Origin of the sequence: Metallosphaera sp. D4-4 (genome assembly GCF_046245145.1) — an archaeon.
GTDB classification, from domain to species: Archaea; Thermoproteota; Thermoprotei_A; order Sulfolobales; family Sulfolobaceae; genus Metallosphaera; species Metallosphaera sedula.
Map to the genome: position 1 here is coordinate 1 of NZ_CP176412.1, position 440,000 is coordinate 440,000.

At 46.1% G+C, this 440,000-nt stretch carries 478 protein-coding genes, 18 tRNA genes, 2 rRNA genes, 1 other RNA gene and 2 pseudogenes (1 of these 501 running past the window's edge); 224 read left to right on the forward strand and 277 right to left on the reverse strand.

Annotated elements, in window-relative coordinates; all coding sequences use genetic code 11:
- Positions 1–172 precede the first annotated feature (172 nt).
- The 7 genes from ACI49J_RS00005 to ACI49J_RS00035 all read right to left on the reverse strand — a co-directional run bounded on the left by ACI49J_RS00005 (position 173) and on the right by ACI49J_RS00035 (position 4,299).
- Positions 173–247, reverse strand: a tRNA-Val gene (locus ACI49J_RS00005).
- A gap of 84 nt (positions 248–331) precedes the next feature.
- Positions 332–775 carry a RecB-family nuclease gene (locus tag ACI49J_RS00010; protein WP_012022206.1) on the reverse strand — a complete coding sequence of 148 codons (444 nt, stop codon included), beginning with the start codon at positions 773–775 and terminating at the stop codon, positions 332–334.
- Positions 775–1,716 carry a DNA cytosine methyltransferase gene (locus ACI49J_RS00015; protein ID WP_240255121.1) on the reverse strand — a complete coding sequence of 314 codons (942 nt, stop codon included), beginning with the start codon at positions 1,714–1,716 and terminating at the stop codon, positions 775–777. Before ACI49J_RS00015 ends, ACI49J_RS00010 begins: the two co-directional genes overlap by 1 nt.
- Positions 1,703–2,209, reverse strand: a complete 507-nt coding sequence (tfe, locus tag ACI49J_RS00020) for a transcription factor E (protein ID WP_048060383.1) — start codon at positions 2,207–2,209, stop codon at positions 1,703–1,705. Before tfe ends, ACI49J_RS00015 begins: the two co-directional genes overlap by 14 nt.
- Before the next feature lie 7 nt (positions 2,210–2,216).
- Positions 2,217–2,756, reverse strand: coding sequence for a tRNA methyltransferase (locus ACI49J_RS00025; protein ID WP_048060207.1), 540 nt, complete (start codon positions 2,754–2,756; stop codon positions 2,217–2,219).
- Positions 2,753–3,805, reverse strand: coding sequence for a GTPase HflX (hflX, locus tag ACI49J_RS00030; RefSeq protein ID WP_012022202.1), 1,053 nt, complete (start codon positions 3,803–3,805; stop codon positions 2,753–2,755). Before hflX ends, ACI49J_RS00025 begins: the two co-directional genes overlap by 4 nt.
- Entirely contained in the window at positions 3,802–4,299 is a 498-nt protein-coding gene (locus ACI49J_RS00035; protein WP_012022201.1) for a multiprotein bridging factor aMBF1, read from the reverse strand. The genes hflX and ACI49J_RS00035 overlap by 4 nt, the downstream gene beginning before the upstream one ends.
- Before the next feature lie 61 nt (positions 4,300–4,360).
- Here ACI49J_RS00035 and ACI49J_RS00040 point away from each other — a divergent pair, with 61 nt between their 5' ends.
- From ACI49J_RS00040 to ACI49J_RS00050, 3 genes are read left to right on the forward strand one after another with little or no spacing between them, the layout of a single operon-like run.
- Positions 4,361–5,536, forward strand: coding sequence for a proteasome-activating nucleotidase (locus tag ACI49J_RS00040; protein WP_048060205.1), 1,176 nt, complete (start codon positions 4,361–4,363; stop codon positions 5,534–5,536).
- Complete coding sequence (locus ACI49J_RS00045) at positions 5,533–6,051, forward strand: PUA domain-containing protein (RefSeq protein WP_240255119.1); 519 nt, start codon at positions 5,533–5,535, stop codon at positions 6,049–6,051. The genes ACI49J_RS00040 and ACI49J_RS00045 overlap by 4 nt, the downstream gene beginning before the upstream one ends.
- Positions 6,033–6,758 carry a proteasome assembly chaperone family protein gene (locus ACI49J_RS00050; RefSeq protein ID WP_012022198.1) on the forward strand — a complete coding sequence of 242 codons (726 nt, stop codon included), beginning with the start codon at positions 6,033–6,035 and terminating at the stop codon, positions 6,756–6,758. The genes ACI49J_RS00045 and ACI49J_RS00050 overlap by 19 nt, the downstream gene beginning before the upstream one ends.
- Here the strand turns inward: ACI49J_RS00050 and tgtA are convergent.
- Together tgtA and ACI49J_RS00060 are read right to left on the reverse strand one after the other, a co-directional pair.
- Positions 6,726–8,219, reverse strand: coding sequence for a tRNA guanosine(15) transglycosylase TgtA (tgtA, locus tag ACI49J_RS00055; protein ID WP_240255238.1), 1,494 nt, complete (start codon positions 8,217–8,219; stop codon positions 6,726–6,728). The two genes, ACI49J_RS00050 and tgtA, sit on opposite strands and share 33 nt — an antisense overlap.
- Positions 8,219–8,656 carry an Lsm family RNA-binding protein gene (locus tag ACI49J_RS00060; RefSeq protein ID WP_012022196.1) on the reverse strand — a complete coding sequence of 146 codons (438 nt, stop codon included), beginning with the start codon at positions 8,654–8,656 and terminating at the stop codon, positions 8,219–8,221. The genes tgtA and ACI49J_RS00060 overlap by 1 nt, the downstream gene beginning before the upstream one ends.
- A gap of 54 nt (positions 8,657–8,710) precedes the next feature.
- Here ACI49J_RS00060 and ACI49J_RS00065 point away from each other — a divergent pair, with 54 nt between their 5' ends.
- Together ACI49J_RS00065 and mtnA are read left to right on the forward strand one after the other, a co-directional pair.
- Entirely contained in the window at positions 8,711–9,088 is a 378-nt protein-coding gene (locus ACI49J_RS00065) for a DNA-directed RNA polymerase subunit G (RefSeq protein ID WP_012022195.1), read from the forward strand.
- On the forward strand, positions 9,081–10,139 hold the full coding sequence (mtnA, locus tag ACI49J_RS00070; RefSeq protein WP_404802724.1) for an S-methyl-5-thioribose-1-phosphate isomerase: 1,059 nt from the start codon (positions 9,081–9,083) through the stop codon (positions 10,137–10,139). Before ACI49J_RS00065 ends, mtnA begins: the two co-directional genes overlap by 8 nt.
- Here mtnA and psmB (ACI49J_RS00075) read toward each other — a convergent pair whose 3' ends face one another.
- The 3 genes from psmB (ACI49J_RS00075) to ACI49J_RS00085 form a co-directional block, all read right to left on the reverse strand.
- On the reverse strand, positions 10,140–10,730 hold the full coding sequence (psmB, locus tag ACI49J_RS00075) for an archaeal proteasome endopeptidase complex subunit beta (protein WP_012022193.1): 591 nt from the start codon (positions 10,728–10,730) through the stop codon (positions 10,140–10,142).
- Between the two features lie 195 nt (positions 10,731–10,925).
- Entirely contained in the window at positions 10,926–12,218 is a 1,293-nt protein-coding gene (gene hisS / locus ACI49J_RS00080) for a histidine--tRNA ligase (protein ID WP_012022192.1), read from the reverse strand.
- Positions 12,219–12,224: 6 nt separating this feature from the next.
- The gene (locus ACI49J_RS00085) at positions 12,225–12,599 is read right to left on the reverse strand and encodes a ribonuclease BN (RefSeq protein ID WP_240255117.1); all 375 of its coding nucleotides are present in this window, start codon (positions 12,597–12,599) and stop codon (positions 12,225–12,227) included.
- A gap of 105 nt (positions 12,600–12,704) precedes the next feature.
- On the opposite strand from ACI49J_RS00085, the gene ACI49J_RS00090 reads away from it, so the two are divergent.
- Together ACI49J_RS00090 and thsB are read left to right on the forward strand one after the other, a co-directional pair.
- A complete protein-coding gene (locus tag ACI49J_RS00090; RefSeq protein ID WP_275691980.1) occupies positions 12,705–13,292 on the forward strand; it encodes a TFIIB-type zinc ribbon-containing protein in 588 nt (195 codons plus the stop codon).
- A 260-nt stretch (positions 13,293–13,552) separates the two neighbouring features.
- On the forward strand, positions 13,553–15,214 hold the full coding sequence (gene thsB / locus ACI49J_RS00095; protein WP_012022189.1) for a thermosome subunit beta: 1,662 nt from the start codon (positions 13,553–13,555) through the stop codon (positions 15,212–15,214).
- Positions 15,215–15,231: 17 nt separating this feature from the next.
- Here thsB and ACI49J_RS00100 read toward each other — a convergent pair whose 3' ends face one another.
- From ACI49J_RS00100 to ahcY, 7 genes are all read right to left on the reverse strand, one after another.
- Positions 15,232–16,716 carry an ATP-binding protein gene (locus tag ACI49J_RS00100; RefSeq protein ID WP_240253501.1) on the reverse strand — a complete coding sequence of 495 codons (1,485 nt, stop codon included), beginning with the start codon at positions 16,714–16,716 and terminating at the stop codon, positions 15,232–15,234.
- 147 nt (positions 16,717–16,863) lie between these two features.
- Positions 16,864–17,232, reverse strand: coding sequence for a hypothetical protein (locus tag ACI49J_RS00105; RefSeq protein ID WP_240253503.1), 369 nt, complete (start codon positions 17,230–17,232; stop codon positions 16,864–16,866).
- Between the two features lies 1 nt (position 17,233).
- Positions 17,234–17,479 (reverse strand): hypothetical protein, encoded by a 246-nt coding sequence (locus tag ACI49J_RS00110; protein WP_012022186.1) that lies wholly within the window; start codon positions 17,477–17,479, stop codon positions 17,234–17,236.
- 1 nt (position 17,480) lies between these two features.
- The gene (locus tag ACI49J_RS00115; protein WP_012022185.1) at positions 17,481–17,711 is read right to left on the reverse strand and encodes a 30S ribosomal protein S17e; all 231 of its coding nucleotides are present in this window, start codon (positions 17,709–17,711) and stop codon (positions 17,481–17,483) included.
- A gap of 40 nt (positions 17,712–17,751) precedes the next feature.
- Positions 17,752–18,903, reverse strand: a complete 1,152-nt coding sequence (gene fbp, locus ACI49J_RS00120) for a fructose-1,6-bisphosphate aldolase/phosphatase (protein ID WP_240253505.1) — start codon at positions 18,901–18,903, stop codon at positions 17,752–17,754.
- Positions 18,904–19,003: 100 nt separating this feature from the next.
- The gene (locus tag ACI49J_RS00125; protein WP_240253507.1) at positions 19,004–20,806 is read right to left on the reverse strand and encodes a ribosome biogenesis/translation initiation ATPase RLI; all 1,803 of its coding nucleotides are present in this window, start codon (positions 20,804–20,806) and stop codon (positions 19,004–19,006) included.
- 295 nt (positions 20,807–21,101) lie between these two features.
- Positions 21,102–22,352, reverse strand: coding sequence for an adenosylhomocysteinase (gene ahcY / locus ACI49J_RS00130; RefSeq protein WP_240253509.1), 1,251 nt, complete (start codon positions 22,350–22,352; stop codon positions 21,102–21,104).
- A gap of 242 nt (positions 22,353–22,594) precedes the next feature.
- On the opposite strand from ahcY, the gene ACI49J_RS00135 reads away from it, so the two are divergent.
- Positions 22,595–22,668: transfer RNA gene (locus ACI49J_RS00135), tRNA-Ile, on the forward strand.
- Between the two features lie 180 nt (positions 22,669–22,848).
- Positions 22,849–23,547, forward strand: coding sequence for an FKBP-type peptidyl-prolyl cis-trans isomerase (locus ACI49J_RS00140; RefSeq protein ID WP_240253511.1), 699 nt, complete (start codon positions 22,849–22,851; stop codon positions 23,545–23,547).
- Here ACI49J_RS00140 and ACI49J_RS00145 read toward each other — a convergent pair.
- A complete protein-coding gene (locus tag ACI49J_RS00145) occupies positions 23,537–24,592 on the reverse strand; it encodes an NAD(P)-dependent glycerol-1-phosphate dehydrogenase (protein ID WP_012022180.1) in 1,056 nt (351 codons plus the stop codon). The genes ACI49J_RS00140 and ACI49J_RS00145 overlap by 11 nt on opposite strands.
- Before the next feature lie 73 nt (positions 24,593–24,665).
- Here ACI49J_RS00145 and ACI49J_RS00150 point away from each other — a divergent pair, with 73 nt between their 5' ends.
- Complete coding sequence (locus tag ACI49J_RS00150) at positions 24,666–26,594, forward strand: beta-CASP ribonuclease aCPSF1 (protein ID WP_240253513.1); 1,929 nt, start codon at positions 24,666–24,668, stop codon at positions 26,592–26,594.
- 76 nt (positions 26,595–26,670) lie between these two features.
- Positions 26,671–26,745, forward strand: a tRNA-Val gene (locus tag ACI49J_RS00155).
- Positions 26,746–26,822: 77 nt separating this feature from the next.
- On the opposite strand, the gene ACI49J_RS00160 is transcribed toward ACI49J_RS00155, so the two are convergent.
- The 6 genes from ACI49J_RS00160 to ACI49J_RS00185 all read right to left on the reverse strand — a co-directional run bounded on the left by ACI49J_RS00160 (position 26,823) and on the right by ACI49J_RS00185 (position 28,633).
- Positions 26,823–26,922, reverse strand: a tRNA-Leu gene (locus tag ACI49J_RS00160).
- 45 nt (positions 26,923–26,967) lie between these two features.
- Positions 26,968–27,076 (reverse strand) — tRNA-Ser (locus tag ACI49J_RS00165).
- A 30-nt stretch (positions 27,077–27,106) separates the two neighbouring features.
- Positions 27,107–28,018: a polyamine aminopropyltransferase gene (gene speE, locus ACI49J_RS00170; protein WP_240253514.1), complete on the reverse strand. Its 912-nt coding sequence runs from the start codon at positions 28,016–28,018 to the stop codon at positions 27,107–27,109.
- Complete coding sequence (locus ACI49J_RS00175) at positions 28,018–28,203, reverse strand: 50S ribosomal protein L37e (protein WP_012022177.1); 186 nt, start codon at positions 28,201–28,203, stop codon at positions 28,018–28,020. The genes speE and ACI49J_RS00175 overlap by 1 nt, the downstream gene beginning before the upstream one ends.
- Before the next feature lie 9 nt (positions 28,204–28,212).
- Positions 28,213–28,440 carry an LSM domain-containing protein gene (locus ACI49J_RS00180; RefSeq protein WP_012022176.1) on the reverse strand — a complete coding sequence of 76 codons (228 nt, stop codon included), beginning with the start codon at positions 28,438–28,440 and terminating at the stop codon, positions 28,213–28,215.
- A gap of 104 nt (positions 28,441–28,544) precedes the next feature.
- A tRNA-Tyr gene (locus ACI49J_RS00185) sits at positions 28,545–28,633 on the reverse strand.
- A gap of 147 nt (positions 28,634–28,780) precedes the next feature.
- On the opposite strand from ACI49J_RS00185, the gene pcn reads away from it, so the two are divergent.
- From pcn to ACI49J_RS00205, 4 genes are read left to right on the forward strand one after another with little or no spacing between them, the layout of a single operon-like run.
- Positions 28,781–29,518 carry a proliferating cell nuclear antigen (pcna) gene (gene pcn, locus ACI49J_RS00190; RefSeq protein WP_012022175.1) on the forward strand — a complete coding sequence of 246 codons (738 nt, stop codon included), beginning with the start codon at positions 28,781–28,783 and terminating at the stop codon, positions 29,516–29,518.
- Positions 29,515–30,477 carry a hypothetical protein gene (locus tag ACI49J_RS00195; protein WP_240253519.1) on the forward strand — a complete coding sequence of 321 codons (963 nt, stop codon included), beginning with the start codon at positions 29,515–29,517 and terminating at the stop codon, positions 30,475–30,477. The genes pcn and ACI49J_RS00195 overlap by 4 nt, the downstream gene beginning before the upstream one ends.
- Entirely contained in the window at positions 30,474–31,469 is a 996-nt protein-coding gene (locus ACI49J_RS00200) for a methionine synthase (RefSeq protein ID WP_240253521.1), read from the forward strand. The genes ACI49J_RS00195 and ACI49J_RS00200 overlap by 4 nt, the downstream gene beginning before the upstream one ends.
- Positions 31,470–31,486: 17 nt before the next feature.
- On the forward strand, positions 31,487–31,945 hold the full coding sequence (locus tag ACI49J_RS00205; RefSeq protein WP_012022172.1) for a 30S ribosomal protein S15: 459 nt from the start codon (positions 31,487–31,489) through the stop codon (positions 31,943–31,945).
- 5 nt (positions 31,946–31,950) lie between these two features.
- Here ACI49J_RS00205 and rnhA read toward each other — a convergent pair whose 3' ends face one another.
- On the reverse strand, positions 31,951–32,397 hold the full coding sequence (gene rnhA / locus ACI49J_RS00210) for a ribonuclease HI (protein WP_012022171.1): 447 nt from the start codon (positions 32,395–32,397) through the stop codon (positions 31,951–31,953).
- On the reverse strand, positions 32,375–32,767 hold the full coding sequence (locus tag ACI49J_RS00215) for a CbiX/SirB N-terminal domain-containing protein (protein WP_048060379.1): 393 nt from the start codon (positions 32,765–32,767) through the stop codon (positions 32,375–32,377). The genes rnhA and ACI49J_RS00215 overlap by 23 nt, the downstream gene beginning before the upstream one ends.
- Positions 32,768–32,835: 68 nt before the next feature.
- Between ACI49J_RS00215 and ACI49J_RS00220 the strand changes: the two genes are divergently transcribed.
- Genes ACI49J_RS00220 through ACI49J_RS00245 form a run of 6 tightly spaced genes read left to right on the forward strand, consistent with a single transcriptional unit; the run spans position 32,836 to position 36,363 of the window.
- Positions 32,836–33,474, forward strand: a complete 639-nt coding sequence (locus ACI49J_RS00220; RefSeq protein ID WP_012022169.1) for a 30S ribosomal protein S6e — start codon at positions 32,836–32,838, stop codon at positions 33,472–33,474.
- Between the two features lie 4 nt (positions 33,475–33,478).
- Positions 33,479–34,726 (forward strand): translation initiation factor IF-2 subunit gamma, encoded by a 1,248-nt coding sequence (locus tag ACI49J_RS00225; protein ID WP_240253523.1) that lies wholly within the window; start codon positions 33,479–33,481, stop codon positions 34,724–34,726.
- 5 nt (positions 34,727–34,731) lie between these two features.
- Entirely contained in the window at positions 34,732–35,127 is a 396-nt protein-coding gene (locus tag ACI49J_RS00230; protein ID WP_240253528.1) for a PIN domain-containing protein, read from the forward strand.
- Positions 35,128–35,139: 12 nt separating this feature from the next.
- Entirely contained in the window at positions 35,140–35,670 is a 531-nt protein-coding gene (locus ACI49J_RS00235; protein ID WP_012022166.1) for a DNA-directed RNA polymerase, read from the forward strand.
- Between the two features lies 1 nt (position 35,671).
- Positions 35,672–35,869 (forward strand): transcription elongation factor subunit Spt4, encoded by a 198-nt coding sequence (gene spt4, locus ACI49J_RS00240; RefSeq protein ID WP_012022165.1) that lies wholly within the window; start codon positions 35,672–35,674, stop codon positions 35,867–35,869.
- On the forward strand, positions 35,842–36,363 hold the full coding sequence (locus tag ACI49J_RS00245; RefSeq protein ID WP_012022164.1) for a GTP-dependent dephospho-CoA kinase family protein: 522 nt from the start codon (positions 35,842–35,844) through the stop codon (positions 36,361–36,363). Before spt4 ends, ACI49J_RS00245 begins: the two co-directional genes overlap by 28 nt.
- 49 nt (positions 36,364–36,412) lie before the next feature.
- Here the strand turns inward: ACI49J_RS00245 and ACI49J_RS00250 are convergent, their stop codons facing one another.
- A complete protein-coding gene (locus tag ACI49J_RS00250; protein WP_240253529.1) occupies positions 36,413–37,654 on the reverse strand; it encodes a 2,3-bisphosphoglycerate-independent phosphoglycerate mutase in 1,242 nt (413 codons plus the stop codon).
- A complete protein-coding gene (locus ACI49J_RS00255) occupies positions 37,651–39,912 on the reverse strand; it encodes a CDC48 family AAA ATPase (protein ID WP_048060201.1) in 2,262 nt (753 codons plus the stop codon). Before ACI49J_RS00255 ends, ACI49J_RS00250 begins: the two co-directional genes overlap by 4 nt.
- 50 nt (positions 39,913–39,962) lie before the next feature.
- Between ACI49J_RS00255 and rgy the strand changes: the two genes are divergently transcribed.
- Positions 39,963–43,625 (forward strand): reverse gyrase, encoded by a 3,663-nt coding sequence (gene rgy / locus ACI49J_RS00260; RefSeq protein ID WP_240253533.1) that lies wholly within the window; start codon positions 39,963–39,965, stop codon positions 43,623–43,625.
- Between the two features lie 7 nt (positions 43,626–43,632).
- Entirely contained in the window at positions 43,633–44,508 is an 876-nt protein-coding gene (locus ACI49J_RS00265; RefSeq protein WP_012022160.1) for a carbon-nitrogen hydrolase family protein, read from the forward strand.
- Here ACI49J_RS00265 and ACI49J_RS00270 read toward each other — a convergent pair.
- A complete protein-coding gene (locus ACI49J_RS00270) occupies positions 44,493–44,816 on the reverse strand; it encodes a 30S ribosomal protein S25e (RefSeq protein ID WP_012022159.1) in 324 nt (107 codons plus the stop codon). The genes ACI49J_RS00265 and ACI49J_RS00270 overlap by 16 nt on opposite strands.
- Positions 44,817–44,865: 49 nt before the next feature.
- On the opposite strand from ACI49J_RS00270, the gene ACI49J_RS00275 reads away from it, so the two are divergent.
- From ACI49J_RS00275 to ACI49J_RS00295, 5 genes are all read left to right on the forward strand, one after another.
- A complete protein-coding gene (locus tag ACI49J_RS00275) occupies positions 44,866–45,612 on the forward strand; it encodes a TrmB family transcriptional regulator (RefSeq protein ID WP_012022158.1) in 747 nt (248 codons plus the stop codon).
- A gap of 36 nt (positions 45,613–45,648) precedes the next feature.
- Positions 45,649–45,795, forward strand: coding sequence for a ribbon-helix-helix domain-containing protein (locus ACI49J_RS00280; RefSeq protein WP_012022157.1), 147 nt, complete (start codon positions 45,649–45,651; stop codon positions 45,793–45,795).
- Between the two features lie 112 nt (positions 45,796–45,907).
- Positions 45,908–46,669, forward strand: a complete 762-nt coding sequence (locus ACI49J_RS00285) for a tRNA (adenine-N1)-methyltransferase (RefSeq protein WP_240253534.1) — start codon at positions 45,908–45,910, stop codon at positions 46,667–46,669.
- Positions 46,670–46,675: 6 nt separating this feature from the next.
- Complete coding sequence (locus ACI49J_RS00290) at positions 46,676–47,008, forward strand: hypothetical protein (RefSeq protein ID WP_012022155.1); 333 nt, start codon at positions 46,676–46,678, stop codon at positions 47,006–47,008.
- On the forward strand, positions 47,005–47,976 hold the full coding sequence (locus ACI49J_RS00295; protein ID WP_012022154.1) for a V-type ATPase subunit: 972 nt from the start codon (positions 47,005–47,007) through the stop codon (positions 47,974–47,976). Before ACI49J_RS00290 ends, ACI49J_RS00295 begins: the two co-directional genes overlap by 4 nt.
- Here the strand turns inward: ACI49J_RS00295 and ACI49J_RS00300 are convergent.
- A complete protein-coding gene (locus tag ACI49J_RS00300; protein ID WP_012022153.1) occupies positions 47,944–48,285 on the reverse strand; it encodes a hypothetical protein in 342 nt (113 codons plus the stop codon). The two genes, ACI49J_RS00295 and ACI49J_RS00300, sit on opposite strands and share 33 nt — an antisense overlap.
- Positions 48,286–48,343: 58 nt before the next feature.
- On the opposite strand from ACI49J_RS00300, the gene ACI49J_RS00305 reads away from it, so the two are divergent.
- Positions 48,344–49,312, forward strand: coding sequence for an aldo/keto reductase (locus tag ACI49J_RS00305; protein ID WP_240253535.1), 969 nt, complete (start codon positions 48,344–48,346; stop codon positions 49,310–49,312).
- A 57-nt stretch (positions 49,313–49,369) separates the two neighbouring features.
- On the opposite strand, the gene ACI49J_RS00310 is transcribed toward ACI49J_RS00305, so the two are convergent.
- From ACI49J_RS00310 to ACI49J_RS00335, 6 genes are read right to left on the reverse strand one after another with little or no spacing between them, the layout of a single operon-like run.
- Entirely contained in the window at positions 49,370–49,930 is a 561-nt protein-coding gene (locus ACI49J_RS00310; protein ID WP_012022151.1) for an XTP/dITP diphosphatase, read from the reverse strand.
- A complete protein-coding gene (locus tag ACI49J_RS00315) occupies positions 49,896–50,543 on the reverse strand; it encodes a Kae1-associated kinase Bud32 (protein ID WP_240253537.1) in 648 nt (215 codons plus the stop codon). The genes ACI49J_RS00310 and ACI49J_RS00315 overlap by 35 nt, the downstream gene beginning before the upstream one ends.
- Positions 50,531–51,526: a KEOPS complex N(6)-L-threonylcarbamoyladenine synthase Kae1 gene (gene kae1, locus ACI49J_RS00320; RefSeq protein ID WP_240253539.1), complete on the reverse strand. Its 996-nt coding sequence runs from the start codon at positions 51,524–51,526 to the stop codon at positions 50,531–50,533. The genes ACI49J_RS00315 and kae1 overlap by 13 nt, the downstream gene beginning before the upstream one ends.
- Positions 51,523–51,708: a 30S ribosomal protein S27ae gene (locus tag ACI49J_RS00325; protein ID WP_012022148.1), complete on the reverse strand. Its 186-nt coding sequence runs from the start codon at positions 51,706–51,708 to the stop codon at positions 51,523–51,525. The genes kae1 and ACI49J_RS00325 overlap by 4 nt, the downstream gene beginning before the upstream one ends.
- Positions 51,701–52,042: a 30S ribosomal protein S24e gene (locus ACI49J_RS00330; protein ID WP_012022147.1), complete on the reverse strand. Its 342-nt coding sequence runs from the start codon at positions 52,040–52,042 to the stop codon at positions 51,701–51,703. The genes ACI49J_RS00325 and ACI49J_RS00330 overlap by 8 nt, the downstream gene beginning before the upstream one ends.
- A gap of 6 nt (positions 52,043–52,048) precedes the next feature.
- Positions 52,049–52,864, reverse strand: a complete 816-nt coding sequence (locus ACI49J_RS00335; RefSeq protein WP_240253541.1) for a sulfide-dependent adenosine diphosphate thiazole synthase — start codon at positions 52,862–52,864, stop codon at positions 52,049–52,051.
- A gap of 229 nt (positions 52,865–53,093) precedes the next feature.
- On the opposite strand from ACI49J_RS00335, the gene ACI49J_RS00340 reads away from it, so the two are divergent.
- Positions 53,094–53,702, forward strand: a complete 609-nt coding sequence (locus tag ACI49J_RS00340) for a UbiX family flavin prenyltransferase (protein ID WP_012022144.1) — start codon at positions 53,094–53,096, stop codon at positions 53,700–53,702.
- Here ACI49J_RS00340 and ACI49J_RS00345 read toward each other — a convergent pair.
- Genes ACI49J_RS00345 through glyS form a run of 6 tightly spaced genes read right to left on the reverse strand, consistent with a single transcriptional unit; the run spans position 53,695 to position 57,816 of the window.
- Positions 53,695–54,105 (reverse strand): hypothetical protein, encoded by a 411-nt coding sequence (locus ACI49J_RS00345; protein WP_012022143.1) that lies wholly within the window; start codon positions 54,103–54,105, stop codon positions 53,695–53,697. The two genes, ACI49J_RS00340 and ACI49J_RS00345, sit on opposite strands and share 8 nt — an antisense overlap.
- Before the next feature lie 40 nt (positions 54,106–54,145).
- Positions 54,146–54,694, reverse strand: coding sequence for a tRNA-intron lyase (endA, locus tag ACI49J_RS00350; RefSeq protein WP_012022142.1), 549 nt, complete (start codon positions 54,692–54,694; stop codon positions 54,146–54,148).
- Positions 54,694–55,335: a hypothetical protein gene (locus ACI49J_RS00355; protein WP_012022141.1), complete on the reverse strand. Its 642-nt coding sequence runs from the start codon at positions 55,333–55,335 to the stop codon at positions 54,694–54,696. Before ACI49J_RS00355 ends, endA begins: the two co-directional genes overlap by 1 nt.
- A 17-nt stretch (positions 55,336–55,352) precedes the next feature.
- Positions 55,353–55,754, reverse strand: coding sequence for a hypothetical protein (locus tag ACI49J_RS00360; protein WP_240253546.1), 402 nt, complete (start codon positions 55,752–55,754; stop codon positions 55,353–55,355).
- The gene (locus ACI49J_RS00365) at positions 55,754–56,104 is read right to left on the reverse strand and encodes a hypothetical protein (RefSeq protein WP_012022139.1); all 351 of its coding nucleotides are present in this window, start codon (positions 56,102–56,104) and stop codon (positions 55,754–55,756) included. Before ACI49J_RS00365 ends, ACI49J_RS00360 begins: the two co-directional genes overlap by 1 nt.
- A complete protein-coding gene (glyS, locus tag ACI49J_RS00370; protein ID WP_240253547.1) occupies positions 56,101–57,816 on the reverse strand; it encodes a glycine--tRNA ligase in 1,716 nt (571 codons plus the stop codon). Before glyS ends, ACI49J_RS00365 begins: the two co-directional genes overlap by 4 nt.
- 52 nt (positions 57,817–57,868) lie before the next feature.
- On the opposite strand from glyS, the gene speB reads away from it, so the two are divergent.
- Positions 57,869–58,750, forward strand: a complete 882-nt coding sequence (speB, locus tag ACI49J_RS00375; RefSeq protein ID WP_240253553.1) for an agmatinase — start codon at positions 57,869–57,871, stop codon at positions 58,748–58,750.
- Here speB and ACI49J_RS00380 read toward each other — a convergent pair.
- Entirely contained in the window at positions 58,737–58,886 is a 150-nt protein-coding gene (locus ACI49J_RS00380; RefSeq protein WP_012022136.1) for a DNA-directed RNA polymerase subunit P, read from the reverse strand. The two genes, speB and ACI49J_RS00380, sit on opposite strands and share 14 nt — an antisense overlap.
- A 91-nt stretch (positions 58,887–58,977) precedes the next feature.
- Here ACI49J_RS00380 and ACI49J_RS00385 point away from each other — a divergent pair, with 91 nt between their 5' ends.
- Complete coding sequence (locus ACI49J_RS00385) at positions 58,978–59,277, forward strand: translation initiation factor (protein ID WP_012022135.1); 300 nt, start codon at positions 58,978–58,980, stop codon at positions 59,275–59,277.
- Positions 59,278–59,308: 31 nt separating this feature from the next.
- On the opposite strand, the gene ACI49J_RS00390 is transcribed toward ACI49J_RS00385, so the two are convergent.
- Together ACI49J_RS00390 and ACI49J_RS00395 are read right to left on the reverse strand one after the other, a co-directional pair.
- A complete protein-coding gene (locus ACI49J_RS00390; RefSeq protein WP_012022134.1) occupies positions 59,309–60,226 on the reverse strand; it encodes a transcription initiation factor IIB in 918 nt (305 codons plus the stop codon).
- Between the two features lie 153 nt (positions 60,227–60,379).
- Positions 60,380–60,640, reverse strand: coding sequence for a TIGR00304 family membrane protein (locus tag ACI49J_RS00395; protein ID WP_240253554.1), 261 nt, complete (start codon positions 60,638–60,640; stop codon positions 60,380–60,382).
- 41 nt (positions 60,641–60,681) lie between these two features.
- Here ACI49J_RS00395 and ACI49J_RS00400 point away from each other — a divergent pair, with 41 nt between their 5' ends.
- On the forward strand, positions 60,682–61,575 hold the full coding sequence (locus ACI49J_RS00400) for a translation elongation factor (RefSeq protein ID WP_240253556.1): 894 nt from the start codon (positions 60,682–60,684) through the stop codon (positions 61,573–61,575).
- On the opposite strand, the gene ACI49J_RS00405 is transcribed toward ACI49J_RS00400, so the two are convergent.
- The 6 genes from ACI49J_RS00405 to ACI49J_RS00430 all read right to left on the reverse strand — a co-directional run bounded on the left by ACI49J_RS00405 (position 61,576) and on the right by ACI49J_RS00430 (position 69,138).
- Positions 61,576–62,826: an ABC transporter ATP-binding protein gene (locus tag ACI49J_RS00405; RefSeq protein WP_240253557.1), complete on the reverse strand. Its 1,251-nt coding sequence runs from the start codon at positions 62,824–62,826 to the stop codon at positions 61,576–61,578.
- Entirely contained in the window at positions 62,823–64,184 is a 1,362-nt protein-coding gene (locus tag ACI49J_RS00410; protein WP_240253558.1) for an oligopeptide/dipeptide ABC transporter ATP-binding protein, read from the reverse strand. The genes ACI49J_RS00405 and ACI49J_RS00410 overlap by 4 nt, the downstream gene beginning before the upstream one ends.
- Positions 64,184–65,080 (reverse strand): ABC transporter permease, encoded by an 897-nt coding sequence (locus tag ACI49J_RS00415; protein ID WP_240253560.1) that lies wholly within the window; start codon positions 65,078–65,080, stop codon positions 64,184–64,186. Before ACI49J_RS00415 ends, ACI49J_RS00410 begins: the two co-directional genes overlap by 1 nt.
- A gap of 10 nt (positions 65,081–65,090) precedes the next feature.
- Positions 65,091–66,134 carry an ABC transporter permease gene (locus ACI49J_RS00420; RefSeq protein WP_012022129.1) on the reverse strand — a complete coding sequence of 348 codons (1,044 nt, stop codon included), beginning with the start codon at positions 66,132–66,134 and terminating at the stop codon, positions 65,091–65,093.
- 59 nt (positions 66,135–66,193) lie between these two features.
- Entirely contained in the window at positions 66,194–68,812 is a 2,619-nt protein-coding gene (locus ACI49J_RS00425; protein ID WP_240253562.1) for an ABC transporter substrate-binding protein, read from the reverse strand.
- Between the two features lie 237 nt (positions 68,813–69,049).
- A tRNA-Glu gene (locus ACI49J_RS00430) sits at positions 69,050–69,138 on the reverse strand.
- Positions 69,139–69,340: 202 nt separating this feature from the next.
- Between ACI49J_RS00430 and ACI49J_RS00435 the strand changes: the two genes are divergently transcribed.
- Both ACI49J_RS00435 and ACI49J_RS00440 read left to right on the forward strand, forming a co-directional pair.
- On the forward strand, positions 69,341–69,919 hold the full coding sequence (locus ACI49J_RS00435) for a helix-turn-helix domain-containing protein (protein ID WP_240253564.1): 579 nt from the start codon (positions 69,341–69,343) through the stop codon (positions 69,917–69,919).
- A gap of 11 nt (positions 69,920–69,930) precedes the next feature.
- Positions 69,931–70,890: a histidinol-phosphate transaminase gene (locus tag ACI49J_RS00440; protein ID WP_240253567.1), complete on the forward strand. Its 960-nt coding sequence runs from the start codon at positions 69,931–69,933 to the stop codon at positions 70,888–70,890.
- Position 70,891: 1 nt separating this feature from the next.
- On the opposite strand, the gene alaXM is transcribed toward ACI49J_RS00440, so the two are convergent.
- Together alaXM and ACI49J_RS00450 are read right to left on the reverse strand one after the other, a co-directional pair.
- Entirely contained in the window at positions 70,892–71,599 is a 708-nt protein-coding gene (gene alaXM / locus ACI49J_RS00445) for an alanyl-tRNA editing protein AlaXM (RefSeq protein WP_240253568.1), read from the reverse strand.
- A gap of 2 nt (positions 71,600–71,601) precedes the next feature.
- Positions 71,602–71,862, reverse strand: a complete 261-nt coding sequence (locus ACI49J_RS00450) for a hypothetical protein (protein ID WP_012022106.1) — start codon at positions 71,860–71,862, stop codon at positions 71,602–71,604.
- 237 nt (positions 71,863–72,099) lie between these two features.
- Here ACI49J_RS00450 and cdvB1/B2 point away from each other — a divergent pair, with 237 nt between their 5' ends.
- Both cdvB1/B2 and ACI49J_RS00460 read left to right on the forward strand, forming a co-directional pair.
- The gene (gene cdvB1/B2, locus ACI49J_RS00455) at positions 72,100–72,735 is read left to right on the forward strand and encodes a cell division protein CdvB1/B2 (RefSeq protein WP_012022105.1); all 636 of its coding nucleotides are present in this window, start codon (positions 72,100–72,102) and stop codon (positions 72,733–72,735) included.
- A 47-nt stretch (positions 72,736–72,782) separates the two neighbouring features.
- Positions 72,783–73,928: a tryptophan--tRNA ligase gene (locus ACI49J_RS00460; RefSeq protein WP_012022104.1), complete on the forward strand. Its 1,146-nt coding sequence runs from the start codon at positions 72,783–72,785 to the stop codon at positions 73,926–73,928.
- Here the strand turns inward: ACI49J_RS00460 and cbp1 are convergent, their stop codons facing one another.
- On the reverse strand, positions 73,929–74,348 hold the full coding sequence (gene cbp1, locus ACI49J_RS00465) for a CRISPR DNA repeat-binding protein Cbp1 (protein WP_409366431.1): 420 nt from the start codon (positions 74,346–74,348) through the stop codon (positions 73,929–73,931). It abuts the gene before it with no gap.
- Between the two features lie 121 nt (positions 74,349–74,469).
- Between cbp1 and ACI49J_RS00470 the strand changes: the two genes are divergently transcribed.
- The gene (locus ACI49J_RS00470) at positions 74,470–75,039 is read left to right on the forward strand and encodes a LysE family transporter (protein WP_240253573.1); all 570 of its coding nucleotides are present in this window, start codon (positions 74,470–74,472) and stop codon (positions 75,037–75,039) included.
- Here the strand turns inward: ACI49J_RS00470 and ACI49J_RS00475 are convergent.
- Positions 75,020–75,367, reverse strand: coding sequence for a helix-turn-helix domain-containing protein (locus ACI49J_RS00475; protein ID WP_012022101.1), 348 nt, complete (start codon positions 75,365–75,367; stop codon positions 75,020–75,022). The two genes, ACI49J_RS00470 and ACI49J_RS00475, sit on opposite strands and share 20 nt — an antisense overlap.
- A 193-nt stretch (positions 75,368–75,560) precedes the next feature.
- Between ACI49J_RS00475 and ACI49J_RS00480 the strand changes: the two genes are divergently transcribed.
- Positions 75,561–75,776, forward strand: a complete 216-nt coding sequence (locus tag ACI49J_RS00480) for a hypothetical protein (RefSeq protein ID WP_012022100.1) — start codon at positions 75,561–75,563, stop codon at positions 75,774–75,776.
- On the opposite strand, the gene ACI49J_RS00485 is transcribed toward ACI49J_RS00480, so the two are convergent.
- From ACI49J_RS00485 to ACI49J_RS00515, 7 genes are read right to left on the reverse strand one after another with little or no spacing between them, the layout of a single operon-like run.
- Complete coding sequence (locus ACI49J_RS00485; protein ID WP_012022099.1) at positions 75,746–76,654, reverse strand: Mrp/NBP35 family ATP-binding protein; 909 nt, start codon at positions 76,652–76,654, stop codon at positions 75,746–75,748. The two genes, ACI49J_RS00480 and ACI49J_RS00485, sit on opposite strands and share 31 nt — an antisense overlap.
- Before the next feature lie 26 nt (positions 76,655–76,680).
- The gene (locus ACI49J_RS00490) at positions 76,681–77,226 is read right to left on the reverse strand and encodes an adenylate kinase family protein (protein ID WP_012022098.1); all 546 of its coding nucleotides are present in this window, start codon (positions 77,224–77,226) and stop codon (positions 76,681–76,683) included.
- Positions 77,223–77,384 (reverse strand): hypothetical protein, encoded by a 162-nt coding sequence (locus tag ACI49J_RS00495; RefSeq protein WP_012022097.1) that lies wholly within the window; start codon positions 77,382–77,384, stop codon positions 77,223–77,225. Before ACI49J_RS00495 ends, ACI49J_RS00490 begins: the two co-directional genes overlap by 4 nt.
- 5 nt (positions 77,385–77,389) lie before the next feature.
- Complete coding sequence (locus ACI49J_RS00500; protein WP_240253575.1) at positions 77,390–77,941, reverse strand: rhomboid family intramembrane serine protease; 552 nt, start codon at positions 77,939–77,941, stop codon at positions 77,390–77,392.
- Positions 77,942–77,944: 3 nt separating this feature from the next.
- Entirely contained in the window at positions 77,945–78,556 is a 612-nt protein-coding gene (locus tag ACI49J_RS00505) for a peptidase M50 (RefSeq protein WP_012022095.1), read from the reverse strand.
- Between the two features lie 22 nt (positions 78,557–78,578).
- On the reverse strand, positions 78,579–79,178 hold the full coding sequence (locus ACI49J_RS00510; RefSeq protein WP_240253577.1) for a hypothetical protein: 600 nt from the start codon (positions 79,176–79,178) through the stop codon (positions 78,579–78,581).
- Positions 79,179–79,195: 17 nt separating this feature from the next.
- Positions 79,196–79,357, reverse strand: a complete 162-nt coding sequence (locus tag ACI49J_RS00515; protein ID WP_187146785.1) for a hypothetical protein — start codon at positions 79,355–79,357, stop codon at positions 79,196–79,198.
- Between the two features lie 93 nt (positions 79,358–79,450).
- Here ACI49J_RS00515 and ACI49J_RS00520 point away from each other — a divergent pair, with 93 nt between their 5' ends.
- A complete protein-coding gene (locus ACI49J_RS00520; RefSeq protein WP_240253581.1) occupies positions 79,451–81,928 on the forward strand; it encodes an MMPL family transporter in 2,478 nt (825 codons plus the stop codon).
- On the opposite strand, the gene ACI49J_RS00525 is transcribed toward ACI49J_RS00520, so the two are convergent.
- The gene (locus ACI49J_RS00525) at positions 81,903–82,817 is read right to left on the reverse strand and encodes a thiamine-phosphate synthase family protein (RefSeq protein ID WP_012022092.1); all 915 of its coding nucleotides are present in this window, start codon (positions 82,815–82,817) and stop codon (positions 81,903–81,905) included. The two genes, ACI49J_RS00520 and ACI49J_RS00525, sit on opposite strands and share 26 nt — an antisense overlap.
- On the opposite strand from ACI49J_RS00525, the gene ACI49J_RS00530 reads away from it, so the two are divergent.
- The 8 genes from ACI49J_RS00530 to lysS all read left to right on the forward strand — a co-directional run bounded on the left by ACI49J_RS00530 (position 82,783) and on the right by lysS (position 89,889).
- Positions 82,783–83,517, forward strand: coding sequence for a DNA double-strand break repair nuclease NurA (locus ACI49J_RS00530; protein WP_240253582.1), 735 nt, complete (start codon positions 82,783–82,785; stop codon positions 83,515–83,517). The two genes, ACI49J_RS00525 and ACI49J_RS00530, sit on opposite strands and share 35 nt — an antisense overlap.
- Positions 83,499–85,247: an ATP-binding protein gene (locus tag ACI49J_RS00535; protein ID WP_240253584.1), complete on the forward strand. Its 1,749-nt coding sequence runs from the start codon at positions 83,499–83,501 to the stop codon at positions 85,245–85,247. The genes ACI49J_RS00530 and ACI49J_RS00535 overlap by 19 nt, the downstream gene beginning before the upstream one ends.
- Positions 85,207–85,830 carry a protein-L-isoaspartate O-methyltransferase gene (locus ACI49J_RS00540; RefSeq protein WP_240253586.1) on the forward strand — a complete coding sequence of 208 codons (624 nt, stop codon included), beginning with the start codon at positions 85,207–85,209 and terminating at the stop codon, positions 85,828–85,830. Before ACI49J_RS00535 ends, ACI49J_RS00540 begins: the two co-directional genes overlap by 41 nt.
- Positions 85,831–85,998: 168 nt before the next feature.
- Positions 85,999–86,074, forward strand: a tRNA-Gly gene (locus ACI49J_RS00545).
- 547 nt (positions 86,075–86,621) lie between these two features.
- Positions 86,622–87,734: an MFS transporter gene (locus tag ACI49J_RS00550; protein ID WP_240253588.1), complete on the forward strand. Its 1,113-nt coding sequence runs from the start codon at positions 86,622–86,624 to the stop codon at positions 87,732–87,734.
- A 72-nt stretch (positions 87,735–87,806) separates the two neighbouring features.
- Positions 87,807–87,938 (forward strand) — tRNA-Trp (locus ACI49J_RS00555).
- A gap of 116 nt (positions 87,939–88,054) precedes the next feature.
- Positions 88,055–88,359: signal recognition particle sRNA (ffs, locus tag ACI49J_RS00560), an RNA gene on the forward strand.
- A 48-nt stretch (positions 88,360–88,407) separates the two neighbouring features.
- On the forward strand, positions 88,408–89,889 hold the full coding sequence (gene lysS, locus ACI49J_RS00565; protein ID WP_240253590.1) for a lysine--tRNA ligase: 1,482 nt from the start codon (positions 88,408–88,410) through the stop codon (positions 89,887–89,889).
- On the opposite strand, the gene ACI49J_RS00570 is transcribed toward lysS, so the two are convergent.
- Positions 89,876–90,940 carry a site-2 protease family protein gene (locus ACI49J_RS00570; protein ID WP_240253592.1) on the reverse strand — a complete coding sequence of 355 codons (1,065 nt, stop codon included), beginning with the start codon at positions 90,938–90,940 and terminating at the stop codon, positions 89,876–89,878. The genes lysS and ACI49J_RS00570 overlap by 14 nt on opposite strands.
- Positions 90,941–90,977: 37 nt before the next feature.
- Between ACI49J_RS00570 and ACI49J_RS00575 the strand changes: the two genes are divergently transcribed.
- Genes ACI49J_RS00575 through ACI49J_RS00585 form a run of 3 tightly spaced genes read left to right on the forward strand, consistent with a single transcriptional unit; the run spans position 90,978 to position 93,157 of the window.
- Positions 90,978–91,649 (forward strand): nucleotidyltransferase domain-containing protein, encoded by a 672-nt coding sequence (locus ACI49J_RS00575; protein WP_240253593.1) that lies wholly within the window; start codon positions 90,978–90,980, stop codon positions 91,647–91,649.
- Positions 91,624–92,154 carry a DUF1122 family protein gene (locus ACI49J_RS00580; protein ID WP_240253594.1) on the forward strand — a complete coding sequence of 177 codons (531 nt, stop codon included), beginning with the start codon at positions 91,624–91,626 and terminating at the stop codon, positions 92,152–92,154. The genes ACI49J_RS00575 and ACI49J_RS00580 overlap by 26 nt, the downstream gene beginning before the upstream one ends.
- A 49-nt stretch (positions 92,155–92,203) precedes the next feature.
- A complete protein-coding gene (locus ACI49J_RS00585; RefSeq protein WP_240253876.1) occupies positions 92,204–93,157 on the forward strand; it encodes a radical SAM protein in 954 nt (317 codons plus the stop codon).
- On the opposite strand, the gene ACI49J_RS00590 is transcribed toward ACI49J_RS00585, so the two are convergent.
- Positions 93,125–94,150, reverse strand: coding sequence for an mRNA surveillance protein pelota (locus ACI49J_RS00590; RefSeq protein WP_012022082.1), 1,026 nt, complete (start codon positions 94,148–94,150; stop codon positions 93,125–93,127). The two genes, ACI49J_RS00585 and ACI49J_RS00590, sit on opposite strands and share 33 nt — an antisense overlap.
- Before the next feature lie 18 nt (positions 94,151–94,168).
- Here ACI49J_RS00590 and ACI49J_RS00595 point away from each other — a divergent pair, with 18 nt between their 5' ends.
- Together ACI49J_RS00595 and ACI49J_RS00600 are read left to right on the forward strand one after the other, a co-directional pair.
- Positions 94,169–94,633: a GNAT family N-acetyltransferase gene (locus ACI49J_RS00595; protein WP_240253598.1), complete on the forward strand. Its 465-nt coding sequence runs from the start codon at positions 94,169–94,171 to the stop codon at positions 94,631–94,633.
- Positions 94,634–94,684: 51 nt separating this feature from the next.
- Positions 94,685–97,036 (forward strand): DNA-directed DNA polymerase, encoded by a 2,352-nt coding sequence (locus ACI49J_RS00600; protein ID WP_240253600.1) that lies wholly within the window; start codon positions 94,685–94,687, stop codon positions 97,034–97,036.
- On the opposite strand, the gene dnaG is transcribed toward ACI49J_RS00600, so the two are convergent.
- Genes dnaG through ACI49J_RS00620 form a run of 4 tightly spaced genes read right to left on the reverse strand, consistent with a single transcriptional unit; the run spans position 97,023 to position 100,141 of the window.
- Positions 97,023–98,255, reverse strand: a complete 1,233-nt coding sequence (dnaG, locus tag ACI49J_RS00605) for a DNA primase DnaG (RefSeq protein ID WP_048060373.1) — start codon at positions 98,253–98,255, stop codon at positions 97,023–97,025. The two genes, ACI49J_RS00600 and dnaG, sit on opposite strands and share 14 nt — an antisense overlap.
- A 5-nt stretch (positions 98,256–98,260) precedes the next feature.
- Positions 98,261–99,337, reverse strand: coding sequence for a tyrosine--tRNA ligase (locus tag ACI49J_RS00610; RefSeq protein WP_048060189.1), 1,077 nt, complete (start codon positions 99,335–99,337; stop codon positions 98,261–98,263).
- 45 nt (positions 99,338–99,382) lie between these two features.
- Positions 99,383–99,697 (reverse strand): hypothetical protein, encoded by a 315-nt coding sequence (locus ACI49J_RS00615; protein ID WP_240253602.1) that lies wholly within the window; start codon positions 99,695–99,697, stop codon positions 99,383–99,385.
- A 39-nt stretch (positions 99,698–99,736) separates the two neighbouring features.
- Entirely contained in the window at positions 99,737–100,141 is a 405-nt protein-coding gene (locus tag ACI49J_RS00620; protein ID WP_048060188.1) for a secondary thiamine-phosphate synthase enzyme YjbQ, read from the reverse strand.
- A gap of 41 nt (positions 100,142–100,182) precedes the next feature.
- Between ACI49J_RS00620 and ACI49J_RS00625 the strand changes: the two genes are divergently transcribed.
- From ACI49J_RS00625 to ACI49J_RS00700, 16 genes are all read left to right on the forward strand, one after another.
- Complete coding sequence (locus ACI49J_RS00625) at positions 100,183–101,460, forward strand: AIR synthase-related protein (RefSeq protein WP_012022075.1); 1,278 nt, start codon at positions 100,183–100,185, stop codon at positions 101,458–101,460.
- A 17-nt stretch (positions 101,461–101,477) separates the two neighbouring features.
- Positions 101,478–101,975 (forward strand): 30S ribosomal protein S13, encoded by a 498-nt coding sequence (locus tag ACI49J_RS00630; RefSeq protein ID WP_012022074.1) that lies wholly within the window; start codon positions 101,478–101,480, stop codon positions 101,973–101,975.
- Between the two features lie 9 nt (positions 101,976–101,984).
- Positions 101,985–102,527, forward strand: coding sequence for a 30S ribosomal protein S4 (locus ACI49J_RS00635; protein ID WP_012022073.1), 543 nt, complete (start codon positions 101,985–101,987; stop codon positions 102,525–102,527).
- Positions 102,505–102,903, forward strand: a complete 399-nt coding sequence (locus ACI49J_RS00640) for a 30S ribosomal protein S11 (RefSeq protein ID WP_012022072.1) — start codon at positions 102,505–102,507, stop codon at positions 102,901–102,903. Before ACI49J_RS00635 ends, ACI49J_RS00640 begins: the two co-directional genes overlap by 23 nt.
- 1 nt (position 102,904) lies before the next feature.
- Positions 102,905–103,693, forward strand: coding sequence for a DNA-directed RNA polymerase subunit D (locus tag ACI49J_RS00645; protein ID WP_012022071.1), 789 nt, complete (start codon positions 102,905–102,907; stop codon positions 103,691–103,693).
- Positions 103,690–104,043, forward strand: coding sequence for a 50S ribosomal protein L18e (locus ACI49J_RS00650; protein ID WP_012022070.1), 354 nt, complete (start codon positions 103,690–103,692; stop codon positions 104,041–104,043). The genes ACI49J_RS00645 and ACI49J_RS00650 overlap by 4 nt, the downstream gene beginning before the upstream one ends.
- Positions 104,040–104,483, forward strand: a complete 444-nt coding sequence (locus ACI49J_RS00655; protein WP_012022069.1) for a 50S ribosomal protein L13 — start codon at positions 104,040–104,042, stop codon at positions 104,481–104,483. The genes ACI49J_RS00650 and ACI49J_RS00655 overlap by 4 nt, the downstream gene beginning before the upstream one ends.
- On the forward strand, positions 104,473–104,886 hold the full coding sequence (locus ACI49J_RS00660; protein WP_012022068.1) for a 30S ribosomal protein S9: 414 nt from the start codon (positions 104,473–104,475) through the stop codon (positions 104,884–104,886). The genes ACI49J_RS00655 and ACI49J_RS00660 overlap by 11 nt, the downstream gene beginning before the upstream one ends.
- Positions 104,887–104,890: 4 nt before the next feature.
- Positions 104,891–105,091 (forward strand): DNA-directed RNA polymerase subunit N, encoded by a 201-nt coding sequence (locus ACI49J_RS00665; protein ID WP_012022067.1) that lies wholly within the window; start codon positions 104,891–104,893, stop codon positions 105,089–105,091.
- 10 nt (positions 105,092–105,101) lie between these two features.
- Complete coding sequence (rpsB, locus tag ACI49J_RS00670) at positions 105,102–105,779, forward strand: 30S ribosomal protein S2 (RefSeq protein ID WP_012022066.1); 678 nt, start codon at positions 105,102–105,104, stop codon at positions 105,777–105,779.
- Complete coding sequence (gene amrB / locus ACI49J_RS00675) at positions 105,776–106,624, forward strand: AmmeMemoRadiSam system protein B (RefSeq protein WP_240253604.1); 849 nt, start codon at positions 105,776–105,778, stop codon at positions 106,622–106,624. Before rpsB ends, amrB begins: the two co-directional genes overlap by 4 nt.
- Positions 106,602–107,252 (forward strand): hypothetical protein, encoded by a 651-nt coding sequence (locus ACI49J_RS00680; protein WP_225938829.1) that lies wholly within the window; start codon positions 106,602–106,604, stop codon positions 107,250–107,252. The genes amrB and ACI49J_RS00680 overlap by 23 nt, the downstream gene beginning before the upstream one ends.
- A 97-nt stretch (positions 107,253–107,349) precedes the next feature.
- The gene (locus ACI49J_RS00685; RefSeq protein ID WP_240253606.1) at positions 107,350–107,895 is read left to right on the forward strand and encodes a uridylate kinase; all 546 of its coding nucleotides are present in this window, start codon (positions 107,350–107,352) and stop codon (positions 107,893–107,895) included.
- On the forward strand, positions 107,892–108,992 hold the full coding sequence (gene fni / locus ACI49J_RS00690) for a type 2 isopentenyl-diphosphate Delta-isomerase (protein ID WP_012022062.1): 1,101 nt from the start codon (positions 107,892–107,894) through the stop codon (positions 108,990–108,992). The genes ACI49J_RS00685 and fni overlap by 4 nt, the downstream gene beginning before the upstream one ends.
- Positions 108,992–109,975: a geranylgeranyl diphosphate synthase gene (gds, locus tag ACI49J_RS00695; RefSeq protein ID WP_240253608.1), complete on the forward strand. Its 984-nt coding sequence runs from the start codon at positions 108,992–108,994 to the stop codon at positions 109,973–109,975. The genes fni and gds overlap by 1 nt, the downstream gene beginning before the upstream one ends.
- Positions 109,976–110,938, forward strand: coding sequence for a glycosyltransferase 4 family protein (locus ACI49J_RS00700; protein ID WP_012022060.1), 963 nt, complete (start codon positions 109,976–109,978; stop codon positions 110,936–110,938).
- A gap of 78 nt (positions 110,939–111,016) precedes the next feature.
- Here ACI49J_RS00700 and ACI49J_RS00705 read toward each other — a convergent pair whose 3' ends face one another.
- Positions 111,017–112,381, reverse strand: a complete 1,365-nt coding sequence (locus ACI49J_RS00705) for a hypothetical protein (RefSeq protein ID WP_240253610.1) — start codon at positions 112,379–112,381, stop codon at positions 111,017–111,019.
- Positions 112,382–112,609: 228 nt separating this feature from the next.
- Here ACI49J_RS00705 and ACI49J_RS00710 point away from each other — a divergent pair.
- Both ACI49J_RS00710 and ACI49J_RS00715 read left to right on the forward strand, forming a co-directional pair.
- Positions 112,610–112,685, forward strand: a tRNA-Pro gene (locus ACI49J_RS00710).
- Positions 112,686–112,798: 113 nt separating this feature from the next.
- Positions 112,799–112,888: transfer RNA gene (locus tag ACI49J_RS00715), tRNA-Asn, on the forward strand.
- A gap of 134 nt (positions 112,889–113,022) precedes the next feature.
- Here the strand turns inward: ACI49J_RS00715 and rpl7ae are convergent.
- From rpl7ae to map, 8 genes are all read right to left on the reverse strand, one after another.
- Positions 113,023–113,400, reverse strand: coding sequence for a 50S ribosomal protein L7Ae (gene rpl7ae, locus ACI49J_RS00720; protein WP_012022058.1), 378 nt, complete (start codon positions 113,398–113,400; stop codon positions 113,023–113,025).
- Positions 113,401–113,462: 62 nt separating this feature from the next.
- On the reverse strand, positions 113,463–115,163 hold the full coding sequence (locus tag ACI49J_RS00725) for a glutamate--tRNA ligase (RefSeq protein WP_240253613.1): 1,701 nt from the start codon (positions 115,161–115,163) through the stop codon (positions 113,463–113,465).
- Positions 115,163–115,831: a phosphoglycolate phosphatase gene (locus ACI49J_RS00730; RefSeq protein ID WP_240253616.1), complete on the reverse strand. Its 669-nt coding sequence runs from the start codon at positions 115,829–115,831 to the stop codon at positions 115,163–115,165. Before ACI49J_RS00730 ends, ACI49J_RS00725 begins: the two co-directional genes overlap by 1 nt.
- Entirely contained in the window at positions 115,828–116,994 is a 1,167-nt protein-coding gene (locus ACI49J_RS00735) for an HD domain-containing protein (RefSeq protein ID WP_012022055.1), read from the reverse strand. The genes ACI49J_RS00730 and ACI49J_RS00735 overlap by 4 nt, the downstream gene beginning before the upstream one ends.
- Before the next feature lie 31 nt (positions 116,995–117,025).
- Positions 117,026–117,144: ribosomal RNA gene (gene rrf, locus ACI49J_RS00740) — 5S ribosomal RNA — on the reverse strand.
- A gap of 33 nt (positions 117,145–117,177) precedes the next feature.
- Complete coding sequence (locus ACI49J_RS00745; RefSeq protein WP_012022054.1) at positions 117,178–117,372, reverse strand: hypothetical protein; 195 nt, start codon at positions 117,370–117,372, stop codon at positions 117,178–117,180.
- A 6-nt stretch (positions 117,373–117,378) separates the two neighbouring features.
- The gene (locus tag ACI49J_RS00750) at positions 117,379–118,524 is read right to left on the reverse strand and encodes a DUF1512 domain-containing protein (RefSeq protein WP_012022053.1); all 1,146 of its coding nucleotides are present in this window, start codon (positions 118,522–118,524) and stop codon (positions 117,379–117,381) included.
- Between the two features lie 59 nt (positions 118,525–118,583).
- A complete protein-coding gene (map, locus tag ACI49J_RS00755) occupies positions 118,584–119,477 on the reverse strand; it encodes a type II methionyl aminopeptidase (protein ID WP_240253618.1) in 894 nt (297 codons plus the stop codon).
- Between the two features lie 52 nt (positions 119,478–119,529).
- On the opposite strand from map, the gene ACI49J_RS00760 reads away from it, so the two are divergent.
- From ACI49J_RS00760 to ACI49J_RS00775, 4 genes are read left to right on the forward strand one after another with little or no spacing between them, the layout of a single operon-like run.
- Entirely contained in the window at positions 119,530–120,210 is a 681-nt protein-coding gene (locus ACI49J_RS00760) for a metal-dependent hydrolase (RefSeq protein ID WP_240253620.1), read from the forward strand.
- Positions 120,211–120,214: 4 nt separating this feature from the next.
- Positions 120,215–121,612 (forward strand): phenylalanine--tRNA ligase subunit alpha, encoded by a 1,398-nt coding sequence (locus tag ACI49J_RS00765; RefSeq protein ID WP_240253622.1) that lies wholly within the window; start codon positions 120,215–120,217, stop codon positions 121,610–121,612.
- The gene (gene pheT, locus ACI49J_RS00770; protein ID WP_240253623.1) at positions 121,612–123,234 is read left to right on the forward strand and encodes a phenylalanine--tRNA ligase subunit beta; all 1,623 of its coding nucleotides are present in this window, start codon (positions 121,612–121,614) and stop codon (positions 123,232–123,234) included. Before ACI49J_RS00765 ends, pheT begins: the two co-directional genes overlap by 1 nt.
- Complete coding sequence (locus tag ACI49J_RS00775; RefSeq protein WP_240253625.1) at positions 123,235–123,984, forward strand: alpha/beta fold hydrolase; 750 nt, start codon at positions 123,235–123,237, stop codon at positions 123,982–123,984.
- Here the strand turns inward: ACI49J_RS00775 and ACI49J_RS00780 are convergent.
- Positions 123,961–124,758, reverse strand: a complete 798-nt coding sequence (locus ACI49J_RS00780) for a nicotinamide mononucleotide deamidase-related protein (protein ID WP_404809769.1) — start codon at positions 124,756–124,758, stop codon at positions 123,961–123,963. The two genes, ACI49J_RS00775 and ACI49J_RS00780, sit on opposite strands and share 24 nt — an antisense overlap.
- A gap of 38 nt (positions 124,759–124,796) precedes the next feature.
- Here ACI49J_RS00780 and ACI49J_RS00785 point away from each other — a divergent pair, with 38 nt between their 5' ends.
- Positions 124,797–126,002 (forward strand): PLP-dependent aminotransferase family protein, encoded by a 1,206-nt coding sequence (locus ACI49J_RS00785; protein WP_240253629.1) that lies wholly within the window; start codon positions 124,797–124,799, stop codon positions 126,000–126,002.
- Here the strand turns inward: ACI49J_RS00785 and ACI49J_RS00790 are convergent.
- Entirely contained in the window at positions 125,997–126,836 is an 840-nt protein-coding gene (locus tag ACI49J_RS00790) for an alcohol dehydrogenase (protein ID WP_240253631.1), read from the reverse strand. The genes ACI49J_RS00785 and ACI49J_RS00790 overlap by 6 nt on opposite strands.
- 53 nt (positions 126,837–126,889) lie before the next feature.
- On the opposite strand from ACI49J_RS00790, the gene ACI49J_RS00795 reads away from it, so the two are divergent.
- Positions 126,890–127,246, forward strand: coding sequence for a hypothetical protein (locus ACI49J_RS00795; RefSeq protein ID WP_240253633.1), 357 nt, complete (start codon positions 126,890–126,892; stop codon positions 127,244–127,246).
- Here ACI49J_RS00795 and ACI49J_RS00800 read toward each other — a convergent pair.
- Entirely contained in the window at positions 127,223–127,609 is a 387-nt protein-coding gene (locus tag ACI49J_RS00800) for a hypothetical protein (protein ID WP_240253634.1), read from the reverse strand. The genes ACI49J_RS00795 and ACI49J_RS00800 overlap by 24 nt on opposite strands.
- A 64-nt stretch (positions 127,610–127,673) precedes the next feature.
- On the opposite strand from ACI49J_RS00800, the gene ACI49J_RS00805 reads away from it, so the two are divergent.
- The 3 genes from ACI49J_RS00805 to ACI49J_RS00815 are packed head-to-tail and all read left to right on the forward strand — an operon-like array spanning position 127,674 to position 129,632.
- Positions 127,674–128,375, forward strand: coding sequence for a DUF2192 domain-containing protein (locus ACI49J_RS00805; protein ID WP_048060185.1), 702 nt, complete (start codon positions 127,674–127,676; stop codon positions 128,373–128,375).
- 34 nt (positions 128,376–128,409) lie between these two features.
- Positions 128,410–129,312: a CBS domain-containing protein gene (locus ACI49J_RS00810; protein ID WP_240253636.1), complete on the forward strand. Its 903-nt coding sequence runs from the start codon at positions 128,410–128,412 to the stop codon at positions 129,310–129,312.
- A complete protein-coding gene (locus ACI49J_RS00815) occupies positions 129,300–129,632 on the forward strand; it encodes a hypothetical protein (protein WP_240253638.1) in 333 nt (110 codons plus the stop codon). The genes ACI49J_RS00810 and ACI49J_RS00815 overlap by 13 nt, the downstream gene beginning before the upstream one ends.
- Here the strand turns inward: ACI49J_RS00815 and ACI49J_RS00820 are convergent.
- From ACI49J_RS00820 to nth, 4 genes are read right to left on the reverse strand one after another with little or no spacing between them, the layout of a single operon-like run.
- Positions 129,546–132,164 carry an ATP-dependent helicase gene (locus ACI49J_RS00820; protein ID WP_404809770.1) on the reverse strand — a complete coding sequence of 873 codons (2,619 nt, stop codon included), beginning with the start codon at positions 132,162–132,164 and terminating at the stop codon, positions 129,546–129,548. The genes ACI49J_RS00815 and ACI49J_RS00820 overlap by 87 nt on opposite strands.
- Positions 132,165–132,206: 42 nt before the next feature.
- Positions 132,207–133,595: a glycosyltransferase family 2 protein gene (locus tag ACI49J_RS00825; RefSeq protein ID WP_240253642.1), complete on the reverse strand. Its 1,389-nt coding sequence runs from the start codon at positions 133,593–133,595 to the stop codon at positions 132,207–132,209.
- Positions 133,592–134,173 (reverse strand): ParB N-terminal domain-containing protein, encoded by a 582-nt coding sequence (locus ACI49J_RS00830; protein ID WP_240253644.1) that lies wholly within the window; start codon positions 134,171–134,173, stop codon positions 133,592–133,594. The genes ACI49J_RS00825 and ACI49J_RS00830 overlap by 4 nt, the downstream gene beginning before the upstream one ends.
- Positions 134,115–134,807, reverse strand: coding sequence for an endonuclease III (nth, locus tag ACI49J_RS00835; protein WP_240253646.1), 693 nt, complete (start codon positions 134,805–134,807; stop codon positions 134,115–134,117). The genes ACI49J_RS00830 and nth overlap by 59 nt, the downstream gene beginning before the upstream one ends.
- Before the next feature lie 64 nt (positions 134,808–134,871).
- Here nth and ACI49J_RS00840 point away from each other — a divergent pair, with 64 nt between their 5' ends.
- Positions 134,872–135,135, forward strand: a complete 264-nt coding sequence (locus ACI49J_RS00840) for a hypothetical protein (protein WP_012022035.1) — start codon at positions 134,872–134,874, stop codon at positions 135,133–135,135.
- Here ACI49J_RS00840 and ACI49J_RS00845 read toward each other — a convergent pair.
- From ACI49J_RS00845 to ACI49J_RS00890, 10 genes are all read right to left on the reverse strand, one after another.
- Positions 135,117–135,662, reverse strand: coding sequence for a methyltransferase domain-containing protein (locus tag ACI49J_RS00845; RefSeq protein ID WP_240253878.1), 546 nt, complete (start codon positions 135,660–135,662; stop codon positions 135,117–135,119). The two genes, ACI49J_RS00840 and ACI49J_RS00845, sit on opposite strands and share 19 nt — an antisense overlap.
- 2 nt (positions 135,663–135,664) lie before the next feature.
- Entirely contained in the window at positions 135,665–136,060 is a 396-nt protein-coding gene (gene upsB, locus ACI49J_RS00850) for a pilin subunit UpsB (RefSeq protein WP_240253647.1), read from the reverse strand.
- A complete protein-coding gene (gene upsA / locus ACI49J_RS00855; protein WP_080512781.1) occupies positions 136,057–136,476 on the reverse strand; it encodes a pilin subunit UpsA in 420 nt (139 codons plus the stop codon). The genes upsB and upsA overlap by 4 nt, the downstream gene beginning before the upstream one ends.
- 21 nt (positions 136,477–136,497) lie before the next feature.
- The gene (gene upsF / locus ACI49J_RS00860; protein ID WP_240253649.1) at positions 136,498–138,081 is read right to left on the reverse strand and encodes a membrane pilin protein UpsF; all 1,584 of its coding nucleotides are present in this window, start codon (positions 138,079–138,081) and stop codon (positions 136,498–136,500) included.
- On the reverse strand, positions 138,062–139,492 hold the full coding sequence (locus ACI49J_RS00865; protein WP_240253650.1) for a type II/IV secretion system ATPase subunit: 1,431 nt from the start codon (positions 139,490–139,492) through the stop codon (positions 138,062–138,064). Before ACI49J_RS00865 ends, upsF begins: the two co-directional genes overlap by 20 nt.
- A gap of 14 nt (positions 139,493–139,506) precedes the next feature.
- Positions 139,507–141,417, reverse strand: coding sequence for a protein UpsX (gene upsX, locus ACI49J_RS00870; protein ID WP_240253651.1), 1,911 nt, complete (start codon positions 141,415–141,417; stop codon positions 139,507–139,509).
- Between the two features lie 82 nt (positions 141,418–141,499).
- Positions 141,500–142,144 carry a cobalt-precorrin-7 (C(5))-methyltransferase gene (locus ACI49J_RS00875; protein WP_240253652.1) on the reverse strand — a complete coding sequence of 215 codons (645 nt, stop codon included), beginning with the start codon at positions 142,142–142,144 and terminating at the stop codon, positions 141,500–141,502.
- Positions 142,107–143,255, reverse strand: coding sequence for a cobalt-precorrin-5B (C(1))-methyltransferase CbiD (gene cbiD, locus ACI49J_RS00880; protein ID WP_240253656.1), 1,149 nt, complete (start codon positions 143,253–143,255; stop codon positions 142,107–142,109). The genes ACI49J_RS00875 and cbiD overlap by 38 nt, the downstream gene beginning before the upstream one ends.
- Position 143,256: 1 nt before the next feature.
- Positions 143,257–144,336 (reverse strand): RsmB/NOP family class I SAM-dependent RNA methyltransferase, encoded by a 1,080-nt coding sequence (locus ACI49J_RS00885; RefSeq protein ID WP_240253657.1) that lies wholly within the window; start codon positions 144,334–144,336, stop codon positions 143,257–143,259.
- A 4-nt stretch (positions 144,337–144,340) separates the two neighbouring features.
- Complete coding sequence (locus tag ACI49J_RS00890) at positions 144,341–144,904, reverse strand: precorrin-8X methylmutase (protein WP_240253879.1); 564 nt, start codon at positions 144,902–144,904, stop codon at positions 144,341–144,343.
- A gap of 56 nt (positions 144,905–144,960) precedes the next feature.
- Between ACI49J_RS00890 and ACI49J_RS00895 the strand changes: the two genes are divergently transcribed.
- Entirely contained in the window at positions 144,961–145,113 is a 153-nt protein-coding gene (locus ACI49J_RS00895) for a hypothetical protein (protein ID WP_318552041.1), read from the forward strand.
- Here ACI49J_RS00895 and ACI49J_RS00900 read toward each other — a convergent pair.
- Positions 145,103–145,735 carry a hypothetical protein gene (locus ACI49J_RS00900; protein WP_240253658.1) on the reverse strand — a complete coding sequence of 211 codons (633 nt, stop codon included), beginning with the start codon at positions 145,733–145,735 and terminating at the stop codon, positions 145,103–145,105. The two genes, ACI49J_RS00895 and ACI49J_RS00900, sit on opposite strands and share 11 nt — an antisense overlap.
- A gap of 38 nt (positions 145,736–145,773) precedes the next feature.
- Here ACI49J_RS00900 and ACI49J_RS00905 point away from each other — a divergent pair, with 38 nt between their 5' ends.
- Complete coding sequence (locus tag ACI49J_RS00905; protein ID WP_240253660.1) at positions 145,774–146,664, forward strand: FAD/NAD(P)-binding oxidoreductase; 891 nt, start codon at positions 145,774–145,776, stop codon at positions 146,662–146,664.
- Positions 146,665–146,825: 161 nt separating this feature from the next.
- On the opposite strand, the gene ACI49J_RS00910 is transcribed toward ACI49J_RS00905, so the two are convergent.
- Complete coding sequence (locus ACI49J_RS00910; protein WP_012022023.1) at positions 146,826–147,731, reverse strand: 4-hydroxybenzoate octaprenyltransferase; 906 nt, start codon at positions 147,729–147,731, stop codon at positions 146,826–146,828.
- 2 nt (positions 147,732–147,733) lie between these two features.
- A complete protein-coding gene (cimA, locus tag ACI49J_RS00915) occupies positions 147,734–149,305 on the reverse strand; it encodes a citramalate synthase (RefSeq protein ID WP_240253662.1) in 1,572 nt (523 codons plus the stop codon).
- A gap of 61 nt (positions 149,306–149,366) precedes the next feature.
- Between cimA and ACI49J_RS00920 the strand changes: the two genes are divergently transcribed.
- A complete protein-coding gene (locus tag ACI49J_RS00920) occupies positions 149,367–149,867 on the forward strand; it encodes a hypothetical protein (RefSeq protein ID WP_240253663.1) in 501 nt (166 codons plus the stop codon).
- Here ACI49J_RS00920 and ACI49J_RS00925 read toward each other — a convergent pair.
- From ACI49J_RS00925 to ACI49J_RS00940, 4 genes are read right to left on the reverse strand one after another with little or no spacing between them, the layout of a single operon-like run.
- Positions 149,836–150,663, reverse strand: coding sequence for an ABC transporter substrate-binding protein (locus ACI49J_RS00925; RefSeq protein ID WP_240253666.1), 828 nt, complete (start codon positions 150,661–150,663; stop codon positions 149,836–149,838). The genes ACI49J_RS00920 and ACI49J_RS00925 overlap by 32 nt on opposite strands.
- The gene (locus ACI49J_RS00930) at positions 150,660–151,304 is read right to left on the reverse strand and encodes an SAM-dependent methyltransferase (RefSeq protein ID WP_240253668.1); all 645 of its coding nucleotides are present in this window, start codon (positions 151,302–151,304) and stop codon (positions 150,660–150,662) included. The genes ACI49J_RS00925 and ACI49J_RS00930 overlap by 4 nt, the downstream gene beginning before the upstream one ends.
- The gene (locus ACI49J_RS00935; protein ID WP_012022018.1) at positions 151,301–152,218 is read right to left on the reverse strand and encodes a cobalamin biosynthesis protein; all 918 of its coding nucleotides are present in this window, start codon (positions 152,216–152,218) and stop codon (positions 151,301–151,303) included. The genes ACI49J_RS00930 and ACI49J_RS00935 overlap by 4 nt, the downstream gene beginning before the upstream one ends.
- A gap of 36 nt (positions 152,219–152,254) precedes the next feature.
- Positions 152,255–152,968 (reverse strand): A24 family peptidase C-terminal domain-containing protein, encoded by a 714-nt coding sequence (locus ACI49J_RS00940; RefSeq protein WP_012022017.1) that lies wholly within the window; start codon positions 152,966–152,968, stop codon positions 152,255–152,257.
- A 120-nt stretch (positions 152,969–153,088) separates the two neighbouring features.
- Between ACI49J_RS00940 and ACI49J_RS00945 the strand changes: the two genes are divergently transcribed.
- From ACI49J_RS00945 to ACI49J_RS00955, 3 genes are read left to right on the forward strand one after another with little or no spacing between them, the layout of a single operon-like run.
- Positions 153,089–156,547, forward strand: coding sequence for a cobaltochelatase subunit CobN (locus ACI49J_RS00945; protein WP_240253670.1), 3,459 nt, complete (start codon positions 153,089–153,091; stop codon positions 156,545–156,547).
- Positions 156,544–158,346 (forward strand): VWA domain-containing protein, encoded by a 1,803-nt coding sequence (locus ACI49J_RS00950; protein ID WP_240253680.1) that lies wholly within the window; start codon positions 156,544–156,546, stop codon positions 158,344–158,346. The genes ACI49J_RS00945 and ACI49J_RS00950 overlap by 4 nt, the downstream gene beginning before the upstream one ends.
- Before the next feature lie 50 nt (positions 158,347–158,396).
- Positions 158,397–159,533 (forward strand): acyl-CoA dehydrogenase family protein, encoded by a 1,137-nt coding sequence (locus ACI49J_RS00955; RefSeq protein WP_240253684.1) that lies wholly within the window; start codon positions 158,397–158,399, stop codon positions 159,531–159,533.
- On the opposite strand, the gene ACI49J_RS00960 is transcribed toward ACI49J_RS00955, so the two are convergent.
- Positions 159,516–160,733: an SLC13 family permease gene (locus ACI49J_RS00960; protein ID WP_240253685.1), complete on the reverse strand. Its 1,218-nt coding sequence runs from the start codon at positions 160,731–160,733 to the stop codon at positions 159,516–159,518. The genes ACI49J_RS00955 and ACI49J_RS00960 overlap by 18 nt on opposite strands.
- Positions 160,734–160,790: 57 nt before the next feature.
- Here ACI49J_RS00960 and ACI49J_RS00965 point away from each other — a divergent pair, with 57 nt between their 5' ends.
- A complete protein-coding gene (locus ACI49J_RS00965) occupies positions 160,791–161,903 on the forward strand; it encodes an MFS transporter (RefSeq protein WP_240253689.1) in 1,113 nt (370 codons plus the stop codon).
- Here the strand turns inward: ACI49J_RS00965 and ACI49J_RS00970 are convergent.
- Genes ACI49J_RS00970 through ACI49J_RS00990 form a run of 5 tightly spaced genes read right to left on the reverse strand, consistent with a single transcriptional unit; the run spans position 161,880 to position 167,451 of the window.
- Entirely contained in the window at positions 161,880–162,776 is an 897-nt protein-coding gene (locus ACI49J_RS00970; RefSeq protein WP_240253880.1) for an acyl-CoA thioesterase, read from the reverse strand. The genes ACI49J_RS00965 and ACI49J_RS00970 overlap by 24 nt on opposite strands.
- 25 nt (positions 162,777–162,801) lie before the next feature.
- Complete coding sequence (locus tag ACI49J_RS00975; protein WP_240253691.1) at positions 162,802–163,197, reverse strand: hypothetical protein; 396 nt, start codon at positions 163,195–163,197, stop codon at positions 162,802–162,804.
- A 9-nt stretch (positions 163,198–163,206) separates the two neighbouring features.
- Positions 163,207–164,985, reverse strand: coding sequence for an ATP-binding protein (locus tag ACI49J_RS00980; protein WP_048060370.1), 1,779 nt, complete (start codon positions 164,983–164,985; stop codon positions 163,207–163,209).
- A 20-nt stretch (positions 164,986–165,005) separates the two neighbouring features.
- Positions 165,006–166,100 carry a DNA double-strand break repair nuclease NurA gene (locus ACI49J_RS00985; RefSeq protein WP_240253693.1) on the reverse strand — a complete coding sequence of 365 codons (1,095 nt, stop codon included), beginning with the start codon at positions 166,098–166,100 and terminating at the stop codon, positions 165,006–165,008.
- 46 nt (positions 166,101–166,146) lie between these two features.
- On the reverse strand, positions 166,147–167,451 hold the full coding sequence (locus ACI49J_RS00990; protein ID WP_409366432.1) for an FAD-dependent oxidoreductase: 1,305 nt from the start codon (positions 167,449–167,451) through the stop codon (positions 166,147–166,149).
- A gap of 52 nt (positions 167,452–167,503) precedes the next feature.
- On the opposite strand from ACI49J_RS00990, the gene ACI49J_RS00995 reads away from it, so the two are divergent.
- Genes ACI49J_RS00995 through cysS form a run of 3 tightly spaced genes read left to right on the forward strand, consistent with a single transcriptional unit; the run spans position 167,504 to position 170,279 of the window.
- A complete protein-coding gene (locus tag ACI49J_RS00995) occupies positions 167,504–167,941 on the forward strand; it encodes a hypothetical protein (RefSeq protein ID WP_240253697.1) in 438 nt (145 codons plus the stop codon).
- Positions 167,934–168,875, forward strand: a complete 942-nt coding sequence (locus ACI49J_RS01000; protein ID WP_240253699.1) for a bifunctional phosphoglucose/phosphomannose isomerase — start codon at positions 167,934–167,936, stop codon at positions 168,873–168,875. The genes ACI49J_RS00995 and ACI49J_RS01000 overlap by 8 nt, the downstream gene beginning before the upstream one ends.
- 6 nt (positions 168,876–168,881) lie before the next feature.
- Positions 168,882–170,279 carry a cysteine--tRNA ligase gene (gene cysS / locus ACI49J_RS01005; RefSeq protein ID WP_240253701.1) on the forward strand — a complete coding sequence of 466 codons (1,398 nt, stop codon included), beginning with the start codon at positions 168,882–168,884 and terminating at the stop codon, positions 170,277–170,279.
- Here the strand turns inward: cysS and ACI49J_RS01010 are convergent.
- Entirely contained in the window at positions 170,260–170,685 is a 426-nt protein-coding gene (locus ACI49J_RS01010; RefSeq protein ID WP_240253703.1) for an NUDIX hydrolase, read from the reverse strand. The two genes, cysS and ACI49J_RS01010, sit on opposite strands and share 20 nt — an antisense overlap.
- Before the next feature lie 50 nt (positions 170,686–170,735).
- On the opposite strand from ACI49J_RS01010, the gene ACI49J_RS01015 reads away from it, so the two are divergent.
- Entirely contained in the window at positions 170,736–172,001 is a 1,266-nt protein-coding gene (locus ACI49J_RS01015; protein WP_240253704.1) for a hypothetical protein, read from the forward strand.
- Positions 172,002–172,071: 70 nt separating this feature from the next.
- Entirely contained in the window at positions 172,072–173,337 is a 1,266-nt protein-coding gene (locus ACI49J_RS01020; RefSeq protein WP_240253706.1) for a Glu/Leu/Phe/Val dehydrogenase, read from the forward strand.
- Here the strand turns inward: ACI49J_RS01020 and ACI49J_RS01025 are convergent.
- The 6 genes from ACI49J_RS01025 to ACI49J_RS01050 form a co-directional block, all read right to left on the reverse strand.
- Positions 173,321–173,599, reverse strand: a complete 279-nt coding sequence (locus ACI49J_RS01025; protein ID WP_240253708.1) for a TIGR00304 family membrane protein — start codon at positions 173,597–173,599, stop codon at positions 173,321–173,323. The two genes, ACI49J_RS01020 and ACI49J_RS01025, sit on opposite strands and share 17 nt — an antisense overlap.
- A gap of 5 nt (positions 173,600–173,604) precedes the next feature.
- Positions 173,605–175,089 carry an ATP-dependent endonuclease gene (locus ACI49J_RS01030; protein ID WP_240253881.1) on the reverse strand — a complete coding sequence of 495 codons (1,485 nt, stop codon included), beginning with the start codon at positions 175,087–175,089 and terminating at the stop codon, positions 173,605–173,607.
- A 108-nt stretch (positions 175,090–175,197) separates the two neighbouring features.
- The gene (locus tag ACI49J_RS01035) at positions 175,198–175,977 is read right to left on the reverse strand and encodes an SDR family oxidoreductase (RefSeq protein WP_240253710.1); all 780 of its coding nucleotides are present in this window, start codon (positions 175,975–175,977) and stop codon (positions 175,198–175,200) included.
- Positions 175,955–176,590: a type-4 uracil-DNA glycosylase gene (gene udg / locus ACI49J_RS01040; RefSeq protein ID WP_240253712.1), complete on the reverse strand. Its 636-nt coding sequence runs from the start codon at positions 176,588–176,590 to the stop codon at positions 175,955–175,957. Before udg ends, ACI49J_RS01035 begins: the two co-directional genes overlap by 23 nt.
- Entirely contained in the window at positions 176,568–178,076 is a 1,509-nt protein-coding gene (locus ACI49J_RS01045) for an MFS transporter (RefSeq protein WP_240253714.1), read from the reverse strand. Before ACI49J_RS01045 ends, udg begins: the two co-directional genes overlap by 23 nt.
- 90 nt (positions 178,077–178,166) lie before the next feature.
- Complete coding sequence (locus ACI49J_RS01050) at positions 178,167–178,700, reverse strand: hypothetical protein (RefSeq protein ID WP_240253716.1); 534 nt, start codon at positions 178,698–178,700, stop codon at positions 178,167–178,169.
- 66 nt (positions 178,701–178,766) lie between these two features.
- On the opposite strand from ACI49J_RS01050, the gene ACI49J_RS01055 reads away from it, so the two are divergent.
- Positions 178,767–179,078 (forward strand): hypothetical protein, encoded by a 312-nt coding sequence (locus ACI49J_RS01055; protein WP_240253718.1) that lies wholly within the window; start codon positions 178,767–178,769, stop codon positions 179,076–179,078.
- On the opposite strand, the gene ACI49J_RS01060 is transcribed toward ACI49J_RS01055, so the two are convergent.
- From ACI49J_RS01060 to ACI49J_RS01070, 3 genes are read right to left on the reverse strand one after another with little or no spacing between them, the layout of a single operon-like run.
- Complete coding sequence (locus ACI49J_RS01060; RefSeq protein ID WP_240253720.1) at positions 179,068–179,934, reverse strand: sulfite exporter TauE/SafE family protein; 867 nt, start codon at positions 179,932–179,934, stop codon at positions 179,068–179,070. The genes ACI49J_RS01055 and ACI49J_RS01060 overlap by 11 nt on opposite strands.
- A 14-nt stretch (positions 179,935–179,948) precedes the next feature.
- Positions 179,949–180,548, reverse strand: a complete 600-nt coding sequence (locus tag ACI49J_RS01065; protein WP_240253722.1) for a DedA family protein — start codon at positions 180,546–180,548, stop codon at positions 179,949–179,951.
- Positions 180,521–180,913, reverse strand: a complete 393-nt coding sequence (locus tag ACI49J_RS01070; RefSeq protein WP_240253723.1) for a metal-dependent transcriptional regulator — start codon at positions 180,911–180,913, stop codon at positions 180,521–180,523. Before ACI49J_RS01070 ends, ACI49J_RS01065 begins: the two co-directional genes overlap by 28 nt.
- Before the next feature lie 40 nt (positions 180,914–180,953).
- Between ACI49J_RS01070 and ACI49J_RS01075 the strand changes: the two genes are divergently transcribed.
- Positions 180,954–182,477 carry a cation:proton antiporter gene (locus ACI49J_RS01075; RefSeq protein ID WP_240253724.1) on the forward strand — a complete coding sequence of 508 codons (1,524 nt, stop codon included), beginning with the start codon at positions 180,954–180,956 and terminating at the stop codon, positions 182,475–182,477.
- A 66-nt stretch (positions 182,478–182,543) separates the two neighbouring features.
- Here ACI49J_RS01075 and ACI49J_RS01080 read toward each other — a convergent pair whose 3' ends face one another.
- The gene (locus tag ACI49J_RS01080; protein ID WP_240253725.1) at positions 182,544–183,407 is read right to left on the reverse strand and encodes a dihydrodipicolinate synthase family protein; all 864 of its coding nucleotides are present in this window, start codon (positions 183,405–183,407) and stop codon (positions 182,544–182,546) included.
- 218 nt (positions 183,408–183,625) lie between these two features.
- Positions 183,626–184,171, reverse strand: coding sequence for a hypothetical protein (locus tag ACI49J_RS01085; RefSeq protein ID WP_240253726.1), 546 nt, complete (start codon positions 184,169–184,171; stop codon positions 183,626–183,628).
- A gap of 96 nt (positions 184,172–184,267) precedes the next feature.
- Between ACI49J_RS01085 and ACI49J_RS01090 the strand changes: the two genes are divergently transcribed.
- Complete coding sequence (locus ACI49J_RS01090) at positions 184,268–185,074, forward strand: ATPase (RefSeq protein WP_240253727.1); 807 nt, start codon at positions 184,268–184,270, stop codon at positions 185,072–185,074.
- Here ACI49J_RS01090 and ACI49J_RS01095 read toward each other — a convergent pair.
- Together ACI49J_RS01095 and ACI49J_RS01100 are read right to left on the reverse strand one after the other, a co-directional pair.
- Entirely contained in the window at positions 185,067–185,648 is a 582-nt protein-coding gene (locus tag ACI49J_RS01095; RefSeq protein WP_144418792.1) for a DUF1641 domain-containing protein, read from the reverse strand. The genes ACI49J_RS01090 and ACI49J_RS01095 overlap by 8 nt on opposite strands.
- Before the next feature lie 5 nt (positions 185,649–185,653).
- Positions 185,654–186,883 carry an NAD(P)/FAD-dependent oxidoreductase gene (locus ACI49J_RS01100; RefSeq protein WP_240253728.1) on the reverse strand — a complete coding sequence of 410 codons (1,230 nt, stop codon included), beginning with the start codon at positions 186,881–186,883 and terminating at the stop codon, positions 185,654–185,656.
- Between the two features lie 146 nt (positions 186,884–187,029).
- On the opposite strand from ACI49J_RS01100, the gene ACI49J_RS01105 reads away from it, so the two are divergent.
- A complete protein-coding gene (locus ACI49J_RS01105; RefSeq protein ID WP_240253730.1) occupies positions 187,030–187,629 on the forward strand; it encodes an alpha/beta fold hydrolase in 600 nt (199 codons plus the stop codon).
- Entirely contained in the window at positions 187,614–188,249 is a 636-nt protein-coding gene (locus ACI49J_RS01110; protein ID WP_240253732.1) for a DUF2250 domain-containing protein, read from the forward strand. The genes ACI49J_RS01105 and ACI49J_RS01110 overlap by 16 nt, the downstream gene beginning before the upstream one ends.
- 39 nt (positions 188,250–188,288) lie before the next feature.
- Here ACI49J_RS01110 and meaB read toward each other — a convergent pair whose 3' ends face one another.
- The 3 genes from meaB to ACI49J_RS01125 form a co-directional block, all read right to left on the reverse strand.
- Positions 188,289–189,233 carry a methylmalonyl Co-A mutase-associated GTPase MeaB gene (gene meaB / locus ACI49J_RS01115; protein ID WP_012021983.1) on the reverse strand — a complete coding sequence of 315 codons (945 nt, stop codon included), beginning with the start codon at positions 189,231–189,233 and terminating at the stop codon, positions 188,289–188,291.
- Positions 189,223–189,642, reverse strand: a complete 420-nt coding sequence (locus ACI49J_RS01120; RefSeq protein ID WP_275691891.1) for a cobalamin B12-binding domain-containing protein — start codon at positions 189,640–189,642, stop codon at positions 189,223–189,225. The genes meaB and ACI49J_RS01120 overlap by 11 nt, the downstream gene beginning before the upstream one ends.
- Before the next feature lie 626 nt (positions 189,643–190,268).
- Positions 190,269–190,667: a helix-turn-helix domain-containing protein gene (locus ACI49J_RS01125; RefSeq protein ID WP_240253733.1), complete on the reverse strand. Its 399-nt coding sequence runs from the start codon at positions 190,665–190,667 to the stop codon at positions 190,269–190,271.
- 221 nt (positions 190,668–190,888) lie between these two features.
- Between ACI49J_RS01125 and psmB (ACI49J_RS01130) the strand changes: the two genes are divergently transcribed.
- From psmB (ACI49J_RS01130) to ACI49J_RS01145, 4 genes are read left to right on the forward strand one after another with little or no spacing between them, the layout of a single operon-like run.
- Complete coding sequence (gene psmB, locus ACI49J_RS01130) at positions 190,889–191,542, forward strand: archaeal proteasome endopeptidase complex subunit beta (RefSeq protein WP_012021979.1); 654 nt, start codon at positions 190,889–190,891, stop codon at positions 191,540–191,542.
- Between the two features lie 31 nt (positions 191,543–191,573).
- Positions 191,574–192,026, forward strand: coding sequence for a YbhB/YbcL family Raf kinase inhibitor-like protein (locus tag ACI49J_RS01135; RefSeq protein WP_012021978.1), 453 nt, complete (start codon positions 191,574–191,576; stop codon positions 192,024–192,026).
- A 55-nt stretch (positions 192,027–192,081) separates the two neighbouring features.
- Complete coding sequence (locus ACI49J_RS01140) at positions 192,082–193,062, forward strand: replication factor C small subunit (RefSeq protein WP_012021977.1); 981 nt, start codon at positions 192,082–192,084, stop codon at positions 193,060–193,062.
- The gene (locus tag ACI49J_RS01145) at positions 193,059–194,390 is read left to right on the forward strand and encodes a replication factor C large subunit (protein ID WP_240253735.1); all 1,332 of its coding nucleotides are present in this window, start codon (positions 193,059–193,061) and stop codon (positions 194,388–194,390) included. Before ACI49J_RS01140 ends, ACI49J_RS01145 begins: the two co-directional genes overlap by 4 nt.
- On the opposite strand, the gene moaC is transcribed toward ACI49J_RS01145, so the two are convergent.
- From moaC to ACI49J_RS01165, 4 genes are read right to left on the reverse strand one after another with little or no spacing between them, the layout of a single operon-like run.
- Entirely contained in the window at positions 194,377–194,805 is a 429-nt protein-coding gene (moaC, locus tag ACI49J_RS01150; RefSeq protein WP_240253736.1) for a cyclic pyranopterin monophosphate synthase MoaC, read from the reverse strand. The two genes, ACI49J_RS01145 and moaC, sit on opposite strands and share 14 nt — an antisense overlap.
- A gap of 11 nt (positions 194,806–194,816) precedes the next feature.
- Complete coding sequence (locus ACI49J_RS01155; protein WP_012021974.1) at positions 194,817–195,071, reverse strand: hypothetical protein; 255 nt, start codon at positions 195,069–195,071, stop codon at positions 194,817–194,819.
- Entirely contained in the window at positions 195,046–196,299 is a 1,254-nt protein-coding gene (locus ACI49J_RS01160; protein WP_240253737.1) for an ORC1-type DNA replication protein, read from the reverse strand. The genes ACI49J_RS01155 and ACI49J_RS01160 overlap by 26 nt, the downstream gene beginning before the upstream one ends.
- A gap of 33 nt (positions 196,300–196,332) precedes the next feature.
- Complete coding sequence (locus ACI49J_RS01165) at positions 196,333–196,836, reverse strand: THUMP domain-containing protein (RefSeq protein WP_240253738.1); 504 nt, start codon at positions 196,834–196,836, stop codon at positions 196,333–196,335.
- Between the two features lie 91 nt (positions 196,837–196,927).
- On the opposite strand from ACI49J_RS01165, the gene ACI49J_RS01170 reads away from it, so the two are divergent.
- A complete protein-coding gene (locus ACI49J_RS01170) occupies positions 196,928–197,473 on the forward strand; it encodes a DNA replication complex GINS family protein (protein ID WP_240253739.1) in 546 nt (181 codons plus the stop codon).
- Complete coding sequence (gene mcm, locus ACI49J_RS01175; protein WP_240253740.1) at positions 197,454–199,514, forward strand: minichromosome maintenance protein MCM; 2,061 nt, start codon at positions 197,454–197,456, stop codon at positions 199,512–199,514. Before ACI49J_RS01170 ends, mcm begins: the two co-directional genes overlap by 20 nt.
- On the opposite strand, the gene ACI49J_RS01180 is transcribed toward mcm, so the two are convergent.
- From ACI49J_RS01180 to ACI49J_RS01195, 4 genes are read right to left on the reverse strand one after another with little or no spacing between them, the layout of a single operon-like run.
- Positions 199,511–199,729: a hypothetical protein gene (locus ACI49J_RS01180; protein ID WP_240253741.1), complete on the reverse strand. Its 219-nt coding sequence runs from the start codon at positions 199,727–199,729 to the stop codon at positions 199,511–199,513. The genes mcm and ACI49J_RS01180 overlap by 4 nt on opposite strands.
- A 56-nt stretch (positions 199,730–199,785) precedes the next feature.
- A complete protein-coding gene (locus tag ACI49J_RS01185; protein ID WP_012021968.1) occupies positions 199,786–200,118 on the reverse strand; it encodes a hypothetical protein in 333 nt (110 codons plus the stop codon).
- Between the two features lie 7 nt (positions 200,119–200,125).
- Positions 200,126–200,623, reverse strand: coding sequence for a CDP-2,3-bis-(O-geranylgeranyl)-sn-glycerol synthase (locus tag ACI49J_RS01190; RefSeq protein WP_240253743.1), 498 nt, complete (start codon positions 200,621–200,623; stop codon positions 200,126–200,128).
- Positions 200,614–201,138 carry an ATP-binding protein gene (locus ACI49J_RS01195; RefSeq protein WP_240253744.1) on the reverse strand — a complete coding sequence of 175 codons (525 nt, stop codon included), beginning with the start codon at positions 201,136–201,138 and terminating at the stop codon, positions 200,614–200,616. Before ACI49J_RS01195 ends, ACI49J_RS01190 begins: the two co-directional genes overlap by 10 nt.
- 17 nt (positions 201,139–201,155) lie before the next feature.
- Between ACI49J_RS01195 and ACI49J_RS01200 the strand changes: the two genes are divergently transcribed.
- The 3 genes from ACI49J_RS01200 to tmk are packed head-to-tail and all read left to right on the forward strand — an operon-like array spanning position 201,156 to position 203,331.
- On the forward strand, positions 201,156–201,704 hold the full coding sequence (locus ACI49J_RS01200) for a hypothetical protein (RefSeq protein WP_240253745.1): 549 nt from the start codon (positions 201,156–201,158) through the stop codon (positions 201,702–201,704).
- Positions 201,701–202,687: a Clp1/GlmU family protein gene (locus tag ACI49J_RS01205; RefSeq protein ID WP_240253746.1), complete on the forward strand. Its 987-nt coding sequence runs from the start codon at positions 201,701–201,703 to the stop codon at positions 202,685–202,687. Before ACI49J_RS01200 ends, ACI49J_RS01205 begins: the two co-directional genes overlap by 4 nt.
- A 53-nt stretch (positions 202,688–202,740) precedes the next feature.
- Positions 202,741–203,331 (forward strand): dTMP kinase, encoded by a 591-nt coding sequence (gene tmk, locus ACI49J_RS01210; protein WP_240253747.1) that lies wholly within the window; start codon positions 202,741–202,743, stop codon positions 203,329–203,331.
- Here the strand turns inward: tmk and ACI49J_RS01215 are convergent.
- A complete protein-coding gene (locus ACI49J_RS01215; RefSeq protein ID WP_012021962.1) occupies positions 203,264–203,623 on the reverse strand; it encodes an Sjogren's syndrome/scleroderma autoantigen 1 family protein in 360 nt (119 codons plus the stop codon). The two genes, tmk and ACI49J_RS01215, sit on opposite strands and share 68 nt — an antisense overlap.
- Before the next feature lie 55 nt (positions 203,624–203,678).
- On the opposite strand from ACI49J_RS01215, the gene ACI49J_RS01220 reads away from it, so the two are divergent.
- Positions 203,679–203,948: a UPF0147 family protein gene (locus tag ACI49J_RS01220; RefSeq protein ID WP_012021961.1), complete on the forward strand. Its 270-nt coding sequence runs from the start codon at positions 203,679–203,681 to the stop codon at positions 203,946–203,948.
- Positions 203,949–203,981: 33 nt separating this feature from the next.
- A tRNA-Leu gene (locus tag ACI49J_RS01225) sits at positions 203,982–204,066 on the forward strand.
- Positions 204,067–204,172: 106 nt separating this feature from the next.
- On the opposite strand, the gene ACI49J_RS01230 is transcribed toward ACI49J_RS01225, so the two are convergent.
- Complete coding sequence (locus ACI49J_RS01230; protein WP_240253883.1) at positions 204,173–204,928, reverse strand: hypothetical protein; 756 nt, start codon at positions 204,926–204,928, stop codon at positions 204,173–204,175.
- Positions 204,929–204,989: 61 nt separating this feature from the next.
- A tRNA-Ser gene (locus ACI49J_RS01235) sits at positions 204,990–205,086 on the reverse strand.
- Positions 205,087–205,678: 592 nt separating this feature from the next.
- On the opposite strand from ACI49J_RS01235, the gene ACI49J_RS01240 reads away from it, so the two are divergent.
- The 3 genes from ACI49J_RS01240 to ACI49J_RS01250 are packed head-to-tail and all read left to right on the forward strand — an operon-like array spanning position 205,679 to position 208,692.
- Positions 205,679–207,436, forward strand: a complete 1,758-nt coding sequence (locus ACI49J_RS01240) for a cbb3-type cytochrome c oxidase subunit I (RefSeq protein WP_240253753.1) — start codon at positions 205,679–205,681, stop codon at positions 207,434–207,436.
- Positions 207,437–207,480: 44 nt separating this feature from the next.
- Positions 207,481–208,503, forward strand: a complete 1,023-nt coding sequence (locus ACI49J_RS01245) for an oxidase (RefSeq protein WP_240253755.1) — start codon at positions 207,481–207,483, stop codon at positions 208,501–208,503.
- The gene (locus tag ACI49J_RS01250) at positions 208,504–208,692 is read left to right on the forward strand and encodes a hypothetical protein (protein WP_012021957.1); all 189 of its coding nucleotides are present in this window, start codon (positions 208,504–208,506) and stop codon (positions 208,690–208,692) included.
- Here the strand turns inward: ACI49J_RS01250 and ACI49J_RS01255 are convergent.
- The gene (locus tag ACI49J_RS01255; RefSeq protein ID WP_240253757.1) at positions 208,653–209,414 is read right to left on the reverse strand and encodes a TatD family hydrolase; all 762 of its coding nucleotides are present in this window, start codon (positions 209,412–209,414) and stop codon (positions 208,653–208,655) included. The genes ACI49J_RS01250 and ACI49J_RS01255 overlap by 40 nt on opposite strands.
- A 32-nt stretch (positions 209,415–209,446) precedes the next feature.
- The gene (locus tag ACI49J_RS01260; protein WP_012021955.1) at positions 209,447–209,611 is read right to left on the reverse strand and encodes an AbrB/MazE/SpoVT family DNA-binding domain-containing protein; all 165 of its coding nucleotides are present in this window, start codon (positions 209,609–209,611) and stop codon (positions 209,447–209,449) included.
- A 246-nt stretch (positions 209,612–209,857) separates the two neighbouring features.
- Between ACI49J_RS01260 and lrs14 the strand changes: the two genes are divergently transcribed.
- Positions 209,858–210,256 carry an HTH-type transcriptional regulator Lrs14 gene (gene lrs14 / locus ACI49J_RS01265; protein WP_012021954.1) on the forward strand — a complete coding sequence of 133 codons (399 nt, stop codon included), beginning with the start codon at positions 209,858–209,860 and terminating at the stop codon, positions 210,254–210,256.
- Here the strand turns inward: lrs14 and ACI49J_RS01270 are convergent.
- From ACI49J_RS01270 to ACI49J_RS01285, 4 genes are all read right to left on the reverse strand, one after another.
- Positions 210,239–211,462, reverse strand: coding sequence for an amidohydrolase (locus ACI49J_RS01270; RefSeq protein WP_240253759.1), 1,224 nt, complete (start codon positions 211,460–211,462; stop codon positions 210,239–210,241). The genes lrs14 and ACI49J_RS01270 overlap by 18 nt on opposite strands.
- Complete coding sequence (locus tag ACI49J_RS01275) at positions 211,432–212,100, reverse strand: diphthine--ammonia ligase (RefSeq protein ID WP_240253762.1); 669 nt, start codon at positions 212,098–212,100, stop codon at positions 211,432–211,434. The genes ACI49J_RS01270 and ACI49J_RS01275 overlap by 31 nt, the downstream gene beginning before the upstream one ends.
- A gap of 355 nt (positions 212,101–212,455) precedes the next feature.
- Positions 212,456–213,052 carry a molybdenum cofactor guanylyltransferase gene (locus tag ACI49J_RS01280; protein WP_240253765.1) on the reverse strand — a complete coding sequence of 199 codons (597 nt, stop codon included), beginning with the start codon at positions 213,050–213,052 and terminating at the stop codon, positions 212,456–212,458.
- Positions 213,033–214,193 (reverse strand): molybdopterin molybdotransferase MoeA, encoded by a 1,161-nt coding sequence (locus ACI49J_RS01285; protein WP_240253766.1) that lies wholly within the window; start codon positions 214,191–214,193, stop codon positions 213,033–213,035. Before ACI49J_RS01285 ends, ACI49J_RS01280 begins: the two co-directional genes overlap by 20 nt.
- Before the next feature lie 28 nt (positions 214,194–214,221).
- On the opposite strand from ACI49J_RS01285, the gene mobB reads away from it, so the two are divergent.
- Genes mobB through ACI49J_RS01300 form a run of 3 tightly spaced genes read left to right on the forward strand, consistent with a single transcriptional unit; the run spans position 214,222 to position 216,104 of the window.
- Entirely contained in the window at positions 214,222–214,707 is a 486-nt protein-coding gene (gene mobB, locus ACI49J_RS01290; RefSeq protein WP_240253768.1) for a molybdopterin-guanine dinucleotide biosynthesis protein B, read from the forward strand.
- Between the two features lie 19 nt (positions 214,708–214,726).
- Complete coding sequence (locus ACI49J_RS01295; protein WP_240253776.1) at positions 214,727–215,410, forward strand: CBS domain-containing protein; 684 nt, start codon at positions 214,727–214,729, stop codon at positions 215,408–215,410.
- A 1-nt stretch (position 215,411) separates the two neighbouring features.
- Complete coding sequence (locus ACI49J_RS01300) at positions 215,412–216,104, forward strand: class I SAM-dependent methyltransferase (protein ID WP_240253777.1); 693 nt, start codon at positions 215,412–215,414, stop codon at positions 216,102–216,104.
- 1 nt (position 216,105) lies between these two features.
- Here ACI49J_RS01300 and ACI49J_RS01305 read toward each other — a convergent pair whose 3' ends face one another.
- Positions 216,106–216,507, reverse strand: a complete 402-nt coding sequence (locus ACI49J_RS01305; protein WP_240253779.1) for a hypothetical protein — start codon at positions 216,505–216,507, stop codon at positions 216,106–216,108.
- On the reverse strand, positions 216,483–216,908 hold the full coding sequence (locus ACI49J_RS01310) for a hypothetical protein (protein WP_240253781.1): 426 nt from the start codon (positions 216,906–216,908) through the stop codon (positions 216,483–216,485). The genes ACI49J_RS01305 and ACI49J_RS01310 overlap by 25 nt, the downstream gene beginning before the upstream one ends.
- Positions 216,909–216,997: 89 nt before the next feature.
- On the opposite strand from ACI49J_RS01310, the gene ACI49J_RS01315 reads away from it, so the two are divergent.
- Genes ACI49J_RS01315 through ACI49J_RS01335 form a run of 5 tightly spaced genes read left to right on the forward strand, consistent with a single transcriptional unit; the run spans position 216,998 to position 220,514 of the window.
- The gene (locus ACI49J_RS01315; RefSeq protein WP_012021944.1) at positions 216,998–217,258 is read left to right on the forward strand and encodes a hypothetical protein; all 261 of its coding nucleotides are present in this window, start codon (positions 216,998–217,000) and stop codon (positions 217,256–217,258) included.
- A gap of 12 nt (positions 217,259–217,270) precedes the next feature.
- The gene (locus ACI49J_RS01320) at positions 217,271–217,912 is read left to right on the forward strand and encodes a metal-dependent transcriptional regulator (RefSeq protein ID WP_240253782.1); all 642 of its coding nucleotides are present in this window, start codon (positions 217,271–217,273) and stop codon (positions 217,910–217,912) included.
- The gene (locus tag ACI49J_RS01325; RefSeq protein WP_240253783.1) at positions 217,899–218,237 is read left to right on the forward strand and encodes a hypothetical protein; all 339 of its coding nucleotides are present in this window, start codon (positions 217,899–217,901) and stop codon (positions 218,235–218,237) included. Before ACI49J_RS01320 ends, ACI49J_RS01325 begins: the two co-directional genes overlap by 14 nt.
- Positions 218,234–219,406 (forward strand): MFS transporter, encoded by a 1,173-nt coding sequence (locus ACI49J_RS01330; protein ID WP_240253788.1) that lies wholly within the window; start codon positions 218,234–218,236, stop codon positions 219,404–219,406. Before ACI49J_RS01325 ends, ACI49J_RS01330 begins: the two co-directional genes overlap by 4 nt.
- Positions 219,327–220,514 (forward strand): glycerate 2-kinase, encoded by a 1,188-nt coding sequence (locus tag ACI49J_RS01335; RefSeq protein ID WP_240253789.1) that lies wholly within the window; start codon positions 219,327–219,329, stop codon positions 220,512–220,514. The genes ACI49J_RS01330 and ACI49J_RS01335 overlap by 80 nt, the downstream gene beginning before the upstream one ends.
- Here ACI49J_RS01335 and ACI49J_RS01340 read toward each other — a convergent pair.
- Positions 220,493–221,005 (reverse strand): NADH-quinone oxidoreductase subunit B, encoded by a 513-nt coding sequence (locus tag ACI49J_RS01340; protein WP_012021939.1) that lies wholly within the window; start codon positions 221,003–221,005, stop codon positions 220,493–220,495. The two genes, ACI49J_RS01335 and ACI49J_RS01340, sit on opposite strands and share 22 nt — an antisense overlap.
- A gap of 269 nt (positions 221,006–221,274) precedes the next feature.
- Here ACI49J_RS01340 and ACI49J_RS01345 point away from each other — a divergent pair, with 269 nt between their 5' ends.
- The gene (locus ACI49J_RS01345) at positions 221,275–222,327 is read left to right on the forward strand and encodes an L-threonylcarbamoyladenylate synthase (protein ID WP_240253795.1); all 1,053 of its coding nucleotides are present in this window, start codon (positions 221,275–221,277) and stop codon (positions 222,325–222,327) included.
- Positions 222,314–222,997 (forward strand): biotin--[acetyl-CoA-carboxylase] ligase, encoded by a 684-nt coding sequence (locus ACI49J_RS01350; RefSeq protein WP_240253798.1) that lies wholly within the window; start codon positions 222,314–222,316, stop codon positions 222,995–222,997. Before ACI49J_RS01345 ends, ACI49J_RS01350 begins: the two co-directional genes overlap by 14 nt.
- Here the strand turns inward: ACI49J_RS01350 and ACI49J_RS01355 are convergent.
- The 4 genes from ACI49J_RS01355 to tldD form a co-directional block, all read right to left on the reverse strand.
- Positions 222,977–224,209 (reverse strand): NAD(P)/FAD-dependent oxidoreductase, encoded by a 1,233-nt coding sequence (locus ACI49J_RS01355; protein WP_240253799.1) that lies wholly within the window; start codon positions 224,207–224,209, stop codon positions 222,977–222,979. The two genes, ACI49J_RS01350 and ACI49J_RS01355, sit on opposite strands and share 21 nt — an antisense overlap.
- Positions 224,210–224,240: 31 nt before the next feature.
- A complete protein-coding gene (locus ACI49J_RS01360) occupies positions 224,241–224,666 on the reverse strand; it encodes a universal stress protein (RefSeq protein ID WP_240253800.1) in 426 nt (141 codons plus the stop codon).
- 74 nt (positions 224,667–224,740) lie between these two features.
- Positions 224,741–225,994, reverse strand: a complete 1,254-nt coding sequence (locus ACI49J_RS01365; protein ID WP_240253801.1) for a TldD/PmbA family protein — start codon at positions 225,992–225,994, stop codon at positions 224,741–224,743.
- Positions 225,987–227,354: a zinc metalloprotease TldD gene (gene tldD, locus ACI49J_RS01370; RefSeq protein ID WP_275691893.1), complete on the reverse strand. Its 1,368-nt coding sequence runs from the start codon at positions 227,352–227,354 to the stop codon at positions 225,987–225,989. Before tldD ends, ACI49J_RS01365 begins: the two co-directional genes overlap by 8 nt.
- A 2-nt stretch (positions 227,355–227,356) precedes the next feature.
- Here tldD and ACI49J_RS01375 point away from each other — a divergent pair, with 2 nt between their 5' ends.
- From ACI49J_RS01375 to cyoE, 4 genes are all read left to right on the forward strand, one after another.
- Complete coding sequence (locus tag ACI49J_RS01375; protein WP_012021932.1) at positions 227,357–227,743, forward strand: CopG family ribbon-helix-helix protein; 387 nt, start codon at positions 227,357–227,359, stop codon at positions 227,741–227,743.
- Positions 227,744–227,745: 2 nt separating this feature from the next.
- The gene (locus tag ACI49J_RS01380) at positions 227,746–228,399 is read left to right on the forward strand and encodes a B3/4 domain-containing protein (RefSeq protein WP_240253802.1); all 654 of its coding nucleotides are present in this window, start codon (positions 227,746–227,748) and stop codon (positions 228,397–228,399) included.
- Positions 228,386–229,339: a homoserine dehydrogenase gene (locus ACI49J_RS01385; protein WP_240253808.1), complete on the forward strand. Its 954-nt coding sequence runs from the start codon at positions 228,386–228,388 to the stop codon at positions 229,337–229,339. Before ACI49J_RS01380 ends, ACI49J_RS01385 begins: the two co-directional genes overlap by 14 nt.
- A 61-nt stretch (positions 229,340–229,400) precedes the next feature.
- Positions 229,401–230,258 carry a heme o synthase gene (cyoE, locus tag ACI49J_RS01390; RefSeq protein ID WP_240253818.1) on the forward strand — a complete coding sequence of 286 codons (858 nt, stop codon included), beginning with the start codon at positions 229,401–229,403 and terminating at the stop codon, positions 230,256–230,258.
- 3 nt (positions 230,259–230,261) lie between these two features.
- Here cyoE and ACI49J_RS01395 read toward each other — a convergent pair whose 3' ends face one another.
- Positions 230,262–231,041 carry a 3-hydroxypropionyl-CoA dehydratase gene (locus ACI49J_RS01395; protein ID WP_012021928.1) on the reverse strand — a complete coding sequence of 260 codons (780 nt, stop codon included), beginning with the start codon at positions 231,039–231,041 and terminating at the stop codon, positions 230,262–230,264.
- 71 nt (positions 231,042–231,112) lie between these two features.
- On the opposite strand from ACI49J_RS01395, the gene ACI49J_RS01400 reads away from it, so the two are divergent.
- Complete coding sequence (locus ACI49J_RS01400; protein ID WP_012021927.1) at positions 231,113–231,676, forward strand: hypothetical protein; 564 nt, start codon at positions 231,113–231,115, stop codon at positions 231,674–231,676.
- 43 nt (positions 231,677–231,719) lie between these two features.
- On the opposite strand, the gene amrS is transcribed toward ACI49J_RS01400, so the two are convergent.
- Positions 231,720–232,775 (reverse strand): AmmeMemoRadiSam system radical SAM enzyme, encoded by a 1,056-nt coding sequence (gene amrS, locus ACI49J_RS01405; RefSeq protein ID WP_240253886.1) that lies wholly within the window; start codon positions 232,773–232,775, stop codon positions 231,720–231,722.
- Positions 232,776–232,811: 36 nt separating this feature from the next.
- On the opposite strand from amrS, the gene ACI49J_RS01410 reads away from it, so the two are divergent.
- Positions 232,812–233,273: a DUF309 domain-containing protein gene (locus ACI49J_RS01410; RefSeq protein ID WP_240253820.1), complete on the forward strand. Its 462-nt coding sequence runs from the start codon at positions 232,812–232,814 to the stop codon at positions 233,271–233,273.
- On the opposite strand, the gene ACI49J_RS01415 is transcribed toward ACI49J_RS01410, so the two are convergent.
- Together ACI49J_RS01415 and ACI49J_RS01420 are read right to left on the reverse strand one after the other, a co-directional pair.
- Positions 233,175–233,663: an adenosine-specific kinase gene (locus ACI49J_RS01415; RefSeq protein WP_187146799.1), complete on the reverse strand. Its 489-nt coding sequence runs from the start codon at positions 233,661–233,663 to the stop codon at positions 233,175–233,177. The two genes, ACI49J_RS01410 and ACI49J_RS01415, sit on opposite strands and share 99 nt — an antisense overlap.
- A 28-nt stretch (positions 233,664–233,691) precedes the next feature.
- The gene (locus ACI49J_RS01420; protein WP_240253822.1) at positions 233,692–234,075 is read right to left on the reverse strand and encodes a hypothetical protein; all 384 of its coding nucleotides are present in this window, start codon (positions 234,073–234,075) and stop codon (positions 233,692–233,694) included.
- A 106-nt stretch (positions 234,076–234,181) separates the two neighbouring features.
- On the opposite strand from ACI49J_RS01420, the gene ACI49J_RS01425 reads away from it, so the two are divergent.
- Positions 234,182–234,676 (forward strand): hypothetical protein, encoded by a 495-nt coding sequence (locus tag ACI49J_RS01425; protein WP_240253824.1) that lies wholly within the window; start codon positions 234,182–234,184, stop codon positions 234,674–234,676.
- 244 nt (positions 234,677–234,920) lie between these two features.
- Positions 234,921–235,466: a cupin domain-containing protein gene (locus ACI49J_RS01430; RefSeq protein WP_240253827.1), complete on the forward strand. Its 546-nt coding sequence runs from the start codon at positions 234,921–234,923 to the stop codon at positions 235,464–235,466.
- Here ACI49J_RS01430 and ACI49J_RS01435 read toward each other — a convergent pair whose 3' ends face one another.
- Complete coding sequence (locus ACI49J_RS01435) at positions 235,467–236,411, reverse strand: 3-hydroxyacyl-CoA dehydrogenase family protein (protein WP_240253829.1); 945 nt, start codon at positions 236,409–236,411, stop codon at positions 235,467–235,469. It abuts the gene before it with no gap.
- A 94-nt stretch (positions 236,412–236,505) separates the two neighbouring features.
- Between ACI49J_RS01435 and ACI49J_RS01440 the strand changes: the two genes are divergently transcribed.
- Entirely contained in the window at positions 236,506–237,111 is a 606-nt protein-coding gene (locus ACI49J_RS01440; protein ID WP_240253831.1) for a haloacid dehalogenase, read from the forward strand.
- Here ACI49J_RS01440 and lysX read toward each other — a convergent pair.
- The 15 genes from lysX to purC form a co-directional block, all read right to left on the reverse strand.
- A complete protein-coding gene (gene lysX, locus ACI49J_RS01445) occupies positions 237,108–237,953 on the reverse strand; it encodes a lysine biosynthesis protein LysX (RefSeq protein ID WP_012021918.1) in 846 nt (281 codons plus the stop codon). The two genes, ACI49J_RS01440 and lysX, sit on opposite strands and share 4 nt — an antisense overlap.
- Positions 237,953–241,093 carry a carbamoyl-phosphate synthase (glutamine-hydrolyzing) large subunit gene (gene carB, locus ACI49J_RS01450; RefSeq protein WP_240253832.1) on the reverse strand — a complete coding sequence of 1,047 codons (3,141 nt, stop codon included), beginning with the start codon at positions 241,091–241,093 and terminating at the stop codon, positions 237,953–237,955. Before carB ends, lysX begins: the two co-directional genes overlap by 1 nt.
- Positions 241,080–242,198, reverse strand: coding sequence for a glutamine-hydrolyzing carbamoyl-phosphate synthase small subunit (gene carA / locus ACI49J_RS01455; RefSeq protein ID WP_012021916.1), 1,119 nt, complete (start codon positions 242,196–242,198; stop codon positions 241,080–241,082). The genes carB and carA overlap by 14 nt, the downstream gene beginning before the upstream one ends.
- Positions 242,173–243,519 carry an argininosuccinate lyase gene (gene argH, locus ACI49J_RS01460; protein ID WP_240253833.1) on the reverse strand — a complete coding sequence of 449 codons (1,347 nt, stop codon included), beginning with the start codon at positions 243,517–243,519 and terminating at the stop codon, positions 242,173–242,175. The genes carA and argH overlap by 26 nt, the downstream gene beginning before the upstream one ends.
- Complete coding sequence (locus ACI49J_RS01465; protein ID WP_318552043.1) at positions 243,519–244,694, reverse strand: argininosuccinate synthase; 1,176 nt, start codon at positions 244,692–244,694, stop codon at positions 243,519–243,521. The genes argH and ACI49J_RS01465 overlap by 1 nt, the downstream gene beginning before the upstream one ends.
- A 93-nt stretch (positions 244,695–244,787) precedes the next feature.
- On the reverse strand, positions 244,788–244,979 hold the full coding sequence (locus tag ACI49J_RS01470) for a hypothetical protein (protein ID WP_240253836.1): 192 nt from the start codon (positions 244,977–244,979) through the stop codon (positions 244,788–244,790).
- Positions 244,980–245,056: 77 nt separating this feature from the next.
- Positions 245,057–245,503, reverse strand: coding sequence for a hypothetical protein (locus ACI49J_RS01475; protein ID WP_012021912.1), 447 nt, complete (start codon positions 245,501–245,503; stop codon positions 245,057–245,059).
- A gap of 56 nt (positions 245,504–245,559) precedes the next feature.
- Positions 245,560–246,531 (reverse strand): phosphoribosylformylglycinamidine cyclo-ligase, encoded by a 972-nt coding sequence (purM, locus tag ACI49J_RS01480; protein ID WP_240253837.1) that lies wholly within the window; start codon positions 246,529–246,531, stop codon positions 245,560–245,562.
- Positions 246,525–247,958: a phosphoribosylamine--glycine ligase gene (gene purD, locus ACI49J_RS01485; protein ID WP_240253838.1), complete on the reverse strand. Its 1,434-nt coding sequence runs from the start codon at positions 247,956–247,958 to the stop codon at positions 246,525–246,527. Before purD ends, purM begins: the two co-directional genes overlap by 7 nt.
- On the reverse strand, positions 247,959–249,164 hold the full coding sequence (locus ACI49J_RS01490) for an amidophosphoribosyltransferase (protein WP_240253840.1): 1,206 nt from the start codon (positions 249,162–249,164) through the stop codon (positions 247,959–247,961).
- Positions 249,165–249,168: 4 nt separating this feature from the next.
- Positions 249,169–250,509 carry an amidophosphoribosyltransferase gene (purF, locus tag ACI49J_RS01495; RefSeq protein ID WP_240253841.1) on the reverse strand — a complete coding sequence of 447 codons (1,341 nt, stop codon included), beginning with the start codon at positions 250,507–250,509 and terminating at the stop codon, positions 249,169–249,171.
- Positions 250,506–252,614 carry a phosphoribosylformylglycinamidine synthase subunit PurL gene (gene purL, locus ACI49J_RS01500; protein ID WP_240253842.1) on the reverse strand — a complete coding sequence of 703 codons (2,109 nt, stop codon included), beginning with the start codon at positions 252,612–252,614 and terminating at the stop codon, positions 250,506–250,508. The genes purF and purL overlap by 4 nt, the downstream gene beginning before the upstream one ends.
- Positions 252,611–253,279 (reverse strand): phosphoribosylformylglycinamidine synthase I, encoded by a 669-nt coding sequence (gene purQ / locus ACI49J_RS01505; protein WP_240253843.1) that lies wholly within the window; start codon positions 253,277–253,279, stop codon positions 252,611–252,613. Before purQ ends, purL begins: the two co-directional genes overlap by 4 nt.
- Positions 253,260–253,532 (reverse strand): phosphoribosylformylglycinamidine synthase subunit PurS, encoded by a 273-nt coding sequence (locus tag ACI49J_RS01510; RefSeq protein ID WP_012021905.1) that lies wholly within the window; start codon positions 253,530–253,532, stop codon positions 253,260–253,262. Before ACI49J_RS01510 ends, purQ begins: the two co-directional genes overlap by 20 nt.
- Positions 253,529–254,230: a phosphoribosylaminoimidazolesuccinocarboxamide synthase gene (gene purC, locus ACI49J_RS01515; RefSeq protein WP_240253847.1), complete on the reverse strand. Its 702-nt coding sequence runs from the start codon at positions 254,228–254,230 to the stop codon at positions 253,529–253,531. Before purC ends, ACI49J_RS01510 begins: the two co-directional genes overlap by 4 nt.
- A 104-nt stretch (positions 254,231–254,334) precedes the next feature.
- Between purC and metG (ACI49J_RS01520) the strand changes: the two genes are divergently transcribed.
- Genes metG (ACI49J_RS01520) through ACI49J_RS01530 form a run of 3 tightly spaced genes read left to right on the forward strand, consistent with a single transcriptional unit; the run spans position 254,335 to position 256,275 of the window.
- Positions 254,335–254,673: a methionine--tRNA ligase subunit beta gene (gene metG, locus ACI49J_RS01520; protein WP_012021903.1), complete on the forward strand. Its 339-nt coding sequence runs from the start codon at positions 254,335–254,337 to the stop codon at positions 254,671–254,673.
- Positions 254,667–255,662, forward strand: a complete 996-nt coding sequence (locus tag ACI49J_RS01525; RefSeq protein WP_240253848.1) for a GTPase — start codon at positions 254,667–254,669, stop codon at positions 255,660–255,662. The genes metG (ACI49J_RS01520) and ACI49J_RS01525 overlap by 7 nt, the downstream gene beginning before the upstream one ends.
- On the forward strand, positions 255,643–256,275 hold the full coding sequence (locus tag ACI49J_RS01530) for a 7-carboxy-7-deazaguanine synthase QueE (protein ID WP_240253851.1): 633 nt from the start codon (positions 255,643–255,645) through the stop codon (positions 256,273–256,275). The genes ACI49J_RS01525 and ACI49J_RS01530 overlap by 20 nt, the downstream gene beginning before the upstream one ends.
- On the opposite strand, the gene ACI49J_RS01535 is transcribed toward ACI49J_RS01530, so the two are convergent.
- Positions 256,201–256,842, reverse strand: a complete 642-nt coding sequence (locus ACI49J_RS01535; protein ID WP_240253852.1) for a tRNA-wybutosine modification methyltransferase TYW3 — start codon at positions 256,840–256,842, stop codon at positions 256,201–256,203. The genes ACI49J_RS01530 and ACI49J_RS01535 overlap by 75 nt on opposite strands.
- Before the next feature lie 100 nt (positions 256,843–256,942).
- On the opposite strand from ACI49J_RS01535, the gene ACI49J_RS01540 reads away from it, so the two are divergent.
- The 5 genes from ACI49J_RS01540 to ACI49J_RS01560 are packed head-to-tail and all read left to right on the forward strand — an operon-like array spanning position 256,943 to position 260,587.
- A complete protein-coding gene (locus ACI49J_RS01540) occupies positions 256,943–257,326 on the forward strand; it encodes a hypothetical protein (RefSeq protein ID WP_240253853.1) in 384 nt (127 codons plus the stop codon).
- Positions 257,316–258,665 (forward strand): NAD(P)/FAD-dependent oxidoreductase, encoded by a 1,350-nt coding sequence (locus ACI49J_RS01545; RefSeq protein WP_012021898.1) that lies wholly within the window; start codon positions 257,316–257,318, stop codon positions 258,663–258,665. Before ACI49J_RS01540 ends, ACI49J_RS01545 begins: the two co-directional genes overlap by 11 nt.
- A gap of 26 nt (positions 258,666–258,691) precedes the next feature.
- Positions 258,692–259,021: a winged helix-turn-helix domain-containing protein gene (locus tag ACI49J_RS01550; RefSeq protein ID WP_240253854.1), complete on the forward strand. Its 330-nt coding sequence runs from the start codon at positions 258,692–258,694 to the stop codon at positions 259,019–259,021.
- A gap of 34 nt (positions 259,022–259,055) precedes the next feature.
- Positions 259,056–259,553, forward strand: a complete 498-nt coding sequence (cdvB3, locus tag ACI49J_RS01555) for a cell division protein CdvB3 (RefSeq protein WP_012021896.1) — start codon at positions 259,056–259,058, stop codon at positions 259,551–259,553.
- A gap of 23 nt (positions 259,554–259,576) precedes the next feature.
- Positions 259,577–260,587, forward strand: a complete 1,011-nt coding sequence (locus ACI49J_RS01560) for a phosphate uptake regulator PhoU (RefSeq protein ID WP_240253855.1) — start codon at positions 259,577–259,579, stop codon at positions 260,585–260,587.
- Here ACI49J_RS01560 and ACI49J_RS01565 read toward each other — a convergent pair.
- The 3 genes from ACI49J_RS01565 to pyrE are packed head-to-tail and all read right to left on the reverse strand — an operon-like array spanning position 260,584 to position 262,416.
- Positions 260,584–261,225, reverse strand: a complete 642-nt coding sequence (locus ACI49J_RS01565) for a hypothetical protein (protein ID WP_240253856.1) — start codon at positions 261,223–261,225, stop codon at positions 260,584–260,586. The genes ACI49J_RS01560 and ACI49J_RS01565 overlap by 4 nt on opposite strands.
- A complete protein-coding gene (locus ACI49J_RS01570) occupies positions 261,197–261,844 on the reverse strand; it encodes an orotidine 5'-phosphate decarboxylase (RefSeq protein ID WP_240253857.1) in 648 nt (215 codons plus the stop codon). Before ACI49J_RS01570 ends, ACI49J_RS01565 begins: the two co-directional genes overlap by 29 nt.
- Complete coding sequence (gene pyrE, locus ACI49J_RS01575; protein ID WP_240253858.1) at positions 261,841–262,416, reverse strand: orotate phosphoribosyltransferase; 576 nt, start codon at positions 262,414–262,416, stop codon at positions 261,841–261,843. The genes ACI49J_RS01570 and pyrE overlap by 4 nt, the downstream gene beginning before the upstream one ends.
- A 69-nt stretch (positions 262,417–262,485) precedes the next feature.
- Between pyrE and pyrB the strand changes: the two genes are divergently transcribed.
- The 12 genes from pyrB to ACI49J_RS01635 all read left to right on the forward strand — a co-directional run bounded on the left by pyrB (position 262,486) and on the right by ACI49J_RS01635 (position 270,520).
- Positions 262,486–263,382 (forward strand): aspartate carbamoyltransferase, encoded by an 897-nt coding sequence (pyrB, locus tag ACI49J_RS01580; protein WP_240253860.1) that lies wholly within the window; start codon positions 262,486–262,488, stop codon positions 263,380–263,382.
- Positions 263,375–263,851: an aspartate carbamoyltransferase regulatory subunit gene (gene pyrI, locus ACI49J_RS01585; protein WP_012021890.1), complete on the forward strand. Its 477-nt coding sequence runs from the start codon at positions 263,375–263,377 to the stop codon at positions 263,849–263,851. Before pyrB ends, pyrI begins: the two co-directional genes overlap by 8 nt.
- Entirely contained in the window at positions 263,848–264,423 is a 576-nt protein-coding gene (locus tag ACI49J_RS01590; protein WP_240253862.1) for a 2-polyprenylphenol hydroxylase, read from the forward strand. The genes pyrI and ACI49J_RS01590 overlap by 4 nt, the downstream gene beginning before the upstream one ends.
- Positions 264,413–265,564: a dihydroorotase gene (gene pyrC, locus ACI49J_RS01595; protein ID WP_240253864.1), complete on the forward strand. Its 1,152-nt coding sequence runs from the start codon at positions 264,413–264,415 to the stop codon at positions 265,562–265,564. The genes ACI49J_RS01590 and pyrC overlap by 11 nt, the downstream gene beginning before the upstream one ends.
- On the forward strand, positions 265,536–266,408 hold the full coding sequence (pyrD, locus tag ACI49J_RS01600; protein ID WP_240253865.1) for a dihydroorotate dehydrogenase PyrD: 873 nt from the start codon (positions 265,536–265,538) through the stop codon (positions 266,406–266,408). The genes pyrC and pyrD overlap by 29 nt, the downstream gene beginning before the upstream one ends.
- Positions 266,405–266,701: a hypothetical protein gene (locus tag ACI49J_RS01605; RefSeq protein ID WP_012021886.1), complete on the forward strand. Its 297-nt coding sequence runs from the start codon at positions 266,405–266,407 to the stop codon at positions 266,699–266,701. Before pyrD ends, ACI49J_RS01605 begins: the two co-directional genes overlap by 4 nt.
- Entirely contained in the window at positions 266,685–267,020 is a 336-nt protein-coding gene (locus tag ACI49J_RS01610; protein WP_012021885.1) for a hypothetical protein, read from the forward strand. The genes ACI49J_RS01605 and ACI49J_RS01610 overlap by 17 nt, the downstream gene beginning before the upstream one ends.
- Positions 267,007–267,609, forward strand: a complete 603-nt coding sequence (locus tag ACI49J_RS01615; RefSeq protein ID WP_012021884.1) for a MarC family protein — start codon at positions 267,007–267,009, stop codon at positions 267,607–267,609. The genes ACI49J_RS01610 and ACI49J_RS01615 overlap by 14 nt, the downstream gene beginning before the upstream one ends.
- A 58-nt stretch (positions 267,610–267,667) precedes the next feature.
- On the forward strand, positions 267,668–268,138 hold the full coding sequence (locus ACI49J_RS01620) for an Lrp/AsnC family transcriptional regulator (protein WP_012021883.1): 471 nt from the start codon (positions 267,668–267,670) through the stop codon (positions 268,136–268,138).
- A 147-nt stretch (positions 268,139–268,285) separates the two neighbouring features.
- Complete coding sequence (locus ACI49J_RS01625) at positions 268,286–268,561, forward strand: DNA-directed RNA polymerase subunit M (protein WP_230842430.1); 276 nt, start codon at positions 268,286–268,288, stop codon at positions 268,559–268,561.
- 203 nt (positions 268,562–268,764) lie between these two features.
- A complete protein-coding gene (locus ACI49J_RS01630; RefSeq protein WP_012021881.1) occupies positions 268,765–268,995 on the forward strand; it encodes a hypothetical protein in 231 nt (76 codons plus the stop codon).
- A 13-nt stretch (positions 268,996–269,008) separates the two neighbouring features.
- Entirely contained in the window at positions 269,009–270,520 is a 1,512-nt protein-coding gene (locus tag ACI49J_RS01635) for a radical SAM protein (RefSeq protein WP_012021880.1), read from the forward strand.
- Here ACI49J_RS01635 and serS read toward each other — a convergent pair.
- The 11 genes from serS to hisC form a co-directional block, all read right to left on the reverse strand.
- The gene (gene serS / locus ACI49J_RS01640; RefSeq protein WP_012021879.1) at positions 270,517–271,884 is read right to left on the reverse strand and encodes a serine--tRNA ligase; all 1,368 of its coding nucleotides are present in this window, start codon (positions 271,882–271,884) and stop codon (positions 270,517–270,519) included. The two genes, ACI49J_RS01635 and serS, sit on opposite strands and share 4 nt — an antisense overlap.
- Before the next feature lie 86 nt (positions 271,885–271,970).
- Positions 271,971–272,378 (reverse strand): metal-sulfur cluster assembly factor, encoded by a 408-nt coding sequence (locus tag ACI49J_RS01645; protein WP_012021878.1) that lies wholly within the window; start codon positions 272,376–272,378, stop codon positions 271,971–271,973.
- Positions 272,379–272,465: 87 nt separating this feature from the next.
- On the reverse strand, positions 272,466–272,822 hold the full coding sequence (gene hisI, locus ACI49J_RS01650) for a phosphoribosyl-AMP cyclohydrolase (protein WP_048060361.1): 357 nt from the start codon (positions 272,820–272,822) through the stop codon (positions 272,466–272,468).
- A 2-nt stretch (positions 272,823–272,824) separates the two neighbouring features.
- Positions 272,825–273,412: an imidazole glycerol phosphate synthase subunit HisH gene (hisH, locus tag ACI49J_RS01655; protein ID WP_012021876.1), complete on the reverse strand. Its 588-nt coding sequence runs from the start codon at positions 273,410–273,412 to the stop codon at positions 272,825–272,827.
- Complete coding sequence (gene hisE, locus ACI49J_RS01660) at positions 273,409–273,690, reverse strand: phosphoribosyl-ATP diphosphatase (protein WP_012021875.1); 282 nt, start codon at positions 273,688–273,690, stop codon at positions 273,409–273,411. The genes hisH and hisE overlap by 4 nt, the downstream gene beginning before the upstream one ends.
- Positions 273,683–274,870, reverse strand: coding sequence for a histidinol dehydrogenase (gene hisD / locus ACI49J_RS01665; RefSeq protein ID WP_240253866.1), 1,188 nt, complete (start codon positions 274,868–274,870; stop codon positions 273,683–273,685). The genes hisE and hisD overlap by 8 nt, the downstream gene beginning before the upstream one ends.
- Positions 274,867–275,622, reverse strand: coding sequence for an imidazole glycerol phosphate synthase subunit HisF (hisF, locus tag ACI49J_RS01670; RefSeq protein WP_240253869.1), 756 nt, complete (start codon positions 275,620–275,622; stop codon positions 274,867–274,869). The genes hisD and hisF overlap by 4 nt, the downstream gene beginning before the upstream one ends.
- Complete coding sequence (hisBd, locus tag ACI49J_RS01675; RefSeq protein WP_012021872.1) at positions 275,619–276,200, reverse strand: imidazoleglycerol-phosphate dehydratase; 582 nt, start codon at positions 276,198–276,200, stop codon at positions 275,619–275,621. Before hisBd ends, hisF begins: the two co-directional genes overlap by 4 nt.
- Positions 276,193–276,879: a 1-(5-phosphoribosyl)-5-((5-phosphoribosylamino)methylideneamino)imidazole-4-carboxamide isomerase gene (gene hisA / locus ACI49J_RS01680; RefSeq protein ID WP_012021871.1), complete on the reverse strand. Its 687-nt coding sequence runs from the start codon at positions 276,877–276,879 to the stop codon at positions 276,193–276,195. Before hisA ends, hisBd begins: the two co-directional genes overlap by 8 nt.
- A complete protein-coding gene (hisG, locus tag ACI49J_RS01685; RefSeq protein WP_012021870.1) occupies positions 276,876–277,733 on the reverse strand; it encodes an ATP phosphoribosyltransferase in 858 nt (285 codons plus the stop codon). The genes hisA and hisG overlap by 4 nt, the downstream gene beginning before the upstream one ends.
- The gene (hisC, locus tag ACI49J_RS01690; RefSeq protein WP_012021869.1) at positions 277,705–278,880 is read right to left on the reverse strand and encodes a histidinol-phosphate transaminase; all 1,176 of its coding nucleotides are present in this window, start codon (positions 278,878–278,880) and stop codon (positions 277,705–277,707) included. Before hisC ends, hisG begins: the two co-directional genes overlap by 29 nt.
- On the opposite strand from hisC, the gene ACI49J_RS01695 reads away from it, so the two are divergent.
- Entirely contained in the window at positions 278,835–279,422 is a 588-nt protein-coding gene (locus ACI49J_RS01695) for a hypothetical protein (RefSeq protein ID WP_080512778.1), read from the forward strand. The two genes, hisC and ACI49J_RS01695, sit on opposite strands and share 46 nt — an antisense overlap.
- Here ACI49J_RS01695 and leuS read toward each other — a convergent pair whose 3' ends face one another.
- Positions 279,423–282,239, reverse strand: a complete 2,817-nt coding sequence (leuS, locus tag ACI49J_RS01700; protein ID WP_012021867.1) for a leucine--tRNA ligase — start codon at positions 282,237–282,239, stop codon at positions 279,423–279,425. It lies immediately after the preceding gene.
- 74 nt (positions 282,240–282,313) lie between these two features.
- On the opposite strand from leuS, the gene ACI49J_RS01705 reads away from it, so the two are divergent.
- A complete protein-coding gene (locus ACI49J_RS01705; RefSeq protein WP_012021866.1) occupies positions 282,314–282,841 on the forward strand; it encodes a cob(I)yrinic acid a,c-diamide adenosyltransferase in 528 nt (175 codons plus the stop codon).
- Here the strand turns inward: ACI49J_RS01705 and ACI49J_RS01710 are convergent, their stop codons facing one another.
- Together ACI49J_RS01710 and ACI49J_RS01715 are read right to left on the reverse strand one after the other, a co-directional pair.
- The gene (locus ACI49J_RS01710; protein ID WP_012021865.1) at positions 282,842–283,789 is read right to left on the reverse strand and encodes a TIGR00269 family protein; all 948 of its coding nucleotides are present in this window, start codon (positions 283,787–283,789) and stop codon (positions 282,842–282,844) included.
- Positions 283,786–284,067 (reverse strand): DUF211 domain-containing protein, encoded by a 282-nt coding sequence (locus tag ACI49J_RS01715; protein WP_012021864.1) that lies wholly within the window; start codon positions 284,065–284,067, stop codon positions 283,786–283,788. Before ACI49J_RS01715 ends, ACI49J_RS01710 begins: the two co-directional genes overlap by 4 nt.
- A gap of 186 nt (positions 284,068–284,253) precedes the next feature.
- On the opposite strand from ACI49J_RS01715, the gene speD reads away from it, so the two are divergent.
- Complete coding sequence (speD, locus tag ACI49J_RS01720) at positions 284,254–284,628, forward strand: adenosylmethionine decarboxylase (RefSeq protein ID WP_048060360.1); 375 nt, start codon at positions 284,254–284,256, stop codon at positions 284,626–284,628.
- 29 nt (positions 284,629–284,657) lie between these two features.
- Positions 284,658–285,503 carry an NAD(P)/FAD-dependent oxidoreductase gene (locus ACI49J_RS01725; RefSeq protein ID WP_012021862.1) on the forward strand — a complete coding sequence of 282 codons (846 nt, stop codon included), beginning with the start codon at positions 284,658–284,660 and terminating at the stop codon, positions 285,501–285,503.
- Here the strand turns inward: ACI49J_RS01725 and ACI49J_RS01730 are convergent.
- Complete coding sequence (locus tag ACI49J_RS01730; RefSeq protein WP_012021861.1) at positions 285,470–285,670, reverse strand: DUF6995 domain-containing protein; 201 nt, start codon at positions 285,668–285,670, stop codon at positions 285,470–285,472. The genes ACI49J_RS01725 and ACI49J_RS01730 overlap by 34 nt on opposite strands.
- Before the next feature lie 40 nt (positions 285,671–285,710).
- On the opposite strand from ACI49J_RS01730, the gene ACI49J_RS01735 reads away from it, so the two are divergent.
- Positions 285,711–286,565 carry a UbiA family prenyltransferase gene (locus ACI49J_RS01735; protein ID WP_012021860.1) on the forward strand — a complete coding sequence of 285 codons (855 nt, stop codon included), beginning with the start codon at positions 285,711–285,713 and terminating at the stop codon, positions 286,563–286,565.
- Here ACI49J_RS01735 and ACI49J_RS01740 read toward each other — a convergent pair.
- Positions 286,521–287,480 (reverse strand): hypothetical protein, encoded by a 960-nt coding sequence (locus ACI49J_RS01740; RefSeq protein ID WP_012021859.1) that lies wholly within the window; start codon positions 287,478–287,480, stop codon positions 286,521–286,523. The two genes, ACI49J_RS01735 and ACI49J_RS01740, sit on opposite strands and share 45 nt — an antisense overlap.
- 33 nt (positions 287,481–287,513) lie before the next feature.
- Here ACI49J_RS01740 and ACI49J_RS01745 point away from each other — a divergent pair, with 33 nt between their 5' ends.
- The 6 genes from ACI49J_RS01745 (at position 287,514) to hjc (ending at position 292,487) form a co-directional block, all read left to right on the forward strand.
- Positions 287,514–288,311 (forward strand): GTPase, encoded by a 798-nt coding sequence (locus ACI49J_RS01745; protein WP_012021858.1) that lies wholly within the window; start codon positions 287,514–287,516, stop codon positions 288,309–288,311.
- On the forward strand, positions 288,289–288,783 hold the full coding sequence (locus ACI49J_RS01750; RefSeq protein WP_012021857.1) for a magnesium-dependent phosphatase-1: 495 nt from the start codon (positions 288,289–288,291) through the stop codon (positions 288,781–288,783). The genes ACI49J_RS01745 and ACI49J_RS01750 overlap by 23 nt, the downstream gene beginning before the upstream one ends.
- 192 nt (positions 288,784–288,975) lie before the next feature.
- Complete coding sequence (locus ACI49J_RS01755; RefSeq protein ID WP_012021856.1) at positions 288,976–290,694, forward strand: acetolactate synthase large subunit; 1,719 nt, start codon at positions 288,976–288,978, stop codon at positions 290,692–290,694.
- Positions 290,672–291,058, forward strand: a complete 387-nt coding sequence (locus ACI49J_RS01760) for an ACT domain-containing protein (protein ID WP_012021855.1) — start codon at positions 290,672–290,674, stop codon at positions 291,056–291,058. Before ACI49J_RS01755 ends, ACI49J_RS01760 begins: the two co-directional genes overlap by 23 nt.
- Complete coding sequence (ilvC, locus tag ACI49J_RS01765; RefSeq protein ID WP_012021854.1) at positions 291,027–292,034, forward strand: ketol-acid reductoisomerase; 1,008 nt, start codon at positions 291,027–291,029, stop codon at positions 292,032–292,034. The genes ACI49J_RS01760 and ilvC overlap by 32 nt, the downstream gene beginning before the upstream one ends.
- An 18-nt stretch (positions 292,035–292,052) precedes the next feature.
- Positions 292,053–292,487 (forward strand): Holliday junction resolvase Hjc, encoded by a 435-nt coding sequence (gene hjc / locus ACI49J_RS01770; protein ID WP_012021853.1) that lies wholly within the window; start codon positions 292,053–292,055, stop codon positions 292,485–292,487.
- Here hjc and ACI49J_RS01775 read toward each other — a convergent pair.
- The 12 genes from ACI49J_RS01775 to ACI49J_RS01830 form a co-directional block, all read right to left on the reverse strand.
- Positions 292,484–293,989: a PINc/VapC family ATPase gene (locus tag ACI49J_RS01775; RefSeq protein WP_144418788.1), complete on the reverse strand. Its 1,506-nt coding sequence runs from the start codon at positions 293,987–293,989 to the stop codon at positions 292,484–292,486. The genes hjc and ACI49J_RS01775 overlap by 4 nt on opposite strands.
- A gap of 62 nt (positions 293,990–294,051) precedes the next feature.
- Positions 294,052–294,648: a pyridoxal 5'-phosphate synthase glutaminase subunit PdxT gene (pdxT, locus tag ACI49J_RS01780; protein ID WP_012021851.1), complete on the reverse strand. Its 597-nt coding sequence runs from the start codon at positions 294,646–294,648 to the stop codon at positions 294,052–294,054.
- Positions 294,645–295,658, reverse strand: a complete 1,014-nt coding sequence (gene pdxS / locus ACI49J_RS01785; protein ID WP_012021850.1) for a pyridoxal 5'-phosphate synthase lyase subunit PdxS — start codon at positions 295,656–295,658, stop codon at positions 294,645–294,647. The genes pdxT and pdxS overlap by 4 nt, the downstream gene beginning before the upstream one ends.
- A 49-nt stretch (positions 295,659–295,707) precedes the next feature.
- Positions 295,708–295,995 carry a 30S ribosomal protein S26e gene (locus ACI49J_RS01790; protein ID WP_012021849.1) on the reverse strand — a complete coding sequence of 96 codons (288 nt, stop codon included), beginning with the start codon at positions 295,993–295,995 and terminating at the stop codon, positions 295,708–295,710.
- Positions 295,996–296,029: 34 nt separating this feature from the next.
- Positions 296,030–297,472 carry a proline--tRNA ligase gene (gene proS, locus ACI49J_RS01795; protein WP_012021848.1) on the reverse strand — a complete coding sequence of 481 codons (1,443 nt, stop codon included), beginning with the start codon at positions 297,470–297,472 and terminating at the stop codon, positions 296,030–296,032.
- Positions 297,473–297,512: 40 nt separating this feature from the next.
- Positions 297,513–297,809, reverse strand: coding sequence for a V-type ATP synthase subunit K (locus ACI49J_RS01800; RefSeq protein WP_144418861.1), 297 nt, complete (start codon positions 297,807–297,809; stop codon positions 297,513–297,515).
- Between the two features lie 35 nt (positions 297,810–297,844).
- On the reverse strand, positions 297,845–298,006 hold the full coding sequence (locus ACI49J_RS01805) for a hypothetical protein (protein WP_048060167.1): 162 nt from the start codon (positions 298,004–298,006) through the stop codon (positions 297,845–297,847).
- The gene (locus tag ACI49J_RS01810; RefSeq protein ID WP_012021846.1) at positions 297,996–298,637 is read right to left on the reverse strand and encodes a V-type ATP synthase subunit D; all 642 of its coding nucleotides are present in this window, start codon (positions 298,635–298,637) and stop codon (positions 297,996–297,998) included. Before ACI49J_RS01810 ends, ACI49J_RS01805 begins: the two co-directional genes overlap by 11 nt.
- Entirely contained in the window at positions 298,634–300,034 is a 1,401-nt protein-coding gene (locus ACI49J_RS01815) for a V-type ATP synthase subunit B (RefSeq protein WP_012021845.1), read from the reverse strand. The genes ACI49J_RS01810 and ACI49J_RS01815 overlap by 4 nt, the downstream gene beginning before the upstream one ends.
- On the reverse strand, positions 300,034–301,809 hold the full coding sequence (locus ACI49J_RS01820) for an ATP synthase subunit A (protein WP_012021844.1): 1,776 nt from the start codon (positions 301,807–301,809) through the stop codon (positions 300,034–300,036). Before ACI49J_RS01820 ends, ACI49J_RS01815 begins: the two co-directional genes overlap by 1 nt.
- Positions 301,810–302,388 carry a V-type ATP synthase subunit E gene (locus ACI49J_RS01825; RefSeq protein WP_012021843.1) on the reverse strand — a complete coding sequence of 193 codons (579 nt, stop codon included), beginning with the start codon at positions 302,386–302,388 and terminating at the stop codon, positions 301,810–301,812. It lies immediately after the preceding gene.
- A 4-nt stretch (positions 302,389–302,392) separates the two neighbouring features.
- Positions 302,393–302,695, reverse strand: a complete 303-nt coding sequence (locus ACI49J_RS01830) for a V-type ATP synthase subunit F (protein ID WP_048060166.1) — start codon at positions 302,693–302,695, stop codon at positions 302,393–302,395.
- A 69-nt stretch (positions 302,696–302,764) separates the two neighbouring features.
- Between ACI49J_RS01830 and ACI49J_RS01835 the strand changes: the two genes are divergently transcribed.
- Entirely contained in the window at positions 302,765–304,882 is a 2,118-nt protein-coding gene (locus ACI49J_RS01835; RefSeq protein ID WP_012021841.1) for a V-type ATP synthase subunit I, read from the forward strand.
- Here ACI49J_RS01835 and metG (ACI49J_RS01840) read toward each other — a convergent pair.
- Positions 304,875–306,581: a methionine--tRNA ligase gene (gene metG, locus ACI49J_RS01840; RefSeq protein WP_012021840.1), complete on the reverse strand. Its 1,707-nt coding sequence runs from the start codon at positions 306,579–306,581 to the stop codon at positions 304,875–304,877. The genes ACI49J_RS01835 and metG (ACI49J_RS01840) overlap by 8 nt on opposite strands.
- 66 nt (positions 306,582–306,647) lie before the next feature.
- Here metG (ACI49J_RS01840) and priL point away from each other — a divergent pair, with 66 nt between their 5' ends.
- Entirely contained in the window at positions 306,648–307,568 is a 921-nt protein-coding gene (gene priL, locus ACI49J_RS01845; protein ID WP_225938922.1) for a DNA primase regulatory subunit PriL, read from the forward strand.
- On the opposite strand, the gene pgsA is transcribed toward priL, so the two are convergent.
- On the reverse strand, positions 307,541–308,116 hold the full coding sequence (pgsA, locus tag ACI49J_RS01850) for an archaetidylinositol phosphate synthase (protein WP_012021838.1): 576 nt from the start codon (positions 308,114–308,116) through the stop codon (positions 307,541–307,543). The two genes, priL and pgsA, sit on opposite strands and share 28 nt — an antisense overlap.
- 48 nt (positions 308,117–308,164) lie before the next feature.
- On the opposite strand from pgsA, the gene ACI49J_RS01855 reads away from it, so the two are divergent.
- The 3 genes from ACI49J_RS01855 to ACI49J_RS01865 all read left to right on the forward strand — a co-directional run bounded on the left by ACI49J_RS01855 (position 308,165) and on the right by ACI49J_RS01865 (position 309,437).
- Complete coding sequence (locus ACI49J_RS01855) at positions 308,165–308,479, forward strand: hypothetical protein (RefSeq protein WP_012021837.1); 315 nt, start codon at positions 308,165–308,167, stop codon at positions 308,477–308,479.
- An 89-nt stretch (positions 308,480–308,568) separates the two neighbouring features.
- Positions 308,569–308,997, forward strand: a complete 429-nt coding sequence (locus ACI49J_RS01860; protein WP_048060165.1) for a protein-lysine N-methyltransferase — start codon at positions 308,569–308,571, stop codon at positions 308,995–308,997.
- Positions 308,994–309,437 carry a DUF2286 domain-containing protein gene (locus ACI49J_RS01865; protein ID WP_012021835.1) on the forward strand — a complete coding sequence of 148 codons (444 nt, stop codon included), beginning with the start codon at positions 308,994–308,996 and terminating at the stop codon, positions 309,435–309,437. The genes ACI49J_RS01860 and ACI49J_RS01865 overlap by 4 nt, the downstream gene beginning before the upstream one ends.
- Positions 309,438–309,491: 54 nt before the next feature.
- Here ACI49J_RS01865 and ACI49J_RS01870 read toward each other — a convergent pair whose 3' ends face one another.
- Both ACI49J_RS01870 and ACI49J_RS01875 read right to left on the reverse strand, forming a co-directional pair.
- Positions 309,492–312,116 carry a DNA-directed DNA polymerase I gene (locus tag ACI49J_RS01870; protein ID WP_048060164.1) on the reverse strand — a complete coding sequence of 875 codons (2,625 nt, stop codon included), beginning with the start codon at positions 312,114–312,116 and terminating at the stop codon, positions 309,492–309,494.
- A gap of 174 nt (positions 312,117–312,290) precedes the next feature.
- Positions 312,291–312,365, reverse strand: a tRNA-Arg gene (locus tag ACI49J_RS01875).
- A 268-nt stretch (positions 312,366–312,633) separates the two neighbouring features.
- On the opposite strand from ACI49J_RS01875, the gene ACI49J_RS01880 reads away from it, so the two are divergent.
- Positions 312,634–313,104, forward strand: a complete 471-nt coding sequence (locus ACI49J_RS01880; RefSeq protein WP_012021833.1) for a DUF3211 domain-containing protein — start codon at positions 312,634–312,636, stop codon at positions 313,102–313,104.
- 223 nt (positions 313,105–313,327) lie between these two features.
- Here ACI49J_RS01880 and ACI49J_RS01885 read toward each other — a convergent pair whose 3' ends face one another.
- The 13 genes from ACI49J_RS01885 to ACI49J_RS01945 form a co-directional block, all read right to left on the reverse strand.
- On the reverse strand, positions 313,328–315,595 hold the full coding sequence (locus tag ACI49J_RS01885) for a hypothetical protein (RefSeq protein WP_012021832.1): 2,268 nt from the start codon (positions 315,593–315,595) through the stop codon (positions 313,328–313,330).
- Between the two features lie 165 nt (positions 315,596–315,760).
- A complete protein-coding gene (locus ACI49J_RS01890; RefSeq protein ID WP_012021831.1) occupies positions 315,761–316,786 on the reverse strand; it encodes an inositol-3-phosphate synthase in 1,026 nt (341 codons plus the stop codon).
- Positions 316,783–318,174, reverse strand: a complete 1,392-nt coding sequence (gene nuoN / locus ACI49J_RS01895) for an NADH-quinone oxidoreductase subunit NuoN (RefSeq protein WP_012021830.1) — start codon at positions 318,172–318,174, stop codon at positions 316,783–316,785. The genes ACI49J_RS01890 and nuoN overlap by 4 nt, the downstream gene beginning before the upstream one ends.
- Positions 318,174–321,632 (reverse strand): proton-conducting transporter membrane subunit, encoded by a 3,459-nt coding sequence (locus ACI49J_RS01900; protein ID WP_012021829.1) that lies wholly within the window; start codon positions 321,630–321,632, stop codon positions 318,174–318,176. The genes nuoN and ACI49J_RS01900 overlap by 1 nt, the downstream gene beginning before the upstream one ends.
- Positions 321,633–321,923: an NADH-quinone oxidoreductase subunit NuoK gene (gene nuoK, locus ACI49J_RS01905; RefSeq protein WP_012021828.1), complete on the reverse strand. Its 291-nt coding sequence runs from the start codon at positions 321,921–321,923 to the stop codon at positions 321,633–321,635.
- 1 nt (position 321,924) lies between these two features.
- A complete protein-coding gene (locus tag ACI49J_RS01910) occupies positions 321,925–322,425 on the reverse strand; it encodes an NADH-quinone oxidoreductase subunit J (RefSeq protein WP_012021827.1) in 501 nt (166 codons plus the stop codon).
- A complete protein-coding gene (nuoI, locus tag ACI49J_RS01915) occupies positions 322,406–322,915 on the reverse strand; it encodes an NADH-quinone oxidoreductase subunit NuoI (protein WP_012021826.1) in 510 nt (169 codons plus the stop codon). Before nuoI ends, ACI49J_RS01910 begins: the two co-directional genes overlap by 20 nt.
- Positions 322,903–323,961, reverse strand: a complete 1,059-nt coding sequence (gene nuoH, locus ACI49J_RS01920; RefSeq protein ID WP_012021825.1) for an NADH-quinone oxidoreductase subunit NuoH — start codon at positions 323,959–323,961, stop codon at positions 322,903–322,905. The genes nuoI and nuoH overlap by 13 nt, the downstream gene beginning before the upstream one ends.
- Positions 323,961–325,178, reverse strand: a complete 1,218-nt coding sequence (locus ACI49J_RS01925) for an NADH-quinone oxidoreductase subunit D (RefSeq protein ID WP_012021824.1) — start codon at positions 325,176–325,178, stop codon at positions 323,961–323,963. Before ACI49J_RS01925 ends, nuoH begins: the two co-directional genes overlap by 1 nt.
- Positions 325,162–325,644 carry an NADH-quinone oxidoreductase subunit C gene (locus tag ACI49J_RS01930; protein ID WP_012021823.1) on the reverse strand — a complete coding sequence of 161 codons (483 nt, stop codon included), beginning with the start codon at positions 325,642–325,644 and terminating at the stop codon, positions 325,162–325,164. The genes ACI49J_RS01925 and ACI49J_RS01930 overlap by 17 nt, the downstream gene beginning before the upstream one ends.
- Complete coding sequence (ndhC, locus tag ACI49J_RS01935; RefSeq protein WP_012021822.1) at positions 325,641–326,030, reverse strand: NADH-quinone oxidoreductase subunit A; 390 nt, start codon at positions 326,028–326,030, stop codon at positions 325,641–325,643. The genes ACI49J_RS01930 and ndhC overlap by 4 nt, the downstream gene beginning before the upstream one ends.
- Positions 326,031–326,128: 98 nt before the next feature.
- Entirely contained in the window at positions 326,129–326,893 is a 765-nt protein-coding gene (gene thyX, locus ACI49J_RS01940) for an FAD-dependent thymidylate synthase (RefSeq protein WP_012021821.1), read from the reverse strand.
- A gap of 88 nt (positions 326,894–326,981) precedes the next feature.
- Positions 326,982–327,317: a DUF2175 domain-containing protein gene (locus ACI49J_RS01945; protein WP_048060163.1), complete on the reverse strand. Its 336-nt coding sequence runs from the start codon at positions 327,315–327,317 to the stop codon at positions 326,982–326,984.
- A gap of 44 nt (positions 327,318–327,361) precedes the next feature.
- Between ACI49J_RS01945 and ACI49J_RS01950 the strand changes: the two genes are divergently transcribed.
- Entirely contained in the window at positions 327,362–328,498 is a 1,137-nt protein-coding gene (locus ACI49J_RS01950; RefSeq protein WP_048806945.1) for a hypothetical protein, read from the forward strand.
- On the opposite strand, the gene ACI49J_RS01955 is transcribed toward ACI49J_RS01950, so the two are convergent.
- The 3 genes from ACI49J_RS01955 to ACI49J_RS01965 are packed head-to-tail and all read right to left on the reverse strand — an operon-like array spanning position 328,495 to position 330,919.
- Positions 328,495–329,178: a DUF364 domain-containing protein gene (locus ACI49J_RS01955; protein WP_012021818.1), complete on the reverse strand. Its 684-nt coding sequence runs from the start codon at positions 329,176–329,178 to the stop codon at positions 328,495–328,497. The genes ACI49J_RS01950 and ACI49J_RS01955 overlap by 4 nt on opposite strands.
- Entirely contained in the window at positions 329,175–330,248 is a 1,074-nt protein-coding gene (locus ACI49J_RS01960; protein ID WP_012021817.1) for a sugar phosphate nucleotidyltransferase, read from the reverse strand. Before ACI49J_RS01960 ends, ACI49J_RS01955 begins: the two co-directional genes overlap by 4 nt.
- 38 nt (positions 330,249–330,286) lie before the next feature.
- Positions 330,287–330,919, reverse strand: a complete 633-nt coding sequence (locus tag ACI49J_RS01965) for a superoxide dismutase (RefSeq protein ID WP_012021816.1) — start codon at positions 330,917–330,919, stop codon at positions 330,287–330,289.
- A gap of 309 nt (positions 330,920–331,228) precedes the next feature.
- Between ACI49J_RS01965 and ACI49J_RS01970 the strand changes: the two genes are divergently transcribed.
- The 3 genes from ACI49J_RS01970 to ACI49J_RS01980 all read left to right on the forward strand — a co-directional run bounded on the left by ACI49J_RS01970 (position 331,229) and on the right by ACI49J_RS01980 (position 334,193).
- Positions 331,229–333,097 (forward strand): hypothetical protein, encoded by a 1,869-nt coding sequence (locus ACI49J_RS01970; protein ID WP_012021815.1) that lies wholly within the window; start codon positions 331,229–331,231, stop codon positions 333,095–333,097.
- A gap of 90 nt (positions 333,098–333,187) precedes the next feature.
- Positions 333,188–333,415 carry a hypothetical protein gene (locus tag ACI49J_RS01975; protein WP_012021814.1) on the forward strand — a complete coding sequence of 76 codons (228 nt, stop codon included), beginning with the start codon at positions 333,188–333,190 and terminating at the stop codon, positions 333,413–333,415.
- 487 nt (positions 333,416–333,902) lie between these two features.
- Positions 333,903–334,193: a hypothetical protein gene (locus tag ACI49J_RS01980; protein ID WP_048060161.1), complete on the forward strand. Its 291-nt coding sequence runs from the start codon at positions 333,903–333,905 to the stop codon at positions 334,191–334,193.
- A 77-nt stretch (positions 334,194–334,270) separates the two neighbouring features.
- Here ACI49J_RS01980 and ACI49J_RS01985 read toward each other — a convergent pair whose 3' ends face one another.
- The 10 genes and pseudogenes from ACI49J_RS01985 to ACI49J_RS02030 form a co-directional block, all read right to left on the reverse strand.
- A complete protein-coding gene (locus ACI49J_RS01985) occupies positions 334,271–334,603 on the reverse strand; it encodes a hypothetical protein (RefSeq protein WP_048060160.1) in 333 nt (110 codons plus the stop codon).
- Positions 334,604–334,626: 23 nt separating this feature from the next.
- Positions 334,627–335,004 (reverse strand): hypothetical protein, encoded by a 378-nt coding sequence (locus ACI49J_RS01990; RefSeq protein WP_048060159.1) that lies wholly within the window; start codon positions 335,002–335,004, stop codon positions 334,627–334,629.
- Positions 335,005–335,013: 9 nt separating this feature from the next.
- Positions 335,014–335,058 (reverse strand): annotated as a pseudogene (locus tag ACI49J_RS01995) (hypothetical protein); the annotation flags it as partial.
- A gap of 75 nt (positions 335,059–335,133) precedes the next feature.
- Positions 335,134–335,211, reverse strand: a tRNA-Gly gene (locus tag ACI49J_RS02000).
- 110 nt (positions 335,212–335,321) lie between these two features.
- Entirely contained in the window at positions 335,322–337,262 is a 1,941-nt protein-coding gene (locus ACI49J_RS02005) for a glutamate synthase (protein ID WP_012021812.1), read from the reverse strand.
- Positions 337,259–339,397 carry an FMN-binding glutamate synthase family protein gene (locus ACI49J_RS02010; protein ID WP_048806944.1) on the reverse strand — a complete coding sequence of 713 codons (2,139 nt, stop codon included), beginning with the start codon at positions 339,395–339,397 and terminating at the stop codon, positions 337,259–337,261. The genes ACI49J_RS02005 and ACI49J_RS02010 overlap by 4 nt, the downstream gene beginning before the upstream one ends.
- Positions 339,398–339,660: 263 nt before the next feature.
- Complete coding sequence (locus tag ACI49J_RS02015) at positions 339,661–339,915, reverse strand: KEOPS complex subunit Pcc1 (protein ID WP_012021810.1); 255 nt, start codon at positions 339,913–339,915, stop codon at positions 339,661–339,663.
- On the reverse strand, positions 339,893–340,897 hold the full coding sequence (locus ACI49J_RS02020; RefSeq protein WP_012021809.1) for a hypothetical protein: 1,005 nt from the start codon (positions 340,895–340,897) through the stop codon (positions 339,893–339,895). Before ACI49J_RS02020 ends, ACI49J_RS02015 begins: the two co-directional genes overlap by 23 nt.
- Positions 340,866–341,795 carry a lysylphosphatidylglycerol synthase domain-containing protein gene (locus ACI49J_RS02025; protein ID WP_012021808.1) on the reverse strand — a complete coding sequence of 310 codons (930 nt, stop codon included), beginning with the start codon at positions 341,793–341,795 and terminating at the stop codon, positions 340,866–340,868. The genes ACI49J_RS02020 and ACI49J_RS02025 overlap by 32 nt, the downstream gene beginning before the upstream one ends.
- Positions 341,796–341,802: 7 nt before the next feature.
- Positions 341,803–342,675, reverse strand: coding sequence for a HesA/MoeB/ThiF family protein (locus tag ACI49J_RS02030; protein WP_225938834.1), 873 nt, complete (start codon positions 342,673–342,675; stop codon positions 341,803–341,805).
- Between the two features lie 149 nt (positions 342,676–342,824).
- On the opposite strand from ACI49J_RS02030, the gene ACI49J_RS02035 reads away from it, so the two are divergent.
- From ACI49J_RS02035 to ACI49J_RS02080, 10 genes are all read left to right on the forward strand, one after another.
- Positions 342,825–343,646, forward strand: a complete 822-nt coding sequence (locus tag ACI49J_RS02035) for a transketolase (protein ID WP_012021806.1) — start codon at positions 342,825–342,827, stop codon at positions 343,644–343,646.
- Positions 343,615–344,553, forward strand: a complete 939-nt coding sequence (locus tag ACI49J_RS02040) for a transketolase family protein (protein WP_012021805.1) — start codon at positions 343,615–343,617, stop codon at positions 344,551–344,553. Before ACI49J_RS02035 ends, ACI49J_RS02040 begins: the two co-directional genes overlap by 32 nt.
- On the forward strand, positions 344,554–345,588 hold the full coding sequence (locus ACI49J_RS02045; RefSeq protein WP_012021804.1) for a chorismate mutase: 1,035 nt from the start codon (positions 344,554–344,556) through the stop codon (positions 345,586–345,588). It begins immediately after the preceding gene.
- Positions 345,585–346,577: a 3-deoxy-7-phosphoheptulonate synthase gene (gene aroF / locus ACI49J_RS02050; RefSeq protein ID WP_012021803.1), complete on the forward strand. Its 993-nt coding sequence runs from the start codon at positions 345,585–345,587 to the stop codon at positions 346,575–346,577. Before ACI49J_RS02045 ends, aroF begins: the two co-directional genes overlap by 4 nt.
- Positions 346,574–347,620, forward strand: a complete 1,047-nt coding sequence (gene aroB, locus ACI49J_RS02055; RefSeq protein ID WP_012021802.1) for a 3-dehydroquinate synthase — start codon at positions 346,574–346,576, stop codon at positions 347,618–347,620. Before aroF ends, aroB begins: the two co-directional genes overlap by 4 nt.
- Entirely contained in the window at positions 347,583–348,401 is an 819-nt protein-coding gene (locus ACI49J_RS02060; protein WP_012021801.1) for a shikimate dehydrogenase, read from the forward strand. Before aroB ends, ACI49J_RS02060 begins: the two co-directional genes overlap by 38 nt.
- Positions 348,388–349,560 (forward strand): chorismate synthase, encoded by a 1,173-nt coding sequence (aroC, locus tag ACI49J_RS02065; protein WP_012021800.1) that lies wholly within the window; start codon positions 348,388–348,390, stop codon positions 349,558–349,560. The genes ACI49J_RS02060 and aroC overlap by 14 nt, the downstream gene beginning before the upstream one ends.
- Positions 349,530–350,309, forward strand: a complete 780-nt coding sequence (locus ACI49J_RS02070) for a shikimate kinase (RefSeq protein ID WP_048060157.1) — start codon at positions 349,530–349,532, stop codon at positions 350,307–350,309. Before aroC ends, ACI49J_RS02070 begins: the two co-directional genes overlap by 31 nt.
- Positions 350,299–351,468: a 3-phosphoshikimate 1-carboxyvinyltransferase gene (locus tag ACI49J_RS02075; RefSeq protein ID WP_225938923.1), complete on the forward strand. Its 1,170-nt coding sequence runs from the start codon at positions 350,299–350,301 to the stop codon at positions 351,466–351,468. The genes ACI49J_RS02070 and ACI49J_RS02075 overlap by 11 nt, the downstream gene beginning before the upstream one ends.
- A gap of 190 nt (positions 351,469–351,658) precedes the next feature.
- Positions 351,659–352,273, forward strand: coding sequence for a type I 3-dehydroquinate dehydratase (locus tag ACI49J_RS02080; protein ID WP_012021797.1), 615 nt, complete (start codon positions 351,659–351,661; stop codon positions 352,271–352,273).
- On the opposite strand, the gene ACI49J_RS02085 is transcribed toward ACI49J_RS02080, so the two are convergent.
- A complete protein-coding gene (locus tag ACI49J_RS02085) occupies positions 352,257–352,571 on the reverse strand; it encodes a Rieske (2Fe-2S) protein (RefSeq protein WP_012021796.1) in 315 nt (104 codons plus the stop codon). The genes ACI49J_RS02080 and ACI49J_RS02085 overlap by 17 nt on opposite strands.
- Positions 352,572–352,720: 149 nt before the next feature.
- On the opposite strand from ACI49J_RS02085, the gene ACI49J_RS02090 reads away from it, so the two are divergent.
- The 15 genes from ACI49J_RS02090 to ACI49J_RS02160 all read left to right on the forward strand — a co-directional run bounded on the left by ACI49J_RS02090 (position 352,721) and on the right by ACI49J_RS02160 (position 363,553).
- Entirely contained in the window at positions 352,721–353,011 is a 291-nt protein-coding gene (locus ACI49J_RS02090) for a hypothetical protein (protein ID WP_012021795.1), read from the forward strand.
- Positions 353,002–354,627 (forward strand): helicase C-terminal domain-containing protein, encoded by a 1,626-nt coding sequence (locus ACI49J_RS02095; protein ID WP_012021794.1) that lies wholly within the window; start codon positions 353,002–353,004, stop codon positions 354,625–354,627. The genes ACI49J_RS02090 and ACI49J_RS02095 overlap by 10 nt, the downstream gene beginning before the upstream one ends.
- 1 nt (position 354,628) lies before the next feature.
- Complete coding sequence (locus ACI49J_RS02100) at positions 354,629–355,405, forward strand: thioredoxin family protein (RefSeq protein ID WP_012021793.1); 777 nt, start codon at positions 354,629–354,631, stop codon at positions 355,403–355,405.
- A 48-nt stretch (positions 355,406–355,453) separates the two neighbouring features.
- Positions 355,454–355,981 (forward strand): 50S ribosomal protein L16, encoded by a 528-nt coding sequence (locus ACI49J_RS02105; RefSeq protein ID WP_012021792.1) that lies wholly within the window; start codon positions 355,454–355,456, stop codon positions 355,979–355,981.
- Positions 355,978–356,976, forward strand: a complete 999-nt coding sequence (dph2, locus tag ACI49J_RS02110; RefSeq protein WP_012021791.1) for a diphthamide biosynthesis enzyme Dph2 — start codon at positions 355,978–355,980, stop codon at positions 356,974–356,976. The genes ACI49J_RS02105 and dph2 overlap by 4 nt, the downstream gene beginning before the upstream one ends.
- Positions 356,977–356,978: 2 nt before the next feature.
- On the forward strand, positions 356,979–357,554 hold the full coding sequence (locus ACI49J_RS02115) for an exosome complex RNA-binding protein Csl4 (protein ID WP_012021790.1): 576 nt from the start codon (positions 356,979–356,981) through the stop codon (positions 357,552–357,554).
- Positions 357,538–357,810: a DNA-directed RNA polymerase subunit L gene (locus ACI49J_RS02120; protein ID WP_012021789.1), complete on the forward strand. Its 273-nt coding sequence runs from the start codon at positions 357,538–357,540 to the stop codon at positions 357,808–357,810. The genes ACI49J_RS02115 and ACI49J_RS02120 overlap by 17 nt, the downstream gene beginning before the upstream one ends.
- A 3-nt stretch (positions 357,811–357,813) precedes the next feature.
- Positions 357,814–358,053, forward strand: a complete 240-nt coding sequence (locus ACI49J_RS02125) for a hypothetical protein (protein ID WP_012021788.1) — start codon at positions 357,814–357,816, stop codon at positions 358,051–358,053.
- 23 nt (positions 358,054–358,076) lie between these two features.
- A complete protein-coding gene (locus ACI49J_RS02130; RefSeq protein WP_012021787.1) occupies positions 358,077–358,409 on the forward strand; it encodes a transcription factor S in 333 nt (110 codons plus the stop codon).
- 407 nt (positions 358,410–358,816) lie between these two features.
- A tRNA-Arg gene (locus ACI49J_RS02135) sits at positions 358,817–358,904 on the forward strand.
- 216 nt (positions 358,905–359,120) lie between these two features.
- A complete protein-coding gene (locus tag ACI49J_RS02140) occupies positions 359,121–359,807 on the forward strand; it encodes a hypothetical protein (protein ID WP_012021786.1) in 687 nt (228 codons plus the stop codon).
- On the forward strand, positions 359,807–360,673 hold the full coding sequence (locus ACI49J_RS02145) for a hypothetical protein (RefSeq protein WP_012021785.1): 867 nt from the start codon (positions 359,807–359,809) through the stop codon (positions 360,671–360,673). The genes ACI49J_RS02140 and ACI49J_RS02145 overlap by 1 nt, the downstream gene beginning before the upstream one ends.
- Positions 360,674–361,175: 502 nt before the next feature.
- Positions 361,176–361,838, forward strand: coding sequence for a nucleotidyltransferase family protein (locus ACI49J_RS02150; protein ID WP_012021784.1), 663 nt, complete (start codon positions 361,176–361,178; stop codon positions 361,836–361,838).
- Positions 361,831–362,652 carry a bifunctional phosphoglucose/phosphomannose isomerase gene (locus ACI49J_RS02155; protein ID WP_144418786.1) on the forward strand — a complete coding sequence of 274 codons (822 nt, stop codon included), beginning with the start codon at positions 361,831–361,833 and terminating at the stop codon, positions 362,650–362,652. Before ACI49J_RS02150 ends, ACI49J_RS02155 begins: the two co-directional genes overlap by 8 nt.
- Positions 362,630–363,553 (forward strand): BadF/BadG/BcrA/BcrD ATPase family protein, encoded by a 924-nt coding sequence (locus tag ACI49J_RS02160; RefSeq protein ID WP_012021782.1) that lies wholly within the window; start codon positions 362,630–362,632, stop codon positions 363,551–363,553. The genes ACI49J_RS02155 and ACI49J_RS02160 overlap by 23 nt, the downstream gene beginning before the upstream one ends.
- 223 nt (positions 363,554–363,776) lie before the next feature.
- Here the strand turns inward: ACI49J_RS02160 and ACI49J_RS02165 are convergent, their stop codons facing one another.
- From ACI49J_RS02165 to ACI49J_RS02210, 10 genes are all read right to left on the reverse strand, one after another.
- Complete coding sequence (locus ACI49J_RS02165; protein ID WP_012021781.1) at positions 363,777–364,391, reverse strand: hypothetical protein; 615 nt, start codon at positions 364,389–364,391, stop codon at positions 363,777–363,779.
- Between the two features lie 103 nt (positions 364,392–364,494).
- Entirely contained in the window at positions 364,495–365,166 is a 672-nt protein-coding gene (locus tag ACI49J_RS02170) for a hypothetical protein (protein ID WP_012021780.1), read from the reverse strand.
- Between the two features lie 476 nt (positions 365,167–365,642).
- Positions 365,643–366,533, reverse strand: a complete 891-nt coding sequence (locus ACI49J_RS02175) for a DUF3782 domain-containing protein (protein WP_193453277.1) — start codon at positions 366,531–366,533, stop codon at positions 365,643–365,645.
- Between the two features lie 378 nt (positions 366,534–366,911).
- Entirely contained in the window at positions 366,912–367,442 is a 531-nt protein-coding gene (gene rfbC, locus ACI49J_RS02180) for a dTDP-4-dehydrorhamnose 3,5-epimerase (protein ID WP_248547072.1), read from the reverse strand.
- A 235-nt stretch (positions 367,443–367,677) separates the two neighbouring features.
- Complete coding sequence (gene rfbB / locus ACI49J_RS02185) at positions 367,678–368,655, reverse strand: dTDP-glucose 4,6-dehydratase (RefSeq protein WP_409366433.1); 978 nt, start codon at positions 368,653–368,655, stop codon at positions 367,678–367,680.
- A gap of 117 nt (positions 368,656–368,772) precedes the next feature.
- Positions 368,773–369,651: an FkbM family methyltransferase gene (locus ACI49J_RS02190; RefSeq protein ID WP_409366434.1), complete on the reverse strand. Its 879-nt coding sequence runs from the start codon at positions 369,649–369,651 to the stop codon at positions 368,773–368,775.
- Between the two features lie 458 nt (positions 369,652–370,109).
- Positions 370,110–371,159 (reverse strand): glucose-1-phosphate thymidylyltransferase, encoded by a 1,050-nt coding sequence (locus ACI49J_RS02195; protein WP_409366435.1) that lies wholly within the window; start codon positions 371,157–371,159, stop codon positions 370,110–370,112.
- A gap of 343 nt (positions 371,160–371,502) precedes the next feature.
- Positions 371,503–372,549 carry a glycosyltransferase family 4 protein gene (locus ACI49J_RS02200; RefSeq protein ID WP_409366436.1) on the reverse strand — a complete coding sequence of 349 codons (1,047 nt, stop codon included), beginning with the start codon at positions 372,547–372,549 and terminating at the stop codon, positions 371,503–371,505.
- 89 nt (positions 372,550–372,638) lie between these two features.
- A complete protein-coding gene (locus tag ACI49J_RS02205; protein WP_409366437.1) occupies positions 372,639–373,427 on the reverse strand; it encodes a glycosyltransferase family A protein in 789 nt (262 codons plus the stop codon).
- 356 nt (positions 373,428–373,783) lie between these two features.
- The gene (locus tag ACI49J_RS02210; RefSeq protein ID WP_409366438.1) at positions 373,784–376,330 is read right to left on the reverse strand and encodes a hypothetical protein; all 2,547 of its coding nucleotides are present in this window, start codon (positions 376,328–376,330) and stop codon (positions 373,784–373,786) included.
- 171 nt (positions 376,331–376,501) lie between these two features.
- Here ACI49J_RS02210 and ACI49J_RS02215 point away from each other — a divergent pair, with 171 nt between their 5' ends.
- The 4 genes from ACI49J_RS02215 to ACI49J_RS02230 all read left to right on the forward strand — a co-directional run bounded on the left by ACI49J_RS02215 (position 376,502) and on the right by ACI49J_RS02230 (position 380,497).
- Positions 376,502–377,608 carry a glycosyltransferase gene (locus ACI49J_RS02215; RefSeq protein ID WP_409366439.1) on the forward strand — a complete coding sequence of 369 codons (1,107 nt, stop codon included), beginning with the start codon at positions 376,502–376,504 and terminating at the stop codon, positions 377,606–377,608.
- Positions 377,609–377,746: 138 nt separating this feature from the next.
- The gene (locus tag ACI49J_RS02220) at positions 377,747–378,781 is read left to right on the forward strand and encodes a glycosyltransferase family 4 protein (RefSeq protein ID WP_409366440.1); all 1,035 of its coding nucleotides are present in this window, start codon (positions 377,747–377,749) and stop codon (positions 378,779–378,781) included.
- Positions 378,782–378,897: 116 nt separating this feature from the next.
- Complete coding sequence (locus tag ACI49J_RS02225; protein ID WP_409366441.1) at positions 378,898–379,074, forward strand: hypothetical protein; 177 nt, start codon at positions 378,898–378,900, stop codon at positions 379,072–379,074.
- Positions 379,075–379,747: 673 nt separating this feature from the next.
- On the forward strand, positions 379,748–380,497 hold the full coding sequence (locus ACI49J_RS02230) for an FkbM family methyltransferase (RefSeq protein WP_409366442.1): 750 nt from the start codon (positions 379,748–379,750) through the stop codon (positions 380,495–380,497).
- A 107-nt stretch (positions 380,498–380,604) separates the two neighbouring features.
- Here ACI49J_RS02230 and ACI49J_RS02235 read toward each other — a convergent pair.
- Positions 380,605–381,255, reverse strand: a pseudogene (locus tag ACI49J_RS02235) (IS6 family transposase).
- Positions 381,256–381,421: 166 nt separating this feature from the next.
- Here ACI49J_RS02235 and ACI49J_RS02240 point away from each other — a divergent pair.
- Positions 381,422–382,798: an oligosaccharide flippase family protein gene (locus tag ACI49J_RS02240; protein WP_409366443.1), complete on the forward strand. Its 1,377-nt coding sequence runs from the start codon at positions 381,422–381,424 to the stop codon at positions 382,796–382,798.
- Positions 382,799–383,338: 540 nt separating this feature from the next.
- Here the strand turns inward: ACI49J_RS02240 and ACI49J_RS02245 are convergent.
- Both ACI49J_RS02245 and ACI49J_RS02250 read right to left on the reverse strand, forming a co-directional pair.
- Positions 383,339–384,106: a hypothetical protein gene (locus ACI49J_RS02245; protein WP_409366444.1), complete on the reverse strand. Its 768-nt coding sequence runs from the start codon at positions 384,104–384,106 to the stop codon at positions 383,339–383,341.
- 516 nt (positions 384,107–384,622) lie between these two features.
- Positions 384,623–386,068 carry a hypothetical protein gene (locus tag ACI49J_RS02250; protein WP_409366445.1) on the reverse strand — a complete coding sequence of 482 codons (1,446 nt, stop codon included), beginning with the start codon at positions 386,066–386,068 and terminating at the stop codon, positions 384,623–384,625.
- Between the two features lie 178 nt (positions 386,069–386,246).
- Between ACI49J_RS02250 and ACI49J_RS02255 the strand changes: the two genes are divergently transcribed.
- Entirely contained in the window at positions 386,247–387,290 is a 1,044-nt protein-coding gene (locus ACI49J_RS02255) for a glycosyltransferase family 4 protein (RefSeq protein ID WP_409366446.1), read from the forward strand.
- Between the two features lie 604 nt (positions 387,291–387,894).
- On the opposite strand, the gene ACI49J_RS02260 is transcribed toward ACI49J_RS02255, so the two are convergent.
- The gene (locus ACI49J_RS02260) at positions 387,895–388,632 is read right to left on the reverse strand and encodes a glycosyltransferase (RefSeq protein ID WP_409366447.1); all 738 of its coding nucleotides are present in this window, start codon (positions 388,630–388,632) and stop codon (positions 387,895–387,897) included.
- Positions 388,633–388,917: 285 nt separating this feature from the next.
- On the opposite strand from ACI49J_RS02260, the gene ACI49J_RS02265 reads away from it, so the two are divergent.
- Together ACI49J_RS02265 and ACI49J_RS02270 are read left to right on the forward strand one after the other, a co-directional pair.
- Positions 388,918–391,725 (forward strand): hypothetical protein, encoded by a 2,808-nt coding sequence (locus tag ACI49J_RS02265; RefSeq protein ID WP_409366448.1) that lies wholly within the window; start codon positions 388,918–388,920, stop codon positions 391,723–391,725.
- A gap of 236 nt (positions 391,726–391,961) precedes the next feature.
- Entirely contained in the window at positions 391,962–393,008 is a 1,047-nt protein-coding gene (locus ACI49J_RS02270; protein WP_409366449.1) for a glycosyltransferase, read from the forward strand.
- 100 nt (positions 393,009–393,108) lie between these two features.
- On the opposite strand, the gene ACI49J_RS02275 is transcribed toward ACI49J_RS02270, so the two are convergent.
- Entirely contained in the window at positions 393,109–394,878 is a 1,770-nt protein-coding gene (locus ACI49J_RS02275; protein WP_409366450.1) for a hypothetical protein, read from the reverse strand.
- Positions 394,879–395,815: 937 nt separating this feature from the next.
- On the reverse strand, positions 395,816–396,862 hold the full coding sequence (locus ACI49J_RS02280) for a glycosyltransferase family 2 protein (protein ID WP_409366451.1): 1,047 nt from the start codon (positions 396,860–396,862) through the stop codon (positions 395,816–395,818).
- A gap of 385 nt (positions 396,863–397,247) precedes the next feature.
- Between ACI49J_RS02280 and ACI49J_RS02285 the strand changes: the two genes are divergently transcribed.
- On the forward strand, positions 397,248–398,303 hold the full coding sequence (locus ACI49J_RS02285) for a glucose-1-phosphate thymidylyltransferase (RefSeq protein ID WP_409366452.1): 1,056 nt from the start codon (positions 397,248–397,250) through the stop codon (positions 398,301–398,303).
- Between the two features lie 72 nt (positions 398,304–398,375).
- Here ACI49J_RS02285 and ACI49J_RS02290 read toward each other — a convergent pair whose 3' ends face one another.
- From ACI49J_RS02290 to ACI49J_RS02305, 4 genes are all read right to left on the reverse strand, one after another.
- Complete coding sequence (locus ACI49J_RS02290) at positions 398,376–399,626, reverse strand: glycosyltransferase family 4 protein (RefSeq protein WP_409366453.1); 1,251 nt, start codon at positions 399,624–399,626, stop codon at positions 398,376–398,378.
- A gap of 140 nt (positions 399,627–399,766) precedes the next feature.
- Entirely contained in the window at positions 399,767–401,017 is a 1,251-nt protein-coding gene (slaB, locus tag ACI49J_RS02295) for an S-layer protein SlaB (protein ID WP_409366454.1), read from the reverse strand.
- A gap of 37 nt (positions 401,018–401,054) precedes the next feature.
- Complete coding sequence (gene slaA, locus ACI49J_RS02300; protein ID WP_409366455.1) at positions 401,055–405,149, reverse strand: S-layer protein SlaA; 4,095 nt, start codon at positions 405,147–405,149, stop codon at positions 401,055–401,057.
- Between the two features lie 103 nt (positions 405,150–405,252).
- Complete coding sequence (locus ACI49J_RS02305; RefSeq protein ID WP_409366456.1) at positions 405,253–407,469, reverse strand: peptide transporter; 2,217 nt, start codon at positions 407,467–407,469, stop codon at positions 405,253–405,255.
- Positions 407,470–407,723: 254 nt separating this feature from the next.
- On the opposite strand from ACI49J_RS02305, the gene ACI49J_RS02310 reads away from it, so the two are divergent.
- From ACI49J_RS02310 to ACI49J_RS02330, 5 genes are all read left to right on the forward strand, one after another.
- Positions 407,724–408,011 carry a 50S ribosomal protein L44e gene (locus ACI49J_RS02310; RefSeq protein ID WP_012021745.1) on the forward strand — a complete coding sequence of 96 codons (288 nt, stop codon included), beginning with the start codon at positions 407,724–407,726 and terminating at the stop codon, positions 408,009–408,011.
- Positions 408,008–408,205: a 30S ribosomal protein S27e gene (locus ACI49J_RS02315; RefSeq protein WP_012021744.1), complete on the forward strand. Its 198-nt coding sequence runs from the start codon at positions 408,008–408,010 to the stop codon at positions 408,203–408,205. The genes ACI49J_RS02310 and ACI49J_RS02315 overlap by 4 nt, the downstream gene beginning before the upstream one ends.
- Position 408,206: 1 nt before the next feature.
- Entirely contained in the window at positions 408,207–408,977 is a 771-nt protein-coding gene (locus ACI49J_RS02320; RefSeq protein WP_409366457.1) for a translation initiation factor IF-2 subunit alpha, read from the forward strand.
- The gene (locus tag ACI49J_RS02325; protein WP_012021742.1) at positions 408,974–409,135 is read left to right on the forward strand and encodes an RNA-protein complex protein Nop10; all 162 of its coding nucleotides are present in this window, start codon (positions 408,974–408,976) and stop codon (positions 409,133–409,135) included. Before ACI49J_RS02320 ends, ACI49J_RS02325 begins: the two co-directional genes overlap by 4 nt.
- Before the next feature lie 163 nt (positions 409,136–409,298).
- Positions 409,299–410,378 carry an AAA family ATPase gene (locus ACI49J_RS02330; RefSeq protein ID WP_409366458.1) on the forward strand — a complete coding sequence of 360 codons (1,080 nt, stop codon included), beginning with the start codon at positions 409,299–409,301 and terminating at the stop codon, positions 410,376–410,378.
- 106 nt (positions 410,379–410,484) lie between these two features.
- Here ACI49J_RS02330 and ACI49J_RS02335 read toward each other — a convergent pair whose 3' ends face one another.
- The 3 genes from ACI49J_RS02335 to ACI49J_RS02345 form a co-directional block, all read right to left on the reverse strand.
- On the reverse strand, positions 410,485–411,381 hold the full coding sequence (locus ACI49J_RS02335) for an ornithine cyclodeaminase family protein (protein WP_409366459.1): 897 nt from the start codon (positions 411,379–411,381) through the stop codon (positions 410,485–410,487).
- Between the two features lie 30 nt (positions 411,382–411,411).
- Positions 411,412–411,915, reverse strand: coding sequence for a hypothetical protein (locus ACI49J_RS02340; protein ID WP_409366460.1), 504 nt, complete (start codon positions 411,913–411,915; stop codon positions 411,412–411,414).
- Positions 411,916–411,981: 66 nt separating this feature from the next.
- The gene (locus ACI49J_RS02345) at positions 411,982–414,354 is read right to left on the reverse strand and encodes a protein kinase domain-containing protein (RefSeq protein ID WP_409366461.1); all 2,373 of its coding nucleotides are present in this window, start codon (positions 414,352–414,354) and stop codon (positions 411,982–411,984) included.
- A 130-nt stretch (positions 414,355–414,484) separates the two neighbouring features.
- Here ACI49J_RS02345 and ACI49J_RS02350 point away from each other — a divergent pair.
- A tRNA-Ile gene (locus ACI49J_RS02350) sits at positions 414,485–414,572 on the forward strand.
- Between the two features lie 62 nt (positions 414,573–414,634).
- On the opposite strand, the gene ACI49J_RS02355 is transcribed toward ACI49J_RS02350, so the two are convergent.
- From ACI49J_RS02355 to ACI49J_RS02380, 6 genes are all read right to left on the reverse strand, one after another.
- Entirely contained in the window at positions 414,635–414,940 is a 306-nt protein-coding gene (locus ACI49J_RS02355) for a hypothetical protein (protein ID WP_012021738.1), read from the reverse strand.
- Positions 414,937–415,146 carry a hypothetical protein gene (locus tag ACI49J_RS02360; RefSeq protein ID WP_012021737.1) on the reverse strand — a complete coding sequence of 70 codons (210 nt, stop codon included), beginning with the start codon at positions 415,144–415,146 and terminating at the stop codon, positions 414,937–414,939. Before ACI49J_RS02360 ends, ACI49J_RS02355 begins: the two co-directional genes overlap by 4 nt.
- Before the next feature lie 209 nt (positions 415,147–415,355).
- The gene (locus tag ACI49J_RS02365; RefSeq protein ID WP_012021736.1) at positions 415,356–415,739 is read right to left on the reverse strand and encodes a hypothetical protein; all 384 of its coding nucleotides are present in this window, start codon (positions 415,737–415,739) and stop codon (positions 415,356–415,358) included.
- Between the two features lie 55 nt (positions 415,740–415,794).
- A complete protein-coding gene (priS, locus tag ACI49J_RS02370; RefSeq protein WP_012021735.1) occupies positions 415,795–416,757 on the reverse strand; it encodes a DNA primase small subunit PriS in 963 nt (320 codons plus the stop codon).
- Positions 416,726–417,460: a DNA polymerase sliding clamp gene (locus ACI49J_RS02375; protein ID WP_012021734.1), complete on the reverse strand. Its 735-nt coding sequence runs from the start codon at positions 417,458–417,460 to the stop codon at positions 416,726–416,728. The genes priS and ACI49J_RS02375 overlap by 32 nt, the downstream gene beginning before the upstream one ends.
- 46 nt (positions 417,461–417,506) lie before the next feature.
- Complete coding sequence (locus tag ACI49J_RS02380; protein WP_240254634.1) at positions 417,507–418,271, reverse strand: ATP/GTP-binding protein; 765 nt, start codon at positions 418,269–418,271, stop codon at positions 417,507–417,509.
- Positions 418,272–418,322: 51 nt separating this feature from the next.
- On the opposite strand from ACI49J_RS02380, the gene prs reads away from it, so the two are divergent.
- From prs to rnz, 3 genes are read left to right on the forward strand one after another with little or no spacing between them, the layout of a single operon-like run.
- Entirely contained in the window at positions 418,323–419,195 is an 873-nt protein-coding gene (gene prs / locus ACI49J_RS02385; protein WP_240254633.1) for a ribose-phosphate pyrophosphokinase, read from the forward strand.
- Positions 419,192–420,106, forward strand: a complete 915-nt coding sequence (locus ACI49J_RS02390) for a TRM11 family methyltransferase (RefSeq protein WP_240254632.1) — start codon at positions 419,192–419,194, stop codon at positions 420,104–420,106. Before prs ends, ACI49J_RS02390 begins: the two co-directional genes overlap by 4 nt.
- Before the next feature lie 54 nt (positions 420,107–420,160).
- On the forward strand, positions 420,161–421,036 hold the full coding sequence (gene rnz, locus ACI49J_RS02395; protein ID WP_240254656.1) for a ribonuclease Z: 876 nt from the start codon (positions 420,161–420,163) through the stop codon (positions 421,034–421,036).
- Here rnz and ACI49J_RS02400 read toward each other — a convergent pair.
- Positions 421,020–421,451: an RNA-binding domain-containing protein gene (locus ACI49J_RS02400; RefSeq protein ID WP_240254631.1), complete on the reverse strand. Its 432-nt coding sequence runs from the start codon at positions 421,449–421,451 to the stop codon at positions 421,020–421,022. The genes rnz and ACI49J_RS02400 overlap by 17 nt on opposite strands.
- On the reverse strand, positions 421,448–421,951 hold the full coding sequence (locus ACI49J_RS02405; RefSeq protein ID WP_012021728.1) for an AAA family ATPase: 504 nt from the start codon (positions 421,949–421,951) through the stop codon (positions 421,448–421,450). Before ACI49J_RS02405 ends, ACI49J_RS02400 begins: the two co-directional genes overlap by 4 nt.
- Positions 421,952–422,014: 63 nt before the next feature.
- Between ACI49J_RS02405 and thpR the strand changes: the two genes are divergently transcribed.
- The 3 genes from thpR to ACI49J_RS02420 are packed head-to-tail and all read left to right on the forward strand — an operon-like array spanning position 422,015 to position 424,413.
- The gene (gene thpR, locus ACI49J_RS02410; protein ID WP_240254629.1) at positions 422,015–422,557 is read left to right on the forward strand and encodes an RNA 2',3'-cyclic phosphodiesterase; all 543 of its coding nucleotides are present in this window, start codon (positions 422,015–422,017) and stop codon (positions 422,555–422,557) included.
- A 12-nt stretch (positions 422,558–422,569) separates the two neighbouring features.
- Positions 422,570–423,808 carry a CCA tRNA nucleotidyltransferase gene (cca, locus tag ACI49J_RS02415; RefSeq protein WP_240254627.1) on the forward strand — a complete coding sequence of 413 codons (1,239 nt, stop codon included), beginning with the start codon at positions 422,570–422,572 and terminating at the stop codon, positions 423,806–423,808.
- On the forward strand, positions 423,796–424,413 hold the full coding sequence (locus tag ACI49J_RS02420) for a serine/threonine protein kinase (protein WP_240254655.1): 618 nt from the start codon (positions 423,796–423,798) through the stop codon (positions 424,411–424,413). The genes cca and ACI49J_RS02420 overlap by 13 nt, the downstream gene beginning before the upstream one ends.
- Here the strand turns inward: ACI49J_RS02420 and ACI49J_RS02425 are convergent.
- Complete coding sequence (locus tag ACI49J_RS02425; RefSeq protein WP_012021724.1) at positions 424,373–424,579, reverse strand: hypothetical protein; 207 nt, start codon at positions 424,577–424,579, stop codon at positions 424,373–424,375. The genes ACI49J_RS02420 and ACI49J_RS02425 overlap by 41 nt on opposite strands.
- Before the next feature lie 182 nt (positions 424,580–424,761).
- On the opposite strand from ACI49J_RS02425, the gene ACI49J_RS02430 reads away from it, so the two are divergent.
- Positions 424,762–424,858, forward strand: a tRNA-Pro gene (locus ACI49J_RS02430).
- A 103-nt stretch (positions 424,859–424,961) separates the two neighbouring features.
- Here the strand turns inward: ACI49J_RS02430 and ACI49J_RS02435 are convergent.
- A complete protein-coding gene (locus tag ACI49J_RS02435) occupies positions 424,962–425,729 on the reverse strand; it encodes an ABC transporter permease (RefSeq protein ID WP_240254625.1) in 768 nt (255 codons plus the stop codon).
- Positions 425,726–426,829 (reverse strand): extracellular solute-binding protein, encoded by a 1,104-nt coding sequence (locus tag ACI49J_RS02440; protein ID WP_240254623.1) that lies wholly within the window; start codon positions 426,827–426,829, stop codon positions 425,726–425,728. Before ACI49J_RS02440 ends, ACI49J_RS02435 begins: the two co-directional genes overlap by 4 nt.
- A 78-nt stretch (positions 426,830–426,907) precedes the next feature.
- Here ACI49J_RS02440 and ACI49J_RS02445 point away from each other — a divergent pair, with 78 nt between their 5' ends.
- Both ACI49J_RS02445 and ACI49J_RS02450 read left to right on the forward strand, forming a co-directional pair.
- Positions 426,908–427,594 carry a TatD family hydrolase gene (locus ACI49J_RS02445; RefSeq protein ID WP_240254621.1) on the forward strand — a complete coding sequence of 229 codons (687 nt, stop codon included), beginning with the start codon at positions 426,908–426,910 and terminating at the stop codon, positions 427,592–427,594.
- Between the two features lie 5 nt (positions 427,595–427,599).
- Positions 427,600–428,331 carry an SDR family oxidoreductase gene (locus tag ACI49J_RS02450; protein ID WP_240254619.1) on the forward strand — a complete coding sequence of 244 codons (732 nt, stop codon included), beginning with the start codon at positions 427,600–427,602 and terminating at the stop codon, positions 428,329–428,331.
- 341 nt (positions 428,332–428,672) lie between these two features.
- Here the strand turns inward: ACI49J_RS02450 and ACI49J_RS02455 are convergent, their stop codons facing one another.
- From ACI49J_RS02455 to ACI49J_RS02485, 7 genes are all read right to left on the reverse strand, one after another.
- A complete protein-coding gene (locus ACI49J_RS02455) occupies positions 428,673–429,527 on the reverse strand; it encodes a fumarylacetoacetate hydrolase family protein (protein WP_240254618.1) in 855 nt (284 codons plus the stop codon).
- A 31-nt stretch (positions 429,528–429,558) separates the two neighbouring features.
- Entirely contained in the window at positions 429,559–431,040 is a 1,482-nt protein-coding gene (locus ACI49J_RS02460) for a 4-hydroxyphenylacetate 3-hydroxylase family protein (RefSeq protein WP_240254616.1), read from the reverse strand.
- Positions 431,037–431,981, reverse strand: a complete 945-nt coding sequence (hpaD, locus tag ACI49J_RS02465; protein ID WP_012021717.1) for a 3,4-dihydroxyphenylacetate 2,3-dioxygenase — start codon at positions 431,979–431,981, stop codon at positions 431,037–431,039. The genes ACI49J_RS02460 and hpaD overlap by 4 nt, the downstream gene beginning before the upstream one ends.
- A gap of 66 nt (positions 431,982–432,047) precedes the next feature.
- Entirely contained in the window at positions 432,048–433,490 is a 1,443-nt protein-coding gene (locus ACI49J_RS02470; protein WP_240254614.1) for an aldehyde dehydrogenase family protein, read from the reverse strand.
- 144 nt (positions 433,491–433,634) lie between these two features.
- Complete coding sequence (locus ACI49J_RS02475) at positions 433,635–434,264, reverse strand: helix-turn-helix domain-containing protein (RefSeq protein WP_048060141.1); 630 nt, start codon at positions 434,262–434,264, stop codon at positions 433,635–433,637.
- A gap of 80 nt (positions 434,265–434,344) precedes the next feature.
- A complete protein-coding gene (locus ACI49J_RS02480) occupies positions 434,345–435,814 on the reverse strand; it encodes an MFS transporter (protein ID WP_240254612.1) in 1,470 nt (489 codons plus the stop codon).
- Between the two features lie 117 nt (positions 435,815–435,931).
- Positions 435,932–437,275 carry a glycosyltransferase family 2 protein gene (locus ACI49J_RS02485; RefSeq protein WP_240254610.1) on the reverse strand — a complete coding sequence of 448 codons (1,344 nt, stop codon included), beginning with the start codon at positions 437,273–437,275 and terminating at the stop codon, positions 435,932–435,934.
- A 79-nt stretch (positions 437,276–437,354) separates the two neighbouring features.
- On the opposite strand from ACI49J_RS02485, the gene ACI49J_RS02490 reads away from it, so the two are divergent.
- Together ACI49J_RS02490 and ACI49J_RS02495 are read left to right on the forward strand one after the other, a co-directional pair.
- Positions 437,355–437,699 (forward strand): hypothetical protein, encoded by a 345-nt coding sequence (locus ACI49J_RS02490; RefSeq protein WP_240254607.1) that lies wholly within the window; start codon positions 437,355–437,357, stop codon positions 437,697–437,699.
- A 29-nt stretch (positions 437,700–437,728) separates the two neighbouring features.
- Positions 437,729–438,181: a hypothetical protein gene (locus ACI49J_RS02495; RefSeq protein ID WP_240254605.1), complete on the forward strand. Its 453-nt coding sequence runs from the start codon at positions 437,729–437,731 to the stop codon at positions 438,179–438,181.
- A 251-nt stretch (positions 438,182–438,432) separates the two neighbouring features.
- Here the strand turns inward: ACI49J_RS02495 and ACI49J_RS02500 are convergent, their stop codons facing one another.
- On the reverse strand, positions 438,433–439,200 hold the full coding sequence (locus ACI49J_RS02500) for a DUF3782 domain-containing protein (protein WP_240254603.1): 768 nt from the start codon (positions 439,198–439,200) through the stop codon (positions 438,433–438,435).
- A gap of 173 nt (positions 439,201–439,373) precedes the next feature.
- Positions 439,374–440,000 (reverse strand): 23S ribosomal RNA (locus tag ACI49J_RS02505); it runs 2,431 nt beyond the window's last position.

Genomic DNA, 440,000 nt, shown 5'->3' on the forward strand with positions numbered 1-440,000 from the left:
CATTGTGTAGGATTAATCTACTAGGATGTGTGAAAACGATTAGACGTAAAGAGATGGTACAAGAGTACTAGCCTGTTAAGGGCAGGCTCTAGAGGAGAATGGGAAAACTAAAAGGAACTAGAAAGTTTAGTACTAAAAGTCGAAAGGTTGCGATACATCCTGATCTTAAAAGTGGGCCCGTTGGGATTTGAACCCAAGACCTCTGGCTTGTAAGGCCAGCGTCCTAACCAGGCTAGACGACGGGCCCAACGTAGACGAAGGGCTTTTACGTCACGCGAACTAATTTTCCTTGGCGAGGTATTAATATGTTTCTGAGCAAGGGTTACGTAAACTACCTCTTTCCACCCACTAGGGCACAATATAAGACCGCGCTAGCGTAGGGTATTGGGCCCGTATCTACTTTCATGGATCTTAACGTGATATATTCTCCAAGTGACTGCTCTATTTTTGTAAATCCATTTTCTATTCCAGAAAAAACAAGCAAAGAGTCCTGGGTTAAGTCCAATTGATCTACTTCCCTATCAGCGAGGGGAGATAATAGGTATACCCTCCTAGATCCAAGTAGTTCTATAGCGTCCTTTAGGTCTGGTAATATAATCAAGGACTTTCCCGTCTTAAGTGCCAGTCTTCCCACGTCTGGGATGCCTGCCTGCGCTGCGGTACCACCTACCTTGGTCAACACAAGCCTCTTAACGTCTAACCCGAACACTAGTTTTGCGAAATCCACCAGTCTCTGCGAGCTCGTCACATTGTGTAGAACGACGCTTATCTCCACTAAAGAGCACCGAGTATACTCGATGCTATTCCTCTTGATAAGACTACTGGTACAGCCTCTCCCACCTGGTTGTATTGCTCCTCCTTGCTACCGTAAAACACGTGATAATCAGGGTAACTCATCAATCTAGCCTGTTCCCTCACTGTCAAGTATCTAGGACTGAACGGATGTACAAACTTGGAGTTTCCCATAACTGTGGGCGCAATATCCATGGGATCTAGCCTTACATAAAGCGGAATCTCCTTGTTGTGCCCCCGGAACATGGTTAGATAGTCTCCATAATCGAGGGATGCCATCTCCCTGAGTTTTCTCTCATTTACTTCAACTATTTCGTGGTTTGGAACATCAAACCTATTCTCCAGGTCTGAGATTGCGTCCCAAACAGTTCTTTTGGGAACAGTATTCAGTTCGAGTTTGAGATTGGAAATGAAAATCCTAGTCCTCCTCGAGGGATTACCATAGTCCTCTGCCCGAAGAAGGTTGAACACGGGTTCATACCCAACCTTTCTAAATTCGTGGATAAGGGCTTCCCTCAACTCTCTCGTCTCTACTATAGATGGAACGTTCTCCATAACAAAGAACTTGGGCCTTAGCTCGCCCACCAATCTTATGAACTCCAGGGTCAAGGCACCCCTTTCATCCTGATATAACCTATCCACTGGATTGTCTAACCTTAATGGGTTGGCAGCTGTGAAGGGTTCGCATGGTGGACTTCCTATTACAACGTCCGGTTCTTTACCAATTTCCCTCACTATTTCCCTCCCTGTAATTTCCCTTATGTCCTCTTCGAGAACTACGGTTGTGGGAAAATTAGCTGAGTAAGTCCTGGCGGCAGCGTGATTGATTTCCACAGCAACCCCTATCTGGAAACCTACCTCTTTAAAACCCCTACCAAATCCCCCGGCCCCTGAAAAAAGGTCGACTACCTTAGGAGCTCCCAACCTTTGTCTCCCTGGCGATCTCCTCTTCTATTTCCTTTATTTTACGTTCTAGGAATTCCCGCATTTTGGCGGAATCGTAATAGACCAGTTGAACACCGCATTTGGGACATTTGAACTCATTCTCAAAGGCCTCCTCAAAGGTGTACTTGGTCTTATCCTCGGGACAAATATAGAACTCGTTGTTAGTTTCGTACTCCAATCTAGCCTTAAGTTTGTTCAGGATCTCCCTCTTACGTGAGAGGAGAAGTTCATTTATCTGATCCACATTGGCCTTCCAGTAATATACATACCAACCAGTCTCCTTATCCCTGGTTCTCCTGTAGCTCACTAGCCCGTGTTCAGCAAGGGCATATAACTTCTTCCTGACCTCGTTAACCTTGACGTTGAGTTTGTTGGCCATCTCCTCGTCAGTTAGCTCTGTCTTATTATCAAGAAGGAAAGAGAGCACATCTATTACGTCCTCTCCCAGGAGATCCCTAGCCATATCTTTCATGAGTTGATCAATGTTGCCCGTCATTTCTGACCACCTTCTTACCTCTCTCCATAGGGATAACACTAATTTTGCTGTCCCCAAACATAATATTTAGTTCTTCTCCCTTATATACTCTGTCAAGAAATAGGGCCAAGGATGCCACCTCCGAATGTGGCTGGTTAGAGATGGCAACATTGAAGTCTGCCATGTGGTAGTACCATCCCTCTACCTTTTCCGCACCCACTATCACAAGAATCTTATCGAGCTCCTTTAGCTTTTCCTGGACATGTGGTAAATTAATTCCATACATGGTTAGGTGAACTACCTTGCCCCCCGTCGCTTTCCAGTCATTAACCAGTTTCTTTGGATTGGATATCATTTCAATTCTGAAATATTTTCCTCCCCATACATTAATTACGTCTTCAATTTTCTTGGCCAACTTCTGGTCGTTTCCGTGAATGTATATACCCTTGGCTCCAAAGGCCCTCGCTACCAAGGCTACGTGAGTAGTAACCCTCTTATCCCTCTGAGGTCTGTGACCCAGTCTGAGCACGTATATCTCTTTCAGTTGACTAGGGAGAATATCTTATCCCTCAGACTATCTAGGTTCCATCCCTTTTTAGCTGAAACTAAGATTGCATCCACAACGGGAGAGTATAGGTTATCACTGAGGGAGTATACCATGTCCATCTTCTCCTTAGACCTTCCGTCCACCAGATCGGCCTTATTACCCACTATGATCATGGGTTTGCCAGATATCCCCAGCTCCCTAAGAATCTCGAAGGAGGATCTTGTCATTTCTAAGAGGAGGGAGTCCTCAAGAGAGATATCAACCACGAGCAGGAGGGCGTTGGCATATCTTATCTCCGACAGCGTAACGAAGAAGGCATCGATAATCTGGGGAGGAATTCCCCTAATGAATCCCACAGTATCTACCAATGTTACCTTTTTGGAACCAATGGGTATAGCGTATCTCTTTGGTGCAGTAGTGGTGAACATCGACTGATCCGTTGGTTTGTTTAGCCCGGTTAACGCATTAAAGATCGAGGTTTTACCCGCATTGGTGTAGCCTGTGATAGCTACATAGGGAAATTCTTCCCTCCTATTTTGCATTTGCATCTCTCTGAACTTCTTTAGTCCCTCCAATTCCTTCGTTATCTTGGATATTTTGCGGTTGTAGAGTCTCAAAGCGGACTCTACACCGTAGGTACCTGCACCCAGGGGCCCCTGTTGCTCAGATATTTTAGTTTTACTGTATATATCTTTGATAATTGGTAATTCATACTTTAATCTGGCTAGTTCAATTTGAAGTTTAGCCTCCTTTGATCCGGCATGAAGTGCAAATATTTCAAGGAGAATCAGAAGCTTATCCAGTACCTTCTTCCCATTCAGTGACCTGTTAAGGTTGATGAAGTGCCTTGGGGAGAGAAGGTCAAAGACCACCACCGCGTCAGTTTCCTGGTCCTGCAGGAGTTTCAGTTTGTCCTGAGGGATGTAATATAACCTGTTGGGTTTAGAGGGAAGAGGATAGGTCTTCTCTACCTCATATCCTGCGGTCTCAAGTAGGGATACGGCCTCGTCAGCGAAGTCTTGGGATACGAAAAGGGTAGCCTTCACTTCTTCCCCTCCCTGATTCTGATGATATCACCTAGTGTTAAGGTTTGATCATCTGGCTCCTGGGACTTGCTCTTTCCTTGACTTACTTGGACCACAAGTTTCACGTTCAGTATGCGTTCCAATATCCTCGCCTCGTTTATGGTTGGCTTTAGTTTTCCCATTTCCATTCTCTTTATGATGTTCTCCTGGACCTTCATTCTCTCTGCCAGCTCCTTCGTGCTCATGTGAAGTCTCTCCCTCCCCTCCTTGATGATTCTAGGATATTCTTCGTCGATATCGAGTTCCACCTCCTCAGCCTTCTCAATCCTCTTTTGTTTAGCGGGTTGAGGTTTCGTCTCCCTGGGGACTAGAGTGGAGTGTTTCTTTATTTTTTCATAGCAGGATCTACAAACTGTTATGGTACTACCCTCAAATTTCACCGAGAAACCAGGTCCATCGATCCTGTTTCCACACATTTCGCAATATGTCTCTACGCCCTTTTTCATTGGTCTCATGTATAATAGTTGGCGATAAACATTTTTAGTCTAACTTAACAAATTAGTCATTCGATCTAGTTTGTCTGATGAACTAGAATACTCAAGGGATGCTTCTGTGACAGATGAGCACGCGGTGAGGATACTGGAGGAGAAGATAAGGACAATGCAAATGGAGGCAGAGAGCCTGAGAAAGGAACTGAACTACTACAAGTCTGAGATGGAGAAGTTGTTAAGTCCGCCACTTATTGAGGCAATCGTTCTGGACATCCTCGAAGATGGTAGAGTTGTGGTTAAGAGTACCTCGGGTCCAAACCTAGTAGTCAACGTCTCAGGAACGGTGGACTTTAGTTCCATTAAAGTAGGCAGATATGTGGCTCTAAATCAAAGGGGCTCGGCGGTAGTAGAGGTGCTGAGGGACAGGGATGATCCTTTGGTTAGATCAATGGAGGTGGTAGAGAGACCCAACGTGAGATACCAAGATATAGGTGGGTTGGATCAACAAATTCAGGAAGTGAGAGAGGTAGTAGAGCTCCCCCTTAAGAAGCCCGAACTATTCAAGGAACTTGGGATTACTCCCCCTAAGGGTATACTTCTATACGGTCCACCTGGTACTGGAAAAACCATGTTGGCGAAGGCGGTGGCCACAGAGAGTAACGCCTCGTTCATACATGTTGTGGCCTCCGAGTTTGCTCAGAAGTTTGTGGGAGAAGGGGCCAGGGTGGTCAGGGATGTATTTGAACTGGCAAGAAAGAAGGCACCCTCCATTGTATTCATTGATGAAATAGACGCCATCGGAGCTAAGAGGGTTGATTTGGGGACCAGTGGAGAGAGGGAAGTTCAAAGAACGCTAATGCAACTCCTTGCAGAGATAGACGGCTTCCAACCCTTGGACAACGTGAAAATCATTGCAGCGACCAATAGAATAGACATACTTGATCCTGCTCTTCTAAGGCCAGGAAGATTTGACAGGCTGATAGAGATCCCATTGCCAAACATTGAAGGGAGAAAGCAGATACTGAGAATCTACCTCCAAAAAATGAAGGTGGATAATTCGGTTAACGTAGATGAGCTAGCCATGATGACCGAAGGATTCAGCGGAGCAGACCTTAGGAATCTCTGTACCGAAGCGGGTTATATCGCAATAAGGAATGACAGTAATGTTATCAGTATGACTCATTTCAAGAGCGCTATTGAAAGGTTGAGATCCAAAAAATTAAGTAAGGAAGTTGTGGATAGGGGAGAGAAGTATGTATGAGTCAGAGCAGATACAGGCAATTTGTCACAGAACCGGAGGACGCACTCCCCTATCTTGAAGTGTTAAAGGCAATAGCCGATTACCAGTTCGGAATAGGCATAGGTAACTGTTTATTTGATCAGGACTCGTTCAGGATTCAGCGTTCTGTAAACACGTGGCGTATTAGGAACGTTCTTTCCAAGGACGGTTTGTTCTTAGTGTTAAGACCACAGGACGGGCTTTTCTCCTTAACCATAAACGCTGGGATGAGACTTAAGGAATGCGCTCCCTTTCCCAGTCTAAGGGTAATGGTAAGAAAAGAAGTGGAAGACGCAATACTGAAGGAGGGGAATGTTTTCGCTAAACACGTGGAGAACGTGGACAGGAAGTTAAGAGCTGGTGATGAGGCCCTAGTTGTGAATGGAGATGATGAGTTACTGGCAATAGGAAAAATGAGATTGTCAGGCGAGGAAGTAATGGAATATAAAAGGGGAGTAGCATTAACAGTTAGGGAGAGGTGGAAGATACGAAAGTAATTCTGAAAGACGTCTCAGAGAGCGAGCTGGCCAATTCCAGATTCATCTCAGGTTTCAGGACCCTAGGTGAGGTTGGTTACCTATCAGTGAGGCATATTGTTCTATCAAGAAAGATGAGAAGGGTAGGGTTTGTGACCACGAAATACCTTAGGGATGTTACTTTTCTTGATGACTATGGAGTTGCCACACCCTTTGAGTTATTTTATGATGAGGAGTTCAGGGTTCTAGTACTCTTAAATCATCTGCTCCCATTTCAAAGAGAGTGGAGTAGCTTCACTCACGGCCTAGTTAAATGGTTAAAGAGGATACAGGTGAAGGACTCCATTCTAATAGGAGGCTTAGATAAGAGGTATAAGGACGTTAATGAGCCCATAAAGTGGATGAGGACCAGCAAAAGCACAATTGATTTACCCTATCCCACTCTTAACAAACAGTTAATCATGGTAGGACCACTGGCCCTGTTTACAGTTTACGCAGAAATAGAGGATCTTCCAGCAACTATCCTACTTCCGTATGCGGATAGGGAGAGATTAGATCCAGGAGCAGCTGCTGTGGCAGTAGATGTAATAAACAAACTAATTGGGTTCAATATAGATACAAGAGAGCTTTACGAGGATGCCAAGAAAATAGAGCAGGAACTCCAAAGGCAGCTTGAAATGATACAAAAGGAAATTTCAAAGAGTGGGGTTGATAGACATTATATGTGATAGTACAGATTTTTCACATTCCATGAACTTTATCTCTGCGTAATTTTTATTGCGCAAGGTCTCTTTTATTTTCAGTATTGTTTCATTTAATGTGGTATCGTCTATCATGTCAGGAATCTCGAACTGCGATAATGGGAACGCTTCAGATGCCATAACAGGTACTAGGCCATAGAAGGGAAGCGCTACGAATGTATCGTAGTCTCTGTTCCTTCCTTGTATCGATTTGACCTTAGGGTCTGAAATAAAGGGACTACCTAATTTATCGCCACAAATTATTATTGCCTTGTTCCTCTTGGGTTTCAGATTTGCCATAAATTCTGAATGTCTCAGAAGTTCAGGCCTGTTCATGGAATTATGATCAAATAGCAGGAGTCCCTTAACGTTGCCTTTGACCCTCGGATCGTATTTCTCTAGATAACTGGAGTATTTGAGTATTGATTTGAAGGCTGAGTAGAGTGCTGGGTGCGAGTAAGCTTTCTGTTGAATATATTCAAATAATCTTCCTTCCTTAATGGCCTGCTTTACCCTGTTCACTTCCTCCCTTATCTTCCAAAGGTTATGGATAGCCAGAAGCTTGTATCTCTCTTCGGATTTCATCTCCAGTAGTTCTGACGGATCGTATCTAGAACAAACAGGACAACTGCACGGGAAATACTCAAGGTCCTCAAGCCTATAGGTTCTCTCGCTCGTCAAGTACCTATTATCTCTAGCGAAAATAGCATAGGATGCAGAGTCAAACGAATCCACGCCCAAAGCTACGGCAAAGGGAATTATATGGGGAACACCGCCTCCAAATAGGTGGAAGGGAACACCCCTACTTACGCTCGACTTAGCGGTATAGATCATGTCTACTAGGGTATCATATTTATACTTCTCCATGAAAACTGTAGGGCTTCCAAGTGCCAACATCTTATAGTTGGTTCTTTTATTGGCCTCCCTAGCTGAATACTCCACTAGATCAAGAAACTGACCTCCCTGAATAGGATGAACCCAGATAATATCCTCGTTCTGGTCCACAATGTCAGCGATTTCCTTCCCTCTCTCTAGGGTCATCTCCACTGAGAACTTGGCCTCTTCTCGGTCGTCAGTATTGCCAGTTGGTATATCTAGAAATACCGCTATATCTGGCCTAATTTTCGCCTCGAATGATACAATATCCCTATTTGTCTGCTCTATCTCACCATATTCAAGTATTTGGTATGCTCCAGAATCCGTCATAATTACGAAATTATCCCCAAACTTCTCGTGAATAGTGCCTTGGAGAATATTATTTTTCTTTAGTATGAATGAATTTGTAATAAAATTATTAAAGCCTACGGCCTTGAGTTCCTCTAGGAATACCTCCTGCTTAAGGGGATTTATGACTGGGAAAAAAACTGGAGTTTCGAGCTTACCATGTTTGGTTTCCAGTATCCCTATTCTACCAGCCAGATCCTCATCCTTTACTTCAAAGTCACCTATCATTTCGTGTCTCCTTTCTTCTTAGCAATATACTCGTTGTAAAGGTCGTATATTCTCTGAGCCATGGGACCGCTGCCCTCAACTCCGCTTTCGGATACCTTGATTCTTTCCATTACTGTAATAATTCCAACTTCCTCATACACCTTCACGTCACCTGGTCTAAGACCTAGGTTTTTCTGGACCACATCAGCGAACTCTCTGGCATCGAAAATCGGAACTGACTTGACTAAAATCTCCGATATCATGTTGCCATTTATCAGAACCTTGTAGAAGGAATTATTTTCACTATCCTTAGCATTAATTAGGCTTACCATGAATGGAGTCAGTTCGTACGAGGATAACTGGCCTGAATAGCTCTTACCATTACTTAGTTTGACCACCACTGTTTTATCCAGTAGTGAATTCATGTCAGCTACGATTCTTTTTGAGGCACTCATAACCATACCCACATAAAGTTAAAATATGGGGATTTAAATAGTGGAGTGATTCCCGTGCTCAGTAGTTATTCATTTTCAGAAATGTGCAAAATAGATTCAATAAAAAAGGGAGAACTTAGGGATCTCCTGATAGTAGCCGTGAGGTGCCAAGACACTGAGTTTAATCTTGACATGATATCTTCACTAAACATGTTCAAGGATGGCGAGAATGTTAATGTGATCCTTTCTAAGGAGAGACCAGATTTCACCGAGAAAGATTTTTGTGCACATGGTTATGTCGTAACCCAAAAAAAGAAGGGAGATGGCACATTTGTAACCATAATATCGTTCTTTGGACCACTCTTAAGGATATCTAGTAAGGATGATTTCCTAAAGAGAGCTGGGTTAAACGTCATGGATCACGTATACTTCTGTGTAAGGAAGAGTGAGTGAATTGAGAAAGCTCAGTGACATAGTTCCCTTAAAATTCGAAAATGGAAAGGTAGTGTGGCTGAACACTAGTGCTATACCATGGAAAGAGGAGTATAAGGAATCATCAAACTACGAGGATATTGCAAGAGCCATAGAGACCATGGAAGTTAGGGGTGCGCCAGCAATAGGGGTAATGGCCGCGTTGGGTATAGCTGCAGCTGTTTATAATTCGCAGGGAGATGTCCAGACCTTATATCAAGTATTGAACAGGGCAGCGGAGAGGCTTAGTAGGACCAGACCCACGGCTTACAACCTTTTCTGGGCTATAGATAGAATGAGAGCTAAGGCAAACTCTTTGATTTCGGACAACGTATCTCCGGAGGAATTCAAGGAGAGGATAGTCGAAGAGGCTTTGAGAATTCAGAGGGAGGATATTGAGATCAATAGGAGAATGGGAGAAATAGGTAGCCAAGTGATAAAGGACGGAGACGTCATCCTTACCCACTGCAACACTGGATCCCTCGCTACTGCCGGCTTTGGTACAGCCCTTGGAGTTATAAGGACAGCTTGGTTGCAGGGAAAGTCTATCAGGGTTATTGCTACCGAGACTAGACCATTGTTGCAGGGTGCTAGGCTAACCATGTGGGAGTTAACCAAGGACGGTATTCCCTCAAAACTTATCACTGATAACATGGTTGCATATGCGATGAGGTATGAAGGGGTTACGAAGGTGATTTTGGGCGCAGACAGAATACTAGTTTCTGGCCATGTAGCCAATAAGATAGGTACATATGGAATTTCTATTCTAGCAAAGTATCATGGCGTAGATTTCTACGTTGTCGCTCCAACCAGTACAATTGATAGAACTGGAGCTAATGAGATTGTGATTGAAAGGAGGAAACCAGACGAGGTAAGGACTGTATTAAACATGGTAGATATAACTGTGAAGGATGCAGAAGTTCTAAATCCAGCCTTTGATGTGACACCACCGGAACTTATAACTGGTATTATTACAGAAAAAGGGATAGCATATCCGCCATTTAAGGATAGTTTAAAGAAATTTATTGAGTAATTAAGATGATAGGAATTCAGTATTTATTTTTCCATCCTTTGAAATGGTAAGAATATCTATTCCATCTCCTGAAGTTACGTCTCTTTCAGCAGAAGCTCTCAATGATTTTATGGTAAGTTCCCTTCCTTGGGTTAACGTTAGCTTCTCTGAATATTCGGCCTCTAAGACACCTATAGCTACCCTAGCTCCAGATCCCACGGCTGCGTATATATCGTCAAGGAGAGAACCTAGGGGATCTAACACATATAGTTGTGGTTCTCCGTTATCAACTCCTCCGAATAAGACCTCTGAGATAAAGGGCATATACTTATACTGGTAAAGTATTATTGACAATAACTTGGCAGCAGCTCTAGTAGAGATAGGCCTGTTGTTGTAAAGCTCATAGTATTTGATGTTTGCATTCATTATCCTCGTTAGTGCCTGAAGATCTCCGAAGAGTCCCGCTCCTCCTATTCCAAACCTTGATATGGGGAAAACTTTCTTGGCAGACTTACTTAACACGTATCCGCCATAACTTAATCGCCTTACTGCTCCCAAAATCACTCCATCTTGAAGCCTGATACCAACTGCAGTTGAAGGTAATTCTTCCATTAATATTCCCTCTCAATCTACTCTTCTAAGGGTTATAATATTTGTCTTAATTTCCAGGCCTCCTAGAGCTCACTAGTTATGACACTGAGATTAAGATCTGTTGAGAGTGTAGTTAAGCATGAAGTTGAAGGTAGTTAATAGGGAAAGATCAATTGGATATATTTCAAATTAAACGGATAAATAACATCATTGGCGTCATTTATCGGGAGCAGTAATTACGTTCGTTAACTCCTTTACATCAGTTGTTATCTGTTCCCTTTTAACAAGGTTCCTAACAGTGACTTTCCCTGAAGTGATTTCTTTTTGCCCCATGATGATTAGATGTGTAAATCCCTGTTCGGCATATAGGGGTACGAGTTTTGATAGCGGAATCTCCTTGTTGTTTAGCACAGTTATGAACCCCTTGTCCCTGAGCATGGAAACTATGGAAAGCGCATGGGGGATAACTGACCTGTCTAAGGCTACAACAGCTACCAATGGGGCATTGGAGTCGAATTTAATCCCATCTTTGTTAAGTGCATACATAGTTCTCTCTATTCCTATGGCAAATCCAACCGCAGGTGTCCTATTTCCTCCGTATACTTCCACTAGCGAGTCATATCTTCCGCCTCCAGCGATACTGAACGGAAGATCTCTTTTCACCACTTCAAAGATAGGGCCAGTGTAGTATGCAAGTCCTCTAACGAAACCAAGATCTACAATATGGTCAAGATTCAGGGACGACAGAATTTCTGAGATGAGTTTTAGATTCTCTATCTCATTTACAAGTTCAGACAATTCTGTCTTTTCTGCCTCCCTCATTGCCTCTTCTAATTTGAGTGATCTACCGTTAGTAATTAGTGTATAAATGAATTGTCTTATTTTAGAGTTATCGCGTATCTTCTCATCTAAGATTTTTTCCGCCTCCTCTATCTTTCCCTTATCCAAAAGGTGTAACAGGTGTTCCTGAACTTGCTCATCAAATGAGAGTTTATTAAAGATTATTCTGAAAATTCCTATATTGTTTATTTTCAAAGATATTTTATCCTTAAGGTTTATTCTTCTATAGAAATTTTCTAAGAGATGGAGAACTTCTATGTCGGCTAGAATAGAATCCGAGCCTAGTAATTCAACCCCTGCTTGCCTAAATTCCCTATATCTGCCCTGTTGAGGCTCATCATACCTATATACCCTCCCTATATAGAAAATTCTTAGGGGTTTTGGATAATGTTGTAAAGAATTAAGATATAACCTCACGATACTGGGAGTTATCTCAGGTCTTAGAGCCACTTCTCTCTCTCCCTTATCCTTAAACACGTACATCGTGTTCCTTAGTTCCTCTCCACCCTTAAGGGAAAACAGTTCAAAGTCCTCGACAATTGGGGTCATGGCCTCCTTATAACCTGCTTTCTCTACAGTTTCCCTAAAATTGCTCTCTATCCACCTAATGATCTTTGAATCCACATCAAAATAATCCTCCATCCCGCGCATAGGCTCATAGGATACCATGCCGAATCACTTCGTTAAGTTGATTTCTTCGAGGGTATAATATGTTATATCTCCGTATTTATCGACGAGTGCCATGAAAATTTCCATTCTCATCGATTTCGCAAACTTTACTAGATCAATAATTTTTTCCATATTTATTGACTCATTTTCTGATATGACTAGTACCAAAGCAGTTAACTTGTTGTTTCTGTCTAAAATTCCCAAACTAGGACCTATATTGGAAATAGAAACCTTCTTTCCTTTTGTTCTCAAGTCTAAATATACAACGAATTTATTCCATGCAGATTTATCATTTTTCTCGAGTAGTCTAGCACGCGTTATTGCTTCTTCGATGTCACCCTTTGAAAGGAAGTCCATCAATTCCTCAAGAGTATTGCTCATTTTGGTGAAATGGATTTAACATAACTAAATTAGTTTCGATTTAATCTCTCACGATTTCTTTGGGAGAACAATTGCAGATGAATAGCGTCTATCGTGTTACTATGTATGGACAATTTCACGTGTAGCTATTGCGGTTCCAAGAATCTGATATGGGATTATACAAGAGGGGAAGTGGTCTGCGGGGACTGTGGAACAACTGTGGATAGAGTTTATGATTACAGACCCATGTTCATGGAAGAGGTCTTGAGGTCGTCGCAAAACAGAAGTCTTCTATATAAGAATCGCGAAATAGAGTCATTCAAAGAATTTATGCACCTTTTGAAGAAATCTAGATTTCTAAGAAAGTATAAAGGAGTTAAACTAAATGTATCACTTAATCAAGGATCTATTCAAGGATCTAAGATTTACTCTCAGATTTCTCTAGACGCCCTATATAAGATTGAAAGTGATAAGGTAGCAATTAAAATATACAAATATCTTGAGAAGATGGGAATTTTTAGCGGACTAAAGTTTAAGACAAGAGTATTATTGACATATTACCTTGTTTATGATAATGATAAAATACGTATTAAAAGAATATTGAAAACATATTATAGTAGTGAAGAAAATATAAAGAGAATTATAAAGCAAATTCCTTTCAATGTAAGACTTGAAATAATGAGGATGGTTGAGGAATCCAAAATAAAAAATTAAAATATAAAAACTTATTAAAATATTTAAGTAGAATTAAATTAATATTTCGTGGCAGATCTCCCTTTATAGTGAAATTATTGTTTCGCCGAGAAGACTGTATTTATGGAGTTCATGAACAGGATTAAAGGTTGGGTTAGTGTAACTCATTTGACTTGGGATGAACTTATCTTTTATTAAGATTTCGGTTTAATCTACCCTTTAGTCACAAAAGAAAAGTTTTTATATAACCTCTTTCTAAGAGATGCTGAAAGGTGACCGTTATGGCTTCACAAGCTACAGTTGCTACAACTCCAGAAGGTATTCCTGTAATTATTTTAAAGGAAGGTTCAAGCAGAGCCTTTGGAAAGGAAGCCCTTAGGGCCAACATTGCTGCTGTCAAGGCAGTAGAAGAGGCGTTGAGGACGACGTATGGACCTAGAGGTATGGATAAGATGTTAGTAGACAGTCTTGGAGACATCACAATCACAAACGACGGAGCTACTTTGCTGGACAAGATGGATCTACAGCATCCTGCTGCTAAACTCTTAGTTCAGATAGCTAAGGGTCAAGACGAAGAGACAGCTGACGGAACTAAGACTGCTGTGATTCTATCAGGAGAACTAGTCAGGAAAGCAGAGGATCTACTATACAAGGAGGTACACCCAACCATTATCATTAGTGGTTATAAGAAGGCTGAGGAAGTAGCTCTTCAGACTATCCAAGAGATAGCGCAACCAATTAGCATTAATGATGTTGAGTTGATGAAGAAGGTTGCTATGACCTCATTGAGTAGCAAGGCAGTTGCTGGGTCAAGGGAGTATCTAAGCGATGTGGTAGTTAAGGCCGTATCCCAAGTAGCGGAACTTAGAGGGGATAAGTGGTATGTGGATCTGGACAACATTCAGATAGTCAAGAAGGCAGGAGGCAGTATAAACGATACTCAACTAATATATGGAATAATAGTGGATAAAGAAGTAGTACACCCTGGAATGCCTAAGAGGGTAGAGAATGCTAAGATAGCTTTGATCGACGCACCATTAGAGGTAGAAAAGCCAGAGCTAGACGCTGAGATTAGGATCAACGATCCCACCCAGATGGAGAGATTCCTACAGGAAGAAGAGAACATTATCAAGGAAAAAGTTGATATGATAGCCAAAACAGGGGCAAACGTAATAATTTGCCAGAAGGGTATTGATGAGGTAGCCCAGTCTTACTTGGCTAAGAAAGGAATTCTAGCGGTAAGGAGAGCAAAGAAGAGCGATCTAGAGAAGTTAGCAAGAGCCACAGGAGGTAGGGTAGTATCCAATATTGAAGAAATATCAGAACAAGATCTAGGACATGCAGCACTTGTAGAGGAGAGAAAGATAGGAGAAGATAAGATGGTCTTTGTGGAGGGAGCCAAGAATCCTAAGGCCATCAGTATACTTATCAGAGGAGGTCTAGAAAGAGTGGTAGACGAGACTGAGAGGGCCTTGAGGGATGCCTTAGGAACAGTGGCTGATGTCATCAAGGATGGCAGAGCAGTAGCAGGCGGAGGAGCGGTGGAAATCGAGATTGCAAAGAGGTTGAGGAAGAAGGCTCCACAAGTTGGAGGTAAGGAACAGCTAGCAATAGAGGCTTACGCTAATGCTCTGGAGAGCCTTGTGATGATATTGGTAGAGAACGCTGGTTTCGATCCTATAGATCAATTGATGAAACTAAGGTCCCTCCATGAGAATGAGGCAAATAAGTGGTACGGCGTGGATCTCAATACAGGTCAACCCACTGATAACTGGGCAAGGGGCGTAATAGAGCCAGCTCTAGTAAAGATGAATGCCATCAAGGCAGCCACAGAGGCTACCACACTGATACTCAGAATAGATGATCTAGTAGCTGCGGGTAAGAAGTCTGGTGGAACTGGAGGAAAGGATAACAAGTCAGAGAAGCCTTCTGAAGAGGATTAAATTTTTTAGTTTTACCTTTATTTCGTTTGTCTCGAATCTTCTTCTTTTATTTTTAGGACTACAGGTATCTTAATATTAGGTGATGACAATAGAGCCTCCCCTACGTCTAGCTTATCTAGACTATCGTAGAGTGAAGGGGTTAAGGACAACGCTTCAGCTAAAATCCTTTTATCGGTATCTGACTTAATAGAATGTATTATTTTTATATTGGTATTTTTCAAAACTTCGGGAGATATTGACGAGGGAGACTGAGAAATAACACATAGCCCCAAACCATATTTTCTGACCTCACTAATGAGCTTTTCCAAGAAATCGTTATCATGGGCGAAGAAGTTATGGGCCTCTTCAATCATTAAGAGGGAAGTGACCATGGGTTTATTCTTCATGAAATAATCTGACATCAATTTGATTATCATTAAACCATATATTCTTCTGAGCCTAATGTTCCTAATAAAGCTTAAATCAACAATAGAGTTGAAAAGAGTTTCCTCGACTCTTGCATTATCTATCTTATCGTCAAATATCAGCTTAGCTTCCTTAGTAAATAATAGATAAATTTTCCTCAATAGACCATATTTTACTTCTCTCATCCAATTGCTACTTTCCTCTATATTCCTAAGAATAGAAATTAGCATTTTCATGTCAAATTTATTGGCTCTTCTCATTTTCAGTAAAACGGAATACAGAAGAAATCTTTGTGGATCGGTAAGTCTTAGAACATCTCCTAAAATCTCCACTACTTCCTCTATGTCACCTAATTTTAACGGGTTAATTCTTATAGGATTATCTACGTTTGCTACCCTTAGGTCTGGAATTTTTCCAACATGTTCCCCATGCCAATCCAGTATAGTAACTGAAATGCCTTTATTAATTAATTTTTTAGCAAGAAGTATAGCAGTTGTGGATTTTCCGCTACCCGTAGTGCCAAATATTGCAATATGTCTGGTAAGGTCTTTAATCTTTATCCCGGTTTTAATCTCCGCAACCTCAGTTTTCATAGATCCTAGATCCACATCATACTCGTTTATAAGAAGGGTATTCTTTGGAGAGTCTATTACACGTTCATAGATCCTGGCAAAGAATAAATCCCCCCATCCTTTAGGCAATGGAACAGCCACCTCTGAGGAGGAAATTACGTCAAGCTGTATGTGAGGTGCAATTGCGTTTGAGAGGTTTCTTATATTTTGCACCTCTTGAATTACTTCTTCCTTGCAATCGCTACATTCTTTTAATACTATTAAGGATGATGATGTCCTCTTTTTCGATAAGCTCGTTATAACATAATACTCAAATCCAACATCTCTCCTACCTAAGGTCTCCATAAGAGATTCCAATTCTCTTTGAAAGTTGATATTCTCTTTATTTAGTTCAATCTTTCCATTTAATTTGAGCATAATTCCCGTGAAAGTACGATTATTTGACTGTATTTCGAATACGTTCTGCTTGTCAAAGATTCTACTGCTCAGCGTTGTAACTTTCTTTATCCTAGAAAGAATTGCCACTAAAATTATGGGAATCAAAGGTAATACAACGTATATTAACTGAAAATGAATCAGAGAACTAAGAAGTATTAGTAATCCAATCAAAATAAGTAGAATGGGTGGGAGTCTTGACCACATCTAGTGATGTTGAAAATATGTTATTGTGTCTCACCCAAGCGAAAGTACAGCGTTCATGCTCAAACTAATTCTTTCCTGATTGGATGATATTTTGAGTGGATCAGTTATTATATCATTTTTACAACATTTTATAAGGTATGCTATGCCTTCATAGTCCTTTGGAACCGTGTTCCTCATCGCAATACTTAGTTGATCCGTGGAGTTAAGTAAGGTAAGGAAATAGAGGGTCTTATCCCTTATTTTGGTTTTGTACTTCCCATTAAAGAAAATGTAACATGCCTGTCTGATTACGGAGACTGGGGGTAACCTCAACACCACTTGTGTTACACAATTCTCATCATATTTAATGAGAGATCTAACATCTAATCCGTTTCCTACTGTCAATTCCAATATTTCCAACTTATCCACCGTGATTTATGGGAATAATATCTACAGTATCTGAGTCTTCCAAAACCTCTTTTTTTAAAAGTCTAAAATCCATCCCATTAACTAGGATAAGGTAACCAGGCTTAATTCTTCCGTCACTAACTATAATTCCTCTTTTGTCAATTTTTGAAAGTATAGAAATGAGATTATCACCTTTCACAGAGAATTCATTTCCACTAAAAATTGATACCAACGGACCTCTAAGCACTACTTTAACCATCTCACTCCTCTAATTCCTCTTGTTGCTCGGTGACTTCAACAGGTCTGCTCGCTTGTTTCGCCTTCCTGGTTATATATCCTGCTATCCTGTTTCTAACCTTCTTAGAATATACATCAACTACCTGTTTCACTAATTCTTTGTTCTTCTCGTAGTCAGTGGTAATCTGGTCTTTATAAAGCTCGTATATTTGTTGACCGATTCTCTTTATGTCCCTCGTATATATATTACCCACGTAATCACCCAAGAGTTGTTTATCGTCGAGTAAAATAAATTTAGTCCATTCCTTGATCCTTTGATGTATAAACACTAGGTTTGGCCTTCGTCACATCCTCTTCCTTCTTAAATCTGGGCTTTAGTTTTTCTATTAGTGTTGGCAAAGTCGTGTATTCCATTTCTGTTGGCTCTAGTCTATGCGGCATAAAGGGTCCGTGTCTTCTCATATAGTCAGTTATAATGGATGCCATTCTTCTAGTCTCGTCGAAGGCGGGATCATCAAATAGATCGGAGGGTCCGGTTAACTTCCCATTTTTAACATTAAAGCCTAGCCCTATGAGCCTTGGAGGTCCATCAAATCTCGTTGCCTTTGCATCCCTCTGTGATACTGGCATGATGGGGCCATAATGGCTTCCCCTCATCCATCCGGGGACTAGGTATGGGAATGAAAATGCCTCTAGTGCCTCTCCAAGAGCCGGAAAACCGTGCTGTAATCTTACTATAAGGACAGGATCATCCTTACCCACGTACTTCCCCGCTATCAGATTCAATCTCTCTATGGAGGTCACTGATCCGATCATATTATCAGCCTTCCTGTAAACTCTCCTTATCACATACCTTGCTGGGGTCCCTATTAATCCCAATAGCGAGTACATCTCTTCAGGACTGTTCAAAACCACGCTTTGACCCTCATACACGTCCAATACCTCGAACTTGAATCCTTCATTCATTGTGGGATCTATAACTAGGCCTGCTGTGTTGAATGGATCCGCAAACATCTTATAAAGAGGCAAGTTGAACGCTCCTGGTTCAGTTTTATCGGCCATGAAAATGGCAATTGGTTCTGAAGGTCTTTCCTCTATATCTAGTTCTGCAATCCCAGGACCCATTCCCTTTAGGTTACCAGAAAACGAGTCCGAAAGTAGATCCTGACCCGCTGCATATAGACCCAATTCCTTGGATACCTTAGTAGCTTCCTTGAATGCATCCCACGCAGTTTCATGGACTTTGGTATCCAATTCTCCCCTAGTGTGACTCATTATTAGTTCTAGATCATCACCTACATTGGTAATGTAGTAGTCAAGGATTATACCCTGTCTTTTAGCCTCTGCTAAAACTCTGTTGGCAGCTGCCATTGTATCTGGATGTACCACGTGATGTCCAGCTAAACTTCCAATATCTGCCTTGATTACACTAACAGTAGATCTCATGACACTGTTTACATGTTCAACAAATAAAAAGTCTTATTGAGGAAAAGTTAAGGCGAAAGGATATCTGACCCTTTAACCCCTTTCTAATTCATCTAAACAGTTAGTCCGCGATAGTTTCTGTAGAATAATACTCATTCCTTTCTCTTTGGAGCCTGTCAAGGTAACTCCCTATCTTATTTGCTCTAGGTCTTCCGCTCTCAGCATCTCTTCTGAAGGTGAGCCCAATTTCCTTAAGGAACGTATTCATTCCCTTGCTCAAGGATAGGGGTTCGCTGGCATGACCACTTTTACCTGGAGTTCCAGTGAAAACAATGAGTCTGTCGGCGATATAATCGTGAATAGCGAGATCATGATCTACAACAAACGAAACGCTCTTTCTTTCCCTTGTAATCCTCTTTATAGCCTTAGCTACCACGTACCTTTCTTCCACGTCAAGATACGAGGAGGGCTCGTCTAGCAAGTATATATGTGCTTCCTTGGCTAGAGCCCCCGCTACGTAGAGCTTCTGCAATTCTCCTCCGCTAAGATCCTTAACGTTGGAGTCCAAGAGCTTATGAAGTCGAAGTCTTCGCGTAACCTCAGTATAAAACCAAGAGGAAGTAGATAATATATCCTTACTGACCGACTCTAGATATTCCCTCACAGTTCCTTCGTAGTCAGGAACTATACGTTGTGGCTTATAGGATAAGGTAAGTCCTGTAGGCACGATAGAGCCCGAATCTGGTTCTATCTCCCCTACCAGGATTCTGATAAACGTCGTTTTACCTATTCCGTTGGGACCCACGATTCCTATGACTTCACCTTCTCTAGCGAAACCTTGCTCTGTGTTAAGTGAGAAATCTCCTAGGGTTTTAGTTATATTGCTCCAGCGCACTTTCTCTGCGGAGTTTTTAGCTAGGTCCAAATCTGTAACATCCTTCAGATAAAATTGTATCTTATGATCCATAACTCTCATGTTTTCAGCCGGGAGGTATCCGTTAAGGAAGTTGTTGATTCCAACCCTGGTAGAATATGTTTTTGATACTTTTCCATACACTCCACTTTCACCATAAATAATTGAGACAAAATCTGCAATATAATCAAGGACTATTAAATCATGATCTACGGTAACTACGTATTTTCCCTTCGTGAGTTCCCTTATTCCCTTAGCTACGTTAATCCTTTCCCTGACATCTAGATAGGAAGATGGCTCGTCTATGGCATAAACGTTCGCCTCTCTGGCCAAGGCGGCCGCAATCAGCGTTTTCTGTAGCTCTCCTCCACTAAGCGTTGAAATTTCCTTATTCCAAATAGAATTCATGAAGAGTAGCTCCCTTATCTCGTCTAGTTTACCTCGCTCATCTACCTTCCTCAGAAGTTGAGAAACCTCTCCCTTTAGCAAGCGGGAGGCATATTCCACATACTGAATTTTATGGACTACTCTTAATTTTTTGTTATATAAATCATAAAAATAGGAAAACAATTCTTTTCCCTTAAATTTTTGAAGGACTGTATCTATACTAGGTTGTTTCTCAACTTCCCCAAAATTAGGTATTATCTCGCCGCTCAATATCTTCAATATGGTAGTTTTACCTGCTCCATTTTTGCCCAAAAGGCCTATAACATAGCCGCTCTTTAAAATGGGAAGGCCAAAGAGTTCAAATCCATTAGTTCCATATCTATGGATAATTTCTTTACTAAAATTATCTGGTACATTTACTATGGATATCGCCTCAAAGGGGCACTTCTTCACGCAGATGTTACATCCAATACATGTTTCCTCATAGACAACGGGTTTACCTAGCTTGTTTTGATCTATCTCTATGGCCTTGCTCCCAGCCCTATTTATGGGACAGAACCTAACACATTCTATCGAGCATTTATCGGGTTTACAGGAGTCATAATTAATGACTGCAACCCTCAAGTAGCACACCTCCCGCAAAAAACAAAAATTATCTCTCTTTTACTTTACCATTCATCCTCTTCCCAATCTTCCTCTTCCTCTATGTCTTCCCAATCCTCTTCCTCTATGTCTTCCCATTCCTCTTCCATCAACGCAAGCACCAATCAATCCTCATATGAATAGTACTTATAATTTTCGACAGGAGAGTTCCCATGTCATGTATCTACTAATTGCGACGATCAAGATTAATGTTTTGATTAAGGTCTTAATTCTAGATTAATAATACATTGAAATAATCATTTATAGTTAAAAAGGTTTAGGTACCATATCTCCATTGTTTAGAATATTCAACCTGTTCCTTTGTTAGTTGCTCCACTTGTATTCCCATCGAGTCTAGTTTTAATTTAGCTACTCTCTCATCGATATCCTGGGGAACATCATAGACTTTTGGCATTAGGGACCCTCTGTTCTGGTAGATGTAAAGTACAGATAGAGCCTGGTTCGAGAAACTAAGGTCCATAACCTCGCTGGGATGCCCTTCACCCGCAGCTAAATTCACTAATCTTCCATCTGCTAGAAGGTATATTCTCCTTCCATCGGGCAATACATTTTCCTCGGTATATGGCCTAATGATCCTCCTGCTCTTAGCCATCTTTCTTAGCCCATCGACATCTATTTCCACGTTGAAATGACCCGCATTGGCAAGGATCGCTCCGTCCTTCATATTAAGGATGTGCTCCTTAGATATTGCCCTAATATTACCTGTGGCCGTGATAAATAAGTCTCCTATCTTAGATGCCTCTTTCATGGTCATCACTTCGAATCCTTCCATCACGGCCTCTAATGCCCTTAATGGGTTAGCTTCTACCACTATTACTCTACCCCCAAGCCCCCTGAGTCTAGAAGCTATTCCCCTACCTACCCAACCGTAGCCTGCAACCACGCATATCTTTCCGGCTATTAGAATGTTAGTTGCCCTAAGAACTCCGTCAATTGCGCTCTGTCCAGTACCGAATCTATTGTCAAAGAGATATTTGGTGAACGCGTTATTTACGGCAATAACTGGATACTTCAGAACGCCATCCTCTTCCATGGCCTTTAGCCTAACCACGCCAGTAGTCGTCTCCTCGGTGCCACCTATCACGTTACTGTAAAGGTTATTCTCGTGTAAGTAAGCATGTAGATCTCCACCATCATCCATTACTATTTGCGGTTTACTCTCCACAATTGACCTTATGTTGTCATAGTAGTCCTGCTCGTTTTCTCCTTTCCATGCAAACACGTTGATGTCATATTTTTTCACCAGCGCAGCAGCTATGTCATCTTGAGTGGACAGGGGATTGCTAGCTGCTAGGGATACCTCTGCACCAGCAAGTTTAAGGGTCTTCATTAGAACTCCAGTTTCCTTGGTAACATGTAATACTGCTGCAATTCTTACTCCTTTTAGCGGTTTCGTTCTCTCTAATTCCCTTTGTATGCTCATGAGAGCTGGCATATGCAGTTCTGCCCACTCTAGTTGGGCTTGACCCTGATCCGCAAGGGATATATCCTTAATACGATAATTCATGAGATCAACGATACAGTATGGTATAAATTTGTATGCCATTTCTTCTTCGAAAGAGCTGACTAATAATTACCAGAACTACCTTTCCAAGCTAATTTTGACTCTTCCTTGATGAGGAAAAATGGATTTTTACTTCAATTACTACTTATCTATAGGACGCAAAGTAAAGGCTTAGAAAGCAATGCATGTCCGCGATTTACCCGGTCGTAAGCCTTAAAAGTCAAAATGCCCTATTAGGGTGAAGTGGGCCCGTAGCTCAGCTAGGTAGAGCGCGCGGCTCATAACCGCGTGGTCGAGGGTTCAAATCCCTCCGGGCCCACGAAATAGCAAAATCTGAATTTTATCATCATAGTCTTTCCAAAGGCGTTACGTCAAAGATCATAACCTAACCTCCATATTTTTAACTCTCTCAAATGATATTTAATATAACGATATTATTCCGAGATATTGATGCGGGAACTAATTTTAAAATTTCACTGCCTTATGAGCATTGGTTATCATGTTCAAAGAGAAGGACTTTATTTACATAGATTACACGGGAAAAGTTAAAAATACAGGAGAGCTCGTAGATACTACAATAGAGGAAGAGGCAAAAAAAGCTAACATATACAGCGAAGGCAAGAAATATGAACCTCAGCTGGTCATCTTAGGAGAACATAGGTTAATTAAAGGTCTTGAGGATAGCTTATACAATTTTGAGCTAAATGAAGAGAAAGAAATAGAAATACCACCCGAGAATGCCTACGGCCAGAGAGACCCTTCCAAGGTTAAGGTTATGCCTCTAGGGGAGGTTAGAAAGCAAGGAATAACTCCTTACCCAGGCATGCCTGTAAGATTTTCTGATGGTTCAGTCGGGACAATAAAGAGCGTGAGTGGAGGTAGAGTTTACATAGATCTCAATCATCCCCTTGCTGGAAAGACCCTAGTGTACAAGGTAAAAGTAGTGAAACAGGTGACCGATGTTAAGGAAAAGATACAGGCATTGATCAATAGATGGTTTTCGGGTGTAGAGCTACCCTCGGCTGAACTGTCTGAAGATCAGAAGACATTGAAGATCACCATACCCGAAAAGATATTTCTACTAGAGGACCTGCAAACCAGAAAACTACTTCTGGCCAGAGACATCATCAAGTACGTTCTAGACGATGTTGTGGTGGTATATCAGGAGTCCTATACTAAGGCTTTTCTCACTCAATAACTCCGGTGTCTCTTGCTACTTTTTCAGCAGATGCCCAAGTTAATCCCCTATCACCTAGTATCGTATATCTTTCAGGCCTTATTGTGTGAGCTATGGTAAGAGCCTTTATGATTACGTCGTTGGGAATTCCCAGCTGCTTAGCAGTTGTCGGCGCTCCAATCCTGTCTAGGGCATTCCTTATTTCTCTCCAATTTATTCCATGAATATATGCCATTATAATGGAACCCATTCCGACAAGCTCGCCGTGTAAGGCAGCATTTGGTTGAAGTAGATCTACAGCATGCGCAAACAGATGTTCAGATCCGCTAGCCGGCCTAGTGCTTCCGGCCATACCCATTGCGACTCCGCTACTTATGAGGGCCTCAGTTAGCAGGCTAACGCTATACTTCAAATCCCTATGTATTATTCTGGTACAACTTAGTGCGTGCTTGGCCGAGAGCAGAGCCAATGACGCAGTGTAATCTCCGTAATATTCTCCCGTCAACTTTGATGCGAGCTTCCAATCCCTAACAGCAACCAGCTTTCCAATAGTATCTCCAATTCCAGAGTTTATGAGCCTCCTAGGTGCAGAACTGAGAACATTTATGTCAGCAATGATTGCATAGGGCATTTTTGCCTTAACTGAGACAGGCTTTCCAAGCCCCTTTATTGATGCAAAGGGAGAGGTTATCCCATCATGGGAAGGGGCTGTGGGAATACTGATGAAATTTACGTTTAGTTTATACGCCACATACTTCGCTACATCTATGGTCTTCCCACCTCCAATGCCCAGGACAAACTTAGGGTTGAGTTGCTTAGCCTTTTCCTCTACTCTGTTGACCTCGTCGATAGAGGAATCCAATACCTCAATAAATTCTATTTTACCTATTTCGTTCAGCCCTTTTGCAACCTCATCAATTACAATTTTCCTTACATTGGGTCCAGTAACGACTAGGACTGGTTCTAACACGTTAAGCTGAAAGAGATAGTCCCTGAGTTTCGACAGGATTCCGTTGCCTACGTAGACCTTCTTTGGGAGCTCAATGATATGCTCATGAATCTCCATACTATGAAAGAAGATTTAAATATAATAAAGAGTTACCTATGCCTGTTAGATTTCTTTGTTTTTGGTGAGATAAGTGTCCAATTTTAGGTTAGGTATAATATCGTCCATATACAATGGAATTCCAAAGGAGGCTCAAATCACAAGAATTGAGTTCGAGGGTCCAGAAATCGCAGTGTATGTTAAGAATCCGTCAGTTCTTAGCGATAAAATGGACCTAATAAAGAAGATAGTAAAGGAAATAAAGAAAAGGATTGTAATCAAAGCTGATAACAGTGTCAGAAAGGATAAAAAGGAGACAATAGAAATAATAAAGAATTTTGTTCCAGCAGAAGCTCAAATTTCTGATATAAAGTTTGATGATGAACTAGGAGAGGTTCTCATAAAGGCAAAGAAGCCTGGACTGGTAATAGGTAAAAGAGGTCTAATCCAACAGAAGATTTTCATGGATACTTACTGGAGGCCTGTAATCATAAGAGAACCACCCATCAAGTCCAGAACCGTAGAGGGAGTTCTCACCCACATATATAACGAAACTGAGTATAGGGCGAAGATGCTCAAGACCTTTGGAGAGAGGATACACAGGGAGATACTATTTAAGGACAGATACGTGAGGGTAACTGCCCTGGGAGCCTTCCAAGAGGTTGGGAGATCAGCAGTTCTGGTGGAGACCCCTGAAAGCAGGGTGTTGATGGACGTGGGAGTGAATCCGAGCGTGAACTTTGGAGAAAGGATGTTTCCAAAGCTGGATATTGACCAGTTGAGATTGGAGGACCTGGACGCTGTGGTATTGACCCATGCCCACCTGGATCACAGCGGAATGATCCCATTTCTTTTCAAGTACGGATATGACGGTCCGGTGTACACAACTCAGCCCACTAGAGACATAATGGCCTTAATGCAGTTGGATCTACTTGACGTGGCAGATAAGGAAGGAAGACCTCTGCCATATTCCGCTAAGGAAGTTAGAAAGGAGTTACTCCATACCATTACCCTAGATTACGAGGAAGTTACGGATATAGCTCCGGATATAAGGCTCACCTTCTATAATGCAGGGCATATCATCGGTTCAGCAATGGCTCATCTTCACATAGGAGATGGTGTACACAACCTTGTCTACACTGGAGATTTCAAATATGCTAGAACGAGATTGTTGGACAGAGCCGTTTCCGAGTTCCCTAGGGTGGATACCCTAATAATGGAGACCACCTATGGTGCACAGTTGCAGACCAATAGGGATGAATCGGAAAAGCAGTTGATTGATGTAATAAACAAGACCCTAAATAGGGGTGGCAAGGTTCTCATACCTGTGTTAGCTGTGGGGAGAGGACAGGAAATCATGCTGGTGATAAATGACGCAATGAAGAGAAAACTCATACCAGAAGTTCCAGTTTATGTTACAGGGCTCTTCGACGAGGTTACAGCAATACACACCGCATATCCTGAGTGGCTAGGCAAAGAAGTGAGAGATTCAATCTTGTTCAGGGATGAGAACCCGTTCACTTCTGAGTTCTTCAAGAGAATAGAAGGATACAGGGAGGATATCGCAGAGGGTGAGCCCAGTATAATTCTTGCAACTTCCGGTATGTTGAACGGTGGACCGGCAGTTGAGTTCTTTAAACAGTTAGCTCCCGATCCAAAGAACAGTTTAATTTTCGTTAGTTATCAAGCTGAGGGAACCCTGGGTAGAAAGGTTAGAGATGGGGCGAGGGAGATACAGATTATAGGAAGGGACGGAAGAGTGGATAACATAAAGGTCAATCTAGAGACTACACCCATAGACGGATTTTCAGGACATTCAGACAGGAGACAACTACTGAAATTCCTAGAGGATTTAACGCCCAAACCCAGGAATATTATATTAAATCATGGAGAGGCTTCAGCTATTAGAGAATTCAAGAAACACATAGAAAACTTTAGAGAAAGGGAGAGACTTGGCTTGAGATCAGCGAATATCTATTCCCCAGCAATTCTTGATAGCATCAGGCTGGACAAGACTTCCTAGATCCTAGAAGGAAAGCCTTGAAAGATTTGAAGGCCAGAGCCTAAATTTTTTAAGCATGCAAGGAGTTAGAACTTGAGGGCCCGTCGTCTAGCCTGGTTAGGATGCCGCTCTGACACAGCGGAGGTCCTGGGTTCAAATCCCAGCGGGCCCATACCTCCTTGTTCAAATGATGCCACGAAGAATTTAGCTTTCTATAAAGCTTAGCAGAGATTGAAATCGTATATATCATGCGGGGGGCGGGATTTGAACCCGCGCAGGACTACTCCAGTAGGGGTCTCACCTAATGGTCCTGAGCCTACCCCCTTTGACCTAGCTCGGGCACCCCCGCACATTTATCTAACCTCATGTCTGATTTAAAAAATCACGGTTAATGCGCCGGGGGCGGGATTTGAACCCGCGTGTCTCGGAGAGACAGTAGGTCGCACGCTTTAACGCTGGAAAGGTCTCGAGCCTACCCCCTTGGTCCGCTCGGGCACCCCGGCATAATTAGATAAGAGTTTTTACTTAAAAAATCAAGCAGGGACAGTAACTGGGTTAGACTCCGTCGATATCCTTTTCTCTGAAGATAACTTTTCCCTTATGTTCTTGGGAATGCTAAACAGCATCGAGTGGGTTTCCCCATCGTAGTACCTTAGTTTTCCCCTTATTCTCTGCGCTATCAGTGAGTTTATACTCTCAGGAGACAGTTGGCTTGGCGTAACCTTATTGGATGCATAAACGAATCCCCAGAGTCCATCGAATGATGGAACGTAGGTTATCGATGCTGAAACCTTCCTGAATATAGATCTAAGTGTGTTATATATTACAGAGAACGTGTCCAGACTAAAGGATGGCGAAGTGGCTTGGGTTACGATACCTCCGTCATCACCAACCAGTCTGGAAAGTTTTTCATAAAACTCTTTCGTGTATAATTTATACGATGAGTTACCCATTATAGGATCCGTAAGATCTAGAACAATAGCATCAAACTTTTCCTGTGTTTTTTCCACATATCTCAGAGCATCATCAATAACCAGCGTAGTCCTAGGATCATCAAAGGATCCGGTATGCCACTCAGTAAGGTGTTTCCTCGCGAAGTCTATGACTGTCTGGTCTATATCCACCATGACTGCCCTATTCACAGACTCATGCTTGAGCACCTCACGTAATGTGGCCCCTTCGCCTCCACCTAGTATTAGCACACTCTTAGGTTTGTCTAGGGAGAGAAGAAGGGGATGGACTAGAGTTTCGTGATATATATACTCGTCAGATACGGTGGATTGAACTTTCCCATCTATAATAAGCGACTTCCCAAACCTAGTTAACTTAGCAACCATTACCCTTTGAAACTGGGTAGTAACATCTTCCAATACTTGGTCTATGTGATGACCATGAAATTCATAGGAGGATTGCCACTCTATATGCCAGCTCCAACCGAATTCCATTACTTTAACCTTACCCCATTTACCTTTTTGGTTTTCCAACTATATCTTGTAATTCTTTTTGATTTTCCAAAACCACATGCAGCGCACTTATGCTTAGTAGGGTTATATGAATTTCTACCACATCGTCTGCATCTAATATGGCTACCTCCTTTATTCATTTTTCCAAAGGACGGAGTTCCCTTCATTCATCTCACCTATTGTTGAATCGGAGAGATGAGAATTACATTATCCCCTCTTATTACTATGGTTCCCATCTTCTTCCCTTCGCCATCGCTTTGGATTTCTTCAGAATCCGACAAAACCAAGTTCATGTGTTGATCATAACTCTTAAGAAGCCCTCTCACTTCCTTATTTCCCTTTAATTTAACTAGCACTAGACTACCAACAGACTCTGCGAGTAGTTTGTGCGCAGTTTCTGCCATGAAGTGAAACACCTATTATGACTAGGGCTCAGTCTCGTTTATAAATTGAGTGGCTCTTTACAACGTGAAATTCACGCATCGACACAGAAACATGACCTAAAGAGTCCCACCGCGGGGACTTGAACCCCGGACCACCCGGTAACTGCCCTTTATCTACAGCCGGGCGCTCTGAACCGGGCTGAGCTACGGTGGGACATGAATCACTTCTCCTTTGCCCATAAAAGTTTTCCGCTATGTCGTTATCTAGGAGTTGAAATACCGGACAAAGCCGTATCGTTTTTCCTTAGAGGCCCCGAGAGGTATAACTTAAAGCGGGGAATTAGAACTTCATAATGAGATCATGAGAATAGCCTATGCGAACGCGATGGACTTTAAGACCGTCATAGAGGCACTCTCTAAGCTAATTGACGAGGTTACCTTTACGTTCACCTCCTCTGGGCTAGACGTAGTTGCTGTGGATAGGGCTCACATTTCACTAATCAAATTACATTTTCCCAAGGAAGCCTTTGAGGAATTCGATGTTGAGGATCAATTCAGATTTGGTTTCAATACCCAGTACATGCTAAAGGTCATGGCTAGTGCTAAGAGAAAGGAAAAGATAGAGATGGAGTCTAGGGAAGAGTCAGAGATAGTTATCAGAATGCTAGGAGAACCTCCTAGGGAATTCACTATCAGAAATATAGAAGTACCCATTCAGGAGTTACCCGAGTTAAAGCTAGATTTTGATGTAAAGGCTAAGATAACATCTGGAGGCTTCAAGAAGGCCGTTTCGGAAATAGCGACAGTAAGCGATTCGGTAGAAATAGATGCTACGGAGATGGAAATCAAGCTAAGATCTAAGGAGTCCACCGAGATAGAGGTGGAGTTTTCGAAGGAGATGGGGGGATTGCAGGAAATAGAGGTGAAGAAACCCTCAGTCTCAAGCTATCCATCAGATTACCTTGAGGATGTCCTAGTTCTAACTAGACTCTCAGGTTTCCTTAACCTCCTTTTCTCGGAACAGAAACCACTACAGTTAGAATTTAATATGGATAATGGCGGTAGTGTAGTGTACCTGCTAGCTCCCAATGTGGGGTGATAAAGTTCACAATAAGTATAGTTGGAAGTTATCCTAGGGCAATATCACTTGGAAAAGTTTTTTCTAGATATAGATCAGGCAAGATAAGTAAGGAGGTTTTAGATAAGGAGATCATTAAGAGGACAACAAGTTTCATGTCTTTAGTTAAGGATGTGGGCGCTAGTTATACTACTGACGGGCTCTTGAGATGGGACGACTTGATGGATATAACATTTTCTTACATCTCCGGTCCAACAAAGGGCGAGTTAATGCGTTTTTATGATAATAATTTCTATTATAGAAAACCGGTGATTAAAGGCGATATTAAAGCTCAACCGGATGAGTATCTGAAGTCTCTCCAGGAGGATATGGAGATAGCAAAGAAGGTAGGATATACAGGTAAGCTGAAGGCTGTACTCGTGGGTCCCCTAACGTATACTCTCCTCAGCGATAACAGACATTATGACGATGAAGAACTGGTCTTTGCCTACGCAAAGGAAGTCAACTCAGTAATGAAGGTCATTCCAAGTGAACTTGCCATAGAAATTCACGAGCCATCTTTCTTTGAGAAGGGAATCAAGACCTCAATGATATCTAGGCTTGTGGACGCATATTCAGAGATGGTAAAGGGCGTGAGTCAAGAAAAACATCTTATTACATATTTTGCCATAAACCCCTCGAAACTAGATATGTTCTTTAAGCTTCCAGTAGACGTTCACGGATTGGATGTAATAGAGAACATAAACCTACTGGCTCAGGTCTACGCTAGGATCGCCAAGAAAAGGGTATTCTTTGGAGTACTTAACACGAGGAATACGAAACTAGAGAGATTGTCAACCATCAGGAGGATAGTTAACAAGGGTTATCAGAAAGGAGCTTCACAGATAATTGTGGGAAATGCAGCACCAATGGATTTTATACCTGAGATAATTGCCGTAAGAAAGTTAAAACTTCTCAAGAAGTTGGGTGATAAGTCATGAATCTTCCACCTCTTCCAACAACAGTTATAGGTAGCTATCCTAGGCCCAAATGGTTAAGGGAAGCCATAACCTTGGCAAAGAACGGAAGGCTATCGCGAGAGGATCTACAGGAAGCGTTTAACGACGCAGCTATTACCGTCATGAGAGATCACCAAGTTGCTGGGATTGATGTTCCCACAGATGGAGAAGTAAAAAGGGATGAGATGGTAGAATTCTTCGCAGAAAGACTGAACGGTTTTAGATTTTATGGACCTGTGAGGGTATGGGGAACAGCCTATTATAGGAAACCCTCAGTAGTGTCGAAGATAGAGTATAATACACCAATGCTTGTAGATGAAGTTGAATTTACTAAGAGTATAACTTACACTCCTTACTTCAAGGTGACAATTACTGGTCCATACACCATGGCCTACTGGTCCTACAATGAATATTATAAGGACAGGAGGGAGATGGCCTTCGATCTTGCCAAGGCGATAAACGCTGAAATAAGGAACCTAGTTGAGGCTGGCGCACCCGTGATTCAGGTAGATGAACCCGCTATACACTCTAGCGCTGAGGAGGTTGAATGGGCAGTTGAGGCTGTAAATGAATCAGTGAAGGGAATTAATGCGAAACTCATGTTGCATATATGCTACGGTGATTACAAAATAGTCGCACCATATCTAAATGACTTCAAGGTAGATCAAATAAATTTCGCATTAAAGATATATAACTATAAGCCTCTCAAATTGTTTAAGGAACACGGGTATGAAAAAGAAATAGGTGCGGGCGTTATAGACGTTCATAGCAGAAACGTAGAATCCCCAGAGGAAGTCTATAAGGATATCAAGAGACTTATGGAGTACTTCCCGCTAGAAAAGATATGGATAAATCCAGATTGTGGGTTAAAGTTACTTCCAAGAAATATAGCCTTCTCTAAGATGGTGTCAATGGTGAAAGGAGTTCAGATGGTTAGGGAAGAACTTAAAAAGAGCGGTATAGTAGGAAAATAAGCAAGTGGTGATTACGTTTGAACAAGAGAAGAGCCAACGGCAGTTCTCACTCAACTAGGCCTGTAAGGACTGGATCGCCAAAGTGGGTTAGATTCTCAAGGGAAGAAGTGGAGATGCTCATAGAGGAGTTAGCGAAAAAAGGATATACTCCATCCATGATAGGGATAGTATTAAGGGATCAATACGGAATACCCCTAGCAAAACCCATTATTGGTAAGAAGGTTAATCAGTTCCTAAAGGATAAGGGACTGGCTTCCCAGATACCTGAAGACCTCTTTAACCTAATCAGAAGGGCTGTTAATGTGAGGAGACATCTTAACGAGTACCCTGGGGATAAGACAGCTAAGAAAGGCCTTGAAGAGATAGAATCCAAGATAAGGAGGCTATCTAGATACTACAAGAGGGTAGAGAAGTTACCTCAGGACTGGACGTACGATCCAGCGAAGGCAGAGCTATTGGTAAGCGCGTCTTCTTAACTTGGCTAATCACATCCTATTTTCTTTAATTCCCCGTTTAACACCTTTTTGAAAGCTATCCTAGTGATTCTATCTGCCTCCTTGTTTTCTTCTCTGGGTATCCACTCAATCTCAACTGACGAGAATTTTGCAAGAAGCTCCTTAGCCTTCTCGTAGAGGGGGATAATTCTCTTTGATTTCACAGAGTATTCCCCTTTGAGTTGCCTTATCACTAATTGACTATCCCCTTCTACCCTAGCCTCTGTGACACCTAGCGTCAGCATCTTTTTTAACAAGCATATCAAACCGGTGTACTCAGCAACGTTATTAGTGGAGTTCACGCTCCAAGGTTCAGAGGCTAGTCCCATTCCCTCTATTACGTTCCCGTTAATGTAGATGACATAGCCGAATGTGGCTATTCCACCTGGATTTTTTGGTTCGCATAAACCGTCAAATCTGCCAAGGGCTTTCAAGAGCCTGTTCTACCCTTTCCTTTAGTACTTCAGCAACCCTTTTATCAATGCCTATGGGCCTAGCAATTATTACTTTCACGCTTTTCTCATTCACCGTCACGTTTCCGTTTTCGTCGATGCCAATTAGTCTGGGAATGTCCCTATAGAAATGGGCTCCAGCTGCGAATAAAAGTGGAACCGCTACTATTTCCGTAGCTCCCATTTTAACTAAGGCTTCAACGGCCTCTCTGAGAGTAGGTTGATTAAATTCTATAAATCCAAACTCTACTAATTCAAAATAGTTCTTGAGAAGGTCCTTGTAATTTATTGCCACCTCTTTCCACTCATTTACTCTACTTCCATGAAGCACAAGCAGAATTCCTATTTTCATATCTATAACCATAACCCTGAGTTTATATACTCGTGTCATTATACCTTTGTGAAAAGGGGAAAGACGAATTGGCTGACTTCAAGATTGTTATATCTGATCCTGCATCAAAGAAGGTCGTTCCAGCTAAGGTGAAGGTCAAGCTAGTTGATAATGTACAATCGGAAGAAGGGGAAAAAGAAGGACGCACTTTACCAGTATGTCTTGTCAATCCGAAGACCAAAGAGAAGTTAGGGGCAGATCAATTCATTACAGTTGAAATACAAAAACAGGAAGGGGACAAGAAGGTTAAGGTAAAAGTTCATTTCATTGCTAGGGAATCAGCTGAAGTTCCAGAAGGCGAGATTCATGCTAGTAAAGGACTTACGGAGAAATTTGGGGCAGAAGAGTTTGAAGCAGTAGCATACAGGACTAAGTCTTTCCAGTTAAATGTGGATCAAGGACAGGTGAATCTGGTCGGATCCAAAATAGGCGACAATTTCACGCTGTCAGTAGGAGGAATAGCCCTTAATCTCGCAATAACGGGGGGATCAGATAATACTGGTTTCCCTATGAGACCCGATGTTCAGGGGGCAGCTAAACGAAGGATACTTTTGGCTGGTCCACCAGGATTCATACCAACAGAAGATGGGGAGAGAAGAAGGAAGATAGTGAGAGGAAACGTTATCAGTGCAGAAAATGTTCAGATTAACTGTGTAATTGTAAGGTGATTTTTTGCCCTGGCCAGTTGTACAGCCAGAAGTCAACATAGGCGTTGTTGGACACGTGGATCATGGTAAAACTACTCTAGTTCAAGCTCTCACTGGAGTTTGGACATCTAAACATTCCGAAGAACTAAAGAGAGGTATGACCATTAGGCTAGGATATGCTGAGGCATCCTTTGGTCTATGCAAATCCTGTAGAAAGCCCGATGGGTACGTAAATGAGCCATCGTGTAATTCCTGCGGAAGCGACGAGGAACCTGAATTCTTGAGAAGAGTTTCGTTTGTTGATGCTCCAGGGCATGAGGTATTAATGGCGACTATGCTCTCAGGAACTGCCATACTTGATGGTGCTATCCTAGTTGTAGCAGCCAATGAGCCATTTCCTCAGCCTCAAACTAGGGAGCATTTTGTGGCCTTGGGAATAGCTGGAATAAATAAGCTGATAATTGTGCAAAATAAGGTAGATGTAGTATCTAAGGATGCAGCCCTAGCCCAATTTAACCAGATAAAAGAGTTCATAAAAGATACGTGGGCCAGTGAGGCAGAGATAATACCAGTTAGTGCACTCCATAAAATAAATATTGACGCTCTGATAGAGGCACTGGAAAGAAGGATTCCCACACCTAAAAGAGATATGAGTCTGGACCCCATCATGTTAGTCATAAGGAGCTTTGACGTGAATAAGCCTGGTACTCCCTCCACTGAGTTGAAGGGAGGCGTAGTGGGAGGGAGTATAATACAGGGAATGTTTAAGGTAGACCAGGAGATTAAGGTCCTTCCAGGAATTAGGTTAGAAGAGAAGGGAAAAATCACGTATAAGCCCCTCTATACCCGCGTTTCATCTTTGCGTTTCGGGGACTTGGAGTTTCGAGAGGCAAGACCTGGAGGACTGGTGGCCATGGGTACCTATCTGGACCCTTCGATAACTAAGGCTGATAGTCTCATAGGTAGCATCGTGACCGGGGCTAACGTGGACATTCCAGTTCTCTGGAAAATTACCACTACCTATAACCTTCTGGAGAGAGTGGTTGGAAGTAAGGAAATGACCAAGGTGGATCCTATCAGACCGAAGGAGACGCTTCTCATCACTTTAGGCTCTGCTACTAGTCTAGGTGTTGTCACTAGAGCAAAATCAGACGAGATAGAGATGGAGCTCAAGAGACCTCTTGCAATATGGGATAAGAAGGCTAGGCTAGTAATTAGCAGGCAAATTGGTGGAAGATGGAGATTGGTAGGATGGGGACAGGTGGTTCTGTAGGAATTTTGGTCGACACTAATATTCTCATGTATGTATATGATAAAGTGGATCCGTTTAACAGGATAATAGAGTATTTTGAATATAAACCCATATTCTATATTCATAAACTTGTCTTACAGGAGCTAGATATACTAAGTAGGAAATATAAAAATTCCACGAAGATGGAATCAAGGATATCATTAGCAAGGCAGTATCTAGAGGTCTATAGGAGTTGGTGGAAATTAGTGGATATTCACTCTAATCTCCCAACGGACGAGGCTCTCATTGCTACAGCGAGAGATCTAGGACTTATCCTTTTCACCAACGATGAGGAGCTAAGAAGGAAGGCTTTAGAACATAACGTTGAAATAATTTTCATGGGAAGACAGGGTAAAATTATAAAATCCTTTCGCACTATTTAGCCCCGATTCTTTATGTTTAAAGTTGTAAAGGCCAGAGGAGTTGTTAGAATACCACCCGAACTCTTTGGCGAACCCTTAAACAAAACAGCCATTGAGATACTTAATAATGAATATAAGGAAAGGTTATTTAAAGATTTAGGTCTAGTTCTGTCTGTTATTAGGGCTGACGTAAATGAGGAGGGGATGATTATATTCGGTGACGGGGCAACTTATCATGAGGTGGAATTTGAGCTCCTGACTTTCTCGCCCATGATTCAGGAAGTTATAGAGGGCGACATTACTCAAGTAGATAATTACGGGATATATGTAAACATGGGTCCCATGGACGGTCTCGTGCATGTATCTCAAATCGGGGATGATAATTACAAATTTGATTCTGTTAGGGGAATTTTAATTGGAGAGAAATCAAAAAAGACTTTTCAAAAGGGGGATATGGTTAGGGCTAGAATAATGACCATTTCCTCCACTGCTAGCAATAGGCTACCAAGGATTGGATTGACCATGAGACAGATGGGTCTAGGAAAGGTGGAGAGGAGGAACTGAGATGTCGGCCAAGACCCTCAAGGCTTGTAGGTCGTGCAAGGCATTGGTTAGCAAAGAGGTCCAGCAATGTCCCATATGCAACGGCACAACGTTTAGTGATGAGTGGGAGGGCATGGTTATACTCCTGAGCGAGAAATCGGAGCTTGCAGAGACAATAGGTGAGTCTAAACCTTGGAGGTACGCTATAAACGTAAAGTAGATCTGTGTTTCAGACCTCCTAGAACTGTTAGGGCAGAACTATCTAGACCTTATGGTATTCTTTTCTCAAATAACGCGAAGTTACTATCCTATCTAGGTCAATTCGAAAGGATAATTACAGTGGGAGATGTTGTAACAAGCCTAGTGACTAGATCAGGGATAAGACCTTTCCTTTCAGTTGTAGATGGAAAGACGAGGAGAAACGTATCAATTTCCGGAGAGAGATCAAGCGAGGTAATTACCAATGAAGCAGGGATTCTTAGATTTAGCGCCATGTCCAAGATAAAGGAGATAATGTATGGGAGAGAGCCTAGATCCCTCTTCGTTAACGGTGAGGATGACATGATGGTAATACCCATCATATTATATGGAAAAAATGGAGACCTAGTTGTTTATGGGCAACCAAATGCTGGGGCGGTTTGTCTAGAAAATTGGGAAGGCTCAAGATGGAGGGTAATGGACATCTTTTCCAAGTTCACGGCAGAGCTCTGCTAATCAGACCTGCGCGAGTTCTTCACCTATCCGACCTTTCGAGCTTCATCAATCATGCTCCGTATTTAGTAGCCCTGTTAGAGTAGTTCAAAAGCAAATCTATTATATTTAATCCAGTGATCTTGAGTGAACCTTTTCTAGCCTGCCTTTCGTTGAAGTCCCCCACGTTATCCGGGATGATGTTTGTTGGAACATAGAGCATCAGTGGTACAGGGTCACCTGAATGTTCCCTCAGTTCCACTGGCGTAGCATGATCTCCTGTGAAAAGAACTACAAGTTCAGAACCATATCTATCCAAAACTCTTCCTATGGATCTATCAATCATTTCTATTGCCTTAACTTTCTCAGATACCTTACCATCATGAGAGGCAGCATCGGTGGCTTTGATATGAAGAAACACTAGGTCATGATCCTCTAGTAATTTGGCTGCAGCTTCGGCTTTCGCCATGTAGTCCGTGTCTATTCCACCAGTGGCACCTGGTGGTGTCACCACTTCCATCCCTAGAGACTTGCACACTCCCTTGATTAGTGCAGTTGCTGACACGGCAGCTCCGCTTAGACCAGTATAATCCTTGAGTTTCGGTAGTTCGGTGTGAATCGATGCACCTCTCAACAGAACTATGTTAGCTGGGGGTAACCCTTCTTTAACCCTTTTATCGTTTAGTTGTGAACTGGAAAGAACTTCGTAGATTCTCCTCGTGAGTGTGTTCACTATATTTGCAGTCCTTTTTGAACTAGGGGCATCATCAGTAGGTTCGCTAGTTAGTATCCGCTTACCTACCTCGTGAGGATCGGTGTCCGACACCCTGTCGCTTAGGTTGTCCCCCGACAACACCACTGAGACCCTATGCTCAGTCCCATGATAGAATCTAACCTTGACCCCGTCAATTTCCTGGATCTTATCATTTAGTTCCTTAACCAGATCCTCTGCTTCTTCAATTTTTCTTCCAGCTCTCCTGTCTATAACTACTAAGTTTGAATCTACGGTGGCAAAGTTCCCTCTGAAGGCGATATCTCCTTCGGTTAGAATAGCTCCTGCGCCGAGAGCCTCAAAACTACCTCTTCCCTTATAGTATTTTTTTGGATCCAATCCAAAAATAGCCAAATGAGAGGTATCACTACCAGGCACTATGCCCGGGCCTATGGGGTCCATCAATCCGACCAAGGAAGATCGAAGAAGGGATGCAATCGTGGGTTTGTCGGCATTCTCTAGAGGTGTTCTCCCGTTTAGTGACGCTACTTGTCTATCACCTAGCCCATCACCTATGACAAGGAGAATCTTATACTTTTTCATCCTAGGGCACTCCTCTTCAGTTCCTTAGCCATTCTTTCATATCTCTCAATCTGGGCCTTAGTCAAGCTGGGCGTCACAACTTTCATGGCCTCCTCAAAATGAGCTGAGGTTACATTGGGAGCATTGGAATCAATGCAGGATTTAATTACTCTATTGTAGCACTCGGTAGCTCCATCTCCCTTAGCATTCTTGCATTCCTTCTCCGCGGAGGTGTTGCACTTAGAGTAAATCTCCCTTAAAGATATCATTGTAGCCTCTCTAACAAGCGCCTCTAGATCAGCCCCAGTGTAGCCCTCGGTTTTCTCAGCTAGGGCCTCGAGATTAACATCTGGACTAAGGGGCACGGATTTAGTGTGTACCTTCAGGATCTCTAATCTAGCCTGCTTGTCTGGTGGAGGAACGTAAATTAGCCTATCAAATCTTCCAGGTCTAAGCAATGCAGGATCTATTATATCGGGTCTATTGGTTGCCGCAATCACCACTACCTTACTCAGGGGCACTATTCCATCCATTTCAGAGAGCAATTGATTAACCATTCTCTCGGTAACACCGCTATCGTGTCCCATTCCTCTCATGGGTGCTATTGAATCAATCTCGTCAAAGAACACCACAGTGGGTGCAGTCTGTCTGGCCCTCTTGAAGATCTCCCTAATGGCCTTCTCGCTCTCCCCAACCCACTTGGATAAAACCTCTGGTCCTCTCACTGCGATGAAGTTTGCACCACTCTCCGTTGCAACAGCCTTGGCAAGCATGGTTTTTCCAGTTCCAGGGGGGCCAAACAGGAGTACACCCTTGGGTGGCCTTATCCCAGCTTTATTGAAAACCTCTGGAAATCTCATGGGCCACTCTATTGCTTCTCGTAATTGCTGTTTTACGTTCTCTAACCCACCAATCTCTGACCATCTAACCCTTGGTACTTCCACATATACTTCCCTAAGTAAGGTGGGCTGAACAAATTTCATGGCATTCATGAAGTCGTCCATGGTGACTTTGAGTTCCTTAAGAACTTCAGGGGACAGCCTTTCTTGTTCCAGTAGTTTCTTTCTGTCTCCCGTGTTGATGAATCTCCTCAGGGCATGCATGGCAGCCTCCTTGGCTAACGCTGCTATATCCGCTCCCGTGTAACCGTTGGTCATCTCTGCAATTACGTCCAAGTTTACGTCATCAGCTAAGGGCATATTCCTGGTGTGAACCTGAAGTATTTCCTTTCTAGCCTTAGTGTCTGGGGGCCTAATCTCTATTTCCCTATCAAATCTGCCAGGTCTTCTAAGAGCTTGATCCACAGCGTCTGGCCTATTTGTAGCCCCTATGACCACAATTCTCCCGCGTCCCTTTATTCCGTCCATGAGCGTCAGTAATTGTGAGACCACCCTTTTCTCAACTTCTCCAGTAACCTCTTCTCTCTTTGGGGCAATTGCGTCTATTTCGTCGATGAAGATTATTGAAGGTGCATTTTTGTCGGCGTCATCAAAGATCTCCCTAAGTCTCTGCTCACTTTCACCATAGAATTTACTCATTATTTCCGGTCCGTTAATAGTGACAAAGTAAGCGCCTATCTCGTTGGCCAAGGCTCTAGCAAGTAAGGTTTTCCCAACTCCAGGAGGTCCATAAAGTAGCACACCCTTAGGTGGTTCTATGCCTAGGTGTTGAAATAACTCTGGGTGTTTCATAGGAAGCTCTATCATCTCCCTTAACTTCTCCTTAACCTCGTCTAGGTCTCCAATGTCCTCCCATGTTACTCTCGGATACACCTGGGCTTCCCTAACTGGTTCCTCCTTTATCGTAATCTCTGTGCTATTGGTGACGAAGACGTAGTTGCTGGGTTGTGTGTTGGATACGACTAGATCTATTGTACCGGTGTAGATGGGAATTGAGATTGTCTCTCCCTTGATAAGGGGCTTATACATTAAGTATTCCTTTACATAATCTACAAATGTCTGATCAAACCGAATAGGCTGTGTTGGAGCAAGAGTAACTTTTGTGGCTGGATCCACCTTAGCCTTCTTTACTGTCACTTCGTCTCCAATGGAAACTCCTATGGTCTTTCTAACGTAACCGTCTACTCTTATTTCACCGTCGCTTATATCATAAGCCGGCATCGCCTGCAACAGGGCGGTGCCACTAGGCCCTGTAAGCTCAATGTAGTCCCCTGTTTCAATTCCTAGTCTTCTCATAGTATGCTCCGTCATTCGCGCTATCTTACGACCCACGTCCTTCTGTCTCGCCTCCAATATTCTCAATCTCAGATTCGACGACATATCTGAATCTAGTATAACCATTTAAATAAGTCTTTTTGACATGGTAGATAATGAATGCTGATGAACGACTTCCAGACGTAGTGTATATGGGCTCTTGCCCCAATTGTGGTTCTGACATAACGTCAGTTCGCCTAGGGAAAGGGAGTGTATGTGAAAGGTGTTTGGGAGAGGAAATTGATATAGGGAGTTTGCAACAACTGGTTGAAATACTACAAAATGCAGGCACCATAAAATCACTATTGAGAGAGAAGAACATCCTTGAAGAGGAGAGAAAGGTAATAGATCTATTCAAACGTGTGATTGGCTCAGAACCGTTGGGCCCTCAGCGATCTTGGATTATTAGGGCACTCCGAGGTGAGAGCTTTCCCATAATTGCTCCTCCGGGACTTGGGAAAACCACATTTGGCATAGTCATGTCATTGTATTACGCCTCAAGGTCAGAGAAGTCTTTGATGATTTTTCCAACAAGGACTTTGGTTTCCCAAGTGGTCCAAAAGATTCAGGAAATGGGAAAGTCTCTGGACTTCACTCCTAGATTAGTATATTACGTAAGTGGACTAACCCAATCTAAAAAGGACGAATTGAGTAAATCGTTGGCCGAGGAGGATTTTGATATTTTTATCTCTACCTCACGTTACGTAATTCAGCATCTGGATGAGATAAACAAGATCAATTATAAGTATCTGTTTGTTGACGATGTTGATGCAGTTCTAAAGTCGGGCAAGAGTTCGCTTACTATCCTGAAATTGATGGGCTTCAGCGACGAAAATGTAACAAAGGTAAGGGAGTTATTGAAGACATCTAGAGATAATACTTCATCATTTGATGAGATAAGAAAAATTCGAGAAAGATTCGCCAAGGACAGGGTAGCTATATTTTCGTCTGCAACAATTACAAGAAGTAACCCGGTTTTCACTTCCCTAATGGGATTCAAGCCCGGCGGTGCAACAATCTATCTCCGGAACGTCATAGATTCATATATCATAGGAACGGACATAGTGTCTCAAACAGTCGAATTGGTAAAAAGATTAGGGCCTGGGGGCCTGGTCTTTGTCCCAGTGGACAAAGGCTTAAACTTCGCCAGAGAAATATCTCAGAAGATTGATTTCCTCAAGGCTTCTGTAGTTTCTTCCAATACCACCAAGAAATTAGAAGAATTCGAACAGGGCTCAATTGATGTATTAATTGGGGTAGCTACCCATTATGGACTCCTAGTCAGAGGAATAGATATCCCTTGGAGAGTTAGATATGCGGTCTTCGCTGGAATACCTAAGTTCAGATTCAAACTGGGAGAAACAATGCATCCGCTAGCTATGTTGAGAATACTTACCCTACTTTCTGTTGTTCTTAAGGACCCTGAGATAACTAGGATCCTCAGATTCGTGAAATATAGACTAAGGAGGACCTCAACTGCGGCTTTAGCCATGTTAGCTAAGGCAGTTAAGGACGGAGCTTTAGAGGATAGAACCATGATAAGGGCATATGAGATAGTAAATACTTATCTGAAGGACAAAAGGATTGTTGAGGCCATATCCAAGTTTGGTGATATTTCATTTTCCGGAGATTATATTTCTATTCCAGATTATCTTACCTATATACAAGCCAGCGGGAGAACATCAAGACTTTATGGGGGACACCTAACTACAGGCTTATCTGTTCTTCTTGTGGATGATATGATCCTCTTTGATCTCTTGAAAAAGAAGCTATCCTTTATTCTGGATGACATGAAGTGGAATCCCTTGGACCTAGATAGTCAAAAAATTGGAGATAGAGATCTTCAGGAAATAGTGAAGCAGATAGATAAGGAGAGGGCAGAGATCATAAGAAGAAGGAAGATAGAGCCAATTTCCATGCCAATGGAGAAAATTAAGACCGTGTTATTAATTGTTGAATCTCCGAATAAGGCCAAAACTATTTCCAATTTCTTTTCCAGGCCAAGTATAAGGGATTTTGATGGATTACGTGTATATGAAACTGTAATTGGGGATAAGATATTGATGGTAACTTCAAGCGGTGGTCATGTATATGACCTTACCACGAAGGATCTTGGAGTCTACGGAGTTGAAGTAAAAAGTAACGGAGATGTTAATGTTATTCCCTTCTATAACACATTGAAGCGATGTGAAAATGGTCATCAATTCACCGAATACGCTGAGGGAGGTAAATGTCCAATCTGTATGTCAACTAACGTGAGAGATAAGAGATCGGCCATAAATGTTCTAAGAAGGCTAGTGCTTGAAGCCGACGAAGTTCTCATAGGAACAGATCCAGATGTGGAAGGAGAGAAGATTGCATGGGATCTATACCTTAACCTTAAGCCTTTCAACTCGAATATATTTAGGGCCGAGTTTCATGAGGTGACCAGAAGGGCCATAACTGAGGCGTTGAACTCGCCCAGAACTTTCTCTATCAACATGTTACGTTCCCAGTTGGTCAGGAGAATAGAAGACAGGTGGATAGGTTTCAAATTATCAAATAAACTCAAAGAGGAATTTTGGAAAGAGTATTGTACCAAGACGTTGGGTAATAAGGACTGTGATACTGAGAATAGGAACCTCAGCGCAGGCAGGGTTCAAACACCCGTTTTAGGTTGGGTCATTTCCAGGTATGAGGAGTATCTCAGAACAAAGAGGACAATGTATGTGGCAAAGGCTGGTAACCTTAACATTCTCATACCTAAGCAACCGGGTATAAGGAAAAATTCTAAAATAAAGATAATAATCCAATCAGCTGAGAGAAAACAGGATACTGTGGGTCCATTTCCGGCCTATACTACTGATACCTATTTATCTGACGCTTCTGGGTTCTTCTTCATTTCTGCCCAAGAGGCCATGCGTATAGCCCAAGATCTCTTCGAGAACGGTCTCATAACATATCATAGAACAGACAGCACTAGAATATCCAATGTAGGTATAAGTATTGCTGAGTCCTATCTCAAGGATCTCTTGGGTGAAAGGTATAGGGAGATATTTGTACCCAGGAGTTGGGGAGAGGGGGGAGCACATGAGGCGATAAGACCGACAAGACCTTTAAACGGGGAACAGTTGAGGGCCATGGTAGAGCAAGGTGAAATAGAGCCATCGAAACGCCTTACTTATAACCATTACAGATTATATGACATGATATTCAGGAGATTCCTATCAAGCCAACTTGTTCCACTAGTCGTAGAGAAGGAAATATTGCAGATATCCGCTAAAAAGGGTGATGAGACTTTGAAATTAGAGAGTGATACCCTTGAAATTGTGACCAATGTCAGACTTTCCAAGGATGTTCCAATTCCTTCCGAGATTCTCTACATTCCTTTCAGATCGATTGGGGAAACTCTCCTTACACAAATTAAGGATAAACTTCCAGAAGAAATTGACGCAGTTATAACGAGCTCCTTCCAGAAAAGCGATCATGCACTTTATACTCAGGGTGAATTAGTATCCTTGATGAAGCAAAGAAAAATTGGGAGACCCAGCACTTACGCATTTATTATCTCTACTCTCCTAAAAAGAGGTTACGTCTTTGAGACCATGAAGGTGAAGAGACTGATACCCTCTAAGTTAGGTCAGCACGTTTATGAATTCCTGAACTCTAGGTATTCTAATTTCGTCTCAGAGGACAGAACAAGATCGCTCCTTGAAAGAATGGATCTCATTGAGGAAGGGAAGGAGGATTATAGGCAAGTATTAAAGCAATTGTACAACGAAATACAGGACATAAGGTGAAATAATTATGCTGATCTCGCTCACACACTTAAAGCTCAAGGAAATGGCAAAGAAGCATAATATAGAGAAAGCGAAAAGGCTGGTTAAGACTGCAAAGGAAAGAGGAGCAAAGCTTGTGGTTTTACCTTCTCTCTTTCCTGTGGGCAATGGATTTGAGGTATATGATAACGAGAAGAAGATGAGAAGTGTTGTGAAGAACTTGGCCGAGAAGATTCCAGGTAATACTTCAGAAATCGTAATAAAATTGGCTATGGAAGGACAGGTACATGTGATAGCTGGTCCTTTACTGGAACAGGCAGGTCCTAAGGTATTTTTGACAACACTTGTTATATCTCCTGATGGTGAAATAATTGGTAAATATAGGAAGGTAGCGTCATCAGAGAAGGATATCAGGTTGGGAATATCTAATGGTAAGGAGCCAATGCACGTACTCCTCGACAAGAAGTATGGCCTTATAGCAGAGGATGATCTTATGTCGCCTGAGATAAACAGGCTTCTCTACTTTGGGGGTTCGCAGGCAGTTATAGGAACAATGAAGGCCTATCCAAGAAAGCAAGACTCTGTAAAACATTTGGCCATAGCAAGGACATTGGAGAACGATATGTCATATCTAATTAATGGGGAGATAATAGAGAACGAGGAGGGAGATATAGTGGGCTATTCACCTACTTTTATTACCACTCCTGACTCCCTGATTTATAAGGAGGCCAATGAGGAGGACTCCATTGTCCTGGTGGAAAGTACGATGATAACCACGAACCATGATAACTTAATGTCAAAGGCGGGCGACCTAGAATCGATTATAACTGGGTTATGCAAGAGTGTAAAAAGAGCTAAGACTGCAAATAACGTTCAACCAATTAAGGATCATGCAGCTACGTAAATAGCCGTTCTTCTATTTCTGAAAGCTTCCTTTATGGTTCCTTGCTCGTTCAGATCCTTCAGTATCCTCTTTGCCACGCTAAGTGTTATGTTGGCCTTAGTCGCTAACGTGTAAGGTGTAATTATCTTCTCCTTCTTTATCTCCTCTTGTACTCTCTTTATCATCTCGTCGCTTATGGTGATGTTCTTGGAGATAACTTCGTTCCCTGTCTTGCTTACCTTTTTCTTCTCCTTCTTCTGCTGAGCTTCAGCTTCCTTCTTTATTCTTTTCTCGATATTACTAATAGGCTTTTTTGAGGCTCCACCCAATCCATTCACCCGTTTTATTCATTAATGGAGACAGGGATAATAATCTTTAATGGATCAGGATCTACTGGACGATCTCCTATCTAGGGTTAGCCGATTTGCATCGATCTTGGGCATCTCTAGAAGTGAATTGAAAATTTACTCTACCCTTCTCCTTGAGGGACAGAGTAGTGCTAGGGACCTTTCAGATAAGTTAAATATTTCCTATACAAAGATTTACTCTATTTTAAACAGGCTCGAGGAGAGGGGTTGGATAAAAAAGGTAGGAAAGAGACCAGTTAGGTACGAGGCTGTCTCACTAAGGGATCTATGGTCTAATATCAAGAAATTACTTGAACTAAGGGTTTCTCAGTTTGAAAGAGAGTTTATTGAACCTCTCTCCACTATGATAGATTCCTCTTCGGCCTATACCGTAGTCGTGGTTCCATCAGCCAATCTGAAGAAGACATTAATCGACGTCCTCAACGAGCCCAGCAAGCAGTATCTGATAGCTATTTCATCTCAAGAACTGCTGGATGACGAGGTTTATCAGATAATTAATGGAAAATCCTTCACCTCCGAAGTAAGGGTTATAATTCAAAGGGGGATTAAAATACCTGAAAAGGTAAGCATCCAGCTAAAGGTCCTGGATAATATGTTCGGGAGTGGGATAGTTACCTCCTCATCGGTTTTGCTTGTGATCAAATCCCATGAAAGCTTGTCAGGTATAATTTCCAATCACAGATATCTTGTGGACATAGCCCAGGTGTATTTCAACCATCTTTGGGAGCAGGCTTCGCCTATAGGCACAAACCCTTAAAAGAAAACGCGAGGTTATGATCTATATCGAGGTCAAATGAAAATAATTACGGTAAAACTGCCAGAACAATTTCTAGAAGCTATGGATGAGTTAGTAAATACGGGTAGATATGAGACGAGGAGTGAGGTAATAAGGGCCGCTATAGGGGACTTTATTAGAAAGGAGTTATGGATTAAAGATTGATGATGAAGGCTGGTATTCATGATTGGTGACTTGAGACACCAATTCTGACAAGACAAGATTTTTTACGCAATAGTCCTCTCTAACCATCGTGGTTTTACGGGAAGGAGACTTAGTGGTAGTTTGGATAGACCCAAGGCGCGTTTACCTAGTAAAGCTAGAAAAGGGAAAGAAACTTGATACCGATAGGGGTTCACTATCATTTGACAGTGTTATAGGTAAAGAGTATGGAGACTACGTCGAGATTAGTAAGGGAAAGGCATTTCTCATGTATCCCAGTTTAGATTACATCTATGATGGGCTCCATAGACCGTCTCAGGTCCTATATCCTAAAGATATAGGGTACATGATTTTCAAGTCAGGGATAAAGCCTGGGGATACTGTGGTAGAGGCTGGTACTGGGTCCGGTTTCCTTACGATCTCGCTTTCACATTTCCTAGGAGCCAGCGGGAAAGTAATAACCTATGATATAAGGGAGGATATGCAAGAGCGTGCCAAGAAGAACCTGGAGTTAGTGGGGCTCGTGGATAGGGTTGTATTTAAACTGGGAGATGTAAGGGAGAAAATTGAGGAGACTGGCGTAGATGCCATTTTCCTTGATATGCCAGATCCATGGTTAGCTGTAGAGAATGTTTATAAAGCCCTTAAACCCTCTGGCACCGTGGTGGTTTTTGTTCCCACAGTAAGTCAAATAGAGAAGACTTTTCTCTACTTGAGAAAGAACGGCTTTGTGGATGTAGAAGCTGTTGAACTTATACTTAGAGAATATCAAGTGAAGGAGAACGCAACTCGGCCCAGGAGTATCGGGGTAACTCACACTGGTTTTATCATAACAGGTAGAAAATCCATAAAAGGGAGTTCTGAAATAGGTGAGTGAGTCGTAATGAGCGAGGCTAAGCTTAACATTTTGACCAAGGCTATAGTGGAGTTTGAGGAGGAAGTAAAGAAAGCAAAACATGACACCTCAGATAACGCAAAGGCACTCATTCTAAAGGCTCAGAGTCTCTCCTCTGAGCTGGAGAAAGTGGCAGAGGCTACCCTTGACGAGGCTGAGAAGTCTATAGAAGGCGAGAAACAGGCAACTATCGACGCTTTGAGGAAAAAGTTTAACGAAGAAAAGGAGTCACTTTTAGCCCAGATAAGGCAAAGAGCCGAAAAGAATCTGGAGCAGGCCATCGAGGAGACCATAAAGGCCTTAGAGGGGGCTTATAAGTGAGCTCGACTTCCGCCTATATTTCCTCCGTATCTAGGCTATTCAAGGCGACAACTCTGACTAAAGGGACTATTAACGAGCTCTTCTCGTCAAGGGATTGGAAGGAACTTCTTGGGATTTTGAAGGAAAAGGGAATTCTTGAGGAAACTCCTGATTCTGTGGATAAGGCCGAACTTTTACTTAAGAAGAGGGCTTTAGATCAGTTACAGGAACTTTACAACTTGTCTAATTCATTGAAACTTGCGAGGGACATAGTACAGGGATATATCTACAGAATGACGCTGGACGAGCTAACGTATATTGTCTCAACTATCTGGAACAAGGTAAAGGGAGATACATCTAGGCTGATCTATTTCAAAACCAAACTGGATCAAATGCCTTCAACCCTGGAAGAACTGAATTCCACGCTTCAAGGAACCATATACGGGCAGGCTTTGGGGTTCGCACAATCTAAATCACCTAAGGACTTATCCCAATTCAATTCCCTACTAGAATACTTCTTCATTCATTACATGTCCACATTGACTGAGGGATTGAAAGGAGATTGGAAAGTATCTGCAAACAGTATCTTGTGCGGGTATAAAGATTATTACTCCGCTAGCTTGGCAGTCAGGCAGAAACTTGCATTCGGGCCTACATGTCATATGAGTGAAGATGATATCAGGGATCTAGCTTCAGCAAAAACTCCAGAGGATATATTGAATGTACTCAGAAGGACTACTTACTCTAAGAATCTAGACCTATCCGGAGTATACAACGCGTTAGCGTCTTTCAATAATATTGCTAGAAGCAATGCTAGGTTTGGGGCTTTAGGAGTTTTCATGGGTTCACCGTTCAATCCAATAGTGGCCATGGGGGTTTGTGAACTTATTAAGCTTGACACAGAAGACCTGATTACCTTGGTTAATGGGATGAAACTTGGGGTCATGCCAGAAAAACTAAAGTCCTCTGTATCTTTTCAACTGGTTTAAAAGAGAGTCATCAAACACGTACTCGGAGTCCTCCCTCACTATGGTAATTTCAGGTATGGAGGGAGGATCAGGAAGTTGCTCCACGGGTTTTGTTTTACCAAGGTATATCCATTTTAGTTTTCCATTCAGTTTCTCCAATCTGTACCAGTATTTCCCTATATAGATATATCTCTTTCCCTTCTTATACACCACATGGAAGGGCTTTAGGTAAACTCCATGCTCCCTTATCTTCGTGTTGTAGTCATAAACAAGGGACTTTAGGGCAGATAGCACTTTATCAAATTCCCTTTCACCCATTCTTACCTGCATAAAATGGAAATCACCTTATTAGGATAAAATCCTACCTGTTAAAAAGAGGTAGTATGACATGTTGCTCAGGGACTTGGGTCATACTGGCATAAAGACTTCAGAGCTGGGAATTGGAATGTGGACATTGGTTACAGATTGGTGGGGTGAACCAGATAAAGCACAGGAGATAGTTCGGCGCGCTATTGAGCTAGGAATTAACTTCTTTGACACGGCAGATATGTATGGCAACGGAAGGGCAGAGGAGGTACTGGGAAGATCCCTAGGATCTAAGAGGGACAAGGTAGTAATCCTAACTAAGGTGGGTTACGATTTCTATTCGTCACCGCAAAGGCCTAGACAAAGGTTCGATCTAGATTATCTCAGGACCGCTGTGGATAGATCGCTGAAAAGACTCTCAACTGACTATGTGGACATTCTCATGATACATAATCCGAAGATGAAGGACATAACCAGGAGGGATCTGTTAGATTTTATGAGGTCACTTAAATCAGATGGGATTGCGAGGGCAGTTGGGGTGGCGTTGGGCCCCACATTGGGTTGGGAAGATGAAGGGTTGAAGGCCATAGAGATGGGGTATGAGGCCCTGGAACACATATTCAATCTAATCGAGCTATATCCAGGGTTAAGGTTTCTAGAGTTTGATGTGGGCCATATAGTTAGGGTACCACATGCATCTGACGTGCTAAACGAATCAAAGTGGCCCCTGAACTACGATCCGAAGTTGCACAGACACTTCAAGAGTCAGCAATGGATAAATACTGCAGTGGATAGGACTAAGGGTCTACTGGACTACGCTAGTAAGCTTGGAGTTACGCTAAGCCAGCTAGCCTTAAGTTTCGTGCTGTCCCACAAAAGGGTTTCAACAGTAATTCCCAACATCACTACGGTCAGGGAATTGGAAGAGTTTGTGAAATCCACAGAATTTGTTTTGAACAACGATGACGTGAATTTCCTTATGGACTATTACGAGAGGAATTATAGGGACCTTAACGAAGAGAGTATTAAAGAAACGCAAGCTTACAAATGAAGAAAATTTTCTTGAAGTATAGTCTACTTGCATGAAGTATAGAGTATTCCACGAAGTCTAGTTCTGGATACTCTCATAGTATTTCAAGAAGTTTGAAAAGGCTCTGCCCCTATGGGATATGACGTTCTTCTCGCTTAGCTCCATTTCTCCAAATGTAATCCCATATCCATCTGGAACGAATATCGGATCGAAGCCAAATCCTTTATTCCCCCTCACATTCTCAGCTATTTTACCAAATATCTCTCCCTTAAAGAGGGCCAATCTCTCCTGGTCTATATATGCTATCACAGACTTGAAGAATGCTCTTCTATTACTTTCCCCTTCCATAAGTTTGAGGATCCCTTCACAATCGAGTGTCCTTTTTACATAATTTGTGTATGGACCAGGAAAGCCCTTCAAAGCCTCAACGAACAATCCACTATCCTCAACTATCAACGGCGACTTGAAAAGGGAGAAAAATGTTACTGCCGAGTATCGGACTATCTCTTCCAAGCTATCAGCCTGTATCTCTATTTTAGGGGCATCAACCTTGATCAGTGATATCTTATCCTTGGCAAGATCCCGAAATTCCATGAACTTGTAATTATTGCCTGTTACTAACTTTATTTCTCCTTTCATCCACGTATCTACCTCTCATTCTAATTTCCTCCACTTTTTCCATTATCTCTTTCCCCATTCCAGTTACCTCGTCATATCCTTCAAGAAAGAGGGAGAAGGCTTGGTCTTTTATGTCAGGATGTACGCTCTCTAGGGATCTGAGAAATACGTGAACTTCAGTAGCCTTATCTTCCAGTTCCCTTGATCTTTTAGATAAACCGAAATCAATGAAAAATACTTGACCATCATGAAATATCATGTTGTTTGTGGTAAGATCCCCGTGTATGATTTCATTCAAGTGCATCTTTCCCGTCATTGTCCCTATTTCCTTGAATATTTCCAATCCATTGACGTTGACGGCATCCTTTATGGTCTTACCTTCAAGAAACTCCATGATTATTGTGAATTTATCGACATCAACGTAAAGAAGGGCAGGCACATTAACTCCACTTGTGAGGGCAGATAGCATGATCTTTGCCTCTGAGATCGTCCTCTCCATGTTTATCCTACGGTCTAAAAGAGGATGTCTATAGCTCTTCGAGACCCTCACCTTGTATATTGCCTCTATGCCCAGAAATCTGCCGTGATAAATTAAGGACTCGGCGCCCCGCTTGATAAGCGTTAATCCCTCCATGGAATATCAACCTCATCTATGCGCCAACGTGGTCGAATAATAGAATCTTTCACGTCTATGTGAACCCCTTGCTTCAAGGCTAGCAGACCGGCATAGGCTATCATGGCACCATTATCTCCCGCAAAAGACGTAGGCACAACATTAAGTTCAACACCCCAATCATTGCTCAACTTTTCGAGCTTTGACCTCAGGCTTCCACTAGCTGCAACTCCTCCAACAATCATGATTTCTCCCTTCTCTGTTAGGGCTAGTGCTCTCTCTGTAGCCTCTAAAAGCATGTCATATGCGATCTCCCTAAGGCTCAAGCACACATCGTGAAGGTTATGCTTCTTAACTGCCCTAAGGGCGGCAGTAAGTAACCCAGAGAATGACATATCTTCTCCTTTCACAGTATAGGGTAGATCGATTATACTGGAGCCTTGCTCAGCGCATATATCTATCTTATGTTTACCATCCACTATATAAGGCGGAGCGAGACCTACCTCTCTAACGAAAGTGTCCATCATATTGCCAAGGGCTATGTCGAGGGTCTCACCAAATATTCTGAACCTTCTCCTATAATATGTGGTGATTATAGTGTTCCCTCCAGATAGGTAGAGGATAAGTGGATCCTTAGCCTCGGTCGTGAGATATCCTATCTCGATGTGACCTATTCCATGGTTCACGGGAACGAGTTTCTTGTTAAATCTAAGGGAGAGGGCGCGTGCTACCACGGCTCCAACACGAAGAGTTGGACCCATACCAGGTCCAAGAGCTACTGCTATTCCATCCACGTCCCTAATTGATATTCTTGCTCTATCTAACGCTCCTCTTAGAATTTCATGAGCCACTAAGGTATGATGCCTCGCTGCTTCGCTTGGCTTCATCCCTCCAGTTTGAGGTACAAACGTGTGTCTCTCGTTAGCTAGAATAAAGGGAACTTGATCCTGCGCAACGCCTACTCCAAAAGTGTGAGCTGTTGACTCAATACCTAAAACTATCATGCCTTAGATTTACCCGCAAATTCAGTATATCCGCACCTACCACATGACCATCTTTCCCTTGGCTTCATGTGGTGAGCCATGACACTTCCACACTTTGGGCACTTCTTGTTCTTCAGCTTTATTTTCCCATCCACAATCTCGTAATATAACCTAGCTGATGCCTTCTGTTCTCCCTTAGCCACTGGCCTCACCTTGAGTCTTGGCTTTATTGCCTCTATTAACTAGATGAGCTGGCTCAAATTTACTTAGTACGTCCTTCTCGGAGTATACGTGTATAGTAGCCTCACTTATTCCGGCTCCATAACCAGTATTTATTTTCCTAATAACCACCAAATCCTCCTTGGCCCCTATGAAACTTGAAATGGCTTTCCTTATATCAGCCCTAGAGGGAGTTGGACTACCTATGTGGTAAACCTTTATCTTGATCTCTTTTCTCCCGATTACCTTATTCTCCTTCAAATTCTCAACTAAGGCTTCAGCCTTGTCAGAGACCTTGATCTGTTGTGCCTGCGACATCTCTCCTTACTCTTTTTGGACGGATTTAAGTGTTGCGGAGTTGGCCTGAAGATTCTTTATTATATCCTCGGCAACCTTTTTCCCTGAAAGTAGCATGGCACCAAATATGGGCCCCATTCTAGGTATTGCCTTAATTTCCGTTACAGCCATACCGGCTGCATAGAGTCCAGGCGCGACTTCGCCAGACTGCTCCACAGTTAGTTGCTCAGCGATTTCGCTGTAAGCTGATTTCTCGCCAGGTATAACTATTCCAAGTTCGGGGATTTTCCTTGATGCGACAGATATTACTTCAGCGTCATGTCCAGTGGCGTCTACCACTGCCTTGGCAGATATGAAAAGAGGATCTACGTGAAGACTCGCCATCTGAGTAGCTGTCCATTCCACGGCTACACCTGTCACCCTAAGGGGATTTTCCCTGAATATCACATCATCTACTGTTACCCCGTGAATAATTTTAGCTCCTGCATCAATAGCAGCTGCTGCTAGTTTAGCCATAAATTCAGAGCTATCCACAACGTAAACACCTTCCTCAAACTTTTGTAATTTCACTCCTATTTCCCTCAATATCTCGTCTGCAGGACTTTCAATCACTATCTTATGGAATAACATTGCCCCTCCCCCGATACCCCCACCAAAACTAAGCCTTCTCTCAAACACCGTAGTTTTTAGCCCAGCCTTGGCTGAATAATATGCAGCAGCTAGCCCAGAGGGACCTGCTCCTACAATTACTACATCATTAACTGAAAAATCCATCCAATCCTCAAATGTGGCCTTTAGAATATATCTCGTTATTTTGATCTCATCTACTTGCTTTATGTTCATGACAAAATCTTCATTTAACTCACTTATAAACTAAGTTATAAATAGGTGACGATGAGAATCGATATTAAAGTTATTTGTAAAACTTACCTATGCCACTCGAGTTAAATACCGCAACTAGGTCGCTGCGATGCGACGTTTGTAATGCGATTATAAAGACTAAACCAATAGTGGTTAAAACATGTTGTAATAATAGACCATGGACATTCTGTAGCAACAGGTGTTACACTATATGGATGAGAGATTGGCTAAGGAAACAGGAGCAGACAAGGCAAAAAGGAAAGTTGTAGTTGGTGTCACGGGTGCAAGTGGGGTCATCTACGGAATATCAATGATTAAAATCCTCGTTTCCTTGGGACTTGAACCTGTTGTTATAGTTAGTAAGGGCGCTCTGAAGGTAGCTAAAGCGGAGCAAGGAATAGATCTGATCGGTGCGGTAAGGGACATAGCCAAGGAAGTTTACCTAGAAAACGAGATGGATGCTCCTCCATCAAGTTCTAGTGCGTTAGTGAAGACTCTGGGAATGGCTATTATACCTTGTAGTATCAGAACATTGGCACAGATTGCTGCGGGGATATCCTCAAACTTGGTCTCCAGAACTGCCATAAACATGCTTAGACTCAAGAAAAGGCTAGTTTTGGTCGTGAGAGAGACGCCGCTTGGAACCATAGAATTAGAAAATGCTCTCAAAGTCTCTGTTGCTGGTGGCATAATTCTACCTGCATCTCCAGGATTTTACACAAAACCTAAGACCATAGAGGACATGATAAACTTCGTAGTGGGAAAAACCTTAGATGCCTTGGAGATAGAGCATGATATTTACAGGCGATGGACTAGATAAGATCCAGATCCCTCTTGCCAAATTTCTTGGAAATTATCTCCTTAACCTTATCGTCCTCATATAGTTCGTCCTGTTTAAGATCCCTCTCCACATCATCTCCCCCATTGTTCCTGTTGATAGCAAAAGCGCACTTATTTCCAGGCAATAGAGCCCTTTTCTCACAATATGCGTACTGGCATTCGCCGGTAATGCAGGTATCTCCAACCCATCTACAGAAACCTACCTTCTGTGGATTACCCTTCACGTATCTTGTCTGGATCATTAGGGCTCTCTTGTTGCACCTGAAATAGGGGCACAAGTAGTTACATTTATCCCCAAGGGGAAGTGGTCTAGGCTCACCATCAGTCGGTCTACTCCTCCTATCCCTGGGCTGTTCCCTCCTTTGTTCAAAATCATCCCTCAAAGTAGCTGAACCCCCAATAGTCGTGATTACACATTTAATTTCATAGCTTCACCCATTTAAACATTATGTACTTGATCTCATTTAGTTGAGTGTTGACAATAGCTAACACCAATTTTTTCCTCGTGCTGTGTGAAACTCTTCCATAACTCATCAGTTCATTTACAGAAAGTCTCTCAGACGAGTCTATTACAGATACTACAAATGGTGCATGTTCCACTCCAGGTCCTAAAGTGTAAATTGCGAAATCTGAACCAAACTTTATGCCAGATCTGACTATGAAACCTCTTCTCTTCAGATCCTTGTAAACCAGATAAATGGGTTTGAACTTAGCTACAACAGAGGTAGCGTAATTCTCCAGTCGCGCTATATCTAGAACTTCACCTAAGTGTCTAACCTCTAGAATCCCCTGCTCGGATAAGTATAAGCCCTCAATCAATGAAAGTTCCAGTGGTTTGTTTATATCCTTGGCAGACTTAGGTTTGGAAATGGTTAATGGTTTCCCATAGAAACCCATCTGGTAAAGGGTTCTTGCCTCATCTAAGTTGAAAATTACTATTTTATCTCCCAACAACTCTCCAGAAATTTTCATTATATTCTCCCGAAGGCTATATAGGTTATAGAAGTCGCCGAATCCCTCACCATGTCCTCACTATCCTCTAGTCTATCAGCCACATCCTTCATTAACATAACGTAGATCAGGTCATCATACTTTTTCTCAAATAGCTTAAGTTCCAGGCTTCTGTACAAATCGTCTACTTCCTCCTCCAGTTTTATTATATTTCTTGCAGCCTCAACTGATTTTTGTGCATTAACTGAAAGTAACCTAAGCGATTCCACTAAATGCATTAACGATGCGAGAAGCTTCTCCGCTATAACAGTAATCAATTTATACATCAATTCATCAATCTGAGTTCCTCTAGAGATCAGAACGCTAAGCCTGTAGGAGGCAGCGTCCAGATTCTGGGAAATCTTTTCCAGGTTGTTCAAAATATCAATGTAAAGTTCCTTATCCTGTATCCCTTCCTTTACCCTGATAATATACTCCCCTAGCATGAATTTATCAGTCTCAACACTATTCTTTATCCCGTTAATCTTGGAGTAAACCTGCATCGGCGTAACATTATCCTCGGATTTCATTAATTCATAAAGTATTCTGACCTGATCAATGACCTTAAGCGATATCTGTTGTAATCTCTCCTCAAGGTTCATGTGGGCGATACTCATTGACATGTTAGTGTAATAATGGTTTAAAAACTAAGCTTGGAAGTCATCTTCACTAACTCTTCTAACTGTGTTAAGTCTGTCTCTATATCCAATGAAACCCCTGCCCTTCTTAAAAGATCCTCCGCGCTTTTGAGAAGTTGCATTTCGTCCGTAAACCCGATTAGATTAAGGTAACTCACTATCCCTAACGTTTCCTGTTTTACTTTTTCGTCCTTCAAAGAAGGGTAATGTTCAATTATTATCTTGAGACCATCATATAACTCCTTGCGCGTTCTTCTTATCCGCTTGACTATTCTATGGCATCTCTCTATATCCGGTCGGTTTATTGCAACCAAATTCTCTAATTGATTGAGATTATTCGAGTGATTTTCAATGATCTCTTCGAACTTAACCAGTACATCCCTAATTTTCTGCTCTCCATCCATTATACAGACCTCATGGTCACTGTGCTATTATCCTCGATTCCCAATTTCAACATGTCCTCTGGACTGGCCCATATCTCGATCTCGGGCAGACTGTCCTGCGTGAGTGCCTTGAACCTAGCTCTCTTTCCCTTCACTGATATCTCTACTTCCCCCTTTATCCCCATGTCCTTGACAAGCTTTGAGGACACAAGAACAGTACCACTTTTCACCTCAGGTCTTTTCCTGACCTTGACCCTCTTCTCTTTGATAGTTTCCTTTTCTCTACCCCTTAGGGCTGAAGCCGGAGGAATTATATTGACTAGGGACTTAATGTCCGGTTTCTTCTCTTCCTCCGAATTCTCCGGATTCATCTTTTCGCCTCTCCTGTTAACATACTAAAATCTTGCCCACTAAATAACTTGTCCATAACAGATCCCAGATCGGATGTTTTGATTCTAATTTGGCTCCAAGAGTCCCTGTCCCTAATGGTCACAGAATCATCAGATAATGTCTGTGGGTCAACCGTGACTGCGTATGGTACACCGATCTCATCCACTCTTGCATATCTCTTTCCTATGCTTCCTGCGTCATCAAATAGGACCTCATACTTCCCGGAAAGGAGATTATATATTTCCCTAGCCTTCTTTATGAGTTCATCCCTCTCTAAAAGCGGAAACACTGCGACTTGATAGGGAGCTAAATCCTTAGGTAAGGCCAATACCACTCGATCCTTCTTCTCTCTGTAAGCTGAAAGCACGCTTAGGTAGAGACATCTTTCTACCCCAAATGACGGTTCAACCACATGTGGGTAGAACTTAATCCCGTGTTCCTTCTCTTCCCTGTTCATAATCCGGACAAACTCAGACAGCGGTCTTCCAGCAACCTGGACCTGTTTATTTAGCAACTCCTCAACTTGCTCTGGCGATTTTCCAGACACCAGCATCATGACTTCCTTCTGAAGTTCTGGATTATCCTTGAACCTATCCCTGTTCACTATGACGGTCTTCTTTACCACCGTCCTAGGTTGATCAAACTTCTTGAAAACAGTTAGATCTTCATTGCTGAACTTTGAATGTCTGCTCAGGTCATAATTTCCCCTGTATGCATGCCCCGATATTTCCACCTTCTCCCCCATGATCTCGACTATCTGATCAAAGGTTTGCGATGAGTAGTGAGCCCTTTCCTCAGGTAATTTCTCTTCAAAATAGAAACTATCCTTAGATATACCCAGTGCCTGGACAAACCTGGACGCTGATGCCATCCAAAAGCCCATCCACGGATTTACGAGCAGACCCTCCTCAATCATTTCCTTTACCTTCATCGTAGCCGGTTTCAGACCCTTTACCTTAGCATCCCCAAATAGAACTCTAAACTCCTCATTGTAGTATCTATCTAACCAGGGAACATTCCTGTCATCGGGGTCAATGAAAAATTCCACCTCCATGATGGTAAACTCCCTCATTCTAACTAAACCTTGCCTCGGGGAGATCTCGTTCCTAGCTACCCTTCCCACCTGGGCTATCCCAAGGGGTAACCTCTGCCTCGTGGCCTCATAAACCCTCTTAAAGGAGGTAAACATGCCCTGAGCTGTCTCTGGCCTTAGATATCCGGTCGTACCAGAGTAGGGACCTATATTAGTCGCAAAGAGAAGATTGAAACTTCTAACTTCTCCTAAATCGCCTCCGCATGATGGACACTTAAGTCCCTTCTCAGATATGAGGGAAGTCAGCTCAGATGGTTTAAGTCTCTCCACATTGATCTTTAACATTTCCTCCACCAAATGGTCGGCCCTGTATATTTTGTGACACTTAGTGCACTCCACTATGGGGTCAGTGAAGTTCTCCACATGTCCGCTGGCCTCAAGCACTTTAGATGGAGTTATCATGGGAGTTTCAATTTCTACAACAAATTCGCTGTTCTCTTCAACAAATATTTTCCTCCAAGTATTAATTATTTTGTTCTTAATTCTTGCACCAACAGGTCCTATATCATACAACCCAGCCACTCCACCATATATCTCATAGGAGGGCCAGAATATCCCTCTCCTCTTCGCTAACTCGATCACTTTGTCAGACTCTGGCATGGGACCTTTTCATAAAGCCGAGCTTATAAACTTCCTTAGTTATCCTTTAGTTATGTCCGATCCAAGGTTGCTATATTTAAACGAGACTGTGCAAAAATTTGGTGTCTTCAAGGCTAACTCCCCATTCGCTATCCTGGGAATTCCCATGGATATAACCAGCAGTTTTAGGCCAGGGAGCAGATTCGCACCACAGAAAATAAGGCATGTGTCTCAATTCATTGAGTTTCTTTCCATAAGGTCTGGCGTGGATATGTCAGAGATAGGATTCCAAGACTATGGCGACGTGATATTGCATCCATCGGACGTCGAGGAAAATGTGGAGAGAATATCTCAGGTGGTGAGCTACATTTCTGATCAAGGTAAGATCGTTGTATCCATAGGTGGTGAGCATACGGTCACTGTAGGGACTGTTATTGGAACTAGAGCCGATTGCGTGCTCAGTTTCGACGCTCACCTAGATCTTAGGGACGAGTACATGGGATACAAGTACGATCATGCATGCGTCCAAAGAAGGTTGAGCGAAAGAGGCGTAAAAATAATGGAAATAGGAAATAGAGCAATGGGAAGAGATGAAATAGAGTATGCTAAGGCCAGTAACGTTCCCTTCATAACGTCACACGAGGTAAAGCTACTAGGTCCCAGGGAAGTTGCAATGAGAGCTATAAACTTCCTTAAGCCCTGTAACAGGATATATATTACGTATGATATGGATGCAATAGATCCCGCCTATGCACCAGGAGTTGCGACGCCTGAACCCGAGGGTCTTGATCCATCGACGGTCTTGGACATAATGAACCTTGTAGCGGATAGAAGAGTAGTGGGATTTGACGTAGTTGAGGTATCCCCTTCTTACGACCCGTCTGAAATAACCTCAGTACTTGGAGCAAAATTAATACTAGAGACTGCTGCAAAATTGAAAACTAAATTGCCTTAACTGCCTTGATAGTTGGCTTCCTAATCATGTAAATAATGTTATATCCGCAATAGGGGCATCTTACTCCAGGTAGTACTCTGAGCTTATCGCTATCGAAAGTTTTCCAACATTTACCACATCTAAACAGATCTCCCATTTCAGTCCAGTTCAGATTTTACTACGGCGTTTTAAATCTTATCCTCGATAGAAAAGCCTAAAAAGGCCCTTTCATAATATGAAGTTACAAAATGGCAGACAATTTGTGTGGAGGACTTCCACCGGAAGTATGTGAGCAGTTAAATAAAGAAGAACAATTTATTAAGATAAAACTGGAAAAGAGAAGGTATGGAAAAGAGGTAACTGTTATAGAGGGTTTAGGGGACGATGCTGATCTGAAGAAAATCGCTTCTGAACTTAAGTCTAAACTGGCTGCAGGAGGTACTGTCAAAAATGGACGCATAGAGATACAAGGAGATCATAGGGAAAGGGCGAGAGATCTTCTGGTAAAGTTAGGTTTCCCAGAGTCTAACATAATGGTAATAGAATAAGCTACTAAACAATAAGAAAGAAAAAAAAGAATTATTGATTTTGTATTTCAATCTTTAGCTCTTGGATAAGTTCTTTGTATCTGTTTCTGACAGTCACTTCGGTTACTCCAGCGACCTGAGCTATCTCTTTCTGGGTTCTTCTCTCCTCGTTGAGGAGTGCAGCAATGTAAATTGCAGCTGCAGCCAGTCCTGCTGGATCTTTTCCAGCTGTTAACCCAACATTCTTGGCCTTCTCCAATATCTCTGCGGCAAGCTTCATGGATGCTCCGCTGAGCCCAAGTAAGGATCCTATTCTGGTAACGTAGTCCTTTGGATCGCTGACTGGAACATCAACGTTAAGTTCCCTCAATAGAAGCCTATAACACCTGGCCACTTCCTTTCTGTTTGCCTTGGTATACTGTGCTATTTCATCCAAAGTTCTAGCAATTTTCATACGTCTACAGGAAGCGTAGATTGCCGCAGCTACGACGCTCTCTATTGATCTTCCTCTGACTAGACCCTTCTCAACTGCCTTCCTGTAAATGAGAGCGCCCTCATCCTTTACGGATTTTGGAAGACCTAGCAGGTTCCCAATCCTTTCCAGCTCATTCATGGCTTGGGCGAGGTTCCGATCTATGGAACTCTGAATCCTGGCCCTAATCTGCCACTTTCTCCATCTCAGTACTTCCAATCTCCTCTTTGGGTCAAGGTTTCTTCCTATGGCATCCTTATCCTTCCAGTCAATCAGTGTGGACAACCCGCGATCATGTATGGTCTGATTGAGGGGTCCACCAACCCTGCTCCTTTTCTCCTTTTCCTCCGGAGTGAAGGCTCTCCACTCTGGACCTTGGTCTACTATCCTTTCCTCTATAACTTCACCAGTTTCAGAGCATATGTACTCCCCCCTGTCAGCGTCGAAAATTATTTTATCAGGGGGGCATTGAGTATCAGATGAATTTTCCTTACTCATGAGGTTCACCATGTGGAAAACCTGAACCGAGACAAAAGCATTTATAAATTTTACTTTCACTACTATATAAGCTTTTCTATAAGCACGTACTTGATAGAAGGGCGACCTTGTAAGCCTTCTAGGCAAAGACGGATGGTATCAGATTTCTTGTAATTAAGTTTCGCTCCTTGGCCTTCTGAACAGGAGAATGGATCCAAAGAAGAATATAATAGCGATAATAGTGAAGATCACACCTATTATCATTAGTGGGACAAGCTCGCTTGAATAACCTTTTCCAAATATTATGGGAACAGGGCCTATCAGAACAACGCCACCCACAGTGGTATTTGACGGTTGAGTAGACGAAAATGCGCTTGCAAAGAGCAAAATGAATCCGGCAAAGATCAGAATAATCCCCGCAATGGTTAACCTCATAATATCAGACTCACTGATCTCCCTAATATTGGTGACTAAACTTGTACAAGGGCAACATTATGTCCGTTCTAGCTGGGAATAAGGAGACGGCAAGGAGCATCGCTGAGAAATTGGGAAAACTTCATGAAGATGGGAAAATAAGGATATTCTATAGGAGAAATGGAGATTATATTAGATCGGTTCTATCGTCTACAGAATACCCTGAAAAGGTGTTGAACATTGCTGAGATAGTAACCCTTTCCTCCAAGCTCTTCGTGTATATAGGGGAAAATCTATCCTGGGTTGAAGGCGAGTTAGCTCTCCTATCCACGGCCTCAGGCTTACCTACCTCCATTGTAACGAATAGACAGGAGACGGAAATTAGGAAGATTTTCAAGAGTACTTCTCTTGAAACTTCACCCATAGTTCAGGAACCCGCAGATGAGGAAAATGTTATGGAAGATAGTGGAGTCGTGTACATAGACAAGGCCTTCGTAGTGAAGGGAGTGGGCGTTGTTGTAACTGGATTTTCCATGACAGGTATAAAGGTCCACGACAAGCTATTACTCCTTCCATCAATGAAGGAAACCGAGGTCAAGAGTATTCAGGTTTTGGATGAAGATCAGGAGGCCGTGGGTCCTGGTGTCAGGGTTGGGTTAGCATTGAGGAACGTAAAGGAAGAGGAGGTAAAGGATTCATACCTTATGGTGAAACCTGGCTTGAAGGTTCAGAAAGAATTTACAGGGAAAGGGGCAATGTTTCCTTGGAGTCAGGCATCTGAGGGCCAGTTTCATTTCGTAGCGTATGGCGTCTCAGTTACTGGTTCATTGCAAAGAAATGGAGAGGAATTCAGGGCGATACTTAATCAGCCTATTCCCATACCTAAAAGGGTAGTGATTTTAAATGTGAACATAAAACAGGGAAAACCTAGGGTAGCAGGGTATCTTGTACCCTAGCTACTTGAAAAGGAGGCAAGCTACTTCCCTGTTATCGTTTTCCTTGAAGAGCTTAGGTTCCTCGAACTCAGATATCTTCACTTCTCCGTCTTCCGTCACATCTACGATAGAGGTAAGAGATCTTATTTTGTCCTTTTCCTCATTAATGACTTTCCTTAGCAGTTCAATGTTTACGTTCCTTACGTACATCTTAGTTCCCTCGATAATGACGCTAGCCTTCTCAAACAGGTTATAATACTTTCCTTGTAGAAGGTAGTTCATATCTTCCATTATCTCGTCGACGCTCCATCCACACTTCTCAAATGCCATGGGACATCTAGGGTGAAAGACGCATCCTCTTGGTGGATTTATTAGGTTGGGTGGATCTCCCTTCAGAATTATTCTTTTTCTAGTGGATCCTGGCTCAGGCCTTGGGACAGAGGAGATAAGTGCCATCGTGTAAGGGTGCTTCGGGTTGTTTAATACGCTCTCCTTATCCCCAATCTCCATAAGTCGTCCAGAGTACATGACTGCAACCCTATTTGCCATGTAACTTACTACAGCGATGTTATGCGTTATTAGGACCATGGTTATGTTTTTCTTCCTCCTTAACTCGTTGAGTAGGTTCAGTATCTGAGCTTGAACCGATACATCTAAGGCACTTGTGGGTTCATCAAGAATGAGTAGGTCAGGATCGGTGGCAAGAGCACGGGCTATAGCAACTCTTTGTCTTTGTCCTCCCGATAGTTCGTGCGGGTATCTCATGGCAAAGTTTCTAGGTAGACCAACCTCCTCTAGAAGGTCATAGACCTTTCTCCTTGCTTCTTCCCCTTTAAGGTATCCGGTTGATATCATGGGCTCCATTATCACGTCAAGAATCCTATATCTGGGGTCTATTGACGAATAGGGATCCTGAAAAACCATGTTCATTCTTGTTCTCAGTTTTCTGAGCTCTGACCCCTTTTTTGACAGAAGGGAATACCGGGAAGATATCTCCTTCATGGTTTTTTCGTCGTTAGTTAGGAGAGCATCCTCGTATCTTTTCAATTCTTCTTCTGGTGCATCGAAGAGTATCTCTCCGGCAGTCGGTTCTAGTAAGCGTATGAGTAATCTTCCCAGGGTCGATTTGCCTGAACCACTTTCCCCAACTATTCCTAGGACCTCACCCCTGTTTACTTTTATGGAGACATTATCTACAGCCTTAACGTAGAGGCTCTTTAGGGCAGAACCTCTCACAGGAAAGTATTTCTTTAGATTGAATGCCCCAATCACTTCTTATCACCCTTCCTCACAAGGAAACACGCCACGGAGTGCTCATCATTTACCTCCACCATTCTTGGCTCGTTTGTCCTGCATTCCTCCATGGCAAAGGGACACCTTGGTGAGAAGGCACAACCTGGAGGTGGATTTCTCATGTCTGGGACTGAGCCTGGAACTGTTTTCAGGACAGTCTTATCCATGGTTGGTATAGCCTCCATCAGCATCTTAGTGTAAGGATGAAGAGGCTCCTGGAAGATTTCCTTTGCTGAACCGATCTCGACTATTTGTCCAGCATACATGATCCCAATTCTGTCTGAAACTTCAGCGAGGACGGATAGGTCATGGGATATAAATATGAATGAGGTATTGAAATCGGATTTCAGATCCTTCACCAGATCCAAGATCTGAGCCTGTATTGTGACGTCTAGGGCGCTTGTGGGTTCGTCCATTATCACGACTTTCGGGTTGTTGGCAAGAGCTATAGCAATAACTATCCTCTGTCTCATTCCGCCTGATAACTCGTGAGGATATAGTCTCACTACTTTCTCGGGGTGAGGTATACCTAGAAATGTTAGCAATTCGACAGCTAGTCTGTAACCTTCCCTAATTAGTGCATTTTTTGCGAACCTAGACGCTAGTGGAAACTTCCCCATGTTTCTTTGATAAAGGGAGATACCCATCAAGTCCATCCTGGATAACTTTACGTTAGCTAGGTTTAGGATCATTTTCTCTTTTCTGGCTTCATGTATATCCCTGCGTCTCCAGATGGAGAGAATTTGCTCATCTAATCCCTGTAAGCCTTTCCTCTCAATTTCCTCTAGGAATCTCTCCTCTCCTTGAGCCTTAAGAACGTTCAAGAGCTCACGAAGTTCCTCATGAGTAACCTTCTGCCTGCTCAATGCCCTTCTGATTAGTCTTTCTGGATCGTGGAAGTAAACGGCTTCAGCTATCTGATATCCAACGGGCAGTACTGGGTTAAGTGCTGTTAACGGCTCCTGAAATACCATGGATATCTTCTTTCCCCTTACGGTTTGGAGTGTCTTGTTGAGCCTCTTGATAATTTTCTCATTTTTCTTTACGCTAAACCTAGAGCCCTGAGAACCGTAGTCCCTTAGGGGCCTAATCATGTCCATTCCATCTAGAAGAACTGTTCCATCCTCTACCCTAGCGTTTCTCGGTAGAAGCCCCATTATTGCCAGTCCCAGTGTGGATTTACCAGATCCGCTTTCACCTGCAATCCCAAGTACTTCTCCTGAGTAGAGATTAAGGGTAGCCCCCCTCAGGGCCTTGTAGACTCCTCTTCTCGTGTAAAAGCTCAACCTGAGGTTCTGGACCTCTAGTACCTTTTCCCTAGTTTTTACTTGAGACATCAGCTTCTCCTCCTGGGATCTATGACGTCTCTAAGACCATCTCCCATTAGATTCACAGAGAGAGCGAATAAGGTTATGGCTAATCCTGGAAATATCACAGTCCAGGGAGCAGACTGTATGTAGTTTAGGCCTAAACTTGTCAGGTATCCAAGTTCAGGTATGTTTGCGTTTGGGATGAATCCTATAAACGCGAGAGTGGCGAATATGCCCACAACTGATCCTAGATCTAACGAGATCTGTACTAGGATTGGTGGTAAGGTGTTGGGAAGGATATGCCTGAACATAATTCTAGTGTTACTGGCACCTGACGCCTTAGCAGCCTCAATGAACATGCTCTCCCTGAGGCTCAGAGTAAGACTCCTGGAATATCTAGCGTAAATGGGCCACCATACTATGATCAGTGCTATTACCATGCTGTTTAGACTGCGTCCTAGAACAAAGCCTACCGCGAGAGCCAAGACTAGGAAGGGTACGCTAAAGAAGATATCAGTGATTCTCATTAGAACCTCATCCAAGTACCCTCCCACGTACGCCGCTAGTACTCCTATGACTGCTCCGATTAATGCACCGCTAACTACAATCAGCAACGAGAATCCTAGATCTATCCTTATGGCCTCCATTATTGCCTGCAGTAGATTTACACCAGGATAAGTTGTTCCAAGGGGATACTTAGCCGAAGGCGGTTGGGGAACAGGGTTAATGAAGTTGTAAATCAAGGTATTTGGATTTCTAACCCCCACAATCTCAGGGTAAAACTGCATCAGTAGAGCGTCAGCAACATAACCTAGGAAGATAATTAAGCCAGCTACAGCGGTCCTATTGGAAAAGAAGACCTTTAATGATAATTTCAAGTTGTAAAATCTCTTCTCCTCTTCCTCTTGGATCTGTTTTTCCATGTGATTCACCTCAATATCTAATCCTTGGGTCTATGATTGCGTAGATAATGTCCAGCACTAAAGTCGTTACTACCAGTATTATACCGAATATTAGGGTTGATGCCATGACGCCACCTACGTCATCGTTCAACAATGCTTGCGTTGTCCAATACCCGATTCCAGGAAAATCGAATACCGTCTCAACCACTACTACCCCTCCCAGTAACCCGGCGACTGTATATCCAAACGATGTAACTACTGGAAGCATTGCGCTCTTTCTTGCGTGAAGATTGTTAACCACCTTTTCAGGTACACCCTTAGCTCTGGCCAGTTTAATGTAGTCCTGCTCTAGAGTTTCAAGCATACTAGCTCTCAATATTCTGATAATCCCAGCCATAACCGCCAAGGCTAATGTAAGGGCTGGCATTATCAGATGTAGGAATGCGTTCCATGCTACTGCGAAATCCCCGTGTATGATTGCGTCAATTAGAAGGACATGGGTGGGATAGGATATTCCGTTAACGTACCAGGGTAGACCGGAAACAAGTTGAGGAGAGACTTCTCCGCTGAAGGGTAATATACCCGTATACACCCCAAGGATAAGGATTAGGGCAATAGCGATCAAGTAAATTGGCATAGAGTAGAGAGTGAAGGAGAAAACCCTTATTCCCTGATCAGCTGCCGAGTCCCTATTCACTGCCGAGAATACGCCAAGGGGAATCCCAATCAGCCAGATCAGCAGGGCAGCAAAGAGGGATAATATTACCGTGTTTGGGAGGAAAAGTACAATTGCAGTCGAGACTGGTCCGCTAAATATGGGAGTGTTGGTGTAGCCAAAGTTCCCGCTAAAAACTTGCGCTAACCAATAAAAGTACTGTATATACACCGGTTGATTCAGGTGAAATTCTTGAGTTAATCTTTGAATAGCGAGTTCTCTTGCCTGACCGGTTAATCTAGGATTTAGATATTCAGAAAGAATTAAATTATTACCCTGAAGATGGATTAGTACGAACACAAGAAGGGTAAGTCCGATCAATGTCGGGATAAGGATAGCAATCCTCCTCAAAACGAACATCCATAGTTTGATAATTATCACCTCTTAAGAATAGTAAGAAAATAAAATTAAAAAATAACTTATCCCTTAACCCACCAGAAGTATAGGCTGTCTCCAGCCCCTCCAATCATGGGGTTCTCTTCATACGAAATATGACCTTGATATCCTGTCATGTATGGCTTAACAACCCAGAACGCGTTGGGCTGTTGGGTATATACGTACATATACAGATCTATTGCTATCTGTTCTGCCTGTTTGTAGTAGTAAGCTGCCTGAGTCGCATTTGCAGTGTTGTCGGCCTCCTCTATGTAAGTGTTAAGTTCTTGGTATAGGCGGGCCTGGTTAGTGTGACCCAATGATTGCAGGTATTGAACTGTCCATCCGTCTGGTGCTGGATAGGTCCCGTTCTCAAGGTACATGGCATTAACGAAGTCTGAGGGATATGGGTAGTCTGCTATCCATCCTAGGTAATAGATAGGCATCGGGTTTTGCCCAGGAACTTCAAGACCTATAATCTGGGAGAACGGTAGGTAAAGTGGCTGGGCCTGTATGTTGGGATCTATCTGGTTTAGTGCCTGTGCCCACATTTGGGCTGCCGCGTAATCTACAGTGTCTCCTGACGAGACTATTATTGGGATGTTAATTGACACGTTATACATGCCAGACTTGATTAGTAGTTCCTTAGCATATGTTAAATTGAAAGTCGGTACATTACTTAGCTCGCTGGGTGGCACGTAGTAGGGTAAACCTGGTATTATTACGCCGGCGTAAGGCGATGCGAAATCAAACCCGTACTTCTCATTCCCCACTATATTGTCAATGTAGTTCGTGTAATTGAAGGCATACGCGAAGGCTTCTCTCACGTATAAGTTCGCAAAGTAATCTGAGGGAATGTGATACTGAGATCCCAAGGTCTTAAGGCTTGAGTTGCTAATATTGATGTTAAACACGAAGAAGAACTCGGAGAGAGTCGGGAACTGATAAATATTAGCCTGTCCTTGGGCCTCAAGCTGTTTCAGTGAGGGGAAATAGTTAGTAGGAAGCCCCGTGACTATATCAGCCTTTCCAGAAGAGAATAGTTCGTAAGCGGTTTGTGGATCCTTGACCCAGTTAATGATGACGGTGTCATTGGGCGCAGGAACACCAGGAACACCATGGAAGTATGGGTTTGGTACTAGAACAATGTATTGTCCAGGGACATAGGTCTTTATCATGTAGGGACCGGATGCGACGGGATTATTCTGAACCTGTGTGTTATAGTTGCCCTCATTTGCGTATTGCTCATATTGAAGGAATCCTTGAGGCGTGAATGTGATCCCAGCACCTACCTGTTCTAGCCACTTGGCATCAACTATACCTGAGCCTAGTGGGTCAGCCACCGCAGTGAAGAATAACTGAGGTGGAGTGGGCTTAACTAGATGGAACGTGACTGTGTTGGTTTGGTTATTGTAGGTAACAGCGTTCATGATTTCCTGGAAGGTCTGATTCATGTTGGACGATGTGACTATGGGTACGCCTATGGTAGCTCCTGGTACTAGATATTGGGCCAAGATCCAATCAGGAGTGCCTGGAGATCCTCCAACGAAGAGCAAGGCCCTTATCACGGAGTACCAGACATCGTACGCGGTTAGATTATCACCGTTGCTGAAATGAAGTCCACTCCTAATGTGGAATGTGTAGACTGTGTAGTTGTCCTGGATTCCTCCGTTTTGCACCGTGGGAATCTCTGTAGCAGCAAAGGGTATGAAGGAAGTTGTGCTAGAGCCGTTGTACAGTACGAGTGTCATGAAAATATTTGATACCACTTCAAATCCGACGCTCTCATAGTCAATCTGAGGATCGAAGGAATAAGGACCTCCTGGTACGTTTTCAGCAACTGTTATAACACCTGGATTTGGCACGGTACCGTTAAAGAGTTTAAGGGCAAAGGAGACACCTGAACCTGTGACTGCTACCGATTGATATGTGGTGTACTCGTATGTAGCACCCGAGGAGGTGTTCTGTGTAACCAGGGTAAGGGTGACCGTGTAGAGACCTGGGGTAGTGTAGGTGGTGTTGACAGGGTTGATCTCAGGGTCTAAGGTCGAAGAATTAGCGTTCACAGTGAGGGTCTGGCCATTTCCAAAGTTCCATATGTACTTTGAGATGGTCATGTTTTGTCCGGAGGGGGGTTGTAGATAACCGCCGTAGAAAAACACTGGGGTTCCAGCTTGAACAATAGGTGCTGAGGGGTTCTTGGCAGTGTCAAAGGAGATCACAGGAATAGAGAGAAATTGAGTTGCAGTGGAGTTTAGGACACCTAGAACCTGAATCTGTAAAAGAGAGGTACTTGTGTTTTGTACAGGTTTCCCATTGAGGTATTCAACAGCGTAAACCAGGTATGTTCCAGGTTGGTTGTATGTATAAGAGACCTCAAGGGTGTTAGATGTCGCGGTTTCGTTAATCTCGTGACCATCACCAAGGTATAGAACTACGTTGGAACCAGGAGTTACTCCGTATATAGTAAAGGTTATTGTGTTGCCTTGTTCACTAGCAAAGCTCGTAGGAGCAAGGGAAATTGCTTGGACAGTAACACTTTTATGCGTGGAAGTGAGAAGATATATTCCCGCTATCGCTGCGATAATGATGATAATTGCAATAGCTATAGCCGCAGTTCTTGAAAGAGCTCTTGAGAATTTAATCCTTTTGGCTTTATACATATCAATCACGTTTTACTCATTTTGAACCTTTTTAAGGTTTACTTGCTTTGGAGATTTATATTTTAAAAAAGAAGAAACACTGGACATGAGCAAATTCTATCAAGAGAAATATATCTATTTAATTCTCCAGAATAGTAAAGGCCTAATAGCGAGAAGTCCGTCTAACCTATGAACTTTATTCCAAACTCTGAATTTCGTAAGAGGTTGTAAGTCTTATAGGTCCAGAAATAAAATCAATGCCGCGGCCGGGATTTGAACCCGGGTCACGGGCTCGAAAGGCCCGCATACTCTCGGCGCAGAGCATGGCCGGGCTATACTACCGCGGCAATGAAAATAATACAACAAGATATATAAAACTTATCTCGATCTCCTTAAGTTATAGTTTTTTAAATGTTCATGAGAGGGATTAGATCTAGTTCTATCCACTACTATTTCCTAGAGGCTTACTAACCTCCTAGCTGTCGGAACTTCACAATTTCACATGAATCATAAAGCAAATCTAAATAACCATGAAATCCGTGTATACTCGTGATTCTTAGGGTCACTTTAATCAGTCCTACAGCACCTCCCTTAGACCTTAACCTGGGAAAAGGGACCCTTACCATTCTCGATATAAAGCAGGAGGGAGAGCTTCAGAGGCTCCTCGTTGAGGTGAAGGGCGTAGATGATTTAGGTAAAATACAGGGAAACTTCAGTAAGGTCTCTAAACTGAAATACCTCGGGACGGTTAAGGTAAGAGGAGTAGTCGAGGAGATACTGTCAAAGTACATCATCGTTAATGGTATGATCAACGGAAACTCAACTGTTTGGACTGTTATCTTAAGCGGGTACCAGGAGCTGAAAAAGCTGTTGCGGGAGCTTCATGAGCATGGCATCAACGTAAAGGTGATAAAGGTCACTAAGTATAAGACTGAGGATATTCTCACGGCCAGGCAAGAACAAATACTTAGGATAGCGCTTGAGGCCGGTTATTACGAGTTTCCAAGGAAGATCACCATAAGGGCTCTGGCAGAGAAGCTGGAGTTAAGCGTATCCTCGCTATCTGAGATCATCAGGAGAGCTGAAAAGAACGTGATAGTGAACTATTTCGACGAAAAGGGATTGTGATGCATGGAGGTTTGAAATGGGAAAAAGGGAGACCATCGTCAATCAGGGACTTCAGTGTCAACCTCAATCCGCTAGGTGTTCCTAGGTTCCTTGAGGAATTGGTTGAGGATGCAGTGAGGAACAGGGTTTACTCCTTCTACCCAGACGAATATAGGCAACTGAAAAGGGTCATTTCAGACCTTTATGACGTAGACGAGGAAATGATAGGCGTATTCAATGGAGCTAGCGAGGCCATCTCTCTTCTCGATCACGACTTCTTCGTACCAGAACCCAACTACCAAGAATATCCCAGGGGATCAGTTTACCTGGCTCACGAGGACGACGAGTTCAGGTTCACCCTTCAGGGACAAAAGGTACTTACCAGTCATCCCAATAATCCAACTGGTGCCTCACTCCCCAGAGAAGAGGTGGTCTCATTCCTACAGGAGGGTAAGACCCTGGTGATTGACCAGTCTTTCGCTGACATAAGTCCCGTGGATTCCTTCGTTGACTTGGTGAAGGAATTCCCCAATTTACTCCTAATATCCTCCTTCACAAAGGCCTTCTCAGTTCCTGGATTAAGGATAGGCTTCACCATAGGAAGTAAGAGTAGTCTCCTGGAGCGTCGAGCCCCTCCCTGGAGGATTAATGCAATCGCGTACTATGTATTCTCCAACATGGATCTCAAAGAGGCGAGAAGTTTCCTAGTTAGATCCCGTGAAGAGGTGAGAAGAAGTTTAGAGGAGGTTGAGAGAATTCAAGGCCATGGATTGAAAATATATAGATCCCATGCACCTTACGTTCTGGCCGAGGCCACGGTCACCGCAGAGTTACTAAACAAGGAATTACTAAGGCGAGGATATTACGTGAGGGATTGCTCAAACTTCGTGGGTTTGAGGCAAAACCATGTTAGATTTTCCCTAAGACCTGGTTACTCAGATCTACTCTCAACCATCCAGGAAATCATCGAGAATCTCAGCTACACATCATGACCTATGGTTTTACGGTGTAGTAGAGCCTTTTCTTTCCCTTACCACGGTTCTCGACCTTGATAACCTCTATATTCCCTATTTCCTCCGTGTTGCTTACGTGAGGTCCACCGTCGGCCTGTATGTCTATTCCCTCAATCTCCACAATTCTCCAGGTTTCCAGTTCAGGTGGCATCTTCTCTGCTAGCTTAACTACACCCGGTATCTTCATAGCCTCCTCCCTAGGTAAGAAGTATACCTTTACCTTAATCCCCCTCTTTGCTATTTCATTTGCCTCCTCCACTATTTTTGGAAGTAAATCCTTGTTCTCCACATTGAAATCGTCCTTGGCGTACTCAGGGGTAATATTCCCCCCAGTGATAAGGGCGTTGTACTTAGAAAACGCAATTGATGCTATGATATGCGACGCGGTATGAAGTCTCATCATCCTGTACCTTCGCTCCCAGTCTATCCTGCCCTCAACCTCGTCTCCTTCTCTTAAACCATCTAACTTTTCAAGGACATGAACGATTTCATTTCCCTCAAACTTGACCTCCGTTACCCTGTATATGTTCCCCCCTAGAATGAGTGCGCCCGTGTCAGACTCTAGTCCCCCACCTCTGGGATGAAAGGCCGTTCGGTCCAGAATAACACCTGATGGTACTATCTTGGTTATTTTTGCTGAAAAATTCTTTATATATGAATCCTTTGCATATAACTCCTCAGTAACCATGTCTATAACCTCTCAAGGGTTATACCAAGTACCCCGTTTCTCAGGTAATAGGAGACAGGAGAGGTCTTAATTTGGACTGGTAATCTAACTATCTTTATTACGTTTCTAGAATCCATATCATAGACGTAAACTGTTGAGATATCTGCTCGGATTGCGATGCTCGATTCTCTCGTCTCCATTCCTCTGAGATCGATGTAAACATTTACCCTATTTTCCATCGTGAGGATATCCACGTCCGCGTCGTCAATCTGAACGGAGGGCAAGAAATATCACGTTATTATTAGCGTTACCGTAAGTTATAAACATTGGATCCTGGTGAACCCTAGGGATAGACACAAAAGGCAACGAACTTAAGCCCTCAGATTCAAGGGTGCGGACGGTCGCGCTTGCATATATTAAAAGCAAATTGATGATTTTCAATTTACCAATTCCTTTCTGTTAATTCCATATTACTGTCTCCTCTCTCTTTTAACCGTAGCAGGTCCAATATACATATCAAGATGCTTGGAAAAGATTTCCAAAAGTATTGGGCTGGATCTGATGATAAGAGTGCATGGGAAGGATTCAAGGGTGCTTTCAAGAGCAAGGAACCCCTGAAATACAGGATTGTCCAGGCTAGATACAAGCTTGGATCAATGATAAATAGATTGGACGTTCATATAGCGAGGCTACAGGAGAGGGACAGGACACTCTTTGAGAGGGTAGTAAGTGCCCAAATGGCGAAGGATACAAGCAGGGCTGCAATGTACGCAAACGAGGTAGCCGAGATTAGAAAAATGAGCAAGCAACTTATAATGACGCAAATAGCTCTAGAGCAGGTTCAGCTTAGGCTCGAGACAGTAAGCGAGATCAGTGAGGTATTTGTAAATCTTATACCCGTGGTAGGTGTAGTTAATGAGCTAAAGTCCGTGCTGAAGGGAGTTATGCCAGAGATATCTTTGGAGCTCTCCTCGCTATCCGAGGACTTGCAGACGGTGGTAATAGAGGCAGGTGACTTCGCAGGAGGATACTCCTACGCATCCGCAGCTACTCCAGAGGCCAGGAAGATCTTGGAAGAGGCATCCGCAATAGCGGAACAGAGAATGAAAGAGAAGTTCCCAGACCTTCCCGTGAATGCGCTGGCCCAAAGGGCATAAGCCCTAGGGCCCAAGATATTTTATTTTCCTAAGTTTTACTTCTTCTTGTGGCCGAAGGAAACTACTCTGTTACCCCTTGGGAAGTTAAGGGTAAGGTTGACTATGATAGGTTGATTATCCAGTTTGGAACTCAGAAGATAACCGAGGAGTTAAGACAGGAGATACGTTCAATAGTTGGGGAAATGCACCCCATGCTTAGGAGGGAAATCTTTTTCTCCCATAGGGACCTTGACCTTGTCCTTAAGGATTGGAAGGCAGGTAAGGGTTTCTTCCTATACACGGGTAGGGCTCCATCACTAGGTATGCACATAGGTCACATGATTCCGTTCATTTTCACTGCATGGCTCCAGCAGAAATTTGGGGTTAACGTCTACATAGAGATTACAGACGACGAAAAGTTCATGAGAAACCTGGATTACACCTTGGATCAAACTAGGCAATGGGCCTTAGACAATATTCTTGACATTATAGCTGCCGGTTTCGATCCCGACAAGACCTTCATCTTCCAGGACACCGAGTATATCAGAAACATGTATCCTCTAGCCATTAAGATTGCGAAGAAGCTAACTTTCTCGGAAGTGAAGGCTACCTTTGGGTTGGACGTATCCTCAAATATAGGAATCATCTTCTATCCGTCCCTTCAGATAGTACCAACAATGTTTGAGAAAAGGAGATGTCTCATACCAGCAGGAATAGACCAGGACCCGTATTGGAGGTTGCAGAGGGACATTGCAGAGAGCCTAGGATATTATAAGGCGGCACAAATACACAGCAAATTTCTACCCCCATTAACAGGTCCTGAAGGAAAGATGAGCTCCTCGATTCCCGAATCCGCAATATATCTTTCAGATGATCCAAAGACTGTGGAGAGAAAGATCATGAAGTACGCTTTCTCTGGGGGGCAGCCCACAATTGAGCTTCAGAGAAAACTTGGTGCCAACTTGGATATAGACGTTCCCTATCAGTGGCTCTATTACTTCTTTGAGGAGGACGATGAAAGAATACGTAAAATTGGGGAGGAGTACAAATCAGGGAAGATGCTTACGGGCGAGATAAAGCAAATCCTAGTTGAGAAACTCAACAACTTCCTAGAGAAGCACCGCGAAAGAAGGGAGAAGGCCAAGGAAATGGTTAAGGATTTCAAGTATGAGGGCAAGCTAGCAGTTCAGATGTGGGAGAAAATTCACGAATAATCAGCTTTTTAACTGTAACTTTTTCAGGTAGTATACTACCAAGTTAGTAGAGATATCAAGTTCCTTTGCTATCTTGTAAATGGACGAACCATTCTTATACATTTCCATGATACGTTGAATCTTGTCCTGTGTCAGCTTTCTTTTGGTCTTAACTAGATTATGCTTCTTTAGTATTCTGAGAACAGTGTTGGAGTTCATCTTGAGAAGCTTGCTGATCTTGTTTGCACTATACCCTTGCTTTCCGTACTCGATCATCTGCTGAATCAGTTCAGGTGGTGTCTTACCTCGAAATTGAACCCCACTATCCTTAAGTATTCTTCTGGCTCTGGAGTAACTTAGGCTAAGCTCCTTGGCTATCTCCCTTATGGATCTCCCGCTCTCATACATTTTCTTTGCTTTTTCAGTAATATCCTCTTGCATAATGAAAACCTCTCTTCCACTCTTTTTATATTTTTCCCCAAAATCTTTTTTATTCTGCCTATAAACCCTTCACAAGGGAGCCTGATTAACCTATTTAAAGCACATAATGTAATCAGCTTACGTGAACGCCTTACTTGTGATCTTCGGCTTAGCGCTGGGGCTGTCGCTAGCTGCTCCCCCAGGTCCAGTGAACTCCATGATAGCCTCAGAGTCTCTAAGGTCAAAGTTACATGGGGTTAGCGTGGGCCTTGGGGCCATGACAGCTGACCTAGTCTTCTTCATTTTAACTCTCGTATTTGGAGACTTTTTGCCGAGAGATGTAAGGTATATTTTCTACTTGATTGGGGGAGCCTTGATGATATGGTTAGCCTTCGGAGTGATGAAATCTACCTTGTCTAATAGAACCACTAGGGCCAATTACTTGACGGGGCTAACCATGGGTCTAACCAACCCCTTTCAGATAACCTGGTGGCTGACTAGTGGTCTATTCATGGTCCAGGAATTTGGGATCCTAGTAATACCAGGTTTCTTTGGCGGGATAGTAATATGGATCACCTTATTTCCATTTCTAGTAAATAAGTTTGGGAAAAGGATGGCAAGGGCTATAAAAATAGCTTCATTTGTTATATTACTTGGATTTGGAATCTATATTCTAGTTCAAGGAGCTCTTCTCATAACCCAGATATTATAGATGATAGGTCGGAGCAAAGCTCTGAGGCTCTTATCTTCATTTTTTCTATCACCTCGTTCCTGTCCACCCGGTACACATATTTGGGTCTACCTCCCTTTGAACCAGTGCTTTTCTGCTTGGTAACCAACCCAGCGTCTGATAATCTCTTAAGTATTAAACTGGCTCTGCTCTTACTGATTCCCAGTTCCGAAGCAATATAATCCACATCTCTACCCTCAGAACCCTTAATTATCCTGATGAATGCCTCCACATCAGCCTCTGAGAGCCCGTAGCCTACCATTAAGAACCTCTTAAGGAGGATATTTCTTTCTGCGAGCTCAGTTATCAATTAAATTGCACCGTTTAACATTTAGTTTTTATTGTTTTTAAAGTTTTATTGTGATTAGGCAACCTTTGTAGGTAAATGGTAATACTATCTTTGTTATAATAAATCAAGGTATTGAAAAAGAGTGCTATAGGGCGGACTATGTGTAGGTTGTTTCGTTCTCCACTTTTTTAAATCAGGAGAGTTCTTTGTACTCATGGAAAACTTGGAACAAGAGATAATATCTCTACTGAGAGAAAGGCCAATGATATCAGAGGAAATACGAGACAAACTAATGGAGAAAGGTGTTCGCTTTACTCCGTTGGAACTTAGGGAGACATTGGCTACCATGGTGAGAGAAGGGAAAATAGAAAAATATCCCGACTATGACAGAAGGAAGTTTTATTTCAGATTAAGGTCAGACAATTTTTGATTTTCAACCATTTCTATTACTTTATCGGCAATTTTTAGGAACTCCTTAGAGGCCGGTGAATCCAAGTATTTCAAGAAGAACGGTTCTCCAAGGTCGTTCGACTCTGCGATTCTGGGATCTAGTGGGACCTGTCCTAGGAGAGGAACTCCCAATTCCTCAGCCATCTTCTTCCCCTTGTCCTGTCCAAAGATGTAATAGTTCTTACCCTCAGACGGACACACAAAGTAGCTCATGTTTTCCACAACCCCAAGTATCTTAGTATTCACCGTCTTGGTGAAGTTTATTGATCTTCTGACGGCCAGAGTGGATACCTCTGAGGGAATAGTGACAATGATGAAGCCGGTTATATTGGGGACTAGCTGAGCAACCGAGAGGGCTTCATCCCCGGTCCCTGGAGGCATATCTATAATCAGGTAGTCTAGCTGACCCCAGTTCACATCTCCAAGAAACTGCCTAATTGCAGAGTGCTTTATGGACCCTCTCCATATAACAGGAGTATCATCTCTAGGAAGTAGGAAGTCAATGGAAACTACCTTTATACCAAAGGGACCGTTAACAGGATTTATTCCGTTATCGTCTGCTGTAAGCATTTGTCCCCTAACTCCAAGCATCTTAGGAACGGATGGACCATGAAAATCAACGTCAATGATTCCCACGCTCTTTCCAGCAGCAGCAAGGGCCATGGCCAAGTTAGATGACACGAAAGATTTGCCCACTCCTCCCTTTCCACTGAGAATTGCGATCTTATACTTCACGTTCTTCATTCTGGATTGAATCTTAAGGTCAGCGCCCTGAACTTGAGGTGCAGGCGCCTTTCTAAGATCCCTAGGTTGCTTCGTAGGTTGTGGTGATTGCAGTCTAAACGGATTGGAGCTCATTTTTCTCAATTAACATATCTTCATGGTCAACTAATAATCTTATCTAAAGCTAGGAGCAGATCTTGGACATCTGGAAGATCTAACCAGTCTACGGGTTTGTCGCAAATATTCCCAAGGATTCTATTAACTACTTCCTCAGGAGAGAGGTTCGTTACATCTATCTCGCAAGTCTCCTTAAACCATTCATTGGCCTCTTGTGCCACGTAACCTATGATCTCTGCCTCGACATTCTCTATAACCTTAATGTCATTCCACCCGCGCTTTTTCAGTTCGTCATAAAGCACCTTAGGATGTTTTCTCAACACAACTACCTTATCGGCGTTATCCACTAGCGAGGGATACACCGTCTCCAAAACCACGTTTTTCCTTTCACTTAGATATCGATTAAGCTCCTTGGCGACTTCCTCATCATCTATCTCAAATGACGATCTCAGTTCATCGTAACTTCTGTATAATTTCCTCTCAATTACAAAGGTAGATACATGTAGATACTCTAGTCCTAGGCGTTGTGATAAGAGGAGACTCACGGTGGTCTTGCCTACTCCAGGCGTTCCAGTAATTACAATGATCATCTGAATACAAGGATGCTTTCGACAATAAATAACGTTAGTGAAGTGACGATGAGAGTAAGCTTTGTCTTTGTAGTTCCGTCACCCTTCACAACTTCGTACATTCCATATGGAAACATGGCTAGGCCTATGGCAAATAGAATTAGTTCAAGCAAGTTCATATATTTCATTTTCCTTGTGTATCTCCTAAAAGCTTCTTTCTCCCGACAGCTAGAATTACCCCACCTACTATACCTCCAATATGAGCTACGTAGTTAACGCCTGGTATTATATCACTGAGAACAAAAACGATTATAAGCAAAGCTAGACCGTTCCAGTCAAACCTATTGAACTCTAGCATGTCATCCAAAATATAATACGCTAGTACACCGAATATACCTCCTGAGGCCCCAGCCGAGGCCACGTAAGGAGGAAAGAAAATGAGAGTTAGTATATTTCCCATCAGTCCAGAGACCAGGAAGACCACGTATTCAAGCTTCCCCGCCTTAGATCCAAAGAGGTAGTATATTACACCCATAGAGAAAAAATTGAAAATAAAGTCAGTGAAACTATTGGTTACAAAGATTGAGGTTATCAGAGAGAGGTAATCTCCCCTTAACACTAGGTAGTTCACCTGAATTAGGAACGAAAAAAGATACGGGCTAACACTATATGTGATAATCCCCACAAGAAATCCCACGAGAATTAGCGCCATCAGGACTATGGTTGGTTTTATCAATATCTAGATCTCCCCTGTAAAATACATTAATACTAGAGACAGTGCAATAAGTACTATCCATACTCCGATGTTCCACCTAAATACCTTTAGGCCGTCCAGTATCCAGAAGGGAAGTAAATTGAAGAACGCTACAACGGCATTAAATCCCGAAATCACCTGAAGGAAGAAGGCTAATAGTGGGTTTGATACTGCAATGGCCCCAAGTAGGAAAAGCACTGATATTGCAATGTTAGTTGCAGGTCCTGCAGCTGCGGTTATTCCCTCGATTCTCTTATCTGCGGAGAAAAATCTGCAGGAAATAAGGGTATATCCAGAAAAGAATACTAGGCCAAAGAATGGTAGCAAGTTGATAATCGTGGTGAAGAGAAACCCAGTGAAGTTAAGGGTAAACCTGGAATAGCATCCATATCTTCTTGCGGATTGTCTATGTGCCAACTCGTGAGGTACAATAGCTATCGTTGCCGCTACTAGGGCAGCTATAACGCCGAACCCAAAGAAACCAGATAGAAGATACAATGATATCCCTTTTACCGCTATGGAGAATATGGCTAACAAGAATGACTCAATCTCGTTTAGCCTACTGAACCTCCATTCCCACTCTCTAAGCCATGACAAATCTCTTCTTCACAGGATTAGCTCAGTAGTTTAAATGCATAAGCGTAATATCTTCCCTATTTACCAGTTTCATTTTAGGCTCCTCGATTTTCCAAAGGAGGGCCTTCTGCTTCTCTAGGGCTACCATGTATTTTTCTTTACCATCTGATATTATTCCCTGGTATTTGACATTGGTTACCTTGTTGAACGTATGGAAAGCTTCGAAGATAACGAATTTATACAGGAAAGGCATAGTGACCTGGTACTTATCTAGGTTCTTTCCATACAAGATCAATTTCTCCATAACGTTGGTAAAATAAAATGGTTCCAGCAGAGTAATCTCATTTATTCCATTAAATCTTGAGATAACTAGGAATACTCTTCTGGTCCTATCAGGAGTTACTACGCTCAAATCTAGGATCCTGGTAATTCCTCCGTCCTCTCCGGAGCCCCAATACGAAGTATAACTTGCAGTTCCCTCCTTAAGAAAGTCAATAATCGTCTCAGCTAACACGATAGGCGGTATTTTTAACCTCTGAAGCTCCTGCTCCAGGAAACTTGAGATACAGAAAAGATGACCGTCTCGGGTTATTCCCCTTCTACCCTGACAGTCTGTTACATTTAATTGAACCTCAAATACCACGAAAAATAATAATGGGATTAAGTCCTTATATATTTTGCATAGGCCTCTGCTTCAATTTTCATGTTTTTAGTTATGAGTAAATTGAGGAGATTTCTATCCTCCTCACCCCTAGGGTTATAGGAGCTTAGTATCTTTTCCACCTGCTCCAGGAGGGCTAACGCATCTTTAAGGGACTGCATGGAGTAAATAGTAGGTCTGAGTGAATAAATGGGTTACATTCGTAAAACTGGTATTTCCTAAACCATTTTATGCAGTTGAATTAACGATCATTAATGAAACATCTCGCCATCGCATGGATAGTTCTGATGGTAATACTTGCTCCAGTGGTACTTCAGGTGCAAAACTATTTCGTTTACAGCGATTCGCCCTTTCTTTCCTCCACTTATCAAAGTGTTGTCGCAGAGAACCTAGTTAAGGATTACTTTAACCTGTCCCAGACGTCATATAGCGAGATATATGTCATCGTTAATGGCTCTTACAATGAGTCATTAGATTCGGTGGAGAGTAACTTACATTATCTTCAAGATGCAAGGATAGTAACTCCTTACGAGATAATATCCCAGTATCAACAACAGTACCTACAACAGGTATCTCCTCTGATCAATAGTACTGAGGCAAAGCTACTTCGGGTACATCAACTTTACTTAAATCTCACGGAGCTCAGGAACGCACTTCTAGACAATATATCCAATTTCATGTGCCAGTTAAACGTGACTTATGGAGTCCCTCTAGGGAAAAACGTGAATGCACCGGCGAACGTTATCTCCACGTATAAGACCTATTACTTTCTGGCGTTGCAAAACCTTTCCCAGATAAACGCGTCGAGACTAGCTGGTTACCTAACCTTTAAGGACCCTTACGTTATCTTCTTTGGTTATAACAATTACACAAATGAAACCTTGGTTAGGCAGTTCCTTCTTAACTTCAACAATTACTCCATCCTTATCCACTTGCTCACCGGTGAGGACTTACCACCATTAGCCTATGAGAATCCACACGAGTACGCCGTTCAGCTTGTGGAGAGGGAGGTACCACAACCTGGAGTATCCTTGTCCTATTTCCACAGGAACAACTCCTGGCTCTTCATAGTCCAAGTTCCCAGGAACGAGAGTCTGAGCAGTATCAATATCTTCATGGAGAACCTTCACGGAGTTGTCACTGGGCATCTTCCAATCTACGCCCAGTCTGAACTATATACGGAGCAGAACTTGAGGATAATTGACGTAGTCACGGTGACCTTAGTTGGTGTCCTACTCATTCTGTTACTTAGGTCGCTCGTTCCCATTCTCCTGCTGGTGGGTAGTGCATTAATAGGCGTAGAGGTCGCATACGCGTCTCTCCTGGGACTGAGGTTGCTGGGTTATCAAATTTACTATATTTCAGGTCTGGTCATACCCCCCATAGTATTCGGAATAGCGATTGACTATTCTCTCCTCTTTATCTACAGGTATTTTGAAGAATTGAGAGCAGGATCAAAGAATCCCTTAACGACCGCATTTAGGACGGCGGGGAGGGGCGCACTCTTTAGCGGACTCTCCATTACCCTAGCCTTCGCCTCATTCCTTCTTTCTCCGTCTCCCCTGCTTAGGAATATAGGGATAGCCCTAGTCCTAAGTTCCGTTTCTTCCCTCCTTCCCTCCATAGGATTTACTTATACGACCCTAAGGGAAATCAGTGTCAGAGCCCTTTCCTTCCCCAGAAGGGAGATTCCAAATCCTTCTGACTCGAGGAGCAGGTATTTGAGGTTCATGGTCAATCTGTCCATAAGACGGAAGTATCTGGTGGTAGTTTTCATGGTAATAGCTTCAGTTCTAGCCATGGGGGTCTTCCTAACCCATACCACTAACATAAACGCGAACGAGATTGTACCTTCCTCCTCAGAATCCCTAGTGGGACTAAACGAGTTGACGAGATTCTTCAATTACAGCCTGGACTACGCTATCATCAAGGGAAATCCAAACTCGACCTATTCCTTGATCTATAACGTTTCTGCTCAGGCAATCTCAAGGGGAGCACTGGTTTACGGTCCAGCATCCCTTGGTAAGGTCACCTTCAGCGAACCCACGGCTTTAACTAACAAGTTTTACTCTCATGGATACACGCTCGTGGAGTTCTATGTTCCCTACCCGGTGTTCAGTGACGGAGCTATAAACTTCACCAACTGGCTCATATCCAAGGGTCTCCAGGTGGGGGGTAGCAACGCGCAGAGGATAGATATCGTCTCCAACACGGTTCACGTTTACTACTCCCTAACCCTGCCCCTCACGATCCTTTTCATCCTGGTGTACCTTGGCGTCTTGCTAAGGTCGGTGGCGCTACCCATTAGGCTGGTACTGTCCCTTCTTTTCAGCTCACTTGTGGGGGTTGCGGTAATGTTTCTGGTCTTTGGAAGTGTTTACTGGCTTTCTCCACTCATCGTGTTCGCTCTACTCTTCAGCCTAGGCATAGACTATGACATGTTTATTGTGCTTAGGATAAGGGAAGAGCAGGGAACAGAGGATGAGAGAATAAGGAAGGGAGTTGAGAAGACTGGCCTAGTAGTTACTGCAGCCGGCCTTGTGTTAACTGGAGCATTCATCTCCCTCACTGCCGTGAACATGCAATTCCTACGGGAGATTGGGTTTGCAGTGGGCTTCTCCATCCTGTTTGATACGTTTATAGTTAGGCCCTTCATAGTTCCTGCAGTAATGTCAATACTTGGGAAGTATAATTGGTGGCCGGGCGTTAGGAGGACTCACAACAAAGCTTAGCTATCTTGTTTACCTTAGAGGATACCTCTAAGGGATTCTCCCCGAAAATGTAACAGTTCGGCTCAACCCCGTTTCCTCCAAGGTGAACGACCACATCAGGACAGGAGGATATAACAGAGGCCACCATGTTAGCAATGGATTGATCGTCCCTTCTGTCCGAGGGACCAACTTTAACTAGCCTGAGTCCAGATTTCAATATGGCCTCCTCCACTTTCTCGTCATATTTGATGTTCATTACTGACCTCCACCTTTCACATTTCCTTCTAGTTTCAAGGAGTATGGTGGCAAGGTGCCTACTACCGCCCCACGTGGGTCTAGATGCTGGGGTTGGAACTCCACCTATCACCGCTATCCTTCCTGGAATGGCTAGCACGTCAAGTATTTCCCTCGCATCCCTCTTGGAGTAAGCTAAATTGCTTAAGATCTCAGGAATCAGTTTAGATACACTCTCGTTCCTTAGAAGGGATAGGGCTAACTGTAATTGGCTCTCCTCATCCTCCTTGTAGAGAGACTGACAGATTCTGCAGTCCGAGGAAATCGAGGAGTTCACGCGTCTGTGAAAGTTGCACAGTTTCAATTGACTTAGCATCATTAATCCGAACGTGGTGAAGTAAAGAGAGGCCTCCTCTTTTCTCCCGCTGGACACCAGGCTAACCAGGTTAGATACCAGGGAGTCAATTTCCTCGTTACTGAGGCCCGCTTCACCAAGCTTCCCGCGGAGATCATCTTCATCCTCGTCCAGGTACTGCTTTATCGCCGGTTGTGTTACGCCCACCAATACAGCAATCCTGTTCTGGCTCATACCCTGAGCTCTAAGCCTTTTAGCTACCAATCCCCTAACGTTAGGTAGTAGTATGTCCGTGATTAGCGATAGTGGTGTATCTAGCACGGTAGTAAGATTGAGAGAGGGGAGTAATTACGTTTTTGATCTGGAGATTTCAGCCGTGGATGGAAGTCTTCATGATTTCTTTACTGAAGAGGGAGAAAAGACCTACGTTGTGGTCGCAACAGTGTTCTTTAGGCTCAGGGGATCTAGATTAGAATATCTTGGCTCCAGGGTTAAGGAGATTGTTTCTGATGGAAATGGGGAAGACTTAATGCGAACAATGGAGTATGAGGAGGCCAACTCCTTGAACGGGTTAATCCTAATGGACAGGAAGATAACCATGGACATGGATCTGGGACTGAGTATACCCAGATCTGTGATAGGGATAGTGAAGGACTTTGATCAGAGGGAAAGAAATAACCTGGATATACCCAACCCACCCTGGTTAATCATATCCCAAGATGGTCCAATTAGAAAAGGATATGTGAAACTTGCTAACCACGGCTGGATTTTCCGCGTCGAGACAAACGTGGACTGGAACTCTGAGGATGTCCTCTCCCTGTTGTACGCGATGTCCAGAGAGCCCATACCCGAGGCTCTGGGCTACAACTATCCACTCTTCCTTGCGGATAAGATGGCAAAGTTCTACAGGGATAGGGCAAAGAGGACACTTGACTTTCTAACCTCAAAGGAGCTAGTCAGATATAGGACTTTTAGGAGCTTAGTGGAGGGAAGGAGGAGATCATGGAATTTGAACCGATAGTGGGAAGACTCAGGGAGGTCAGGGTAACCACAAGGCCCACGGCAGATGGAAGAAGTTCCGTAACGTTCAGGAATTTCGTAGTGGAGATGCCATACTCCAAGGACCTTAACCTCAACGTAGGAGCCCTTCTCGCAGTGGAGACCATAAGGAGTAATACCTACCTTATCCTTGAGGTTGCTGACTACGTTCCTGTCCATTATGGAATGATAAACATGGATGGATCGATACCCAAGGAGATAAGGGATCAGGTAATGGAGGAGGTCTCCAAGAGTTGGAAAGACGGGAATAGCACGGAGATGTGGATAGATGTGTTTGCGTATCCCATAGGATACATCGCAACCCCTGAAGGGTTCAAAAAGGGATATCTTCCACCTCTTCCAGGCTCTCCAGTTAGGATTCTAAGCAGGGAGTCATTCAGGGAGTTCGTTTGCGCAAGGAATGGAGTGGAGATCGGGAAAGTAATAGGGGAAGATATCCCCCTGACCGTGGATCTTTCGAAGGCTATGGTTTACCACATGGGAGTCTTCGCCTTTACTGGGTCGGGCAAGTCTAACCTCACCGCCTCCATAATTAGGAGAATCCTCAATAACACAAACGCCAAGGTTGTGATCTTCGACGTTTCCATGGAGTATTCAATCCTTTTGTTGGACCAGCTTCTGGCCCAGAGGGCCGAGATCCTTACCACGGATAGGTACTCACCCAATCCCTTAGATGCTAGCAGGAAGTTTATGAGAACCCACGTAATACCAGAGGAGTTAGAGAAGTTCAGGGAGAACATTAGGAGGAGAGTTGAGGAACTGTTCACGTCGGGAAAGATAAGAACCCTCTATATCCCTCCAGAGGGCTCAATGGGCTTAACCTTCGAAACCCTCCTGGAGCTGGTGAAGGATCAGATAGATGATAAGTACACGGCCTTCGCTCAGAAGCCCCTGTTTAGCCTCATGCTCAGGAAGCTTGACACCTTCATGAGGCAGAACAGAATTTCCAAGGAGGCCCCTCTAGACGAGTCAATCCTTTCAATACTAGATGAAATGGAAAATGAGGGTAGAAACGCTGGTCTGAAGGAGAACTCATCGCTCTTCTCATTCATATCGTCCTTGAGATCGTACATAAACACGGAGGTCGAGGAAAGTGAGGAGTACGACGTCGAGAAGCTAGCAATAGACATTCTAGATAAAGATGAGTCCTCTCCCAGACTTTTCATCCTAGAGCTACAGAATCTGGAGGAATCCAGGGAAGTTGTGGCGTCTCTGCTCGAGGAGGTTATGTCAAGGAGGAAAAGGTCCTTCAGTACTTCCCCAATTCTCTTTGTTCTGGACGAAGCTCAGGAGTTCATTCCATTTGATACTAGGCAGAGAGACAAGAGCGAGCTGTCCAGTAACGCTGTGGAGAAATTGCTGAGACATGGAAGGAAGTATCACCTTCACGCCCTGATCAGCACCCAGAGGTTGGCTTACCTGAACACGAACGTTCTTCAGCAACTCCACACTTACTTCATCAGTGTCTTACCCAGGCCCTACGATAGGCAGTTGGTCTCTGAAACCTTCGGGATAAACGATACCCTCCTCGATAGAACCCTTGATCTTGAGGTTGGACAATGGCTCCTTGTGAGCTTCAAGGCGTCTTTACCGCACGATGTTCCAGTTTTCTTTACAGCACCCAACAACCTAGAGGAGGTGAGAAGGGCGCTTGAGGAGAATAGATCAGCTAATCCTGTCAATGGTAAGTGACGAGTCTCTGAGGAATGCCTATCTGAAGGTGGATAGGGCCAAGTTTCTTCCCGAGAGTTCAGCGAAGTTTGCCTACGATCCGGAGTTTGCAGACAAGCCCATACCGATCACTGATAAGGTTAACACCACGGCACTAACCCTTGGAATCAAGATGTTGGAGTATCTAGGCCTAAAGAGGGGAGATAAGGTGCTTGAGGTGGGAACTGGATGCGGATACTACACCGCACTGATAGCCGAGATAGTTGGACCTGAGAACGTTACCACGATTGAGGTAGATCCCTGGATCGCGAGGTATGCAGAGGAGAGGTTGCAAGACCTGGGAATTAAGGTTCAGATAGGGGATGGCACTCTAGGATTTCCGGGCAACTCTCCCTACGACAAGGCAGTGATCTGGGTTGCTTTACCTACCCTTCCATGTCTAATTTACCAGCAACTCGTGAACGGAGGAGTTCTGGTCGCACCAATAGGAACCCAGAAGACCCAGAACCTGTTTAGGGTGTTTAAGGCAGACCCACCCAGGGTGGAGAAGCTGGATTCTGTAATTTTCATGAAGGCTCAGGGATTATGCGGTTTTTACGACTGAGATCAGGACTCAAGACCTTCTTCACTATTCCGCCCTACTGTTATCATCATTTAGGGAGTATGAAGCAACTAATCTATTAATGTGTTCATCTAGCTTTTTATGATATTCCTAGAAAGGGTGCTTTCTTGTACCGATAGGTTTTTAAAAAACGTCAACAACTCATAACTTGCGGCCGTAGTCTAGCCTGGATTAGGACGCCTGCCTGCCACGCAGGAGGTCCCGGGTTCAAATCCCGGCGGTCGCACCTGTTCTCCATTTAGAACAAGATACTTGGTCTCTATGTCAATTCTTGAAAACTTGGAAAATTAGGGCCGTAGAGTCGTGTTCTATAGATTCGCTACTTGTATTTCGACATTAATTTAACGAGCTCTAATCGAAATAGCATGTCATTATAGCTAGAAACACATTTGTTAAATTCAAAAACCAGGTAACATGTCCTAAATCTTAACTTAAGCATGCTCTGCTTGGAAATCGAGGAAAGTTGTACTCTGCAATACTGAGATGGATCCACACGTTGCTACGAAGAAATTGACTGGTTCGCATCATCTGACAGACTAAGTTGCGAAGAGAGGTGACCTGGCACCAATGATGAAGGGTTCTACGCGATTAAAGTCGCAACCGTGCTAGACCCAGGTGCTTAAATAGTATTAGCCACGGTCAGTATCGGGAAACCCCTTTTATAGTTCAATGAATAACGTGCCTCCATGATCTAAAAGAACGTTAATCCGCGGATTTTCGTGGATTCTCCTCACTGCAAGAAACAAATACCACAATCTCAGTATTCTGCCGTTATGAGACCGTTTCTTATTTTCGTAACGTCGTCGTCATTCTTCCTAGGATACTTTGCGAGGATAGCGTGGAGCATCGTGTCCGTGTATTCCACTCTAAGACCCACCGAAATTCAGGATAGTGTAATATTTTCCCTTTTCTTTCTTGGTTACGTAATTGTTCAGATCCCATCGGGCATGATATCCGACAGGAGACCTAGGGAGGTAGTGATCTTGGCTCTTATAGGTCTCGCGATCTCCTCCTTTCTCTCAGGTTTCTCGACTTCAATCCTTCAGGAATACATGGCCAGCCTGTTGATGGGGCTCTCCGCGGGATGGATATACCCCGTCACCATAAAGATATTAGCATCATCCTTTGACAGGCGAGAGTTACCTGTGGCAATAGGCTACTACAGCCTGGCGTGGCCACTTTCCATTATTCTTGCAGGCTTAACCTTACCCTACCTCTCCATAAACATTGGATGGAGATACTCATACTACATGATCTCCCTTCTCTGCGTCATCGTGGCGTTACTTTACCTGAAGGTGAGGGTTGAAGGGGGAGGAAATTCAGGAAAGTTTCAGCTAATAAAGGACAGGAACGTTATTGCGGTGAGTATGGCTGGCTTTTTGTTTTTTCTCTCATACTGGATAATAACCCTTTACGCTTATAAATACTTCTTGAAGGTAGGTCTTAACGGATACGAGGCTGGTATTGCGTATTCCTTTCTAGCCGTGGCTGGAATACCCTCTACCGTGATTGCAGGTTACTTAATACGAAGGATGGGAGTTAGAACTACCTTATCAACCTTTGAGGGATTTTACGGAGTGTTAACCATCCTTCTGTCCTTTCTAGTTTCAAGTGTATCTCTCTTCATTATCTCATTCCTTATGGGATTCGTGAGATTCGTCATTACTCCCGCCAATTCCAGCGCGGTCTCATTGATAGATAAGGGAAGGGCGGGTAGCGTGTCTGGCTTCGCCAACTTTTTCTGGCAGAGTAGCGGGATCGTGGCTCCATTACTCGCGTCCCTTGTGGTGATTCAGCAGGGTTATCACGTTCTGTGGATAGTAGCGGGGGTCGTAATACTCCTGTCAGCGGTGCTATATAGGGTCTTGTTGAGAATAGAGAGGTAGGGATGGAACATGGCCCTACTTAGTCAAGTTTAATTACCCGTTAGGTTTAGTTTAATTTACGTGATCGGTAATGGGCCCATAGCTCAGCCAGGTTAGAGTGCTGGGCTCCAGATATCAGCATTGGGTCTGTCGACCCGAAAGGGGATGAAATATATCTGGAATGGAGAGACCCAGTGGTCCGGGGTCCGAATCCCCGTGGGCCCATTAAAATTTCTTGTTTCTATCCTTACCAAGGCTAGTTCTAGTAAGTCAGGATAACCATGTACTCTTTGCTGGCTTCAATGAGATAGATTAAAAACTGTAGCCTTAATACATTTAGTCGGTCGGGTAGGGTGGAGGTCTCGCCAGCCTCTTTACCCGCTTGGCGTAATGCGGGCACCAGTAACCTGCATATGGCCGTGCCATTAATGAGGGAGTCCAGAGCTTACGATGAGGATCGCCCAGCAGGGCTGACGGATACAGTCTCCTCCTCCGGAGGGAGGTGGAGAACTGTATTAGCCGGGAGAACCGACTAGGCCCGGAAGGGAGCAGTCGTACCCGGACGTCGGCGCTTGCTGGTCACCGGTCTGAGGAGACTCTGGGTAAGCTCCTCCATTAATGCGCGGTCATATGCGGGAGCCGACCTTCCTGTGATCAGCTAAGCTTTATAAAACGCTATCCATTGATGTTGGCTATGAAATGGGACGAGAGGAGAATTCAAGTTTTAGAGGAACTTAGAGCTCGCGGAGTAAACCCTTACCCACAGAAATATCCAATTACTCACACGGTAGTTCAGTTGAGACAGATAGGGAACCAGAGACAGGACAAGCCCAAGGATCCCTTCCTCACAGGAGTTAGGACAGCTGGAAGGGTGGCCAATCTCAGAAGGCACGGGAAAGCCTCGTTCGTGGATATATTTGATGATGGGGAGAAACTTCAGCTATACCTGAGGGTAAATGAGCTTGGTGACAAGTACGAGTATTTCTTCAAGGTCGTGGATAGGGGAGACATAATAGGCATTCAGGGGGATCTGTTTTTCACGGCAAAGGGAGAGCTAACACTACTGGTTAAGGATTTTGCCATGCTTGCCAAATCCTTGATAGAGCCCCCTGATTGGTCTACGATGAGCCCGGAGTTTAGGTATTCCCATAGATACGTTGATTTCCTATATAACGACAATGCGAGAAGGTTTATGGAAACCAGGTTCAAGATCATCAGGGAAATAAGGAACATACTTGGAGAGGAGGGTTTTATTGAGGTGGAGACTCCAATTCTCCAACCTGTGTATGGAGGTGCCCTGGCTAGACCTTTCAAATCTCACGTTAACTACCTTAATGAGGACTGGTACCTCAGAATCTCCTTGGAACTTTATCTGAAGAGGTTCATTGTGGGAGGCTTCAATAAGGTCTTTGAGATCGGAAAGGTATTCAGGAACGAGGATATAGATGTCACTCACAACCCAGAGTTCACGCTCATGGAGCTATACTGGGCCTACGCTGACTATAACGATATCATGGATCTCACAGAGAGGTTATTCAAACAACTAGCTGATAGGGTTCTTCACTCCACCAAGATACCCTACAAGGTTGGGGAGAAAACTGTGGAGATCAACCTGGAAAGCTTCAGGCGCGTCTCCATGTACGATTCCCTGTCAGAGGCCCTTGGGAAGAACGTGGAGGAGATGACCGATGATCAGCTTAAGGAATTGATGCAGAAGAACGGACTGGTTCCAAGGGGCTCACTGTATATCCGAGGTCTTATGATCGAGAAGTTATTTGATAAACTCGTCACACCTAGCCTAGTTCAACCTACTTTCGTGACTGACTATCCCATAGAGACTACCCCACTTTGCAAGCCTCACAGAAATAAGCCAGGACTTGTGGAGAGATTCGAGCTCTACATTGCAGGAGTGGAATTCGCCAATGCCTACACGGAGCTCAACGATCCCATTTTACAGGACAAGCTGTTCAGGGAAGAGCAGGACATGATGAAACGTGGCGACCAAGAGGCACATCCCTACGATAAGGATTTCATAAACGCCTTAAGTTACGGTATGCCACCCACAGGAGGCTTGGGGATTGGTATTGACAGGCTCGTGATGCTTTTCACTAATAACCAGAGCATAAAGGAAGTTATTCCATTCCCCATGGTCAGCTCGAAGCTTATTGAGGAATAAAAGACATGGAAATTGCGAGAATTAGGAGAAGGACAAGGAAGCCCTGTATGGCCATGGACACTCTCTCACTTACATGAATTCTTTTCAGGAGTTCTGTGAATATTTTTCCTCCATCAGTTATGATTAGGGGTGCTCCATTCAACAACGCTAAACTGAAATTTACTATGAACATCCAGAGAAAGAAGGCCACGAATGGATAAACGTACCAAGGATAATAGTAACTAATGTAGACCCCTAGGAAATGGGTTGGTGAGGTCACGTTTACTAGCTCCGTTCCATTGGGCGTCAGCAGGCCTATGGTGTATCTAGTACTGCTTTCTAGAACGGCCTTAAGCTGGGATGGGGTAGAGACGGCTATTCCGTTGACGCTCTGGATCACGTATCCTGCATGGAGTGAGGCATTATAGGCAGCAGAGTTGGGAATTACACCTTCAATATATATCCCATGGGATAACAGGGGAGGAAGATAGATGGCCAATGGAAAGAAAATCCCAGCAAGTATCAAGTTTATCGCTATCCCAGCAGATATTATTTTGAGTTTTGCAGTTAGGCTGGACTCTAGAAAGGTGGTTTCATCTGGTTCCACGAAGGCCCCAGGAAAGAAAGCGAGGAGTATGAATCCTCCGCTCTTAACTGGAACCTTGTTCGAAGTCGAGGATACAGCATGCATTAGCTCGTGAAGTACCACGGATATCCCTATACTAAGCAGGATATAGGGAGCTTGGTCTATTCCAACCGTGACTCCTGGGATTATGGGTTCAAGCTTCACCGCTGACGGCTTTGCAGGAAAGAAGAGCGAGGATAGGGAGGACATGATCAAGTATAGCCCACCAATCATGGAGATTATGGCAAGAGCCACGGAAAGGGTCTCAAACACCTTAAATGACCTAGATCTAGCCAGTCCAGGAAACCATTGATCCCTAGTTCCCTTCCTCCATAGAAGAAGAAACGGATAGACGCTGAATCCCTTTTTACTAAGATAATTTCGCAATCCCAGGACTATTGCCCAGAACGCTAGCAATCCAATGAAAAACTCTGCACTTGATGCCATCGACTCATTTAAATTATAACCCATTTAAAAAAACCTTGTGCAGATAGTGTATGACGAAGAGCACTGGCTGATCCTGAAGACGCTTAGGGGCTGGGCCCTGGACATGTTAAACCTACTTGAGCAGGGCTCCATGAGAGGCTTTGTTTACGGTTCCGTTGCCAGAGGAGACGTGAAGGCAACCAGCGACGTTGACGTTATTGTCTTTGCACCTAACATAGTCTGGCTGGACCTCATAGAGGCTGACCACAAGTTCATTGTTCAGGCCACTCCCTCATCCACTCCAAAGGCCTACATATCCCTGGACCGTGAGGAGAGAAAGGTCATCTCATTCCCCCTGGGAAAATTGAGTGGGGTAGAGGAAGATTTCTATAGATTTGGGGGTCTGGTGGACAAGGAGCAGTTGATCAAGGGGGAGAGGGTGCCAGGGGTGAATAAGGACCTGCAGATCATAATTCCCAACGAAATGGGTCACGAGGAGTTACCCCTTAAGGGTAACGAAGATTTAGCTGTGAAGCTAGTAAAGGTTTCTATGAACACCATACTGCAGAGGGAAAGGCTTCTGAGCAGGCGTAAGGAAAGGGGAAGAACTGGAACCTTCCTGAACTATGAGTTAAGGGAAGATGAGAGCTTCCAAGAGGCCGTAAGGAATTTGTTAAAGGAAAACAAATTCTTTCGAAGGACCATTGATAGAGGGAGTTATAAGGGGTAAGAGACTCGAGTCAGTCAACGTAGTCCAGACGCATATAGCCGAACTTAAGGCCTTTGAACTTCTACTCGACGGGAAACCACTGGGCAAGTGTAACTATTTCACCGGCAGAGGATATTACCCACCGTGGATTGAGCTGGATTACGATCCGTGGCCCAGGCAACTGGGATTGGAGGCGGAGCTATTCAAGTTCTTCTTTGATATTCTGCCAGATAATGGAAGATTTTTCGTCACGTACTACAAGGATCCCAGGACTTTCGAGGCCATCATGAGGGGGTTCTCGGTGGCCGACACCGAGCTGGGAAGATCGTTGTTAATTGCTGGCTTCACCTGGTTTAAGAACTGGTACTTTCCTGAGGGAGGCAATGAAGGCGGAATGAAGATACAGGCAAACAAAACCTTGAGCCAGGAAACAAGAAGGAGGCAACTCAGTGAATTACTAGCAGAAGTTAAAACCCCAGAGAGTAATAGGCTTCTAGTTGAACTCCTTGCTCAAGGGAAATCCTGAGATAGGACTTTACAATAGGGAATTGCCCAGGGGATGCGAACTCTGTAGAATGGGCGGTAAGATGGTTGTGTTCATTTCTGGAGAGTGTGGAGACTCCTGCTATTACTGTCCCGTTAGCGAGGGAAGGTTTGGTAAGGATTCAGCGTATGCCAATGAGTACAGGGTAAAGGAGTTACAAGACTTCATTTATGAGTCCTACAGGATGAATGCCCTTGGTGCAGGGATAACTGGTGGAGATCCACTACTTCACCTGGACAGGGTAGTGGAATTAATTACGTTACTCAAGGACGAATTTGGTAGATCTTATCACATACACCTTTACACCACTGGTAGATACGCCTCAACTGACGCACTTTTGGAACTGGCGAAGGCCGGTCTTGACGAAATAAGGTTCCATCCTGTAAAGGACCAGTACCTTTCAGCAGTGGAGAGGGCACTCAAGGTTGGGATAGATGTGGGACTGGAACTGCCAGTTATACCCGGAGAGGAGGATAGGCTATCTAAGCTGATTAATTGGGCTAGGGAAAAGGGCGTGAAGTTCGTTAACCTCAACGAACTTGAGCTAACCGAGAGAAATTTCCATAGCCTCAATTCCAAGGGTTTCAGGATAGGTCATGGGTTGGCCGGCGTGTCTGGAAGTTTCGAGACCTCCATGAAGGTGCTTGAGACATTTCATGAAGCGAGCATCTCACTCCACTACTGTAGTTCGGTATACAAGGATGTCGTAGAGACTAGAACTAGGTTCATCAGAACCTTGAGAGCTAGCGGTAAACCCTACGAGGACATCACAGGAGAGGGTACCTCATTGCGGGCCATAGTCAAGTCATCCGCGGATCTTTCGGATTTCGGGGAAAAGATAGGAGACATGTTTGTGACCAGTCCATCTCTAGTTAACGTCCTTCCCAAGGAAAAGGTTGACGAGATATGGATTGTGGAGGAACTACCATATGGTCAAAGACTCTCAGAGAAACTAGTTTATTCTAAACCTAAGAATGGCCAGTAGCCCAGTCAAGTTCTTGAGCTGAAGGTAAACCGGTGAGTCCTTGGGGACTATCATAACTTTCCCGCCCTTGCTTTCCACAGCCTCCATTATGGCCTCAGTCTTCCTTCTAGTTTCCTCGTCCTCCAGGGTGAGCAGGTCATCTGTGACCAGGAGAGTTTCCACGGCGCCGATCTGGGATGCCCTCTCAACTTCATCCCTTCCATAGACCACAAGGGAGGACCCCTGGGCTAGAAGGGAAAGTCCTCTCTCGAGTTCCCTCGAGGCAACCGATATCTGATAGTCTCGCATAACCTCGTCAATTATGTCTCTCCTGAGTATCTCGTTTAGCCCTGCCCTCGAGGCAGAGGACACGTTGTCCACGTAGATTCTAGGCTTAATCTTCAGCTTATCTCTCACTATTTCCTTGAACGGCCCTGGGCCTGCTATAATTACCGCATCAGGAGAGTACTGTTTCACGTATTGTTCCACCTCCTTGCTCACCTCCAGTGCCACGCTCTCAAGGGATTTATCCTCGTCAGACACCCCGGGAAGACTCCTTTCAGTTAGTATCCTTATTCCCTGTTCCATGGGTAAGGCAACTAGGAGCTCATCCTGGTCGGTTAGCACAATGAGAACCCTTTTGTTCTTCTCTGCCTGTTTCCTTATCCGGTCAATGAGTCCCTTGGTCCACTTTTTTATAATCACAATTTCGTCTCCAATATCAAGATTTATTGTATGATGGGACCCTTTGATGCCATATCTCTCAGGGGCGTCCCTAACTATTCCATGTATCCTTAGGCGTGATGTGAATGGCTGGAATTCTGAGAACTCAACCTCCAGTTCCACAACCATGGGAACACGCCTACTGTCATTACCCATGCTTACGTCTCTGGTGGTTCTGGCTACGACGATATCCCCCTTACTTAAGACAAGGTGAATTAGCCAAAGATCGTCCTCGTTTTCCACATGAAGCCTGAGAGCTCCTGTCTTTTCGTCATATTCTAATATCTTCATCCTGTTAAGTTCACTGTAATGTCCTCCATAATAATTTCTGATGCATGGGAAGAGGACTTGGAGCAGATAGAGAAAATTGAAAGGGAGAGCTTTGACAACCCCTATCCCTTTTCCCTGCTTAGGGCATACCTCCAGTTAGCTGAGGGTCTTTTCCTAGTAGCAAGGGACGGAAACAGGGTGATCGGGTACTGCATAGGTATAGTTCAGTACAAGGTGAGAGGCCACCTAATCTCCATAGCCTCTTCTAAGGAGTCCAGGAGAAATGGGGTTGGTTCCCTACTTCTCCAGGAGCTTGAGAGGAGATTTCTGAAACTCGGTTGTACATATTCTTACCTTGAAGTTAACGTGAATAACGCTGAGGCCATAAGGTTCTACTACAACAGATCATATAGAGTCGTGAGAACTAGGAAGAACTACTATGGAAGGAACAAACATGGATTTGTGATGCTGAAGAGCTTCAAGGGGGATCCAGGACTTGAGTGACCTTGTGAGGACCAATCATAAATTAAGTCTAGAATAACGTATTGAAAGAATATGAGAGTGGACATTTTCATCTTAGATTTCTCTTATGATGTGGAGGACGGAAAGCCAGAAATTTACATATGGGGGATAGATAGGGAAGGAAATAGGGTAGTTATACTTGAGAAGAGTTTCAGGCCTTACTTCTATGTTACTCTGAAAGAAGATGCCAACGTTAACGAAGCCATCACCCAGATCAAGAGGCTGTCAAGGGACCAGTCTCCCATAACATCAGTTACGGAACATGAGATGAAGTATTTTGGAAGACCGCAGAAGGTCCTGCGGGTTGAGACTGTTATTCCTGCCCTTGTGAGGACTTACAGGGAGGAGATCGCTAAACTGAAACCTGTGAAGGATGTCCTTGAGGCCGATATTAGATTTTACATGAGGTATTCCATTGATACTGGAGTTAGACCATTCTATTGGCTCTCGGCTGAGGTATCTCAGGTAGAGAGGAAAGATCTTAGGGTAGCGAAGGTCTACGAGCTAAAGAGGATTGAGAGAGTCTATGAGGACTCTCCTCCGCAGCTCAGGTTCATGGCTTTCGATATAGAGGTCTTTAACAAGTATGGTTTTCCGAATCCTAGGAGGGACCCCATTATCGTTATTGGTGTCTGGACCGATAGCGGATCGAAGCAGTTCGTCAACAACGATCAGGACGATCTAAAGATTTTGAGGGATTTCTCAAAATTCGTTGTCGAGTATGACCCAGACGTCATCCTGGGGTATAATTCCAACGGGTTTGATTGGCAGTACATGCTGGAAAGAGCCTCAGTAAGGGGAACAAAGCTAGACATAGGGAGGAAGGTTAACTCTGAACCAAGCCAGGGAACATACGGTCACTACTCCGTAGTAGGAAGGCTTAACGTTGATCTCTACGGCTTCGCGGAGAGTCTCGAAGGTGTGAAGGTTAAGAGTCTAGACAATGTGGCAGACTATCTTGGAATCTTGCCTAAAAATAAGAGAACCAACCTTGAATGGTATCAAATTCCTGAGTATTGGGAAGACCCTAAGAGGAGAGAGGTTGTTCTTAAGTACAATCTGGACGACGTAAAGACTACATACCTTCTCAGGGACGTGTTCTTTAACTTTGGCGAACAATTAACTGTAATTTCAGGTCTTCCGCTGGATCAGTTATGCATGGCCAGTGTGGGACACAGGGTAGAATGGCTTTTAATGCGACAGGCAAAGCAGTTCAACGAGTTAATACCTAACAGGGTTGAGAGGAGATACGAGGGATATAAGGGCGGTCTGGTTATAGAGCCAAAGCCTGGACTTCATGAGAACGTAGCTGTTCTGGATTTCAGCTCCATGTATCCCTCCATCATGATAAAGTATAACATAGGTCCAGACACCCTGGTACAGGGAGAGTGCAACGATTGTTGGGTAGCTCCCGAAGTTGGTTACAAATTCAGAAAGGACGTGGATGGATTTTACAGAAGTATACTTAACTTCCTTCTTGAAGAGAGAAGGAAAACCAAGGATCAGATGAGTCAGGCCAAAGACGAGTATGAGAAACGTAGGTTGGATGAGAGGCAGAGGGCTCTCAAGATCATGGCCAACGCCATGTACGGTTACATGGGCTGGTTAGGCGCAAGGTGGTACAGCAAGGAGGGTGCGGAAGCGGTCACAGCGTGGGGAAGACAAACCATTATGACGGCAGCTGAGATTGCCAAGAATTCAGGATTTGAGGTAATCTATGGGGATACGGATTCCATTTTCGTTAAGGGAGATATGTCCTCTGTTGAGTTGTTGACTCAAAAAATAGTCCAGGCCCTCGATCTAGATATAAAAGTAGATAAAAAATACAAAAAAGTATTCTTTACAGAAAATAAAAAGAGATATGCCGGTCTCACATTCGATGGGAAGATAGACATCGTTGGGTTTGAGGCCATAAGGGGAGATTGGTGTGAATTAGCCAAGGACACACAGAGGATGGTCATAGAGAGGATCCTGCTCAAGGGAGTGGACGACGCCGTTAAGGCAGCTAAGGAGGTCATAATGAAGGTAAAGAGGAGAGAGTTCGAGCTACATGATATAGTGATATGGAAGTCACTGGACAAGAGTCTAGACGAGTATGAGGTGGATGCGCCCCACGTAATAGCTGCCAAGAAGGCCATAAACGCGGGTTACGCCATAATGAGAAATGGCAAGATAGGCTATGTGGTGGTAAAGGGAGCAGGAAGAGTATCTGATAGGGTTGAACCCTATTTCATGGTTAAGGATAAGACAAAAATTGATATCGATTACTACGTCGAGAAGCAGATAATCCCAGCAGTAATGAGAATATTGGAACCTTTTGGGGTAAAAGAAAATAATTTGAAGGGAGGAGGAATAGATATAATGGACTATTTTAGGGACCGATAACGTCGGCTAGAGTTAGTATCTTAACGTTCTCTGGCTTCTTATTTATACCTCCTATCCTTACCCCGATGATCAGCTTGACGTTCTTTGAGGCGGCTAGTTCTAGAAGTCGCTGAGTTATTACTCCATCGAAGATAATGAAGGACGCGTTCCCATTTGTAAGGTTCTCTAATTTAGTAATAATGTCCCTAACTTGGACCCTCTCAACGAGATTCCAGTTCTCGTCGAAGATAATACCCTCCAAAGTCCCTGGAAGTTTCTTTATTTCCTCCATGACATTCCCAGGTATCTTAATCTCAATCTCCTTTCTAGGCTGTTCAACTACCTGGACTGTTTGTTGCTCCGCTACCTCTGCTCTAGCACTTGCGGTCTCTATCCTGCTAGAGACTGAGGCTATGGACTCCTGCTGTCTCTTCAGGTATTGTGATAGCGGTATCATGTTAGACAGGGATTTAGCTATCTCCTTCCCTGTCAGTTCCTCAACTTCCCTTCCCACAGGGGCTCTTGCCACGTAGTCGATCTTTACGTTAGCATTAATGAGATCCTTAAGGATCATGTCACCGCCGTGATCTCCGTCAAGGAACGCTATGACCATCTTCTTGTTCTTCGATAGCTCCACCACAGACTGTGGAATCTTTCCACTTGCACCCTCCACAGCAACCGTGTTCTTGTAACCGTACCTAAGTAGGTTAATGATATCTGCTCTCCCCTCCACTATTATCAGGTTGGGATCGGTATAGACATCTGGTCCAGCCGGCAATCTCTCTGGTCCATATTCTATCAACTCGCCTGTCTTTACTGCCCCGCTTATCTCGTTCATCACTTCCTTAATATCTAGGTTCTTTTCTCTGGTCCACGTTGTCAGTATTTGTTTAGCTCTCTCTATGATCTTCTTCAGCTTCTCCGCCCTTACATCCTCTATTTCCTTTAATTCAAACTTCGCGTTATAGGGGCCTACTTTCTCGACGCTCTCAACCATCGATGCGATCAGGGCAGTTTCCACTCTATCCAAGTTCGATGGGATTTCTATGTAACCTTCGGCCTTACCACCCTTATTCTTTATCTCCACGATGATCCTTCCGAGCCTGCCCTTATCCTGCAATTCCCTAAGGTCAAATTCCTGACCGAATAGGTTCTCGGTTTGGCCGAAAATGGCCCCTATAACGTCAGGCTTATCAACTGACCCATCTACCTCGAAGGTCAGTTTTATTATATATTTCAACGATGTCACCTGCTAACACTCCTTGCTATTTCTTTTGCTAGTTTATCATATTCAGGTCTAGATTTAATAGACTTCCTTAAAGGATCTATTATCTGGTTAAGCTTTCTTGCAGTTGCAACCTTAAGGTCCTTGGGATGTAATTTCCCTTCAGCGTAGGCTTTCTCCAGCTCTTCATAGGTGTTGAACTGTACATCCCCGCCAAACTTAGCATCCCTCTCTACCTTAAGTCCCCTATCATCGACCTGGAATAGGATGTACTTGTTAATTTGTAACACCGGGTTATTCTCCACAACTCCCTTGGGACAGTATGCTGTCATCAATTTACCCTCCACTTCTTCAGGCTCGTCGTTGATGAATATGGCAGTCTCAGGCTTGGATTTACTCATCTTTATGTCAGCCAAGGCGTCATCTTCGTCCACTCCAGGGTTCATCCTCTGCCCTCCCTGTAAGCCAACCAGGAGTGGCGTGTGAATTGCTATTACCTTCTTCTTGCCAAGCTTCTCAGCTACGTCCCTTGCAAGCATGTGAGCTTTCCTTTGATCCGTTCCACCCAGCGCTATATCTAAGTCCATATAGAAGATATCACTCACCTGCATCGCAGGATAAATCAGCTTAGAGGAATCTAGCTCAGCTTCATCGGCCTTCCTTCCCATGATAGTGAGTGCCCTCTTCATCCTAGCCAGGCTCGTGTTCTTTGCCACCCTTATTACCAATGACCAGTAATCCTTGTCCTTCACCATATCCTCAGCATCTATGACGTGAACCTTGCTCCTGCTAATTCCAAAACTGTCCAATACGGTAATAGCATAATCGCCTGCTAGCTTTATCATTTCCATATTCCCCCCTAGTTTGTCATTTATCCAGGCATGCCACGTTGCGACCAGGAGGCTCATGTCCACTCCGGCCTGCAATAGATCCTTCACCTTTTGAGCCCAGATTAACCATCCTATATGGAATAGACCGCTGGGCTCAAAACCAAGATATCCCTTAAGTTTTCTACCGCTTTCCAAGGCTTCTTTTAATTCCTCGGGAGTAACAACCTCCGCGGTATTTCTAGTTATCAATGAGAGTTTACTCTCCAAGTAATCATCCCCTACAACAAAAGGCGAAATTAAGACTAAAAAGTCCTATTCATCCATGAGTTGCTTGAGAAACATGAGAACTGGGTGATTGTTTCCCAATCTGTTCCTCAGGTCCTCTACTATAGCATCAAGATCTAGTTCTGTCTCAGCCTCCAATAACCTCCCGATTAAGGCCTCGGTAAAAAGGTAAGAGTTAGTCACGGTTCTCTCATCCGTGGGTGGCTCCTCGTCTCTAAAAACATGAAAGTTTTCAGATCCTGAGAATAACATTGCTAGGTAGTCGTCCACTACCCTTTGTATACACTCTCTGCTTTCGCAAAAGCCCAACCTATCAAGTGGAGATAGAAATCCAGGAGGCAAACTGATCGCTGTTAATTATCACTCTGAAAATAAAAGTTATTATTCACCCATCACCTTGACCTGGATTCTCCTGGTTCTAGGCCCATCGAATTCGAGTAAGATGATCCTTTGCCACGTTCCCAAATCCAGTTTGCCTGACTTAACGGGTACGGTTCTAGAGTTTCCTATGATCATTGCCGAGATATGTGCATGACCGTTATTGTCAATTATGTTATGTTTAAATTCTCCATTTGGAGGAACGAGTTTCTTCATCCATGTTAGGTAATCCTCCATGAGACCTGACTCTGGCTCATTAACGATAATGGCACACGTGGTGTGCTTCACAAATATGTGGGCCACTCCGTCTTGAAAATCTCCCACAGATGCCTGCACTTCATCTGTAATATCTACGCTTTGAAACCTCGACGTGGTCCTAACGTCAAATTCTCTTGTCAAAATTTTCATTTGACCTCAAATTTATCAGAGGGTGGGACGTATTTAGGCTTATGGATCTAGAGGGATATGCAAGGAGATTGTGGAATCACCTCGACGAGTCTCAAATGAGGGAAGAACTACTTCGCTGGTTAGAATTCTATAAGGGAAAAAGGGAGCTTAATCAGGATTTTGTGGACGCCGTAATAAGGGAGGTCAAGAATTCAGAGAATTTTAAGGAATTCTCCTTCACGAGGGTAGGCCTCACGGCAGGAGACAGTGGCCTAGGTTCCAGGGGTCTTGGGGATAATCTAATTCATCTGAAATTATTTGAGCTCAGTAAGAGGAATCTCGAGACTTTTGATGATGCGGGAATAGTTCAGGACATAGTTGTCTCTGTGGACGGAATACACTCCAGACTATCCTACTTCCCTTTTCTAGCTGGATTTCATGCAACAAAGGCCACCCTTAGGGATATCATGGTGAAAGGTGCAATCCCGCTGGGCATCCTTGTGGATATTCACCTTTCCGACGATAGCGATGTTTCCATGCTCTTCGACTTTGAAGCCGGTGTATCAACTGTGGCTGATGCCTTGAACGTACCAATTCTGGCTGGTAGCACGCTGAGGATTGGTGGTGATATGGTCCTGGGAGAGAGGATAAGTGGGGGCGTTGCCTCTGTGGGGAGACTCCAGGGAGAACCATTCACTAGAAAGAGAATTAGTGAGGGACAACATATAGTCATGACAGAAGGCCATGGAGGTGGAACAATCTCGTCCATGGCCATATTTCATGGCATTGAGGGTGTAGTGGAGGAGACCCTAAGGGTAAAGGATCTTGAGGCATGTCTTGCCGTGAGACGTGTTAGAAATCTCGTAAGCTCCATGACAGACGTTACTAACGGTGGTATAAGGGGTGATGCGTTAGAGATTTCGGAGGTAACTAACGTAAGCCTTGTGATAGACGAGGATGAATTCCTCTCTCTCATAAACCCAAGGATCAGGAAGGCCATGAATGAATTGGGCATAGACCCCTTTGGTCTCTCGCTTGATTCCATCCTTATTTTCACCAATAACCCGGACGAGGTTATAAGGACCTTGAGGGATAATCACGTACAAGCTAAGACCATAGGGGAGGTCACGCGAAGGAGAGGATATCCAATAGTTACCCGCGATGGAAGGGAGATGAGACCCGCCTTTAGGGAAAGCCCCTACACTCCCATTAAAGCCGTCATAGGAAACTACTCCCCCATGGATCTAGATGAGATTAAAAAGAGACTGGAAAGGGCCTACCTGAACTCTTTGTCGAAGAAGGAAAAGGTATTGAAAAACTTAAAAACAGGGAGTTTATAGAGCTCTAGACGGTCTTAATGTCAGAATCGCAGTTTAGGTACATAGTTAGGCTCTTTGGTCAGGACGTAGACGGTACCATGAAGGCCCCGTATGGTCTAGCCATGGTGAAGGGGATAGGCTATAACACCGCAAGGGTTATTCTCATGAAGTTGAATATTGATAAGGATAAGAGGCTTGGTGAGCTCACAGACCACGAGTTAAAGAAGATAGAGGAGATGTTGGCTAACAAGAAGATCGAATCATTGCCAGCATGGATATTCAACAGGAGGAAGGATATAGAGTCTGGCCAAGATTTGCATTACGTGACTTCAGATCTTGTGTTCGTCGTAAGGAACGATATTGAGAGGGAGAAGAAGCTTAAGAGCTGGCGTGGTGTTAGGCATTCCCTTGGCCTAAAGGTAAGGGGCCAAAGGACAAGGACTACGGGAAGAACAGGAACGACCATAGGAGTTAAAAGGTCTAAAGCAGCACAGCCCTCTGGAGGGCAACAGTCTCAACAACAACAGAAGAAGTAGGGTGATTAGATGGGAGATCCTAGGAAAAGTAGGAGGAAGTGGGAAGGTCCAGGGATGCCCTGGTTATCCCAGGCATTAAAGTCGGAACAGAAGATTATGGGTGATTACGGCCTCAGGAACAAGAAGGAGATATGGTTAGCCAGGACCATTGTAACAGGATACAGGCATATGGCAAGATCGCTCTTAGCTCTACCGCCAGCAGAGAGGGCAGTGAGGGAAAAACAGTTGCTAGGCAAGTTGTATAAGCTAGGTCTCTTAAAGTCAGAACAGTCAACTATAGACGATATCTTGGGCCTAGAAGAGGAGAGCCTTTTGGAGAGAAGGTTACAGACAATAGTCCATAGAAAGGGGTTAGCCAGAACAATTTACCAGGCACGTCAACTTATAGTTCATGGTCATATAGCTGTAGGAGGCCGTAAGATAACTTCTCCAGGGTATATCGTGAAGAGGGACGAGGAGGACTCGATAGACTTTTATCCTACGTCCCCCTTCAAGAACAATCCGCCAACAGCAGGTCAAGGTGAGGTAAATGTCGAGCAAAAGGGAAATTAGATGGGGATTAGCTAGAATATACGCCTCCCAGAATAACACCATAATTACGATCACTGACATTACGGGCGCCGAGGTAATATCTAAGGCATCAGGTGGCATGATGGTCAAGGCTGATAGGGAGAAACCCTCACCATATGCAGCCATGTTAGCTGCCAATAAGGCAGCTAGCGATGCCCTGGACAAGGGGCTCATGGCGATCCATATAAAGGTGAGGGCACCAGGAGGTGCAGGACCAAAGACACCAGGTCCTGGAGCGCAACCTGCCATTAGATCTTTGGCTAGATCTGGGTTCATCATCGGAAGAATTGAGGATGTGACTCCAATACCCCATGACACAATCAGGAGGCCTGGAGGCAGAAGAGGAAGGAGAGTCTGACATGCCTATTCAGGTCCTAAAGAAGGAGAACTATTTTCTTTCAATCTTAACCAAGGATTACCCTCTGGAGTTCGTTAATTCCATCAGGAGGGCTTCAATGCTCTACGTCCCAGTAATGGCTGTGGACGAGGTTTACGTGATCGAGAACAATAGCCCACTTTATGACGAGATGTTGGCCCACAGACTTGGTTTAATTCCCTTTGATAGTAAGGACGCGCTTGATTACTATAGGAGGCCAGAGGAGTGCATAGAATGCACAGAGAACTGCGATAGATGTTTCACCAAGGCGTATATAGACGTTAAGGCAGAGGATTCACAGGTAATGGTATACTCTAGGGACATAAGGACAGAGGATCCCAACGTTACCCCCATCAGTAAGGACATTCCCATAGTTCTTCTTGGTAAGAATCAGAAGGTCACACTGGAAATGAAAATGAGATTAGGTTACGGTAAGGAGCATGCTAAGTTCAATCCAGTATCTCTCGCAATTCTGAGGTACAAACCCAAGGTTGAGGTAAATAAGGATTGCGAGAAGGCAGTTGAGGTATGCCCAGAGAGGGTATTTTCCTTTGAGAACGGCAAGTTAAAGGTAGTGAATGAGATGGCCTGCACTCTATGTGAGGAGTGCGTGAAGGCCTGTGAGGGGATAAACGTGAGCCCAGAACCGAATCAGTACATCCTTGAAATAGAGTCTGTTGGCTCTTTGGAGCCTAGGAGAATTTTAATAGAGGCAACAAAGAGTATACTGAGCAAGATCGAGGAGTTGAAGAAGAAGGTGGAGGGATTATGAAAAGAACCGGGAGTACCAATATCGAAAAGAGGAAGTTAATTCAATTCCTGAACAAGCAAGACAAACCCCTATGGGAGGCTGTAGCCAAGGAATTGGATGTTCCCTCTAGGAAGGTTAGGACCATAAACCTCTATAAGATAGATAAATACACCAAGGAAGGGGACATCGTGGTCGTTCCTGGGAAAGTTCTGGGGGTAGGTAATATTTCGCATAAGGTTACTGTTTTCGCGCTTGACTTCTCCAAGAGTGCGCTAAACAAGATAAGAAGTGCTGGTGGTAAGGCTCTTCCCCTTTCTCAGGGGGTTGAGGAGATCAAGGGTAAAGTTAATGTGAGGTTGATGCATGGATGACTGAAACTGTTATTGTGGATGGAGAGGGCCAGATATTGGGTAGACTGGCCTCAAAGGTAGTTGGATTACTAAAGGAAGGGAAGAGGGTCGTAATAGTTAATGGGGAGAAGATAGTAATAAGCGGTCCCAGGAATAGGGTGGTAAACGGGTACATGTTGCTTTTCAGTGTTGGGACGCTGTTCAATCCCTATAAGCTAGGTGTTAGGAGACCTAGGACTCCAATCAACATTGTGAAGAGGACCATCAGGGGCATGTTACCCAAGACCCATAGGGGTGAGACCATGTTAAAAATGGTCAAGGTCTATGTTGGAATCCCGAAAGAGTTGCAGGGTAAAGAAATGATGAAATTTGAAGACGCGAACGTAGCAAGATTAAAAGGCAAGTATATCACAGTTGGTGAGTTGTCTAAGATTTTGGGGTGGAAGGGAAATGTCAACTGAGTCGCGCGTGATAATTACAAATTCCAGAAGGAAGATGGCTAGGGCAAAATGCTATCTCTTCCCCGGGAAGGGAAGGATATTCGTGAATGACGTTCCCATAGAACTAATCCCAGTGGAAGTAATCAGAATGAAAATAATGGAACCTATGTTGCTAGCCGGTGAAGGAATTACTTCCAAGGTGGATGTGAAGATCTATACCTATGGAGGAGGAATAATGGGTCAGGCTGATGCAGCGAGAATGGCTTTAGCCAGGGCCCTAGTTAGATTTACAGGGAGCCAGGAGCTCAAGGAGCTTTACAAGAAGTATGACAGAACCATGATGGCCGGAGATCCTAGGCAAACTGAGGCCGAGAAATGGATGAGATATAGCGCGAGAAGATGGAGGCAGAAATCCTACAGGTGAAACTATGATCATCCCTGTCAGATGCTTCACATGCGGTTCCCTTATAGCTGATAAGTGGGATGCGTTCAGCACTAGGGTTAGGGCTGGAGAAGACCCAGGAAAGGTTCTTGATGACTTGAACGTGAAGAGGTTATGTTGTAGACGTAGCTTGCTTACACACGTTGACATTATAAGGGAAGTAGTTAATTACACTAGACCAATTTAGGTGGTAGGAAATGAGCGAGAACGAAAGAGGAACACAATTAACCGAGGAGGAGAAGGAGGAGCTTCAAAGGGGAGAAAAGGGCGCAATAATAGAGCTTCTAGTACCCCTAGAGAACTACCTTTCCGCTGGAGTTCACATAGGTACTCATACCTGTACAAGATATATGGAGAGGTTCATCTATAGGGTTAGACCAGAGGGCCTTTACGTTCTAGATGTAAGAAAGATTGACGAAAGACTTAGGGTAGCTGCCAAGTTCCTTTCCAGGTTCCAACCACAGTCCATTCTGGCTGTGGCCTCTAGACCATACGCATTCACTCCAGTCCAGAAATTTGCTGAGGTAGTAGGTGCAAGAGCTGTAGTTGGGAGAATGGTCCCAGGCATGCTCACGAATCCCTACCTGGAGGATTTCATAGAACCAGAGGTTCTTCTGGTTTCTGATCCGAGGACTGATACACAGGCAATAAAGGAAGCAGCTGATATGGGTATACCAGTGGTCGCATTCTCTGATACTGACGCTAAAGTGGATTACGTGGACCTGGTTATACCCTCAAACAATAAAGGGCGTAAGTCGTTAGCTCTCCTTTACTGGGCACTGGCGAGACAAATACTTAGGGAAAGGAAGGAAATTGCTCCAGACGCTGATATACCTGTAAAGGTTGAGGAGTTCGAGGTGAAATTATCTCAGTGAAAAGGAGACCTGCAGTAGCAGGTTCCTTTTATGAGGATGATCCTGCACAGTTAAGGAAAAGGATAGAGTGGGCTTTTCATCATCCAATAGGTCCCGGGGGAATTCCCTCTGTTGGTTCCACGGGTTCTAGGAGTAATCCAATTTTTATTGTTCCTCACGCAGGTTACATATATAGCGGTCCGGTAGCAGCCCATTCATATTACTACCTGGCTCAAGAGGGTAAGCCGGACATCGTAATAATTCTTGGCCCCAATCACACGGGTTACGGCTCTCAGGTCTCCATATGGCCTGGAGGTGATTGGGAGACACCCTTAGGCTCGGCACAAGTTAATGCACAACTCGTGAAGGAGTTAGTCTCCGTATCTGAGGTCGTGGATATAGATGAGAAGGCACACCTCTACGAACATTCCATTGAGGTTCAGTTACCGTTCCTTCAATACTTCTTTGACAATCTTTCCATCTTACCCGTGGTTATACTAATGCAGACTCCTGAGATTGCCGAGTTTGTGGCGGAGGGAATATGGAGGTTCATTCAAAGGCATAGCGATAAAGACATTGTTGTGCTCGCAAGTTCAGATCTTAATCACTACGATCCTCACGATGTGACAATGACCAAGGATGAACTGGTGATCAGGAAGATTCAGGACATGGACTATAAGGGACTATACAAGGTTGTGGAGGAATACGACGTTACCGTCTGTGGTTACGCGCCTATAATGGCATCTTTGATTCTAGCAAAGAAAATGCATAAAAAACCGTATATTCTCAAACATGCAACGTCAGGCGATACCTCAGGCGATAAATCCAGCGTGGTAGGCTACCTTGCCACAAGATTCGGTGATTGAGGCCCCGCTCATTCTATCGGGTATGTGGATCGACGGAGTGAATAATCCCTTTCTCGTGGTTCAGGCGAAATTTCGTTTTTCAAGGATTGAGACTCCGTCCTGGTGGGACCAATTCAGCGAATTGGTTAAGGAGGCTACGGGTTTTACTCCCCCCGTGGTTCAAGGTGTAGACATACCCGTGGCTTCACAGTACGCTATCACTTCCCTTGAGGCGCTTAGGATACTGGGCAAAAGGATATCACTAACGGAGGACGAGATCTGGGAAACCCTAGAGATGGTGGACGAGGCCATGTTTAACTATTATGCGCTTAAGGCCATGAGACAGGTTCAGAGAAGCGGTACACCTATCCTTTATAGGGAGGCCGAGGATCCAGTTCAAGTTAGGATTCCAATCCTCACCGTAAGGAAGCTCATGAGCTATCCTCTTGAGAAACCAAGTTATCTAGATAACTCGGTGGTGCACTTAGTGGGCATAATCCCTGTACTTCTGAGCGAGAGGATTGATGAGGTCAACATGAACCTAGAGAACGGCCTCTGGAAGTCCCTTTATGGTCTCAACACTCCTCCTGGAAAGTATAAGTGGGTCTGGGATCTGGGATGGGCAAGCCTAATCGAGTTATTAAACTAGGGGGTAGTGCGATCACTTGTAAGGCAGTACCCTACTGTGCAGATCTTCCAGTGATAAGGCAGATAGTGGAGAGATCAAGGATTTCGTCGATGGTCTTGTGATAGTCCACGGGGGTGGTAGCTTCGGACATTTCGAGGCTGGTAGAAATGTTCCCGTGAGGGTGAGCCTGACCTCTGCCTCCATGGAGGAACTTAACACCATCTTAATAAGGGAGATGGCCGTCAAAGGTATCAAGGGATTCCCCTTACCTGGAAGGTTCTTTGACCTGGAAAGGTTGGAGAGGATCCTAGATCATGGGATGGTTCCCGTCGTTTTCGGGGACATAAAAGAGGATGGGACCATAATCTCTGGAGACGATCTCACGATCTCAATAGCACGCGAGTACTCCTTAACGGCACTTTTTGCCACAGACGTGGACGGAATCCTAGTGAATGGGCAAGTTATACCTGAGCTGAACGAACCACATTCCCTCACCAATCTTCCTTCTTTGTCCTACGATTTAACTGGTGGGATGAGGGAGAAGGTAAGGAAAATACTCCAGAATAATATTAATGCAATGATATTTAATGGTAAGAAAAGGGGAAACGTTTTTAACGCATTGAAAGGAGAAAGGATAGGTACGTTGATCAAGGTGAGTAGATGAGCTTAATTAACAGAAAACTTGAACATGTGGAGATCTGCCTATACGAGGACGTTCAAGGAATTGTCTCAACCCTCCTAGAGGACGTAACTCTCATTCATCAGGCCATGCCAAGAATGAACTTTAGGGACGTAGACACTAGGGCTGAATTTCTGGGCAAGACCCTTTCGCTTCCCCTTATGGTTACAGGGATGACTGGAGGCCACGAGGAACTGGGAAAGGTAAACGCGGTCATAGCAGAGGTTGTTGAGGAGCTTGGTCTTGCCATGGGGGTGGGGAGTCAAAGGGTGGCGGTTGAGAGACCAGAAACAGCTGAAAGCTTCAAGGTGACCAGGAGGATGGCCCCCACAGCACCTCTGGTGGCTAACCTTGGTTTACCCCAAGTAACAAGGGGTTATGGCGTGAAGCAATTCATGGACGCAATACAGATGATAGAGGCCAACGCTATCGCCGTCCATCTTAATCCTGCTCAGGAACTTTTCCAGCCAGAGGGAGAACCAGAATACCCCCTCTCTGCCCTGGAAGCGTTGCGAGACATATCAAAGGAGCTCAACGTCCCCGTGATAGTTAAGGAGTCAGGGACCGGCATGTCCATGGAAACGGCGAAGTTGCTTGCTGATCATGGGTTCAAGATACTGGATGTATCGGGGCAGGGAGGAACAAGCTGGATAGCTGTGGAAATGGTGAGGAACAGGAGGAAGGGTAACTGGAAGTATGAAAGCTCCCAGCTATTCTCAGGCTGGGGAATTCCAACTGCTGCCTCCATAGTGGAGACTAGGTATTCTGTCCCTGACAGTTACATCATAGCCAGCGGAGGAATAAGGAATGGCCTGGACGTGGCGAAGTCCATCTCGCTGGGGGCAAACATTGCTGGAATGGCCAATCCTGTCCTTCATCACGCGGTAAGGGGTAAGGAGCAACTGAAGAAGTTCTTTGAGGAAGTGGCGTTTCAGCTAAGGGCAGCAATGTTCCTTACAGGCTCAAGGGATGTCAAGACCCTCAGACACGCACCTCTAGTGATCTCAGGGAAACTCAAGGACTGGCTAGAGAGTAGAGGATTAACCTTATCAGTTTATGAAAGTATTAGAAAAGGAGCTTAATGGATCTAGACCAATATTTTGAGGAAATAGTAGCTAAAGTCAATGCAACCATGGACAGTTTTCTTCACGGCGACACTAGGGAGCTCTATGAAGCGTCACGATACCTGATAAGTGCTGGAGGAAAGAGACTGAGGCCCCTAGTAGTGGTACTTTCCTCAGACCTGCTAGGTGGTGAAAGACACAGGGCCATACTCGCAGGAGCCGCGGTTGAGGTTCTTCATAATTTCACACTAATACACGACGACATAATGGACCAGGACACGACAAGGAGGGGTATTCCCACGGTTCACGTGAAATGGGGAATCCCCACTGCGATCCTGGCGGGAGATCTTTTACACGCTAAGGCCTTTCAAATCCTTACAGAATCGATCAAGGGTTTGAGCGGTGACGTAGCCTATAAGGTGTTGGACTGCTTCTCGAGGTCAGTTATAGTGGTTTCCGAGGGGCAGGCAATGGATATGGAATTCGAGAAAAGGTGGGACATAAAGGAGAAGGACTACCTCGAGATGATAAGGAGGAAGACCGCTCAATTGTTTGCGTGTTCAGCCTATCTGGGCGGAGTGCTAGCTGGTGGTAATCAAGAGGAAGTGAACAATCTCTACGAGTTCGGTGAGAAGATGGGGATAGCGTTCCAGATAGTTGACGACATTCTTGGTATTACTGCTGACGAGAAGGAGCTTGGAAAACCACTTTACAGCGATATTAGGGAAGCTAAGAAGACCCTCCTCGTTATAAAATCGCTTGAGAGGGCTAACAGCGAAGAGAGGAAGATCATCATGGAGGGTCTAGGATCAAACGACATGTCCAAGTTAAAGGCCACAGCTTCCCTCATAACTGGACTTTCCCTTGATTACGCCTACGAGTTGGCAAGGAAATATCACGAGGAGGCATTGGCTCACCTCTCAAGGGTAACTCCTAGAAACGAAAACGCCGTGAAAGGCTTACGAAGCATAGCTGACATAGTCATTAAAAGGCGAAAATAGTTGCTTGACGTAGTATTACCGCTGATCATTGCGTTCGCCGTAACGATTTTGACCACAAAGTGGGTAATTGGTATATCTAAGGCAAGGGGTTTCGTGGGAAAGGACGTTAATAAGCTGGATAAGCCAGAGGTGCCAGTCTTGGGAGGGATTGGTATCCTGGCAGGTTTAGTGGCGGGGAACTTCGCGCTCCTGGCCATAGATCAAGAATACGCAGGGATCATCACTGCTGTCCTTCTCTCCTCCTTGATAATAGGGTTCATAGGGCTTCTTGATGACGTACTTAACCTTAAGCAGTCTGTGAGAGCCCTAACCCCAGTGTTCGCCTCAGTTCCGCTAGCAATCTATAGTATAGGGCATTCCATCATATCCATACCTTTCATAGGCCCGGTGAATTTTGGGTTATTCTATTACGTTATCATAATACCTGCTGCGTTGACCATAGCCTCTAACGCCTTTAACATGCTTGAGGGATTGAACGGGTTGGGGACGGGTATGGGACTGATCATGGCGTTGGCCTTGGCTATCATTGGTTTGAGGGGTGTTGGGGTTACCGCAGAGGCAGGGGATATGGCCCTCATCCTGGCGGTGGTTTTGGCAGCTTTCCTTTATTTCAATAAGTATCCTGCCAAGGTGTTTCTAGGAAATATTGGTACCTACCTAATAGGTTCAGCCATAGGCTCAATTGGTATATCCGGTTACATGTTGACTGCCTTGGCCTTCTTGTACCTTCCCTACGTTCTCGAGTTCGTTCTGAAGGCCAGAACCAGGTTTAAGGGCGTCTCCTTCGGACAAGTGAATTCAGACGGAACCTTGACCTGGAACGGTTCCCCTAATTCGCTAACTCATGTAGTCATGAAACTAGGGAGGTTTAGGGAGTATCAGATTGTGGCCTTTATATGGGGGATAGAGATAGTCATGGCCGTGCTCGCAGTAGTGTTCCAGACCACGGTGATCAGGATTTGAGATTGGTCAAGGCCTGGTGTCTCCATTGACTTGAGAGGATCTAGTGTCTTAAACCTGGGTGTCTTAGTATCTTCGCGCTCAAGTACAATTCCCTAACCTCAGGTACAGGTAGGTCCTGTGAACCTGCTGTCCCACAGGGTCAGTATGGTCTGGATGGCTTGGGGCCTTGAGCTCCTCGACTATGTCCCTGGCCAGGTTCTCGATCCCCCTCTCGAAGAGTTCCGCGGTCCACTCCAGCTGATCCACCGCTAGGTCAGCCTCCTCCTCGTTGAGACCCGCCTTGACCAGAGCCTCCTCGAGCCTTATGGCGTCCACAAGAAGGTCAACAGCTTGAATGAAGGCCTGCCCCACTCCCCTCGAGTTAGCATATTCCACGATGTCGTTGAAGTTGTAAGAGCGGGGTGGGGGAACCAGGTAAGAGGACTTCACAACGAAGGAGGCGCCCTGATAGCTCTCCTCAAGATCTGGGATGATCCCCGAGTCTCCCACGAAGCCAGCGAGGCCCAGTTGCTCGCATTCGCCCGTGCAGGGTAGGTTGGCGAAGAACGGGGCCCCCTCTATCATGGGGAACTCGCCTACCCCGAGGCCGAAAAAGTCACGGACTGCCGAGAATAAAGACGGGCCTACTCCTTCTACAGGTATGGAGCTCAGCGTGTTGGGATAGGAGACGTAACCGGGTATTCCAAAAACGGACAAGGGGTTCTCGGTGGCTGCCTGGGCGGGCAACCAGGTTGGAATAATCTCCGAAGCAAACCTAATAGCATCGGCCACATTACCTTTTAAAGCTGCTCCATCGAAGAGCTGTCCATGGCGAAGTCCTAGTTCCGCTATGAACCTATAAACATCTGGCACAAACGACGGGATCATCCCCATCTCGAAGAAAGCCCCGAACTCCGTGATGTCCTGGATTATCCCTGACCTGCATGGAGAGGCTGGAGGGATGAACTCACTGACAAACTCGACCTCCTTGTGCGGTCTCATGGGCACAGCCGTTATCCCATAGGACCCTGACAACAACCTCCCAATCAAGTTGGAGTCCGAGCTGAAGCTAAGGCCTAAACCCGATTGCGAAGCCCCCAACTTGTTCACGTTGTATGCCCAGGCCTGCGAGTAACCCCCAAGGAAGACGTATATCTCCCTGGTCTGGCCACTTGTGTTAGTCCCCTGGCTCTTGACCACAATACCATGCCTCACCAGCTGATCTATCCCCGACACGCTGGATGTCCTGCCCGCGGACGAGAACCTAGCAGGATATATCAGCGATGGCTTCAGGGTGAGTGAGCCTGGGTCTCTCGTGACGTCGTTAACCGCGCAAGTTGACTCGGCTGTGTCGACAGCCACCGTGAGCCCAATCATGGCTGTGGAGAGCCACTCCAACACGTCCCTCAAAGAGACATCGCCCAAGATCGAGATCAGGTTCTTCGTTTCAGTTTGTGTTGCCATTACTTGAAAAATCGTAACCTAGTATATAACTTTTGTTTCATATTATAGATGATTCATGGAGAAATCTGATCGAACACTGTCAAGTGATTACAGACTAAGCTTATAAAGGAGAAAACACTTTATTTAATCATACAATACTAAAACTCTTAACGCGATATTTGGGGACGCAATACTTTTGAGTGGTGGCGAGATTAAGCTTAAATGCCATACCTTCTAAAGAAGTTGAGCGGGGCCGTCGTCTAGTTTGGTCCAGGACGCCAGGCTTGGGCCCTGGTAATCGGGGGTTCAAATCCCCTCGGCCCCATCTTGACGGCTTATAAATGGTCCTTCTCCACGTTCGACGGAAATCTAAACGTTGAGGTCAAAACTCACGTGAGAAAGTTTTAAATGGGATGGTCCGTGTTTTATAATGCGCGTGCCGCGGTAGCTCAGCTGGCAGAGCGCTCGGCTGTTAACTTCTAGTTGACAGAGACCGAGCGGTCGACGGTTCGAGTCCGTCCCGCGGCGCTCTTGTTTTCTTACGCTTATCATCAAATTAACCTCCGTCAATGACACCTGACTCGCTTAATTCCCTAGAACTAGAACGTATCAATCAAAAACGAATATTCCAAAAAAGGCTTGTAAATAAGCCTGTCAAAAAATTAAGACTTACCTGTAAGCTCCGAGACTCTCTTTATTACTTCGTCTAAAACGTCCTTGCCCTGTCCTGGATCCAATATGGCCGCAGCTGCCGCGCCTACCTGTAGTCCGCAAGCTTCGCCTATGCCCTTCTTGGTGGGAACGTAAATGTATGGTATCTTCTTCTCCTCACACAAAGGTGGTAGATGTGCTACTATTTCCTCAGGTTGAACGTCCTCTGCAATGAGGACAAGCTTAGCCTGCCCTCTCTCTATGGCCTTAGTAGCTTCGTTTGTTCCCTTCCTAATCTTACCTGTTTCCTTAGCTTTCTTTAGAGCCTCTAGGGCTTTCTCCGCCAATTCTGGCGGAACATCGAATTTTACATAAGATGGTTTAGCCATTTGCGTTCATCCTCCTTCCTATGTCGTCACGCCGTGGATTTTAAGCCTCGAGAATTAAAAAGTTACTCATGTGCGAATATCATGGTAATCTCACCACGTGATATGCTGTCCACTCTGGCGAATCCGTAGCGAACCAACTGGACAATATCCCCTGGCTTTAGGGTCTCAAAGTACCCCTCGCCGTAGCCCCTGATCTCCTCGACATCCTTGTTTGGATCAGCCTTTATCACGTTCACGCTCTTGCTTTCACTTTTCTTCACCCACTGGATTATGTTAGCTCCCATTCTCTTGGCAGACTCTAGATCCTGGCTGAGGAACCTCAATCTGTCTCCCTCTATCTTAACGTTGCAGAGGTCCATGAGCCTCACTACCTTCCCCTCCTCAACATCGCCCTTATCCAGGTAAATCTCGTCACCAGGTTTCACGAAGATCTCCCTAAACTCCTGTCTCGCAGGTATTAGGGGAACCTTGGCCTTCATCTCCTGGGGGATCTCCAGTTTAAAGAGTACCCCTTCCCTGACAAACATGAGCCTCTTGGCAACGGGATCCAGGAGTTTCCTATTAACAGAGGCTATATTATCGAAGCTAATGGTCGCGTCTGTCACCTTCAATCCCACCTGGATGATGATCTCTCTCACGGTGTCGGGTATGATCCCCCTCCTCCTTAACCCTGCTAGAGTGGGTAACCTAGGATCGTCTCTCTCTGACCCGGTCTCCAGCATCCCCCTGATCTTGGACTTGCTCATCATAAAACCCTCAAGTTTCAGTCTTCCAAATTCAAGGACGGTTGGCATTTCCCATCCCATGTAATCGTAGACCCATCTCTGTTTCTCGGTGTTGGTCATGTGCTCCTTTGCACGGAGGATATGGGTTATCCCGAACTCGTGATCATCCACGGCCGTGGCGAAATTGTATGTGGGCCATACCCTGAACTTATCCCCTGCGATGGGGTGGGGGTTTCTCTTGGTATCAATGATCCTGAGCATTACCCAGTCGATCTTTGAGGGATCAGGGTCCTCCGGATTCGTCTTTATCCTCACCACAGCTTTACCCTCGTCAAAATCGCCGTTCAGCATCTTCTCCCAGAGCTCGAGGTTGACCTCCGGTGGATTGGTCCTGGGCTTATACACGGTTTTGTTCCTTGAGTCCCTCCACGCCTTGAACTCCGCGTCACTAAGGGTATCAACGTAGGCAAACCCCTTCTCGAGCATCACCTTAGCCACATTGTAGTAGGCGCTCATTCTCTCCGAGGCCTTAAACTCAAGATCCCACGTGATGTTGAGCCATCTTAAATCGTCCCTGATCCAGTCGTAAGCCTCCTTAATGGGTTTCTTCACCTTGGGATCGGTGTCGTCAAACCTTAGGATGAATTTGCCCTTATACATCTTGGCATACTCGAAGGACAGGACCGCTGCCCTGGCGTTACCCAGGTGAAGTGGACCATCGGGGTTCGGGGCAAACCTCGTGACCACAGTGCCCTTAACGTTTGGAAGCGGGGAGAGAGTCTTTTTCTCCTCCTTCTTCCTCTCCTCCAGAAGCTCAGGGTACTTCTGCAACTCCGCAGTCTGTTGTTCCAGGGACATCGCGTTAACCTTTGCAACCATCTTCTCGGCGAGTTTAACCACTTCCTTGGCGTTCGCCTTAAGCTCTGGCCTCTCGGCGAAAACCTTACTCACAACGGGGCCTACCTGGGCCTGTCCGTTGTGTTTCACCGCGTTCCAGAGGGCATACTTGTATACAATTTCCTCTAACTCCATGGTCATCAACTCAGTAACATGTCAATGAATTCCATAACTCCTGCTCCGCTTTTTAATTTAAGTGAGATCGACGCCACTCTCTTCAGCTCTGGGTCCGCGTTGGACACCGCGGCCGTGATTCCTGCTTCCCTGAACATCTCTATGTCGGTCCTGGAGTCCCCTATCGCTCCAGTTTCCTCTCTCTTCACATTTGCGAGTTCCAGAAGCTTTCTAACCCCAGCCCCCTTCCCCCCAGGTTTACCTGAAAGGTGCAGGGCGTATCCACTGCTCTGGACAACCAATCCCCTTTCCTCCGCCCACTTGATCATTTCATCCTTCAATTCAGCCGGGGTGAAACCAAAGTCTGACCTCCTGAACTCGTTCTGCCAGCTCTCCCTAAGGTTGAAGGTTTTCGCGAACTCTGAGACTACTTCCCTAGGGACGGTTTCACAGACCCTGAAAGTTACTCCCCCATGAAAAACGAAGCAACCGTTTTCAGCAACTAACCCCCCGCTTAGTCCCAGGTAGTTGTGTAATCCCCTTAAAACAGGGTATGAGTTTCCGCTGACCAGGGCCACCCTGATACCTGCCTTCTCTGCTCTCCTGAGTGCCTTGATCGCGTCTATGTCCACTACGTAGGTACCCCTGTCCTCTGTTAGGGTACCGTCTAGATCCGTTAGAAGCAACTTGATCAAATTATTTCCCTGGCTCTATTGACAAACCTTCTATCGACATAAACTCTTCTAATGATAAGTCTCTCGGGTATTGACCTGAGGAGAGTAGGATAACCATCCAGGTCTATTTCCCTGTCCTTAGTCATCACCCTTATCCTGGACTTATCCAGGATCGAGATTTTTTCCTCAAAGGGATAAAGAGAATCTTGGGGGATATGTCTCGCAAGTCTATCTGTTACCTCGTTGAATTTTGTGTCCTTTTCATTATCATAGCTTATTTCCTCATAAACGACCTTAGGTCCTCTCCTGTCTAGGAAATCCTTGATCATTTGAGACGTAGTTGAGTTGGGATTGGCGGAGTAGCATCTGTACAGGGATCCGAACACCCACTCATCATCCCAGTAGGGGAAAGTGCCCCTTTCTATCATTTCCTTGATGTCTTCCACCTCAAGTCTGGTTTCGCACTCCTCTAGGAGTTTTGAGTAAATGCTTCTGAGAAATAGTTCATACCCTAGGATTGTCTTATGATAGTACACCGCCTGGTACATGTGAAGTCTTGACAGGTAGAAGTTCTCTAAACTTATTATTCCCTTGTCCTGGATCGAAATTCCATTTTCCCTGTAGGAGATTGTGAAGATTAGTCTATCTAGGTCTATTCTTCCCAGTTGAATTCCAGTGTGCGTGGAGTCCCTTATTAGATAATCCATCCTGTCAACATCAACATCCCCATCAATTACTGAGGTCAGCATGCTAGTTCCGTTAAGGAGATCCCTAACTTTCTTGTGATCTATTCCATAGTCGTCCAGTATGTCAGAGATGTGACTCTTGAGAATCAGGTCCCTGAGCTCTTTATTTCCAAGGCCCTTCGTGATATAGAAACTTTCGATTGCATGGCTGAAGGGGAACTGACCTAGGTCATGAATGAGGGCCGATATCTTGACAAGGGTTAACTCCTCGCCGGTAATGGCTCCTTCTTTTAGCAGTTTATTTCCTATCTTATCAGCCAAGTAGTAAGTACCCAAGGAGTGACTGAACCTTGTGTGATTAGCTCCAGGGTAGACAGTGTATGCCAGACTGGTCTGTCTAATTCTTCTCAATCTCTGGAATTCAGGTAAATCCGCTAGCTTAACAGATAGATCGTCTAACTCTATAGAGCCATGAACTTCATCAAATATCCTCTTCATGGGCAATAATGCAAAATGTAAAATTAAAAGTCCATCCCAGCTTGGGGTAGCTGCGGGCCCTTTCGGATCCCACCGCATCCCCAACGCAGGGGACTTTACTTCCGGGTTCGAGATGAGTCCGGGTGTTGCTCCCCCGCTATGGCCGGGTGGACAAAATTATCTAGTCAGATCTGCCTTAAAAAATTATTTCTTAGGTGTTATGGACTCAGCATATATTCCAGCAATGTAGAGTGGGCCATTATCCTTGGGACAATTACCCACAAGTTTGAGTACAAAGTCACCTACCTGGAAGTCTCTCTCTTGAGTGTAATCGCATTGCATGCATTTTATGAGAGTTTTAACCTTCAGATTTTGCTTGGAATCAACGCTTATTGCCATTCCCTATCACTGGGCTATGCCCGCGGTGTTACCTACTCCAACCACTACGACAGTACTTCCGGGTTTCGTCCTTTCTAGGATAATTCTTTTTACGTACTCTATGGCCTTATCAGCTGCCTGGTACACTTCTTTCCTCATCTCTGTGATTGCCTCCTCCATGCTCATCTTAACTATGACTGCGTCAATGGGTATTCCGTACTTTACTGCTACCCTCTCTATGGCTATCTTTTCAGGTCCTGGGTCACCCATTGCTACACCCATACCTTCTGCCACGGAACCCGTCTCCTCTCCCTCCAGCTTCAGCGCCGCGTCTACCGTTATTATCCTGGAAACTCTTCCGCCTTCCCTCTCTATTACGTTCTGTACCCCTTCACCTGGCGTACCCACAGTTGCCATGGGGCCCTCTGCCTTAACTACGACTATTTTTCTTCCTTCAAATTCAATTGACCCAGCTATAGTATCCTTGCTGACGGTGAATTTTTGGTCAGCCTTCATCAAAAACCTTGAGGCAACCAAGGGACCAAGTCCGTCTCCTATGGGTATTCCCTGAAGGAACACCTTCTGTGCCTTGGCATATGCCTCCGCATACTTCACGTAGATGGGAGCTACCATCTGGAGTTGGTACATTATCATGATGCTGTTTAGTTTCTTTGCCATAATGAGGTAATGTCTAATCACCTTGTAAATCAGGTTGAGCGCGTTCACTACTTCGGTGGAAATTTCTATCTGGCTCCTAGTCATGGGATCGATGTTTGGGTTAGCTGCAGTGATCATCTCCCTCACTGTGTCCTCGTTGCTTCTCATGAGGAGCTTCATTCTGTTTATGATATCTGTTGGCTCAACGCTAACCGGGTCTATCACGAACCTATCTATTATCCTGTCCACGAAAGCCTTCGGATCAGCAAATCCCTTATCCTTCAAGAGTTTCTCAGTTAGTCCCCTGGAGTCCTTAAGGTAACCCTCTATCATCTGAAGCTTCTGTTCAACATCCCTGCTCAGGAACATGATCTGGGTTTTTTGCTGAACTCCTGGGAAGAATGAAAGGGCTAGAAGGGCGATGAAAAAGATGTAAAATATATACGAGAACGCCAAGGCTGCCCCGCTTTGACCTTGACTACTGGTCTGTGCAAGAGCTATTATTAATCCATTCATAATGTTCGTATAGACACGCGTTTGTGAGAAATTAAACTTTTATCAAAGTACCAGTAACCTCAGGTTAAAACGAGAGTTCCCTTCTCGTCGACGTAAACTGTATGTTCAAATTGGGACACCATACCCTTTCTGACCTCTAGTAGAACTGGGTAGGCGTGAAGTGCTCCGCGTTTGCTTAGGTTCCTAAGGGTCTGCTCAACCTCTTCTTTCCCACCAAGGTCCGCTAGCCACCTTTCAGAGAAGGGCAATGTCTTGAACCTTTTATCAATCTCCTCCAGGTATTTCCTCTCGATTTCGGTTAACCCCCTCAACTGTTTCGATCGCAATGAGTAAATTGTCATGTCCTTTCCCTCAACGACCTCTCCACCACCATCAGTGGCAAATGGTTCAATCGCGTAGGTATTTCCTCCCTGGATTCTTCCCGAGATCCTTTCGAAGACGTTAGGTACAAAGATGCCAGCGTGGAGCTCGTATCTTCTGATTAGATGTCCCCCAAGATTCCTTATGGGTTTGAATCCGTATCCCTTTATAGTCTTCTCAATAACCCTCCCAATATCCGAGAGTGATGCGCCCATCTTGAAATTGGAAATGGCGGATTTCAGTGCGTCCTTGGCAGCCTCAGCCAATCTTTCCATTCTATCGTCGAGGTAAACAGTTACCGCAGTGTCGGTTATGTAACCCTCTATGTGGGCACCTATGTCCAGCTTTACTATTGCTCCCTCAGGAATCACTTTCTCGTCTCCAATTACTGGGCTATAGTGCGCCGCCTCGTGGTTTATGGAAAGGTTGCAGGGAAAGGCGGGTTTAGCTCCAGCCTCTATTATGGCCTTTTCTACGGTCTCACAGACGTCAATGACCTTGACACCTGGTTTTATCATTCTAGCACCCATATCCCTGGCCCTAGAAGCTATCTCGCCTGCAGTCTTTACTAGCTTTAATTCGTCCTCGGTCATGGAAAGAAAATACGTGAATGAAATTTTTATTTTTAGCCTAATACAATGTCCCATGTCCCAAATTAGATGGTTAGGCCACGCGGCAGTGGAAATACTTATTTCAGGTAAAAGGGTGATAATAGACCCCCTAATCAAGGACAATCCGCTTTCCCCAGTGAAGCTTAACTACCTGGAAGGCGTAAGCGTAGTTGGGGTTACACACGACCACTACGACCACTTGGGAGACGCTGTGGAAATACTAAAGATGAATAGTAACGCAAAGCTCTTTGCGACCTTCGATCTGGAGATGTACCTCGTAAATCAGTTTAAGGTCCCAGAGGCACAACTGATTCCAGCAAACGTTGGTGGCTACGTGGAGCACGAGGGGATAAGGCTGGCTCTTACCAAGGCGGTTCACTCCAGTGAGCACAGCGATCCCACAGGGATAGTGGTCTCTGATGGCCGCACCACGATTTACCACGCTGGAGATACCGGACTCTTCGAGGACATGAAACTAATAGGCCAAGTTTTCCAACCAGACTACGCGCTCTTGCCCATAGGCGGGAGATTTACCATGGATCCGAGGCAAGCAGTTATTGCTGTTGACATGATAAAGCCAAGAAAGGCAGCAATTCCCATACACTTTAACACGTGGGACATGATAAGGGTAGATCCACAGGAGTTTGTGAAGGGAGTTAAGGACAAGGGATACGAGGCGATTCTACTACAGCCAGGCCAGTCCATCGAGTTGTAGGGTAATGCTGAGCGAGAACGAGATCAAAATCTTGGATTTTTTAAAGAGGAGAAAGGAATCAACCTCCCAGGAGATTGCAGAGGGAATAGGTCTTCCCCTGAGCTCAGTGTTTAGTATTATCGCAACCCTAGAATCTAAAGGTATAGTGAAAGTCATCTCAGAGGAGACCAGGAAAGTAGTCAGACTAACGGACGAGGGAAAACTTAGGGCCGAACAAGGGCTTCCAGAGGACCGTTTAGTTACTCTCCTCAACGGAAGACCCTTAAAGATCCAGGAGTTGAGAAATGCACTGGGCAAGGATTTTGAAATAGGGTTCGGATGGGCCAGAAGAAAGGGATTAATAACCTTGGAGAACGACACGGTAATACCCAAGGTTTCGCAGTACGTATCACCTGAGTACACGGCGTTAAAGGATCTGCAGGCTGGAAAGGAACCTACTGGCGAGGTTCTAGAGATCCTTCTAAGGAGGAAACTTGTTGAGGTGAAGGAGGAGAAGATGCTAAGGGTTCGACTCCTGAGGGAGGTGGAGACAAGACCGGCCGAACTTTACGTAACTCACGAGATGCTAACCACGGGTTCTTGGAGAGAATACGAGTTTAAACCCTACAACGTGGAGGCTAATCCGCCTTTCTTTCCCATAGGGAAGACCCACTACTTTAGGGACTTCATTGAGAAAGTGAAGGACCTCATGGTGGGGCTTGGTTTCGTGGAAGTGTCTGGAGACTTCGTGGAGACTGAATTCTTCAATTTCGACATGTTGTTCCAGCCACAGGATCATCCGGCCAGGGAAATTCACGATTCCTTTGTGATTGAGGGAAAGGGTAACTTACCTGGTTCTGACCTCGTTAGGAAGGTTAAGGAGGTCCACGAGAAGTGGTGGAGATATTCTTGGAGCGAGGATAACGCAAGAAGGCTTGTTCTAAGGAGTCAGACCACCGCTGTTACTGCCAGGGTATTGAGCAGTGCACCAAAGAGAATAAGAGCCTTTACCATAGGTAAGGTGTTTAGGCCAGACTCCATTGACGCTACTCATCTCATAGAGTTTCATCAGATGGATGGACTGGTCATAGAGGAGGACTTCACGTTCAGGGACCTCCTTTCTACTTTACGTGATATATTTCAGGGACTTGGGGTTAAGCAGGTAAAGTTCAAGCCTGGGTATTTCCCATTCACCGAGCCCAGCGTCGAGGTTTACGGTTTCATTGAGGGCCTAGGTTGGGTGGAGATGGCTGGGGCAGGACTACTCAGAAAGGAAGTTACGGAACCAGCAGGAGTTTTCTCACCAGCAGGAGCATGGGGGATAGGTATAGACAGATTGGCCATGCTCTTTCTAGGTGTCAAGGATATAAGGGATCTATACTCGCTTGATATAGAGTACTTGAGATCGAGGAGGGTGATCTAATGCCAACCATCAACCTGAACAAGTGGATACTGCAGGATATGACGGGGTTGAACGAACAAGAATTGGTGGACTATCTGTTCAAGTTGAAATCCGAAGTCTCACCAGTAAGTCAGGACGAGTATTCCATAGAGGTAAACGCTGATAGGTTGGACATGCTGAGCCTCGGCGGGATTGTGAGGGCGTTAAAGGGAATAACAGGCAAGGAACTGGGGGAGCCCAGTTACCCCGTTAAGGATACGGATTACATTCTTGAGGTCGAAAAGGTGACCTCGAGACCATACGCTCTTGCCTGCGTAGTTTACAATGTGAAGCTTAGTCCAGATTTCTACCTAAAGGAGCTGATCCAGTTTCAGGAAAAACTCCATGATACCATAGGAAGGAGAAGGAAGAAGGTCGCCATTGGAATACACGATCTTGAGAAGGTAGAAGGGAAAATAATTAGATATGCCCCAGTTTCCCTCTCTACCACTTTCATTCCACTAAACCAGGAAAGGGAAATGAGCGTAAGGGATGTCCTGCAAGAGACACCGCAGGGGAAACAGTACGGAAACATATCCGTCTGGGACAGCAACTCCCCTGCAATAATGGACGAGAGGGGGATCCTGAGCGTACCTCCGGTTATTAACTCGGACAGGACGAAGATCACTGGTAATACCAAGTCGCTCCTCATTGACGTTACGGGAACGAACTTTGAGTCCGTTATGGAGACAATGGATCTCCTGGCCACGGCTCTAGCTGAACTGGGTGGGATAATTGGGAGAGTAAAGGTAAGGGGGATGAGTGTCGATAGGTCACCCGTGTTGAGGCACACCTCAGTTCCATTTAGTTTGGACGATGTGAATAAGAGACTAGGAATTCACGTATCTAGGGATGAGGCCATCAACTTGATCAGAATGATGAGAATGGAGGTGGAGACTAACAAGGATCTCGCGGTTATAGTTCCACCGTACAGGGTCGATATAATGAACTACACAGATGTGGCAGAGGATATCGCAATGGCTTACGGGTACGATCGCTTTACGCTGGAGTCGGGAAGAACCGCGAGTAGGGGGTCCCTTTCGGAAAAGTCTGAAATTTACAGAAAGTTAAGAACCCTACTTGTGGGGGCAGGGTTTCAAGAAGTATATACGCTTGTCTTAACAAAGTCCAGTTACCAGAGGGGGGAGGCGGTAAACATAGCTAATCCGATCTCTGTGGAATACGATTCCGTTCGCAACTCGTTGCTGTGGAATAGCCTTGTGTTCCTATCAAATAACCAGCACTCTAGGTTTCCTGTGAGGATATTTGAGATAGGTGACGTGGTTAACAGGGATGAGAGTAAGGACACCAAATACTCTAACTCAACTAGGCTGTCCATGGCCATTATGGACAGCAGGGTGAGTTACGAGATGCTTCAGGCCCCACTGCACGAGGTATTACTCAATCTCTTGGGAGTTGCTCCTTCCTACAGGAGGTTCGAGAGCGACATCTTCATGAAAGGAAGATCAGCTGAAGTGGTTGTCAAGGGCGAGACAATTGGCAGGTTGGGTGAGGCAAATCCAGAGTTATTAAGGAGTTTTGGTCTATTATACCCCGTGTTACTAGCAGAACTTGATCTGGATGCCTTGAGGAGGGTGATGTGAATGCCAGTCCTGGAGTTAGCCGATGTGGATCTTCATTATGAGGTAAATGGTATTGGGAAACCATTGGTAATGATACACCATTTAGCTGGAGCTACTCAAAGCTGGGAGCTTGTGGTTAATGATCTAGCTTCAAAGTTCTGGGTCATAACGTATGACTTGAGGGGACATGGGAAAAGCTCAGTCCCTCCCTCAAGATACACAATTTCAGATCATGCTCAAGACTTGAAAGCCCTGTTGGAATATCTAGGTGTGAAGGATCCAATTGTGGTGGGACACTCCATAGGTTCACTCATTGCGATAGAGTATGCCCTAAAGAACCCAGTAAGCAAACTGGTACTCATGGGGGCACTGTATAGGGCACCAGATCCCATACCCTACATGAGGTATATGGACATTGCCACTAGATTCGGAATGGAGGCCTTGGCGTTCTATAGGAGGCTTAATGGGGAGATTCCTACCAAGATAACGCAGTCCTTCTGGTTATGGTCTAAATTCCTTCAACTCTATAGGAATACGTCAGTTGTGGGCTACATCAATACGGTAAGGGGACTTTTGGAGGCTCCAAACTACGAATCCGAGATATGCAAGCTTGAAGGCCTCACCCTAATCTATGGGAGCGAGGACAGACTTAAGGCAAATATAGAAGTCTTTAGGAAGGCCAAGGCTAATTACTTTGAGATTCCTGAGACCGGTCATTTTCCAAACTTGGAGACTCCTGGAGAACTGCTAAGAATTCTGAACTCTATCTAGCGTGCCACCCAATTCCTTAACTATGGCCTTTATCCTTTCATTTACACTCCTCACAATTTCCTTCACTCTATCAGGATTCTCACCGCTATACGCTATTTGAACTTCCAGATAGGGTTCCCTAGTTTCGTGCCCCTTTGGATGGGTCTTTATGTAGACTCCGGTTTCCTTAACTATCCCCTTTATGTGGGGAGCCAGAGTGGACTCCATAACTCCCCTTACTAGGAAACTCTCTTCGTAATAGTATACAGGAGGACGTCTGGTTAGCATGTGGTTTAGGAAATTCTCTAGGACGCTCTCCATCTCCCTTGGTACACCTGGAGTGACCACAATGTCAGTCCCGTCAACGTTAAGCGTGAAGCCTGGTGCAATCCCGGCCTCGTTCCTTATGGGTTTTGCCCCTTCAGGTAGGAGAGCCATTTTTAGTCTCTCCTGGGTCAAGGGTAGGCCCCTGGTTTGGTACTTCTCCCTTAGTTCCCTTAGGGCATCCTCATTCATAACTAGTTTCCGGTCTAGACCTTTGGCAATACCTTCCGCTGTCATATCATCGTATGTGGGTCCTAATCCCCCACTGACTACCACGATGGCAGGACTCCTCCCCAGGATTTCCTTTATCACACTAGCTATTTCTTCTAGCTCATCCCTAATCGCAGTGATCCTTCTAACGGAGAAACCCATGAGTGTTAGCCTTGAAGCTATGTAAGAGGCATTGGTATTTACAGTTCTGCCAGTCAGTAGCTCATTTCCTATAGTTAATATCTCTGCCGTATATAGCATACGCATAATAATAAAAGCCATATCGAACTATAGAATTTATGGGCAAATGGGAAGGCTTCTTCTCAAATGAAACCAAGGGGCTTAAGTCCTCAGAGATAAGGGACTTACTAAAGCTCACCGAGGGAAAAAGTGTAATAAGTTTCGCTGGTGGTTTACCTGATCCCTCCACTTTCCCGGTAGAGGACATAAAAAAGATAACAGATGAGATACTTGAAACTAAGTCCTCGTCTGCACTACAATATACCGCAACAGCAGGAGTTGCGGAGCTTAGGAAACAGTTAGTATCTTTCTCGGGACTTAGGGGAATCACTGGGATAAGTGAAAATAATATTTTCGTGAGCGTGGGGAGTCAGGAGGCCCTCTTCATCCTATTTAATGTCCTCGTAGATCCAGGAGATAACGTGATTGTGGAGAAACCCACTTATCTTACCGCCCTCAATGTCCTTCGTACCAGGAAGCCCCAATTTCATGGAGTCACCGTCACAGATAAGGGTCCTGATCTACACGCTCTCGAGTCCCAGCTAAAGAAGCTGAAATCGGAAGGGAAGAGGATTAAACTCATGTATGTTATTCCCACAGCTCAGAACCCTGCTGGCACGACAATGTACCTGGATGATAGGAAGTATCTTATGGAACTTGCCTCCTCATATGACTTCTTGGTAGTGGAGGATGATGCGTACGGATTTCTGGTGTTCGAGGGAGATAACCCTCCCCCTCTCAAGGCATTAGACAAGGAGGGTAGAGTAATCTATCTTGGTACCTTTAGCAAGATCCTATCTCCAGGTCTTAGATTAGGATGGATAGTGGCCGACGAAGAAATAATAAGGGAAGTGGAGCTCTTCAAGCAAAACGTGGACCTTCACACGCCTTCATTGAACCAGTTTATAGCTGCAGAGGCCATAAGGAGGGGGGTAATACAATCTAACTTGCCCAAAACCAAGGCCCTCTACAAACAGAAGAGGGACTACATGATACAGGCAATGGACAAGTACTTCCCATCTGTAGTGAAGAGAACTAAGCCTGTGGGTGGAATGTTCGTGTTCACTTGGTTACCTGAGAAGTTCAATACCACTCAACTACTGCAAGAGGCTATGTTAAAGGGAGTGGCCTACGTGCCAGGTAATAGCTTCTATTACGACTATAGTGGGGCAAATACCATGCGAATAAACTTCAGTTTCCCCAGTAAGGAGGAGATAGAGAAGGGTATAGAAATCTTAGGTAATCTAATAAAATCTAAGCTATGAATTTCTGTTTAACTTTTTCATACTTACTATTATTCCAGGTTTCGAAGTAGGTATTGATGCAATTATATTGTCAGATTTCCCAACGAAGTTTTTCAATAATTTCTCGCTCTCTTTACTGTCTAGATGCTTAAAGGCGTCCTTTCTCACAAACGGGTACACCATTTCACTAGATCGAGGAGTCAAGGGTGGCCATGAATTCATAAACTTTGGAACAATGATTTTACCGCCTGGACTAATGAGCTTCTCTGCTAGGTGTCTGGCCCATCCCCTAATGGTGGAGACAACAACGTAATCCCATGTTCTCTCTAACGCGGCACTTCTCTTAGACGAGGTATCATCGTCCTCAATTATTGCAAGGTCACTCACCAAATCTGCGAGGATCCTAGTGAGCAAACCATTGCCAATAGCGAGAACCGAACCGCCCCTAACTTTTTCCCTTATTTCGAGGGCCATGGAGACGAAGGGAAGCAGTAGGGCTCTCTCGTCCATTCCTTCAGGCAGGCTCACTAGGGCGTCCGCCGGTATTACAGCTCTTTCCGCTAATACACCATGAATCTCAGTCCCAATACCGCCAAAGGCCTTAGAGAAGGGAGTGACTAAAACTAATTTCCCTATGAGGGATTCATCAACATCAACTCCAACATCCCTCACTCTTCCTAAACCCACTCCTCCGAGAATAGTACCCGGTCTAACCCAAATTAGGCCTAGATATATCCCATTTTCAATTCCGTCTATGAGTGCTTCCTCAGTAGATATCTCTACAAAATTTCTGCTCACAGGTATTTCAGGCACTTCAGCTTCAATAATACCTTGGTTGAATACTATCGATTTCATTTAGGACAAAAGCAGTGATGAAGTTAATAGAATTAAAGTTAAACTACGTCTGAATGCGTGCTGTTCACAACATAAGTAAAGAGTGTAGGGAGAAAATAGTAGCACTTCTCCTGGAAAAGAGGAGTAAAAGTGAATTAGCTAGGGATTTGGGAGTATCTCCGGCCTCTATTGTCAAGTTTTACAAGGGGAGAACCCACGCAAGCGACTTGACGATATTAAGGGCGTTGAGCATTGCCGATGAGGAGGAGAAGAAGTATATAGCTCGTCTCATCGTGGATGATCTAGCTGAAAGCTTGCTGGACCTGCTATCAGAGAACCAGGACCTGCAATCGGAAAAACTGGATCTCTTGAAAAAGGTTCTGGATGAAAGGGATAAAAGAAAGATCTTAACTTCTCTTGGCCTCGTATAACGGGCATGTAATGCAGAAGTGGGGGTATTTCTCTACCACCACATGTTTTATGTTGTCACTTCCAGCTTCAACGTATTCCGAGCTTAAACCTATCCTTTCCGGTTCACTTACATTCCACGCATTACATCTCCCGTTTATTGAGTGTCTGCAGGTTTTAGACTTCCATACACCTTGCACTTGTGCTACCCTTAACCACGATACGAAGTCCCAGAGCCTCTGCATATCCTCCTTAATCTTTTGGACGTTGTCGCTCTCCTGGTCTTGATGAAGTTTTAACTGTTCTTCGAGCTTCTTTATATCTAGTTCTATATCTGTGGGTGATATCAACATAATACTTGGCTTAAGATTATCCTCTACACTCATAATTACCTCATTCTCATAATATCCTTTTTAAGGCAGAATGCATAATAGTTCCTCGTGGCATGTGATGGTTAAGGAGCTCTATAGAGAGAGAATAAAGGTGCTAACTGACCTTTGGGGAAACATTCTAGATAACTGGGAAAACATGGACAGGAATTCACTTTTATCTCTGGTTCAGGAAGTTTACGAGAAAAATAATATAAGGCCATTTAGAGGCTTCAAGTCCACTAACCTTTACGAGAAGGAGCTCATTAGTATATTCGTAGTAGGGAAAGATGGGCTAGGGCTTTATGATGATTATAGACCGGTATTTGATAAGCTCCTCCCTCTTGAGGAAAAGTTCTACGAGGTGTCCAGGGCCATAATGGAGAAAGGTGCAGAGGAGGCCTATGCGCTTGCAGGGAACGACAAGGATGTATTGGCTAGGGCACTGAGGCTTATCTTCACGGAGGTTATCTTCTCGTTTTCTGACGAGACCAAGTTATTACAGGCCCTGAGGGTATTGGACTCTTCTCCCAATGACGCCATAAAGCATACAGCAAAGAGCTTTTCTAGATTCTATACAGCCTTCAAGCTAGCGGAGAGCTTAGCTGAGGGCCTGATAAGGGATAAAATGAATTACATAGCAATGAAAAAAGCCTTTGCCATAAGTTTAGGTATAGAGTATCCGTTGCCTAAATCGAGTTACGTAGCATTAATATCTAAAGAAGTCTTCAACGTTAGTCCAAAACTAATACGTAAAGTTCTAGAGGTTTCTGTTCAACCATAGATCTTTTTAAACAATGGTTGAATGATAATTAGGTATGCAAAATTTATCATCAACACAAAGGGAGATACTCTTAGCGTTAATTGAGCTCTATAATAGGCAAAAGAAAATGATCAAAAGCAAGGAAGTTGCCGACATGATAAGTAAGGACGAAGGTACTGTTAGAAATATCATTCTAAGCCTGAAGGTCCTTGGACTGGTGGACTCTAAGCCAGGTCCAAATGGAGGATACTTGCCAACATTGAAGGCCTACGAGTTCGTAAAGAACCCGACTATATTGCCAATACTAGATAAGTTAAGTCTCTATCGTGGAAACGTGGAAACCGATGTTAAAGTGGAAAACATTGAACTCCTGGACATAACTAATCCCTCAGGGAATAGGGTCATCCTGAAAATCTCAGGAGATCCCAGGAAGATCAGGCCGGGTGATAGCGTTAGGGTGGGACCAACGCCTTACAGCAGGCTTGTTATAGAGGGTGTTGTGCTCAATGCAGAGGAAGAACGTAGGGAAATTATCATTGATGTAAAGAGAATGATAAGCATCCCAAAGGAAAAGGTAAAGAACATAATAGGGAAGAGGCTCGTCTCCTTGAAACCTAACATGTCTTTAAGGGATGCCTCGAGGATACTTCACAAGGAGGGGATAAGGGGAGCCCCTGTTCTAGACGAGTCAGGGAACGTCATAGGGATAATTACAACTGCAGACTTAATGAGGGCATTTTATGAGGGTAACTTCGACGCAACGGTCTCAGATTACATGAAGAGAGATGTGATAACCATAAAGGAGGAGGATGATATAATGGAGGCCGTTAAAAAGATGGTGACATATAATGTCGGAAGATTAGTGGTTATGGATGCCATTAACAGGGTCACAGGAATGGTCACGAGAACTGATATTCTGAAATCCATCGCTGGACTAGAGGGGTTATGGTCCATCTGAGGGAAAGATGCGGGATATTATACAAGAATAGATTCATTGAGATAGCGAATATTTCCTATTTTGATGATGAATTTCTAATGGATCCTGTAGAGTTATACAAGTACTTAGACGGACTACAGGCAATAGTTCACTCCCACGAAGAAATGTGTTACCCCAGCGGAAAGGATATGGAAAACATGCGAATGTGGAGGGTTCCGTGGATCATAGTGGGGCCAGATTGTATTAAGGGATTCTTACTCACTGACAGTGGTGTAGCTGAGATCGACATTGATTCCCTTCTCCCTAAGGAATTGAAGAACCTTATCATGCATCTTTCTTAAGAACTCTCTCTTATCGCTGGCCAATACTATATCACTATATTCCTTGGCAAGTATTTGATGTGCGAAGGGGCTTGGTATCGGGTTAGGCCCTATTACCTTGACCCTGATATCTCCTGTAATTATCCTCTCCAGAATCCATTTCGCACTATGGATATCCATGTAATCCTCCAGAATTTCCCTAAGAGTCTCCTTGAGCACTGGAAAATTGGGTATCTCCTTCACCACGTTTAACAGGACTTCAGAATTAATCTGCCTTCTGTCTATACTGGTCTCTCTCCCCTTATACCTCTTGAGAAGCATTAGGGACCTTTCGGCAGTGTGTCTGAACCTTCGTTTAACCATCTCCGTTCTCAGGACTATGTCTCCTAGGAGGTCGTAAACCTCCTCAGGGTTAATCTCCATTAGGGCCTTGGCAATGTCATAGTCCCTCTTTTCACCTATGGTTAAAACGAAGCCATTGTCGGTTATGGATGTCCTAACGTCCATGTTGAGATCCGACCCGAGCTTCCAGGCTATTATTCTTGAAAGCGCATCCAGGGCTCTTCTCCCAAAGAGAGCGTGAAATATGAAGTTCCTTCTATCTTCCTCATCGTCGTAAATCTCAACAAGTAAGTTTTTGTCGTCAGGCACATATCCTTCAGTGAATAGGTACTCCTCCAGAATGTAAGTGTAAATGGACCTGGCAGCCGATTTGGAGACATCAAGGTAGTTCTCTATATGGGTCACTATCTCATCCTGTGACTTACCGTCTCGAATCATTTGGGCTATCTTTCCTCGAAATGATGCAATTTCCATGGCCGATTCTATGGCAAGGGGCAACATTTCTGAAAACCAGCTCGGGACTGTAGGCCTCTGTCCCTCGGCGGGCTTTACAATGACCCTGTTTCCCTTGGAAAGAAGGAACTCGTAGGTTCTTCCACCCAGTATGAAGATATCGCCAGGGGATAGGATTTCCACGAACTCCTCTTCGAGGTTTCCTACGTACTTATTTCCCTCCGTGAAAACAGGTATCAGGGATTCCTCTGGAATTGTTCCGCTGTTCATGTAGAAGATCATCCTGCCACCCCTTTTGGGCCTAATTCCCTTATCCCCCATCCTTATCTTAGGGTATACGTTTTTGCTATCAAGTCCAAACTTTCCCAAAAGATAATCAACTACGGAATCAAATTCCTCCCTAGTTAGGTTGGAAAAGGAATAGGATCTCCTTATTGTAGAGTATAGCTTCTCTATCTCCTGTTCACCCATTAGGGATGACGCCAGTATTAGCTGAACCAGGACATCGAGGGGCTTTCTGGGTATGTGAACGTTATCTATCTTTTTCTCTCTCGCCAGTTTAGTTAAGATGGCACATTCAACTAAGTCGTCCCTGTCAACCACTATTACTCTTCCCTTGCTTACCTGCCTTATGTGATGACCTGCTCTCCCTATTCTCTGGAGTAACCTACTGACACTCTTAGGACTACTCAGGAGAAGGACAAGGTCAATATATCCAATATCTATTCCTAACTCCAAGCTGGTTGACGATACAACAACCTTTAGCTCTCCATTCTTCAATTTGTTCTCAATCTCTAGCCTGACATCTCTGCTAAGACTACTGTGATGGGCACCGATTAGGTCAGCGTCGAATAGTTTCTCCTCCTCCACCATCTTTCTTATTCTATATGATACTCTTTCTGCAGCACTTCTAGTGTTAGTGAAGATAAGGGTAGTCCTATGCTTCTTGATTTCATCCAATATAGTTCTATATATACCCCTGCTCACCTCCTCCTCTGAGGAGTGAATAAGGTCCCTCACGGGAGAAATTACCCTTAGGTCCATCCCCTTCAGAAATCTCGCATCCACTATCTTGCAATCCCTGTCCCCTACTAGGAATTTCGCTACCTCCTCTAGGGGAGAGATTGTGGCGCTTAGACCTATTCTGACTGGAGGTGCACTACTTAGGAACGACTCAAAGAGCTCAAGGAAACCGGAGAGATAGGCACCCCTTTTGCTTCCAGCCAACTCGTGGATTTCGTCTACAACTATCCACTTAACATCCTTGAGCTTTTGACTAAACTTGGGGGATGCAAGGGATATTGCAAATGATTCCGGCGTGGTAATTAGAATGTGGGGTGGCCTTCTGAGCATTTTTTGCTTCTCGTTGGGCGAGGTATCGCTAGTTCTCACCGCTACTCTTATCTCCTGAGGTAAAGTTACTCTAGTTTTTATCTCTTCTAGTGGAATAAAAAGATTTTTATACATGTCATTGTTTAAAGCCCTCAAGGGAGAAATATATATGGCATACACCTTGTCTTCTAGGGCGTTATTCTCTGCAAGTTCAAGGAGAGAATCAAGAATGCCCACAAATGCCGCCATAGTTTTCCCGCTACCCGTAGGGCTAGAAATAAGGACGTTTTGATTTGCCTTTATTGTTGGTATCGAGGCCTTTTGCGGGGGAGTAAAGGATCCATATTTCTCCCTGAACCACTCCGCAACATATGGTCTTAGGAGCCTAAAGACTTCTTCGTCACTGAACTGTTTTGCTAGAGAAATCATTCAGTCTACTTCAAAGCGACCTAGAAAAAAAGTTGAGTTCTAAAGCTCTCTTTTGAAAGTTGCGACAGTGAACAGATACCCCATGGAGTAATAAAGGAGCCAAAGACCGGTTACTGGGGCTCCGTGCATAAGATAGATAATGGAGGATGTCAAGAACAAAATGCCAAAAAGAATTACTGGGTACTGGATCCATGTATCTACTTTGACTCCCTTAGGAGTGACAACGTATTTCCTGTTCTTCCTTAGACCAGATAGAAGCCCGACTAGAATAAAGGGCGAAATGGCCACAGTGTAAGATGAAACCTTTCCTAAGGCCCTCATAGCCTCCACAAGTTTGTATCCTTTTCCCAATGCAGTCTTTATGAAATTGTACCCATAAATCGAAAGCGAAAGAATCCAGATGAGGATTATGGGAGTTCTCAGATAGTCGTAAACGTGATTTAGTCCCAATAAGGACATTAATGCTAGTCCCAAAGCTGCTAAAAATGTCAGGCCTATGGGAACGTACTGAAGAAGGAAAATTAGAATGTCAATCTTCTGCTTTAAGGATATATTTCTGCTCATTATCTCCTTAAATCTCCTGGTTAAAACCTCTATACTTCCCATGGCCCACCTAGTTTGTTGCACGTAAAATGCCACGAGATTATCTGGGACTTCTACGTAGACCGGAGAGGTAGAAGAGCAAATCCTTCTCCCATTCTTAATGAGCCTAGCCCCTATTTCTAGGTCGTCTTGGATCATTGAGGGATCCCATGGTCCTACCGATTCGATTGCATCTCTCTTGAACATTGTTCCGCAACCCACGGGGAAGATCCTGAGATTACTGTTGTCCCTTCCGTTCAGAAGGGCCGTATCTGCAATAACGGTTGAGATCATTATTCCCTTGGCGAGAGTAGAATATGGCTTCTGTGAATATCCAATCCAGTTCATGGTTACAGCATCGCATCCGTGTATTCTTAACCTATTGAACGCCTTTATCAGTGAGGTTTTCTCTAACCTGGCATCTACATCGAGGGTAATTATTAGGTCTCCGCTAGATAAGGAGTATGCATAGGCTAAAGCCCCACTCTTGTAACCTACCCTTTTCTCTCTTCTAACGATCTTGACTTTGAGCCCTTGTGGTATCGAGATTTTTCTGATGAGATTTTCAAAATACTCTGGAGAGTCATCGGAAACTACAATGATCTCAAGCTTGTTTTTATCCCATTCTACTGTAGCTAAATTATCCAGCAAGCCCTGAAGCGTATCTGGCTTTTCTCCCTTAATAGGGACCAAAACTGAAAGGGAAGGTAATTCCTCGGCGAAGAGTGGCTCTAGACTATCCCTAAATTTCATGCCATTACGAAACAATATGTATTGGTAAAGCAAAAGGAAGCTAGGAATAATAAATATGACAGTAGTCAGAATTGCTTGTATCAATGTATTCATTGTAGTTTTACTCTATCCTTGGGGATAATAAAATCATATAGATGTCTACTGCTCTTGGGAGGTAGTCTGGTCTCCTTGCTTGCTATTTTCAGTATTATCTCCTTGGACAGATTAGGTGGTTTATATCCTTCGCTAGGATTTCTCTCCACTTGTACCCCAAATCTCCTTAAACTCTGTTCTATGAGCTCAAGTTTCCAGTACGCCTCAAAATGAGATCTAGAGCAGATTTTGGACTCGATCTGAATACATACGTCCCCCTCGGATTCCATCGATTTTAGATACAATTTGCTTACGCTGTTCAGGGTTAATTTTCTATACCAAATCCCAACACTAATCCTAGGATCTAGATAATCCACGTAGTATATTGGTATTCTTTTGTGTCCAAGGGCTGAGAGAGCCTCCCACCTGTGATGTCCGTCAATTATTAACAGCGTCCTATGGTCAACTATTATGGGGACTACAGATCTGGTCTCCCTTATCGAAATAATGGTTTCAGCGAGTCTGTTCTTCAGGATATCCTCATGAGGTTTCAGGTCCCTGGGATCCACGTAGTCTAGCGTAATACTCGCAGCAGTCATTAAGTACACAAGTGTCACATTTAGGTTTAATTGCTTTGCATGTAGCTCTACCGTGAGTAATGAGTAGTAGATGTGCCCTCAACCTGAGATTATCTGAAACTTCTCTCCAGAACGAACTTACCTTGTCATAGTTTCCATCAACACCAAGCCTTTTCGAAATCCTGAAGATATGTGTGTCTATGGGGAACACTGGATAATCTCTGCAAGTTATTAATAAGACGTCTGCAGTCTTCTTCCCAACGCCTGGGAGCTCCACCAATTTCTCCCTAGCCTTTGGTAACCCTAGGTCAAGTACCTTATTGATATCTCCACCATATTCATTCAAAATTTTCATTGATACTTCCTTAATCACCTTAGTCTTGTTATTGTGAAGGCCGACCTTTCTAATGCATCTCTTTATCACCTCTGGATCGGCTCTACTAAGCCCTTCGGCAGTTATTCCAACCTCTTTATCCAGTTCCTCGTACGCTTTCTTGGCTCCCTTATCTGTGGTATTCTGGGTCAAAATGGTCGCTATAAGGACCTTGAAAGGATCCCTAGTTTTCTCCCATATTTCCATCGCTAGGAAATCCTCAGATTTAATCTTGTAGGCTCTATCTAACCTACTTACAATCTCCTTTCCTTCACACTTCAAAAGGTTCTCGAGAGTAATTTCAGGCCTTCGGCTTATAAGTGCTCTTAGATTAACTCAGATACTGATGTATGAACTAAAATTGGTGTTAGAGGCAATTTCGGACGGCGCATTAAATCCTGGAGAGGTAGTGGTAAAGACTGGGTTACCAAGATATGAAGTGCTGGCAATATTCCATGTCTTGGAGGGAATCGGACTTGTTGAAACCATTTACTCTAAGGGATCCCATAAGGTGTACAGGTTAACCGATAAGGGAAAGGAAGTGCTCGAGGGTCTTGAAAAAGGAGAAATATTGGAAGTTAGAACAAAGGCTCAATCTTTAGAGGCGTAAAAGATATATACTGGATTTCTTGCGATGAACGCTCTGTATTTTCCTAGTCTTTCTGCTTTACTTACAAATATCTGAATTACATCAAACTCATGAAAATTTTCCTCTAGGGCTTTGGAGATTTCTCCTAAGGACTCCAGCGTGAAAGCGTTAATAACTATCCTACCTCCCTTCCTTAAAAGGGAGTGAGCAAGTTTCACGGTTCCACAAATGTTTTGAGTTCCTCCTATGAAAACAGAATCAAACACTTCTCTAGCTGAAAAGAAGGGAAATTCAGCTTGGACAAAATCCACGTTATTGGCAAGCTTTCTGCCTGGAGATCTCGAAATGTACTCCTTGAGATCCAAGGAGACAACGTAACATCCAAACCTATCCAGGTCAACTGCGATGGCCCCAGTACCAGTTCCGACTTCAAGGACCCTACATCCTGGAAAGACTTTCAATTTTGAAATAGATACCGCTCTTATTTCCTGTCTCGTTGGCCCAGGAATATCTGACTCGAAAAAACTATCATCAATGAGTGGGAACATTATCACTCAATGAAATATTGGCCGTTAGCATTTATTATTAGGGGACCTGTTACAGTTACATTTCCCACTAAACTGGAGAGGGATATCATTGTGCCAGCTGACAGCTCTTGATTGGTTTTAATGATCTTTCCATCAACTATTATGCTTTCGATATAAACATTTATTTTACCGTAATTAAACAGAAATATATCATTTGAAAAGTTTCCTATTTTGATAATCCTTATCTTCATCTCTGTGGAGAGGATTTCATTATTTATGACCGAGTTCACAGTGCTCTTTTGCGTGGAGCTAATCTGATGATAGAAATACATTAGTGGACCACTCATGGCCAAAACTATCAGTGCAACGATTAATGTTGAAAAAATTTCTGAAACTGCTTTAGATATGGCTCTACTCATTGGCTCACCGCCAGCACATTAGAGACAGTATCGTATAGTTGTCCATTAGGGCTCTGTGCCACCACAATGACGGAATAGTAGTCCCCTGGGATAATGTTTGATACTTGGGATATGTTCTGAATTTCCTGTCCAGGCTCTATCACGGCATTTACAGGTATTTCTTGGCTAGTATTATTCCCTACTATTTTGATATATTCAACATGAAGTGCAACATTTCCTTGATTCTTTAGGGTATATTGTAGGAACCCTATGTTTGAGGAGGAGAGAAGATCATATTGTGTATATAGATTCTCATTAGTTGACAGATTGCTGAATAATCCCTTACTGTATCCATAGAGTAGCCCCCCTAAAGCTAGCGTTATGGAAATGATCAGGATAGTACCCAGGATAGAGGAGACCCCTTTTTTCTGTTTCAGGTCGGATCACCTAATCTAGTGTCAAGATATTAATCCTGGAGGGAGGATTGAAAGTAATATCGATATTAACGTCACAGAGACGTATACCACAGGATTTAGGAAGGTAAATTTACTTAGCTTAGTGTATAACAGGCTTAATGTCAAGCTATAACCTAAATTCAATAGGCCTAGAGTGGAAGAAGAGAAACCAGAAATTGTTTCAATTGAAGTAGTGGAAAACCAGAAAAGTACGGGAGTAATAAGCGCAAGAATATTGAACGTACTCAGTTCTCTTTGTAGCTTAGTCCTGGATAATGTGATCGAATATATCATGTCGCTCAGTTCCTGGAGCACCCTGACTCCTTCTCCACCCTTCCTGTCTAGGATGTTCAATAGCTCCACGATAAACTTTACCTGTTCGTTCTGAATAGATCCAAAATAGATATTGTTTCCCATCCCAATCTGTTTCTTCACGTTATCAAAGAACTTTACAGTTGGTTTGTGTAGGCCTAGTTCATCGAAATTTATTCTTTGAATAGATGCCCTAATTCCATATCCGAGCTTAGTGAAATCGCCTATCTCTCTTAATATGGTTGGAAAATCGGCGAGAATACTCTCATCTCTCTTAATTACTAGGTAGGAAGGAAAGAGAATCAGCTGAGTTGCAAGGAACGTTATGCCTACTCTGAGCAATAGATTGAATGGTAGAGCCAATAGTGCAGTGGACAGAAGTAAACCAACCAATTGTAATTTTCCAATTTTAACATGGATACCCATGTTAGGTTGGGACACGGATATCCATAGGTAAATGAGAGGCGCAAATAGTAACGGTATTAAAAGAATCTCACCATTATTATTGCTAGATAATCCCTGAAACCCTATGGCTACTAGGGGGACTAAGAGGAAGATGGAGAAAATGACTTCAACTATCTCGGAGGCCTTTGAAACATAGTTGTTGAAGGACTCCCTTATGTTTCCTAGCAAGTCATTAATGAACTCCAGCGACCTTTGACCCATGGTTACGCCTAAAAATTGGCCTGAAAGCGAAGACGAGTATAACTTTACTATTAAGCCAGTTCTGAGATTCTTTATTCTCCTCTGAATTCCATCGAGAAATGATTTACCATGAAATATGCCATACCTCTGTATAATTTCAAACTCTTTCCTGAAGGCAATGAACAAGGAACTCTGGTTTACATCGTTGAATGTTTCGTAAAGCCCCTTTCCCAGTGACGCATTGAGATATAGAAGAATTGAAAATGGAAGTAGCTCTAGATTTAACCTGGATAAATATTCCATCTTGGAGGCTAGTATATAGATAACAGGAAGTAAATAAACTAGAACTGGTATAATTAATAGGGGAACAAAGTATATCCCCATGTGCCATACTAGTATTCCAATGAGAGGCAATGAAATTAAAAAGATTAAGAATGATCTATTTGAAAGATTTTCCACTCTTGAGATACTTCCTCCATACACTTCAATGTTCTGCCTTATGAGCCTGAGGAACAAGTTAAAGGGATGAATCGTTGATAATAGCGGGAAATATCTTGTCCTGTCTAAGAACTCAAGGAACCTGCCCATCCTTAGGGTAATATTCTTTAATTCAAATCGTACTTTGGACATTTAGACCCCTCTCCCTGTAGAATTTGGCTATCTCTGCTTGAATCATCTCGTTGTCTGCAATGTTCTCAGCTATCAATTTCTCTATCACATTTTTCCTTCTCTCCAGTTCGTCAAGGATATCGGACTTGCTTAACCCATACGAATCCGAGATAAACTTTAATTTAGTGGAAATTTTTAATAGCTCACTGAAATTATTTGGCTTATATATTTTATCCTTGAACGACCACCACACTATTTTTCTGAATTTAGTCTTGCCGTTGATCTTTTGCGTCTCATATATTGCATTTATAGCCTTAATTATTCTACCGTTTTCATCGACTCTCCTTCCCACTAGAATGAAGCCCCACACATTATTCAGGAACATTATGGCAAGCTCCTTAGGAAGCAAGCTTACAATCCTAGTTACGACGTCACTGGGTTTACCCCCATGAAAAGTGCTTAGTGACGCGTGACCCGAGGATGAGGCGTGAATGAGGGTCTCAATCTCCTTCCCCCTTACTTCACCTATGATCAGGTAGTCTGGCCTATATCTTAAGGCCAATCTTGATAGCTCACCAATGGTGACGTCATACGTCGAGACTAGGGATTGCCTTGAAAAGAATCTTATCCAATTTTTCCCACTAAGGTTAAGCTCAGGCGTATCCTCAATACTTAGGATCTTTGCGTCTGGATTAGCGAAGTTTAGCAAGGCATTCAGAAATGTGGTTTTCCCTGAACCTGTGGACCCCACTATCAGATAAAAGGGTTTGTAATCTAGCAAGAACCATAGATAGGATGCAATCTCGACGCTGAGAGAGTTACCCTTAATCAGCTTAATTAGGGATATGGGAGACACAGGGAATTTCCTTATATCGAATGTGGAACCTGGGTTCGAGATCTCATTGGATACGGTGGCAGCAACCCTGTGACCTTCTGGGAGAGAAAATTCGAGATAGGGTCTAGCAATATTAACGGATTTACTTGATTTTATTGCAAGTTTTTCTATGATCCTAAGTATATCTTCCTCCTTGGGCAAAACTATGTTGGTGTATAACCTCATATAATTGGAATATTTTCTATGAATTACGGTAAGCGGTAAGCCTGGACCCATACACTCAATTTCCTCCACCTCAGGATCCATCACAGGCACAGTTATTTCATCATAAAGTATTCTCTTTTTAAATATATTCAGTATCTTTTCATTTAATTCTGGAGATATATTTTTCGTTTTCAGTATTTCCAGTAGTTTATTCTCCGCGTCTGAGACGGATGTTGAGGAAAAGTAAATCTCATCCATTATGGAGGATATGGCCGATGACTCCTCACGGGAAATCCTTGGATCCTCAACAATGTAGAGTCCCTGTCCATCCTCGTCGATGATGGAAACCTTACTTCCCATTACACTATATTCCTCAAGGAGTGTTCTGCTCATCAAGGATAGTCGTACTAAAAAGATAGTGGGAGTGCACCAATAGTTTCGGTCGTCTGGGATAAGGCTTTTGCAGACCTTACCGCTGTAATTAGACCTAGCCTTATCGAGTCAAACATGAAAGTTTTTTCCATAGTAGTATTCCCTATAAACAATCTAATTATAATTGTATTATATGCTGGATCTAGGGGAAATATGATTTTGGACCTAAACCCCGTGTAAACATGGGTCGCATAGTAAACTTGAATGATAGTATCTAAATTTACTACTGGCGTGACACATAGTTGATTCCCCTCTATCTCTATTTTAGGATCACCTATTAGGTCTTCGGCTCTTATTAGGACTGATCCCTGCTTAACCGAAAAGTTAATACGTTTACCTAGTTTATTTTTAGAGTTTGTTGTAAAAATATGAGATATCATCACGGGCTGATTATATGTGGGGATCACTCTCACGTTATCCCATGTGAACATTTCTCCCTCATACCTGTCCACATCTAGTATGACGTGGCCCTTTTGAATTTTAATCCTTCTCGCTTTTTTAGGTTTCTCGACTCCGATCAGAGGTACGATAAATTGGGCCTTCGATACGCTCTTGCCTTCAAGTCTTAGGTCGAAGTTCACGGGTATAGCATCGTTTTCATGCCACCCTATCCTTAAGGGGATAGACAGTTCCACCTTATTCGAATCTATCTCAATATCTTTGGACATTGACTCAATAGATATAAATAATTTCAGTTTTGCTTTGGGTTTTCTAGATAACACTATTTTTCCAGACAATATCGCGTTCCCATCTCCGTTCTTAGTTTTACCGTTTTGCTCTGCAACATATATTTTTCCATAAAACATGATTTTAATTGGTGAAACGGCCAGTTGAACCTTAAGAGGAAGCGATAAGAATTCTGAACTTATGACAATCTCCTCTTTTCCGTCATCCCCAAGGTACTCTAAGGTCTCTGTCACATACCCATTCTCAACTATACTGCCAACGTTAATCAGTTTTTCACTTTTCTCAAGGCTGTACCCCGCTGGATACTTTATGATAACCCCCTCTGAGAATTTCGATATCTCAGGATCATAACCATTCACCAAATCTAGCTTAAACAGTTTAGTCCCAGTGAACACTACCGCCTTCCTTAGCCCTATGCCCAATACACTTTCCTTGAACCTATACCTCAGAGATAAATCCTGGTCAAATATCAGCGCCTTCCTACGTGAAACTATACCGAGGAAATTTTGGCTTCCGTCGCTCTTTAGTACATTTATACTAGTTTCAAGATCCCGCCATGCACCCTGAAAATAGTACCTCGCCACTCCATTGCAAGAACCCAAAATCCATCCGTGTCCCTTAGAGATTAGATCAAAGATGCCGTTACAAATTCCTATTATTCTGTCATTGGAGAGTATTCTATTTCGTAGGTCGGTGTATAGGACCTCACCTTTCTGAACTCTCAGGACAATCCCCTCTATGGGGATGTCTTTAGACGCCCCATCCCATGTGTAGAGTGTAGTAAATCCATTATTCACCAGGGAGAGGCCAAACCTCGTGAAACCCGTGGCCTTTACCCCCTCATGGGTAAAGACCTTACCGCCAACAAATACCACTGCCTCATCCCTTCTAGCCAAGAACGAAAGTCTAAGCCTTCTCTTGAATAAACTGTATTCTTCGCCATTAAAGATAAATTTATTCTTAAATTCAAGTATCGGAGATTCGTGCCCGTCAACCAGCACGTAATGCACAGACCACGCCTTTGTACATTCCTCCTGCTCGCACCTAGTGATCTTCTCTTTCTCGCCATCAATCTCCACCAGATGGTTTCCCCTCTGAAACTTCCACAAATTATTGGATACCGTTACCTTACCATCTATCTCAATTCTTGGTTGAACCAGTGCCGAAGTTAATAGTACAAACCTTTCATCGTTTTTCATGAAACTTACGTCGATACCACTGGGCACAAATAACGATTCAGCAAATTCTATTTCGGGTAACTTCACATCCTTGTCTGGTAATTTAATTCACGGAGGGTGAGATGAAAATTACCTTAAGGCCATTATCGTTTAGGTCAGTGAGCTCCAACATTTTTCCATTTATTACTCTTTCGTTCTCTAGGGACAGATTAAGACAGACAGAGACTTCCATCTTTTCAGGCCTCGTAATATACAACAATAATTTTCTCATACTATCCCCTACCGTTAGCCCCGGTTCTGGGAGGAGGAAAACGCTCAACCCAAGACGTAATACTGCATCCACTTTCTCATAATTATATCCATATCTTATAGAGATAATGGCACTATTAGTTATCTCCCTGTGTATTAGTGAGGCACACTTCTGGATAGAACTGATTCCTGGCTCTATTTCATTATGTGGAAAGAATTTTCCTATTCCAGCTATCATTGGATCCCCCGTTGACAGGATCAAGGTTCCTTTCTCTGCTTCGACGTTTTTAATCATAGAGTAGAACCTGGAACCCTCCTCAAGTTCAATGAGTTCAGCGTGAGTGAAAGGTCTTACTGCGCTCAGAACTCTCCTCGTAGCAATTATTTTCCTAGCATCGCGCAAGTTATTAACTAGCTTCAAGGTAAAGTAGTCGGGGCTTCCCGGCCCAGCCCCTATGATCTTAGGCCAAGAATTTCTCTGACCCGGTTGATAATCCAACTATCTCCCCTTCCATGTTTATTAGAATGCAGTATACCTTTGCCTTTCCTTCAATAAGGTTATGGGAGTTAAGGGATATCTTATCCGCTATTTCATTAAATATCTCCTTGTAGTCATAGTCTTTCAAAATGGCAATAGCTTCATCCGTAGTTTTAGCGTTGATTAGCCTGAGGATATCGTCGTGTTTAACCCCGTGCTTGGCTGCGTAGGCAGTTATTATCTCTAATCTACCATCCCCATACTTATAGTGGGAGTTCCATATGCCTATGGCGCTCTTAATTAATTTCCCCACATGCCCATAGAGCAGAATTTCCTTGAATCCTCTCTTCGCCGAAGCCTTCAACATACCTCCTGTGAATATCGCCATTTGAACTATTGACCTGGGATCTACGTTGAGCTTTCTCCTTGCGCTGGTCTCACCTATATTCCCTGGTACCAGGACAACCTGATCTATCCCATAGGTTTTTACAATATCTAACTGCTCCACTAGGGAAGCGTACCAGGACACGAGGCTCATAGGCTTCACCACCCCACTGGTCCCTAGGATGGAGACTCCTTCCTCTATCCCAAGCTTAGGATTGAAGGTCCTCCTTGCGATTCTCTCGCCTTCTGGAATTGTCACCTCTATTTCTGCCCCAAAATTATCCCCAAGGACTTCCTTTAGATTGTCGATCAGTTGTTTCCTAGGGACTGGGTTTATGGCAGGTTCTTCAGGGTTCACAGGTAACCCCTTACTGACCGCCTTTCCAAGCCCCTTACCTGCCCTCACCACTATGTATCCCTTGTCGTCATTCAATCTCATTCTTACCACTATTTCCATTCCGTTTGTGTCATCCGGATCATCGCCACCGTACTTAGTTACTGAGGCTATGCACCATTCTTCTTCCATTTTTACGTAATTTAGTGGAATCTCTATTCTGAGTCCAATGGGGGTTGACACCACTACCGCCTTCTTAATCTCTCCAGTTATGGCATAGGCACAAGCCTTAGCCGCGGCCGAAAGAGCGGTTCCAGTCGTAAATCCCATCTTGAGGATTTTTCGCTTGGCAGATTTAGCGTTGGACAGAGAGGGTGAGCTTGGCTGATAGTTTAGCGGTATTCTTACACTCAACTTAACTCACTCCTCGCAACGTAGCTATAAAAAAGTCCTCAGTTCCGTGGATATGCCCAAAGTACCTTCTGCTTAGTTTACCCGATTTATACTTCCCATATCCCTCAATCCCTCCAACGTCAGTTGTCATCAACTTATCCACGTACTCGTCCATTATGACTTCCCCCTCCTCTGGAAATATGGAACATACTGAATATACGGCTTTCTTAAAACTAATATTAAATGCCTCTTTTATCATTAATTTTTGCAGTTTCGAAAAGTTCTCCACCTTATCCCTATCCCTGAGAGTTAAGAGCACAGTGGGCTCCTTGTAGAATATCCCTGAGGATGAGCATGGTGCATCTATGAGTATCTTATCGACCTTTAGGACTGAATTCTTGGTGGAGTCTTGGTTGATAAAGTCCACCTTTCCCAGATCTACACCCAGTCTTGACAATAACTTAATTTCCTTGTCCAATCTTTTAAGGTCCAGTTCAGCAAGGATGAGGTAAACATCACCTTGGGTAAGTTCGTAGACAAGTTCTGCCTTCAAGCCGGGAGCGGAAGCCAGCTCAAGTATTACGTCTCCCTTCTCTGGCCCCAAGGCTTGCACTACCGCAACGCTGGCCTTATCCTGGACTATTATCTTGAAATCATCAAATTCTTTTGTTTTAGTAATATTTCCTGATATAACTCTAAAAAGGTAATTGAAGTCTTTATCCCTTTCAAACTTGATACCCTGTGTCTCAAGGGAACTGAGGACGTCGTCCTCGTCAGCCAGTAATCTGTTCACCCTAAACCATTTGTACCTTCCAAGTTCGGCACTCTTTAGATACGCGTCCAGGTCAATTAGCTCCTTGAGTTCCTCGCTCATCCATGGAGGGAGAGATACCTTACTTCCCTTGTTCAGGAATGAGGTCACCTTCTTTCTTGCCGATTTTCCCTCCAGGGCATAGTAGGACAAAATAAGTTTTCTAGAGAGCTCGAGCAGCTCATCATAATCCACGTTTCGAACTCTTTTGATGGACTTGGCCTTGGAGAAGGCCACTGGTAAGGGATCTCCTTTCTCACAGAAGTGTAGCACCGATGACAGGAAATCCACCACGTCACTCAATTTCCATCAAAGCCCTCACTATGCTGACGCCTAGCGCAACTCCACCCTTCACGCTTATGTTAGTTATGTATTCAACATAGGTTTGTTTCGTTAGCCTATACTTTGCATGAAGAGCATTGACAAAACCCACTGGAACGCCTATGACAAGGGCTGGCCTTACTCCCTCATAAATCAAGTCCAGTAACCTCTCGAGAACCAGGGGGCTAGTACCAATTAGTACCGCCTTTCCCTCCAGCCTATCCCTCCAGGACTCAACTATGTCATGGGCGAGGTACCTGTGTTTCCTGGAAGTTGGCTCAATATACTCCCCTAAACCTCCTAAACCTTCCCTAGCCATCCTCGTATCCACAAGCACACCTCTCCTAACCAGTTCCGGTCCCACATCTAGAGCTCTCCTTGAAAACCTAAGGGTTCCCACGAGGTCTAGATCACCGGTGCTTCTTATGGCCCTTAGAATCACTCTTCTCTCCCTTTCCTCCATTAGCTCTAGGATTTCATTTAATACACTTTTGATCCTCCTTTCACCCTCTTCACTGATATTATCAATGAGCCCCATCACATGGTCATATTTGTGTTCAGGATCGCCGGCTATAAAATGTTGGTGAAACAATTATGTCTATGAAAGATGAAATTATTTCCCTCTTACTCATCGCACTGATACTGGCGTTCAAGGGGTCTTCCCTCGATGACGTGATGTATATACCTGCTTTGTACTTCACGCTAAGGCTGATAAGGATAGTAAGGTCAGGAAAGGCTAAAGCATAAAGTATCTATTTTTCGAACAGAGCCCAACCTCTCTGCACCTGTTTACAAAGCATTCCACACCCTGTCTTCCCTTAAGGCCTAATTCTTTGGAGTATTGCGAAATACCCTTGCTGGATGCAACTATCGAGGCTGACTCCCTAATGGCAATCTTCACCTTAGAGGCTTGCGATTCGTCAAGGTTAACGGCTATTAACTTGAGCACTAAGGGAACATCCCCGCACGCTTCTCTCCAGAGCGGAGTCAGATCTTCGTCTAAGTCATCTGTACTAACGAAACATTTACAATCGCCCCTAGTTACCGTTCTTTTAGGATCAAACATTTTCATGAAATAATACTCTGTAGAATTGGAACTTTTGACACAAACAGGACCTCCTTCGCATTCACCCTTAATCCCAATTTTCTCCGCAACTCTTGCTCCATTTGAAATAAATTTTATATCTGGAATATAATTTATTATTGGGATAGGAACGTAGATCAGATCGAACTTCTGAAACACGAATTTTAGATCATCTTCCTTTACCTTGACAGGCTCTATGGTTATATCTCTCTCAAGTTTACCTTCAAGTAGGGGAGTTAAGGGTATCAGATCAGCCTCGTTTGAGTATCCTAGGGATAATTTCACGATTAGACATTTAGTTCTCCATCGTCTATTAAGCTTAGATGAACGATAGGGTTGTAGGCACACTAATTATAGGCGGAGGATATGCTGGGCTCAACGCTTACTATTCGTTGAAGGGAAATGCAACAGTACTCTCGAGGAGCGACGAGTTTAGGTTCTGGACAGCCGAACTGAGGAAAGTCGTAGAGCCCAAAATAGCCACGCGGACAAAGGTACCCTTTGTGGAGATAGGGGAGGTAAAGGACGTGGATCTTTCCTCTAGGGTAGTTCAGGTAAATGGTGAGAGAATCCAGGCCACTAATCTAGTTATCGCTCCAGGTTGTGTTAGGGAGAACCTTAATGAAATCATGGGAGAGTCGGTCAAGTTATCCAGAGTGACGTTGGGGAGCCAGGATGAAAGAGACGAGTATTTAGTTCTCCAACTGGCGTTCTACCTCAAGAAACTAAGAAAGGATGTCAAAGTCAAAACTTCCTACCTAAAATGGTTGGGCGAGCCACTGGTAAGCGAAGTGTCTGCTCTCCTTGAGCAAGCTGGGATTGGTACCACTGAGTCTCCTGATCTCGTCCTAGACGAGTGTACACCACCTCATCCCTTTTCGTTTTATGAGGTAAATCAGTTCCTAGAGGTGAGGCAAGGGATCTTTGCCGCGGGTGATATTATCAAGGGATGGCCCAAGTTAGGTGAATTGGCCATGAGAACTGGCATATACATTGGTCAAAGAATAAGGGAATATGTAGGGGAATTTAAACCGATCTTCATTTTTATTTTGGACGATGGAAGGGGGACAGGTCTTCACGTGAGATCTACCTTTCCGTGGGGAGGCAGACAGCTATCCATTACTAAGTCAAGGATCAGACCACTATTTAAGCGGTTTATTGAAAGATATTACATCTGGAGAAAGGGTAATATGGGATTTCTAATCAACCTCTAGGACACCCAGGGACCCGGGGGGTGTCTGGGGGAAAACTCCTCCTCATTCAGAGGTCCCTGAGAGTCCTGTATAAAATTTGCATAATGGGGTTAATTTGCTTAGCGTAAGAGTTTTCACTTTGCGCCATATTTACGTTGACATGATAAACTCGTCACCCTTCTCTAGGTGAATGGTATCCCAAGAAGAATATCTAGGTCTATGCCTAACCCCAGTATAATTGAGGAGTAAATATTGTAGTAGAAAGCCTTCCCAAACATTCCCTTGGAGGCCAAATAGAAGGCGTAGGCCATAACGAGGCCGTGCAATACCGTTGAGGCATAGGAAATAGGTCCTAGGTTATACATGAAATCAGCAAGGATATCGAGGAGCACTGAGAACAACTGATTTAGCCCAGCGAAGGTTAATGCCCTGTTACCCAACACTACGGCGAAACTATGTAGACCCATCTTTCTGTCAAAATCTGCATCCGGAATATGATTGTAAAGATCGAATCCAACGGCCCAAAGTATCGTTGCAATCACGAACAACCAAGGAACGGATCCCAACACCTGGGTCAGGGATGTTGCATCTACTCCCACGCTGGCCACAGCTCCGCTAAATACTGCCAAGCCCTGCACTGTGGCTATCTGATAATTCGCGAAGGCAGTGAACCTCTTCATGTAAGGATAGGTCATTGTAACCAGGGCGACTATGGGTGAAAGAAGGAAGGCCCATCTGTTCACAAGATAGGCAGACGCGAAGAAACCCACGAGGCCTATGGCTATCAATACCTTGGCCTCTTTAGTGGTTATAGCTCCAGTGACAAGGGGCCTCGTCCTTGTTCTGGGATTTCTCGAGTCTATCTCCCTATCAGCTAGGTTATCATTAGTCATGCCTGCTATCCTAAGGAAGAAGAGGGCCGAAAATATTAGTAACAAAACGCTTGGAGATGGTATACCCCTAACGGCTACGAACGCCCCCATGTATGCCATGGGCAGACTAAAAAATGTCTGCTCCATTCTAAGGAACTTCAAATAGATGTAGAGTTTACCGTGACTAGCTGTCGCTCCTCCAGGATCCCAAGACACGACTACTCTTTTGCAACTAGAGGCTTTAATTTCTTATTAAGTTGAAGATAATAGTCCAGCCCATCCACAAGTGCCATTATCGATGCCTCTATAACGCTAGTTGAGACACCTTCAGTCCTCCAAGACCTTTCTCCGTCGTTAAACTCGATGGTCACACGTACTACGCTCTCCGTGTTCTTTACCTCGCCTGGTAGAACGACCCTGTAATCCGTGAGTTTAACTCTCTCTATTTCAGGAAAATCCTTTGAGAGGCACCGTCTCAGCGCCACGTCCACTGCGTGAACTGGTCCCGTACCTTCAGCAGCTTCAACTCTAGAGTTAACCTTGACTACGGCAAGGGCTAATCCGTTCTCGTTTATAACCTTCCAGTACTGCACGTCGAAGAACTTTTCATATATTCCCATTTCCTTGAAGGCCACTAACATAGCCGATTCAGGTGCCAGGTCAAAGCTGTATCCGCGGGCCTCCATCTCCTTGATGGCCTTTAATGCCTTCTTCAATTTCTCCTCCTTCTTTTCTACCTTGATTCCCAGTTTCTCAAGGTAATTCACTAGGTTGGACGTCCCAGAAAGCTCTGAGATTACTACCTTTCTCTGATTGCCCAGTAGGGACGGGTCTATATGTTCATATGCTCTGGTGTTCTTCATTACCGCATCGGCGTGAACTCCTGCCTTATGGGTAAATGCGTTATCTCCCACATAGGGCTGGAAGGGGTTGGGATGTAATCCTGCCAATTCATAGAGTGTGGAGGACACCTGTTTTAGCTTCTTAAGACCATCCTCATTCTTGAGTACCCTATACCCCATTTTTAGAACAAGGCTGGGTATTATCTGAATTAGGTCAGCATTTCCAGTTCTCTCACCAATTCCGTTAATAGTTCCCTGAACGTGTCTAGCCCCTCCTACTACCCCCATCAATGAGTTAGCTACTGCTGTACCCGAATCATTGTGCATGTGAACCCCAAGCTTCACCCTAGTGTTTTCGGCCACTCGTCTGGTTATTTCTAGTACCTCATGGGGTAGCGTGCCCCCGTTGGTATCCGCTAGGGCGACAACTCTTGCCCCAGCCTCACCTGCAGTATTAACTACCCTTATTGCATAATCTGGATCCTCCTTGAAGCCTTGATAGAAATGTTCAGCATCGAATATAACCTCCAGTCCATGATCCCTCAGGAATTGGATGCTATCAGCTATTATGGAGAGATTATCTTCCAAGGTGGTCCTCAATATTTCCTTGACGTGGAGCGTCCATGTTTTACCGAAGAGCACCGCAACCTTGACGTCTGCCTCTAGAATTGAAGATAGGCTCGGGTCGTTCTCTGGCCTTAAATCCTTCCTTCTAGTGCTCCCAAAAGCTGCAATCTTTGAATGCTTAAGGTAGTAGTTCTTAATCTCCCTGAAGAACTCGTAATCCTTAGGGTTAGATCCAGGCCATCCACCTTCTATATAGTCTACTCCTAGCTCGTCTAGGAGAAGGGCTATCTTTATCTTATCCCTTAGGGTGAAGGAAATAGTTGCTGCTTGAGAACCATCCCTAAGGGTTGTGTCAAGTATTTCTATGGATTTCTTGGCCACCGGCCATGGTTAGGTAATGTTTAAACTGATTATATAAACTTGACTATAGAGATGTGCAATTATGAACCTCAACTTACTGATCGTTGGGTTAGTGTTTCTGGTTATTGGCTCGTCACTTTACGTCTCTTTACCATTGTATTATCCAGGTTATTCTTCAGTAAACAATGTGTACAAATCTAACCAGGGGTATGTGATAGTAGGTCCTGATCAATCCGTCATAGTCAAGAACTTCACTGCGCAAAGTGGGCAGGCAATAATATTTCTAGTTCTCAAGGGAAATGCAAACGTTTCGCTATTAAGCTCCACTGGTAAACCAATTCTTAATCAACAAAAGGAAGTCTCCATAGAATTAAATCAGTCAAGGTACGAAATCGAGATAATAAACCTAGATAATCAAACCTCAAATATCTCTTTTACATATGGACTATTTAACGCACAGACAATTAGTAATTTCTATTACTCCCTGGGAATTCTTCAAACCTTCCTAGACGTTGTAGTCTTGGCCGGTGTCGCAATGATACTTTGGTACGTTATTTCTTGGTTTGTAACCAGGAAAAAATGACCTTGTTAATCCACGGGATTACCTCCTGAATAAAGCTAGGTCCCTGATGTGCTAGGAAATCTCCCCTGCTCACGTATACCGGAAGATTTAACATGTGAGAAAGTCCCCTAGTTTTAAGAGAGTCCCTAAAGCGTTGCAATTCCTCTGGTCTCTCCCTCTTGGGCTCATATATTATCAAGTCTATTTGTAATTCCTTAAGTTGATCTGCCCTTGGCTCCACGTAGGCATCAGTTAGGCTGTCAAATACGTTCTTTCCTCCGGCCAGCCAAATTCCGTCGCTGATGTGTGACGGGAAGCCAGGAGTTATGGGACCTCCTAGGTCAAGCTCTACGTAAATCCGAGGCCTCACCTCGGGGTGAGGTAAGCTGTTCAATTTGTTTAAGAGGTCCAGATAAAGTAACCTAGAACTTTCCTGATGACCAGAGGCATTGCCAACCAGAAGGATATTATTCAGGATTTCTCCAACCGTGGTAGCCACCCTCAAGGGGTAAACTGGATAACCTTTTCGCTCTAGCTCTGATGTAAGGTCCTTCTGAGCTCCTAGCGTGGTGAAGATTATGTCCGGGTCAAGTTGGTCCAAAATCTCAAACTTAACGTGGGTGTAGCTTCCCAGCTTTACCCTGTTTCTGGCCTCTGGAGGTCTGTAACTGAAGGCATCTGTTCCCACTACCAGATCGCCTGCCCCTATCATGAACAGGGTTTCTGTGGAGGCAGGATCTAGGCTCACCACTCTCCTTGGGGGATACTCCACCTCCACGAAGTCGTTCAGCACATCGTTGAATATCCTTTTTCTCATCTGAACCATCTCTTGAGCACGAGAAGCGAGTTCATATCCACGTCGTCAATGTTCAACTCCTCGACCTTTCCACGAATAATCCGTTGGTCTCTCCTCATAGCGTTACGAACTATGTAGAAGTTCCATCCCCTCGCCTTATCCTTAATCTCCTTCTCTATCATCTTGGCGTCCCCTCTCCTTCCCACGGGATTGAGGTTGTATATCCCTATTGTGAAGTTTGCCTCTATTGTCGCCCTCAGTTTCTCCAGGATTTTGTCCAGGGTCGTTGAGTACGTGCTAGCATTTATCACGGCGTAATCATCAAGAGGTATCTTTAGCAGGCTAGCGGCGAGGCTAATTGCGGTGATCCCTGGAATCACCTCATCAGCGTCTCCATACAGGCGAGATCCCATGCCAAAAACCATAGGGTCGCCAGAACTGATCACTACGGTGTTCCTGTCCTTCATTTCGCGAGCTTGAGCAACCCTCAACTCTATTTCCTCTACCTTGCTTTCCATGATCTGAGCGTCGGGATTAAGGAAATCCTTGACTAGATCAACGTAACTAGAGTAGCCTATAACTACGCTAGCACTTCTCAGCTCCTTTACTGCCTTAAGCGTAAGGGTGTCTCCACCAGCTCCTATCCCCACAACCTTGATCATTTAACCCCCAAGCATGTAACTACTCCATACGCCCTTTTAGTTCTTTTAAGAACAATTCTAGTTCCAAGTGCCTCGAGCGAAGGTTCGCATACACCATCAATACCAAATCTATCCCTGGCAACCCTGGATGGAGTAGATTGACTCCTACCTCGAATCTGATCCAGTGGAACGTAGATAATTGACGCACCTAGCATGTTACCTATCTTCTTGATCCTTTCATCTCCCTGCTTTATCTCAGGAACAGCAATAAAATCCAACCTCCTTTCATACACATGAAGCGATTTCATTGTGCTAACTATTGAAAAGTAGAGGACTTCAAGCGGAACCCCTGTGGAGTATCCAAGCCCTATTACCAGTCTCTTGGGCCTTAAGGTGGGAAGATCCGAGCACTCTTCACCTATGACTAGGTCAGCGTTTTCTAACCTGTCCGCGGGTTCGAAACCCTCAACCACCTTAAGGTCTAACCTATCCTCCACGAAGAACCTCAGCTTCCCGTTCTTAACAAGTTTGAAGTTCAGCGAGTCTGCCACCTTCGGGTCTATCTCAAGCCCATTCATCCACGCGAATTCCTCTACGCTGTAAATACCCATCTGTGAGGTACGTGACGTGAGAACAAGTTGAGACCCCATCAAATCTGCAATTATGCCTCCGAGGATGGAGCCACCACGATGTTCCTTGATGACGGGTATCACATAACTACCGTCATCTGTCACACTGATGACTACCGGGTCAGTGGCCTTATCCCTTATCAACCCTAGAATCTTTCTCACAGTAATTCCCAGGGGATAGAAGAACACGTAGATCTCAGGATTCTCATTGACCACGTAGTATCCAAGCTCCTCTAATCTTTTGGCCAGTGTTTTAGCCAGCTCGTTACTGGGATCAGAAACTATCTTAATCTTAGATACATACAAGTCAAATACTTGATTAAGCTCACCCCTTATTAAACATCATGAAAAAGGTAGTCCTATCACAAGGCTTATCAGGTAACCAAGCAAGATGAAGGGAAGAACTGGTACTCCCCACGCAACCCATATGTATCTTTCCTCTTCCAGTTTGCCCTCCCTAACCAGTTTAGCGTAAAGATCTCTCCAGTGCGAGTCATCCTCGTCAACCGAAAACCCCATCCTAAGGCTCTCGGACCCGCTTTCATCGATTTCTGTCAAGGGAAAGAGGAACTTCGACCTGAGGAATTGCTTCACCTTGATTCTCCTTGCCGTGAAGGACAGAACAAGCCTGGTTCCAAGTGGCAATCCACTGGTATATTTGAAATTACGTGCGAAATTAATTATTCCGGACAGGACGATTAGAACGGATGAATATAGCACCACTATTAAAGGTTCCATCCCCTGCTGGGATAACCCGCTGAATAGTAGTGGGTGCACCGACGCGTTCGCTAGGCCCAGAATGATTATTGCGAATAGATCTGCACCACCCATGAATGAGATAACGTAAAACCCGAAGAACACAGCGAGGACTGCGACAATGGAATAGAGATAGATGAAAAGGTTGACCTCGTGAATATCGAAATAGAGGAAGGCTATAAGTGGAGAGTATATCAACCAGATCTTGGGATCAACTTCCCTATACCTTAAGTCCAGAATTGAAGTGTGAAGCAACATCACGACACTTAGAAGGACCTGTAACAAGTATATAGGCAACACGGCAGGAAACCCTCTTCATCCCAACCCTACACGGGGGAGTCTGGGGCCAGATACCCTTACCAGCGTCTTATCAGGTAAAGATAAAAAGTTTTCCGTATTGTATGGATAGGCTAACCAGGAATGATCCAGGATAGGAAATTAGCCATCCTCATAGGCTGGAACGGTTCTGTGATAAGAACCTTCGTGGAGAAGGCCCAGGAACTGGGAGTCGAGTTAAGGATCAAATATCCCAGGCTGGATCCCATCGACGATAACTTCATGAGATTTCTTGAGAGCGCTGACGTGGTCTTCATTCACCACTTCTCGAGCGAACAGCTTTACCAGGAAATAATGGAGAAGCTTTCCCCAATCCTGAGAAGAAAGGAGGTCGTGGTGGTCGTAGATCCTGCGTTAAGTAACTACAACAAGGCTCCTCCAGAGGCCCTTGGGAAGGTATCGGCTTACTATTCGTATGGCGGAGAGGTAAACATCAAGAATCTCATTCTTTACCTGCTTAGTCTAAAGTATCCTGACATCACCGCACAGGAGCCTAAACCACTCCCCTTCTCGGGGATATACCACCCGAGGTTCGCAGAACCCTTCAGTGAAGTGAGGGACTTTCTAGATAGGGTTGGTGATTCTGGGAAAAGGGTGGGAATTCTCTTCTACAGGACAGCCTGGACTGACAGGGACCTGGGCGTGGTTGATGCAATAATTTCAAGTTTGGAGAGGCACGGAATCACCCCTATACCAGTTTTCGTGCAAGGATTTGGGAGCAAGGATAGGGGAATAGAGGGAAATGACGAGGCGATTCAGAGGTACTTCATGATTGATGGGAAGCCCATAGTGGACGCGGTGATAAGTCTTCTATCCTTTTCCCTTATCAAGAACTGGGATTCCACTATCCTTCAAAGGCTAAACGTTCCCGTGTTCCAAGGAGTTATAGATTATTACAAGACTGAGAACGAGTGGCTCTCCTCCAAGGGTCTAGATCCCATAGGAACCATGATGAGCGTCATGATGCCGGAGCTCAACGGGACCATAGAACCCATCCTAGTGGGAACGATAAAGGTTGTTAAGTCTGGCAACTACACCTACAGGATTTTGAGCCCTGCGAGGGATCAAGTTGAGTACCTGGTTTCCAGGGTAAGGAGATGGATAGACCTCAGGTATAAACCTAACAGCGAGAAAAGAATTGCCATCATCCTCCATAGCGCCTCAGCATACAAGGACCTGGAGGCAAACATAGGCAGTGCCACGGGATTGGATACGCTACAGACAACCATTGAGATCATGCACCTCCTGAAGAGACGTGGATATACCGTGAAGGATCTTCCCTCTAGTGGGGAGGATTTGGTCAAGCAAATCATATTGAGCAGGGCCTTTCCAGAAACTAGGTGGAACTCCCTCGAGGATATCCTCAGGGCTGGCACAGCTGGAACCCTTAGCTACAAAGACTACATGGAATTCTTCAGTACCCTCCCTGAAGAGGCCAGAAAGAGGGTGATTGAAACCTGGGGAGAGCTGAAGCCTGGAACCAGGGAATACATGTTTGACGGCGAGAAGTTCATCATACCTGGTCTCGTTTTCGGCAACGTGTTTGTGGGGGTTCAACCAAAGAGGGTTACGTGGCAGGACGAGGAGAACGCGATCAGGTTAGTTCATAACTCTGATCTGCCCGTTCCCCACTTCTGGTTAGCCTTCTACAGGTGGATAGCTAAGGGATTTGGGGCTGATGTGATAATCCATGTGGGGACCCACGGTACCTTAGAGTTTACGCCCGGTAAGGGGGTGGGATTATCCCCTGCCTGCTTCCCACAAATTTCCGTGGGCGAGTTACCCCACCTTTACATATATTCCATGAACGTGCCTGGGGAGGGCATAACTGCAAAGAGGAGAAGTTACGCAGTTCTAGTGGATCATCTCTCTCCTCCCACCATGTTCGATGAGATACCTGAGGAAGCCAGGAAACTAGAGGACATGATAGAGGAATACGAGGAGGCGGAAAGGGCGGATAACGAGGTTAGGCAGAAGCTGGTACTTAACAAGATCAAGGAGACCGCTGAGAAGATAGGGTTGACAGTGGACTTCACCGATCCAGATAAGGCCACACACGAGATCGAGCACAGGCTCAACATCTTTAAGGATTCAACTATCTCCAAGGGACTTCACGTACTGGGGGATGTGCCATCTGAGGAGGACTTAGCGGAATATGTTGTTACGGCGACGAGATTCGAGGAGGATTCCTTGGTAAAGACGTATGGTAGGGAGAAGGCTAAGGAGATGGTAATCAGTGCCATACAAGGCCAAACTAAGTTACCCGAAAAGGAGAATTACGTCCTCACCAAGGTTCTCGAGTCTGTGAACCTGGAGAGGGAAAGTCTCATGGAGGCGCTAAATGGGAGATTTGTGGAGCCTGGTCCATCGGGCTCAATTACCAGGGGGAGGTATGACGTCCTCCCCACTGGGAGGAACTTCTATGCAGTTGACCTTTGGAAGATACCAACGCAGTCGGCCTGGCAAACGGGTGCCTTGTTAGCTGAGAAATTGATAGATACTTTCTACAGGAAGAACGGCAGGTATCCAAGGGCAATAGGCTTCATACTCTGGTCAACTGACGTTTTCAGATCAGACGGAGAGTTAGTGGCCCAAATTCTCAGGACCCTGGGCGTGACACCTGTGTGGAACCCCATAACCAAGAGGGTTCAGGGAGTTAAACCAATACCATTAGATGAACTCCAGAGACCTAGAATTGACGTGGTAATCAACGTTAGCGGTATCGTTAGGGATAACCTAATGAACATCGTGGAGCTGTTGGACGAGGCAACGCAGTTGGTATCCTCCCTTAACGAGCCAGAAAGCCTCAACTATCCAAGGGCCAACTCCCTCAAATATCACGTGTTCTCAGCTAAGCCAGGGGCTTACGGTTCTGGGGTGAGCCACGCCATAGAGTCTGGGGTGTGGAACCAGGAATCGGAGCTTGGGGACGTGTATCTCGACTGGTTAGGATACGCATATGGGAAAGGGAAGAACGGTATAAGGGCCACAGACTCGTTGAAGAGGGCCATTGAGAACGTGGAAATGATAGTCCACAAGAGGGAGATAGATGAGATAGACATCCTCGACGATAGCTGTAACTACAGCTACGTGGGAGGGCTCTACCTAGCTTGTAAGAAGATAGGCAGGAACCCTGAGCTGATGTATGAGGATACCTCCAATCCCAACAGGCCTCAGCTTAGGCTGTTCAGGGAGGAGATAGAGAGGGTAAGCATTGGAAAGCTTCTCAACGACTCATGGCTTAACTCGCAGATGAGGTTTGGGTACAGGGGAGCCACAGAGATCCTCAAGAAAGTTGAGCATCTTTATGGATGGGCAGCTACCACTAGACTGGTAAATGATCAGATCTTCAATAACGTTGCCTCCAAGATAGTGTTGAATGAACGAATGAGAAACTGGTTCAATGAGGTTAATCCATACGCCCTCGAGGAGATAACGAGGAGGCTGATAGAGGCAAAAAACAGGGGTATATGGAGGCCTTCAAAGGAGATTGACGAGCAACTGTTAAACGTTTACTCGCAGATAGAGGGAGAGCTAGAGTGAGGTCTTTTCCCTTCAGTGCCATCGTGGGTCAAGAGAGATTAAAGAAAGCCCTTCTCCTCGTTGCAGTTGATCCAACCATCACAGGTGTACTGATCAAGGGACCCAAAGGAGTAGCCAAGTCCACGGCTGTAAGGGCTCTGGCCAACCTCTTGCCAGAGATAGAGGTGGTAGCTGATTGCCCCTTTTCCTGCGATCCAGACCATAGGGAGAGAATGTGTAACACGTGCAGGGCGAGGGTAGATCAAGGCCAGAGACTTCCCAGGGCTAGGAGAAGAATGAGGATAGTCGAGTTACCTGTGAGTGCCACCCTCGACAGGGTTGTGGGCACCCTCGACATAAAGAGGGTCCTAAAGGAAGGGGAAAGGGGTCTTGAACCAGGTCTATTGGCCCTCGCGAACAGGGGGATTCTATACATAGACGAAGTGAACTTACTTCCCGACGAGGTGGTGAACGCAATTCTAGATGCCGCAGCCTCTAAGTTTAACGTGGTGGAGAGAGAAGGCATCTCCATCATTCATCCTGCAGATTTCATCCTGATCGGGACCATGAACCCGGAAGAGGGAGAATTAAGGCCACAGCTACTGGATAGATTTGCCATATCCGTGGAGGCAGAGTCCCCTGGGAGCCCTGAGGAGCTCATAGAGATCGCAAAGCGAGTTGAGGAATTTGAGAGAAATCCAGAGGAGTTTCTCTCTAAGTACCGAGAAGAGGAAGCCCAACTCAGGGAGAAAATCCTTAAGGCAAAGGAGATCTTGCCCACAGTTAAAATTCCCGATAAGCTGATGCAATATCTGGCAGAGGAGATTCTGTCTCAATCCTCCAGTACCAGGGCAATGATAGCAGCGGTAAAGGTAGCAAGGGCCCTCGCAGCCCTAAGTGGTAAGACGGAGGTGGATGAGGAGGAAGCGAAGCAAGCCCTGGAATTCGTGTTACATCACAGGGTAAGCGAGAGGCGTGCCTCAGCTGGCTCCAGTAGTCTCCCCAGGAATCAAGGAGAGGTTCAAGGCAACACTACGAGTGACACCAATTCCTCAGGTGGCAGTAGGCAGGAAAAACAGGAACAAGAAATTAACCTCTCAATAAAGCCAGATTTACCCAAGACGAAGTCACCTGGAACTGGCTTCGGAAAAGGTGGAGTATTTGACACCATTAATGGCAGGTTTAGGGGTGGCGGGATTCATCTGGATCTTCACTCCTCCCTGATTAACATGGCCCTAGATCGAAGGAACTGGCTTAACCCAGATGACCTAGTCATGAAGAGCCTGGAGACCCAGGGAGCGATACCCATCCTACTTCTCCTGGACTCTAGCAGGTCCATGGACTTTTCCAGGCGAATTCTAGTCGCAAAGGCCATACTTAGGGAGTTGCTCCAGAAGGCATACCAAGTTAGGAGCAAGGTTGGTCTCGTAACTTTCTCAGGATCGGAGGCCAGATATGACGTTCCCCTAACCAGAAACTTGAGAAAAGTCGAGGAGTTCGTCAACGGGGTTCGTCCTGCTGGTAAGACCCCCATGTCCATGGCCCTGTACCTAGCCTTGCAAATCGTGAACAGGGAGAGGAGATCCAGAAGAAAGCTAAATCCCCTAGTCTTCTTGATCTCGGATGGTAAGGCCAACGTCTCCCTTGGAGGAAATATTCTCCAAGAGCTAGAGTATTTTTCTATCAAGTTAGGTGAAGTTTCTAAGTTCATCGTGATAGACACCGGAAGTCCCTATCAGCCCTCTTTCAATCCCACGCTTGCTGAGAGAGCTCATGGCCTCTTATTACGTGGATCAGATTTTGTAGATAATTTGCACTAGAGGTTAAGGTAAAGTTTAATATCATTTATACCTTTCAGAGACTGATAGCCATGTTCGAGTTAACAAAGGAACAGCTTGAGTACAAGGAGAAAGTGAGGGACTACGCCCAGAAAGTTGTTAGGGAGTACGCCAAGGCTATGGATGAAAAGAATGAAGGAGGAGAGAAGATAGTAAAGGACTTTGGAGAAATGGGACTTCTAGGAATGAAGATTCCACCCCAATATGGTGGCCTGGGGCTAGGTGAGGTAGCCTTCGCCATTGCCACGGAGGAACTGGGTGCGGAGAGTGGCGGAGCGTCACACAGCCTTCATACCCAGCTGAATGCCCTTCAGCTTCTAGTCTCAGTTGGAGGGGACTCAGCCAAGACGTGGATAGAGGAAGGGGTTAAGGGAAAGGAAATTTACGCTGTGGCACTTACAGAGCCTGGTGCTGGATCTGATCTTGGTGCGCTTCAGACGACAGCGAAGTTAGAAGGAAACGAGCTAGTCATTAATGGGGAGAAAATCTTCACGAGTGGGGCATCGTTTTCCACGAAGATGGTAGTTCTGGCAAGGACAAGCGGTAATCCGGGAGATAGGCAGGGCATCTCAATGCTACTTGTGGACACAAAGACCCCTGGGATAGAGGTTCACAAACTAGACCTTATGGGGATCAGGGGAGCTGGAGTCTCCTACGTGAAGTTTAACAATGCTAGGGTTCCAAAGGACTCAATTATAGGCAAGGAAGGAGACGCCTTCAGGGGGGCAATAAAGGCATTGATGGTAAGCAGAAACGGTTATGCCGGTATAGCTGTGGGTATAGCCAGGGGGGCTTTAGAGGATGCAGTTAACAGGGCTGCATCGAGAAAACAATTTGGAAAATCTCTCCTTGAACAGGAGTGGATATCCTTTAACCTAGCAGATGCACTAGTTAAGGTTGAGGCATCAAGGCTACTGACCATCAGGGCAGCCTACATGCTCGACAAGGGAATAGAGGCGTTAACTGAGGCCAGCATGGCCAAGTATATGGCCGCTATAACCGCAGCTGAAGTTAGTAGGACTGCCTTACATATATTTGGAGGACATGGACTAAACAGAGGCTCGAAGGTTGAGAGGCTATATAGGGACGCTAAGATCATGGAGATTGCAGAAGGAACAAATGAGATGCAGCTTATAGCGGTGTCCAGGGCCCTACAGCCTAAGAAATAGGTAGAGAACTAGAAAATTTACTATCAACAGAGGAACAGAGTTTTTAATAAACTCTATAAATCCAAATCCTTTTCCTCCCCTACTTTCTGAAGACTCTGAGATTATCACATTACTAGCTGCTCCTATTAACGTGAAGTTGCCAGCTATTGTGCTACCTGCGGCTAGGGCGAGCCAATCCAGCGGAGACGTGGCACCAGAGGAAATCATCACAGGGATGTATATTGCGACCAGGGGTACGTTGCTAAGCAATTGGCTAACCAGAACGCTTACCAGCATAATGGTAAAGACGGACGACGGGGATGGAAGATAGCGGACTATGGCACTCAGGACCCCGCCCTTTATCATGCCCTCTGTAAACATGAACAATCCTATGAAGAACAAAATGGTAGACCAATCCATCCTCCTAATGATTTCTCTCCTCCTTTTGGAGACTAGGATAAGGATAGACGAAGTGGTAAGGGAACCTAGGACTATGTCTATTCCGAGAAAACTAAGTGAGAAAAATAAAACCACAGTAATACCCAGTAGAGCCAGAGATGTGTAGGCAGTGACAGGGTCCTCTATTTTTTCCTGAAAATGGCCAATCTCTCCGTCACTCTTAAGTTCCTTCCTAAATAGTAGGAGTAAAATGGGATACGATAGAGCAAGATTGATCAGTGTGGGCAGTACCAAGATCATCGCAAACTCGATGAAGGGATTCTTCAGACCGGCATCCAGGGCTATTAGAAGATTTTGTGGGTTTCCGGTGGGGAGCATTACGCTTCCAATTGTAACTCCAAATGCTAGCGCGTACAGGAATGGTTTCTCATCCACCCCAAGTTTCTTACTGCTTTCAAGTATTACTGGCGTCCAGCTAGCCGAGACACCGTCATTGGTCACCAGATTTGACAGCAAACCGGAGAAGAGCAACACCCCAAAAAGAGTTCTAGAGGGCGTCTTGAACTTATTTACAATATAAAATCCTAAGTATTTTAGAAAGCCTGAAACCTCCAGGGCAGAGGCGAAGGTAAAGAGGGTAATGAGGAAAAGGATGACGTCAAGGTTGATAGACGCAAATCCCTCCTGAGGAGTAATAACACCCGTCACTATCATCATTACACCCCCGAAAAACATGGAGGCCCAAGGGGGTATTCCAGAAACTCCCCTAGTTGCTATTAGTGCGTAGGTGACTATAACAACAGCGAACGCTAACAGGTTCATGGCATTAAAGATAAGTAGTCTGATTTAAAGGGCTTCCATTTACGATAAGGGTTCATAATGAGAAGGTTTCTTTCGCAACCGTTGCTAATCACGGCCACGACTTATATGGGAATATGGTACCCAGTGACTCTGTATTCTCAGACCAAGTCTATTTTTCTGCTGGGATTAGCGACCACCCTGTACAATATGAGTAACGCTATTGGTTCCTATTTCTGGGGAGATCTATTGGACAAAACGGAGAGAAGGTTCGAGTACGGGATTTTACTCCCTGTGTCTTTGGCCATCTCGGCTTTCCTTTTGGGAGGGAAACTAGAGGAGAGTCTGCTTGGCTATACCATCACGGGGTTCGCGTCGGCCCTGAACTCGCCACTTTATTCTCTCCTTCTTCTAGAAAATTACAGCTTTGAGGAGATTCCTAAGATGAATTCGAGGCTGTCTCAATTAACTTTGTTGGGAAATGCCGTGGGAAGCATTTCAGCTATTGCTGTGAGCTCATTTCTCTTTCCTCTCTTCGTGTGTGTTGCATCCATTCCTCTTACGGTTATGTCCTTGAGAGGTGCCCACGGTAAAATCAACATAGATAAACCCTCTAGGCTAAGGAGCATAAGGGAGTTAACAGGGGCTTTAACGTCATTCACGGCCTTTAACTTCGGTGCCGAGATATTCTTCACAACCTTTGTTCCCTTCAATTACCTCATGGGAAATCCTGGGTCCTACATTTATGTGAGCTATTTCGTGTTATATTTGCTTGACGAGGGCATCTACTACGTGGCAGGTAAATGGTCCCCTGGGAGGGAGGCCTTCCTGATGTATCTCTCAATCATGGGGCGTGCCATGCTAGTGTTAGGCATATCACTAATTCTGAAACTTGGGATCAGATCAAGTGAAGCAACCATACCACTCTTTGTGACCTTCGGTTCATTCTATCCCTTGTTCGGAACCTCATTCTTCTCGTTCATGTTCAGGAACCTGAAGAGGAACAGGGGATCCATCATAGGAGTATTTAACGCGGTCGAGGACGTGGCTAATATAGGCGGAAGCGCGACGGTCAGCTTTCTAGGAAGTGACCTAAACCTGGACTACCTGGTGGCCTTCTACTCCTTTGCACTATCTGCAGTTACCTTGTATAGCTTCATTACCAGGAGGTTATCTTCCCCTTCTTCTAACTGATTCGTTCCACAGCTCTATTTCATGTGGCGTCTGTGGAACGTATCTGGGCATTTCCTTCTTATTTCCTTGAGGATCTACCCTCACATACGTGAAGTATGCCGTTGTCACATGCTTACACTCCTGTGTGGTTTCATCTAACCTGTTCACGTTTATCAGGAGGTCTATGGACGTCTTGCCTACGTATGTTATCCCCGCGTTCATTTCCACTATATCCCCTAGCCTTATGGGGGAATAGAAGAAAATGTCGGATACTGCAACAGTGACAACTCCGTCCTGATCCGGTCTGTAGTTTTCTATGCCGTTGTATCTTAACGCCAGTGTCCCTCCTAGGTCATCCATGGCCTTGAGGAGCATTCCAGCCGACATCACCCTTCCGTCATAGGTCATGTTTGGGCCGACGAAGATAGTGTTACTCAGCCTATACCTCAAAAAATTGGTTGGGTCCTCAGAACAGGCAATTTCCTTCTTGTTTCTGATTTTCTGAATCTTGTCGTTTCTCCTTTGTATGGCAAGCTCAATTGCCTTTCTTTCTTCCTCCGTCTCACCCATCACCTTCCCATCCACTGGGACAGGCCTGAAGTCCTGGTTAACCTTAACGTAAGTTCCACTTGCTGTTACTATAACCTCAGATCCTCTAGATGCCCTCATTTCCACCTCCATGGATGAATTGCCCACGTACAGAACTCGAGCGTCCACGAAGACTATGTCCCCTAGGTTTGCCCCCTTCTTGAAGAGAACCTGATCTAGGGAGGCCAGTACGGTTAGGCCCTTGCTCACCTTCATGGATGCTAGCATGCCCGCATCTGCCAGGAACTTCAGCATATCGCCCCCGTGAAGCCTTCCCATGAAGTTGGTCTGTTGATAGTGGACCATGTTTATTGTTCTAACTGCGGTATCACTAACCCTTAACAATCAAGTCTACCTCTGAGGCTAACGATCCATAGGAAGGATTGCGTCTAGCCTGAGCCTTGAGTATGTCCCTTAGCTGAATGAGGAGACTTGAAATATCAGACATGACCTTCTTAGCTACGTCGTCTGGTAGCTGTTCCATGGATATTCTCTTCTCCGAAGAAGAGAGAAAGGGGAGATACTCATCCTGTGACGTGGTGATTATGGCCAACCCTCTTCTGTCTATAACGTATTCGTGTGTTCCCTTCTTTCCCACAGTTATTGCAACGTCATCCGAAGGTGGTAACAACTTGCTTATTTCAATCAGCACCTTGATCAAATTCTCCTTTGTTCCACTCAATTTTAACTGATCAAGTGATAATTTCAAGGTTTCCAATCTTTCCATCATGCTCACCTAAGTCCTAGAGAGATCGTAATGGCCAATGGGAGGAGGAACAGGAACCCTGACCTTTAATCTTCCTTGTTTCAGCCATGGCGAAATCATATATGCTACACCATTCCTCTCCCAGCTTAATATTTTCCCCTCTGATCTGGGAACACCTAAACTCTCCGCAATGTCCAGAGATGTCCTGAAAACAAACTTCGTGTTAGCTAACTGAACAATAATATCACTTAGATCGGAGGGATTGTGAGTGGAGAACATGAACCCTATTCTTCTCCTACGGCCTAACCTCATCATTACAGATATCTTTCCCGCAACCCTTCTCACGTAATTGCTGTCCTCCTCCCCTCCCCTGTTTGACGGAAAGAACCTGTGGGCCTCATCTATGATAATGAGCAGTTTACTGTTAATCTCGCCCTTTCTCATCTTGCTCTCCCTAAGCTGGAAGATTCTATCCAGGAAATAGTAGGTGAGTATTTTCTGGGCGAAATCGTCGAGCTCCTGATTGTAGAGGTCAATTGTCAACATCTTAGAGGTGGAAAGTAGGTCTCCCAAGGACGTCCTAGGAGAACGCAGATCAAAAAGTCCAGTTTCCCTGAGCAAGTAGAGCCCACGAAGTATATTTTCACGCGTGCTCTTGTGGACCTGTAGTTTCTCAAAGTTCTCCTCGTTCATGTTCTCAATGAACTCGTCCAGGCTCTCGACGTCCTTCAGCTGAGAGGTAATTATCTTCAGGAAATGGGATGCCTGCTCACTAAAGTATGGGTTTAACTTATGAACTATCCGTCTGTTTTCCCTGAACGACAGGTAGAAGGGGTGGACCTCGGCGCTGGATTTCCAGTAATCTGAGGCGAGTTCAATCCTCCTTCCGCTAATCTGAACATCAATCTTCATCCCCTTCCTCTCTATGTAATTGACTAGGGGTTTGATGTAGAGATCATAGTAGGTCTTGGTTATTTCTTCTTCCGTTCTCTCCTGAGTATACTTCCTTAGCCAACGACTAGTAATCGGAAAGAGAATATCTTCGTGTAGCCCGTTGACTGGACCGTTCAGCTTATTGAAGTCCTCTATCCCTCTCCTAACATGTTCTGAGGTTAAATCAGGTGGGAGGAATGAGTGGTAATAATCCCCTGTGGCATCAAAGATGATCACCTGTTCGTCTTCAACCGTAGTGACCAATGAGGTTATCACGTCCTTAATGAATGAGGTCTTCCCGGCCCCTGTGGTGCCTATGACCAGACTATGAAAATTCAACTCCTCAGGAGGGATACTGACCCTTGCCTCGGAGTTGGAAATGTCCAGGAAACCAAGTTTCAATTTCCCGCGATTGATCCCCATAGCCCTCTCAACCATCTCAGGATAGGGGATTATCACGGGTGACTGGGGTTCAGGTATTATGTCTGCAGGCACAGGTTCTCCTCTACCAAGAGGGTCAAGTCTAGTGAGCATCTCGCACTTAAGTATAACGTTTCCTATCAGGGTTCCTGGATCGTCGTCCTCAACCAGTTTTGGAGTGATGTCAGTTGAGTTGAACAGTGATGACGTGATATCACTTCTCTCATACCCAACAACTTGAAGCAGTATGAACTCTAGAGTTCTAATGTCCACTGCACCCAGAAGGATTCCCATCCTACCAAGGTATTCGTTAGAGTAATACGTTTCAGCATCAACTACTGCGTTTACGTAAAGGCTCTCCTGGTCTATCCTGTTTGGCATGTACTTGGAAATCTTTCCTATCATCTTCCCTAGGCTTACTGCCAAGGCTCTGGCCCTACTGGTTCTCTCCTTCATGCCCTTGTAGAGTTCGTCAATCAAGCTCCCAATCCCTCCAGTCTGCTGTAGAAACTCGACTGAATGCCTTCCCTTGACAACTGCTGGAGTAACATGTTAAACACAGCGTTGGACACCTCCTTGGCCACCTTATCAGCGAAAGCTAGTGGAAGGGGAATTCCATCAGAGGTAATTGGCGTAGATAAAATAATTCCAGGATCAAGGGAATCGGTGAGGCTCTCAACCCTCAACACGGAGAACCTCTCCAGGAAGGGGTGGAAGGGAATTACTACGTAGTTGGAAAATATCTCAGTTCCCTCCTCTTTTCCGTGGAGTGGACCTACCACAAGAGGTTTAAAAGGAGGCTTAAAGTTCTTTTTCACAAGGTGAATTAAGAAGGCTTCATCGTTGGAGAACGAGGCTGGATTCACTTTGTATTTCATGATCATGACTTCTCTGATTTTCCTTTCATTAAGTGATTCAATCAAGACAGTAGAGTGATTTACCCTTTTAACAATCCCAATAAAATTTTTCTGTAGGACTTCCTTTCTTCTCTGAAGGAGTTTATTGGCAACTCTCTTGTTAATGTAAAGGAACTTAGGTAAGAGAGGACCGTCCACCAGGACCAGGGGACTATCCTTCACCTTCTCCAGTGAAGAGGTCTCCAAGGAAAAACGGAGCTCCGTCTCTAACCTAGTTAAGTCTTGTTGAAACGGGTTTCCCTCCATCTGAACCCTGGACACTGCCGGATGAAGAAGAAAGTCCTCTATTTTCTCTGGTCCAGTAAAGGGAGTAGCGAGAGCGATGAAGGGCTCCTGTAGATCAAGACTCATGCTGGGGTCAAATGAGGGGAACATACCCTTAATTCCCCTTAAACTTGAGATTGCAGACACGGAGCTGACCGAAATTAATCCCTGGGAGAGAACAAAGCTCCTGCTACTCCCGTCCACCGCAACGATCTCGGTTGATACCTTGGGTATGCTGTCCACCACCCTTATTATGTCATCGGAAGAGGTAAGGTCAACATCCTGTGCCTGGTCTAGAATGGGGCTAAAGGGCGGGCTCTCCAAATGGAAGATAATGTACTTGGAGACAATGCTATTAAGTAGATCGGATAGCCCGCCTCTCGATGCCATATTACGATATTAACAATTATAGAAATATTTAAATATAATGTATTACTTATGCCCTAAGAAGTTGCCTAGCAGCAACGGTTAGCGGATCCCATACTTGGGAAATAGCTGGCAGGTAACCCATTTCCGCAAAGAACATTTCCTCCACGGTCAACTGCTTCATGAGGGCAACAGAAATGGCATCCAATCTGCCTAATACTTCCTCCCCTCCCACAATTTGTCCACCCAAAATTCTCTTGCTATCCTCATCTGCCACGAGCCTCACGTAAATATCCTTAGCACCTGGATAATACCTGGCCCTAGTTTTTGATTTTATGGTTGCAGAGATCGGCCTGAACCCTACTTCCTTGGCTTCAATCTCGTTTAATCCTACCTTTCCTATGAACATGTCCTGGAATTTAGTAATCATGTTTCCAACTGTACCTGGGAACTCCGTGACCTTGCCCCCTATGTTACTACCAGCCACAAACCCCATCTTGTTCGCGACAGGGGCAAAGGGCATCCAGACTTCCCTTCTTGATACCATGTGAGTGGTCTCTGCCACATCGCCAGCTGCATACACGCCTTTCACGGAAGTCTCCATGCGTGAGTTGGTCTTTATTGCGCCCGTTATGCCTAGCTGAAGCTTTTCCTTAAATATGGCCACATTGGGTGTGACCCCTAGGGCAAGGACTACACCGTCAACTTGGTACTTCCCCCTGTCCGTTTTAACGTAATCCTCTCCAATTTCCTCAGTGCTCTCGTTAAGATGTAACTCAACCTTGCCCTGAACAAGTTTAGTGATCACGTCTCCGAGGTCTTGGTCCAGCATTCTGTTGAGGATGTAAGGCCCCCTGTGAATTAGGACAACCTTCTTCCCCACGGCGCTCAACGCCTCAGCCATTTCCACCCCAAGGATCCCTCCACCTATCACGGCTATCTTGTTCATGGACCACAACCGCTCTCTGATCTCAACCGCGTGAGCTGGATGATGAACGTAATAAACCCTCTTTCCCTTAACGTTGGGTAGCGTCTTGGGCAGAGCTCCAAGAGACACAACCAGCCAATCATATTCAAGCACTTTTCCATTATCTGTTTTTACTACCCTGGAGTTAAGATCAACTTCCTTGGCCACGGTGTTTGTTAACACCTCTATCTTCCTCTCCCTCTCAAAATACGAGGGAGTATAGGTCATGAAGAGGTTCTCGTCATCGAATAAACCTTCGACAAAGTACGGTATCCCACAGGGTGCGTGACTCACCATTTTCGTGGACTCAATAACCGTAATTCTTAGGTCAGGCCTAAGTCTCCTCGCCCTGGATGCGGCGCTCATCCCGGCCGCTCCTCCTCCTAGTACCACTAGACTCTCAGGCATATTCTCTCTGATTACGCCAAGACTTTTATGCATACATGACTAAAGATAAGCCATGAAATCCACAACTAGGATTGGGGAGATTTTAAGTAATTTAGAGAAGACAAGTTTCACTGGTCTCAGCGTGGCTGAGCAGGGCATAGTGAGCTTTACGAGAGCTCAATTGAAAAAGATAATAGAGTTGGCAGAGAAGTTTGAAAAAGGGATCGAGGTTAAGAACTGGGATGAGGCCATAGTTAGCTTCCTGAGTTCTGTTCAGAGAGTAAACCTACTTTACGCTTACCTTATGCAACCCTCAGTCTTGAGCTCATTGCTCTCAGGTAAGATTTGGGACATGGTTGAGAGTGTCCTTGAGGGAATGTCAGAACTGATGGGCGAGTTCATCGTTACCCTAAGGAAGAACCTTAAGGAAATGAACATGGACAATATCTCCGTCTCAATGAACTCGTCTCCTCCATCGTTCAACATTTCCCTTGTGATGAAAAATGCATAATGTTTTCCTAGACTGGGATAAACTTTTTCGAGAAGCTGAAAGGATAGAGGTTCCGGATCTAAAGTGCGATAACGTGATTTACACAGGGATGGGGGCAAGTTACATCCCGGGTGAAATGGCTAAGATCCTTGAACCTCCATTGGACTACCTCGTGTATAATGGAGATCCCTTAAGATTCAAGGCTAGGGGAAAGTTCTCTTTGCTAGCCTTTAGCAGATCCGGAGACAATGTGGAAACCTTGATCGTAACCAGAAAGGCCTTTGAGCTTGGAGCAGACGTCATATGTGTTTCAGCTGGAGGAAAGTTGGCAAACCTGTGCAGAGAGAAGGGCGGAAGGCACGTCAACTTGTCCATGCAGGCCAGGATGAGCAACGGTCAGGATTACCCCACGAGAGTTTGGTTCCCCCTCTTGTTCACGGCTCTCGTTAAGATTCTGAACACGAGGAGTAGCGGGCAGTACAAGATTTCAGAGCTGGCAGAGGGAGTCGAGGAAGGTAAGGAGAGGGCACTCAACCTTGCTAAAAGGCTAGTGGCCAAGATTAGGGGGAGGATTCCGGTATTTTACGGCTCTCTCTACTTTCCCGTAGCAATAAGGTTTAAGCAGGATCTGAATGAGACTGCCAAATATCCAGCCTTCTACGGGCCCATTCCTGAATCTAATCACAATGACCTGGAGGCATACGTCAGGGCACAGAACCTTCAGCCCTTTGTGATTGGGGATCAGGACATTGATTATGTAACGCTTTCCGTGATTAAGGCTGAACAGATAATTCCCACTGGGAGTACACCACTGAAGAACGTGGCCTACTTGGTTCTTCTCTCAGGTCTCACGTCCCTCCTTCTTGCAGAGGAAGACGGATTAACGGAGGAAGAGGCCTTCAGCGACAGCAACCTTAAAATTGCAAGGAAACTGGCAAACTTAATCCTGAAGTGATGGGAGTTGCAAGTATTTAATACACTAGGAAAGAGGCTCCAAAGCTTTGAGCCACACGAGCCCAATACTGTGAAAATGTACGTGTGCGGTCCCACAGTTTACGATGAGGTTCATATTGGACATGGTAGGACCTTTGTGGCCTTCGATGCCATGAGCAGGTATCTAAGGGTAAAGGGTTACAACGTAATAAGGGTTCAGAACATCACGGACATAGACGACAAAATAATCAATAAGGCAAGGGAACTGGGGAAGAGTTGGAACGAAGTTTCAGAATACTACTCGAAGAGCTACCTGGAACACATCGGTGCCCTCAAGGTAAAGATAGACATGCATCCTAAGGTCACTACCCACATCAATGAGATCATTGACTTCGTTCAAAGGTTGATTGACAATGGGCATGCCTACGTTGCCAACGGGAGCGTCTATTTTGATGTGGATACTTATCCGGGTTATGGAGAGTTATCCAATGTGAAGAAGGAGGAGTGGGATCAGGGGGAGGAGATAGTTAAGGAGAAAAGACACCCATACGACTTCGCACTCTGGAAGGCATATAAGCCTGGAGAGCCCTACTGGGAGTCTCCTTGGGGTAAGGGTAGACCTGGATGGCATATAGAGTGCTCCACCATGTCCACGAGGTATCTGGGGACAAAGATCGATATTCACGGTGGAGGAATGGACCTAGTGTTTCCCCATCACGAGAACGAGAGAGCTCAAACCGAATCGCTCACTGGATCAACTTGGGTAAAGTATTGGATGCATGTGGCCTTTCTCACAATAAGGAAGGAAAAGATGTCCAAATCTAAGGGCAACATTGTCCCGCTTAAGGAGGCACTGAGCAAGTATGGACCATCTACGCTGAGGTACTGGTTTCTATCCTCCCAGTACAGGAACCCCATAGAGTATAGCGAAGAGATCCTGGAACAAAGCTCTAGGTCCCTCCAGAGGCTTAAGGACGCCATATCCGTACTGAGGAAAATAATTCAAAAGGGACCAGCCCACTACGCGAAGGAAGAGGACGTAAAAGTCCAGGAGGAAGTAATAAGGGCGATCTCAAGGTTCGACGAACACATGGAGAACGATTTTGATACGTCTAACGCATTGACATCAATTCACGAAATAGCCTCAATAGTTTTCTCAAAGCTCCAATACAGCGAAGACGTGTTTGGGGCTTTAATAGCGCTGGACGGATTCAGGAAGTTCAATGAGGTCTTCGCAGTTATGGATGAGGAATTTTCAGCGGAGCTAGATAGGTTAACCAAGGTGATTGACGCAGTGATCGAAGTTAGGAATTACTTGAGAAAGAAACAAATGTATGATCTATCTGACCAGATAAGGGATATACTCTCCAAGAGCGGGGTAAAAATACTGGACTCCAAGGAAGGCTCTACTTGGAGATTTCAGTGATCAGATAGGGCATCTTTTCCCCTTTCCAAAACCTCTCCAGCATCTCTAGCGTGGTGGAGCTTACGTCAAGTTTTCTTATCTCCTCAAGGGAGAAGAACCTAGCGTCGCCTGCGTCGGACGAGGCCTTCAGTTTTCCTCCCACAACTTCAGAGATGAAGTCCAGGATCACATAATGATAGCCCTCCCTAAACACCTCAACGACGGCCATCAAGACCCTTGGTTCCACCTGCAATCCCGTTTCCTCGATAGTTTCCCTAATTACAGCCTCCCTTATGGATTCTCCATATTCTACCTTACCTCCAGGAACGGCCCACCTATCCTGGTTAGGGGGATGTAATCTCCTCACCAATAGTACCTTATCCAGGTTGAAAATTACTGATCCTACCGCAACTAAAGGTCTCTGCATGCTTTTAAGTGGGGATAAAAGTTATTAAAGCAACGCAGTGTTCTATACTGATGTCGCAATTGAGGCTCGTAATGGCGCTGTTAGTAGCTTTAACTTTCACCTTAACTCTAGCTCCACTGGTTAACGCTCTCCAGTTCTATCCCAATGGGAATCAGCCCGTTCCGTATCAAGTACCAACAAAGCTTACGTACTCGCTCAAGGTCTATAACAGTACTAAGGTTGACAATTCCACGACTGTCTCTCTAGTTGAGAGCGCTGTGATTAATTACCAAGTGACTTCGCTTAATGGTACATGGGTTAAGGTTAACGTAAATTCCAACTATACTCCTGCGAAGAACGTCACGTTAATACAGCCAGGAAGTTACGTTGTAAACTATGCCTTAGATCCGCTCAACCTTAGTTATCCTTATATTTACCCAGGATTCCTGTCTAACTCTACCTCTTATGCCATCGAGTCAAACGTTTCCACAGTGATTTTATCCTTTGTTAACTCGACCAGTAACAACGTAACAGGACAAACAGTTTATAGGTACTCTGAACTGTCCCCTGTTACCTCTTCACTATTAGTATTACCCTCCGGTTTGGTTCAAACTATTAACAGGACCGTGTCCGGTCTCGACTTTGTTATGAATCTCACAGGCTATCAACTATCCAACGCTCTACAACCAACCAATTTCACCAGTAGGCCAGGATACGTTTACGTTAACATGACATATTCGAATTTCTCAGCAACCTACCAACCCTCCGGGTACGTGGAATACGTTTATCCCGCTCTTCTTCCTGGAAACCTCCTTTTGATGGTCCAGTATAACATCAATGAATTGAACGCCTTCCCTCTTGGCGGTTATACGTCGGTGAATGGCCAACTGGTGAACTTCATTATTCAGGTGGGAACACCTACCACCCTGGTCACTAACTTCATCAATAACGCGAACGGCACACTGACATGGAACTCGCTCAAACTGTCTTACGTGGGTAACGTAACCAAGTCGGTTCAGGGTACCACGTTCAACTTGGAGGAGTACACATCTAAGGTAACTAAGGGAAACATTACCTTTGCTACTGCTACGATCTACGCGTTGAAGAACATGGTAGTTGAGGTAAACTACAATCAAACATTCCCATCTTTCTCCAGTTATAAGCTAGAGTTCATCAATGGCTCCTACATAAATCCCAGTCTTCACTTCCCCTACCTAACAGGATATCAGAACACAACTCTGCCCTATAAACCGGTTAACCCCTCTGAGTCCTTCACCATAGCCGTTGTGGTTACCCTAATTGTTATTGCAATTCTTGTAATTCTACATAGGAGATAGAGCTCGGGCATAAGTAATTAAAGTATAGCAGGGGAAAACTTTTTTAATAATCCTTCATGACTAATTATTAATGACTTCGGTAGAAGAAGTTTTAACTTCGAATTTATATACACAACAAACTAAAAAATTATATAAAATAGGGGAGATCCTGGGGCTCCATGAGGATCAACTAACTGCTCTTTCCACCCCTGAAAGGGTAATTCAAGTAAAGATACAGATTAAGGGAAAAGACGGCACGATTAAGACCTTCACCGGTTGGAGATCTCAGCATAACAGCGCGCTGGGTCCTTACAAGGGAGGAGTTAGATTCCACCCCAACGTTACGCAAGACGAAGTTATAGCCCTATCAATGATAATGACTTGGAAGAATTCGCTTCTCCAGCTTCCCTACGGCGGAGGTAAGGCTGGGGTTAGGGTAGATCCTAAGTCCCTAAGTAAAGAGGAGTTGGAACAGTTATCTAGGAACTTCATTGATGCCATCTACAAGTATATTGGTAGCGATATAGACGTACCTGCGCCTGACGTAAACACGGACTCACAGATAATGTCATGGTTCCTCGACGAGTATACAAAGATTTCAGGTAAGATAGACCCAGCTACCTTCACGGGAAAACCCATAGATCTAGGAGGACTTGCAGTTAGGGAGTTCAGCACTGGTCTTGGGGTGGTCCATACTGCAAAGCTCGCTGCTGAGAAATTTCTGGGGGGATTAGAGGGTAGGAAGGTAATCATCCAAGGATTTGGTAATCTGGGAAGTTTCGCTGCGAAGTTCTTTGAGGAGAACGGCGCCATAGTCATAGGCGTGAGCGATTCGAAGGGTGGAGTAATAGATCCCAACGGGCTAAGTTACTCGAAGTTAGAAGAGGTGAAAAAGAGCACTGGCTCTGTAGTTAACTATCCATCGGGAAAGAAAGTTACCAATGATGAGCTACTCATAACCGAAACTGACATACTCGTTCCCGCAGCACTTGAGAACGTGATCCATAAATACAATGCCCCTAAGATAAAGGCCAAGCTTATTGTTGAGGGGGCCAATGGACCATTAACAGCCGATGCAGACGCCATCCTTAAGGAGAGAGGAATTCCAGTGGTTCCCGATATTTTGGCGAACTCTGGGGGAGTTGTGGGGAGCTATGTGGAATGGGCCAACAACAGAATGGGTGAGATAATAAATGAGGAAGACGCCAAGAAACTAATACTCAGCAGGATGGAGAAGGCGTTTAGCGAGGTGTATAACAAGTACAACTCGCTGAGTGACCAAGACCTGAGGACTGCGGCTATGGTGGTAGCGGTAGAAAGAGTAGTAAGGGCGATGAAGGTTAGAGGGTTAATATAAAGGGGAGAACGAATAGTAAAACCAGAATAATAGTTATCAATAAGGCTACAATTAACATCCATTTCTCAATTTTTTTAGAACTTCCAAAAATGATAGGGATAGGGCCGATGAATATTATCCCTCCGGCCTCCGTTTTTCTCTCCCCCTCTTTAGTCTCTTCTTCTCCCTGTCTCATAGCCCTAACTGCTGTTAAGATTACGTCTGCGAAAACTAGAATGAACCCAAGAAATATCAACAAAAGGGCTACAGATATTAGATCCATGAGTACTAGATAACCTGCGCAGTTTTAATTTTATTCACGAGGATTTCCATCTCCTTGGGGATCTCAATGGAATCTATTCTAGATATTATGTCACCTATAGACGATCTCATGGTACCATAATCGAGTCCTCTCCTCTTAAGAACGTTTATTAACCACCTGGCGTTGTCTTCCCGAGACAGGTCCCTCATTTCCTTTTCATCTGGATAAATCCCTATTCTCTTGAGTGCCTCTAACATTCCGCTCTTACTGTAAAATGACTCTACCTCCCTGGTAAGGGGAAGACAGGAGTCCTTTAACTCTATGTCTATTTTGTCACAAAGGCCTAGGAACAGCATGTCAAGTTTCAGCATGTTCCTTAACTTAAGCCAGGTCTGCAACTCCAGTTCATTCCTCACCGTGTATATAACAATTCCGTTGTACTCTGGATTCACGTTCAATTTCCTGAGCCAATTCAGGATTACGTTTGGCTCGGCCATTTCACTCGTCACTATAATAGTCTTGTTAAAGAGAAGATCACTGATATTTACGTTAAGAATAGAGAAGGCCGATTTTACATCCTCCGTGGGCTGGAAGTTGACAGCCTTAGACGCAGTCTGACCCCTTCTCAGAACTATGAAGCTATCCACATCGGAGGATACAATAAAGGGAGAATGTGTCGTCATGAAAACCTGTAGAACATCGCTTTCAGTCCACGACTTCAAGAGCTTCGCCATCTTATACTGCATGATGGGATGCATGTTCACCTCTGGTTCCTCTATCAGGAGTATCTTGTTTCCGCTCAACCATATTACGAAAAGGATAAGAATTATTCTCTGAAATCCGCTAGCAGCTAAGTCAATGTAGATTGGCAAATTATACACGTTTAGAACTAGTTTCTTCGAATCCCAGATCTCTATTCCCTTTACCTCTGGAATAGTGTTGCTCACCAGATTCGCAAAGTCATACCAATACTTTCTCAAGCTGATGGGCGATCTGTTCAGTCCAATAATTCTGTTGAGTACGTCATCAAAGTAGTTCTGATCGAAAATGGGAACATACTCAACTTGACTTGAGGCGTAGTCCAACAGCTTTTTGGCCTGGTCTATTTCATCCTTAGATGGGACTGATCCATTTATTCTGATGAGGTCCACGTCCCACTCAAGGTATCCATTGATATACCTCAACTTGTTCACTAGGTCGATGTTCATGGGCATACTCTTTCCCACAACTTTCTCAACTTCCTTCTCACTAAACTGTAACCTGCCTCCTAAAAGAATGGGTTTGCTCGTATCGTAACTGTTCCACATTAACAGGTATTCCTGATTCTTATCCTCTATTGATCTCTTCTCAATACCCGCTGACAGGTTCTTTATGTACAGGTAGATTGCCGTCAGCAGGTTAGTTTTGCCGTAACCGTTAAACCCTACAATTACATTGAAGCCTCCGACGTCCCTTAATTCAACTGACTCCAAACTCCTGAAGTTATTAGCGTAGAACTCAGCTAGCCTCAACAGTATCACTAGAGAGTATTACTCCTTAGATTGATATAACCATTGGGCCCTTAATACTCGTTAATTCCTAATGAAGAGAAAAAAGGCAGTATTATCAGCCAAATGTCTTTAAAGGGTTGTCCTGATCAGTCCCCCATCCACGGGGATGAGGGTTCCAGTGACGTATGTGGATAGGGAAGAGCTCAAGAAGACGATAACGTTAGCAACTTCCTCTGGAAGGCCTATCCTATTTAGCGGGACTTCCTTGACAATCTCAGATATAACCTGTTCCTCGGTCTTCCCCTCTCTTCTAGCCCTATCCCGGGCTAACTGATTAACTCTCTCTGTAAGAGTCCAGCCTGGCATGACCCCATTAACGAGAATTCCCTTAGGACCTAGTTCCCTGGAGGCTGACTTAATGAGACCTGCAAGGGATAGCCTAACAACGTTGGAGAGGTCCAGGTTATCGATTGGTTGTTTTAGGGTCATAGAGGTCGAAAGAATTATCCTGCCACCTGGTTTCATGTACTTGGCAGATTCCCTCGTAACGACAACTGCGCTCATTAATAGTAAATTGAATGCATCCATCCAGTCCTTATCCGTGAGCTCAAGAAGGTTACCTGGCTTTGGACTTCCAGTGACGTATACCGTTACATCCAACCCATTCATGGTATCGTGGGCCGTCTTCACAAGTTCGTTAGCCTCATTTGGTTTAGTCAAGTCTGCCTGGACCATGTAAACTTGACCCAAGTTTCTCAGTTTCTCGTAGGCAGATTTCAACGTTTCGAGGTTATGGGACGAAATGGTGACTACAGCCCCTTCCTCCAGAAACCTTTTTGCTGTGGCGAAACCTATCCCCTTGCTTGAGGCGGTTACAAGAACCCTTTTACCCCTTATTCCCAGATCCATCTAGATTCAGAAACTTATCAAGAGTTGTAGCTTTTGAACCTGTTGAAACGAGTTTGGAGAGCCTTTGAAAATCCTCCTCTAAATCTCGTTTAAGAGGAGGATTGTAAAGAGCGGCAGCAGGGTGATACGCCGGAAAAACGGTAACTGTACCATACCCCAGGTCCAGGTAAAAAGGTTTTCCGTGACAACGTGATATAGGAGTCAGAGGCAATCCTGCTAATGTCTGGAAAAATCCTGTGGAATGCCTTCCGAGAGTCACAATCACCTTTGGTTTGATGAGCCTTATCTGCGTAAGGAGGTAAGGTGAACAAGCCTCGATTTCCTCCTTCTCTGGATCCCTGTTATTTGGCGGTCTGCATTTTACTATGTTGGTAATGTAAATCTCGGAGCGATCTCTCCTCAAGTACTTTCGGATTAGGTCGGTCAATAATTGACCAGCTAAACCCACGAAAGGTCTGCCAGTTTCATCCTCTTTAGCTCCAGGCGCCTCTCCAACGAAAACTACGTCACTGGTTGGATTTCCTTCCCCCGGAACCGCATGGATCCTAGTTCTAGATAGGGAGCATTTATGGCAAGCTATGACCTGGTTGCTAATGTCCTGCAACGAACTCATTTCTTTCCTTCATTACATTCCCAATTTTTATGTCCTTAGTCATGAAGGAAATCCCAGTCATAACTACAGCCAGAAGAGTTGCAATCAGATAAATGAGGCTAAAGGCCTGGTCCGAAGGAATAATGACCGGGTAATAGACTGTAGTTCCTCCTACCGGTATGATCTCCACGATACTGCTTTGATAAGTTCCCATAATAGCTCCGGCTACAGATGGACCTATTGTTCCTCCTACCAACCTGAAGACTGTATTAATAGAAGTGGCTGTCCCCATGACCTGTCTCTCCACAGAAAAGGTAAGCAAGTTAACTAGGCTCACGTTCAGAAGCGTAGCACTTAACATTGCCAAAGTAGCGAAGGTAATCACAAGGTTAATTGACTGTGATCCCCCTGCAGACGTTAACACTGAAAGAACTAGATACACCGGAATTAGTGCAGTGGAACCAACTATCATCACTTTTCTTGGTCCGCTTCTAGATATTGCCTTTCCTGCGAGGGGTCCACCCACCAACTGGATAAGAGCTGTGGGTAGTAGGGCAAGCCCCGTTGCCTGGATATCTAGCCCAAACCCAACTGGATTGGGCTCCTCAAACAAGTAAGTTAAGGTTTGGGACCCCATAAATATTGCAAATCCTGCAACTACTGCGGCCACGTTAGCGACAAGAACATTTCTTCTCTTCAATAGCTTCACGGATATTAATGGAAATGGCGTAACACTCTGAAGATAGATGAACGTGGCAAAAGTAATCATGGAGAGAAGGAGGGTACCTATGGTAAGGGGTGATGACCAACCCCAGGTAGGAGCCTCACTGAAACCCAGGATTAAGGAGGCCAACGAAATCGAGAGTACTCCTGCTCCAACGAAGTCGATCTTGGTATTTGGGTTCTTGAACCTAGACTCCCTTATCTGTGTGGAGGTCAGTATTGCCATCAGGGCCACGAATGGTATAACAGTGTGATATGTATACTGCCATCCAAAATTTTGTGAAATGTATGCACCTATGGGAAGGGCTATTGCAGATCCTGCCCCAAACATAGCGCTAACTATACCTTGAGCAGTAGGAACTAGTTTTGGAGGGAACTCTTCCCTTATTAGGCTGAAGGCTAACGGAAACATGGCAAGACCTAGTCCCTGAATAGCTCTAGCAAATATCAGGAAGCCGAAACTCGGTGCAAATCCTGTCAAGGTAACACCCACAGCATAAATCCAGATGATCATGGTAAGGACTCTTTTCTTCCCAAACATATCTCCCAGTTTCCCTGCTATGGGATTCATGACCGATCCTGTAAGGAGATACACTGTTAGAACCCAGCTAACTTGGGCAGCGTTGACGCCAAAGTCATCTTCAATTTTCACAAGAGAGGGAATCAACATTCCCTCTGTATACATCACAACTATGGCTAAGGGAGCCAGAATGCTCAAAGCCCTATATGCATATTTTAGATCATAATCCTTATCTTCACTAGACTTGTCCTTGGGAACTTCCATGGCGACTAGATATATCTAAAAGAGGTTTTAAGCTTGAGTGAGTTTCAGTTTATCGACCCTCACGTCACTAATCTGATTATGTCGGCGTCATCATTGTACCCCGCCCGGCTGAGGACTCTCATCAACCGGTTTCACCGACTCAAGCCCTGATAAAGGGCGGGGCCTTCTTGCTCTTTTAATGATCCTGTATATATAAGCTATTAGGACCATTTGTCCAAAATCAACCTGAATCGCTGAGGCTCCATTATACTTTATCAAGAAGAGAAAGGGCAACACGGTTATCTGTGGGTGCCACACCAGCCAAAGCACATAATAGTTGAAATAATTGAGGAAGACGAACGATAGAGCGGAGGAATCTATTATCAAGTTTTTGAAAAGGCCCCTAGACCCCCAGAAAAGAATGCTCGACACTATGAAAATAAGAAGGTTAATGAATGCAATGAAGGAAATTCCTACCGGTACCCCTAGGTTATAATATGCCCCATCGGACGCGTAAACTTTAGGTTCATCGAGTGGTGCCACTCCCCCAAAGGGGAAGGTAATCAGAATAAGGGCAATAGCTCCGCCTATTGAATACAAGATATATGTCTTAGTGTTAATTTCTTTTCCAGGTCCTGACGTCATGACACATCCTAATGTGGATATAATTGGAACATGAGTTATTTATCCTCTATCCACATTATACGAGAGATGTCGATCCCGAAGAAATTTTATCAATTGCAGGACCTCATCCTGCTAAGGACGTCCCTGGAGAAGGTAAAATTGCACGTAGATGAGAGGAAGGATAAAACCGTTTATCAATGGGTTAACAAGGAGCTTACGGAGTTTCACAGGAAACATGACAAGATAGGTTGCAAGGAGCAAGGTGATGAGATCATTAGGGGTATAAGGGAGGAAAGATGGGAACTAATCAAGATAAATGTAGATTCGTGTTTGAAATTCCTTAAAGAGGAGATAGAAAAAATATATAGGGAAATGGCAGATTCCAATGTTAATGTATGAGCAAGTATAGCCCCTTGTAATTTTCGACCATGATGTATATTGCTACGGCGATAATAATCAAGGCGAAAGCCTTCCTCAGGGTTCCTCTCGGCAATCTAGAGGCAACCGATGCTCCCCCATACCCTCCTAGAATTCCCCCTACTAGATAGAGCACGCTAATTACAGGTAGAACGTATCCGTACATTGAATAGACTGTCGCTGAAGTGATTCCGAAGGTCCCAACAGCAATGAGGGAGGTCCCAACAGCCTTAATCATGCAAAGACCAGTACTGAATAGTAAACCAGGAACAATGAGGAAACCTCCTCCTATACCGAAAAATCCTGAGGCGAATCCCACAAGAAGGCCCGTGGGTATAACCTTTACCAGCGAAAGTCTAGCTAACCCGCCCTCCGAGGCTGTCTTTACCCTATCTGCGGACCTCTGCCTCAACATTAACAGAGCCACACCAATCATTAGGATCCCGAAGAAAAACAGCAAGGATTTTCCAGGCGTTATATGACTTACGTAACTTCCCAGAGTGGCTCCCGCAACGCCCGGAATAGTGAACGTTATACCCTCAAGAAGCTTTACGTTTCCTCTCCTGAAATGCATGTAACTATTTATGTATGCGTTCAGACCTACAGCCAGGGCTGTAGTGCCTAGTGCAATGTGGTCCACGAAGTTTGTGTACTGTGCTGCGAGCGTAGGAGAAGTGGAGTATTGGGGAGGAATACTAGCCAGACCAACGAAATATAGAAGAAGCGGAACAGCTAGAATGGATCCACCTCCTCCTATTAGTCCTAAGCTGAATCCTACCAAAACTCCTGCTATGACTGCAAGGAAGTATTGTAAAGGAGAAAGTAGTACTTCAATCATAAACCTTATTCTAGTTAAAACTTTAAAAAGTTTCCTTTGATCAAAATGTAGACCACAATAATAATTGCAGTTATTGCCGCCACGCCGTAAAGGTACTTATCAAGAACCGAAATGATACTCTGCCATGTACTAGAGAAGTATATCCCAATATAGACTAGTATCGTATCCCATATCAAGTGACCTGCGAATGTGGCAAATATGAATAGAGGTAGTCTCATCTTGCTTAGTCCAGCAGGGAAGGAGATAAGTGCCCTAAAGGCTGGAATAAACCTGAAAAAGAACACAGACTGCGTACCGTACTTAGCAAACCATCTTGATAGTGCATCCAATTTTTCAGGAGTGAGTTTGAATAACTTGCCGTATCTATGGAGGAAGGGAACTCCTAGTTTAAGGGCGATATAATAATCAATTAACGATCCAACCAAGCTACCTACCGTGCCTACTATGATACCTAGATATGGGTCAAGTAATCCCTTTGTGGAATAGTAACCCACTAAGGGCATCACTATTTCGCTTGGGATTGGAAGTGACATTCCCTCCAAGATCATTAGGGCGAATATGTAAATGTAAGACGGTTGTACGCTTATCACGGAATTCCATTCCCATGAGGGCATTTATTAGGTTTTCCGAGATATTCATAGAGCTTCTCGATTATCTCGTCTGGAACTTTTAGTTCAAACTGTTTCGAGTAACTGCAGGCGGTCTCTGGATCAATCCCAACCCTGACTAGAAGAGACTCAATAACCCTGTGGGCCCTCAAGGCCTTAGTTAGGCTTCTCCTCCCCTCCTCAGTGATATAGATGTTGCTGTTCTCCTTCGAGATAAGACCTTTTTTCTCTAGATGTTTCAGTTCCTCAAAGGCACTTGCAGGGGAAACTTCGATTTGCTTTGCTATTATGGATAATTTACCAGGCTGGCCCTTATCATTCATTTCCCTTATTGCCGAAAGGTAAACAATCTCCCTTTCGCTTATGTCCATCACTCTTATAGTAGTAAAGTAAAGTAAAAAGTCTTTACACATGAATCCAGTAGTAGTTTCGCTTCTCTACATCGGTATCATGCTAGTTGCAGCAAAGCTGATGGAAGCTGGGTTCTCTAGACTAGGATTAACTCCGTTTGTTGGTGCCATAGTGGCCGGGATAATCTTGGGAAGAGGAGTTCTAGGGATAATTGAACTGAACAGTATCATATCATTTGTTACGTCTCTGGGAATAGTGTTCCTTCTCTTCCTCGCTGGTGCGGAGGAGTTCGGAGGGGAAATACAGTTTGATTACAAGGTCTTCATCTCCTCCATAGTTCTCCTAGTAATTCCCTTCATCGTGATCGCAGGTTACCTATTCATGGTTCACGTTACGTCGTCACTGGTAATCCTCTTTCCCCTCATAATGACGAGCGTAGGTCCCCTAACCAGACTCCTAATGGACACTGGACTTGTAAAAACGGATGTTGGGCGTAAACTATTTTACCAAGGTACACTTGTTGAGATAATCTCAGTCATTCTCTTCGCAATAGTATCTAAGTCCAGCGAACCAGCCCAAATCGTCAGGCAGACCTTAGAAATAGTAATACTATTTCTGATAATTATCTTCATAGGCCCCAGGATAGCAAAGGCTTTGGAGGGAATAGAGGGATTCATAAAGGTAAGGGAAGTGGAGCTAGCTTTCCTCCTTTCCGTTATAATGGTCACAGGATACGTGGCCGAGATATTTGGGTTCAACTCAGCCATAGCTGCCCTCTTTCTGGGTTTTCTGCTGAGGAATTACCTTGAGGATAGGCCTGATTTAAGGGAGAAAATGCATGGTTTAACCTATGGTTTCTTTGAACCTTTGTTCTTCGTGAGCATAGGGCTCTACTTTGCACCCTTAAACGTCTACATCGCCTCCATAGGTCTCACTCTAGCCTTGTTGGTGTTTTTCTCAAAGTTCGTCTCAGGTTATATCTCTTCCTACCTCGTAAAGCAAGAGGGGGTAATTAATGGACTGGGCGTTACGACGAAGGGAGGCGTTGACTCATCTCTTCTGATCTCAGCTCTAGTCTCCGGGTATCTAGGCCAGACTCAGTACTCCTACTCCGCATTGGCAATAACCCTCATTGCTCTCGTCGTGCCACTCCTATTCAAGGCAAAGGTTAAGGGAGTTGGAAGGGAGATAGAGAACAGGCCAGGGTTCAACCAGAAACTTGGGCATATACCTGGTATAACTCCCCTCTACGTAAATGCGGAAACCACATTGAGAGAGACAATTGACAGAATGACGGAGAGAGGAGCTAGAGCCATAATAGTCGTGGATGATGAGATGAGGCCTATGGGACACATCACTGTACAGCAGTTATTGGAGATAGATCCATCTATGTACTCTGTGCTGAGGGCGGGAGATCTGGAGCTGAACGAAACAGTGATAATGGATGAGTCGCAAAAAGTTATTGATGCACTAAGGAAATTTAGATCCACAGAGTCCGCGGTGATAGCTGTAGTTAACAGGGAAGGCAAACTCGTTCAGACAATCTACGAGAGGGAACTTCTAAGAATTCTTAACTCCATTTGAACATTTCACGCTTCTCCTCAGCCGGGAATAATCCTTTCATCCCTCAACCTACATCGATTTCATCATTTAGAGTCCGAACTCCTTCAACGTTGCGTATATTACCCCCTCACGATTTATGTCTTCCTGGAGTGGTTCCCTAACTCTTCCCACGTATATACCCCTATATCTAAGGGCAATCTTAACTCCTGCAGGGTAATCTTCTCCAGATACCGCAGATGCCAACTTTATGACCTTATACTGGTCCTCCATGGCCTTCAAGATATCGCCCTTTTCGAAGGAATCAAAAATGTTCTTCACAAATTCTGGAGCGAAGTTAGCTACTGCGGTTACTACCCCGTCACCACCATACATCAGAGATGGGAGGATGAGGTGCTCAGTGCCCATGAATATCTCAAATTCTCTATGATCCTGCTTTAATCTTGTATACTCGTTAAATGAGACTAAGTCGTTGGTAGTGTATTTCATTCCCTGTATAATGCCCTCCTCTGCCATTTTCCTAGTGAGGTTGAGCTCTATGTTATATCCAACGTAACTGGGTATGTTATAAACGTAGACTGGAATACCTATCTTGGAAATGGATTCAAAGAACTTGAAGAGTCCAAGTTCTGATGGCCTGTGATAGATGGGTGGAAGCGAGAATATCTTTGAGGCACCCATATCGACGATCTCCTTAGCCAGCTTCACTGCGTTGTCAGTGGACTCCTCGTTTATTCCAATGATAGCCTTGTTCCCTAGGGTCTCTATTGACGCCTTAGCCACAGCTAGCTTCTCGGAATAAGTGAGCATCTTACATTCTCCAGTGGTACCCATCACCCAGAAACCCGTTGCACCTCTGCTCAGGTCAAAATTGTAAAGGGTCCTTAACCCCTCTAGGTCCAGGTTCCCTTTCTCATCGAAGGGTGTAACGTTAGCAACAATAATCTGTTTCATGTAAATACCTAGAATGTGGTGCATAATAAGTTCAAGCTGGTACAGCACTCCAGGATCAACTCTTTGCCGGTAAGATATCTCTATTCTAAATCTCGTTAAGACTGAGTTAATACAGAATTTGTCGTCTCTAGTCTATTAGAGATTGAAGAATCTTTGTGGGCTTACTTTTGGCACTTAAAATTGGCTCGCATACCTTTCTCTAATCACACAGAGAAAATTTATTCAATAACCACTTCTACATATTCTGTGTGACAATGGTTCCAAACTGGGATCCAAAGTTCTCCAGGAGGCACATTGTTTAGCTGTAATGTTACAGTTATTGAGACGTTATTTTGTGTAAAATCCTCTTGGAATTCCACAACCCTGTAAAACTTGTTGTCGCCAACCATATGGACAAAGCCGTTACCAGCAAGCGTGACCGTGAATGTGACTGTCCCGTTAGGCGAAGAAGTCATGTTGATTGGATAAACGTGGATAGTGTTGGGACATACAAAAAACGAATAATTATCCACAGTGTATGTCACCGTGTTCTCAATAGATGAAGTAAAGTTGAGGTTCATATATGAACTATTTCCAGAAGACGCCATGGGGGGCGAGAAGATCACCTGATGCTGGCTTCCCCCAAAGTATATCCCTGTCTCCATGTCATCTCTGAAACTCCTATCGTGAAAGGGATAAAATGGTAGGCTGGCTATCATTATGGAAAGATAAGCCAGAGCCACTGCCATTATGATGCCAGCCAGCATCAGAAGTCCTGTTCTCACAAATCATTGATTCCTTGCTAGGATTATATACTTAATCCAAATCTAGCCCTCTTTATGAGGTAAGGCATTTATTCCCTTGAGAGTAACGGTTCATTTATGAGGCTCCTGATCAATGGAGGCTTACCACACGACTCAGGGAAGACTAGGTTTGGGCTTACTCTCATCTCCCTCCTCAGGGAGGTTGGAATAAACCTTTTTCCCATGAAACCTGTGGCAGGACATAACGGCTGGTATAGCTACTCAACGTTGACGCGGAGCATGGAACTTGGTGTACTCGTGGGCAATGACGCCCTAAATTACTACGAAAATACGGGGGAGAGTATCGAGGAAATTAATCCGTTCGCAGTTTTGTTTTTCCCTGTGGATCCTGAAAGCATCGAGCGGAACTTCCCCTATTACCTCTCTTTAATGGACAGGGGTTATCCCGTCATGATGAGAATGACCGTTGAACAAAAGAGAATGTACCTTCGAGCCCCCTCTCGCTTGATTTCATCCTCCATGAGGGATGTACTCGAGAGGCTGATTTCAAGGTTTGATCCAGTTCCAGTGGAGGAACGCGAGATGTGGAGACTCATAGAAAATTCGGGGGAGATCGTGCATAACAACGTTATCAGTGCATTGAATCGTCACAAGAATGTTCTTATCGAGTCATACAATAATGCCTCCTGTCCTACATATTATCCACCAGGGGTAGACTACGTTATCACCATTGTCCCTGGAAGAGCCTATGTCTTCGACGGACGGGAGTACTCTAAGTTCCTCAGTCTATCCTCTCTTCCGCCTTGGTTGATTAAGACAGAGGAGGCATTCAAATTCCTCAAACCAGAGACCTATACCCTGGAATTAGCGACATCTAGAAGTCCTGCACTCATAGATTTCTTGATAAAAAAGGAAATTATTTAGTCTTGGCGATCTTACCTAGTTCCTTTATAATACCAAAGAGAAGCCCTAAACCGTTTTGCACTTCTGGATCCTTCATCATTCTGTAAATGTCTATAACAGATTTGACGGGCTTGTGCTCCTGTTTCAGCGCATTGCCCACGGCGTTTACCAGATCTAAGGTACTATTCCAGTTCTCGATTAGCTGGAGGGTTTTATCATTAACGAGAGATCCTAAAACTTTACCTAGCGTCTCAGGATCATTGAGCATGCCGATTATCGGATCCATTAATCCTGAGTTCCTGAGAGAGGATAGTAACTTGAATACATACTGAAGATCATCAGCTACGTCCTTGTCCATGAAGACTTTCATTAGTGAACCTAGGTTATTGAGTTGGGTCACCATTGAGAGGGTGTTATCATTGATTATCGATCCCATAATTTTTCCAATTAGTTCCTCGTCCTGCAGAGCACCGTTTACTAGGTCGAGTATTCCCATTCTGTCTAGGGTTCCCAGCAGGTCAAGAACTCTGTTTATGGTCATTAGGTTATCTGGGCTCATTAGTTTGTCAATAGTCTGAACCTCGAGTGTCTCCACTAACCTCACCAGCTTCCCAAGAATTTCTCTAGGACCATATCACCCTTGGTCCACATGAAGTACTTGGTGAATAGTTCCTTCTTCAAGTGATTCACTGCAGCAGGTTGAGCTACCGAGACCTGACCTCCATACCAGGTATCATCCTTCACTGAGACGGCATATCCCTCAAGTGGATTGTCGGCTACGCATACGATGGTAGGATAGTAGGATTCCACCTTCGTGTTAACTCCCAATCTCTTCGCCAGATGTTGAGCCGCGATCCTTCCAGTCTGAACCGCCAAGTACCCCAGCTTAGGCACAGTTAGGGCGTTAGAATCGCCAACTGCATATATGTTGTCATACTTGATGGATTGCATGTTCAGGTCAGTAGGGATGAATCCTCCATCGTCCACTAGGTCCTTTGTGGAAGCCTTAAGTGCCGGGTTACCCGTGTAAGGCGGAAGTAGTATACTCAGATCCGATTCAAGCTTGTTACCTTTTTCATCCACTATTTCCTTCTCTCTCAATTCCTTTAGTCTGAAGTTGTGTACTAGCTCTATTCCCAATCCTTTATAGATCTCAGCAACGGCCTTCCTGGATGCGGGAGAAAGATCTGACAGATATTCGCCGGGAGAGTAGACCGTTATTTTCACCTTATCCCACATACCCTTCCTTGTGAAGTACCCGTGTAGCATCAGCGACATCTCGAAGACAGGCCCTTCACATGCTGAGTCTGCTTGAGGTACAAAGTTCTCTGGAACTTTGGGTTTAGGATTCTTTCCTTGGTAGAAGGGACCCGATCCGATGGTGATGTGTCCGCCCTTGAAGTCCTTCAGTCTATCCCTAAGTTTGACTGCAAACTCCGGTTCGCAAACGCTGTAACCGAACTGATCCCATCCCTTTATGAGTTCAGTGCCAAGGTGTGCGCCTATCCCCACCATTAGGTAATCATATTCCTCTTCTCCCATTCCTCCATCTGGTTTCTTGTAGTAAACTATCCTAGACTCAGCATCTATCTTCTCTACCTTCCCTTGGGCAAAGGATATTCCCTTCTCTGGCATTGCGCTGGCCAAATCTATCCTGAGCTCCTCTACGTCCCTCACACCTATGGCCACGTGTGGGAGAGCAGGCCTAAAGTACGTGAACCTGTCCTGGTTCATCAGCTTAACCTCAGCCTTGCTCCCCAACAGTCTCTTTGCGTTATAGGCGGCAGTAAGTCCGCCGAATCTTCCACCTAAAACTAAGACCTTTGTCATTTTAGATCTTTTGTTACCTAGTCGCGACACTTAAAAAACTTTATTTCAATAAATCTGAACAAAATTTCTATTTAAGATAGTTAAACTTATTATTTTTTAAGATAAAGTTCAAAAACTTTAAAGCTTCCAATCTAATATTTTACTACATGGCAGAGCTATCGGTTAACGTGAAGGGTACGAGAATTCACTATCTTAATAATGATCTCTCAGAGAAACCTAGAATTGTGATGTTCCATGGGGCAAGGTTCAATGCCGAGACGTGGAACCAGGTGGGCACTCTGACCCGGCTTAAGGAGGCGAGGATACCGGGAATAGCTGTGGATTTCCCAGGATATGGGAAGTCTGAAAGGGGTAGATGGGGAGATCTTGGGGAATTCATAGGTGACCTTCTGGAGGAAATGGGCCTTGCTGAAGCTGTCCTTCTTGGTCCGTCAATGGGAGGTCATGCTGTCCTTAGTTATGCTGTGAAGCGAGGAAAGTTCTCTGGGTTAATCTTGATTGGGGCCGTGGGTGTAGACGAATTTGAGAAGGATTTGGGGAAGCTAAACGGCAAGCCAATACTTCTTATTTGGGGATCTAAGGACAACGTCTCCCCTTTAAGCAACGCCAAGAAGATCATGGAGAGGATGTCCAGTGCTAAACTGGAGATTATTGGAAACCAGCACGCGTGCTACCTGGATGAACCAAAGAAGTTCAATGATACCATAGTGAAATTCATGAATGACCTAAAATGGAGCCCGAGCTAAAGAACTACCTCAAAAAGCTCATTGAAGACAAAAGATATCTCATGATTCTACAGCATCTGAGAAAGGCAAATGTGGATTACGGTAAGTCAATAATGTTGAATACGAAGATCCCCATCGAGGAAGTGGTGATCATTCTTGATAAGCTGGAAAACCTTGGTTTAATAGAGAGAGTGAAAGGAGCCACACTGAAAAACACTGAAGCCAAATTCAAGTTGAGCTCGGAGGTGCATAAGCACCATACCTACTATTCTCTGACTAGAACAGGGGATCATCTTCTTAGATATTTGGAGGAAAAGGACCTAATAGATGCGTACATAGATTACCTTCAGGGCGACGACCTGGCACTAAACATAGTTAGACTCGCTGAGGAGTTGAACGCAGATCACGCGTTAACTTACGCCAAGCTCACCAAGAAGGACTTGGAGGAGGTCAATTCCAAGCTGGAGCAGTTGGTGCAAATGGGGTTGCTGGAGGAGGTTAATGCGAAAATTATCAAATTTGGGGATAGAAAATCAAAACCTAAAAAGGAAACGAGGACGCATCATAAGTATTATGGCCTGACGAGGATAGGGGAATTGACAGTAAGGGAGATGAAAAGGAGGGGTATATTACCAAAGTAGACAACCCAAGAGAAATGAGACTACTTCAACGTAACTTACTTAAAGCTTCTCCTTTACCTCATGATACAATTTAGTCAGTAACTCGTTAATGTAGCCTTCCCTTACTAGCTCGTTAATTTCTTCGCTGTTGTTCTCTATGATCTTGGAAGTCACGTCGTAGAGTCTTCTCCTAAGCAGGAGTTCCACCATCTTAGTCCTTCTATTCTTGATCCTTTGTTCAAATAGACCCCTCTGCCTAAGATACTCCGCATGCTCTTCAAGGGTGTTAACAAGCTCGTCTATCCCTGTCTTTCTCAGTGCACTTACCTTTAGAATCCTAGGCTTCCATTCATCCCTGAATATCATCTCTCCGCTATCTATTGCAAACTTCACCGCATCATACACCGCCTCAGCTTCAGGTTTATCAGCCTTGTTGATTGCATATACATCCCCAATCTCCATTATGCCTGCCTTTAATGCCTGTATTTCATCGCCCGTGCCAGGGATAACAAGCACTACCACGGAGTGAGTTATGGACATGACGTCCGTATCAGTCTGCCCTGCCCCCACGGTCTCCACTATTATCCTGTCGTATCCCAGACCGTCTAAAGCCTCCGTTAGCATAATAGCTTCAGAGGAGAACCCGCCGAGGTGACCTCTAGAGGCTATACTGCGGATAAACACGTTTTTGAGAAGTGTTTTATCCTGCATTCTTATCCTGTTGCCCATGAAGGAACCCATGGAAATGGGGCTCGACGGGTCTATCATTATTACCCCAACCCTATGCCCGGAAGCCGTATAACTTTCAATTAGATCAGAGATCAGTGTGCTTTTACCTGCCCCCGGTATACCCGTTATTCCCACCGTATGTGCCTTCCCGGACAATTTAGCCAATTCGCCCAGGTAGCTAAGTCCCTTCTCAGTCGCGTACTCTATATTGGTCAAGACCTTTGATATGGCCAACTCGTCGCCATTTAACGCCCTATTCAGAAGGTCATCCTTCAACCTTTATACCTCTCTTGGTTGAGGCGAGCTTTGAAACTCTCTGAGCTATCTCCTTCAAACTTGTTCCAGGCAGAAATACGTCATCAATCCCCATAGCTTTCAGCTTGGGAATGTCCTCCGGTGGGATAACTCCCCCTAACACAAGACCTACATCATCTAAGCCAGCCTTCTTCATGGCCTCAACTATTTTTGGCATCAATTCTAGGTGAGCTCCGCTTAGTATACTAATACCAATTACGTCAGCGTCCTCCTGAATAGCAGTTCTAACTATCTGTTCAGGCGTTTGCCTTAGACCAGTGTAAACTACCTCCATACCTGCGTCCTTAAGGGCCCTGGCGATAACCTTCGCTCCCCTATCATGACCGTCCAGCCCAAGTTTAGCCACTACTACTTTTATCCTCTTATCCATCAGTAGTATCATGTCTCTCAAGTTTAAATAGTTTAAACATTCACGCAAGCAATAATGTTCACTAGGAGGCTGTTTTGATACGAATGGATATGGGCGACAAAATGATCAAATATGATCATGACCACTATACTCAGACAAGCTCCCAATGATTGATCTAAGAGTTCCTCCCTAAAACAATTCAATAACAGAGCCCTGCAATTATTTTTTATATGAGATTTTTATGTAGATTTGAGGAGTATTGAATCCCAAAATAATGTGACTGAGGATTTGGGCAAAGGCTTATTATCACATTAAGATTTCAGTAAAAATAGACTCATAGATGTTTGAAGTTTGGTATATAACTATTGGACTTTCAATATTTGCCGCTATACTCTCCGTTCTTACTCTAGTCGAGTTCAGCCGACTTAGGATGAGTTTTGGAGGAAAGATATCTGTGATACTAACCGTGTTGGCAGTGCTTTTTACTGCCCAAGGAATAACTTATTCATTCTCTTTCTTCATGTGGAGCCATGACAAAGATCCTCTTTATGTATATCCTTCGCTAACTATGTCAATCATTGATGCCCTTTCAATGTCTCTGCTGTATTATTATCTAGTTAGATATTAAGTAAGGGAAATAATCGCTATTATCTTATTTCATTGTATTTTCTTACAACATCAATAATAAAAATACCAGCAGGAATCGCAATAACAATAGAGGAGAAAAGGGTGACGGAATACGGGTTTATCATGTTAATGACCCAAAGCAGTATCAGGGACGCAATAAGGAACGAAGCCATAAACGCCGACCTGGGAATAAGCACGTTCATTAATTTGACAAAATCTCCTAGGACTAGCTTAGTAACCACGTAACCATCGTCTGTCTCTTTGACTAGACCATTCTCCTCCAGCTTCTTCAGGTGATATAAAGCGAGTGACGGAGAGCTTAATTTAAGTTCCCTCTGAATTTTCCTCAGAGGGACAGGATCCTTCTGCTTCACAAGATAGTAGTATATCTTTCGCCTAGTCCCTGTTAAGCTCTCCATATGCTATGTGAGTCCCAATTACACTATAAAACTTTTCTTCATTTTGGCTGTACAATTAAGTGATATTTGGCACGATGCACTGGATCAAACGCAAGTATCAGGAAGGTGATACAGTGAGGAGTCATGAGGTAAGGGCTAAGCTTCCTAGAATCTGACTGCAACTCGCGTGAGAGTTAAACAAAGTTTCAAATACGGGGCCTATCAAATAGATTCTGAGCAAGATGGAAGGTTTTGGAGAATTTGAGAGCAGACCCTCAAAGGATAAGATCAAGATCCTCAAGGGCACTACCACTGTGGGTTTAGTGGTTAAGGATGCCGTTATCCTGGCTGCCGACAGGAGAGCCAGTGCAGGGTTTTTTGTTGCCAACAAGATGGTCAGAAAAATAGTGTACATTGATGACCGCATTGGGATGACTACCGCGGGTAGTGTTGCAGATCTACAATTTATCTATAATTACATGAAGAATATATACCACTATAACCTTATTTCAGGGAATAGACCAGTGACCGTCAAGTCCCTAGCTACTTATCTCACAAACATCCTATCCCAGAACAAGTACTTCCCATATCTGGTCCAGATACTCATGGGAGGCTATGATACCCAACCCAGGCTATTCAATCTCGACTACCTAGGGGACATGACAGAGGAGACATACGTTGCAACGGGTTCAGGTTCTCCAGTGGCCATGGGCGTATTAGAGGATGGCTATAGTCCTGATCTCACGGGCGACCAGGCTATGGATCTGGCAGCAAGGGCTGTTATGTCAGCAATTAAGAGGGATTCCTTCACGGGGACAGGGGTAATTGTGACGAAGATAACGAAAGAGGGCCACGTGGAAAGGGAGATTTATCCTAACAGGAAGGAAGCAATGTAAAGATTTTATACATTGAAGCTTACTTTATTTCATGCTTGTTAGTTCAGTCTTCAAGAACGAGGAAGTTATTCCGCTTCAGTATACGTGCGAGGGTAAAGACGTATCTCCGCCTCTTAAGTGGGAGAGGGTGCCTGGCTCGGTTACCTATGCCATCATAGTTGAGGACCCCGATGCACCCGGTGGTACCTTCGTCCACTGGGTAATCTATAACGTGAAGGTCAATGAGCTTCCAGAGGGAATAGAGAAGAGAGAGAAAACTCAATACGGTCTCCAAGGCCTCAATGATTTCGGAAAGATTGGGTATAACGGCCCATGTCCCCCTAAGGGACATGGATATCATAGATATTACTTCAACGTCTATGCTTTAAATACGGAACTCTCGCTTAGGGCACTGAAGAGGGTGTCGGCAGAGGAGCTAAGGGACGCTATGGAGGGACATGTTATAGCTGTGGGTAATTTAATGGGTAAATACAGGAGGGACTAGCTACAAGGCGGGAAACCGGTTTTTTAATAATGCTCTTCCTATTTTACAACTGATAATGATGGATGAAATATTATGGGCCGAAAAGTACAGGCCTAGAAGTTTAGATGATATCGTGAACCAAAGGGACATCGTGGAGCGTCTGAAACACTTCGTTAAGGAAAAGAACATGCCTCACTTGCTGTTTGCTGGACCTCCAGGGACAGGTAAAACTACCTCAGCCTTGGCGTTGGTTCATGACCTATATGGCGAGAATTATGAGCAATATCTTCTCGAGCTGAACGCCAGTGATGAGAGGGGTATAGACGTAATTAGAAATAAGGTAAAGGAGTTCGCAAGAACAGTGACTCCGGGTAGCGTTCCCTTCAAGACCGTGTTATTAGACGAAGCTGATAACATGACTGCAGATGCGCAACAGGCTTTGAGGAGAACCATGGAGCTCTATACCGAGACCACCAGGTTTATACTTGCCTGTAACTACCTGAGCAAGATTATAGATCCTATCCAGTCCCGTACCGCTCTCTTTAGGTTCTACCCACTCAAAAAGGAGGACGTAATATCAAGGCTAGAATTCATCATGAAGCAGGAAGGGGTACAATATGATCCTAAGGCGCTTGACGTGATATATGATGTGACCAATGGGGACATGAGAAAGGCAATCAACGTGCTTCAGGCAGCGTCTGCCTATGGTAAGGTGACGCAGGAGGCAGTCTTCAAGGTACTGGGACTGGCCCAGCCTAAGGAAGTTAGGGACATGGTGAAGCTGGCACTTCAAGGTAGATTCATGGACGCTAGGTCGAAGTTACTCTCCTTGATTATCAATTACGGTCTCTCTGGAGAGGATATTGTTAAACAAGTTCACAGAGATATATTCTCAAATGAGTATCAAATACCAGAAGAGCTCAGGGTTTTGCTGACGGATTACATAGGGGAGGTTGAGTTCAGGATAATAGAGGGGGCAGATGACGAAATACAGTTGTCCGCAATGCTGGCAAAGCTGGCCCTTCTAGGTCAGAAGTATTTAGGCGAGAAGAAATGACCGTTCCCTGGGTGGTTAAGTATAGACCAAAGACCCTGGATGACGTGGAGAATCAAGAGGACGTAAAGGAGGAGTTGAGGGCTTGGATAGATTCTTGGCTCAAGGGATCTCCCTCCTCCACGGCAGTAATGTTGTATGGTCCTCCTGGGACCGGGAAAACTTCCATGGCTATAGCGTTGGCCAATACCTACAAACTTGAGCTCGTGGAGACCAATGCCAGCGATACCAGAAACTTGACCTCACTTAGGGCAATAGTGGAGCGGGCTTCAATTAGTGGTTCTCTCTTTGGAATTAGGGGAAAGCTAATCTTTCTCGATGAAGTGGATGGAATTCAACCAAAGCAAGACTACGGAGCAGTATCAGCAATTCTAGAGATAATTAAGAACACGAAGTATCCCATATTGATGGCTGCTAACGATCCATGGAATCCGAATCTACGTGATCTTAGAAATGCGGTGAAGATGATTGAGGTAAAAAAACTTGGGAAGATTGCTATGAGGAGATTACTCAAAAAAATCTGCTCTGGCGAGAAAATTAAGTGCGAGGATAACGCGTTGGATCAGATCATAGAGGCCTCAGACGGCGACTCTAGATACGCCATAAATTTCCTTCAATCCATTGCTGAGGGATATGGAGAGGTCACGGAAAAGCTGGTAAGTGAGCTAGTAAGAAGAAAGGAGAGGGAGCTAGATCCCTTTGAGACTGTCAGGAGCGTGTTTTGGGCAAGATATGGTTGGCAGGCCAAGCAGGCAGTGTCTAACTCCCAGGTCGAATATGATCTTCTAATGAGATGGTTATCCGAGAACATACCGATTCAGTATGAAATGTTAAATGATATATGGAGAGGTTACGACGCCCTAGCTAGGGCATCTATCTTCCTCACAAGGGCCAAGCTTTCCAGCTGGGATATGCTAAGTTACACCTTTGACCTTATGGGTCCCGGTGTCGCGATGGCTGAAGTGGAGAAGAAGAGTCCCTCGTGGAAAGCGAAGTGGAAGAAGTACCAATTCCCTACCCTAGTACAGCAATTGTACAAATCTAAGAGGACTAGGGATACTAGGGATCAGATAATCAAGAAGATAGGATTCCACCTACATTCCTCTTCAACGAAAATTTACAACGACGTGTTCCCGTTCTTCCTTATCATGACATCAAAGGACTTGGATGAGCTGGCGAAGAACCTAGATCTTAGTCCAGAGGAGATTGAATTCATTCAGTCCTCACAGGTAAGGGATGTGGCCTTGAAGGAAACTGGATCTACTGCACAGCCCTCTGAGAGAACTTCTAGGTCTAGAACGACCTCTAAATCCAGGTCTAAGAAACCTTGATTTTATTGATCACTTTGACGTCAGTGATAGCGGTAGACGGATATTGGCCCCTCTCATCCTTCTCGTACTTCTTAACCATATCCCAGATGGTTAGCAGGGCAACTGAAACCGAGGTCAGAGCCTCCATTTCCACACCGGTTTTATAGTGAGCCATAACCTTACTCCTCACCCTAATTCCCCCATCTTCCACAAGGACCTCCATTTCAACCTTTTCCAGGGGTATAGGATGGCATAGTGGTAGTAGATCGGGTGTCCTCTTGGCTGCTAGAATTCCCGCAGTCTTGGCTATCGTGATGACGTCCCCCTTCTCTATTTTACCCTCCCTAACGAGCTGGATAGTCTCTGGCCTAAGTTTAATGAAACCCTCAGCTAAAGCCTCCCTTAACACAACGTCCTTGTGGGAGATATCTACCATTACGGCCTCCTTCAAAGGTCCTCAAGCTCTTCAATTAGATTCCTCAATATTATAACCTTTCGATTGGTCATGTTTATTCTCACTAGCTTAACCCTTCCTGAATCAAGGATCTCCACTAGCCCTTTCCTCTCCATCTCCGCTATTTCCCTCTTGGCTATGTCAAACCTCAGCCTTGACTCCCTAGCCACGAGACTAATTGGAATTTCACCCTCCTTGAGGAGCGTCGAGAGTATCCTTAATCTATACAGGCTCCTCTCTGTTATCAAGTTTCATCCTCAGGTTCTTCGTTATTAGATCCTCAAAATCCTGGGTGATCGGAACTGAAAGGGAGATTAACGTGGTTCTCCCCCTCATTCCCTTCCCGCTCTGCTGGGTTTCTAGGATCCCCATCAGTTTCATTCTCCTCACATATTCGTATATCTGGGTGTGTCTCCTGGGTTCTTCCCCAAGCTCCGCACACAGCTCGGCGTACTCCTTTTCCAGTTTACCTATGGGGACTGAATCCACTTTCAATCTATTATGCAAATTTATCAGGGCTTTTAGCATGATAAGGAGGTGCAGGTCCAGCAAGGGAATCTCGTCCAGAATCTCACCTGCCTCCACGTTTATCCTGGAGTTAGCCTCCTTGACATGCTCAATGAGGACTAGGGGAGAGTTCCTCGCCTCTGCTATCTTTCCTGCCACCTCTAGTGCCTCAATTGCTAGCCTAGCGTTGCCACTACCACCTTTGTCGTGACCATAAAGGTTGGAGATATACTCCACAGTCTCGTCTGGAACCACGTTTGGGTAAAAGGCTTCGTTAACTCTGTCCATAAGTATGTCCTTCAGTTCGTGGGACTTGTACGGTTCAAGTCTTATTACGTTTCGTAGAATGTGATCCCTGATACTCCTATCCAGCGTGTACAGGTTTTGTTCATCCCTCATGATGAAGATATAGCTAATATGCCTAGATGCAGAGGAAAGTTCATCATAAAGTCTCACAAGGAAATAGATATCCTCATAGGAGGAGGTATTTATCAAGTAATCAAATTCATCGAGGGTCAGTATGAGATGAATGTTCCTCTTTACCAGGTAATCATGAATAATCTTGAAAGCCTCCTGAGACGAAAGGCCCCTAACTGGAATTGGTAGCTTTAGATGGGAGGCTATTTCCATGGTTAACAGGTATAGCGTCCTCTGACTATGACAGTTGGCATGAATGTACTCAAGCCTCAACCCTCTCTCATTTAACCTTTTCTTGAGCGCTTCCCCGAAGGATTTGGTAGTCACGGTTTTTCCGGTACCAGTAGGGCCTGATACTACAACTCTAACTGACGCGGAACCCATGTTAGTGGTAAGTTCCCTAAATGCTAGAGATAACTCCTTGATTTTCTCTTCCCTATGCGGAAGTCGGCTAGGTATGTGATCTGGCGATAATACCTTCTGTTGCTTGAAGATAGTGCTTCCAGATAGGCCACTCTCTATAATGTCCTCGAGATTAGTCGTAACTTTCACCTATTCCTAAAATTAGTGGTTATACCTTATATTTTAGCTGAGAGACTTAACCGAAACTTTCTCCTGATCCTTTCTGAGGAGCGATATGGTACAGATTTCCCCAAGTACATTAATGGATAGCTTCAGATTGAAATTTTTAGAATCTATTTTGAACTTATCCCTTAAGTATCCTCCCAAGGCCATCTGAAGGGTTCTGCAATCTAGATTACCAGATCTGAGAATACATTCGACATACACGGATCCGCCTTTCCCCTGTAGCATGGCAAGGGAGGAGGTGATAATTTCTCTATACTCAGCCCTAGTTACTTGAACCACAGGATAAACTTTTCTAGCACATGCTGGAGGAGCAGACATGACTAACCCATAACACTGTACGCTTGGTAATTTCGAGTAAACCAGCAACACGTTCTTTATGGGTTCTTCAATTCTGACCTCCACGTCATATGGGATTAACCTGTTTAGGACATCGGTCCTGCACTTGTTCCCCTTATTAGGGGCGGTAGTGATCAGTAGCCTGACCTGCTCAAACTTGTCCATGAGTTACACCACGGAGCAGTTTATGTTCAAAGTCCACGCTGTAAAATATTGTCTTCCTTTTAAAGGATACACATCAAAATGTATTAGTGTAGTGGGTTTGATCAAGGCTAAGTACAGGGCTCTAGGAAGACTTGTCAAGACTTGGAAGAGAAGGGTTGAGGTTCTGGATGACACCTTTACCATTGATCTTGGAATGGAGGAAGTTAAACTAGCGAAGGGAAGTCAATCGGAGTTACCGTCATGGTTAATAGAGGTTCTGGAGCCCGAAGGTTATGTATCTCAGATTCCAGTTACCATAGAGGAAATATCGAAATATCTTTACCAAGAGAAGCAGAACGCCACTGTGCCTGGATCCCTTGTTCAAATCCCGTGGGACTTTTACATGAGAGCGAGATATACTCTCAAGAAACTCTCAGGGAGTAGTTCCCCTAGCGATCTGGAGAACTACAGGAGGCTGTCCTACATGGTCAACGAACTACAAAGACTAAGGATTAGAAAGATAGTCCAGTTGGCCAGTCTCAATGTGTTTGACCAAACCCTTATAAATAAGATGACACCAGAGGAAAATTTGGTATTTCAAGATTTGAGACTTTCACTTACCTTGATAGGTGAGAGTGATGGAGACTCAGCAGTTTGATTTAGGTGAAAGGCTGGAGGAATTTATCAGAACCTCTAGGGATAGAGACGGGAACCTGAAATATCTTCAACAGATCAATGAGATACTAGCATTTAGGAAAAGGAGCCTCGTAGTGGATTTCAATGAGATTTATCAATTTGATGAGAAGTTAGCAACAGAAATAATTAACAATCCGCTATCAACTCTGCCCATCCTGGAGGACAGGATTCTTAAGTTATTGGAGGAGCAAGACCCACAGTTCGTAACTGAGGTTCAGAGGGTTCATCTGAGACTTGTAAACGTTCCAAGACTGGTGGAACTACGCAGGATCAGAAGTTCTGAGATAAATAAGATAGTTGTGGTTGAAGGTATACTTACCAAGCAGACCCCAATTAAGGAGAGGGCCTACAGGATAGTCCTCAAGCATGTCCATCCCGAGTGTAACGCAGAATTCAGATGGCCAGAGGACGAGGAAATGGACGAAACCATAAAGATGCCCTCTGTGTGTCCAGTATGCGGTAAACCTGGCCAGTTCGACATTATTCCTCAGAAGGCCGAGTTGACCGACTGGCAGAGGGTCATAATCCAAGAAAGACCAGAGGAGGTTCCTCCAGGTCAGATCCCTAGGCAATTGGAGGCAGTATTTGAGGATGACCTTGTGGATTCTGCGAGACCAGGGGATAGGGTTAGGTTTACTGGGATACTAATGATAAAGCAGGATTCCTTCCTTCGCAAGGGGAGCAGATCCATCTTTGACATCTACTTGAAGGTAATTAACGTGGAGATATCCCAGAAGGTACTAGATGAAGTCGAGATAACGGAGGAGGATAGGAAAAAGATAGAGAATATGGCCAAAAATCCCTGGATAAGGGAAGCCATAATATCCTCCATCGCCCCTTCAATTTATGATCATTGGGAAATCAAGGAGGCCATAGCCCTGGCTTTGTTTGGTGGCGTATCGAGACTTATGGAAGATGGAACAAGGACAAGGGGGGACATACACGTACTCATTATAGGTGATCCAGGTACTGCAAAGTCGCAGATTCTTCAGTTTGCAGCTAGGGTGTCCCCAAGATCTGTTTACACTACAGGTAAGGGAGCTACTGCAGCTGGTCTCACTGCGGCGGTGGTGAGGGAGAAAAACACGGGAGACTACTATCTGGAGGCCGGTGCTCTGGTCCTAGCTGATGGAGGTATAGCGGTGATAGACGAGATAGACAAGATGAGAGAAGAGGATAGGGTAGCCATACATGAGGCCATGGAACAACAGACGGTCTCCATCGCAAAGGCGGGAATATTAGCGAAGCTTAATGCCAGAGCCACTATCATAGCAGCTGGAAACCCCAAGTTCGGAAGATATATCCAGGAGAGGGCCGTTGCAGAAAATATAGAGCTTCCGCCCACTATCCTCTCCAGGTTTGACCTCATCTTCATACTCGTGGATAAGCCCGGAACGGAGGACCAGAACCTGGCAAACCACATCCTGGACATGCATAGTGGGAAGGAGATAAGGAACTTCATTCCGGTGGAAGACCTAAAGAAGTACATAGCCTTTGCGAGGAAGTTCGTGAACCCGAAGTTGAATGAGGAGGCGAAGCAACTCCTAGCAGACTTTTACGTGGAAATGAGAAGGAAAAGTAGCGAAAACCCTAGCTCACCAATTCTCATTACTCCAAGACAGTTAGAGGCACTCATTAGGATTACAGAGGCCTACGCGAGGATGGCTTTACGCCAAGAGGCCACAAGGGAGGATGCAGAGAGGGCGATAAATATTATGAGAATATTCCTTGAAAAGGTGGGGATTGACGTTGAGTCTGGCTCGCTCGATATAGATACAATAATGACTGGGAAACCGAAGAGCGCTAGGGAGAAAATGGTCAAGATTATGGAGGTTATCGAACAGTTATCCAATGATAAGGGTTGCGCTAAACTTAAGGATATAATAAAAGAATCTGAAAGAGAAGGCATAGAGAAAAGTAGCGCTGAAAAGATAATATCAGACATGAAGAAAAGCGGCCTAATTTATGAGGCTGCGACTGAGTGCTTTAAGAAAGTTTCCTAACCAGATCTCTTGTATATTTCTAGAGGGGTCCAGAGAACCCATGACGGCACAGCCTTAATCAGTTCATATGCCTCTTCCCATCCTGTTAGATTCAGCTCCTTTGCCACGCCGTCCAAAGTGAGAAGAGTTCTTGCATACCTGTTAAGAACTGACACCGCGTTTTCGTCTATGACGACTTCCTTGCCCGTGGAAAGTTTTACCTTAATTGGTTCCATGATTCGATTCAATAATGCATTACCTAAAATAACTTTCTCTTCTAGATGTTATGCTTCTAGATGTTATGGATTATGTTATTGACGCTGGATACGCCATATAATTCCCATACTATTATCGAAAGAATAACGACTGCGAAAATAATGGTAAATGCACCAAGTTCTACCTGTTTCCTCTCCAAGAGGAAAGTCCCGGCTAGTAACATGCCAACCAATATCACTCCAAGGACCAGATAACCCCCGTTTGTTGGGCCTCCTTGGGAATAGGTTATTGGGGAAATGTAATAGGGAATTGCTAGAACTCCTGCTATCCCAACAATTAAGATTATTACAAGAATTATTGTTACATAGGTCTCAAGTATTTGCGATAACGTTCTTTGCGGATTTACCATGACACAATTACCACGGGACGCTTTTTATTCTTAATCGATATGCTGCCATGTTTGTAAGGACGTGAGCCACGAAAGCTATTGCGACCACTAGAAGGAATTGGTACACTGTAACCGAAAGCCCTACCAGGTACCCTAAGGCTGTAGATCCAAAGATGAAGTCCAGCTGATCCAGGAAAAGAGCCCTTCCACCTCTAGGTATATTCATCCTTCTCTTAATAAAGGCCCCTAGCATATCCCCTAGCATTGCGCCCAACGATTCCATAAAGGAGATAACGATCCAGTGTATACCTAGAAAGAAGGACAGAACAACGCCCACGGTAGTACCATAGGTTAGTCCCATGAGCAATCCCTCGAAGGTCTTACCGTCTCCCAGAATCCTTCTACCGTCCGTGAAATTTTTCCCAAAATCTATGGGATTGCCCTTCCTTACTATGGGTCCTGATCCGTTGGCCACAAAGGCTGGTAAATAATACACCAACCCTAGCAGTAACTCCACTAGGTACATCCCAATACCCCATCTTCTCTTATGGCAAACTTACATCTCCTTCCATTACCTATGATGTACCTTCCTGTGGTTCTGAAGATATCATCTGAGTAGAAGGTCATTATCTTATGCCCGCTCACCCTGTTGTTAGTTGACATCTCCCAGGTCATGAGCACCCTTCGCCTAGCCAGCTTAAGTATGTTGAGTGTCATTAGAAACTGAGAGATTTTTCTATTTATCCTATAAAATCTGTTTATGGCGTCAACCACGATAACTCTTGGGTCCATCTCCACCGCCTCCATAACGGCCACAAAGAGCTCATATTCACCGCTAGCGTCCACAAACATGCTGTCCCACCTTCCCTTGATTCTACCCTTGTAACCCTGACCTGTGGTCGATATGAACACTCCATCCTTCATCTCCCTAATCACGTGAAGACCCAGTGCAGTCTTTCCCGTTCCCGAGGCACCAAATATCGAGATAATATTACCTCGATTGAAAAGGAAATCAGTTACTGATAAATGTTTATATCCCACTGATAAGTGTTATATTTGTGAAAGATAAAAAGGTAGTCCTCAAGCTTGAGGATCCTAAGCTTTTCACCACCCTGTACAGAAGGCTAAGGAGTTTTGGGGTGGATGTGTCCTACGATTCCGGTAGCCTCGTGGTATCAGATTCCGGAGAGGGCGATATCCCTATATCTAGAACGGCAGATCCTTCAGAGACTGCAGTTTCCATTTACTTAAGGCTGTTAAACAAGGAGAGATTTGACGAACTACTCATTGGCATCGATACTAATCAAGATAGGCTAACCCTCGCTGTGGTAGCAGACGGGCAACTTTTGGAGTCAGAGGAGTTAGAACTTGAGGAGACCCCAGGCTATATCACAAGAGTTATCGAGAGGTATCCGCACAGGAGAGTTTACATAGGTGTTGGAGTGGGCAACGGCGGAGGAAGGAAAGCTTATGAATACCTCAAAAAATTCTTTCCCCACGCTAAGAAGGTGAATGAGTCCAAAACCAACTACAGGACACCATATGTCTCGATAAAGGATAAAGACCTAAGGGCTGCCTACGTCATTGCAATCAGGTCCACTACATGAGGGTTTACCCTAACCAGTACGTGATCATGAGGGGTCCGTGTGAGCTTAGGGTAACTGGTGGAGAGATCAGGATAATGGGGCTAAGCCAAGATCTTTACCTTATTCCAGATACCACGTTTACAGTATACAGCAGAAAGGGGGCGGAGATAGAGTCCGATTGCGAGTCACTCGCCACGTTGCCAACAACGGGATGGGAAGAAGTTGCAGAGCTCATATCCCTGACAGGCGGAAGGGTTATCGTGATTGGGGACTTGGATTCTGGCAAGAGCTATTTTTCTAGGACTCTCTACAATATGGCAAAGGACTTTGCTTACGCTGACCTGGATCTGGGTCAGTCCAGTCTCTTTCTTCCAACATTCATGTCCATGACGCAAGGAAGTAAGCTCTGGTTTCATAATCCGCTATCCTTCACTAGGGCTGAGTTCTTTGGGGACATTTCCCCGTCTCGAGATCCTAACCTTCACCTCGAGCTCTCCCTTAGGCTAGTCAAGGACACTAGGAACATTGTCGTGGATACCGACGGCTGGACTAGGTCTTCAGGGGTGTGGCACAAGAGAAAACTAATCGAGCTCTTGGACCCTGATTACGTCGTAGCTTTAGGCGTAGATGCGCTAAGGCTTATGCCGAGGAATTACAGACAGAGGACCTTCCTACTCAAGCCAGTTCAAATTAGGCGAAAGAAGACAAGGACTGATAGACGTGCCAACAGGAGATCACTTTACGAGAGATATTTTGCGTGGGCTAAGGAAGTAAATGTTAGCAGTTTCGGCAGGAGGATAGGGTTGACAGGAAGCTCCTGTTACCTTCACGATCATCTTAACGGCCTGATGGTTGGGATTATCTCCGGAGGTAAGATAGTTGGTGCGGGCCTCATGAAGATGGAGGAAGGACCTTCCATTAAAACGCCTGTGTCCAGCTTTGACGATTTCGTTTTGGGCTTTGTGTCGGTAGACGCGGAGTGGACGGAACGTAGATTGTTCTAGACGGACCTATTGAGACTCCTCCCTTAATAACCCGAGGAAGCAAACAGTCTTTAATGAACCTTGTGGTCATTGAGGGCATCGACGCATCTGGGAAGACTACCTTAGCTAAAAGACTCGCTGAATCCCTTTCTCCCAGGTTCAAGGTCTTGCTCACCCAGGAGCCCTTTACTGATGATATTAAACAACTCCTTGAGAAGTATCAATGGAAGGATCAGGTACTCCTAGCCCTGCTTTTCTCTGCAGATAGAAGAATCCATGTTAAGTGGATGGAATCTCAAAACGTGGATCTCATCATAAGTGATAGATACTTCTTCTCCACGCTAGCCTATCAGGGGGTGGGGGTTGATCGGGCCTGGCTTGAGTCACTTAGTTCAATCTTTCCTCTACCCAATCTTACGATACTTCTAGACGTGCCGGTCAACGTAGCACTGGAGAGGCTCAGGAATAAACGTGATTCCCTTGATTTCGAGGAGAAGAGAAAATCCCTGCATCAGGTAAGGGAAAACTACCTATCTCTTGCAAGGAGATATAATTTCAAGATCCTGGATGGAACTCTCCCCTTGGAGAAACTGACCTCTATTTCTCTTGAGCTTGTCCAAGGTCTCTTATCCTCTTCAACCTCTCGAGGGAGTCAAGGTACCTAATTACCTGGACAATCACCTCGGAGTTCATGGGATCAGACTTCAGCTTTTCCACAATAATAGACATAGAGTCAACTAGAACCTGTTCCATGTAGTCGAGCGTAATTCCACGTTTTAGCTTCTTCTCCTCTTCTTCATCCTTCGCTATTATTACCCTACCGTGAATAGGGCACACTATCTCCCCACTCTTTAATCTGTACAAAGGGCTATTGCACACGGGGCAAGCCTCGCTTAACATGGTAGCCCCTTGCCTGAGGAGCTCTGCTGCTTTCTTTACGCTCTGTTCCGAAGACATTAAATTCAGCATAAACCTAAATTTGGTAACATAAAAAGTATATCGGGTGAAAATGTTGGCAACCCTTTATGACAATGAGGCCAAGATCAAGCAAGCAATAGTTCTGCTTCAGAAGGTTGTTAATGACACCAGTGTTCCAAGAAATATTAGGAGGGCAGCCAGTGACGCCATAAGAAACCTTCAGGATCCGTCATTGAGCCCAGCAGTAAGGGCGGCTAACGCGACTGCCATACTTGATGAGATAAGCCAGGATCCAAACATGCCTTCTCAGACTAGGATTTCCATTTGGAATGTTGTTTCGATTCTTGAGACCATAAGAGACTAGTTTTTTAAAGTGTGCGTTTTAAGTAAATGTTGTGCGGGGGTGCCCGAGCTAGGCCAAAGGGGGTAGGCTTAGGCCCTACTGGAGTAGTCCTGCGCGGGTTCAAATCCCGCCCCCCGCATGCCTCTTACGTGTTGTAACGCGGAAAGTTCTAGATAATATTTCTGGAATCAAATAATTATTCTGCCTTAGATATCTACCTCAACTTAACGGGAGGTGTAATGAGTTTAGGTTCCCCCAGAAGCCTTAACTTCCTCAGGTTCCTCATACCACTTTACCTTTTCACCCACTTTTGCCCTGAGTTTCCATTTCATGGACTTTGGGTGGGACTCTATTAGCTTCATCAAGGTCTCTAACTTTTCAAGGATTACCTTTCCCTCTGTGGGAACTGAGGAAAGGAATTCTCTCATTCTATCAAAGTTGATAGTGAAGGTCTTGTAGAAACCCCAATCATCGGAGAGAAGGTTCGCAATGTACCTTGAATCCAACTCCTTATCGTAGTCCCTATCCGAGATCTTAAAGTCATAAAGAAGTGCAGCTATATCCTTTCTATCATTCTCGGTTAGATTAATGATCTGCATCTTGGTCAGAAGAAGGTCTGAGGGTGGTATAGAAGGGGAGTAGAGTTTAAGCCTGTCCTTCAAAATTAGCTTGTGGCACATCACGAACTCATCCAAGAAAACGTCCACATTCGTGTTAAGAACAGGGTCGAAGAACAGAAGGCGATTATATCCATGAAGTGCATTAAATCTCTTATCTGGTTCCATCCCCAGTTTCTGAAGAAGTTCAATAATGGCTTTCCTTTGTGAAGAGAGGCCAAAGTAGTCAGCATCCTTGTAAGTTCTTGGGAAAAGTTTTGCACCCTCTGGTGCTATGGCAGCCACTGCCGCGCCTCCTATTAACCTCAATATAAGGCCCTGTTCATTTCCTGTATTTACTACCTCTAATGCCCTTTTCAGGAGTGTGGACTTGTCTACCGGGATGAAACTACACCCATGTAGAGAGTGACCCGTAGTATATTATTGTTACGTGTTAATGTTAAGGCGCCGGGAGTGGGATTTGAACCCACGCGGGGTTTCCCCCAACGGCTGCCCACACCAATTAGCAGGCCGCCGCCCTAACCAGGCTAGGCGATCCCGGCAATATCTAAGAAGAAAACACGATTAAAAAACTTTCACGACGTCTTTTCACATTAAGATCGTGATTTACAGCCAAAACCTCGCCAAACAATTACATCTTCATTAGAATCATAGTGACGATAAATCATCACTAGATTTTGCTAATTCGCTACTAGTATTTCCAGAGATATTTAAGACAAAATTGCTTTAGCGATTTTGCCGTAACCTAAAACGCTCCAACTCCATACCTGTTACCAAAGTCGTGATCCCGTTTTAGGCTCCGTTCTCAGATCTTCCTCAAGGTGAATGGTTTAACCTTACTGGTCTTGGACCTAAACTTGAATACGATACATAATCATGATACAATCATAGAACACACGAGATTGTCGCACGCTTTCAGTCCAATTAAATATACAGTAAATAGCGTACCTTAGTGACGGGATCGAAGTAGAATTTCTAAGTAAACGGAGTTCATCCCAGAGGTCCGCTTAACTCTATTGACTAAATTTAATTAATAGATAATTCTGAGATAAACTATGTTAAAATCAATACCGACTGTTCTACTAAAAATAAGGATAAGAATTGAGCATAGCCTAACTATCATTGTGAATTGATATGGGACTAAAGGAGTTTGTTGTTTCGTTGTTCCAATTGGACAAGGATTGGACTACTAGGATTGTCATGGCAATGCTAGTCATGGGAGTGATTTGGGGTTTATTGGGAGTGATAGACTCCCTTATGGTAAGGATACAAGAGACCATGTGGGGACTGAGCGGAACCCTAGTGTTCACTCCGCAGGAGTACTTCGCCAGTATCACGTTGCATGCTGAAAGGGACCTCTTCGGGTTCGCTCAGCAGGTGATATACGCCATTTTCATTTATTTCACAATTAAGCTTCTTAACCTGCAACCTAGGGCTAAATGGTTGCTTAACATTTCCTTCATCCTGATTAACATCTCCATGATGTTTATGGAGGGGCCGATAGTCGTCGCTCCCACTTTTAATGACAACTACTTCAGCGCTACCGACTGGTACTACATATCTCCCATGGGAATTCCCAACTACTCCAATTATGTGGTATCTCCCCTGTTCTTTTACGGTTGGCTTCTTCTGGACGCCTTTACCTATCTAGCGGGAATATGGATTGTCTATCACTATTATATAGCGTCCAAGCAACTTAAGGAGAAGCTACCTGTTCCTCTTGTGTTTTTCCTGATGAATACCTTGCTTTTCATGATAGGCTACTCAGGAGTAACCGCCGCTAACGTGTGGGACATACTAGCGTTCTATAACCTAGTACCCCTCAACGCAATCGCGAACCAGATAGCCTTCTGGATCTTTGGGCATGCTGTCGTGTATATGGCGTGGATGCCTGCAGTTGGAGCACTTTATCTTCTCATTCCAACACTAGCTAACAAACCGCTTTACAGCGATAGAATGGGTAGAATTTCTGCTCTGCTCTACTTAATATTTTCCAACAATGTTCCCATTCATCACCTATACATGGTTAACCTTCCAGTCTCCATTAAGATACTCCAGGAAGTTCTTACGTATGCAGTTGTGGTCCCCTCAATGTTGACCTTCTTCAATCTATGGGCTACGGTAAAGGGCGCACAAGTCAAGTTCAACGTGATAACTGCTTTCACTGTGACATCCTTCACTGGGGCCATAGCAGCAGGAGTTACTGGTATATCTAACGCAACCATAGCCTTCGACGCAATAGTTCACAACACCGACTGGGTAGTGTCTCACTTCCATGCAATGATACTGCTCTCCATAGTTCCAGCAGCGATGGCAGTGCTTTACTTCATGATACCCATGATGACCGGGAAGCAGTGGTTCTCGTCCAAGATGGCGTGGGTTCATTGGATTGGTTACGTGTTCGGTTCCGTACTCTTTATAGTGGGCTATGAATTGCAGGGATTCGAGGGCCTGGTGAGAAGGGCCGAGATCTATCCTAGAGTTCCGTCTCTAATTACGGCAGAGGTTATCTCCACCGTAGGTGCAGTGATAGCAGAGCTTGCTACCCTAGTTTGGTTCCTGAACCTGGTCCTCACCCTAGTTAAGGGCAGGAACATGAACCTAGAGGGGGTAGGTCTTGGTCAGCTCATTGGTACCGTGGGAGCTGCACTAGAGTGGAATGGAGAAAATATTAATATCCCAAGTTTATTCAGTAAAAACATGATAAAGAAAGGATTAAGTGGCCTGTGGACTCTAGGAATAGTGGGTGCACTTGTGATAGTGATTAGTATGTTCCCACTGGCCTTCTCAGGTAATACTTACAATGCAATGCCATGGGTCTGGATAGTCCTGCTGTCCATAGGGATAGTGCTGATCTCCTATCCCGTATTAAAGGGAGCCAAAAGTTTATGATCATGTTTTTTTAATTTCGCGTGTTTTTAGTTGAGGTGATAAAAATGGACAAAAAGGAGAAATATGAGTTGGCTTGGGCGTTATTCGTAATCATTTTGTTCGCTGTTGTGATAATTGGGACACTTCCCCAGGATTTCACGGTGGGTGGAGTTCCCAATACTCTCTCAGCTCTTAGTAAGGTTCCGCCTCAGGATATAATCAATACTAGGATAGTGGCAGAACAGTACGTCTTCAAGACTCAGGAAAGCGGAGCAGTAAACGCTCAGGAGATGGGATCCCCAGTTCTTTACAATCTCATTGTAGCCCATCCAGGTGATTGGCTAAACCTAACCATTACCTCTGCTGACGTTACGGGAAACTTCTACTTCCCAGACTACGCTGATCAGGTAGTGGATGACCAAATAGTTCCCGGTCTGGTAACTTATGACGCACTAAAGGTGCCAAATATTACAGGGCCATTTGTCTTCCTTAACGGAGAGTATAATGGACCGTGGTTCAGCTACCAGGAGGGTGAGTTATTGGTAATTCCAACCAGCGGTTACTTCACTGCCTCCTCAATTTCACAACTCCAGGCTCAAGACACTAGGGCACAGACCAATGGGCTAGTGGGAGATCCCTACAACCCACCCATAATCTCGATCAGCGGACCAACTACCTTAGTTACGGACAAGTATGGTCTATTTAACAGCTCTGTTCCAGGGCCAACTCTCGTGGCGCAGGCTAATAATCAAGTCACCCTCAACTTGATATTCACCACCCCAGCAAGCGATCATAACTACCTGTATAATTACTCATCCAACGGAGTTGCTAGCCCAGTATCTAATGTACTTGTGGGGATTTACGCTGTGTGGTGGAATGGCACGATTACCCCAGTTGCTCAGAAGCCCATAACCTACGGCACTCCAATTACCTTCACCTTCAACGCCACTGCCCCAGCCTACTTGTACGGAATTGTTACGCCAGTTTACAATGTGTATAACCCACAGGGAATGTCAAACAATTTCATAGGACAGGACAAGGGTTACGTGATGGGAGCCTGGGGAACAATTCTTGTGGAGGGGAGCTAAATGGTTAGCTTCTTCAAACTATTGGGTATAGGTTACGTCTTGGCCATACTCCTCCTCGTATGGGAGCTCGTGGATATAACCTTGCACTCGGCTGCTGCGCCCTACACAGGCCTGTTCACGGCTATGGCGTTCCTGGGATTCATAGCGTTTTATCTCTTCGTTAGATTCGCTCCCAGCGAGGAAAAGTGAGGACCTAGTAATCTCCTAAAGTTATTCATTATTTTTTCCTCAAGTTCGTCTTTCCCCATTTTCCTTATTTCCGCAAGCGTGTTGACCGTGATTCTCACGTTGCAAGGCTCATTTCTGCTCCTATCTGGCCCCATGAAAGGGGAGTCCGTCTCGGTGAGAATGTGATCCTCATGCACAACTCTAGCTATCTCTCTCCTTCCCTTATCTCTTACAATGATGGGTGGAAATGAGAGGAATCCGCCCAATTCCACAATCCTAGATGCATCCCTCATGCTACCCTCGTACCCGTGAATGGCAAACCTTACCCTATAACTGGAGACCAAGTCCAGGATCTCCCTTAACCCACCCCTGGAGTGAATTATCAAGGGTTTATCCTGGGCCTGCCCCAGTTCCATGAAGACCTCTAGTACCTGTTTCTGCTTTTTCCTTAACTCTTCATCCTTAATCCAAAAGTAGTCTAGTCCCACTTCACTTATTATGGGGGCAAGCTCCACCAGCTTCCTTACCTGTTCCAATTCTTGATCAACCTTCTCAATAAATTCGGGGTGAAAGCCTACTGCGGGAACAACGTTTCTATACCGTCTCGCCAACTCAAGTGTTGCCAAGTCGGTTGCAAGGTCTACCCCTGCATTCACAACAAGGATATCACACCTTGAAAGAACCAAATCCCTATCGGAATCAAATTCCCTTACATCAACGTGAGCGTGAGCATCGAGAAGCATTAAAAAAGACTAAAAATTTTGAAGATTAAAAATTACTTCCAGGGCTCGCCCATTATGGAAATCTTTACAGCGTTTTCCTTCTCGTCGTAAATTACCTTAACTAGATCTCCTTCCTTTATCTGAAACTTCTGCCTAATCTTTGCAGGAATTGTTACTTGATAATTCCTGCTGACCTTTACTATCTCTTCAACTTCCATTTAGATCACTATGATACCTATCTATTGAAAGAGGTATATAAATCTTTTCTAAATGTGTAATTAAATGTTCTAGGTCTTTAAGTGAGAATATGGTCTCTAGTGGAAGAATTCACATAATTATATTTACTCCTATTATCTCTGATTTTGTATAAGGCTTTTTCCTTAAGGGGTAGTTCAAATGATATCCATAAGTGGTTAGGAAAAAATATATATAGCTCGTGATTACATTCTTTATTTGTGGTTATAATGTCTCAAAGTCAGATAAGTGGAGCTAGAATAAAACTACCTTCAGGGAAAGATGCTGGTTTAGTAGATATACTGTCCTTTTGTTATGGTCTATCCGAGACTGACGTCCAGGTTCTGATGGGATTGATGAGGGGAGGAGCTAGAGGTACTGAGGAGCTAGAAAAGGAACTAAAGCTATCCAAGGCTTCAATTAATAGAAGCCTTAACAAGTTGCTTGAAATGAACCTGGTAATGAGGATAAAGGAGCCAGGAAATAAGGCTGGAAGACCTAGATATCTTTACAAGGCTAAGGAGTACAATGATCTTAAGGGAAAAATGTTGAGCGATATAAGAGATTGCTCCGAGAAGATGGCTGAGCTCGTTAATCAGGAGTTCAAGCCCTTAGAGGTAAAGGCTTAACTTCTCTAAAAGTTTCTTCAACCTATCCCTAAAGTCATTCTTTTGATAAACAATCTTTCCTTGGATTATAACCTTCTCAACTTCTTTTGGTGGATTGTAAACTAGATGAGATAGAAGTCGCTCCTTGGTTAATGGATAAAGCTCATACTTGCCTAGCAGGACTAGATCAGCTACGTATCCGGGCCTGATCTCCCCTCCGCGTATGCCCAGCATCTTATATCCGTTAACTGTTGATGCCCTAAACACGTCAACTGCAGTTATTGTGGTGGACCAGTAATTATGTCTCTGTAGCAAGACTGCCATTTTCATCTCTTGAAACATGTTGAGGGAGTTATTGCTCGCTGCACCATCTGTCCCAATGGTTACATTAAGTCCTTGAGTTAACGCCTCCTTCATCGGAAAAGCCCCTCCGGTGGCAAGCTTCATGTTAGACGTTGGACAATGAGTGACCGCAATGGAACTTCTCAGATAATTGAGTTCCCATGAGGTTACCCAGCCTAGATGTACGCCATGTACATGTTCCGTTAGACCTTCCCTATGAATGAGCTCAACCGGAAACATCCCATATCTTCTCTTTATCTGAAAGACCTCTTCCCTTGTTTCTGAAAGATGAATGTGGAGATGATACTCTCGGTTCAGGTTATCTCTTAGCTCCCTAAGCTTCTGAAGGTCCGTGGCATAGAGGCTGTGTACGTTGACGATGGGCCTAAAGAACTCACTTTCCCCCAGTGCACGTAGTTCCCTTACGGTTTCATCGACACTCTTGTCTTTCATGAGAGTTGGGCCTGCCCTTGCCCTAATCTCATACTGAGTGGAGATATCCCTTATCTGGTCAGGGTTGAAGTACATATCAACGAAGGCCGTTGTCCCAGAGGAGAGCATCTCAATTACTGCGATTTCTGAACCTACGGCCATAATCTCCCTGGTTAACTTCCTTTCTTCGTCCCACATTCGAGCTAACCACTCGTGAAGTTCCCCGTCGTCAAACACACCCCTCAGGACTGTCATGGCTGAGTGGGTATGGGCGTTCACCAAACCTGGCATTACCACGTACTCACTGCACTCCAGCTCGTCCCCTTCAACCTCCTTACCAACGTGCTTAATGTAACCGTCTTCGACGACTATGTTCGTTGGCCCCTCGACGTGACTGTAATCAACGGCAAAGGCGCAATTCCTCAGTGTATACGTTCTATTTGATACTCCCACTCGAATTCGCCTAGTTTAACAGGCTTGCCTTCCACAATTAATTTTCTTTTGAACAATGGCGCGTTAACCACAAAGGTCTCAGCCTCACCGCCTTCAAATGCAGGGTTAAAACCAAATTTTCTCGCCCTTTCCAGAATCCTTTCAACATCTTCCCTATTGATTACCTTTCCTACGAGGTCAAAGGGGAATCCATATGCTGTGGCAGACGTGATAATGAACTCGAATCCGTACTCCACAAGCTCTCTCATGTACCTCTCTTGGTCCTTTCTCCATAGGGGGGAATACACCTTCAGGCCCAGTTCACTTGATAAAATGTTAATGTTCATTCTTTGATAATCAGACAATAAGGCACCGGTGACTATCCCCGTGGCTCCTTGCGACTTCACTATTTCCAAGACCTTTCTAAGGTCAGTGAGTTCCACGTCCTTCTCCCCCGACGAGTTAATCGAAAGAAGGGGTAGTCCCAAGACTTCCGCTTGATATCTTGTGAGTTCCACGTTATTATATTGGAACATCCAGGAGTCCTTCCTCCTGGGTATTATAGTTACGAGACACTCTACTTTAAATCCCTTCAATACTGCCCAGTGCAGGGCAAAGGTGCTATCCTTACCGCCCGAAAAAAGGGAACAAAGCTTCATCACAAAAAAGAGTTAACTTTTAATTTATTAAGCGTAGGTTTAAGTCATTATTTCTTCTTTTCGCCAGACTGCTGTGGCTGGCCTTGGGTCTGTCCCTTCTTCTCCTTTCCCTTTGCCATTAGGGATCTGATTTAATAGTGTCTTGTAAAGTATTTTAAAGATTATTCATATACACCATTCTAAAAACTAACGTAAACTCGAAAGGATTATTCTGATATATGTTTAGTCAAGATAGGGATTTCTATGTTCGTCTCTACTATTTATCATCATATTTGATGAAATTCTCTTTAATTTTCTCTAGCTAGAGCATTATCAAATCTTACGGAGGTTTTCATCATCTCACCTTGTTCTTTAGCTATAGAACAAATAATCTCGTGGTATTATTCCATATTCTAGTGTTCCAGAAGCCCCTTTGGGTTTTCCAGAGATCACTTACTCTGTTAACGTTGAGGAGAGTCCTAAGATGCGGGTCTATCATTGTGATTTCCCTGAGTCCTGCTATGTAGACGGACGGGGAGTTTATTAGTAGATCAGTCATAGATTTGAAATTATCAATATGGGTCTTAAGGTAGTCAAGAGAATAGCATGATAGTAGAGGTTGAATTTTACCGCACGTGAGAGTGGTAGCCACATGTTCCTGCTTCGAGCAGAGAATTTCCACGAGTCCTCTGGATAGGAAGGGAAAATCACATCCAGTCACGAAAACCTTCTCCTTGGAAACCAGCTTCAGAGCAAGTTTAAGTGCCTTCAGGGGACCCTCTTTCCAGTTATCTTGTACAATTTTGCCCTTAACGTCCCTCGGTTTGTCCGTGACTATTATGGGTAATTCGAAAAGTTCGGCTACCCTCTTCAACATGGATTTTCCGTCGATTTCAAACTCACACTTGTCAGTACCAAACCTGATGGAATTCCCGCCAGCGAGAATTACAGCGTCAAAGGAATCTCTGTACAATTACTTCCTCGCCCTCCTTGTACGTTACTCCTCTCTTTAGAATTGTGAAGCCTGAAGCCCTTCCGAGCTCGCTGTATAATCCCACACCCCACCTGAGGGGGAAAGCCCTGTCCCCGTCAATCCTAACTAGGTAGGTTGAATCCATCTTGTGATCTACCTTAACCTCACTCCCCAGCTTACACTTCACAAATTCCCTTAGCTCTGTCTCTGTCATTCTTGTAAGTATGTGGAGACCATGCTCGTGAAATGTTGTAATGGCTGACACTATCTGACCAGGTAACACTAGGACAGGTTTCCCCGAGATAAGCCCTACGGCTCCCCTCTTTATGACGTTAGTTGAGACTCCTTCAAAGAGTAGTCTTCCCATCTCGGAGATGGCCCTTTTCACGAAATCACGCTCACCAACCGAGGATCCGCCTATTGATATGACGAAGTCGAAACCCGCTACACATTTGGACAGCGTCTTTTTTACATCATCAAGGTTGTCCCTAGCTATACCTTGATAGTGGGTTTGCCCGAACCTTTCGAGCAGTTTCATAAAAGTTGGCCCAATGGAGTCAGGTATTCCCTCTCCCTGAGATCCCCATGGAACTATTTCGTCACCATTGCCGAAAATACAGAAGGAAATATCCAAGACTTCAACCTCGCCTATACCCTGTTGCAGGAGGATAGGCAAATGGTAGGGGGTTAGGTAAGTTCCCCGCGGAATCAAAAGGTCTCCCACCCTCACGTCTTCTCCCCGTTGGCGGACGTCCTTTCCCTTGAATATTGGTCCATTCACTGTAATCGTATCGCCCACAACCCTGGTAATCTCGGCTCTCGCGACAGTATCTGCACCAAGGGGCAAGGGGGCTCCCGTGGTGATATAGTAGGCCTCTCCTCTTCCGAGTTTGGGCAATTCCCTTGTGGAAGGGAAAAGTTTTCCAGCTATCCTAAGTTCCTTCAACTCCTCGAGATCACTGAACCTGAACGCGAATCCGTCCATTGCAGAAACGTCCCTATCCGGCGTGTCCTTAACTGCAAACACGTCCTCCGCGATGATCTTCCCCACTGCGGACATGGGATCTAGCCTCACCTTCTTGGCAGGTAGGACAGGCATCTTCTCGATGATCGATCTGGCTTCGTCGATTGGAATGAGCATTCATAATCCATCGATATTCCTAGTTAATATGGATTGCATCTTTCAGATAGTGGGAAGGAAGGATAGTGGGAAAACGCTGGTAATTGAGAGGGCTGTCTCGGCTCTGAAGCGAAGGGGCTTAACTGTGGCCACAGTGAAACATACCCATCACGAGATAAACCCCAGTAGAAAGGATACAGCACGCTTCATGAATGCTGGATCAGATGTGACTATACTACACAGTAATGACTGTGCGTTGCTCTGGAGGTGTTCAACCCCAGATTACTTGGATCTTATCCCGGCAGACGTTGTACTCGTGGAGGGATTCGCTGATAGGGATTTGGGCAAAAAAATCGTTGTGAACGACCCCTCTGATGCTGATAGGGTAGTGAAGGAGATTGTGGAGGAGGCGTCTCAATGTAAGCTCGAAGCCTCAGTCGAGGTATTTCCTAAACAAAAAGATAAAATGGTGTACATGACGCTATATAAGTTAATGAAAAAATGGGGGATCAAAGAGGTAAAACTTCTTGATTGAGGGTTCAGAAATAATTTCATTGGACTGTTCTTCGACTGTTCTCGACACAATATTCTTCATGAAAACTAATAGAATCAGAAGGATAGTGGTTACCTGCGATGGCAAGATGGTTGGATTATTCACCGTGGATGAGGCAATGAGGCAAATACTGGAGAGATCGGTTGAAGACAAGCTGAGCAATGTGAAGTTGAAGAGGATAGTTCAAGTGAGTAATCCGGACGCCATTGAGATAGCTAGAGCCATGATGCAGAACTCTGTGGACGCGGTAATAACTGATGGTAAGATAGTGACAGAAAAGGACTTGGTCAGAGGTTACGAATGGGGCGAGGAGGAGAAAATTTTCGACTTGGCGGTGAGAGCTATCACTGTGGAGGGATTCACAAGGCTCTCAACTGCTGCTGAGATCATGGTTAGGAACTCCATCAGACATCTGCCAGTTGTTGAGGATCAGCCATTGGGAATGATATCAGCAAGGGATGTGGTTTACAGATTTTCTGATAAGCTGACCTTACAGGAAGAGGTGAAGCAGGTTATGGTTCCCTACCTGGTTAAGGGTGACTCTAATCTTAGTTTAAGGGAAGGTGTGGAGCTCATGATGCAAAAGGGAGTTGGAAGTCTGGTCTTTTCCGTGGATCACAGTTTATATATTGTTACACTTAAGGATCTTATCAAGCATATTTATGTGTACTCAATGAAGGTTTAACATGGTTTCCTTTGTTTGCCCACTGGATAGACTTCCGTTGTCAGATGATCTTAGATGTCCCAAGGGTCACATTTATAGGTTAATCAATGGCGTTTACGACTTTCTTCAAGAGGAGCCCAAGAATAACGATATTCTGGAGAAAGTTGCACCGCTATATGAGGATATCTGGGCTCCCCTAGGATTCTTGATAACGGGTAGAACAAGTTACTCGTCTGTGCTTAAGGATGCGGCCTCCCACTCCTCTGGAAGGGAATTTTTGGACGTGGGCACAGGTCCTGGTAAGATCTTTGATTACGTAAAGTGTGAGCAGTGTTACGGACTTGACATTTCCATGAGATTTCTAGCTATACTCAAGCGGAAAAGATCTAGGGTGACTGCGGTGAGAGGTGATGCAATGTCTCTCCCCTTTGCCGACGAATCCTTTGATGGGGCTACATCTATGTTCGTGGTTCACATGTTTCCTGATCCATCGAAGCCAATTTCAGAGATCTCCAGAGTCCTCAAAAGGGGCGGAAGATGTTCCATGGGCGTTCTCACTAAGAGAGGGATGATAGCTAATGTTCTCTCGAGATGGTGGAAACTAGAATTGAGGCCTGAAACGTATTACATATCTATTTCAGAGAGGTTTAACCTCAAGACAACAAGCGTTAGACAGATGGGACCTTGGTCTCTCATAAATTGTGTAAAAAGCTAGTTTAGGGCAAGGACCATAGTGCGATCGCGAAAAGCACGTAAGATATCCCATTGATGACCTCAGCAATTTTTACAAATAGTCCTTGAAGGAAAAGCGCGTATATCCCTATGTATAAGCCCATGAATATGCCAAAGAAGAACATGCTAAACACCACGTAGGCAGCTAGATCACCCTCTCCCATGAGCAGGTAATATAGTCTCTTGTTGTTAGTTATACCAAAGATTATTCTCTCTGCGCCCAGTATCAGACCTACATAATAGAGAATGTATGGATTGAAGGTCGCGATCATTTCAAAGAGGTTGAAAGGCACCTTATCCACAAGGTAAACCGAGGAGAAAAACATCATTGAACCTATTAGGATGCTCACTATTCTCTTGGTTACTGTCCTATCGACATTGGCCATGTGTATACACCTGCGTAGGTCTCATTTAACTCTATGTCAAAAACCTCCCCTAGGAGGAGACCTCCCAGCGCCCCAATAAAGAGACCGGGAATTCCGCCTAGTTTAAGTCCCAGCGATGCACCTAGAACTCCGCCTATACCCTTGCCCAGGTAACTGTCGTTAACCTTGAAAACGGTGGCGAAGTTTTGTCCTCCCTTCCTTCCAGCCTTTTCCAAGAAAAAGGCAGCCTCCGTAATCGCTTCCCTCAACTCCTCCATGTCGTTCGTTCTATAGACCGCTGAGTATATTTCTTCATTTCCGTTTCTCTTGGACATGTAGGGGATGAATCCAGCCCTTTTTATTCCGGCTAGTCCCGCAGTATCCATTCTCTCGCTTGTAACTCTAAAAATTACCTTGAACATCAAAGAATTGTTAGTCCTCACGCTTAAATATTTTTGTTGATTCGAATTTCGTACCTTAATCTTTTTACCAACGTACTACTCTATTTATTTTGGCGATCCCATTGACGGGGGATAGTAAGAAATTCTATGCTATTGTGAAAGTTGATAACGTGGAGGTTCCTGATGGCGTATCCAAGACGGGCCTCCACGATCATATTTCTTCTGCGGTAGACGAGGTCATAAATAACGTGAAGGCCTACCTCAAAGACCAGGGAATTATGGGAAAGTTTAATGCCCATATTGAGGTCTTCGCAAAGGAAGAGTCTGTTACGAGACTTATCGAAAGTATAAAGACTAAAATTAAGGCGTGAAAAATAGATCGTATGTCTGAATTATCGGAGCCACTGGAAAATTACCTAAAGGAGATCTATGAGCTAGAGGAAACAAAGGGTCACGCTAAGGTTGTTGACCTGATCGACGCATTCTCGATTTCCCCTGGCACAATTAGTAAGGCATTGGACAGGCTGGAGTCCCTTGGTTTCATAGACAGGAAATCAAGGAGGATAAAGCTTACCGAGGACGGAAAGAGACTCGCAATTAGGTTAATAAGGTCACACCGCCTCTCCGAGAGGCTCCTCACGGATATAGTGGGCCTGGACTGGATTAGGGCGCACGAACTGGCACATAGGCTAGAACACATATGGCCTGAGGACGTTCTTGACAAAATAGATGAGGTGGTGGGTCATCCCAAGACCTGTCCCCACGGGCACCCTATCCCTGGGAGGGAAGATCGAGTGGAGGGCGTTCCACTTAGCGAGGCAAAACCTGGAGAATACACCGTGCTCATGATAGTGAAGGAGAAAGAGTGGATATTGAGAATGGCTGACTCCCTAGGCCTTCTACCAGGGAGGAACATCGTGGTACTGGATAACCTTAATGGGGAAGTTAAAGTGCAGGCGAATAACAAGGAAAATAAGGTCCCCAGATCTCTTGCAGAGCAGGTGATAGTCCGTGGAGCTCAGTGAGCTTCAGAAGCTTATCCTGGCACATATTTACAAGTTCGGACCAGACAACCCTTGGTATATGGCTAGACGCCTGATGGGAGAGAGCGGATGGGCTCCCAAATACGATCCAGACTTGCTGGAGAAAGAGTGCATGGAACTTGAGAAACTGGGTTATCTGGTAAGGTTTCAGGGTTCTCTGAAGAGGTCAGTCACGTCCTCGGTGAAGCCGTGGTTGAAGGTGAAAGCAAAGGAGATGGGAACCAAGCCAAAGGGAATATATTACGACCTTAGCAGGGAGGGGAGGAGAGTAGCTTCTCAGCTCTATAAGGAGTTGAAGAAGGGTTGAGGCTAGGCAAGATACTAGGTGAGAACAGGAGTTTCAGGTTCTATTGGGCCTCAATCTCCCTTTCACACATCTCTGGAATAATGTTCAACGTAATATCAGCCTACATCCTTTTGCTTGTGTCCCCTTCCTTCTATTCTCTCGTGGTCGGAGTGACCATGTTAGTTGGGGCCTTAATTCGCCTTCCGTCAGGGTACTTGAGCGACTCGCTTGACAGAAGGAAGGCCCTGATGCTAACCAGGTTGTCCCAGGCTGTGCTCATGCTCTTGCCCATTCTCAGTTTGAAGCTGACCCCCTTTTCTTACGTAGGTTTCAACTTGCTTACGTCGCTCAACGGCCCACTATCTGCGGGTCTTGTGCAGTCAGTGATGGAGAGAAGGCAAGTTCTTGGGGGTACCTCACTTAATTCACTCACGATCTCAATATCCTCCGTTGTGGGAGGACTTGTCAGTCTATCCTACCCAGTTCTGGGCATCACGGCTTTCCTCTCGATTGCGTCAGTCATGAGACTGTTCACTGTGTTCTTTATAGGGAATGTGAGGGTAAAGGCCAGGAAAGACGAACCTAAGGGGAGGATTCCCGTTAGCCTGATAATTTATCCGATCCTAGTTTTCTCGTTCCTGGACGTAATTCCAGTAATGATGAATAGCTTAGTTTTTGTGGTGTCCTCTGTGGAGCCTTCCCTTGCATTGGTGAGCCTGCTCACTACGCTGGGTAACGGAATGGGGGCAATCCTAACTGGTGAGAGGATAAGGGAGAACTCTATCGAAATGTGGGCTAGGACAGGTTCCCTGCTACTTGGGTTGGTCCTGGTGGCGATTAGTCTTTCCCCATTATACTTAGTTTATGTCCTCCTAGTTCTGAGGGGAATCCTGAGCTCTGTTCAGTCCATTTCAATCAGATCGGATCTCAGGCTTAGGGTGTCCAATAATCTGATGGGGAGAACGTGGGGATTGATTACCACAATATCTTCCTTTGTGGCGTCTGTCGTTGCGCTTTCTTATTCGTTCATCGTCAGTGTAACCGGGACCAGGCTCCCTGTCCTTGTGTTGGGACTATCCCTTTTAACCTTGGGGATTCTCATGGTGTACCGTGGACCAAGTAGTAGACAGGATACTAAGGCTCTCGGATCCGAGGCAGGCGTTAGAGAGGAAAGTTCAGGTAAGAAATAACGAACTAGTAGTAGAAGACTCAAGGTTTCAGTTTTCAAAACCCCTTGTTATTTCCGTAGGGAAGGCCTCCGTAAAGATGGCCAACTTCTTCCTGGAGAAGCTAAGCAACTACGAGGCAATAGTTGTTAAACCAAAGGGGGACAATCTTACGGTTGAGGGCCACGCCCAGATAATACATTCGTCTCATCCGTATCCAGACGATGAGAGCTTCAGGGCTGGAAGATTGGTAAGGGAAGCCCTCATGACGTGGGACTACGACCTAGTTATATTTCTCCTGTCAGGAGGAGCCTCATCATTGATGGAGGATCCAATACCTCCTGCTCAACTCTATGTGGAGACCATGAAGAAACTGGTGACCTCAGGGCTAGGGATAGATGAGATTAACACTGTCAGGAAGCATCTTTCCAGGGTTAAGGGAGGCAGACTAGCTAGTTTGGCGAGATCTCAAGTAGTTACCCTGGTGGTAAGTGATGTCCCCGGAAACGATTTATCCGTTGTGGGGAGCGGACCCACAATTCAAGATCCCTCAACGGTGGACGAGGCTAGGCAGATCTTGGAACAGCTAAATCTAGATTTAGTGCAGTACCTAGAAGAGACGCCAAAGCAACTAAGCAACTCCTGGGTGTTTCTCATTCAGAGCGTGAGCGACGTTCTCAAGGATCTCACTGATATGCCAGGGGCGGTAATCCTCTCCAGTGAGGTTAGGGGAGAGGCTAGGTCCCTGGGAAGCCTACTTGCCTCCATCGTGAACACAAGGGAATTGAGCTTTAGGAGACCATTCACAATTCTTCTTGGTGGTGAACCTGAGGTTACGGTAAGGGGTCCTGCAGGCAAGGGCGGAAGAAACGGTGAGGTTTGCCTGTCCTTCCTGGAGTGGGTGAAGGTCACCAACGTTACGCTGTACGCCGTAGCTACTGACGGTATTGATGGTAACAGCGAATACGCTGGATGTGTGGTTTCGGGAGGAATGGACGTGCCCAAGAGGGACATAAGGAAAGCCTTAGAAACTCACTCTTCCTACGAGTTACTCGAGAGAATTGGGGCAGTAATTAAAACGGGCCCCACGGGGACTAACGTAAACAACGTTTATGTCCTTATAGCTCCTTGAGTCCTAATCTTCTTTTGAAGCATTAGAAGGCCCCTAGCTATCGCCTCGGGCCTTGTGGGACATCCAGGTAAGTATAGATCAACGGGTATACCTACATCAGAGGGAAGGACCGTGTTGTAGGAGTTCCAGAATATTCCTCCTTCCAATATACAGGCACCTAGCGCAATTACGTACTTGGGCTCAGGCATTTGATCGTAAACTATCCTTGCTGCCCTGGCCATCTTTCTGGTTAGTGTTCCCTCTATGGTAAGGATATTGGATTGACGGGAGGAAGCGAAGGGAAGCATTCCAAATCTTTCAGCGTCGAACCTCGCAGCTGCAAACGCTCCAAATTCGGTTCCACAACAACTGGTGGTGAAGTGTGGAGGCCACAGCGAGAATGCTATTCCCCAATCCCTTAGGGTCTTAACTGGCTTTCTGTTGAGTAACCACTGCGCGGCCTTTCGAGCCGATTCCTCTAAGTTTCCGGTAAGAAGTAATTGATCGCTCATTGTTGATCACGATAGATGTGGTGTTGGGTCCTAATAAGTATTCTATTTTAGAAGTTGAAAATAGTGACCAAATTTAATTCTTAGTTTTTAAATTTCTTTAGACCTATCTTATGTCTTGGAAATACGATTATATTTCTCTCATCACTTTTCAGAGATCACCTCATCTATCATCGATCAAGGGTTCAGTAAAGAGCGCCTATGCCATCAATTAGCCTCGGAGGTTCCTCATCACTCAAACATAAAAACGAAACCCATCCATAAAAGTCTAAATGATTGTGCTGAAGATAGATCCACTTAATCCAGAAATAGAGTTGATAAGGAAGGCGGCTGAGGTTATCAGGTCCGGGGGGCTGGTTGCCTTTCCCACCGAAACCGTGTATGGCCTAGGTGGAAATGCCCTAGATCCGAAGGCGGCCGAGAAAGTGTTTAAGGCTAAGAGGAGACCAATGGACAATCCCCTCATAGTTCACATCGCCGACCTAAGTCAACTGGAAGAGGTTAGTGTGGACGTTCCTCCAGAGGTTTTAGATTTAGCCCAGCGGGTCTGGCCGGGTCCGCTCACCTTCATTCTCAAGAGGAACCCAAGGGTACCTCTAGAAACTACGGGGGGCCTCGATACTGTGGCCGTCAGAATGCCAGCACACCCAATCGCCCTTCAACTAATCAGAGAGAGCAGTGTGCCCATTGCCGCCCCAAGCGCCAACCTGGCCACAAAACCTAGTCCAACCCTTGCGGAGCACGTCATCCAGGACCTTGACGGTTCAGTGGATGTTGTTATTGACGGGGGAGAGACCTTTTTCGGGGTCGAATCCACTATCATAAACCTTACCGTATCCCCTCCTGTTCTCCTAAGACCTGGACCCTTCACTGTAGAGGAACTCAACTCTCTTCTAGGTGAGGTCGTTGTTCCAAAGGAGGTTGCAGAGGGTGGGCAATTCAACGTAGCTTTAGCTCCCGGAATGAAATACAAGCACTATGCGCCGAGTAAACCCCTCTACCTAGTGGAGAAAAAGTCAATCTTCAAGGAAGTTGTAAAAAGGCTAAGGCAAAAGAAAAAGGTAGCTGCTCTCTGCTCCCAGGAAACTTGCGCTGACGTGGATGAGCCCAAGATAATCCTGGGAACTAGCGAGAACCTGTACACTGTTGCAAAGAACCTGTTTAAGTCCTTTAGGCAACTTGATACCCTAGACGTGGATCTAGGTGTCATGGAGCCGTTTCCTGAAAGGGGGATTGGGTTGGCCATCATGAATAGGGCCAAAAAGGCCTCAGCTCACATGATAATACATTCCGTGGAGGAGGCTGACAAGCTTGCAGATAGTTAAACTGGACAGAGTTACCTCGACACAGGATTTCGCTGAGGCGGTCAGCGAAATGATCGATGGTGACTTTGTGGTAGTTGCAAAGGAGCAGACCAAGGCAAGGGGGAGATATGGCAGGGAATGGTACTCCCCGAGGGGAGGGCTCTGGGTAACCTACGTTGTCAAGAACTTTAACGTTGAGGAGATAGGAATCTCAACCCTCAAGGTGGCTCTCGCCATAAGGAGCGTCCTCTCAAAGATGGTTGACGTCAAGATCAGGTGGCCCAACGATATCGTGATTAATCACAAAAAGGTTTCAGGAGTTTTGCTTGAAGCCATAACTGTTGGGGAGAGGAGTACAGGTTTCATTGGATTTGGGGTTAACACGAACGTCGTCTCCTTTCCCCAGGGAATAAGTGCTACTTCACTGAAGCTGGAGTTGAGCAGGGATGTGGATAACGACTCTCTTCTCATGGAGATCCTTGACAAGATAGCGGAGTATTTAGGCAAGGTCCAGGACGACGTTGTGAGGGAGCTAAATGAGAATTTATCGATCATGGATAAGGAAGTGAACCTGAAGGGAAGAGACTGGGAAAAGAGGTGTAAGGCGCTCTTCGTGGACAAATTTGGAAGACTTGTTACAGAGTGCGGAATTTTTGAGGTAGAAGAGGTACTAAGGCTTGAGACGACGTAAGGCTTCCCATAGGCCCTCCAGATAGGATGGATGTGGAAACATTAACTCTTTAGCGTCCTTAACCTTCACGTGGAGTTGTATTAGAAGGGAAAGTGTCGAAACTATGTCCTCCGCCCTCTCGCCAAAGGCCACTCCACCTCTCAACGTTCCGTCTTCATTAACGCAGACCTTGATAAAACCCTCTGTGGACCTCTCGGCTACAGCCCTCACCACTTCCGCCATGGAAAGCTTGACGCATTTTCCGTCAATATTTCCAACGTAAGCTATCTCTGGATGGGTGTAAAGCACCTTGGGTACACCCTCACCCCTGTAGCTCCTCCTAGTCCCAGTAGCATTTAATCCAGCAATTATGCCCTTGTGTATTGCCTCATGTGCTGTGAATGTTCCCGTAACGTCTCCCGCAGCATAAACGTGGTTGATCTTGGTTTCCATGTACTCGTTTACGCCTATCCACTTGTTCCCAACCAGGTTCTCGAATCCCTTCACTGCAGGCTTGCGACCGAAGGTGAACACAACTAGGTCAAAGTCTTCAAGGCCTCCATTTATTTTCACCTTGTCTGAGATCTCAGCGACAGAGTTAGTCCTGACGTCTATCCCTAGTCTCTTGAAATGGGAAGTCACACTTGCCCTTAGATCCCTGTCATGGCCTGGAAGAAGAAGTTCCTCCCTCTCAACTATGGTTACCTTCTTTTTAGCTAGGTGGAGCAACCATCCGTACTCTACCCCTCCGACTCCCCCACCAACCAAGAGAACAGTGTTGAATTCCCTGTCCAGGAAGTGAAGGTCATCAGAGGCTATGGTTCCAGGAATCTGTGGTTTCTCAGTCCCTGTGGCCACAATTACAGAGTCCGACTCTAGGATTTGTCCACCCACCTCTATTTTCCCTGAGTTTAATTTCGCCTCTCCTTTCACAACCTCTACTCCTGCGGACTCTAACATGTACTCTACACCCTTACTAACCCTTTGGACTACCGACCTTGCAAATTCCTCCAGTTCTGAGTAGGAGAATTCCACGGACTTACCGTATTTCTGAGAGGCGTAGCTCAGGAAGAGTGGCGACATCATTGCCTTAGAAGGTATACAACCAAAAAGCACGCATGTACCACCGAGCCTCTCTGACCTATCTACCAGGGTGACCTTAGCCCCTTGCTCTGAGGCAGTTAAAGCTGAGTAAAGTCCAGCGGGACCAGAACCAACTACGGTTAACTTCATGATAGAATTGAACAAAAACGCAAATAAAGGTTTACTTTACCACGAGTACAGGCATCTTAGCCTCGTGGATTATCCTAGAGGACACACTACCTAGGAACATCCTCTTGATCGTGGATAAACCCCTGCTACCAGTAACTATGAGATCAACTCCGTTCTTGGAGGCATAATCCATGATCGCTGTGGCAGGATCTCCCTCAACTATTACGCCTTCAGCCTTAACTCCTGCCTGATCCGCTATCTTCTTTGCCGACTCTATATCAGCCCTAGCCTTGTTATAGAGGGACTCTATTACGTCAGGTGGCACTGGACCTATGCCCGCACCAAGGAGCACCGAAGTATCTACCACTTCCACCACGTCCAGTTTTGCTTCGTACCTCTTTGAAAGATCTACCGCTACATTTAGGGCCCTCTTGGCGTTCTCGGACCCATCAAATGCAACTAAAATATGTTTAAACATATTCTCAGCTAAAAATAGGAAAGGTATCTTTTAAATCTTCGCGATTTTCGGTACCTGTCCACCTGTTAACAGTGTTAAGTGACAATGGTTAGTCCCTCGATGACAAGGTCCGCGGACTCAACTGACCAGACTCGCTTACGAGAGCCCGTCTCTCCCCTTATTCCCTTCAGTAGTGTCCTGAAGTCTCCAGATAGAACCACTTCCCTAACACCAACCTTCTCTCCCTTCCTTGAGATCCAAGCCACGGGAGCCACAACTCCAAATTCCCCTGTGTCCCAGTTGCTAGTATGCACTCCCTGTACCTGATCCACAACTAGATCATTGTCCTCTACGTCCTGTTTCTCGTCACAGAATATTTGAACTAGGGAAGTTCCAATGCTTGGCACAGACATGTAGGATCTAACGGCAGAAGCTGAGTTAGTAACTCCCATTTTCTTCGACCAGTACCAGTTCGTAAGTACCCCTCGGAAGACACCCCTCTCCATTAGTACCTTCTGCGACGTTGCTTGACCCTCCCCATCAAAGGACCTGCTCAACTCCGATCTTTCGTCCCTTGGGTTGTCCACCACCGTTATTTTTCCGTACGTCTGTCCAAGGTCGAGAGGAGATCTTTTCCTGAACACGTTCTCCCCGTTCACCGAGTAGGACAGGAGCGGGTGGAATAACTCTGAGATGGCCTTAGTATCTAGGATAACCCTCTTGGGTTTCTCCTGAAGTTTTACCCTAGACTTGGTGATGTTAACCTTTTCCACGACAGTGTCCTTGAGTTCTTCAAGTTGTATTTCCTTGAAGGATCTCCCTGACCTAGACTCGTAAATCTCAGGGGTGACTAGAACCTTATCCTTGTAGTTTGCGGTGACCCCCGCATAGGCAGATGACCTAATCTCGCTCACATCTAAACCTTCGGTGTTGACGACTCCAACCTTCACCCTGGTAGCTGAGGCGTAGATTCCCACGACGTTAACCTTTTCCTGCAATTCTTCCAGCGACTTCAAAGTCTCCTTGGCTGGTTCCACTAGATCCTCCCCGCGATTAAGCTGAAGTAACGACGGTTTGCTGGTAGGAGGTATTTCATTATTCTGATCCGTCTCTGATACCTTAAGCACTGACACAGCCCTATCAAGGATTTCGTCACTCAACTCAGTGCTGAACGCGAAACCAACTTTTCCATCCTTGAAGACCCTAACGCCATAACCTCTCTCCTTCACGTTACTGGAGTGGTACTGCTTCTCCTTGGCCAGGTTGTACTCCCACCTCTCTACGTAGTATACCTCGCATGCGTAACCTAGGCTCTTAGCCTTTTCAACTAACTTGAATGGGTCACTCATTTCCTCCCACCTTAACCTTAACCTTGATGTAGGGACCTCCAGTCCCTACAGGAACGCTTTGTCCACCTTTACCACAGTAGCCAGGCCACATCCCAAAGTCCTTTGAGACTGCACTTATTCTACCTAACGTCTCAAGTGTGTAGCCAGAGATCCCAACATTCCTAAGAGGTTCCGTGACCTCTCCTTTCTCTATCCTATAGCCTTCCTGAATTCCGAACTGGAAAGTTCCGTCTGGGCTAGTTTGTCCACCCAACGGTGAAACCAGGAGATACCCATCCTTGATCTCGCGTATCAATTCCTCCTTGTTCCAATCTCCGGGCATCATGTATGTGTTTCTCATCCTTATTAGCATGGGACTCCTGAAGTCCTCAGCCCTGGCGTTGCCAGTGGGCCTCTCTCCCAGATATGCGGAGTAGTACCTGTCCACCAGAAACTCCGATACAATTCCCCTATCAACGATCTTCACATCCCTCGATTCCACACCCTCGTCGTCGTAGGGCACCACGCCATGGGCCATTGGATACTCTGACTTGCCCGAGTCCACAACGGTGACGAATTCCTCCGCTATCTTTTTCCCTCTCAAGTTGCCGAGAATACCGTTTATTGCTAGGTCTGCCTCCGAGAGATGTCCCAGGGCCTCATGGGAGAATACCCCAACAACATCGGGGGCCAGCACAACTTCAGCGTCGCCTCCCCTCGGAACCTTACCCCTGAGCTGATTTCCTATTCTCCTTTTGATGGTCTCCACTATCTCGTTGGGGTCGAAGACCTCCAAGGGATAACCTAGGTAAGTCGCCATGGAGGTGCTGGCAGAGGCCACAACGTCTCCCTCCCTGGCTATTGCCCTCACGGAAACGTTGCTTAACTCGTATTCCAGGACGATTTCCCTGTCCTCCGAGCTGTAGTACTCCTTGTGTATCCTTGAGGCGGTGAACCTAACGTTAATGCTCCTTATCCTTGGGTCAGCTCTCATGATGTCATCCCTTAGCTTAACCATGTCGCTCATTATTTCCTCAGGCGACTTGGTCAAGGGTTTCTTAGGCTTTATCACAACCTTGTCATGCAGGGGAGGAAGCATGACTATGTTGACCTTTTCATCTCCGTAGGCAGACTCTACGGCAGTCTTAACGGTTTCTTGGTCAATCTTCGTGAAGTGAGCGTAACCCCAGTTGCCCGATACCAGCACCCTGAGGGAACCTCCCTTGTCCTTACCCATCGAGGTTACTTGCCTCGTGGTTTCGCTGGCGAACAAGCTCAGCTCATCCACGTCGTAAAGTCTCAGGTCGGAAAAGGTAGCCCCAAGCTCCTCGCTCTTCTTCAAAAGTTCATGCAAGATATAAACCTCCTCCCTAAATTTCATCCATGAACGTTGAAAAGATTAGCGTGGCCCTAGATAAGGAGACCTTAAGGAGGCTTCAGAGGAGGGCCGAGGATGAGGGAGTGAGTAGGTCGAGACTAATTCAGATGGCGGTCTCGGAGTACCTAGCTGAGTTCACAGGAGAGGACGAGGAGGTTTTTGGCATACTTAACCTGGTGTATGAGGAGGATGGTAGCGACGAGATAACCTCCGTTGAACATCAGCACGAGGCGAGCATAATCTCTACCCTACACGTTCACGTTAACGAGAAGCTGTGTATGGAGGCCATTGCCGTGAAGGGAAAAAGACGTGAGCTAGAGAGGCTAGCTAGGAGACTAAGTGCCATAAACAAGGTGAAAAAGGCTAAACTTCTAGTATCCCTTGAGGTGTGACCATGAGGATCAAGGTTCAGGAAAATTGCGCATCCATGGGAATCTTCGTGAAACACACCGAAGTCCTTGATCTCGTGAATGGTCAGGGAAGATTTGAGGGGGAACTCTCAGCTGTAGAGAGCAAATTTCGATCTGACAATCCAGAGTTACTTAAGGATATTCCTGTTATTAGGGCGTATAGAGATTTTTACTGGAAGCTGGGGATAGACCCCACAAAGACTAGGCCAAGCGGTGAAGCTCTTAGAAGGAGAATTGTCAGGACCGGTAAGCTTCCCAGAATCAATGATATTGTGGATGCTGGAAACGTGGTTAGCGCGGAGACCCTTGTCTCCATCGGAATATATGATTTGGACAAGATCAAGGGCGAGCCTAATCTAGTTCTCAGCTCAGGCGGAGAGAAGTTTGAGGGGATTGGAAACAAGGTCGAGGTTTTGTCACCTGGTATTCCTATCATGGTCGACGGCGAGGGTAAGGTTATGCACATCTTTCCTCACAGGGACTCGGTGCTCACCAGCGTGGATCTATCCACCAAAAACGTGTTGATAGTGGGGGCCGGAGTCACTGGGATAGACCCCTCTCTGGTCGAGGAGGCAGTGAGACTTACTGCTAAGCTATTAAGTAGGATCGGTGGTAAGATAGTCCATGAAGTCCAATAGCTTACGGGTCCTCCTGTTAGGATATGGTAATGTGGGTAAGGCCCTCAGGAAGATGGTCAGGGAGAGGGCACCTTCACTGGGTTTGAACGTAAGGATAGAGGGAATTGTCACCAGGAGAGGCATCATGCTAGGAGACTCGGAGGAGTTTAGAAAAACCAAGGATGGAACTCCCATTGACGCCCTAAATGAGGTGAGCCCTGACCTAGTGATTGACGTAAGTTCCGCTAATTACGAGACCGGAGAGCCCTCCTTATCCCTTTACATGGAGGCTTTATCAAGGGGCATCGCAGTGATCACTGCGAACAAGGCTCCCCTTGCCCTTAAGTACGCGGAGATCGTGGGTCAAGCTAAAAAACATGGCGCCTTCCTCGGGTTTCAGGCAACAGTGATGAGCGGGACCCCCTCCATAAACCTTCTTCGCCTATTGAGGGGTTCAACCATCCTGAAGATAAGGGGTATCCTAAACGGTACCACGAATTATATCCTCACTAGAATGGATCAGGGACTTGAGTACTCTCAGGCCTTAAGGGAAGCCCAGGAGAAGGGATACGCTGAGGCAAACCCAGAACACGACGTGAATGGATTTGACGCTGCAGCTAAACTAACTATCTTAACCAATTTCGCAATGGGTAGAAATATCTCGATCAGGGATGTCGACTTTTCCGGAATAGCTAACGTTACACTCTCAAGGATTGAAGAGGCTAAACGTAGATCAAGAAAGCTCAAGTTAGTCGCGGTTTCGGAGGGTAAAACAAGTAAGGTTAGCCTGACCGAGGTATCTCCTGAGGATCCGCTGTATCATGTGGACGGAGTAATCAACACGCTAGACATTCACTCTGACATACAGGAAGTAGTTATTACAGGACCTGGGGCTGGTCCACAGAACGCGGCCTTTGGTGTGTTCTCGGATATAGTACTAATGAGCAATGGTTTGATTTGATTCCACCATTCTAGATTTACATTTATAAATGACGAATACTACAATAAAAAACGGGATTAATTTGGCTACTTCCATTTCAGCTAGGCTGATATATTACGCAAAGCTGAGCAAACCCAGAATAATCTGGTTACTGGACTTAGCTGCCCTGTCTGGCGCCTTTCTCTCAGGTAAGCTGATGCCCTTGAGCATTCTAGCTGTTTTAGTGGGAGGAACTTTTGCCTCGGCTGGCTCCATGATAATTAACGAGGGAATAGAGATAGATAAAGACAAGGTAATGAAGAGGACTTCAAAGAGACCAACGGTGATGGGTTACGTTTCACAGAAGGAGGCAATCTACGTGGGTATTGCGCTCCTAACCCTTGGCACGCTAGTGGGTCTGCTGGATAATCCCCTTACTTCGTTCTTCATTCTCCTGGGGGGCTTAGTTTACGTTCTAGTTTATACAGTGTGGTTGAAACCTAGGAGCCCATTGAATATAGTGATAGGTGGCCTAGCGGGAAGCGCTGCTGCTTGGGCAGGCTACGCATCTACTACGTCCTCCTTTACTATCCCCTCTCTTCTGCTCGGACTTCTAATTTTCATGTGGACTCCGGGTCACTTTTGGGCCTTGGCCCTGAAGTTTAAGGAGGACTATTCTAGGGCTGGAATTCCCATGTTGCCCGTGATAATGCCTGAGAACTTTTCCGCTAAGATGATAGCTCTATCCAACGCATTGATGATACCCTTCGCCTTGGCCCTTTACCTTTATGCAGGAGTAATTTACGGGATAGTGGCAGGAATTCTCTCCGCTGTGCAGATGTACTTCAGTGTTAGGTTGATGAGAAATCCAACTGGAGAAGAGGCATGGAGATCGTTTAAGTTCTCTTCCCCATATCTAGCTATTCTATTGATTCTTATTATTCTAACTAGATTAATCTAAAAACTATTTTCCCTTAAACGTAGGCTCTCTCTTCTCCAGGAAGGCACTTACCCCCTCCTTCTTGTCCTCCGTAGAAAACACGACTCCCCATCCTACGCTTTCCAACGCTAGACCTGACAGTAGGGGAGAGTCCAGTCCCCTGTTTACAACCTCCTTGATTAAGGCGAGAGAGATAGGAGACTTCTTGGCTATCTTTTCTGCCAGCTTCCTTGTCTCTTGCTCCAAGTTAGCTAGGGGGACAACCCTATTCACGAGACCATATTTCTCAGCATCCTTACCAGGAATACGATCGCCCGTCATCATCATCTCCAGGGCTCTTCCCTTTCCTATAACTCTGGTTAACCTCTGAGTCCCCCCATACCCCGGATATATCCCTAGGTTTATCTCTGGAAGGCCTAGTTGGGCCTCCTCCGCTGCGATCCTTATATCACAGGCTAAGGCTAGCTCTAGTCCACCTCCAAGGGCATATCCATTGATCATGGCAATGGTGGGTTTGCTCAGTGCCTCTATCTTGTCCATGATCTCTCTTCCTTTCTTAGAGAATTTCCAGGCTTCTGCTGGGGTTAACTGGTTAAACTGGGTTATGTCAGCCCCTGCGCAGAAGGCCTTTCCTTTCCCTGTAATAATGATAACCCTAATCTCTGGGTCAGACTCTGCCTGAGAGACTGCCCTATCTAACTCCTCAAGTAATTTAGCGTTTAGTGCGTTTAGTTTATCGGGTCTATTTAACGTAATCCAGAACAAGTTTCCTTCTTTTTTAGTTTCTATTGTTTCAAATTCCATGGTTGATACGAGTAGAGTTATTAAATGGAGTAGTATTAATGCTTTAATTCCCGAGTTAAGTAATATCTAATATGGTTAGTTACGAGAGGGGTACTTTACTGCAGTCCTTTTCTGTAATAATACCGTGGGCAGGGCCTGCGGTTTCAACCTTACTCGTAGCGAGGAGAATGAGGGACTTTTGGAATTCTGCTCCCTATCTACTCTATATAACCCCTCTCTCCTTCGCCTCTACTGTGCTTTTTACCTTTGAGTACATGAAGCATTTTCTACTGATCGCAGCAATTTACTCCCTAGTCTCACCACTTCTCTTAACCTACGCTTTCTCGAAGAAATTTGATTCCATGCAGATTAATGTTAACGAGTACTACATTGAGGTTAAGTTGAAGGTCCCCCTACTGAGTGACCAGGTTATAGACCCCAACTCCCTTTTTGAGAGGGTCGTAAATAAGGCTGTTAGGAGAGTGAGGAATCCCTACTATAATTTCAAGCTGAAATCTCTCAACAACTGCTCCAATCTCAAGGTGTCTCTCTCAGAGAACAAGATAACCATGAGGAGGAGATGTGGCGACATAATTGTGGAGGTTATCATTTCAAATAATGACACTGCCGACATGAAACTTTCAATTTCTTACTAGCGGATAAACGCCTCAAGTAGAGCTCTTATCTCTTCATGAATAGCTAGATGTAGATTGATTCGAATCTATCCTCACGGTAGTGTTTGGATCTTCTTCCCTCTATGGGAAGCTTATAACCGCATCTTGTGCACCTCATATCCTCAGTTAGATTCCATTCCAGTATTCTGAAGCCGTATCTCCTTATGGCTACGTTACCGCACTGTGGGCAGTAAGTGTTCTCGAGGGGATGACCTGGAACATTTCCCACGTAGGCGAATCTGAATCCCACCTGCTTTGCTATCTTGTAATGTGCCTCAAGAGTCTCCACTGGAGTCAAGGGTAGGTTGTTCAGCTTGTAGTCTGGGTGGAACCTGAGGAAATGTATTGGAACATCAGGTCCAACCACGTCATATAGTCTCTTGAGAAATCCCTTAGCGAATTCCAGGTTATCCCCTATTTCTGGAATGATTAGGTCCGTAATCTCCACGTGAATCTTTCTTTTAATCAGTTCTGAGATAGTGTTAACGATCGGATCCGGGCCAGAGGCTCCTGTGTATCTTCTCATGAACTTAGGTTCCCCGTTTCCCTTGAAATCCACAGTAACTGCGTCCAGAAAGTCCTTAACGTAATCCACAAGTTCTTCGCTCCAGTACCCGTTGGTAACCATGGTGTTTAATAATCCATATTTCCTAGCCAGAACACCCGTGTCGTGGGCGAACTCAGCAAAGATTGCCGGTTCGTTATATGTGTAGGTAATACCTTCAACCTCATATGCCCTGGCCATATCCACTATATCCTCAGGCATTAGATCTGCCCCATCCACCTTTCTCCTCTGGCTTATGTCGTAGTTCTGACAGTACATGCACATCCAATTACATCCAAATGTGGAGAACGAAAGTACCCTTGAACCTGGATAGAAGTGAACAAGGGGCTTCTTCTCTATGGGATCTATGTGAGCAGCTGCTACCTTACCGTAGACGTTCAAGTATAATTTCCCCTTGGAGACAGACCTGACTCCGCAGAACCCAACCTGTCCCTCACCAATGAGGCATTTCCTGGCACAGGCGTCACATCTGATCCTGCCATCTAACTTGGTGTATAGTGTAGCTTCCTTCTGCATCAAACTAAATAGTTCTCTCTGTAAAATAAAAACATAATGGAAAGGTACATCTTGTTCTACCCCATTGATCACCCGGTGAGGAGAGAGGGGGAAGGCTATAGGGTGATCGAGATCAGGGAATGTAAATACAGGGAAGTTGATGTGTTGGGTAACCTTGACGAGGTAATCAGGGATCTGGGCCAGCCTCTCTTCTTCGTCAAAGTGGGCGAAGCCAAGACAGAGCTATGGGATCTCCTCAATGATTGTCGCTTCTGGGAGGCACACGAGTTACTTGAGGGTATCTGGAGAGGATCCAACGGTGCAGAAAGGAAATATCTACAGGCCCTGATTCTCCTGTGCGCATCCATGATAAAATATAGAAAGAATAGAGGGGTCTCAGACGAACTCATGGAAAGGGCACTATCTCTTATATCCGAACTTCCTCAGGATCTCCTTCCTCTCCTTTATGTCAGACTCGGACTCAACTCCCAATGGGGTCATGCCGTCAATAACACCTAAGACTCCTCTTCCCTGTTCTGTCTCTGCGACTACGACCTGAAGCGGGTTAGCCGTTGCTGCGTGTATCCTAACAACCTCCTCCACCGCCTTAATTCTATTCAACACATTAATTGGGTATCCGTTCCTAATGTAGATTACGAAGGTATGTCCTGCCGATATCCTCCTGCAGTTCTCTATTGCCAGCTTGGTTAGCTCCTCATCGTTTCCGTCATATCTGATTAGCCTCTTTCCACTCGCCTCACTAAACGCAATACCGAACTTTAAACTTGGAGACGATGACGCTAGGGTCTCGTAAAGGTCTTCCACAGTTTTTATGAAATGCGAATGCCCAATGATTACGTTCGTTCCCTCCGGAATATCTATCTTAACAACATCTAGCTTAATCATAATTCAACTTGAAAAATAAACGTATTAAAATTTAGCTCACTAGATATGCATAAGTGAGGGTGGCCATTTCGTTCTGGGTCAAATCAACCTTGAAGGTGTAGTGCAGGCTAGCGACGTTGACCGTGTATACTCCCTCGGGTAGTGTGAAGGTTGCAACTCCGTTAGAGAGTGTGAAATTCCTGTAAAAGCTTCCGTTCTGTCCCGTTACCTGAACTACCGCGTCGTTTAGGGGTTGCTCGCCTCCAAACGGGCCGTAATTCATGATCACCTTAACCTGAAGAGTATACTCTCCGTTGGAGCTAGAACTCAAAGGTGTAATGGTTAGCCTAGTCTTGTAGGAGGACGCAGCGACTACCCCAGCGACCGTCAGGATCAGGACCACGAAGGCTAACGCTAACAGTACTGTTTTATTCATGGTTATGGGTGTAGAGAAGACTAATATTTAAGTTGAATCAATAGATATCGACGTGTTTGATCGATTCATCGAGGGTTTAAGGTACTCTCTACGTAATGAAAGACCCATGTTGAGGCGTTACCTAGTACTAGGGGCATTTGATGGTGTTCTCCTCTCTTTGGGCATACTCGTGTCCTCTATTCTAGCAAATGCCCCATCTCGGGTAATAGAGCTTACCGTGGTGTCTGGGATAATTGCCGTTTCCATATCCTCGGCGTGGAACTCCCTCATAGTTGAGGTTAAAGAGAGAAAACTGGAGTTTGACAGGCTAGAGAGACAGATGATGAGGAGTTTGAAGGGGTCAACATACGACTACGGAATGAAGGTCACCATTGTACTTTCAGTTCTGGCCCATGGTCTATCCCCCTTCCTAGGTCTCATTTCCCTTTACGTCACCCTATTGACCAGGGCTTTAGCTTACGGCATTGTGACGTCACTAGGAGAACTCTTCCTCCTAGGCTTGGCTTACGAAGGGTCCTGGAAGGAAAAGATTAGATCAGGAATCATAATAGCGGTGGGTGGAGCCTTGATGCTCGTTATCTCTTACTATCTTGGCAAATAGAACCACGTGGGTTATAGCCACCATCCTGAGGAACTCCAGCAGCCATATCTGGAGTAAAGCGTTAGACAAGCTCTTTTATCCCCATTATTGCACTTCTCACATATCTCGGCGTACTCCTTTACCGTGACTTCATCACAGATTAACCTACCACAAATCTCCACACAGGTCTCATACCCGGATTTTATAATACAATCCTTCTTCATAGTAAGACACCTTTTTATACTGTTTATACTCTTTAAATCCAATGTCCAAACTTCTCGTTAGAAAGGATCTACAATCCGAACTAAAAAGGGATGTGAATGACATAGTTAAGGAGATAGAGGGAGACGATTTAAAGGTAGTCGTCTTCATGGAGAATACGGAACCTGCTCCTAAGGTAAAGCCCAAGGTCATAAGGTTTGGTCCCACCCTTACTCTTCTGGAGAAGCTGGCAGAAAGGGGTCAGGTAGAACCTGGGGTTGCTAAGGTCATGTTTTTCTCGCCCAGCACCGGGAGGTCAAGGGGTCTCACACCTAACATGATGGCCGGTTTTCAGTACATCAAGCCTGGGGTCAGCACCAAGCCCCACTCCCACAACATGGCCTCGATTTACCTGGTGGTAAGGGGAAGGGGTTACTCGGAGATAGACGGAGAAATATTTCACTGGAATGAGGGAGATGTGTTCGTGGTTCCAGCCAACGCTGTTCACAGCCACACAAACACAGGGGAGACAGAGGCCATCCTCTTCGATGTTACGGACTCAGGCCTCCTAGAGAACATGGGTATCCTCGAGTTCAAGGAAAAAGAGTGATTATTTTTCCCAAACTAGTTTGTATACCTTCAGGAGCTTTTCGTCCCTCCACTTCGAAATTTCCTGGAAAGTCTTACCCTTTATGAAGGAGTACTCTTTCATCTGCTGTATTGCTTTCGTAACCCCAGTGTAGGGGAACTTGTCGTATTTTGCCAGGGTATGCATCCATTCGTTAGCACCGTACCCAAAACCCCTGTTAAAGAAGTACTCAAGCCCTCCTTCTCCACCACCTAGATGGTATGTGAGGAACGGACCCATGAAGGCCCATCTGAGTCCAATGGCCGCTGTCATTACCTTGTCGATGTCCTCCACAGTGGCCACACCCTCGTCTACAAGGTATACGGCCTCTCGGAAAAGAGCAAAGGCGAGCCTGTTCCCTATGAAACCCGGAATCTCCTTCTTGAGCACCACTACTATTCTGTCCAGCTTCTCCATGAGGGACTTCGTCCTCTCCACCACTTCCATACTGGTCTTCTCTCCTGGAACTATCTCGACAAGCGGTAGAAGGTGGGGTGGATTCCAGGGATGGGCTATCACCGCCCTCTCAGGGTGCTTGGACATTGCCTTCTGAACCTCTGTTATGAGGAGACCTGAAGTACTGCTAGCTAGTATAACCTCCTTGTCAAGGATGCTGTCCAAGTATCCAAAGATTTTCTTTTTCGCGTCATAATCCTCAATAACTGCCTCAATGACGAAGTTGGCTCCCCTAACGGCCTCATCCAGATTCGTGGTGGGAGAAACCCTCGAGATCACGGTATTGACGTCCTCGGTTATCTGGGAGTTGTTCTTCATCACCTGAACGTAGTTCCTTAGCTTCTCTATTCCCTTGTCTAGGGTCTCCTTCTTTTCGGTGTAGAGAGAGACGCTGTATCCCTTGGACGCAAAAAGGGTCGCCCAACCTACGCCTATAACTCCTGCTCCAACTACAGATACCTTTTCAGTCATGGGTGCTTATATTGTATAAGTAATTTAAATTTTGTAGTTTCTAAGCAGGCCAAGGTCTAGAAAGCCTTTAATTCAGACCTAGTGTATGATCACCATGATAACCGACAAAATAAACGAGTATATTTCCTCCGTGGAAGAGAAGTTGATGTCGAGGTTCGAGAGTAGGGAACGCCTGCTCCAGATATCTAGGGAGGTGATCAGGTACTCTGGAGAGACCATATCCCTAAGTCATAGGGGCAGGAGAGATGAGGCTCTGGAGAAGTATGGTCAAGCTAGGAAGAGAGTGGAGGAGATTAAGAACATTGTACAGAACTTCCCCGAACTCCTGTTTGGGGACGTTGGAGTTGCCTTTCAGGAGATCAGCGAGGCGAGCGTAGTGCTCTCCTTCTATTTCAACCTACCTTTGAACTTGCCCAGGGACCTCGGAATACCGGACATCTACTACATCACCGGATTGGCTGACGCACTAGGCGAAATGAGGAGGGCAGCGCTGGAGAGCCTTAGAAAGGGAGATAAGGCAAGGGGAAGAGAAATCCTAGAGGAAATGGAGAACCTCTACGACATACTCTGGAAACTGGAGTACCCGAAATCCCTGGTTCCAGGACTCAGACAGAAAGTCGATGCCATGAGAAAAATCCTGGAAGATACTAGACATGACGTGTTCCTTGCGGAAGTTGTGGGAAAAGTGGATCAGGACTAGGAAAACTTTTCCTTTATGTAATCTACCAGCCTGTTGGGCACATCTATCCCTGTGGCAAGCATGAACCCCTTGAACTCAGGAACGTCATTAAGCTCGTTAATAACGTATCCCCTAGACTGATGTTCCAACACGTCAATTGAGACAAACTCACCATTTATTACCTTAACCGCTTTCAACACTGTTTCCTTAAGTGCGTCGTCAACCTCCAGAGGAGTCGGAGTTCCTCCAAGGGCCACGTTAGCCCTCCATTCGTTAGAGGGTATGTTCCTGGCGTAGCATCCTAGGAGCTCATTCCCCATCACTATACATCTTATATCCCTGTTTTTCCCTGTGATGTATTCTTGGACTATGTGAACCTTCAGTGCGGAATTCCCCATCATTTCCCTGTGCTCTATTATGGTCTTCCCCTCAATGATATCCCTGATGAGGGAGACCATCCTTCCCCAGCTACCAATTGGGGGTTTGTCAATGAGGGGGAATCCAATCTGTTCATATGCTTTCATGACCGAGTCCGGTGACATGGCTATAATAGACTGTGGAACGGGTATTCCTGCCCTGAAGAGCTTGGAGTATGTCAATATCTTGTCTCCAGCTACGCTTATCACGTCTGTGGAGTTAATCGTATGGACCCCGGTTCCCTCCAGAACGGCAGCGGCGTATAGTGACCTATACATGCTAACTGCCCTAATTATGGCTACGTCGTATCGACCCAACGCCCTGTTGAACGGCAATGGCTCTTGAGCCACGTTAATTACGTCATAACTAACCTGCTTATCGTTGAGCGCCTTAACTAGAAGCTTTTCCTCTTGCCTAACTATGTCTACGATCAGGGCTACCTTCATTAGATTCCACCTCCATACCTCCTCATCTCATAAAAGGTCATCTCGTTGAGTAACATTGCCTGGGAGACCTCCTTCCCCAACCTTCCGTTGAGGATGATTGGAATGTTCAGGTCAACGGCAGTTCTCCTGATGCTGTAGTCTAGGCTTTTCATGTAACCGTTAGTCACCACAAGATCAACCTGTCCCTTTCTAATCAGGGATAGTGCCTCCTCCTGTTTAAGCGTTTCAAACCCTGGTACCTCACCGAAATCCAACGATTTTACGACGAGACCATACCTTTCTAGGTTTTTCCCAGCCTCCATTAAGTACTCTCCATTCCCCTTACCGTAAACTAGGGCAACCTTGCCTTGCCTTGACAGTCTGTTGGGAGAGCATGATAACCAACTCTTGAGCAACGCATCGTAGAAGCTCGTACCAAGGGACGCAGCCTCTCCCGTGCTTCTCATCTCGGGGCCTAGGAATGGATAGGAGTCCTTAAGTTGAGTCCACGAGAATTGGGCTGACTTTACTGCCCATGATTTGCTCTCAGGCTCCATGAACTCATCCAGGTTGAGACCCTGCAAGATGCCCTTAACAGCCATCTCCATTAGGTTGACTCCCTTGGCCTTGCTGGAGAAAGGCATTGATCTACTTGCCCTGAGATTCATCTCTATAACGTAGGGCACGTTGTCCTTTATCACGAATTGTAAGTTGAATGGACCTCTAACTCCAATCTCCCTGGCAAGGGTCAGGGAAATCTTCTTGAGATCTTCGACAACGGGAGTGATTTTCCTTGTGGGTATGGACATGGTACTGTCACCGCTGTGGACTCCAGCCTCTTCCACATGTTCCATCACGACTCCAAGGACGCCCTTACCATCGCTCACCGCATCAACTTCAGCCTCAAACGCGTTATCCAAGAACTTGCTTATTACTACAGGATACTTTGTGGATAATCTGGCCCTCTGAATGACCTCATCGAGTTCCTGCTCGGTCCAGACAATGCTCATGGACGATCCACTCAGCACATAACTCGGCCTGACCAATACCGGGAAACCAACGTGTTCCACAAATTTCCTTATCTCTTGGGGATCCTTAGCTGAGATCCACTCAGGTTGCTTAATTCCTAGCATATCTAGGAGCTTGGAAAACTTCTCCCTGTCCTCTGCCATGTCTACCGAGGATCCAGAGGTTCCGAAAAGCTTCACCCCTCTCTCCTCCAGCTTCTTTGCAATGTTATTACCCAATTGTCCACCCGCGAATGTGGCAACGTAAGTGTATTTCTCCTTGTTTATTATGTCTAGAACTCTCTCGGCTGATATCTCGTCGAAGTAGAGCTTCCTGGTCACGTCCCAGTCCGTGGAAACTGTTTCAGGGTTATAGTTCAGCACTGCTACCTGGTCAAAGTACTTCAGAGAAGCCTTCATCAGCTCCACCACTCCCCAATCGAACTCTACTGAAACTCCAATTCTGAAACCTCCTGCCCCCACTATGAGAAGGTTGTTCCCAGTGGAGTTCAGCTCAATATCATCCTCAGAGCCAACGTATGTTAGGTAAAGGTAGTTGGTGACGGCTGGCCATTCTCCAGCTAGAGTATCAATTAGCTTTATGTTGGGAAGGATGCGATTAGAGGACCTGACCTTCCACACCTCATCTTCGCTGGAGTTGGTGGCCATAGCAACCTGCTCGTCGCTGAAACCAAGTGTCTTAAGGTATTTCAGCTTCTCTAGGTCGAGTTTAGATCCCTTGATCTCTTCAAAAGTTTTCACAAGGTTCTCTATCTTCCTTAGGAAGAACCTGTCTACCCCTGTGACCTTGTACACCTCCTCAACTGACGCTCCCTCCTTGAATGCCTTAGCTGCCCATATTGGCCAGTAGGGAACTCTCTTGCTAAGTTTCTTGAGTGCATCCTCCTTGGGGGCAGTGGACATGTAGTATCTTCCTCCAACCACCCCTGGTTCCCCAATATCTAGCATTCTCAATCCCTTTTGAAGGGCCTCCTCAAAGGACCTCCCTATGCTCATGATTTCTCCAACGCTCTTCATCTCCGTGCTTAGGCTAGTATCTACTTCCTCAAACTTCTGCAGGTCCCACCTTGGTATTTTCATAACAACGTAATCTAAGCTGGGCTCGAAACAGGCGCACGTCGCCCCTGATACCTTGTTCAGGATCTCCTCCAGCGTGTAGCCTAGGGAAAGTTTTGCGGAAACGTAGGCAAGGGGATAACCTGTTGCCTTACTCGCGAGGGCACTGGATCTAGACATCCTAGGGTTGGTTTCTATAACGTAATAGGTGTAGCTGTTGGGATCCAGTGCGAACTGTACGTTACACTCACCCACTAGGCTAATGGACTCCGCCACTTTCATGGACAAAGTCCTCATCTCTTGGAATTCCTTGTTATCCAGCGTCTGGCATGGGGTGATAACTATGGATTCTCCCGTATGAACCCCCATAGGATCCAGGTTTTCCACGCATGCTATAACTGCGGAGTTCCCCTTAGAGTCCCTCACAACCTCGTACTCTAACTCCTTCCAGTGGTGCAGGTACTTCTCCACCAGGACCTCCCCAATGTAGCTCTGCGAGAATGCCCTGTCTATACTCTTCCTAAGGGATTCCCTATCCCAGGCCACCGTGGAACCTCTGCCTCCCAGGTTAAAGCTTACCCTGACCATTACGGGGTAGCCAATCTCCTCTGCCTTCTCTAGGGCTTCCTCAGAGCTCTTAGCGGAAAAGCTGGGAGGAACTGGGATCTTAACGTCTATCATTGTCTCCCTGAACTTCTCCCTGCTCAATGCCTTCTCTATACCCTCGATGGGAGTTCCGAGTACCTTAATCCCATACCTCTGGAGAATTCCCCTCTTGTGGAGGTCAACTCCCACGTTTAGTGCAGTCTGTCCTCCAAATCCGATGGCAATGGCATCTGGTCTCTCCTGCTCAATGACCTTCTCTACGGACCACCATGTTACAGGAATCATGTAGAGCTTATCTGCCAATCCGTAACTAGTCTGAACTGTGGCAACGTTGGAGTTAACCAGTACCGTCTCGATACCCTCCTCCTTGTAGGCCTTAAGCGATTGGGATCCGCTGTAGTCGAATTCTGCAGCCTCGGCTATCTTTATGGGTCCTGAACCAACAATAAGAACCTTCTTAATTCCCTTCATCCTTTATCACCATCTTCTTAAACTTCTGGAAAACCCAGGTCGTATCATTGGGTCCCGGCCTAGCTTCCGGGTGAAATTGAGTTGTGATCAGGGGAAGTCTCTTGTGTATTAACCCCTCGACTACCCCGTCATCTGGATTCACGAACCAGATCTGCGTGTCAGGCGGAATGTCCTCCTTGTATACTCCATAACCGTGATTGTGTGTAGATATGTAGCACTTGTTATTTGAGATATCCGTCACGGGCTTATTTATTGCCCTATGCCCAAACTTCATCTTTCTTACATTGCCACCCAAGGCTAGAGTTGCCACTTGATGCCCAAGGCATATTCCAAGGGTGGGCAATTTATACTCCATGACTGCGGAGAAGTTCTTCACTAGATCCTTCAGGATGTTAGGATTTCCAGGTCCGTTTCCAAAGACTATGCCCTTTGGAGAATAGTTCATGATCTCATCGGCACTGGACTTGCACGGAACCCTCACTATGGTGAAGCCAGTCTTGTATAGCTCCTCTAGTATGCCGTGCTTTATTCCGCAGTCCACTAACACAATAATATCTGGGGAGTTGTTCTGGTGGATGATAGGGGACTTGGGGGAGGTAAACTTAGTGAAGTCTATCTCGTCATACCTCATCTCTATGTATTTCCTAGGATCCTCCACATGTTCCCCGGAGGCAATTACCCCCATCATGGAGCCCAGGGTTCTTACTTTCTTAACCAGGAGTCTAGTGTCCACGGAGGAGACTCCTGGAATACCCTGTTCAGCCATCCACTGGTGAAGGCTCTTGGAAGAGTTCCACTTTGAGGGATCAGTCTCCTCCGTAACCACGAGCCCCTCGATCTGGATCTGCTCTGACTCAAAGTTCTGGAGAATCCCATTTCTCACAATGGGGTTTGGGACACCGTAATTTCCCACGAGGGGATGTGTTATGATAAGTATCTGACCCCTGTAAGACGGGTCGGTCATGGACTCTGGATACCCGTTCATGGCCGTAGTGAAAACCACTTCCCCGTACCTCACTCCCTTAGCGCCGAAGCCACAACCCCTCAACAGGGTTCCGTCCTCTAGGTAGATTAACCCTTCAGTTCCCCTCTTGCAGTATGTCATTTTCCATCAACCTCAATTCCCCTTCTCCTTTGAGAGTCCAGTTTTTATATTCTCTTAACAAATTCTCGTCGCCATTTAACCTTTCCCTAGCGAGGGAAATACCTTCCCTGACCCTCTCTGGGTTAGGACTTCCCTTGACCGCTTTTCTATGAATCGACTGTTCAGGCGTAATCGTGGGGGAGAACTTGCCCTCCCTCACCGCCTTGGCCACGGCGAAGTAGGCATCCCTGTACCTCATTCCCTTCTCGGCAAGTATCTCTGCCTCATCGGTGGAGAGTACCTCCTTATCCATCTTGAATTCGTTCACCTTCACCTTGGAGAGAAGGTCGTGAAGTACCTCTACTCCCGTTCTCGTCTCGTCAATTATCTCCCAGAAGAGTGGGTTGATCTCCTGAAGATCTAGGTTATATCCCGATGGAAGCGATTTGTAAGTAGAGGTAATCGAGGTCAAGTAACCCAGTACCCTTGAGACCCTTGCCCTGAGCACCTCCATGGTTACTGCGTTCCTCTTCTGTGGCATAAGCGAGCTCGTGCTCACGTGGGTGTCCGGTAATTCCAGTATTCCCACAAACTTGGAGGACAACAGGATCATGTCCTCAACCACCCTGCTTAGGGCAAGCATAAGATTAACAACCTCCATAACGGCAGAGATCAGGTCTGCCCTGGAGGACGTGGCTGAAATCGTGTTAACCAGAACCTCCCTGAAACCTAGAAGATTGGATTCCCTGTCCCTATTGAGTTTAACTGAAGTGCCCACTATAGCCCCGCTCCCAAGGGGAGACCGATTAACGAGGTCCAGAGTTCTGAAGATTGAGCTCCATCTGGAGGCAACTTCCTCCTCCACGTAAAGTAGGTAGTGTCCAAAGGTAGTTGGCTGAGCAGGTTGAAAGTGAGTGTAAACTACAAAGGGCGTATTGACGTTCTCCTCGGCTCTCTTAAGGATCATCTTCCTGAAGTCTAGGAGTTGTTCCAGAAGGTCCATTAGTTCTTCCCTGATCTCCAGCCTCAGGGCAGCGGCCACATGATCGTTCCTGCTCCTCCCTAGGCCAATTGAGCCTCCAGCCTCACCCGCCGTCTTAATTAGGTGATCCTCGAGTGCCTCATGTACGTCCTCATAGGAGGGATCCACCTTGGTGAAGGAGTTTATACCTTGGAGTAACTTCCTCGCATCCTCCTTGGAAAGATTACCTGAAAGGAAAAGCTCTATTACGTGTGCCTTCATGACTTCCTTTACCTTATCCAGTATCCTAACATCCTCCCTCGATGAGGAAGTGTAAGTAACTACCTTGTCCTCCTTTGAACCCCACTTCCTGTATAGCATTAGCCATACCTCGCCTTCCTTGTTAGTAGGGAGTGCATTCCCCAGATCTCAATGAACCCTCTGGCCTCCTCATCCGAGGGATACCATCCCTTGTTGTAGGAGGATATTTTTTCTGAGTATGGCGAGTAAGGAGAGGTCCTACCCACTACCCTGAGACTCTTCAGGTCCACCTCTAGCTTAACCTCTCCGGAGACCCACTTGTTTATCTCATCTCCTGCGAGCTCAAGTGTATTCCTCAGCGGTTCATACCAGAGTCCCTGGTACACTAGATCAGACCACAAGGAGTCAAGGTGTCTCTTGAACCTGAGCTCCAAGGGAGTGAGGACAGTTTTTTCCAGATCCTTATGTGCCGCTATGAGGGCTAGAGCTGCGGGTGCCTCATACACCTCCCTTGACTTGAAACCAACTACCCTGTTCTCAAGGTGTTCTACCCTTCCGAATCCCCTGGATCCTACCTCCTCGTTCAACAGGGAAATGAGCTTAACCGGATCAAGCTTCTCGCCGTTAACTCTAACGGGAACTCCTTTCTCGAACTCCACGCTCAACTTCAGTTTGTCCTGCTTCCTCACAGCAGTCCACTCAAATGCGTCCTCTGGAACCTCTGACGCGGGATCTGAGATTATGTCACCCTCTATGCTTCTTCCCCAAAGGTTTTCATCAATGCTGTACTTACTGCTCTCGGTCTTTATGGGAATCCCCCTTTCTCTGGCGTAGGCTATTTCGTCCTCCCTTGTCATCTTCCAGATCCTGGCTGGGGCTATTATCTTGACGTTATCTAACGCCGTCTTAAGGGCCAGGTCAAACCTAACCTGGTCATTCCCCTTGGATGTAGACCCGTGCGCAACATATTCTGTGCCTTCCTTTTTCGCGACCTCAGCCACCTTCTCGGCTATGAGTGGTCTCGCGAGCGCAGTGGCAAGTGGGTACACCTCCTCATAAAGACCGTTCATCTTAATGTCCTTCAGAGCGAAGTTTTCAGCAAACTCCCTCTTGGCATCCACTAGGTAATGCTTAGCACTTCCAGCCTTGTACGCTCTTTCCTCAATTTTCTTAAAGTCCTCCTTCTGTCCCACATCGACGCTGACACTTATCACTTCAGCGTGAAAGGTCTCACTTAACCACTTTATCGCAACAGTTGTATCTAAACCTCCTGAATAGGCTAGGACTATTTTCATTTTCACTCTTACGAAGATCTCTGAGTTATAAGCTATGGGGATAATGAAAATAACGTAATTCTTTATAAAGATAAAGTTGAAGGACTCCTTCAATTAGAATTGCGAGAATCCTTGTTTCAGCATTTTCTCATCGAAACTTTTCATGCATTCTTCGTCGTTGAGGCATTCCACCAGTGCATTGATCACGAACTCGGACATGTTTTTAGCACCGGTCTCTGGCATTAGTCTAGTTATCTCATCTAGGATTTCATACTTGATCCTGAAACTTACAGTTTTTTTGTCCATGGCAAGGTAATACTAGCAGGCTTTACATAAAAACTTTGCCTACCTAAATCGTGGAGTAAACTCGAGAAACATTAACTTTATGAGGCGGTGACCACGAGGGCCTTCTCCCTCTTTGCCTTATATTCCTCTAGTCTCTCCATCATTTTCTTGATAGCCAATGAAAGTTGGTCCTTATGGTACTTCCTGACGTGTTCCTCCGTGTCCTCCCTTGCAACCACAGTGTTGCAGAGTTTGCAAGTGTAGACCCCATTGTCGTTTCTTTCCACAATGGGCTCAATACCCTCAGCAAGATACTGGAGGATCGGAATAACCTTCTTCGCCCTGATCTCACTACCGCTCTTCTCAATGATGCGTTGAGCGTATCCTCTAAGCTGATGCTTTGAGATGTTGTACTTGTGGGCAACGATGGCCGGCCCTTCACCTTTCACTAGATATTCCTCTAAGGCGTTTAGTAGATAGTCGCCTCCTCCTAGTATCTTCAAAGAGACATAATTTACGAGAGATTTTATATCAACTGGCTTCATACTTAGCCACTAGAAACTGCTTTAACATTCAGAGTTTAAAAGGGATTGATAAAATTCTATAAATAAAGAACCTGGGACTTATACGTGGTAATTTTGATCTGACCAACGTTGTCCTTAACCTCGCCAATAATCTCTGATGGGACATAGGGGTTTAATTTCCTAAGAACATCCTCGGCGTTGGTTCTGTCCACAAAGGCTACCATGCCAATACCCATGTTGAAGACCCTGTGCATTTCCTCGTGCGAAACACCAGCTTGTTCGATAGCTTTGAAGATCATGGGTGGATCTGGTAGGGTCAACTCCAGTGAGTAGTTGGTTATCCTCCTGAGCTTACTGAAGGAGCCCCCCGTGATGTGTCCAGCTGCCTTGATGAGTTCCAGAACCTCGAGGACAGGCTTAACGTAGATCCTGGTGGGTTTCAGGAGCTCCTCCTCCCAATCCTTCCACGATAGCTTTCCCTCGTCAAGGAGCTTCCTGACCAAGGAGTAGCCATTGGCGTGAACTCCGTTGCTGGCCAGCCCAATGATCACGTCCCCGGGAGAAACCTCTTCCCCAGCCTTCAGTTTATCCACAACGCCCAGCGCGGTACAGGACAGATCGAAGCCGTTCACCACATCCTTCATCGCTGCCGTCTCTCCTCCCACTATCTCAGCGTCAGACTCCTTGGCTCCCTGCACCAGTCCCTGAACTATCTCTGATATCACCTCTTCGGATGGCTGGTCCATGGCAATGTAGTCCACTAGGGCAATTGGCTTAGCACCTATGCTAATGAGATCGTTCACGTTCATGGCAACGCAATCTATCCCGACGCTCCGATATTTTCTGGCCCTTTTGGCAAGGAGAACCTTGGTGCCAACCCCATCCACGTGAATTGCGAGTTTCAACCCGTTTATCTCCACAACACCAGAGTAGTGCCCTGCCCCCAGCACAGTTCTCCTGTATGTTGAGGAGATCGCGGAAGCTATATCCCTGTGTATCTCCTTCAACTTATTTAGGTCAACCCCGGCATCCTTGTACTCACTCACCATAAACCACCATTTGGTGCCCAGTCTGCTGATACGCCCAGGGAGTTCCTCCTAATCCTGTTCTGGTAGGAATATCTCACGATCTCTGCCTTCTCTGCCTGCTCCACAAGGGTTCTGCCAATGTCAGTTCTATACACCAGTTCGGTGTTGGCTGAAATCATCTTGGTGCATATGTCCAACTTCTTGGAGGCCTCCTCAAATTCTCCGAAGGCCACGAGCTCCAGTGCCCTAGATCCCCTCGTGATCAGTTTCCCACCTTCATATGACACGGAGCCGAAGTACACTAGACATCCCTTCTCCCTCATGGAGTTAACGTCGAGGGAAATCTCCTTCCCAGTGGCCATTTCCCTTCTCAGTGGATAGCCTAGTGGGACGATAGCCCTCACCACCGTGGGGTTCTCCCTCACTTCAAGCCTTGCCTGGGACAGCTTCTCCTCGGCAGTTAACTGTAGTAAGTAACCGAAGTCTGAGGATATCCTGGGTATGATGGCAGAGGTCTCCGGATCTCCCATCCTGGAGTAGAACTCTATCACGGTTGGCCCCCATAACTCTGTGAGCATCATCTGCCCAGAGATGAATCCCTTGTAGGGTTCCCCAGTCTCCTCGCGAATGGCCCTTGCCGTGTCTTGAACTATCTTGAGCGTTTTCTCGTATTCTTCCTTAGTAATGAAGGGAAGGAGTCTCCCTGGACCTGACACGGATCCCATACCGCCCGTCTCAGGGCCTATTCCATCCTGGTATGCGTGTTTGTAATCCTGTGCCAGCGGGAGCGGTAGAAAGGTATGTCCGTCAGTGAGAACGTGAAGGGTGTACTCTGGTCCGTCCACTTTCTCTTCAATAATAATCTTAACCTCGTTCTTAACGAGGGAGCCTATCTCATCCACGCTCTTGCTTAATGCCCTCCTCTTCTCGTTAGAGAGATAAGCCTGAATATCCGCAACTACTTTAACTCCCTTTCCTCCAACCTGTTCTGCAGGCTTTACGGCAACTGATCCACCGTATTCCACAATGAACCGTGAGGCCTCCTCGAGACTGGTGAAGCTCCTAAACCTCAACCTACCATCTATCTTATACTTCCACATGAGTTGTCTCATCCACACCTTGGACCGCTCTATCTCAGCCCCTGCCCTGTTGGGGCCTACAACTGGTATTCCATTCCTCCTAAACTCGTCAGCTATTCCGTGGAAGAGTGGATCCTCTGGCCCGACCACTCCAAAGTCAGGGTTGAACTCACGAATGGCCTTTGCTACGTCCTCCCTTGAGTTTATGTTGCCTTGAACGTACTTTCCACCAGTCCTGTTCACGGCCTCCCTGATCCCTGGGTTCACGTAGGAGGATATGGCGTAAACCCTATACCCCTGTGGAGAATTGGCTAGGGCCTCTGCCATCGCGTGTTCCCTGGCTCCGTCTCCTACAAGTAGAACCTTCATTCAGATCACCTTCGGATACTTCTTTGTCATGCACCCAGTACACAGGGTGGATCTAGATATTGCCTTGAATAGCCCCTCAAGGGATAACCAGTGAATCGAGTCAGCCCCTAAAACCTTGGCTATCTCCTCCTCTGAGAGATTTGCGGCTATAAGCTCCTTGTCCTCTGGGACCTCTATACCGTAGGGGCAAGCCGAGATGAGCTTGGGACTGCCTATGAGAACGTGGACCTCCTTGGCTCCAAGCCTCCTGAGGCTCATTATGGTGTTCTTCAGCGTAGTGCCTGTAACCATGGAGTCATCTATGAGGACGACTCTCTTCCCAAAGACAGCGCTCTTGATCGGGTTCAGCTTCAGTTGTACTCCCACTATCTTGAGGAAGCTATCCGAGGCCAACATGGTCCTTATGGGGCTACCAGTCCTTGTGAAGCCTAGGTCTAGTTGAAGACCAAGTTTCCTGGAGTATCCCACGGCAAAGGGGAGTGCAGTGTCTGGAACCCCTATTACAGTGTCAGCCTTGATGGGTTTTTCCTCTGCCAGTTGTTCCCCAATTTTCACCCTTGTCTCATACACGCTATTCTCGTTAACTTGACTATCTATTCTCGCTTGGTAAACGTATTCAATGGAGCAGTAAGCCTTCCTAGGTTCCTTGATCTGCCTTGATTTAACGTTGAGGCTAGAAATGGTTACCATCTCACCAGGCTGTATTTCACGCCTGAAATCGCCCCCTATCACCGACATTGCCACTGGCTCCGACGCAATTATGCCCATATCGAACCCGAAACCTCCCAGGCTCAGTGGTCTAACCCCGGTTTCATCCCTATATCCCACAATCTCACCGTCTCTGGTCATGGCAACAAGGGAAAACACTCCCTTAGCTTCCTCAAGTGCCTTCTCCCTGTCCCTCGTGAAAGCTTTCAGGAAGCTCTCTGGATCCCTCAGAACTCCGTCCACTGCGATGGCAACCTCGTCGTTATGAATGGGGTAACCCCTCCTTGATCCCGTATATCCTATCCCTGCCCATCCTTCCAGCTGAAACTCTAGGTCCTCTGGGGATACATCCCTCACCACTGATCTCATCTCTTGATTTAGCATTACCACTCCACTTGAGGCATAGCCCCTGTGTTGGAGCCCAACCATGGAGTAGTATAGGAACTTGGACACGTTCCATACCTTATCGAAGGCTAGGAGACCTACTATTCCTGCCATTTTATCACCTTGCGAAAACGCTCTCCAGCGCGGAGAGGTCATATTTCCCCTTGAGGGGGTACTCCCCTGTGAAGCAGGCCTTACATAGGGTGGTTCTGCCTATGGCCTGAACCATTTCCTCCACAGAAAGGTACTCCACGCTATCCGCGTTAAGCTCACGGGCTATTGCCCTCTCATCCCCTACGTTTGCCACAAGCTCAGACCTTCTGGGGAAGTCTATTCCCATGTAACATGGAAACCTAATCATGGGGGATCCAATTCTAATGTGAACCTCACTTGCCCCCGCGCTTCTAAGTGAGTTCACTATCCTCTTCATGGTGTTCCCGCGGACTATGGAATCGTCAACTAGTACAACCCTCTTTCCCCTGACGGCCCACTCCACAATCCCGAACTTCTCCTTAAGCACCTCGTTCCTTTTCTCGTCGGAGGGCATGATGAAGGACCTCTTCGAAGAGATCGTCCTTACCAGTGCCTCCTCTAGGGGTATACCACTAGTCCTAGAGAAGCCGAGGGCTATGGGCCTGGACGAGTCTGGAACAGGCACCACCACGTCTCCCTGGGCCGGGTGATTTCTAGCCAGCAACTCCCCTAACTTGATCCTGGATGCGTATACCGAGATTCCGTCTATCTCCGAGTCGGCCCTGGAGAAGTAAATGTATTCAAAGGCACAGGTGGTCGTTGGGAGGGAGGACACCCTCTCCCTGACCACTGTATCCCTGGTTATCTTAATTATCTCCCCTGGGTGAACGAAACCGATCACCTTCCCACCCAACTGCTTGATTGCTGAGTCCTCAGAGGAGACCACCTTGTTATCCCCTATTTCGCCTATAACGAGAGGTCTGAAGCCACGCGGATCCCGCAGGGCCAGAATTTCACCCTTGGAGGAGAGAACCAAGAGGGAGAAGGCCCCATCGGCCACATCCATGAATGCCTTAGCGGAGCTCTCCAGGCTTCTCCCTTGAGACAATTGGTTCCTAAGGAAGGACAAGATAAACTCGGTGTCAGTGGAAAAGTCTCCGTTCTGGAAGTGGTTGGTTATGGTACCGTTAAAGGAAACAGCAATGAAGCCGTCGTCGAGGGGCTGAGCCTCCTGTAGGGTGGTGGAGCCCGTGGTTGAATACCTCACATGACCTATGGAAAAGAACGACTCTCCTATGTCCTTGGGATCTAGGGCCTCACCCACGAGACCAAGGCCCTTCCTAGTGTGTATCCTGCCCCCATCCACCCAGGAGATCCCTGCGGATTCCTGACCCCTATGTTGGAGGAGCTTTAGTCCTTCAAAGGTAAGCTTCGTGGAGTCAGGTCCAACAACCCCGAAAACCCCACAGTGCTCCCTTGCGTTCATAGCGATCCCTCCAGGAAGGAGTAGTAGTTCTCCACGATCTTGTCCATGGGGAAGGCCTCGTTATCCAGAACTAGCTTGCTCCCATCCTTGGTCACCTTCCCTATGACCGACGCCTGTATCCCCATCCTCCCAGCCTGGTACATGAACCACTGCGGATCGCCGGTTAGGACTAGGAACCTTCCACCGCTCTCCGAGAACATCTTGCCCAGGATGTTTGAGGTACCTATCACCTGGGAGGAGGAGATCCTCACGGAGAATCCCTTAGCTAGGATTGGGAGGAGTGCCCCAGCAAGACCACCCTTGGAGACATCCTTGTTCCAAATTATCTTGCCCTCGTTTATTCCCTTTATTACTAGATTTGACGCTATTAGGTCCTCCATTAACCTGGTTTTGGCCACCTCGCCCCCTCCTCCAAATATCCTGGAGAAAAGGGTTCCAGCCAGCTCGTTCCTAGTCTCCCCAATCAGTACCAGATCTCCTTCTTCTACCCTGTTCCTAGCAAGCTTGCCCTCAACTAGCCCAGCCATAACCACCAGGGGTGTAGGCTTTATGGGATTACCGTTCTTATCCTCGTTATGGAACGAGACCTTCCCTCCCACAACGGGTATTGAGAAGAACTTGGAGGCCTCCGATATACCCCTCACGGCATCAATGAAGTCCTGATAGACGTGAGGCTTTCTTGGATCGCCAAACTGCAGATGGTCCACAAGGGCTATTCCCCTCGCCCCAACTGTTGCCAGGTTCCTGTAGGCCTCTGCTACTATGGCTTTACCGCACTCATACGCGTCCTCGGCGCATAGGTCCTGGTTTGCATCACCCTTAAGCGCCAGGTATTTCCCATTGGGCAACTCCACAACCGCACTGTCCCCCTGTCCAGGTTTCACCACGGTGGATGTCCCCACCTCGTAATCGAACTGGGAGTAGGCCCACTCCTTGCTCACCAGGTCAGGATGCGTGAGGACCGCCCTCAGTGCCTCGCCTAGGGCAACCTCCCTTTCAGGCTCCCTTCTCCTCGGCCTCCTCTCGGCTGGCCAGACATTGAGTGGGGGAGATAGGAGAAGGTCCGAGGGTAGCTCCGCCACGGTTTCCCCATTATACAGGAACCTCACCTTGGGTTCGGCCGTGATCTCGCCTATGTCCTCACAGGGGTAGTTGTACTCCCTGAACTTGGCGCACACGGACTCCACTTTCTCGGGCTTCACTGCAAAGAGCATTCTCTCCTGGGTTTCGGATATTATGATGTCCTCTGGCGAGAGATACTTAAACCTCAGTGGTACCCTCTCTAGGTTAACCACTGCCCCCAAACCGTTAGCCATCTCAGTAACGGCAACTGCCAGTCCCCCACCACCGAGGTCCTTTATTGCCTCAACCTCCTTGGCGATCTCAAGGGTTACGTCAATGATTATCTTCCCCGCAAAGGGATCAGCTATCTGAACTGCCCCTATCTCATCCATTCCGCTCAATTTCCTAGAGGCAAACGAGGCTCCCCCCAGACCGTCAAGCCCAGTGAAACCTGCCAACACGAGCCTGAGACCTGGCTCCCGAACCACGCTGGGGACTATGGAGTCTTTGTTCACGATACCTGCGCAGGCCACGTCCACGAGCGGATTATCGTTATATGTTTCGTCGAAGGACAGCTCTCCTCCAACCACAGGCACTCCGACACTGTTACCGTAAAAGCCTATCCCTGAGATAATGTTCTTGAGTAGCCACTTCCCCCTGTCATCTAGTTTGCCAACCCTTATCATGTCGAGGAGGGCTATGGGCTTCGCTCCCTTACTTATAATGTCCCTTAAGATTCCTCCAACTCCCGTAGCTGCACCGTTGAAGGGGTCTATGGCTGAGGGATGATTGTGACTCTCAACCTTGAGGACCAGGGCTAGGCCATCACCCACGTCCACGGCACCAGCGTCCTGCCAGTCCTCAACGCTCATTATCACGTTGGGACCAGTACTGGGCAAGCTCCTAAGGAATACCTTCGAGCTCTTGTAGGAACAATGCTCCGACCAAAGAGCATCAACGAGCTTCCACTCAGCTTCCTTGGGTTCCCTCCCGAGAACCCTCCTCACTACCTCCATCTCAGTGTTGGATAACGTGAGGATCATTTCCCAAACACCCTCAATATCTCGAGTCCGTCCCTTGACCCGTCTGGGGAAATCGAGGGAAAGGAAGCCCTTTCTGGGTGTGGCATCAACCCAAGGACGTTCCCTGCCTCATTTGTCACCCCAGCTATGTTTAGGATGGAGCCGTTGGGGTTCGCCTGGGGAGATGGTATTCCCCTCTCATCCACGTACTGGAAAACCGATAGCCTAGACGCTAGCTCCTCATCGTCCAAGTAGTATCTCCCCTCAGCGTGCGCTATGGGCATGAAAAGTACGTCCTTGCTATCCTTGGTGAATGGGGTATCCTTTCTCCTGACCCTTATCCTAACCCATTTGGTAATGAACCTAAGGTTAAGGTTGGGGAGAAGAGCTCCCTTGAGCAGTCCCGATTCCACTAGAATCTGGAATCCGTTGCATATACCCAAGACAAGCTTTCCTTGATCGGCCATCTCCCTTATTCCCTTCATGGCTTCACTGTTGGCGGCAATGGCTCCAGCCCTTAGATAATCGCCGAAACTGAAACCCCCAGGGATGACTACGCCGTCATACCTATCTGGGTCAAGGGAGTTGAATTTGACTACCTCTGCTTCCGCGCCCACCTGTTTCAGGGCCTTCACGACGTCAAGCTCGCACGTTGTGCCTGGAAACTTAATTACTGCCGTCCTCAACGCGCTCAGCCCTCACCACAATCTTGTGAACTATGGGATTGTACAACCTCTTACTCTCAGCAAGTCTCCTCGTCAAATCCTCTGCCTCTTCTCTAGACGAGGCTTCCATGGTTACAACAACGATTTTACCCACCCTTACATCAGCAACCTTCCCGGGCATTGTGGAGTCGATTACGTAGCGCTTAAGTGTCTCCCCCTCTGGGTCCCTCACTCCATCCTTGTTAAGTATTATCAACTCAACCTTGTACATCATGCTACAGACCTCAGCCTATCTAGAAATTCCACGTAGGATGCCTTCACTTGATCCAGGAGGTACCCCTTTCTGTAGAGGTCCTTATCCAGGATCCTTCCTGTGGGATCCCTCACCCTCATGGAATCCAGGGAGATTTCGTCTCCCACCACTAGTTTACCGTTGACTCTCCCGAACTCCAACTTGAAGTCGTATAGGATTAGACCCATCTTGGAGATCACCTTCGACAGAGTTTGATTAACCCTCACCATGACCTCCTCCACAAGTCTGGCCTCTTCCTCGTTCATGAGCTTCAGGTGTCTCATGTGGTGATAGTTGAGAAGGGGATCGTGACGCGCGTCGTCCTTGAGAAAGAACTCGACAATGGGAGGGTTAAAGGCCTCCCCCTCTTTTATGGGTAACCTCTTTACGATGCTCCCCGTAGCGTAGTTCCTCAATACGACCTCGACTGGTATCATGGCCAGCCTCTTGACAATCATGGTTCTCTCATCCTTCATTCCCACGTAATGTGTTTCAATCCCATCTCTCTCCAGTAACCTGAAGAGTAGAGCTGAGGTCTGGGCGTTTAGGATGCCCTTTCCATCTATTATATCCGCCTTCGCCCCATCCCCAGCCGTTACAGAATCCTTGAACCTAAGGAGAACGTGCTCGTTATCAAGGGAAAAGACCTCCTTTGTCTTTCCCTCTGAAATTTTCTCCATAACAACATTTACGTAGTTAGCTTAAAAATTCGTCTCTAATCCTGTTGAACATTTACTTGAACAAGTAAACTCAGCTATTAAACGATAGGAGTACTGGTTCACGCATGGAAATCACAATAGAGGATTTTCAAAAGGTCGAGATGAAAGTTGGGGTTGTTGTGGAGGCAGAAAGGATAGAGGGGACCAGGCTTCTAAAGCTCAAGATAGATCTTGGAGGGGAGACAAGACAGATAATATCTGGAATTGCTGAATATTATACGCCGGAGCAAATGGTGAACAGGAGGGTGATAGTGCTCACCAACCTGAAGCCCAGGGTGATAAGGGGATATGAAAGTCAGGGAATGATCCTGGCAGCAGGATGTAAAGAAGATGAGCAAAAGGGCGTGAAGCCAGTTCTTCTCGCGCCTGATGGGGACGTGCCCCCAGGTACTAGGATATGTTAAATCCCTTTGAGAGGCTTAGACCCTTACCCAGCGTGGACAGCTTCGTGGAGTCTGAGGCAAAGAGGCTCGGCTCCATAGGAGGGAAGACCGTCAAGGAGAGGGAGATAAGGAGGTTAAAGGACTATAGGGACAGAATAGAGGTTTACGTGAATTTCGTGAGGGCCTTCCCAAGAGTTGACGAACTTCACCCCTTCTATAAAACGTCATTGGAGATAGCCTCTGGATCCCTTGATAGGGTGAAGATGTGCCTCTCCGCAATATCCAGACACGCGAACATGGCTCAACGCATGCTTGAGAAATACATGGTAATGATCAAGAGAGAACCTGAGGAGAAAGCCAACTCTTTGATGAGGGCTGGATTTGGCAGGGCTAGTTCCATCTTGAGGAGGATGAACGAGTGCGTTGAGTGGATCTCTGGGGTCGTTACAGTAGTATCCAAGGGAAAGGCAATAGACCCTGAGCTTCCCACGGTAATGGTTGCTGGACCTCCAAACGTTGGGAAATCCACGCTAGTTTCTAAGATATCCTCTGCCAGGCCTGAGATCGCTAACTACCCCTTCACTACCAAGGAGATTCACGTTGGTCACATGGACTGCGGTGTCAAGGTTCAGGTGATAGATACTCCTGGAATTCTGGATAGGCCTGACGCTGAAAGGAACGTTATAGAGAGGAAGGCAGTGAACGCGCTGAGGAACTTAAACGGTCTCATCGTCTTCCTCTTTGACGTATCAACTTCCTCTATTTATGGGGCTGACGAGCAACTCAACATCATGAGGGAAGTGAAGTCCCTGGGCAAACCTGTAATCCTTGCCATGAACAAGATAGATGCTGTTGACGAAAACATGAGGAGAGAGATACTATCGCGGGTGGGGGGCAAGGTCCTGGAGATCAGCTCAGAACAAGGAACGGGAATCCCTGAGTTAAAGAGGGAGATTTTTAACTGGCTTAAGTCAATTTCACAAGATCCAAGTGCGGTACTGGATTGTTGAGATATTCACGTCGATACAGGGGGAAGGGCTGGTCATAGGAAAGCCCTCAAACTTCGTGAGGTTAGCTGGATGTAATCTCCGTTGCGTTTGGTGCGACACCAAATTCTCGTGGATAAGGGAGGACGGCGTACCCATGGAACTTGAGGAAATAACTGGAAAGTTGAGCAGGTCCGTTAAGTGGACCACAATCACTGGAGGAGAACCTCTTCTGCAGGACATCTTGCCCTTAGCCTCAACCCTGAAGAACCTGGGTTACAACGTTGCTGTGGAGACTAACGGAACGATAAAGCCAAAACAGGAGCTGAGGAAGGTTGTAGACGTGTTCTCCGTTTCCCCCAAACTATCTAACTCGGGGCACAAGCTAAGGTATGACTTCTCAGAGGATTGGGCCACATATTACAAGTTCGTCGTAGTGGAGCCAAACAGGGACCTCAGGGAGGTGAAGAACTTCGTTGAGGAGCACAGGATAGATCCCGAGAAGGTCATTGTTCAACCAGACGGTAATAGACAGGACTACATTCAAGCTCTCAAGGAACTGTCAGACACTGTTATGGAGCTGGGACTCCCCTTCAGGGTTCTCCCCCAACTTCACAGAATTATTTCCTATAGATAGAATTGCCTCCCTTAGCTGATCCTTCTTCTCCTTCCCCTTGGCAAGGATCTCGTTTGCTACCTTAACAATTTCCTCCATTTCCTCCAGGGTTGGGGAGACCCTGTCCTTTAGGAGGTGAACCATCCTTATCCCAGTTCTGAGTTCCACCAGGACTCCCTTGCGATTCTCCACTAGGATTCCGCTGTGCTTGAAGCCAACTTCTCTAGCGGTTTTCAGAATAGTCCATGCCTCCTCGTAGTCCTTTGTGTAAGCGTGAAGAATAGGACCTTGGACAATGAGCCACAACCTTCTCATGTGTTTCCTCTCAATTATCCTAAGCAACTCGTCGCTTGGAAGCATGAGATGGTTCTTGTATATGACCGAGGAGTCTTTCCTGCTCCATGGGTAGAAGGAATCTATGACGGTTATTCTCCCACTGCAACTACTGTAGGTAAACGTCTTCTCCCTCCCCATGAAGGCCTCTAGAAGATCCCAGATATCAGGGTCCAGATACCCTATCTCCCTATCCCTAAGCAGTCTGGCCCTAGCTTCCTCCTTGAACCTTATCCATTCAGAATCATTAACCATAGCAACTTTACTTGTTTAACAAAATAAGAGTTCTTTGGGGACAGGTCCACCCCTGCATCTAGTCTGTAAAGGCTAAATTGCCACCCTCCCTTAGTAGCACATGAAAGCTAGGGAAGTTGTGGAACTCTATCGTGAGAGAGAGGAGTACAGGGTTAAGGTTGAGTCCATTGATCCAGATAGCCTGGCCGAGCTAGGTGAAATTCCCCTAGAGGTTCAGGTGGTGTTGGAGAGAGGAGAAAGGAGGAGACTTGTGTTCCTTGCTTTCCTGAAGCTAGCTTACGACTGTAATCCAGACTTTGCTAGGGATTACCTAGATCTTAATCTCTCCCTTGAGGATATATACGAGAAGCACGGAGTTTACACGGAACTTGAATACGTGGCACTCCACTGCCTTCACCTAGTGAAGGACGAGGATGCCTCACATGCCCTCAGGAAGTTAAAAGCCTTTATACTCTCTCGTAAGAGTAGTGACCATGGACTTTGATGTAATAGTAATAGGCGGAGGAGTGGCAGGTGTATCTGCTGCTCTAAGGGCTTCAGAACTCGGCAAGTCAGTGGCATTAGTTGAGAGGGATCAGGTGGGAGGGGAATGCATAAATAGGGCATGCATACCATCTAAAACCCTCATCGACGCAGTAAAAACGGTAAACAGGGTCTCCTCCTCTCCGTGGATAGTGTCCTCGGCAACCTTGGACTATGCTAAACTCAACGAGAACAAGGCAAGGATAATAACTGCAATTAAGGATAGAATGGAGCACAACCTTAACGCCAGGAATGTGAAGGTGATTAAGGGCAACGCCAAGATAAAGGCCCAAGGAGAGGTGGAGGTAGACGGAAGGACTATAACGGGTGACCATCTTGTTTTGTCTACGGGGTCGGTTCCTCTTTCCTTACCTGATTTTCCCCTCAATGGGAGGAACGTTTTGGATCCATGGACTGCTATGAACTTGAAGGAGATAAAGAACAGGATAGTGATCGTAGGTGGAGGGGTTGCAGGGGTTGAGCTTGCGACCTTGTTTAGGGCCCTGAACAAGGAGGTAACAATCCTAGAGTTGATGCCCCAGTTACTCCCTGGATTTGATAGGGATCTGGCCTCAGCTACTAAGAAGAGGTTAGAGGAAAAGGGTATCAGGATATACCTCAACGCCAAGTCGAAGATTGTGAACTCTGAGGGTACAGTGAAGTTCTCCGTTAACTTGCCCAATGCCTCTGAGGAGGTGGAGGGTGACCTAGCAGTTGTCACCATAGGAAGGAAAGCCAGCACTGAGAACCTGAACCTGAAGGAGATTGGCGTTGAGACGGATCAGAGGGGGTACGTGAAGGTTGACGAAAGGGGAAGGACCACCAATCCCAAGGTCTTTGCTGCAGGTGACGTGGCTGGTGTTCCCCTATCCGCTACTAAGGCCTGGAGGCAGGGAATTGTTGCGGGGGATAACATAGGAGGGAAGGAAAGCAAGATGCCGAAGTATATCCCATCTTCAATTTTCGCAGACATGGAAATAGGGACAGTGGGGAAGACCCTCGACGACCTGAAGAAGGCGGGAATAGAGGCCAGGGAAATAATGGTCGAGATGAGAGACATACCTAGGGCCTGGACCCTCAACGAGACTGATGGATTCCTTAAGCTAGTAGTAGCAGGAAACAAGATTGAGGGAGCGCACATGATAGGAGAGGGAGCCACTGAGGTCATCAACACTATGGCGTTGGCCATGGAACTTGGGATCACCACCACCCAGCTGTACTCGGTTACCTTCTCCCATCCCACAGTAAGTGAAGTGATTGGCGAAGCAATACAGAGACTAACTCATGGAGAGATATATTAAGTATTGAATCGTTAGTAAACATGTAAATGGGTGACGATAGAGAGAGGAGACAGGTAAAGAAGCTTTTCATCTTTCTATTTTTAGCATCAAGGGGAGGCAACACTAGGATTAGGATTGTTAATACGCTCCTCAAGTCTCCCCTAAACGCAAACCAGCTGAGCAATCTCCTCTCTCTAGATTACAAGACGGTCCAGCATCACTTGGACGTTCTCATGGAGAACATGATCATAACCAGAGAGGGTTCAGGTTACGGTGCACTATATAAACCAAGTAAGTCGTTCATGATGTACATAGACGTCTTCAACGAGCTAATTTCCGATATAAAGATGCCTAAGACTACTAGGAAACAACCCTAAACTCTCTTAAGCGTTATGCCACAATACTAATGGCATGAAAAGGGACCTCCAGAGACTGTTAGTTGACGTTAAGATTGCCAGGGGGAAGATAAGGCTATGGCAGAACAGGCTCAGTGCTAGGGCAGAACAGTTCAAGAGACTTTCTGCCAACAACGCGACTAAATTCGCTACCTTGGCAGAACAGTACGCTAAGGAATCGGAACAGCTAGAAAATATACTGAACTACATGGATAGGTTGGATGTTCTACTTGAGATGGTTGAGCTCAAACTTGAGACCCTTGTCTATATAGACTATGTATCCCAGGACATGGTCAACCTAATAGAGGCGTTGAGGGAGTTCAGACGAGTTACTCCACTCCTAAGCACAGAACTAAGCATGCTCTTGGACGAACTCTATTCCGGCTTCTATGCCTCTGTGGAGGTGCCCGAACCCATGAGAATAAGGGCTAGGGAGGAAGCCAAGACGATCCTTAAGGAAAGTGAAAATATAGTTAACAGTAGAAACAAGACTAAAGTCGGTGCACAAGCTTAAATATATATAGTTCTATATATGATATGCAGAGCAGATCGTCAAGAAGGATTCAATTAACAGGGGGATCCACTTATATCATCTCCTTACCTAAGTCCTGGGTAAGACAGCTATCCTTAAACCCAGGGGATGAAGTTGAGGTAATTCAGGACAACAACTTTAGGCTCCTCCTAGTCCCTAAGGGGATTCCACAGGACACTAAGCAGAACAGGGCAACCATTACATGTGAAAATTTGAGGCCAACCTTCGCAGTTAGGGAGTTCATCGCCTATTACATGGCTGGTTTCACAATAGTCTCACTGATATGCCCCAAGATGAAGGCTGAGGATAGGGCCATGGTAAAGGACAGCGTAAGGAAAAGATTACTTGGGGCTGAGGTTATAGAGGAGGACAACTCAAACCTGACTGTTCAGTTCCTGGTTAACGAAAAGGATCTGCCAATCTCGAGGGCCATAAACAGGGCAGCCGTGATCACCCAGAACATGTTAAAGGATACTCTTGACGCCCTGAGGAACAACGACGCGGAGATGGCCAAGGAGGTCCAGGAGAGAGACGACGAGGTGGATAGGTTCTACTTTTACGTAGCTAGACAACTCACTCTAAGCATAAGCTCATTTGAAATACTTGAGGAGGAAGGTTACAATGCCACCCAGATCGTGGACATTTACTCTGCGGTTAAATCAATTGAGAGGATCGCAGATCATGCAAGTAGGATCTCCAGTTTGACACTAGAAGTTGGCCCACAAACACCTCAACCAATACTGGAATTTGGGAACAAGGTTCTTGAGGTTTACAAGGAATCGACTAGGGCATTTCTAAACGGCAAGAGGGAGATAGCTAACAAGATCATCGATCAAGATTATGAGCTCGCCACAGAGCATAAGAGGGTCACGGAGACGATCTTTAGGTCAAGTGAGACCATGAAACCCTCACTCTTGCTTATCACGGATTCCTTCAGGAGGGTTAGCAGGTATTCTTTGGACCTCGCTGAGACTACCATAAACCTGCTGGCAAAAACTAAGACGATTGAATCCTAGAATCTATTCAACGACATAACCAGATTGGGAGCCCTAAACAAGCTATAGGATTTAGTTAGGTCCTCGAGCCTTTTAGCCTTCTTCACCTTGTTTGCCAGTGAAATCAACGCATCTCTATCTTCAATCGTGTAAGGTCCGTTCCTGTACACAATGAGGGCACATTCTGGATTCATAACGCCTATACTGAAGTACCCCTTTATGAACAAGTTATCGGCGGTTTCCAGATCCGGGTGCGAGAAAAGGCAAATACCGGGGTGGGTATGGGCCGAGGTGATACCGTGGGGCATGGGCAAACTCACCCTATTCTCCTCTCCCTCGAAGATCACGTACTCCCCAGTATCCAGAGTGAAGGAGATGAACTCCACACCATTCCCCATCGTTCTCTTGGAGTAATCCATGAAAACCTCTTTTAGGAAATTCAAATGTGTTAAGAAGATCTCACGATAGAGCACAGTGTAGGGGTACGGCCCTTTTCCCGTTCTGACTCCCTCAAGCGAGATTTCGGAAAAAAGCTCCTCTAGATCTGTGGTGCATACTACGTCATTTTCCTCATAAATCTCCTCTGCCTTATTCACGAGATTAGAAAGCTTAGCAAGCCTTACTGACGTCTCATGAACCCCGATCTTTTGCTCCTTCACAGGAACTCAAAACCTCCTCCTGAGATCTCACTATCTCCTCCAGCTTTCGAGCAGGATCGGTGGACTGGTACACACTCCTTCCCACTATCTCATAGTCTGCCCCATGGCATAGGGCGATTCCAGGTTTCGCCCCCTGTGTGCCTACACCCGGAGATATCACCAGTTTGTCTGGGAAATCTCCCTTAACCCTCGAGATCATGGAAGGTCTAGTTGCAGGTGCCACAAACCCCTTTGGATTAACCCTTCTTGCCACTTCCCTGAGATACGGATAGAAAGCGTCGTTCCACCCTGGGTGGGACATGGACAGGACCAAGAAGAGGTCAACCCTCTGGCTAAGGGGAGCAAGACCTCCCTCCACTCCCACAAAAGCGTGTGCTATAAAGGAGTTCGTGATGTCCTTTAGCTCGTCCACTATTAACACCATGGTATTATCTATGTCTGCGAGTTTCAGATCGAGGATTTTGATCCCATCAACGAGGCCCACAAGTTCCTTAACTTTCTCCTTACCCAGGTTAAGTAGGAGAGGCCATCCCACCTTAATTCCAGCCACTTTCCCATTAAGTTTCCTTAAGGTCTCTTCAGGGATGGGCGAGTCTAGGGAGAGTATCACCCTGTTCACTTAGTTCCACCCAAGTATTCCTCTATGAGCTTTCTTTCGTTCTCACTTAAGCTACTGGAGAGCGACCTCAGGATATCGCTTATCTTGAACACAGAGATGAAATCTATCCCAAGACTTCTCAACTTCTCAGACGCACCTTCTTCCCTATCCACGATAACCAGCGCTCCCACTACTTTGCCTCCGCTCCTGACTATCTCTGCAGACGCCCTTTCAAGGGATCCTCCAGTCGTCGCCACGTCGTCAACCACTAGAACCTTCCTTCCAGTGACCTCTCCCTCCACCAGTTTGTCGGTCCCATATCCCTTCCTCTCTACCCTGACGTAACCCATGGGGATGCCCATCCTACACGCCAGAAAGGATGCAAGGGGCACACCACCTGTTGCTACGCCCATAACGAAATCGAAATCCACTTTCTCAACCTTCTTAATTGCCTCATCCACTACCTGGCGAAATTCGGGATAGCTGGGAAACCTCCTGAGATCAATGTAGTAGGGACTGGTTTTCCCGGATGTTAACACGAAGTTGCCAATAAGCAAAAGTTTCCTTCTCACTAAAACTTCTCCTATATCCATTGTAACCCAGTCTAGATACTAGGAAAAGAGTTTAAATATAGTTCGAGTCAATAGTTTGAAGGGCATTACGTGAAGGATGTAATTTCGGTCCTCGATTTTTCAAAGGGTGAGATTCTCCAACTTTTCGAACTCACGGATAAGTTTCTTTCAGGCGGGTTTAGGCCAAGCCTTGAGGGTAAAATAGTAGCTACTGCGTTCTTTGAGCCGAGCACAAGGACTGCGTTAAGCTTCACAAGTGCTGCTCTATCTGCAGGAGCAAAGGTCCTGGGATTCTCCTCGGATGAGGCCACATCAGTGTCCAAGGGTGAGAACCTAGCCGATACCATAAGAATGCTTGAGAACTACGCTGACTGTATCGTCATGCGCCACAAGTTGGATGGCTCAGCGAAGTTTGCTGCTGAGGTTGCCAAGAAACCAGTGATAAACGCTGGGGATGGGAAAAGGGAGCATCCCACACAGGCACTAATAGACATGTATACCGTGAGGAAACTCTTTGGGACTCTGGAAGGCCTAACCTTTGGTTTCTTAGGAGATCTTAGATACGCTAGGACAGTGAACAGCATGTTGAGAATCTTGACCCTATTTAAACCCAAGATTGTGTACCTGATCTCTCCCCCACAACTCAGGGCTAGAGCCGAGATCCTAGAGGAATTAAACTATCCTGTGAAGGAACTCACTGACGTTAAGGATGTCGTGGGCGAGCTTGACGTGCTCTACGTGACGAGAATTCAGAGGGAGAGGTTTCTAGATGAGGATGAGTACGAAAAGGTAAAGGAAAGTTATCGTCTCGACTATAGAACTGTTGAGAGGATGAGAAAGGAGTCGGCAATTCTACATCCCCTCCCAAGGGTTTCAGAAATAGACAGGAGGATCGACTCTATGCCTCAAGCCAAGTACTTCTTGGAGGCATCCTACGCGGTTCCCCTAAGATCGGTGTTACTTCACGAGGTAATGGCCGGTGATTGAGTTGAAAAGCGGTCTTCTAGTGAGCAAGATAAGGAACGGAACAGTTATAGATCACATACCTGCAGGAAGAGCCTTGGCTGTCCTCAAGATTCTCGGAATAAAGGGGATAGAAGGGTATAGGATTGCCCTAGTCATGAACGCTGAGAGCTCCAAGATGGGGAGAAAGGACATCCTGAAGATAGAGGACAGGGAGATAGAGGAGAAGGAGGCAGAGCTGATTACCCTGATAGCTCCAGAGGCCACAATAAATATCATCAAGGACTATGAAGTAGTGGGGAAAAGGAAGCAGGAAATACCGCAAGAGGTAGTGGGCCTGTTAAGGTGTACCAATCCTTCCTGCATTACTAACAATGACGTAGAGGCAATAACTAGATTTAGAACCCTCAAGAGGAGACCACTTCAGCTAGCATGTGAGTACTGCGAGACAAGGCTTACAGAGGATGAGGTCGTGAGGCAGATTTTAGGATGATCTCCAGAGTCCTTGAGTACCACATGGAGGCGAGTTCCACCAGGTTTACCCTAGAATATAACGGTGTGCCACCGAAGCCGGGACAATTCGTAACTGTGTTCATTGGCGAGAGGGAGATTCCGCTGGGGGTGTCGGACTACAGGGAGGGGGAGATAGAGGTCTATGTGGATTCCAAGACATTGGCCCAGAAGCTAATGGGTAGCAGGATGGTACTGGTGGATGGGCCCTTCGGTAGGCCTCTGAAACTGGGAAACATTAGGGCGATATCCACAGCTGAGCTCTATCACGATGTTCTTTTCCCTCTCAGGGAGGCGAGAAGGAAGGGATTTGACGTTACCTTAGAGTGCATTGATCAGTGCAATGTCAACTTCCCCTCTAAAAAGAGAGCATGGGATATCACGATTGCCTCAGTGCCCAAGGAGAGGATAAGGGATCTACCTCAAGGTACACTAGTTTATGTTAGGTGGGTGAAGATGAACTGCATGAGAGGGGTTTGCGGTGTATGTCAGATAAGGGGAAACCTAGCGTGCTTTGAGGGACCCTTTCTGGAGGTAGAGAGAATTGTGGATTAAGGGAAAGCTTTTCCTAGGAGAGATAGTGGAGGGTTGCGTTGGATTTGATAGGAGGATAAGGGAGACCAGAAGGGAATGTAAGCCTGACCTGAAGCTACCTGAGGACTCCCTCATATTTCCTGCTGGAGTTGACATGCACGTTCACCTTAGGGGACTTCAACTATCCTATAAGGAAACCGTGGCCTCTGCCACCTCTGAGGCAGTGTACGGTGGCATAGGGGTTGTGGTGGATATGCCCAACACCTCTCCGGTGATCAACAGCGAGGAGACTATCAAGCTAAGGCTCGCTGAACTGGCGAATCACTCGAGATGTGATTACGGTATTTACTCGGGTGTAACCAAGGAGAACGTGGATAAGATGCCCATAGCAGGGTACAAGGTGTTCCCTGAGGATCTCGAGAGGGAAGAGGTGGAAAGGGTATTCTCTTCACCTAAGCTCAAGGTTCTTCATCCCGAAATCCCAATGTCACTACGTCCAGGTAGGGGTAACAGGCGTCTTTGGCAAGAGATAGCCTCCCTCTTCCTCATCAGGGGAAAGTTCCACATCACGCACGTGAGTAACCTTGAGACCCTGAGGATTGCAAGGAGCCTGGGTTATACCACAGACCTAACCATGCATCACCTTCTCGTTGACGGGGAGAGGAATTGCCTTTCGAAGGTTAACCCACCCATCAGGGATATCACAGAGAGAAGGAAATTGCTCTCAGCCCTATTCGAAGCAGACGCAGTCGCAAGCGATCATGCTCCGCACTCGAGCTGGGAAAAGGGTTTACCATTCGAGATATGTCCGCCTGGTATCCCAGCAATGTCCTTCACTCTCCCCTTCATTTACACCCTCGCGTTTAGGGGAGTGCTTCCCATCTCAAGGGCCGTGGAGTTAACGGCAACTGGGCCAAGCAAAATCTTGGGGATCAAGGCCGGTGAGATAAGGGAGGGTTACCTGGCCAACTTCGTCATCCTTAGAAAGGATAGGTGGAGATACTCCACCAGGTATAGTAAGGCCATACACACTCCGCTGGACGGTTTCGCCCTAGACGCAACCGTGTATGGAACAATTGTAGAAGGAAAGGTAGCTTATCTAGAGGGACATTCCTATCCTGTGAGGGGATCCAATGTATTCGACGAGACTGGCAGGAGTTGAACTAGAGGACCCGCTCATTATCGCCTCAGGGATAATTCCCGACGTTCCGGAGTACATGTCACGCGTGTGTAAACAGTATAAACCATCTGCGATTACCACAAAGACCTTCACCCTTCACCCCCTCGAGCCCCATGGACCGCCTACCCTGATCAGAGTCGGAGACGGATGTTACATGAATGCCATAGGTCTTGGAAATCCAGGAATTGGTGAGCTCAAACCGATGGGATGTAAACTCTTCGTGAGCGTCGGCGGATCCTCTAAGGACGAGATAGTGAGAACAGCATCCTTGGCCAACGATCTAGCGGAGATCATTGAAATCAACGTGAGCAGTCCCAACAGGAGGAGCTACGGTGCCGATATGGCCCAGCAGGTTAAGGAGATAGTGAAAGACGTGAAGGGGGTAACTACAAAACCAGTGTTCGTTAAATTGGGACCCTGGGATAACGTTCAGGACTTAGCAGGAAAGGCACTTGAGGGAGGGGCAGATGGTCTCACCCTCATAAATACACTGAAGGGAATGAAGGTCAACGTGATAAGTGCCAAGCCGATACTCAGTTACGGAACGGGTGGAATCTCTGGGAGGTGTATACACCCCCTTGCAGTTAGGGTGATCCATGACGTATATAAGGAATACTCACCAGAGATAATAGGGATAGGGGGAGTTTTCTCTGCAGAGGACGCATTGGAGCTCATGGAGGTAGGAGCTAAGGTTGTGGGAGTTGGAACGCTGATCATTGACCAGGGACTTGAGGCGTTCGAGACCTTGAGGCGTGACTTTCACAGGTTGGTTCAAGAGATGGGAATAAATCTAACCGAAGTAATAGGATCTGCAGTGAAAAAATGACAAGGATAAACATGAAAGGCAGGGATATGGAGAACCTAGTGTTCCTGGGCAGGGTCAAGACTGTGAACGTAGAGTTTTGTAACGATAGCAAAACCATGGCCAAAGTTGTAGCCACCCTGGATACGAGCGAAGAGGTAGAGACAGAGTGCATTCCCATTAGGGCTGCGGGCAAGATCTCAACCGTGATGAAACATTATCTCAGGCTCGGTGTGGGAAATTATATAATTAAGGAAGGAGAGATTACTGGAAACGTGGATACGGAGGGAGGAGATGAGGATGAAACTCAGAATTGATAAGTTACCTAAAACAGACGAGGATATAGAGGAGATACAAAGGGAAGTTGAAAGCACCCATCACCACGAGCATGAGCATGAGCATCATCACGAGGAATCGGACCTGGAGTCAATATTGGGAGAACTATACATGAATTATCAGAGCTTAGACTCTAAGGCCAAGGAGCTAGAGGAGGAGAACGCGAGACTTAGAAAGGAAATTTCTACACTGTATAGAATTCTTTCTCACGTGGTAATTGCCTTATCCACTAACAATGAGAAAGAAAAGCGCAATGCTTTAAGTGAGATCCTTTCTGTACTAAACAATGATAATAGATAACGTCCTCGTGATTGCAATCAAAGTTTTTGCGGTGATGGATCCTTTCTCGATTATACCCTACATCCTCTCGATCTTTGAGGAGGCCACTCAGGGCGGAGAAAACATGAAGTGGTCCTACCTTGTCAACAAGGTGGAAGTTGCGGTTGTGGTATTACTTTTGCTCTTTTCCGTTATAGGTAGATTCATTCTAGAATTCTTGGGAATACAACCCTACTCCCTGGAGATAGGAGGAGGTATTCTACTCGTATACCTGGGAATAGATACTCTTGGTGGATTCCAACAACTCAAGTTCCTGTCCAAGAGATTGGAGGAAGCAGTCGTTACGCCCATTGCCACGCCCCTAATCGTAGGTCCAGGTACCATGACTGCATTAGTCTCGCTATCTGTGCAGAACAGCATCATTGAACTGGCCATAGGGAGTTTGATAGCTGCGCTTCTAACGTACCTAGTGCTCATGATAGGACCGCTTCTCATAAAGATCCTTGGAAGGACTGGAACCGTGGCCGCTGGTAGGTTTACTGCTATCATCATAGCTGCCTTTGGAGTACAGTTAATTATACAGGGTATATCACAGGCAAAGGTTGCATGACAATTCCTTCGGAGAATAAAAATTTTTTAATTAGAAATCATAAAGAGCGGAGGGTTTCATGTCAAACGGTGGAAGAAAGAAAGTTGAGCTGGATACAGTTGACAGGAGGCTTCTTATTGAGCTGTTAAGGGATTCTCGAGTCAGCCTTAGGAGGCTGTCCGAGGAGATGAGTGTATCCCCCGCTACACTCCATAACAGGCTTACCAGACTTGTCCAGGAGGGAGTAATCAAGGGATTCACTGCCCTCGTGGACTACACAAAGCTTGGGTATTCGCTTTCCGCAATTATCATGGTGAAGGTGAACGGAAAGTATCTCGTGGAATTTGAAAAGGAGATCGCTAACACAGATAACATTGTCGCAGTCTATGATGTTGTTGGCGAATATGACGTGGTATTAATTGCAAAGTTCAGAAGCGTAGAGGATCTTGACGTCTTCCTGAAACAGCTTCTAAAGAACAACAAAGTGGAAAGGACCTACACAAGTATTGTGCTCAATGCGGTTAAGGAGGATCCAAGGGTTAAGATTTAGACTAATGTTGTACTATTTTATTCTTTTCTTTATATTAATCTAAATTCTATGAAAATCACGTATCCCCAAAATCCTTAAATAGGAATCCTAGGGCTTACCTAATATATGGTGTTTTGATTGAAGTTCTGTCCAAAGGATGGAGGTATAATGCTACCTGCGAAGAAGGGTGACAAGGAAATCCTGAGATGTAAGAAGTGCGGATATGAGGAACCATTGGATAAAAAGACGAGGAAAGCATATCAGATAAAGGAGGATAAGTCCAAGTCCGGGAAAGTGTTAACTACGTCCATCGTAAGCGAGAAGGAAGGTAGAAGGAGAGAAGACGATGAATGGGAGCAGGAGAGGGAGGAGTACTATAAGGAAATTGGCCTGGATTTGTTGAGGGATGAATTAGAGGGTTCGGAAGAGCACGAAGAGGAATAGGGGCAGTCTCCAACCTTCTTCCATCATCAACATGTTATCTTCACAGGCCACTCTACGGAGATATGAATTATACCATGCTTTTGGAATAATACTTTTATTATGTAATATTAAATGTTATAAAATATTTAGCTTCTTCGATGACCCTTGATATCCTACTTTAACACCGTAAACATTATATTAGCAATCTCATTATTCATTGACTTATGAGAATTTCGGAAACTACGAACAAATATTTGCTGAGGAAGGGCAATAAGGAGCTTTTCATTGAAGAGGTGAAGAACGAGAAGGGTGAGAGATTTTTTTCCGTAACTATGATTAGAAGAAGTAAAACAGCAAATGGAGACGAATGGACCCTTGACGAAAGCGGTTACAAGACGATAGATAGGAACAACATTGACGCAGATCTGAAGAAGCTCCTCCAAAGCCTAGAGTAAGGAGGGGGAGGAAATGGAGAACTTCGACTTCATCTTAACCACAGATCGCTGTTTGATGACGAACCATCACGGTAAGGAGTTCCTGGGATTTCTGGGAACAGGGCCCGCAGTGGGTGTCCCTGAATCTGCGTGGAAGTGGCTAGCCTGTCCCAAAATGAAAACAGATGACATTGGCAGACCGTGGGAAGCCCCCTATGGGATGAGAAAGGTTGAGGCGAAACTCATAGATGAGGGGTTTAAGGCAGCAATAATTGATCCAGATCACCTAGCTCCCCATCTCAAAAACGCCAAGGCTCTCATGTTCTCGCACCACGACTATTTCGCGTTTGGTCCACCATCATCCACATGGTGGGGAATAACCAAGCAAGAGCCGGTGAATTACAAGAGCTTCCAGGAGCTAATTAACAAGCCCGAAGTTCAGGAGGCCAAGAAAAGAGGCGTGAAGATGATCGCTGGAGGTCCGTCAGTGTGGCAATGGCTTTGGAGGGAAGACATGATAGAAAAGGTAGGCATTGATACCCTAGTTGATGGTGAGGCGGAAAGGGTCATTGGAAAACTGGCTCAGATGATCCTAGATAATGAGGACCTCCCCAGGTACATGTATGTGAGTGGAGAAGACGTCCCAGGGATAGAGGACATCCCTGACATTAAGGGGGCTAGCGTTAATGGACTCATAGAGATCATGAGAGGATGTGCCAGGTCCTGTAGATTCTGTTCAGTGACACTAAGACCCACCAGGTACTATCCGCTGGAAAAGATAGAAAGGGAGTTACAGGTGAACGTTAGGGCTGGGGTTAGGCATGGGGTTATTCACAGCGATGATGTCCTGTTTTACGGGGCAGTGGGTATCTTGCCCAGGCCTGAGCCATTGATAAAGCTTCACAAGATGGTTAAGAAGTACTACAAGACCATTGCTTGGAGCCACGCAAGCTTAGCTGCCATAAGGTTCTCTGAGGAGAAATACGGCCTTATTTCGAAGTTGTCTGAGATAATTTATGAGAACGGATCCCAGAACTACCTGGGAGTAGAGGTTGGGATTGAGACTGGATCCCCGAGGCTAGCGAAGGAAATAATGCCAGCAAAGTCAGCTCCATACAAGCCCGAGAGCTACCCTGAGACAGTAGCAGAAGCTTTCAAGATAATGCATGAGCACAATATAATTCCAGCCGGTACCATGATAGTTGGCTTGCCAGAGGAAAAGGAAGATGACGTCATAAGAACAATAGAGCTCGTGGATAATCTCAAGCCTTTCAGGAGCATTCTGGTACCTATGTTCTTCGTTCCCATGGGATACTTCAAGAACAAGGACTGGTTCACAAGGATTCAGCTAAGTCCCTCTCACATTGAGCTGTATAAGAGAGTGTTCTGGCACGACGTATATTGGGCTGAAAATATATTGAATAGCTTCTACATGAAGGGACCAGTCTACTTCCCGGTCAGAATGGTGCTGAAGCTGTTCCTGAGAGTAGCAAAAAGAAGAATGAAGCAAGTCGAGGCCTGGCTAGAGAGCCAGATGAAGGCCTAACTCTTTTTTCTAGGTGTTATGTAGTCTTTAGGAGCTCTCTGGAACCTCTCAAGATAAGGCCTTAAAACCTTGGGAATAACCACTGAACCATCTTCGAGCTGGTTGTTCTCAAGGATTGCAGTTATTGCCCTAGTTGTAGCAACTGCAGTGCTATTCAGGGTATGCACGAATCCCTTTCTATTCTTCTTCCTGTCCACAAACCTTATTTTCATTCTAAATGCCTGCCAATCCGTACAGTTACTGCAGCTCACCATTTCCCTAAACTTGGCCTGTGCTGGCATCCACACCTCCAAATCATATTTCTTTGCTGCACATGCTCCTAGATCACCGGAGGCAATATTCACCACCCTATATGGTAGCTCAAGACCTTGAAATATCTGTTCAGCGTTGCCTAGCAGTTCCTCATGGAATTTCCAACTGTCCTCAGGTAAGGAGAAAATGAATTGTTCCACCTTATTGAACTGATGAACCCTGAATATCCCCTTAAGGTCCTTGTTAGCAGCCCCAGCCTCTTTCCTGAAAGCGGGACTTAAGCCGACATATCTGAGGGGGAGCCTCTCTGCCTCTATTTCCTCCTTAAAATACAGCGCAGCTATGGGATGTTCCGCGGTGGCTATTAGGTAAAGGTCTTCTCCCTCGATCTTGTAAATTGCGTCCTTGAAAGTGTCTAGGTCAATCACTGACTGTATTACCTCTCCCCTTAGCATGTATGGAGGAATTACCAGGGAATAACCCTTCGAGGTTATCACGTCCAAGGCGTAAGCTATCAATGCCTGTTCTAACCACGCAACGTCCTCAAAAAGATAGTAGAACCTGGATCCAGCAACTTCCCCTGCCTTTGCTGTATTACCCAGTTTGAGTACTGCCTCAAGTTCATCAGCGTGACCCACAGGCTTAAACTTGATTATCTCGTAATCCGGGTTAAGACCCTTAACCTGTGATAGGAACTCGTTGACGTCCTTTTCGTATACCCTGAACTTACCCCATACCTTTATAGGAACGTTATACGAATCATCTGGACCGACAGGCACACTCTCATGAACCACGTTGGGTAAAGTCCTCAGGATGTTATCTCTCTCCTCCTCTATCGTCTTCAGTTCCTTTTCCTTGGCCTCTATTATCGAGAGTAGGTTTCTCGCCTCCTCAATTTTCTTTTTCCTCTCCTCTGGCGAGAGTCTCGGAATCTGTGAACTGACCACGTTATGTTCATGCCTAAGCTTCTCGACCTCTTGGAGTATGGCCCTCCATTTCTTGTCAAGCTCCACAGCCTTTTCTGCCAGTTGAGGGTTAACATTCCTCTTTCTCAAGCTTTCCATTAACGAATCTGGGTTGTTCCGTATTAGCTCAAGTAAACTCCAGGACACAACACAATAAAAAGGTAAGAGGTTTTATCTTCTATGGCGGTTGGGTGAAGGTTATCCACCTAAACTAACGGGAAATTAAAAGAAGTTCAGGATCCCTGATTCTGCGACGCGTTCTGCTCCTCTGGAAGGCCATAGGTCTGTATCCACATTTCCACTATATCGTAACCGTAAAGCTTCTTGAACTTCTCCCTTCCCTCAGAGCTCATCTTCAAGGGGCTCCATTGGGTTTCCATGTCTATGTCTACATCCACATTCCTGGCCGGAACGGTCTCCTTTACCACTTCCTGCACGGTGTAAACGAGATCGTCAACCACCGGGCAACCAGGCGCAGTTAAACCAAGCTTCAGGTAGACATCTCCCTCATCTGAAATCTTTAGGTCATAAATCAGACCCAGGTTTACTATGTCCACTGGAATTTCTGGGTCATAAACCTCTTTCAAGGCTTCCATCAGTTTCTTAGTCCACTCTTCTTTGTTAACTGTTTGTGTACTCATGTCAATCACAATACATTGTTAGCGAAGGTTTTATTCTTTTTTTCCTAAAAACCATCTATTTCTAAATGTTTGAAGAGAATAAAATTCCTACTCCTTCAGAAAATTGGAGGAATCCCTATAAAAGCAGGTCCTGTTGCCGGTGTGGCATACGGGCCCTCCTGACTTAACCATAGCTACAATAGCGTCACCGTCGCAGTCTATTTTGAAGTCTTGGAGGTACTGGAAGTTCCCCGATGTCTCCCCCTTTAGCCATAACCTATTCCTGGAAAGGGACCAGAAATGAACTAGGCCAGTGGTCAGGGTTAGAACCACTGCCTCCCTATTCATGTTGCCCACCATGAGTACTTCCTTGGATTCCACGTCTTGTAGAACAGCAATCACGGTGTTCATTTCATGTCTATAGTTCAACTTCGACGCAATGGCCTCCGCAGTTTCCCTATCCATCTTCATGCTTTTAGCCACCTTCTCAGGTTATTGAAAAAGATCTTTCCAGTTTCTCCACTTTTTTCTGGATGGAACTGAGTTCCCGCCACTCCGTCATCGCACACTAGCGCTGGAAATTCTACCCCATAACGGCTAGTCATGGCTGGAGGATGAGGCGTATAGGCCACGTAGCTGTGAACGAAGTAAGCATATTTCCCATCAAGTCCCTCCGACAGTATACAGGGGCTCCGTTCCTTGAGGCTATCCCATCCTATGTGGGGTAGCTTCGGAGCTTCCCTAATCAGGTCAACTTGGCCAGGTAACCAACCCAGACCTCTGGTTTTACCGCCCTCATTTCCCTCCTCAAACATGATTTGCATGCCCAGACAAACCCCCAGAAATCTAACTCCTCTTCGTCGAAGGTCGTTCAGGGTAGCTTCCCATTTTCTCATGAAGTTTCCCACAGCTGAGAAGGCCCCAACTCCAGGAAGAACAATGAGATCAGCCTCCTTAGGTTCCTGCGAGATCTCCACCTCAAAGTCGGCCCTCCTTAGGCCTGCGGAGATGCTGAACAGGTTTCCCACACCGTAGTTGAGAACGATAGCCCTCATTTCATTCTCCTCCTCAACTCATCTCTTACCTCATCCAAGGATATCCCCTCCATGGCAAGGAGGACTAGAAGGTGATAGATGAGGTCTGCCGTCTCGCTTACTACCCTTTCTCTTCCCTCGGAGAGCGATGCCACGACTACCTCAACGGCCTCTTCCCCCACTTTCCTGGCCACATACCCCTTTCCCTTCTTAGCAAGGGAGGCCGTATAGCTTCCCTCCGGCATCTCCCTAAGCCTTTGAGCTATAATACCTGATAACTCCTCGAGAACGTCAGTCATACCTAACACCTATACTTTTGGCGTGATGCTTAAACCCTTCATACTCTGCGAGTATCTCTGCTGCCTTGACTAGTTTTTTGTCGACCTTCTCGGCATTCACATAGGAAACGGGCTTTAGGAAGTCGTAAACCGTAACCCCTCCCCTGAATCTAGCCCAACCGTTGGTCGGGAGTATGTGGTCGGGTCCAGCAGAGTAATCAATGAGTGCAGGAGGCGTGTTTCCAAGGGTAATAGCACCAGCGTTCTTAACCAGGTGAAGAAGCTCCCTAGACCTTGAAGTGTAAAGGGATAGATGTTCTGGCGCTATTTTGTTTGCGAGTTCTATCGCTGTCTCCAAGTTCTCCGTCTTCACAAGGTAGTACTCGTTTTCGTCGTTAAGAAGCTCGGCAACCTTGTTTAGGAGTTCCTCGGAATTGGACATGAGCACTAGAAGAGATGAGGAGCCATGCTCCCCCTGGGCCATAAGATCTAGGGCAATACTCCTTGGATCTGAGGTTTGATCAGCGATTACCACGAGTTCAGTTGGTCCCTCAATACCGTCTATTCCAATTTCTTGACTCACAATGAACTTAGCGGCCTGGACGTACACGTTCCCGGGTCCCACAATCTTATCCACCTTGGTCACGCTCTCTGTTCCAAAGGCCAAAGCGGCTATGGCTTGAGCTCCGCCCACAGGGTAAACTCTCTTAACCCTTAACTTGAAGGCAATGTAAGCTATGGCAGGATCTATTTCTCCCTTCACAGGGGTGGCCACATGAATTTCCTCCACTCCCGCTATCCTAGCAGGTATACCGGCCATCATAAGGGTAGACGGATAGGACTTTTTCCCTCCAGGGACGTAAATCCCGACCCTTTCGAGCGGTCTCCAAAGGACTCCGTATTCAACGTTCTTGCTCCCGCCGCCTAGACTGGGAGGCTTTATCAATTCGTGGAACGAAACCAGTTGGTCCCAGATCTCATCTATGGCTCCCTTCACCTCAGGCTTAATCTTGGAAGCTGCGTTGGCCACTTGCTCCTCGCTTAGGACGAGCTCCTCAAGTTTAACGTTGTCAAACTGTAGGGCAAATTCCCTCAATGCCCTATCTCCGTCCTTCCTAACCTTCTCCACTATCTCGTTTACCTTATCTAGAACTTGAGAGAAAGACTGCACTCTCCTTGTTGGAAGTTCCCTCTTTATCACGTTCTCACCTCTATTCCTGCATCTTTTAAATAATACTTCAATTCGCGTATCCTGATTACCCCATCATGAAATATACCCGCTGCCAGGGCTGCGTCTGCTCCAGCTTGCCTAAACACGGAAAGGAAGTGGTCGGGTTTTCCAGCTCCTCCGCTGGCTATTACAGGAACCTTGGTGGCCCTAACCACGGCCTCGGTGAGCTCTAGGTCGTAGCCATCCCTGGTTCCATCTCTGTCAATGCTAGTGAGAAGGATCTCTCCGGCTCCCATTTCCTCAACGCGTTTAGCCCAGTCCACCGCGTCTAAGCCTGTGTCCTTGGTCCCAGATCTCACGAAGACTCTCCAGCCATTTCCAACCCTCTTGGCGTCTATGGCCACTACCACGGCCTGAGCTCCAAATTCCCGCGAAGCCATTGAAACCACTGAGGGGTTCTCCGCCGCGACCGTGTTGAGACTAACCTTATCTGCTCCGTTAGACAACAGGTTGGACACATCTTCAACAGTCCTCACTCCTCCTCCCACAGTCAAGGGAATGGATAGAACGCTTGCTGTCTCCCTCACCTTCTCTAGAAGGGTCTTCCTTCCCTCCACCGTGGCTGATATATCGAGGAACACTATTTCGTCCGCACCTTCCTCCTCATACCTAGAGGCAAGCTCAGCGGGATCACCCTTCAGCTTCAGGTCGAGAAATCTGACTCCCTTGACCACCTTTCCGTCCTTAACGTCAAGACAGGCTATTATTCTCCTTGTGGTCATAGTGATCCCTTCGTGCTCCTGATCCCCTCTCCCTGAATGGAGCATGCCTCTCCCAGGGCAAGTCCCACTCCCTTGAAGGCTGCCTCAACTATGTGGTGCTCGTTTACCCCATCAAGTTTCCTCACGTGTAGCGTGATCCCAGCGTTGGTTGCAAGCGACCAGAAGAAGTGAGCCACGTTCTCGGTGGATAGATCTCCTATCTTCTCTCTCTTCAAGTCCAGGTTAGTAGATGCGTATCCCCTTCCTGAAACGTCCACTGCCACCAGAACCAGTGCCTCATCCATGGGAATCACAGCACTGGAGAACCTCTTAATCCCTCTCCTGTCTCCCAACGCATCCTTGATGGCCTGACCTAGGGTTATTCCAACGTCCTCCACTATGTGATGATCGTCGTAACCCTGCTTATCCTCTCCTAGGATAGTGGCGTTGACCTTCATGTAAAAGAGCATGGAGTGAAGCATGTGGTCAAAGAAGGGAACTGGGGTTCTGATCTCCACCTTTCCCTCTCCGTCTAGCTCCAGCTTCACTTGGACCTTAGTCTCCTTGGTTTCCCTGACTTTCTCAACATACCTAGACACTGGTTACACCCCTAAGAACTCCTGCATAGAGCGACATACCCACTATGGCAAAATGGAACCCCATCTTATCTAGTTCCTGAAGGTCCTGAATTGAGCCTATTCCACCGGCGTATCCCTTCTCCCCTTGAACAAGGTTGACGTACCTCCCTATTTCAGGATCTATTCCGTTTCGGGTTCCCTCGTTGCAAACGTATGTGAAGATCACACCCCTCACCCCTAGGGAATTTACGTGAGAGATTGCCTCCTCAAAGGACATGGCAGACTCGTTCCAGCCCTTGATTAGAACCTTTCTTTCGCAGTAATCCACAGACACCAGTACCCTGTTCTCGTACCCTGCCACGACCCTCCTGAAAGTGTCAGGTTTAGTAAAGGCAAGGGTGGACATGACAACCTTGGTTGCTCCGGACGAAAGGAATCTCTCCAATCTAGATCTGTCCCTGATACCTCCACCAACGGAGATCTCTGAGAAATCCTTCATAACTCTCTCTATAACCTCCACGTTATCACCCTTTCCCTCCGCTGCGTCCAGGTCCACTAGGTGGACAGAGGTGTAACCCATGTTCCTTAGTTCCTCTGCTATCTTAAGGGGATCACCTAGAACTAGTCCAGTTCCCTCCCTTCCCCTTACCCTCTTCACTGCCATTCCCTTACTGATGTCGATGCTTGGGACCACCTTCATTTTATCACCTTCTCTATGTTAACCACTACAATATCCCTTGCACCGGCCGTCTTGGCCTTGGCTATGACTTCAGGCAACATTTCCTCGTCAGTCACAGTGACAACTTCCCAGGCGTTCGAGTTACTCAACTTAGAGACCGCTGGAGCTAGCATCGCGGGAAGCGAGGAGACCACTGCCTCAAGGTTAACGTCATCCACGTTCATGAAAATCATTTTCTTCCCCCTAGCACTGAGGGCACCTTTCATCATGGTTAGTACTAGGTTTATTCTGTCAGCCTCCTCAGATTTCATCCAGTTCTTGTTTCCGATAACCATTGCATAACTCTCGCTCACTACGTCAATGGGTTTGAGGCCGTGAAGCTTCAGGGTAGTTCCAGTGCTGGTCACGTCAATGATGGCGTCTGCTGCTCCTAGGGACGGCATTATCTCGGCAGCCCCGCTAATCTTCACCAACCTCGCCTCAATTCCCTTTCTCTCCAGGTAAGCTCTGGCTATGTTGTGATACTTTGTGGCTATTCTCACGTTCTTGGGCATATCCCTTGGATCCTCTATGTTCCAGGACATGGGAACGGCTAAAACTAGTCTAGATTTCCCAAAATCCAGCTTAACCAGTTCCTCAACGTCCGCCCCGGACTCCATCACGTAATCTAACCCAGTTATTCCAAGGTCTACCGCTCCGGTCTCCACGATGTTGGGTATATCCTCCGTCCTTATGGTTACCAACTGGACTCCTTCCCAGCTGGTGGGTACCATAAGGGCCCTGTCGTCATTGGCCATTGGCTTGATTCCCACGGAGTTCAGGAACTGGAGGGCCGGACCCTGTAACCTACCTTTGTTTGGTATCGCTATTTTCAAGTACTTCACCCAGTTTATTTAGGAACAAATTACACTGCTCTTTTGTCCCAACTGATACCCTATAAAATCCCTTTACTGGGTTCCTTATGGCTATCCCTTTCCTCATCAAGGGCTCGACCAGCTCCGCTGAATGTTTAAACAAGAGGAAGTTGGTAATTGACCTGTAAGCCTTCACGCCGAGGGAAATTAATCCCTGGTATAATCCTTCCCTGTTCTCCGAGATCTCCTGAGCAATCCTGTGTGCGTAACCTGGATTTTCCAATGCGGTTATGCCAGCTATGAGAGAAGGAAGAGCAACGTCAAAGGGCGTGGATCCCTTCTCGAGGGCCTTTACCACATCCCTGTTAGCTATGAGATAACCCACCCTAAAGGAGGCAAGAGAGAAGGCCTTACTCATGGTCCTCACAATCATGAGGTTCGGATACTTAGACACCAGCCTTGAGGCAGTGTATCCCGAAAACTCGTAATATGCCTCGTCAAGAAGGACTATCCCCTTGGTCGACTCCACCAGTTCCCTCAATCTTTGCTCGTCCCCCATGATCATGGGGGAGCCAGTTGGATTATTGGGGTCGTCTATTGCCACCAATCTAGCGTCTCTGGCCTCAGTAACTAACTTCTCCCAGTCCTCCTTCCACCACTCTCCCTCCTCCCTAAGGGGAACCCTAACCTGGTTCAACCCCCTAAAGGAAGAGTAGACCGAGTACATGCTGTAGCTGGGATAGTTCAACACGACCCTGTCCCCAGGCATGGAGAGATTAAGGAACACTGACCTTATGGCTCCGTCTCCACCAGGTGTTGGAAAGATCTCCCCAGGTTCAACCTTATTATACTCGGCAGCGAGCTCCTTAAACCTCTTGGTTAGATCTGGATGCTGATACCTGTTCCCTTGAATTAAATACTTCTTTACCGCATCTAGGACGAAATCGGGAGGCGGATAGGGGGACTCATTCAGGTGTAGCCTGATCCCATCCTTGATATCCGAGAAATCGTACTCCTTTGCCTCCTTTAACCATGGGTATATAATGTCCTTTACATCGGTTGGTGCAATAAGAATCCCTCGGGAGGAATAGTTTTTAACCTGTTTTAAGCTTTTTCCATCACATGTTTCTCGAGGAGTTAGCTTCAGGAAAGCACCTTCTTGTCTCATATTATTACACCGCTAGCCTTACGGTAACGCTGTCGTTAGCAAGGCTCCTTACACAGAGGGGGGAGGAAGTATGTATAGTGAACGAGGATAGGGTAAAATGGAATATTGCCCCCTTCTCCGTGGAACTGAGGTGCACTCCCAAGTCAGTTAACCTGGTATTCGACGCCATGTCTGAGGCTGAAGTTCCCCCCAATTACCTCCTTGTTACCTCGAGTAGGCATCTCAGACTGCCAGGGGCCAGGGAGTTAAAGGTGACAAGGATAAACGACGGGATCTTCATGGCGGTTGGTGAAGGTAGTAAGTTTCTCTTCAAGGTAACCAACACTGGAGTGGAGGACGTGAACTACGAGAAATCAAGTGTCCTCTCGGTTCTTGAGGATTTCGGCGGGACAGCACTGATGGGTGAGCTTGTGGAGGCAGCCTCACGGAAGCTGAACATGCCCAAGGAACAGGTAAGGGAAGAAATAGCCTTTCTAATCAGGATAGGCAAGTTGAGGGCGAGAAGAAATTTGATTGAAATTGTTAAGCAATCGTTTTATTAATTACTTCACGAGTATTGCTGGCCTGTAGGGCAAAGCGTCTTTGTTTAATTTCTGCTTCACTTCCTGAGTGTAGGCCAAAACCTCAATCTCTAGGTTCAGCTTATACCTCAGAAGTGGCACTCCCTTTCTCGTTACTTCCATTTCATTGACGTTAGAGTAGATTAGTTTCTTCACGGTCTCCGGCATCTCCGTCACGTATTGCATGATCCTCTGAAGTACCCTTGCCTCCTCCTTGCTCTTTGGCGTGTTCTTCTGCATGAAGTCCTTCATTGTCCCTCCACTGTTCAGCACGTCCAGAGCGCTCTTCACGACCTGATTCAGACTCCCGTCGTGAACGTATAATAGGACGGAGGAAGGCTTACCCTTGTACACGTTGAGTATTGCCCTTATGTCCTCTATTAACAGCTTATGATACTCATGTTCCAACTCTATCTGGTCATTGATCTTGCTATTGTCTGGGGTTGGCCAACTCTCTAAGGACAGGAAGGTGTTATGCCCCAGTTGATGCCACATCTCCTCGGTAAGGTGAGGGGCGAAGGGGGCCATTAACTTTGTCCAGGTCTCCACAACCTCCCTGATCACATCCCTATTGTACTCCCTGGACTCCGACCTCACCATTTCTAGGTATTCGTTGATGTAAGATGATAGGTTGAAGAGCAGCTCGTTTATCACCTCCCTGAACCTCATGGACTCCATGAGCGGAGTGACGTCTCTTACTAGCCTGTGTAACTTCGATCTCAGCCACTTCTCAGGAGTTCCATCAATCGTGGAGCCATCCTGCATCTGCATCAGTTCGTAAAACCTCTTCAGGTTGTCTGCGATTGCCCTGGCCCCTGCCTCGGTGAAGTTAGCGTCAGAGCTCATATCAACCAGAGAGGAAAGGGCTATCCTTATCACGTCTGCTCCATACGTTCTTATGGCCTTCCTCAGCGGAACTATGTTCCTCAGGGACTTGCTCATCTTCTTCCCCTCGTAGAGGATGAAGCCGTTTACGGCAACGCCCCTTGGCCAGAGGTTTTCAGGAAATATCCCAGCGTGATTGAATATGAAGAAGCTCAGGTGGTTGGGGATCAGATCAGGACCGCTATGCCTTAGATCAAGCGGATACCAGTAGGTGAAGTGTCTCCTCAACTCTTGTAAGGCATCTACTCCTATCTTGTTTCTCTCCGATATGGCCTTGACGTCGCCTTCTCCCAGCATTATGTAATCCCAGGTCTCCTCAGTGAGTTGAGAGGGATGAAGTCCGAACTCCTTTATCTTGTGGGAGAGGGTATAGTAAGCCATGTAGATAGTGGAATCGGATAGGCTCTCGATGATCCATTTCTTGTCCCAGGGGAGAGGGGTACCTAGTCCCCTTGTCCTTGCACAGGCTCTCTTTTGCAACCAATCGAGGGCGTATTCGAAGTCCTTCCTGGTCTCCTCGGGGATTACCCTCATGCTGTCCAAGAGCTTTTTAGCCTTAGCCTTCCACTCGGGGTTGCCGTAATCCAAGAACCACTGGTCCTGAAGAATCTTAACAACCACTTCGTTACCGCACCTGCAGTACACGGGCTTGTTCATTATCTCCAGCATCTTCGTGCCAGCCTTCCTCTGAATCAAGATATCCGTGACCATCTTCCTGGCCTCAGGTACCTGTTTTCCCGCTACCACTGAAAGCTCAGCCCTGAGCTCGTCTTTCACTAACCTGAGTATGTCGCTCCTCATAAGCCCCTTGTTAAACTCCAACCTGTACAGCTGTTCAGTGAGCTTCTTGAGATCAGCGTCGTTCTTGGGATGGGACGACTCAACTAGATCCTTTGCTGGAGCATCTCCCTGTCCCTCAACTGCGACCACGGGTATGGGTTCTATGCCAACCTTGGCCTTCTTCAGGTAGAAGTAGTCAAAGGGAGCATGTGCTGGAACACTCATAACGACGCCCGTGGCAGTTGTGGGGTCCACGAAATCTGCAGGAAGGATTGGAATCTCCTTCCCCGTAATGGGGTTTATCGCCACGATCTTCAGAAGGTCCGATCCGCTGACCTTTTCGAGCACCTTCACGTCAGTCTGGAACTTCAACTTCTCGGCGGCCTTCTCCGAGACTATTACCTTCTTACCCCAAATCTCCGCAACCGTGTACGTTGCCTTAGGGTTTACCCAAACTGCTACTGCCCCAAAAATGGTTTCAGGCCTTAGGGTCGCAGCGGCAAGTGCTCCCATCTTACTCTCGAAGAATATCACAACGTACTCTCCAATCTCAGGTTCCATGTCTCCCTTGGTATCATGCATTCCAACGGGGAGGTTGTGAACGGGACACCAACCCACGGGATGGGTATCCTTTACCACGTAACCTTTCTTCTGTAGCTTGGAGAATTGCCACACTATGAAAGCTGAGAATTGTGGGTCTATTGTGGTGAACTCCCTCCTCCAATCTATGGATAAACCTATTTCCCTCATGGCTGCCTTGATATCTTCCTTAAAGTAATTCGCCATGAAGAGCGGGTCGGACAACTTGGGTATAACGTCAGCTGGTATCTCGTAAATGTTCTGAAATATGTCGAGTAGGTCCTTATCACCCTTCGCCACGTCATCTGCCATGGTTATGATCGGGGTACCAGTAAAGTGAAAGCCCATTGGGAAGAGGACGTTATATCCCTTCATCCTCATGAATCTAGCGTAAACGTCACCCGTTACGTATGTTCTACCGTGTCCCAGGTGAAATGGAGAGTTAGGATAGGGAAACGCGACAGTGGTGAAGAACTTCTTCTGATCCTTGGGATCAGCCTCAAATATCCTGTTCTTGCTCCACTCCTCTTGCCATTTCTTTGAGATTTCATTCAATAAATCTGTGAATTCGTGCGATGGAATCGTAATCACCAAAACCTATTTAAGAACAACTTTTTTAAGTTTATTAAATGTTCACAAGGACTGGAGATAAGGGAGAGACTTCTGTACCCAAGGGTAGAATCGGGAAGGATTCTCCACTAGTTAATTTCCTTGGAGATGTTGATGAGGCTAACTCCTTCATTGGGTTAGCAATTTCACGCCTTCCTTGGGATGACATGAGGGCTGATCTGGAGAAAGTTCAGCTTGACCTGTTTGCCCTGGGAGAGGACTGGAGCACCGGTTCTGAGAAAATCACCATGGAGAAAGTGAAATGGCTTGAGGAGAGAACCGTAGCATATAGAAAGGAGAGCGGTCCAGTGAAGCTTTTCGTGGTTCCTGGGGGATCGGAGGAAGCGTCATCACTTCACGTGGCTAGGGCCGTAGTGAGAAGGCTTGAGAGAAACGCCGTAAAGTACTCGAAGGAGCTCGAGATCGCGAACAAGACCACCATCGTGTATCTCAACAGGTTATCCTCGATGCTTTTCGCTATGGCCATTGTGGCAAACCTCAGAAAGGGCGTAAGGGAGAGATACTACGATATTGGAAAGTATTTCTAGTCATGAGCTAACTGGTCTAAGTCCCGCAGAGATGAGAAGTTCGCAGTTCTTACAGTATTCTCTTCCGAAGCTCGTTGGTTCACCGCACATCTTACATGTGGGAAGGGTGGTAAGTTTGCTCTCCCTTCTTACCTCTTCTCCAATTCTGTCGAAGTTCTCCACCAACCTGAGGAGGAAACCCGGTGATTTCTCCTCCAAGGCGTACATGAGGTCCCTCACCTTAGCTCTCATGGTAGGTCTCGCCGAGATGTAAGGGCACTCCACTTCCTGAAACTTAAAACCCTTCAAGAACGCGTACATCGTGGTCTCCCATTCGTATATTTTCCTGAGGGGTTTTACCCTCATGACAAATTTATCGCTTAACTTGAGGGGGCTTTCCCCAACCCTCATTAGTTTCCTAACATCTCCGCGAAGTAGGTTAATGATAATAGTCTGGGCCTCGTCATCTAGGTTGTGGCCTGTAGCCACAAGGTCGGCCTTCACATCCCTCCCAGCCTGATTTATTAATTTCCTCCTAAACCCGCCACAGAACGTGCAGGCAGCTATGTTCAACCCCCTAGCCCTTGAGGAGCTAACCATCTCATCAAGGGAGTAGCCAACCGAGGTCTTGAATGAGGTTGATATTAACTCTATTCCTAGGTCCCTCAAGTAATGATAAAGTTCCTTGACCTGATCCTCCCTGTTATACCCCTGGATGCCCTCAACTATGTTGAAGGCTATTAACTTACTTGGGTCCATCACCTTCGATAGCGTATCAGCCAGCACAAGGCTGTCCTTTCCACCTGAGACAGCTATGAGAACCCTTGAGACCGAGGTTACTCCCAGTTTCTTTGCTTCCCTCGCTACTCTCTCCTGCACATCAGACAGGAAACAATCCCTGCAAAGCCTTTTCCCCGTGTGGGGCTGGAATACCTCTGCCTCCCTTACTCCACAGTTATCGCATTTCATTTACCACGTCTCCCTTCCACAAGCCTTTTACCACTGGCAACCTCGTCTATACTGTGAATTGCACAGCCCTCCTCCTCTAGAATGTTTTGAACCTCCTTAAAGTCCACATCCTCGCCCTCGACCACTACCATAAGCCCCATGGTTTCAACGTCCATGTCCGAAACGCTTATGTTAACTCCATCTACTCCCTCCAAGTTGTCCAGTCTCTCGGCCAAATCCACAATGGACGAACCCCTTATGGGTTTGAGGACATCTAGGACAATTCTTCTTATAGTCAAATTACATCAATACCTCACTTTATTGCTCTCCCCGTTAAATTTCTGACTATTTCAATGTTACCGATAAACAGGGTTTAAAAGTCTTCATTACTAAATGAACGTGAAGAGTTTATTAACCCCCCGGGTAGAGTTGGTTAAGTTTAAATATAATAACGTATAGGGGGTATATAAATGGGGGGTCAAAACATGATGGGGGTTGAATTAAGGGGTACACCAAGAGTTGTGGGCAAGGAAGTCTTTGGTAACCTTTATGACTGCGACACTGAGATACTCAAGGATTCTGAGAAGCTAAAGCAGATAGCGGTGCAAGCAACAAAGGAGGGCAACATGACTTTGCTGGACGTGAGGGCTTGGAAGATAGGGGAGGGCGTTAGCGTTGTCGCCATAGTCCTCGAGAGCCACGTCACCATACATACTTGGCCTGAGCATAATTTCGCGACTGTTGACGTTTACTCCTGTGGTAGCCACACCGATCCAAGAAAGGCCTTCAATTACATTGTGACAGAACTTAAAGCCAAAAGGTTCAATGTTAATGAGGCTGATAGGTCATCGGAGTTTTAATAGTAGGAGGAGGTATAGCTGGACTCCTATTGGCCCACAGGTTAAGGGATAGGGATCCGAAAGTTTTTGATAGGAGAAGAAGCCCCGGAAAGCAGTGCACTGGAATAGTGAGCAGGAACACCTTCGAGAAGCTTTCTGTCTCCAAGGAATTTCTAGATAGGGAATTCAAGGAGATAAGGGTAGTTTACAACTCAGTGGAGATATATATAAGGGGAGATTTCGTCAGGCTTGGAAGGGAGAGGCTCGAGAGATGGCTGGACTCCGACCTTGGAGTGATAAGACCAGTTGACGCTGTGATAAAGGGAATGGATGAAGTTGTGGTAGGGAGTTCCGTGTACCGTGGAAAGGTATATGATGCGTCAGGATGGAAGGGAAAGGCAAATTGGGTTAAGGCCATAGAGTATGTAATGGAGCCAATCAACCAGGAGGAGATAGTAGTTACCCTGGATCCCAGGAATCCCGCAGGTTTCGGGTGGATAGTCCCTCTCCCCGATAGAACACTGGTGGGGGCACTATCTAGATCCGATCCCAGGCCCTTTGTCCCTAAGCTTCAGAGAAGGGTTCTAAGCGTGCATGGGGGTGCAATTCCCAGGGTTAAACCTACGCCCACACCCATACCTGCAATAGGGGATAGAACTGGCCTCATCAAAACCTTCACTGGAGGAGGAATCTTCGGAATAGCCGAGTTGCTGGAGGATTTCTCGAACTTTAATAGACTGAGAAAGGAGATAAGTAGGCAATACACAATTACTTCCCTTCTTGAGAAGACCTGGAGATTGGGGCTAACCTCCCTGAGGTTCATGAACGGGAAAACCCTGAGTGTGAACCAGGAATTTGACTTTCATTCCTTCCTCTTCTCTCTTCGAAAGTTATAGCATCCCTCTCCCCTAACTATAATACCCTGTCTTATCAACTCCGCTATAACCCTTTCGGGTTCCCTTATTCCTAGACCCTTTAGGTCCCTTACTGCAACTATTTCCCCCACAGAGAGGTTGGTCTGGAAGTACTTCTTAGCAATCTCCAGTTCCCTAGAATCCGACATGCCGTAGTTTTATTTTCCGCACTAGGGATTTAACTTTAACTTGAACCCTTTCCTGAAGCTCGTAAGAATACACAACGTGATAGGCGCGGGACTAGGTGCCTTTACAGGTTACGTAGCTTCCTCCATGTGGAAGATAGACCCCACGGAGCTCATCCTTGCAGTTCTAGTGGTCGCATTGGTTGATGCTGGAGGTAATGCAATTAACGACGTTTATGACGTGGAGATAGACAGGATTAACAAGCCCGACAGGCCTATCCCCTCGGGGGCCGTATCGTTAAGGACTGCGACCTCCCTCTCTTACGGTTTAATGGGGGTGGGCGTAATCCTTTCTGCGTTACAGGGATACCTCCAATTTCTAGTTGCACTGCTCACCAGTGTGGCTCTGATTTTCTACGCTAGGGACTTGAAAAGGACTGGGATATACGGTAACCTGGTAGTTGCAACGGCAACGGCGCTCTCCTTGTTTTATGGAGGTCTATCCTATCACGAAGGAGACTGGCTTCAAAGAATCTGGATTCCTGTGCTTTACACCTTCCTTCTCACCCTGTCCAGGGAGATAGTTAAGGGTATTGAGGACTATCGAGGGGATCTGGCCAACCACGTTAATACTCTCGCCACGACCAGGGGGATAGCGAGTGCGTGGAGAGTAGCTAGGGTGGCCTTAATAATAACAGAGGTGACATCCCCTCTACCCCTGTTTCTAGGGTATAACATTCTCTACGGCATAGTCCTTGTGCCGTTCCTCTATATTACAACAAAGGCGGTTCTAGCGGAGACCTCGGAAGAAGGAGCGTCCAAGGCGAGATCCCTTCTCAAGGGATCAGCCTTCCTAGGAATGGTGGCCTTTGCACTAGGCAGTCTCCCTTTTCAATTCCTTTTCCACTATCTTCCTTAAACCTGCCCTCATACCTACGCTCCTAATATAGATCAGACCCTTTTTTGCAGGTATCTGGATAACACATTCTGTCTCTCCTCCTCTAGACAAGTCATTAAGGGTCCTGAAGCCCACAGTTACTCCATTAAGCATAACGATCAAGGTCAACCTCTCAATATCGACGTCGCCCTTATTTACTATTCTGATTTGAAGGTTATTACCAGACAGCTCTGGAATCAAATCGAAATCGAGGCGAGGAGTCTGAGACGCGTAAGAGTAATGAAGCAGAATCTGGGTAACGGTCCTTTGCCCTTCGTTGGAGTTGAGAATCCTCACGAAGTCGCCCTCGGCATCTATCTCCTCGCATTCATGCCCAAGTTCCAACATATCCTCCTGGCTTTTGCCGTTGGATATCTTGACCTTTCCCCTTGAATTGCTCCTGACCACTAGGTAGCTCCTCCCCATGGACTTCAGCTCCATTGCCTCACCCGGTTTGAGCTGAAGCAGACCAGCCCTCAGGGAATACCTAGTGAAGAACCCGTCAGATCTCACTATCATGGTCGCATTTGCAAGCCTTATGGTGAGGGGACGAGCACTGTTGTAGTTCACGGTAAGCTCGTTCTTCCCCTTTGCCAGGAGATGTGTTACGTCAAAAATGTGAAAGTGCAACTCTTTCCTTTCATCCGTGACGTAACTTAGGTTAGGTTTGAATTCCTTCGTGAGCGAAAAGTTGTTTAGCCACAGCCTCCATTTAACGTAGTCTGGAGGGGACTCCGTTATCACTAGAAGGTATCCCTTGACAGGTTTATCCTCCGCATAGAAGGAGAAGGAGTAATCCTTGAGAGTGTTGCCCAGGGTGGCAGACTTAGTTGAGCTCTGGTAGTCCAGGTAACCGGTGACCTCTCCCTCGTCAAAAGGCGCAAAGTTCACTGACATACGTTATAATGGGGAACACCCAAAATAAAGCAAATGCTGAAGTTGCTAAAATCAGTGATATCCAAGTCAGACGTAGTCATGGAGGTTCTAGACTCGAGGGAGCCTGAGCTGACTAGGTCTAGGAGGATCGAGGAGATGATCCTTCGGTCGGGTAAGGAACTTCTCCTCGTCATCAATAAGGCCGACCTCGTTCCCCTGGAGATTCTCAAGGGGTGGAAGGAATACTTTGAGGATAGGGGTCTTCGCTCTGTGTTCGTATCCTCAAGGGAACACCAAGGGACCAAAATTCTAAGGAACTCAGTTAAGGAACTCCTCGGAGGTAGGGAGGGCGTAGTTGGCGTTGTGGGCTATCCCAAGACAGGGAAGTCATCCGTAATAAATGCACTCAAGGGTAGGCACGCCACCTCAACTTCCTCTGTCCCCATGTCTACTGGATTCACGAAATCCCTTCAGCTCGTGAGAATAGACTCAAGGATATACGCCATAGATTCCCCTGGCGTTATACCTCCAGATGGGGATCCCTTCGAGAGGGCTCTGCGCGGGAGCAGGCCTGAGGATCTGGAAGATCCCGTGAAGGTGGCAATTAAACTAATTGAGAGGATCACTAGATTTAACCCCGATTCCCTAACCCTTGCCTACAAGATAGAGTTCTCATCTCCCCTAGATTTCCTGGAGAAGCTAGCCCTAAAGAGGGGCTGGATATACAAGACGGATAGGGAACCCAACATAGATCAGGCTTCAGTTCAACTTATAAGGGACTACCATGAGGGTAAGATAACTTACTATACTAAACCTCCGGGTTTAAAACATGATAAAACTAGTGATATTTGATGCCGATAAAACCCTCTGGGATCACTACAATATCTCAGAGTTTGAGGAACCTTTTCATTTACCAGAGAGAGATATCCTAAGGGATAGCGAAGGAAGAACGCTCAAGCTTTTCCCCAATGTTAGGAAAACACTGGAAGAGTTGAAAAGAAAAGACGTTAAGATTGCTATGGCCACTTGGAACTTCCCCCATAAAACGGAAAAGGTATTGAAAGCTCTAGAACTCGACAGCTATTTCGACGTCGTAGTCTCCAGGGATTTTCCGTTCAAGTTCATAATGATCGCGGAAATCCTCAGGAAGTTTGCTGAGAGCGGTATTCGATTTAGACCCGAGGAGATTCTCTTTGTCGATGATAGGAGGGCACATTTCGGTAATGTGTGGCTTTACCTAGGGAGAATTCAATGCCTCGAAATGTGGAAAGACATAAACGATCACCTCGAGATAATCTCAAAATTGGAAAATAGTCAGACATGAGCAATTGTTAAGAAAACAATATCTAATCTTGTTAAAGTTAATACATCATAATAAAGTTTAAAAACCTTGATTCTTTCCTATATGGTCGTGATAAGGATGATCGGTGGTTATACCCTCCAAGTCTAAAAACTTTCTCAAGAGTTTCTTGCCTTTCTCGTCGTTATTTAGATCTAAGTATGAAGGTGATTTTGTATGCCCTCAGGTGCTAGATTAGTAGTTGATTCTCTCAAAAGAGAGGGAGTCAAGGTAATTTTCGGAATACCTGGTCTAACCAATATGCCAATATATGACGCCTTTCTCGAGGACCTTCAGAATGGGGAGCTCAGGCACGTGTTAATGAGACACGAACAAGCTGCAGTTCACGCTGCGGACGGATTTGCTAGGGCCTCAGGAAGACCTGGAGTGTGCACAGCAACTTCAGGCCCTGGTGCCACAAATCTAGTAACGGGAATGGTTACAGCGTACTGGGATAGCTCTCCAGTAGTGGCTCTCACAGGTCAGGTGGTTAGACCAGTTATTGGAAAGATGGCCTTCCAGGAGGCAGACACTCCTGGGATTTTTGCCAACGCCGCCAAGTATGTGGTACAACTCAAGAATATCTACGAAATACCCATCTGGATCAAGAACGCCTTTTACATAGCTTCTACGGGAAGACCAGGTCCGGTAGTAGTAGATATTCCTAGGGACATTCAACTGGAAAAGATTGAGGACGTAAAGTGGCCAGAGAGGCCAGAGGTCAAGGGTTATAGACCTTTCAGAACAATAATAGATCCAGTAAAGATTAAAAGGGCAGCGGAGATTTTAGTGGAGGCCGAGAAGCCAATTATCCTAGCTGGAACTGGGGCAGTGTGGTCCAACGCTACTCCCGAGATCCTAGAACTTTCTGAGCTCTTGGCCATTCCCATGGTTTCAACACTACCAGGTAAGTCTGCAATTCCTCACGATCATCCTCTGTTCCTGGGGGCTATGGGATACTATGGAAGGGCAGAGGCCTCCATGGCTGCCCTCGAGTCCGATGCCATGCTAGTGGTGGGAGCTAGGTTAAGCGATAGAACGTTTACCTCTTACGATGAGATGATTGAGACAAGGAAGAAGTTCATCATGATTAACATAGATCCTACGGACTCGGAGAGAGCCTTCAAGATAGACGTTCCCATGTATGGGGACGCCAAGGTCCTCTTGAGGGAAATAATCAAGGCTGTGAGGGAATTGGGAAGAAAGAGGGACAACTCCGCATGGGTTAAGAGAGTCAAGGAATTGAGGGACTACTACGCCCAGTTCTACTATCACGAGGAGGACGGAAAGCTAAAACCCTGGAAGATCCTTAAGACCATAAGGAACTCAATTCCTAGGGATTCCATAGTGACCACGGGTGTGGGACAGCATCAGATGTGGTCAGAGGTTTTCTGGGAGGTCCTAGAGCCCAGGACCTTCCTTTCGTCCACAGGAATGGGGACGATGGGCTTTGGACTACCAGCAGCCATGGGTGCCAAGATGGCTAGGCCTGATAAGGTAGTCGTGGACCTTGACGGAGATGGATCCTTCCTCATGACTGCCAATAACCTCGCCACTGCTGTCGATGAACATATCCCCATCATATCAGTGATATTCGATAACAGAACCTTAGGCCTAGTCAGGCAGGTTCAAGATCTCTTCCAGAGCAGGAGGGTAGTGGGAGTGGATTACGGACCTTCCCCCGATTTCGTGAAGTTCGCTGAGGCCTTTGGAGCCCTAGGATTTAATGCCACAAGCTATGATGAAATAGAGAGATCCATTAAGACGGCCATAAAGGAGAATATCCCCGCGGTGATTAGGGTTCCAATAGATAAGGAAGAGTTGGCTTTGCCTACCCTACCTCCAGGAGGAAAACTTAAACAGGTGATAGTGCGTGACCCAAGGAAGGCTACTTAGGGTAACGGGTTATTATAGGGACCCAGGATTCCTTGAGAGAGTGATGGGGACCCTCAGGAAGCTATGGGTAGACGTGGAATGGATAAATGCTAGGAGGGTTAATGAGGAGGGGCTATACGAGATCTACATGGAGGTAAAGGAAGGAAAGAACACTAACCTTGCGATTCTGAACCTCAGCAAGATGGTAGACGTGGAGAAAGTTGAGGTTCTTGAGGAGGGAAAGGTTGTTTCATACTCCTTTAACAACAAGGGTGAAATCAGTGATAATCCCGATGAGGAAAAGATGATAGTTTATGTACCAGTTTACTCTAAGATTACAGGCTATAGTTGGGGTGAGTCATATAGCAAAGATCTACACGGATAAGGATACAACTCTAGATCCCATGAAGGGAAAGAAGATAGCCGTACTTGGTTACGGTAGTCAAGGTAGGGCCTGGGCTCTGAACCTCAGGGACTCCGGCCTTCAGGTAACTGTGGGTCTAGAAAGGGAAGGTAAAAGCTGGGAACAGGCTAAGGCTGATGGCTTTACGCCTAAGAAAACTGAGGATGCGGTCAAGGACGCTGACGTTGTCATATTCCTGGTTCCAGACATGGCCCAAAGGCTGGTTTACAGGGAAAGGGTTCAGCCCTACCTGAGGGAGGGGATGGACCTAGTTTTCGCCCACGGCTTCAATATCCACTATAGACTGATAGAGCCTCCCAGCAACGTTGACGTATACATGGTTGCACCAAAGGGGCCTGGTCCCATAGTGAGGGATTTCTACGTCAAGGGTGGTGGAGTGCCAGTTCTGGTTGCAGTTCACCAAAACCACTCAGGCAAGGCACTGGAGAAGGCATTGGCCATAGCCAAGGCCTTGGGAGGAACTAGGGCAGGAGCCATAGAGACCACTTTCAAGGAAGAGACGGAAACGGACCTAATTGGAGAGCAGACAATCTTAGTGGGAGGAGTAATGGAACTCATGAAGGCGGCCTTCGAAACGTTAGTGGAAATGGGCTATCAGCCGGAGGTTGCCTACTTCGAGACCATCAACGAACTCAAGATGATTGTTGACCTGATATATGACAAGGGCTTCATGGGAATGCTCAGGGCAGTTTCGGACACAGCGAAGTACGGCGGATTTACAGTGGGTAAACAGGTGATAAATGAGGAGACTAGGAGGAGACTTAGGGAGGCAGCTGAAAAGGTAAGGTCAGGAAAGTTCGCAGAGGAGTGGATTGAGGAGTACGGAAGAGGAAGTCCCACCCTGAGTAAAGGCCTTGAGGAAATGGATAAGAGCCTTGAGGAGCAAACCGGTAGAAGGCTCAAGGAGATCATAGAGAGAGGAAGGCCTAAATCCTAAGATTTCTTTTTATAATCTGTGAACCAAAGGAAAGCTCGAGGTTCTAACGTAGAGAGATATATTCTATCCCTTCTGAGGGACAGGGGCTTCGCAGTTATAAGATCACCAGCAAGTGGAAGTAAGAGGAAGGATCCCGCCCCGGATATCGTGGCCTTGAAGATGGGGGTCATACTCCTGATTGAGGTAAAGAGCAGGAAAAGGGAGGGACATGTATACATTACAAGGGAACAAGCTGATGGGATTATGGAGTTCTCAAGAAGAAGTGGTGGAGAACTATTCCTTGCCGTGAAAAATCCTAAGATGCTCAAGTTTATCAGGTTTCAGGACCTCAAGAGGACTGACGGAGGTAACTACGTCGCAACTCAGGAGGTTATAGAAAAGGGAATAGATATAGATGGGCTTAGCAGATATGTGGAGTCCAAGTTCAGTAAAACACTTGATACTTTCCTTTAGGACTCCTTATCCTGTAGCTTTACTCTGATCCTTATACCGTGCTTCTTCTCCAGTTTTCTCAGCTTCGTGTTAATCTTTCTATTGAAGCTGGAGATGCCCTCCCTGGGAATCTCCACCACGTACTCTCCATTCTCCTTCTTGACTTTCGCGTCTGGAATGACCCCTGATATTGCCCTTGTTATTCTGTTCTCCAAGGTGTTAAGGTTAAGCCTACCCACTGGAACTATCATGGTTTGCTCGCCGAACACGTAAATCTCATACTCCACCCTGTCATTCAGGAAGTCCTTTATTTGAACCACAGGTCTAGCTAGGTCAGCCTCTCTCAAACCCTCTGGGACCTTCACTGTCATCTCTAGGCTATACACCTTCTCTACGGTTCCCTTATTTATGAAGAGGACGGTGTCCAGGATCCCTGGGACAGTTCCTAGGTCAACCCTGTTCAAAAACCTGTGAATTGCATCTATTGCCGTGGTAGCGTGGACAACTCCTATCATGCCTATTCCGGCTAGCCTAAGGTCAATGTAAAGCCTGAAGTCCTCGTCATTTCTCATTTCGTCGTAGACAGTGTAATCTGGCCTACTCAGTAGGAGTATGTCGTGGAGTTCACCAATCTCGGCGTAATTCTTGGAGTATTGGGTTATGTCCGAGGGAAGGTGCATGTCCCTAGGGGACTCTATGGTCTTAACTATCTTGCCCATTTTCATGTAATACTCGGCAAGGGCCTGCGCGAAGGTAGTCTTACCCATTCCAGGGGAACCCGCGATGAGTATTCCCTCTGCCCTCTCCTCCAGCCTTTTCACCAGTTCAGGGTTCAGGGCGTAGTCCTCCAGCTTCTTCCTTGCTACAGGTCTTGTAGCTGTGAGTTCCCAACCGTCGGACAGGGGAGGTCTCGTTATAACTATCCTGTAAGTGCTCAATTGAACTATTGTTGAGCCCTTCCTCTCGATCTCTATGAACGAGCCCTTGGTCCATCTTATGGAGTTGAGTATTTCGGACACAATCTTCTTTATTTCTCCTCCTGTAACGGGTGTGTCCCTGATAATCCTGAATTCCCAGTCCCCAGGTTTCCCCTTTTTAGCCTTAGGTACAGCGTCCTCCTTAAGGTGAACACTCATGGTAGACTCGTCAAAGAAGGTCTCTATGGTTAGGGGCTCAGGCAGGGGATCTAGGAAAGTGACTCCAATTCCCAGAAGGTCTGCCATTTTCTTGGTCAGTTCGTCCGCTGTTAGTAGGTTACATCCCCTCTCTAAGCAATAGTTTCTAAGCTCCTGTTCCGTATCCCCATTCTCCTTTCCCACCAACTCCACAGCGAAGAGATACCTCTCGGATAACTCCTTTAGTTTCTCGATTTCCTCTAGGGCTATATCACTGGTGACTAATCCCTGCTTGGACTCTTGCTCCAACTGTCTAAGAAGGGCCCTATGAATTAGAAACGTTCCGTTAATCAGGTTCTTCTCTATGTACCTCGTGACGCCCTGGAGCAGAGAGCTCTTGTCAACCAAAAACTCATTCGGCAAAAGATTATTCCCCGTTTAATCCTAGTTTTGAGTAGTAAAATAAAACGCTATCTCTTCACCATCCTGAGGAAGTACTCATGGATGGATGTCGTTCCTGATAGTTCTGGATGGAAAGTAGTGGTAAGGATTTGATCCTCTTGCGCCATAACTATTACGTCGTTGAGAGTGGCAAGTGCTCTAGCCTTTCCCCACACCTTAGAGATCGCAGGGGCTCTTATGAACACGAACCTCTCCTTTCCACCCTCGATTTCCTCTAGGTCTACCGTGGCCTCAAAACTCTCCCTCTGCCTGCCGTAATAGTTTCTGATCACCGAGGCATCCATAACTCCTATCAGAGGCTGACTCTTTTTGCCCACCTTGGCGTCCGTAACCTCCTTGGACAGCATTATGGCACCAGCGCAGGTTCCAAGTACAGGAATACCTTGACTGATCTTCTCCTTCAGAGGGTCTAGAAGGCCTAGCCTAAGGGCTACTTGACCAATTGTAGTGCTCTCTCCCCCAGGTATGATTATTCCATCCACGTCGAGGTCCTTGGCTCTCTTCACTGGAATAACTTCTCCCTTTCCTATCTTGTCGAACACCCTCTTCACGGAGAGGGCATGTTCCTCAAAGCTTCCCTGATACGCAACAACTCCTATCTTCATGCTCCTCTCACCTGCATTAGCTCCTCAGGTTTCAAGGTCTTTATGTCAATACCCATCATGGCCTTATGCTCACTTATCATTTTCTGTGCCTCCAGAACTATTTCTGGGTCCTCCCAGCCTGCAGTTGCCAGGACAATAGCCTTAGCTCTCTCCAGTGGATCCTCGCTCTTGAAAATTCCTGAGCCCACAAAGATACCATCTGTGCCCAACCACATCATGAGAGCAGCGTCTGCTGGGGTAGCTATTCCACCAGCTGCAAAGTTCACCACAGGTAACCTGGCATATTTCACGGTAAGTTCCACAAGTTCGTAGGGAACCTGTAACTCTCTGGACTTCTTCACCCTATCCTCCTCTGCCATGCTCAGTAGTGCCCTGAGTTCCTGGTTAACTATCTTTATGTGCTTCACGGCTTCGCTCACGTTTCCCGTACCAGGTTCACCCTTTGTTCTTATCATGGAGGCTCCCTCAGAGATCCTCCTGAGTCCCTCCCCTAGATTTCTCGCTCCGTTAACGAAGGGAATCTTGAACTCCCACTTGTTAATGTGATGCTCCTCATCTGCTGGGGTAAGAACCTCACTCTCATCAATCATGTCCACACCCAAGGCCTCCAGAACCTTTGCTTCATAATAGTGCCCGATTCTCACCTTTGCCATGACTGGGATCGTAATCGAGTTCATGACTTCCTCGATGATTTTAGGGTCTGCCATTCTAGCCACTCCTCCAGCTTTCCTTACATCGTAGGGGAGCTTGTCTAGAACCATCACTGACACCGCGCCAGCTTCCTCTGCTATCCCTGCCTGTTCCACGCTGGTCACATCCATTACTACGCCGCCCTTCTGGAAGATGGGGAAGGCATGCTTAACCCTTGTGGTTCCCTGAACCTGACCAGTGAGGGAAACGAGCTCGGGAACGTATGACATTAACCCAGAGTCCTTCACTGTGTCCCTCAGTTCAGCTAACTTATAGAAGAACCTTTCCACTTCATCAAATGAGAGCTCGTATAGCCTCATAAACAAATAGAGGGTAAGTGAGGTTAAAAACTTAGATTTCTGATCCTTCTTAGAAGAGCCTAGCCCTGGACTTTCTCTCGTTCTCAGCCCTTATCTTGATCAGACCAAAGTGAACAGCGCAGTTTACACAGTAGCACTTCGTGACAGGGTATCTGGTTATTATGGCACCCTTCTTCTCCAGTTCGTTGGCTAAGGAAGCATCAACGGGGCTGTAAGTCCTTGTTACGCATACGGCCTTGTCCTCTGGGACCCTGGCGCCACAGTTATCGCACATCACGTATCCTACGTGACCTTTATCTCCTTTCCTTCTGCCTCTGTTCTCCCTCTTCTTGGGCAATACTTTAGCACCTCTCCTTCTTTCACCATGACCTCTAATAAGTTTTTGCTATTCGAAGGATGTTGGTTGAAGGTTTTCCACATACGACGCAGTTACCGCTAGGTTCAGGTTTCAAGGGAGTACCCAAAACCCTAGCCTGGACCTGTTCCTCGATCTTAAGTCCGCATGAGTCCTGTCCGCACCATGGAACCTCAGCTATGCCTCCCCTGTTCTCCAGGAACTTTTTAGCCTCATCCAAGCTCTGGAACCTCTTAACCCTCTCCTTGAACTGTTCCCATGCCCTCTTCCTAAGGTCGGCGGAGATTTGATCCTCAAGGTTCCTGAATTCCTTTACCAGTTCCTCCCTCTTCACGCTTTTGCCCTCTAGCGTATCCCTCCTCTTAAGGAAGGCAGTGCCAGAGTTTAGCTCCCTAGGTCCTATCTCTATTCTGATTGGAACGCCCTTTAACTCCCAGATATAATACTTCTCTCCAGGAGTCTTATCCTCAGAGGCGTCAAGGGCCACGCGGATTCCGCTGTTCTTGAGAACGGACTCCACTTCCATGGCATACTTGTTGATTTTCTCGGTGTCCTCTTCACTCTTTCCAGGTATCGGTATGATGACACCCTCAATGGGAGCTACCACAGGTGGTAGTATGGGGCCGTGATCATCACCGTTTATGGAGATCACAGTTGCTATTACCCTGTCAGATATCCCGTAACTTGTCTGATGTGGATGAACGTGAGAACCATCGGCCCTCTGGACCTTGTAGTCCATTGCCTTGGTGAAGTGCTGGCCCAGATGATGCGCCGTCCCTATCTGTAGAGCTCTTCCATCGGGCATTATGGTGTCGAGAGCTATGGTGTACTCTGCCCCAGCGAACTTATCCCATTCCGGTCTCCTAGAGATGAGGTATGGAATTCCCAGAATATCAAAGAACTTACTGTAAATCTCTACTGCCTCATCCACTTGCCTGGCCGCATCCTCAAAGGTCTCGTGAACAGTATGGGCTTCCTTAAACGTGGAGAGCTCCCTAACCCTGATCATGGGTCTTGTGGCCTTGGTCTCATACCTAAACACGCTAACGATCTGGTAGAACTTTCTTGGTAATTGCGAGTAACCCTTTATCCAGAGGGATTCCATCAGGGTAATCGCAACCTCTGACGTTGGTCTGAGGGCAAACCTTTCCTCGAGTTCGTCCTCCCCTCCGTGAGTGACCCAGAAAACTTCCTTCTCGAAGCCCTTAATGTGTTCTGCCTCCTTCTTGAGGAGCGTCTCAGGAATAAGAAGTGGAAAGAGCACCTCCTCATGACCTGTTTCGTCAAGTAATTTCCTAATGAGGGTGGTCACGTTCTGCCTTATCTTGAAGCCGTAGGGCATCCATACGCCAGATCCCTTAACGGGGTATCTTCCATAGTCGTATATTTCAGCCTGAGAGATAACCCAATCAAACCATTCGCTAAAATTAGAGGACCACTTCTCCCTTGATATCTTCATGGGAGGAATCCAAAAAACTTGACCTAAAAAGTTTGGGGTTTTAGAACTTACCGAACAACATTAACACAGCGAACAGGATACCGTATACCGCTATTCCTTCCCCTATGGCCACGAAGATAAGCACTGTACCGAACATGTCCCTTCTCTCTGTTAGCACACCGATTCCAGCCGCAGCTGCCATACCCACAGCCATACCTGCACCAATTGCCGCTAGTCCCACAGCGAGACCTGCACCAATGTTTATTCCTGAAAAACCTGTTGATGTATCAGCGGGAGACTGGGCAAAGGCCACAGCTGACCCCATAAGTAGAGGTAGAAGGAGTATTACATATTTCATTCTCTTTGAATATTCCATGTTAAATCCACCACTGTTTACTTTGGCAGTTCCTTTAAAGCCTTTCTCCTTATTTCCTCCATGGCCTTGCGTTTTGATTCTAGAATCGAGGAATACTCCTTGTTAAGTTGATCCTGAATCTCCTTCATTTTTTGGTCGAGCCTCTTGTTTAGATTTGAAATGAAGGGGTTAGCGTCCATCTCCTCTCCTCCTCTGTAAGATCCTTCTGGTGACTTTAAGCCTTACGAACTCTTCCCTGCTCCTGTCGTTCAGAATTGATCTAATGTACTTCACGGAGTTATTGTAGAAGGGAAGGATTGAGGTATCTATGGCGTTAATCAGACGTTGTGTTCTTCTAAGCTCTGCAACGAGGGACCTAATGGTAGACTCAAGCTCAACAAGCTTGATTACCTTAACCATAGTCTCCCTCATCCTGTCATAGGCCTCAGAAAGATAGGGAGATGTTTCAACTTCACTGAAGGGCTTTGGAGGGATACTGGCTTCACTTAGCTCAGTGATAGGGATCTTGACCCCGAAGATGACCTTGGTGGAGCTCTTTAGCTGGAGGGAACTGTTTTGAGAATTGGCTATGGTCTCTATGTTCCCAATACCCTCGTCAACCACGGCCTTCATGTAACTGTCGTAGACCTCCTTTAAGGCCTCGTTAACCTCATTGTATATTTTTTCGTACTCATTTACGTAGGTCCTGAGATATATTAGAAGAACTTCCCTCTTGTTCTCTAAGAGTCTTTTGATTACCCTGATGAGTTTGAGCTGATTCCTCATGCTAATGAGGTTTATCTTTGTTGGTAGTACCCTCCTAGAACTCATTTCTTACCACGGTAGGCTGGATGATACTTCTTGATGTAGTCAACCTTCACATTCGTGAGCTCCCTTTCTGGCAAAATGGAGAGTACCTCCCACCCAATATCTAGGGTCGTCTCTATATCCCTGTTCTCGTTCACTCCTTGACTTACGAACTTCCTCTCAAAGGCATCCCCAAACATTAGGTACTTCTTGTCTGTGTCAGATAGGCTATCCTCTCCAATGATTGCAGCTAATCCCCTAGTATCTACTGCTTTTGCGTAGGCCGCAAACAACTGGTTAGATAAGTCCTTGTGATCATCCCTGGTCTTACCCTCACCTATTCCGTCCTTGGCAAGCCTTGACAAACTCATGAGGACGTTAATTGGTGGATAGATACCCTTGTTGTATAGGCTTCTGTCTAAGGTAATTTGCCCCTCCGTGATATAACCTGTAAGGTCTGGAATTGGATGGGTAATGTCGTCGTTTGGCATTGTGAGAATGGGCATCTGAGTAATGGAACCCTTCTTTCCTATCACTTTTCCTGCTCTCTCGTAGGTCTGGGCAAGGTCAGTGTACATGTAACCTGGGTAACCACCTCTACCGGGGACTTCCTCCTTTGATGCGCTGATCTCCCTAAGGGCCTCACAGTAATTTGTCATATCGATAAGGATTGCCAACACGTGCATGTCCTGCTCAAAGGCCAAATATTCCGCGAGGGTAAGTGCTGTCTTGGGAGTTAGTGTCTTCATCACTGGTGGTTCGTTAGCTAAACTCATGATTAGGGCCACCCTATTGATTGCCCCGGTTTCCTCAAAGAACTTCCTGAAGAACAGTGCCTCGTCATATCTTACACCGATGGCACCGAATACAACGGCAAAGTTGCTCTCCTCTCCTCTCACTGTGGCCTGTTTAGCTATCTGTGCAGCAAGTATGTTCGCGGGTAAACCGCTTCCGCTAAAGATGGGAAGCTTCTGACCCCTGAGAAGGGAATTTAGACCATCTATTGCTGATATACCAGTCTGAATGAACTCCTCTGGGTAATCCCTGATAGCAGGGTTCAAGGGTTCGCCATTGATGTCCCTCTTCTCCCCCTTTATCACCATGGGACCATTGTCAAGGGGATCTCCCAGGGGATTGAAAATTCTGCCAAGCATTTCCTCAGAGATCTTAACCTCTAATCCTCTACCTAGGAACCTCACGGTGGTTCCTACTGGCGATATTCCCCTGGTTCCCTCAAAGACCTGTACTATGGAAATTCCCTTCTGGCTATCTACAACTATCCCTCTCCTTCTCTCCCCATTGGGCATCTCGACCTCTACAAGTTCGTTATAAGCTGAGTCTGCCACTCCCTGAACCATCAGAAGGGGTCCCTTAATCATTGAAATGTTCGAATATTCCCTTACATTCATGGATGACTCCATTAAGCACCAGCCTCCTTCAAGAGTTCATCGAACTGAGCTTTTAACTTGTTCTCTAATTCGTCGTATTTCTGAAGCTCGTTGTTCTTGATAGTAGCCTTTGATCTAATTATGTCAGGAACCACAGTTATCTTGTCCACAATCTTTTTCACTGGTATTCCCCTTTCCACGGCGTTAGTTGCATATTGATTATAGTGGTAGATCAACTTCATGATTCTAGCCTGCTTCTGGGGTGACGAGAAGGCATCTATGTCATCATATGCGTTCTGTTTCAGGAAGGCTTCCTTGATCAGCCTTGCAACCTCCAACGTTAGCTTATCCTTTTCTGCAAGGGACTCTGGACCCACTAGCCTCACTATCTGTTTCAACTCATCCTCTCTTAGAAGTGTCCTAACCATGAAGTCCCTCATAATTCTCCAATCTGGGTCGACGTTCTTGATCCACCAGTCAGATACCAGGTCAACGTAGGATGAGAACCCCTGGAGCCAGTTTATTGCAGGGTAATGTCTGGCCTGAGCTAAGGAGACGTCCAATGGCCAGAAGACCCTGACGAATCTAAGTGTTGTGCTAGTAACTGGTTCAGTAAAGTCACCGCCTGGTGGTGAAACTGCAGACGCTAAGGTAACTGAGCCGTACCTCTCTGGATTACCTAGAGTTCTAACTCTTCCAGCCCTCTCATAGTACTCAGCGATTCTGGAGGAGAGGTAGCTTGGGAACCCTTCCTCGGCTGGCATCTCCTCCATTCTCCCTCCTAGGTCCCTTAGCGCCTCAGCCCATCTGGAGGTCGAGTCAGCCACGGTAAGCACGTCGTATCCCTGGTCCCTGAAGTACTCAGCTAGGGTAACACCTACGTAAATGCTTGCTTCCCTAGCTGCTACGGGCATGTTACTGGTGTTTGCCACCATCACTGTCCTCTCTAGAAGGGGTCTTCCAGTCCACGGATCCTTCAGTTTGGGGAAGCTTCTTAGCTCGTCAGTCATTTCGTTTCCTCTCTCTCCACATCCAACGAAAATGACAATCTTAGCCTCACTCCACTTGGATAGGCTTTGTAGAGTTACTGTCTTTCCACTCCCGAAGGGCCCTGGAATCGCCGCAGTACCTCCCTTTGCTATGGGGAATATAGTATCAAGTATTCTAACCCCAGTCAGTAACGGCTGGCTTGGATCTAGCTTTTCCTTGAAGGGTCTTGGAACCCTAACTGGCCACTTCTGCATCATTTTCACTGGAACTTCGTCACCGTTCATGTCCACAATTGCGACGTTGTCTTCAACCTTGTAATCGCCCTCTGCAACAACCTCCTTTAATTTTCCGTGAACGTAAGGAGGAACGAGTATTCTGTGCTCTACAAGTCCTGTCTCCTGTACCACTCCTAGAATATCACCTGGCTCTACCTTATCTCCCTTCTTCATCTTTGGGACGAAGTGCCATTCTTTCTCCCTATTTAGTGTTGGTAACTTTATCCCCCTCTTGATGAAAGGTGACTTAGTAATTTCCTTGATCTCTCCTAGAGGTCTAAGTAGACCATCAAACAGTTGACCGAGAAGGCCTGGACCTAACTCCACTGATAGGGGAGCCCCACTCCCAAAAACTGGCTCACCAGGTCTGATTCCGCTCGTGTCCTCATATACCTGTATGTAAGCCCTGTCACCCTCAATCCTTGTTATTTCGCCCACTAGCCTAGGCTCGCCCACTTCGACTACTTCAAACATCTGCGCATCCTTCATACCCTCGGCCACAACCAGTGGCCCGTTCACCCTTGCAACTTTACCCTGCGCCATTTACATCTCACCGAATAGAATCTCAGCTATCTTGGGTTTTAGTGACTCAAAAACTTGATCTAGTATAAGGTTAAGGGAGTAATCCCTCACTAGTCCAACGTCCGAGTACTGTATCTTGACTCCACCCATTATCTTGGGATCAGACCTCACCTCTGCCTTCGCCTTTAATCCCTTGATCATTTTCTGGACTTGATCAACTTCATCCTCGGAGCAGTACACAATGGAACCATCCCTAAGCTCCCTCTTCAGTACCGATTCAAGGCCTTGCTTATAACCTTGTGAGTTCTTAACCGTTCCCAACGACTTTATTGTACCCTCGTAGACCTTGTTTAACCAGTAGTTCTTCTCGCCAAGTACTGCCCTCTTAACTTCTATGTCGAGCCTAGCTCTCTCTCCCTCAATCTCCTCCTTGGCTTTTGTTACCATTTCTTGCATCTTTGCAGTATAGGTCCTTTCTACGCTGTCCCTCTTCTGTTTCACCAGGTTAAGGGCCTCCTCGAGAGCCTTGCTTAACTCCTTGCTAATGACCTCCATCTCCGAATCTATAACCTGTCCCATTAATTCCTCTACAGAGACCATATCATCACCCGAACCCTAGAGCCTTTAAAACCATCTTCTTAACGTCAATTGGCTTGGATTCTGAGAACGGGGATGGTATGATGGTAACCAGGGGCTTTGTGAGATTTGAAATCATTGAGTCTACCTTTTCCTTTACTGGTTCGTAAACGTCCCTAGTTATTAGCACTAGGTCTACGTCTTCCCTCTTTTTCACAGCATCAATCTCCTTCTCTAGGTTAAGGGGATCCTCGATCACTTCACCTTCAGTCCCCATCATTTTAAAAAGCGAAACAGTGTACCTATCGCCCAATAGCAATATTTTACCCATGACGTGCTCTCATTTGCTATGAAGATTAAATATTTTTAAGATATAGCTCATACTACTCCCGATAGTGTATTGATCTTTCCTGAAAACATGGTAAAAGTAGAAATCATATCGCCAGTTAACCAAAAAGACAAAGTAACCACGGAGATACTCAAGTTCGGTAAAATGGAGGTAATAGAGCCAGCCCATCCTATCTCCAACTCGAGGTATGAAGATGCTAGGAGGGAATTGACAGCAATCCAAGAACACGTGAATAAGGTCAAGCTGATCATGGAAATAGCTGGAACACCGCTGGAACCTAGGGGCAAGATGAAGGTTGACTCCACATGGACTGACGTGGCCAAGAAGCTTTCAGAGGAGGCATCGCTTGAGGAGTTCAGATACAAGGAGCTCCTCGAGGAAATAGGGAAACTGAAGGGTGAGATAGACCTCTACCAGGCACAACTCAGGGAATTGGAACCATTCAGCGGGATTACCACCGATCTATCCACCTTGTACTCGCTAGAGACGTTGGATGTAGCACTAGTAGTTCTCACGGAAGACCAGTTAAACAAGGTGAAGTCTAACAAGAACGTTGTGGTGGAGACAACTCCGCTGAAGGATGGTAAATATGCCTCCGTGCTTATCTCAAGGAGAAACGTTGTGTCACTAGATCAGGTACTTAAGGAACTGGGAGTCAGGAGATTTGAGACTAACGAGGGGAAATCTCCCTACGAAGTGTATAAGGTGTTAAGCGAAAGGATTGGCGAGCTTAGGAAAATCCTTGAGGAGACCAGAAGTAGCCTCATCAAGAAGATAAGGGAAAATGAGAGGGAGTTCAGCGAGTTATACGGAAAGCTTCTAACGGCGAGGGACGCGCTTTCCCTCCTTTCCAAGGGGAGAATCTCAGACCACTTTTTCCAGATAGAGGGATACGTTCCCGAGAGGGACTGGAAAAAGCTGAAATCTGCCTTAGATCAGGTTGCTGTTATCGAAAGTGCTACCCCAAGGAGGTTCGGAGAGGAAGAGGAGCCCCCTACGTACATCCGACTTCCCAAGAGTATCTCGGCCATAGAGTCTGTTGTGGAAATCTACGGTACACCGTCGTACTGGGAGATATCACCGCTGGTGTTTCTAGTCATTACCTTCCCTCTCCTGTTCGGGCTAATGTTTCCAGATGTTGGGAATGCCCTTGTGCTCCTGATCTTTGCCATCTTCTTCCATAGATACGGCGTCAAGAAGGGAAGCAACAACATCAAGAACCTTTCCCTCATTCTAGGTTACTCCTCAGTCGTTGCCATGATTACTGGTTTCCTAGCTAGAGACTTCTTCGGACCACTTCCCGTGGGAGGGCTCAAGGAGATGGGTATAGCCAACGTGAGCGGTCCCCTGGATAGCGTATGGCCAGTACCAGTGAGCGTAACGGAGGCGTTATCCCCACTACTTCCATTTGGTGAATACAGCACTAGCACCTCGATTGAACACACAATAATCCTTTCGATCCTCCTGGGAGCAATAGCTCTCTTCGTAAGCTCCCTTCTGGGAGTCATAAATGCAGTGAAGAAGAGAGATCCTGAATTTCTTGTCTTCGAGAAATTACCACTCCTGGTGCTATACACAGTTCCCCTGGTGATATTTGGATACGGTGTAACGGATCCTTCCCATTACTTCAGTACTGTGGGAGTCCTCCTAGGTGATATCCTCCAGAACTTGCTAAGCGGGATACATCCTGACCTGAGCAATCCTACGTCGGCCTTGGCGTATGGGTTAATTGTATGGGTAGAGATAGGACTAATATACAACTGGATATCTAAGGCTATAATCCTGAAGAGACACGATCACGCATCCACGGGAAGTGCCCTTGCCATGGGATTCATTGAAGGAGGTTTCGAGGCTGCTATCCTACTGTTATCCAACACAATCTCTTTCATAAGAATTCTAGTGTTTGCACTGGCTCACTACTACCTTCTGTACGCGTTCTCATACATGGCCTATCTAGTGGTGGGGCATCCAAGCCTCCTAGCCTTGGGGACTAACCCGGCCTCGATCGTGATCCTGATAATAGGAAACCTCCTTGCAATAGGACTAGAGGGACTAGTGGTGTTCATACAGGACATGAGGCTCCACTTCTACGAGATGTTCAGCAAGTTCTATGAGGGAAGAGGAAAGAAGTTCGAACCCCTAGTAGCGTCAGTGGAACTGGCTACTTAAGAAGAGTAGGTCTTCTTTTTTCTACTTCCTTTCTCACTTTTTCCAGGATTTCGTTAAGGTTTTTCTCAAAGTCCTGCGGAAGCTTCTTGAAAACCGGGGCAGGCTTCCCAACAACGTGACCTGGTTTAAGGGGTTCCTTGGCGTTATCCCATCTCTCCTGGGTTATGTCTAGCCCCAACTGGTCGTAGATTAGTTTAGCCTTCTCTGGTATCACAGGGTAAAGCATTAGGGCTATTGCCCTGATGGCGGAGCTTGCCACGAACAAGGTATTGGATGCGTCCTCCACGTCGCTCTTTACCTTGTCCCATGGGGCCTTCTCATTGAGGTATGCGTTCGTTTCCCTGGCTAGAGTCAGGACCAGTTCAGTTCCACCCTTTAACTTGCCCTTCTCGAACATGAAGCTAACCTGATCCAGGGTTTCGCCTACCCTGGAGAGAAGTCTCATGTCCACCTCCTTCAGGTTCTTGGGTTCAGGTATCTTGCCTTGGAAATACCTGTTCACCATGGTTATGACCCTGTTCACGAGGTTTCCAACGTCGTCATTTAACTCGCTATTCACTATCCTGATAGCCTCGGTCCAGGTGAAGTTCATGTCCTTCTCTTCCGGTCTCATCCTTATGAGGAGGAATCTCCAATAGTCCACCTCCATGATTAGGGGGGCCTCATCTATCCAGATCCCGATTTTCCTGCTCTTGCTAAACTTCTGCCCCTCATACATGAGGTACTCGGTGGCAGCTATCACCGTGGGAAGAGCGTAGTTCTTCTCAGAGGCTAACAACATAGCCGGGAGTATCACGGCGTGGAAAGGAATGTTATCCTTTCCTATGAAGTAGTAACTCCTCACTTTACCGTTCTCCCAGAATTCCTTCCACCTCTCCGTTTCCCCTCTTCCCTGGAAATATTCTAGGGTGGCAGATAGGTAGCCCAGGAGGGCCTCAAACCAGACGTAAATCGTCTTTCCCTCCGCCCCTGGGAAGGGAGCTGGGATCCCCCACGAGTTATCCCTGGTCAGGCTCCTGGGTTTTAATCCCTCGTTGACCCAGCTCAGCGCTGTTCCCTTCACGTTCTCTGGCATATCCTGGGAAGAGGTTATCCACTCCCTAATGGGTTCAGAGAAGGGCCTGAGATCGAAGAACCAGTGTTTGGTCTTCCTGAGAACGGGGGGAGTACCGCAGATGGCACACTTCGGATTTATGAGAAGGGAGGGGGTCAAAAGCCTACCACAGCGGTCGCATTGATCACCCCGTGCATCCTCAAATCCACAGTAGGGGCAGGTCCCCTTCACGAACCTGTCTGGGAGGAATAGCTTGTCCCTTTCACAGTAGGGAAGTTCCTCCTCCTCCACCTTGATGTACTTGCTGACTCCCAGCAAAAACTCCTTCACGAAGCTCTTATGAACCTCGGACTCCGTCCTGGTGTAGTTGTCGAAACTTATGTTCCAGGTGTTCAGGAACAGTTGTCTGTCGTACTCGTGGGCCTGATCTGTGAGGGACTTTGGGCTCACCCCTCTCTTTATGGCCTCAATCTCTATGGGGGTTCCATGCTCGTCGCTCCCGCTCACGAAGACCACGTTCTCCTTTCCGTACTTTAATCTGGCATAGCGCGCAAAGACATCGGCAGAGAGGATTGAGCCTATAAGGTTGCCCAGATGTGGAACCGATTGCACGTAGGGCCAGGCTGACGCCACTAGAATCTTCAAATAATCACCCTAACAGATTCACCTAGTTCACTTATTAAAGGAATTCACAAATACCCCAGTAAATTGGTGCTTGACTACAACAAGTATCCCTTCATGGTCTCTGTTGACGAGGTAATCAAGAGAGAGAACGCTGTCGACCTTTACACCCTACTCACCACTGATGGAAAGGCTATCAGGGAGGCAAAGAACAGGATAAGGGAGATAGTCACAGGCAAGGAGGTTAAGAGGCTCAAGGAGTACACCTCTCCCCAGCTGGTGTTCTTCGCGGAGCTCCTCATCCTGGGAGTCCTGAATGACAAGAGAACCACGGAGAGAGTCCTTAGAAAGGAAAAGGATCTATTCATGAGGGACCTTGAAAGGGAGGAGGACGCAGACCTCCTCACCGTGTTCAAGTGGCTAGGGTTCAACGTTAAAATGAGTAGCCTAAAGTATCACGAGGTAACAAGGGGAAAGGTTCAGCCCAAGAGACTAGACTATTCTCTCCACTTTCTGGAGTACCTCAAGGCGATAAAGGGGAGCAAGGAGTTCCCCCTGACGCAGAGGATACTCCACAAGGGATACGTCTACATGGATAGATCAACTCTCCTCAAATTGCTAGGTTTCAATCTCTTGAAAAGGTTAAGGGAAACTGTGAAACCAATCCCCATGGAGGAAGTTCCAGAGACGCTCGTGGACATCATAATGATGAGAGGAGGGAAGACGCCCCCGTGCATAAGGGCAATCCAGGAGAAGAGGGAAAGATCACGGGAGGAGGCCCTCGCCCTGGCAGTTTACATGGCCAACACGGGTTCCAGCGTGGACTCAATAGCCCTAGTCCTGGAGAAGAATGGGGAGGAGAATCCCATGGAACAGGTTAAGAGGATCTTCAAGGAGAAAATGGTGATTTACTCCTGTCAGAGAATGAAAGAGTTGGGCATGTGCGTTTCAGACTGCGGGACTAGATCTCCTCTTCAGTTTTATTACGGTAGCGCAGACATCACCAAGTGAAATCTCTGCCCCAGGGTTATTATGGACGCCACAAACAGCCCGTAGAAGATCACGGTGGAGATCAGTGGAAGGAAAGGAAGGAAGAGGAGTATTAGCCCCACCAGGATTAACCTCTCCCCCCTCTCAATGAGTCCCTTACCCTCTGCCTTTATTCCAAGGGACTCTGCCTTAGCCCTCAAGTAGGAGATTGATAGGGAAATCCCAACAAGTATTGCGGTCAACAGTGGAGGAAACCCCAGCAGGACCAGAGACCCAATGAAAAGGGTATCCTCAAGCCGGTCAAAGGAGGAGTCAAGAAAGCTACCCTTAGGTCCTGCAAGACCCCTCATCCTGGCAACTTCCCCATCCAATGCATCTAAAAGGGAGGATATTGCCAGGGTCAACAGTCCGAGCAGGGGATTCCTAGTGAAATAGATTACTCCCAAGTATACTAGGGACATGACCAACCCCAAAGCAGTGACTTGATTTCCCGTGAAACCTGCCTTCACCAGGGCAGATGCCATTGGCCTCAAAACCTTCTTGGAGGCGCTCCTTAGATTTGTAATCATGGTACCACTACCGTTTTAAGCTGTGGAATACGTTGAGACTTGGTCACAATGAAAGCTAAAAAACTGATCCTCGTGACTTCCGAGTCCCACCCCAATCACAAGGGATTTCTAAGCATAGCTGAGTCCATTGCCAAGGAGTTCAACCTTGAACTAGAGACCAAGCTGGAGGACTACGCCTTCCTCTCAGACTACGGTGAAAAGGATGAGTTCGGAATGAGTTGGTTACCTCAGCTCTTGGTTCAGTTAGAGGACGGAAGAATTTACCCAATCCTTACCCAGATGCCCATAGGCAAGGACATAAAGCCAGACCCCGAGGCCGGAAGGCAGGAAGCGATTAACAAAATTAAAAATCTCGTCTCATGAAGATTACACTAGTGAGATAATTGAGCACACCACATAGGGAAGTTCCACACGTTCCATTTGTGCCGACCCCTGAAAAGGTAGTGCTGAAAATGCTGGAGGTTGCAAAGGTAGGACCAGAGGACATTGTTTATGACCTAGGATGCGGTGACGGAAGGATAATAATTGCTGCAGTGAAGAATTTTGGGGCTAAGAAAGCTGTGGGCGTTGACCTAAGCGATGAAAGGCTTAAGGAGGCAGAACAGAACGCCATACAGAACGGAGTTAGGGACAAGATTGAACTCAGGAAGAACAACTTTCTTGACGAGAACGTATCTGATGCCACTGTGGTTACTCTCTTCCTGTTGACCAACGCTAACGAGCTTCTAAAGCCGAAGTTTGAGAAGGAACTTAAACCTGGGACCAGGGTGGTTTCCCACGAGTTCGAAATGAAGGGCTGGAAGCCCAAGGAAGTAATTAAGGTTGAGGACGGGAACATGCACCATCTAGTTTACCTTTACGTTATTGGTGAGCATCAATGAAGATTGTTGTGCTTAAGAGTGAGTCAGGAAAGGTAACCTCTGATGCCCTTGAGGAAGGGGAAATAGGTGATGTCGTTAGGAAGACTGCAGAGAAGGCACTAAAGGAGTGGAACGAGCTTACCTCAGACTTCATCATAATGAGGGACTCGCAGGAGGCTAGGATACCTCTACCCCTTAAGCCTGATATGTACGAGAAGATGAAGAACTTCCTTACAGGAAAGGATAAGACGTCTGCAATAGTCAAGTTACCAATCTTCATCATTAGCTTTGAGAACCAGTGGAAGGAAGAGAACTTCCAGGACAAGAAGGTTTACGTCATCTCCTACTATCTAAATGAGGAGCTCAAAAAGGAATTAACGGATTACGCTGCTCAGGTTACTTCAGAGGAAGCCGAGAAGGAAGAAGAGATAGAGGAAGAGGACGAGGACTTAGAGGAGTAGTTTTTAGCTTTAGTTGCTAGGAAACCTTAGCTTCCCCTGAAAATCCACGCCTCTCTAAGTCTTGAAGAACGAGTCGATTGATGTCGTGGACTCTATTCTATCCCAGCTCACATTGAAGCTTTTCAATAACTGTTCGAAGGTACTTCTCACGCTCTCATAGTATTTATCCACATCAATCTCTGAAAGCTTAGCTAGCTGGACAGGTTTAACTCCCTCCTTAGTCTTTACCTTTACGAAGCTAATTATATCCCTTGACATCACTTGTACGTTCATCTCCGCCAGCTGTGCCGCAGCCTTAACGTGCTGTGGGGTGTTCTTCTCATAGGACTTCACGTCCCTGGATAACATGACCCTGAAGGCGAGCTCATCCAAGTTATATTCCTTCATCTTAAGCTTCCTGTACACCTCCTTAACCTGCGCCGTTAAGTCTTGAATTGCCTTTTCGAGCTCCTCCTGGTTCTGAACCTTCGCTAGCCTCTCCTTAGCCTCATTGAAGGCCTGCTTCAGAAACTCTGGGGTGTTCCTCTTCTTTGCCAACATGCCCTTTATGTCAACCTTGGAATCCTTGAACACACCGAAGTAGTTCTTCTTAAGACCGGAGAAGGCAATGAACCTGTAAGTTTTGTCCACCTCTAGATCAAGCCCGAAGTTCTGCCTGGTCCACTCCACCAGTTCCTCCAGCTTCTTCTTATCAGGCTGGTGAATGAAGAGCGAGTCCGTATCCCCGTACACAACCTTCAGCCCAAGCTTGTTAGCCATTTCCTTGGTGGACGTGATTACGTACCTACCTAGGGCTGTAACGCTCTCTGCAACTGCTGGGGCGTACAAGGGGAAGGTCTCCGCACCGAAGACGCCATAGGTCGCATTAATGAACACCTTCATGCCCCTCTGTACCACGTCGTACAACATCTTTCTCTCCTCGTCTATGTTGCTCTGTTTCCCTTTCTTCTTGTAAATTTTGACCCTGAAGTCCCTAAGTAAGCCAGTTACCACTGCAGTAATCCCGGGCCTGTCCACGCACACCTCATGGATTTTCGCCCCACTCTCATCCCTTATATCCCTTTTCTTGTTACATTCCTTCACATCAACGGTTTCATAACTGAGGTTCCAGTTCCTGATGATGGAGGGATACAGTGAGGCGAAGTCCAGAACAACTACGTCAAAGTAAACCCCCACAGGTGGGTCTATGACCACTGCGCCCTTGTATCCCTTTCCCTTGATAATGGCAGCTGTCTTCAACCCAGAGGAGCGTTCAAGGATTTCCTCCTTGAGGGGGATTAACCAGTTCCTTTTCCTATGTTCCCAGTAGTACAGGTTCTTTACCCAGGCTGATATCTCTGTCCTAGTTAGCTCCTCTATACCAAGCTTGGAAATTCTGGAGAAGAGTACAATCAACTTCCATACTAGTTCGTTGTTGAACGTGGTCAACTTCAGCGTGATCTCCGAGTCCCTGTAGTTGTACTCCACGAGTTTAGACATGTTTAGGTCGCTAATGGACTCGTCCAACTTGACCTTGGAGAGACCCAAGAGTGCCTGGGCTACGGTGTCAAGGTTGTACTCTGAGTACTTCCCCTCAAATGCATAGTTCCTGACCGCCTTGTTGAAGAAGAACCTGTACAAATCTATGTGAAATCCATATCTGAACTTCGCGTCAGGTTTCCTGCCAAAACTAGAGATCTCGAAGGGTATCTCATCCTGTAGTAACCCGAGCTTGAAACCTCTGAAGATCAGGTATGGGATATCGAAGTCGTCTCCGTTAAAGGTCAGAACCATGGGATATTCCTTAAGAATGTCAAACAACCTGGAGAGAAGCTCCCTCTCTGTGCGGAAGACCTCAACCTTGATATCCTTACTTTGAATCGGACTATCTCCCCTATCAAGGACTAGGACCAGTTTCAGGCCATCGCTCCCTGCTAGGGCTACGCTTATCACGGGGTACTCGGCCTTTACTGGATCCGGTACCCTACCCATCATGGGAGTATAAACCTCTATATCTATTGCGACCCTCTTCACCGACGGAATCTCGGACTCAAAGAGGGGAGCCCAGTCTAGCGCCATCTCTTGAGCTATCTGGTCAGCATCCTTGAACGCTTCCTTTACCTCTTTGACGTCAACCTCCGGCTTAAGGGGGACTAGCTTCCCCTTCTTTACCACGTAGGGCATCCCTGGTATGAGGCTGAAATCGTAAATATAATTGTTAAAATATTTTATATGAGCTTCATAGGCCCTTGGGACATATTCTCTTAGGCGTCTCACAGCGAGGGGGTCATTCACCACAATCTTGGTTAGGTTAATAGGTTTCCAAGTGTAGGGGTCTATTTTAGTGGTCTTCTCAAGCCTAACAAAGGACTCATCCTTAACAATCTTTGGAATTTTTTGGATCTGATCTGGCTCTAAATCCACAAGGAAGTATGACTTGTGACCCGTGCTGTCGTAAAGGACGTGTAGCTCACCCGTTTCAGGATCATAAAGCTTGCAGACAGCCTTCCCCATTTTACCATCATAGTCTACGGAGAGAAGAAAGTACTTTCTCTCCTCCTGCGCCTGTTTAACTGTGTCCTTTCTTAGCCTCGCTGGCCTTTCCAGAGGCCTCTCTTCCTCCTGCGTCTTCTCTTCCTGTTTAACTGGTTCCTCTCTCTTGATCCCAGAGAAGTCAGCAAGGGTAAGCTGTCTGGCCATTATACTCATATTGGCTTAAACTTCTTTAAACCTTTGAGGTGTTCAGAAAATGAGAAATAGGTAAAGTTCAAATCAAGGTATTCCACCCTTAGCCCTTTGTGGGACCATGGGAAGTTGAGTAGCCGTCCGTGAATTCGTGTGAGAAGCTAAGACAATATCTCGCTACGGAATAGGCGGACCCGCCGGGATTTGAACCCGGGACCTAAGGCTCCGCAGGCCTTCGCTCTGTCCTGGCTGAGCCACGGGTCCAATTCCTAATCTGGGGTCTTACCCTACATCCTCATCTCTCTCCCCAAGATAAAAGTTTACTATACGCTCTAAGGATTGCCATGAATGTTCCTCATTTTCACGACTCAATCCCTGATTATCCTAAACGTATCAGGCATCCCAGAGTTTAATTCTCTTTGTCGACTTAATAATAGTTGCAAATCTAGACTTCCAGTAATTCCATCCTGCTTAGTATACTTTCTTGATCCAATAAAGAAAAATTTAAAACATTACTTTATGACTCATTCTTATGAAAATATCGATTCAGATATCTAGCAAACATGAACCCAACGTAATACTATCTCTATTCTCTGACCCAAAGTTCTTCTTCGAGACTCTTCTACAGTTCAAGATTATGGACTTCGAGAATCAAAACACTTTCTTTGTTTATGGGGAACTAACGTCTCTCTTTTCACTCGTGGACATAGAGGCCAAAGTAACTAGATATATTTCAAATACAGGCGTTATATACGTTCTTAACGTGGCTCCAGGACTGGTCAAGTTGCCTCCTGGGAAGGAACTAGATAGGTCTTTCAAACCAACCCCGCCAAAGGGTAATGGCAAGATCACCATAACTAGAACAGCTTCCTCAATTAATGTCGAATTTGACTATGAAGGGGAAAGGGAAAAAATGATAGTAAACTCGTTAAGTAAAAGGTTCAAGTCTATAAGAAATCTCGATGATATCATTTGGAAGGAGAGGGTATCAAGACATCTATAAAGGCTTACAATTCTAAAATTTTCCAGATAGTGTTAATAAAATACAAATTATTTAAGAATGTAGTGTATCAGAGATAAGATTATTCATTTCAACGCGATGAACTATGACACAAAATAAAATAATCATGTAAATATACGGAAAAATACAATATAAAAATGCCTTTACATTATTTGTCTATGTCTAGCGGGAATAGTCTGGCCTACGTGACGAACTTATAGCTAAGTTACATCAACTCTGGCAAAGTCAACACCCAAGGCACTGGCTTTACGAAGGACAGATTAACAACCGTTCCATTGCCAACCAGCAATGGATCATGGAATATGTAGCCATAGGTTCCGTTCTTGGTAACTCCCCAGGTCCACATTTGAGCTTCCATGCTTGGAGTGGTAATGATTGTTATGAAGGGCTTCGATGCTGTATACGAGAACGTAACATTACCGTTCACAGCATATGCGAATACTAGAGAAGGTACTTGTCCGGGCGCAGGTGAAGTAACGTTCTGAGGATCGTAGAACACCACTGAGAAGTTGTAGTTGTCAAGCTGTCCCACGGGAGTACTTATTGTGGTACCGGGTTGCACCACGGTGATAATATTCCCTGCCACTATTACGCCTCCCTGCTGAGAGTTAATTACCTCAGTGTAAGCGTTTATTGGTGTTAGGCCATATGCCGTCGATACTCTCACACTGGACTGGGATGCAACAGGTCCTTGAGGCGTCTTTCCAGCCTCAAATATCCATATCACGGGCTTGAAGAACTGCGTGTTCACCATTACTCCGTTTCCGTAAATCCAGTGGTCTGCAAACTTGTAAGACCCGCCAACGTACGTGGTTCCGTTGAAAGTACCGCCGAACCAAGTCCAACTCGTCCAGGTGTTGGGTGCATAAACCACAGTTATTGCCGCATCAGGTCCCTTTGTGCTATTCACAAGGGAGTAGGCTGGAGATATGTGCCCGTTAATTGCGAAGGCGAAGGCATAAGTTGGGGTCAAGTTAGTGTAATCTGGTGCTGGAGGCAGAACTGCCTGAGTGCTCAGGAGAATTAACGAGAAGTTATAGATGCTCGCCATGCTCCCATTAGGAAGTAGTGCATAAGTTCCTGGCTTAACTATGGTCATCACAGGTCCTACCTTGAGAATTGCTCCTTGCGTAGCGTTTACTGTAACTGTCTGCTCTCCAATCACGTTAAACGTGGGAGTATTGAGGTTATAATACACGGTGTCACTCATTGAGGGCACTTGGGTCACGGACCAGGTCTGTTTTACTATCTGCCACTCTCCGGCTGTTGAATTGTACATGAGGTAGGACACCATGTTCACGTGGATGTCGTATATCCCTGGGAACCCTGGCTGTCCCTGGTTCACGAAGAGCATGAATGGAGTATCGTTGGCTATGACCTCTGCCATTCCTGGGTTAGTAGCGTTTAGTACCACGTGCACCTGCAGTGGGATGGCTGTGCCATTGGGCAAGAGGTTCTGGGAGTACTCCATAACGAAGATAGAGTAGCTATCCCACGTGTTAAAGAAGTTCTCTATGGAGGAGAGGCCAGAATAGGTGCCGTTCTTGAGACCTGGAGGCAACTGCCCAGTTATGGTGAGGGTAGCACTAGGTGAGAAGTATTGTCCCGTAACTTGACCTGGGAACTCAGCTCCCAAACCGTTAATCTCGGATAAGACCTCGGAGAGAGCTGTCCACTGTGCTAACGCGTGCTGAGAGGGATAGCCTGCTATCACGGTAGAGGGAGGCACCTCGTTTCCAACCCAGGTCATCTTGGTGATTAGAGGAGTACCTTGTATGTACTGGACTGTAAGGGTAATGGAAGCATTGAATACCTGCAGGTAGATTGGGTCGTTGGTGGGTGCAACGAAGTACTGTATCACGGTGCTGACCTGATAGGTGTTATTGTTCATTGCGGTGATGGTGGGAAGAGCTGTAGTGTAGAAGTAAACAGTCTCGTAGTTACTAAAGAATGAGCCTAACCAAGTGAGATTGAAGGAACTATAAGTGTAGGTTCCTGGGAAGGGTGCTCCCATCACGTTTGCAGTGAAATTCGTAGCAAGGTATGGAGTTACATCTGCAAAACTCTCAATGGCTATTCCATCCCAGAACTTGAATGCAGTGTTTAGGGCTGCCCCCTCCTTGTATGATGCGCCTCCAGTGCTCACTTTAGACAATAGTTGCTGGTACATCTGTTTGAGCATGGTGTAATTGCTCTCGGCCTGATTAAACATAGAGAGGTACATCATGTAGAGGTTATCATACTTAGAGGCATTTTGCTCTGCAGCAGTTAGCTGAGTCTTGTAAGTCTGTAGGGATGAGTTAAGGGAAGCTATCTGAGAGGAGAGTGTGGATATAGTTTTATTCTGCTCACTAACAGTGCTTTGAAGAGATGTTAGAGACCCTGAAGCCGTTGAGTACTCATAAAAACCGACTACTGACGCAACGAGAAGAACTATTATAGCTACGGAAAATCCTACAATTTTACCATCCATCTTACATCTAACTGCACGTCTTGAAAAGGCTTAAAAAGGATTTACCCAAATCTTTTTTTTCTTATCTTGAACGTCGTGAAAGAAAAAGCTCTTGTCTCTCTAGAGCGTAGAGGCGAGATCAGACCTCACACGGAAACCATCACATATCAGGCCGGGGTTCACTCATCACTTCAGGGCTTGAATGAAATTGATGAGACTAGCCCTAGTATCTCCACCTACTTTTCCGTGGTACCCCTTAAAGTAATGGGAGCATATCTGAGGAGGAGATCCACCTATACCCCTATCCTTCAACAGCTTTGCGAGCCTAATCAGGTCGAGGAGAGGTGCCACAGCGTTAGGCCCATCCAAGCTCTTCATGGAAACGTCAATCCTTACCTTAGCACCTAGGGCATATTCTCCCTCTATCACCATGTAACTTACCCTTCTATCCCCTAGAAATTCTACGTAGTCGGAAGTTCCAGCAACCACTTCAACTCCATCTTGCTGGCTGGAGATGTATGATGACTTTATCCTCTTCTTGAGTTCCTTTCTGGAATCCTCTAGGGTCACGAGAGTCTCAGTGGTTCCTGAGATATCAATCTGATAGGACCTAGTTACCTTTACCCCCCTCTCGGTAAGGAAGTTGATTATACCTGCGTGAAGAGCAGTTCCACCTATCTGGCTTATGAGGTCGTCACCTAGGAGAGGTAAACCAGCGGATTTGAACTTCTCCTCAAACCTCTCCACTAGAGGAGCAGGCGAGGCATTAACTAGGGAAGAGCCTGCCTCCAGCGAGTTAACTGCGTAGTACTCGCTCGCCCTCTCAACCCCCGTGGGAAGAAGGTTAACAACCACGTCTACCTTGTTCTCCCTGAGAACGGATTTAACGTCCACTGGCCTCTCCTTGGACTCCTCAATCACCTTACCCAGTATTCCCTCAGTCCCGTCCAGGGTAGGTCCCCTAAGCACGACAACGTCAGACCTCACATCCACGTACTTTTCCACGACGTTAGGTTTCTCAAAGATAGCCTGGGACAGCTTCTTACCCACTTTTCTCGCATCAATGTCAAAGGCAGTAACAATATCAATTTCCTCTGGCCTATACTCTAGGTCAAGTATTCCTGGCACGCGTCCTCCTTGCTTAACGTATTCCACGCCCTGAACAAGGGAGGAAGCAACGTTTCCTACGCCCACTATGCCAACTCTTATCAACCGAACACCACCAACACCAGGGGAGCCAATATTCCCACTACAATACTCAGAACTGCAGCAATTATAACACTGTCCCTCTCGCCCGATTTCACAACCTTCACAGATCCTTCCCTGAACATCTCCCTAATGACAGGTATATAGTAACCTGCGGAAGCTGCGCTGTTGATCACGGCGATGACCACTAGCCATGGGAGAGAGTAGGCGGACTCGAACAGGAAGAGTTTCCCCCAGAAGCCAAGGATTGGTGGGATTCCAAGTAAACTCAAGAGAAGTATAGAGGAGGAAGCAGCCAATGCCCTATCTCCCTTGGCTAACCCCCTAAGTCCCTCTAAGTTGGTGGTACCAGTGAGCTTCTCAAGGTGACCAAGGAAGTTGAACAAACCTGCCTGCGCAATTACATATGCAAGTATTTGGGTAAATATTCCAGCCTCAGCCAACGCCGTGTTGACCTGGATCACGGCGAAACCAATGAGAATGAACCCAACCTGGGCAATACTACTGAAGGACAGAATTGAGGCTACGTCGCTCCTAGAGTACGCTACAATGTTACCCACGATCATACTAAGGATTGAGATGGTTACAAATAACGCGATCACAGCTATTTCCTCCTCATAGCTCGGGTCACCTAACGTGAGTATCCTGAGAAGTGGAACTATGCCCACGAGTTTCCCTACACTGGACACGAAGGAGATCGAGCCCCTATCAGCCATGGTATAAACGTCGGGTAACCAGCCCTGGAAGGGGAAGGCTCCGATCTTGAATAGGAATGACATTGAAAGAAGTGCTATGCCCAGAACTAGGAGGTCTGGGTAACTCAACGAGGAATAGGCGAGTGACAATGTTCCCGTTGCCACAACATAAGCTGCGAAACCTAGTATCATGAATGAGGAGGAAACTAGTCCTAGGATCAGGTATTTTATTCCTGCATCCACGGACTTCCTGTCCTTTCTCAACATAGTTATGGCGTAAGTTGCAGCCGAGGAGATTGCCCATCCCGTAAGTATTATGAGTACGTCATAGGCGAAGGACATGTAGATTACGCCAAGGTCAGTAAGCATCATGAGGGATAACATGGAAGATCTAGTTTTCCAGTCCCTCATATGCCCTCCTAACCCTGCTAGGGCTATTAGCGTGCCGACCAGGGTCACGATGGAAAGAAGATAGCCAGGAACGTCTAGGTATAGGGATCCTGTGAATATTGAGTAGCCATACAACTTTAGAACTAGGGATATGCCAAGGATAGCCAATGATACAAGGAGAGTCCCAGCAGTGAGACCCACGGAAGCTTGATATCCCCTGTCATCCTTGTCCATGAAGAGCACAGTTAGGGAGGAGAAAAGGATAAGGATAGAGGGGATTACAACAGGAAGGTAAAGAAGTAGGTTCATTAGATCACCCCGAACACAAGTAGGACTATGACCATCAAGAGGATCAACCCACCCACGTAAAGTCCGACGTAATCCCTGAGTAACCCAGTCTGAATGTCCTTGAAGTACTTGTTGCCAGCAGATATCAGGACTGACGGAAGCTTCACATTAAGTCCCATGTCGATTGTTCCATACTCGAGGGCCCTATATGTGGCCAATGCACCCCTGTACAACGAGACGCCCAACCTATCTAGGGCAGGGTAGATGTACCATCCATAGTAGAGGAAGTTAATGAGAGGCCTTAATCCCGCATATCTGGCAAAGTCCCTAGGTGAAAGATACAACGCGACCGCGATGACTATACCGACAAGGGAAAGTCCCAACTCTACAAAATCGAAGCCAAATCCTACCGCGAAGAAGTGAGATGCCATAAACCCTGATAGGAGGGAGATTGAAGCACCCAAGCCAATAGACGCCAGCACTAGGATAGTGGGAGATATAAGCATCTCTGGGTAAACATGTCCCTTCTCCTCTTCGTGGGTCTCTCCCTTCCACAGGAAGGTTTTCATCACGTACCTTACAATATATATTGCTCCCAGAAACTCCAGGAAGAGATAGAACGTGTTTAGCGGAGCGCTTGCCGAGGTTAGGGTTGAGATATAGGAGTGAGCCCAGAAACCCACTAGAGGAGGCACGTTAGCGAGGTTGAGGGCAGCTATTAGCTGAAGAATAAAGACCCACTTTAATTCCCTGTATAGTCCTGATACCGTGCCCATGTATCTCGATTCCGTGTAATGGATCACGCTACCAGCGTTCATGAACAGGCTTGCCTTGTAGATACCATGAGCTATCATCTGGATTAACCCAATTGCTATCCCAGAGAACAGGAGAATGAGGTTACCATCCAGGATGGCTAGCACACCTCCCATGGAGGACGCGAAAATCATGAGTGATATCTGATCCGCAGTTGAGTTGGCTAGAACTACTTTCTGCTCGTTTGACACCAGGGCATTGAGGCTGGTGTAAAGGGCTGTGAACAGGGAAATCCCTGCCATTACCGAGAAGAAAGTGAGAAGAGTTCCCACGTCTTGACTGTTAGCTTGGAACGCAAGGTAAGGATAGGTAAGGAATGTGAACATCGCCCCTAGATTGACCATGGTGGCCGCGTGGATTAAGGCACTAACAGGCGTTGGACCTGTCATGGCTGTCACCAACCATTGAGTGAAGGGGAACTGGGCGCTCTTTGAGAGGCCTCCCAGGAAAAGTAGAATCAGCATAGTCAACCCGAAGGGGAGGGTCGCCATCTCACCGAGTACCTGGAAAACACCTGGCAGGGATCCAACTTGCGTAAAGAGCATGGTGGATCCAGTGAGCGTGGAGGTCGAGGTTAAATACACCAGATACCCAAGGCCAAGTAGGAGGCCCACATCGCCTACCCTCGTGAATATCATTGCCCTGATTCCAGAGGTTGTAGGCTTCGAAAGGAACTCCATGTTGAACACAAACCTACCCTTATCACCTACCACGTTCTTCTCGTTGTCATCAAGCCAGTAACTAATTAGACCGTAGGACGCAAGACTAGTACCCTCCCAACCGGCCATGAAGAGGAGAATATTATTGGAAAGAACCACAGCGAGCATGGAGCTCACGAAGAATCCGAAGAACCCCCAATATCTCCTTAACACGTTATCCTCTCTCATGTATCCGACACTGTAAATACCAATGAAGAACGACAGAGTAGACACGAAAACTGCCAGTATTGACTGAAGGAGTGAGGAGCTAAAGGAAAGGTAACCAAACATGGTGTAAAATTGTGATGGAACGAAGAAGGTCCTATTAACCAGCAAGGTGGACCCAAGGTTTAACCAGGCTAGGATCATGCTAATACCTAACATGATGTTAACAATCCATCCCCTCACATCTCTGCTTAACTTGGACGTGGTGATAAGGGCTAGAAGCGAACCCAAAGCTGGAAGGAAAACTATTAGCGGTAGGTAGATGTCCTGTCCTGACACGGACTGGATAAAGTTAACTAGGGACTCCACACTGACTTGAGGGAAGAAGAAGAGGACAACGCTAAGCCCCGCCAAGATGAGCATGGGTACGCTATACTCCGCTATCTTGTCCAGCGAAACTGGATTTTGGGGTTTCCCAGCGTAGACCTTCTTAAAGAGATAGGTGGCGTAAGCTGAGGAGAGCCCAATTGCAATGAACAACGCCACCACGACTACCAAGAACCAGGATATACCCACCTTCTGCACCAGTTCTCCAGTCGCAAACAGGAGAAGGACTTCGCTGATAAGCCCTACAGTAGGAGGAAGACCAAGTATGTTCAGTAGTCCCAGGAATGAAAGAGTAGTATGAAGGGGAGAGGTCTGGTACAGTCCTCCCAACTTCTCTATATCCCTCTCGTGGGCCTCAGTTATGTTAGCCCCAGCGCTCATGAAGAGGAGAGCCTTTCCGAAGCCGTGGGATACGTAAATCAACGCTGAGGCAATTATCCCAAGTGGGAGCGAAACTAAGGTCAGGGGTAACCCCATCAGGAACGCAACTCCCGCCCCCAGCATCATGTAACCCATTTGCGAGACGCTTGAGTACGCCAGGAACCTCTTGAAGTCCCTTTGAGCCAACGCATTAATTCCACCGTAAATCATGGTGAGTAAGGCCCAACCCACGAAGATTGGGGCAAGGAACGACATCCCGGGGAACATGTAGAAGTAAAGGATAACCACGAAGACGCCAAGTCCCACCATGTTGGGACTAAGTAACACGGAAATGGGAGTTGGAGCCTCGCCGTGGGCATATGGTAACCACACGTTAACTCCAGCCTGAGCTCCCTTCACCATCATTCCTATAACCGCAAGGAGGAAGATGGCAACGGCGTACCCCACGGTAGAGTAATCGTGAAACACGTTCAACGCGGAGTAAACGTCCATGCTACCGGTCTCTAGGCCTATCACTATCACCGACGCGAGCAAAAGCACCGTACCCACGTGGGTCCAAATGAAGTAAAGCAGGCTTATTCTCCTCCTGTCTCCATATCCGTAGAGCATGATGAGGAGGAAGGACGTCACGAGGGCTATCTCCAGGAAAATGTAAATTTCTAAGAGGTTAGTGGACAACACAGTGTAGAGCATTGAGACGGAGAACAGAGAGTAGAGCCCGAAGAAAAGACCCCAGTTTCCTGAACCAAGTTCGTGGAATCTTTCCTCCATATACCTCAAGGAGTAGGGTATGGTGAGCAGGGTTACCGCAAGTATGGTAATCACGAAGGGGAAGTTCAGATCCGTCACCGTCAATCCAAAGGAGCCAATGGTCTTGGCCACGAAGAAGTTCTCAAATAGTCCCCTCCTGAACAGGAAATAGCCGTTGAGCGCTATCGCTATTCCCGTGAGAGTTGTAGAGGACTTCTTGTCCTTGATGAAAAACACGAGGGAGGAGAGCACGAGTGAAGCTACCAAGAGGTAAATACCTAGCATTTAATCCACCTCCAACGAACCCTTTTGCCTATAATACAGGATAATGGAAGCGAAAGCTACCACGACCTCTGTGAGGGCCATACCTATGGCAAACACGGAAAAAATGAGAGGTGTATATGACTTCCCAGCTAGGGAAGACATGGAAAAGATTAGAAGAATTGAGGCGTTAAGGATGATCTCGGAGGACAGAAGAACCCTTATCACGTTCTTGCTGTTCAGAAGTCCGTATATCCCGATTGCCACCAGAAGACTAGCCACAACTAGAGCCGTATCCACAACAATGGGATTCATGTTAATCCCTCCTTGCTAGGGAAAGCGCCTCAATCATTGTTGTGAGCAAAGCTATCACGAGTACCACTGCAGGGAACCAATACTGCGACACTATTTTCTCACCTACCACTGCTAGATTGAGGGGTTGTATCTGAACTGGAGTGATGGAGCTGGTGGAGAGAACTAGAACGGCGAAGAAAGCTACAGCCGATAGGAGGGCCATTGCAGGAGCCCAAGGAGTTCTAATTTCCTTGACCTCTAGCCCCCTGAACATTACCAGAGAGATCGAGAGGAACACCACGGTTGCCCCAACGTAAAGGAGGAGGTGAAAAGCCGAGTAAAGGGAGTAGGCCTCAGGGTCCAGATCTGCTATCAACACGGCCACAGATATCCCCAGAAAGGCTAGGGACACCGCGGAATAGAACACGTTCTTTGAGTTCACGATGAAGAGAGCTGTAGCCAGGGCGAAGATGGAGAAAAGGAAGAATATCCCTATCTGAAAGTCACTCTGTGTCAGGTACATACTTTATCCCCTTGTCCTCATCTATTACCGCCTTTACTTTCCTCACCACAGGTCGCAGGGGAGGTTGATCGAAGTCTTGGTCAAATCTCTCTGGATTGAATATCAGCTCCCTTCTGTTAGAGAAGGCAGCATCATGTACCCCTGTCTCCTTAAGTGCGTCCACGGGACAAATGTCCACGCAGAAGGCACAGAAAACGCACCTACCGTAGTTGATTGTGGGGAATTTCTTCCCCTGGTCCGTGACCATCTTCATGGCATCCGCGGGACACACCATGGCACACAGGGTACAGCCAATGCACACGTCCTTGTACAGCCTTATCATTCCCCTGTAACCTGTGGGAAGGGACATTGACTCGTCCGGGTACTTCAGGGTTATCCGCTGGGGCTTAACGAAATACTTTATCCCAGCCCCAACGGCCTGAAGATGCCCGGAGACCACGTTAAATGGAGACTCTCCCTTTTTGTATTCCTTTATTTTTACTGAATCCATAGGTAACCCACCACTAAACCTAGAAATAGGGAGGCTATGGCCAAGGGGAATATATATTTCCAGCTTCCCCTAAGGGCCTGATCCAATCTATACCTCCCGTAGACTGACCTGAGGAACACCGAGAAAAACACGAGAATTGAAGCCTTAATAACCGTGAGAAGGGCTCCTGGGAATCCTGAAAGCGGGTACCAGCCCCATAGGAACATGTCAGTAAACACCAGGGCGTACACAAAGTTCCCCACGTAGGAGCCTGCCATGGTTAACACAAAGAGGAGACCGCTGTACTCCGTCGCTGGTCCAAGAACGAGCTCAGTATCGGCCTCAGCTATATCAAAGGGGAACCTCGCACTACCGATTATCATTGCAATGAAGAAGGTCACTGCTGCAAGAGGATTGGCAAGAATTCCGGGTACCCCCGTCTGAACTATCTTCACTAGATCCAGCGTATGATACTCCAGGGCCATGGATATGGTGGACATGAGCAAAAGCACGTCATAGGACACGGAAAGGTAGGATTCTCTGACTGCCCCAACTATGGCAAACCTATTGTTGGTACTCCAGGCCATTAGGATGATCATCGCTGGATAAATGGACTCTATTGCCAGGATTAATAGCATGTTATACTGGGTAAATAGACCCACCAAAACTCCTAACCCCACGTTGGGATCGTAGAAGTCGTGGAAATAGATCGAGAAGATTGAACCAGAAGGTGGGATCACTGACACTGGTATCACTGCAAGGGGGAGAAAGGACATGGCCACAACGAGCACTGGCGTCAGCGCGAACAGGGTTGGGTTAACTCCCTCGGGCACTATAACCTCTGAGAACACGAATTTCAGAGCATCAGCGACCAACTGAAGGTACCCTCCCAGTCTCTTGGAAGCGTAATAGGGACCAATCCTCATTTGAACCCTCGCAGCAGCCTTTCTCTCAAACCAGATAGTTGTAAGGAGGAGTATAGCAGTGAAAATTAACCCTGGAAGAATTATTGGAGCGAAAAATGATGGGTAGAGAATATAATATCTGATATCGAATAGAATATTCATTATCTATCAGCCTCCGGTGGGAAATAGTCTAGGCTACCGTAAATCGAGACCAGATCCGCGTATCTAGCCCCTTTCAGGAGATTCTTCATCACGTATATTGACCTGTATGACGGAGTTATCATCCTCAACCTATAGGGTTTAGCTGAGCCGTCGCTCACCACGTAATACACGAGTTCGCCTCTCCCTGCCTCAACCCTTGAAATCGCCTCACCCTTAGGCGGCCTGAAGGAGGCGTAATAACCTGGCATAACGATCCTCTTTTGTCCTTCCCACCACTTTTTCAACCTGGTGGGCGGAATTTGCTTGAAGAACCTATCGCTCAGGATTTGTCCTTCAGGAATATCCTTTATCACCTGCTCCAGTATTCTCAGGCTCTGTTCAATTTCCTCAAACCTGACCAGGGTCCTTGCGTAACCATCTCCTTCCTTATAAACCGGTATTTCAAAGTCTAGCTTGGAATAAGCGCCATAGGGCTCGGCCTTTCTAGCGTCGTAGTAAACCCCAGAGCCTCTGAGGTTTGGTCCAGCAGCTCCCCACTCAATAGCCTGTTCCCGTGTCATAACACCAACGTCCTGTAACCTTGCCTTAATGTTGGGGTTATTTAGGAAAATCCTCTCCCAATCCTTCATCTTCTTACGTTGGTATGCAATGGCCTTCTTGGTCATCTCTATGACGGCTGGGGTCAGATCCCTTCTGACTCCCCCTGGAAGGATGTAGGAGTTAGTTATCCTTGCACCCGTCAGCGCCTCAAGAATCTGAACCCAAACTTCCCTATCGCCGAACCCCCACATGAAACCTGTGGAATGCCCAATGAAGATGGCCAGGATACCCATGCCGTACAGGTGACTTGCTATCCTGCTTATCTCTGCGGCAAAGCTCCTCAGGTATTGTGCCCTCTCCGGAACGTCAACGTTAAGTATCTTCTCGACCGCGAGGATGTATCCAAGGTTCATATTAACTGAATCAAGGATTGCAGGCCTTTCCACGAGCGGGATCAAATGAATGTAGTTCCTGTTCTCTCCCAGTTTCTCAACAGCCCTGTGCACGTACCCAGGGTCAATTTCCGCGTCCTCTATAATATCTCCATTGAGCTTAACGAAAATTCTCATGTGCCCTGATCCTGGATGTTGAGGCCCCACATTGAGTTCTCCAGTGACGGGGACTATGTCCAGCTCCATCCCGCCACTTTTCATTAAATCATCAACTTGACTTGTCAACGAACAACCCCTCCGTCTTAACCTTGAAACTCTTTCTCAGGGGGTAAACCCCTTCGAAGTCCTCAGGTAGGAATAACCTCCTCATGTCTGGATTTCCCTCGAAGGTTATCCCCAACATTTCGTAGGTTTCCCTTTCCCCGGTCCACACACTTCCCCAAACAGAGAGAAGGCTCGGGACCACCGGTTCCTTGTATGAGGTCCAAGTCTTGAGCGCAATGATCACCTTGGAAAGTTGAAGGTCAAAGGAGGAAACGTGGTAAACCACCTGGAACTTGGCTTGATCGGGGTAATCAATACCGGTCACTGCCTTGACGTGGTCGAAGCCAAGCTCCTTTAAGACTTTCGCAGTTTCCACGAGTTTCGACTTATCTACCTCAATGGAACCCCTTGTGTCGCCCTCAACCTTCAGGGGTATTTTCCGCTCCTGAAGGAGCTTCACCACTAGGTCTATGGGTTTCTCGCTCACCTTCTCAACCCCCAATAAGTAATCATGTTGATCTGCCTTATGGCATAGTAAAGGACTGGATACATTAAAACTAGGAAGGATCCCACAACTATCAAGAGGTTCCTAAATAGGGTGAAGTTATTGTAGAATGGAACCGCTGCGGCCACAAAGAGTAAAACTACTATGGGCTCGAGCGTCGTGTACACGAGAAGGTAACCATAATACTGAAGAGGAAACCACAGCCTACCTTCTCCCGTGGGAATATTACCTGCCTCGAACCTGGCAGTCTTCAAAGGATTCGGGTTTCTAGGCATAACTAGCTCTAGGAGTTTATACGTACCATATGCCCCCAAAAGAACTAAGATGAAGGGCAAACCGAAGGATAACACTGCCTGAGTGTAGGTCATGCAGTGTTAGATAGACTAGAAGGAGTATAAAATATTTGCTTTTGACAATCGAACTATGCTTATATATTTTAAAAAACTAGAATTGTGCAGATGTAGGTTTACTTTATTTTTTCTAGAATCATGCGAGAGTTTCTTATACACTTCCAGACTCCGTTTCTCGGGACTCCCTCGATGCATCTCGATGAGACCAGCTCCTTCTCCTGGTCAAGGGTAACGGGATCGTCCTCAGGCCTCACGAAGTTTTCGTGAAGAATGCAATTGGGCCCTGCGAACTTAAAGAGCAGGGGGTGGACCTTCTTCACCTCGTCCAGCATGAGCCAGGCCACTGCCCTAATCTCCCACTGTGCCCTAGTACATAACCTGAGTCCAAAGAAGTTGTAGAGCTCCCTTGCGTTCATCGTAACCACTAGGTTAGTGTTGACGCCGTTTGGTAGGACATACCTAGCGTCTTCCTCAGGTACCCCCGACTCTAGGACACGAAGGTACTCCTGGTATACCTTTTCGAATGCCTCGGGTGACTTGAAGCTAGGTGGTACAACGGGCCTATAGAATTCGTCCTTTGGCTTAGCGAAACGATGCGACATCTGGGTGTAGGATGCTATCCTATGCCTCACAAATTGGTGTGAGGCTACCCTAGATATGCCCTCTATGGAGAAAGTGTAGACCGAGTGCTCCAGAACTGACCAGTATCCGTGGATGATTGAATCACGAATCCACGTTTCAATCTCCTCTTGAGACATGTCCTCGTGGTGCTCCCAGCCGTGTCTCGACCTGCTCATTTTAGCTGCTATCGCAACAACTTTCTCTCCCTGTGGGTTGTACGCCACCAACCTTACTTTAAATGGAAGGGCCCTACTTATCATTTGACCTATTATCTATCTAGAAAAGAAATAGATATTATTCCCTGATACCAGGTACTACCTTTAAAGAATCCATTTAGATATGACTTTCTCACTCAGTCACTCCGCTAAACTTCTCCACAACCCTAGTGAGTAGTGCTGAATTCTTCTCTGCATCCTTCTCTGCCTGCTCTAATACCTTCTTTATCTCCTCTTCCTTTACCACGTTAATCTTCTGCTTGTAAATCGTGATATCCCTTAGCTCGTCCTCAAGCATGTCAAGAACTATCTCCAGTTGAGCTGGCTCTATCTTAGCTGTCTTCGAGGCCTTATCCCTGAAACAGGTGTAGTGAACGACTGCTTTCTTGCTCGTGAAGGTAAAAAGCTCATCCCAGTATATCTTGTTTTTACAGATATCGCACGTCCACTTGGTTTCCGGTCTGCTCATCTGCATAGATACATTTTAAATTAAAATAAAAGTTACGGTAGGTCATGGTGTTAAACGATAGGTTACTTTCGGACGCTAAGTTCTACGGTAAGTTGATTGGCGTTCTTCTGGACAAGGAGGACACAATTTCAGGGAAGATTAAGGGAACGGCACTGGAGAGAAGGGTCATGATACTCAAGGTTGATCCAGAGGAGTACCCAGACTATCTCATAAGGATAACGCGAGGCGTTATACCCTGTCTATCGGTGCTTACGCCCAACATTGAACTGGTAGGGATAATTGAGTCCAATAACGTGGATTACATGATGACTTCCCTAAAGGACATGCTTAACTCCTTCGAAACCAAGAAAATTCGCCCCGTCAAGATACCCGAGTACACACCTGAGCCATTGGAGCCCTCCGAGGCCTCAATCTTCGATACTGTGAACAAGGTAATAGATCAACAGAAAGCTGACTTCAGGGTAATAGAGATGATAAAGACTATCTCCAGGGTCGAGAAAAGATATTCCACGATCGAGAAATTCCTGTCACCAATGGACGAGGTTGCATCCTATCTTCTAGGAGGCGGAGATCTAAAGGGAGAGTTCGCCATTTATGAGGCAGTGAAAACGATTAAGGGAGAGCCCTCAAAATTAGAGGAGTACGTGAAGGATGGAAAGGTTTTCAGGAGTTCCAAAAAGGAGAATTGGGGACTCCTGATAGATGAGGCTATTGTGGGATATGCGTTCCTAATGAGTTACCTTAGGGAAGGGAAGGATGAGTACCTGGAACAGGCAATCAAGATTAGAGATTACGTGAAACGGGAGCTTGAGACCGAAAAGGGATTCAGGGATACCGTTCCTAAGGATCCTTTGACCTCAATAACATATCTGGAGCCACTTGCCAACGCTGAGATTGCGATCTTCCTCTCTGCCCTTTGGCAAGCCACAGGAGATGAGGAAACCAGAAAGATGGCGATCAAGGCATTGGGGATAGCCAGTGTCAGGAGTGACTTTCTTGGGGTAAGCGCAAGAATTGCCCACTCCCTTCTCAGGCTTAACCATGGAATCCTAACCTCAATACCTGGAAACTATGAGGACGTGAGGGTCATGTTGAACAAGGGAGTGAACTGCAGGTTCAAGCAAGGGGACAAATGCGCAGAAAAACTAGAGGAATTTAGTGGTCTTGGCCTAGAGGACTAGAGAGTTACGTGAACTCTTTCCAGGAATCTCGCTAGCTGCCTCGCGTTTCCACCTTCGCAGATTGTCCTGAAGGCTCTGTTCCTGTCCACCGGTACGAGCTTTCCAACTGCCTCAAACCCATACTTCTTGAGAGTTCCCAACGCCATCACTGACGAGGCCCCGTTCATAATAAGGTGGTCTGCCTTAACGTTCTTGATGATCTTCTCGATGTTGTTCAGAACTAATGACGAGCCGAAGATCACTGCTGTGGTACATACCTCACCCCTAAACTCAGAGAAGGGTCTACTTCCGGGAACCGGTTGGGGAGAGAAATCATACGAGACTACCTCGGTGAATCCCTCAACCTTAACCTGGGGAGAATAGCCAAACATGCACAGTTTTCCTCCTTGAAATAGCTGAAGTGGGTCTCCGCTTCTAAGATCAGCAGGACTTAACGCATTCATGACCGCGGTGGAGATGCTCCTCCTCATGGGAGAGTCAAAATTATTTGCGACGTCATAGGCGCTCTTTCCCTGTAACTCCCCTGCCTCTTCCACTTCTCCGTCGGTCAAGGTAATTGAGATGCCCATGCTCTGATCATCAAGGAGAACTCCGGTGTAGGAGGGACCTACGCATAGGTTTACTACCCTCCTCCTCTTGAGCTCGTATGAGAGTTCCTCCAACATTTCGGATAATATCATAGAATTATCTTGCCCTCCTTGTAAACTGGATCTGAGACTTCCTTATATGGTAAGATTATTGTTCCCCTATTTAGAAGTACTCCATCTCCCGTAACTACTTCCTCTCCTAGGATAGTCCTCTCCCTGATGTGGTTCCATTTCCCTATCTTACTATTGTCTCCCACGATAACGTTCTTCAGAAATGAGTTCTCTCCTACCACAACCCTATCCATGAGTAGACTCTCCCCTACGTATGATCCATTGCCCACTACTGAACCTTTTCCTAGTATTGCGTTAGAGTCCAAGTATACCTCTCCCACCTTTGCATCCTCCATTATAAAATAGGGAGGAGTTAACTCGGCTTTCTCGCTCACCTTAGCCTTATCCGAGATAAAGCCACGGGGATATTTCCTCCTCAGGAGATCAAAGTTTAACTTGAGATAATCCGCCGGTATCCCGATGTCTGCCCAAACTCCCTGATACCTATAAACTGAGACGCAACTCTGTTGTAAGACTTTGGGAAGGAAATGCCTTGCGATCGACTTTCCGTTTATTATCGAGAAAAGCTTCTTGTCAAAGACGTAAACTCCTGCATTAATCTGTTTGGAAAGGGGGTTCGAAGGTTTCTCCACGATCTGGATTAGCCTATCCCCCTCCGTGTAGAGGACCCCGTACCTCTGGGGGTCCTCCACCTCAGCTGACATGATAGTTGCACCGCACTCATTACTCCTGTGAAGCGAGAGGATCTCCTTGAAGTCCACCTCCATGTACACGTCACCGTAGATCACTAGAACCTCGTCGTCTAAGGTATATTTTTCAGAGATGTATTTCAGGGGTCCTAAGTCGCCAAGTGGTTCCTCCTCCACAACAAAGGTGACCTTCTTCCCTCCCCTCTCCACATGTTTAATGATGTTATCAGCCATTACCCTTAAGGAGATATATACGTCCTTGATGTCGGCCCTTTCTAGTGCATCGAGCGTATAATCAATTATAGGCTTCCCGAGAACTGGAAAGAGGGACTTTGGCTTTGTCAAACTCAAAGGCCTTAACCTAGTGGCCCATCCTCCAGCTAGAATAATAGCAGAAACCATGATATTGTTGATAGATGAAAGAAAATAAATGAATCGATTTACTTGAGATATTTCTGCAACTTCTTCTCAGCGTAATCCCAGTTTACCACGTTCCACCAGTTAGTTACGTAGTCTGCCCTCTTGTTCTTGTATTGCAGGTAGTAGGCATGTTCGAACTCGTCTAGGATCAGGAGGATCGGAAGTTCTGCAATGTGGTTCATGAAGTGGTTCTCAAAGGTCATGATCTCAAGGTTACCGTTCTCAGTGTCGTAGTAAAGGACAGTCCAACCTGTGCCTGGTAACGAGTTCGCAGTCTCAGTGAAAACTTGCTTGAACCTGTCATAGCTCCCGTACTGCTTCACAATGAGATCAGCGAGGGCACCGCCTGGCTGTCCGCCTCCCTTACCAGCGGGGGCCATGTTGTCCCAATACAAGGCGTGAAGCTTATGACCATTTATGTTGAATACTATTCCTCTCATTAGACCCTGAACGTCGTATTGCCCGCTCTGTAGCTCTCCCTTTATAACCTTGTTGAACCTTTCCATGAATGTGTTGGCTCCCGTCACATATCCCTTGTGATGGCCGTTATAGTGAACGTCGATTATATCCTTACTTATGTATGGTTCCAGTGCATCTACCTTATAGGGTAGTGGAGGCAATTCGAATTTTTTGAAAGATATGGAAGAACTCATAGCAATACTTACTTGCTAATCACTTTTATTTTTTCCTTTTATGGGTTCTTAGGTTTAATCAGTGAATTTAATAAAAATCGTATCACGCTCTCAATTTTTGGGAACATGTTCTACCTGAAGGTTAGGAATTGATCATTATACCTGTCACTAGAATAGGAGGATTCCCCATGCAGACCATCTAATTAACGCCGAATCCCCATCCATACAACCCCAGAGATAATATTGTCCCTTTTTATCCCTTCATGTAGGTGATCTTTACACACATAATAAATTTATATCAATAATGTATTAGCAAAGAGAGAAGGTCTTATGCTTAGAATTCTAGGGCTCAGCACTGTAACTTTTAATGATATAGTTGAAAGAATAGGCATAACAATTCTAAATACCTTCGTCTTCTACCTTATTTCCAACGCACTGAACCTTCATTCTTTCTTCTATTTTGAGGAGGGAGTCGTCATCATCTTATCTGCGCTTTTACCTTACATTCTCGCCCCTGCCATAACTCTACTATACGTGGTAAGTTACAATTTCAGTGGGATGATTCTTGGTCAGACCAACACAATAACTCCCACGACGATAGAGACGTTTGGGATTATGTTGATCCTGCTATTCGTTATACCGATTATAGTTGAGGTAAAGTTCACCTCCCTTCAGGGCTTTTTAACCTCAGAGTCGCTTTTGGGGGTTTTCATCTCTCCTTTCCTTGTGGCCACTGGTATATCAGAAAAAGGTAGAGATCCCAAAAGTAACGTGCTCTCTGCCATACCTGTACTATATTCTCTAGTATTGAAGGCTGTAGAGAATTATACTGGCATACTATCGGAGCCAGTGTCTCTCGTTTATCCAATAGTTGGTTTCATTCTCCTTATTGTAGCTTCCATACTCTTTACGAGGGGAAGCATACTAAGTGTTCTAGGAATTATCCCTCTCTATCCAGGGATAGCACTTGCCCTTGGGTATGGATTTCTCTCGATCAATACTATAATAGCTTCACTTTTAGGCCTACTTGTGAATGCTCTTCCTGCCACTCTGAACCACCTAATGTCTTCATCCCAGGCTAAGAGTATACTTCAGAAGGAGAAAAATGAGGTAATTTCACAGGTAGAACAGAAGATCATGTTGATTAACAACATTAAGGGTGGGTCAGCCAATCTGCCAGTTGAGCTAATTACAGTACTCAGCGAAATGGAGTCCCAACTCAAGGCTGAAATGGCCAAGATGAACTCCTGCTCTACTTCGGAATGTATAGCCGAGGCATATAGAAACTTTCTGGAAGTATCAAACAACGTAGATAAGTCTCTCAATGACGCGATCTTTAAGATAGTTATAGATTACAATAATGTCGTAACCGGAATAAGGAAACTTGGAGTTAACGCAGAGGAGATTCAGATACCGCCCTCTCTAAGGCTCACAGAGCAGGATGTAAACACTGTCATCAGGATACTGAACACAATAGACAGGAACGTGTATCTAACCACGAGTAGAATAAACCAGATAGTAGAAGGCTTAGAGAAAACCCTGGGAGGAAAATACACGAGGCTGTTGGTTACCGACTTCAAGTCATTGGAAAAGGTCTCTGAAGTTGTTGGCAATGAGACGATGAGACGGAGTGCGGAAGAATGCTTAGCCATGCAGGCGGATGCAGTAAGGGAATTGAAGATGAACCCATTTAGTGACGAAAAGATCGCTCTCTCACGTAAACTTAACCAGGTCATAATTGAGACGTTCTCCATGGACAAGCTAAGTCAGATTGTAAGCCTCTCTAACGAGAACGTCAACTTACTGAAAAAGTACTTCGAGTATCTTTCCTCTAGGAAGGATGAGTTGAGAAAAATCGGACTTCCCGAGTCTAAGGAGTACGCAAAGGTAATTGAGGACTTAACTTTCACAGTGAATGGAAACCTTCCCACATGTGAGATAGTAAGGAGAGTGTACTCTTTCATTAGCGTAATAAATGATATAGATGAGATAGTAGCGGATTTCCAGTCAGTCTCAGCTCTCTTCCAACTACTTGAGGGACTTAGGGATGTGATAGTAGCCAAGGTAACAGAGGAAGGCTGTATCAGCCTAGACGAAGTAGGTATTGATGCCAAGTATGGAAGATTTGTGGTGAGTTGGCTTAAGGGAATAGGGATAACCGCAATATTAAAAGAAAACAGTGTATGCGGAGAACGGTAACTATTTTCTTTTTATAAAGTTTCATTTAATTATGAGAGCTTGTTAACGATTTTTATCAACATTTAAAAAGGACTCTAAGATAAGTTTCCTATGCCACAGACGTTCTCGTTAGATTTAAGGGGAAAATCATGCGACGAATTCATGGTTGAAATATCCAAGGTATTAGTTGCAATGAAACCAGGAGATGTACTTTCGCTAGTCGCTGATCAGGACAGGATACTTTGCACACATCAACTTCTCAAGAATGCTCCTAGGTATCTATTTAAGGGGGATGTAGTAGGGGATCACGCCGAGATCACCATTAGAAGAGTAAGGTAATTGTCAACTCTCTTTTCATTGGACTGGGAAAGGGGAAATTTATAAAGAGCCCTTTGACTTGCTCCTGAACTTAGGGAAATACCTTGTTATTGCCTTCACTTTTGGTGATTTACGGAAAGTAAATATCAAACTCAGTATAGCTAATGCGAGAGTTATTTCTGGTAAGAAGAAAATAACGAAGAAAATAATCGTGTGCATCGTTTGAACCCATAGGGGTTCCGGTGGGCCAATGAACGTGGTAGTGTCTGGCCCTATTGTTACATTAATATTTCCAGGTTGGAATGGTACTTTTGTGATGTTATAATAACTCGTGTTAGATACAGTCATCAAGAGAATAGGAAAAAGAAAAGGGAAAAAGTTATTCCTTATAGTGCGGTGAATGATAGACCGGATGATGGCAGATAGAAGTTATAGGAATAGTCGTATTCACCATTATTAGGCCATGCATTCCCAAGCGATACGTGCATCTGATTGTTGTCACCACTAGGTGGGAAAAGGGGAAATTTATAAAGAGCCCCTTGCCTTTCTTAAGAACTTAAACTTACCTCTAAATACTAAGAAGGATATGGCACCTATTACGACTATTCCTATTACGATTTCTGGCAAAAAGGCTATATACCATGGTGGTGGGGGTGGGGATAATAGTACTGTTGAAGAACTATTTGCCGGAATAAACGTCCCAGGCGGCAAGTACACAGGCCCGAAAGGCGTACCATTTATTGGATACATCGTAGTTGTAGTCACTGTTTTATGCCACCTAAAAAAGGATTGCCCTTAAAGAAATAAAAAACGTTTTGGCAATATTCTTTATAAATTAAAAAATGGATTTAAGTCCTGAATATTGGCATGTTTGACCTACTGATAATTGTTTGTAGTTATACCTTCTTGATATCCTACATCTGTTAGCCAATAACCTACTAGAGTTTTACCATAATATATGCTATTTTTATCATATTGAAACGCAGATATAACTAATCCAGTATAATTATAGCCCTCAGTATTTATGAATGGCAGTGCGTCAAATATTGTTGAAAAACTTGTGTAACTACTTGGCGGGTTGGCAGGATAGAATGCCACTACATATGTGTTAGGGTAATCTGTATCGGCATTAGTAATAACAGATGGCACCAGTATTGTTATTGAAAATAATGTTAGAATTGGTATTGATATAGGGGATTTGTACTTCATTGAAGGGGGGAAACTAAGAGATTTTATAAAGAGCCCAAAACGAGGCTGGTCAGGGACAAGACATCATAAACATCTACACCTAATGTTATCAACACGAATGGGAGTAACATAACCCACTTCATGTGGCTTACCCTTAGCTTATCCGCTAATTTAGTAAACCAGTATATCATGACGATTAGTAGGATTTTAAGAGAGATAAGAAGGATCAACAATTGAAAGAAGGATATGCTATCCCCACCGTAATCAAATATGTAATTGATGTACATGTTAAAAACAAGATTATGATCAAAAATATAGATATCGGTATTCCGAAGTTCAGTGGGCCAACCAAACCATGATATGATCACGTCTGCAATATTTCCGACGACTATGATGAGCCACATCAGTCTAAGCCTATCCATGGAGCTCACCTAACTCACGCAGATATTATGTTTTTTACAAATATGGTCTAACGCTGCATTTACCTTGTTAAACTCCTAGGTAATATAATTGAAACTTAATATAATTAAGATTGTATATGGGATCCTGAATGGTGCGACCGCCGGGATTTGAACCCGGGACTTCTGGCTTGGAAGGCCAGCGTCCTAACCAGGCTAGACTACGGCCGCACATGGATTGCTTAAGGCCTTCACACCCTGCTACATAGCAGTGTCAGGCCCTTCGCAAAAAGGTAAAGAGAAGGATAATATTTATGCTTTTCTACGCTAAGCACGTTGACTTATTTCTCCTTGGACGGGTAAATAACGGTGAATTTCTCGCTCAAAAGTTCAGTAGCTCTTGTACCTAGATCTTGATCGTACTCCCTTATGATAGGCTCAACTTCCTTAAACTCCGAGTCACTCAACTCCCTGTACTCGTAAGTCGGTATTCCCACCTTTTCCTCGAAAAGCCTCTTGGCGTACTTCTTAGCTTCGCCCTCCAATTTTTTCATCACGTCAATATATGACATGTTATAGTCCACGTCGTGCACGTAACCCTCCATGGCGAGTGCCTTTAGAAGTCTCATGACCTCTAGCCTATTGGGTTGCATCCCTATCCTTCCAGGGTCTACCCTACCACGTACGTATATCTTTCCCCCAACCATTCCTGTTCCCACGAAGTTGCCCGTTTTTTCACCCTTCTCCCTCATTCCAAGAACCATGATCACCCCTCCTGCCATGTATTCCCCAAGATAGTCATCCACCCTTCCACCTATCACCAGGTAGGGTCTCTTGTTGGCGTATTCACGCATCTGTATGCCGACCCTGTTGCCCGCATTTCCGCCAACGAAAACTTTCCCTCCCTGAAGAGTTTGCGCGAGAACGTCCCTTGCGTCCCCGGTAATCACCACCTTTCCCCCATGCATGGTGTCACAACAGTCGTCTGCAACGTTACCGTAAACGTAGAATTCGTTGTTCTCGTTGAGGTTAGCCATTGCGTTTCCCACAACCCCATATAACCTGACCTTAAGCCCTCCCCTGGGAAACTTTATACCAATGAACCTGTGTCCCAGGACGTTTACAACCTTGACCTCCTTCTTCCCAGTCCTAAGAATTTCCTTGTCCAGGTCTTTGTAACCAATTGCAGTAGCGTCTATATCATAATTTGGGGAAACAAAGGTAGGAGGAGGAGAGAAATTCCTTATCTCCTCTAGCTCTCTCCCATGACTAAGTATCCCTTTCCTTAAGGAAGCAATGAAGTAAGATCCGGGGCTGAGGGTCCAAACTCTCGCCTCGCGACTCATGAGTCTTATCTGACTTTCCTCGCTCGCAATATAGTAGTAGTAATCGTCCTCGCCAATCAACACAGGCCTGAACTTGGATCTATCGGCCAAACCCACAAGATATAGGTCATCCCCAGAGTCATACCCAATCACCGCAGTGAAGGGTCCATCGAGTCTCGCGTTCCTATAAAGGTAATCATGATGCGGGGATATGGCACTGGTCCTCCTGGAAGGATTAACCAGGATCTTTGCAACTTCTTCCACAGTGAGACCTTCGCTGATCAACTCCTCGAAGAGGAACGCCATGACCTCACTGTCCGTCCCCACGAAACCTCCCCATCCCCTGGATTGAAGGAACTCCAGGTTGGCACCGAAGGAGCTAACGTCACCGTTGTGAACGATGGCCACATCAAAGGAGGAGAAGGGGTGAGACCAATAGGGATAACTACCTGGGGAGTTGGTTGGCTGTCTTGTGTGGGCCAACCACATATCTCCCTCGTACTTGTTTACGTCATATATCTTGGCTATATCCTTGGGATAGCCGACTCCCTTGAACACCTGAAGGGATTTACCCATGCTGTATATCCTACCCTTCCTCTCTGGCCATAGCATCTCGTTGAGGTTCCTCACTGCCTTCCTTAACTGGGCTATGTTCCCGATGGAAACCTTATAGCTACAACTGCATACCCCTCTATCCTCGGCCTCGATGCTCTCCTCTATCACCTGAAGACCTTGGCTCTCCATCGCTATCCTCATCTTTCCGGGGTCATCTAGGAAGAACGCCTTTAGGTAGTAGTAGTTGCCCTCCTCCAGGTTAAATACAGCAAACCCTGCCCCCTTATCGCTTCCCCTATAGCTTACAGCGTCTATGGATCTTACCACGGAATCTCCCTGTATCTTAGGGGCGTGTGGTTTCCTCAGAACCCCGAAAACTCCACAACCCGATGGCGAGATCATAGCGAACCAGCCTGCCTCACTCTTATTCTCCTAGCGACGTAGGAGTTCAGGTTCACCGCCCTCAGGAGTTCCCTGTTTCCAGTTAAGCTTGACTGAATGCTGTAAATTCCCGCTGATCCAGCCAACAGCGCGATCTCCTTCCTCATTCCCGAGATCAGGTTAAAGGCTCTCTCCTTTAGGTTTCCCTTACTTCCTTCTCCTATGGCCACCTCGAGAACGCTGTAGGGCATGATCACGGAATCTGCGCCAAGGGCCACAAGCTTGAACACGTCCGAGGAGTCCCTGAGCCTTGAGGACTTGGCTATTAGGTCATACCTATTCCTTACTCCAGCTTCCTTAAGCCTGAGGTCCGCATCCGATATCACAAGCTCTATGTCCTCCCCCATGATATCCTCATCTAGGATGAAACCCGGGACCTCACCCTCATTAGCCAGTTCCTCCATCTCCTCGAGGTCTTCCGGGATGAAGTAGTTGCCCAGTGAGGGTTTCGTGGACCAGGTAGCAATTCCCTTTCCGTCTGAGGAAAGCGAGACTTCCTCAAATTGACGAATGGTCTCCACTGAGAAGACCAGGGTTCCCAGGGCAAGTGAAGCCCAGGCAAAGGCCTGAGTATACTCCAACGGTGAGTTGCTCACGTCAAAAATTACGGGCAGTGACAGGTAAAGCTCACCTCCCTTAAGAAGGAAACTAGTATCAATATCCTCCCTATAGGGGTCAATGGACGGCCTGGTAACCTGTGCGCCGTCGGACCTAAGCCAGTCGAGGATCCTAGCTGGTTTCTCAACGTCAGGTGGTGCGGTGCTACCCATGCTGGTGAGTGATGGCTCTCCCTTGTTTATGAGGTCATGAAGGGCGTTCTTTCTTCTCCTGGTCCAAAGTTCACCTAACTTGGGGTTCAGCTCCTCAACCTCTCCCCGGATTCCAAGAATCTCCAGGGTGTCCCTGGATAGCCCATAACCGTAAAGTAGATCCCTTCTACCCTTAAGTTGTGAGACAGAGGACAGATTAAGGTTATCTAGAATGTTCGCAAGCTCCAGGGAGAATCCCCTCACGAAGTTGACGAGCATCTTAGTTCCAAACTCGGTCTCCATTATCCTCGTGCCATCTATCTTGTTAGTTAGTGCAGTGGGACACGACCCTATGTGACACTTATGGACCATGACGCAACCCATGGCAATCAAAGCTCCAGTTCCAACGCTCACTACGTCTGCTCCTAGCGCAATCAGCTTCGCTGCGTCTGTTGCATCTCCCACTCTTCCAGCAGCAATGATAGTGAAGTTGTCCCTTAGACCTTCCCTCTTTAGGACAGAGTCTGCCGAAGATACGGCCAACTCTATGGGTATCCCAACGTTGTCCCGTATCACTGCAGGAGTGGCTCCTGTTCCCGCTCCGTGACCGTCAATTATGACTCCGTCCGCTTTCATCCTGGCAATTCCTGAGACCACGTAGGGTATGTAGTTAGTCGCTGCTACCTTTACGAAGACAGGCTTGCCCGTTAACTCCTTTAGCGCCTCAATTCTCTGTCCCAGGTCCTCTATGGAGTAAATGTCGTGATGTGGGGCTGGCGAGATCGCGTCCATCCCAACGGGGATCCTCCTGGTCTTGGAAATCGGCTCGGTTACCTTACTTCCGGGTAAATGTCCGCCAATCCCCGGCTTGGCCCCCTGGCCTATCTTTATTACTACCCCCAGCCCAGCGTTTAGAACGTCAACATCTACCCCGAACCTAGCTGAGGCCCATTGAACAAATATTCTCTTGTGTTTCGCTACCTCTGGATGAAGTCCGCCCTCTCCGGTTCCAGCGAGCGTACCTGTGATGTCAGCCGCCTCCGCAATGGCAATGTTAGGGGTTCCACTGAGGGCTCCGTACGACATGTCGCCTAGGTATAGGGGTGAGGACATAGATATTCCGCTGAAGGAGACCCTGGTGTCTGCTGAGGGCTCCCTTGTTATCTTGGTCTCAGCGACCCTAAACTCAACCCTGTCCAGTATCCTCAAATTGTTCCTTCTGCTGGTGAAGATCTGATACGGTTCACCTGTAAGTGCAAGTTGCCTTATATGCTCTAGCCTGTCTATTGTCCAAAACTCCGAGTCCGTCTGTTTAGGGATTGGTAAATACTTGTTTATTATGAGCATGAGATCGCAAAATCACGTTTACTGAGATTCTTATTTATTTGTTCATGCAGATTTCACGTAATATATAAGTTCGAAATATCGTGGTGATAGTTATAAGTTGACGTAACAATAATTTCTATGTTTCTACATTACGCATGGTTACTTCGTATTAGACATCTAGTACTCCGGTTTGGGTAAAAGATTTCTTGTTAGTCTCCTTAAACAATTGGAAGTTTTTAATTATCAAACCGTGCTATCTATCCTGAAAATAAGCCTGAAAATCGTTATAACTTCGAATCGCTCTTCAGAACCCTCTCCAACATTTCCACGTGTTCCAATATCTCATCCACCGTGTTCCTGAGGGTGAGTATTGACCTTGGATCGGTGTACCTCATTTCCACAATTATTTCAACACCTTTTTCGTTCTCCTTCATCTTAATGGTCATTCCCTCTGGCAGTTCCACGTTATCAACCTGAATTGCGTTAAGTATCTCGCTCGGATTCTCCGTGGAAATTTCAAGCCTTATCCTTTGAATCAACTTCCTCCATATTTCCAAAGAACCTAGAGGTAAAAACCCTGTTCCCATCATTAACATACACTGGCTTTCCCTTCTTACCAAGTTGCCTAAGTATAACATGAGCCAGCATTGGGGAACCCAGGGAAGTATTAACTAGGTAACGATTCTTCTCCTCAACCACATCCAGCGAGAAACCGTGGCTGAGGCTTTCCCTGTAGAGCTCCAGGGATGCACCGAAAAGGGAAGGGTTAAGTGCCAAATCGAAAAGTCCGGGATAACCGAGTTTATCCAAAAGGTATATGGACACGAGACCTAACTCTAGAAAATCGTAGCTGTGAAAGAAGTACCTCTTCACCACCAGTTCGTCCCTGTCAATCTTGGGGTTCAACTTCACCAGGAGAGAGATCAGCCTAAATACGAGGGTGTTCAACTGCGACTCGTCGAGTTCTCCCAGCTTTGTGAACTCGTTTCCCCCGATGTCCTTAACCAACTTCAGGGAATTTTCTCTGTTACCTGAGATCTCGGGAATGTAGGGGTCAAGGGAATAGGAAAGGGAAAGGAACAGTGGGATTTCCCTGTAACCTGGGATTTTCAGGGACTTCTCCTCCGTAACTCCCAGATCCTGAGCCTTGGTGAGTAAGTTCTCCTCCCAGGGGCTCGGCCTCCTCCTGTATAGGATCAAGTCTGAGGAGATCCCGGCCAACATGGGAACAAGGTCGTCAATAGTCAAGGGAAGAAGAGACGTGAATGAGGAGAAGCCAACGTAAACTTCGTTTCCATTCAACATCAAGAAGCTACCAGTATCCCTCTTCTCTAAGGTAACGTCGCACGAGGACGAAAAGCTCACCCCAATCTCTCCCTTGAAGTACTTAGAGATCAAGGAAGAGAAAATGGCGAAATCAGGGTCAAAAGGTCCCCTAATACATAAGCTTCTTCTTGAGTAGATCGAGGGGATTAATCTGGATGCCTCCTCAGGAGCTGGGTCTCTCAGAAAGTTTTCCATATGATCTAATCTCATCAAATTGCCTTTTAAGGTCTTTAAGGCTTATCTCCCTTATGAGGAGGAAACCGAGGGAGTAATCTATGAGTTCCAAGATTCTAAGCGCCACCACAACCCTCGGAATGAAGTAGATCGAGAGCCCCAATTCAGCGAAACCTGAACTGGCCGGCACTGGAATTAGGGAAGCTGCAAAGTAGGTCATGTTAACTAGAACATCTAGAGGAAAAGAGGGGACTATGTAGTAAAATGCAACTGACTGAACCAGGTAGCCTAGAAGAGTGAGGAGCGAATTCACGATCAAGGCCTCCTTAGTTGTTGCCTCCTTAACCATGTCCTTTCCCTTTTGAAGAAGGGAGTAGTAGTTCTCAAGTCTCATGAGCTTGATCAATCTCTCCTCTGCCTTCACCACCTTCTTAGAGGTGAAGATCACGTATCCTGTTCCCGCGACCCACCCCACTACGTTACCTAGGGTGGCAAGGATATAGATGAAGTCCACAGGAGAGGCCCTTATCTCTACTAGTACCAGAAACATGAGGGAGCCTATCACGACGTCATAGAAGGCCTCAGATAGGGAAAGGGCGAAGGACTTAACCAGGTCTTGGTTATACCTGGAATATACTGAGGCTCTCGCCAAGTCTTGGCCTGCCCATCCTGGAATTACTAGCCCAACAGCGTTACCCAGCAACCTGGCCTTGAACGCGGTGAAGTAAGGTACCTTGGTGATCCTAGAATCGCGTATTGCGAGGATCAGGAGTTGCACCAGGTAGGTTGCCACGAAGAGAGCAAGGAGCACAGGATCCATGGTTTTTAGCACATTCACGAAGTCAATATGAAAATAGAGCGAATAAGCGATAATTACAGCAGGTGGTATCAGTACTGCGATCAGTAGTTTTTTCTCCATCTCCTCTTTATCTCCCTATCTTCTTAAAACAATTTTCGTAGCAGATGAGTAGACCGTCTGGTGTCCTCTTCAGGTAAGGCCGTGGTCCCGCAGGGGGTCTCTCATTAACCCTGACTAGTCCACAGTTCATCCTTATCCCCTTGAGGTACCTGTACTCCCCTAGGGAGCAGGCCTCGCACGATGGATTTCTCTTCATATCCACAGCCTGAAGGGTGAGAGACCTGGCGTCCACGTAGTAAAGCCCGCGCGGAATATCTCCCCGGATGGCGTTAAGCATCATTTGAACCTGGAGGTTAGCTACCAAGGAAACGGTCATAGCGGTGGTTCCCATGGTTTCGCACGCATCAGCCTGTTCCACGGGCTCCATGAAACAGGATAGGCAGGGAGTGTCCCGCGGACTCACGAACATTGCGGAGCCGTACTCCCCTGTCACTCCACCGTAAATCAAGGGGACTCCGTTTTTCACGCATGCGTCATTGAGAATGAGCCTTGGGTTAACGTTATCTAGTGCATCAAAGACGAAGTCCCTTCCCTTAACTAGGGACTCCGCGTTTGTCTCGTCCACTATGTCCAGGATTGGGGTAACCTTGGATCCACTGCCTATTTCCATGGCCCTCTGGGCGCAGACGAGAGCCTTAGGTTTTCCAACGTCCGACAGGGTAAAGAGGTGAGTTCTATGCAGGTTCGAGGTCTCAATCACATCCGCGTCCACTACGGCGATCCTTCCTACCCCTAACCTAACTAGCAACTCGAGTATGGCAGTTCCCAGGGCCCCACAGCCAGCGACCAACACGTCAAGGGAGGACAACTTCTCCTGAGCCTCAGGGCCCAGAACTAGCAATTGCCTGGTGAACATCTCAAGGTTACTCAGTGGATCCACCTGATTCCATTTTCCACATACTCATAAAACTCTGACTGTAAGACCTACACGAAAGTCCTCACAATGAGGAATATGTGAACGCAAGAAGTCTACATAAAGACTTAAAAAAGGGAGATATTGCATTATTGCGGGGGTTTGTTGTTGCACCAATGGAAAAAGGTGGGCGTGATGGAATTCCAATATCAATAGAGGAATTAAACAAGCTCAAGGAGGTAGCTGACAGAGCTAGAAAGAACGTAATTAGAATGCAATTCTACGACCAATCAATTCACGTTGGTTCCTCCTTGAGCAGTATCGAGATCCTAACGGCTCTCGAACTCAAGGTATTAAGAGACTCAAATGATCCAGTCAACAGGGACTGGCTAATCCTAAGTAAGGGCCACGCGGCTCCTGCTCTCTATGCGGTTCTCCACGAGAAGGGACTAATCAAGGAAGAGGAACTGTGGAAGATCCAGGACATCTCTGGCCTTCTACAAGGCCATCCCGAGACCTTCATACCCGGAGTTGACATGTCAACTGGTAGCCTAGGGCAGGGACTTAGCTTCGGAATTGGAGTTGCCACGGGAATAAAGATGGCCAAGGGAACTGGAAGGGTATTCGTCATCATGGGAGACGGAGAACAGGACGAGGGCGAAGTGTGGGAGGCCATGACCCACGCGGTCGCTCGCAACTTGGACAATCTGGTAGCTATCATAGAGATGAACGGATTCCAGCTGGACGAAAGTACGAAGAACGTTAAGCCCAAGGAATTCCTTCCTGAGGTATGGAGAGCCGTGGGTTGGAGAGTGTTTAACTGTGATGGCCACGACATAGCAAGCGTTATCTCCACCGTGGATGAGGCACTAAAGACAGGGAAACCCGCGGTCATATTCGCGGAAACCAAGAGAGGTAAGGGGTTCACCCCAATAGAAAACACAAAGAAGCAGAGGACTGTTCCAGATGTTGCAAGGCAGTTTCTCCTCAATTCGTGAGGCCTTCGGTAAAACCCTGGTTAAACTGGGGGAGAAGGACAACGACATCGTAGTGATTACTGCTGACGTTGGGGACTCGTCAAGGGCTTCCTACTTTAAGGAGAAGTTCCCCGACAGGTACTTCAACATAGGCATCTCTGAGCAGGACATGGTAAACTTCGGCGCCGGTCTCTCGGCTGTGGGTAAGAAGCCCGTGGTGGTGGGATTCGCCATGTTCCTTATGAGAGCATGGGAACAGATGAGGAACAGCATAGGGAGAATGAACCTCAACGTTAAGGTGTTCGTGACCCACTCGGGCTACAGCGATAGCGGTGACGGTTCAAGTCATCAGGCCCTTGAGGACATCGCGCTCATGAGGGTAATCCCGAACTTCAAGGTAGTTATACCGGCTGACGCTGCCGAGGTGGAGAGAAGTATGCCCGTAGTTCTTGAGGACAAGGGACCTCTCTACTACAGGATGGGGAGAGACTATTCTCCTCCGATCACCTCAACCATGGACTACAAATTCGAGATAGGTAAGGCATACGTTCTCAGGGAAGGAGATGACGTGGCACTGATGGGAGCAGGTGTGGTTCTTTGGGACGCACTAAAGGCTGCTGAGGAACTGGAGAAGATGGGAATAAGCGCGGCCGTGATTAACGTACCCACGGTGAAGCCAATAGATCAATCCACAATAGAGTACTACGCGAGGAAGACGGGGAGGATAGTTACCGTTGAGGAGCACAACGTCATGGGGGGAGTGGGATCAGCAATAGCTGAGACAGTGGTGAAAACTTACCCTGTTCCCATGAGGTTCGTGGGAGCCACAACCTATGGTAGGTCGGCGAGGAGCCAGAGGGAACTCCTTGATTATTACGGTATAACGCCCAAGACAATCGTGAACTCAGCCCTCGAGTTGATCAAGTAAATGAAGGAACTCGACCAGCTAAGGGCTGAGATCGACAGGGTTGATGAGGAGCTTTTTAAACTATTTTTTAAACGCCTTGAACTTGTTTCTGAAATTGGTCATCTTAAAAAGAAGGAAGGTCTCCCTGTCACCGACGAGAGGAGGGAGAGTGAGGTCAGGGAGAGATGGAGAAGCTTAGCTAGAGCCTATGGAATTCCCGAAACCCTGGCGGATAACCTCCTCTCGACCATGTTCTCTGTAGCCAAGATGAGGGAGGTCAATCCCTCGGAAAAGAGAAAAATAACCCTCGTTGGTTACGGCGGGATGGCTAGGTCGCTGGCCTCCCTGTTCAAGCTCGCAAAGCACGAGGTTGTGATAACGGGAAGAAGCCAGGAGAAGTCCCAGAAGCTCGCGATAGATTTCAACTTCACCTACATGCCCATGCCACAAGCCCTTCAATGGGGCGAGATCGTGATTTTGGCCCTTCCACCTGAGGGTGTGTTCTCGGAGAACGTCACCAGGTTTCTCCACCTGTCCAAGGACAGGGTGGTAATGGATATCCTCTCGAGCAAGACCAGATTCTTTGGGAAACTCGAGGAAATGTCCAGGCAGATGGGATTCAGGTTCGTGTCGACACACCCGCTCTTTGGTCCCTACCTGAACCCTGTGGGAGAGAAGATAGTCCTGATCCCCTCTGAAACCACGGGAGACCTCGAGGAGATATCGGAGTTCTGGAGGGGGGTAGGACTGACCCCCCTAATCACAGACGTAGATACACACGAGAAGTTAATGGCCGTGGTTCAGGTTTTACCCCACTTTTTCATCCTGGGCCTTTCCAGTAGCTTGGACCTCCTCTCCAGGGAGCTCAACGTCGACTTCTCCCAGTTTCAGACAACCAACTTCAGGGAGATATACAAGATTGTGAGGAGGGTAAAGGAGTTGGAGCCAGTCATACTGGAGATACAGAGAATGAACCCCTACGCGGAGCAGGCGAGAAGGCTTGGACTTAGAGAGTTAAATACTCTTTTCTCTACTCTTCAAGAGGAAAAGAAATGATCCTCTACATATTGAAGGGCAAGGATCACTCCTCACTAAAGGAGAAACTTAAGTCTAGCTCAGCCTCATTCAAGTTCCTCAACCTGTACGGAAAGGAGCTCGCACTGGCCTGGCCCGACTCTGCAGTTGAGGGGATAACGGATGAATCCGTGGAGCTAGTGGTGAAGACCAAGAAGTCCTACATCCTGGCTGGAAACGAATGGAAAAAGGATCCAACAGTGGTGAAGGTGAAGGACGTGGAGATAGGATCCAAGAGGGTTGTGGTCGCTGCCGGGCCATGTGCGGTGGAGTCCATGGAGCAGACCGAGACCGTGGCCAAGGCCGTGAAAAGGGCTGGTGCCTCACTACTCAGGGGTGGAGCCTACAAGCCTAGGACGAGCCCCTACTCCTTCCAGGGACTGGGAGAGGAAGGGCTAAAGATACTCAGGAAGGCTGGCGACGAGACAGGGTTACCTGTGGTTTCAGAGATCCTTGACGCGAGGGACGCGGGAGCCTTTGCAAAGTATGCTGACATGGTCCAGATAGGCGCTAGGAACTCGCAGAACTTCACCCTTTTGCGGGATGTGGGAAAGCTGGGCAAACCCGTCTTGCTAAAGAGAGGTCTAGGGAACACGGTGGAGGAACTAATACAGTCTGCGGAATACGTAATGATGGAGGGGAACGGCAACGTGGTCCTCTGCGAAAGGGGAATAAGAACCTTTGAGAAGTCCACCAGGTTCACCCTAGATATTGGAGGAATGGTTGCGGGGAAGCTAATGACGCACCTCCCCTTCTGCGCGGATCCGAGTCATCCTGCGGGGAAGAGGGAACTGGTTCACTCCCTTGCCCTAGCCTCTGTGGCAGCCGGGGCAGACATGCTCCTTGTGGAAGTTCATCCCAGGCCTGAGGTGGCACTGAGCGACTCTGAACAGCAACTGACCCCGGAGTCCTTTGAATTATTGATGGAGAGAGTCAAGGCATTGGCTTCGGTTCTAGGTAGATCCGCATGATCGAGTTCCGTGAGAAGGTGTGCTGTTCAGATGTGAGCGTGAAAGTTGGTAGGGGGGCACTCAGGGAGCTGGAGAGCCTTCCAGGGAGGAAGTGCATAGTTCACCCCAAGTCCTTGAAGCCAGACGTGAAGGGGGACCTAGAAATCGCGGTAGAGGACGGAGAGAAAGGGAAGGACCTGAGGAACGCGCTTGAGATAGTGGATAAACTCCTGGAACACGACTTCACAAGGGGCGATTACCTAGTTGCTGTGGGGGGAGGGACAGTACTCGACGTGGCGGGCTTCTCAGCCTCAATCTTCATGCGTGGCCTAAACCTAGTTAACGTTCCCACCACCCTCTTGGGGATGGTAGACGCAGGGATCGGTGGAAAGACGGGAGTTAATTACGGTAAGGCAAAGAACATGATCGGGACCTTTTATCAACCCTCACTTATCCTAGATGACCTCTCCTTTCTGGATACTCTCCCCACGGAGGAGCTGAGAAGGGGACTCGCGGAGGTTGTGAAGTATGCACTGGTCCTAGATAAGGAACTTTACGACTTTCTTTCCTTGAATCACAGCTCAGTCCTGAACAAGGAGGAATCAGCCCTGGAAAAGGTAATCTCTTCGTCAGTTAGGGACAAGTTAGCGGTCGTTGCGGAGGACGAGAGGGAGACCAAGGGAGTGAGGATAGTCCTGAACTTCGGGCATACCATAGGGCATGCAATCGAGGCTGGCTCAGATTTCACGGTTCCTCACGGTCTCGCAATATCCGTTGGAATGGTATGTGAGGCTAAGATTGCCGAGGAAATGGGCTACGCTGAGGAGGGAGTGGTTGAGGATGTCCTTTGGTTACTGCAACTCTTTGGGTTACCCATCTCCTTGGAGCAACTTAACGCGAAAATTGATGTGGAGAAGGCGTTAATTGCCATGACAAAGGACAAGAAGAGGAGAGGGGAAGAAGTCCTCCTACCCTTTCCCACTAGGATTGGGAATTGGAGGGGGGTAAGGGTGCCACTTGAGACCCTTGAGGGTTTCGCTAAGCAATGCTTGGGAGGTAATTGAACTGAAGTGCACGGAAATAGGGCCTGATACCAGCCTTCTGGGCGTACTTGGGGAGAACATTAAGTATACCCTGTCCCCCAAGATACATAACTTCGCTTTCGAGAGGCTAGGGATAAGGGCAGTTTACGTTACCTTTGACGTCTCAAGGGACAGGTTTCAGAGGGCTTTCCCAGGGCTGCTAGAGTTCACGTATGGGTTGAACGTGACCATCCCCTACAAGGAGGCTGTAATGCCATTTCTGGACTCGCTGTCGCCCGAGGCTGAAAAGGTGGGGGCGGTAAACACGATCCATGGAGGAAGGGGGTATAACACGGACTACCTAGCAGTGAAGGGATTAGTTTCAGGAGTGGAAAGGGGTACTGCCCTAATCCTGGGAGCTGGGGGTGCGGCCAAGGCTGCCTCCTTTGCCCTGGGGGAACTGGGTTTCGAGATAATTGTACAGAATAGGACCGAGACCCGTGGGATGGAGCTGGTCTCAAGGTTGAGGGAGGAGGGTATCTCGGCCTCCTTCTCCAGGGCTTGCCAAGGGGAGTACAACGTGGTCGTTAACACGATCCCTGAACCGGAGGCTGTACCCCTGGAGTGCGTGAGGGGAAAGATGGCGGTGGAGTTCGTGTATAAGGAGGAAACCCCCTTTCTTAGAAGGGCGAGGGAACTGGGAATGAGAGTGGTTGATGGCCTCCAGATCCTGGTGAGGCAGGCCATGGAGGCTGAAAAAATTTGGTTTGGTAAATCCCTCAACGACATAGAGGTGGTGAATTTCCTAAATGCCGGGAAATAGCTTTGGCAAGATCTTTAGGATTACCACTTTCGGGGAAAGCCACGGGCCCGCGGTGGGCGTCGTGGTGGACGGTGTCCCTGCAGGGTTAAGGTTGTCCCAGGAGGATCTTGAATTCGAGCTCTCCTTCAGGAGACCAGGGAGACTCTACGTGTCAGGGAGAAGGGAGAAGGACGTTCCCGAGATCCTGAGTGGGGTCTATAATGGAAGGACCACTGGGTCTCCCATTGCCATCGTCGTGAAAAACACTGATGTTATCTCGTCGTTCTATGAGGAGGTTAAGGTGAAGCCAAGGCCTGGACACGCTGACCTTCCCTTCATCATGAGGTATGGTTACGAAAACTGGGACTACAGGGGAGGTGGCAGATCGAGCGCCAGGGAGACCGTTGGGAGAGTAGCTGCAGGGGCGATAGCCAAGAAGCTGTTAATGTTCCACGATACCTGGATAGCGGGGAGGCTCAAGAGTCTTGGACCTGTGGACTCACCGCCCGCGGACTTCCTTCAAATCTTATGTTCCAAGTACAGCCCCGTGAGGGCTTCCGACCCAGAGACTGAGGCCAAGTTCCAGGAACTGGTGAAACAGGCAACGGTTGAGGGAGATAGTTACGGTGGAGTTGCCGAGATAGTCGTGAAGAACCCACCTGCAGGGTTAGGTGAACCTGTCTTCGACAAGATCAAGGCTGACCTGGCCAAGGCGATCCTCTCTATCCCGGCAGTGACGGGGTTTGAGTACGGACTGGGCTTTCAAGCTTCAAGAATGAAGGGAAGCGAGGCAAACGACTCCATTGTAAGGAAGGGTGAGAGACTTGGTTGGAGGGAGAACAAGTCTGGCGGAATCCTGGGAGGAATAACTACGGGTGAGGATATAGTGGTGAGATGTTCCTTCAAGCCCACAAGCTCCATAAGGAAACCGCAGGGGACGGTGGATCTAAGAACCGGGGAACCGGCAGAGATCTCTGTCCTGGGAAGGCATGATCCAGCTGTCGCAATCAGGGGAGTCTCCGTGGCTGAGTCCATGGTGGCCCTGACCCTGGTGGATCACTCCCTGAGGTCTGGGGTCATCCCACCTGTCAAGCTCGAGGAGAGGCAGGCTGAGGTCATTGAGGACAGATGGAGGAGGTACATGGAGGAATGCAGGCCTACGGCGGAATCTCAGTCGTGAACGCCTTACCCTCTTGGTACGGCTCTGCCATGGCAGTGGACATGAAGGTTAACGTGAGGGTGAGGGAGGGGAAGAGGAACGTTCAGGACCTACTCCTCAACGAGATACTGAACTATTTCGAGAGGCAGGGAATCCCGGAGCTCGAGGTGGAGGTTGAGTCGGAGATCCCTCCGGGAAGTGGGTTGAAGAGTAGCAGTGCCGTTTCCAATGCGTTAATAGGGGAGATAGCCGAGAGGTTCTCCTTGAACGTGGATATCCCCAAGCTATCAGCCATCCTCTCCCTCAAGGCTGGAGTCTCGTTCACGGGGGCCTTGGACGACGCTGTTGCCTCGTGGTGTGGAGGTGTCTCGTTCACGTATAATAAGGAGTTCAAGGTTATCAAGAGGGAAAGGGCTCCCCGCGATGTGACCGTGGTCATCCTGGAGAGGAGCGGGAAGGGAAAGATAGATCTGGGTAAGTTAAGGGCCTTTAGGGCACTCTTCCAGGAGATCTTCGCGATTGCCCTACAGGGAAGGTTGTGGGAGGCCATGAAACTCAACGGGATAGCCATAGCCGAGATACTGGGCTTTCCTACGGACCTGGTTGAGGAGGCTCTTCGTAAGGGGGCTCTGGCCTCGGGGCTGTCAGGGAATGGACCCTCATATTTCGCCGTGACCCGTGAGGGCGACGAGGGGCCAGTTATTGAGGCCTTTGAGAAGAGGGGGAAGGTTAGGGTTACCAGGGTGGTAGACCTTGTTCGTGGAAATTGAGCCATCAAGGATCAAGGGAAGGGTTAAGGCTCCGCCCTCAAAGAGCCTTGGAATCAGGTACGTTTTCCTGTCCCTTCTGACGGAGGTTTCGCTCGAGAACCTCCCAGAGTCGGATGACGTAAGGGTTGCAATTAACGCGGTCAAGTCCCTGAAGGAGGGGAAGGATGAGCTCTACCTGGGTGGATCTGCCACCACCCTAAGGATGATAATACCAGTGATCCTAGCCATGGGGCGAAGGGTGAAACTTGACGGAGACGACACCCTGAGGAGGAGACCTCTGAACGCGTTGAGATGGCTTCCAGGCAAGTTCTCGTCAAATTCCCTTCCCATGACAGTTGAGGGAAGCCTGGGACCAGAGACGCAGATTGAGGGGTGGGAAAGTAGTCAGTACATCTCTGGGTTAATCTACGCCTACTGCCTGAGGGGGGAGGGAAGGATCAGGGTAATTCCCCCAATCTCGTCAAGGGGCTACATCTTCATGACCGCTGACGTCATCTCCTCAATAGGGGGAAAGGTGACGATTCAGGGGGAGGAGATAACCGTGGAGTGCAGAAACCTTCGCAAGTTTGGGGGATCTGTTCCAGGCGATTACGCCCTGGCTTCATTTTACGCAGTGGGGGCAGTACTAACGGGTGGGGAAGTGGAGATCACCAACCTTTACGCTCCCCCAAGTTACGTTGGGGACCACGACGTGGTTAGGATGGTGAAGGAGGCGGGAGCTGAGAGCTACGTGAGCGAGAACAGGTGGATAGTGAGGGACACCGGGGTCAGGGTCCCCATATCCGTGTCAATCAACGACGTGCCAGACCTGGCGCCCTCCCTGGCAGCCCTCATGGCCGTGATACCGGGTGAGTCCAGGATAATGGATAGCGAAAGGCTGAGGATCAAGGAGAGTGACAGGATATCCACTATCCTGAACACGTTAGCCAGCTTTGGGATATCAGGATCTTACTCAGCCGGCACTATCACAGTGAAGGGAGGAGAGCCGAGAAGAGGGGAGGTGGAGTGCCCCAAGGATCACAGGATAGCCATGATGGCTGGCGATCTGGCCTTGAGGGTAGGTGGTAAAATCACGAGTGCAGAGTGCGTGAACAAGAGCAACCCTGGATACTGGAGCGATCTCTCGGCTCTGGGAGGGAAGATAAGGATTCATGAGTGACTTCATTGTGACATGGAGAGGGCATGAGAGTTACTTGATCCTCATTACAACATCACATAGTTTCCGAGAGTCGCAAATGAACCTCTCCTCTATGCTCAGTCTTAGCTCTTTCATGTAGTCTTGGATGATAACACTGGAAACCATTACACCAATCAAGAACACATATTAATTCATCCTTCAACCTCTAACCATGAATAGGCCACTTATTGTCGCTTCCCTGCCAGTGACCTCACCTGGAGACATAAGCAGAGTAAAGGACATAGATGCCGATCTCGTTGAATTAAGACTGGATTACTCCAGGGAGTTTCCAAGGCCTCAGGACCTCCTCCCATACCGAGATAGGATCTTGGTCACTCTAAGAGACAGGGAAGAGGGAGGCCAAGGTAACTTTACCGACAATTTCAAGGAAACTTTCCTTAACGAGCTCATGAAACTTGGCATTCTCTATGACGTAGAGGCATCCTTCCTTTCCAGGAGGAGAGTCCAATTCAGGGAAAAGGTGGTATCCGCACACTACTTTCATCGCCTACCCTCCAGGGAGGAGGTTGACTGCCTATTCTCCACATATCGCGAAGCCTTCACAGTGAAGATCGCCGTGTCCAACCTACCTGGATACAGGGAGATTCTCTCCTACATTTCCACGAAGCCGGGCTCCACTTTCATGCCTATGAGCCCTGACCCCCTGGAGAGATTGGCGATCTCCCTTCTTGGCTCGAGGCTACTCTACACCTACGTGGATTCCCCAACGGCGACGGGCCAACTACACTATCTGGAGGCAAAAAGGATTCTCAACTGTCTCTTCTAGTCATCTCCAGGATTAACTTATCTCCCTCAACCTTCACCGAATACACGCCGATAGGCCTCTTAGACGCCCCCTTCAACGGTCTCCCATCCTTCACCGAGAAGTGACTGAAGTGGCACTGGCACACCAATTCCTCCCTTATTAGTACCCCGTACTTACTGAGATCGCAACCAAGATGGGGGCAGGTATTATCGAACGCGAGGTACCTCTCCCCTCCCAGGTAGATCAGTAGAATTGCCTTCCCCTCTATGTCTACTCTTCTCTTCTCCCCAACCCTCATCTCAGGTCTTTGAAGTATCATGCTCTGAGATTCACACTTCAAGTTAAAAGTTCCACGAACCCCACGACTTATAATTGACTTAATAATTCACTTATATGATACCAATTCCCTTGGGTATTTAGTAGATTATTTTATAATGTTAAAACACTATGTTATCTTAGGTGTATGAAATGATAAGTTACAACGAAGCTTTGAGAACAAAGGTGGATTACAGGATAGTGGAAATAGCCCAAAGTTCCCCAAGTACCGAGATCAGGGCTATTCTTGTCCTCGACACCTCCCCCTCAGAGGAGGTCCTTAAGGAGATATCAAGCCTCGCCAAGATTGACAACGTCTTCAGCTTCATGATGACTGTTAAGGTGAAGGGAAAGGCCTCTGATGTTGCCAGACTTGGAGAGAAGTCATTCATAAGGTATATAATGCTAGACGAGGTTATTGCAAGGACGCAAGAGTGGAGCTAAGGGACTGGCAATTAGCGCTCAAGGACAAGGTAGTGAAGGGGCTAAGGGAAGGCAATCTAGTAGCCCTGCAGTCCCCCACTGGAAGTGGAAAGACTCTTTTCTCTCTCGTTTCCGCGTTTGAAGTTAGGCCTAGGGTTCTTTTCACTGTTAGAACCCACAACGAGTTCTACCCTGTTTACAGGGAAGTTAACAGGCTCGGGAAGAGGTTCTCCTTCGTCATGGGGAAGGGAAGGGCCTGCCTCTACGCCGATGAAGGCGCAGATCCTGAGGACATAAAGTGCTCCCTGTGTGACTCCTACGTTGCGATGTTCGTGGATTCCACGGAGCCTCCCTTTACCCTTCTCAAGGAACTCAAGGAGAGAGGGAGAAGGGAGAAGTTTTGCCCCTATTTCTCCCTGATTAACTCAACCAGCGTCGCCGACGTGATTGCCGTGACCTATCCCTACGTGTTCACGCCTTGGATGTGGGAGGCCCTTGGTCTGGAACTAGACGACTTCGTCCTCGTGGTGGATGAGGCCCACAACCTGGATAACTTGAACGAGCTAGCAGAGAGGAAGCTCAGCCAGCAAATCCTCGACCTCGCCCTCAAGGAGGTTAAGAGCAAGGAGGCAATCTCGATCCTTGAGAGAATCAAGAGGGAACTAGGTGAGGTGGTCCTCCAAGAGGAGAGATACATCAAGGTAGAGGATTATCCTAAGGTGGACGGACACGAACTCAAGCTCCTGAAGGAGGAATACGAGGACAGAAGGAACGAGATGATTGCCAACAGATCCATAAGGAAACTCCACTTGGGATCGGTGATCAAGTTCTACAGCTCAGATGAGGCCCCAGTCTTCTCCTACCGTGGTCACCTGGTGATGAAGCCCCTCCTCTCCTCACCATTTCTGTCGATCCTAAATCGCGACGACCTACCCGTGATACTAATGTCAGGGACCATGCCACCAAAGGAGTACCTGAGCAAGGTCCTGGGAATACAGAGGCAGATTCTTTACCTAGACGTCGAGAAGGAGGTGAAGGCGAAGGTCACAGGGTCCTTTGATTGTATGCTTGCAATTGACGTAACCTCGTCCTACTCCCTGAGGAGCCAGGAGATGTGGAAGAAATACGCCAGCTACCTCCTCAGGATATATCACCTGGCCAAGGCCAACATCCTCGCGATTTTCCCCAGTTACTCCATCATGGAGAAGGTCATGGCCCACGTAAAGGTTGACAAGTACGTCGAAGGTAGCAGGACAAACCTAGAGGAGGTGATCGGTGAGTCCGGAAAGAGGAAGCTCATCATTGCTGGAGTTGCCCGGGGTAAGCTCTCCGAGGGGATTGAGCTAACCAGGGACGGAGCCAGCGTCATAAGCGACGTCGTCCTCTGCGGTATACCCTATCCCTCCTTTGACGATTACCTGAAACTTAGGAGCGAGGCCATATACAAGTTAACGGGACAACCTGTTAGGGAGGCTCTCATGGAGATACCGGCACTCATAGCGGTGAAGCAGGCAATAGGGAGGGCAATCAGGAGCAGGCAGGACCATGCTACCGTCTGGTTACTAGATAGGAGGTTTGAAACCTCGTGGTGGAAACTAAAGATAAACTGTTTTAATCCCAAGAAGGTGAAACTCTAGCATGGAAGTTGAGATTTTCACGCACAGAAACTGCACCGAGTGCAACCTCCTCGTGGAGTACCTTGAGGAGAAGGGTCTCCTAGGTAAAGTGAAGCTAGTGGACACGGAGACTCAACCCTTCCTGGCCCTCGAGAGGGGAGTCATCTCAACCCCCTCAATTTTCGTGGATGGTAAACTCGTGTATGCCGGAAAAGTGGACCTTGAGGAGTTTGAGGAGATACTTAAGGGTAAAGGCGTAGCCAGGACCTACAATAGGGAGGAACTCGTTACTAGGTTGATGGAAGGGATAGTGGACTCCTTCGCAGCAACTGCTTGGCTCTACGTTAACCGCGACTTCGATTCCTTCCTTTCCCAGAGAGACTTCGTAATGGCGGTCACGGGGCTTGCGCTCTCAGAGAACCCGGAGGAGGGATTCAACTATCTGAGGAACGTGTTGGTGAAGGACAGGGAGAGGATTCTCCAGGAATGGGAACCCAGGATGTTCAGGAACATCTCATCCAATTTCGTGAGGGAGATCTACTGGCTCTACGGGAAGAAGGTCCCTAGAGAGGAACTGTTCTCCAGGTACACGCTTGAGATCTTCGCCCACTGGCTCATGGTCAGGGGAGGGGCTGTGGGAAGGGTAGGCCTAAGGATACACCCTCTCTCCGAGGTGGACACGATGACAAGGATCGCGAAGGTCTACGGGTACGTCATGGAGAACTATGACTCCCTGTGGGATAAGGTAGAGAAGGAGCAGAAGTCGTTAAAGGGGATCCACGCGGTTGGCAAGCCCTGACGAGAGTCCCCCCGCTGGAGTTAAATACTCGAGATTGAATCTTTACCCATGCCACTAAGACCAGGAAGATGCTACAGGCACTTCTCGGGGCCTGCTTACACTAGGAAAGAGTATATCCCGGGAGTTCCCCAACCCAAGATAACTAAGTTCACAATGGGAGACCACAAGAAGGACTACGACTTCGAGGTGAGGTTGCTCACAAAGCAGATTGGTCAGATCAGGCATAACGCACTTGAAGCGGCTAGGGTCATAGCGCTGAAGCAGATGACCTCAATGGTGGGAAATGAAACCGACTTTTACCTTTACGTTACCAAGTACCCGCACCACGTCATAAGGGAGAACAAGATGATGGCCTTCGCTGGTGCGGACAGGCTTCAAGACGGAATGAGGCTGTCCTTCGGAAAGCCCATTGGAACTGCAGCCAGGATTACGAAGCTCGGCGACCTCATCATGGCAATAAGGGTGAAGAAGGAGCACCTCGAGTTCGCAAAGAAGGCCTTTAAGGTTGCCTCGAGCAAGCTCCCGCTCGACACCGAGATCGTCGTGGTTCCTCTAAAGGAGGAAAAGACTCAGTGAGTTACATTTTTGATGAAGACCTTCTCAAGTCCGAGATCAGGAAGAGAGGGGCTAGGAGGGTTCTCCTTCAGTTCCCCGAGGGTTTAAGGTATTTCTCCACGGAGTTGGTGGAGAGGTTAAGGGAATCCCTTCCAGACGTTGAGTTCGTGATATCGGGAGAACCGAGCTGGGGGGCCTGTGACATAGCTGAAGACGAAGCCTCCCTTCTCAAGGTCGACCTCCTCATCCATTTCGGCCACTCTCCTTATACCTGGTATTACCCCAGGTTTCCAACCCTCTTCGTTAAGGCTGAGAGCACGGCTCAAGTGGAGAGGGAGACCCTGGACAAGCTAGTTGATGTCCTTCGCGAGAGAGGAGCTAACTCGGTCGCCCTAACCTCGACCGTTCAGCACGGGAAACTACTGAACCAGGTGAAGGAGCACCTTTCCCCCCACTTCCACGTGGAGGTTGGAAGGCCTTCCTCACCTTTCATGGGGGATGGACAGGTCCTGGGATGTGACTACAAGTCTGCCCAGGTTGAGGCCGACGTGCACGTAAACATCTCAGGTGGGGTTTTCCACGCCCTCGGACTGGGACTGGCCACGGGTAAACCGGTCATCAAGCTTGACCCCTACACGAGATCTGTGGAGGACCTAACTCCTCAGGTTTTCAAGGTCCTCAAGGTGAGATATTCCAAGATCATGGAGGCCATGGACGCGAGGACCTGGGTCATTGTGCAGGGATTGAAGGTTGGCCAGAACAGGCCCCTCATGGTTAAGTCCCTAGAGTCCAGGCTCAAGTCCCTGGGGAAGACAACCTACGTGGTCACAAGCAAGGTTCTGAACCAGGACTCCCTCAGAAACCTAGATAGGAGCTACATCGACGCCTTCGTGGTCACATCGTGTCCAAGATTACCCACGGATGACCTCTACCTTTACGAGAAGCCCGTGTTGACACCTGGAGAGGCGAAAATGATTATAACCAATAAACTAGAACCATACATATTTCCGTGGTAAAAATGGGAAAACAGGGCGATTTAACGCTTCCTGGGGACGTTCTCTCCGTGATCGAGGAGTTCACTCCAGGTGAGGGTTGTTACGAACTTCAGGGTCAGGTCAGAGCATCAATCATTGGGAAAGTCTTCTACGACATGATCAACAGGAAAAGCAACGTGATCCCTGAGAAGAAGACCTTTGTATACAAGCTCAAGAAGGCCAAGTACATGTACGGCCTCGTCACCAGCCTGAAGGAAGATTACGCGGTTGTGGCAGTGAGTAGTGTAGAGGAGAGGTTCGTGAGCCCGTCAATAACGGGTTACCTCCACATCTCGCAGGTCTCCCACAAACACGTTAAGTCCCTACGAGACGCAGTGAGGCCATCTGACGTGATAAAGGCCAGGCCAATCTCCTACACCTACCCCCTTCAGCTCTCGCTCAGGGGAAAGGACCTCGGAGTGATAGTTGCGTCCTGCTCCATTTGCGGGACCGTAATGCTCAAGATGGACGAAGAACATTTAAAGTGCCCGAACTGTGGTAACGTTGAGACCAGAAGAGTTGGACCTTACTCGGTGAAGGGAAATGGAAATCGCAGTTGAGAGGGAAGAGGAAAATTACCTGGAGTTAAGGATCCAGGGTGAGGATCACACTCTAGGTAACTTAATAGCTGGTAGGCTGAGGAGCGTTAAGGGAGTTATCCTCGCGACGTACTACCTGCCTCATCCGCTTAAGGATGAGCTCGTGATCAAGATAAAGACAGATGGCACGATCTCTCCTAGGGAGGCCCTCAATAGGGCGATAGAGGACGTAAAGGTTCTTGGAGAGTCCTTCCTCGACGAGCTGGAACAGGTTTAGGAGTTGAAACCCGGGAGCAGGATCGCAATCCTGGTTAGGGAGGAACTAGAGGGCATTTGCGTGTTTAGGGGGGACAGACTAGAGCACCTATTTCTTGATATGGAGGACTTCGAGAGGAGCAGGGTCAGGGAAGAGGTCAACCTAAGTAACTTCGGGTTAGGTGAAGAGTACCACGGTGAACTGGAGGGAGAGTGCTCCAGGATAGTGAAGTTGATATCGAAAGAATTAAAAAAGATGATGTGAAGAGTGTTGAGGGTGTTCTTTATTTGAAATTTTGCCCCAAGTGCAAGTCCATGATGACCCCCAGGAAAGTCAATGGTGTCACCATCTACAAGTGCGTTAAGTGTGGTTACGAAGAACAGGGTCAAAGGTCAGAGATAATTTCCTCAAAGGTGAAGCACGCAGCCACGGAGAGAACCCTTGTGCTAGAGGACGAGGAGGTTCCCGCAGGAACCCAGAAAATGAAGGGAGTCATGTGCCCCAACTGCAGGAACGACGAGGTCTTCTTCTGGATGCTACAGACAAGGGCAGCCGACGAACCTCCGACCAGGTTTTATAAGTGTACCAAGTGTGGGAAAGTCTGGAGGGAATACGAGTAGATAGACAGAGAACTACATTTAGTCATTTTGAGCACTTGAGACTTTCTTGGTGTATTTTGGCGCAGTTACTGTTAACCTTAACGGGGGTTAAGGGGGCGGAAGTTCCCATCCGCAAGGGTGGGAATAAATAGCCCCCCATGGAAAAGATTTTATATACAAACGATCATTCAACTTACCTCTACAAGGCTGAAAGAGCCGGTAGGGCTGATGAGGGTTGGGATTACCTGATTGCCTGTGGAGGGGAAACCTCTGCTATACCTTTGCGTATAGTAAGTTCCCCTAAAGAAGCAGGAAATCCCCATCACGAGGTGGGGATGCTCCGTCCGTAAGGGCGGAGTAGTTCACCTATATAGTTTAGCTAGATCTGGAGCGTAAATCTTTTTTGATGACTCCACCTCTAGATGTAGGGACCCGTAGCTCAGCCAGGATAGAGCGCCGGCCTTCTAACAGGCCGAAGGGAGCCGAGGGTCGGGGGTCCGAATCCCCCCGGGTCCGCATTCAAATTTTATCAAGCGGTAATCTTAGTACTAGAACCGCTTAGCTCCTACTTGAATCCTTCTTATGCATAACGAAACCGTGGTTAGAGCTATAGCTAAGGTTATTTGATCGACTAGGAGAGAGAATCTCGATATAAGGCGAAGTCACTTAATCCATCGCCGGCGTGTGGCGATTCATTAAAATCTATAAGTTCGTAAACGTTTATATAAAAACATGAAACTAGCACTATTGCATGGCATAGATAAGGAGGACGAGAACAAACTGAGAAAGGCAGGCATCTCGGTAGAGACATTGGAAAGGTTATTGGGGGAACTAGACAGAGAATATTCAGACGCTTTATCAAGATTTTATGAAAAATTTTCTGAACATATAATCCTGTCAAGTAACCTGTCAAGTAACCTGGAGATCGAACCTGGAGAGTTACGTGAGATTCAGGAGAAGTACTCGAAAGTCTATAAACTACTTGAAAACTTGAACGACGAGGACTACAAGGACTTTTGGCTAAGGAGAATCAGTCGTGTCTTGGATAATTTAACTAAAGGGAAAAAAGAATTTGTTGAACTCATCAAAAGAAAAGATAAATCAAATCCGATCATGGAACTTTACTATCAGGAATTCCTGGACGTTTTATCCTTCAAGTACGCAAATTTGAGATCAGTCACACTAAGCCACGCTAAGGCTAAGGATAATCCTGGGTTAACAAGGGAAGTGAATTCGATAATATACTTTTTGATGGAGTTTCTAGCCCCCCTAATGCTATACATAAACGATAAACCAATGAACTATAAAACCTTGGCAGATTTTGTTGCAATATTGATAGAATTTAACTCAAGAGTAAGCCCTCCCCTATTCAATGAGTATACTAACGATTACTTAAGCGCACTCTTTGGGGTTAAGTAGTGATAGGTATTACTTTTGATACAAATCTTTTGTTTTATTATATTTTTGATTATTTAGACCAGGCAAAGACAAGGCAAGTACAGGAGATTGTTCGACGTGCTAAAAGCAATGAACAATTCGAAATATTTCTCCTCAATACTGTGAGGACTGAGCTTAACAGCGTAACTATTAGTATTTTAGACATAACTAAAACGATAGTTGAAACTAATTTGCCTGATAACTGGGACCAATTGTCTCTTGAAGATAGGATTAATCTACTTGAGAATCTAGACAAGAATTTTACTGAAAAGTTCCAGGAACTATATAAAACTAAGTATAAAGCTAAAAATAACGGTGAAAAGGCGAAGATTGGGCTAAGGCTTTTCAGGAAGCTTGAAAACAGGTTCCATACCAGAACTAGGGAAGAAATAATAAATGATGTGTTAGGAGGTAAAAATTGGGAACCAGTGATAGCTTCGATGAATAAAAGACTAGACGAGAATTTTGAACCTTTACCTTCAACAGTCAGCTTGAAAGATAATTTAATGATGGAACTTACTCTTATAGATGAAAAAATAGTAAGTGAAAATCTAAAGAAAAAAGAAGGTGCAAGTGCCAACAGGATGGATAGGGTTATTTTAACCGAAATATACCTAGCGTTAAGTGGTGGAGTTTATGATAAAATTTTCTTTGTTACTAACGATTATGATCCATTTATAATATATAACGACCTTAAAAATTCACTAGAAAATTCACGTAATAAACAAGATACACAAGGCGGTTCCGACAAATGGAGGCAAGTGGCTGAAAGGGTTTTAGACAAACTAGGTAATTTGAGAATCGTAAATCTTTCCGAGGGAGAAGTCATCTTTGGATCCGGCATCTAGTCTCGCGAATTCTTGGAAGATATTGAAAGCCTGGAGAACCTGCGAATGGCCTGAACTGTCTCCAGGATTCGAAGTCCAGTGTAGCACCTAAACTCTTACGTGTCCAAGGGCCCGCATGAGATAGTGAAGACGACCAAGGAACTTTATGACACTAGATCTTAAACTTAGACTGCTTATGCTCCCGGTTCCGTCAGAAGGGCCCTAAGAGACAAGGCCCTAGGTTTAGATGGGAGAACCTCTAAGGAGAGAATGTGAAACATCATTGAGAAGGTAGTAACGTGATAGAGCCTAGAGCACTTCCTAGACTTCTTAGAGGTATAACTGCGTGAGAGTTACTTCTCCGCCATATCACATGACAAAACCTTTTGAGTACATCTTGTTAACGAACATAAAAGGATCACTAAATCCCACGCTACACGATAAAGGAGATTAAAGGGAGTCATTTTAAGGTGTGTGCTATCTGTTCAATTAAGTTTTTATTCATGTTAAATTATTCCCAAACATGAAGGCCCTAATTCTCGCTGGCGGTTACGGCAAGAGACTTAGACCCTTCACTGACGAGAAACCTAAGCCCCTCCTCGAGATAGGTGGAAGACCAATCCTCGAGTGGCAGATCACCTGGCTAAAGAAGTACAACATCCGTGAGTTTGTGATCCTCACAGGATACAAGAAGGAGACCCTCATAGATTGGGCCTCATCCAACGCTGACAGGCTAGAGGTTAACTTCGTGTATAGCGTGGAGAGTGAGCCCCTTGGTACGGGAGGGGCAATACGCAAGGTGAAGCACTTCATAAACGAGGACTTCCTTGTGGTGAACGGGGATATTCTGACTAACCTAGATGTGTCGAGATTAACCCCAATGTCCATAGCCTTGGTCCCGCTGAAGAGTCCCTACGGGATAGTTGAGGTTAATGGAGAGAAAGTTAGCAGGTTCATCGAGAAGCCAACGCTGTACGACCACTGGATTAACGCAGGGGTGTACAGACTTTCTCCTGACGTGTTTGATTACCTTCCGGAGAAAGGTGACATAGAGAGGACAACCTTCCCGAAGCTCGCTGAGATGGGGTTATTGAGGGCAGTGAAGTTCGAGAGGGTGTATTGGAGGTCCATAGACAGCGTCAAGGATATGGAGGAGGCAGGACAGGAGGTTGGACAGCTTGTATGAAGATTGGGACAGGCTATACGCCGAGGCCAACAAGCTCCAAGTTCCGAGAGTTGAGGGGGAGGTCTTCTGCTTCGGGATGGGAGGAAGCGGTGTAGCATGTGAAGTCATGAGCGCCTTTTACCCTCTTCTAAGGGACATGAGACACGCCGACGTCGTTATTGCCGTGAGCTACTCCGGTAACACGAGGGAGACCCTAGAGATCGTGAGGAAGGCGACCTCGGCTGGCAAAAGGATAGTCGCGATAACGTCTGGTGGAGCCCTGGCTACGCTCCCCGTGGAAAGGATATTGGTGAGGGGTGGGGATCAACCTAGGTACTCCTTCCCCCTCCTCTTTCTCCCCCTCGTAAAGATGTTGAGACCTGAGCTCACTGAAGAGGTCATCCGAGGCGTCAACGCGAATGAGGCGAGAAGGGTGGCAGGGGACCTCCTCTCCGCAATCCGTGGGAGAATACCCGTGTTTTATGCGTCCATCTACCTGGGTCTCGCCAAGAGATTTAAGCAGGAGATCAACGAGAACGCGAAGTACCCCGCCTTCTTTGGCGAGATACCAGAGGTTAACCACAACGAGATTGAGGGCTACGCGCACGGATCGGGACTCTTCCCAGTTGTGTTCTCCTCAGGTCCCCTAGACGAGGTGACCGCAAGCCTAGTGAACGCGAAGGTGATAAGGATTTCAGGGATCAGGGACGTCTCCCTCCTCATTCAGAGCGCAGGCTTCCTTTCCGTCATGCTAGCAAGGGAACTTGGGGAGGATCCCGAGAAATTAACCAGGATACCTGAGGGAAGGAAACTTGTGGAAAGGATTGGCAGTTGAGGGAGGAGGTACTAAGACAACTGCAGTTGTGTTTCAGGGACTTGAGATCCTAGGCCTGGGGATCTCTGGATCCTCGAATTTCGTCGAGGTAGGCAAGAGGGCAGAGCACACCCTGAGGAAGGCAATCCAGAGGGCCCTAGACATGGCTAACCTCTCGCTCGCGGAAGTGGAGAGGGCGTCCTTTGCCCTCGCAGGGATAGGTGATTCCCCAAATTTCACCAGAATAGGGGAGAATCTAGTTAAGTCAATCTTTCCCAACTCCCTAGTGGTAAATGACGGAGTTGCGGCAGTGAAGCTTGCCCACCTCAACATGGATGGTGGAGCGCTTGTGGCAGGGACAGGTAACGTGGGTTACATCCAAAAGGCCGGTGAACTCAAGAAGCTTGCCGGCTGGGGCTGGTTTTTCGGAGATGAGGGATCGGCTTCCTACATAGGGAAGAGGGGCATAGCCATGGCCACGAGGGCGCTAGACGGGTTAATTGAGAGCAGACTTCCGGAGGAGGTTGAGAGATTCTTTGGTGCCCCCATCAGGGTTGTGATCGAGAGGCTCACGAAGAGACCCAATAAGAGGATAATTGCGTCCTTTGCGAAGGTTGTGGACAAGTTGGCTGAAGAGGGCGACCCAGGGGCTAGGATCGTGATGGATGAGGCGATTGCCTACATAGACTCCATGCTGACCAGGATGAGGAAGGAGGTGGAGAGGGTTGCGGGAACAGGGGGAGTGTTTAGGTCCATGATGGTTAGGCAGGCCTTTCCAACCCTGAAGGTATATGAGGGCTATCAGACCGTGATAGGGTCAATGGTTATGCTCCTTGGTGACGTTAAGGAGGAGGATAGGGACGAGTTGTTGAAGCAGTTGGAGAGGCTAAAGCCCAGGAGAAGACAAGGTTCGCATTCATGAGGCGTTAAGGGATTCTCTCGACAAAGGAGACAAGTGAACTCTTGCTATTAGCCGGTCAAAAACCTTTTAACTGTGTGAGTAAAGAGTATAAAACAAATAAAGACTACCGATGAAGCCTTTTACTCGTTGCCTGGAGAGGCAGCGGGGATGAAGGGCTAAGGCAACGGAAGACTACCGATGAAGCCTTTTACTCGTTGCCTGGAGAGGCAGCGGGGATGAAGGGCTAAGGCAACGTAACCTGTTTCTGAGATACATAGGTTTCTCTTAATGTGTTTAGTAATGTATAGAGGTCTTGGGACAAGCTCCCCTGAAATGAAGCAAATTCAGCAGAGACCACATAATCAGCTATCATTATCCCCTTTTTGTATAAGTTTTTCTTATTACTCGAATCCCCTAGGCTCAGGTTTAACTTGACGCTAACTCTACGCTTTTCCTTACGTATGATCTCTCCCACTTTGGAATTAAATTCCCGCTTTCGAGATTTTGACAACTTGTCGTTTAAGGAATCGTAGAATATTTCAACCTCATTTTCCACAAGTTCCATGATCTCCCTCAGGGGATACTCCAGATAAATTCTGAAATATTGATCTGAGATTTCATCCGAGAGGATTTCATACTTTAGCAGAACTACCCTGAATTGCCCCTTGTTTCCAACGAGTGTGGTCAAAAATTCCTTTCGTCTCTCTTCATGATCCTTCCTAAAGTGATACCTGGAATCTCCGATCCAGTCCAGCCTGTAGTCGTTCGTGACAACACAACTAAGGAACATGTGATAGCGATCATGTATCTTCACGGGTCCGGCTTCGTCCACGAACGCGATGGCACTGGAAAATCGCATTGAGGAAGTTGAGAGTTTGCTCCCTTTAACCTTATACTGCTTCTACGTTCATGTTGAAAACTCGTTGAAATATCGAGACGTAATACAGGAATTACCTAGGGAATCACCTCAGAAACATCCTCCTTATATCCGATGTTCTATACACACTCCTGCTCACGTTGAGACCCTTGAACCATAGCCCCACCCTTTCGCAGTATTCCATATCGCTTATTTTACGTCCTTGGCACAAAGTCATTTCCCGCGTCAATCCAGCCACGTAATCTGCAGAGGACACCCATATATCCTTGTCTTTTCCTCCGAACTTCACGGTAAAGCTATGCGAACCCAATCTAACCCACTTATGAAAACTATTCGCCAGTAACGTCTTTTGATCCTCCCTGAACAGGGGATTCCTGTCGTAGATTAGGCCTACATGTGAAGCTTTCCTCTTTCCCAATATCCTCTCCAAGTGAAGGGCCACTAGTTTACCGTAAACCTCAAGGACAAGGTTGCCAATATCCTCTTCCTTATATATCACTATCCCAAGGGCCAAAATATGTCGACTCAGGAGAGAAATGAACTCGTCTTTCACGCGACCTGCTTTTCCTGGTTTCGGTCTGTCGTGGGAATACTTGAAAACTGCCTCTCTTCCGAATACCCTTTCCGAAACTTCACGATAACTATCCCTGAACCTATCTACGTCTAGAATTACCGAAATCCCTAGGCAAAAGGGTTCATCCACTGTCCTTGACGGACTTCCAGATTCGTCAACGGCAACTATTAGAGATGCGGTCATGTGATCGAAGTTCTAATTGATTGAGGTTTTTAGCTCTTTATAACAAGTGGAATGTGAATACGCAGGTCATTAGCTCTTCATCCTGCTCCTGTCCCGGAGCAGTCGAGCTTCATGGATCATCCTGCTCCTGTCCCGGAGCAGTCCTCACTTAAATGTTGTAGCGAGCAACTTAAAACCTTTTCCAAGTTTCTAGCTCTAGAATTCGGTTCTGAATACTGATTAAAATTTTCGGAATAAAATTGAGTGCAAATGAGGGCAAGGCATTACCCAGGATGCATCGCACCACTTCACGGGCTAGCTTCATCGCGTTAGCAACATATCTTTGGATTCTTCGACTAGTTCTCAAAAGTAACGACGGTATAACACGAACGATTTTCAGATACCCAAGCGTGCGCTACTCCATTGAAGTGACCAGCAATAATTCCCTGGTAAAGAAGGGAGTAACAACATGAAGAGCAAGTCGCGATCGCTTAACCTTATTGCTCAACCTCTCCATAAATCAACCTGATTCCTAGGTTCTTGGCCCTCTCCACTGCCTTCTGAGTCACGACGTTAGCCAGCATCATCTTCACGGGGTTCTCAAGTTTTAGGACCTTGGACACCACGTAACACGTGTGGTTAAACCTCGAAACGTCCTTCGGCTGGGCATAGGCCTTGACCTCGATGAGGTAGGTGGTACCATTCCTCTTTAGGATGTCTACCTCGTATACGTCTCCCTTTTCCCCAAACACGCCCTGCTCATCAACGTAGGTATAACTGCTCAACAGTGATACGTCAAACCCCTCCTGTTTGAAGACCTCGGCCATGAATTCCCTAACCACCTCTTCCTGATCTATCCCCCAACGGGCGCCTATGTTTCCCACCTTTCTCTCAAGGCGGACTAGGTTCTCCTCAACTCTGGTAAGTCTCTCCTCGCTTCTCTTCTGTGCCTCGGCTAGTTTCTCAACCGCGGACTCGAGTCTAGTTAGTCTCTCCTCGCTTCTCTTCTGTGCCTCGGCTAGTTTCTCAACCGCGGACTCGAGTCTAGTTAGTCTCTCCTCGCTTCTCTTCTGTGCCTCGGCTAGTTTCTCAACCGCGGACTCGAGTCTAGTTAGTCTCTCCTCGCTTCTCTTCTGTGCCTCGGCTAGTTTCTCAACCGCGGACTCGAGTCTAGTTAGTCTCTCCTCGCTTCTCTTCTGTGCCTCACTTGACCTCGTCTCGATCTTGGCCTGCCCCTCCACTAGCTTGTTCACGACCTCAGTCAATTGCCTCACCAGCTCCTTGAGTTCCCTCATCTCATTTGGGGCTAGGCCCAATAGCTCCATGACCTCCCTCCTAAACTCTGGGTCCTCCCTAAGCAGTCTAAGGATCTCCTCCTTCAAGTCCATGGGATAATCTCGCATGTGGAAATAATAAGCTCTCTAGGGTCCATCAGGTTAGTTAGGCTCTGGATTGAGCCAACCCCGTGGTGCGCTTAGGAACGCTCTAGGATTGAACGGTCAACTGCGACAAATAGACCCGTGTTTCTCCAGAGAAAAGGGTAGATTAGCGATCCCCAAGGCACCGCTTGACTCTCAGCTGGTAAAGTCACGTGCATGAAAACCCTCGAGTTTCACGCACTGGACGATGCGCCAGCAACACTGAACTTGCCCTGGTGCGGGCTCGGTGGACATCCACAGTTCAACTAGTCCTGGGCTTCCCGCTTCCAGAAACAGATGCCCAGATCTAAGTTCCTGTCTTCTTTGTCTACCAGCCTTCTGAACTCCTCAACAGGTCCCAGGATCCTCGGGAAAGTTAGCCCTCGACTCAGCCAACCTCGGTAGCTTCCTGTCCTTCTCCGACAGGATGGGGTTAGGAAGGGGCCACCTCACGCCTATCTCAGGGTCATCCCACGCAACCCCCGCGTCGTGCTGTGGCGAGAACTCCCTCGTCACGAAGTAGATCACATGCGAGTCCTCAAGCGCCTGAAACCCGTGCGCGAAGCCAGGCGGTATCCAGAGTAGCTTCCCTGGGGTTAACTCGACGCCAGCCCATCCCTTGAAACCGCGTCTAAGGTCAACTGCAACGTCGTAAATCCTTCCCGTGATCACCGTGACTAGCTTCCCCTGTGGGACTGGCATGGCCTGAAAGTGAAGCCCTCGAAGAACCCCTCGCCTCGAGAAGGAATGATTCACCTGAACGAATCTGCAGGGGAATTGCGACTCCCTGAAAAGCTCCTGAAAGAACCCGCGGTCGTCAGGGTATTGGGTTGTCTCGACTAGGGTAACAGGTCCAAGGATGGGGGTGAACTTGAACATGGGTTAAAGATTGCTGAAGAGCTTAAATGGTTGAAGGAGTTGGGGCTCGAATTGTTGTGTATTGCACGAGCCTGAGATTGTTATGTTCACGGCAGAAACCCAACAGAAATAGATCAGTCCTTGAGAAGCCCAATCAGGCGAGTCTTGAGTACCCGTGAGGCTCTAGAGAGCATAAGGTCAAGTTTGTTAGGGTCCCAATCGCGTGAATCCTCGCGTCTCCGCTCCGTGTCCCGGGTTAGCCATTTGTTGATCCTCTAAACGGCGTTTCCTCCAGCACCCTGCTGTTAATCCCCTCCCACCACCACCTATTCTTCACGTACCAATCCACGGTGAGCGAAATCCCCTCCCTAAAACTCGTCTTGGGCCTCCACCCCAGTTCCCTCAACTTAGTGGAATCCACACTATACCTGAAGTCGTGTCCCGGCCTATCCTCCACAAACTTGATGAGGTTCGGCTTCCCAAGCATCTCGAGGATCGTGGTAACCACCTCTAGGTTAGTCTTCTCCTCTCCAGCGGACACGTTATAGATGCCGGGCTTCCCCTTCTCAGCAACCGTGAGGATAGCCTCGCAGTTATCCTGAACGTAGATCCAGTCCCTAACGTTTTTCCCCGTGCCGTACACGGGAACCGGGAGGTTGTGAAGCGCCCTTATCACAGTCTTCGGGATCAACTTCTCCGGGTACTGATAGGGACCGTAATTGTTGGCGCTCCTCGTAACGCGAACGTCCAGGTGATATGTGCGGGCGTAGGCCATGGCTAGGAGAGTGGCGCCAGCCTTTGAGGCAGAGTAAGGGGAAGAGGGGTTGAGGGGATCAGTTTCTCGGAAGGACCCCGAGAATATCTCGCCGTACTCCTCGTCGGTACCTATCTGAATGAAGGTGACGTCGTAACGCCTTGCCCCCTCTAGGAGGTTCGCTGTCCCGAGGACGTTCGTGGAGACAAAGGAGAGCGGGTCCACAATACTGCGATCCACGTGGCTCTCAGCTGCGAAGTTGAAGATGAAGTCAGGTCTCTCGTCGCGGATGAGGTCGAGTATCCTGGGGTCGCGAATGTCCAGTTCAACTGTCTTAACTGGGACGTCACGTAGGTTGGCCCTATTGGACCCCACGGAGAAGTTGTCCACAACCACGACGTCTACCTGGTTGGCGATCATCCTCACGAAATTGGAACCTATGAACCCGTAGCCTCCAGTGACCAGGACTTTTCCCTGCATAGGATAGTCTAGTGAGGCACGTTTTATTGTTTTGCGTCAATGGAGAAGTTGTTCGTGGCGTGATATGGGGGATTATGTTCACAGGTTAATCGCGTAACTTGTCATCCGTGAGATGGGCTAGAGTTTTCTAGCGCGTATATACCCCATTTTTCCATCCTGTCCCCCCACAACCTCAACCTGAAATCCATTACTCTCCAGGATAGATCTCAGGTTCTGTAACCCGTTGTGATATTCCATGGAGATAGCCTCAATCCTTTCGAACGCCTCCCTTTCCAGGTTGCCCAGCACAGAATACTCGCAACCTTCACAGTCCATCTTTAACAGACCCACAGTCTCGCCCTTCACCATATTCAGCAAATCCGTCAATGTTACGCTCTCCACTATCTTGGGAATCACCCTTTCACCCAGCTTGACCATGTTTTGTGGGTCTATGGAGTTACCATTTACGCTATTCTCGTATACGTAAAGAGTAATCTTACCCCTCTGTGGGGATAGCGCCCTGTTCAGGAGTATTACCCTATCCCCTACTCGAGAGGCCTCAACATTCCTTTTGGCCAAGGCGTAACTCTCCTCATCTGGCTCAAGCGCTATAACCCTCTTGGCCCCCTTCTTCGCGAAAAATATACTTGAGTCGCCGTTGCTTGCCCCAACGTCTATAACAACTTTGCTTCTCACATCATAGTTGTAAGAATTGTCCAAAAATATCTCCATTATCTGTCCAAGGTCTCCACCTTTGTTGGTTCTACAGGTTATACTTACTTCTCCATCCCCGCTAGTTAAGGTCATCAGGTTACCTTGAACATCCGTGACTTTCCATCCCCTTGAGAGGATATTTGCCAGTATATAGGCATTTAATGGTGAAATTGAAATTGTTGAGCCCAGAAGCCTAACCTCTAAGTTCCGTTTAAAGAGATAGGAAATGAGAAGGCTTGGCATACTGACATGGAGATTCCGTGAAATTTCCCTAGCAGCGTTGTATTTTGACCTAATAACCATCAGAATTGAATATATTTTCAAGTATATAAACCCTTTACTTGAGTAAGCCCAACTTAGATAATTCGTTTTCGAGCTCTAAGAATGATAGTAATAATTTTGGATTGAAGATCGATTGATCACGAAGGCCGAGTTTCATGGTTACTCCACCATAATGAGATTACGAATTATTTAGTTCAAAACCCATCTTGTCTAAAACATAAACCCAGATTTTAGTTATCATCTTGACCATGAAATGATTTAAGAGTGATTTTCAACAAACTCAAACCAATATTTTGCACATTAACATCTATGGCTGAATATCATTACTGTATTGAAAATATTATGGCCTTACGGAAAATCTCATGGTTTCTCAAATTTCTTTGCCTAAACGCTAGATTTAGAAGAATTTAAGGGTCTACCCAAGATTGCTATGATTCGGTGTTCTAAATACCCACATAGTATATTAAGTCTATCAAGTCTCAACTTGACAGCGTTATCCTTGACCTATCTCCGATCACGAGTCGCGTGATCCTGGGCACCCCAGGTTTGCTCTCGACGACCACGTCGTTACCTATGATACTGTAGCTTATCCTGGAAACTCCCCTTATCCTCACGCCCTTCATGACGATCGAGTTCTCTATCTCTACGTCACTGAGTTCGCAATCATCCCAGATCGAGGTGTATGGACCAATGAATACGTTAGGCCCTATGACGCAGTTCTTCCCTATGATCGCGGGTCCGCGAATTATGACGTTCTCCTTCAAGACTGTCCCCTCCCCTACCTGTACCCTGCCCTCGATCCTTGCGTGGTCGTGTCTAAACCCACCGTGAATCGTGTCAAGTACCAGCTGGTTCGCCTCAAGCAGGTCCTCCGGCTTCCCCGTATCCTTCCACCATCCCTCCACCTGAACCACCTCAACCCTCCTACCGTCCTCAACCATGAGCTGTAACACGTCGGTGATCTCGTACTCCCCCCTCCAGCTAGGCTTCAGCCTCTTGGTGTAGTCGTGGACCACGGGGGTGAAAACGTAAACTCCCACAAGTGCTAGGTTAGAGGGCGGATCCTTGGGTTTCTCCACGAGCCTCTTCACCCTTCCATTCTCGAGTACGACGACACCGTACTGCCTCGGATCCCTCACTGGAGTTACACCAATCACAGCGTCGGCCTTGGTTTCGTGAAACTTGTTCACGAACTGGGAGATCCCGTTCTGCAGGAGGTTGTCGCCGAGGTGCATGACGAAAGGCTCGTCCAGGTACTTCTCAGCCTTCATGACCGCGTGGGCTAGCCCGAGGGGCTCCTGCTCCACGTAGGTGAAGCTCGCGGGGTAGTTACCGTCTATGGCCTCCTTTATCCCCTCCTTGAGCGGACCCAAGATCACGACAATTTCGCGTACGCCCACGTTCAAGAGGCTCTCTACTGCGTATAAGACCATGGGCTTGTTAGCGATGGGAATCACGTGCTTGTTTCCCGTGTAAGTCAAGGGTCTCAACCTAGTTCCGTGTCCTCCCGCGAGGATAAGCCCCTTCATGAAGTATAGTCCTAGTCTCGCCAAATAAGCTTTCAAGGTTTTACAAGGGACTAGATGGAGACGTGACTTGATAAATATCACAAGGCAGGCGTGAGCTTAAGGAGACTTTTAGTGCTAACTTGAGTTAGCCAAGATTGTGTATTTCGGTTCGAAATGCCTAGAGATAAGAGATAGAAAGTCTCTGGCTCACTCAATGGCCCGTGTCCATCTAGTTTTTTCCTTTGAGATCTAGGAGAACTCTCTGGCTTGATCACACGCCCTAAAACTAGTTCTTTGAATGAACAAGTAAATATCTAGTAAAAGCTTGAGGAGCATGCGTTAACTTGACTAGATCTCTTCAGGTTTAGGTCTCTAGAACCTCCTTCACCTTCGCATAATATTGATCTGCCGTCTTATCCCACTCATACTTAAGAGAACTCACGTAGCTAGACCTAGAAAGGCTCTTCATCACATCCTCGTTCAACATGTATTCCAGCCTCTGGGCCATCGCATCCAAGTCCCTGTAACCCACAAGGAACCCGTTAATCCCTTCCTCAACTATCTCTGGGAGAGAGCCAGTGGCGTAGCCGAGGACGGGCGTCCCACAGGCGTTAGCCTCTACCACGGTCATTCCCCACCCCTCAATGAACGAGGTTGATAGCGTAACCCATGCCCTCTGGTAGAGCTCCACCTTCTTGGCCTCAGACACCCTACCCAGGTAGATGATGTTTCTCTCCCCGAGGGTGGCCCTCCTCACTTCCTCCTCGAGGTCGCCACTCCCCACGATAACGAGGGTAGCCCGGGTCTTAAGTCGCTTAAACACTTTGATGGGGTCTAGGGGGTTCTTATACTCCTTCATCCTGCCTATCCAAAGGACCATGGGCGTGGGAGACTTCTCTCCTGGTTGATAAAGGGAGTGGTCAATCCCGTTATGGATCACTGTTATCTTTCGTGGATCCACTCCCAGCGAGACGAGGTCGCGCTTCGTTGTGTTAGACACCGAGATAACCCAGGGGTACTTCCTAACTCCCTTTTCGAGCTGTCTCACGAGGGAAGCAGTGACGGGGTCAAGCTCATACTTGACCACCTCCTGATGAACGTGATGAACTAGGGCTATGGACCTTCTGTTAACCAGGTATGAGAAAAAGGGAACAGCGTGAGCCACGCTATCTATTACAACGTCGTACTTTCTCGCGCGGAGCAGGGAGTGAAGGTGGAGCGAAAAACGATTACCAGCATGGAGAAGCTTCACCCCATCCTCGTAGTCGCGCGAAGAGTTGACGGACTCACTTAACCAGGAGACATCAATCCCGCGCTTCACCAGTCTCCTCGCAACCTCCAGGATGACCCTCTCGGCTCCACCCGCCTGAGGATGGTAAATGTCCCTGTGATTTACGAAAAGAAGCCTCACGGGAGTTAGTGAACGTAGAAGGTAAAAAGATGAAGTGGGCAAGAGAAAGCTCGATGAATTGTTCTATTGAAGTTCCTCTAGGTCCGTCCTTAAAGATACTTTCCCAAAATGAATGGGATACCTCTTACTAAATACAGTCCATAGACCCCAATTCTATCAAGAAGCGATCCCCGACAAATCTTCCTAACCTTTCTCCTAGTGGAAAGAAAATTCTCATACAGTGTTCCTTTTAATACTTTAATGCTCCTACCATATCTATAATATTTTCTAGCAATGTCCAGAACAGAAGAGTCTCCGTTATGGTAGATGAAAGGTTCCTTAACGACATGTATGTCGGTCGAGATCTTAGAGGCTTCATAGTATATTAGTTCATGATCAGGGAATATCACATCATAAAATTTGTCCTTCAGGTTGCTTTCAAGAGCTTCGAAGGCCCTCGAGAGTATTTCGGACCTGAAATATCTTGGCAAGGCAAATCCTTTGATTGCGTCAGCGGAATTACAGTAGATGATGTTATCCTTATCTAACTGAGCATGTTTAATCCAAATTGAGTTACCCACCTCCCTTTCATGAATAATTATCATGTCTCGTTTAAGGGAAGATAACGTCAACAAGGCGTCTTTTCCCAGGTACCTAGTCTCGTCCAGGAGAAGGGAGAAGTCTCCTTTGGAGTTCAGGTGAGCTAGGTATCTCGCATACAGGAGTTTCGTGCTCTTCCTGATTTCTTTAAATCCGTATTGCCTTATTAAATCGGATATCTGATCTGATCCTGAGTTCACAATTATAACCTCATAGTCCTGGTAGGATTGGGAACGAATAGACTCTAGAACCTCGTATAGGTATTTACCATGAACAACAGGAATCTCTATCGAAATCACAAAAATTCATGCAGACTGGCATAAAAAGGGTTTTCTGTTAACGTGAATATGTTCTAGCGTGATCGTGAAAACATACTGGATCATGTACAGTTTCACTAGGTGATCAGTCATATACAGTATCCCTCGAATTAAGATTCTAGATGTTATAGTTCTTAATATAATTAAAGCAGTTTTTCAGTAGAATTTATGTGAGAGAAGTTCTTCTCTATCGCTTTTTTCTTATCATACCCATTTTCATGCATTTCTAGAGCCTTAATCTACTCTTAATATCATGAGCTTATATCTAAAAACCTATAATATAATCTTTTAATAATATATTATTTATAATAAAAATTAATAAGATAAGTAGTATATTTTTATATATATAAAAATCTTCTATTTTTTAGTAAGACTATTAACAATAGTATATCCGTAAAGAATGAAATCAAGGGTAAATACCAATCTATCGGATAACTTAAGATAATATTTGGATTACTGTTGACAACAAAGGTTTCTCCAACCCCAAAATAATAGGTGTAATACGATGTAATCTTGTCTTTTATGGTGACTAAATGAGTGAAACTAATAAATAATATCCATGGATTAGCAAAAACTGTTACACCATAATCCTTTGAACTATAATTATTAACAGTGTATATATCGCTATCAAAATTTATTAAAGATTTATGATTTAGAATGGACTCTGCTTCGTTATAAAGTCTTGGATATAAATCTTTGGGAACAAAGACAATTTTTACGAATCCTGTTCCCCCATTAGACTTAATTGTTATCTTATGATCTTTTATCTGAAGTAAACCCGCAAAATGCCAGCTAAGATTATATACATTATAATTGCTTACAAAAGTACTTGTGGAATTATAAGACGAAATAGTAAAACCACCACTTTGAATTATAGCAGAGCTATATGTATAAAATGTTTGAAGAATATAAACATAATAATATCCATTAGGAAGATTTACGTTTAATGTTAGTGGATTTCCACTGCCACCAAACACAATAGAGTTTAAGACATCAGGAGTCCAGAAAGGGTCACCACGTGTCCAACCTACTTCATAATTATTATATCCATTTGTATCTTGTATCTGATTAATGTAAATATTAGAAGCTGAGATAACGTAGGTGGAATTAACTAACATTGGTATAAGGTCATTAGGAGTAACATTAAGTCCTATGAAACCTTCAACATAGGGTAAAATATCTTGCAAATTATTCACATAATAAAAAGGAACTATTGAAAAGTTCTCACTCAGCGTACTTAGATTAAGAATAACGTAAGGAAAGTTGAAAGCTACCCAAATTCCCTTATTTACGATATACGGCTTGTAGTATAAGTTTTTAAATACGTACATAGGTCCCTCATGTAATATCTGATCAAATCCTTGGGAATTATTTAAAACTTTAAGATATTCAGAATAACCAGTACTGTTGACAACAATGTATTCTACGCCTAAATGGGATAAAGCCTTAGCCGGATTTTTAGAATTTAAAATGCTATACCAAATAAAGCTCATATACCCATAACCAGATGGGGAAGTCATAAACGGTAAATAAAGCTGATAATAACAATAATCCTCACCTCCACTTAAAACAAGTGTAATTCCGGTAGAGTTAGATACTGTGCGGATTACATCCTTAGTCTCCTGAGATAGGGGAACTGTAGCATAAGCTTTACTTAATTCAGCTGCATTAGGCTCATAGTAAGCTATAGGTATTATTGATAACAAGACGACAAAGATCAAACCTAGAGTTAAAAGGGATCTTCTAATAGGTTTCTTATAATTTTTAAAAAAGTTATATATTGAAATTAATACAAATGAAAATAATGAATAAAAGTAGGCGGAGTAAAGGTAACCTGGAATGTACTGTACGTAAAAATAGACCAATAATCCAAAGTATGGAGTTTGAGCCAACCAATAATTAATTGTCCTTGTACCAATAAAGTCAAAAGTTATTATACCTAATAGTAAAATGCCAAAAAGAAGACTAATTTTCTTTTTGGAAATTATTCCTATAAAAGCTATAGAGGCTGATAGTATACCAAAGATATAATTAGCTTTATACGCTAAAGGACCGAACCAGTTAATTGTCATTATTAGCGTATATATTGGATAATACCAGGTTAATGGCATAGCTAATTGATTTAATACAGTACTATCACCAACTATTGAAATATAGGAGGAAGTAAATTTAGTTATTATTAATGTATTTATATTTAATAAAATGAGAAAGCCAACACCAAAAATTATCATTTTTCCAAAACTTTTTATATATTTTATTCTATTTTTCTTAATAATAATAAAATAAAATGAGAATATTATAAAAGTTAAAGATACGTAAAAAATGCTTCTTGGATCATCAAATGATAATGTCGTTGCGAATGCTAAAAGAAGTCCTCTATATAATGCTTGTTTAAAAGTTAAAGACTCGAAATCTAGGCCATAGTCGTAAAGTGTTAGTGTCATTAAGTAAAATGCTGGAAAAAACGAATAATTGATATAAGTTATTTGAAATGGAATATCAATAGAAATTGGAATAAGAGTAGCACTAAAATTAGATGCATTAAAATATTTTATAAGAAAATATCTTATAGAAACAAATACTAACATAAAGGCTAGAATAAAGTTTAAGGCGAAATTAAGCGAAGATAAAGTAGAATAAGACAGAAAATTTGTAAAAGCATAAATTAATCTTAAAGGATAGTAAATCATAATACCCTCCAATCCTACATAAACTAAATTCAAGGGACTAAACATGAATTGGATTTCATCGCTTTTCGGTAATGGTAAGTACCCAAAGCCTGGCGGTAAATCTTTCCCATATAGAATAAAGAAGTAAATAATGCTTACTATAAATGCAACAGCATAAGGGAAAATCTTGGGAAATCTTGATCTCAGACTTTCCATATACATTATTTGAGTATGAAGTCGCGTTATAAATTTGTCCTATAGCTGTAGATTCCGCGACAAATAACGCTAATATAGAAAGTAAAATACAATAAACGATCTGTATTGTTTCGTCAACGGAAAAATACCTTTTTTAGTTGGTGTACATGACACTTATGTATCAGTGGTAGAATGAAAAGTATCAAGATTCTAATGATATCTGGAGGTGATATAAATAACATTACGGGTGGATATCTAGTTAGAGTATCCAATATTTATAAATGTATGAAGTTAATTACTAATAATGTGGTTCTTCTTCAGTACCCAATATTTTCAGATCCCATAGATAAAGGTTATAAAAATATAATCGTATTGAGAGCTTCAAAAAATTACATATTTTTAGGATTAAAAATTATTATTGATTCTTTTCGCCTTATAAAGACCATAAAAGAAAACGACATATTAATTATAGAAGGTTCATTATTTTTACCTTTCGCTATAGTTGGGAAGTTACTTAATAAAAAAATCTTATACGATTCTCATGGCTTTATAGGTATGATAGACATAAAGTATAAAGGGATAAAAAAATTAAAAAGTATTAAGAGTTTCATTCTTAGAAAAATAATCGGTCAAACCTTAGATTACTTATCCCTTAAGATAAGTGATTACTCAATAGCTATATCTAGCACTGATAAGGAATTCGCTGCAAAAAAATACCATATAGATGAGGATAAAATATTAATTTTACCTCATGTAATACCTCTAGAAGACTCAAAATATGAATACTCTACTAGAGGTAAAGGTGAATATTGGATATTTGTAGGAGATTTGTACTCTATTCAAAACTATGACAGTGTACTCAATATTATTAATATTGCAAAGAAAATGCCTCAGGAAAAATTTGTTATTGTTGGTCGTGGCAGTGAAAAATTTAGAGACTACCCTCCGAACATCGTTTTCACAGGGTTTGTAAAGGATATAGAAGAGTATTACGAAAAAGCGAAGGGATGTTTGATACCTATGTTTACTGGTACAGGTATCAAAACGAAAGTTTTAGAATGTTTGAAGTTCGGAAGAGGTATCATAACTACACCCGTTGGCGTACAAGGACTAGATAACATTGATAAAATTAAAGATTGTGGAGTTATTGTGTTAAATAAATTAGATGAGTTAATTAATTCACTAATAGATTTTAAAAGTATAAAAGTTGATTCAGAATGTTTAAGAAAATATCTTAAAGAGAATTTTTCCTTCGAAACAATGTGCAGTATTTTAAAACAAGTTATCTCTAATCTTTGAAATGCACTACTGCAACTAAAATTTTGTTTTATGTTTATGTGTATGTTACTATACTCTGGATAAAAAGAAATTAGGCGCTTAACATTAATATTCATTATCTTTTAGTTGGTTTTAAAAAGCCTATATACAATATGTTAAATGAATATGTATACTGTAACCTTCTTTAACGTAGTTCATTTAAGTGAGGGTAGAGGAGGAGAAGTATGGACGAGAGAAGTAATCTCTTATTTAAACTCTACTGCTAAGTTTAAAGCTCGTCTTATTACAACAGATTGTTGTTTTCAAAATCCTATTAAAACAGATTTTGAATATAAAATAATCAAATATAAAAAATTTTTAGGATTAAGCCTTTATGCAGAATCTCAACTTTTGCCATATCTAGAGGAGTCTGACCTTGTATACAATTTCAATGCTTTTTTAGGTTCTCAATTTCCCTTAATTAAAGATAAAAACCTTCATAATAAATTGATATTTGGATATCATGCGTATATCGATACATTTATACAAAAATTATTTTACTCCTTTATATACACAAGAATAAAAAATATAGGTTATCATCATGTTTTAACACATTACTATTACGAGATTTTGAAAAGAAAGGGACTCAAAAGAATTTTTATAGTGCCTAATTTTGTAGATACTGAAAAGTTTAAGAGATCTAAAGACAAAGATATATATTTTATAGCACCAGGTGCAGTAATTAAGGAAAAAGGACTAGATTTAATTCTAGAGTTAGCAAAACAGACTAATGAAGATATTATAGTCACAGGGAGAAAACCTAATATAAAGGATTATCCTCCTAATTTGAAATTTACTGGATATTTGGACAGGGAGAATTACATAGAATTGATATCTAGGTCAAAGATCTGCTTAATGCCTACGAGGAAAGAACAGTTCCCAATAACTTTTCTTGAGTGTCTAGCTTCAGGTAACTTAATATTGGCCAGAAATCTACCTGTATTGAGAGAAGTCTCTGGAGCAATAAATAGTGTTGTATTTTTCTCAAATAATGATGATTTTATACAAAAATTTAAGATGATAAAATCTATGCTTGGTTCATTTGAAATGTATTCTGAAGAGTCAATAAGAAGAGCGAAAGAATTTGATAAGAATAAAGTTTTAAATAATTTTACAAATATTTTATTACATATAATTGAAAATAATTCCGTGTAATTGTGTCCTTACTACAACTTATTAAAGATTCTATTTTACAAGGTATTTTTAATAAAAAACACCAAGGATTAGACTAAGTACGAAACTTCGTAACAGTAACGGACTATCCCCTTCACGTGTTTGAGCGTTGGTACGAGCTTCCTGAGGATCACACAAGGGAAAGGACGAGGCCGTATAGGGCGCCGTTCATGTTCAACGGGTTCCTCGCTTTCCTTTACGCGTTCACGTATAGGGAAGAGGATATAGGGCGCTTCAAGGATGTAGATAATGGCCCACCTAGGTCACAGACCTAAGTCGAGGAAATCACTGAATTTCGAGATGAGGAAGATATTGAGTTCTCGAGCTACGATAATAAGCTGAGCAGGGAAGTACATGAGGGCAAACGTGGGGAGAAGTTCCTGCAGGTCGTCGCGTTGACGTTAAGTCCTTTCGTGAAGACTGAGGTCGAGAATTTTGACCTGATTCCATGACAATGCTGTTAAAGACGCGAGGAAGGTAGGCACTCTCGAAGTTCTACGACATCTAGACTTAAACGTGTTCTAGATCCTGAGGTCATGATCTCGCCGAAGGCTAACGGATACAAACCTACCCTCTAGGACACCACTCACCCTTGTCTCGTCTGAATATCCTGTTAACGGATACGATTTCTACCCTCCCTCTCTTGCTGTAACCCCTTTTCCTACTTCAATCGCGTAGATCCTCGTACTCAAGTGCGTCCTCCTTGCCTTCTTGGCAGAGGTTCTGGCTCTACCGCGACATGGAAGAAAGGCCCCCAAGGTCCGCATGATTCGCGTGACTTGAAGTGATTTTATGAACCAGATCGTCTAGGCAAATTTTGTAAACTAATTATATTACATGACCTATCAGTAGTAAATTCTGACGATAGTAACTAAATTATCGTCAAGAGAATAACTCGATAAGCACGAATGTCTAAATTTTATATGTCTTAACCAAGATATAACCAGCATGATATTTAAATATGGAAATCTCGAGATTGAAATTCCTCAAGGTTATGAATACGTTTATTATGCTACATTTATTCTAGGAGAGTATGACTTCCTTCATGTAAGAAAAGATGATGTTGTTTTAGATGCTGGAGCCTTCGTTGGTGACTACACTTTAAAAATAGCCAAGCACGTTAAAGAAGTTATTGCAGTAGAACCAATACCATCTGCATTTGAAATATTAAAAAGTAATATAGAAAGAAATAATTTAAAAAATATCATGCTAGTTAATAAAGCATTATACGACTCCAAGGCAGTTGTAACTATGAAAAACGAGGGTGTCGGAAGCAGTGTTGGCGAAGGTGAAATTAAAGTTGAAACAGTCAGCATAGATGAGCTAGTAAACGAAGTAGGGGGAAAAATCACTGTAATGAAAATGGATATTGAAGGGGCCGAAGGAAAGGCAATTTATGGGGATTACATCAAGAGCGTTAGAGAAATAGGAATTGAACTTCATGGCGAGGATAACATAAAGGCCGTGAGTCAATATTTGAAACAAAACAGTTATAAGTTGATAGAGATGAGTTACAGACATGTTTTGTTTAATACAGTTAAAAACATAATTACACATTTTCCATCGTTTATAAAGGCTGAAACAAAAACTAAAGTTTTCGCCTCAACAATTTTCTCAAGAAAATATAATGTACCAGCATTAAGTAACAATCAAATAAAAGTAGTCTACGCTAGACGAACAATGAATATTTTGAGTTAACAAATTAAAATGATTAAATCCACGCCCTCATCAACGTTAAGTGAAAGCTAATATACCCCTAAAAATTTATCAAACCTTTCATATATCATTTGTATAATTTTGCGGAATTATTGAACGTGCAACTCAGGATGTGTGTCCAACAATTTATTCTCCCTCCAAATTTCTAATAGATTATAGACTGTGAAGAAGGCCGAGAACCAGGACTCCAGACTCCTCTTGCTCGCGTTCCACGGGAAGTGGAAGTCCATCCCAGAGAGCCTGTGCTTAGCGGTCCTAAACACCTGCTCAACCATGTTCCTAATCTCGAAGGTGACGTGCTCGTGGTCGACCCCCGCAATGGAGAGGAAGTTGTACGCGGGGAGGCCGTCGTGTATTTACTTGGCCCTCAGGAACTCTCCTCTGACCCTCAACTCCACCTGCCTCACTTTATTCACGAGGATTATCACGTCTAGGCCCGACCTGGCCTCGGTGACCATGAAGAACGGGATAACTCCCGTGTGAACGTCCCTCACGACCCACAGGTAGTACATCACTCCCTTCACCATGAGGACCTTAGTCTCGTCAACAGCGTACTCTCCAGTCAAGGGAAGGTCGAGCGTTGTCATCGTGACTCTCCTCCAGTAATAGTGAACAGTATTCCTAGGGACCCCTAACCTCCTGAGCAAGAGCCCGAGAAAATAACCTGCAACGCTTCCCCCAAACTCCTGAAGGGGCCAGAGTCGGGGCTTAAGGTTATTAAGTTGGAGAAGGTGAATCATTACTTAGGTCAGGACAGGAAAGGTACGGATCCTCTTCACGGTTGCTCACGTGATAGACTCGTCCTGACCCTTAAATATTATTTTGTCTAATTTAGCGATGTTGTTGGACACACCAACTCAGGAGAGAAAAATCTTTTGAATCCCTGTTATATGTTGAGTCAAGATCATGAATCCATTAACTGGTTCATTGAAGTTCCTAGCGACTACACTTCTAAACTCAATCACCGCTCTACTGTTCTTTCTTATTGTCGCTCATTTTTCTAGTCCGTCATTTGTTGGAAAGGTCGCGATAATACAGCTTATAGAGACTATTACAGGATCGTTCTTTGCTTTACTGCCGTTAAATCTTGTCACGAGAGATGTCTCACATAAATATGCCTCCTCTCAGGACTATGAGAAGGTAGTTTCTACTTCACTCTCATACTCCCTTTTGGTCTCACCTTTTCTCCTTTTTCTGTTTCTATTTCCCTCCTACGTATGGTTATCGATACCGTACTTTGTTTTATATCTATTTTCCACTTATCAATCTCAGATTTTATCAGGATTGGGGAAGTTCTCTGAAACGAATTTAGGCAACGTTATCTTTACCGTAACGAGATGGGGAATATCCTCAGTTGCAGTGTTTTATCACAGCATATCACTCTTGATCCTGATTTGGACTTTAGGTGCCCTGGTCAAGGTTATCTATTATAACCATAATCTTCCATTTAGATTTCACTTCGATTTTCAGATTGCAAAGGAGATAGTCAAGATAGGGTTTCCAATTTATTTGTCAGGAATAGTATCTTTCATTTCCGGACAAGGAGATAGAGTTGTTACGGCCTTTTTACTGGGATCGTATAGTTTAGGTATTTATCAATTGGTAGCATTGATTTCAGTTGTACCAAATACGCTGATTTGGTCCATGACCTCTGCCCTACTACCTTCCTCGACCTACTATTACACTAAGGGCATCGAGATGAGGGAGATGGCCTCCAGTGCCTTTAGACTCTTGACCTTCCTCTCCCTTCTTCTAGGAGTATCTAGCTATGCAATCTCCCCATATCTAGTTCTCAAGCTTTTCCCTGACTATTCACCTGGAGTTGAGGTGTTGCGGATCCTAATTCTATTCATTACAGTTACAATGCCCTTTCAAGTTCTCTCCACGTTCTTGATTGCACTTAATAAGAATTACAGACCCTTCCTGGTAATTGGGAGCGTTAGTGCCATTGAAGTGGTTCTAGTCTCCTTCCTCCTGATCCCGCGAATGGGAATTTTAGGTGCGGGGATAGCCCAGGCAGGGAATGCCATAATAACCAGTGTTCTTTATGTAATTTTCTCACTACAACAGGGAATAATAACACCTAATAGAAAGATTATATATTCTATGTTGTTGATATCACTTTCCTTGGTCTCCCTCTTCTCCTGGGCGATTGGGGCACTTGTAATTATTCTAGGATTGAAGTTTCTCGGAATCGTAACTAATAAGGAGATAGCCTTGATACAAAAATTCATTCCGCCTCAGCTCAGATTCTTTACGAGAATACTTAGTCTCTTTATTTAAAGAAGAGTCAGATAAAGTCTTCTTAGGGGAGTGTTCGGAGTTAGAATGCATATCATCCAAATTTACTCTTAATAGATTATATATCTTATTCATAAAATTTTGTCTATATGATCCTATTCGGAAAAATTTGGTCACGTCATACGAATCGCGTGAACCTAAGATAAGCCAGCCGCATTATAGTAGAGCCAGAACTTCTGGAGTACAAGCCTTAGAAGATCCTTCTCGCCTCATCCCGTCTGAACATCTTCTTAATGAATACTATATGGACCCTCCCCTTCCTATGGACTCCCACATCAGTGGCCCGACACCCCATACTTGAGAGAGTTAACTCCTCCTCGCCCTATCAATGTTGACCATCGGCGGGATCACTCCCTCTAGGAATAGATCGCATTATCCCTGGTGTATCTCCTTTTCTTGTAGATATTTATGATTATTACGCGATTTTAAGGTTAACCTAGAGAGACTTCATGAACTAAAGCAGTGAAGAATTATGAGCGAACCCCTAATTGTAGGAGAATTTAGATTAAAATGCGCATCCAATTAGGCTCTATCTTGTCTCTTATAATCCTTTCTAATTGACAGTGCAATAAGTATTCCAGTAATGGCAATTAATATAATTTGAATAAATGGAAACTCTTCACGGATGTTAGCGTTATCGCCTGTTGAGATCACAATTACCCTATACACATGGTAGTGGGGAAAGGAAATGTTTAACGTAGTAGGTGAGAAGAGCCTCAAGGTTAATGATGTAGTTCCATTGTTAAATCCGGACCTAAACTCTTTTCCGTTCACAAACACCGTGTAGTTTGACGGAATAAAGGAGAGGACATGAAAGGAAAGTGGTAATATAGTGTCGGTGTCTGTCCGAATACCAGCATATCCCACGCTCCTCCAAGGAATTCCAGTATTATATTTTATCATGTAAATTGATGAATTAATAGCAATTGAGTAAAGACAAACTGAAGAATTTACGTCCTTAAAAATCATGGTGTAGTTCCCGGAGGAGAAAGAAGGTAGTGTGTATAATAACTCATTATAACCTGTCAATTTATCTAGATACAAACCTCCATTCCACCCTACAAGAATTTCATAGTTGCCTATCTGACCATCCCTATTGGATAATGTGAAGTTACTACCATAGAGTACTATGCCGGGGACGTTACTAAAGCCGCCTACCACGTTTCCATCAAAGGTAATCGTTATTTGGCTCGAGTCTGTAACGTTTATCCTATCGATTAACCAGTAACCACCGAATCCTTCATAGGCTGTCTTTCCTGAAACATTGACAAGCTTAGTTCCAGGTGTCATGTACTGGAAGCTAGTTGAATTAATAAGGTTAGAAACAAGGGAGAACGAGATGTTGAAATTCTGGCCCAAGAGTACGTTACTGGGATAGCTAACCTGCACAGTGTAACTCGACACTGTAAGGGAAGTCAGAAACGCAAATATGAGAGATAACAGGATTGCCCTTGACAACGACATTGAAAGACTACTAGATCTGCAACATATATTTCTTTTCCCGTGAAGATGGCCATTGTATCTCGTTCAACATTTCTATTTTAAAGGTAATACTATATTACCTAAATAAGTTCGGCTGACTCAACATGCCTAGCTATATATCAACAGTTATATATCAACATCATCTAACTAACTCAGTATTTCGCGATGAGGACGGTTCTAAGATTCCGATCAATTTTTGTGCATCCTAGGCATTTCGAACATCGCAACTTGTCTCGGTTTCACTTACGTGACATCTAGTTCTTGAAACACTTAATGTCAAGTGCAGTACCGTCTCAGGCCCCCAAAATCATCACACATCACGCCCTATGCGATGAAAAGGAAACTGGCCACACTCAGGTACTTGATCACGAGGATGACTACTACAGCCTCGATGACGAGAAGGTCGTATTTCCTCATCGCGAAGAAAGGTAGCGCCAGCACAGGGAAAGGAAGGGAGACCCCTATATACCTCATTGCACTCCTCAACGAGGAATCTCCCCACTCCCTCATGCTTAGGATTGCCGAGCCTGCACCAAGAACAGAAAAGTAGGTGGACATCACCACATTCCCATCACCAAACAGGTATAACGAATAACCCAAGTAGATGCACGCGACTGCAAGGAACGCGAATTTAGCCTTGATCTTCCTGTCGGGGAGCCAACCCAACATACTTCCCACAGCGTAGACAGCCCAGGAAATGACAGGGAAATGGAAATAGATGACCCCCACTAGGGGAACCACGAGGAAATACGGGACGGCCTCGCCTAACCCAGCGAAGGGATTAAGGAGAGATAGGACCGAGAAGCTTAAGGCCCTCACGTTCACCCTAGGGGCTACGAAGGAGATGGCGACCAAGGATAGGAGGACAAACCTAAGGAGGTCACTGTAATATAGGAGGGCGAGCCCCTGAAACGTAATCGCCAACACGATCCTAATGGGGATTACCCTCATCTTACCCACAACCCTCTTCACGTAGGGCCACGCCACCGATCCGATCAAGGCAAGGGAAACGATCTCTACTCCCGTGTACCGTCCAAGGGCAAATAGAACCAGGGACACCGCGAAGAGCCCGATGAGTCCGTACACCATCTTCTTCGTCACGAGGGACAGGGAAATCACGGGGCTGAAGAAACTTGCTATCACTGGGACAACCCACGACCATTTCCATCTCTTCTCTAGGTAGAGAGGGGCCACTGACACGAGCCAGGGATTGAAGGGGGAATATACCAACGCCGTGAGTGGGGATACACTACTCAACAGGGGAACCAGCCAAGGTTGATGGAAATACACTGCTAATGAAGAGAGGAAGATGGCTCCCCTGGTCCTCAGCGAGAAGTGGAACTTACTCTCTAGGATCGATGAAATCACGCCCGCGACAAGCAGGAAGAAGGCGATGTTGCCAAGGGAGACGGCCTGATCAAGGAAGACTGCGGAACTTATCAGGAAGAGGATGGCTGAGGTGATTAGACCCTTCCTCTCCAGCACGGAAAGCGTCAGAATCAGGTAATTCCCCGTCACGAGGGCAAAGAAAGTTGATAGGAGAAGGGTGAGGGTAAAGGGCCTGTCCTCCACGAAGAGAAGAGGATAGGGGAGAAGAGTTAGCAGGGCGTGAACTGGGGAGAACGGGATCAGGAACGCCGAAACTAGGGGAGGGAAGTCCTTGGCCCCAAGGTAATATGCTAGGGCATACACCACAAGGACAGACAGGGTAAAATGCGGGTAGAAGGAGGAAAGGAACAGGAGGGGCCCAAGAACTACGTCCCATCGCATTCAAGGGAATTTGATCGAGGGTTAAAAGAATTGTCGACTAACGAGGCTTGACCTTCAACTTGAAGGTGAAAAACATTGAGAGGCACAAGCGGGACACGATCTACTTGTCTCGTAAGCGTTGAAACTCCCCACCCAACGAGATCAAGAAAGCATTTATTTTCTAAGAGAAGTTCAGCTAGTGAACGTAGTTCTAAGAATTCTTTGGAAGGGAGGAGTCACAAGGGTCGCTTTGGAGGAGGCAAGGCTCATCCCAGCTAGACTCGTCGTGTACAGGAGGGAAAAGACGAACTACGATTTATCTAACGTTGATCTTCAGGTGTTATTTCAGGGACGGCCTGCAAGATTTTACACCTTTCTAACTTCCATTTACGCTAAGCAGAGGGGTAGTGAGGCGACTGTTGACCTGGATCGAATAATCAAGGCTAAGGACCTGATTAAGGGACCTTCCCTCTTTCACGATCAATTTGCAGGACTTACGGGCTACCTGAGGAAAAGGGATCACGGTGAAGATTACGCCGTCTATATTCACGAGACATCTTTGGACAATGAAGGGGTGAAATGGACCTTCCCTAAAATGTTGGAGAAGAGGATCTTGAGACACAGCAAGCTCGTGATGACCAACAGTTACTGGAACAAGAGGATCATGGAGGAGCAAGGTTTCGCCTCCACGGTTGTCTACCCAGGTTGTTATCCAAAGGAGAAGATCAATCTAGAGAGGGAGAAACTCGTATTAACGGTTTCCCTTTGGGATAAGGGGAGGAAGCCAGAGATCTACGGTGAAATCGCTAAAAGGATCAAGGGCAAAATGGTCCTGGCAGGTTCTTGGGTTAGTGAGGAGGATATGAACGAGTTTAAGAGAATGTATCCAGAGGTAGACGTGACAGGACCACTACCGGAACAAGAATTGCAGAGACTTTACGATAGGGCTTCGGTCTTCATAAGGTTTGGATATCACGAGAAGGGCCCGGGCCTAGGAGTTTTAGAGGCCATGGCCAGTGGTATGCCAGTGATCGTGAATGATGGTCTAGGAAGTAGGGAGTTGATCAAGGACAACGGTTTTGTGGTAAAAGAGTGGGAAGAGGCCATTGATAGGGTGAATGAAATCCTGGAGTCGGAGAACTTGAGACGCGAGTTCAGTAAGAACTCTTGGGAAATTGCTAAATCTCTTCATTGGAAGAATCATGCCGAGAAAGTTAAGGAGTTAATGGAGAAACTAGAGTGACACAAATTTTGACCTAGCCAATTCAGGTTTGTACCTGATTTGAATTTTAGATCTTTTAGTAGCTTTGTAGAATTAAGTCCATTCACTTGTTCTTCAGTAAGATGAAGAGATGATTGACGTGTTACCGTTAATTGGTAAGTATTAGACCAAGTTTCAGCCCTGAACTGGCGCTAGTGACCCTATGAAATATTAGATGTTGAGCAATTAGGTAAAGTAGGTAAAGGGATCGTTTAGTCCAAGAGTTCTGTTGCAGAGAAGGTTCCCGCAGAAGAACTAAAGTTATGCCTTAACCTGGATGCACTCTAGACTTCTATTGCTTAGGGGTCCTCTAAAGGGCACAACGATTTTTCAAGGTAACGTGTATGACCATATAACTTCTGGATCTCTAGCCTAGGATTTTGTTTTATATTTAAATTAAAATAAACTAACCCCATTCTAGTTGAGACTAATCCTCCGCACCTCTTTTTGTCCACTATTTTCCCTATGCCAGATTTAACGAGTTATAAAACTCTTGAGTAGTAGGAAGGGAGAGTAAGCTAGGGGCTAAACTAAACCCAAAATTTCCGCGAAGTTTTTGCATCTCCCCTCACTCTACGAGTAGCGCTCATCTTAACGCATCCACTATCCTGGACTCGGCCCACCTGTACGCCCCAGTTTGCAGGATCCCCCTGAAGGGGGAATAGAAGGTCCTTAACTTCACGAGGGAAAGGAACATCATTAGCGACACCTTCATCACCTTCCTTGAGATCTTACTTCCCTGATCCTCGTGATCCCACCTAACCTCAACCTCCTTGACTGAAAAGCCCCTCCTCACAAAGGAGTAGATTAGGTTGACGTCGAAGAGCCAATCACTCATCACTAGCTCGTCCTTAACCTGGAGGAGTTTCTCCCTCCTTGCCACCTTCAGTCCTGACTGGAAGTCCCTTACGAAGGAAAGTGAGGGGAAAAACACCTTGGCTACAGAAACGAAGGCCCTATGGAGAAAGCTCCTATTCGTGGGCATATTCCTGAATATTCTAGTGGTGATCACTAGGTCGTGATCCCTTGCCTCTTGGATCACTCGCATTAGGTCCTCCTTTCCCACTGGTAGATCAGCGTCCAGGAAAACCACGTAGTCTCCCTTACTTCTCAGTAACCCTTCCCTTAGTGCCCCTCCCTTCCCCAGCCTTCGAGTGCTCACCACAAGCTCGACGGGGTACTTTCTAACCACGTCTGGGGTCTTATCGTTACCATCAAATATCACAAGTATCTGGTCATCATGAAACAAGGAAACAAGCTCGGAGAGAGTCCTTTCAATCCTCTTTTCCTCATTATAAGCTGGAATCACAATGGAAAGGGGCATAACTAAGATACGAAAAGATATTTATAAGAGTTTCTAAATCTAGTAAAGCCTCCTATAGTGTTCTCGAAGGGATTTGAACTTTATCACAAAAATCGTCAATCTTACGTGTTGACGAGAGAGGGAGCAAATGAATTTAACTCATTTTTCAAAATATCCCCATGAAATAAATCTCACATTTTATCTCGGCCTTGCATTTAGACAGGAGATATATTTTACCATTCCCTATATAATTTTCCACTTTATAATATCAAAGAATTTAAAAGTATGACTCTCCCTTTAAATGTCATGGATAGAACGATCAGCTATCTTGTTGCCGTTATCATTGACGTTGTTGTTGGTTCTTCGCCTTTCCTGGGGCTCTCGACATATGATACCCTGGCCATCATCCTACTAGGATCTGCGATTTATTCCCTCATTCTAACTGACCTATCGGTATCATTGCCTGCATCCCTTGTGCCCTTTACCCTTCTCTCCCACTCTTACTTCTTCCTTGCTATCTCCTCCCTTTCAGTTGCTCTTTCCTTTTATTTGAGGGATAAGGCAACAGCGTTTCTCTTGGCCTTGGGCGTCTCGCTTCTAGTGTTTGACCTTAACGCAGGATATCAGGTGTTGGGGTTCATCGTCCTTGTGGGGGTCCTGGCATATCTTAAGGTAGATCTTAGGGGAATTGTAGCTAACGGGATCTTTTTACTCTTGGTAGCTTCGGTTGTCGCCATTAGGCAGGGCATTGACTCTGCCACGGTAAACGCTCTGTCTGATGGGGCCTATTATTCGCTTTTCTTTGGCATGCTTGGTCTAGTAATCGAGAACTCTAGATTGCCTAGGAGATTTCCTAGGATTCCTCTACTTTTCGTTCCCTACGCGCTTGTGACTCTCGGGCTTGGTATCCCTCCCGAGTACTACTGGTGGAGCGAAAGCTCCTTTGTGTTCAGGGCGAACCCGCTCTCCCTCTGGGTTCCTGTCATCTATTTCCCACAGGTGAACCAAATACTTGGATCGTGGCCCCTGGCCCACGTGTTTGTGCATTTACCCCTCGGAGTTAACGTCTACATGGCATTGCTTACCTACATCTCAGGTGTGGGAAGTTACTTGATGTTCAAGAAGCTAGGAGTTAGGCAAGCGACTCTCTTTTCCCTTGTGTATCAGGTTCTGTCGCCCTTTCCTCATCCTTACCTTCTTCTGGGATATGCTATACTTCCGTTCACGGTATACCTCATGAGCCTTAACGCGAGGAAAAGCGTAAAGTACTCTGCAATAATGTTGACCAGCGTAGTTGGTTCGTCCTTTCCTCTTTTCCCAGTGTCCGCGATCGTCATGGGAGCCTTCCTTAGAAGGAAGGAGTTACCCTGGATTGGGGTTGCAATCGTGGGGGCTAATGCGTTCTGGATAATACCCTACCTGGTGCTAGGTGGGCCCAGTCTCGGCGAGATTTCGTCCTCCTTAACCCTAGCTCTCCTGCTTCCTGTGCTTGTGGTAACTGCCAAACTGGAGGATAAGGTGAAGGTGTTAACTGCGCTTGTTTCGCTGGCATATCTAGTGTCGGGGCTTCCCTACTCGGAATTGGCCTACCCCGTGGCCATAATGTCCTCTCTCCTCCTTGTGAGCGGGGAAGGAGTGAAGAAGGTGTTGGCTGGGATCACGATAGCTCTACTCCTGGTGACTGCAGTGTTTCAGGTCGGAAGTTATCATGCATTGACTATCCCACCCACTATACAGAAGATCAGCAAGGAGGTGGAGAACGCTACCTTGGTCTGGTGGAACTATTCCTACCCACTCCTATCTCCAGTTCCCTTCAATACGTCTCCAGTAGTTACGCAGGGAGTTCAATACGTAGTAAACAGCCAGGGGGAGGTATTGCCTAACCCTAACTACGCGGGATTCCCGGCGTTCTTTGAGGTGATTCTTCCAGATAATTTATCAAGAGCAAACGGAACATGGGTCCCTGGAGTTTATCCATTACTAACTCTCAACTCATCACATTTCCTCTGGAACTATAAGTCCGATGGACTTCTCGTGAATGTTTCAAAGGGTGTTCTAATCAAAAGCGAAATTGGTGTACAGTTTATAGCGTGGAGGATCCCCAACAACGAATCCAGTTTACTGGTGAGCCTTAACGGGAGTTGGATCTCGTATTTTGGAAACCCTATCTTATTCCTAGGCTATAACGTCTCGAATCTAAGTTCCGTAACCCCCATAAATTTCACTGCGCTTACCCTTTGGTTGACTAATAACGGGCAGGTATTGCTATACTCGAAGGGCGTCCATAAGCTACCGAGTGGATATCCAATTCCCACGTCAGGGCAGTTCAGCCTGAACTTCTACCTAGAGAAACAGGGTAACTTCACATTCCTCACTGGTGAGACGATAGATGGAGGATTTCATCCCCTCGATATCAACACTACCTTGCCCTGGAATGAGATTGACTCATTGGGTTTAATTCTCCCCCTTAAAAACGAACTAAATTTGACCCAGATTCAGGTATCATCCTTTGTTCCTGTCAACATTACTCAGAACTGGATTTACTGGAACTCCTCAAAGCAGTTCCAAGTTACCTTTTATCCTAGTACCGCGCTCAACGGCACAGTCTATTATAAGTCTAGTGGTTCAATATCAGTAGAGATTAATGGAGTTCGCGCAGAGAATGGATCCTCCTTTACTAAAGTGAGTAACATCACCTTAATCTCGGGTCCTGGACCTGTTAATGTCACTGCTCTTTACTTTACTCATGATAAGTCAGCTACTTACGTGGTTGGGGCCCTTCCCATAAACACCACGTACCAAGTGAAGACAAAGCAATTAATTGGCGGGGAGGAGCTAATCGTCTCTTCCCATCTTCCCCTGAACATGACTATAATACCCATAAAGGGGATTGGGTACAAGGTTGACGGTTCTCCGTTTAAGGGTCTTATTACGGAGCTAAGTCCAGGTACACATGTGATCCAGTTATTCTATCCAGGTGAGGTTTTCCTAATCCCAAGTCTTTATGTGTCCATTCTGTCCTTCGTCATAGCCTTGCTATCTGAGAGGGTAGGAGAGGGGCTTAACGAAATAAGACGTTTCGTTGGGATAATTCTCGATAAAATTGAAAGTTAGTTTTAAGTTACTCTTTGAGTTAAAAGGAAGTTGTTGATTTAGCCGGTTTTAGGCTTCAGCCGTCTTGTGTATTCTAGGCCTGTCTAATATCAAACACACAACGTTGGGGTTAAAGGAGCCTCAAGTTGTCTGGTCTCAATTCTAGATTCATGGCCTGAACAGTTTTCAGGTAAAGACATGAAAATCTGTCACCAAATAAACTTAAAATTTTATAGAAGCTTCGTTTCATAGCGAGAATGAAATCTACCCTAGTAATTCATAGAGTGACGAAGTCGGTGAGCGGAGAAGGGAACGTAGTCAGGGCATCGGCAGAGTTACTCAAGGAGAAAAAAGTGGACACCACATTGGCCACATTCTCTCCTCCCTTGGATGATTTGGGCCTACCTAATTTGTCGGTAGTTCCGTTTAAACTCAGGCTATTTGACAAGTATCAGAGGGCTTTCACCTATATCTCTGCCAGGAAAACTAGACCAGATTTCTTCCTGAATATAACAGCAATTCCCATCCCTCTCTCGGACATAGCCAAACATATAATCTATGGCGTAGCGCCTGAATTCTCCTCTGTTCCGTCTAAGTATAATAGTTCCCTAGTTTGGAAGCTTTATATTCTACCTTTGCGTGGTCTCCTTAAAAGATTCAGGGAAGAGGCTCAAAGATCTGTGTTCATAGCTAATTCCCGTTACTCCTCTAAGGCAATAAGAGAAATCTATGGAGTAGATTCTGAGGTAGTGTATCCTCCAGTGGATGTTACAGATTTCCTTAAGGCATATCACGAGGAGGGTGAACCCTTCTTCCTGACTATCGGGAGATTTGAGCCTGGAAAGAGACTAGATCTCGCGGTGCGCCTATCCGCTATGACAGGGATAAGGGGGGTGATTGTGGGTTCCATGGAAAGCGATAGCTATCTGAAAAGGCTGGTTAAGTTAAGTAAGGAGCTTAAGGCAGACGTTCAATTCCTTCCTAACGTGAAAAGGGAACACCTCATAGAGGTGATGAAAAGGGCCTCTATCTATTTCCATCCCACCCTTGGGGAACACTTCGGTATACCCATTGTTGAGGCCATGGCTGCAGGCCTTGTTCCCATAGTTCCCAGGGAGAGCGGAGGATTTGAGATAGTACCCGAGTTTAGTTATGACACCCTTGAGGAGGCATCTGAACTAGTGAAAAATAACCTTAAGGCTCCTAGTTCCGTTAGGAGAGATCTAAGGGAGAAGGCGCTAGGTTTTGACAGGAGGATATTTAAGGAGAGAATGTGGAATGTAATTGAGAGAGCCATAACCTAGCAGACTTTTTGAAAGCAGTTTGCTTGTTAAATCCCCTGTAGTAAGCACTATTTCATGGATTAACTTCCGTGGTAGCGTAGGTACACAAAGAAAGCTTTTACTACATGAATCTCAATGAAAATCTAATCCTCTTTACTAGATGCCCTAGAACAGGGAAAATTAAATAGAGGTATAGAACAATTATAACTATATAGCTGATTGCATTAAAAACAACATAATATGATGATATAACAAAACTTTTCATGGGAGATTCTGACATCACCTCCAGTTGCCCGCCATAATTGGCTTGCTTATAGGGTGCCATAATTACACTAGACGTACCAGCTCCCACTGGCGTTACTACCTTTGTGGTATTGGTGAGAGGCACAATCTCTATACCATACCATAATATCCTGAAACTGTAGACCGAAGTCTGATTTATACCTATAACTGCGAGTTGATTATTACTATATAAGATCGTAAAATTTGGATTGTTAAAAAAATTTAATCTAGGAACATAATACACATAAATAGTTAAGGCCTCGGAAACTGAGGTAATATTAAGTGGTGTCGAGTTAGAAACGTAAATAACATTTCCGTATCCTATGAAAACCGAGGGATTAACTAAGAGAATTTTACCTATATCCAGTTCCCTAGAGTAATACATTGTCCCCGACAAGTTCTCAGATATTAACGCTAAGTACAGCGATGTATAAGGATTGTCTGAAGAAGGAATATCAGAAATAGTTATAGTATCTCCTTTAGGGATAGAGAAGAAGTACGGTGGGGGATAATTTGGGATAGCTGAGGTAAAATCTTGGGAAAAGTTAAGTGTGTAAATAGAAAAGGGGAACCTGATATTAGGTGGTAAAATAAGTACAGATTTCCCATTGCTCCCAGAATAAAGCTCATTATACGCCATCTCTAAACTCGTGGGGACTGAAATGGGGTGCCAAATAATTGCAAAATCAATTCCTGCTATGGTTCCAGATACCCCAATCATGAAGATTGAGGAGATAAGAAGAATATGGACTATGTTTTTCTCGACCTTAAGCTTAGGGCCAGATAGATTAGATATGATCAAGGGGAAAAGTAAACCAATCATGGGACCGTACTCATATGGATCTATACCTGAAAATATTGGTAAAGTCTCATGCACCAGTGAGAAGATACCAAGGTAATTGCTCTCATAACTAGCGAGGGCTAGGATTATACCCGCGAAGATTATGGGAAAATATATTTTTCTTCTAATAAGATAAACCAGTCCTAGAACAATGAAAATTATCAAAGCAGAAATGTATAGCTCAGACACAATGGGAGGAGCCCAAGAGGATAGTAGATTATAAAATGTAGATCCGCTTTTAGTCAAAGCAAAGTATAGCTCCAGCTCCTGTATTAGATTGAAAGAGTGAGAATAACTTCCATGGAAGAAAATGTTTACAGCTGTTTGGTACATAGAAAGCTGAGAACCATGGGATAATACTAAGTAAAGCGTATTAACGTGAACTAGGGAGAAGTATAGAAGTACTACAAGAGGTGAAATTATATATTTAATTATATATTTAATATTCATCTTAAAAACTCCTCTCCTCAAGATCGAGAATATCTCTATTGATAGAAGAGAGCCTATGAGAGAGGGAATAGGTGGTCCATATATTCCCAGAATAGTCAATGGAACAAGTGAGTATAACAGATCCTTTCTCCTTCCAGTATTGATACGGTACTTATAGTAAAACGCGATGAACCATGGGATAGGAGCTACATATAACGTGGTTGGGGAGTCGACGATTACAGCTATTGTTCCTGGATTAAGTCCTCCCATTAGTGTTGATAGTATAATTAAGGCCTTATTCCTTGTAAATAAGGAAGCTAGTTGTCTTATTCCTAGCATCCAAATTAGCAAATAAACAAAGAAGAAAAGATTCAATCCAAAATTATGAAAGGAGAGAACAAAGACAGACTCTAGTAGCGTTAATCCTGGATTCAAGTTCACAGTAAAAATGGGAGGAGAAGAGGAGATACCTAAAAGAGTGGATAGTTGAAATGAGGCACGAATGAAGGGTGGATAGGTCGCCATGTCAAGATAGCCTATGTAACCATTAAGCAATAATTCGTGAAATACTAAGAAAGTAATCGCAGTTATTATCATTATATCTATATAATTAAAAAGCTTATTAAATGCGATAGTGATACTATCCCCCCTAAGGCCCATTACTATGCCACGTAACCTGCTATATAATACGACATATTATAAATTATTTATCCTGAGATGGACGAACCTTCTTAAGTTAGTTCAGGTTACTTTTGTAACTTGAATTTTTAGACTTTGGTTTAATGACTCTCTATATAATTAAAATCGATTTACCTCACTCCTAGACAAAATAGATCACGCAGAAACCAAACTTCTTATCTTCTAAACCAATAAGTTAACGACTAAACAGGATTACTTGTAGACATAGTAACTTATTATCTCTACCTTGACCATGACATTATAAAGGACGACCCTCCTCCCACGTAAAGCAACTATCCTTAGGACGAGATTCCCAACCGCATCTAGCCTTGATATGCTTTAGTTTAACTATGACGTACCTGTTATCCCCTCTACCTCAGACTACGTCTATAACTTTTAGAAGAGGATCGAATTGTGAAAGTTCAATCAATAATTATTTGAATCTCTGACATACGAAGAACTTGAAGTAAGCTTAAGTTATAAGGAGCAGAAATCATGGCGTAAACACGAAAACTATACAATGAACCCAACACATGGTTATAGGTATTTGAAGTTCTTCATTAACTCTCAGACAACAAATATTCATTCATTGTTTTTCTCAGTTAGAGCGCCTCTTCCCCAAAGACAAATACCCTTTCTTATGTCGTTCGTAGGATTTTTCAATAAACCGTTCACGTATAAACCAAGGCATTTTAGAGACAAAGGGATAGAACCTAACATACCAGTGCCTCATGGAATAATCATGGAAATCAAACAACCATCTAACTGTATCGATGGTGGTTATCTTACACCTTTTATCTACTTTATCATCACTAAAAATGTTATAATAGATCTTATGAAAGACTGATGCCCCCTCGATAAAGTTTTCTAAATCTGTATTCTTAAGCATTTGTGCATAATTTAGGTAATCAATACAAAAGTGGTATGCGTACATCCTTTTATGTTGAAGAAAATTTTCTTTACTAGATATGTTTTTGCTGAGTGATGCTGTAGACATTCTAAAGTCTCCCAAGTTTTTTTCGCTATACAGCATATTGTATTTAGATTTATATGATGCAAATATATAGAACGAGTCGGGAGAAAAATTCACTTGACGTAAGAATTCGATATTACTAACCAATATATTCTTAAGGATGCTAACTGTTGAAGATGTATATCTTGCCTCACTTCCCTGAGCCCAAGCCTTAAAAAATCTCATCTTCCTATCAGGGAGACTTTTATCAATGTAAACCCTCTCATATCCAGTATTAGACAGTGGATCATGATCTCCTTCTTCATTTATTATATGTAATGGATGAGACATAAATCCTAAAGACTTATCTTTTGTAAAAGTGTCTAGAACTACCTCCAGTTTATCCTCATGGAATAAATCGTCATCTTCCAGGAGTGAAATAATGTCCCCATTGGCTTTCCTTAATCCATCCACTATCTTTGGACCTATCGCTCTTTCCTTATTCTCGATGAAAGTTATCCGTTCTTTTTGTAAGAATTCTAGGATATCTCTATTTTGAAGTTTTCCTACAACCACAATTTCATACTTATCGTTATCAAGCGTCTGATTTAATACACTCTTTAACGCATGCATTATGAATTTATCTCTTTCATATACTGTTATAATGACTGATATAAGGGGTGATCTCTCCACAAATTATGATTTTGAGTGAAAATTATTAAGCTTAGTGTTGATGGATAATTCAGCTTTACTTTACAATCTGAATTTAGTTAATTTAATAAAGATAGTCTGAATTACTACTATCTCATGGCATCACCGTAAAGTCCCAAATTTCGGAATTACATAGTCCATTGAGGAACTAGCTCCAACTATTTCTGCATATTTCCTGTGGAGGAAAGAATATTTTGCTAGACTTGTTTCCATCCTTCTTGCGCATGGTATCGCTTAGTTGTACATATATTGGAGGCTTCATGATTACACTATATATATTTCTTATAAGTTTAGAGAGAAATAAACTGCAGGATATTGAGCCTTTATTTTCTTCAAAGCTTATTTACCGAGACTAGAACTACACTTCATGAAGGGGCTTATCCTCGCAGGAGGACACGGAACTAGGTTGAGACCCTTAACTCACACAGGGAACAAGCACGCGATTCCCATCGCTAACAAGCCCATGGTCTTGTATGCAGTGGAGAACCTAGTGAACGCGGGTATACGCGACATTGTGGTGATCTTGGGTCCACTCAAGGAGGGGATAAAGGAGGCCATCGACGGGAACTACCCCGCGAGCTTCACCTACGTGGAACAGGAGCCCCTTGGGCTAGCCCACGCGGTCATGAAGGCTGAGAAGTACCTGGACGAGCCCTTCGTCATGCACCTTGGGGACAACCTCCTGCAGAACGGGATCTCCCAATTCTTGAACAAGTTCCGGGACACCAACGCAGACGCAGTGATTGGCGTAACTCCCGTGAAGGACCCGAGGCAGTACGGCGTCGTCGTCCTCGAGGACGGGAGGGTGAAGAGGCTCGTGGAGAAACCCAAGGATCCGCCCTCTAACCTGGCACTTGTGGGAGTTTACGTTTTCACTCCCGTGGTCCACGACTATACGAAGAGGCTGAAGCCTAGCTGGAGGGGGGAGTACGAGATTACAGACGTGTTACAGCTCATGGTCGAGGACGGTAGGAGGGTTGAGGCGGTCCAGGTGGAGGGATGGTGGAAGGACACCGGGAAGCCGGAGGACCTGCTTGAGGCGAACCAGCTTGTGCTGGACTCTCTTCACGGTGGGTTTAGACACGATCACGCGAGGATCGAGGGCAGGGTACAGGTCGGGGAGGGGACAGTCTTGAAGGAGAACGTAATAATTCGCGGACCTGCAATCATAGGGAAGAACTGCGTTATAGGCCCCAACGTGTTCATTGGCCCATACACCTCGATCTGGGATGACTGCGAGCTTAGTGACGTAGAGATAGAGAACTCGATCGTAATGAAGGGCGTGAAGATAAGGGGGGTTTCCAGGATAAGCGACAGCATCATAGGTAACGATGTGGTCGTAGAGAGCAAAACAGGAGTACCCAGGATCACGCGACTCGTGGTTGGGGATAGGTCAAGGATAACACTATCTAGCTTTTCTTGAGCTAACGTAAATTAGTATTTTAGCTCTTCCACCGTTACGACCTTTCTTGGACCAGTTAAAATTATGCTAGCACTACTTCTGACTCTCATTCATATATTTAAGTATCAGGTTAACCTCTTGTTCGACCACCTTGGCCCAAGAACTATGATGGGAGAGTAATTTCTGTAGCTTCTCATCATTTAACGAATATTGAGTATGCATGATCTTGTTAATCTCTTTCGCCATTCCGTCATAGTTAAACTCTTTCACTAGCGTTACACCAGGAACACCATCATACACGTACTTAATGCCAGGAATAGCATAGGTAACGACGGGAGTCCCAACTGCAAGGGATTCCATCACAACCAATGCATTGGTATCGTCATGAGACGGGTAAACCATGACCCTTGCAGAGCTCATGACCTTGTACTTTTCCTCTCCAGATAGAAATCCTAGGTATTCTATCTTATCCCTTACGCCATAACGTTCCGCTAATCGATAAAAATTGGAAGAATCTGATTTTAACCTTCCCATGATCTTTAGTTTCACGTCTGCACTTTTAAGGAGCTTCATGATCCTCAACAGATCTAGCATCCCCTTACTGGGTTCTACTCTAGCTGCAGCGAAGATTGCATAGTTATCCTTCGCTTCAGACCTATACTTTATGATAGATGGATCAATTGCAAATCCAGGATCTAGTATGACGTGATTAGTTGGCAATTTACCTATCACTCCTTCAATAGCTACCCTATTTACGCCTGCCACGAACTTAGGTGGATTATTTTTCATAATCTTAATGGCTTTAGCCCAATAATTAGAAATTAGAAGGTTTTTAGGCAATGAGCTAAGAAAGCTCTCCTGACCAATCCTAAACTTATAAATGGAATATGAGAGGGGATCCATGTGAAGGGGCGCTATATACCCGTTTATCAGAATTCCATAACCTTTTCCTGAGTGGCTAGCCAGGAGAACTACGTCTGGAGATATAAAGTTCGGGGAGAAAAGAAAATCAATCTTGTTTAGATCGGAATAGTAGGCCTTACTTAACTCGCGCAGTAAACGAAAGTCCACAAAATTCAAGAGACGCTCTTTCCTGGTAATCGAGCGGTCAACCAAGGAGTAAAACTCTGAGGCTAGTGTAATACCCTCCTTCTCTAGCTCCTGAGCTCTCTTGATTAGGGCATTTTTATCTTCCTCGTTTTCAACTTGTAAATACGTGTTTAAAGTGGGGAAGAGAACAAGTTCAAATCTATTCTTAGCAACATTAACAAATTCTCTAACATGCCTCTCTGCTCCACCTTCCCGTAGGTTCATCAAGGAAAAAGTAACTAGGCCTACTCTCATGAAATCAGATCCAAGCACCACATTTTAAGCTAAGTGTTAGTCTCTAGCTAACTGTATACTATTTATTGCATAAATATAGAAAAATATATATGTCACAGCAGAAGCAGAAGAATTAATTTGAAAAAGTTTTAAGAAAAAAATTAACTTATCTTTCTGAAGACTAGGATAAGGACAACTATGGAGATGATTATGGCTATGATGCTAACTGCTAGAGCAATATCCACCGTGCCAGAGAGACCTGAAAGTGCATTAACCCTGCTGTTTAGGGTACTGTATTCGCTAGACAGTGTGGACACGGAACCCTGTAGACTTGCCACAGTGCCGTTGAGCTTAGAGACGGTGCTACTCAAACTAGATACAGTATTGCTCAAACTTGTGACTGAGCTACTGAGAGTGGAGACAGTGCTACTTAGTGAGCTTATTTGAGACTCGAGAGACTGTATTGTCGAGTTAAGACTTGCTATTATAGCCTGTTCATTAACATTCACGGTTAACGGAAGGGTTACAGTGTTGGATTGCATCCCAGAGTAGGTCGCCTGTATTACTAAGTCAGTCTCATACTGCGTGTTGGGAACTGATATGGTGATAACGTAGTAACCATTCATATAGGTTGCATTATACATGGTTCCGTTATACATAGCAGTCACAGTAGCCGTACTTATTGGCTGGCCTGCGAATGTTACCATGCTCATCAATGTGAGTGTAGTGCCACCAATCATTGTTATGCTTGTCCCGCTTGTCAAATCCTTCAGATTAACGTTGGGTGAAGTAGCGCTAACTACCTGGAGAGCCAGTTCCTGGATCTGTACAGTTATCTTGAATGAGTATGTATTAGGTGCTGTTACTGTTATGTTCTCGCTGGCAGGTGAGTATGGAGATGGGGGAACTACCTTCAAGGTATATGTCCCCGTGGGAAGGTTCAAAACTGCCTGACCTGAAGCGTTGGTAGTGGCAGTCACACTATCTGCAGTAACAGTGGCTCCCTGAATTGGTACACCCTGTGGATTAACCACTAATACATTTACCGTAGCGGTTAGAGGTAGGAATTGGAACGTTGTGGAGTTGGTGAACCCAGTCTGGGTCCCAACCTGAACGGTATAAGTCCCGAATGGGAACGTTGTGCTCTCCTGTAGCGGGAATGTGAAGGCTTTCAATGAGTAATCTCCATTAGGTCCGCTTGTGGTGGTGTTGGAGTAAACTGCCTTCCCCTGCGGATTATAGATTGTTATGCCCACAAGAGTGTTAGGAGAAGTAACTCCTGAAATGAATACAGTCTGTCCAGGATGATATACTGGTTGAGTAGTTACTGTAATAGCTGGAGCTGAACCCATGGCCAACAATGGTGCTACTAGTAGGGATAAAAGAATCAAGGGAAGAAGATTATACTTCATATTTAATCACCCTTAACTTATAAAGGAAGGAAAAAAATTAACTTGCCGTAACAACCTCGGTCAATCCTTGGTTGTAGGGTATACTTAACAGGTTGTTCTGGAATGGTATGAAGGTTATGGTGTAGTTACCTGCCATTGTGGGAGTAAACAGTGTACCTATCTGGGTGCTCTGTCCTGGCGCTAAGGTTATCTGGGCCACAATCTCTGGTTGAACTGGAGTACCATTCAATAGTACCTCTAGTGTACCATATATTGTCTCGTTCACATTACCGTTGTTGGTTACATTGAATAATAGGCTGTAAGACTTTCCTACATGCATGCTAGTTACGGGTGTTCCGTTGCTCAATATTGTGAAGTGAGATACTAAGACGCTCAACTTGATAACTCCCACATAGAAGTAGGAGTTAGCCTTCATCGTTAGCTGTTGCGCCAATCCCTGCGCATTGAAGTAGTAACCTTCTACAAGGTTCATATTGACCTCTACCTTATTAACAACTCCAGAGGAAGCTGAGATTTCGCCAGGTATACCAGGAGTGTACACTGTTGGTTCAACCACCTTCAATAACCCTGTGTAGTATGGAGTAGGAACAGCTACACCGCTGATTATCTTAGTCATCTGTGTTAGTGTAAGCGTAGTTGTCTCACCATTTGCGATGTTCATTATCGTAACATTGAATGTAGTACCGGAGCCTGGCACGTTGAAATTATTGACAGCATCAGGTGCATATACCGTGATATTCACTAACTCACCGGCTGTAGTATTGGGGAACGGAATTGCCTCACTTGCTGACTGCGTGATGTTGTTACCGTTGAAGAATACGGAGATCACTGGAGGCACTAATCCATTAATCTGTAGCTGGGCAACATTACTGGAGACGCTGGGAACAGCATAGGCGGATACCAGAGACACAGTACCTGTGGTGACGTTAGGAACTTCAACCACATGAATTGTATACACGTTATGAGTTACGGTTAGGAGATCAGTCAGATTCACTTCTATAGGTACTCCGTAGCTTCCAGGGATGCCACTCCATAAGGTCATTGGAGTCTCTATAATCCATATAGTATTGTTGTAGTAGAATGAGGTGCTTGAAGACACAAGTTGAGTTGAAGTAATAAGTTGCTGGGACTGCTGGGTGGTTACGGTCGAAAGTATTCCCTCTAATATTCCAGCGCTAGATCCTGCCGTAGTGTAGTTCCCTGCTGGAGGATGCTTAAGCAGGTTGAACAGTGGAGACTGGAGTTCAATCTCAAGCTTAGCGAATGGTGATGCTGGAGATGGGTTAAGTATCGATACGTTGACACCAACTACATTGATGGATATCGATTGCTGCTGATAGTATGGTGTTATGGAACTGGAGGTACTTGTTGGCCCTATGGTGGCATTCGCATTCACAAGCACCACAGATCCAGGGGCAACAGTGTACCCTGAGGTACTTATTAAGGAGGTAAGATTACCCGAGGAGACTACGCTTGAATTACCTAATACTATAGTTCCTCCGAATATTGGAGACCCGGCAGAAACTTCCTTCAAGGTGATTGGAGACACAGCAATTGTGGGTTGAGAACCAGGTCCGTTCCATTCCGCAAATTGAGCGTAGATTATTAGTGAACCTGTAAACTTCATGTTACTAGATTCTACGAGTCCAGGACTATTCACGGAGACATTAACATACTGTCCAGGGTTGGCTGAATTCTTGCTTACGCTTAGGGTGAATGGTGATGGTTTGAGCACGACCGTAGCGTTAACAGTTGACTGAGATGATGGAGAAGTGTACTCAAATACTATGAGACCACCATTAACGACGTATTTCAAGTTGGTAATATTTTGGCCGTTTATGAATAACCAATATCCATAACTGTCTTCATTTACCGTATAGTATATCTCGCCTGTAAAGAGTCCACTATTGGCAGCAGTCTCGGAAACCACGGTAGTTATCATGTTACCTACTTGTTGTCCTGATGGATTCTCCACTATTATCTGGACTGTAGTTTGAAGAGCCGATGATGGAATGCTTTGGGCATATAGAGTATCAGTAACGTTAACTGAAATGTAGTGTTTCTCTGGGACTATGTTATAAGGTAGTGGTGGCAAGTATGCGGTCTCGGCTGATGAGAACGACGTAGAAGTTGGAGTCTTAATGGCTATTACTGGTGCTATGGTCGTGAACGTATAGGTCACGCTAAGAGTTTCAGCAGCGAACTCATCATAAATCTTGAACGTCAACTCTGTTCCTGAAGGTATGTAAGTATGAGTTCCTAAGAAAGTCTTTATAACAGTGCTAGGTACTACAATGAAGAATGTACCGTTACCGTTAGCAGATGTTAAACTGTTAATATTTAATCCATTAAGATTCCCGCTAATTACTGTCCCATTTGGAAGAACTGCAGTTACGCTATCAGTTGCTACTTGCACTCCATTATATTCTATACTTGTACCACTAACTGTTAACGCGGTAGCAGTTCCGAAAGCTAGATTTGGCTCATTATACGCTAGCTCTATCACAGGAGTCACATTGGCGATAGACTTTTCGTTGGGTATAGGAACAAGTGAAATTGGAGTTTCAACAACTATGGTACCGGGAGTGGATATATTCTTAACGACGTTAGTACCAAGATAATAATACGAGGCACCTATATCGTTAGTAGCTGTTATCAATAGGGAAGTATTACTGAAATCATAAGGTGGTAGGGTTATTGTCACTTGAGAGGATGAGTAAGTAATACTTGGCGATGAGCCGATTCTTAGAACCGTAGGCAAACTGAATACGCCTGAACCTGCATAGGTCTCAGGAAGAGAAATCATAGCAGTCTTATAAGTAGATCCTGTAATACTCTGGAGAGCCACATACACCATTATGTTCTCGTTGACGCTAAAGTTCGATATGTTATCGAAAGCGTTTACTGTTAAGTTTTCTCCCTTCAGAACTGAGAGGGAAATTGGTTGCGGAATCGTCTCCTTTATAGTGCCCGTTACGGATACCGAGGCGTTATTTCCAATCCAATCGGACAGGTATATGGTTATAGGCGTATTTGTGGTGAATAAACCGCTGGTCACTAGCATCTTGTATTGACTAAAGGACACATTAGCTGGGGTGTAGTAGTTGTTCCCAGATAGTAGCGTTGCATACGTCTTGTTAGTGACAATCGAACTGGTGTACATGGTGAAGTTTCCGTAGTAGACTTTTCCATAGCCAAACATCGCCTGTGCATTAGGAACAGGGTTATTAGTAAATACAGTTGTGTTCACGTAAACTCCGTTCTTTATCGCTAGGTAGGATACGTTTTGAATAACTGGAGATACCTGATTTCCGTTTACCGTGATCATGAAGCCACCATTTCCGCCAACAAGTGGATCAGCTTGCATGATATTGTCCACGAAGTATACTGGCCAAGTGGAGTTAAGGGGTACTGTGGACTCGGTAGTCTGGAGGGTAGCTGCGTAATTGCTTGAGTCTGCCAAGTAATCGTTAATTGTTACAGATGCACCTGTGCTATATGAGATCGTAATTGTTTTAGCGTCGTAATGCTGATAAAAGTAATATAAGTCAGTAATATTTACTTTATGGCCTCCATATATGGTTTGACCATACTCCCCACACAACTGATTGGGGAAGGATGAGGGTAGTGTAAGCTGAAATACGCCATTTTGTCCGTCAGTTTGGATTTTTGTATACTGAGTAGTGAAGCTAAGATAGGGATTGGTCAACGTCACTGCAGTAAGTGTATTGTTTATTGTAAGGGACTTGGTCATGGATAGGGATGAAGCAGTGGCAGTAGGAACTGGGGTCATTGTTATGAAGAACCAGAAGTAATGTTGCCCGTTATTCAGGTAATATACCACTGAGGCATTTGATGTATCATTGCTTATTAGAGGTACTGTAACGCCTGCAGCGGAAATTGTTACGTTACCCGCTACATACTTGGCACCATATTGATTTTGAGGAACATTGGGATTGTAAATTGCTACAAGTACCACTGTGTCGTTGCCTACCCACTGATTGCTCACTGATATGGTAACTCCGCCAGCTGTGGAACTTGTTTGACCAAATGTTGTTATTCCAGCTAGGAATGAACCTCCCATTAAGAAAACCAGGAGGAGCGATAGATATCTTATCGCATTCTTATTCATACTAATTTCACTGAAAGTCGGATAAGGTGTAATAATATAAAAAGCGATTGACTACTGATGTATACAAACAAGAAAGGGCGCAAGAAAAGGGAGTAGAGTCTGGTCAGTTAGGTGCCACATACCCGGGCTGGACGAACTGATACACTACCACCATAATGTAAACCTCGTACTCTCCATTTCCGTAAAGTGGGTCCATTGATATCTGCACTGGTTGGAAGTACTCCATTCTGACTTGCGGTAGAGGAGTGCCAAGGCTGACGCCAGAGGTCGAGATTTGGGTACTGAATGGGGCGATCACGGGGTAACCCTGGCTCTGTAGTCCTTCAATGAACATGTTGGCTATCAGCGACTGATACGCGCGATGGGTCCATGCAAACGGGAACGAGTTGCCTACTAGACTTACGAGTTCCTGAGCCAGTGTGGGATTTGATGAGAACTCGCTGGCAATCTGCGTCTCAGTCTGGTTTAGAAGTGTAATATTCACGTAGTCATTCACTGGGTAACCCGCAATCACGGTCATTGCACCCATAGCTTTCCCAATGTCCCCGAGGCTCGAGGTATAGCCTAGGAACTGACCGCCCAAGTTCGTGGGATAACCAAGGAAGGCCTCCTGCCCCTTGTAGATGGTAACCGCGTCATATGCCACTATGTACGTGGGGATTGTGTAGTTGGGGTTTCCGTAGGGATATACGTGAAAGTCTCTCTCGAGAACCTGGGCCGCGTAAGTCTCGTTATTCAGGAAGATCTCAGCCATTAACTTGATCTGGGTGTCATTAAGCGTGTTATTCTCGTCAATCACGGTTTTATTTCCCACCACCTCAATCCAGTAACCGTAGTCCCACCAACTCAGGACGAAGGCGTGAGGTGAGGTTTGCGTCCTAAGCCAGTCAAGCGTAGTGACCCAGGCATAGTTGGGCACGGGGTAGGGTGAAGCGGAGGTGATGATGGCGTTAGGTGTATTGCTAGCCATGATGGCTGAACCGGCATCAGCCACGAGCGAGATCCCAACCACCGCCAAGAGAAGGATGGGAGCGACCCTAACCCTGGCCTGTTTCAGCCTAGACACCACGAAGTAGATCCCTGCCCCTGCCAGGGGAGCGACCATGTACACCGTGTAGTTGAAGAGATAGGGTTGCTCCGAGGTCCCGTATATGCTCGCCACTCCCAGGACAAGGAGCCATAACCCAGAGAGGTTACCCTCCCTTAGGAAGTAGTACATCCCAATCACTGAGAGAAATATGGCTACGCCGAAGTCAGTGAGCATTGAAGTCAACGGCTGAGGTATATACTCCGCCACCGTCCTGTCTATGGGCACGGTGAACTGGTAGAAGGGATCCACGATTGCGTAATATCTAGAGGGAATAGGGGTAGCCCTCAAAGCTGATAGACCGCCTATGGCGAGGACGAAGATCAAGACTAGGAACGAGGTGAGTATTAAGGACCTGGTTAACGAGCTCTCCTTCGGCAGTATCTTCCTTAGGTAAAGGTCCACAAACAAGAGAAGCGAAACAAGGAGGAGAGAGAGACCGTGAGCTGCACCTGATAGAAATCCTATGCTGTTGGGTGCGAAGGAGGTCAAGAAGGCTGTTATGACGCCCATTAACGTGAAGGACTTCACTGTGACCTCATCGTTCCTGTTCAGGAGGATGGCCAGAAAGGCAGCTGCTAGAAGGCTTATGTCGATGTAGGTGTAACCTCCCCAGGATATCTCTGCTAGGAAGAGGGGGACCGCGGCAACTGCGCCGTACCACGGCTTTTTCCTCTCTATGGCCAGGTTCAGGAGGTAGATCGAGAAGAGGACGAAAACTCCTCCCCAGGAGGTCTTGGGGAGGCCACCCACCAGATTCTTGTAAGTTAGCGCAGGCGAAACTGCTATCACTAGTCCCGCAATCACGGCTCCAACCCTGCTTTTAGTAAGGCCATCAACAGCTAGATAGGCAGATGCAACGCCTAGCCCTGCTAGAGCCATGTCCAGGAAGAGGACCACTGTATATACTGCGTTTGCTCCAAAGGAAGAGTAGAAGGGTAGGGCAAGTAGGGCTGAGATGAAGGGGAGCCCTATGGTGTCACCGAGTTCGATGAAGTAACCATACGGGAACCAAGAGTGAACGTCTGGAGGGACGGCGTACCAATTCCCGTGGGCTTGAGCTATCAGGACAGCGTTGTAGAAGAGGTACCAGGAGTCGAAGCCATTGATCGAGAGAGGATAGGTGGCACTAAGGCCACGTATAGCGATCGAGATAATGGAGATTCCTATCACGACTACTAGATCCACAAGGGTTGTCTTCCTGAGAACGTTGGAGACTTCCTTAAGAGCCATTGCGGGAATAAGGAGTGGGACATAATTAAGCTTAATCCAGACTAAGGCTAGTTCCCCCGTCTAAACCGCCTCCTAGGTCCCTTAACATTCATCCCTGAACAGATTCCCATCACGACAGGAACTTAGGTGGCATGTCGACTTGAGGCTGATCAGGAATTTAACCTTACCACAATCGTTCATCCTCATAACACCCTCTAACCAGAGCACCAACACGCTGGAGATGGACTTTTAAACTTGGACTTCTCTTTCCTCCCATGAAATTCCCTAAGCTAGTCAAGGCTTACTGCCCCAAGTGTAAGACTCACACTGACCACTCCATCTCCCTTTACAAGGGTGGAAAGAGAAGGGAGATCGCAGAGGGACAGCGCAGGTACAACAGGAAGAACCTAGGTTACGGAAGCACAAGGAAGCCAGTTCCCAAGAGGTTCGCCAAGGTCACGAAGAAGCAGACCCTGATGTTTAAGTGTCAGAAGTGCGGTTACACCTACTCCAAGCTAGGGATGAGGGTAAAGAAGCTCGAACTAGTTGAGGTGATCAAATGAGGAAGACTAGGATACTAATCCCAGAACCTGCATCCCACTTCGTTCGCGTGAAGTGCACCAACTGCAACAACGAGCAGGTAATCTTCTCCCACTCCACCTTCCCTGCCCGTTGCCTCGCCTGCGGGACACAGCTCGTTTACCCGAGGGGCGGGAAAGCAAAAATAGTCGGAGAAGAACTAAGACAGCTAGGTTAAAATGATCTACAACAGGTACCCTCTCCCCCGTGAGGGGGACATCTTAATTGCGACCGTGAAGCAGGTTTTTGATTACGGTAGTTACGTCACCCTTGACGAGTACGGTGGGCTTCAGGCCTTCCTTCCCTGGAGCGAGATAAGCACCAGGTGGGTTAAGAACATAAGAGATGTGGTCAAGGAGGGAAGGAAGATCATCGTCAAGGTGATTAGGGTTGACCGCAAGAAGGGGTCAGTTGACGTTTCCCTGAAGAAGGTCAATGACGACGATAGGAGGAAGAAGAACGCCCAGTGGAAGAGGATACAGAAGATCGACAAGATCCTGGAGATAGTGGCGCAGAAGCTCAAGAAGAGCGAGAAGGAAGCATGGGAGCAGGTGGCCTGGAAGCTCGAGGAGAAGTACGGCGACGTGTACGAGGCCCTCCAGAAGGCATCTAAGGAAGGGGAGAAGGTCCTCCTGGATGCGGGGGTGCCAGAGATCTGGGTTAAGCCCATCCTTGAGGAGGCCAGCAAACACGGGGAAGAGAAGAAGGTTAAGGAGAGCAAAGTGGTCCTGGTGAAGAGCCTGGACCCTGATGGTGTGGACAAGATCAGGAAGGTGTTCGACCTCGAGGATGAGGGGGACATAAGGATATTCACGATTGGTGCCCCAAGGTATAGGGTTGAGGTTTCAGGGACTGACCCGAAGGCTGTGGCACAGAGGCTCGAGGAGGTTGTTCAAAGGATACTGGAGAGGGCAAAGGAGGAGGGCGTTTCAGCGGAGGTTGCCAAGTGAGGCTAATCAGGAAGTGTCCCAAGGACAAGGTTTACACCCTTCACGAGAGATGTCCCGCCTGCGGAGGTGAGACGAAGCCTGCCCACCCTCCCAGGTTCTCTCCGGTAGATAGAATGGTGAAGTATAGGATCCTGGCCAGGAGAGGGAAAGTCTGCTGACTTTTTATCTAGCCCTACTATTTACACGGGGCCATGAAGAGCGATGGGCGGCTAGATCTGTGATGATACACTGCAGCACTGAGCCCACTTCACGCTAGTCCAATCGTGAACCTGATGCTCAAGTTTTTACTTCTGGGGGTAGAAGTTACTTCTGGGGGTAGAAGTGTTATTTGACCCTTCGCCGAAACGAGATAGGAAGGACTTCTTTGACAGAGAGGGTGAACTGGAGAGGCTAAAGACCTTGTCGTCTCCCATAGCGTTAACCCTGGGTTTGAGAAGGACCGGAAAATCCTCTCTCATAAGGATAGCCCTGGGAGAATTGGGTCTCCCCAACTTGTACCTGGACCTTAGAAAATTTCAAGAGGCTTACGTGCCTTACAGGGACTTCCTTCTAGAGATACAGAGGGAGATCAACAAGCTCACAAGGACTGATAACTCTCTCCTCAACTTCCTGAAGCACGTTCAGGGGGTCTCGATCCTGGGAAACGAGGTAAAGTTCAGCTGGGGTAAGAGGGAGAGAGTCTCCTTCTCATCCCTTCTCGAGGTACTTGAGGAGTGGGCCGAGAATCACGGCACTAGGGTAGTGGTGGTAATTGATGAGGCCCAGGAGCTCAGGAAGGTGAGGGGAGTGAACCTATTGCCTTCGCTTGCTTACGCATACGACAACCTCAGGAACGTAAAGTTTATCCTGGGAGGTTCAGAGATGGGGCTCCTTTATGATTACCTTAGGGTCGAGGATCCAGGGGCACCACTTTACGGGAGGGCTTTCCTTGAGGTGAAGTTGCAACCCTTCTCCAAGGAAGAGTCAATCGAGTTCTTAAGAAGAGGTTTTGAGGAGCACTCTATACAGTTCAATAAACCTGAGGTGGTGTACGAGAGAATAGGAGGCATACCAGGTTGGCTGACCTACTTCGGTTATTATTTCCTGCAGGAGCTTGATCTTACTGCATCCCTACAGAGGACCCTTGACACTGCCACGAGGTTAATAGCACAGGAGTTCGAGAACTTCCTGAGGGACAAGAGCTTGGCTCGGGAGAGATACTTCACCGTGATGAGAGCTGTGTCTAGATGTGCCTCGTGGGGAGAGATAAAGAACTCGTTAGAGGCGAGGGAAGGAGTTGAGATTAGTGACTCCGAGATCTCAAACTACTTGAGGCAGTTGATGAGATCGTCGTGGATAGTGAAGGAGAACGGGAAGTATTGTCCCGCAGAGCCCTTGATTGGGATAACGTTCTCGAGCTGAGCCCGTGTTGATTGCTAGGGAATCTCGAGTGAGAGAGGGGGAGAAAACGTTACGAGAGCGTAGAAGGAGCTTTTGACCGATGGCCCCCGAAGTTTCCATGACTCGTCTAGAGTGAGACCTGCCTAATTGCGTAGTAACTCGCCAAGTTGTCCTGAACTGCTACCCCAACACTCTTGAAAATTGAGGGCCTCTCCACTTTCACTCCCCTCTCCAGAACCTCTCCTAGCTCCACCACCTTACCCCTGAGAACGCCACTCCTTGCTGGTTGTATGTAGTCCCCGCTCTCCTTGGAAACTGCCTCAAGCGAATCGACCATGTATGTCCTTACCCTCCCGACAGTCTCGTCATCGAGTTCTCGAGCCTCAGGGGTGTGAGCCCCTATGCTTGCCACGTGGAAACCTTCCTTGAGGAGTTTGCCCTTCACCACTGGGGTAGTTGATGACGTGGTCGCAAAGATTACGTCGCTCTCCCTCAGGAGGGTATCCAGGTCCACTGCCTCTGCACCTGTCCTTCTTGCCAGCTCCACGTGACTTTTCCTCGAGGTCACGAGAATCCTCGAGGGAGATAGATACCCCTGGGCCATCCTAATGTGGAACTCGGCCTCCTGGCCTGCACCGATCACCCCAAGAACTCCCACCTTCCTCCCAACGGCGAGTTCTGTGGACAGAATCGAGGTGGCTGAGGTTCTGATTGCGGTTAGAGTTGCCCCAGGAAGGAGTGCCAAGGGCTCAGCTGTATCCGGTGACATGGCCAGAACTGCACCATTCACGGCTGGAAGACCCCTATCCCTGTTCCCTGGTATAACCGCGATAACCTTCACTGTGAAGAGGTACTTGGTCCTGCAGGGCATAACGCCCCACCAATCTTCCTTGATCGTGAGGACTGTTCTCTGCGGCGAGAGGACCTCTCCCCTGTACAGGAGGGAGAAGGCCTCCTTCATGGCTGATACTGCCCTCTCCGGGGGAAGGAGGTCCAGGAGATCTTGATCCGTGAGAACTTTCATGTCCTCCTGTGAGAGGGAATGGCTAAAAACTTAGAGGCTCTCGAGATACCTGGACAGAACTGAGATCAGAGCCTGATCCTGCGACGAGGTGAGGTGACCTCCGAAATAGTATAGGTCAGCCTCGGCGTAGCCCCTGTGAACTAGGATTATCGTGGTCCCACTACCGTTAATTATCTGGGTGTAGTTGGAGCTGACCACGTTAACGAGCTGGAACACAATCACTGTCGCGTGATAGCTACTCCCGTTCACGTACTCCAGGACGCCGGACTTAACCTCGGAGGGTTGATAGACCCCGTTCACCAGGACTGAGAAACTCTGGTTTGTCGTCTCCCCGTTAAGCTGATGAACTATGACATAACCGTCCTTCACCTGATAGGACCCACTAGTGGGAAGTATTTTCCCAGGGCCCAGAGTGGAGTTTATCACGGTCTCGTTGAGAGGGAGAGGGGGCGTTCCAGGATGTAGCAGGAGAAACGCAACCACTGCCACCACGACGACCACAGCGATCACTGCGGGAACTAGAACGCGATTCATGATGGTGGAGTGGAAATACCCTATTAAACGTTTTTCGCAGGGGCTCCTCTTCTTTCTATCTTCCCCTCATTTCCCCATCCTGTTCAAAATTCTCTCCAGGTTAGTCGCCACTTGCCCTGCTGTAGGCCTTCTCACGGGGTCTGGGTTTACCATGGCCTTTATCACGTTTGCCAGCTCGGGATCAACGCCTGGTAGGCTTAACCCAGCGTAAAACTTCTGGTACTCCCTGAATGCCTGATCGATTAAGACGCTGTAGTTACCCCTGTTGAGGTACTCGTCCACAGCACCGTCCATGAGCTTAACAACCTCCGCAGGATTCAGGATTTGTCCTGTCAGCATCTTGTAACCCGTAGCCCCTAGTGCGTAAATGTCCATCCTTGGATGGGCCCCGCTCCTCATGAGGAGCGCCTGAACCTGATCCACGGGACAGTACTCTGCCGTGTACTGGTCCAGAACCCCTCCCACCTTCTTGGACGCCCCTAGATCACCAAGCTTGGCCTTGACTCTCCCCGTGATCAAGTTCTCAAATACCTCATCCCCGCTCCTCCCTGGAAAGGAGGAAAAGAAGATGTTCTTAGTCTTGACATCGAGATGAACGTAACCCTCACTGTGAACCACATTGAGTGCCCTCGCAACCCTCATGAGGATGAAGGTTACTATCCTCTCCCACTTCTCGGAGTAGAACACCGCCTGTTCCTTGAGAAGGGAGTCCACGTCCCCTCCGCCCATGAACTCCATGACCATGGCTGGGGGAGACTTCAGGTAGACCTCTACCTTCCCCGAGAGTATCTCAGTGATTGCGGTCCTATCCACGAAGATGCCATACAGGGTTACCATGTCCTCGGTCTTGGTGGAGATCTCCTGCAACTTTGATGATTCCCCGGCCATATCGGCGAAGGTGGTCTTGCTCAGTCTAGTTCTCTCCCCAGCGGAGGCGGGGGATATGAAGGGGATCTTTATGGCATAGGCCTGTCCTCCCCTCTCCCCCAGAAGGACGTAGGCAGTGCCTCCCTTGCCCACTACCCTCTTAACTTGATAACCGTAAATCTCCCTATTAACCCAGAGTGAGGGGTCCCATTGACTTAGAGGTGGAAGGTTCAGCTTCTCCTGCGCGGGGGCTGGAGTTGAGGGAGATATTATCCTCCTCGCCGTCTCCCTGGTCCTCTCGTTGACTCCCTTGGCCAGGACCAGCCCAGCCAATTTCTCGGCGTTCTCCCTATCCCTCTTCTCCAGGGCTAGAAGGAGAGGATCAACGTTGTTCGGAAGGTTGCCTGAGGACAGGATACATTGAACGAAGCCCTTCAGGTCCTGACATGAATTGTAGTCAACGTTGTAGTTAGAAATCAACCAGAGGAGAACTGTACAGTTCTTGTCCCTTGAGAACTGGCAGGCCAAGGAACTGGTGGAGATCCCCAGTGAGTTGAGGAAGCCCACGTACCTCTTTGCGGTGCTATATCTCTTGAGCCTCACTGACTCCACGAGCTTAGCCTTAACCTTATCCGGATCAGTTAACCCCCTCGGTATCACTGAACCGCCTGCGCCCGTCAGGAGAAGGGGGAGCAGAGGACTTGAGGTGAGGAGGAACATGATTCCCCCTAGGGCTAGGGAGATAGTAGACGTGATGAGACCCAGCGGAACGGCGTTGAACCTTAGCCTGGGGACAAGACTGATGGGGATCATGACTAGGGACGCCAAGGCCAGTATCATGAAGGGAAGGGAGAAGTCTCCTCCTAGAACTTGACTGAAGGCTAGAAGCCACAGGGAGCCAAATACGGGAATTGAGGGATACGTCAGTCCCACTGACCTGAAGGCCTGGAAGGGTTTCGTATCTGGAGAGTAACTCAACATGAGGAAGCCTACAAGACCAAGTGAGGAGAGAAGCATCGAGATTAAACCCGTTGAGGAGTGAAGTTCCGAGACCAGGGTGTTGGGTATGACTGAGAGTTGACCTCCCTCCAAGGAGATCAGGAGGGAAATGAACTGATTGCCCAGGAAAAGGTAGGAGATCAAGGGTAGGATCAGGATCACGTAGAGAAGAAAGGAGAAAACAAAAGTCCTCCATTTCCCCTTGTGAGTGAAGAGAACGATCGACGCGATCACAAGGATGAGGGCGGTAAGGAAAGACAGTGCATACCCAGTGACTGTTCCTAGCTCTCCGCCCTTATTCGCTAGGTTGAGCATGATCAGAGCTAGTCCGAGCCAAAGCGAGATCGCGAGGCCGTAAGCCTTCGTGCTATGCTTGAGAATAGATGCCAAGGACACGAAGAGGAGGAAGAGCAGGGGTAGAACTGAGGTGATGGGCACAGATAAACTGGATAGGGTTGGGTTGATTCCTATCTCTCTAGAGAGGTAGAGGAAGGCTATGGCAATGGCTTCAAGGGATCCGGCTATCTTAAGGGCAGATGACCACTTCGCCAGTAAACCATAACTAAATTTCATCCTTGGAATCTAGAATTTTCAGAGGTAATAAACGTTGAGAGCCCCTATGAGGGTAGGATACCCCAATCCAAAGCAAAAGCTTTAAATGAACGTTGGGGCGATTTTATGATGTCGAGGGATAAGCCTCGAGGGGCCCGTAGCTTAGCATGGTTAGAGCGCCCGGCTGATAACTTCTGTCAGAGACCGGGAGGTCGAGGGTTCAAATCCCTCCGGGCCCACCTTCCTGTGAAAACTTGGTTATGATCAGGATAAAGAGATGACTAGTCCCACATCAAGAGGCTCACGGTTTCACTTTCCTTAATGCATCAAGAAGTCGCGTGGCTATCACGAGAGCCTCCCTACTCTCCTCTTCGGTGACCGACCTTTCATCGTAATCCGCCTTTTTCCTGAGCGTGTAGAGGTGTAGTAAATCTTCTGCCTCCGAGCTGAAACCCATGTGCTTCAACACATTTGCCAGCTTGTCGTCGCGACGGGGTACCTCTAAATTCATCGCCTCCAGAATAGATTCTAACTCTCTTCTTACCGAGAAGTACAGGGCTGACAGCTTTGTTAAGGCTACCCGCTTGGATATCGATTTTAGCTTCATTCAACAGTATTTCCGATTTTCTGGAATTCATGTATCAGCTCCTCTCCTTCTTCAACAAGGTAGTAACTAATGGTGCAGTCGTGTTTGTCGTTGACCAAGAGTGCCGATCTAGCTACTTTCCTCCTCACCTGGTCATCAATCTTTTTCACGACTACGAGGACGTTACTGTCCCTAATCCAAGAGTCTTCGTCCAGCCCTAGGACCATGGATAGGTTGGGTCCAAGGGACTCTATTAGAAGGCTAGAGAACTCATGGAGAGCTAAGTTCCACTCGTTATTGACGAGTCTATATACTGGATAAAAAGGAAACGCGAGAATAAAAATTTACAAGAAACGCGAGGGAAAGTGGTTTACCTGCGATGAGACTTTCTACAACTGCCCTATGGTATCCCGGGAATCCCTAGTTGCAACTAGAACTACCTTCTCTCCACCCTACACGGTTCAACGTAACCTGCCAGCCAGAGGGAGAAGGCCCTCTTCAGGCCTAGCATCACGTAATCTCCCTGCTTGAGCTCGATCCCGTCCATTTTCAGGTTCGACCTCACCTCACACAGAACTTTCCCATCCCTGTTGACGTAGGCCCCGGTGAGATAGTTAACGTAGAGGTCCCTCATCTTGTTGACCGCCTCGTTATGCCAGGAGTCAAAGCTGTCCTTGATCTCCCTGTTCTCCACGACCTTTATGAGCCTCATCTCGAATAGCGACTCTGCGATCTCGGAATAGATCTTCAGCTCAGCATCGTGTATCTTGTCCTTGTACTTATACCTTAGTCTCTTGAAGGTGGAGATAATCTGCTCCACTTCGACCCCTGGGATACTCTGGGGGTCCTCTCCCTTCAATTCCCTTGATAGGAACTCATCTAACGTAATAGGTCACCTCACCCAAGCCCTTGAGGTATGCGAAGACCGCGTAACCGGCCTCCATGGAAACTGGCTCCCCCTTGTTCAGGTGAAACTGCCTGTCCACTAGGAGGAAGTCCCCTGTAATGAAGGGGAGGAGGACCGCCTTTCCCGAGAAGGGGGAAAGGGATATATCGTAGAGGAAATCGTTCATCTCCTTAACGAGGAGGGAACTCTTTCCGTGGATTGACCCTGGAATTCTCACGAGCCTGTGCACATCCACGGTAACCTGTTCGTCCACGCTAACCCCTCCTTCCTGCCTTCCGGCCCACCCAGGATCCCCCTCAACACCCCTGAAGGGAACCTGGTCCCTCATGACGTACCTCACAATCTCCTTCCTGTCGTCTGAGTCCATGAGTGCGCAATCTCCACTGCACTCCACGAGCACGTGAAAGCCCCTGTTCCCTGAGAAGAAGATCCTGGGGCTCAGGTCAAAGTCCTCCTTCAATATCCTGGAGAGAAGCACAGCCTGGTCCCAGGTCTTCCTTAGACAGTCCAAGGGAATCTCCACGTACTCCCTCGCCTCCACGTCGTGATCTGGACACCTTTCGCCCATAACCTCCTTTCCGCAGACGGGACAGAAGGTGATCTTCCTGGGCTCGCATAGATGGTCAGCATCTAGATCGAACTGGAGATCTGACCCCATCCAACCCTTCTCCTCCATGTCCCTGGCTGAGGGTCTCTGATACTTGGCAGAGGAGTAGAAGACGTGACCTGGGACCTCCCTCAACAACACCTCCCTCAACTCCTGGGCAGTTTGGAAGGAGAGATGCCTAACGTAACTGCCTCCTGAGAGCGGTTGAAAGGCGAACTCCCTCAACTCCATGTCGAAGGGGAGATATAGCTCTGCCCTCTCGTAATAGCTCCTGATCAGAGACCTGACTATCCTATTCTGCCCTGGGGGCAATATAGAAGTCACCGTAACCCTCCTGAGGTAACTCAAACCTCAACTTTATGGGTAGTTGGGAACCGAACATGAGCTCCACTATGTCAGAAGAGTTCCTCATCTTCGCGGTCTTCACCAGGTAATCCATGCCGTAAGTCCCCTTCGCGTCTGCACCGGTGGCCTCAAGCAGGGTCCCAGACTCCTCAGACAACTCCACCTTGGAACTGCCCACATCGCCCTCAACCATGAACGTGAGCTTTCCTCCCTCTGCGGACAGGGTTAGGGCATCGCCTAGGTCTCCAAGTATCTGCATGACGTTGGAGAAGGTCGAGGTGAGCATCTTGGCCTTAAAGGCGAACTCCAGCTTGATCGATGGTAGACTCGGCTCCTCACCCATGAGGATGGGTAGGTAAAAGGTCCTCTCAAAGTCACCGTCCAAGGTTATCATGAGCCTGTCCTCCCCTGACTGGAAAGTTAAGCTATCGTTCTTCTTAACGTTCTTGAGGGAAGCTATTATTTCCTCAAGCTTAACAGTAACGGTCTCCTTCTCCGCGCTCTCATACTCGTGGAAATAGGCCTGCGGAATAAAGATATCTATGAGTGCAACCCTGGCTGGATCAACACCGCTGAGCCTGACGCCTTCCTTGGTTCCTATCAAGGTAATCTCGGGCATGAACTCGCCTATGGTCCTGAAGATCGTGGCCATCGAGTTAGCGTCAATAACCTTGAATTTCATGGATGAATCATTAAGGGTTCAGGTTAAAAAAGAAGAGGTCCCTTCCCTACAGTCTGCTATTGTTCTCCTCTGTGGCGTAGTCCTCTCCTCCAGCTAGAACCCTCTGGAGTTCAGCGTATAACTCATCGAATCCCTGCCTACTTGGTGAGGAAACGGGTATGGGGGGTACCTCCAGGCTCTCCACGAGTGTCTTCACTAGCTCAAAGGAATAATCATCTATGACTCCCAGGCTGTCCATGAGTCCCTCTCCCTGGCCCCACTCAAGGAGGTTATTCAATTCATCCTTGGAGATCAAGTCAATCTTGGAGAGAACGTTCAGCTGTGGAATTCCCAACTTGAACCTAACTGAACTGGAGAGAAGAAGGAGAGACACGTAACTCCTGGCATCCCTGGCCAGAAACGCATCCAGGAGGAACACGTTGACGCTTTTGCTGTCCCCCACCAGTAGGGACGAGAAGGTCCTCCCGGTGTCCCTGTACGCGAAGAGTTCTACCTGACCTGGGGTGTCCACGAGAACGTAATTGGCCTCTATGTTCCCAATGTCGTTCTTTATCTCCGTTGCCTTGGTGAGGAGGAGGTCCACGGAGACTATGAGGGATGAGTTGGGACCCAGGCCATATCTCTCCATTACCTCCACGGCATCAACGTAATCCCTTACGTCAAAGTCCGGGGTGTAGGGAAGCCTCTCCACTGCAGGGTCCATGTTGACCACGGCAACGTCCATTTCCTGGTCAAGGAGGTATTCCTGGAACTCCTTCACCATGGTGGTCTTCCCTGAGCCGGCAGTTCCTGTGAAGAACACGTAATACATGGGTTTACGTCGTTGCTTAACCTTTAAAACTTCACCCTTACATTCACTACAATGATCATTGTAGGAGGTACTGCGACGAACGGGATCGACGAAAGGCTATCCAAGTTACTGGGAGCCAGGCTGATCAAGGTTGAACACAAGGTTTTCCCAGACGGGGAGTCCTACGTTAGGATTCCTTCCTCCCTCTCAGGTGAGGAGGTTGTCCTAGTCCAGACAACTCAACCACCGCAGGATAAGAACCTCATGGAACTTTTCTTAATGGTCGAGGCCCTAAGGGACGTGGGGGCATCCAGGGTGACGGCCGTTGTGCCCTACATAGCCTATTCCAGGCAAGACAGGAGATTCCTTGATGGAGAGGCAATAAGCATAAAGACAGTGCTCAACGTCATGCGTTCCCTGGGTGTCTCAACCCTGGTCACAGTGGAACCACATCATCAAGAGTCCCTGGACTATTTTGGGGGAGAGGTGAGGGTAGTGGATCCTATTCCCTCCTTGGCGAAGGAGGTGAAAAAGTTTGTCAAGAACCCCTTCGTCCTGGGCCCAGATAGGGGAGCCATGGGGAGGGCCGAGAGACTCGCTAAGGAACTAGGATGCAGGTACTCCTTTCTGGAAAAGGAGAGGGATAGGCACACCGGGGAGATTAGGGTTAGAGCAGGAAACCTAGGGTCGCTGAAGGGTTACGACGTTGTCCTCGTGGACGACATAATCAGCACCGGTGGAACGCTGGTAGAGGCAACCAAGATAGCCCAATCTCTGGGTGCTGAAACCGTGAGTGCCGCTGCCGTTCACCTCCTGCTGGTTAACGGGGCATACAACAGGTTAAGGGAGGCAGGGATCAAGGAGATCGTCGGAGTTAACACCGTGGTTCCAAGGGAAAAGGTTAACCTAGTGGATATATCGGATCAGATAGCCGTGAAGCTATGAAATACGCTAAGCTAAGCAATGACGAAGCCTTTGCCTCCATGGCTGAACTCAGGGCGTTAGTTGGGGAGGAGGTTCATTTCCTAACTGGGGTTGGCCTTTACGATCGTGAAGTGAAGGGGGTTGCGAGAAGGTCGTCCACGATAAAGGCTGTGGGACAGGTCCTGACCATCTCCCACGATCCAGGAGAGATAAACGAGAGCCTCAAGGGAAATTGCTTCTCGATCTATCCCGACGTCATCCTAGGAAGGGAAAAGGAGAGGTTTCACGCCCTATACTCGGAGTCTGTTCGCGGGGTTAAGACGTCTAGGTCATGTCAGAAACTTGACTTAGTCTTCACGGATGGGGTCATCCTGGCTGGGCTCCGAGAAGAGGAGAGAGATAGCAAGAGCCTGATTGAGCACTCGAGGAAGCCCTTTTCCCAGTCTGGAACCATGGATCCCTACACCTCTAGGCTCATGGTGAACTTGGCTAGGCCCAGAAGGGTTCTAGATCCCTTTGCGGGACTGGGTTCAATCCTGATAGAAGCTGAGTGGCTAGGTTATAGAGCGGTGGGACTAGATGTGGACCTCAGGATGATAGGAAAAGCAAAGGTTAACCTGGAGTACTTCGGATACTCCAGTGAACTGATACAGGGTTCGGCCACGGCTCTCCCCTACACGAGAGGGTTCTCCGTGGTTACTGACCCACCTTACGGTAGATCAAGTAACGCGAAGGGGATGAAGTTGGAGGAGCTGTACCAAGGGTTTCTCTCTGAGGTGGCGGAAATCTTGGAGGGGAGGTTAGTTTTCGCCGCAGACTCCAATGTGGACTGGAGGGACGTCATAAGGTCGGCTGGGCTGAGGACCGTGTACACCCACTTCCTCTATCAACACAAGAGCCTGTCAAGGGCCATATACGTTGTGGAGAGATGAGCGTCTCCTCAACCTTTTTACCCATCCGACATCATTTTCGTGGAGTTCCAGCGTATGATGAAGGTTTACTTCATTGGTACAGGTGGGGGAGCACCATCTAGGAGAGGACTCCCAGCTTACCTGGTGAGGAGGGAAGGACTCTCCATACTCATGGACTGCGGTGAAGGAACACAAATAACCATGATAAGGAACTCCTTGAACATCATGAACGTTAACGTGATTGCCATAACCCACCTCCACGCAGACCACGTACTTGGGTTACCGTCGCTGATCCAGACCATGGGGATGTACGATAGGAAGGAGAGACTGTATATCCTTGGTCCAGAAGGGCTTAAGGACTTACTAGCCGAGACCTTTGAGAGAACCTACTTTTCGCCCAATTTTCCCATAGAGTTCGTCTCAAGCTACGAGAACCAGGGTATTAGGGTAAGGCCCTTTAGAACCTGCCACGTGGTTCCCTCCCAGGGCTACCTTGTGGAGGAGAAGGACAGCGCAAACCTTGACGCCGAGAGGTTGAGGAGGGAAGGGATTACTGACTGGAGAGTAATGAGAGCGCTTAAGGAGGGGAAGGAGGTCCCCTGGGGTGACAGGGTTCTGAAACCTGAGGACTACCTAATCGTGAAGAGGGGGATAAGGATAGCTTACACAGGAGACACAAGGCCCTGTGAAAGCGTGATCAACTCGGTCAAGGGAGTTGATCTCCTCCTCCATGATTCGACCTTTGAGCAGGGGGTTGACGCATCAGAGTACGGTCACTCCACGTCAACCGAGGCTGCTACCGTAGCCAGGGAAGCAGAGGTCAAGAGATTGGCCCTAATTCACATAAGTGCCAGGTACAGGGACACGTCAGAGATGTTGAAGCAGGCCAGGAGAATTTTCCCCATGTCCTTCGTCCCAGAGGACCTTTCCTTCCTCAATCTTCGGGCATAGGATTGTCCCAGAGGGGTCTTCCCCTTGAGGTCCTGGGAGCTAGCCAGTCCACCACGGCCTCCAGATCCCTGTGAAACACCGTGTAGGTTATGGGACCCAGGGGCGACTCGTTCTCACTATCCACAAAGGTGATTTTCCCAACGTATGCTGCCTGCTTATGGATCATGAAGGTCAGCCTGTCCCCTTCAATGCCCCTCCTCAGGTATTTACGGGCAGCGTCCAGTATCCTCTCTTCCCTAAGAACCCTGTGAAACTTTGAAAGACTTGATAGCGTGTCCGATTCCGCCACGAACAACCTGAATTTTCCTTCCTCAACCTTGCTTGACTTGAACGAGAAGAAGTTTGCCACTGCCACCTTAACCTTATCCTCGTCTTCCGATGGCCTAATCTCGGCTGTTACCACAATCCTAGTCAAGTTATCTTCCCCAGGGCCTCAAGGGCCCTCTTCCTGAACTCCTCCTCTGTGGAGTCGTTGACTACCATGACGTCCGCCAGGGCTATAACTCCCCCAACTCCGAGAGCGATCTCCTCGAGATCCCTTCTCCTTAGGTCCTCTTCCCTCAAGGAATCATCAGCCCTCATCCTTTTCTTTAGCCTCTCATATCTGAGAGCAGGTGGGGCGTGAACTGCGACTATCACAGGTTTTCCAAGTCTTGAAAACTCATCAACCTCAGCAAGATTTCTCACACCATCAAAGACTACCCTTTCCTCCCTTCCCCTCAACTCCTCTATGCTTAACCTGGCAACTATCCCCTCACCATAGATCTCCCTTAACCTCTTTGCGTAATCCATGAGTCTTTCACCGTGTCTTGCCTCCTTCTCGAACCTCTTCCTCACCGAGTCACCCATCACGATCACCGTGTAACCTCTCTCCTTCAAGATTGAGGAGAGGAGGGACTTTCCGGAACCGGGCATTCCAGTGATTAGAAGGACTTTAATTGGAGACCACCTTTCCTTAGGATTGAGGGGTTAAAAAACGTGAGGCTATTCATAGGGATTCCAGTTTATGATGCGCCGTGGCTAAGGGAGGCTCTTGGAATGGTGGAGAGAACTGGGGCTGACGTGAAGCTCGTGGAACCCCAAAACGTTCACATTACTCTGGCTTTCCTGGGGGAAGTTGCAGAGGACAGGGTTAACCTGGTGAGGGAGAGCTTGGACGAGGTGAAGTTCACGGCCTTCAGGGTTGTGTTCAGGGGGTTAGGAGCTTTCCCCAGCGTGTCCAGACCTAGGGTTGTGTGGGTGGGAATAACTGAAGGTTTCAACGAGCTCAAAAGGATCAGGACTTCCCTGGTGAAAGCCCTAAACTCCAGGAGAGTTAGGGTGGAAGAGGAACAATTTGTTCCGCACCTTACCCTGGGAAGGGTGAAGGGACCGAGAGGTGTGCTCGAGCTTGCCAAACTCGTAGAGGAGATGTCGGACAAGCAGTTTGGTGAGCAGGAGGTAAAGGAAATAGTCCTGTTCAAGAGCACCTTAACCCCCAAGGGGCCTATCTACGATCCACTTCACAGAATCACGGCATAATGGGGTTTTGCCTTGGAGATACTCGAGGAAGTCTTGAGGAGAGTGAAACCGGGACCTGAGGACGCCATCAGGATTCAGAGTGCCGTGGACCTGGTGATTTCCAGGCTCAAGGACCTTGACGCCGAGGTTCACGGCTCCTTCAGGAAGGGTACGTGGCTGAAGGGGGACACTGACGTGGACCTGTTTGTGTTCTACCCTAGAAGTGTTGGGAAGGAATACTTGGCCCGTGAAGCCTTGAGGGAAATCCTGGACAGACTTCAGGGACTAAGGACGAGGCTGGCTTACGCTGAGCACCCATACGTCATAGTTGAAGTGGACGGAGTTGAAGTCGACGTTGTTCCTGCGCTCAGGGTAGAGAGCGGGGATCAGGCTATCACGGCTGTAGATAGAACCCCCTTTCACACAAGATACGTTACGAGCAGGTTGAGCGATGAGGGAAAGGACCAGGTTAGACTCCTAAAGAGGTTCCTGAAGGGGATAGGGGTTTACGGCGCCGAGATAAGAGTAATGGGTTTCTCTGGATATGTTGCTGAGTTGCTCACGATCTACTACGGCTCATTCCTGAACGTGTTAAAGGGCGCGTCAACCTGGAAACCCGGTACCGAGATAGTTCTGGAGAGGGAAACCAAGGAATTCAACTCACCCCTGGTTATCCCAGATCCCGTAGACCCCAGGAGGAACGCCGCTGCTGCCGTATCCATGAAAAGTCTGGCAACAATGTCCATAGCCTCTAGGATGTTTCTTAAGGAAGCCTCGCTTGACTTCTTCTATCCTCCCTCGCCTGAACCGCAACCCGTCCTAGGAGAGGTCCTGGTTGCGGAGATCGAGCTACTGGAGCCCTATGTTGACGACGTTCTTTGGGGACAGATAAGAAGGAGCGTGGAGAAGATGAGGAATTCACTGCTCAACGCAGGTTTCAGGGTAGTAGATGTTGGGTGGTGCCAGGACGAGAGGGTCAGGCTATTGGTTCAGGTGGAGTCAACACAGATAGGGGATCATTACCTGGGACAGGGACCTCCCTTCTACCTTGAAAGCTCCACTGAATTCATCCTCTCCAACAGGCACGTCTGGGTAGGTGATGACGGCAAACTTTACGCGGTGAAGAGCAGGAAGGAGGTCAACCCTGAGAGGATAATCCTTAACTCGATCTCTCTCAAGTATAAGTACTCGGTAAGACAGTATAAACTCACGGAGGCCAGCGACGATTGCACGAGGGCTTTCTTAAGGAAAAGGCCACTCTGGTTGAAATAGCGAAGTTCATTTTCCCTACCTACTCTCCCGAGATTGAGGAGGAGCTGGTCTCGTTTGGACTAACCAGGGCATACTCGATCGGGGGGACAACCCTTGGGAGATACAAGGTCCTGGGGAAGGGAAAGACTGGGGTTGTGGTCCTGACAGAGGACGGCCTCGCTCTCAAGATTAGGAGGACCGACTCCCCGAAGGAGAGCCTGGAACTTGAGGCTAGACTACAGATGAGGGCTGAGAGATCTGCCCCTAGGGTAGTGAAATTCGGAAGGAATTTCATTCTCATGGAGTATGTCCAGGGTAGGCATCTGGACTACGTCGAGAGCACGGAAGTAATTACGGATCTCCTGCTTAGGGCCGGGTACCTTGAGAGTGTTAACCTGGAACACAAGGAGCTAGTTCACCCCTGGAAGAACGTGATCGTGACCCAGGGAAGAACCTACATCCTCGACTACGATTCCGTGTCCGTGAAGGAGAGGCCCTTCAATGTGAACAGGATCTTAAACGCGTTCGGTTTTCACGACTTAGCTAGGGCTTACAAGAAAGGTGAAATTGATCTAGATGAGGTTCTCAAAAGGATCCAGACTTCCTATCCCTCAACTTCAGGTTAACGTCGTCTACGGATGGAGGGTTCAGCTTCTTCCCACACTTGGGGCACTTTCCCCCATAAATTGAGCTTATTTCTGAGGGGGTCCTCACCCCATAAAAGTCCTGGCCTACCTTCTCGAACTTGTAGAGTTCGCTATCACATCCCTTGCATTTATAAACAATCGCCAAAATTTTCCACCTATCCTATTCTATATTCGTAATCCCTCTTAAAGTATCGGCACGTGATACCGGGGTGGAAGTCCCTTATTTCAATCTATCATTACCGTTGGGAAGACACGGAGAGTTGATTGAAACTTTTTGGTATTACTAGTAGATTGATTTATAAGCGAGGCAAGAAGCACATAAGTAGAGGGGCCGTAGTCTAGCTTGGATTAGGATGCCAGCCTGGGGATAACTCCCTAACCACCAGAGCGCTGGTGGTCCCGGGTTCAAATCCCGGCGGCCCCATCTCCACAATTCTGTTCTCTGGGACGACTCATTCTCGGCATTGGGCAGAGTAAATTCCACAAAGCCGACATTTACTAAAACTTCTCAGGTTAGGACTGGTTTCTTATCTCAACCTTAACCCTAGAATCTTTATGCCTATCAACAGAATCAGGCCTGCCAATATCATTACCGCGGAGGCAGAGATAGCCACCTGTGGTCCGTAATATCCGTAATAGTTATAGATCTGTATTGATGCTGGCGAGACGCCATTGAAGGGCTGACCTAGAACGTAATATGCGATAATAGCTATGGAACCGAACTCGCTCAATGCCCTAGACATGCTGGTTAACGCCGACAAAACCATTCCCCTGAGGGACTCTGGCAGAACCACATACGCGAAGGTTCTGAGGGGACCTGCCCCCAAGCTCATGGCGTAGTTTTCGTAGGATCTAGGTAAGGCATCAAAGTAGGATCTCATTCCCCTAACGTAAATCGGGGCTGAAACTATCACTAGGGCTGCGACCAAGCCTTGAAAAGTATCGAAGAAGTTAATCCCAAGGGCCTGGAGAAACTTTCCCACGGGAGAATAGCTTGCGTCCAGGAACACAAGCGCGACTCCAACGATAGGATGCGGGATCGAGGCTGGGACGTCAGCCAGGGTATCCACAATTGGATCCCTTCCCCTAGAGAGGTAATATGCCAGGGGAGTGAAGACCACCACATCTATGAGGGCAGCCGTTACAGATGAAATGAGCGAGAGCTCTACTCCCTCCAGAAAAGAGGATGAGAAGGCCTGTGGAGATCTAACCACGAAACCTTCAATAAGAATGTAGAGAACCGGAACTGAGAGGAGAAGAGCAGAAAAAATCGAGATTACCTTTATCCAGTTCAAAGCGTACCTCCTTCAACCAGTTTACCCTGGGAGAGTAAAGAGGCTATCTGAGGAGGAACTGCCGTAGAGTTGAACAGGATTGCAGGAGACAGCGGAAGTAGGCCGAACTTACTTAGGGACTGGGAGTTCTCAATCACGTACGTCACGAACTCAAGAGCCTCGGCCTGGTTATTTGCGTTCTTGGGTACAGTGATGAAGAGGTAGATGGGGGAACCGTAAACCGGTCCTGTGGATAGATTGTACTCAAACTTAGAGTAAAGGCTCGAGTAACTAGGATCTCCCTGGTTAATCTGATTGGGAAGTTGTATATACTCCAACCCCTTGGCTATGGCAGCCGACTTGTAAATGAACAGGAAGTTGATCTGTCCCGCCTCCAACGGCGATACCAGCTCAGCTGCGTTGGACGCGGTCACGTTACCCTTGTTGTTCAGCATTTCATTGTAGAATAGGAAAGTGTTGTTGGCATATTCATATCCAGCTAACTCTAGGGTAATCCACGCCCTAAAACCAGCGGGGTCTGTGTTGGGATCTGAGATACCAACCTTAACCTTACCGCTACTCAGTATCTGGAAGAAGTTGTACCACGCTGACATGTTTCCGGCCTCTGCCTCCTTGGCGTAATTGAGGGCTTCTTGTGCGTACGGATTGTTTATGCTGGAGTTAGTGTAAGCTATGGTGAGCTGGTCTGCTACGAAGGCTATTGCCCAGCCTGAGGAGTAATTTCCCAGGTATGAGGGAGATGCAGCTGAGAGAGCCACGGGAAGGAAGACGCTAACCTGGGCGTTGGGACCCTCGGACGCGATCTCCCTCGCTAGCCCGAAGGATCCGCCTCCCTTGGGAGTGGGCACAGTTATGCCTGTGGCATTCTGGAACGACGAACCTAGATATTGGGCCTCTGCCGTGTAGGCATCAGCTACCCATATGTAGAGCGGGGTTTGAGAGGTAGTGGTAGTCGTCGTAGTCGTAGTAGTTGTGGTATTGGTAGTTGGCGAGGGAGTTACGTGTTTCGGCATTCCAATCTCCACATATGCTAAAACTCCTACTACAATTATTACTAACACAACTACACCAATAACTAAACCCTTGTTCAAGGCTATCAAAATGAATGAGATATTGCCATTTATAAATATTTTCCAGCTTTCATATTAAGATTAAATGGATAAAACCGAGTAAATCCCATGCTATATGACGCCCACTGTCACTGTTCTGAGCTAGACGGGAAATATAACGTGGTAGTCGCTGCGGTCTCCATGGACCTTAAGACCTCAATGAAGACCCTTAACATGAGAGGGGTCCTACGAGGTGTCGGAATTCATCCGTGGAACGCTGGTAACGGTGAACTCGAGAGGGTCAAGGAACTCGTGGAAAGGGCAGATTTCATAGGAGAAGTTGGATTGGATTACAGACTATCTAAGGCAAGTAGGGAGGTTCAGATCAAGTATTTCCAGGAGTTTCTCCTCCCAGATAAGACCGTGAACATCCACGCCCTAGATGCCTGGGAGGATGCCTTCAATCTGGCGTTAAAACATGGGGTAAAGAGGGCGATATTTCACTGGTATACTGGCCCACAAACCCTCCTCAAGGACATTGAGGGAGCAGGTTACTTCATAACGATTAACCCGTCTGTCACCTTCCAGGAGAAGCACCAGAAAATTCTCGACGTTGCTCCCCTGGAAATAATCCTCACCGAAAGCGACGGAGGTTACGTGTACAGGGGAAGACTTCTAGAGCCCAACATGGTGAAGGATGCACTGCAATTCATTTCCAAGAGGAAGGGAGTCGATGAGGGAGAACTTGAGAGAATGATAGAGAGAAATTTTGTTAAAGCATTTGGGACAAGTTCTAATATCCTCCCGCAAGAGTGAGACACATGCTAGCTTTAGTTACTGGGGCATCAAAGGGAATAGGGAAGGCCACGGTACAACTTCTCATGAGGGAAGGATACAAGGTTGTGGCCACATCTAGGACCGAGCCAGAGGTTGGCGACTACAGGTTCAGGCTAGACGTATCCAATAGGGCTGAGGTTGAGTCCCTGATCGCGAAGGTGAGGAACGAGATTGGGGAAGTAGACGCTGTGGTGAACAACGCTGGCTTTGGGGTGTATGGCTCCTTCCTGGAAACCTCGTTGGAGGAAGAGGAATACATGGTTAAAACCAACTTCCTGGGCCCAATATACGTCACGAAAAGCATCTACCCTGTGATGGTCAAGAGGAGATCGGGCTCCATAGTTAATGTGGTGTCTGAGGCAGCTTACGTTAACTCTCCGGTTCTCCTGGTGTATTCCGCAACCAAGGCTGGACTAGCTAGCTTCACCAACGGACTTTGGGCTGAAGCCAGAAAGTACGGAGTTAAGGTATCTGGGGTTTACCCTGGTCCCGTCAAGACCAACTTCTCTTCTCACCCATCCTTTAAGGGGAGGGAAATAACACCCAAGTACGCTGTGGAACCGGAAAAGGTGGCCAAGGCAATTCTAAAGGGAATAAGAACGGGGAAGAGAGAGATCTACGTTCCCTCTAAACTCAAGCTAGATCCCTATTTCCTTAAGCTAGCCAATGTAATGCAAGAGTTAACCTATAGGCTTGTGGACAAGTTTTCTGTTTAGCTTCCCCGCTCAAGAGACGAGGAGTTCTAACTTCTGCAAACCTGCTTCATAACTCGAGTTCCATCATCGTGATTAAAACATGAACCTGGGATCATCTTCCTCGAGCGGGTGAAAGCTATTCACTGGTTTATCACCAGTAACTGGTGTAACTACAGTTGGTATTTGACCTTCGTCCTAAGAAGAGACTTGAGATATGGGAAAGGGACTTCGAATATGATCTCTGGATCATGGGAATTTTCTAGATCCTATGTTGGGATTGTGGAGAGACTGAGTACAGGATTTCGGATCCCCTGTGAGGGAGGAGTTCAGGAGTGTTGATACGAAGCGTAGTGCGGCTAAGATCACGATCTCTCCACCCTCACCGGATTCTCCAGCCTACCTATCTTCTCGACCTCCACAACTAGGTTGGCCTCCATGGCCTGAAACTTGTACTCTGACGCCTCTTCAGCGCCCCTGTAACCTATGGTACCGGTTGAGATCAAGCTTAACCTGGGGACCGTGAGCACCTTGGACACCTCCACGAGAAGGTCCTCCACCCCAAAGATTAGTTCGTCGGTCTTCCCCTCCTGGACCACCACATCACCGTAAATGCTCCTCATGGTCAACCCAGATAGTTCGCTTAGCTCATCCGGAGTCACAATCCACGGTCCCATTGGGGCAAAGGTGTCCCTGTTCTTGTTCCTGAAATGGGATCCCCTCACGGCCATCTTCTTCACCTTTCCGTCCATGGGATCTCGCCTGTACGCGTAATACATGTCCTCCTTCATCTCACCTGGAGCCGTAACGTCATTAAACACAGTGTAACCTAGTACCGCATTCCTAGCCTCATCTCTGCTGGCCATCTTGAGGGGCTTGCTCACGATTACCCCTATCTCGACCTCAGGCCTCACGCCAGACTTGGGGGCCAGAATGGTATCTCCAGGTCCTATGACCAACTGCGGAAGTTTCAGAAAGAACTTTGGGGAACCCAGCATCTCCCTGGCCTCCTCCTTGTTCTCCACACCCAGCATCCTGGGCGAGTTCACCAGTGTGCAAAATATGGCCGACGGAACTAGGGGAGCAGTTAACTTAACCTGGTTAACCTTAACCTCTTCGCCCGTTTCCTTTCCCGCGAGTTCCTGTGTTAGGATAATGGAATCTCCCTTCAGGTAACCGAACTTCCTTTCTCCTTCCTGAATAAACGAAACGAGTTTCATCCCCATCACATAGAGATTGTCATGATAAAAATTATGCCTTAGGGTTTGGCATCTGATCCATGATGTCCCTCACCATCTTCACAAACTCTTGCTTTCTGTCCTTATACACCTCGGTATACATCTGAGCCCACCTAATTGTGGGATCTCCCCTACTGAACCTGTCGTACTGCTCATACCTCATCCCGGTCTCAGAACCTATGGTGTCCCAGAGAATATTGAACAGCTTCACCCTCTCTAGGGCTGGCAACCCCTTGGACGCTAGGTACTTGTCCAGGAGAGCTCTCTCCTCGGGGTTTTCAAAGTCCCTAATTCCAGCTGGAACGGGGATAGAAGATCCAGCGCTTATGGACCTAAGTATCTCGTTTATCCTGGGTAATGCCTTCATTCCCATGGAGCTAGTGGCTATGGCTATCTGCGGATTCGGTCTATATACTCCAGGTAATTGCTCCCCTAGTTCCTCTGATGCCACCATCCCAGCTTCATACATTGCTAGGTAGATTAGGATCTCTCCCAACTTCTCCTGCACGTTGATGAAATTGTTAATCCCCACGGCCTCAGCAATGGCTATGGCCAGGCCTGCCAAGAACTTCGTCCTGGAGTAGTGCTGAATCACGAAGTGCCAGTTGAACCATCCCCTCAGGTTCACCGTATGCCACATGAACCCCTCTATCTCCTCAGGTTTCTTGTAAAAGATCACCCTATCCCAAGGTATCAAAACGTTGTCCAATACCATAATGGCGTCAGGTTCCTCATATCTAGAGGTAATCGGGTACTCAAACTCGCCGAACTCCTCCTTGGGATGGAACCCCCTCCTGGAGATGAACTTTACACCCTTACTTTCCGTAGGAAGTGAAAAGAACACGGAATACCTGGGGTCGGTGTCCCTCTTAATATTGGGTAGGTACCACAACCTTTCAGAGTAGGGACCTGCAGTGGATAGTAGCGCGGCGCCCTTCACCACGAGTCCCTCGGTGGTTTCCCTGACCACACCCACTTGTATGTAGGGATCCTCCCATTGTGAGGGTGGTCTGGATCTATCATACATCGGGGCGACAATGGCGTGCGTGTAGAAAAGGTCCTGTTTAGCTGCCTCCCTATATATCTCTATCACGTTCTCCATCATCTTATTTCCAAACACCTTACCGAAGTAGTCGTCAGCATGCGCGTAGAATAACATGGTCCATACGTTTAGGTAATCTGGACTCCTGCCGAAGAATCCCCTATAGAAGTCGTAGATCTTACTTATCCCCATCCTCAGCCTTCTCAACTCCTCCTTATTCCTTGGCCTGAAGAAGGTTATACTGGTCTCCTCCCCCACGTCAGGGTTATACACCCTCAGGTATTCCTTGTATTCATCCTTCCAATGAAGGTCGTAGTAATCTGAGACCGTGTGTATGGCAGCCCTAAATGCGGGATGCTCTGTTACGTCACTTACCTTCTCCCCATTATAGTATATCTCTCCGTGGTGTCCTTCCTTCATGCTTTTTATGAAATCTATTCCCTTTCGGATCAATTATTCCACCCCCGTAATTTACCCGTGATATCCTCCACGGGAACCCACTCCTTGAGCCAGGTCTCTGGCACCTCCCTTCCCCAGAAGTCTGACCTGTACCTCAGCTGGTCCCAGGTCCAGGCTATGGGTTTCCACTTATCGGGATCTAGAACGAAGTAATCGCCCGTGAAGAACTCTATCCTATTCCTGTCCTGATCCCTAAGGTAAACGTAAAACCCCTGAGTAACCCCGTGCCTTCCAGGTCCCCTCTCTAGGCTGTCCCAAAGTTGAGCCGAGGAGACCAGGTCTGCAGCCCTTATGATATCCCTCACGTCATGAACGTAGAAGGTTGCGTGATGAAACCCCGGAACGTTCCTGGAACTTCTGGCGATGGCAATCTCGTGGGAGTGACCAATCTTGGTCATCCAGGAGACCATCTTTTTCCCATCCCTATCCAGGAACGTCTCGGTCTCAGTAAATCCAAAGACCTTGGTGTAGAACTCAACCTCAACGTCTAGGTCCCTTACCATGAAATTGATGTGATCTATCCTGACAGGGGTCACTCCCCTGTACTCGTGGAACTTGAGCCTCCTATCTCCCACATACTCCATGTCGTGATACAGGAGAATAGGTAGACCCTGCGGGTCCTCAAAGAGGATTGCCTCCTCCACTCCCCTTTCCTTCATTCTCCTGTACCTTATGCCAATCTCATCGAACTTCTCCCTGGCCTGATCCAGAACCTCGGGTTTTCTCACCCTCAAGGAGGCGTAGGATAAACCGGGGGAATCAGCCTTCCTTAAAACAAGACTGTGATGTTGTCCCTCCTCAACTCCACGCAAATAGGCCTCATTTCCGTTCCTCTCCGTCTCCACGAATCCCAGCAGGTCCCTATAGAAAAAGAGGGCCCTGTCCAGATCAGTGACCCTGTAAACTACATGGGAGACGCGTAATATGTCCAGCATAGGTGAAAAGGGAAGACGTTTTTCTTAAACTCAAGATGAAAGGGGTTTCACTATCCGCCTTCAGGCCTAGGAGAGGTCCAAGGAGATCAGCTTCTCCTCTGTCATGGCTAACATGGTACTTCTCACCCCCTCCCTACTCCCTATCCCGCTGAGACCTACCCCGCCGAAAGGAAGGGAGTCCCACCTCAACCTGGTACTGTCATTCACTATTACTGCCCCGGACCTGATTTCCCTGCTCATCTTTAGTGCCAATTTCAAGTCCGAGGTGAAGATAGAGGCCTGCAGGCCATACTCGGTCGAGTTTGCCAATTCCACGGCCTCCTTCCAATCAGAGAACTTAGCTATTGGTGCAATGGGACCAAAGATCTCCCTCTTCATGATGACCATGTCCAGGTTAGCGTTCTCGACCACCGTGGGAGCGAAGTAGTAACCACCAGTGCCCGTCATACCCCTGTGAACCACCCCTCCCCTTGTCTCGGAATCTAACACTGCGTTCTCCAGGTCTTTAACCACATTAGCCGAGATCACAGGTCCCATCTCAGTGCTCTCGTCCATGGGATCACCAACCCGCAGGGATTTCACCCTATTCACGTACTCCTTGAGGAATTTCTCGTAAATCTCCTCCTGAACCAGTATCCTCTTCCCGGCATTACAATTCTGCCCTGCATACTCAAACCTGGCCCTCACGGATATTGAGACTGCCCTCTCGAGATCGGCATCCTTGAACACCACGATTGGATCAGATCCGCCCATCTCCATCATAACCCTCTTTCCCGTTGTTACGGCCTTTGAGGCAATGGAAGTCCCCACGGGAGTTGAGCCGGTAAACGTGATTCCTTTCACCCTCCTGTTCTCCACTATCTCCGCTCCCACGGTATCTCCACCCCCTGGCAGAACGCTTAACACACCCTTGGGAAGTCCTGCCTCATACAGGATCTCCCCGAGTAGTACTCCCGTAATGGGGGTTGAGGTTGAGGGCTTCACTACCACAGTGTTTCCTACCGCCAAATTAGGTGCAACCTTGTGTGCGAAACTATTTGCCGGGAAATTGAAGGGAAGGATTGCCCCAACAACTCCCAGTGGCTCCCTCACAGACATCACCATTCTCCTCTCGTTACCGGGAGGATACTCGTATCCGTCTACCCTGAACGTAGTTCCCTCAAGAACTAGTCTAGCTTCCTGCGCTGCTGACCTGAAGAGGTGGATTGCCCTAGTTACCTCAACCCTAGCATCCCTGATGGGCTTCCCGGACTCGGCTGTCAGGGTTCTAGCCAGTTCCTCGCTCCTCTTCTCCATGATTTCAGCCGCCGTCTCAAGAATCTTTGTTCTCTCCTTCAATGCGAGCCTAGAGAAGTGATCGAAGGCCTGGTCAGCTAGCTCTATGGCGTGTCTCGTTTCTTCCCTTCCAGCAACGGAAACCTCGTTCAGGGGTTTTCCTTTCCCCGGATCCATCACGGTTATCTTTGCCTGAGTTACTACCTTCTCTCCGCCTAGAATAATTGGAATCATAGAAACCAAATAATACTATACCTGGAAACTAAAGGATTTTTATGATACGGATTTCATATTGAACCTTGCCTTTCCCTGTCTTATCACGTCAAGCTCACAATAAGATCAACCGTAGTATCGCATCAACAATACCCTAACAAGACACTAGCTCAAGTCCGAGTTAAGGTAATGTACCGTCAACTTCCTATACGCGTTCCTCAGGTGATGCAGGAAGGTGACCTTGCTGAGACCCAACTCCATGGCTACCGTGTCCGCATCTGCCTTCCTTGGATAGTCTAGGTATCCCCTGGAAAAGGCAGTCTTTAACGCCCGCCTCTCCGCAGGAGATAGTCTAGGGCCAAGGTTGAGCTTGAAGTCCTCCAGCGTGTAGTTCACCAGTTTACCATATGAGGAAACTTCACCCAATATCTCAGATACCCTGTCCCTGGGAATCACGAAACCCCAGGTTTCAGTTCCCCTCCAGATCCTATTAAACAGGAACATTACCTCCTTATCATATAACCAACCGGCTAGGGAATCCCTATACCTGTTTAGAAAGTCCACAAAGTACACATCACCATAAGAGGTTGCCTTGTTAATCTTAAGCACTCCCCTAGACCTCTTCATTCTCAAGACCACAGACTTATCCTTGGGGTAAACAGTTATCCTTGACCTAAGGTAATCCCTTTCCGGATAAACTTGGTAGTTCACAGTGCTCGCATCAACATCGCCCAAATTACTAGTCCAACAACCCTCATGTTGGACTGAAATGGTCATTATCTTTAATGATCCCATATCATACTATATGAACAACTTGAACTTTAAAAGTCTTTTCCTTATTATATATGTATTAAAAATATTATAATTGTTAAGAATCAGTGAGGGGATATCTCGTCGAGACGCCTCTTTGCTGTTCTGATTCCTGCTAGGGATATCAACGCGGATAAGAGCTGGAACGATATCATTAACATGAACACCTCTAGGGGTGTGTTACTTGTTACACCATGAGAGACTATGTTACCAATCTGTAATGCCACGAGGAAGGCACCTATTCCTCCTCCAATATGCCCTATTCCATCGGCCAATCCGAAGCCAGTAACCCTAGCTCTTGTGGGAAAGTTTTCCGTAGTCCAGGCGTAGGAGATGGGAATCCACAGGTTATTCCCGAAGAAGAGAACAAATGCCCCCAAAACCTCAAGGAAGAAGTTATGCCCAGCCTCAGCCATGATTGCCCCGCCCAACAACATGATTACCGCGGAGATTGGAACCCACACCTTTCTCTCTAGCCTGTCCCCAAACAGGATTAGAAGAACCGGTACAGCCACGAAACCAAGTATCCCAAGCGATGCTATCATGCCTGCCTCGGATGATGGATACCCTAAGGACGAGAGAATAGTGGTTAGCCCTGCAGCGTTTGTATACACCGTGATATACCCAAAGAACCACATGGACATTACAATGATCCATCTCTTCAGGTAAACCCTATTCCCTAGAATTGTCCTCAAGGCTTCCTTGTATGAAACCTCTGTGATAGTCTTGACCTCAATGTGTTGCGGTACTGGAGGCAGTTCTCCTATCTTCTTTCTAGCTGCCTCCTCCATCCTCTCCACGATTTTTGAGGCCTCCATAATCCTCCCCTTAGACGCAAGCCATCTCGGAGACTCGGGTAGCTCCACCCTAAGTAGAAGGCCTATCAGGGCGAGGAGGGAACCTATTCCGTACATGATTCTCCAACCAGAGGTTGCGAAAATCCCGGTTGTCCCCAACGCAAATGGAAGCCCTAGGGGGAAAGGCGCTGGTGGAGTAGTGATCAGGAGACCAAGCCATAGGCCTAGAAACGCTCCTAGGGTAGCGAAAAGGAAAACCAAGGATGTAAACTTCGCCCTTCCGTTTACGGGAGATACCTCGTTTATATACGTGTTAACTATGGCTAGATCTGCCCCCACACCTATCCCTGTAATGGTCCTAGCGAGCAAATAGTTCAGGTAATCTGGAGAGACCGCGTTATACAGTGACCCCAGCCCTGTGATAGCCATGGTAATCATGAGCATTCTCTTCCTCCCATATCTGTCCGCTAGCGGAGTTAAGGCGAGGGCCCCAATTACATACCCTACCAGGTTCCAGAGGACTACGGGTCCAAGTAGTTGGGGGATCTCGGGAGATGACGGCGAACTCACGCCAAAGGTTGTAAGAGCGGTCTGGATAAATGAGACGTTAATATCAAAGATATCAAAAAACGTGAAAAGGAAACCTGTACCTAAAACAGCAATGAAGGTGGCGGGAAGAGACCAGACTGGTAACCTGTCCAGCCTGGCTATAATCTCAGATGCGTTCTTCTCCTCCATTCCAACTCAAGCGGAATTGAACGGGAAAATAATATCAGGTAAATTAAACCGATTTCATGAAGTACCATTAAAGTTAAAGTGAAAATCAGTTCAAGATTACAAATACTTGTCTTGTAACTATCCCTTATCTATGACGTGGAACCCGTGATCCCTCCATCCTGTAAACAGGGTATACCAAGGGGCTATGGCCTCAAGCATGAGCCCTACTAATCCCTTCACCATGAAACTTGGAAGGTCCCGTCCCCTGAGGCCAGCATACCTCCTAGTGAGTACAAAGCCGTCCTTTAACGTGAGGAGCAGGGTGAACCAGATGGGCCCGGTTAGATATGGTCCAATGGGAAGAGGTGCGCTTGCATCCCTCATATACACGAATAGGGGCACCAGGAAACCCAACGCGGAGGAGTACCAGCTAGTTAAACCCAGAAGGTACTTCACCTTATTCCTTACATCCATCCTTCCGTCCTTGAACCCGTCAAGTATCCCCAGTATCCATCTCCTCCTCTGCCTCATGAAGTCCATGAAGTTCTGCGGAGGTATCTCGTACACGAAACCCTTCATCACTCCGTACCTGAACCTCCGTGATGCCCTCAGGTGGAAGAGGAGGTCCTCAGCCCTCACTGGGCCAAAGTCCCATCCAATCTCCCTCTCCACCTCTCCCCTAACCATGAAACCAGAGCCGTGCCACATCCCCCTGGGGGACAGGGAAAGGCTCACCACGTCATTGGACGTCCTCAACGTCTCAATCGTGGATAACACATCCCCTCTCCAGTTAACCGGGTAAACTATGGGATGAACCCCAACGTCCCTGTCCCCTTGAACAAATTCGGCAATTCCTAGGACGCTGTCCTCCCCAAACACGGTCTCCTCATCGTGGTAGTAAACCCACGTGTCCGATCCAGTGCCTCTCCTCTGTTCCACGGCATACTGGAGTGCCCTAGCCTTAAACATGGACCCATTCCTCGTCCCATACTCCGCTGGAACTACCTCCATCCTAGCGTCCAACCCCCTCAAACCTGCCTCCCTTCCCTCGTCAACTACAATCCAAACCTCGTGGGGTATCCTCACAGAGTACCTCCTCTCCACCTCGCCATACCAGTGATGAATGGACTTCACGGTCCTCTCCACGGTCCTCACATTCTTGCCTGAGGTAACAACCTGATTGATAACTAACCCGTCGTACCTAAACCCCTTGAGGTCACCCACATCAATGAAGGGGCTCTCTTTCTCGAGAACGAGCTTGGAGGCCCCAAATTCTCCCACTTTGGGTAGGGCGAAGTACCACCCCAACTTCACGGCATCCAGGGCAGTCCTGAACTGCCATCCAGGGAAGAGGAACGCCATCAGGGGCGATGAGCACAACATCCCAAGGAACTCCCATCTCGAGGTTCTTTTCAATTCTTTGATAGTTTCATTATAGACGTCAACAGTAAAATTTTCGAATATCTCGGATAAAATCTGCATAGTTAGAAGAATGCAGGGAAAGATTTAACGTTTATCCAAACAGTCACAAAGTTATTAACTAGATCTCATACGTGAGTCAATGGGGCAGTGGCTGTTCTTCGTGGGAGCGGGGCTATCAATACTGCAGATAATGGATGGGGCCCTCCTTGGACTAGGGCTCATAACCTTGCCCCTTCACGCGGTGTCTGGGGGGTTATTGTTGCTGGTCTGCCTGATCTCCAGTTGGAAAACCTCAGGGGTTGAAAGGAGAATGTCCCTGGGTAACGTGGGGCTTGTACTGGTGAATGGGGTTTTGGGAATATTTCTAAACCAGGTAATTCTCCTGGTACACCTATTTCTCGCACTGGGCGTTCTGGCAAACTTCTCAGTGATGTTTGGGATGGAGAGGGGAGCAGGTGGCCGGGGTCGAGGTGCAAGATCCTAGGTTATTAGCTTTGGATAGAACCTTACTACATGAGAAGAAATCTAGTCCTTGCGGGTTTAATACTACTGCTCGTGGCTGTGGTAATGTATTTCGGTTCAACCGTGGGTATAACCCTTAATACCTTAAGGGTCTCTGGAATACTTCAACCTGGAGAGATTGCGGAACAGAGCTTCTCCTACAAGGAAGAAGTCATTACCGTGACCGCCTCACCGCCTATTCCCTTGAACGTTGAGATCCAGGGGAACGTGATAACTGAGTCCGTGTTTAACAACCTGTTTGTGGCGATTTCCAGTGGACCAGGGACAGTGTTGGTAAACAACAACTACACCACGCCCGTAAAGGTGCAGATAGTGGTGGTTAACCTGGCATCTCCGGTCGCCCTCCTAGGTATACTTAGCCTCCTGGGGTTGGTGATTGGAGTAGTGGGAGGCGTCATCCTTGTTGTTGGGGTAGTGAGGAAAGAAAAACGAGAAGAGCCCTAGCCACGTGGTAAGGCCCACCTTCCTTAGCCCTCCCTGTCAGTGGAACCCTCATCTTAACGAGTTTTGATCCAGAAGGTTCTTCAGTCCATTGAGTTCACCTAGGCTTTCTTTTGTGGAGATAAAAATCAACTTCTTTCTCCGTATCAGTACATAAGCGTTAAACGTAAGCCTGAATCAAGTCAACTCTCCTCTGTGACACGTTCCCGCTCCTAAGGCCTAGTGTATCGCAGGCACTCTGAGTCTAGTACAATCTAGAGTTCACTATCTGAGGTTGACTTCTTTCTTTCATACATGTCGCCGTAAACTAGCCTTATCCCCAGATCCTTCGCCGTCTCCAATGCATCCTTATCAACACTGACAGCAAGGAAGAGTTTGACGAAATTCTTAATCCCTAGGACATCTATTATCACGTCGGTCTTCCTATCAAACCACTCTATATCGTCATTCTCGGCAAAGGACTTGACCTTAACTAGGTAAACCTTGCCGTTCTTAGCCAGGATATCTACCTCATACCTCATTCCCTTCTTACCATATTTACCGTCCTTGTCCTTGTAGGTAAACCTGTTCACGTAACTAAAGTCTAACCCCTCCTGATCTACGAAGTCCCTAAAGAAGCCCCTCACCAGTTCCTCGTAGTCCTCTCCCCATCTTTTCCCAATGTTGCTAACGGTTTTCTCCATTCTCTCCACTTTCATTGCGAGTTCATCCTGTCCCTTTTTCACCTGCGTTAACGATTGAGTCATGGTAGCTAAGGCCTCCTCAGTCTTGCGTTGCGCCTCAGCGAGCTCGACCATTTTCGCCTCGAGCTTCGTCATCCCATCGGCCATCCTCTTCTGAGCTTCGGCCTGTGCCATTGAGCTTTCAGTGAGGGCCCTTAGTGAGGCCACAATCTCAGCTAAGGTTTTCCTCATCTCCTGATACTCGGAGCGGATAACGTCAATCCCTAATATCTCCTCTACCTGCTTCCTAAAGTCGGGATCCTCCCTCAACAGCCTCAGTATCTCATCCTTTGATATCATACAAGTTAGTTGGAGATGCAGGGTATAAAACATTATGAACGACAAACAGAACTACGAGGATGTAACCTCTTGAAAAGGTCAACACGCGCTACTAAAACGTGAAGTAAAAGAGAAGAAAACAAGAAAACGAGAAGAGGCTAGCTGTGACCAATTACACCCAGCCACCTAGAGACGTTGCGCTGGACTCGCCCGATTGGGAGTGGCAGGCTGAACCCCTCGGACTTTCGCCCTCGAGGCTTACACCCCCACCCCATCAACCCCCTGTTCTTGGGGAGGGCTCCCGCATGCTGACCTTGCGGCCAGCATACACCGCCGCCTCTTTTCGGGGAGGGGTTCCCGCTTAGATGCTTTCAGCGGTTACCCCCTAGGGCGTGGCTGCCCGGCGCTGCCCTATCGGACAACCGGCAAACTAGAGGCCCCGATACCCTGTTCCTCTCGTACTAGGAGTACCTTCCCCTCAGGCGGCGTGCACTCCTCACCCTTAGAGTCCGACCTGTCTCGCGACGGTCTAAACCCAGCTCACGTTCCCCTTTAACGGGCGGGCAGCCCTACCCTTGGAGGCAGCTGCACCTCCAGGGTGGGAAGAGCCGACATCGATGTAGCAAACCGCGGGGTCGATGGGAGCTCTCGCCCGCGACGACCCTGTTATCCCCGGGGTAACTTTTCTGTCATGCCCAGCCCCCACGTGTGGGGGCATGAGCGTTCGCTAGGCCGCGCTTTCGCGTCGAGACCCCGTACTTTGAAGGGTCTCGTCAGGCCAGCTTTTGCCCTTGCACTCTACGGCGGCGTTCTGTACCGCC

Coding starts and splice junctions, on each gene's coding strand:
- ACI49J_RS01880 (WP_012021833.1), top strand. CDS start 312,634: ATGAAAATATCGATTCAGATATCTAGCAAACATGAACCCAACGTAATA.
- ahcY (WP_240253509.1), bottom strand. CDS start 22,352: ATGAATTATCGTATTAAGGATATATCCCTTGCGGATCAGGGTCAAGCC.
- hisF (WP_240253869.1), bottom strand. CDS start 275,622: ATGACCACAAGGAGAATAATAGCCTGTCTTGACGTTAAGGACGGAAAG.
- ACI49J_RS02040 (WP_012021805.1), top strand. CDS start 343,615: ATGTTGCAAGGCAGTTTCTCCTCAATTCGTGAGGCCTTCGGTAAAACC.
- ACI49J_RS01695 (WP_080512778.1), top strand. CDS start 278,835: ATGTTTCTCGAGGAGTTAGCTTCAGGAAAGCACCTTCTTGTCTCATAT.
- ACI49J_RS01645 (WP_012021878.1), bottom strand. CDS start 272,378: ATGAGTACACAAACAGTTAACAAAGAAGAGTGGACTAAGAAACTGATG.
- ACI49J_RS01870 (WP_048060164.1), bottom strand. CDS start 312,116: ATGGCCAGACAGCTTACCCTTGCTGACTTCTCTGGGATCAAGAGAGAG.
- ACI49J_RS00410 (WP_240253558.1), bottom strand. CDS start 64,184: ATGTCTCAAGTAAAAACTAGGGAAAAGGTACTAGAGGTCCAGAACCTC.
- psmB (WP_012021979.1), top strand. CDS start 190,889: ATGGAAGGTTTTGGAGAATTTGAGAGCAGACCCTCAAAGGATAAGATC.
- ACI49J_RS01560 (WP_240253855.1), top strand. CDS start 259,577: ATGCAGAGCAGATCGTCAAGAAGGATTCAATTAACAGGGGGATCCACT.
- nuoH (WP_012021825.1), bottom strand. CDS start 323,961: ATGAATATTCTATTCGATATCAGATATTATATTCTCTACCCATCATTT.
- ACI49J_RS01975 (WP_012021814.1), top strand. CDS start 333,188: ATGCCACAGACGTTCTCGTTAGATTTAAGGGGAAAATCATGCGACGAA.
- ACI49J_RS00275 (WP_012022158.1), top strand. CDS start 44,866: ATGGATCAGGATCTACTGGACGATCTCCTATCTAGGGTTAGCCGATTT.
- ACI49J_RS00060 (WP_012022196.1), bottom strand. CDS start 8,656: ATGAGTGCCTCAAAAAGAATCGTAGCTGACATGAATTCACTACTGGAT.
- ACI49J_RS02120 (WP_012021789.1), top strand. CDS start 357,538: ATGGAAATCGCAGTTGAGAGGGAAGAGGAAAATTACCTGGAGTTAAGG.
- ACI49J_RS00640 (WP_012022072.1), top strand. CDS start 102,505: ATGTCGAGCAAAAGGGAAATTAGATGGGGATTAGCTAGAATATACGCC.
- ACI49J_RS01805 (WP_048060167.1), bottom strand. CDS start 298,006: ATGGACGCTAACCCCTTCATTTCAAATCTAAACAAGAGGCTCGACCAA.
- ACI49J_RS02405 (WP_012021728.1), bottom strand. CDS start 421,951: ATGCCCGGTTCCGGAAAGTCCCTCCTCTCCTCAATCTTGAAGGAGAGA.
- ACI49J_RS02270 (WP_409366449.1), top strand. CDS start 391,962: ATGAAATCTACCCTAGTAATTCATAGAGTGACGAAGTCGGTGAGCGGA.
- ACI49J_RS00140 (WP_240253511.1), top strand. CDS start 22,849: ATGTTCAAAGAGAAGGACTTTATTTACATAGATTACACGGGAAAAGTT.
- ACI49J_RS00665 (WP_012022067.1), top strand. CDS start 104,891: ATGATCATCCCTGTCAGATGCTTCACATGCGGTTCCCTTATAGCTGAT.
- ACI49J_RS00785 (WP_240253629.1), top strand. CDS start 124,797: ATGGGCAAATGGGAAGGCTTCTTCTCAAATGAAACCAAGGGGCTTAAG.
- purF (WP_240253841.1), bottom strand. CDS start 250,509: ATGAACGCAAGGGAGCACTGTGGGGTTTTCGGGGTTGTTGGACCTGAC.
- ACI49J_RS00515 (WP_187146785.1), bottom strand. CDS start 79,357: ATGCAGTCCCTTAAAGATGCGTTAGCCCTCCTGGAGCAGGTGGAAAAG.
- ACI49J_RS02310 (WP_012021745.1), top strand. CDS start 407,724: ATGAAATTCCCTAAGCTAGTCAAGGCTTACTGCCCCAAGTGTAAGACT.
- ACI49J_RS00045 (WP_240255119.1), top strand. CDS start 5,533: ATGAGTCAGAGCAGATACAGGCAATTTGTCACAGAACCGGAGGACGCA.
- nuoN (WP_012021830.1), bottom strand. CDS start 318,174: ATGAACCTACTTCTTTACCTTCCTGTTGTAATCCCCTCTATCCTTATC.
- ACI49J_RS00905 (WP_240253660.1), top strand. CDS start 145,774: ATGAACGATAGGGTTGTAGGCACACTAATTATAGGCGGAGGATATGCT.
- prs (WP_240254633.1), top strand. CDS start 418,323: ATGATCATTGTAGGAGGTACTGCGACGAACGGGATCGACGAAAGGCTA.
- hisE (WP_012021875.1), bottom strand. CDS start 273,690: ATGACTGACGTTCTCGAGGAGTTATCAGGTATTATAGCTCAAAGGCTT.
- ACI49J_RS01355 (WP_240253799.1), bottom strand. CDS start 224,209: ATGAAGTTAACCGTAGTTGGTTCTGGTCCCGCTGGACTTTACTCAGCT.
- ACI49J_RS02010 (WP_048806944.1), bottom strand. CDS start 339,397: ATGCTCATAATAAACAAGTATTTACCAATCCCTAAACAGACGGACTCG.
- ACI49J_RS02190 (WP_409366434.1), bottom strand. CDS start 369,651: ATGGTTATTAGGTCAAAATACAACGCTGCTAGGGAAATTTCACGGAAT.
- ACI49J_RS00895 (WP_318552041.1), top strand. CDS start 144,961: ATGTCTATGAAAGATGAAATTATTTCCCTCTTACTCATCGCACTGATA.
- fbp (WP_240253505.1), bottom strand. CDS start 18,903: ATGAGATCTACTGTTAGTGTAATCAAGGCAGATATTGGAAGTTTAGCT.
- ACI49J_RS01055 (WP_240253718.1), top strand. CDS start 178,767: ATGTCGATCCCGAAGAAATTTTATCAATTGCAGGACCTCATCCTGCTA.
- ACI49J_RS01815 (WP_012021845.1), bottom strand. CDS start 300,034: ATGGAGTCATCCATGAATGTAAGGGAATATTCGAACATTTCAATGATT.
- ACI49J_RS01015 (WP_240253704.1), top strand. CDS start 170,736: ATGTCGCAATTGAGGCTCGTAATGGCGCTGTTAGTAGCTTTAACTTTC.
- speE (WP_240253514.1), bottom strand. CDS start 28,018: ATGGAATTCGGTTGGAGCTGGCATATAGAGTGGCAATCCTCCTATGAA.
- ACI49J_RS00595 (WP_240253598.1), top strand. CDS start 94,169: ATGTCCTCCATAATAATTTCTGATGCATGGGAAGAGGACTTGGAGCAG.
- ACI49J_RS00825 (WP_240253642.1), bottom strand. CDS start 133,595: ATGAATACATTGATACAAGCAATTCTGACTACTGTCATATTTATTATT.
- tldD (WP_275691893.1), bottom strand. CDS start 227,354: ATGAAATTTAGGGAGGAGGTTTATATCTTGCATGAACTTTTGAAGAAG.
- ACI49J_RS00385 (WP_012022135.1), top strand. CDS start 58,978: ATGGCAGACAATTTGTGTGGAGGACTTCCACCGGAAGTATGTGAGCAG.
- ACI49J_RS00845 (WP_240253878.1), bottom strand. CDS start 135,662: ATGTTCCCACTCATTGATGATAGTTTTTTCGAGTCAGATATTCCTGGG.
- ACI49J_RS00550 (WP_240253588.1), top strand. CDS start 86,622: ATGAGACCGTTTCTTATTTTCGTAACGTCGTCGTCATTCTTCCTAGGA.
- ACI49J_RS01365 (WP_240253801.1), bottom strand. CDS start 225,994: ATGAGTGACCCATTCAAGTTAGTTGAAAAGGCTAAGAGCCTAGGTTAC.
- pdxS (WP_012021850.1), bottom strand. CDS start 295,658: ATGAGGCTATACGAGCTCTCATTTGATGAAGTGGAAAGGTTCTTCTAT.
- ACI49J_RS01190 (WP_240253743.1), bottom strand. CDS start 200,623: ATGTACCTAGTGGAGTTACTGCTAGGGTTGGTGTATTATTTACCAGCC.
- ACI49J_RS02165 (WP_012021781.1), bottom strand. CDS start 364,391: ATGCGATTTTCCAGTGCCATCGCGTTCGTGGACGAAGCCGGACCCGTG.
- purL (WP_240253842.1), bottom strand. CDS start 252,614: ATGATCCTCACGTTATCCAACACTGAGATGGAGGTAGTGAGGAGGGTT.
- ACI49J_RS01705 (WP_012021866.1), top strand. CDS start 282,314: ATGTTCACAAGGACTGGAGATAAGGGAGAGACTTCTGTACCCAAGGGT.
- ACI49J_RS01810 (WP_012021846.1), bottom strand. CDS start 298,637: ATGAGTTCTAGGAGGGTACTACCAACAAAGATAAACCTCATTAGCATG.
- upsB (WP_240253647.1), bottom strand. CDS start 136,060: ATGAGTAGAGCCATATCTAAAGCAGTTTCAGAAATTTTTTCAACATTA.
- ACI49J_RS02315 (WP_012021744.1), top strand. CDS start 408,008: ATGAGGAAGACTAGGATACTAATCCCAGAACCTGCATCCCACTTCGTT.
- ACI49J_RS00490 (WP_012022098.1), bottom strand. CDS start 77,226: ATGATCATTGTAATTACTGGAACGCCTGGAGTAGGCAAGACCACCGTG.
- ACI49J_RS02115 (WP_012021790.1), top strand. CDS start 356,979: ATGGGAAAACAGGGCGATTTAACGCTTCCTGGGGACGTTCTCTCCGTG.
- ACI49J_RS01440 (WP_240253831.1), top strand. CDS start 236,506: ATGATAACCGACAAAATAAACGAGTATATTTCCTCCGTGGAAGAGAAG.
- hisI (WP_048060361.1), bottom strand. CDS start 272,822: ATGGATAGGGAAACTGCGGAGGCCATTGCGTCGAAGTTGAACTATAGA.
- ACI49J_RS00110 (WP_012022186.1), bottom strand. CDS start 17,479: ATGGTTAAAGTAGTGCTTAGAGGTCCGTTGGTATCAATTTTTAGTGGA.
- ACI49J_RS00620 (WP_048060188.1), bottom strand. CDS start 100,141: ATGAAAATTTTGACAAGAGAATTTGACGTTAGGACCACGTCGAGGTTT.
- ACI49J_RS01545 (WP_012021898.1), top strand. CDS start 257,316: ATGGACTTTGATGTAATAGTAATAGGCGGAGGAGTGGCAGGTGTATCT.
- ACI49J_RS00530 (WP_240253582.1), top strand. CDS start 82,783: ATGTCCGTGATTAGCGATAGTGGTGTATCTAGCACGGTAGTAAGATTG.
- ACI49J_RS01205 (WP_240253746.1), top strand. CDS start 201,701: ATGAGGGTTTACCCTAACCAGTACGTGATCATGAGGGGTCCGTGTGAG.
- ACI49J_RS00340 (WP_012022144.1), top strand. CDS start 53,094: ATGGATGAGAGATTGGCTAAGGAAACAGGAGCAGACAAGGCAAAAAGG.
- purM (WP_240253837.1), bottom strand. CDS start 246,531: ATGGTGAGTGAGTACAAGGATGCCGGGGTTGACCTAAATAAGTTGAAG.
- ACI49J_RS00980 (WP_048060370.1), bottom strand. CDS start 164,985: ATGAAGGAGAGAACCAGTAGGGCCAGAGCCTTGGCAGTAAGCCTAGGG.
- pdxT (WP_012021851.1), bottom strand. CDS start 294,648: ATGAAGATAGGAGTTGTTGCGTATCAGGGAAGCTTTGAGGAACATGCC.
- rfbB (WP_409366433.1), bottom strand. CDS start 368,655: ATGCAGGGAAAAGTCCTGGTCACTGGAGGCTACGGGTTCATAGGTTCC.
- ACI49J_RS00280 (WP_012022157.1), top strand. CDS start 45,649: ATGAAAATAATTACGGTAAAACTGCCAGAACAATTTCTAGAAGCTATG.
- psmB (WP_012022193.1), bottom strand. CDS start 10,730: ATGGAAGAATTACCTTCAACTGCAGTTGGTATCAGGCTTCAAGATGGA.
- ACI49J_RS02475 (WP_048060141.1), bottom strand. CDS start 434,264: ATGGGATCATTAAAGATAATGACCATTTCAGTCCAACATGAGGGTTGT.
- slaA (WP_409366455.1), bottom strand. CDS start 405,149: ATGAATAAGAATGCGATAAGATATCTATCGCTCCTCCTGGTTTTCTTA.
- ACI49J_RS01255 (WP_240253757.1), bottom strand. CDS start 209,414: ATGCTTCTCGATGCTCACGCTCACGTTGATGTAAGGGAATTTGATTCC.
- lysS (WP_240253590.1), top strand. CDS start 88,408: ATGAAATGGGACGAGAGGAGAATTCAAGTTTTAGAGGAACTTAGAGCT.
- ACI49J_RS00990 (WP_409366432.1), bottom strand. CDS start 167,451: ATGCCTGAGAGTCTAGTGGTACTAGGAGGAGGAGCGGCCGGGATGAGC.
- ACI49J_RS00415 (WP_240253560.1), bottom strand. CDS start 65,080: ATGGAAAAACAGATCCAAGAGGAAGAGGAGAAGAGATTTTACAACTTG.
- ACI49J_RS01605 (WP_012021886.1), top strand. CDS start 266,405: ATGACAAGGATAAACATGAAAGGCAGGGATATGGAGAACCTAGTGTTC.
- ACI49J_RS01060 (WP_240253720.1), bottom strand. CDS start 179,934: ATGATTGAAGTACTACTTTCTCCTTTACAATACTTCCTTGCAGTCATA.
- ACI49J_RS01900 (WP_012021829.1), bottom strand. CDS start 321,632: ATGCTAGGTATTTACCTCTTGGTAGCTTCACTCGTGCTCTCCTCCCTC.
- upsX (WP_240253651.1), bottom strand. CDS start 141,417: ATGAAAAACGATGAAAGGTTTGTACTATTAACTTCGGCACTGGTTCAA.
- tmk (WP_240253747.1), top strand. CDS start 202,741: ATGAACCTTGTGGTCATTGAGGGCATCGACGCATCTGGGAAGACTACC.
- ACI49J_RS02020 (WP_012021809.1), bottom strand. CDS start 340,897: ATGGAAAACTTTCTGAGAGACCCAGCTCCTGAGGAGGCATCCAGATTA.
- tfe (WP_048060383.1), bottom strand. CDS start 2,209: ATGAAAGATATGGCTAGGGATCTCCTGGGAGAGGACGTAATAGATGTG.
- ACI49J_RS02345 (WP_409366461.1), bottom strand. CDS start 414,354: ATGAAATTTAGTTATGGTTTACTGGCGAAGTGGTCATCTGCCCTTAAG.
- ACI49J_RS01395 (WP_012021928.1), bottom strand. CDS start 231,041: ATGGAATTTGAAACAATAGAAACTAAAAAAGAAGGAAACTTGTTCTGG.
- ACI49J_RS01100 (WP_240253728.1), bottom strand. CDS start 186,883: ATGACAAAGGTCTTAGTTTTAGGTGGAAGATTCGGCGGACTTACTGCC.
- ACI49J_RS02080 (WP_012021797.1), top strand. CDS start 351,659: ATGAATAGGCCACTTATTGTCGCTTCCCTGCCAGTGACCTCACCTGGA.
- ACI49J_RS01475 (WP_012021912.1), bottom strand. CDS start 245,503: ATGAAGCCAGTTGATATAAAATCTCTCGTAAATTATGTCTCTTTGAAG.
- ACI49J_RS00725 (WP_240253613.1), bottom strand. CDS start 115,163: ATGACCATGGAGTTAGAGGAAATTGTATACAAGTATGCCCTCTGGAAC.
- thsB (WP_012022189.1), top strand. CDS start 13,553: ATGGCTTCACAAGCTACAGTTGCTACAACTCCAGAAGGTATTCCTGTA.
- glyS (WP_240253547.1), bottom strand. CDS start 57,816: ATGCCAGAGTCTGACAAAGTGATCGAGTTAGCGAAGAGGAGAGGGATA.
- ACI49J_RS02035 (WP_012021806.1), top strand. CDS start 342,825: ATGGAAAAAGGTGGGCGTGATGGAATTCCAATATCAATAGAGGAATTA.
- ACI49J_RS00425 (WP_240253562.1), bottom strand. CDS start 68,812: ATGTATAAAGCCAAAAGGATTAAATTCTCAAGAGCTCTTTCAAGAACT.
- ACI49J_RS00315 (WP_240253537.1), bottom strand. CDS start 50,543: ATGGAGGGATTAACGCTTATCAAGCGGGGCGCCGAGTCCTTAATTTAT.
- slaB (WP_409366454.1), bottom strand. CDS start 401,017: ATGAAGTATAATCTTCTTCCCTTGATTCTTTTATCCCTACTAGTAGCA.
- map (WP_240253618.1), bottom strand. CDS start 119,477: ATGACCGAGGACGAATTAAAGCTAGTAAAGACTGCAGGCGAGATAGCT.
- ACI49J_RS00145 (WP_012022180.1), bottom strand. CDS start 24,592: ATGGAGATTCATGAGCATATCATTGAGCTCCCAAAGAAGGTCTACGTA.
- ACI49J_RS01310 (WP_240253781.1), bottom strand. CDS start 216,908: ATGTTCAAGGTAATTTTTAGAGTTACAAGCGAGAGAATGGATACTGCG.
- ACI49J_RS01950 (WP_048806945.1), top strand. CDS start 327,362: ATGGTGTTAAACGATAGGTTACTTTCGGACGCTAAGTTCTACGGTAAG.
- ACI49J_RS00335 (WP_240253541.1), bottom strand. CDS start 52,864: ATGAACATAAAGCAAGTAGATGAGATCAAAATAACGAGATATATTCTA.
- ACI49J_RS02390 (WP_240254632.1), top strand. CDS start 419,192: ATGAAATACGCTAAGCTAAGCAATGACGAAGCCTTTGCCTCCATGGCT.
- ACI49J_RS00365 (WP_012022139.1), bottom strand. CDS start 56,104: ATGAATCCGGAGAATTCGGAGGAAGAGAAGAAACCGGACATTAAGTCC.
- ACI49J_RS01435 (WP_240253829.1), bottom strand. CDS start 236,411: ATGACTGAAAAGGTATCTGTAGTTGGAGCAGGAGTTATAGGCGTAGGT.
- ACI49J_RS02360 (WP_012021737.1), bottom strand. CDS start 415,146: ATGGTCCTAGGGCTGGACGAAGACTCTTGGATTAGGGACAGTAACGTC.
- lysX (WP_012021918.1), bottom strand. CDS start 237,953: ATGAAGGTAGCCCTGATCGTAGACATAGTTAGGCAAGAGGAAAAGCTT.
- ACI49J_RS00495 (WP_012022097.1), bottom strand. CDS start 77,384: ATGAACTTGCTTGAACTAATTCTATTTGCCATAGGCCTAGCCATGTTT.
- ACI49J_RS01620 (WP_012021883.1), top strand. CDS start 267,668: ATGTCAAACGGTGGAAGAAAGAAAGTTGAGCTGGATACAGTTGACAGG.
- ACI49J_RS01045 (WP_240253714.1), bottom strand. CDS start 178,076: ATGGAAGTTCCCAAGGACAAGTCTAGTGAAGATAAGGATTATGATCTA.
- ACI49J_RS00330 (WP_012022147.1), bottom strand. CDS start 52,042: ATGTCGCAGGCACAACAGATCAAGGTCTCTGACAAGGCTGAAGCCTTA.
- purC (WP_240253847.1), bottom strand. CDS start 254,230: ATGGAGAAAATTTCAGAGGGAAAGACAAAGGAGGTCTTTTCCCTTGAT.
- ACI49J_RS01075 (WP_240253724.1), top strand. CDS start 180,954: ATGAATCCAGTAGTAGTTTCGCTTCTCTACATCGGTATCATGCTAGTT.
- ACI49J_RS02005 (WP_012021812.1), bottom strand. CDS start 337,262: ATGATCTCGCCATCGGGTTGTGGAGTTTTCGGGGTTCTGAGGAAACCA.
- ACI49J_RS02150 (WP_012021784.1), top strand. CDS start 361,176: ATGAAGGCCCTAATTCTCGCTGGCGGTTACGGCAAGAGACTTAGACCC.
- ACI49J_RS00815 (WP_240253638.1), top strand. CDS start 129,300: ATGGTCCATCTGAGGGAAAGATGCGGGATATTATACAAGAATAGATTC.
- alaXM (WP_240253568.1), bottom strand. CDS start 71,599: ATGGTTACTGAGGAGTTATATGCAAAGGATTCATATATAAAGAATTTT.
- ACI49J_RS00600 (WP_240253600.1), top strand. CDS start 94,685: ATGAGAGTGGACATTTTCATCTTAGATTTCTCTTATGATGTGGAGGAC.
- moaC (WP_240253736.1), bottom strand. CDS start 194,805: ATGGTAGATATCTCCCACAAGGACGTTGTGTTAAGGGAGGCTTTAGCT.
- spt4 (WP_012022165.1), top strand. CDS start 35,672: ATGTCGGCCAAGACCCTCAAGGCTTGTAGGTCGTGCAAGGCATTGGTT.
- ACI49J_RS01510 (WP_012021905.1), bottom strand. CDS start 253,532: ATGATGTACAAGGTTGAGTTGATAATACTTAACAAGGATGGAGTGAGG.
- ACI49J_RS01245 (WP_240253755.1), top strand. CDS start 207,481: ATGGACAAAAAGGAGAAATATGAGTTGGCTTGGGCGTTATTCGTAATC.
- ACI49J_RS01025 (WP_240253708.1), bottom strand. CDS start 173,599: ATGGATCTAATATCTGTAGCCCTTTTGTTGATATTTCTTGGGTTCATT.
- ACI49J_RS00180 (WP_012022176.1), bottom strand. CDS start 28,440: ATGGCAGAAACTGCGCACAAACTACTCGCAGAGTCTGTTGGTAGTCTA.
- ACI49J_RS00780 (WP_404809769.1), bottom strand. CDS start 124,758: ATGCTATATACGGCAGAGATATTAACTATAGGAAATGAGCTACTGACT.
- ACI49J_RS00840 (WP_012022035.1), top strand. CDS start 134,872: ATGTATGAACTAAAATTGGTGTTAGAGGCAATTTCGGACGGCGCATTA.
- ACI49J_RS00300 (WP_012022153.1), bottom strand. CDS start 48,285: ATGCAGGTAAGAATGGGTGAAAGGGAATTTGATAAAGTGCTATCTGCC.
- ACI49J_RS01065 (WP_240253722.1), bottom strand. CDS start 180,548: ATGCCCTCATGGGAATGGAATTCCGTGATAAGCGTACAACCGTCTTAC.
- ACI49J_RS02140 (WP_012021786.1), top strand. CDS start 359,121: ATGAAACTAGCACTATTGCATGGCATAGATAAGGAGGACGAGAACAAA.
- ACI49J_RS00650 (WP_012022070.1), top strand. CDS start 103,690: ATGAAAAGAACCGGGAGTACCAATATCGAAAAGAGGAAGTTAATTCAA.
- ACI49J_RS01305 (WP_240253779.1), bottom strand. CDS start 216,507: ATGGCCAATGTCGATAGGACAGTAACCAAGAGAATAGTGAGCATCCTA.
- ACI49J_RS01180 (WP_240253741.1), bottom strand. CDS start 199,729: ATGGAACCAATTAAGGTAAAACTTTCCACGGGCAAGGAAGTCGTCATA.
- ACI49J_RS02480 (WP_240254612.1), bottom strand. CDS start 435,814: ATGGAGGAGAAGAACGCATCTGAGATTATAGCCAGGCTGGACAGGTTA.
- ACI49J_RS02230 (WP_409366442.1), top strand. CDS start 379,748: ATGATATTTAAATATGGAAATCTCGAGATTGAAATTCCTCAAGGTTAT.
- ACI49J_RS01630 (WP_012021881.1), top strand. CDS start 268,765: ATGAGAATTTCGGAAACTACGAACAAATATTTGCTGAGGAAGGGCAAT.
- ACI49J_RS00790 (WP_240253631.1), bottom strand. CDS start 126,836: ATGAAATCGATAGTATTCAACCAAGGTATTATTGAAGCTGAAGTGCCT.
- ACI49J_RS01360 (WP_240253800.1), bottom strand. CDS start 224,666: ATGTTTAAACATATTTTAGTTGCATTTGATGGGTCCGAGAACGCCAAG.
- ACI49J_RS01855 (WP_012021837.1), top strand. CDS start 308,165: ATGAAAGCTAAAAAACTGATCCTCGTGACTTCCGAGTCCCACCCCAAT.
- pyrD (WP_240253865.1), top strand. CDS start 265,536: ATGTATTCGACGAGACTGGCAGGAGTTGAACTAGAGGACCCGCTCATT.
- ACI49J_RS01145 (WP_240253735.1), top strand. CDS start 193,059: ATGACCGTTCCCTGGGTGGTTAAGTATAGACCAAAGACCCTGGATGAC.
- ACI49J_RS01960 (WP_012021817.1), bottom strand. CDS start 330,248: ATGGTTTCTGCTATTATTCTAGCTGGAGGATGGGCCACTAGGTTAAGG.
- ACI49J_RS02250 (WP_409366445.1), bottom strand. CDS start 386,068: ATGCGATGGGACGTAGTTCTTGGGCCCCTCCTGTTCCTTTCCTCCTTC.
- ACI49J_RS01320 (WP_240253782.1), top strand. CDS start 217,271: ATGTCTGAATTATCGGAGCCACTGGAAAATTACCTAAAGGAGATCTAT.
- ACI49J_RS01945 (WP_048060163.1), bottom strand. CDS start 327,317: ATGAGCAGACCGGAAACCAAGTGGACGTGCGATATCTGTAAAAACAAG.
- ACI49J_RS00765 (WP_240253622.1), top strand. CDS start 120,215: ATGCTGAGCGAGAACGAGATCAAAATCTTGGATTTTTTAAAGAGGAGA.
- ACI49J_RS01275 (WP_240253762.1), bottom strand. CDS start 212,100: ATGAAGCTTTGTTCCCTTTTTTCGGGCGGTAAGGATAGCACCTTTGCC.
- aroC (WP_012021800.1), top strand. CDS start 348,388: ATGCCGGGAAATAGCTTTGGCAAGATCTTTAGGATTACCACTTTCGGG.
- ACI49J_RS00215 (WP_048060379.1), bottom strand. CDS start 32,767: ATGAAAATAGGAATTCTGCTTGTGCTTCATGGAAGTAGAGTAAATGAG.
- ACI49J_RS01110 (WP_240253732.1), top strand. CDS start 187,614: ATGGAGCCCGAGCTAAAGAACTACCTCAAAAAGCTCATTGAAGACAAA.
- ACI49J_RS00920 (WP_240253663.1), top strand. CDS start 149,367: ATGAACCTCAACTTACTGATCGTTGGGTTAGTGTTTCTGGTTATTGGC.
- hisA (WP_012021871.1), bottom strand. CDS start 276,879: ATGAAGGTGGTCCCAAGCATCGACATCAGTAAGGGAATGGCAGTGAAG.
- ACI49J_RS02490 (WP_240254607.1), top strand. CDS start 437,355: ATGGGGCAGTGGCTGTTCTTCGTGGGAGCGGGGCTATCAATACTGCAG.
- ACI49J_RS00705 (WP_240253610.1), bottom strand. CDS start 112,381: ATGGCAACACAAACTGAAACGAAGAACCTGATCTCGATCTTGGGCGAT.
- ACI49J_RS00750 (WP_012022053.1), bottom strand. CDS start 118,524: ATGAATGGATTAATAATAGCTCTTGCACAGACCAGTAGTCAAGGTCAA.
- ACI49J_RS00035 (WP_012022201.1), bottom strand. CDS start 4,299: ATGAGACCAATGAAAAAGGGCGTAGAGACATATTGCGAAATGTGTGGA.
- ACI49J_RS02355 (WP_012021738.1), bottom strand. CDS start 414,940: ATGAAGCTAAAATCGATATCCAAGCGGGTAGCCTTAACAAAGCTGTCA.
- proS (WP_012021848.1), bottom strand. CDS start 297,472: ATGAAGATATCAAGGGAGAAGTGGTCCTCTAATTTTAGCGAATGGTTT.
- ACI49J_RS00235 (WP_012022166.1), top strand. CDS start 35,140: ATGTTTAAAGTTGTAAAGGCCAGAGGAGTTGTTAGAATACCACCCGAA.
- purD (WP_240253838.1), bottom strand. CDS start 247,958: ATGAAGGTTCTACTTGTAGGAGACGGAGCCAGGGAACACGCGATGGCA.
- ACI49J_RS02485 (WP_240254610.1), bottom strand. CDS start 437,275: ATGCAGATTTTATCCGAGATATTCGAAAATTTTACTGTTGACGTCTAT.
- ACI49J_RS00960 (WP_240253685.1), bottom strand. CDS start 160,733: ATGAACCTGTTAGCGTTCGCTGTTGTTATAGTCACCTACGCACTAATA.
- ACI49J_RS01865 (WP_012021835.1), top strand. CDS start 308,994: ATGAAGATTGTTGTGCTTAAGAGTGAGTCAGGAAAGGTAACCTCTGAT.
- ACI49J_RS02500 (WP_240254603.1), bottom strand. CDS start 439,200: ATGATATCAAAGGATGAGATACTGAGGCTGTTGAGGGAGGATCCCGAC.
- ACI49J_RS00890 (WP_240253879.1), bottom strand. CDS start 144,904: ATGGGGCTCATTGATAATATCAGTGAAGAGGGTGAAAGGAGGATCAAA.
- ACI49J_RS00810 (WP_240253636.1), top strand. CDS start 128,410: ATGCAAAATTTATCATCAACACAAAGGGAGATACTCTTAGCGTTAATT.
- upsF (WP_240253649.1), bottom strand. CDS start 138,081: ATGTCCAAAGTACGATTTGAATTAAAGAATATTACCCTAAGGATGGGC.
- ACI49J_RS01250 (WP_012021957.1), top strand. CDS start 208,504: ATGGTTAGCTTCTTCAAACTATTGGGTATAGGTTACGTCTTGGCCATA.
- ACI49J_RS01020 (WP_240253706.1), top strand. CDS start 172,072: ATGACTTCGGTAGAAGAAGTTTTAACTTCGAATTTATATACACAACAA.
- cbp1 (WP_409366431.1), bottom strand. CDS start 74,348: ATGCAAGAGGATATTACTGAAAAAGCAAAGAAAATGTATGAGAGCGGG.
- ACI49J_RS00985 (WP_240253693.1), bottom strand. CDS start 166,100: ATGGCATCGAGAGGCGGGCTATCCGATCTACTTAATAGCATTGTCTCC.
- ACI49J_RS01615 (WP_012021884.1), top strand. CDS start 267,007: ATGATAATAGATAACGTCCTCGTGATTGCAATCAAAGTTTTTGCGGTG.
- ACI49J_RS02070 (WP_048060157.1), top strand. CDS start 349,530: ATGCAGGCCTACGGCGGAATCTCAGTCGTGAACGCCTTACCCTCTTGG.
- ACI49J_RS00570 (WP_240253592.1), bottom strand. CDS start 90,940: ATGGCATCAAGTGCAGAGTTTTTCATTGGATTGCTAGCGTTCTGGGCA.
- ACI49J_RS01120 (WP_275691891.1), bottom strand. CDS start 189,642: ATGGATAAGAGGATAAAAGTAGTAGTGGCTAAACTTGGGCTGGACGGT.
- ACI49J_RS01410 (WP_240253820.1), top strand. CDS start 232,812: ATGGAAAGGTACATCTTGTTCTACCCCATTGATCACCCGGTGAGGAGA.
- lrs14 (WP_012021954.1), top strand. CDS start 209,858: ATGTCTCAAAGTCAGATAAGTGGAGCTAGAATAAAACTACCTTCAGGG.
- ACI49J_RS01345 (WP_240253795.1), top strand. CDS start 221,275: ATGATTGTGCTGAAGATAGATCCACTTAATCCAGAAATAGAGTTGATA.
- ACI49J_RS00655 (WP_012022069.1), top strand. CDS start 104,040: ATGACTGAAACTGTTATTGTGGATGGAGAGGGCCAGATATTGGGTAGA.
- ACI49J_RS02090 (WP_012021795.1), top strand. CDS start 352,721: ATGATAAGTTACAACGAAGCTTTGAGAACAAAGGTGGATTACAGGATA.
- hisH (WP_012021876.1), bottom strand. CDS start 273,412: ATGAGGGCTATCGTTCTCAACTACGGTGTGGGAAACCTGTTCAGCATC.
- nuoK (WP_012021828.1), bottom strand. CDS start 321,923: ATGAATCCCATTGTTGTGGATACGGCTCTAGTTGTGGCTAGTCTTCTG.
- ACI49J_RS01010 (WP_240253703.1), bottom strand. CDS start 170,685: ATGCAGAGACCTTTAGTTGCGGTAGGATCAGTAATTTTCAACCTGGAT.
- ACI49J_RS01380 (WP_240253802.1), top strand. CDS start 227,746: ATGAGGATCAAGGTTCAGGAAAATTGCGCATCCATGGGAATCTTCGTG.
- ACI49J_RS00420 (WP_012022129.1), bottom strand. CDS start 66,134: ATGTTCGTTTTGAGGAGGATTGCTATCCTTATCCCGACATTGATCGGA.
- mcm (WP_240253740.1), top strand. CDS start 197,454: ATGGAGACTCAGCAGTTTGATTTAGGTGAAAGGCTGGAGGAATTTATC.
- ACI49J_RS01300 (WP_240253777.1), top strand. CDS start 215,412: ATGGTTTCCTTTGTTTGCCCACTGGATAGACTTCCGTTGTCAGATGAT.
- ACI49J_RS00485 (WP_012022099.1), bottom strand. CDS start 76,654: ATGAGCTCCAATCCGTTTAGACTGCAATCACCACAACCTACGAAGCAA.
- ndhC (WP_012021822.1), bottom strand. CDS start 326,030: ATGACCTACACTCAGGCAGTGTTATCCTTCGGTTTGCCCTTCATCTTA.
- carA (WP_012021916.1), bottom strand. CDS start 242,198: ATGACATACTGCAAGAGGGGAACTGAAGGGTTAATCTACCTAGAGGAC.
- ACI49J_RS00955 (WP_240253684.1), top strand. CDS start 158,397: ATGTTCGAGTTAACAAAGGAACAGCTTGAGTACAAGGAGAAAGTGAGG.
- ACI49J_RS00805 (WP_048060185.1), top strand. CDS start 127,674: ATGGTTAAGGAGCTCTATAGAGAGAGAATAAAGGTGCTAACTGACCTT.
- ACI49J_RS02100 (WP_012021793.1), top strand. CDS start 354,629: ATGGAAGTTGAGATTTTCACGCACAGAAACTGCACCGAGTGCAACCTC.
- ACI49J_RS02260 (WP_409366447.1), bottom strand. CDS start 388,632: ATGCCCCTTTCCATTGTGATTCCAGCTTATAATGAGGAAAAGAGGATT.
- ACI49J_RS01135 (WP_012021978.1), top strand. CDS start 191,574: ATGCTTGTTAGTTCAGTCTTCAAGAACGAGGAAGTTATTCCGCTTCAG.
- ACI49J_RS01860 (WP_048060165.1), top strand. CDS start 308,569: ATGCTGGAGGTTGCAAAGGTAGGACCAGAGGACATTGTTTATGACCTA.
- speB (WP_240253553.1), top strand. CDS start 57,869: ATGTCCGATCCAAGGTTGCTATATTTAAACGAGACTGTGCAAAAATTT.
- ACI49J_RS00800 (WP_240253634.1), bottom strand. CDS start 127,609: ATGAGTGTAGAGGATAATCTTAAGCCAAGTATTATGTTGATATCACCC.
- ACI49J_RS01140 (WP_012021977.1), top strand. CDS start 192,082: ATGATGGATGAAATATTATGGGCCGAAAAGTACAGGCCTAGAAGTTTA.
- rfbC (WP_248547072.1), bottom strand. CDS start 367,442: ATGTTCAAGTTCACCCCCATCCTTGGACCTGTTACCCTAGTCGAGACA.
- kae1 (WP_240253539.1), bottom strand. CDS start 51,526: ATGATAGTTTTAGGTATTGAGTCAACAGCTCACACTTTTGGAGTAGGC.
- ACI49J_RS02470 (WP_240254614.1), bottom strand. CDS start 433,490: ATGATTCCAATTATTCTAGGCGGAGAGAAGGTAGTAACTCAGGCAAAG.
- hisC (WP_012021869.1), bottom strand. CDS start 278,880: ATGAGACAAGAAGGTGCTTTCCTGAAGCTAACTCCTCGAGAAACATGT.
- rgy (WP_240253533.1), top strand. CDS start 39,963: ATGAATGCTGATGAACGACTTCCAGACGTAGTGTATATGGGCTCTTGC.
- ACI49J_RS01105 (WP_240253730.1), top strand. CDS start 187,030: ATGGCAGAGCTATCGGTTAACGTGAAGGGTACGAGAATTCACTATCTT.
- pheT (WP_240253623.1), top strand. CDS start 121,612: ATGCCAACCATCAACCTGAACAAGTGGATACTGCAGGATATGACGGGG.
- ACI49J_RS00760 (WP_240253620.1), top strand. CDS start 119,530: ATGTCCCAAATTAGATGGTTAGGCCACGCGGCAGTGGAAATACTTATT.
- ACI49J_RS00795 (WP_240253633.1), top strand. CDS start 126,890: ATGCGTGCTGTTCACAACATAAGTAAAGAGTGTAGGGAGAAAATAGTA.
- ACI49J_RS00355 (WP_012022141.1), bottom strand. CDS start 55,335: ATGTCAATGAGTATCGCCCACATGAACCTTGAGGAGAGATTACAACAG.
- ACI49J_RS01535 (WP_240253852.1), bottom strand. CDS start 256,842: ATGGTTAATGATTCTGAATGGATAAGGTTCAAGGAGGAAGCTAGGGCC.
- ACI49J_RS01590 (WP_240253862.1), top strand. CDS start 263,848: ATGATCTCCAGAGTCCTTGAGTACCACATGGAGGCGAGTTCCACCAGG.
- ACI49J_RS02495 (WP_240254605.1), top strand. CDS start 437,729: ATGAGAAGAAATCTAGTCCTTGCGGGTTTAATACTACTGCTCGTGGCT.
- ACI49J_RS01385 (WP_240253808.1), top strand. CDS start 228,386: ATGAAGTCCAATAGCTTACGGGTCCTCCTGTTAGGATATGGTAATGTG.
- ACI49J_RS00590 (WP_012022082.1), bottom strand. CDS start 94,150: ATGAAGATATTAGAATATGACGAAAAGACAGGAGCTCTCAGGCTTCAT.
- ACI49J_RS02105 (WP_012021792.1), top strand. CDS start 355,454: ATGCCACTAAGACCAGGAAGATGCTACAGGCACTTCTCGGGGCCTGCT.
- ACI49J_RS01000 (WP_240253699.1), top strand. CDS start 167,934: ATGCATAATGTTTTCCTAGACTGGGATAAACTTTTTCGAGAAGCTGAA.
- ACI49J_RS01540 (WP_240253853.1), top strand. CDS start 256,943: ATGAAAGCTAGGGAAGTTGTGGAACTCTATCGTGAGAGAGAGGAGTAC.
- ACI49J_RS00090 (WP_275691980.1), top strand. CDS start 12,705: ATGGACAATTTCACGTGTAGCTATTGCGGTTCCAAGAATCTGATATGG.
- ACI49J_RS00085 (WP_240255117.1), bottom strand. CDS start 12,599: ATGAGCAATACTCTTGAGGAATTGATGGACTTCCTTTCAAAGGGTGAC.
- ACI49J_RS02025 (WP_012021808.1), bottom strand. CDS start 341,795: ATGGAGAAAAAACTACTGATCGCAGTACTGATACCACCTGCTGTAATT.
- ACI49J_RS00535 (WP_240253584.1), top strand. CDS start 83,499: ATGGAATTTGAACCGATAGTGGGAAGACTCAGGGAGGTCAGGGTAACC.
- ACI49J_RS01990 (WP_048060159.1), bottom strand. CDS start 335,004: ATGGATAGGCTTAGACTGATGTGGCTCATCATAGTCGTCGGAAATATT.
- aroF (WP_012021803.1), top strand. CDS start 345,585: ATGATCCTCTACATATTGAAGGGCAAGGATCACTCCTCACTAAAGGAG.
- ACI49J_RS01955 (WP_012021818.1), bottom strand. CDS start 329,178: ATGATATTATCCGAAATGTTGGAGGAACTCTCATACGAGCTCAAGAGG.
- ACI49J_RS01430 (WP_240253827.1), top strand. CDS start 234,921: ATGTCCAAACTTCTCGTTAGAAAGGATCTACAATCCGAACTAAAAAGG.
- rpsB (WP_012022066.1), top strand. CDS start 105,102: ATGAGCGAGAACGAAAGAGGAACACAATTAACCGAGGAGGAGAAGGAG.
- ACI49J_RS01800 (WP_144418861.1), bottom strand. CDS start 297,809: ATGAAATATGTAATACTCCTTCTACCTCTACTTATGGGGTCAGCTGTG.
- ACI49J_RS01825 (WP_012021843.1), bottom strand. CDS start 302,388: ATGGTCTCTGTAGAGGAATTAATGGGACAGGTTATAGATTCGGAGATG.
- ACI49J_RS01185 (WP_012021968.1), bottom strand. CDS start 200,118: ATGGTAAATCCGCAAAGAACGTTATCGCAAATACTTGAGACCTATGTA.
- ACI49J_RS00310 (WP_012022151.1), bottom strand. CDS start 49,930: ATGAAAGGAGAAATAAAGTTAGTAACAGGCAATAATTACAAGTTCATG.
- ACI49J_RS02450 (WP_240254619.1), top strand. CDS start 427,600: ATGCTAGCTTTAGTTACTGGGGCATCAAAGGGAATAGGGAAGGCCACG.
- carB (WP_240253832.1), bottom strand. CDS start 241,093: ATGAAGGGAATTAAGAAGGTTCTTATTGTTGGTTCAGGACCCATAAAG.
- ACI49J_RS00925 (WP_240253666.1), bottom strand. CDS start 150,663: ATGAGAAAAAGGATATTCAACGATGTGCTGAACGACTTCGTGGAGGTG.
- ACI49J_RS02220 (WP_409366440.1), top strand. CDS start 377,747: ATGAATATGTATACTGTAACCTTCTTTAACGTAGTTCATTTAAGTGAG.
- ACI49J_RS01750 (WP_012021857.1), top strand. CDS start 288,289: ATGATAAAACTAGTGATATTTGATGCCGATAAAACCCTCTGGGATCAC.
- ACI49J_RS01740 (WP_012021859.1), bottom strand. CDS start 287,480: ATGTCAGTGAACTTTGCGCCTTTTGACGAGGGAGAGGTCACCGGTTAC.
- ACI49J_RS02045 (WP_012021804.1), top strand. CDS start 344,554: ATGAAGGAACTCGACCAGCTAAGGGCTGAGATCGACAGGGTTGATGAG.
- ACI49J_RS02240 (WP_409366443.1), top strand. CDS start 381,422: ATGAATCCATTAACTGGTTCATTGAAGTTCCTAGCGACTACACTTCTA.
- ACI49J_RS02275 (WP_409366450.1), bottom strand. CDS start 394,878: ATGCTAGGAATAAGACAACTAGCTTCCTTATTTACAAGGAATAAGGCC.
- ACI49J_RS01965 (WP_012021816.1), bottom strand. CDS start 330,919: ATGAGTTCTTCCATATCTTTCAAAAAATTCGAATTGCCTCCACTACCC.
- ACI49J_RS01745 (WP_012021858.1), top strand. CDS start 287,514: ATGCTGAAGTTGCTAAAATCAGTGATATCCAAGTCAGACGTAGTCATG.
- ACI49J_RS00775 (WP_240253625.1), top strand. CDS start 123,235: ATGCCAGTCCTGGAGTTAGCCGATGTGGATCTTCATTATGAGGTAAAT.
- nuoI (WP_012021826.1), bottom strand. CDS start 322,915: ATGGATTCAGTAAAAATAAAGGAATACAAAAAGGGAGAGTCTCCATTT.
- ACI49J_RS01820 (WP_012021844.1), bottom strand. CDS start 301,809: ATGGCGCAGGGTAAAGTTGCAAGGGTGAACGGGCCACTGGTTGTGGCC.
- ACI49J_RS00200 (WP_240253521.1), top strand. CDS start 30,474: ATGAATCTTCCACCTCTTCCAACAACAGTTATAGGTAGCTATCCTAGG.
- rnz (WP_240254656.1), top strand. CDS start 420,161: ATGATGAAGGTTTACTTCATTGGTACAGGTGGGGGAGCACCATCTAGG.
- ACI49J_RS00380 (WP_012022136.1), bottom strand. CDS start 58,886: ATGGGAGATCTGTTTAGATGTGGTAAATGTTGGAAAACTTTCGATAGC.
- amrS (WP_240253886.1), bottom strand. CDS start 232,775: ATGCAGAAGGAAGCTACACTATACACCAAGTTAGATGGCAGGATCAGA.
- ACI49J_RS00995 (WP_240253697.1), top strand. CDS start 167,504: ATGAAATCCACAACTAGGATTGGGGAGATTTTAAGTAATTTAGAGAAG.
- ACI49J_RS01340 (WP_012021939.1), bottom strand. CDS start 221,005: ATGAGCGATCAATTACTTCTTACCGGAAACTTAGAGGAATCGGCTCGA.
- ACI49J_RS00520 (WP_240253581.1), top strand. CDS start 79,451: ATGAAACATCTCGCCATCGCATGGATAGTTCTGATGGTAATACTTGCT.
- ACI49J_RS00175 (WP_012022177.1), bottom strand. CDS start 28,203: ATGAAGGGAACTCCGTCCTTTGGAAAAATGAATAAAGGAGGTAGCCAT.
- pyrE (WP_240253858.1), bottom strand. CDS start 262,416: ATGGATATAGGAGAAGTTTTAGTGAGAAGGAAACTTTTGCTTATTGGC.
- ACI49J_RS01985 (WP_048060160.1), bottom strand. CDS start 334,603: ATGAAGTACAAATCCCCTATATCAATACCAATTCTAACATTATTTTCA.
- ACI49J_RS01465 (WP_318552043.1), bottom strand. CDS start 244,694: ATGAAAATAGTCCTAGCCTATTCAGGAGGTTTAGATACAACTGTTGCG.
- ACI49J_RS00975 (WP_240253691.1), bottom strand. CDS start 163,197: ATGGAAAGATTGGAAACCTTGAAATTATCACTTGATCAGTTAAAATTG.
- pcn (WP_012022175.1), top strand. CDS start 28,781: ATGAGAATAGCCTATGCGAACGCGATGGACTTTAAGACCGTCATAGAG.
- ACI49J_RS02215 (WP_409366439.1), top strand. CDS start 376,502: ATGAAAAGTATCAAGATTCTAATGATATCTGGAGGTGATATAAATAAC.
- ACI49J_RS00745 (WP_012022054.1), bottom strand. CDS start 117,372: ATGGCAATAAGCGTTGATTCCAAGCAAAATCTGAAGGTTAAAACTCTC.
- udg (WP_240253712.1), bottom strand. CDS start 176,590: ATGAGTTCGTTGCAGGACATTAGCAACCAGGTCATAGCTTGCCATAAA.
- ACI49J_RS00660 (WP_012022068.1), top strand. CDS start 104,473: ATGTCAACTGAGTCGCGCGTGATAATTACAAATTCCAGAAGGAAGATG.
- speD (WP_048060360.1), top strand. CDS start 284,254: ATGATGGGGGTTGAATTAAGGGGTACACCAAGAGTTGTGGGCAAGGAA.
- rpl7ae (WP_012022058.1), bottom strand. CDS start 113,400: ATGGCTAAACCATCTTATGTAAAATTCGATGTTCCGCCAGAATTGGCG.
- ACI49J_RS01260 (WP_012021955.1), bottom strand. CDS start 209,611: ATGGAAGTTGAAGAGATAGTAAAGGTCAGCAGGAATTATCAAGTAACA.
- fni (WP_012022062.1), top strand. CDS start 107,892: ATGAGCTTAATTAACAGAAAACTTGAACATGTGGAGATCTGCCTATAC.
- ACI49J_RS01285 (WP_240253766.1), bottom strand. CDS start 214,193: ATGCTCATTCCAATCGACGAAGCCAGATCGATCATCGAGAAGATGCCT.
- ACI49J_RS02375 (WP_012021734.1), bottom strand. CDS start 417,460: ATGAAATTCAAGGTTATTGACGCTAACTCGATGGCCACGATCTTCAGG.
- ACI49J_RS01970 (WP_012021815.1), top strand. CDS start 331,229: ATGCTTAGAATTCTAGGGCTCAGCACTGTAACTTTTAATGATATAGTT.
- ACI49J_RS01635 (WP_012021880.1), top strand. CDS start 269,009: ATGGAGAACTTCGACTTCATCTTAACCACAGATCGCTGTTTGATGACG.
- ACI49J_RS01710 (WP_012021865.1), bottom strand. CDS start 283,789: ATGAAATGCGATAACTGTGGAGTAAGGGAGGCAGAGGTATTCCAGCCC.
- ACI49J_RS02085 (WP_012021796.1), bottom strand. CDS start 352,571: ATGATACTTCAAAGACCTGAGATGAGGGTTGGGGAGAAGAGAAGAGTA.
- ACI49J_RS01080 (WP_240253725.1), bottom strand. CDS start 183,407: ATGAAACAGATTATTGTTGCTAACGTTACACCCTTCGATGAGAAAGGG.
- ACI49J_RS01070 (WP_240253723.1), bottom strand. CDS start 180,913: ATGGACATAAGCGAAAGGGAGATTGTTTACCTTTCGGCAATAAGGGAA.
- ACI49J_RS01610 (WP_012021885.1), top strand. CDS start 266,685: ATGAAACTCAGAATTGATAAGTTACCTAAAACAGACGAGGATATAGAG.
- ACI49J_RS00970 (WP_240253880.1), bottom strand. CDS start 162,776: ATGGTCCACTATCAACAGACCAACTTCATGGGAAGGCTTCACGGGGGC.
- ACI49J_RS00635 (WP_012022073.1), top strand. CDS start 101,985: ATGGGAGATCCTAGGAAAAGTAGGAGGAAGTGGGAAGGTCCAGGGATG.
- ACI49J_RS01215 (WP_012021962.1), bottom strand. CDS start 203,623: ATGTCTTCGGAACAGAGCGTAAAGAAAGCAGCAGAGCTCCTCAGGCAA.
- ACI49J_RS02455 (WP_240254618.1), bottom strand. CDS start 429,527: ATGAAACTCGTTTCGTTTATTCAGGAAGGAGAAAGGAAGTTCGGTTAC.
- ACI49J_RS01125 (WP_240253733.1), bottom strand. CDS start 190,667: ATGGAGAGCTTAACAGGGACTAGGCGAAAGATATACTACTATCTTGTG.
- ACI49J_RS00265 (WP_012022160.1), top strand. CDS start 43,633: ATGCTGATCTCGCTCACACACTTAAAGCTCAAGGAAATGGCAAAGAAG.
- thyX (WP_012021821.1), bottom strand. CDS start 326,893: ATGATAAGTAGGGCCCTTCCATTTAAAGTAAGGTTGGTGGCGTACAAC.
- ACI49J_RS01490 (WP_240253840.1), bottom strand. CDS start 249,164: ATGGCAGGAATAGTAGGTCTCCTAGCCTTCGATAAGGTATGGAACGTG.
- ACI49J_RS00305 (WP_240253535.1), top strand. CDS start 48,344: ATGTTGCTCAGGGACTTGGGTCATACTGGCATAAAGACTTCAGAGCTG.
- ACI49J_RS00930 (WP_240253668.1), bottom strand. CDS start 151,304: ATGATCAAGGTTGTGGGGATAGGAGCTGGTGGAGACACCCTTACGCTT.
- cdvB1/B2 (WP_012022105.1), top strand. CDS start 72,100: ATGCTTGGAAAAGATTTCCAAAAGTATTGGGCTGGATCTGATGATAAG.
- ACI49J_RS02340 (WP_409366460.1), bottom strand. CDS start 411,915: ATGAATCGCGTTCTAGTTCCCGCAGTGATCGCTGTGGTCGTCGTGGTG.
- ACI49J_RS00645 (WP_012022071.1), top strand. CDS start 102,905: ATGCCTATTCAGGTCCTAAAGAAGGAGAACTATTTTCTTTCAATCTTA.
- ACI49J_RS01050 (WP_240253716.1), bottom strand. CDS start 178,700: ATGACGTCAGGACCTGGAAAAGAAATTAACACTAAGACATATATCTTG.
- ACI49J_RS01470 (WP_240253836.1), bottom strand. CDS start 244,979: ATGGACAAAAAAACTGTAAGTTTCAGGATCAAGTATGAAATCCTAGAT.
- endA (WP_012022142.1), bottom strand. CDS start 54,694: ATGAAAATTTCTGGAGAGTTGTTGGGAGATAAAATAGTAATTTTCAAC.
- ACI49J_RS01730 (WP_012021861.1), bottom strand. CDS start 285,670: ATGTCGGATTCTAGGGAACTGGAGATTGCTAAGAAGTACTTCCAGACC.
- gds (WP_240253608.1), top strand. CDS start 108,992: ATGGATCTAGACCAATATTTTGAGGAAATAGTAGCTAAAGTCAATGCA.
- ACI49J_RS01910 (WP_012021827.1), bottom strand. CDS start 322,425: ATGTACCTGACACAGAGTGACTTTCAGATAGGGATATTCTTCCTTTTC.
- ACI49J_RS01550 (WP_240253854.1), top strand. CDS start 258,692: ATGGGTGACGATAGAGAGAGGAGACAGGTAAAGAAGCTTTTCATCTTT.
- ACI49J_RS02305 (WP_409366456.1), bottom strand. CDS start 407,469: ATGGCTCTTAAGGAAGTCTCCAACGTTCTCAGGAAGACAACCCTTGTG.
- ACI49J_RS02290 (WP_409366453.1), bottom strand. CDS start 399,626: ATGAGAGTAGGCCTAGTTACTTTTTCCTTGATGAACCTACGGGAAGGT.
- ACI49J_RS02445 (WP_240254621.1), top strand. CDS start 426,908: ATGCTATATGACGCCCACTGTCACTGTTCTGAGCTAGACGGGAAATAT.
- ACI49J_RS00865 (WP_240253650.1), bottom strand. CDS start 139,492: ATGAGCAGAACACTCCTTGAGGAATATAGTGTAATGGGAAGTAAGGTT.
- ACI49J_RS00630 (WP_012022074.1), top strand. CDS start 101,478: ATGTCAGAATCGCAGTTTAGGTACATAGTTAGGCTCTTTGGTCAGGAC.
- ACI49J_RS02265 (WP_409366448.1), top strand. CDS start 388,918: ATGGATAGAACGATCAGCTATCTTGTTGCCGTTATCATTGACGTTGTT.
- ACI49J_RS01755 (WP_012021856.1), top strand. CDS start 288,976: ATGCCCTCAGGTGCTAGATTAGTAGTTGATTCTCTCAAAAGAGAGGGA.
- hisS (WP_012022192.1), bottom strand. CDS start 12,218: ATGGTATCCTATGAGCCTATGCGCGGGATGGAGGATTATTTTGATGTG.
- argH (WP_240253833.1), bottom strand. CDS start 243,519: ATGCTATACAGGAAGTGGGGTTCAAAGGAGGACAAGGTAGTTACTTAC.
- ACI49J_RS00250 (WP_240253529.1), bottom strand. CDS start 37,654: ATGAAAAAGTATAAGATTCTCCTTGTCATAGGTGATGGGCTAGGTGAT.
- ACI49J_RS00735 (WP_012022055.1), bottom strand. CDS start 116,994: ATGAAGAGGATATTTGATGAAGTTCATGGCTCTATAGAGTTAGACGAT.
- ACI49J_RS02170 (WP_012021780.1), bottom strand. CDS start 365,166: ATGACCGCATCTCTAATAGTTGCCGTTGACGAATCTGGAAGTCCGTCA.
- ACI49J_RS01425 (WP_240253824.1), top strand. CDS start 234,182: ATGTTGAGGCGTTACCTAGTACTAGGGGCATTTGATGGTGTTCTCCTC.
- ACI49J_RS02380 (WP_240254634.1), bottom strand. CDS start 418,271: ATGTATTACGTGTTCTTCACAGGAACTGCCGGCTCAGGGAAGACCACC.
- ACI49J_RS01035 (WP_240253710.1), bottom strand. CDS start 175,977: ATGGATCTGGGAATAAGGGGTAAAAGGGTTCTTGTAACCGCCTCAAGC.
- ACI49J_RS01525 (WP_240253848.1), top strand. CDS start 254,667: ATGTTAAATCCCTTTGAGAGGCTTAGACCCTTACCCAGCGTGGACAGC.
- ACI49J_RS01090 (WP_240253727.1), top strand. CDS start 184,268: ATGAGGCTCCTGATCAATGGAGGCTTACCACACGACTCAGGGAAGACT.
- ACI49J_RS00585 (WP_240253876.1), top strand. CDS start 92,204: ATGGGCGGTAAGATGGTTGTGTTCATTTCTGGAGAGTGTGGAGACTCC.
- aroB (WP_012021802.1), top strand. CDS start 346,574: ATGATCGAGTTCCGTGAGAAGGTGTGCTGTTCAGATGTGAGCGTGAAA.
- ACI49J_RS01420 (WP_240253822.1), bottom strand. CDS start 234,075: ATGAATAAAACAGTACTGTTAGCGTTAGCCTTCGTGGTCCTGATCCTG.
- ACI49J_RS02285 (WP_409366452.1), top strand. CDS start 397,248: ATGAAGGGGCTTATCCTCGCAGGAGGACACGGAACTAGGTTGAGACCC.
- ACI49J_RS01375 (WP_012021932.1), top strand. CDS start 227,357: ATGAACGTTGAAAAGATTAGCGTGGCCCTAGATAAGGAGACCTTAAGG.
- ACI49J_RS00290 (WP_012022155.1), top strand. CDS start 46,676: ATGAGCGAGGCTAAGCTTAACATTTTGACCAAGGCTATAGTGGAGTTT.
- metG (WP_012021903.1), top strand. CDS start 254,335: ATGGAAATCACAATAGAGGATTTTCAAAAGGTCGAGATGAAAGTTGGG.
- ACI49J_RS02175 (WP_193453277.1), bottom strand. CDS start 366,533: ATGGACTTGAAGGAGGAGATCCTTAGACTGCTTAGGGAGGACCCAGAG.
- pgsA (WP_012021838.1), bottom strand. CDS start 308,116: ATGATTACAAATCTAAGGAGCGCCTCCAAGAAGGTTTTGAGGCCAATG.
- ACI49J_RS00360 (WP_240253546.1), bottom strand. CDS start 55,754: ATGGATGGAGAGCAGAAAATTAGGGATGTACTGGTTAAGTTCGAAGAG.
- ACI49J_RS02335 (WP_409366459.1), bottom strand. CDS start 411,381: ATGAAAGTTCTCACGGATCAAGATCTCCTGGACCTCCTTCCCCCGGAG.
- ACI49J_RS00830 (WP_240253644.1), bottom strand. CDS start 134,173: ATGACTGCTGCGAGTATTACGCTAGACTACGTGGATCCCAGGGACCTG.
- ACI49J_RS00390 (WP_012022134.1), bottom strand. CDS start 60,226: ATGAGTAAGGAAAATTCATCTGATACTCAATGCCCCCCTGATAAAATA.
- hpaD (WP_012021717.1), bottom strand. CDS start 431,981: ATGCTGGACATATTACGCGTCTCCCATGTAGTTTACAGGGTCACTGAT.
- ACI49J_RS01830 (WP_048060166.1), bottom strand. CDS start 302,695: ATGGGTAAAATATTGCTATTGGGCGATAGGTACACTGTTTCGCTTTTT.
- ACI49J_RS00255 (WP_048060201.1), bottom strand. CDS start 39,912: ATGTCGTCGAATCTGAGATTGAGAATATTGGAGGCGAGACAGAAGGAC.
- ACI49J_RS00395 (WP_240253554.1), bottom strand. CDS start 60,640: ATGAGGTTAACCATTGCGGGGATTATTCTGATCTTTGCCGGATTCATT.
- ACI49J_RS00480 (WP_012022100.1), top strand. CDS start 75,561: ATGGAAAACTTGGAACAAGAGATAATATCTCTACTGAGAGAAAGGCCA.
- ACI49J_RS02210 (WP_409366438.1), bottom strand. CDS start 376,330: ATGGAAAGTCTGAGATCAAGATTTCCCAAGATTTTCCCTTATGCTGTT.
- ACI49J_RS01165 (WP_240253738.1), bottom strand. CDS start 196,836: ATGGACAAGTTTGAGCAGGTCAGGCTACTGATCACTACCGCCCCTAAT.
- mobB (WP_240253768.1), top strand. CDS start 214,222: ATGGATTGCATCTTTCAGATAGTGGGAAGGAAGGATAGTGGGAAAACG.
- ACI49J_RS02245 (WP_409366444.1), bottom strand. CDS start 384,106: ATGACACCTGGAACTAAGCTTGTCAATGTTTCAGGAAAGACAGCCTAT.
- ACI49J_RS00965 (WP_240253689.1), top strand. CDS start 160,791: ATGAGAAGGTTTCTTTCGCAACCGTTGCTAATCACGGCCACGACTTAT.
- ACI49J_RS02195 (WP_409366435.1), bottom strand. CDS start 371,159: ATGAAGGGGCTTATCCTCGCGGGAGGACACGGAACTAGGTTGAGACCC.
- ACI49J_RS01625 (WP_230842430.1), top strand. CDS start 268,286: ATGCTACCTGCGAAGAAGGGTGACAAGGAAATCCTGAGATGTAAGAAG.
- ACI49J_RS01885 (WP_012021832.1), bottom strand. CDS start 315,595: ATGGATGGTAAAATTGTAGGATTTTCCGTAGCTATAATAGTTCTTCTC.
- ACI49J_RS00625 (WP_012022075.1), top strand. CDS start 100,183: ATGGATCTAGAGGGATATGCAAGGAGATTGTGGAATCACCTCGACGAG.
- ACI49J_RS01400 (WP_012021927.1), top strand. CDS start 231,113: ATGGTTAGTTACGAGAGGGGTACTTTACTGCAGTCCTTTTCTGTAATA.
- cdvB3 (WP_012021896.1), top strand. CDS start 259,056: ATGAAAAGGGACCTCCAGAGACTGTTAGTTGACGTTAAGATTGCCAGG.
- ACI49J_RS00945 (WP_240253670.1), top strand. CDS start 153,089: ATGATCCAGGATAGGAAATTAGCCATCCTCATAGGCTGGAACGGTTCT.
- ACI49J_RS02320 (WP_409366457.1), top strand. CDS start 408,207: ATGATCTACAACAGGTACCCTCTCCCCCGTGAGGGGGACATCTTAATT.
- ACI49J_RS01240 (WP_240253753.1), top strand. CDS start 205,679: ATGGGACTAAAGGAGTTTGTTGTTTCGTTGTTCCAATTGGACAAGGAT.